The sequence below is a fragment of the Streptomyces ferrugineus genome, from assembly GCF_015160855.1.
In the GTDB taxonomy this organism is placed as follows: Bacteria; Actinomycetota; Actinomycetes; order Streptomycetales; family Streptomycetaceae; genus Streptomyces; species Streptomyces ferrugineus.
The window spans coordinates 2,160,351-2,614,429 of the sequence record NZ_CP063373.1; the positions used below are offsets into that span (position 1 = coordinate 2,160,351).

415 protein-coding genes, 1 other RNA gene, 9 pseudogenes and 2 riboswitches (2 of these 427 cut by a window edge) are annotated in these 454,079 nt (G+C 71.0%); of the genes and pseudogenes, 223 read left to right on the forward strand and 202 right to left on the reverse strand.

The genetic code is table 11. The annotated features are described in order from the left end of the window. The 3 genes from IM697_RS09825 to IM697_RS09835 form a co-directional block, all read right to left on the reverse strand. A protein-coding gene (locus IM697_RS09825) for a hypothetical protein (RefSeq protein ID WP_228044597.1) crosses the window boundary here: on the reverse strand, window positions 1–139 show its start. Its footprint begins 389 nt before the window's first position; 139 of the gene's 528 nt are visible here — the first part of the coding sequence; its start codon is at window positions 137–139; its stop codon lies off the left edge, out of view. A gap of 346 nt (window positions 140–485) precedes the next feature. After that, on the reverse strand, window positions 486–824 hold the full coding sequence (locus IM697_RS09830) for a hypothetical protein (protein ID WP_194046635.1): 339 nt from the start codon (window positions 822–824) through the stop codon (window positions 486–488). A gap of 197 nt (window positions 825–1,021) precedes the next feature. Then, entirely contained in the window at window positions 1,022–2,296 is a 1,275-nt protein-coding gene (locus tag IM697_RS09835; RefSeq protein ID WP_228044599.1) for an ArgE/DapE family deacylase, read from the reverse strand. A 168-nt stretch (window positions 2,297–2,464) separates the two neighbouring features. On the opposite strand from IM697_RS09835, the gene IM697_RS09840 reads away from it, so the two are divergent. Then, window positions 2,465–2,902 carry an Lrp/AsnC family transcriptional regulator gene (locus IM697_RS09840; RefSeq protein ID WP_194046637.1) on the forward strand — a complete coding sequence of 146 codons (438 nt, stop codon included), beginning with the start codon at window positions 2,465–2,467 and terminating at the stop codon, window positions 2,900–2,902. Between the two features lie 188 nt (window positions 2,903–3,090). Here IM697_RS09840 and IM697_RS09845 read toward each other — a convergent pair whose 3' ends face one another. After that, entirely contained in the window at window positions 3,091–3,996 is a 906-nt protein-coding gene (locus tag IM697_RS09845) for a ketopantoate reductase family protein (RefSeq protein WP_194049655.1), read from the reverse strand. Between the two features lie 96 nt (window positions 3,997–4,092). Between IM697_RS09845 and IM697_RS09850 the strand changes: the two genes are divergently transcribed. After that, complete coding sequence (locus tag IM697_RS09850; RefSeq protein ID WP_194046639.1) at window positions 4,093–4,332, forward strand: DUF2277 domain-containing protein; 240 nt, start codon at window positions 4,093–4,095, stop codon at window positions 4,330–4,332. A gap of 14 nt (window positions 4,333–4,346) precedes the next feature. Here the strand turns inward: IM697_RS09850 and IM697_RS09855 are convergent, their stop codons facing one another. From IM697_RS09855 to IM697_RS09875, 5 genes are all read right to left on the reverse strand, one after another. Then, entirely contained in the window at window positions 4,347–4,973 is a 627-nt protein-coding gene (locus tag IM697_RS09855; RefSeq protein WP_228044601.1) for a DedA family protein, read from the reverse strand. 280 nt (window positions 4,974–5,253) lie between these two features. Further along, the gene (locus IM697_RS09860) at window positions 5,254–5,691 is read right to left on the reverse strand and encodes a DoxX family protein (RefSeq protein ID WP_194046643.1); all 438 of its coding nucleotides are present in this window, start codon (window positions 5,689–5,691) and stop codon (window positions 5,254–5,256) included. Window positions 5,692–5,785: 94 nt separating this feature from the next. Continuing rightward, complete coding sequence (locus IM697_RS09865) at window positions 5,786–7,729, reverse strand: FAD/NAD(P)-binding protein (protein WP_194046645.1); 1,944 nt, start codon at window positions 7,727–7,729, stop codon at window positions 5,786–5,788. Window positions 7,730–8,600: 871 nt separating this feature from the next. After that, window positions 8,601–10,241 (reverse strand): alkaline phosphatase D family protein, encoded by a 1,641-nt coding sequence (locus IM697_RS09870; protein ID WP_194046647.1) that lies wholly within the window; start codon window positions 10,239–10,241, stop codon window positions 8,601–8,603. Window positions 10,242–10,340: 99 nt separating this feature from the next. Beyond that, window positions 10,341–10,985 carry an HNH endonuclease family protein gene (locus tag IM697_RS09875; RefSeq protein WP_194046649.1) on the reverse strand — a complete coding sequence of 215 codons (645 nt, stop codon included), beginning with the start codon at window positions 10,983–10,985 and terminating at the stop codon, window positions 10,341–10,343. A gap of 374 nt (window positions 10,986–11,359) precedes the next feature. Here IM697_RS09875 and IM697_RS09880 point away from each other — a divergent pair, with 374 nt between their 5' ends. Together IM697_RS09880 and IM697_RS09885 are read left to right on the forward strand one after the other, a co-directional pair. Continuing rightward, window positions 11,360–11,941, forward strand: coding sequence for a TMEM165/GDT1 family protein (locus IM697_RS09880; protein ID WP_194046651.1), 582 nt, complete (start codon window positions 11,360–11,362; stop codon window positions 11,939–11,941). Between the two features lie 191 nt (window positions 11,942–12,132). Beyond that, window positions 12,133–12,810, forward strand: a complete 678-nt coding sequence (locus IM697_RS09885) for an HAD family hydrolase (protein ID WP_194049656.1) — start codon at window positions 12,133–12,135, stop codon at window positions 12,808–12,810. Window positions 12,811–12,993: 183 nt separating this feature from the next. Here IM697_RS09885 and IM697_RS09890 read toward each other — a convergent pair whose 3' ends face one another. Continuing rightward, window positions 12,994–14,016, reverse strand: a complete 1,023-nt coding sequence (locus IM697_RS09890) for a peptidoglycan-binding domain-containing protein (protein ID WP_228044603.1) — start codon at window positions 14,014–14,016, stop codon at window positions 12,994–12,996. A 172-nt stretch (window positions 14,017–14,188) separates the two neighbouring features. Between IM697_RS09890 and IM697_RS09895 the strand changes: the two genes are divergently transcribed. Then, window positions 14,189–16,246 (forward strand): MDR family MFS transporter, encoded by a 2,058-nt coding sequence (locus IM697_RS09895; protein WP_194046653.1) that lies wholly within the window; start codon window positions 14,189–14,191, stop codon window positions 16,244–16,246. A 312-nt stretch (window positions 16,247–16,558) separates the two neighbouring features. Here the strand turns inward: IM697_RS09895 and IM697_RS09900 are convergent, their stop codons facing one another. Continuing rightward, the gene (locus tag IM697_RS09900; RefSeq protein ID WP_194046655.1) at window positions 16,559–17,050 is read right to left on the reverse strand and encodes a GNAT family N-acetyltransferase; all 492 of its coding nucleotides are present in this window, start codon (window positions 17,048–17,050) and stop codon (window positions 16,559–16,561) included. Continuing rightward, window positions 17,047–17,454, reverse strand: coding sequence for a DnaJ family domain-containing protein (locus tag IM697_RS09905; RefSeq protein ID WP_194046657.1), 408 nt, complete (start codon window positions 17,452–17,454; stop codon window positions 17,047–17,049). Before IM697_RS09905 ends, IM697_RS09900 begins: the two co-directional genes overlap by 4 nt. 99 nt (window positions 17,455–17,553) lie before the next feature. Here IM697_RS09905 and IM697_RS09910 point away from each other — a divergent pair, with 99 nt between their 5' ends. Beyond that, complete coding sequence (locus tag IM697_RS09910) at window positions 17,554–17,946, forward strand: FHA domain-containing protein (RefSeq protein ID WP_194046659.1); 393 nt, start codon at window positions 17,554–17,556, stop codon at window positions 17,944–17,946. A 5-nt stretch (window positions 17,947–17,951) separates the two neighbouring features. Here the strand turns inward: IM697_RS09910 and IM697_RS09915 are convergent, their stop codons facing one another. After that, the gene (locus IM697_RS09915) at window positions 17,952–18,623 is read right to left on the reverse strand and encodes an O-methyltransferase (RefSeq protein ID WP_194046661.1); all 672 of its coding nucleotides are present in this window, start codon (window positions 18,621–18,623) and stop codon (window positions 17,952–17,954) included. A gap of 283 nt (window positions 18,624–18,906) precedes the next feature. Between IM697_RS09915 and IM697_RS09920 the strand changes: the two genes are divergently transcribed. Further along, on the forward strand, window positions 18,907–20,964 hold the full coding sequence (locus IM697_RS09920; protein ID WP_194046663.1) for a bifunctional glycosyltransferase 87/phosphatase PAP2 family protein: 2,058 nt from the start codon (window positions 18,907–18,909) through the stop codon (window positions 20,962–20,964). Window positions 20,965–21,017: 53 nt separating this feature from the next. Here IM697_RS09920 and IM697_RS09925 read toward each other — a convergent pair whose 3' ends face one another. Both IM697_RS09925 and IM697_RS09930 read right to left on the reverse strand, forming a co-directional pair. After that, complete coding sequence (locus IM697_RS09925; RefSeq protein ID WP_407699617.1) at window positions 21,018–22,667, reverse strand: hypothetical protein; 1,650 nt, start codon at window positions 22,665–22,667, stop codon at window positions 21,018–21,020. A gap of 32 nt (window positions 22,668–22,699) precedes the next feature. Continuing rightward, the gene (locus IM697_RS09930; protein WP_194046665.1) at window positions 22,700–23,146 is read right to left on the reverse strand and encodes an ATP-binding protein; all 447 of its coding nucleotides are present in this window, start codon (window positions 23,144–23,146) and stop codon (window positions 22,700–22,702) included. 92 nt (window positions 23,147–23,238) lie between these two features. On the opposite strand from IM697_RS09930, the gene IM697_RS09935 reads away from it, so the two are divergent. The 3 genes from IM697_RS09935 to IM697_RS09945 are packed head-to-tail and all read left to right on the forward strand — an operon-like array spanning window position 23,239 to window position 24,776. Further along, window positions 23,239–24,087: a helix-turn-helix domain-containing protein gene (locus IM697_RS09935; RefSeq protein ID WP_194046667.1), complete on the forward strand. Its 849-nt coding sequence runs from the start codon at window positions 23,239–23,241 to the stop codon at window positions 24,085–24,087. Beyond that, entirely contained in the window at window positions 24,047–24,247 is a 201-nt protein-coding gene (locus tag IM697_RS09940) for a DUF397 domain-containing protein (RefSeq protein ID WP_194046669.1), read from the forward strand. The genes IM697_RS09935 and IM697_RS09940 overlap by 41 nt, the downstream gene beginning before the upstream one ends. A 4-nt stretch (window positions 24,248–24,251) precedes the next feature. Next, a complete protein-coding gene (locus IM697_RS09945; protein WP_228044605.1) occupies window positions 24,252–24,776 on the forward strand; it encodes a hypothetical protein in 525 nt (174 codons plus the stop codon). Here the strand turns inward: IM697_RS09945 and IM697_RS09950 are convergent. Continuing rightward, window positions 24,760–25,929, reverse strand: coding sequence for a steroid 3-ketoacyl-CoA thiolase (locus tag IM697_RS09950; protein WP_194046673.1), 1,170 nt, complete (start codon window positions 25,927–25,929; stop codon window positions 24,760–24,762). The genes IM697_RS09945 and IM697_RS09950 overlap by 17 nt on opposite strands. A gap of 191 nt (window positions 25,930–26,120) precedes the next feature. On the opposite strand from IM697_RS09950, the gene IM697_RS09955 reads away from it, so the two are divergent. After that, complete coding sequence (locus IM697_RS09955; protein WP_194046675.1) at window positions 26,121–27,356, forward strand: cytochrome P450; 1,236 nt, start codon at window positions 26,121–26,123, stop codon at window positions 27,354–27,356. Between the two features lie 72 nt (window positions 27,357–27,428). Here IM697_RS09955 and IM697_RS09960 read toward each other — a convergent pair whose 3' ends face one another. From IM697_RS09960 to IM697_RS10005, 10 genes and pseudogenes are all read right to left on the reverse strand, one after another. After that, window positions 27,429–28,586 (reverse strand): serine hydrolase domain-containing protein, encoded by a 1,158-nt coding sequence (locus IM697_RS09960; protein WP_194046677.1) that lies wholly within the window; start codon window positions 28,584–28,586, stop codon window positions 27,429–27,431. A 142-nt stretch (window positions 28,587–28,728) separates the two neighbouring features. Next, complete coding sequence (locus IM697_RS09965) at window positions 28,729–29,145, reverse strand: aggregation-promoting factor C-terminal-like domain-containing protein (RefSeq protein ID WP_194046679.1); 417 nt, start codon at window positions 29,143–29,145, stop codon at window positions 28,729–28,731. Window positions 29,146–29,403: 258 nt separating this feature from the next. Then, on the reverse strand, window positions 29,404–30,231 hold the full coding sequence (locus IM697_RS09970) for an ECF transporter S component (RefSeq protein ID WP_194046681.1): 828 nt from the start codon (window positions 30,229–30,231) through the stop codon (window positions 29,404–29,406). Continuing rightward, window positions 30,228–31,910 (reverse strand): ABC transporter ATP-binding protein, encoded by a 1,683-nt coding sequence (locus tag IM697_RS09975; RefSeq protein ID WP_194046683.1) that lies wholly within the window; start codon window positions 31,908–31,910, stop codon window positions 30,228–30,230. The genes IM697_RS09970 and IM697_RS09975 overlap by 4 nt, the downstream gene beginning before the upstream one ends. Continuing rightward, entirely contained in the window at window positions 31,907–32,980 is a 1,074-nt protein-coding gene (locus IM697_RS09980; RefSeq protein ID WP_194046685.1) for an energy-coupling factor transporter transmembrane component T, read from the reverse strand. Before IM697_RS09980 ends, IM697_RS09975 begins: the two co-directional genes overlap by 4 nt. Then, window positions 32,980–33,621: an SCO2322 family protein gene (locus tag IM697_RS09985; protein WP_194046687.1), complete on the reverse strand. Its 642-nt coding sequence runs from the start codon at window positions 33,619–33,621 to the stop codon at window positions 32,980–32,982. The genes IM697_RS09980 and IM697_RS09985 overlap by 1 nt, the downstream gene beginning before the upstream one ends. Then, window positions 33,618–34,847, reverse strand: a complete 1,230-nt coding sequence (locus IM697_RS09990; RefSeq protein WP_194046689.1) for a prenyltransferase/squalene oxidase repeat-containing protein — start codon at window positions 34,845–34,847, stop codon at window positions 33,618–33,620. Before IM697_RS09990 ends, IM697_RS09985 begins: the two co-directional genes overlap by 4 nt. A 392-nt stretch (window positions 34,848–35,239) precedes the next feature. Continuing rightward, a complete protein-coding gene (locus IM697_RS09995; RefSeq protein ID WP_194049659.1) occupies window positions 35,240–35,638 on the reverse strand; it encodes a RidA family protein in 399 nt (132 codons plus the stop codon). 15 nt (window positions 35,639–35,653) lie between these two features. Then, window positions 35,654–36,112: pseudogene (locus IM697_RS10000) on the reverse strand (nuclear transport factor 2 family protein); the annotation flags it as partial. A gap of 8 nt (window positions 36,113–36,120) precedes the next feature. After that, the gene (locus tag IM697_RS10005; RefSeq protein WP_194046691.1) at window positions 36,121–37,149 is read right to left on the reverse strand and encodes an MBL fold metallo-hydrolase; all 1,029 of its coding nucleotides are present in this window, start codon (window positions 37,147–37,149) and stop codon (window positions 36,121–36,123) included. 193 nt (window positions 37,150–37,342) lie between these two features. Here IM697_RS10005 and IM697_RS10010 point away from each other — a divergent pair, with 193 nt between their 5' ends. After that, window positions 37,343–38,800 carry an aldehyde dehydrogenase gene (locus tag IM697_RS10010; RefSeq protein WP_194046693.1) on the forward strand — a complete coding sequence of 486 codons (1,458 nt, stop codon included), beginning with the start codon at window positions 37,343–37,345 and terminating at the stop codon, window positions 38,798–38,800. A 6-nt stretch (window positions 38,801–38,806) separates the two neighbouring features. Further along, window positions 38,807–39,040, forward strand: coding sequence for a ferredoxin (locus tag IM697_RS10015; RefSeq protein WP_194046695.1), 234 nt, complete (start codon window positions 38,807–38,809; stop codon window positions 39,038–39,040). Window positions 39,041–39,305: 265 nt separating this feature from the next. Here IM697_RS10015 and IM697_RS10020 read toward each other — a convergent pair whose 3' ends face one another. Further along, window positions 39,306–42,917: an NACHT domain-containing protein gene (locus IM697_RS10020; RefSeq protein WP_194046696.1), complete on the reverse strand. Its 3,612-nt coding sequence runs from the start codon at window positions 42,915–42,917 to the stop codon at window positions 39,306–39,308. Between the two features lie 164 nt (window positions 42,918–43,081). Here IM697_RS10020 and IM697_RS10025 point away from each other — a divergent pair, with 164 nt between their 5' ends. Continuing rightward, window positions 43,082–43,246, forward strand: a complete 165-nt coding sequence (locus IM697_RS10025) for a hypothetical protein (RefSeq protein ID WP_194046698.1) — start codon at window positions 43,082–43,084, stop codon at window positions 43,244–43,246. 13 nt (window positions 43,247–43,259) lie between these two features. Here the strand turns inward: IM697_RS10025 and IM697_RS10030 are convergent, their stop codons facing one another. After that, the gene (locus tag IM697_RS10030) at window positions 43,260–43,880 is read right to left on the reverse strand and encodes a TetR family transcriptional regulator (protein WP_194046700.1); all 621 of its coding nucleotides are present in this window, start codon (window positions 43,878–43,880) and stop codon (window positions 43,260–43,262) included. A gap of 210 nt (window positions 43,881–44,090) precedes the next feature. Here IM697_RS10030 and IM697_RS10035 point away from each other — a divergent pair, with 210 nt between their 5' ends. Genes IM697_RS10035 through IM697_RS10045 form a run of 3 tightly spaced genes read left to right on the forward strand, consistent with a single transcriptional unit; the run spans window position 44,091 to window position 47,286 of the window. Then, the gene (locus IM697_RS10035; RefSeq protein WP_194046702.1) at window positions 44,091–45,491 is read left to right on the forward strand and encodes a glycosyltransferase family 4 protein; all 1,401 of its coding nucleotides are present in this window, start codon (window positions 44,091–44,093) and stop codon (window positions 45,489–45,491) included. Beyond that, entirely contained in the window at window positions 45,485–46,219 is a 735-nt protein-coding gene (locus IM697_RS10040) for a class I SAM-dependent methyltransferase (RefSeq protein ID WP_194046704.1), read from the forward strand. Before IM697_RS10035 ends, IM697_RS10040 begins: the two co-directional genes overlap by 7 nt. Further along, a complete protein-coding gene (locus IM697_RS10045; protein WP_194046706.1) occupies window positions 46,216–47,286 on the forward strand; it encodes a prenyltransferase/squalene oxidase repeat-containing protein in 1,071 nt (356 codons plus the stop codon). The genes IM697_RS10040 and IM697_RS10045 overlap by 4 nt, the downstream gene beginning before the upstream one ends. A gap of 15 nt (window positions 47,287–47,301) precedes the next feature. On the opposite strand, the gene IM697_RS10050 is transcribed toward IM697_RS10045, so the two are convergent. From IM697_RS10050 to IM697_RS10065, 4 genes are all read right to left on the reverse strand, one after another. Beyond that, window positions 47,302–47,604, reverse strand: coding sequence for a hypothetical protein (locus IM697_RS10050; protein ID WP_194046708.1), 303 nt, complete (start codon window positions 47,602–47,604; stop codon window positions 47,302–47,304). A gap of 45 nt (window positions 47,605–47,649) precedes the next feature. Continuing rightward, entirely contained in the window at window positions 47,650–48,660 is a 1,011-nt protein-coding gene (locus tag IM697_RS10055; RefSeq protein ID WP_194046710.1) for an LLM class F420-dependent oxidoreductase, read from the reverse strand. A 102-nt stretch (window positions 48,661–48,762) separates the two neighbouring features. Then, window positions 48,763–49,584, reverse strand: coding sequence for a hypothetical protein (locus IM697_RS10060; protein ID WP_194046712.1), 822 nt, complete (start codon window positions 49,582–49,584; stop codon window positions 48,763–48,765). A 164-nt stretch (window positions 49,585–49,748) separates the two neighbouring features. Further along, entirely contained in the window at window positions 49,749–50,690 is a 942-nt protein-coding gene (locus tag IM697_RS10065; RefSeq protein ID WP_194046714.1) for an N-acetylmuramoyl-L-alanine amidase, read from the reverse strand. 168 nt (window positions 50,691–50,858) lie between these two features. Here IM697_RS10065 and IM697_RS10070 point away from each other — a divergent pair, with 168 nt between their 5' ends. Both IM697_RS10070 and IM697_RS10075 read left to right on the forward strand, forming a co-directional pair. Then, complete coding sequence (locus tag IM697_RS10070) at window positions 50,859–51,134, forward strand: type II toxin-antitoxin system Phd/YefM family antitoxin (RefSeq protein WP_194046716.1); 276 nt, start codon at window positions 50,859–50,861, stop codon at window positions 51,132–51,134. Further along, a complete protein-coding gene (locus tag IM697_RS10075; RefSeq protein ID WP_194046718.1) occupies window positions 51,131–51,391 on the forward strand; it encodes a Txe/YoeB family addiction module toxin in 261 nt (86 codons plus the stop codon). Before IM697_RS10070 ends, IM697_RS10075 begins: the two co-directional genes overlap by 4 nt. A 24-nt stretch (window positions 51,392–51,415) precedes the next feature. Here IM697_RS10075 and IM697_RS44545 read toward each other — a convergent pair. The 3 genes and pseudogenes from IM697_RS44545 to IM697_RS10085 all read right to left on the reverse strand — a co-directional run. Next, window positions 51,416–51,544: pseudogene (locus tag IM697_RS44545) on the reverse strand (class I SAM-dependent methyltransferase); the annotation flags it as partial. A gap of 301 nt (window positions 51,545–51,845) precedes the next feature. Beyond that, window positions 51,846–52,046: a hypothetical protein gene (locus IM697_RS10080; RefSeq protein ID WP_194046720.1), complete on the reverse strand. Its 201-nt coding sequence runs from the start codon at window positions 52,044–52,046 to the stop codon at window positions 51,846–51,848. Beyond that, window positions 52,043–52,291, reverse strand: coding sequence for a hypothetical protein (locus tag IM697_RS10085; protein WP_194046722.1), 249 nt, complete (start codon window positions 52,289–52,291; stop codon window positions 52,043–52,045). Before IM697_RS10085 ends, IM697_RS10080 begins: the two co-directional genes overlap by 4 nt. Before the next feature lie 135 nt (window positions 52,292–52,426). On the opposite strand from IM697_RS10085, the gene IM697_RS10090 reads away from it, so the two are divergent. Then, window positions 52,427–52,867, forward strand: coding sequence for a hypothetical protein (locus tag IM697_RS10090; RefSeq protein ID WP_194049660.1), 441 nt, complete (start codon window positions 52,427–52,429; stop codon window positions 52,865–52,867). Window positions 52,868–53,263: 396 nt separating this feature from the next. Continuing rightward, window positions 53,264–53,671: a hypothetical protein gene (locus IM697_RS44550; protein WP_228044607.1), complete on the forward strand. Its 408-nt coding sequence runs from the start codon at window positions 53,264–53,266 to the stop codon at window positions 53,669–53,671. A 705-nt stretch (window positions 53,672–54,376) separates the two neighbouring features. Here the strand turns inward: IM697_RS44550 and IM697_RS10100 are convergent. The 3 genes from IM697_RS10100 to IM697_RS10110 all read right to left on the reverse strand — a co-directional run bounded on the left by IM697_RS10100 (window position 54,377) and on the right by IM697_RS10110 (window position 58,046). Next, on the reverse strand, window positions 54,377–54,751 hold the full coding sequence (locus IM697_RS10100) for a hypothetical protein (protein ID WP_194046724.1): 375 nt from the start codon (window positions 54,749–54,751) through the stop codon (window positions 54,377–54,379). A 755-nt stretch (window positions 54,752–55,506) separates the two neighbouring features. Continuing rightward, entirely contained in the window at window positions 55,507–56,178 is a 672-nt protein-coding gene (locus tag IM697_RS10105) for a class I SAM-dependent methyltransferase (RefSeq protein ID WP_194046726.1), read from the reverse strand. A gap of 122 nt (window positions 56,179–56,300) precedes the next feature. After that, window positions 56,301–58,046: an MFS transporter gene (locus IM697_RS10110; protein ID WP_194046728.1), complete on the reverse strand. Its 1,746-nt coding sequence runs from the start codon at window positions 58,044–58,046 to the stop codon at window positions 56,301–56,303. Window positions 58,047–58,242: 196 nt separating this feature from the next. On the opposite strand from IM697_RS10110, the gene IM697_RS10115 reads away from it, so the two are divergent. Genes IM697_RS10115 through IM697_RS10125 form a run of 3 tightly spaced genes read left to right on the forward strand, consistent with a single transcriptional unit; the run spans window position 58,243 to window position 61,272 of the window. After that, a complete protein-coding gene (locus IM697_RS10115) occupies window positions 58,243–59,811 on the forward strand; it encodes an MFS transporter (protein ID WP_194046730.1) in 1,569 nt (522 codons plus the stop codon). A gap of 52 nt (window positions 59,812–59,863) precedes the next feature. Further along, the gene (locus IM697_RS10120; RefSeq protein WP_194046732.1) at window positions 59,864–60,406 is read left to right on the forward strand and encodes a SigE family RNA polymerase sigma factor; all 543 of its coding nucleotides are present in this window, start codon (window positions 59,864–59,866) and stop codon (window positions 60,404–60,406) included. Then, window positions 60,403–61,272 (forward strand): hypothetical protein, encoded by an 870-nt coding sequence (locus IM697_RS10125; protein ID WP_194046734.1) that lies wholly within the window; start codon window positions 60,403–60,405, stop codon window positions 61,270–61,272. The genes IM697_RS10120 and IM697_RS10125 overlap by 4 nt, the downstream gene beginning before the upstream one ends. A 27-nt stretch (window positions 61,273–61,299) precedes the next feature. Here the strand turns inward: IM697_RS10125 and IM697_RS10130 are convergent, their stop codons facing one another. The 3 genes and pseudogenes from IM697_RS10130 to IM697_RS10140 all read right to left on the reverse strand — a co-directional run. Beyond that, window positions 61,300–61,932 (reverse strand): response regulator transcription factor, encoded by a 633-nt coding sequence (locus IM697_RS10130; RefSeq protein ID WP_194049661.1) that lies wholly within the window; start codon window positions 61,930–61,932, stop codon window positions 61,300–61,302. Window positions 61,933–62,275: 343 nt separating this feature from the next. Further along, a complete protein-coding gene (locus tag IM697_RS10135) occupies window positions 62,276–63,031 on the reverse strand; it encodes a phosphotransferase family protein (protein WP_194046736.1) in 756 nt (251 codons plus the stop codon). A gap of 77 nt (window positions 63,032–63,108) precedes the next feature. Further along, a pseudogene (locus tag IM697_RS10140) lies at window positions 63,109–63,873 on the reverse strand (sensor histidine kinase); the annotation flags it as partial. A 439-nt stretch (window positions 63,874–64,312) separates the two neighbouring features. Between IM697_RS10140 and IM697_RS10145 the strand changes: the two are divergent. Genes IM697_RS10145 through IM697_RS10155 form a run of 3 tightly spaced genes read left to right on the forward strand, consistent with a single transcriptional unit; the run spans window position 64,313 to window position 67,253 of the window. Beyond that, on the forward strand, window positions 64,313–65,188 hold the full coding sequence (locus IM697_RS10145) for a MaoC/PaaZ C-terminal domain-containing protein (RefSeq protein ID WP_194046738.1): 876 nt from the start codon (window positions 64,313–64,315) through the stop codon (window positions 65,186–65,188). Window positions 65,189–65,217: 29 nt separating this feature from the next. Next, window positions 65,218–66,294 (forward strand): Zn-dependent alcohol dehydrogenase, encoded by a 1,077-nt coding sequence (locus tag IM697_RS10150; protein ID WP_194046740.1) that lies wholly within the window; start codon window positions 65,218–65,220, stop codon window positions 66,292–66,294. A gap of 20 nt (window positions 66,295–66,314) precedes the next feature. Continuing rightward, window positions 66,315–67,253: a 3-oxoacyl-ACP reductase gene (locus IM697_RS10155; protein WP_194046742.1), complete on the forward strand. Its 939-nt coding sequence runs from the start codon at window positions 66,315–66,317 to the stop codon at window positions 67,251–67,253. Window positions 67,254–67,329: 76 nt separating this feature from the next. Here IM697_RS10155 and IM697_RS10160 read toward each other — a convergent pair whose 3' ends face one another. Together IM697_RS10160 and IM697_RS10165 are read right to left on the reverse strand one after the other, a co-directional pair. Continuing rightward, complete coding sequence (locus tag IM697_RS10160; RefSeq protein WP_194046744.1) at window positions 67,330–67,494, reverse strand: hypothetical protein; 165 nt, start codon at window positions 67,492–67,494, stop codon at window positions 67,330–67,332. 96 nt (window positions 67,495–67,590) lie between these two features. Next, window positions 67,591–68,808 carry a hypothetical protein gene (locus IM697_RS10165; RefSeq protein WP_194046746.1) on the reverse strand — a complete coding sequence of 406 codons (1,218 nt, stop codon included), beginning with the start codon at window positions 68,806–68,808 and terminating at the stop codon, window positions 67,591–67,593. A gap of 243 nt (window positions 68,809–69,051) precedes the next feature. On the opposite strand from IM697_RS10165, the gene IM697_RS10170 reads away from it, so the two are divergent. The 3 genes from IM697_RS10170 to IM697_RS10180 are packed head-to-tail and all read left to right on the forward strand — an operon-like array spanning window position 69,052 to window position 71,846. Further along, a complete protein-coding gene (locus IM697_RS10170) occupies window positions 69,052–69,909 on the forward strand; it encodes a Nif3-like dinuclear metal center hexameric protein (RefSeq protein WP_194046748.1) in 858 nt (285 codons plus the stop codon). Then, window positions 69,906–70,649, forward strand: a complete 744-nt coding sequence (locus tag IM697_RS10175; protein WP_194049662.1) for a zinc ribbon domain-containing protein — start codon at window positions 69,906–69,908, stop codon at window positions 70,647–70,649. Before IM697_RS10170 ends, IM697_RS10175 begins: the two co-directional genes overlap by 4 nt. A 12-nt stretch (window positions 70,650–70,661) precedes the next feature. After that, window positions 70,662–71,846 (forward strand): bifunctional RNase H/acid phosphatase, encoded by a 1,185-nt coding sequence (locus IM697_RS10180; RefSeq protein WP_194046750.1) that lies wholly within the window; start codon window positions 70,662–70,664, stop codon window positions 71,844–71,846. Here the strand turns inward: IM697_RS10180 and eda are convergent. Beyond that, window positions 71,821–72,453, reverse strand: coding sequence for a bifunctional 4-hydroxy-2-oxoglutarate aldolase/2-dehydro-3-deoxy-phosphogluconate aldolase (eda, locus tag IM697_RS10185; protein WP_194046752.1), 633 nt, complete (start codon window positions 72,451–72,453; stop codon window positions 71,821–71,823). The two genes, IM697_RS10180 and eda, sit on opposite strands and share 26 nt — an antisense overlap. A 73-nt stretch (window positions 72,454–72,526) precedes the next feature. After that, window positions 72,527–73,336 (reverse strand): peroxide stress protein YaaA, encoded by an 810-nt coding sequence (yaaA, locus tag IM697_RS10190; protein ID WP_194046754.1) that lies wholly within the window; start codon window positions 73,334–73,336, stop codon window positions 72,527–72,529. 82 nt (window positions 73,337–73,418) lie between these two features. Between yaaA and IM697_RS10195 the strand changes: the two genes are divergently transcribed. Beyond that, window positions 73,419–74,846 carry an RNB domain-containing ribonuclease gene (locus IM697_RS10195; protein WP_194046756.1) on the forward strand — a complete coding sequence of 476 codons (1,428 nt, stop codon included), beginning with the start codon at window positions 73,419–73,421 and terminating at the stop codon, window positions 74,844–74,846. Here the strand turns inward: IM697_RS10195 and IM697_RS10200 are convergent. Both IM697_RS10200 and IM697_RS10205 read right to left on the reverse strand, forming a co-directional pair. After that, window positions 74,833–75,456, reverse strand: a complete 624-nt coding sequence (locus tag IM697_RS10200) for a hypothetical protein (RefSeq protein WP_194046758.1) — start codon at window positions 75,454–75,456, stop codon at window positions 74,833–74,835. The genes IM697_RS10195 and IM697_RS10200 overlap by 14 nt on opposite strands. Further along, window positions 75,456–76,226, reverse strand: coding sequence for a MerR family transcriptional regulator (locus tag IM697_RS10205; protein WP_194046760.1), 771 nt, complete (start codon window positions 76,224–76,226; stop codon window positions 75,456–75,458). Before IM697_RS10205 ends, IM697_RS10200 begins: the two co-directional genes overlap by 1 nt. A gap of 163 nt (window positions 76,227–76,389) precedes the next feature. On the opposite strand from IM697_RS10205, the gene IM697_RS10210 reads away from it, so the two are divergent. The 5 genes and pseudogenes from IM697_RS10210 to IM697_RS10230 all read left to right on the forward strand — a co-directional run bounded on the left by IM697_RS10210 (window position 76,390) and on the right by IM697_RS10230 (window position 79,561). Then, window positions 76,390–76,968, forward strand: a complete 579-nt coding sequence (locus IM697_RS10210; protein ID WP_194046762.1) for a Uma2 family endonuclease — start codon at window positions 76,390–76,392, stop codon at window positions 76,966–76,968. A 41-nt stretch (window positions 76,969–77,009) separates the two neighbouring features. Beyond that, entirely contained in the window at window positions 77,010–77,840 is an 831-nt protein-coding gene (locus IM697_RS10215) for an AraC family transcriptional regulator (protein WP_194046764.1), read from the forward strand. An 82-nt stretch (window positions 77,841–77,922) separates the two neighbouring features. After that, window positions 77,923–78,642 (forward strand): annotated as a pseudogene (locus IM697_RS45840) (DMT family transporter); the annotation flags it as partial. Window positions 78,643–78,742: 100 nt separating this feature from the next. Beyond that, an RNA gene (gene rnpB, locus IM697_RS10225) (RNase P RNA component class A) lies at window positions 78,743–79,146 on the forward strand. Window positions 79,147–79,288: 142 nt separating this feature from the next. After that, window positions 79,289–79,561, forward strand: coding sequence for a hypothetical protein (locus tag IM697_RS10230; RefSeq protein ID WP_194046766.1), 273 nt, complete (start codon window positions 79,289–79,291; stop codon window positions 79,559–79,561). Window positions 79,562–79,768: 207 nt separating this feature from the next. On the opposite strand, the gene IM697_RS10235 is transcribed toward IM697_RS10230, so the two are convergent. From IM697_RS10235 to IM697_RS10245, 3 genes are all read right to left on the reverse strand, one after another. Beyond that, the gene (locus IM697_RS10235) at window positions 79,769–82,954 is read right to left on the reverse strand and encodes a DEAD/DEAH box helicase (protein ID WP_194046767.1); all 3,186 of its coding nucleotides are present in this window, start codon (window positions 82,952–82,954) and stop codon (window positions 79,769–79,771) included. Continuing rightward, window positions 82,947–83,765 carry a hypothetical protein gene (locus IM697_RS10240; protein WP_194046768.1) on the reverse strand — a complete coding sequence of 273 codons (819 nt, stop codon included), beginning with the start codon at window positions 83,763–83,765 and terminating at the stop codon, window positions 82,947–82,949. Before IM697_RS10240 ends, IM697_RS10235 begins: the two co-directional genes overlap by 8 nt. 211 nt (window positions 83,766–83,976) lie before the next feature. Further along, complete coding sequence (locus tag IM697_RS10245) at window positions 83,977–84,423, reverse strand: ATP-binding protein (protein WP_194046770.1); 447 nt, start codon at window positions 84,421–84,423, stop codon at window positions 83,977–83,979. A gap of 122 nt (window positions 84,424–84,545) precedes the next feature. Here IM697_RS10245 and IM697_RS10250 point away from each other — a divergent pair, with 122 nt between their 5' ends. The 11 genes from IM697_RS10250 (at window position 84,546) to IM697_RS10300 (ending at window position 109,153) form a co-directional block, all read left to right on the forward strand. Next, window positions 84,546–85,397, forward strand: a complete 852-nt coding sequence (locus tag IM697_RS10250) for a helix-turn-helix domain-containing protein (RefSeq protein ID WP_194046772.1) — start codon at window positions 84,546–84,548, stop codon at window positions 85,395–85,397. Further along, the gene (locus tag IM697_RS10255) at window positions 85,394–85,594 is read left to right on the forward strand and encodes a DUF397 domain-containing protein (RefSeq protein ID WP_194046774.1); all 201 of its coding nucleotides are present in this window, start codon (window positions 85,394–85,396) and stop codon (window positions 85,592–85,594) included. Before IM697_RS10250 ends, IM697_RS10255 begins: the two co-directional genes overlap by 4 nt. 94 nt (window positions 85,595–85,688) lie before the next feature. Beyond that, window positions 85,689–90,395, forward strand: a complete 4,707-nt coding sequence (gene pglW, locus IM697_RS10260; protein WP_194046776.1) for a BREX system serine/threonine kinase PglW — start codon at window positions 85,689–85,691, stop codon at window positions 90,393–90,395. Continuing rightward, complete coding sequence (gene pglX / locus IM697_RS10265) at window positions 90,392–94,087, forward strand: BREX-2 system adenine-specific DNA-methyltransferase PglX (RefSeq protein WP_194046778.1); 3,696 nt, start codon at window positions 90,392–90,394, stop codon at window positions 94,085–94,087. The genes pglW and pglX overlap by 4 nt, the downstream gene beginning before the upstream one ends. A 5-nt stretch (window positions 94,088–94,092) precedes the next feature. Beyond that, on the forward strand, window positions 94,093–97,998 hold the full coding sequence (gene pglY, locus IM697_RS10270; RefSeq protein WP_194046780.1) for a BREX-2 system ATPase PglY: 3,906 nt from the start codon (window positions 94,093–94,095) through the stop codon (window positions 97,996–97,998). Beyond that, complete coding sequence (pglZ, locus tag IM697_RS10275; protein ID WP_194046782.1) at window positions 97,995–100,856, forward strand: BREX-2 system phosphatase PglZ; 2,862 nt, start codon at window positions 97,995–97,997, stop codon at window positions 100,854–100,856. Before pglY ends, pglZ begins: the two co-directional genes overlap by 4 nt. Before the next feature lie 69 nt (window positions 100,857–100,925). Next, window positions 100,926–102,287 carry a BREX system ATP-binding protein BrxD gene (brxD, locus tag IM697_RS10280; protein ID WP_194046784.1) on the forward strand — a complete coding sequence of 454 codons (1,362 nt, stop codon included), beginning with the start codon at window positions 100,926–100,928 and terminating at the stop codon, window positions 102,285–102,287. Then, complete coding sequence (locus tag IM697_RS10285) at window positions 102,284–104,446, forward strand: DEAD/DEAH box helicase (RefSeq protein ID WP_194046786.1); 2,163 nt, start codon at window positions 102,284–102,286, stop codon at window positions 104,444–104,446. The genes brxD and IM697_RS10285 overlap by 4 nt, the downstream gene beginning before the upstream one ends. A 118-nt stretch (window positions 104,447–104,564) precedes the next feature. Then, window positions 104,565–105,614, forward strand: a complete 1,050-nt coding sequence (locus IM697_RS10290) for a beta family protein (RefSeq protein ID WP_194046788.1) — start codon at window positions 104,565–104,567, stop codon at window positions 105,612–105,614. A 644-nt stretch (window positions 105,615–106,258) separates the two neighbouring features. Then, window positions 106,259–107,197: a protein NO VEIN domain-containing protein gene (locus tag IM697_RS10295; RefSeq protein WP_228044914.1), complete on the forward strand. Its 939-nt coding sequence runs from the start codon at window positions 106,259–106,261 to the stop codon at window positions 107,195–107,197. A 96-nt stretch (window positions 107,198–107,293) separates the two neighbouring features. Beyond that, window positions 107,294–109,153 carry a DNA/RNA helicase domain-containing protein gene (locus tag IM697_RS10300; protein WP_407699649.1) on the forward strand — a complete coding sequence of 620 codons (1,860 nt, stop codon included), beginning with the start codon at window positions 107,294–107,296 and terminating at the stop codon, window positions 109,151–109,153. 294 nt (window positions 109,154–109,447) lie between these two features. On the opposite strand, the gene IM697_RS10305 is transcribed toward IM697_RS10300, so the two are convergent. From IM697_RS10305 to IM697_RS10365, 13 genes are all read right to left on the reverse strand, one after another. Further along, window positions 109,448–110,170 carry a hypothetical protein gene (locus tag IM697_RS10305; protein ID WP_194046794.1) on the reverse strand — a complete coding sequence of 241 codons (723 nt, stop codon included), beginning with the start codon at window positions 110,168–110,170 and terminating at the stop codon, window positions 109,448–109,450. Between the two features lie 24 nt (window positions 110,171–110,194). Further along, window positions 110,195–110,671 (reverse strand): hypothetical protein, encoded by a 477-nt coding sequence (locus IM697_RS10310; RefSeq protein ID WP_228044611.1) that lies wholly within the window; start codon window positions 110,669–110,671, stop codon window positions 110,195–110,197. Next, on the reverse strand, window positions 110,668–111,945 hold the full coding sequence (locus IM697_RS10315) for an MCE family protein (RefSeq protein ID WP_194046798.1): 1,278 nt from the start codon (window positions 111,943–111,945) through the stop codon (window positions 110,668–110,670). The genes IM697_RS10310 and IM697_RS10315 overlap by 4 nt, the downstream gene beginning before the upstream one ends. Then, entirely contained in the window at window positions 111,942–113,270 is a 1,329-nt protein-coding gene (locus IM697_RS10320; RefSeq protein WP_194046800.1) for an MCE family protein, read from the reverse strand. Before IM697_RS10320 ends, IM697_RS10315 begins: the two co-directional genes overlap by 4 nt. After that, window positions 113,267–114,397, reverse strand: coding sequence for an MCE family protein (locus IM697_RS10325; protein WP_194046802.1), 1,131 nt, complete (start codon window positions 114,395–114,397; stop codon window positions 113,267–113,269). Before IM697_RS10325 ends, IM697_RS10320 begins: the two co-directional genes overlap by 4 nt. Beyond that, on the reverse strand, window positions 114,394–115,380 hold the full coding sequence (locus IM697_RS10330) for an MCE family protein (protein WP_228044916.1): 987 nt from the start codon (window positions 115,378–115,380) through the stop codon (window positions 114,394–114,396). The genes IM697_RS10325 and IM697_RS10330 overlap by 4 nt, the downstream gene beginning before the upstream one ends. 83 nt (window positions 115,381–115,463) lie before the next feature. Then, window positions 115,464–116,504: an MCE family protein gene (locus tag IM697_RS10335; protein ID WP_194046806.1), complete on the reverse strand. Its 1,041-nt coding sequence runs from the start codon at window positions 116,502–116,504 to the stop codon at window positions 115,464–115,466. Further along, entirely contained in the window at window positions 116,501–117,763 is a 1,263-nt protein-coding gene (locus IM697_RS10340) for an MCE family protein (RefSeq protein ID WP_194046808.1), read from the reverse strand. Before IM697_RS10340 ends, IM697_RS10335 begins: the two co-directional genes overlap by 4 nt. An 8-nt stretch (window positions 117,764–117,771) precedes the next feature. After that, window positions 117,772–118,575: an MlaE family ABC transporter permease gene (locus IM697_RS10345; protein ID WP_194046810.1), complete on the reverse strand. Its 804-nt coding sequence runs from the start codon at window positions 118,573–118,575 to the stop codon at window positions 117,772–117,774. 3 nt (window positions 118,576–118,578) lie between these two features. Then, complete coding sequence (locus IM697_RS10350; RefSeq protein WP_194046812.1) at window positions 118,579–119,349, reverse strand: MlaE family ABC transporter permease; 771 nt, start codon at window positions 119,347–119,349, stop codon at window positions 118,579–118,581. Beyond that, window positions 119,346–120,296: an ABC transporter ATP-binding protein gene (locus IM697_RS10355; RefSeq protein ID WP_194046814.1), complete on the reverse strand. Its 951-nt coding sequence runs from the start codon at window positions 120,294–120,296 to the stop codon at window positions 119,346–119,348. Before IM697_RS10355 ends, IM697_RS10350 begins: the two co-directional genes overlap by 4 nt. Window positions 120,297–120,439: 143 nt before the next feature. Then, window positions 120,440–121,501, reverse strand: a complete 1,062-nt coding sequence (locus IM697_RS10360; RefSeq protein ID WP_322734553.1) for an RNA polymerase sigma factor — start codon at window positions 121,499–121,501, stop codon at window positions 120,440–120,442. Window positions 121,502–121,595: 94 nt separating this feature from the next. Further along, window positions 121,596–122,612 (reverse strand): lytic transglycosylase domain-containing protein, encoded by a 1,017-nt coding sequence (locus IM697_RS10365; RefSeq protein WP_194049663.1) that lies wholly within the window; start codon window positions 122,610–122,612, stop codon window positions 121,596–121,598. Between the two features lie 226 nt (window positions 122,613–122,838). On the opposite strand from IM697_RS10365, the gene IM697_RS10370 reads away from it, so the two are divergent. The 3 genes from IM697_RS10370 to IM697_RS10380 all read left to right on the forward strand — a co-directional run bounded on the left by IM697_RS10370 (window position 122,839) and on the right by IM697_RS10380 (window position 125,797). Then, a complete protein-coding gene (locus IM697_RS10370; RefSeq protein ID WP_194046818.1) occupies window positions 122,839–124,347 on the forward strand; it encodes an esterase/lipase family protein in 1,509 nt (502 codons plus the stop codon). A 75-nt stretch (window positions 124,348–124,422) separates the two neighbouring features. Beyond that, window positions 124,423–125,127 (forward strand): response regulator transcription factor, encoded by a 705-nt coding sequence (locus tag IM697_RS10375; RefSeq protein ID WP_194046820.1) that lies wholly within the window; start codon window positions 124,423–124,425, stop codon window positions 125,125–125,127. Window positions 125,128–125,398: 271 nt separating this feature from the next. Then, complete coding sequence (locus IM697_RS10380; protein ID WP_407699618.1) at window positions 125,399–125,797, forward strand: hypothetical protein; 399 nt, start codon at window positions 125,399–125,401, stop codon at window positions 125,795–125,797. A 116-nt stretch (window positions 125,798–125,913) separates the two neighbouring features. On the opposite strand, the gene IM697_RS10385 is transcribed toward IM697_RS10380, so the two are convergent. Next, the gene (locus tag IM697_RS10385) at window positions 125,914–126,489 is read right to left on the reverse strand and encodes a DoxX family protein (protein ID WP_194046822.1); all 576 of its coding nucleotides are present in this window, start codon (window positions 126,487–126,489) and stop codon (window positions 125,914–125,916) included. Between the two features lie 159 nt (window positions 126,490–126,648). Between IM697_RS10385 and IM697_RS10390 the strand changes: the two genes are divergently transcribed. Both IM697_RS10390 and IM697_RS10395 read left to right on the forward strand, forming a co-directional pair. Further along, a complete protein-coding gene (locus IM697_RS10390) occupies window positions 126,649–126,975 on the forward strand; it encodes a nuclear transport factor 2 family protein (protein ID WP_194046824.1) in 327 nt (108 codons plus the stop codon). 66 nt (window positions 126,976–127,041) lie between these two features. Next, window positions 127,042–128,028 (forward strand): aldo/keto reductase, encoded by a 987-nt coding sequence (locus tag IM697_RS10395; protein ID WP_194046826.1) that lies wholly within the window; start codon window positions 127,042–127,044, stop codon window positions 128,026–128,028. 258 nt (window positions 128,029–128,286) lie between these two features. Here IM697_RS10395 and IM697_RS10400 read toward each other — a convergent pair whose 3' ends face one another. Next, window positions 128,287–129,051 carry an SDR family oxidoreductase gene (locus IM697_RS10400; protein ID WP_194046828.1) on the reverse strand — a complete coding sequence of 255 codons (765 nt, stop codon included), beginning with the start codon at window positions 129,049–129,051 and terminating at the stop codon, window positions 128,287–128,289. A gap of 134 nt (window positions 129,052–129,185) precedes the next feature. Here IM697_RS10400 and IM697_RS10405 point away from each other — a divergent pair, with 134 nt between their 5' ends. Then, window positions 129,186–130,826: an alkaline phosphatase D family protein gene (locus IM697_RS10405; RefSeq protein WP_194046830.1), complete on the forward strand. Its 1,641-nt coding sequence runs from the start codon at window positions 129,186–129,188 to the stop codon at window positions 130,824–130,826. On the opposite strand, the gene IM697_RS10410 is transcribed toward IM697_RS10405, so the two are convergent. Then, window positions 130,813–131,844 carry a Gfo/Idh/MocA family protein gene (locus IM697_RS10410; RefSeq protein ID WP_194046832.1) on the reverse strand — a complete coding sequence of 344 codons (1,032 nt, stop codon included), beginning with the start codon at window positions 131,842–131,844 and terminating at the stop codon, window positions 130,813–130,815. The two genes, IM697_RS10405 and IM697_RS10410, sit on opposite strands and share 14 nt — an antisense overlap. Window positions 131,845–131,932: 88 nt before the next feature. Between IM697_RS10410 and IM697_RS10415 the strand changes: the two genes are divergently transcribed. The 3 genes from IM697_RS10415 to IM697_RS10425 all read left to right on the forward strand — a co-directional run bounded on the left by IM697_RS10415 (window position 131,933) and on the right by IM697_RS10425 (window position 135,625). Continuing rightward, window positions 131,933–133,243 (forward strand): multidrug effflux MFS transporter, encoded by a 1,311-nt coding sequence (locus IM697_RS10415; RefSeq protein WP_194046834.1) that lies wholly within the window; start codon window positions 131,933–131,935, stop codon window positions 133,241–133,243. Beyond that, window positions 133,183–134,364 (forward strand): serine hydrolase domain-containing protein, encoded by a 1,182-nt coding sequence (locus tag IM697_RS10420; protein ID WP_194046836.1) that lies wholly within the window; start codon window positions 133,183–133,185, stop codon window positions 134,362–134,364. Before IM697_RS10415 ends, IM697_RS10420 begins: the two co-directional genes overlap by 61 nt. Window positions 134,365–134,626: 262 nt before the next feature. Beyond that, on the forward strand, window positions 134,627–135,625 hold the full coding sequence (locus IM697_RS10425) for a small ribosomal subunit Rsm22 family protein (RefSeq protein ID WP_194046839.1): 999 nt from the start codon (window positions 134,627–134,629) through the stop codon (window positions 135,623–135,625). 112 nt (window positions 135,626–135,737) lie between these two features. On the opposite strand, the gene IM697_RS10430 is transcribed toward IM697_RS10425, so the two are convergent. After that, complete coding sequence (locus IM697_RS10430) at window positions 135,738–137,102, reverse strand: S28 family serine protease (protein ID WP_228044615.1); 1,365 nt, start codon at window positions 137,100–137,102, stop codon at window positions 135,738–135,740. A 142-nt stretch (window positions 137,103–137,244) separates the two neighbouring features. After that, entirely contained in the window at window positions 137,245–137,388 is a 144-nt protein-coding gene (locus IM697_RS10435) for a DUF6243 family protein (RefSeq protein ID WP_407699650.1), read from the reverse strand. Window positions 137,389–137,529: 141 nt separating this feature from the next. Between IM697_RS10435 and IM697_RS10440 the strand changes: the two genes are divergently transcribed. Both IM697_RS10440 and IM697_RS10445 read left to right on the forward strand, forming a co-directional pair. Beyond that, window positions 137,530–138,183: a TetR/AcrR family transcriptional regulator gene (locus IM697_RS10440; RefSeq protein ID WP_194046845.1), complete on the forward strand. Its 654-nt coding sequence runs from the start codon at window positions 137,530–137,532 to the stop codon at window positions 138,181–138,183. 148 nt (window positions 138,184–138,331) lie between these two features. Next, window positions 138,332–139,069 (forward strand): bifunctional DNA primase/polymerase, encoded by a 738-nt coding sequence (locus tag IM697_RS10445; protein WP_194046847.1) that lies wholly within the window; start codon window positions 138,332–138,334, stop codon window positions 139,067–139,069. Window positions 139,070–139,087: 18 nt separating this feature from the next. Here the strand turns inward: IM697_RS10445 and IM697_RS10450 are convergent, their stop codons facing one another. The 5 genes and pseudogenes from IM697_RS10450 to IM697_RS45400 all read right to left on the reverse strand — a co-directional run bounded on the left by IM697_RS10450 (window position 139,088) and on the right by IM697_RS45400 (window position 142,836). Then, a complete protein-coding gene (locus IM697_RS10450; RefSeq protein WP_194046849.1) occupies window positions 139,088–140,080 on the reverse strand; it encodes an SCO2278 family lipoprotein in 993 nt (330 codons plus the stop codon). Next, window positions 140,040–140,636: pseudogene (locus tag IM697_RS10455) on the reverse strand (FTR1 family iron permease). The gene IM697_RS10450 and the pseudogene IM697_RS10455 overlap by 41 nt, the downstream one beginning before the upstream one ends. 18 nt (window positions 140,637–140,654) lie before the next feature. Then, window positions 140,655–141,473 carry a heme ABC transporter ATP-binding protein gene (locus IM697_RS10460; protein WP_194046851.1) on the reverse strand — a complete coding sequence of 273 codons (819 nt, stop codon included), beginning with the start codon at window positions 141,471–141,473 and terminating at the stop codon, window positions 140,655–140,657. Between the two features lie 146 nt (window positions 141,474–141,619). Beyond that, window positions 141,620–142,708, reverse strand: coding sequence for a FecCD family ABC transporter permease (locus tag IM697_RS10465; protein WP_194046853.1), 1,089 nt, complete (start codon window positions 142,706–142,708; stop codon window positions 141,620–141,622). Further along, on the reverse strand, window positions 142,705–142,836 hold the full coding sequence (locus tag IM697_RS45400) for a hypothetical protein (RefSeq protein ID WP_265582711.1): 132 nt from the start codon (window positions 142,834–142,836) through the stop codon (window positions 142,705–142,707). The genes IM697_RS10465 and IM697_RS45400 overlap by 4 nt, the downstream gene beginning before the upstream one ends. A 137-nt stretch (window positions 142,837–142,973) precedes the next feature. Here IM697_RS45400 and IM697_RS10470 point away from each other — a divergent pair, with 137 nt between their 5' ends. Then, the gene (locus IM697_RS10470; protein ID WP_194046855.1) at window positions 142,974–143,618 is read left to right on the forward strand and encodes a PhzF family phenazine biosynthesis protein; all 645 of its coding nucleotides are present in this window, start codon (window positions 142,974–142,976) and stop codon (window positions 143,616–143,618) included. A 7-nt stretch (window positions 143,619–143,625) separates the two neighbouring features. On the opposite strand, the gene IM697_RS10475 is transcribed toward IM697_RS10470, so the two are convergent. Together IM697_RS10475 and map are read right to left on the reverse strand one after the other, a co-directional pair. Next, entirely contained in the window at window positions 143,626–144,273 is a 648-nt protein-coding gene (locus IM697_RS10475) for a biliverdin-producing heme oxygenase (RefSeq protein ID WP_194046857.1), read from the reverse strand. 118 nt (window positions 144,274–144,391) lie between these two features. Next, window positions 144,392–145,249 carry a type I methionyl aminopeptidase gene (gene map, locus IM697_RS10480; RefSeq protein WP_194046859.1) on the reverse strand — a complete coding sequence of 286 codons (858 nt, stop codon included), beginning with the start codon at window positions 145,247–145,249 and terminating at the stop codon, window positions 144,392–144,394. 80 nt (window positions 145,250–145,329) lie between these two features. Here map and IM697_RS10485 point away from each other — a divergent pair, with 80 nt between their 5' ends. Beyond that, window positions 145,330–145,560, forward strand: a complete 231-nt coding sequence (locus IM697_RS10485) for a hypothetical protein (RefSeq protein ID WP_194046861.1) — start codon at window positions 145,330–145,332, stop codon at window positions 145,558–145,560. Between the two features lie 11 nt (window positions 145,561–145,571). On the opposite strand, the gene IM697_RS10490 is transcribed toward IM697_RS10485, so the two are convergent. Then, complete coding sequence (locus IM697_RS10490; RefSeq protein ID WP_194046863.1) at window positions 145,572–146,894, reverse strand: MFS transporter; 1,323 nt, start codon at window positions 146,892–146,894, stop codon at window positions 145,572–145,574. Between the two features lie 69 nt (window positions 146,895–146,963). Beyond that, window positions 146,964–147,566: a hypothetical protein gene (locus IM697_RS10495; RefSeq protein WP_194046865.1), complete on the reverse strand. Its 603-nt coding sequence runs from the start codon at window positions 147,564–147,566 to the stop codon at window positions 146,964–146,966. Between the two features lie 173 nt (window positions 147,567–147,739). On the opposite strand from IM697_RS10495, the gene IM697_RS10500 reads away from it, so the two are divergent. Genes IM697_RS10500 through IM697_RS10510 form a run of 3 tightly spaced genes read left to right on the forward strand, consistent with a single transcriptional unit; the run spans window position 147,740 to window position 149,815 of the window. Beyond that, on the forward strand, window positions 147,740–148,813 hold the full coding sequence (locus IM697_RS10500) for a sialidase family protein (RefSeq protein ID WP_194046867.1): 1,074 nt from the start codon (window positions 147,740–147,742) through the stop codon (window positions 148,811–148,813). Window positions 148,814–148,850: 37 nt separating this feature from the next. Next, window positions 148,851–149,576, forward strand: coding sequence for an NADPH-dependent F420 reductase (gene npdG / locus IM697_RS10505; protein ID WP_194046869.1), 726 nt, complete (start codon window positions 148,851–148,853; stop codon window positions 149,574–149,576). Between the two features lie 53 nt (window positions 149,577–149,629). Further along, complete coding sequence (locus IM697_RS10510; RefSeq protein WP_194046871.1) at window positions 149,630–149,815, forward strand: hypothetical protein; 186 nt, start codon at window positions 149,630–149,632, stop codon at window positions 149,813–149,815. Here the strand turns inward: IM697_RS10510 and IM697_RS10515 are convergent. Continuing rightward, window positions 149,805–150,605, reverse strand: coding sequence for a site-2 protease family protein (locus tag IM697_RS10515; RefSeq protein WP_194046873.1), 801 nt, complete (start codon window positions 150,603–150,605; stop codon window positions 149,805–149,807). The two genes, IM697_RS10510 and IM697_RS10515, sit on opposite strands and share 11 nt — an antisense overlap. 200 nt (window positions 150,606–150,805) lie before the next feature. Between IM697_RS10515 and IM697_RS10520 the strand changes: the two genes are divergently transcribed. Then, on the forward strand, window positions 150,806–154,120 hold the full coding sequence (locus IM697_RS10520; protein ID WP_194046875.1) for an AfsR/SARP family transcriptional regulator: 3,315 nt from the start codon (window positions 150,806–150,808) through the stop codon (window positions 154,118–154,120). Between the two features lie 38 nt (window positions 154,121–154,158). Here the strand turns inward: IM697_RS10520 and IM697_RS10525 are convergent, their stop codons facing one another. The 6 genes from IM697_RS10525 to IM697_RS10550 form a co-directional block, all read right to left on the reverse strand. After that, window positions 154,159–154,968: an ABC transporter permease gene (locus tag IM697_RS10525; RefSeq protein ID WP_194046877.1), complete on the reverse strand. Its 810-nt coding sequence runs from the start codon at window positions 154,966–154,968 to the stop codon at window positions 154,159–154,161. Further along, window positions 154,965–155,990 carry an ATP-binding cassette domain-containing protein gene (locus tag IM697_RS10530; RefSeq protein WP_194046879.1) on the reverse strand — a complete coding sequence of 342 codons (1,026 nt, stop codon included), beginning with the start codon at window positions 155,988–155,990 and terminating at the stop codon, window positions 154,965–154,967. Before IM697_RS10530 ends, IM697_RS10525 begins: the two co-directional genes overlap by 4 nt. A 132-nt stretch (window positions 155,991–156,122) precedes the next feature. Further along, window positions 156,123–157,346, reverse strand: a complete 1,224-nt coding sequence (locus tag IM697_RS10535) for an MFS transporter (protein WP_194046881.1) — start codon at window positions 157,344–157,346, stop codon at window positions 156,123–156,125. 95 nt (window positions 157,347–157,441) lie between these two features. After that, window positions 157,442–158,491 carry an endonuclease/exonuclease/phosphatase family protein gene (locus tag IM697_RS10540; RefSeq protein WP_194046883.1) on the reverse strand — a complete coding sequence of 350 codons (1,050 nt, stop codon included), beginning with the start codon at window positions 158,489–158,491 and terminating at the stop codon, window positions 157,442–157,444. A gap of 188 nt (window positions 158,492–158,679) precedes the next feature. After that, the gene (locus tag IM697_RS10545; protein ID WP_194046885.1) at window positions 158,680–159,309 is read right to left on the reverse strand and encodes a TetR/AcrR family transcriptional regulator; all 630 of its coding nucleotides are present in this window, start codon (window positions 159,307–159,309) and stop codon (window positions 158,680–158,682) included. Window positions 159,310–159,391: 82 nt separating this feature from the next. Then, on the reverse strand, window positions 159,392–160,978 hold the full coding sequence (locus IM697_RS10550) for an MFS transporter (RefSeq protein WP_194046887.1): 1,587 nt from the start codon (window positions 160,976–160,978) through the stop codon (window positions 159,392–159,394). A gap of 181 nt (window positions 160,979–161,159) precedes the next feature. Between IM697_RS10550 and panB the strand changes: the two genes are divergently transcribed. The 9 genes from panB (at window position 161,160) to IM697_RS10590 (ending at window position 166,238) form a co-directional block, all read left to right on the forward strand. Further along, a complete protein-coding gene (gene panB, locus IM697_RS10555) occupies window positions 161,160–162,035 on the forward strand; it encodes a 3-methyl-2-oxobutanoate hydroxymethyltransferase (protein ID WP_194046889.1) in 876 nt (291 codons plus the stop codon). 95 nt (window positions 162,036–162,130) lie between these two features. Continuing rightward, entirely contained in the window at window positions 162,131–162,280 is a 150-nt protein-coding gene (locus IM697_RS10560) for a hypothetical protein (RefSeq protein WP_194046891.1), read from the forward strand. A 28-nt stretch (window positions 162,281–162,308) separates the two neighbouring features. Continuing rightward, a complete protein-coding gene (locus tag IM697_RS10565) occupies window positions 162,309–162,950 on the forward strand; it encodes an HAD family hydrolase (RefSeq protein ID WP_194046893.1) in 642 nt (213 codons plus the stop codon). Between the two features lie 164 nt (window positions 162,951–163,114). Further along, window positions 163,115–164,242 (forward strand): helix-turn-helix domain-containing protein, encoded by a 1,128-nt coding sequence (locus tag IM697_RS10570; RefSeq protein WP_228044918.1) that lies wholly within the window; start codon window positions 163,115–163,117, stop codon window positions 164,240–164,242. Window positions 164,243–164,339: 97 nt separating this feature from the next. Further along, window positions 164,340–164,522 (forward strand): hypothetical protein, encoded by a 183-nt coding sequence (locus IM697_RS10575; protein ID WP_194046897.1) that lies wholly within the window; start codon window positions 164,340–164,342, stop codon window positions 164,520–164,522. Window positions 164,523–164,665: 143 nt separating this feature from the next. Continuing rightward, a complete protein-coding gene (locus IM697_RS45405) occupies window positions 164,666–164,797 on the forward strand; it encodes a hypothetical protein (RefSeq protein WP_265582712.1) in 132 nt (43 codons plus the stop codon). Beyond that, window positions 164,794–165,285: a DUF6415 family natural product biosynthesis protein gene (locus IM697_RS10580; RefSeq protein WP_194046899.1), complete on the forward strand. Its 492-nt coding sequence runs from the start codon at window positions 164,794–164,796 to the stop codon at window positions 165,283–165,285. Before IM697_RS45405 ends, IM697_RS10580 begins: the two co-directional genes overlap by 4 nt. A gap of 379 nt (window positions 165,286–165,664) precedes the next feature. Continuing rightward, window positions 165,665–165,814 carry a hypothetical protein gene (locus IM697_RS44555; protein ID WP_228044617.1) on the forward strand — a complete coding sequence of 50 codons (150 nt, stop codon included), beginning with the start codon at window positions 165,665–165,667 and terminating at the stop codon, window positions 165,812–165,814. A gap of 7 nt (window positions 165,815–165,821) precedes the next feature. Continuing rightward, entirely contained in the window at window positions 165,822–166,238 is a 417-nt protein-coding gene (locus IM697_RS10590; protein ID WP_194046901.1) for an MvdC/MvdD family ATP grasp protein, read from the forward strand. A gap of 550 nt (window positions 166,239–166,788) precedes the next feature. Here IM697_RS10590 and IM697_RS10595 read toward each other — a convergent pair. Next, window positions 166,789–167,283, reverse strand: coding sequence for a hypothetical protein (locus tag IM697_RS10595; protein WP_194046903.1), 495 nt, complete (start codon window positions 167,281–167,283; stop codon window positions 166,789–166,791). 164 nt (window positions 167,284–167,447) lie between these two features. Next, a pseudogene (locus IM697_RS10600) lies at window positions 167,448–167,534 on the reverse strand (glutamine synthetase); the annotation flags it as partial. Between the two features lie 208 nt (window positions 167,535–167,742). On the opposite strand from IM697_RS10600, the gene IM697_RS10605 reads away from it, so the two are divergent. Together IM697_RS10605 and IM697_RS10610 are read left to right on the forward strand one after the other, a co-directional pair. Next, entirely contained in the window at window positions 167,743–168,444 is a 702-nt protein-coding gene (locus IM697_RS10605) for a hypothetical protein (RefSeq protein WP_194046907.1), read from the forward strand. Next, window positions 168,441–168,926, forward strand: coding sequence for a hypothetical protein (locus IM697_RS10610; RefSeq protein WP_194046909.1), 486 nt, complete (start codon window positions 168,441–168,443; stop codon window positions 168,924–168,926). Before IM697_RS10605 ends, IM697_RS10610 begins: the two co-directional genes overlap by 4 nt. A gap of 127 nt (window positions 168,927–169,053) precedes the next feature. Here IM697_RS10610 and IM697_RS44560 read toward each other — a convergent pair whose 3' ends face one another. The 4 genes and pseudogenes from IM697_RS44560 to glnA (IM697_RS10625) all read right to left on the reverse strand — a co-directional run bounded on the left by IM697_RS44560 (window position 169,054) and on the right by glnA (IM697_RS10625) (window position 172,250). Continuing rightward, window positions 169,054–169,419, reverse strand: coding sequence for a ComEC/Rec2 family competence protein (locus tag IM697_RS44560; RefSeq protein ID WP_228045183.1), 366 nt, complete (start codon window positions 169,417–169,419; stop codon window positions 169,054–169,056). A 212-nt stretch (window positions 169,420–169,631) separates the two neighbouring features. Next, window positions 169,632–169,835, reverse strand: a pseudogene (locus IM697_RS45845) (MBL fold metallo-hydrolase); the annotation flags it as partial. A gap of 3 nt (window positions 169,836–169,838) precedes the next feature. Beyond that, on the reverse strand, window positions 169,839–170,441 hold the full coding sequence (locus IM697_RS10620; protein ID WP_194046911.1) for a hypothetical protein: 603 nt from the start codon (window positions 170,439–170,441) through the stop codon (window positions 169,839–169,841). A gap of 447 nt (window positions 170,442–170,888) precedes the next feature. Further along, window positions 170,889–172,250: a type I glutamate--ammonia ligase gene (glnA, locus tag IM697_RS10625; protein WP_194046913.1), complete on the reverse strand. Its 1,362-nt coding sequence runs from the start codon at window positions 172,248–172,250 to the stop codon at window positions 170,889–170,891. A 310-nt stretch (window positions 172,251–172,560) separates the two neighbouring features. On the opposite strand from glnA (IM697_RS10625), the gene IM697_RS10630 reads away from it, so the two are divergent. Continuing rightward, window positions 172,561–173,760: a globin domain-containing protein gene (locus IM697_RS10630; protein ID WP_194046915.1), complete on the forward strand. Its 1,200-nt coding sequence runs from the start codon at window positions 172,561–172,563 to the stop codon at window positions 173,758–173,760. On the opposite strand, the pseudogene IM697_RS45850 reads toward IM697_RS10630, so the two are convergent. Together IM697_RS45850 and IM697_RS10635 are read right to left on the reverse strand one after the other, a co-directional pair. Beyond that, window positions 173,653–173,916 (reverse strand): annotated as a pseudogene (locus IM697_RS45850) (hypothetical protein); the annotation flags it as partial. The gene IM697_RS10630 and the pseudogene IM697_RS45850 overlap by 108 nt on opposite strands. Continuing rightward, window positions 173,916–174,350, reverse strand: a complete 435-nt coding sequence (locus IM697_RS10635) for an Rrf2 family transcriptional regulator (RefSeq protein ID WP_194046917.1) — start codon at window positions 174,348–174,350, stop codon at window positions 173,916–173,918. The gene IM697_RS10635 and the pseudogene IM697_RS45850, both read right to left, overlap by 1 nt. Window positions 174,351–174,472: 122 nt before the next feature. Here IM697_RS10635 and IM697_RS10640 point away from each other — a divergent pair, with 122 nt between their 5' ends. The 6 genes from IM697_RS10640 to IM697_RS10665 all read left to right on the forward strand — a co-directional run bounded on the left by IM697_RS10640 (window position 174,473) and on the right by IM697_RS10665 (window position 179,973). Then, window positions 174,473–175,135, forward strand: coding sequence for a DUF3105 domain-containing protein (locus IM697_RS10640; protein WP_194046919.1), 663 nt, complete (start codon window positions 174,473–174,475; stop codon window positions 175,133–175,135). After that, a complete protein-coding gene (locus IM697_RS10645) occupies window positions 175,132–175,755 on the forward strand; it encodes a DUF305 domain-containing protein (RefSeq protein ID WP_194046921.1) in 624 nt (207 codons plus the stop codon). The genes IM697_RS10640 and IM697_RS10645 overlap by 4 nt, the downstream gene beginning before the upstream one ends. Window positions 175,756–175,896: 141 nt before the next feature. Next, entirely contained in the window at window positions 175,897–177,840 is a 1,944-nt protein-coding gene (locus IM697_RS10650; protein WP_194046923.1) for a S53 family peptidase, read from the forward strand. A 73-nt stretch (window positions 177,841–177,913) separates the two neighbouring features. Further along, window positions 177,914–178,216 (forward strand): ArsR/SmtB family transcription factor, encoded by a 303-nt coding sequence (locus tag IM697_RS10655; RefSeq protein ID WP_194046925.1) that lies wholly within the window; start codon window positions 177,914–177,916, stop codon window positions 178,214–178,216. Continuing rightward, window positions 178,213–178,605 carry a VOC family protein gene (locus IM697_RS10660; RefSeq protein WP_194046927.1) on the forward strand — a complete coding sequence of 131 codons (393 nt, stop codon included), beginning with the start codon at window positions 178,213–178,215 and terminating at the stop codon, window positions 178,603–178,605. Before IM697_RS10655 ends, IM697_RS10660 begins: the two co-directional genes overlap by 4 nt. Window positions 178,606–178,794: 189 nt before the next feature. Continuing rightward, window positions 178,795–179,973, forward strand: coding sequence for an MFS transporter (locus IM697_RS10665; RefSeq protein WP_265582713.1), 1,179 nt, complete (start codon window positions 178,795–178,797; stop codon window positions 179,971–179,973). 186 nt (window positions 179,974–180,159) lie between these two features. Here IM697_RS10665 and IM697_RS44570 read toward each other — a convergent pair. Then, window positions 180,160–180,336 (reverse strand): annotated as a pseudogene (locus IM697_RS44570) (MFS transporter); the annotation flags it as partial. Window positions 180,337–180,476: 140 nt separating this feature from the next. Here IM697_RS44570 and IM697_RS10670 point away from each other — a divergent pair. Further along, window positions 180,477–180,704, forward strand: a complete 228-nt coding sequence (locus IM697_RS10670; RefSeq protein ID WP_194046932.1) for a hypothetical protein — start codon at window positions 180,477–180,479, stop codon at window positions 180,702–180,704. Window positions 180,705–180,765: 61 nt separating this feature from the next. On the opposite strand, the gene IM697_RS10675 is transcribed toward IM697_RS10670, so the two are convergent. Both IM697_RS10675 and IM697_RS10680 read right to left on the reverse strand, forming a co-directional pair. Continuing rightward, the gene (locus tag IM697_RS10675) at window positions 180,766–181,218 is read right to left on the reverse strand and encodes a VOC family protein (RefSeq protein WP_194046934.1); all 453 of its coding nucleotides are present in this window, start codon (window positions 181,216–181,218) and stop codon (window positions 180,766–180,768) included. Between the two features lie 2 nt (window positions 181,219–181,220). Further along, window positions 181,221–181,748, reverse strand: a complete 528-nt coding sequence (locus IM697_RS10680; RefSeq protein ID WP_194049664.1) for a pyridoxamine 5'-phosphate oxidase family protein — start codon at window positions 181,746–181,748, stop codon at window positions 181,221–181,223. 155 nt (window positions 181,749–181,903) lie between these two features. On the opposite strand from IM697_RS10680, the gene IM697_RS10685 reads away from it, so the two are divergent. After that, complete coding sequence (locus tag IM697_RS10685; RefSeq protein WP_194046940.1) at window positions 181,904–184,903, forward strand: bifunctional [glutamine synthetase] adenylyltransferase/[glutamine synthetase]-adenylyl-L-tyrosine phosphorylase; 3,000 nt, start codon at window positions 181,904–181,906, stop codon at window positions 184,901–184,903. 68 nt (window positions 184,904–184,971) lie between these two features. On the opposite strand, the gene IM697_RS10690 is transcribed toward IM697_RS10685, so the two are convergent. Together IM697_RS10690 and IM697_RS10695 are read right to left on the reverse strand one after the other, a co-directional pair. Next, window positions 184,972–185,937, reverse strand: a complete 966-nt coding sequence (locus IM697_RS10690; protein WP_194046942.1) for a phosphatase PAP2 family protein — start codon at window positions 185,935–185,937, stop codon at window positions 184,972–184,974. 142 nt (window positions 185,938–186,079) lie between these two features. Beyond that, on the reverse strand, window positions 186,080–187,114 hold the full coding sequence (locus IM697_RS10695) for a LacI family DNA-binding transcriptional regulator (RefSeq protein WP_265582714.1): 1,035 nt from the start codon (window positions 187,112–187,114) through the stop codon (window positions 186,080–186,082). A gap of 380 nt (window positions 187,115–187,494) precedes the next feature. Here IM697_RS10695 and IM697_RS10700 point away from each other — a divergent pair, with 380 nt between their 5' ends. The 5 genes from IM697_RS10700 (at window position 187,495) to IM697_RS10720 (ending at window position 193,563) form a co-directional block, all read left to right on the forward strand. Next, window positions 187,495–188,763 (forward strand): extracellular solute-binding protein, encoded by a 1,269-nt coding sequence (locus tag IM697_RS10700; RefSeq protein WP_194046946.1) that lies wholly within the window; start codon window positions 187,495–187,497, stop codon window positions 188,761–188,763. 107 nt (window positions 188,764–188,870) lie between these two features. Further along, window positions 188,871–189,875, forward strand: coding sequence for a carbohydrate ABC transporter permease (locus IM697_RS10705; protein WP_194046948.1), 1,005 nt, complete (start codon window positions 188,871–188,873; stop codon window positions 189,873–189,875). A gap of 13 nt (window positions 189,876–189,888) precedes the next feature. Continuing rightward, window positions 189,889–190,800 (forward strand): sugar ABC transporter permease, encoded by a 912-nt coding sequence (locus tag IM697_RS10710; RefSeq protein WP_194046950.1) that lies wholly within the window; start codon window positions 189,889–189,891, stop codon window positions 190,798–190,800. 129 nt (window positions 190,801–190,929) lie between these two features. After that, the gene (locus IM697_RS10715; protein WP_194046952.1) at window positions 190,930–192,594 is read left to right on the forward strand and encodes a glycoside hydrolase family 13 protein; all 1,665 of its coding nucleotides are present in this window, start codon (window positions 190,930–190,932) and stop codon (window positions 192,592–192,594) included. Between the two features lie 123 nt (window positions 192,595–192,717). Then, window positions 192,718–193,563, forward strand: a complete 846-nt coding sequence (locus tag IM697_RS10720; RefSeq protein WP_228044618.1) for a tetratricopeptide repeat protein — start codon at window positions 192,718–192,720, stop codon at window positions 193,561–193,563. A 48-nt stretch (window positions 193,564–193,611) separates the two neighbouring features. Here IM697_RS10720 and IM697_RS45855 read toward each other — a convergent pair whose 3' ends face one another. From IM697_RS45855 to IM697_RS45865, 3 genes are read right to left on the reverse strand one after another with little or no spacing between them, the layout of a single operon-like run. Beyond that, window positions 193,612–193,830, reverse strand: coding sequence for a carbohydrate-binding module family 20 domain-containing protein (locus IM697_RS45855; RefSeq protein WP_407699619.1), 219 nt, complete (start codon window positions 193,828–193,830; stop codon window positions 193,612–193,614). Continuing rightward, complete coding sequence (locus tag IM697_RS45860) at window positions 193,752–194,102, reverse strand: carbohydrate-binding module family 20 domain-containing protein (protein ID WP_407699620.1); 351 nt, start codon at window positions 194,100–194,102, stop codon at window positions 193,752–193,754. Before IM697_RS45860 ends, IM697_RS45855 begins: the two co-directional genes overlap by 79 nt. Continuing rightward, window positions 194,029–194,745, reverse strand: coding sequence for an alpha-amylase family glycosyl hydrolase (locus IM697_RS45865; RefSeq protein ID WP_407699621.1), 717 nt, complete (start codon window positions 194,743–194,745; stop codon window positions 194,029–194,031). The genes IM697_RS45860 and IM697_RS45865 overlap by 74 nt, the downstream gene beginning before the upstream one ends. A gap of 287 nt (window positions 194,746–195,032) precedes the next feature. Here IM697_RS45865 and IM697_RS10730 point away from each other — a divergent pair, with 287 nt between their 5' ends. The 4 genes from IM697_RS10730 (at window position 195,033) to IM697_RS10745 (ending at window position 204,083) form a co-directional block, all read left to right on the forward strand. Further along, window positions 195,033–196,355, forward strand: a complete 1,323-nt coding sequence (locus IM697_RS10730; RefSeq protein ID WP_194049666.1) for an alpha-amylase — start codon at window positions 195,033–195,035, stop codon at window positions 196,353–196,355. A 162-nt stretch (window positions 196,356–196,517) separates the two neighbouring features. Next, the gene (gene pulA / locus IM697_RS10735) at window positions 196,518–201,920 is read left to right on the forward strand and encodes a pullulanase-type alpha-1,6-glucosidase (RefSeq protein ID WP_194046954.1); all 5,403 of its coding nucleotides are present in this window, start codon (window positions 196,518–196,520) and stop codon (window positions 201,918–201,920) included. A 74-nt stretch (window positions 201,921–201,994) separates the two neighbouring features. Then, a complete protein-coding gene (locus tag IM697_RS10740) occupies window positions 201,995–203,698 on the forward strand; it encodes a fused response regulator/phosphatase (protein ID WP_194046956.1) in 1,704 nt (567 codons plus the stop codon). A gap of 28 nt (window positions 203,699–203,726) precedes the next feature. Continuing rightward, entirely contained in the window at window positions 203,727–204,083 is a 357-nt protein-coding gene (locus IM697_RS10745) for a 5-carboxymethyl-2-hydroxymuconate Delta-isomerase (RefSeq protein WP_194046958.1), read from the forward strand. 10 nt (window positions 204,084–204,093) lie between these two features. On the opposite strand, the gene IM697_RS10750 is transcribed toward IM697_RS10745, so the two are convergent. From IM697_RS10750 to IM697_RS10770, 5 genes are all read right to left on the reverse strand, one after another. Further along, a complete protein-coding gene (locus tag IM697_RS10750; protein WP_194046960.1) occupies window positions 204,094–204,783 on the reverse strand; it encodes a TetR/AcrR family transcriptional regulator in 690 nt (229 codons plus the stop codon). A 56-nt stretch (window positions 204,784–204,839) separates the two neighbouring features. Beyond that, window positions 204,840–205,865: a PDR/VanB family oxidoreductase gene (locus IM697_RS10755; protein WP_194046962.1), complete on the reverse strand. Its 1,026-nt coding sequence runs from the start codon at window positions 205,863–205,865 to the stop codon at window positions 204,840–204,842. Further along, window positions 205,865–206,752 (reverse strand): metal-dependent hydrolase, encoded by an 888-nt coding sequence (locus tag IM697_RS10760; protein ID WP_194046964.1) that lies wholly within the window; start codon window positions 206,750–206,752, stop codon window positions 205,865–205,867. The genes IM697_RS10755 and IM697_RS10760 overlap by 1 nt, the downstream gene beginning before the upstream one ends. Window positions 206,753–206,830: 78 nt before the next feature. Further along, window positions 206,831–208,756, reverse strand: coding sequence for a hypothetical protein (locus IM697_RS10765; RefSeq protein WP_194046965.1), 1,926 nt, complete (start codon window positions 208,754–208,756; stop codon window positions 206,831–206,833). A 215-nt stretch (window positions 208,757–208,971) separates the two neighbouring features. After that, window positions 208,972–209,484 carry a tetratricopeptide repeat protein gene (locus IM697_RS10770; protein ID WP_194046967.1) on the reverse strand — a complete coding sequence of 171 codons (513 nt, stop codon included), beginning with the start codon at window positions 209,482–209,484 and terminating at the stop codon, window positions 208,972–208,974. 104 nt (window positions 209,485–209,588) lie between these two features. Between IM697_RS10770 and IM697_RS10775 the strand changes: the two genes are divergently transcribed. Then, window positions 209,589–209,987, forward strand: coding sequence for a hypothetical protein (locus IM697_RS10775; RefSeq protein WP_194046969.1), 399 nt, complete (start codon window positions 209,589–209,591; stop codon window positions 209,985–209,987). 76 nt (window positions 209,988–210,063) lie between these two features. On the opposite strand, the gene IM697_RS10780 is transcribed toward IM697_RS10775, so the two are convergent. From IM697_RS10780 to IM697_RS10815, 8 genes are all read right to left on the reverse strand, one after another. Further along, window positions 210,064–211,620, reverse strand: a complete 1,557-nt coding sequence (locus tag IM697_RS10780; protein ID WP_194046971.1) for a DUF1996 domain-containing protein — start codon at window positions 211,618–211,620, stop codon at window positions 210,064–210,066. A gap of 204 nt (window positions 211,621–211,824) precedes the next feature. Continuing rightward, window positions 211,825–212,478: a LuxR C-terminal-related transcriptional regulator gene (locus IM697_RS10785; protein ID WP_194046973.1), complete on the reverse strand. Its 654-nt coding sequence runs from the start codon at window positions 212,476–212,478 to the stop codon at window positions 211,825–211,827. Continuing rightward, window positions 212,463–213,737: a sensor histidine kinase gene (locus IM697_RS10790; RefSeq protein ID WP_194046975.1), complete on the reverse strand. Its 1,275-nt coding sequence runs from the start codon at window positions 213,735–213,737 to the stop codon at window positions 212,463–212,465. Before IM697_RS10790 ends, IM697_RS10785 begins: the two co-directional genes overlap by 16 nt. Window positions 213,738–213,789: 52 nt before the next feature. Next, window positions 213,790–214,812: an SDR family oxidoreductase gene (locus tag IM697_RS10795; protein ID WP_194046977.1), complete on the reverse strand. Its 1,023-nt coding sequence runs from the start codon at window positions 214,810–214,812 to the stop codon at window positions 213,790–213,792. Window positions 214,813–214,877: 65 nt separating this feature from the next. After that, window positions 214,878–215,342, reverse strand: coding sequence for a winged helix-turn-helix domain-containing protein (locus tag IM697_RS10800; protein ID WP_194046979.1), 465 nt, complete (start codon window positions 215,340–215,342; stop codon window positions 214,878–214,880). Between the two features lie 290 nt (window positions 215,343–215,632). Next, complete coding sequence (glnII, locus tag IM697_RS10805) at window positions 215,633–216,664, reverse strand: glutamine synthetase (RefSeq protein WP_194046981.1); 1,032 nt, start codon at window positions 216,662–216,664, stop codon at window positions 215,633–215,635. 254 nt (window positions 216,665–216,918) lie between these two features. Further along, window positions 216,919–217,560, reverse strand: a complete 642-nt coding sequence (locus IM697_RS10810; protein WP_194046983.1) for an RlpA-like double-psi beta-barrel domain-containing protein — start codon at window positions 217,558–217,560, stop codon at window positions 216,919–216,921. A gap of 119 nt (window positions 217,561–217,679) precedes the next feature. Beyond that, window positions 217,680–218,045 carry an arsenate reductase family protein gene (locus IM697_RS10815; RefSeq protein ID WP_194046986.1) on the reverse strand — a complete coding sequence of 122 codons (366 nt, stop codon included), beginning with the start codon at window positions 218,043–218,045 and terminating at the stop codon, window positions 217,680–217,682. A 221-nt stretch (window positions 218,046–218,266) separates the two neighbouring features. Between IM697_RS10815 and IM697_RS10820 the strand changes: the two genes are divergently transcribed. Beyond that, window positions 218,267–218,599 carry a hypothetical protein gene (locus tag IM697_RS10820; RefSeq protein WP_194046988.1) on the forward strand — a complete coding sequence of 111 codons (333 nt, stop codon included), beginning with the start codon at window positions 218,267–218,269 and terminating at the stop codon, window positions 218,597–218,599. Window positions 218,600–218,654: 55 nt separating this feature from the next. Here the strand turns inward: IM697_RS10820 and IM697_RS10825 are convergent, their stop codons facing one another. Then, on the reverse strand, window positions 218,655–219,860 hold the full coding sequence (locus IM697_RS10825; RefSeq protein ID WP_194049667.1) for a winged helix DNA-binding domain-containing protein: 1,206 nt from the start codon (window positions 219,858–219,860) through the stop codon (window positions 218,655–218,657). A 274-nt stretch (window positions 219,861–220,134) separates the two neighbouring features. Between IM697_RS10825 and IM697_RS10830 the strand changes: the two genes are divergently transcribed. Continuing rightward, entirely contained in the window at window positions 220,135–220,422 is a 288-nt protein-coding gene (locus tag IM697_RS10830) for a hypothetical protein (protein WP_194046990.1), read from the forward strand. Between the two features lies 1 nt (window position 220,423). Here the strand turns inward: IM697_RS10830 and pspAB are convergent, their stop codons facing one another. The 4 genes from pspAB to glnA (IM697_RS10850) all read right to left on the reverse strand — a co-directional run bounded on the left by pspAB (window position 220,424) and on the right by glnA (IM697_RS10850) (window position 223,828). Beyond that, window positions 220,424–221,008 (reverse strand): PspA-associated protein PspAB, encoded by a 585-nt coding sequence (gene pspAB, locus IM697_RS10835; RefSeq protein ID WP_194046992.1) that lies wholly within the window; start codon window positions 221,006–221,008, stop codon window positions 220,424–220,426. Window position 221,009: 1 nt separating this feature from the next. Then, complete coding sequence (gene htpX / locus IM697_RS10840) at window positions 221,010–221,927, reverse strand: zinc metalloprotease HtpX (RefSeq protein WP_194046994.1); 918 nt, start codon at window positions 221,925–221,927, stop codon at window positions 221,010–221,012. A 105-nt stretch (window positions 221,928–222,032) separates the two neighbouring features. Next, window positions 222,033–222,341, reverse strand: coding sequence for an SCO2583/SCO2584 N-terminal domain-containing protein (locus IM697_RS10845; RefSeq protein ID WP_228044620.1), 309 nt, complete (start codon window positions 222,339–222,341; stop codon window positions 222,033–222,035). Window positions 222,342–222,418: 77 nt separating this feature from the next. Continuing rightward, the gene (gene glnA, locus IM697_RS10850) at window positions 222,419–223,828 is read right to left on the reverse strand and encodes a type I glutamate--ammonia ligase (protein ID WP_194046996.1); all 1,410 of its coding nucleotides are present in this window, start codon (window positions 223,826–223,828) and stop codon (window positions 222,419–222,421) included. Window positions 223,829–224,026: 198 nt separating this feature from the next. Here glnA (IM697_RS10850) and IM697_RS10855 point away from each other — a divergent pair, with 198 nt between their 5' ends. Further along, window positions 224,027–224,494, forward strand: a complete 468-nt coding sequence (locus tag IM697_RS10855) for an RDD family protein (protein ID WP_194046998.1) — start codon at window positions 224,027–224,029, stop codon at window positions 224,492–224,494. Window positions 224,495–224,554: 60 nt separating this feature from the next. Here the strand turns inward: IM697_RS10855 and IM697_RS10860 are convergent, their stop codons facing one another. From IM697_RS10860 to lipB, 4 genes are all read right to left on the reverse strand, one after another. Further along, window positions 224,555–225,256 (reverse strand): DUF4191 domain-containing protein, encoded by a 702-nt coding sequence (locus IM697_RS10860; RefSeq protein ID WP_194047000.1) that lies wholly within the window; start codon window positions 225,254–225,256, stop codon window positions 224,555–224,557. 54 nt (window positions 225,257–225,310) lie between these two features. Beyond that, window positions 225,311–225,511, reverse strand: a complete 201-nt coding sequence (locus IM697_RS10865) for an SCO2195 family GlnR-regulated protein (RefSeq protein ID WP_194047002.1) — start codon at window positions 225,509–225,511, stop codon at window positions 225,311–225,313. A 258-nt stretch (window positions 225,512–225,769) separates the two neighbouring features. After that, window positions 225,770–226,735, reverse strand: a complete 966-nt coding sequence (lipA, locus tag IM697_RS10870; protein WP_194047004.1) for a lipoyl synthase — start codon at window positions 226,733–226,735, stop codon at window positions 225,770–225,772. Between the two features lie 94 nt (window positions 226,736–226,829). Beyond that, window positions 226,830–227,630 (reverse strand): lipoyl(octanoyl) transferase LipB, encoded by an 801-nt coding sequence (gene lipB / locus IM697_RS10875; protein ID WP_194047006.1) that lies wholly within the window; start codon window positions 227,628–227,630, stop codon window positions 226,830–226,832. 280 nt (window positions 227,631–227,910) lie between these two features. On the opposite strand from lipB, the gene IM697_RS10880 reads away from it, so the two are divergent. Continuing rightward, window positions 227,911–229,350 carry an NsdA family TPR-like regulatory protein gene (locus IM697_RS10880; protein ID WP_194047008.1) on the forward strand — a complete coding sequence of 480 codons (1,440 nt, stop codon included), beginning with the start codon at window positions 227,911–227,913 and terminating at the stop codon, window positions 229,348–229,350. A gap of 87 nt (window positions 229,351–229,437) precedes the next feature. On the opposite strand, the gene IM697_RS10885 is transcribed toward IM697_RS10880, so the two are convergent. Next, window positions 229,438–230,820 (reverse strand): NAD(P)/FAD-dependent oxidoreductase, encoded by a 1,383-nt coding sequence (locus tag IM697_RS10885; protein WP_194047010.1) that lies wholly within the window; start codon window positions 230,818–230,820, stop codon window positions 229,438–229,440. 153 nt (window positions 230,821–230,973) lie between these two features. After that, window positions 230,974–231,876: a TIGR01777 family oxidoreductase gene (locus tag IM697_RS10890; protein ID WP_194047012.1), complete on the reverse strand. Its 903-nt coding sequence runs from the start codon at window positions 231,874–231,876 to the stop codon at window positions 230,974–230,976. Between the two features lie 71 nt (window positions 231,877–231,947). On the opposite strand from IM697_RS10890, the gene IM697_RS10895 reads away from it, so the two are divergent. Beyond that, complete coding sequence (locus IM697_RS10895; protein ID WP_194047014.1) at window positions 231,948–232,448, forward strand: GNAT family N-acetyltransferase; 501 nt, start codon at window positions 231,948–231,950, stop codon at window positions 232,446–232,448. A gap of 3 nt (window positions 232,449–232,451) precedes the next feature. Here the strand turns inward: IM697_RS10895 and IM697_RS10900 are convergent, their stop codons facing one another. After that, window positions 232,452–233,636 carry a MarP family serine protease gene (locus tag IM697_RS10900; RefSeq protein ID WP_194047016.1) on the reverse strand — a complete coding sequence of 395 codons (1,185 nt, stop codon included), beginning with the start codon at window positions 233,634–233,636 and terminating at the stop codon, window positions 232,452–232,454. 260 nt (window positions 233,637–233,896) lie between these two features. Between IM697_RS10900 and IM697_RS10905 the strand changes: the two genes are divergently transcribed. Next, window positions 233,897–234,664 (forward strand): peptidoglycan recognition protein family protein, encoded by a 768-nt coding sequence (locus IM697_RS10905; protein ID WP_407699622.1) that lies wholly within the window; start codon window positions 233,897–233,899, stop codon window positions 234,662–234,664. An 11-nt stretch (window positions 234,665–234,675) separates the two neighbouring features. On the opposite strand, the gene IM697_RS10910 is transcribed toward IM697_RS10905, so the two are convergent. Beyond that, window positions 234,676–235,818, reverse strand: a complete 1,143-nt coding sequence (locus IM697_RS10910) for a lipid II:glycine glycyltransferase FemX (protein WP_194047020.1) — start codon at window positions 235,816–235,818, stop codon at window positions 234,676–234,678. 175 nt (window positions 235,819–235,993) lie between these two features. Here IM697_RS10910 and IM697_RS10915 point away from each other — a divergent pair, with 175 nt between their 5' ends. Continuing rightward, window positions 235,994–236,155, forward strand: a complete 162-nt coding sequence (locus IM697_RS10915; protein WP_194047023.1) for a hypothetical protein — start codon at window positions 235,994–235,996, stop codon at window positions 236,153–236,155. Here the strand turns inward: IM697_RS10915 and IM697_RS10920 are convergent. Beyond that, window positions 236,145–236,663: a DUF4240 domain-containing protein gene (locus IM697_RS10920; protein ID WP_194049669.1), complete on the reverse strand. Its 519-nt coding sequence runs from the start codon at window positions 236,661–236,663 to the stop codon at window positions 236,145–236,147. The two genes, IM697_RS10915 and IM697_RS10920, sit on opposite strands and share 11 nt — an antisense overlap. Before the next feature lie 56 nt (window positions 236,664–236,719). Further along, window positions 236,720–237,706 carry a helix-turn-helix transcriptional regulator gene (locus IM697_RS10925; RefSeq protein WP_194047024.1) on the reverse strand — a complete coding sequence of 329 codons (987 nt, stop codon included), beginning with the start codon at window positions 237,704–237,706 and terminating at the stop codon, window positions 236,720–236,722. Between the two features lie 80 nt (window positions 237,707–237,786). Between IM697_RS10925 and IM697_RS10930 the strand changes: the two genes are divergently transcribed. Together IM697_RS10930 and IM697_RS10935 are read left to right on the forward strand one after the other, a co-directional pair. Next, window positions 237,787–239,370: a sodium-dependent transporter gene (locus IM697_RS10930; RefSeq protein ID WP_194047026.1), complete on the forward strand. Its 1,584-nt coding sequence runs from the start codon at window positions 237,787–237,789 to the stop codon at window positions 239,368–239,370. Then, window positions 239,370–239,510: a methionine/alanine import family NSS transporter small subunit gene (locus IM697_RS10935; RefSeq protein WP_194047028.1), complete on the forward strand. Its 141-nt coding sequence runs from the start codon at window positions 239,370–239,372 to the stop codon at window positions 239,508–239,510. The genes IM697_RS10930 and IM697_RS10935 overlap by 1 nt, the downstream gene beginning before the upstream one ends. Window positions 239,511–239,591: 81 nt before the next feature. On the opposite strand, the gene aceE is transcribed toward IM697_RS10935, so the two are convergent. The 5 genes from aceE to IM697_RS10960 form a co-directional block, all read right to left on the reverse strand. Next, window positions 239,592–242,297, reverse strand: coding sequence for a pyruvate dehydrogenase (acetyl-transferring), homodimeric type (gene aceE / locus IM697_RS10940; protein ID WP_194047030.1), 2,706 nt, complete (start codon window positions 242,295–242,297; stop codon window positions 239,592–239,594). A gap of 284 nt (window positions 242,298–242,581) precedes the next feature. Beyond that, window positions 242,582–243,205 (reverse strand): GntR family transcriptional regulator, encoded by a 624-nt coding sequence (locus IM697_RS10945; RefSeq protein ID WP_194047032.1) that lies wholly within the window; start codon window positions 243,203–243,205, stop codon window positions 242,582–242,584. Between the two features lie 309 nt (window positions 243,206–243,514). Further along, complete coding sequence (sucB, locus tag IM697_RS10950; RefSeq protein WP_194047034.1) at window positions 243,515–245,323, reverse strand: 2-oxoglutarate dehydrogenase, E2 component, dihydrolipoamide succinyltransferase; 1,809 nt, start codon at window positions 245,321–245,323, stop codon at window positions 243,515–243,517. A gap of 59 nt (window positions 245,324–245,382) precedes the next feature. Continuing rightward, on the reverse strand, window positions 245,383–246,771 hold the full coding sequence (gene lpdA / locus IM697_RS10955; RefSeq protein ID WP_194047036.1) for a dihydrolipoyl dehydrogenase: 1,389 nt from the start codon (window positions 246,769–246,771) through the stop codon (window positions 245,383–245,385). Window positions 246,772–247,028: 257 nt separating this feature from the next. Next, a complete protein-coding gene (locus tag IM697_RS10960) occupies window positions 247,029–248,570 on the reverse strand; it encodes a leucyl aminopeptidase (protein WP_194047038.1) in 1,542 nt (513 codons plus the stop codon). Window positions 248,571–248,902: 332 nt separating this feature from the next. Here IM697_RS10960 and IM697_RS10965 point away from each other — a divergent pair, with 332 nt between their 5' ends. The 4 genes from IM697_RS10965 to IM697_RS10980 all read left to right on the forward strand — a co-directional run bounded on the left by IM697_RS10965 (window position 248,903) and on the right by IM697_RS10980 (window position 254,645). Further along, the gene (locus IM697_RS10965; protein WP_194047040.1) at window positions 248,903–250,939 is read left to right on the forward strand and encodes a hypothetical protein; all 2,037 of its coding nucleotides are present in this window, start codon (window positions 248,903–248,905) and stop codon (window positions 250,937–250,939) included. Window positions 250,940–251,056: 117 nt separating this feature from the next. Then, window positions 251,057–252,565, forward strand: a complete 1,509-nt coding sequence (gene pelF, locus IM697_RS10970; RefSeq protein WP_228044621.1) for a GT4 family glycosyltransferase PelF — start codon at window positions 251,057–251,059, stop codon at window positions 252,563–252,565. After that, window positions 252,562–253,989 carry a hypothetical protein gene (locus tag IM697_RS10975; protein WP_194047041.1) on the forward strand — a complete coding sequence of 476 codons (1,428 nt, stop codon included), beginning with the start codon at window positions 252,562–252,564 and terminating at the stop codon, window positions 253,987–253,989. The genes pelF and IM697_RS10975 overlap by 4 nt, the downstream gene beginning before the upstream one ends. Further along, window positions 253,986–254,645: a spherulation-specific family 4 protein gene (locus tag IM697_RS10980; protein ID WP_194047043.1), complete on the forward strand. Its 660-nt coding sequence runs from the start codon at window positions 253,986–253,988 to the stop codon at window positions 254,643–254,645. Before IM697_RS10975 ends, IM697_RS10980 begins: the two co-directional genes overlap by 4 nt. Here the strand turns inward: IM697_RS10980 and IM697_RS10985 are convergent. Continuing rightward, window positions 254,634–255,425 (reverse strand): adenosylcobinamide-GDP ribazoletransferase, encoded by a 792-nt coding sequence (locus IM697_RS10985; protein ID WP_194047045.1) that lies wholly within the window; start codon window positions 255,423–255,425, stop codon window positions 254,634–254,636. The genes IM697_RS10980 and IM697_RS10985 overlap by 12 nt on opposite strands. Before the next feature lie 67 nt (window positions 255,426–255,492). Here IM697_RS10985 and IM697_RS10990 point away from each other — a divergent pair, with 67 nt between their 5' ends. Next, a complete protein-coding gene (locus IM697_RS10990; protein WP_194047047.1) occupies window positions 255,493–256,257 on the forward strand; it encodes a hypothetical protein in 765 nt (254 codons plus the stop codon). A 261-nt stretch (window positions 256,258–256,518) separates the two neighbouring features. On the opposite strand, the gene cobT is transcribed toward IM697_RS10990, so the two are convergent. Continuing rightward, complete coding sequence (gene cobT / locus IM697_RS10995) at window positions 256,519–257,646, reverse strand: nicotinate-nucleotide--dimethylbenzimidazole phosphoribosyltransferase (RefSeq protein WP_194047049.1); 1,128 nt, start codon at window positions 257,644–257,646, stop codon at window positions 256,519–256,521. A gap of 215 nt (window positions 257,647–257,861) precedes the next feature. On the opposite strand from cobT, the gene IM697_RS11000 reads away from it, so the two are divergent. Continuing rightward, a complete protein-coding gene (locus IM697_RS11000) occupies window positions 257,862–258,668 on the forward strand; it encodes a class I SAM-dependent methyltransferase (protein WP_194047051.1) in 807 nt (268 codons plus the stop codon). 110 nt (window positions 258,669–258,778) lie between these two features. Here IM697_RS11000 and IM697_RS11005 read toward each other — a convergent pair whose 3' ends face one another. Beyond that, on the reverse strand, window positions 258,779–259,981 hold the full coding sequence (locus tag IM697_RS11005; RefSeq protein WP_194047053.1) for a bifunctional adenosylcobinamide kinase/adenosylcobinamide-phosphate guanylyltransferase: 1,203 nt from the start codon (window positions 259,979–259,981) through the stop codon (window positions 258,779–258,781). Between the two features lie 113 nt (window positions 259,982–260,094). On the opposite strand from IM697_RS11005, the gene IM697_RS11010 reads away from it, so the two are divergent. Continuing rightward, window positions 260,095–260,307 (forward strand): hypothetical protein, encoded by a 213-nt coding sequence (locus tag IM697_RS11010; RefSeq protein ID WP_194047055.1) that lies wholly within the window; start codon window positions 260,095–260,097, stop codon window positions 260,305–260,307. Window positions 260,308–260,347: 40 nt separating this feature from the next. On the opposite strand, the gene IM697_RS11015 is transcribed toward IM697_RS11010, so the two are convergent. The 3 genes from IM697_RS11015 to IM697_RS11025 form a co-directional block, all read right to left on the reverse strand. Then, the gene (locus IM697_RS11015; RefSeq protein ID WP_194047057.1) at window positions 260,348–261,436 is read right to left on the reverse strand and encodes a S1C family serine protease; all 1,089 of its coding nucleotides are present in this window, start codon (window positions 261,434–261,436) and stop codon (window positions 260,348–260,350) included. Window positions 261,437–261,492: 56 nt separating this feature from the next. Next, on the reverse strand, window positions 261,493–262,194 hold the full coding sequence (locus IM697_RS11020) for a class I SAM-dependent methyltransferase (RefSeq protein ID WP_194047060.1): 702 nt from the start codon (window positions 262,192–262,194) through the stop codon (window positions 261,493–261,495). An 83-nt stretch (window positions 262,195–262,277) separates the two neighbouring features. Beyond that, window positions 262,278–262,916 carry a DUF3043 domain-containing protein gene (locus IM697_RS11025; RefSeq protein ID WP_194049671.1) on the reverse strand — a complete coding sequence of 213 codons (639 nt, stop codon included), beginning with the start codon at window positions 262,914–262,916 and terminating at the stop codon, window positions 262,278–262,280. A gap of 252 nt (window positions 262,917–263,168) precedes the next feature. Here IM697_RS11025 and IM697_RS11030 point away from each other — a divergent pair, with 252 nt between their 5' ends. The 5 genes from IM697_RS11030 to IM697_RS11050 all read left to right on the forward strand — a co-directional run bounded on the left by IM697_RS11030 (window position 263,169) and on the right by IM697_RS11050 (window position 269,544). Continuing rightward, window positions 263,169–263,951, forward strand: coding sequence for a PspA/IM30 family protein (locus IM697_RS11030; RefSeq protein WP_265582742.1), 783 nt, complete (start codon window positions 263,169–263,171; stop codon window positions 263,949–263,951). A gap of 42 nt (window positions 263,952–263,993) precedes the next feature. Continuing rightward, the gene (gene pspAA / locus IM697_RS11035) at window positions 263,994–264,272 is read left to right on the forward strand and encodes a PspA-associated protein PspAA (protein WP_194049672.1); all 279 of its coding nucleotides are present in this window, start codon (window positions 263,994–263,996) and stop codon (window positions 264,270–264,272) included. A gap of 74 nt (window positions 264,273–264,346) precedes the next feature. Then, the gene (locus tag IM697_RS11040) at window positions 264,347–265,564 is read left to right on the forward strand and encodes a sensor histidine kinase (RefSeq protein ID WP_194047064.1); all 1,218 of its coding nucleotides are present in this window, start codon (window positions 264,347–264,349) and stop codon (window positions 265,562–265,564) included. A 43-nt stretch (window positions 265,565–265,607) separates the two neighbouring features. Continuing rightward, window positions 265,608–266,291: a response regulator gene (locus IM697_RS11045; protein WP_194047066.1), complete on the forward strand. Its 684-nt coding sequence runs from the start codon at window positions 265,608–265,610 to the stop codon at window positions 266,289–266,291. Between the two features lie 133 nt (window positions 266,292–266,424). Continuing rightward, window positions 266,425–269,544 carry an efflux RND transporter permease subunit gene (locus IM697_RS11050; protein WP_194047068.1) on the forward strand — a complete coding sequence of 1,040 codons (3,120 nt, stop codon included), beginning with the start codon at window positions 266,425–266,427 and terminating at the stop codon, window positions 269,542–269,544. Window positions 269,545–269,607: 63 nt separating this feature from the next. Here the strand turns inward: IM697_RS11050 and nadA are convergent, their stop codons facing one another. Then, window positions 269,608–270,792, reverse strand: coding sequence for a quinolinate synthase NadA (gene nadA, locus IM697_RS11055; RefSeq protein WP_194047070.1), 1,185 nt, complete (start codon window positions 270,790–270,792; stop codon window positions 269,608–269,610). Window positions 270,793–271,119: 327 nt separating this feature from the next. Here nadA and IM697_RS11060 point away from each other — a divergent pair, with 327 nt between their 5' ends. Beyond that, entirely contained in the window at window positions 271,120–271,476 is a 357-nt protein-coding gene (locus tag IM697_RS11060) for an iron-sulfur cluster assembly accessory protein (RefSeq protein WP_030951236.1), read from the forward strand. Window positions 271,477–271,546: 70 nt separating this feature from the next. Here IM697_RS11060 and IM697_RS11065 read toward each other — a convergent pair whose 3' ends face one another. Next, window positions 271,547–273,472 carry a hypothetical protein gene (locus tag IM697_RS11065; RefSeq protein ID WP_194047072.1) on the reverse strand — a complete coding sequence of 642 codons (1,926 nt, stop codon included), beginning with the start codon at window positions 273,470–273,472 and terminating at the stop codon, window positions 271,547–271,549. A 150-nt stretch (window positions 273,473–273,622) separates the two neighbouring features. After that, entirely contained in the window at window positions 273,623–273,832 is a 210-nt protein-coding gene (locus IM697_RS11070) for a hypothetical protein (protein WP_194047074.1), read from the reverse strand. A 131-nt stretch (window positions 273,833–273,963) separates the two neighbouring features. Between IM697_RS11070 and IM697_RS11075 the strand changes: the two genes are divergently transcribed. Then, a complete protein-coding gene (locus IM697_RS11075; RefSeq protein WP_194047076.1) occupies window positions 273,964–274,938 on the forward strand; it encodes a carbohydrate kinase family protein in 975 nt (324 codons plus the stop codon). Window positions 274,939–274,965: 27 nt separating this feature from the next. On the opposite strand, the gene IM697_RS11080 is transcribed toward IM697_RS11075, so the two are convergent. Continuing rightward, a complete protein-coding gene (locus IM697_RS11080) occupies window positions 274,966–276,345 on the reverse strand; it encodes a cysteine desulfurase/sulfurtransferase TusA family protein (protein WP_194047078.1) in 1,380 nt (459 codons plus the stop codon). A 265-nt stretch (window positions 276,346–276,610) separates the two neighbouring features. On the opposite strand from IM697_RS11080, the gene ctaC reads away from it, so the two are divergent. From ctaC to IM697_RS11100, 4 genes are all read left to right on the forward strand, one after another. Further along, the gene (ctaC, locus tag IM697_RS11085; protein WP_194047080.1) at window positions 276,611–277,576 is read left to right on the forward strand and encodes an aa3-type cytochrome oxidase subunit II; all 966 of its coding nucleotides are present in this window, start codon (window positions 276,611–276,613) and stop codon (window positions 277,574–277,576) included. Further along, window positions 277,573–279,309 (forward strand): aa3-type cytochrome oxidase subunit I, encoded by a 1,737-nt coding sequence (gene ctaD, locus IM697_RS11090; protein ID WP_194047082.1) that lies wholly within the window; start codon window positions 277,573–277,575, stop codon window positions 279,307–279,309. Before ctaC ends, ctaD begins: the two co-directional genes overlap by 4 nt. Next, entirely contained in the window at window positions 279,306–279,704 is a 399-nt protein-coding gene (locus tag IM697_RS11095) for a cytochrome c oxidase subunit 4 (protein WP_194047084.1), read from the forward strand. The genes ctaD and IM697_RS11095 overlap by 4 nt, the downstream gene beginning before the upstream one ends. 131 nt (window positions 279,705–279,835) lie before the next feature. After that, window positions 279,836–281,098, forward strand: a complete 1,263-nt coding sequence (locus IM697_RS11100) for a L,D-transpeptidase (RefSeq protein ID WP_194047086.1) — start codon at window positions 279,836–279,838, stop codon at window positions 281,096–281,098. 63 nt (window positions 281,099–281,161) lie between these two features. Here the strand turns inward: IM697_RS11100 and IM697_RS11105 are convergent, their stop codons facing one another. Continuing rightward, the gene (locus IM697_RS11105; protein WP_194047088.1) at window positions 281,162–281,563 is read right to left on the reverse strand and encodes a response regulator transcription factor; all 402 of its coding nucleotides are present in this window, start codon (window positions 281,561–281,563) and stop codon (window positions 281,162–281,164) included. Window positions 281,564–281,708: 145 nt separating this feature from the next. On the opposite strand from IM697_RS11105, the gene ctaE reads away from it, so the two are divergent. From ctaE to IM697_RS11135, 6 genes are all read left to right on the forward strand, one after another. After that, window positions 281,709–282,329 (forward strand): aa3-type cytochrome oxidase subunit III, encoded by a 621-nt coding sequence (ctaE, locus tag IM697_RS11110; RefSeq protein ID WP_190070395.1) that lies wholly within the window; start codon window positions 281,709–281,711, stop codon window positions 282,327–282,329. 80 nt (window positions 282,330–282,409) lie between these two features. Next, window positions 282,410–283,222 (forward strand): cytochrome bc1 complex diheme cytochrome c subunit, encoded by an 813-nt coding sequence (gene qcrC, locus IM697_RS11115; RefSeq protein WP_194047090.1) that lies wholly within the window; start codon window positions 282,410–282,412, stop codon window positions 283,220–283,222. Beyond that, entirely contained in the window at window positions 283,219–284,268 is a 1,050-nt protein-coding gene (qcrA, locus tag IM697_RS11120; protein WP_194047092.1) for a cytochrome bc1 complex Rieske iron-sulfur subunit, read from the forward strand. The genes qcrC and qcrA overlap by 4 nt, the downstream gene beginning before the upstream one ends. Then, complete coding sequence (qcrB, locus tag IM697_RS11125; protein WP_194047094.1) at window positions 284,265–285,902, forward strand: cytochrome bc1 complex cytochrome b subunit; 1,638 nt, start codon at window positions 284,265–284,267, stop codon at window positions 285,900–285,902. The genes qcrA and qcrB (IM697_RS11125) overlap by 4 nt, the downstream gene beginning before the upstream one ends. A 142-nt stretch (window positions 285,903–286,044) precedes the next feature. After that, the gene (gene trpD / locus IM697_RS11130; protein WP_194047096.1) at window positions 286,045–287,109 is read left to right on the forward strand and encodes an anthranilate phosphoribosyltransferase; all 1,065 of its coding nucleotides are present in this window, start codon (window positions 286,045–286,047) and stop codon (window positions 287,107–287,109) included. Window positions 287,110–287,185: 76 nt separating this feature from the next. Further along, window positions 287,186–287,302: riboswitch (SAM riboswitch) on the forward strand. A 101-nt stretch (window positions 287,303–287,403) separates the two neighbouring features. Beyond that, a complete protein-coding gene (locus IM697_RS11135; protein WP_194047097.1) occupies window positions 287,404–288,786 on the forward strand; it encodes an aminotransferase class V-fold PLP-dependent enzyme in 1,383 nt (460 codons plus the stop codon). On the opposite strand, the gene IM697_RS11140 is transcribed toward IM697_RS11135, so the two are convergent. The 7 genes from IM697_RS11140 to IM697_RS11170 form a co-directional block, all read right to left on the reverse strand. After that, window positions 288,741–289,934 carry a glycerate kinase gene (locus tag IM697_RS11140; protein WP_194047099.1) on the reverse strand — a complete coding sequence of 398 codons (1,194 nt, stop codon included), beginning with the start codon at window positions 289,932–289,934 and terminating at the stop codon, window positions 288,741–288,743. The two genes, IM697_RS11135 and IM697_RS11140, sit on opposite strands and share 46 nt — an antisense overlap. Before the next feature lie 8 nt (window positions 289,935–289,942). After that, on the reverse strand, window positions 289,943–291,358 hold the full coding sequence (locus IM697_RS11145; RefSeq protein ID WP_194047101.1) for an SLC13 family permease: 1,416 nt from the start codon (window positions 291,356–291,358) through the stop codon (window positions 289,943–289,945). Between the two features lie 57 nt (window positions 291,359–291,415). Next, on the reverse strand, window positions 291,416–292,078 hold the full coding sequence (locus IM697_RS11150; protein WP_194047103.1) for a response regulator transcription factor: 663 nt from the start codon (window positions 292,076–292,078) through the stop codon (window positions 291,416–291,418). Beyond that, window positions 292,075–293,574 (reverse strand): sensor histidine kinase, encoded by a 1,500-nt coding sequence (locus IM697_RS11155; protein ID WP_194047105.1) that lies wholly within the window; start codon window positions 293,572–293,574, stop codon window positions 292,075–292,077. The genes IM697_RS11150 and IM697_RS11155 overlap by 4 nt, the downstream gene beginning before the upstream one ends. Beyond that, window positions 293,510–293,803, reverse strand: a complete 294-nt coding sequence (locus tag IM697_RS11160) for a small secreted hydrophilic protein (protein ID WP_194047107.1) — start codon at window positions 293,801–293,803, stop codon at window positions 293,510–293,512. Before IM697_RS11160 ends, IM697_RS11155 begins: the two co-directional genes overlap by 65 nt. Before the next feature lie 82 nt (window positions 293,804–293,885). Beyond that, window positions 293,886–294,167: an Lrp/AsnC family transcriptional regulator gene (locus tag IM697_RS11165; RefSeq protein WP_194047109.1), complete on the reverse strand. Its 282-nt coding sequence runs from the start codon at window positions 294,165–294,167 to the stop codon at window positions 293,886–293,888. A 42-nt stretch (window positions 294,168–294,209) separates the two neighbouring features. After that, the gene (locus tag IM697_RS11170) at window positions 294,210–294,986 is read right to left on the reverse strand and encodes a rhomboid family intramembrane serine protease (RefSeq protein ID WP_194047111.1); all 777 of its coding nucleotides are present in this window, start codon (window positions 294,984–294,986) and stop codon (window positions 294,210–294,212) included. Window positions 294,987–295,151: 165 nt separating this feature from the next. On the opposite strand from IM697_RS11170, the gene IM697_RS11175 reads away from it, so the two are divergent. From IM697_RS11175 to IM697_RS11195, 5 genes are all read left to right on the forward strand, one after another. Further along, window positions 295,152–295,391 (forward strand): hypothetical protein, encoded by a 240-nt coding sequence (locus IM697_RS11175; RefSeq protein WP_194047113.1) that lies wholly within the window; start codon window positions 295,152–295,154, stop codon window positions 295,389–295,391. A gap of 37 nt (window positions 295,392–295,428) precedes the next feature. Next, entirely contained in the window at window positions 295,429–296,772 is a 1,344-nt protein-coding gene (locus IM697_RS11180; protein WP_194047115.1) for an NYN domain-containing protein, read from the forward strand. Between the two features lie 211 nt (window positions 296,773–296,983). Next, the gene (locus tag IM697_RS11185) at window positions 296,984–298,018 is read left to right on the forward strand and encodes a C40 family peptidase (protein WP_194049673.1); all 1,035 of its coding nucleotides are present in this window, start codon (window positions 296,984–296,986) and stop codon (window positions 298,016–298,018) included. A 419-nt stretch (window positions 298,019–298,437) separates the two neighbouring features. Further along, window positions 298,438–299,451 (forward strand): C40 family peptidase, encoded by a 1,014-nt coding sequence (locus IM697_RS11190; protein WP_194047117.1) that lies wholly within the window; start codon window positions 298,438–298,440, stop codon window positions 299,449–299,451. A 96-nt stretch (window positions 299,452–299,547) separates the two neighbouring features. Next, on the forward strand, window positions 299,548–300,741 hold the full coding sequence (locus IM697_RS11195) for a hypothetical protein (RefSeq protein ID WP_194047119.1): 1,194 nt from the start codon (window positions 299,548–299,550) through the stop codon (window positions 300,739–300,741). Window positions 300,742–300,888: 147 nt separating this feature from the next. On the opposite strand, the gene IM697_RS11200 is transcribed toward IM697_RS11195, so the two are convergent. Beyond that, a complete protein-coding gene (locus IM697_RS11200) occupies window positions 300,889–302,124 on the reverse strand; it encodes a glycosyltransferase 87 family protein (RefSeq protein ID WP_194047121.1) in 1,236 nt (411 codons plus the stop codon). A 123-nt stretch (window positions 302,125–302,247) separates the two neighbouring features. Between IM697_RS11200 and IM697_RS11205 the strand changes: the two genes are divergently transcribed. Beyond that, window positions 302,248–303,390 (forward strand): glycosyltransferase family 4 protein, encoded by a 1,143-nt coding sequence (locus IM697_RS11205; RefSeq protein ID WP_194047123.1) that lies wholly within the window; start codon window positions 302,248–302,250, stop codon window positions 303,388–303,390. A 52-nt stretch (window positions 303,391–303,442) separates the two neighbouring features. Continuing rightward, complete coding sequence (locus IM697_RS11210) at window positions 303,443–305,080, forward strand: GMC oxidoreductase (protein WP_456114990.1); 1,638 nt, start codon at window positions 303,443–303,445, stop codon at window positions 305,078–305,080. A 13-nt stretch (window positions 305,081–305,093) separates the two neighbouring features. Here the strand turns inward: IM697_RS11210 and IM697_RS11215 are convergent, their stop codons facing one another. Further along, window positions 305,094–306,890 (reverse strand): AMP-dependent synthetase/ligase, encoded by a 1,797-nt coding sequence (locus tag IM697_RS11215; protein ID WP_194047127.1) that lies wholly within the window; start codon window positions 306,888–306,890, stop codon window positions 305,094–305,096. A gap of 296 nt (window positions 306,891–307,186) precedes the next feature. On the opposite strand from IM697_RS11215, the gene IM697_RS11220 reads away from it, so the two are divergent. The 6 genes from IM697_RS11220 to IM697_RS11245 all read left to right on the forward strand — a co-directional run bounded on the left by IM697_RS11220 (window position 307,187) and on the right by IM697_RS11245 (window position 312,319). Further along, complete coding sequence (locus tag IM697_RS11220; RefSeq protein ID WP_194047129.1) at window positions 307,187–307,984, forward strand: metallophosphoesterase family protein; 798 nt, start codon at window positions 307,187–307,189, stop codon at window positions 307,982–307,984. A 94-nt stretch (window positions 307,985–308,078) separates the two neighbouring features. Beyond that, window positions 308,079–308,519 carry an SRPBCC family protein gene (locus tag IM697_RS11225; protein WP_194047131.1) on the forward strand — a complete coding sequence of 147 codons (441 nt, stop codon included), beginning with the start codon at window positions 308,079–308,081 and terminating at the stop codon, window positions 308,517–308,519. Between the two features lie 101 nt (window positions 308,520–308,620). Then, window positions 308,621–309,814: an ArsA family ATPase gene (locus tag IM697_RS11230; protein ID WP_194047133.1), complete on the forward strand. Its 1,194-nt coding sequence runs from the start codon at window positions 308,621–308,623 to the stop codon at window positions 309,812–309,814. A 57-nt stretch (window positions 309,815–309,871) separates the two neighbouring features. After that, window positions 309,872–310,378 carry a DUF5304 domain-containing protein gene (locus IM697_RS11235; RefSeq protein WP_194047135.1) on the forward strand — a complete coding sequence of 169 codons (507 nt, stop codon included), beginning with the start codon at window positions 309,872–309,874 and terminating at the stop codon, window positions 310,376–310,378. Window positions 310,379–310,491: 113 nt separating this feature from the next. Next, window positions 310,492–311,445, forward strand: a complete 954-nt coding sequence (locus IM697_RS11240; protein ID WP_194047137.1) for an ROK family glucokinase — start codon at window positions 310,492–310,494, stop codon at window positions 311,443–311,445. A gap of 127 nt (window positions 311,446–311,572) precedes the next feature. Beyond that, entirely contained in the window at window positions 311,573–312,319 is a 747-nt protein-coding gene (locus IM697_RS11245) for an endonuclease/exonuclease/phosphatase family protein (RefSeq protein WP_194047139.1), read from the forward strand. On the opposite strand, the gene IM697_RS11250 is transcribed toward IM697_RS11245, so the two are convergent. Together IM697_RS11250 and IM697_RS11255 are read right to left on the reverse strand one after the other, a co-directional pair. Continuing rightward, the gene (locus IM697_RS11250; protein WP_194047141.1) at window positions 312,316–312,945 is read right to left on the reverse strand and encodes a hypothetical protein; all 630 of its coding nucleotides are present in this window, start codon (window positions 312,943–312,945) and stop codon (window positions 312,316–312,318) included. The genes IM697_RS11245 and IM697_RS11250 overlap by 4 nt on opposite strands. Beyond that, complete coding sequence (locus tag IM697_RS11255; protein WP_194047143.1) at window positions 312,938–313,717, reverse strand: alpha/beta hydrolase; 780 nt, start codon at window positions 313,715–313,717, stop codon at window positions 312,938–312,940. The genes IM697_RS11250 and IM697_RS11255 overlap by 8 nt, the downstream gene beginning before the upstream one ends. A gap of 148 nt (window positions 313,718–313,865) precedes the next feature. Between IM697_RS11255 and IM697_RS11260 the strand changes: the two genes are divergently transcribed. The 4 genes from IM697_RS11260 (at window position 313,866) to IM697_RS11275 (ending at window position 317,700) form a co-directional block, all read left to right on the forward strand. Further along, a complete protein-coding gene (locus IM697_RS11260) occupies window positions 313,866–314,594 on the forward strand; it encodes a lysophospholipid acyltransferase family protein (RefSeq protein ID WP_228044923.1) in 729 nt (242 codons plus the stop codon). 21 nt (window positions 314,595–314,615) lie between these two features. Continuing rightward, window positions 314,616–315,845 (forward strand): MacS family sensor histidine kinase, encoded by a 1,230-nt coding sequence (gene macS, locus IM697_RS11265; RefSeq protein ID WP_194047145.1) that lies wholly within the window; start codon window positions 314,616–314,618, stop codon window positions 315,843–315,845. Further along, window positions 315,842–316,534, forward strand: coding sequence for a response regulator (locus IM697_RS11270; RefSeq protein ID WP_194047147.1), 693 nt, complete (start codon window positions 315,842–315,844; stop codon window positions 316,532–316,534). The genes macS and IM697_RS11270 overlap by 4 nt, the downstream gene beginning before the upstream one ends. A 137-nt stretch (window positions 316,535–316,671) precedes the next feature. Beyond that, entirely contained in the window at window positions 316,672–317,700 is a 1,029-nt protein-coding gene (locus IM697_RS11275) for a 6-phosphofructokinase (protein WP_194047149.1), read from the forward strand. 44 nt (window positions 317,701–317,744) lie between these two features. Here IM697_RS11275 and IM697_RS11280 read toward each other — a convergent pair whose 3' ends face one another. Both IM697_RS11280 and IM697_RS45870 read right to left on the reverse strand, forming a co-directional pair. After that, window positions 317,745–319,601 (reverse strand): anthranilate synthase family protein, encoded by a 1,857-nt coding sequence (locus tag IM697_RS11280; RefSeq protein ID WP_194047151.1) that lies wholly within the window; start codon window positions 319,599–319,601, stop codon window positions 317,745–317,747. A 104-nt stretch (window positions 319,602–319,705) separates the two neighbouring features. Beyond that, window positions 319,706–319,762 (reverse strand): trp operon leader peptide, encoded by a 57-nt coding sequence (locus IM697_RS45870; RefSeq protein WP_073723848.1) that lies wholly within the window; start codon window positions 319,760–319,762, stop codon window positions 319,706–319,708. A gap of 96 nt (window positions 319,763–319,858) precedes the next feature. Between IM697_RS45870 and IM697_RS11290 the strand changes: the two genes are divergently transcribed. Then, on the forward strand, window positions 319,859–321,211 hold the full coding sequence (locus IM697_RS11290) for a class II 3-deoxy-7-phosphoheptulonate synthase (RefSeq protein WP_194047153.1): 1,353 nt from the start codon (window positions 319,859–319,861) through the stop codon (window positions 321,209–321,211). Window positions 321,212–321,354: 143 nt separating this feature from the next. Next, complete coding sequence (locus IM697_RS11295; RefSeq protein WP_194049675.1) at window positions 321,355–321,588, forward strand: (2Fe-2S)-binding protein; 234 nt, start codon at window positions 321,355–321,357, stop codon at window positions 321,586–321,588. On the opposite strand, the gene bfr is transcribed toward IM697_RS11295, so the two are convergent. Further along, entirely contained in the window at window positions 321,585–322,061 is a 477-nt protein-coding gene (gene bfr / locus IM697_RS11300; protein ID WP_194047155.1) for a bacterioferritin, read from the reverse strand. The two genes, IM697_RS11295 and bfr, sit on opposite strands and share 4 nt — an antisense overlap. 175 nt (window positions 322,062–322,236) lie before the next feature. Between bfr and IM697_RS11305 the strand changes: the two genes are divergently transcribed. Next, entirely contained in the window at window positions 322,237–322,869 is a 633-nt protein-coding gene (locus IM697_RS11305; RefSeq protein WP_194047157.1) for a sulfite oxidase-like oxidoreductase, read from the forward strand. A 52-nt stretch (window positions 322,870–322,921) separates the two neighbouring features. Continuing rightward, on the forward strand, window positions 322,922–323,197 hold the full coding sequence (locus IM697_RS11310) for a hypothetical protein (RefSeq protein ID WP_194047159.1): 276 nt from the start codon (window positions 322,922–322,924) through the stop codon (window positions 323,195–323,197). A gap of 9 nt (window positions 323,198–323,206) precedes the next feature. On the opposite strand, the gene IM697_RS11315 is transcribed toward IM697_RS11310, so the two are convergent. The 5 genes from IM697_RS11315 to thiO all read right to left on the reverse strand — a co-directional run bounded on the left by IM697_RS11315 (window position 323,207) and on the right by thiO (window position 328,375). After that, window positions 323,207–324,100, reverse strand: a complete 894-nt coding sequence (locus IM697_RS11315) for a deoxyribonuclease IV (RefSeq protein WP_194047161.1) — start codon at window positions 324,098–324,100, stop codon at window positions 323,207–323,209. A gap of 57 nt (window positions 324,101–324,157) precedes the next feature. Further along, window positions 324,158–326,095, reverse strand: coding sequence for a Stk1 family PASTA domain-containing Ser/Thr kinase (gene pknB / locus IM697_RS11320; RefSeq protein ID WP_228044623.1), 1,938 nt, complete (start codon window positions 326,093–326,095; stop codon window positions 324,158–324,160). 118 nt (window positions 326,096–326,213) lie between these two features. Beyond that, window positions 326,214–327,008 carry a thiazole synthase gene (locus tag IM697_RS11325; protein ID WP_194047165.1) on the reverse strand — a complete coding sequence of 265 codons (795 nt, stop codon included), beginning with the start codon at window positions 327,006–327,008 and terminating at the stop codon, window positions 326,214–326,216. A 3-nt stretch (window positions 327,009–327,011) separates the two neighbouring features. Further along, the gene (gene thiS / locus IM697_RS11330) at window positions 327,012–327,212 is read right to left on the reverse strand and encodes a sulfur carrier protein ThiS (RefSeq protein ID WP_194047167.1); all 201 of its coding nucleotides are present in this window, start codon (window positions 327,210–327,212) and stop codon (window positions 327,012–327,014) included. Then, entirely contained in the window at window positions 327,209–328,375 is a 1,167-nt protein-coding gene (gene thiO, locus IM697_RS11335) for a glycine oxidase ThiO (protein ID WP_194047169.1), read from the reverse strand. The genes thiS and thiO overlap by 4 nt, the downstream gene beginning before the upstream one ends. Next, a riboswitch (TPP riboswitch) is annotated at window positions 328,373–328,484 on the reverse strand. It overlaps the preceding gene by 3 nt. 52 nt (window positions 328,485–328,536) lie before the next feature. On the opposite strand from thiO, the gene IM697_RS11340 reads away from it, so the two are divergent. The 6 genes from IM697_RS11340 (at window position 328,537) to IM697_RS11365 (ending at window position 333,567) form a co-directional block, all read left to right on the forward strand. Next, complete coding sequence (locus tag IM697_RS11340) at window positions 328,537–328,887, forward strand: avidin-fold protein (RefSeq protein WP_194047171.1); 351 nt, start codon at window positions 328,537–328,539, stop codon at window positions 328,885–328,887. Between the two features lie 32 nt (window positions 328,888–328,919). Then, complete coding sequence (locus IM697_RS11345; protein ID WP_194047173.1) at window positions 328,920–330,149, forward strand: NAD(P)/FAD-dependent oxidoreductase; 1,230 nt, start codon at window positions 328,920–328,922, stop codon at window positions 330,147–330,149. 69 nt (window positions 330,150–330,218) lie between these two features. Beyond that, complete coding sequence (locus IM697_RS11350) at window positions 330,219–330,584, forward strand: Rv2175c family DNA-binding protein (protein ID WP_194047175.1); 366 nt, start codon at window positions 330,219–330,221, stop codon at window positions 330,582–330,584. Window positions 330,585–330,848: 264 nt separating this feature from the next. Further along, entirely contained in the window at window positions 330,849–331,511 is a 663-nt protein-coding gene (thiE, locus tag IM697_RS11355; protein ID WP_194047177.1) for a thiamine phosphate synthase, read from the forward strand. 121 nt (window positions 331,512–331,632) lie between these two features. After that, window positions 331,633–332,556, forward strand: a complete 924-nt coding sequence (gene metF / locus IM697_RS11360; RefSeq protein ID WP_194047179.1) for a methylenetetrahydrofolate reductase [NAD(P)H] — start codon at window positions 331,633–331,635, stop codon at window positions 332,554–332,556. A gap of 57 nt (window positions 332,557–332,613) precedes the next feature. After that, complete coding sequence (locus tag IM697_RS11365) at window positions 332,614–333,567, forward strand: SCO2102 family sporulation regulator (protein ID WP_194047181.1); 954 nt, start codon at window positions 332,614–332,616, stop codon at window positions 333,565–333,567. 20 nt (window positions 333,568–333,587) lie between these two features. On the opposite strand, the gene IM697_RS11370 is transcribed toward IM697_RS11365, so the two are convergent. The 5 genes from IM697_RS11370 to IM697_RS11390 form a co-directional block, all read right to left on the reverse strand. Next, the gene (locus IM697_RS11370; RefSeq protein ID WP_194047182.1) at window positions 333,588–335,099 is read right to left on the reverse strand and encodes a phytoene desaturase family protein; all 1,512 of its coding nucleotides are present in this window, start codon (window positions 335,097–335,099) and stop codon (window positions 333,588–333,590) included. 55 nt (window positions 335,100–335,154) lie between these two features. Continuing rightward, window positions 335,155–335,766, reverse strand: coding sequence for a DUF4126 domain-containing protein (locus tag IM697_RS11375; protein WP_194047183.1), 612 nt, complete (start codon window positions 335,764–335,766; stop codon window positions 335,155–335,157). 399 nt (window positions 335,767–336,165) lie between these two features. After that, window positions 336,166–336,792, reverse strand: a complete 627-nt coding sequence (locus IM697_RS11380) for a TetR/AcrR family transcriptional regulator (RefSeq protein ID WP_194047184.1) — start codon at window positions 336,790–336,792, stop codon at window positions 336,166–336,168. A 23-nt stretch (window positions 336,793–336,815) separates the two neighbouring features. Further along, on the reverse strand, window positions 336,816–338,900 hold the full coding sequence (locus IM697_RS11385; RefSeq protein ID WP_194047185.1) for a YhgE/Pip family protein: 2,085 nt from the start codon (window positions 338,898–338,900) through the stop codon (window positions 336,816–336,818). After that, window positions 338,872–339,642 carry an ATP-binding cassette domain-containing protein gene (locus tag IM697_RS11390; protein WP_194047186.1) on the reverse strand — a complete coding sequence of 257 codons (771 nt, stop codon included), beginning with the start codon at window positions 339,640–339,642 and terminating at the stop codon, window positions 338,872–338,874. The genes IM697_RS11385 and IM697_RS11390 overlap by 29 nt, the downstream gene beginning before the upstream one ends. A gap of 167 nt (window positions 339,643–339,809) precedes the next feature. On the opposite strand from IM697_RS11390, the gene IM697_RS11395 reads away from it, so the two are divergent. The 3 genes from IM697_RS11395 (at window position 339,810) to IM697_RS11405 (ending at window position 342,087) form a co-directional block, all read left to right on the forward strand. Further along, complete coding sequence (locus IM697_RS11395) at window positions 339,810–340,388, forward strand: SAV_6107 family HEPN domain-containing protein (RefSeq protein WP_194047187.1); 579 nt, start codon at window positions 339,810–339,812, stop codon at window positions 340,386–340,388. Window positions 340,389–340,570: 182 nt separating this feature from the next. Beyond that, window positions 340,571–341,398, forward strand: a complete 828-nt coding sequence (locus IM697_RS11400; protein WP_194047188.1) for a class I SAM-dependent methyltransferase — start codon at window positions 340,571–340,573, stop codon at window positions 341,396–341,398. A gap of 290 nt (window positions 341,399–341,688) precedes the next feature. Then, window positions 341,689–342,087, forward strand: coding sequence for a DUF3040 domain-containing protein (locus IM697_RS11405; protein WP_194047189.1), 399 nt, complete (start codon window positions 341,689–341,691; stop codon window positions 342,085–342,087). 107 nt (window positions 342,088–342,194) lie between these two features. Here IM697_RS11405 and IM697_RS11410 read toward each other — a convergent pair whose 3' ends face one another. The 4 genes from IM697_RS11410 to IM697_RS11425 form a co-directional block, all read right to left on the reverse strand. Further along, window positions 342,195–344,579, reverse strand: coding sequence for a transglutaminase TgpA family protein (locus IM697_RS11410; protein WP_194047190.1), 2,385 nt, complete (start codon window positions 344,577–344,579; stop codon window positions 342,195–342,197). Continuing rightward, on the reverse strand, window positions 344,576–345,949 hold the full coding sequence (locus IM697_RS11415; RefSeq protein WP_194047191.1) for a DUF58 domain-containing protein: 1,374 nt from the start codon (window positions 345,947–345,949) through the stop codon (window positions 344,576–344,578). Before IM697_RS11415 ends, IM697_RS11410 begins: the two co-directional genes overlap by 4 nt. Further along, entirely contained in the window at window positions 345,949–346,989 is a 1,041-nt protein-coding gene (locus tag IM697_RS11420; protein WP_194047193.1) for an AAA family ATPase, read from the reverse strand. The genes IM697_RS11415 and IM697_RS11420 overlap by 1 nt, the downstream gene beginning before the upstream one ends. A gap of 234 nt (window positions 346,990–347,223) precedes the next feature. Further along, window positions 347,224–347,769, reverse strand: a complete 546-nt coding sequence (locus tag IM697_RS11425; RefSeq protein ID WP_194047195.1) for a beta-class carbonic anhydrase — start codon at window positions 347,767–347,769, stop codon at window positions 347,224–347,226. Between the two features lie 362 nt (window positions 347,770–348,131). On the opposite strand from IM697_RS11425, the gene rsmH reads away from it, so the two are divergent. From rsmH to IM697_RS11505, 16 genes are all read left to right on the forward strand, one after another. Further along, a complete protein-coding gene (gene rsmH, locus IM697_RS11430) occupies window positions 348,132–349,088 on the forward strand; it encodes a 16S rRNA (cytosine(1402)-N(4))-methyltransferase RsmH (RefSeq protein WP_194047197.1) in 957 nt (318 codons plus the stop codon). Window positions 349,089–349,167: 79 nt separating this feature from the next. Next, window positions 349,168–349,764 carry a cell division protein FtsL gene (ftsL, locus tag IM697_RS11435; protein ID WP_194047199.1) on the forward strand — a complete coding sequence of 199 codons (597 nt, stop codon included), beginning with the start codon at window positions 349,168–349,170 and terminating at the stop codon, window positions 349,762–349,764. A gap of 118 nt (window positions 349,765–349,882) precedes the next feature. Then, window positions 349,883–351,841, forward strand: a complete 1,959-nt coding sequence (locus IM697_RS11440; protein ID WP_194047201.1) for a peptidoglycan D,D-transpeptidase FtsI family protein — start codon at window positions 349,883–349,885, stop codon at window positions 351,839–351,841. A gap of 228 nt (window positions 351,842–352,069) precedes the next feature. Continuing rightward, window positions 352,070–353,599, forward strand: a complete 1,530-nt coding sequence (locus IM697_RS11445) for a UDP-N-acetylmuramoyl-L-alanyl-D-glutamate--2,6-diaminopimelate ligase (protein ID WP_194047203.1) — start codon at window positions 352,070–352,072, stop codon at window positions 353,597–353,599. A 4-nt stretch (window positions 353,600–353,603) separates the two neighbouring features. After that, on the forward strand, window positions 353,604–355,007 hold the full coding sequence (locus IM697_RS11450; protein ID WP_194047205.1) for a UDP-N-acetylmuramoyl-tripeptide--D-alanyl-D-alanine ligase: 1,404 nt from the start codon (window positions 353,604–353,606) through the stop codon (window positions 355,005–355,007). After that, a complete protein-coding gene (gene mraY / locus IM697_RS11455; RefSeq protein ID WP_194047207.1) occupies window positions 355,004–356,074 on the forward strand; it encodes a phospho-N-acetylmuramoyl-pentapeptide-transferase in 1,071 nt (356 codons plus the stop codon). Before IM697_RS11450 ends, mraY begins: the two co-directional genes overlap by 4 nt. Then, complete coding sequence (murD, locus tag IM697_RS11460; RefSeq protein WP_194047209.1) at window positions 356,056–357,480, forward strand: UDP-N-acetylmuramoyl-L-alanine--D-glutamate ligase; 1,425 nt, start codon at window positions 356,056–356,058, stop codon at window positions 357,478–357,480. Before mraY ends, murD begins: the two co-directional genes overlap by 19 nt. Window positions 357,481–357,583: 103 nt before the next feature. Then, window positions 357,584–358,945: a putative lipid II flippase FtsW gene (gene ftsW / locus IM697_RS11465; RefSeq protein ID WP_194047211.1), complete on the forward strand. Its 1,362-nt coding sequence runs from the start codon at window positions 357,584–357,586 to the stop codon at window positions 358,943–358,945. A gap of 6 nt (window positions 358,946–358,951) precedes the next feature. Beyond that, window positions 358,952–360,046, forward strand: a complete 1,095-nt coding sequence (gene murG, locus IM697_RS11470; RefSeq protein ID WP_194047213.1) for an undecaprenyldiphospho-muramoylpentapeptide beta-N-acetylglucosaminyltransferase — start codon at window positions 358,952–358,954, stop codon at window positions 360,044–360,046. Between the two features lie 23 nt (window positions 360,047–360,069). Further along, window positions 360,070–360,867: a cell division protein FtsQ/DivIB gene (locus IM697_RS11475; RefSeq protein WP_194047214.1), complete on the forward strand. Its 798-nt coding sequence runs from the start codon at window positions 360,070–360,072 to the stop codon at window positions 360,865–360,867. Window positions 360,868–361,154: 287 nt separating this feature from the next. Next, window positions 361,155–362,363 carry a cell division protein FtsZ gene (gene ftsZ, locus IM697_RS11480; RefSeq protein WP_194047216.1) on the forward strand — a complete coding sequence of 403 codons (1,209 nt, stop codon included), beginning with the start codon at window positions 361,155–361,157 and terminating at the stop codon, window positions 362,361–362,363. 10 nt (window positions 362,364–362,373) lie between these two features. After that, entirely contained in the window at window positions 362,374–363,102 is a 729-nt protein-coding gene (gene pgeF, locus IM697_RS11485) for a peptidoglycan editing factor PgeF (RefSeq protein WP_194047218.1), read from the forward strand. Between the two features lie 6 nt (window positions 363,103–363,108). Continuing rightward, window positions 363,109–363,828, forward strand: a complete 720-nt coding sequence (locus IM697_RS11490) for a YggS family pyridoxal phosphate-dependent enzyme (protein ID WP_194047220.1) — start codon at window positions 363,109–363,111, stop codon at window positions 363,826–363,828. Between the two features lie 125 nt (window positions 363,829–363,953). Further along, on the forward strand, window positions 363,954–364,595 hold the full coding sequence (locus IM697_RS11495) for a cell division protein SepF (RefSeq protein ID WP_030049252.1): 642 nt from the start codon (window positions 363,954–363,956) through the stop codon (window positions 364,593–364,595). Between the two features lie 59 nt (window positions 364,596–364,654). Further along, window positions 364,655–364,942: a YggT family protein gene (locus tag IM697_RS11500; RefSeq protein WP_004001943.1), complete on the forward strand. Its 288-nt coding sequence runs from the start codon at window positions 364,655–364,657 to the stop codon at window positions 364,940–364,942. A gap of 55 nt (window positions 364,943–364,997) precedes the next feature. Next, window positions 364,998–366,134, forward strand: coding sequence for a DivIVA domain-containing protein (locus IM697_RS11505; RefSeq protein WP_194047222.1), 1,137 nt, complete (start codon window positions 364,998–365,000; stop codon window positions 366,132–366,134). Window positions 366,135–366,334: 200 nt separating this feature from the next. Here IM697_RS11505 and ileS read toward each other — a convergent pair whose 3' ends face one another. Beyond that, complete coding sequence (gene ileS, locus IM697_RS11510; protein ID WP_194047224.1) at window positions 366,335–369,472, reverse strand: isoleucine--tRNA ligase; 3,138 nt, start codon at window positions 369,470–369,472, stop codon at window positions 366,335–366,337. 594 nt (window positions 369,473–370,066) lie between these two features. Between ileS and IM697_RS11515 the strand changes: the two genes are divergently transcribed. The 6 genes from IM697_RS11515 (at window position 370,067) to IM697_RS11540 (ending at window position 375,810) form a co-directional block, all read left to right on the forward strand. Beyond that, a complete protein-coding gene (locus IM697_RS11515; RefSeq protein WP_194047226.1) occupies window positions 370,067–371,248 on the forward strand; it encodes a TraR/DksA family transcriptional regulator in 1,182 nt (393 codons plus the stop codon). 71 nt (window positions 371,249–371,319) lie between these two features. Next, entirely contained in the window at window positions 371,320–371,898 is a 579-nt protein-coding gene (gene lspA, locus IM697_RS11520; protein ID WP_194047228.1) for a signal peptidase II, read from the forward strand. Between the two features lie 51 nt (window positions 371,899–371,949). Next, entirely contained in the window at window positions 371,950–372,894 is a 945-nt protein-coding gene (locus IM697_RS11525) for an RluA family pseudouridine synthase (RefSeq protein WP_194047230.1), read from the forward strand. Next, a complete protein-coding gene (locus tag IM697_RS11530; RefSeq protein WP_194047231.1) occupies window positions 372,891–373,358 on the forward strand; it encodes a GNAT family N-acetyltransferase in 468 nt (155 codons plus the stop codon). The genes IM697_RS11525 and IM697_RS11530 overlap by 4 nt, the downstream gene beginning before the upstream one ends. Before the next feature lie 86 nt (window positions 373,359–373,444). Continuing rightward, entirely contained in the window at window positions 373,445–375,031 is a 1,587-nt protein-coding gene (locus IM697_RS11535; protein WP_194047232.1) for a Na+/H+ antiporter, read from the forward strand. 38 nt (window positions 375,032–375,069) lie between these two features. Beyond that, window positions 375,070–375,810, forward strand: coding sequence for an SDR family NAD(P)-dependent oxidoreductase (locus tag IM697_RS11540; RefSeq protein WP_194047233.1), 741 nt, complete (start codon window positions 375,070–375,072; stop codon window positions 375,808–375,810). A 15-nt stretch (window positions 375,811–375,825) separates the two neighbouring features. On the opposite strand, the gene IM697_RS11545 is transcribed toward IM697_RS11540, so the two are convergent. Then, complete coding sequence (locus tag IM697_RS11545; RefSeq protein ID WP_194047234.1) at window positions 375,826–376,947, reverse strand: mechanosensitive ion channel family protein; 1,122 nt, start codon at window positions 376,945–376,947, stop codon at window positions 375,826–375,828. A 95-nt stretch (window positions 376,948–377,042) separates the two neighbouring features. Here IM697_RS11545 and IM697_RS11550 point away from each other — a divergent pair, with 95 nt between their 5' ends. Then, window positions 377,043–377,612, forward strand: a complete 570-nt coding sequence (locus tag IM697_RS11550) for a dienelactone hydrolase family protein (RefSeq protein WP_194047235.1) — start codon at window positions 377,043–377,045, stop codon at window positions 377,610–377,612. A gap of 19 nt (window positions 377,613–377,631) precedes the next feature. Here the strand turns inward: IM697_RS11550 and IM697_RS11555 are convergent, their stop codons facing one another. The 5 genes from IM697_RS11555 to IM697_RS11575 all read right to left on the reverse strand — a co-directional run bounded on the left by IM697_RS11555 (window position 377,632) and on the right by IM697_RS11575 (window position 383,705). Next, a complete protein-coding gene (locus tag IM697_RS11555) occupies window positions 377,632–378,624 on the reverse strand; it encodes a zinc metalloprotease (RefSeq protein ID WP_194047236.1) in 993 nt (330 codons plus the stop codon). Between the two features lie 319 nt (window positions 378,625–378,943). Further along, window positions 378,944–380,605, reverse strand: a complete 1,662-nt coding sequence (locus IM697_RS11560; RefSeq protein ID WP_194047237.1) for an alkaline phosphatase D family protein — start codon at window positions 380,603–380,605, stop codon at window positions 378,944–378,946. 91 nt (window positions 380,606–380,696) lie between these two features. Beyond that, entirely contained in the window at window positions 380,697–381,536 is an 840-nt protein-coding gene (locus IM697_RS11565) for a thioredoxin domain-containing protein (RefSeq protein ID WP_194047238.1), read from the reverse strand. A 76-nt stretch (window positions 381,537–381,612) separates the two neighbouring features. Continuing rightward, window positions 381,613–382,311, reverse strand: coding sequence for a hypothetical protein (locus tag IM697_RS11570; RefSeq protein WP_194047240.1), 699 nt, complete (start codon window positions 382,309–382,311; stop codon window positions 381,613–381,615). A gap of 68 nt (window positions 382,312–382,379) precedes the next feature. Continuing rightward, the gene (locus tag IM697_RS11575; protein WP_194047242.1) at window positions 382,380–383,705 is read right to left on the reverse strand and encodes a DUF2252 domain-containing protein; all 1,326 of its coding nucleotides are present in this window, start codon (window positions 383,703–383,705) and stop codon (window positions 382,380–382,382) included. 201 nt (window positions 383,706–383,906) lie between these two features. Here IM697_RS11575 and dnaE point away from each other — a divergent pair, with 201 nt between their 5' ends. Continuing rightward, complete coding sequence (dnaE, locus tag IM697_RS11580) at window positions 383,907–387,446, forward strand: DNA polymerase III subunit alpha (RefSeq protein ID WP_194047244.1); 3,540 nt, start codon at window positions 383,907–383,909, stop codon at window positions 387,444–387,446. 103 nt (window positions 387,447–387,549) lie between these two features. Here the strand turns inward: dnaE and IM697_RS11585 are convergent, their stop codons facing one another. After that, entirely contained in the window at window positions 387,550–387,714 is a 165-nt protein-coding gene (locus IM697_RS11585; RefSeq protein ID WP_093907043.1) for a hypothetical protein, read from the reverse strand. 245 nt (window positions 387,715–387,959) lie between these two features. Between IM697_RS11585 and IM697_RS11590 the strand changes: the two genes are divergently transcribed. The 4 genes from IM697_RS11590 to IM697_RS11605 all read left to right on the forward strand — a co-directional run bounded on the left by IM697_RS11590 (window position 387,960) and on the right by IM697_RS11605 (window position 392,045). Then, the gene (locus IM697_RS11590; RefSeq protein WP_194047246.1) at window positions 387,960–389,180 is read left to right on the forward strand and encodes an NYN domain-containing protein; all 1,221 of its coding nucleotides are present in this window, start codon (window positions 387,960–387,962) and stop codon (window positions 389,178–389,180) included. Between the two features lie 211 nt (window positions 389,181–389,391). Next, a complete protein-coding gene (locus IM697_RS11595) occupies window positions 389,392–390,366 on the forward strand; it encodes an ABC transporter ATP-binding protein (RefSeq protein WP_194049676.1) in 975 nt (324 codons plus the stop codon). A gap of 88 nt (window positions 390,367–390,454) precedes the next feature. Further along, complete coding sequence (locus IM697_RS11600) at window positions 390,455–391,279, forward strand: ABC transporter permease (protein WP_194047248.1); 825 nt, start codon at window positions 390,455–390,457, stop codon at window positions 391,277–391,279. A gap of 34 nt (window positions 391,280–391,313) precedes the next feature. Next, the gene (locus IM697_RS11605) at window positions 391,314–392,045 is read left to right on the forward strand and encodes an AAA family ATPase (protein ID WP_194047250.1); all 732 of its coding nucleotides are present in this window, start codon (window positions 391,314–391,316) and stop codon (window positions 392,043–392,045) included. 653 nt (window positions 392,046–392,698) lie between these two features. Here the strand turns inward: IM697_RS11605 and ybaK are convergent. The 4 genes from ybaK to IM697_RS11625 all read right to left on the reverse strand — a co-directional run bounded on the left by ybaK (window position 392,699) and on the right by IM697_RS11625 (window position 396,730). After that, on the reverse strand, window positions 392,699–393,205 hold the full coding sequence (gene ybaK, locus IM697_RS11610; RefSeq protein WP_194047252.1) for a Cys-tRNA(Pro) deacylase: 507 nt from the start codon (window positions 393,203–393,205) through the stop codon (window positions 392,699–392,701). A gap of 14 nt (window positions 393,206–393,219) precedes the next feature. Then, complete coding sequence (locus IM697_RS11615; protein ID WP_194047254.1) at window positions 393,220–393,957, reverse strand: LON peptidase substrate-binding domain-containing protein; 738 nt, start codon at window positions 393,955–393,957, stop codon at window positions 393,220–393,222. 11 nt (window positions 393,958–393,968) lie between these two features. Then, the gene (locus IM697_RS11620) at window positions 393,969–395,006 is read right to left on the reverse strand and encodes a hypothetical protein (protein ID WP_194047256.1); all 1,038 of its coding nucleotides are present in this window, start codon (window positions 395,004–395,006) and stop codon (window positions 393,969–393,971) included. A 134-nt stretch (window positions 395,007–395,140) separates the two neighbouring features. Beyond that, window positions 395,141–396,730 carry an oxidoreductase gene (locus tag IM697_RS11625; protein ID WP_194047258.1) on the reverse strand — a complete coding sequence of 530 codons (1,590 nt, stop codon included), beginning with the start codon at window positions 396,728–396,730 and terminating at the stop codon, window positions 395,141–395,143. A gap of 181 nt (window positions 396,731–396,911) precedes the next feature. Between IM697_RS11625 and hisD the strand changes: the two genes are divergently transcribed. From hisD to IM697_RS11675, 10 genes are all read left to right on the forward strand, one after another. Beyond that, window positions 396,912–398,237 (forward strand): histidinol dehydrogenase, encoded by a 1,326-nt coding sequence (hisD, locus tag IM697_RS11630; protein ID WP_194047260.1) that lies wholly within the window; start codon window positions 396,912–396,914, stop codon window positions 398,235–398,237. After that, window positions 398,234–399,346, forward strand: a complete 1,113-nt coding sequence (locus IM697_RS11635) for a histidinol-phosphate transaminase (RefSeq protein ID WP_194047262.1) — start codon at window positions 398,234–398,236, stop codon at window positions 399,344–399,346. The genes hisD and IM697_RS11635 overlap by 4 nt, the downstream gene beginning before the upstream one ends. Beyond that, window positions 399,343–399,936 carry an imidazoleglycerol-phosphate dehydratase HisB gene (gene hisB, locus IM697_RS11640; RefSeq protein WP_037889654.1) on the forward strand — a complete coding sequence of 198 codons (594 nt, stop codon included), beginning with the start codon at window positions 399,343–399,345 and terminating at the stop codon, window positions 399,934–399,936. Before IM697_RS11635 ends, hisB begins: the two co-directional genes overlap by 4 nt. Window positions 399,937–399,940: 4 nt before the next feature. Beyond that, the gene (locus IM697_RS11645; protein WP_194047265.1) at window positions 399,941–400,105 is read left to right on the forward strand and encodes a hypothetical protein; all 165 of its coding nucleotides are present in this window, start codon (window positions 399,941–399,943) and stop codon (window positions 400,103–400,105) included. Continuing rightward, window positions 400,102–400,743 (forward strand): imidazole glycerol phosphate synthase subunit HisH, encoded by a 642-nt coding sequence (hisH, locus tag IM697_RS11650; protein ID WP_194047267.1) that lies wholly within the window; start codon window positions 400,102–400,104, stop codon window positions 400,741–400,743. Before IM697_RS11645 ends, hisH begins: the two co-directional genes overlap by 4 nt. Window positions 400,744–400,747: 4 nt before the next feature. Continuing rightward, window positions 400,748–401,473 (forward strand): bifunctional 1-(5-phosphoribosyl)-5-((5-phosphoribosylamino)methylideneamino)imidazole-4-carboxamide isomerase/phosphoribosylanthranilate isomerase PriA, encoded by a 726-nt coding sequence (gene priA / locus IM697_RS11655; protein WP_194047269.1) that lies wholly within the window; start codon window positions 400,748–400,750, stop codon window positions 401,471–401,473. Beyond that, the gene (locus tag IM697_RS11660) at window positions 401,470–401,865 is read left to right on the forward strand and encodes a RidA family protein (protein WP_194047271.1); all 396 of its coding nucleotides are present in this window, start codon (window positions 401,470–401,472) and stop codon (window positions 401,863–401,865) included. The genes priA and IM697_RS11660 overlap by 4 nt, the downstream gene beginning before the upstream one ends. A gap of 13 nt (window positions 401,866–401,878) precedes the next feature. Then, the gene (hisF, locus tag IM697_RS11665) at window positions 401,879–402,634 is read left to right on the forward strand and encodes an imidazole glycerol phosphate synthase subunit HisF (RefSeq protein WP_194047273.1); all 756 of its coding nucleotides are present in this window, start codon (window positions 401,879–401,881) and stop codon (window positions 402,632–402,634) included. A 117-nt stretch (window positions 402,635–402,751) separates the two neighbouring features. Beyond that, entirely contained in the window at window positions 402,752–403,342 is a 591-nt protein-coding gene (locus IM697_RS11670) for an ArsR/SmtB family transcription factor (RefSeq protein ID WP_194047276.1), read from the forward strand. 14 nt (window positions 403,343–403,356) lie between these two features. Next, entirely contained in the window at window positions 403,357–404,607 is a 1,251-nt protein-coding gene (locus tag IM697_RS11675; protein ID WP_194047278.1) for an MFS transporter, read from the forward strand. A 4-nt stretch (window positions 404,608–404,611) separates the two neighbouring features. Here IM697_RS11675 and IM697_RS11680 read toward each other — a convergent pair whose 3' ends face one another. Then, a complete protein-coding gene (locus tag IM697_RS11680; RefSeq protein WP_194047280.1) occupies window positions 404,612–405,247 on the reverse strand; it encodes a TIGR03085 family metal-binding protein in 636 nt (211 codons plus the stop codon). 83 nt (window positions 405,248–405,330) lie between these two features. On the opposite strand from IM697_RS11680, the gene hisI reads away from it, so the two are divergent. The 11 genes from hisI to lgt all read left to right on the forward strand — a co-directional run bounded on the left by hisI (window position 405,331) and on the right by lgt (window position 414,074). Next, a complete protein-coding gene (gene hisI, locus IM697_RS11685; protein WP_228044625.1) occupies window positions 405,331–405,732 on the forward strand; it encodes a phosphoribosyl-AMP cyclohydrolase in 402 nt (133 codons plus the stop codon). A gap of 11 nt (window positions 405,733–405,743) precedes the next feature. Further along, window positions 405,744–407,231, forward strand: coding sequence for an anthranilate synthase component I (locus IM697_RS11690; protein ID WP_194047284.1), 1,488 nt, complete (start codon window positions 405,744–405,746; stop codon window positions 407,229–407,231). A gap of 81 nt (window positions 407,232–407,312) precedes the next feature. After that, window positions 407,313–407,954 carry a TIGR02234 family membrane protein gene (locus IM697_RS11695; RefSeq protein ID WP_194047286.1) on the forward strand — a complete coding sequence of 214 codons (642 nt, stop codon included), beginning with the start codon at window positions 407,313–407,315 and terminating at the stop codon, window positions 407,952–407,954. 114 nt (window positions 407,955–408,068) lie between these two features. Continuing rightward, window positions 408,069–408,320, forward strand: a complete 252-nt coding sequence (locus IM697_RS11700) for an HGxxPAAW family protein (RefSeq protein ID WP_194047288.1) — start codon at window positions 408,069–408,071, stop codon at window positions 408,318–408,320. Window positions 408,321–408,399: 79 nt separating this feature from the next. After that, window positions 408,400–408,852, forward strand: coding sequence for a DUF2752 domain-containing protein (locus tag IM697_RS11705; protein WP_194047290.1), 453 nt, complete (start codon window positions 408,400–408,402; stop codon window positions 408,850–408,852). Window positions 408,853–408,985: 133 nt separating this feature from the next. Further along, window positions 408,986–409,795 (forward strand): indole-3-glycerol phosphate synthase TrpC, encoded by an 810-nt coding sequence (gene trpC, locus IM697_RS11710; protein ID WP_194047292.1) that lies wholly within the window; start codon window positions 408,986–408,988, stop codon window positions 409,793–409,795. Between the two features lie 42 nt (window positions 409,796–409,837). Continuing rightward, window positions 409,838–410,014 carry a tryptophan biosynthesis modulator TrpM gene (gene trpM, locus IM697_RS45875; RefSeq protein WP_407699651.1) on the forward strand — a complete coding sequence of 59 codons (177 nt, stop codon included), beginning with the start codon at window positions 409,838–409,840 and terminating at the stop codon, window positions 410,012–410,014. A 77-nt stretch (window positions 410,015–410,091) separates the two neighbouring features. Beyond that, the gene (trpB, locus tag IM697_RS11715) at window positions 410,092–411,378 is read left to right on the forward strand and encodes a tryptophan synthase subunit beta (RefSeq protein ID WP_194047294.1); all 1,287 of its coding nucleotides are present in this window, start codon (window positions 410,092–410,094) and stop codon (window positions 411,376–411,378) included. After that, window positions 411,375–412,193: a tryptophan synthase subunit alpha gene (gene trpA, locus IM697_RS11720; RefSeq protein WP_194047295.1), complete on the forward strand. Its 819-nt coding sequence runs from the start codon at window positions 411,375–411,377 to the stop codon at window positions 412,191–412,193. The genes trpB and trpA overlap by 4 nt, the downstream gene beginning before the upstream one ends. An 86-nt stretch (window positions 412,194–412,279) precedes the next feature. Beyond that, window positions 412,280–413,053 (forward strand): DsbA family protein, encoded by a 774-nt coding sequence (locus IM697_RS11725; RefSeq protein ID WP_194047298.1) that lies wholly within the window; start codon window positions 412,280–412,282, stop codon window positions 413,051–413,053. A gap of 85 nt (window positions 413,054–413,138) precedes the next feature. Further along, window positions 413,139–414,074, forward strand: coding sequence for a prolipoprotein diacylglyceryl transferase (gene lgt / locus IM697_RS11730; RefSeq protein WP_194047300.1), 936 nt, complete (start codon window positions 413,139–413,141; stop codon window positions 414,072–414,074). Between the two features lie 63 nt (window positions 414,075–414,137). Here the strand turns inward: lgt and IM697_RS11735 are convergent, their stop codons facing one another. The 7 genes from IM697_RS11735 to IM697_RS11765 are packed head-to-tail and all read right to left on the reverse strand — an operon-like array spanning window position 414,138 to window position 421,901. Next, on the reverse strand, window positions 414,138–414,971 hold the full coding sequence (locus IM697_RS11735) for an HpcH/HpaI aldolase/citrate lyase family protein (RefSeq protein ID WP_194047302.1): 834 nt from the start codon (window positions 414,969–414,971) through the stop codon (window positions 414,138–414,140). Next, window positions 414,968–416,170: a CaiB/BaiF CoA transferase family protein gene (locus IM697_RS11740; protein WP_194047304.1), complete on the reverse strand. Its 1,203-nt coding sequence runs from the start codon at window positions 416,168–416,170 to the stop codon at window positions 414,968–414,970. Before IM697_RS11740 ends, IM697_RS11735 begins: the two co-directional genes overlap by 4 nt. Next, the gene (gene rbsK / locus IM697_RS11745) at window positions 416,167–417,060 is read right to left on the reverse strand and encodes a ribokinase (protein ID WP_194047306.1); all 894 of its coding nucleotides are present in this window, start codon (window positions 417,058–417,060) and stop codon (window positions 416,167–416,169) included. Before rbsK ends, IM697_RS11740 begins: the two co-directional genes overlap by 4 nt. After that, window positions 417,057–418,439, reverse strand: coding sequence for an ADP-ribosylglycohydrolase family protein (locus IM697_RS11750; protein ID WP_194047308.1), 1,383 nt, complete (start codon window positions 418,437–418,439; stop codon window positions 417,057–417,059). The genes rbsK and IM697_RS11750 overlap by 4 nt, the downstream gene beginning before the upstream one ends. After that, on the reverse strand, window positions 418,427–419,602 hold the full coding sequence (locus IM697_RS11755; protein ID WP_194047310.1) for an ADP-ribosylglycohydrolase family protein: 1,176 nt from the start codon (window positions 419,600–419,602) through the stop codon (window positions 418,427–418,429). Before IM697_RS11755 ends, IM697_RS11750 begins: the two co-directional genes overlap by 13 nt. Before the next feature lie 8 nt (window positions 419,603–419,610). Beyond that, complete coding sequence (locus IM697_RS11760) at window positions 419,611–420,882, reverse strand: ADP-ribosylglycohydrolase family protein (protein WP_194047312.1); 1,272 nt, start codon at window positions 420,880–420,882, stop codon at window positions 419,611–419,613. Next, the gene (locus IM697_RS11765) at window positions 420,879–421,901 is read right to left on the reverse strand and encodes an ADP-ribosylglycohydrolase family protein (protein ID WP_194047314.1); all 1,023 of its coding nucleotides are present in this window, start codon (window positions 421,899–421,901) and stop codon (window positions 420,879–420,881) included. Before IM697_RS11765 ends, IM697_RS11760 begins: the two co-directional genes overlap by 4 nt. Window positions 421,902–422,181: 280 nt before the next feature. Here IM697_RS11765 and IM697_RS11770 point away from each other — a divergent pair, with 280 nt between their 5' ends. The 3 genes from IM697_RS11770 (at window position 422,182) to IM697_RS11780 (ending at window position 429,345) form a co-directional block, all read left to right on the forward strand. Beyond that, the gene (locus tag IM697_RS11770; protein WP_194047316.1) at window positions 422,182–422,913 is read left to right on the forward strand and encodes a VIT1/CCC1 transporter family protein; all 732 of its coding nucleotides are present in this window, start codon (window positions 422,182–422,184) and stop codon (window positions 422,911–422,913) included. A 377-nt stretch (window positions 422,914–423,290) separates the two neighbouring features. Continuing rightward, on the forward strand, window positions 423,291–427,892 hold the full coding sequence (gltB, locus tag IM697_RS11775; RefSeq protein ID WP_194047318.1) for a glutamate synthase large subunit: 4,602 nt from the start codon (window positions 423,291–423,293) through the stop codon (window positions 427,890–427,892). After that, window positions 427,885–429,345 (forward strand): glutamate synthase subunit beta, encoded by a 1,461-nt coding sequence (locus IM697_RS11780; RefSeq protein WP_194047320.1) that lies wholly within the window; start codon window positions 427,885–427,887, stop codon window positions 429,343–429,345. The genes gltB and IM697_RS11780 overlap by 8 nt, the downstream gene beginning before the upstream one ends. A gap of 118 nt (window positions 429,346–429,463) precedes the next feature. On the opposite strand, the gene IM697_RS11785 is transcribed toward IM697_RS11780, so the two are convergent. Continuing rightward, window positions 429,464–430,372 carry a chitosanase gene (locus IM697_RS11785; protein ID WP_194047322.1) on the reverse strand — a complete coding sequence of 303 codons (909 nt, stop codon included), beginning with the start codon at window positions 430,370–430,372 and terminating at the stop codon, window positions 429,464–429,466. Further along, complete coding sequence (locus tag IM697_RS11790; protein WP_194047324.1) at window positions 430,369–431,298, reverse strand: rhomboid family intramembrane serine protease; 930 nt, start codon at window positions 431,296–431,298, stop codon at window positions 430,369–430,371. Before IM697_RS11790 ends, IM697_RS11785 begins: the two co-directional genes overlap by 4 nt. Window positions 431,299–431,444: 146 nt before the next feature. On the opposite strand from IM697_RS11790, the gene IM697_RS11795 reads away from it, so the two are divergent. Both IM697_RS11795 and qcrB (IM697_RS11800) read left to right on the forward strand, forming a co-directional pair. Continuing rightward, the gene (locus IM697_RS11795) at window positions 431,445–432,176 is read left to right on the forward strand and encodes a vWA domain-containing protein (RefSeq protein ID WP_194047326.1); all 732 of its coding nucleotides are present in this window, start codon (window positions 431,445–431,447) and stop codon (window positions 432,174–432,176) included. Window positions 432,177–432,251: 75 nt separating this feature from the next. Beyond that, window positions 432,252–433,901, forward strand: coding sequence for a cytochrome bc1 complex cytochrome b subunit (qcrB, locus tag IM697_RS11800; protein WP_194047328.1), 1,650 nt, complete (start codon window positions 432,252–432,254; stop codon window positions 433,899–433,901). Here the strand turns inward: qcrB (IM697_RS11800) and IM697_RS11805 are convergent. Beyond that, on the reverse strand, window positions 433,876–434,847 hold the full coding sequence (locus tag IM697_RS11805; protein WP_194047330.1) for an acyl-CoA dehydrogenase family protein: 972 nt from the start codon (window positions 434,845–434,847) through the stop codon (window positions 433,876–433,878). The genes qcrB (IM697_RS11800) and IM697_RS11805 overlap by 26 nt on opposite strands. After that, window positions 434,847–435,986: an acyl-CoA dehydrogenase family protein gene (locus IM697_RS11810; RefSeq protein WP_194047332.1), complete on the reverse strand. Its 1,140-nt coding sequence runs from the start codon at window positions 435,984–435,986 to the stop codon at window positions 434,847–434,849. The genes IM697_RS11805 and IM697_RS11810 overlap by 1 nt, the downstream gene beginning before the upstream one ends. 72 nt (window positions 435,987–436,058) lie before the next feature. Between IM697_RS11810 and IM697_RS11815 the strand changes: the two genes are divergently transcribed. From IM697_RS11815 to IM697_RS11825, 3 genes are read left to right on the forward strand one after another with little or no spacing between them, the layout of a single operon-like run. After that, window positions 436,059–436,841 (forward strand): SDR family oxidoreductase, encoded by a 783-nt coding sequence (locus tag IM697_RS11815; RefSeq protein ID WP_194047334.1) that lies wholly within the window; start codon window positions 436,059–436,061, stop codon window positions 436,839–436,841. Between the two features lie 15 nt (window positions 436,842–436,856). Continuing rightward, entirely contained in the window at window positions 436,857–437,474 is a 618-nt protein-coding gene (locus tag IM697_RS11820; protein ID WP_194047336.1) for a TetR/AcrR family transcriptional regulator, read from the forward strand. A gap of 26 nt (window positions 437,475–437,500) precedes the next feature. After that, window positions 437,501–438,658 (forward strand): acetyl-CoA C-acetyltransferase, encoded by a 1,158-nt coding sequence (locus IM697_RS11825; RefSeq protein WP_194047338.1) that lies wholly within the window; start codon window positions 437,501–437,503, stop codon window positions 438,656–438,658. On the opposite strand, the gene IM697_RS11830 is transcribed toward IM697_RS11825, so the two are convergent. Genes IM697_RS11830 through IM697_RS11845 form a run of 4 tightly spaced genes read right to left on the reverse strand, consistent with a single transcriptional unit; the run spans window position 438,642 to window position 442,038 of the window. After that, entirely contained in the window at window positions 438,642–439,691 is a 1,050-nt protein-coding gene (locus tag IM697_RS11830; RefSeq protein WP_194047340.1) for an NAD(P)H-dependent flavin oxidoreductase, read from the reverse strand. The two genes, IM697_RS11825 and IM697_RS11830, sit on opposite strands and share 17 nt — an antisense overlap. Next, on the reverse strand, window positions 439,691–440,437 hold the full coding sequence (locus IM697_RS11835; RefSeq protein WP_194049677.1) for a CoA-transferase subunit beta: 747 nt from the start codon (window positions 440,435–440,437) through the stop codon (window positions 439,691–439,693). Before IM697_RS11835 ends, IM697_RS11830 begins: the two co-directional genes overlap by 1 nt. Then, complete coding sequence (locus IM697_RS11840; protein ID WP_194047342.1) at window positions 440,434–441,279, reverse strand: CoA transferase subunit A; 846 nt, start codon at window positions 441,277–441,279, stop codon at window positions 440,434–440,436. Before IM697_RS11840 ends, IM697_RS11835 begins: the two co-directional genes overlap by 4 nt. Beyond that, window positions 441,280–442,038 carry an enoyl-CoA hydratase family protein gene (locus IM697_RS11845; protein WP_194047344.1) on the reverse strand — a complete coding sequence of 253 codons (759 nt, stop codon included), beginning with the start codon at window positions 442,036–442,038 and terminating at the stop codon, window positions 441,280–441,282. 100 nt (window positions 442,039–442,138) lie between these two features. Here IM697_RS11845 and IM697_RS11850 point away from each other — a divergent pair, with 100 nt between their 5' ends. Then, window positions 442,139–442,897, forward strand: a complete 759-nt coding sequence (locus tag IM697_RS11850; protein WP_194047346.1) for an SDR family oxidoreductase — start codon at window positions 442,139–442,141, stop codon at window positions 442,895–442,897. 1 nt (window position 442,898) lies between these two features. Then, window positions 442,899–443,822: an SDR family oxidoreductase gene (locus IM697_RS11855; protein WP_194047348.1), complete on the forward strand. Its 924-nt coding sequence runs from the start codon at window positions 442,899–442,901 to the stop codon at window positions 443,820–443,822. 320 nt (window positions 443,823–444,142) lie between these two features. Here the strand turns inward: IM697_RS11855 and IM697_RS11860 are convergent, their stop codons facing one another. Further along, the gene (locus tag IM697_RS11860; RefSeq protein WP_194047350.1) at window positions 444,143–445,039 is read right to left on the reverse strand and encodes a hypothetical protein; all 897 of its coding nucleotides are present in this window, start codon (window positions 445,037–445,039) and stop codon (window positions 444,143–444,145) included. 163 nt (window positions 445,040–445,202) lie between these two features. Here IM697_RS11860 and IM697_RS11865 point away from each other — a divergent pair, with 163 nt between their 5' ends. Next, the gene (locus IM697_RS11865) at window positions 445,203–445,997 is read left to right on the forward strand and encodes a S1 family peptidase (protein ID WP_228044627.1); all 795 of its coding nucleotides are present in this window, start codon (window positions 445,203–445,205) and stop codon (window positions 445,995–445,997) included. Between the two features lie 12 nt (window positions 445,998–446,009). On the opposite strand, the gene IM697_RS11870 is transcribed toward IM697_RS11865, so the two are convergent. Next, window positions 446,010–447,785 (reverse strand): glycoside hydrolase family 35 protein, encoded by a 1,776-nt coding sequence (locus IM697_RS11870; protein WP_194047352.1) that lies wholly within the window; start codon window positions 447,783–447,785, stop codon window positions 446,010–446,012. Window positions 447,786–447,868: 83 nt separating this feature from the next. Between IM697_RS11870 and IM697_RS11875 the strand changes: the two genes are divergently transcribed. The 6 genes from IM697_RS11875 to IM697_RS11900 form a co-directional block, all read left to right on the forward strand. Further along, window positions 447,869–448,756 carry a helix-turn-helix domain-containing protein gene (locus IM697_RS11875; RefSeq protein ID WP_194047354.1) on the forward strand — a complete coding sequence of 296 codons (888 nt, stop codon included), beginning with the start codon at window positions 447,869–447,871 and terminating at the stop codon, window positions 448,754–448,756. A gap of 23 nt (window positions 448,757–448,779) precedes the next feature. Further along, window positions 448,780–449,127, forward strand: coding sequence for a chorismate mutase (locus IM697_RS11880; protein ID WP_194047356.1), 348 nt, complete (start codon window positions 448,780–448,782; stop codon window positions 449,125–449,127). Window positions 449,128–449,266: 139 nt separating this feature from the next. After that, the gene (locus IM697_RS11885; RefSeq protein WP_194049679.1) at window positions 449,267–449,812 is read left to right on the forward strand and encodes a response regulator; all 546 of its coding nucleotides are present in this window, start codon (window positions 449,267–449,269) and stop codon (window positions 449,810–449,812) included. Between the two features lie 102 nt (window positions 449,813–449,914). Then, entirely contained in the window at window positions 449,915–452,419 is a 2,505-nt protein-coding gene (pepN, locus tag IM697_RS11890) for an aminopeptidase N (RefSeq protein WP_194047358.1), read from the forward strand. A 190-nt stretch (window positions 452,420–452,609) separates the two neighbouring features. Then, entirely contained in the window at window positions 452,610–454,043 is a 1,434-nt protein-coding gene (locus IM697_RS11895) for a pyridoxal phosphate-dependent decarboxylase family protein (RefSeq protein ID WP_194047360.1), read from the forward strand. Continuing rightward, window positions 454,040–454,079, forward strand: the 5' portion of a protein-coding gene (locus tag IM697_RS11900; protein WP_194047362.1) for a lysine N(6)-hydroxylase/L-ornithine N(5)-oxygenase family protein. Its footprint extends 1,493 nt past the window's final position; 40 of the gene's 1,533 nt are visible here — the first part of the coding sequence; its start codon is at window positions 454,040–454,042; its stop codon lies off the right edge, out of view. Before IM697_RS11895 ends, IM697_RS11900 begins: the two co-directional genes overlap by 4 nt.

Below are 454,079 nucleotides of genomic sequence, written 5' to 3' on the forward strand. Positions count from 1 at the left end.
TCCCGTCCTCATTTCCGGCCTGCACGACCATGATGCCCGTCGCGACGACCGCAGCGATCACTGCCGCGGCCGAGCCGATGATGATCACGTTAGTGCGGGATTTCTTCGGCGCTGGCGAGGGTGGCGGGGTGTCGGGCATGGGTGGTGGTGTGGTGTCACTCATGAGTCCCCCAGGGGTGATGGTGCGTGGCCTGAATCATCCTGCGATGTGTGCCCGGCGTGGAGGAGGTGTGTAGGTGGTGTGTCTGTGTTGTGACATACGAAAGCCCCGCCATCCATGGGGAACGTGGCGGGGCTTCGGTGCTGGGCGCTATCCGGCGCGTAGCTTTCAGTTCGGCACGTGCTTCACTCGTCGTCCTCGTCGAGGGTGGTCTCAACTTCCTTGATCTTCCCGCTTACAAGCAGGATGTAGGCGGTTCGAGACCGTCGTCCGCGCCCACAGTGACAGAGGGCCCCCGCCTTCGCGGCCGGGGTCCTCCGGCGTTTCAGGCCTCCTCGGGCGTCTCGTGGGCGTGCTTCAGCTTGGTGCGGGCGTCCATGCGTTCCGCTGCGGCTATCTCCGACCAGAAGCGGTGGCCGCTGACGAACACCGCGAGTTCGTGTTCGCGGCGCCGGAGCTTCTCCACCTCGGCCTGCTCGTCCTGCGTCCAGCCGGGGGAGGCGGGACGCTCGACCTTGCGCCAGCCGTTGTCGTCGCTGAAGCCGTCCAGGGGTGCGACCGACCAGGGGAGACGCTTCAGCAGGGCCGACAGCTCGGCCCGGACCTGATGCAACTCCTCCTGACCGGCGAGGAGGTCACTCGGAAAGTCATAGGGCGTAGCCACGGCGCAATGCTACGCCTGTTCGATTTTGGGTTGCGAGTGTCTTTGGGAGAGTCGTGCACGCGTGTGACTGAGCGCATGAGTTGGCCATTGAGCACTCCCGTTGGCCACTTCGGTGCTCAGTCTGCTTCCCTGCCGATGAGCCGAGCCACGGTAGAGGCCCCCGCGCCGACCGCCTCCGGCTCGCCGCAACCAGCCACTTACTTGGTGCCGACCGTGCGCAGTGTGGCGAGCACCAGTGCCCGGGTGACGGTGACGACTTCGCTCACGCGGACCTGTTCCTGTGGACCGTGTGCGAGGCGTACGTCGCCGGGGCCGTACTGCAGCGTGGGGATGCCCGCCCCGGAGTACAGTCGCAGGTCACTGCCGTAAGGGGCGCCTCGCTCAGAAGGTCGCGGGCCGCTGGTGACGTCGGCGTGCGCGTCGCCGACCTGGGCCGCAAGCGGATGCCCGGCCGGCAGCCGTCCGCTGGCGAACTGTCCGCCGGGCCACGTCACCGTGGCTGGGTGGGAGCGCAGCCAGGGGTCGGCCGCGCAGGCTTCGGCCACGCACGCCTCCAGTTCGGTGCGTGCCTGGGCCGGATCCTCGCCCAGCCTGACCCCCAGTCTTCCTTCGGCCACCAGCAGGTCGGGCACGCTGCTGGCCCAGTCGCCGGAACGGACGGTGCCGACGGACAGCGGGTAGGGGATGGGGTATTCGGACATGAGCCGGTCGGCGCCGGCGTTGCGGCGGGCTTCCAGATGGGCGAGCGCGCGGTGGATGGGCAGGTATGCGTCGATGGCGCTCACTCCCACGTATCTGGTGCTGCCGTGGGTGGCGCGGCCGGGTACTTGGATGCGAAAGGTCAGGGCGCCGGCGTTCGCGGTCATGAGCGCGCCGCTGGTCGGTTCGGTGATGATGCAGGCGTCACCGGTGTGGCCGCGTTGGAGGGTGCCGAACGCTCCGAGCCCTCCGTCCTCTTCGCTGACTACGAAGTGCGCGGACACTTGGCCGCGCAGCCTTGCGCCCGCCTCCCGTATCGCGGCCAGGGCGGCGAGTATCGCCACCACGCCCGCCTTCATGTCGCACGCTCCTCGAGCGTGCACCACGTCCCCGGTAACCCGGGGGCGGAAGGGGTCACCCTCCCATTGCGCCAGGTCCCCGGGAGGGACGACGTCGATGTGCCCCTGGAGGACCAGGGTCGGCCCGTCGCCCTGGGGCCGCGTGCCGCCCACCAGGCCCCACGCCTCCGTGCGCGGGGCCTCGCTGCCGGGAAAACGGGGATGGGCACGTAGCTCGGGCAGGTTCATGGACCACAGGTCGACATCGAGGTCCATCCGCTCCAGATGCCGGGCCAGGACGTGCTGAACCTCGGACTCCGCGGCGCTCCCCGTCACACTCGGAACAACGAGAAGTTCCAGCAGCAGCCGGGCGATGGCCGCCTCGTCCACCGCGGCCAGTGCCGAGGCTTCCACATTGCTCAGGCTTGCTGTCATCTCAACACTGCTCCCGGCCCGTGACATCAGGACAAGCCGGAGACTATGTTCGGCGTACAACGCAAACAATCACCATTTGCTGCTGCCCACTGTCGCTTTCTTGCAATGTCAGCGGGTTCATGGCTACTTCTTGCGCTGCGCAGCACGCTCGACGTCTGGAGTGAGGTCATGGACGCCATCGATGAAGCGATCATCCGCTACGTGCTGCACAACGCACGTGCCACGTACGCCCAGATCGGCAAGGCGGCCGGGCTGTCCGCGCCCGCCGCCAAGCGGCGTCTCGACCGTCTGGTGGCCACCGGCGCGATCCGCGGTTTCACCGCTCTCGTCGATCCTCAGGCGCTGGCCTGGCATACCGAGGCTTTCGTCGAGGTCTACTGCACCGGCAATCCCACCCCCGCCGAACTGCGCCAGGCCCTGGAGGACATCCCCGAGGTCGTCGAAGCCTGTACCGTCTCCGGCGCCGCCGACGCGGTCGTCCACATGCTCGCCAGAGACATCCCCCACCTGGAACAGGCCATCCAACGCGTGCGCGCCACCGCTCCTGTCGAACGGACCGAGAGCGCCATCGTGCTCTCCCGGCTGTTCAACCGGCCTCGCGTGTGATCGACACCGTGGGATCACCGCGGGTGCCGAGGCTCGCGTCGTCCGCCGGCCAACTGCGAGGCTCAAAAGGGCCAAAAGGGCCAACTCAAACGCTCAGTCACAACGCGTTGAGCCCAGGGCTCAGTCGAGGTCGGACATGACGTCGGCGGTGATGCCGTGTGAGCCGCCGGGCGGCCGCGTCGCTCCGGTCAGTGGCCCGCGGCCCGCAACTCGTCCACCACACGGGTCGTCACCGGCACCGGCACCCCGTGCCGCTCCGCCGCGCGCAGCAACGCGCCGCCGATGGCGTCCAGTTCGAGGGGGCGGCCCGACTCGGCGTCGCGCTGCATGGACGACCTCGTGGTGGGTGGGAAGGCGTCGTAGCGGGCGAGGGCCTGGGCCGGGTCGGCGGGGCCGCCGCAGGAGCGGCTGACGGCTGCTGTCTCCTCGACGAGGGACGTCAACTCCTCGCGGTGGTGGGTGCGTACGTCGCCGAGGGGGAGGGCGTGGCGGGTGGTGAGCAGGGCGAAGGGGGCCAGGAAGGCCATCTTGGCCCAGAGGGTCGCCGTTTCGTCCGCGAGGACGCGAGTCGTGGGGCCGGCCTCGGTGAGGGTGGTCGCGAGGGCGTCCAGGCGGTCGTCGGGGACCGGGTCGCCGGTGAGGTCGATCTCGGCGAAGGGGCTCGGGTGCTCGATCTCGCCCGGGGCGACACGGGTCGACTCGGCGCGGATCGCGGCGGGGGCCACGCGGTCCGGGCGGTACCGGGTGCGGAGGGCGGCGGGGTGTTCCACGCCGTTCAGGAACGGTACGACCAGGGCGTCGCCCAGAGCCGTGGGCGGGACGCGGGTCAGGGCCGCGTCGAGGGTGGTGGCCTTGACCGCGATCAGGCAGGCGTCCACCGGTTCGCGGAGCTCGGTGTCCGCCTCGACGTCGGCCCTGAAGTCGCCGAACATGCCGCTGCGGACGTGGATGCCGGTCGTACGCAGGGTCTTCGCCGTCTCGTCGCCGGCCAGGCAGATGACGCGGTGGTCGGACCGGGACAGGAGTGCGGCGAGCAGGCCGCCTATGCCGCCCGGGCCGAGTACCGCCACGGTGAGTCCGTCGTTCGCCGTCATGCGACTCCTCTCGTCGGTCGGCCCCGCGTGCTGTGCGGTGGCCGCCTCGGACTCGATCATGGCATGTGGGGCCCTCCCCGAGGGAGACTGTCTTGCATGTGCCGCAGCATCAAGACACTCCGCCCGCCCGCGTTGCCCGAGGAGGCCACGCAGGAGGAGATCCGGGCCGCAGCCCTCCAGTACGTGCGCAAGGTCTCGGGCTTCCGGGCCCCGGCCGCACACAACCGAGAGGTCTTCGACCAGGCCGTGGACGCCGTCGCCGAGGCCACGGCCCGGCTACTCGGCGGACTGGAGGTACGAGGGGCGCCGACGCCGGCGCGCAGGGCGGCCGGGTAGCGGAGCCGACACCCCTACGCCCCCGCAGGCCTCCGTCGCACCACATACGAGGCCCCCGCGCCCGCCGCGAACAGCGCCGCCACCGACACCCCGGTCGCCAGCCACGTCGCTCCCAGCCACTGGGCGCCGAAATAGCCGAGGGCCACGCTGTAGACGGCCCAGGCGAGGCCGGCCAGGGCGGACCAGGGGAGGAAGTCGCGGGCGCTGCGGTGGGTGGCGCCGGCGCTCAGGGAGACCACTGAGCGGCCCGCGGGGGCGAAGCGGGCGAGGACGACCAGGGCGCCGCCGCCTCGGGCCAGCGCCGCGCCGAGACGTTCCTGCGCCGAGGTCAGGTGGCGGGAGCGGGCGATCGCGCGGTCCAGTCGGGCGCCGCCGCGCCAGGCGAGGCGGTAGGCCACCAGGTCACCCAGGACGGAGGCGGTCGCGGCGCAGAGCGTCAGGGCCAGCAGGTCGGGGACCTCGCCGGGGACCTGTCCGGTCGCGGCGCCCGAGCCCGCGGCCGCGGCCGTGGCCGCCGTGATCACCAGGACGCCGCTGGGCAGGACCGGTACGAACACATCCAGCAGCACCGACAGTGCGACCACCACATAGATCCATGGGACCGCCGTCAGCGAACCCACGTCCTCGATCCCGTCGAGCACCGTAGAACTCCCCGTTTTCACCCCCGTGGCCAGACCGTGCCGCGACGTCGCGGGGGAGCGGCAGGGGCGGCCTATGACAGCCATACAGCGTACGCCGGTGGTGTGACAGCAGATTCATCGGGGGCTCGTGTGTTCGGCACAGCATGTTCACCCGGCTGCCGCCGGACGACGACAGGACGACGGCAGGACGACGACAAAGCGACGACGAACGGCGCCCGTTCCCGTGCGGGGCTCGCGGGAAGGGGCGCCGTTGCGGGTGCCGTCGTACGGAACCGGAGCGTCAGGCCGCGACCGGCTGCTGCTCGGCCGCCGTCGTGCCCTGCGCGCCGGAGCGCTTGGCGAACAGCCGGTCCACGCCGAACGCGCCGGAGCCGGTGAAGATCAGCAGGAACATGGCCCAGCAGTACATGGCGGCGCCTTCGCCTTTGTTCTCGATGGGGAACAGCGCCTGCGGCTGGTGGACCTTGAAGTACGCGTACGCCATCGCGCCGGAGGCGACGAACGCCGCGACGCGGGTGCCGAGGCCGAGCAGGACAAGGCTGCCGCCGACGAGTTCGATCACGGCGGCGTACCAGCCGGGCCAGGCGCCCGCTTCCGGGGTCTCGCCTCCGAAGGTGCCGAAGAGCGAGTTGGCGCCGTGGCAGGCGAAGAGCAGGCCGACGACGATGCGGAACAGGCCGATGGCATACGGCTGGGCGCTGTTAAGGCGTCCGGTCATGGGGGACTCCCTCGGTCTGAAAGGTTCAACCGGTTCCCTGTGAGGAACGGTGTGGGGACGGATACTGATCGGTAGCCCCACACGTTAGGCAGCCCTAATCGATGCTTGCAAGTTCAACATTTGGCCAGGTTTGAGCCCCGGAAACCTCGTCCGCCCCGGAGACAACCGCACGTAGCGCCGCCCTCGCCACCCCGTCGGCGTCCGAAAGCGTGACCGAATCCACACCAGGGCGCGCCCCCGCCGCCGTCACCCAGTGCACCCCCTCCGTGGGCACCCCGAACGCGAACCGCCGTGGGTGCGCCCGCCCCTGACGGTCGATCAGCCGATACGGCCGTGCTGTCACGTCCAGTCCGCCGGTCTCGTAGCCGTCGACGAGGTGCGGCCGGCACTGTCCCTTCTTCAGCAGCCCGGCCAGCAGCTCGTCCGCCGTGCGGCGCAGGTCGGGTTCGGGCAGCCGCGCCTCGACGAGCGTCGTCGCCCGCACCGCCGAGCCCGGCACCTCGGGGGAGCGCGCCACCCAGGCCCCCGACTCCTCCCGCACCTCCAGCCGGGGCCCGAGCACCTCCACCACACCCGCCTCCATCAGTGCCACCAGCTCCTCCACACGCCGCCGGGGCGGGCCGATGGACAGGAAGGCGTTGAGCGGGGTGTACCAGCGGTCCAGGTGGTCCCGGCGCGAGTCGCCGGTCAGACCGCCGTGGTCGACGATCAGCCGCAGCTCGTTGCGCAGGTCGCGCAGCACGTCGAGGGCCGACTTCAGCGGGCCGTGCACATTGCCCCGGGCGGCCTGCGCGGCGTCCTCGCGCAGATACGCCAGCAGCCAGCCCCGCCACTGCCGGGGATCGCGGAAGTCGTGGTCCGCGTACGGGCGGGAGACCCGGTCCCAGCTCCAGCGCTCGCGCACCGGGATCCCGAACTCGTCGAGCAGACACGCCTCTTGGGGATCCCGGTGCGGGACGGCGAGAAAGCGCTCGGTGAACTCCGGCCGCCGCCGTGCCTCCGGTATGAGCGCCGCGTAGTACACCGTCTCCACCTCCTTCGCCACCAACGGCCATATCTCCGCGAGGAAGTCCGGCGCCTCGCCCGAGTCCGCGCGCTTGCGGAAGCCGGCGATCACCTCCGGGGTCAGCACGAGCGGGAGGTGGCGGCCGTACGGCCCCTTCGCGTTGTCGCCACGCGCCTGGTACGGGATGCCGCGCCGCGAACCGGCGTACAGGCGTGGCTCGTTGCCGGAGGGGAGATAGCGCAGGCCCTCGGCGTCCCGTACGAAGCGGCCGCCGCGGCCGGTCGTCAACAGGGCCATGTGGTCGAAGAAGTTGAGGCCCAGCCCGCGCAACAGCACCGGCTCGCCGGGGGCTACGGCGGACAGGTCGACGTCGGCCGGATTGGCGGGCGGAACGTACCGCAGGCCATGACGCTCGGCGTACGCGGTGTGCCGGCGCTCGGTCATGTCGGCGGACGTCGGCAGATGGCCCTGCGCCAGCACCACGGCCGACAGCCCGGGCAGCACACGGCCGTCGTCGAGGGCGAGGACCTGGCTGCCGTCGGGCGCGTCGTCGAGCCGTACGGCACGGGCCGCGTACGTCTCGACGCGCACGGCGGGCGGCGCCTCGCGCACGGCCCTCGCGAACACCCACTCCAGGTAACGGCCGTAGTGGGCGCGGGTCGGGTACTCGTCCGGGCCCAGCTCGCCCGCCGCCCAGTCGTACAGGCTGGGGCCGGGGCGGATCGGGCCCGAGCAGTCCACGCTGTCGTCGGTGAACAGGGTGACCTGCGAGGACACCGTGTTCATCAGCAGCTCGGACGACTGCGCGGTCCGCCACACGTGCCCGGGCCCGGGCGGCGCCGGGTCGACGACGTGGACCGTGAGGCGTGCCCCGGGCGGGAGGAGTTCGGGGGCGGAGGCGCACAGCCGTTCCAGAACGCTGGTGCCGCGGGGCCCGGCGCCGACCAGGGCGACGGAGACCGTGGGGGAGTCCGGGGTCGGTGCGGAGGTCGGTGCGGTCAAAGGGGTGACTCCCGGGCGTGTGGGGCGCATTGCGGCGAGCGAGCCGTCGGGCGGAAGCGGACGGTCCGGCTCATCATGCCGTCGGGAACGGGGTCGGCCGAGCCCGGGGGTGACCGAGTGTGGGATGCATCACGAGCATCACATGCCACGCCGGTCACAAGCGGTCGGAAGGGGATGGAAGGGGCCGATTACGGGGCGAGCCCGGACCCGCGGCGTGGCGCATGGGATGCGCCGGGGCTTCAACGGCACGGCCTACGGGGCGTGTTGGGCGTCCATGGCTCGGTCTACGGGGTGCGTAGGGGGTCCACGGCTCGGTCCACGGGGTGCGTAGGGCGTCCATGGCCGTCGCTCCCGTGGTTCGGGACTGCGGCTGCCGCTCGCGGTGGGTTCGGACCCCCGTGGCGGGGCGCGTTCATACGCGCCGACGAAGCGCCGGCGAGGCAGGCGGCCGGCCGAGTCGAGGCTGACGCCTGCCGTCCCGCCCTGGTCGGGTAATCCGGAGGGCCCGGAACCACACCGGCGGCGGCGCGCCGGGCGCGTCGTGGCGGTCGCGGGGTGGCGGTCGCGGGGTGACCTGCCCGACGCCGTGTACCCCCGGCCAACGCCTGTCCCGGGCGGCGACCCCGCCCCCGCGGCCCCCTCCACGCAGCGAGTGCGAGCCGGGACCCGGGACCAGGGCCCCGGCCCCTCGCAGCGGGCCCCGCTACCCTGGCCGGCCCCTCGCAGTGGGATCAGGGCCTGGCCGCCCCCTCGCAGCGGGCCCAGCCCCTGGCCGCCCCCTCGCAGCAGGCCCCGCTACCCTGGCCGGCCCCTCGCAGCGGGATCAGGGCCTGGCCGCCCCCTCGCAGCCGGCCCACCCCCAAGCCACCCCTCGCAGCGGGCCCAGCCCCAGGCCGCCCCCTCACCCCGTCAGCTCGCGCTCCGCCACCGTCCGCAGCCGTGCCCCCTCACCCCGCACCGCCCGCGCCTGCTCCAGTCGCAACCGGGCCGAACGTCCCCTCAGGGTCAGTGTCATGAGCTGGTTGCCGAACCAGGGGCCGCCCGTTCTGCGCCAGTCGATCGGTGGGCGTGGGCAGCCTCCGTGGCCCGCGAACCAGCGGCCGAGCAGTCGGGCCGGTGTGCTCCAGCCGAAGCGGAAGCCGAGGCGGATCGCCAGGTGGATGGCGTTGTGGACGGGGGAGCAGGTCAGTTGGAAGACGCGGGCGTCGGGGCCCTCGCCGTGCGGCCAGGTCGGCTCGGCCACGTACGCGTGGTGCACGTCGCCGGACAGCACGCACACCGTCGCCGGCGCCCCGGCCCCCGATCCGGCCTCGGCGATCAGCGCCGCCAGCGCGTCGAAGGACGGCGGGAACGCCGCCCAGTGCTCCAGATCGGCCCGCCGCCGCAGATCCTCCCCGAACCGCGCCCAGCGCTCCCCGCGCCCACCCCGGCACAGGGCCGCGTTCCACGCCTCGGCGTCGTGCACCAGGTGCGGCAGCAGCCAGGGCAGGGACGTACCGATGAGGAGGTGGTCGTAGGAGCCGCGGGCGTCGAGCGCCTGCTCGCGCAGCCATCGCGCCTCGCCCGGGTCGAGCATCGAGCGCCCGTCCTCGTCGAGGACCCGGGCGGCCCGCGTGTCCACCATCAGCAGCCGTACCCGCCCGAAGTCGCGCCGGTAGCTCCAGCGGACCGACTCCGGGTCGGCGTCCGCCCTGCTCGCGAAGGAGCGCAACGCGTCGGTGCCGTCGGGGGTTTCGCGTACGGCGGCGAAGAGCGGGTCGGTGGCCAGCTCGGCCGGGGAGAGGTTGCCGAGGTGCTGGTGCACCCAGTACGACATCAGGCCGCTCAGCAGCCGCTCGCGCCACCACGAGGTGGCCCGCATGTCGGCGAGCCAGGCGGCGGAGGTGTTCCAGTCGTCGATGACGTCGTGGTCGTCGAAGATCATGCAGCTCGGCACGGTGGACAGCAGCCAGCGCACCTCGGGGTCGAGCCAGGACTCGTAGTAGAGCCGGGTGTACTCCTCGTAGTCCGCGACCTCGCTGCCCGGCGGGTCGTTCAGATCGCGGCGGGCGGCGAGCCAGCGCCGGGTCGCCTTGGAGGTCTCGTCGGCGTACACCTGGTCGCCCAGCAGCACCAGCACGTCCGGGCGCTCACCGTCCGGGTCGGCCGCGATCCGGGCGGCCAGCGTGTCCAGGGCGTCCGGGCCGACGGGGTCCTTCTCGCCGGCGGGCGGCGCGGCCCAGCGGCAGGAGCCGAAGGCGAGGCGGACGGGGTCGTCGGCGGACGGGGTGCGGATGAGCGAGGGCGGGAACGGGGAGTCGGCGAGCGGCCACACGCGCGCGCCGTCGAGGAAGACCTCGTACGGCTGGGCCGTGCCCGGGGTGAGACCGGTCACCGGGATCAGGGCGTAGTGGTGGCCCGCGACCTGGAAGGTACGGGACTCGCCGCGGGCGCCCTCGGCGCCGCGCACCTCGGCGGTGCACGGACGGCTCGACTCGACCCAGACGGTCGCGGACGATCCGTCGACGTACCTCAGCAGTGGTCCCAGGCGCAGCTCACCCACGTCATCGCCCTCCTCCGTCGCCCCGTACGGTACGGAACGACGGAGGTCAGCGGCGAGGTTCCGCGGATCGCGTTTTGCCGAACTCCGGCAGTGCCGGGTTCAGCAGTTCGCGAGGTGGTTCGTCAGCGCGGACTTCTCCGCGGAGTCGACCGAGAGGTCGTAGTAGTACTTCACCTGCACCCAGGCGCGGACGTAGGTGCAGCGGTAGGCGGTGCGCGAGGGCATCCACTCGGCCGGGTCCTTGTCGCTCTTGGCCTGGTTCACGTTGTCCGTGACGGCGATGAGCTGCGGGCGGGTGAGGTCGTTGGCGAAGGACTGGCGGCGCGAGGTGGTCCAGCCGTCGGCGCCGGAGTCCCAGGCCTCGGCCAGCGGCACGAGGTGGTCGATGTCGACGTCGGAGGCGGCGGTCCAGGTCGCGCCCTCGTACGGGGAGTACCAGCTGCCGCTGGTGGCGGCGCAGGTGGAGCTGGTGACGACGTTCTCGCCGTCGCGCTTGAGGACGGTCTCACGGGTGTTGCAGCTGCCGGAGATGGTGATCCAGTGCGGGAAGAGGTCGCGGCTGTAGCCGGTGCGGTCCTCGGTGGCCACGGTGAGCTGGGAGAGGTAGCCGCGGGCGGTGGCGGCGCTGACGGGGGTGGGGAGTGCGGCGGAGGCGGTCGGGGCGTTGAAAAGCGCGACGGAGGCTATGAGGCCGCTGAGGGCCGCGAGTATGCTGACCTTTCGACGCGCGTAGAACTTCGACATGCTGACTCCCTTGGGAGGTGGGGGTGTTGGCGTGCGAGCGAGGGAATGCTCGCGACGCCGCGTTGCGGGGAGGTGTGCGTCGGGTAAGAAGCTAATGACGCGTACATGACACGACAAGGTTTACGGCGAAACGATCACGTACGATGGACGGCGCAGAAGGGGAGTAGCTCTTCGCCGGACCGTCGACATACTGCTCAGCTCGTCTGAGCCGGCGCCCGGAGGCGGACCTCGTCCACGAGGTCGGCCAGCGAGACCTTCGGCAAGCAGTGCACGCCTGTGTCGTACGGCACGGGCGCCCAGTGTGCTGCCGTGCCGAGGTGTCGCAGCGCAGTGACCATGCTCTCGGTGGGGCGGCCCCGACCGATTGAGGAACCTTGATCAGCTTTACCGTGACGGCGGTCGTCTTCGGCGTCGTCTTCCTCGCCGAACTGCCCGACAAGACCGCGCTCGCCGGCCTCGTCCTGGGCACCCGCTACCGCGCCTCCTACGTCTTCGCCGGCGTCGCCGCCGCGTTCGCGGTGCATGTCGCGCTGGCCGTCGCGGCCGGCAGCGTGCTGACGCTGTTGCCGCAGCAGATCGTGCAGGCGCTGACCGGTGTGCTCTTCCTGGGCGGCGCGGCCGTACTGCTCATGAAGAGGGACGAGGACGAGGAGGAGATCCGCAAGCCGGAGAACCAGTCCTTCTGGAAGGTGTCCGGGGCCGGGTTCATGCTCATCCTGGTCGCCGAGTTCGGGGATCTGACGCAGATCATGACCGCGAATCTCGCGGCGCGCTACGACGATCCGCTGTCGGTCGGCATCGGCGCGGTGCTGGCGCTGTGGAGCGTGGCGGCGATCGGAATCGTCGGCGGGAAGGCGCTGATGCGGCGGGTGCCGCTGCGGCTGATCACCAAGGTGGCGGCGCTGGTGATGCTGGTGCTGGGCGTGTGGAGCCTGTGGGAGGCGATCGCCGGCTGAGCCGGGGATTTCCCGGTCGAGCTGAACTGTCGGTGAACGGTTCCCGGAGGTGGTGGCGCGATCGGGTCCCGGTTTTGTACCGTGGGGGAACAAAGTGGCTCCCGCCCGTTTTCCCTGACCGGCGGGCGGGACCACCTTGTCCCGTCCGGGGGCCACCTCGTACCCCCGTGTCCCTCGCCTTGGAGCTGCCGATGTCGGCCACCGCCGTGCCCACCGGGACCACCGTCCTCACCGCTCGTGCCCTTCTCCTCGACATGGACGGCACGCTCGTCAACTCCGACGCCGTCGTGGAACGGATCTGGCGCCGCTGGGCCGAGCGGCACGGGCTGGACGCCGACGAGGTGATGAAGGTCGTGCACGGACGGCAGGGGTACGCCTCGATGGCGCTGCTGCTGCCCGAGCGGCCGATGGAGCAGAACCACGCGGACAACGCGCGCATGCTCGCCGAGGAGACGGCGGACGTGGAGGGCGTCGTGCCGATTCCGGGGGCGCCGGAGTTCCTGGCCGCGCTGCGGGGGTCGCCGCATGCGCTGGTGACATCGGCGGACGTCGCTCTCGCCACGGCCCGGATGGGGGCGGCCGGGCTGGGGATGCCCGGGGTGCGGGTGACCGCGGAGTCGGTGGGGGCGAGCAAGCCCGACCCCGAGGGGTTCCTCAAGGGGGCGGCCGAACTGGGGGTCGCGCCGGAGGACTGTGTGGTGTTCGAGGACTCCGGCGCGGGGATCCAGGCGGGGCGCTCCGCGGGGATGCGGGTGGTGGGGGTCGGGCCGCGGGCCCGGGTCCATGAGCCGGATGTGGTGGTGGCTGATTTGCGACGGGTTCGGGTTGAGGCTGCGGCGAGTGGGGAGATTCGGGTGATTGTCGCCTGAGAGCTCGGATCCGCTTGTCGTGTGGCGGCTGCGGGTCGTTCTGGGTTGCTCGCGCAGTTCCCCGCGCCCCTGGAGGTTGGCCTCGCGGCCGCCAACCCAGGGGCGCGGGGAACTGCGCGACCAGCCACACGCGACCTGCAGCCGCGATCGAACCGCAAGTCCCGAGTTCTTGGGCGAACCGGCTCACGGCTCCGTCGTCTCCGACTCCAGCCGCTGTCGGGTCTCCAGGTCGTACACCCCGTACTCGTCCCGCTGAATCCCCCGTGCCCACTGATACCGGCTCACCGCGTCCTCGACGCCCTCGTTGTACGTGCCCCTGGCCTCCCTCGTGTACAGGCCCAGCTGGGTGAGGCGGAGTTCCAGTTCGGTGACCTCGGGGCCCCGGTCGCCCCGTTGGAGGACCGGGGGCCCGGGCTCGCGCGCGGCGGCGGACTCCTGCTGGGAGTCGGACGCCTCGGTCGACGGCGGGGCGCTCGTCGGCTCCGTCGTGGGGGCCGGAGTCGGGGACGCCGTCGAGCGGGACCGGGACGGGGAAGGCGAGGCGGACGGGCTCTCGGTGGGGGACCCGGAGGCCGAGGGCGATGCCGACTCCGTCGCCGTCCCGGTCTCCGTCGCCGCGGAGGACTCCGGCGTCGCACTGGTCGGCAGGGCCGGGACGCTCACCCGCAGGTCGTCCGGCAGGGCCGTGTGCCGCTGCGGCGCCTCGTAGCTGAACATGCCGCTCGCCAGACTCGCCGCCGTGATGACGGCCACCAGTGCGCCGCCCGCGCCGAGCAGGATCGTGCGGCGGTGCCGGGGGGTGCCGGCCGGCTCCTCGGCCCTGGCCGCCCCTGCCTCGTCGTCCGGCGTCGCGTCCGGCTCGAACAGGCTCAGGTCCTGTGTGCTGGGTGAGGGCGCCGTGGCCGCCAGCGGGGTGGGGAGGGCCGGGGCGGAGGGCGGCGACGGCCTCGCGGCGGAGCCGCTTGTCGGCGCAGTCGGCCGCAGCTGCATCGTTTCCGCGGCGTCCTCGCCCTCCAACTCCACATATGGCCGTATCCGCAGCGGATCGAAGTCCTCCGCCGCGGCCGCCTCCGCCGTACGGGCGTCGCGCAGGGCGTCGGACACGCGCTCGCGGCAGCCGCACGACGGGGTGTTGTCGGCCGCTCTCGCCGCGCCGCACTCCGGGCACATGCGGTCGACTCCCTCGGTTCCCCTCGGCTCTGTCACGCGTTCGTCCCTCCCCTCGCGAAATCCCCAGATTATGCAGACGTCCCTCACGTCACCTCCTCAAGCCCCCGGAAGGAGCCGTTCCAAAGGGACTCGACAGGCCATAACGGGACACAGCGATCACGATGGAGGGGGATATGACGGGGGACAACGAGACCCTCGGGAGGTCTTCATGGCCGGGGACGCGCACGGCAGGGCACGGCATGTGCGTGACGCGCAGCCCCCCGAGCGGCGGGGCGAGGCGCCCGAGAACGTGGCCGGCAACGCCCTCGTCTCCATCGGCGCGCTGCTGCTCGGGATGCTGCTCGCCGCGCTCGACCAGACGATCGTGTCCACCGCGCTGCCGACCATCGTCAGCGACCTCGGCGGACTGGAGCATCTCTCCTGGGTCGTGACCGCGTATCTGCTGGCGTCCACGGCCGCTACTCCGCTGTGGGGCAAGCTCGGTGACCAGTACGGGCGCAAGCGGCTCTTCCAGATCGCGATCGTGATCTTCCTCGTCGGCTCCGCGCTGTGCGGCATGGCGCAGGACATGACGCAGCTCATCGCCTTCCGGGCCGTTCAGGGGGTCGGGGGCGGCGGGCTGATGGTGCTGTCCATGGCGATCGTCGGGGACATCGTGCCGCCTCGGGAACGGGGGCGGTACCAGGGGCTGTTCGGTGCCGTGTTCGGGGCGAGCAGTGTGCTGGGGCCGCTGCTCGGCGGGGTGTTCACGGAGCATCTGAGCTGGCGCTGGGTGTTCTACATCAATCTGCCGCTCGGGATCGTCGCGCTCGCCGTCATCGCCGCCGTGCTGCGCATTCCGCACAAGGCGACCCGGCATGTCATCGACTATCTGGGGACGTTTCTGATCGCCTCCGTCGCCACGTGTCTGGTGCTGGTGGCCTCCCTCGGGGGGACGACATGGGAGTGGGGGTCGGTGCAGATCGTCGGGCTGGCCCTGCTCGGGGTCGTGCTCGCCGTCGCGTTCGTGTCCGTGGAGCGGACGGCCGCCGAACCCGTGCTGCCGCTCAAGCTGTTCCGGGTGCGGACGTTCACGCTGTCCGCGGTCATCAGCTTCATCGTCGGGTTCGCCATGTTCGGCGCGATGACCTATCTGCCGACGTTTCTGCAGATCGTGCAGGGGATCAGTCCGACGATGTCCGGTGTGCACATGCTGCCGATGGTCGTCGGCATGCTGCTGTCGTCGACCGGGTCCGGGCAGATCGTCAGCCGCACCGGGCGGTGGAAGGTGTTCCCCATCGCCGGGACCGGGGTCACCGTGCTGGGGCTGCTGTTGCTCCACCAACTCGACGTGGACAGCTCCACCTGGGAGATGAGCCTGTTCTTCTTCGTCTTCGGGGCGGGGCTCGGGCTGGTCATGCAGGTGCTGGTGCTGATCGTGCAGAACGCCGTGTCGTACGAGGATCTCGGCGTCGCCACCTCCGGGGCGACGTTCTTCCGGTCGATCGGGGCGTCGTTCGGGGTCGCGATCTTCGGGACGATCTTCGCGAACCGGCTGGACGACAAGCTGGTGGCCGCGTTCGAGGGGATTCGGCTGCCGGACGGGGTCTCGCTGGCGGGGCTGGAGGGGGATCCGCGGCGGATCGCGGAGTTGCCGGAGGCGTTGCGGCCCGCCGCGTTGCAGGCGTACGCGTCGTCGATCACCGATGTGTTCCTGTACGCCGCGCCCGTCGCCCTCGTCGGATTCGTGCTGGCCTGGTTCCTGCGGGAGGACAAGCTGCGGGGGTCCGTGACCGCGCCCGACGTCACCGAGACGCTGGCGAGCAACCCGGTCGAGCGGTCGTCGTACGACGAGGTGTGCCGGGCCCTGTCGGTGCTCGGTACGCGCGAGGGGCGGCGGGAGATCTATCGGACGATCACCGAGCGGGCGGGGTACGACCTGCTGCCGGCGGCGAGCTGGCTGCTGCTGCGGATCAAGAGGTACGGCTGGGTGGAGCCGGGGGTGCTCGCGGAGCGCAGTTCCGTGCCGTTGCCGGTGATTCTGGATGCCGCGCGGCAGGTGGAGGAGCGGGGGTTGGCCGGCCGGGAGGGGCTGGAGCTGGTGCTGACCGAGAAGGGACGGGGGGTCGCGGAGCGGTTGGCCCGGGTTCGGGAGGAGTCGTTGGCCGAGTTGCTGGGGGACTGGTGGGGGGCGGGGCGGCCTACGGATCTGGTGCAGCTGGTGAAGGAGCTGAACGAGGAGCTGTGCGGGTGCGAGCGAGAGCAACCGGGTGCCTCCGGCGGTTGAGCCGGGGTGCCTGCGGCGGCCTGTGCGGGTGGGTGGGGGATGCCTGCGGCGGCCTGTGCGGGTGGGTGGGGGATGCCTGCGGCGGCCTGTGCGGGTGGGCCGGGGGTGCCTGCGGCGCCTGTGTGGGTGGGGTGGTGGGGGTGTGCGTAGCGCCTGCGGTGCGTTGGAGGGCGGGGACGTGCCGGGGGGTGTTCGTCCTCGGTCGGGTGGTTGCCGTGTCTTGGAAGGGGTGGCCTGTGTTGACGCCCGCTGCTGCGGGCGGACACCGCCCGGCACGTCCCCTTGTCGCCGTGCGCGGTGGGGCGGCCTTCCTCAGTGCAGGGGCTTGCTGAACCAGTGCTCGGCGTACGGGTCGTCGTTGTGGGGCGGGGTCTCCTGGTAGCCGAGGCGGGTGTAGAGGGTGCGGGCCTCCAGCAGGTCGTGGCGGGTGTCCAGGATCATGCGGGTGGCGCCGAATGCGCGGCCCGCGTTCTCGGCGGACTGGACCAGGAGTTGGGCGCCGCCCTTGCCGCGGAGCGGCTCGTGGAGGAACACCCTCGTCAGTTCGGCGGTGTTGGCGTCCAGCATGCGGATGCCGGCCGATCCGGCCGGCTCGTCGGCGTAGCGGGCCACCAGCAAGCTGCCCTTCGGGGGCTGGAGTTCGCCGAAGGTGTGGGCCGCGATCTCCCGTTCCAGTTCGGCCGGGTCGGTGCGCCGGCCCTGGTGGAGGAGGTAGTAGCGGTCGCTGACCTCTGTGTAGTAGGCCCGCCAGAGGGCGGTGGCCACGGGGGAGTCGGGGGGCTCCGGGGCGACGGTCCAGGTCATGCCGGCTGGTGCCGCTCGCGCCACTGGCGTGCGATCTCCTCCACGTCGTACGGCTTGCGGCCCAGGGGAGGGCCGGGAGGTGGCTTGAGGAGCATGTCGCGGATCTTGGCGTTGATGTCCGTGATGATCTTGCGGGCCGCTCGCTCCGACGGTGCGGCGTAGGCCGCCAGCAGGGCGTCCTCCGCTTCCTTGCGCAGGGCCAGGCCGGGGGGCAGGACCGACAGGCCCTCGCGGGTCATCTTGCGTTTGACCCACCACAGTTCGTCGTACGGGGCTTCCAGGTCGTTCGGCAGTGGCTCGCCGGTGCCGGGCAGCCTGTCGAAGTCGCCGCGTGCCTGCGCGTCGTGGATCTGCTTGTCGACCCAGGACTCGAACGGGACGCCGGGGGGCTTTCGCTCGGTCATGAGTTCATTGTGCCGGACGCGGTGGTGCCGGGCGATTTATTATGCGGCGTCGGTGGCCAAGAAGGCTGCTGCACAAGGACGTTTTCGGGAGGGGCGCTCGTGCTCGAACTCACCATGGCCGCCGTGTCCGCGGCGGACGAGGGTGCCACGGCCGGCATGCTCATGGCCGACGCACCCAGCGAGCCGGGCGCTGTGCTGCGGGTCGGCCGGGACAAGTCGGTGTGCCGGCTGTCGACGCCGGACGACTGGCTGTTCATCTCCAGGGTCCACCTGGAGTTCCTGTGCGGCCCGGACGGCGGGTGGCAGGTGAGCTGGTTGCGTGGCTCGCAGGCCGATCCGTCCTCCGAGGTGCGGCTGACCGTGGGGGAGTACGCCCAGCCGATCGCGTACGGCGGGACGGTGCCGCTGCCGAGGGGCGGCAGCGGCGAGATCGTCATCCACGACCGCACCGCCCCTCGCAGCATCAACGTCGGCTTCTACCACGAGGCCTGAGCTCCCTAAGCCAGCACCCGGGCCAGCGCGAAGCCGTCGTAGCCCTTGCCGCCCACCGTCTGGATCGCCGTGCCGCTCAGCCTGGGGTGGCTGCCGATCAGTTCGATCGCGGCGCGGGTGCCCCGGACGTCGGGCGCGTCGGTGTCGGCGTCGACCACCCGGCCGGCGCGCACCACGTTGTCCAGGACGATCAGGCTGCCGGTGCTCGTGAGCCGCAGCGCCCACTCGACGTAGTGCGGGTTGTTGGCCTTGTCGGCGTCGATGAAGACCAGGTCGAAGGGGGGCGGGTTCTCGTCGGCGAGCTTGGGCAGTGACTCCAGGGCCGGGCCCACCCGCACCTCGACGACCTTGTCCAGGCCCGCCCGCGCGATGTTGCGGGTGGCCACCTCGGCGTGCTTGGCGCTGTACTCCAGCGAGATCAGGTGGCCGTCGGCGGGCAGGGCCCGGCCCAGCCAGATGGTGCTGTAGCCGCCGAGCGTGCCGATCTCCAGGATGGTGCGGGCGCCCTGGATCTCGGCGAGGAGCTTCAGGAGCTTGCCCTGGGTCGGTGTGACGTTGATCATCGGCAGGCCCGCGGCCTCGCTGTCGCGCAGAGCCGCCTGCAGGCTGTCGTCCTCGGGGGAGAGGTGGGCGGTGAAGTACGCGTCGACGTCGTCCCAGACCTGCGACTCGCTCATCGGTTTGCCTTCCGTCAGCTTAGTTAGAAGCGCTAAGTACATTTGCCGGTAAATGTAGTCAGGTGTCCCCCTCGCTGCCCGGAATTACAGGATGGTGGATTCGGTCCGGCCTCGTCCTGCGGAGGCGGGCGAACCGGGCGCCGACTATCGTCATGCGGACAAAAGGAGATCGGACGTCAGGTGAATCGGGGGTTGCCTGCGTCTCTCCGGGGGGTGGTGCGGGCCGTACAAGGTTCGTAAGGATTCTCACGCGGGGACGACCGGGGCGGGAGGCCGACGAGGCGTGGCGGATGCGGGACACGGTGGGCGATCGACGCAGGCCCTCGGGGCGACGGCCGTCGGTGCGGCCCGGGCACGGTTGCGGGTGGCACGGCTCGGCCTGTGGCTGATCGCCGCGATCCTCGCCGTCCGGCAGGTGGCCGTCGTCCTCGGTACCCCGCGCGGCGAGCGGCTGACGGACCTGGAGACCTGGGTCGGGCCGAACGGCGTCCTGCATGTGAAGGGTTCGCTGTACGACTCGACGCAGTTCACCGGTACGCCGTTCGGCGGGCTCGTCCTCAAACCGCTGACCCGCGCCGCCGAGCAGGCCCTCGGCTGGGGCTGGACCTTCGGCACCCTCCTGCTCGTCGTCGCGCTCGGCCTGGTCGCCGCCCGCGCCCTGCCGCAGCCGGTGAGCCGGCGGACCTCGCTGCTCGCCGCGCCCGTCGCGATCAGCCTGCTGATGCTGTCGCTGCCGGTGCGCAACGCGCTGTACCTCGGCCAAAGCAGCATCATGCCGGTCCTGCTCGTGCTGCTCGGCTGCTTCGCCGTGCGCGGCGAGCGCGCCAGCGGTGTGCTCATCGGCCTCGCGGCCGCGCTCCAGCCGACCCTGCTGCTGTTCACCCCGCTGCTGTGGTTCACCGGCCGCCGCCGGGCCACGCTGGCCACCGGCGCCGCGTTCGCCGCGTGCACGGTGGCCGCCTGGGTGGCGATGCCGCGTGACTCGTACACCTACTGGGTGCACCACATGGCCGGCGTCGGCCTCGGCGGACGCGCCGACGACCTCGCCAACCAGTCGCTGCACGGCGCCCTGCTGCGGTTCGGGCTGAGCGGCCCGCTGGAGATCGCCCTCTTCCTGCTCCTGGGCGCCGCCGTCGCCGTCCTCGCGCTGCGCCGCGCCGTGCGCTACGCCCACGACGGGCAGCTGCTGCTGGCCGTGGCGATCACCGGCTGTGCCGCCATCGTCATCGCGCCGACCGCCTGGCAGCACCAGCTCCTGTGGGTGCTGCTCGCGGTCGTCGGCCAGGTCGGCAGACGGGCCGCCGACCGGTATGTGTGGCCGGTCGCCGTCGTGCTGATCATGACGCTGCCGGCGCGGACGATGGTGCCGGACAAGCTGCTGCTGCAACCCCTGCGCGCCGATCTCGTGCTGCTGGCCGCGATCGCCACGGCCGCCGTCGTGCCGTTCCTGTCGCGCACCTCGCCCTACTGGCAGACGCCGATCCCGACCCAGTACGCCGACAAGGTCCCCTCCCGCTTCCGGCACATCCCCCTGGTGCCGTTCCTGCGCCGGGTGATCAGCCGCCCCAACCTGCTCTTCGAGCTCCTGCTGATCCGGGTCACCTACTACGCCTACGCCCAGATCCGCCTCGCCGCGGCCGGTGACTCGAGCACGGCCGGCCGGGTCACCGCCGAGGAGCACGGCGCGGAGATCTACTCCATCGAACGCGCCCTGCACATCGACATCGAGTACTGGGCCAACCACGCCGTGGTGAAGGTCGACTGGATCCGGCACTTCTTCGACTTCTACTACGAGTCGTTCCACTTCGGCGTCCCGCTCGCGATACTCGGCGTCCTGTACTGGCGCCGCCCCGTCGACTACCGCTGGGCCCGCACCGCGATCGGCTTCGCGACGGTGTTCGCGCTGGTCGGCTTCTGGCTGTATCCCCTCGCCCCGCCCCGTCTGATGCCGGGCCTCGGCTTCATCGACACGGTCAACGGCCCGCAGGACTTCACCAAGCCCGACTACGGCACCCTCACCGAGCTCACCAACCAGTACGCGGCGATGCCTTCCCTGCACTTCGGCTGGTCCCTGTGGTGCGGCCTCGTCGTCCTCATCCTCGCGCCCAGATGGTGGATGAAGGCCCTCGGCCTGCTGCATCCCCTGTTCACGCTCACCGCGATCGTCGTCACCGCCAACCACTGGATCCTGGACGCGGCCGGCGGCGCGGCCGTCGTCGGCGCCGGCTTCGCGATGACGTACCTGTTCCAGGGCCCGCGCGCCGCCACCCTGCCGACACCCCGGGCGAAACAGCTCAGCAGCGACGCCCCGGCTCCGGAGAGGGACCGTACTCCGAGCTGATCCGGTACGCCCGGGCGGCGGTGACGGTGGGCTGGGTGGGGGTGGGGTGGGGGTCAGCAGCGGCGTTTCGGCTTCGCGGAGGGGCCGTACTCCGAGCTGATCCGGTACTCCCCGGCGGCCGTCGCGGTGAGGCGGGTGAACTCGCCGTCCGGGGTGAGGCAGCCGCCGCCGTCCACGTGGAGCCATGGGGAGTGGGCGACGCGTACGGTGACCGCGCCCGCGCGGGGCATGCGTACGACGACGTCGGCGCTGGACGTCGACACCACGCTCGCGGGCTCGCTCACCAGCGGTCGCGCGTCGCGTACCCGGTACACCCGCCAGTGCGCGTCCTGCCACACCGGCTCCAGCCACTCGGGCCGGTGCTCGCGTATCAGCCGGGCCTCGACCTTGGCGTAGCCGTCGGGCCTGCCGAGCGGGAGGACGACGTATCCGACGGCCCAGCGATCCAGCCACCGCCGGTAGGTCGTCGCGGAGAACGACCCGTCGTAGAACAGCCGAGCCCGCTCCATGTCGAGCTGCCGGTTCCAGCCGCGGGCCATGTTCACATGCGGGGCGAGCCCGCTGGCCTCGCGGTGGTTGCGGGCCGGGACGACCTCGACGCGGGTGCGGTCGGCGCCGAGCCGGTCGAGGGCGCGGACCACTCCGTGGGTCTCGGCGGCCCAGGTGGGCACGATCGTGGAGACGTACAGGTCGTCGGCGGTCTTCTTGCCGACCCAGGCGACCGAGAACACCAGCGCGGCCACCAGCAGGTTGCGGCGCAGCTTGGCCAGGCGGGGCTGGGCGGCCAGGACGGTGAGCAGCGCGGCGGGTGCGAACAGCTCCGCGAAGCGCTCCACGTTGGTGCCTATGGGCGAGGGGATGAGATACGTCAGAACGGTGCCCAGCGCATACACGGCACCGCTCCAGCGGGCGACGCGCCAGCCGCGCGGGGCGAGGAAGGTGACCGCCAGGCCCAGGAAGAACGGCGGCCATATACGGCCCGCGAACATGAGCTGCTCGCCCTTGAAGGGGAAGAGGAGGGTGGTCACGCCGACCGTGATCGCGGGCGGGAGGAGCAGGGCGAGGGCGCGGGGGTAGTCGCGGGTCAGCAGGAACGCGGCGCCCACGACCACCAGGAACAGCCCCGCCACCGGGCTCGCCATCGTCGCGAGGGCGGCATACGCGCCGGCGAGGACGACCCGTCTCTCCCGCGACAGCAGCAGACACGCGGCCAGTCCGAAGGCCACCCCGAGGGCGAAGGTGGTGCGGCCGGAGGCCACGTTGCACCACAGCGCGAACGACGCGAGCAGGGCCGGGCCGACGGGTCTTCGGAGCCCTTCGACACGAGTGATCAGCACGGCCGCGAGCCAGGTCGCCGCGAGCCCGGACAGCACGGTGACCGTGCGCACGCCCAGGGCCGCCATCAGATACGGCGAGATCAGGCTGTAGTTGGCGGTGTGCGTCCCGCCGTACCAGAAGAGGTTGTAGGCCGAGCCGCCGTGCCGCGCCACGAAGTCGGCCCAGGCGTCCTGCGCGGCCAGGTCGCCACCGCCGGTGGCGAGGAACAGGGCCCAGACCGCGTAGAGGGGGACGGTGGGGAGCGTGGCCAGGAGCGGGACGCGGTGGCGGGTCCAGACCGTCTGCAGGAGCCGCCTGTGGGCAGGGGGCGCCGGCTGGGGAGCGCTCGCGTGCGGGCGGGTGCTGGTGAGTTCGGCTGGGGCCACGTGAGCGAAGACGTGGATTCGGGTGGGAACGTTCACTGGTGGATGACGGCGAATGAAGTATTTCCGCAGGAGGACTCGAACCACACCACCTTGCCGCCCCCTGACACCGGATCCACACCCCACTTGTCGGCCACCGCGTCCAGCAGCACGAGCCCTCGCCCGCCCTCTTCGTCCGGCCCCGACTGCGCGGGCAGCGCGGGCAGTTGACCGAACCCGTCCGCCACCTCAACCCGCACCCCGCCCGTCCGCCGCAGGATCAGCACCTCACAACGCCGGTCCGGCACATGCCGTACGACGTTGGCGACCAGTTCGGTCACGCCCAGCTCCACGGCGTCGGCGAGTTCGCGCATGCCCCACTCGGCGAGCAGCGAGCGGGCGATGGCGCGGATGTGCCGGGCCGAGTGCTCGCCGACGGTGAGGCGGAGGCGGTACTGGGAGCGGAAGGGGGCCAGGTAGGTGGGGGGAATGTATCCGTTCACGGTACGAGCCTGACCTCGCGCGACTACTTTGGGCTATGGAACGGATACAACGGGTCCCGAAGTGGGCCTAGTTGCGTGAGAGGGAGCTCTGCGTGACCCACATCAACACCCTCGACCCGGGCGCCTCGCCACTCGACTACTACGGCTTCGAGCTGCGGCGGTATCGGGAGACCGCGGGGCTGACCCAGAAGCAGCTCGGGGGCGTCGTCTACTGCACCGGGTCGCTGGTCGGCCAGATCGAGACGGCACGGAAGCTGCCCACGCTGCAGTTCAGCGAACGGGTGGATGTCGCGCTGGGGACGGGTGGGGCGCTGTCCCGGCTGCATGAGCTGGTGATGCGTAGTCAACTTCCGGCTTGGTTTCAGCAAGTGGCGGAGCTGCAAGCGCGGGCCGTGGAGATCTGCTCGTTCGAGACGCACATCGTGCCTGGCCTCCTTCAGACGCGGGCCTACGCGAGTGCCGTGCTCGGCGTCCTCGACAAGACCGACCTCGACGATCGCACCGCCGTGAGGCTCGCTCGTCAGCGCATCTTCGAGAAGGAGGAGCCCCCGGCTTTCTGGGTGATCCTCAGTGAGGCCGCGCTGTGCCAGGAGATGGGCGGTCGGGAGACCATGTGGGAGCAACTCGCCCACCTGTTGTCCTTCGAGGGCAATCCGCGGATCAACATCCAGGTGCTGCCATTTTCGGCTGGTGCGCATGCGGGGCTGCAAGGCTCGTTCGACGTCTATCGCTTTGCGAGCGATCCGACCATCGTTTACACGGAGGGGTACAGCAGCGGGCATCCGACTGCCAACCCGGACACAGTCAAGGACTGCTCGCTCCGATACGATCATCTCCAGGCCGCCGCCCTCTCCCTCAAGGACTCGGCGGAGTTGATCCGGCGCGTAATGGAGGAGCGTTATGGAGAGCACCGAGATTCTGACGGGGATCCAGTGGCGTAAGTCCAGCTACAGCGGAGATCAGGGCGGTAACTGCATCGAGATCGCCGAAACGACCACCGCTGTCGCCATCCGCGACTCCAAGAACCCGGCGGGACCGATCCTCGCCCTCGGTCCCGCCGCGTTCACCACCTTCGTCTCCTGGGCCGCGGCCGCCAAGTAGCGCCATGGATTGGTTGCCGCTGCTCTCCACCCTGGCCGGGGCCGCGATCGGCATCGTCGCCACTCTCGTCGCCGATCGGAATCGGTGGAAGCGCGAGGACGCCAAAGAAGCCCTTCGGCTGCGGCTCGACCTCTACACGCAGTACACCACCACCGTGAAGGCCCTCGGTGAGACCCTGCGGGCCCTGGCCGAGCGAGAGCACGCTTCCCACGACGAGCGGGCGCTTGCGCTGCGCGAAGCCTTTCGGGAATCAGGCATCGCCATCGCATCCGAACGGATGTGGCTCATCGCGCCCCAACCCGTCGTCAAGGCATCCAACAGCGTGTTCCACTGCCTGCGAAGCATCTGCGACGGCTACGCCGACGGCACCGCTGTCGGCAGTGCAGAGGACCGTGCGCGCTGGGAGGCACGCGGCAAGGCGGCCGCCAGGATGCGCAAGCTCATGCGTGAGGATCTCGGCGTCGGCCCACTCACCGAACGCCACAGCCCCCAGGCGGACCCTGCCGAACCGGCTACAGCCGCTGAATGATCGTGCCGGTGGCGAGTCCGCCGCCCGCGCACATCGTCACCAGCGCGAACTCCTTGTCCGCGCGCTCCAGTTCATGGAGCGCGGTCGTGATCAGCCGGGCCCCGGTGGCCCCCACCGGGTGCCCGAGCGCGATGCCGCCGCCGTTGACGTTCACCTTCTCCAGGTCCTGCTCGAAGACCTGGGCCCAGCTCAACACCACCGACGCGAAGGCCTCGTTGATCTCGACGAGGTCGATGTCCTTCAGCGACATCCCGGCCTTTCCGAGCACCGCGTTCGTCGCGTCGACGGGCCCGTCCAGGTGGAAGTGCGGGTCGGCTCCGACGAGCGCCTGGGCCACGATCCGCGCCCTCGGCCGTAGCTTCAGGGCGCGGGCCATCCGTTTCGACGCCCACATGATCGCCGCCGCGCCGTCGCTGATCTGGGACGAGTTGCCCGCGGTGTGGATGGCCGTCGGCATGACCGGCTTCAGCCCGGCCAGCGCCTCCATGGACGTGTCGCGCAGGCCCTCGTCCTTGTCGACCAGGCGCCACATGCCTTGCCCGGCGCGCTGCTCGTCCTCCGTCGTCGGGACCTGGACGGCGAACGTCTCCCTCTTGAACCGCTCCTCCGCCCACGCGGCCGCGGCCCGCTCCTGGGAGAGCAGCCCGAGTGAGTCGACGTTCTCGCGCGTCAGGCCGCGGTGGCGGGCGATGCGCTCCGCCGCCTCGAACTGGTTGGGCAGGTCGACGTTCCATTCGTCCGGGAACGGCTTCCCCGGCCCGTGCTTGGACCCCGACCCCAGCGGCACCCGGGACATCGCCTCGACGCCGCAGCTGATCCCGACGTCGATGACGCCCGCCGCGATCATGTTGGCGGTCATGTGGGACGCCTGCTGCGAGGAGCCGCACTGGCAGTCGACCGTCGTCGCCGCCGTCTCGTACGGCAGGCCCATGGTCAGCCAGGCGGTGCGCGCGGGGTTCATGGACTGTTCGCCGGCGTGGGTCACCGTGCCGCCGACGATCTGCTCGACACAGTCGGCGGGGATGCCGGTGCGGCCGAGGAGTTCGCGGTAGGTCTCGCCCAGGAGGTAGGCGGGGTGGAGGTTGGCGAGCGCGCCGCCGCGCTTGCCGATGGGGGTGCGTACGGCTTCGACGATCACGGGTTCGGCAGCCATGGGTGCGGATCCTCTCCGAGGCGCTGCGGAACTAGTACGCGTTCTAGTTCTGAGTGCAGTTTGCTGAGGGAGGCTCGCTTACCGCAAGGGTCGTGCGGGCAATTGGGGACTCCATGCCTATTGCCAGTTGTAGAACCCGTTACTACCGTCTCGGCGATCCCTCCTAGCTGATGGACCGTCAGGAGCTGCTCATGCCCTGTCCCGCGCTTCCCGACGGGTTCGACTTCACCGACCCCGACGTGCTGCACCACCGCGTGCCCCTCCCGGAGTTCGCCGAGCTGCGCCGCGCCGAACCGGTCCGCTGGATCCCCCAGTCGGGCAATGTGGCCGGATTCCAGGACGAGGGCTACTGGGCGGTGACCCGGCACGCGGACGTCAAGTACGTGTCGACGCACCCGGAGTTGTTCTCGTCCACCCTCAACACCGCGATCATCCGCTTCAACGAGCACATCGAACGCGACGCCATCGACGCGCAGCGGCTGATCCTGCTGAACATGGACCCGCCCGAGCACACCCGGGTCCGCCAGATCGTCCAGCGCGTCTTCACCCCGCGCGCGATCCGCGCCCTGGAGGAGCGGCTGCGGAATCGGGCGGGGGCCATCGCGGCGAACGCCCGTGACCGCTCCGGCCCCTTCGACTTCGTCACCGAGGTCGCCTGCGAACTGCCCCTGCAGGCCATCGCCGAGCTGATCGGCATCCCGCAGGACGACCGGGCCAAGATCTTCGACTGGTCCAACAAGATGATCGCGTACGACGATCCCGAGTACGCCATCACCGAGGAGGTCGGGCAGGAGTCGGCCACCGAACTCATCGCGTACGCGATGAACATGGCCGCCGACCGCAAGGAGTGCCCGGCGAAGGACATCGTCACCACCCTGGTGGCGGCCGAGGACGAGGGCAGTCTGCGCTCGGACGAGTTCGGCTTCTTCGTGCTGATGCTGGCGGTCGCGGGCAACGAGACCACCCGCAACGCCATCACCCACGGCATGCACGCCTTCCTCACCCACCCCGAGCAGTGGGAGCTGTACAAGCGGGAGCGGCCGGAGACGGCGGCCGAGGAGATCGTCCGCTGGGCGACGCCCGTCGTCTCCTTCCAGCGCACGGCCACTCAGGACACGGAGTTGGGCGGAAAGCGCATAAAGCAGGGAGACCGGGTAGGAATCTTCTATGCCTCGGCGAACCACGACCCCGAGGTCTTCGAGAATCCGGACGCCTTCGACATCACCCGCGACCCCAATCCCCATCTCGGCTTCGGCGGGGGCGGCCCCCACTACTGCCTGGGCAAGTCGCTGGCGGTGCTGGAGATCGACCTGATCTTCAACGCGGTGGCCGACGCGATGCCGGACCTCCGACTCGCCGGCGATCCGCGCCGCCTTCGCTCCGCGTGGATCAACGGTGTGAAGGAACTCCAGGTCAGTACCGGCTGACCCGTCCCGAGGGAGGCAGGAGCACCCCCTATCCCTACGCCCCGTTCCTGCCTCCCCCGAGACGCTCCGGGCTCATCCGGCGAGCACCGCGGCGACCCGCACGGCCATCTCCTCGCTCGTGGTCAGCGGGGTGGGGGTGTAGTGCAGGACGAAGCCGACGCGGCCGTCGCGGGTGGAGAAGACGCGGGTGCGATAGCCGTACATCTCGCCGGTCTTTCCCCAGAAGGTCAGGCCGTTCACCGTGACCTGCTGCAGTCCCATGCTGTAGCGCGCCGGGCTGCCGTCCAGCATGCGCACGCCGTCGGGCGGCAGGGTGAAGAGCATGGCCATGGCGTGGGGCGGCAGCAACGCGCCGGAGAACAGGGCCCGTTGGAAGCAGAAGAGATCGTCGACCGTCGAGACCAGCTCACCCTCGCCCCAGCAGTTGGAGACGTTGAAGACGGTGGCGTCCTGGAGGGTGCCGTCGGTCATGCGCAGATAGCCGTGGATGTGCGGGCCGTGCAGATGGGGGTCGCCGCCCGGCAGCAGGGTGTGCCTCAGGCCGAGAGGCTCGAGGACGCGGGACCTGATCACCTCGCCGTACGGCCGTCCCGTCAGCCTCTCGATGAGCAGGGCGAGGAGGACGTAGGTGATGCCCCGGTACTCCTGCTTGGTGCCGGGCCGGAACTTCAGCGGACGGTCGGCGGGGATCGTGCGGACCCACTGCTCGGGCGTCCACCGGTCGAAGCGGTGGCGCAGGACGGCCTCGGGGGTCGAGTCGTCGGGCAGGCCCTCGTGGTCGGGCAGACCGCTGGTGTGGTCGAGCAGTTGCCCGACGGTGATCCGCCCGAAGTGCGCCGGAAGCAGATCCCCGAGATGACGCCCGACCGGCGCGTCGAGCTCCACCCGACGCTCCGCCCACAACTGCAGCACGACCGTCGCCACGAACACCTTCGTGACACTCCCCGCCCGGAATCCGTCGCCGGGATGCGGCCGCCGCCCGGTGGCGACGTCGGACACACCCGCCGTGCCGTACCAGCGCTCCGCCCCTTTGGCGACGCGCAGTTGGGCGGACACGGACGGCGGATGCGCGAGGTCGGAGATCGCGGCCTGTAACGCCTCGGTGTCCAGCGACGGCCGGGCGGGAACGGCTGCCGCCGCGCGGGACGCCGTACCCGGGGCCGCGAGCAGCGCCGCGCCGGCCACGGAGCCGCGGATCAGGGAACGTCGGGAGATCGTCTGCGGAGTCATGGAGATCATGCTGCCGCCGTGCCGCACGGGCCTCATCCGGGATGTCCCCCAGACGATCCCGGACGCCGCCCCTACGAGTACGGCGAAGGCGACGACCCCGGGGATCGGGGGTCGCCGCCTTCGGTCTGTGGGCGGGGGTGGCTCAGTACCAGCCGTTGGCCTGCCAGAAGCCCCAGGCGCCGCACGGGCTGCCGTAGCGGTCCTTCATGTAGTCCAGGCCCCACTCGATCTGGGTGGCCGGGTTGGTCTTCCAGTCGGAGCCGGCCGAGGCCATCTTGTTGCCCGGCAGGGCCTGGACCAGGCCGTAGGCGCCGGACGAGGCGTTGGTGGCGTTGACGTTCCAGTCGCTCTCGTGGTCGACGATGTTCGAGAAGCACTGGTACTGGGCCGAGTCCGAGATCATCTTCTTCGCGATCGCCTGCGCCGAGGAGGACCCGCCCGTCGCGGCCTGCGAGGGCGCGGCGGCCATCAGCGTGCCGGCGGTGGCGGCGGCCAGGACGGCACCGGCGAGGGCCTTCTTCGGGGCGGAGGCGCGGCGGAAGAGGGAGACAGCGGACACGGGGAACCTTTCGTCGGGGACATGCGTCGGCGCCGCGGCCCGGTAGGGCACGTCGGCGCCGTGCGACGTCGTCAACAGAAGCAGGTCGGGATGGTGTCCGCAATGAGTGCTTTTGCTAGTTGTGGTCGTATGTGGGGGAGTCGTTGGCCGTGTGAGCTGGCTCTCAACGTGCAGGTCAGGTGCTGTTATGGCATGTGCATGGCGTCCGATTTATCCCACTAGGGTGGATCGTAGGTGAAGCGGGTCACGTGGGGTGCTTCACCTCGGGGGCGCGTCGAATGTGACCGGGCTCTCGAACGCCGCCCGGCGCGTGGCCCGCCGCAGCGCCTTGAGGATCGCCGGTCCGAGCGTGAGGGTCAGCACGACGGTGACCAGCGCCCGCCCGAGGTCCCAGCCGAGCGAGGTCGCCAGGCAGTACGCGGCGAAGCGGGCCAGATTTCCCAGCGGCCCGGCCTCGGGGTCCGGCGCGATGTTCGAGCCGTCCCGCAGCAGATACGGCCAGCCCTGCATGTTCATCACCGTGCCGTAGGCGAACGCGGCCAGGAAGCCGTATCCGGCCAGCAGGAACAGCTCCCCCCGGCCACGCAGCCGGTCCGGGCCCGGCAGCAGCCCGGCGCCCATCGTGAACCATCCCATCGACAGCATCTGGAACGGCATCCACGGCCCCACCCCGCCCGTGAGCAGCGCGGACGCGAACATCGTCACCGAGCCCAGAACGAAGCCGAAGCCCGGGCCGAGGACCCTTCCGCTGAGCACCATCAGAAAGAACATCGGCTCGATGCCGGCCGTCCCCGCACCCAGCGGGCGCAGCGCGGCACCGGTCGCCGCGAGCACCCCCAGCATCGCCACCGCCTTCGGACCGAGCCCGGATTCGGAGATCGTCGCCGCGACGACGGCGACGAGCAGGATCAGCAGACCGGTGAACAGCCAGGGCGCGTCCTGGGCGTGGGCGCTCACCTGCGAGGCGGGCAGGGCGAGAAACGGCCAGCCGAGGGCGGCGGCACCGACGGCGCTGACGAGGACGAGGGCGGCGATGGAGCGGGGGCCGAGGCGGATCGGCCGGGCCTGCCCATGGGCACCGGTCATGCCAGCGCCTCGCGGACCTGCGCGACCGTGAGCCACTGCTGCGGGGCCAGGATCTTGGTGACCTGCGGGGCGAAGGACGGGGAGGAGACGACGACGTCCGCGGTCGGCCCGTCGGCGATCACCTCGCCCTCCGCGAGAAGGACCACCCGGTCCGCCAGCTCGGCCGCCAGCTCCACGTCGTGCGTGGCCAGGACGATGGCGTGACCCCGTGCCGCGAGGTCGCGCAGCAGCGTCACCAGGCGGGCCTTCGCCGCGTAGTCCAGACCCCGGGTCGGTTCGTCGAGCAGAAGCAGCGGAGGGCGGGCCGTCAGGACGACGGCCAGCGCGAGCGTCAGGCGCTGGCCCTCGGAGAGGTCGCGGGGATGCGTGTTGTCTGCGACGCCTGGGAGGAGTTCGGAGACCAGGGTGCGGCAGGTTCCGGGCGTTGCGGCTGCGTCGGCGTCGGCGGTCGTGCATTCGGCGGCGACCGTGTCGGCGTAGAGCAGGTCGCGGGGTTCCTGGGGGACGAGACCGACGGTTCCTCCGGTGGTGATTGAGCCGGTGGAGGGTTTTATGAGGCCGACGAGGGTGTTGAGCAGGGTGGACTTTCCGGCGCCGTTGCGGCCCATGAGGGCGACTGTTTCGCCGGGGGTGATGGTGAGGTTGATGTGGTGCAGGGCTCGGATGTTGTCGCGGGTGACGGTGAGTTCGTGTGCTTCGGCTGCGTGGGGGGTTTGGGGGGTGGGGGTGGTGCGTTTGCGTCGGAACCATCGGCGGTGGGTGGGTGCGCCCAATAGCTCGGGGGGTGCTGATTGGTGGCGGGTGCGGGTTTGTTGTGGCTGGTCGCGCAGTTCCCCGCGCCCCTTAGGGGCGCCATCAAGCCGTTCCTTGAGCTGTTGCCGTAGGTCCGATGCCTGTCGTCGGGCGTCTCGGATCGTCAGGGGCAAGGGGGACCAGCCCGCCAGGCGGCCCAGGTCCACCACCGGGGGGTACACCGGGGATATGGCCATCACCTCCGCCGGGGCGCCCAGGACGGGAGGCGCGCCCGGCGAGGACAGGAGGGCGATCTGGTCGGCGTACTGGACCACTCGCTCCAGGCGGTGTTCGGCCAGCAGGACCGTCGTGCCGAGGTCGTGGACCAGGCGTTGCAGGACCGCCAGGACCTCCTCGGCGGCGGGCGGGTCCAGGGCCGAGGTCGGCTCGTCCAGGACCAGGACGGCGGGGTGCGGGGTGAGGACCGAGCCGATCGCCACGCGCTGCTGCTGGCCGCCGGAGAGGGTGGCGATGGGGCGGTCGCGGAGGTCGGCGAGGCCGAGGAGGTCCAGGGTCTCCTCGACTCGGCGGCGCATGACGTCGGGGGCCAGGCCCAGCGACTCCATGCCGTAGGCGAGCTCGTCCTCGACCGTGTCGGTGACGAAGTGGGACAGCGGGTCCTGGCCCACCGTGCCGACCACGTCGGCGAGTTCGCGGGGCTTGTGGGTGCGGGTGTCGCGGCCGGCCACCGTGACGCGGCCGCGCAGGGTGCCGCCGGTGAAGTGCGGGACGAGGCCGCTGACCGCGCCGAGCACGGTGGACTTGCCGACCCCCGACGGGCCGACGAGCAGGACCAGTTCGCCCTCCGGGACCTCGAAGTCCACGCCCTGGACGGCGGGTTCGGCGGCACCGTCGTACGTCACGGAGACGTTCTCGAAGCGGATCACGACGTCTCCTTGACAGGTGCTGGGCTGATGAAGGCCGGGAGCAGGCCGATCAGGACGGCTGCCGCCGGCCACAGCGGCAGGTCGGGCGCCACCAGGGGAACCACTCCGGGGTGCAGGGCCGCCGGATCGCGGCCGGCGGCGAGGGTCAGCAGGGCGGCGACCGCCGCGCCGGAACCGGCGACCAGCCAGGCGCGGGCGTCCCAGCGGTCCGGGCGGTAACGGGTGCGCAGGGTGCGGCGACCGCCGAGGCGGAGCCCGGCCAGGGCGGCGGCGAGTCCGGCGAGGAGGACGGGCAGACCGTAGGCGCCGCCCTCGGCGGTCAGCAGGCCGTACGTCCCGGCGCAGACGCCCAGCAGGCCGCCGAGGGTGAGCGCGGTCGTCGTACGGCGGACTCGGGGCGGGACGTCGGCGGTACGGCCGTAGCCGCGCGCGTCCATCGAGGCGGCGAGGGCGACCGAGCGCTCCAGCGCGCCCTCCAGGACCGGCAGTCCCACGTGCAGCAGGCCCCGGACGCCGGTGTCGGGGCGGCCGCGCAGGCAGCGGGCGGCGCGCAGGCGCTGGACGTCGGCGATCAGGTTCGGGGCGTAGGTGAGGGCGACGACCACCGCCACGCCCAGCTCGTAGAGGGCGCCGGGGAGGGACTTGAGGAGGCGGGTGGGGTTGGCGAGGGAGTTCGCCGCGCCCACGCAGATCAGCAGGGCCGCCAGCCGCAGTCCGTCGTAGAGGGCGAAGACCAGCGTCTCTACGGTGACCCTGCCGCCCAGGCGGATGCCCTGCGCCCAGTCGGGCAGGGGGATTTCGGGCAGGGTGACGATCACATGCGTGCCGGGGATGGGGGAGCCCAGGGCCACGGCGAAGACCAGACGGATGAGCAGGACGGCCAGGGCGAGCTTGACGAAAGCCGTGTAGGAGCGGGCCCACGGGGCGTTGGGGCGGCACGTCGCCACGACGTACGCCGAGGTGACGATGAGCAGGGTCAGGAGGAGGGGGTTGGTGGTGCGGGTGGCCGCGGTGCCCAGGGCCAGGGCCCACAGCCACCAGGCGCCGGGGTGGAGTTGTGCCCCGGCCATTACGGTCGCCGCCGCCTTGCCTGCCAGATCGCCGCCGCCCCCAGAACGGTCACCACGGCGATCCCCGCCACGAGGCCCAGCGAGGTGCCGTCGCCGGAGTCGCCCTCGGCGCTCTTGCCGGTCGGCGCCGGCTCGCGGGCGTCCGACACCTGCTCACCGCAGCCCTTCTGCGGATACCCGGCGATCGCGCACAGCAGGGCGTTGGTGTCGTAGCGCAGCGGCTTGGCGACCGCCGCCAGGGACTCCGCCGTCGTGGCGTCGGGAGCCACCCGGGCGCAGGCCGTGCGGCGGGCCGGGGGCGTCTCGCCCGACGGGGCGTCGGCCGGCGTACCGAAGTCGATGACCAGGGCCACCCGCTTCGTGCCGTCCTGCGCGGGCGTGCGCGCACAGATCACCGCGAACCCGGTCGCGCCCCTGGGCTGTGCCGCGTCGGCGGCATTCGCACTCACCGCGAAGCGGAAGCCCTGCACGTCGCCGTCGGAGGGGCGGGCGGTGGACGGGCCCTGGGTGGCGTAGGTCCAGGTGTCGCCCTCGCGCTCCCAGAAGGACCAGTAGCGGTAGTCGGCCGCCTGGGCGGCCTGGGCCGCGCCGGTCAGCAGGACCAGCGCGGCCAGGAGAAGGGCGCCGAGGCGGCGGATCACTGCCGTCCGCCCTTGTTGCGGCCGCTCAGCAGGAAGCCGATGCCGATGCCGACGACCAGGAAGACGCCGATGTACCACCAGGCGCCGAAGGGATTGTCACCGTCGTCCTTCTTGCCCTTCTCCTCCTGCTCGGCCGCGGCCTTCTGGGGTGCCGGTCCCGTCGCGTTGAGCTGCTCGACCAGGTTCGCGCCGCCGAAGTCGCGGGGGTCGGTGCCGGTGGCGTGGGCGGCGAAGATGAGCTGGGCATAGGCGGCCGGGCCGCTCTGCTCGGCCCACTTGGCGGAGTTCTGCTCCAGCCAGCGCAGCGGCTTTCGGGCGGCGTCGGCACCGGAGCGCGCGGCGAGCGCGACGACCGCGTCGGCCGTGTTGCCGTAGTCGGGCTGGTCCTCGGCGCCGGGGAGGGCGGACTTCAGATAGCCGTCCTTGGCGAGGGCCCGGGTGAGGTAGGCGGCGCCGTTGGCGGCGGTCTGCCGCGGGGTACGGTCGCCGCCGTCGGCGCAGCTCGCGTCGGAGGCCGCCGTGCCGGGGCGCACCACGAGGCCCTTGCCGAGCGCACCGAGTACTCCGGCGGCCGTGGCGTCGGCGTTGGCGACCAGGGTGCCCTTCTTGTCCGGCTGGAAGGCGAAGGCGCCCGCTCCGTCGCCCTTGCACGGCAGGGCGAGCCCGTCGAGGGCGCCGTACGGGGACTGCCCGTCCTTCACGACGCTCGCCGGCTTCTCGCCCACGGCGGCCAGGGCGCCGATCACCACGGACGTCGAGTTGGTGTCGCTGGCGCCGCCCGCCGCGTAGCCCCACCCCCCGTCCTTGTTCTGCACGGACTTCAGCCAGGACACCGCCTTGCCGGTCGCGGCGTCGTGCCCGCCGAGCGCGGCGAGCGCCTGTACGGCGGCGGCGGTGCTGTTGGTGTCGACGGGCGTCTTGGCGTCGCAGTCCTCGCCGGCGTCGGCGCGGTAGGGCGCGAAGGCCCCGCTCGCGCACTGCTGCCCCAGCAGCCAGTCCACCGCCCCCTTCGCCGGCCGCACGCCGACCGTGTCCTGCGCGAGCAGCACGAGGGACTGCCGCCAGACGCCGTCGTACGTCGGGTCGGTTCCGCCGTACAGCTCGGCGGGGTACGCCCGCGAGGGCGACGGCGACGCGGAGGGGGACGAGTCGGCGGCCACGGCCGGCGAGGCCGAGCCGATCACGACGGCGGCGGCCAGGACCGCGGCGCTGCGGCGGACGTACATGATCGGCGGGTGCCCTTCCCTAAGGGGAACCGGGCAGCGCAGGGAGGACCCCCGGCGGCTCGGCTCCGTATACCTCGACGGTGCCGTGCCCCGGCCGGCTGCCGGGCACGTGAGCCGGTCACTGTCCCGTACGCGGAGATCCGGCTCACCGGCCTTCGACGACCGGTTCACGGTTGCGGGTCAGCGCCGGATTTGCACCGGCTTTCCCCCGTACGGGTGTGATGACGACGCCGACACTCTACCCGCCCGTAACCGGGACCCCCGGGTACGGTCCTCCCCGGCCTCGACTGCCGCGCCCCTCAGGGGCGCGGGGAACTGCGCGACCAGCCACGACGAGTCCGCAGCCGACCGACGAGACATCGCGGCACTTCCGTAGTCACGGGGGGCGCCTGTCAGCCGACGACCGCCACCGCGTCCGCCTCCACCAGCACCCCCTCCCGCACCAGCCGTGCCACGACCGTTGTCCGGGCCGGAAGGGTCGGGCAGTCCGCGAAGAACTCCCGGTAGACGTTGTTGAACTCGGCGAAGTGGGAGCGGTCGGACAGATAGCAGATGCAGCGTGTGATCGAACTCCGGTCGCCGCCCGCCGCCGCGACGACGGCCTCGACGTTGGCGAGCACCTGCCGTGCCTGTGCCCCGAAGTCGGCGGGCATGGCGCCGGTCGCCGGATCCAGCGGTCCCTGGCCGGAGGTGAAGAGCAGGGGCCCGTTGCGCACACCCTGGGACAGCGGCGGCTCGCTGCCGTCGGCGAAGCGGACGAAGGGGGCGAGGTCGGTGCGGACGGGTTCCACGGCGCCACGGCCCTGTCGTGGGGTGGGGCCGCCGAAGGGGAGGTGGAGGGTCCGGGAGGCGAGCAGCCACCGGCCGTCCACGCGGCGGAACGTGTCCTCGTAGTGGCCGACCTGGACGGGCGGGGCGGCCGGCACCATGGCGCCGGACCAGCCCTCGACGCGGTACGTCGTGAAGTACGACGTGGCCTCGGCCGTGTCCGCCGACGTCACCGTGACGCGGATGTTGGACATGACCCGCCGCGAGAGCTTGTCCGCAGGCCGCGCGCCGAAGTACGTCCGCAACGCCTCCCGCCCCTCGAAGCGGCGCCCGTCCCCCGGAGGGGGCCACTCCCACGTGCCGTCCTCGGTGAACAGCTCGGCGACCAGGGCCGGTTCGCCGAGGTCGAGGCGGTGGACGAAGTCGAGGATGACGCGCTCACAGGCACGCTCGGCGAGGAGTCGGTCCAAGGGGGCCAAGACGTTCGGCGTGTTCATGGTGACCGTTATACGGCCACGTACGTCACCGGTTCACCCCCCGCCACCGCCTCCGCCCGCCCCAGCTTCACCAGCCGCCGCAGATGGGCCTCGGCCTCCGAGACGGCGATGTTCCGCGATCCGTACGGGATCTGCTCCCAGGGCCGGTTCCACTCCATGCGCTCGGCGAGCTGCCAGGGGGTGAGGGGTTCGGACAGCAGCGCCAGCAGTCCGGTGAGGCGTTCCTCGTGGTGGTCCAGCAACTCCCGTACCCGGGACGGGGCGTCGGTGAAGGCGTGCTGGTGGGCCGGGAGGATCTCGGCGGGGGCGAGACGGCCGACGCGTTCGAGGGAGGCGAGGTAGTCGCCGAGCGGGTCGGTGACCGTCGCGTCGTCGGGGTCCTCGTACAGGCCGATGTGCGGGGTGATCTCGGGGAGCAGGTGGTCGCCGGAGAACAGGCGGCCGTGGCCGGGCAGTAGGGCCGGGTGCTCCTCCTCCAGGTGCAGGCAGACGTGGCCGGGTGTGTGACCCGGGGTCCAGATCGCGCGCAGGCGGCGGCCGGGGAGGTCGAGGAACTCGCCGGGGACGATCTCGCGGTCGGGCGGGGCGGGGGAGAAGCCGGGCAGGGTGCCGGGGCGGCGGGCGGTGCGCAGGGGGGCCACGTGGGCGTCGGGGGCGCCGGCCGCCGTGAGCTTGGCCGCCATGTAGGAGAACCAGCGCTCGGGTCGCGTCGCACGGGTGCGCCGTACGATCGCCGCGTCCGCCGCGTGCATCGCGATCCAGGCGCCGGAGGCCTCGCGCACCTTGCCGGACAGGCCGTGGTGGTCGGGGTGGTGATGGGTGATCACCACGCCGTGGATCTCGCCGGCGGAGGTGCCGCAGGCCGCGAGGCCCTCGGCGAGGGTGTCCCAGGACGTCGGGTCGTCCCAGCCGGTGTCGACGAGCACCGGGCCCCGGTCGGTGTCGACGACGTACACGAGGGTGTGGCCGAGCGGGTTGTCAGGGATGGGGACCTGGAGGGAACGGACGCCGCCGCCGTGGTCGTACACCTGCGCCATGGGCTCCCCAATCGCCGCGACACGTTCCGGCCGACCCGGCCACTATAACTAGAACGCGTTTCGATGGGAGCCCGAGTCATCCAGGCTTGGCGTAGTGGGATCCGTGGACTCCTCGTAGGGGAACTGGTATCAGTTCCTGAAACAGCGTCAGAAACCAAGGAAACCCGCTCCAGCTCCGCAGGAGGCGTCGGCCATGACCGAGCTCGTGGAACACGGACAGCTTTTCATCGGCGGGGAGTTGACCGACCCCCTGGGCAAGGGCGTCATCGAGGTGATCTCGCCGCACACGGAACAGGTCTACGGACGCGTGCCGCACGCCTCGCCGGCCGACGTCGACCGGGCGGTCGCGGTGGCGCGCAGGGCGTTCGACGAGGGGCCCTGGCCGCGGATGAGCCTCGACGAGCGGATCGAGGTCGTCACCCGCATCAAGGACGGCATCGCCGCACGGCACGAGGAGATCGCCCGCGTCATCTCCTGCGAGAACGGCTCCCCGTACTCCTGGAGCGTCCTCGCGCAGGCGCTCGGCGCGATGATGGTGTGGGATGCGGCGATCACGGTCGCGCGGAACTTCACGTACGAGGAGACGCGCGACGGCGTCCTCGGCAAGATCCTCGTCCGGCGCGAGCCCGTCGGGGTCGTGGCGGCCGTCGTCCCCTGGAACGTCCCCCAGTTCGTCGCCGCCGCCAAGCTCGCACCCGCGCTGCTCACCGGCTGCACGGTGGTGCTCAAGCCGTCGCCGGAATCGCCGCTGGACGCCTACCTCCTCGCCGAGATCGCGAAGGACGCCGGGCTGCCGGAGGGGGTGCTGTCCATCCTCCCGGCCGACCGCGAGGTGAGCGAGTACCTCGTCGGGCACCCGGACATCGACAAGGTCTCCTTCACCGGCTCGGTGGCGGCCGGCAAGCGCGTCATGGAGGTCGCGGCCCGCAACCTCACCCGCGTGACGCTGGAACTGGGCGGCAAGTCGGCGGCGGTGGTCCTGCCGGACGCGGACGTCGAGGCGACGGTCGCCGGAGTGGTCCCCGCGGCGTGGATGAACAACGGCCAGGCGTGTGTGGCCCAGACGCGCATCCTGCTGCCCCGCTCGCGCTACGACGAGTTCGCCGAGGCCTTCGCCGCCGCGGCCGGCGCGCTGGTGGTCGGCGACCCGCTGGACCCGGCGACCCAGGTGGGCCCGCTGGTGGCGGAGCGGCAGCAGCGCCGGAACCTCGACTACATCCGGATCGGCCAGGAAGAGGGCGCGAAGATCCTGACGGGCGGCGGGCGTCCGCCGGGGCTGGAGAAGGGCTGGTACGTCGAGCCGACGCTCTTCGGAGACGTCGACAACTCGATGCGGATCGCCCGCGAGGAGATCTTCGGCCCGGTGATCTGCCTCCTGCCCTACGGCGACGAGTCCGAGGCCGTGAAGATCGCCAACGACTCCGACTACGGCCTGAGCGGCAGCGTCTGGACCGCCGACACCGGGCACGGCATCGAGGTCGCGCGCCAGGTCCGTACTGGCACCTACTCGGTGAACACCTTCAGCCTGGACATGCTGGGCCCGTTCGGCGGCTACAAGAACTCGGGCCTGGGACGCGAATTCGGCCCCGAGGGCTACGGCGAATACCTGGAGCACAAGATGATCCACCTCCCGGCCGGCTGGGAGGCGTGAGCGGGCATGGGTGACCGCTGGCACGTCGAGGTCGACCGGTCGGTGTGCATCGGCTCGGCCCAGTGCGTCCACCACGCCCCCGACGCCTTCCGCCTCGACACCGGCCGCCAGTCCCATCCGGCCGACCCGGAGACCGACGCGAACGAGCAGATCCTGGCGGCGGCCGAGAGCTGCCCGGTGGAGGCGATCGTGATCACGCTGCTGGGGAGCGGGGAGCCGGTGTTTCCACCGGAGGAATGAGCGACCGTATGGCCAGAAAAATCCCTTTCCGGGGGGTTCATTTCCGGCTGTATGTTCTATCCTGGAGATAGGCCTACGGGACGAGTGAGGGAGTTCGAACCGGAGTAGCCGACTCTGGCAGGAAACAGACGGTTTCCGCCGGGGCCGACGTCGACGGTCCGGGCTGAGAGGCCGGAAAGTCGGAGGACCGAGAGGTCCGAAGACCGGAAGGCGACCCCTATCACCTGATCCGGGTAATACCGGCGAAGGGAACCCGTCTCGTAGGTCATTCGTGTGCCCGCCATGCCCGCTCCACCTCCTCGAACTGTTCGCTGTACGCGCCCTCGGGGAGCGCGGCACGCAGGCGGGGCAGGTCGGAGGGGCGGAAGAGATCGAAGGCTTCCCTGGGGAGGGCGGCGAGGATCTCCGAGGTGTGCGTGACGAGCCAGTCGTCCAGGCCGAGTTCTGCGGTGAGGCGGAGGAGGTCTATGAGGGCGGTGGGGTGCGTGGTGGCTACCGAGCGGAGATCAAGGTTGTGGAGCAGGTTGTTGTAGTGCCCGGCGTCGAATGACGGCGGTGAGTTCCACCAACGCCAGGTGCGGGTGGAACGGGCCAGCTGGGTCATCATCAGCAGGACCTGCACGAAGTGATCGTTCCGGAGCATGTCCGTCCGGAGGTTTTCCAGTGGTGCGGCCATGTCGGGGCTTCCCCGTTCCAAGGCGTGGTGGACGCAGTCCAGCAGCAGTCGCACCGTCGTCGAGGTGAGCGACGGGTAACGCATCAGTGCCGTGTGCACCTGGGTCAGCAACGAAGCGAAGGTCTTGTCAGGCAGGGCCGGCGCGTCATGGACCAGTTGACGCAGCACGGCTTCCAGATAGGACGCGCGTTCGCCATCGGGCAGCGTACGGACGTGGTCGAAGCACTCCGTATACAGGACGGGCAGCGTCTCGGGGCTGTACACGTCGCGCGTCAGCAAGGCGACGAGCGGTTGCACCGGCGATGTGAGCCGGTCGTCGACGGTGACGACGAATTGGGAGACGGCGCTCGGCCACTGGAGCAGCAGCGGATAGCCGATGTGCAACAGATGCTCGCTGTCGACATCGCCGACGAACAAGATCCGCTCGATCAGCTCTACGGCCCCGTGGTCGGCGAGCCGCTCCTCCAGTCCGTCGGACAGGGACCTGCGGGTCTGGGGAGGTGAGGGGGTGACCGGCCAGTTGACGTCATGGTCAACGAGTGGCGTCCGGCGTGTGGTGATGCGCAGATCCCCGTCCCCCTCGCTCGGGTCCAGCGGATGGGCGCGATAGCGGCGCTCGGGATGGAGGGTCGAGGAGAACGCGCGCCATGAGGTGGGGGACAGCTGCGCCTGCCACCCCAGGGCATGCCGTCGCCAACCCGCCGCCGCGCCCTCGCTGTCGTCGACGAGGTCCGACGCGTACACCTCACCCACCGCCAGCACCGCGACCAGCACCAGGTTCGCCTCGTACACCGCGTCCCGGTACGCCCGGCGCAGCCGTACCGGCGCGTACCCCACGGAACCACGGTGCTCGGGGTCCCACGCGGCCGCGCGGAAGAAGGAGATGAGCGGAGGAAGGAGGCCGGGGCGTGCGCGCCCCCTCGGCCATGTTGCCAGCATGTCCCGCAGGTTCTGCACGAGCTGGGCGCGGTCCGTGAGCGGAGCGAAGGACAGCAGTGCGTACAGCTCGCCGTCGTCCCAGGGGCTCCCGCTGTCGACGAGCCCACGCAGCGCCTTCTCGATCAGCCGGGCCGCCAGATGTTCGCCGAAGGTCGCGTGCATGAACTCGTAACTGCGCAACCGTTCCTCCGTGACGACGGCCTGTGCCTCGTGCACGAAGAAGAAGCGACCGAAGAGCAGCCCCGATCCGTCATTCGACTCTCCGAGCGCCCGCAGGTCCCGGTCGGCCTCCTCGCCGCTGATGGCTTGAGTGCCACGGTGGAACATGGAGATCGCGATCACGGACAGCCGGTGCAACTCCCGGTCGACGGCCATGTCCGCCTCGGCCGGGGGCAGGGGGCCGTCCTTGTCGACCTGGCGACGGACGAACTCCGTCAGCAGCTGGTCGTACAGCTGGGTACGGGTGATGTCCTTGTCCTGCAGGCGATACAGGGCGTTGCCGACAGCGTCGTACAGCGCCAGCATGAGCAGCAGCAGCGGCTGGGCCGCCAGGTCCCGGTGCGGGCGGACGACCTCAGGGGACAGGGGGAGAAGCTCGGTCTGGGCGAAGTAGACCTTGTTCGCGGTGTTCCAGATCCTGATCCAGTGGTCGATCTCCCGTTCGTCGAAGGGCTCGAGGCGTAGGACCTGACTGGCGGCCGGGATGTCCGCGCGGTCGGCGACCACGGTGCGGCTTGTCACGATCACGATCAGCGGGCGGCCCTGCCGTGCCTCACGTTTCTGGAACTCCTCGATCTCCTGCAAATAGCCCCACTGGCGCGCCTGACCAAGCTTGCGCGCTCCTGCCTGCAGCAGTTCGTCGAAGCCGTCGAGCAGGACCACCAGGAGGGGGCCGGACTCCTGCTCCGCCCAGTCCGGCCAGCCGATCTCACGTCCCGTGGCGCGTCTCAGCGCGTGCTCCAGCTGTGCCTGTACGTCCTGCTCGGCGGGCGTGTGCCGCAACTCCACCCGCAGGGTGCGGAACTCACGGGCCGGCAGCCGGGCCGTCAGCAGTTTCGTGAGCAGCGACTTGCCCGCGCCGGGGTGCCCGAGCACGACGAGCGGTGCCAGGAGGGCGGGGAGGCCGAGGAAGTGCGCGGCGAGGAACTGCTCGATGTCGTCGTGCAGCGGCTGCTCGTCCCACCATTTGTCCGAGGCGATCACCGCCCGCGCCTCCCGAGGCGCGGCGGCGAGACGGAAGCGGGGGGTGATGTACCCCTCCGCGAGGCTGGGCAGCCGTGGCCCCGGGGAATCGAGGGCGGCGATCGGGCTGCGGAGGACCGCCGCGGGCGATGTGGGGGGACCGTCTCCCACCGCGAACTCCGACAGCAGGGACCCGAGTCCGGTCAGGCCTGTGGTCGTGGTGGCCCGATTGCCCGGTTCTGCGCCCGACAGACCCGCTCCCAGCGCGAACTCGGGGCAGGACCTGGCCAGCGGGCCGGCCAGCCATGCGTAGCTGACGGCGATCGGCGACAGCACGTCATCCTGGTCGCTGCCGAGGCCCGTCAGCGCGGGCGTGTGCGCCGCGTGGCCGCCCTCTGTCAGGCGGTAGATGTCGTTGTGGACTTGGGCAGGATCCGAGTTCCGCACCACGGCCGCCGCCACCAGCACTACTCGGGCGGCCTGGATCAGGGCGGCGCGTGCCACGCCGTGGGCCGCTCGCACGCGGGCCGGAAAGTCCGCGAGCAGATCGCCCAGGATTCGGGGCCTGTCCTGCCCGCCCTGCCGCGCGGACATCAGCGCGTACACCGCGGGGGTCGCCTCGATACGCCCCCCGGCCAGCAGGCGCACCGCCTCGTCGACGCCCATGCCGGCGCATGCCGTCGCGTCGGGCGCCGAGACCGGTGCGCCGGGCGGGACCGCGACCGGTACCGGTGGCGGAGCGGGGACGACCGGCGAGGGACCCGACGTGGCATGTCCCCGTGCCGTCTCCGCCGTCCGCTCCAGCTCCGCATGCCGGCTCTTCCACCACTTGACCTCAAGGCTCATGCCCTCCGGCGGTGCCCCGCCCCCGTGCCGCTCGGCACACAGGCCGACGATGGTCCGGACGACATCCCACTCCGGGACCTTGCGCCGTCGCCCGGCGAGCAGCTCCGAGACCGAGCTGGTGCTGCTCAGCCCGAGCGCGTCGGCGATCTCCCGCTGCGATACGCGACAGGTGCTCACGAGCCGGCCCAGTGCTGCGCAGAAGTCCGCGACCGGGCCGGTCGTCGGTGCGGCCAACTCCCCAACCCCTTCCGTGTGGTTCGGCGAATGACTCCGAACGATACGGCCTGACCTGCGCGTTCCGCCGGGAGTTCGGGGCAAGTCGGGGTTCGGCCGGGACGGTGTCCTCGGCGGCGATGGTCGTGGCATCAGCCGTTGGCCGTCCGTCCCGGAGGAGCACCATGACCCTTCAAGCGCCCCTGCTTTTCGCCGCTCTCGTCTTCCTTTCCGTGTACGTCGGCGTCGTCCTGCCCGCCGTATGGTCCCGCCGTCCTGCCCGCCGTACCGCTGCCCTCAAGGTCCTCACCCAGTTGCTCAGCGCCCTGCGGCGATGGAGGAGGCGGTGACCCCCGCCGGGGCCTACACGCCCTCGCCCGGCGCCGTCAGGTCGATCAGGCGGCACACCGTCTCGATGTCGATCTTCACCTGGGCGATCGAGGCGCGGCCCGACAGCCAGGTGATCAGGGCCGAGTGCCAGGTGTGCTCGATGACGCGGACGGCGGAGAGCTGCTCGGGTGTCGGGTTCTCCAGCCCCATAGCGTCCAGGATGATCACCGTGGTCTGCCGGGAGACCTGGTCGACCTCGGGGGACACGCTCCGGTCGGCGAACGTCAGCGCCCGGACCATCGCGTCGGCCAGATGCGGCTCGCGCTGCAGGGCGCGGAAGGCGCGCATCAGGGTCTCCGCGACCCGCTCCGCGGCCGTCTCGCCCTGCGGGGGCTTCTTCCGCAGCGTGCCGTGCATGTGCTCGAGCTGGTCCTGCATCGTGGCGACCAGCAGATGCACCTTGGACGGGAAGTAGCGGTACAGCGTGCCGAGCGCCACCTGCGAGGACTCCGCGACCTCCCGCATCTGGACGGCGTCGAAGCCGCCCCTGCTGGCGAGCTGCGCGCTGGCGTGCAGGATGCGCCGGCGGCGGGCCTCCTGCCGCTCGGTGAGGGGCGGTGAGGAGGGGCTCGCGCTACTGACTTCCGCAGGCATGGATCCCGTTCCGTGACAGTCGGTGAGGGTGAGTGACCGGACAGAGCATGCCAGGGCGTCGGCCGTGGCGTGAATCACCCGATCCCTCGCTCACAGCGGCGCTACCTGCCGGTAGATTCAGAGCCTCTTGAACGATCAAGTCTGAAACTTGTTCTAGATTAGCGTCCCGTCGTAATCTCGCGGGACAGAGCAGGGAGAAGGGGGCCTGGAGTGACCGCTGAGGCCAGGGAGGCCGGGCCCTCTGAGGACCCCGCCGCCGACGGCGAGCGACCGCTCGACATCGCGCTCCTCACCTATAAAGGGAACCCGTTCTGCGGCGGCCAGGGCGTCTACGTACGGCACCTCTCCCGCGAGCTGGCCCGCCTCGGCCACCGCGTCGAGGTCATCGGCTCCCAGCCCTACCCCGTCCTCGACGACGGCGCCGACTACGCCGACCGCCTCACCCTCACCAAACTCCCCAGCCTCGACCTCTACCGCCAGCCCGACCCCTTCCGCACCCCCGGCCGCGGCGAGTACCGCGACTGGATCGACGCGCTGGAAGTGGCGACCATGTGGACCGGCGGCTTCCCTGAGCCGCTGACCTTCTCGCTGCGCGCCCGCCGCCATCTGCGCGCCAGACGAGGGGACTTCGACGTCGTCCACGACAACCAGACGCTGGGCTACGGCCTGTTGGGGGACGTGGGGGCGCCTTTGGTGACCACCATCCACCACCCCATCACCGTCGACCGCAAGCTGGAACTGGACGCCGCGGAGGGCCGCCGCCGGCGGATGTCCGTACGCCGCTGGTACGCCTTCACCCGCATGCAGAAGCGGGTCGCGCGCCGCCTGCCGTCCGTGCTGACCGTCTCCGGAACCTCCCGCGAGGAGATCGTCGACCACCTCGGCGTACGGCAGGACCGCATCCACGTCGTGCACATCGGCGCGGACACCGACCTCTTCTCGCCGGATCCCTCGATCCGGCGCGTCCCGGGCCGGATCGTCACCACCTCCAGCGCCGACGTCCCCCTCAAGGGCCTGGTCTTCCTCGTCGAGGCGCTCGCCAAGGTCCGCGCCGAGCACCCCGACGCCCACCTCGTCGTCGTCGGCAAGCGGCCCGAGGAGGGGCCGGTAGCGCAGGCGATGGAACGCTACGGCCTCGAAGGCGCCGTCGACTTCGTCAAGGGCATCTCCGACGCGGAACTCGTCGACCTCGTCCGCTCGGCCCAGGTCGCCTGCGTGCCGTCGCTGTACGAGGGCTTCTCCCTGCCGGCCGCCGAGGCCATGGCCACGGGCACGCCGCTGGTCGCGACGACGGGCGGCGCGATCCCGGAGGTCGCCGGGCGCGACGGCGAGACCTGTCTGGCGGTGCCGCCGGGCGACGCGGGGGCGCTGGCCGCCGGGCTGAACCGGCTGCTGGGCGATCCGGAACTACGGGTACGGCTGGGCACCGCCGGACGGGAGCGGGTGCTCCAGCACTTCACGTGGGCGCGCGCCGCCGAGGGCACGGTGGCCCGGTACCGCGAGGCGATCGCCGGCTCCGCGGGCCCGACACCGAGCCGCCCCGCGGCCCCCCAGACCTTCGCCACCAAGCAACTCGCCGCATCCAACCCCGAAAGCAGGGCCACGTGCTGACCGTCGACTTCTCCCGGTTCCCGCTCGCCCCGGGCGACCGTGTCCTGGACCTCGGCTGCGGTGCCGGCCGGCACGCCTTCGAGTGCTACCGACGCGGTGCCCAGGTCGTGGCGCTGGACCAGAACGGTGAGGAGATCCGCGAGGTCGCGAAGTGGTTCGCGGCGATGAAGGAGGCGGGGGAGGCACCGGAAGGCGCCACCGCGACCGCCATGGAGGGCGACGCCCTGGCCCTCCCCTTCCCGGACGAGTCCTTCGACGTCGTCATCATCTCCGAGGTCATGGAGCACATCCCCGACGACAAGGGCGTACTCGCCGAGATGGTGCGGGTCCTCAGGCCCGGCGGCCGTATCGCCATAACCGTGCCGCGCTACGGCCCCGAGAAGGTGTGCTGGGCGCTGTCCGACGCCTACCACGAGGTCGAGGGCGGCCACATCCGCATCTACAAGGCGGACGAACTGCTGACGAAGATCCGCGAGGCCGGCCTCAAGCCGTACGGCACCCACCACGCGCACGCCCTGCACGCGCCGTACTGGTGGCTCAAGTGCGCGTTCGGCGTCGACAACGACAAGGCGCTGCCGGTGCGGGCGTACCACAAGCTGCTGGTCTGGGACATCATGAAGAAACCCCTGGCGACGAGGGTCGCCGAACAGGCCCTCAACCCCCTGATCGGCAAGAGCTTCGTGGCGTACGCCACCAAGCCGCACCTTCCCCAGGTGGCCACCTCGTGACCACTCCCCGGACAGAACACCTCGTCCTGCCCGGGGTCCTCACCGCCGAGCAGGCCGCCGCGACCGTGGCCGGCATTCTCGCCGTACAGCGGGAGGACGGGGCGATCCCGTGGTTCCGCGGGCACCACCTCGACCCGTGGGACCACGTCGAGGCGGCGATGGCGCTGGACGCGGCCGGTGAACACGCCGCCGCCGAGCGGGCGTACACCTGGCTGGCGACCCACCAGAACGAGGACGGCTCCTGGTACGCCGCCTACCGCGACGGCGCCTTCGACGACGTCACCGACACCGGCCGCGAGACCAACTTCGTCGCCTACATAGCCGTAGGCGTCTGGCACCACTACCTCTCCACCGGCGACGACACGTTCCTCGACCGCATGTGGCCGTCCGTCTACTCCGCGATCGAGTTCGTCCTCCGGCTCCAGCAGCCCGGCGGCCAGATCGGATGGCGGCGGGACGAGGACGGCACGGCGACCGCCGACGCCCTGCTGACGGGCTCGTCGTCCATCCACCACGCCCTGCGGTGCGCCCTCGCCATCGCCGAGCAGCGGGAAGAGGCCCAACCCGACTGGGAGTTGGCGGCGGGCGCCCTGCGGCATGCGATCCGGCGGCATCCGGAGCGGTTCCTGGACAAGGACCGGTACTCCATGGACTGGTACTACCCGGTGCTCGGCGGGGCGTTGACGGGGGCCGAGGCCAAGTCCCGTATGGAGGAGGGCTGGGAGCGCTTCGTGGTGCCCGGTCTGGGCGTGCGGTGCGTGGTCCCCAACCCGTGGGTGACGGGCGGGGAGTCGGCCGAACTCGCGCTGGCCCTCTGGGCGATGGGCGAGTCCGACCGCGCGCTGGAGATCCTCCAGTCGATCCAGCACCTGCGGGATGCGGAGAGCGGGCTGTACTGGACCGGGTACGTCTTCGAGGACGACGCGATCTGGCCGCGCGAACTCACGAGCTGGACGGCCGGGTCGCTGCTGCTGGCCGTCGCCGCGCTCGGCGGGGACGAGGCGACCTGCGCGGTGTTCGGCGGGGACCGGCTGCCGACGGGACTGGACCCGGACTGCTGCGCCTGACGGGTCGGGGCCGCGTCAGTGGCGGTGGATCCGGTGGGCCCGATTGGCTATGGCGTGGCCCACGAACAGGTACACCACCGCCGCCAGACCGTAACCGGCCACGACCCTCGCCCACTCCTCGTCGAACGTGAACAGGTCGTGCGACCAGCCCGCCAGCCAGCGGGCCGCGTCATGGATGAACTGGACGAACTCATTGGCGCGGTTCGCGTCCAGCAGGTACATCAGAATCCACAGGCCCAGGATCAGGGCCATCACATCGGCCACGATCGCAATGACCGTGCCGGCCTGATTGGCACCCTTGCCATATCGAGGGGACATGCCCTCCGGGTAGCCCCGAAAGCATGACCGAAACCTGGCGACGCGCTAGGAATTGAGCTCGGCGAGCACCCGCAGGGTACGGGTGTCGGGCGCGAGGACCAACAGATCGGTGACGGGTCCCTTCCGCCACAACTCCAACCGCTCGGCGATCCGTTCACGCGGCCCGACCAGCGAGATCTCGTCGGCGAAGGCATCCGGAACGGCGAGCACGGCCTCCTGCCGACGGCCACCCAGGAACAGCTCCTGAATCCGCCGCGCCTCCTCCTCGTACCCCATACGAGCCATGAGATCGGCATGGAAGTTGCGGGCCGCGTGCCCCATCCCGCCGATGTAGAACCCGAGCATGGCCTTGACGGGCAGCAGCCCCTCGGACACGTCGTCACAGACCTGGACACGGGCGAGCGGAGCGACGACAAACCCCTCGGGCAGCGCGGCGACCGCCTCCCCGTACGCCTCGGGCCGGGACGGCGCCCAGTACAACGGCAGCCAGCCGTCGGCGATACGAGCGGTCTGGGCGACGTTCTTGGGACCCTCGGCGCCGAGGAGAACGGGAAGGTCCGGGCGAAGCGGATGAGTGATCGGCTTCAGGGCCTTCCCGATGCCGGTCCCGTCCGCCCCGCGATACGGATGGGAGTGAAACCGCCCGTCGAGTTCAACGGGCGCCTCGCGGCGGAGCACTTGCCGTACGACGTCGACGTACTCCCGCGTGGCGGTCAGCGGCGACTTGGGGAACGGCCGCCCGTACCACCCCTCCACCACCTGCGGCCCCGACAGCCCCAGCCCCAGCATCATCCGCCCACCGGAGAGATGATCCAGAGTGAGCGCGTGCATGGCGGTGGTCGTGGGGGAGCGGGCGGCCATCTGGGCAACGGCCGTGCCGAGCCTGATCGTCGAGGTCTGGGCCGCGATCCAGGTCAACGGAGTGAAGACATCGGACCCCCATGACTCGGCGGTCCACACCGAGTGGTACCCGAGCCGCTCGGCCTCCTGGGCGAGCGGTACGTGATCCGGGGACGGGCCACGCCCCCAATAGCCGAGCGCGAGCCCGAGCCGCATGCCTGCCTCCTCCGCCTGACGGTGCGTCAGCTAGGACGGCGACGACTGTACGACAACGGCCCCTCACCGGGAAGGGTGAGGGGCCGTCGCGGGGGCCGGTGCTCAGCCGCGCTGAATACCCGAGGTGTCCTGCAGCACACCACGTCGGCCGTCCTGCGTCTGCGCGACCAGGGCCGCGCCGCGCTGCTCGACGGCCAGGTACCAGGTGCCGGGCGCCAGTTCGGCGATCGGGGTCGGCGAGCCGTCCTCCGCGAACAGCGGGCGGGGGACCGGTACGGCGAACCAGAACGGCGAGAAGTCCGCGGCGGGGGCGGGCGTCGGCGTCGGCGCCTGCGGCTGCCCCCCACCGAACGGCTGCCCCGGCTGCGGCTGCCCACCGTAGGGCTGCTGCGGCTGCTGCGCGCCCGGGTAGCCGTAGCCACCGGGGGGCTGGGCGCCGTAGGGCTGGGGGGCGGCGGGCTTGGGGGCGGGGAGGAGGGCGGCCTGGAGGGCGGGGACGAGGGGGGTGGCGATGGCGGCACCGGCCATGAGCAACGTGGCGACGAGGGCCAGGATCAGACCGACGCCGGCGTCCGGGCCGCCGGAGGAGCGGCCGAAGTTGTCGGCGCCCCCGGCGGGGTCGAGGATGTTGCCCAACGCGCTCCACGCAGCGAAGACCATGAAGGCGGCACCGAATTGGCCGAGGTCGAGCCCCGCGACCTTCGGCACCTGCGGGAGACCTCGGGCGACGATGACGAGCGCGGCGCCGATGATTCCCGCGAGTACGACGCCCATGACGACCGCTCCGCTTCCCCACAGGCTGGGGAGGTCGGCACTGTCGGGGACACCGTCGATCGAGTAGAGGTCGAGGAACGACGCGATGAACAGCAATACCGCTGCTCCGATCACCACGCCGTCGCCTCGAGTGAGGGAGCGGATATTCACTTCAGGTCCTTCGTCAGTCGTCTCATCATCGGCATCGCTGGAGGCGTCGCTGTCACCATGTCGCCGTCAGGCCCCGGTGTGAAGCGCGGGGGTGGCCCCTCATCGTAGGGACGACCTTATCGTCCGACCGACGAGGCTGTCCGCCGGGATCAGCCCGTGGACCACTACCCCCGCAGGAAACTCACGATTCCCTCAGAGATCCCTTGCGCCGCCCTCTGCCGCCACGCGTCGCTGGCGAGCATCGCCGCGTCCTTGCTATCGCGCATGTTGCCGCACTCGATGAACACCTTGGGAACCGTTGACAGATTGAGACCGCCGAGGTCCTTACGCGTGACGAGGCCGGTGCCGTCGCCGACGTAGTTGGAGGGGGTGCTGCTCGTGGCGCGGACGAAGGAGCCGGCGATGCGCTCGCCGAGGTCGCGGGAGGGGGTGACGATGGGGCCGGTGTCGGCGGCGCCCTCGTTCACCTTCGCGGGGAGGATGACGTGGAAGCCGCGTTGGCCGGTGCCCGCGCCGTCGGCGTGGATGGAGACGACGGCGTCGGCCTTCGCCTTGTTGCCGATCTCGGCCCGCTCGTCGATACAGGGGCCCCACGGCCGGTCGCCGTCCTGGGTGAACTCGACCGTGGCGCCCTGCTTCTCCAGCAGTGTGCGCGTGCGGTGGGCGACGTCGAGTGTGAACTGGGCCTCTGTGTAGCCGTCGTTGGTGGAGGTGCCCGTCGTATCGCACTCCTTCCAGTTCGTGCCGATATTCACCTTGCGGTTGATTTCGGCCGTGTGCTGGAAGTTGTTCGGGTTGTGCCCCGGGTCGATGACGACGACCTTGCCCCTGAGGGAGCCGGAGCCGGAGACGGAGGCCGAGGTGGAGTCCGCGGTGGGGGTGGGGCCCGGGGGCTTGTCGTCGTTCGTGGAGGAGGTCGTCGGCGTCGAGCTCGACTCGGCCGCTGACGGCCGTGCGGCCGCGTCGCCGGGGCCGCCCACCGCCTCGTACACCATCCATCCGAGCAGTGCCCCGGGCACGAGCGCGGCGGCGGCCACGGTCAGGGCGCGCGGGCGGCGGCTACGGCGGGGCTGGTGGGGATCGAAGTCCGGACCTACGTACGACACGGCTGCCACCTTACGGGCCGACCGCGGCGGTCGCCGGAAGGCGCGGTCGAGCCACGCGGAGTTCAGGCGGCTGTCCCTGAGGAGCAGCTTCGGGATCGTATCTGGTGCAGGAATGCTGTACCGGTATGGTACGTTGATCCGGTACATTTCGGAAGGAGAGTGTGGGACATGTCGATAAGCGCCACCGAAGCCAGGAAAACCCTGTTTCCCCTCATCGAGCGTGTCAACACCGATCACACCCCTGTCAGGATCAGCTCGAAGAGCGGCGACGCCGTGTTGATGTCCGCCGACGACTACGACGCCTGGCAGGAGACCGTCTACCTGCTGCGCTCCCCCGCCAACGCCCGACGCCTCATGGAGGCGGTCGCCCGCGACAAGGCAGGTGAGGCGGGAGTCACGAAGTCGATGGATGAGCTCCGCGAGCTTGCCGGAGGCGAGGCGTGAGGAGCGTGTCATTCGATCCGGACGGGTGGGAGGACTTCCTGTACTGGCTTGCCTCCGACCGCAAAACGGCACGGAGAGTCACACGGCTGATCGGTGAGATTCAGCGCACGCCGTTCGAAGGCATCGGCAAGCCGGAACCGCTGAAGGGCGAGCTGTCCGGGTACTGGTCCCGCCGGATCGACGACGAACACCGTTTGGTGTACCGGGCAGACGACAAAGAAGTGAAGATTCTCAAAGCCCGCTACCACTACGGCTGAGACATGAGAATGGCGGGGCTGCTGCCCCGCCCCCGTTCGCCACAGCACGCGCAGCGAGTCCGTGACCGAGATCTCGGTGAACGCCCCGGAGGCGAGGGCCCTCAGGTAGATGCGGTACGGGGCCTGCCCGGTGAACTCGTCCTTCGGGATGGGACGTGCGGAGCGGGGGACATCCGGCCCAGCCGCACGGCGTGGGGTACTGGCGACCGGGCCAGGGCGGTTCATACAGGTCCGCGCCGCACCTTCCGGTAATCCTCGTATAGCCGATCGCCTGTCTCACACGGGAGGTTGGTGTTCTCGCCCGCCTCGTTCACGGCCAGGCAGGTCCGGCACGACGCCCCGTGCTCCAGCATGCGCCGGTACGCGGCCTGCTTGGGGCTCTCTTCCAGAGCGGCGATGAGTTGCTGAAGCGCGGAGGCCAGAGCCCGGTCTTGGCATCGTCGCTTAGTAGGGCTCACGGCCGCCTCCGCATTCGCCGGGGCTCGTGATGGTTGCGGATCTCGATGTTGATGTCTGACATGCGCGACAGGTCGCCTCGCCCGGCGGCCTCCGCGCGCTGATGGGCAAGCGCCTGGCACACCCCGCAATCGTCCGGGGGACCGGGATTGCCGAGTGGGAGGCCCAGGGTGACGGGCGGGTCCATGGTCGTCTTCATCCGATGGCCTCCGCTGGCCCCGCTGCCTTGGCCGTCTGGCTGCCGCTGCGGACCGATGGCGGTGTCCGCTTCGCGGCGACGGCAAGGACGTGGGCGATGCGATAGGCGCACGCCGCTTCCCCTCCGGCCTCGCCGATCTCGTAGTCGAATCCGGTGACGTACCGTTCGGTCTTGACGAGAATCTCCTCAGAGAGGTGGCTGTTCAGGGGGTTCGCCACGTCCAGCCGCGTTGCAGTGTCGTCCACGGTGACCCGGAGGCGCGTTTCTCCAGGCTGCCGGCAAGTCGTTGCAGGTCGTTGATGTCCACACTCAGACGATCCCAACGGCAGCCCGTCGGGCGACATATGACAACCTATGACACGGAGTTGATCACGCGGACGATGGCGATCACGGGGACCCGGAACACGGGACACCGGAGCCTCAACGAGTACGCCCGGCTCTTTGCCGGCTACCTCGGACCATTCGCCAACGGCGCGCACTTCTACATCGGTGGGGCGAAGGGCATCGACAGCCTCAGCCTGCTGTGGCTCGCCGGAAGCACGACCGCCGACATCACGATTGTTGTACCGGGCACCGTTGACCAGCAGCCGGCCGTGGCAGAGCAGGCGGTTACTCTTACGCGTGGCCGGATCAAGAAGATCGTCGAACTTCGTGCATCGGAGCTGAAGCCGCCCGCTTACCACGCCCGAAACCGATGGATGGTCGACCACGCGGGCATGACGATTGGCTTCCCGCACGGTGACGAGCCGTCATCGGGGACGTGGCAGACCCTCAACTACACAGCCGGTCAAGGGAAACCGCGGCTGATCGTCCCCGTGTAGCCGCCGATTGCTGCACCATGTGCGGTATGGACGGCAGAGCCGCGGGGGCGGCACGGCTGAAGGCGCTGCGGCATCGGCGCGGCCTGTCGCTTGCCGCGCTCGCTCGCGCGCTCATCGCCCTCGCCGAGAAACTGCACCAGCCTCCATTGCCGTCCATGGTCAGCGTGCAGCGATCCGTCGCCCGATGGGAGTCGCCAAAGCCGACGGCACCCGACGAGCGGCACCAACTGCTCCTCGCTCACCTTTATGCGAGCACGCCCACGGGTGAAGTATCCGTCGGCGCAGGCTCCGACTTCGCCGAGTACCTGCACGCTCTCGGCCTCCTTGGGGAGAGTGAGCGGCGGACCGCGGAGCTCCGCACACTCGTCATGCGTGCCGCCACCGACGGGTGGGGGCATGCTTGCTCTCCTTGCCCCGACCGTCCAGGCCCGGATCAGTGCAGCCCTTGAGAACCCGGAGCAGACGGAGGAGGAGACCATCATGGGATTGGCCTCCGTGGTGTGGGACGTGAACGCGGAGGTCGGCAGTCTGCCCATGGTGCGGCTGCAATTGCTCCTCGCTCCCGCCATCGAGACATGCCGCCGCCTTCTCGACGGCCCGGTCCCCGAGCCCCTCATCCCGCAGGTCCGTGAGGTTGCGGTCGCCGCGGCGACACTGTCCGGTCGTCTGGCCTTCGAGACCCGCGACGACACGGCCTCCCGTGCGCTGTATGCCGAGGCGGCCCGCGAGGCGGGTCGGCTCGCGCAGAGGTGGTGGCAGGCCAGCGTGCACATGAGCCACGCCCTGGTGACTCTCTGGGCATGAGCAGCAGGCGCAGGCCGCGCTCGGGCTTGCCTGGTACGACATCGAGACCGACCACACCGACGACCCAACGCCCACGTCGTTCTCGCCGGGGCATCTGCGCGGCTTCGAGGGCGTATGCGAGCTGTACGTAGGGGACGCGGGAGCCGCGCCCGATCGGTTCGCCCGGTCCGTCGAGGCGCTGTCGGCACCCCGGGAACATGAGCAGCGCGCCATCGTCACCACTGATCAGGCTCTCGCGCGGATTCGGCTCGGTGAACCCCGCGCGGCGGCTGAGCTGCTGCACGAGTGTGTGGGCGCAGCGTCGGCGACAGGTGGCCGGGTGCCAGCACTTCGGCTCCGCCAGGCGCGGCGGGAACTACGCCCGTGGCGGCGGGAGGATTGGGTGGCGGACCTCGACGACCACCTGATAGACGTGCTCGGCGCCTGATCGGAAGAGGCTGACGTACGGCGGCGCCTGGCCCTCGGCGTGGGGGCACGGGTCCTCAACCGTCAGGACTTCGGCCCGCATACGGTGATCTCGATGGGTGCTGATCGCCGGCAAGGAACGGCCACACCCCCGCGACCAGCCCCGCCTCACGGAAACGGCCCGCCGGAAGACCCGACGGACCGTCAAGAAATGCCGAGGCTGAGCGCAGGGCTTACGTCACTGCCGGATCAGTGCACGCGTACCGAGGCTTCTCAAGCCGACCTGTCTCTGGGGAAGGGTTACGCGTGGCCGTAATCGGACCACTTGCAGCGGAGATTTGCTCCATCCTTCCTGATGCAGAGCTTGATCCAAACGACTGTCCCCTCTTTCACGTTCTCGGTATTAGTGCGGCAATTCCCTCTGCCGCCAGCAGAGGTGGACTTGATGAATGTGCCGTGACCGTTGTAGACGTTCTTATAGAGGCCAGCCCACGCTCCGTAACCGTCGGCCAAGTTGTCGCAAACGGTCAACTCATCGCCATAGGCCTTGAAGGCGGCCGTCGCGTTGATGTCAATCTGCGTGTCCCACAGACGTATCCATGCGCTCGTATCCCCGTCAGCGGCGCTTGCCGATGGCGCCGTCAACAGTGAGGCGCCCATAATGAGAGCACTCAACGCTGTGAGCTTAGTGATTCTAGATTTGCGGTTCACCGATCCCCCTATTCGAATTGGGCGAGGCGTACGCCTCTGTGATCACGCACTCTACATGGAGTGTTCGAGTAGGGGACTTCGTCGACCTGCGCTGTGACCAATTCCACTTCTGAGAACAGAGGGGAGAGAATTAAGTGCCGAAACCTTCCTCTGGTACGTTTTTTACCTTCTGCCCGATCTGTTGCATGGGTATTTCAATGAATCTGGAGGCCTCGAATAAAAGGCGCCGTTCTCGCTCAGTATGGTCGCGGATGAGAAAGTATTCACGATCGGAATGCGTGAAATTCCGGCGAGTCACCCCTTTGAAGATCGCGAGTGAGCGGCGTCGAAAGCTGCAATCACGGCCGCAGGATCTTCGTCATATGTGAGGTGTGGTTTGTCCGGCTCGGGGGAGCGAAGCGAGTGCGGTACCGCCGAAGGGTGCTCTCAGGGAAGTGGATCGAGCTGGGATTGCATGCGTGAGACTCGTTGCGCTTTGAATCCTTGGCCAGAGCTCATCATGATCGGGTTCCGAGATATACAAGCACCGGAGTTGCGCTGGCGTCAGTTGCGATGGCCCGCCACCGGCTGGGGTCATCTGGGAGTCAGAAGCCATGGTCAACCACGAGGTTGCGGCCTCCACCCCGTGCAGGCCATGACGCCGCCACATCGAGCGGCGAGAGTCAGGGCACTGTAGCGGCCGGCGACGGAGGGCCATGCGGCGCCGGGGCTTGACTCGCTCACGGTCGCCTGCGGCACCTCAGATCACCGCCCCCCGTCCGCTTCAGCACCCGCAGCGAGTCCGTCGCCGAGACCTCCGTGAACGCCCCGGACTCCAGCGCCCGGAGGTAGACGCGGTACGGGGCCTGGCCGGTGAACTCGTCCTTCGGGTCGGGGAACACGTCGTGGATGACCAGCAGCCCGCCCTTGGCGACATGCGGCGCCCAGCCCTCGTAGTCGGCGTTCGCGTGCTCGTCGGTGTGGCCGCCGTCGATGAAGACCAAGCCGAGGGGGGTGCCCCAGACCTTCGCCACCTGCGGTGAGCGGCCCACCAGGGCCACCACATGCTCCTCCAGGCCCGCCCGGTGCAGGGTGCGGCGGAACGTCGGCAGCGTGTCCATCAGGCCGAGCTCGGGGTCGACCGTCTCCGGGTCGTGGTACTCCCACCCCGGCTGCTGCTCCTCGCTGCCGCGGTGGTGGTCGACCGTGAGGGCGGTCACCCCGGCCTCACGGGCGGCGTCGGCGAGCAGGATGGTGGAGCGGCCGCAGTACGTGCCGACCTCGAGGAGAGGGAGACCGAGGCGCCCCGCCTCCACGGCCGCCGCGTACAGGGCCAGCCCCTCGCCCGTGGGCATGAAGCCCTTCGCCGCCTCGAACGCGGCCAGGATCTCGGGCTTGGGGGCCGGGGCCATGGGGGTCCCTTTCGGTCGTGCGGGTGTGTGGGTGTGTGGGCGTACGGGTGTGTGGGCGCCCATCGTGCACCACGCCCCCGTCGCCGGGGACGACGGGGGCGTGAGGTGCGTCGGTTAGGGGATCAGGCCGTGACCGTCTCGCCCGGCAGCGCCAGGTCCACGTCCACCGCGCTGACGTCGCCCGCGTGCGTCGCGGACGCGGCCAGCGGTGCGTGGCCGTCGGCCCGGGCGGCCAGGACGTAGGCGCCCTGGGCGGGGACGGTGAGGGCGTAGCTGCCGTCGGAGGCGGAGAGGGTGCCGCCGGCCTGGCGGCCCCGGCGGTCGATCAGGGTGACCTTGGCGCGGGCCACCGGGGTCCCCTGGGCGTCCAGGACCCGGCCGCGGAAGCCGCGCAGGGCCTGCTCGGCGTGCTCCAGGTTCGCGTCCTCCTCGCTGCTGGCGCGCAGCTGCGGGCGGGCCGCGGCCGGGCGCTGCTTCGGCAGGAACAGGGCCATCAGCAGGCCGATCGCCACGGCGGCCGTCGCGATCAGGAAGGCGACGCGGAAGCCGTGCATGGTCGGGATCTCGATGCCGCCGACGTTGTTCGCGGTGTTGGCCAGCACCATGCCGATCACGGCGCTCGACACCGACGTACCGATGGAGCGCATCAGCGTGTTGAGGCCGTTCGCCGCGCCCGTCTCGGAGGCGGGGACCGCGCCGACGATCAGGGCGGGGAGGGAGGAGTAGGCCAGGCCGATGCCCGCGCCGAGGACCACCGAGATGACGAGGCTCTGCCAGGGGGCGCTCATCAGGCCGAGGCCGGCGCCGTAGCCGATCGCGATGATCAGCATGCCGAGGATCAGGGTGGTCTTGGGGCCGTACTTCGCCGACAGGCGGGCGTAGACGGGGGCGGTGAACATCATCGTCAGGCCGAGCGGGGCGACCAGCAGGCCGGCTACGACCATCGACTGGCCGAGGCCGTAGCCGGTCTCCTTCGGCAGCTGGAGCAGCTGGGGGAGGACCAGGGAGACGACGTAGAACGAGACCCCGACCATGATCGACGCGAGGTTGGTGAACAGGACGGCCGGGCGGGCCGTGGTGCGCAGGTCGACCAGGGGGGCCTTGGTGCGCAGCTCGTAGACGCCCCAGACGACGAGGACGACGGCCGACGCGGCGAACATGCCGAGCGTGATGCCGGACGTCCAGCCCCAGTCGCTGCCCTTGGTGATCGGCAGCAGGAAGAGGACGAGGCCGGCGGAGAGGCCGAGCGCGCCGGGGAGGTCGAAGGTGCCTTCCGCGCGGACCTTGGACTCCGGTACGACGAGGAGGGTGAGGGCGATGGCGAGGGCGCCGAGGCCGGCGGCGCCGTAGAAGAGGGCGTGCCAGTTCGCGTGCTGGGCGATCAGGGCCGCGGCGGGCAGGGCGAGTCCGCCGCCGACGCCGATCGAGGAGCTCATCAGGGCCATCGCCGAGCCGAGCCGCTCGCGGGGCAGCATGTCGCGCATCAGGCCGATGCCGAGCGGGATCGCGCCCATGGCGAAGCCCTGGAGGGTACGGCCGGCGATCATCGGGATCAGGTCGCTGGTGAGGGCGCTGACCAGCGCGCCGATCACCATCACGGCCAGGCTGGATATCAGCATGCGCCGCTTGCCGTAGAGGTCACCGAGGCGGCCCATGATGGGGGTGGCCACGGCGCCCGAGAGCAGGGTGGAGGTCAGGACCCAGGTGGCGTTGCTGGGCGCGGTGCTCAGCAGTTGCGGGAGGTCCTTGATGACCGGGACGAGCAGGGTCTGCATCACCGCGACGACGATGCCCGCGAAGGCGAGGACCGGGACGACGGCGCCGGAGGTCGCTCTGCCGGTGGGCTGGTCGTTCGTCGTTTGTGTCATGTGTAGCTCGAACTCCGTCTGCCTGGGCAACTATTCCGATGCTTTGAGACACTAACGAATTCTTGACCTTCTCTTGGCCTAACGGGACCCGGGGAGGCGGGAGGACCGAGAGGCCGGGGGTGGGCGGGCCTAGGTCGTTGGTAGAGCCGGGACTAGGCCGAAATCCCGATGCCAGGAGCGTCGGGTCGTTGAGAACATGACGCGCATGCTCGCTGCCGCCGACACCGCCGATGCCGCCCGCGCCCGCCGCCGTACCGCGCCTCCCACCTGGCTGGTGGTGGCGCTCGCGTGCGCGGGGCAGTTCCTGGTCGTGCTCGACGTGTCGGTCGTGAACGTGGCGCTGCCGTCGATGCGGACCGGTCTCGGGCTGGACGCGCAGGGCCAGCAGTGGGTGGTCAACGCGTACGCCATCGCCTTCGCCGGGTTCATGCTGCTGGGCGGGCGGGCCGGGGACCTGTACGGCCGTAAGCGGATGTTCCTCGTCGGGCTCGGCCTGTTCACCCTGGCCTCGCTGGGCGGCGGGCTGGCCCAGCAAGGCTGGCAGCTGCTGGTCGCGCGGGCCGTGCAGGGACTCGGCGCGGCGGTGCTGGCGCCCTCGACGCTGACGATCCTGACGGCGGCGGTGCCGGAGGGGGCCGCCCGGGCGCGGGCGATAGGGACCTGGACCGCCGTCGGGGCCGGGGGCGGTGCCGCGGGCGGGCTGGTCGGCGGGGTGCTGGTGGACGTGCTGTCATGGCGCTGGGTCCTGCTGATCAATGTGCCGGTGGGGGCCGTGGTGCTGGCCGGCGCCGTGCTGTGGCTCGCGGAGAGCCGGGCCGGGGAGCGGCGGCGGCTGGACCTGCCGGGGGCGGTGCTGGTGACGGCCGGGCTGGCGACCCTCGCCTACGGCATCTCGCAGACGGAGGCCGCGGGCTGGACGGCGACCGCCACGGTCGTGCCCCTGCTCGCCGGTCTCGCCCTGCTCGGCGCCTTCCTCGCCGTGGAGGCGCGTACGGCGGCTCCGCTGATGCCGCTCGGGCTGCTCCGGGTGCGGGCGGTGGCGTCGGCGAACGTGGCGATGCTGCTGAGCGGTTCGGCGATGTTCTGCATGTGGTTCTTCATGACGCTGTACACGCAGAACGTGCTCGACTACACCCCGCTGGAGGCCGGGCTGGCGCTGGTGCCGAGCTCACTGGCCGTGATCGTGGGCTCCAAGCTCGCGCCGCGGCTCATGCGGCACATGGGGGTGCGGTACGTGGCGGTCACGGGGTCACTTGTGGCGGCGGTCGGCTTCGGCTGGCAGTCGACGCTGGGCGTGGAGGGCGCGTATCTGACGTCGATCATGGTGCCGGGCATCCTGATGATGCTGGGCGCGGGCCTGGCGGCGACTCCGCTCGCGGCACTGGCCACGTCCGGGGCGCGGCCGGGGGAGGCGGGACTGGTCTCCGGGCTGGTCAACACCTCGCGCACGATGGGCGGTTCCCTGGGGCTGGCGGTCATGGCGACGATCGCGGCGGCGCGTTCGGGCGGCAGCGGGGCGCCGGGGGCGCTGACCGACGGGTACGCGCTGGTGTTCCGTACGTCGACGGGGGTGCTGCTTGCGGGGGCGGTGCTGATGCTGCTGTGGCTGCCGAGAAAGCCTTCCGCGGGCTCCTCCGGGACGGCCCCCGCGAACTCTGCTGAGAAGTCCTCGGCGAACGCTTCCACGAACTCTTCCACGAACTCTTCCGGGAACTCTTCCGGGAACTCTTCCGGGAACGCTTCCGCGAACTCTTCCGGGAGCTGAGGCAACGATCCGGGTGGTCCATGGACTCCTTTGAATATCTAGGGAGGTGCCCATGGGGGATCGCAAGGCGGCTCGGGACACGGAGTTCCAGAGCTTTGTCATCGGCCGCTGGCCGCGGCTGCTGCGGACGGCATTTCTCCTCACGGGGGAACAGCACGCCGCGGAGGACCTGGTCCAGTCGACGCTCGAACAGGTCTATGTGGCCTGGCGCAGGGTCGGCTCGGCCGAGGACCCGGAGGCCTATGTACGGCGCGTGATGATCAACGCGCACGCGCGCAAACACCGCAGAAGGCTCAGGGAGTTCCTGGCGCCCAAGGACGACTCGGGCCTGGCCCGCGAGGTGCCGGACACCGGCGACCGCATCGCCCAGGCCGACGACCGCGACGCCCTGCTGGCGGCGCTCGCCCAACTGCCGCCCCGGCAGCGGGAGGCGGTGGTCCTGCGGTACTGGGAGGACCTGACCGAGACACAGACGGCGGAGGCGATGGGCTGCTCCGTCGGCGCGGTCAAGAGCAACGCGGCCAAGGGGATCGCGAAACTCCGCGCCATACCGGGACTGGCCGAGATGGTGACGCAGGGAGGACGGAGCCGATGAGCGCGGACCGGGAGACGAACCACGGCATGAGCAGCCACGGCATGAGCGGGCACGGCATGAGCGGCCATGACATGACCAATTCGGACATCGCCCTCCTGCTCGCCGACGCGGCGGACGAGGTCGAGATCGGTATAGCCCCCTACGACGCGGTGCTGCGTGGCGGCCGCCGCCGCAAGGCCCGCCGCTGGGCCGTGGCGACTGCGACGGCCCTGGTGCTGGTGGGCTCGGCGGGGACGCTCGCGGTGGCGGGGATGCCGGGCGGGGAGGGTGACCGGGGGGCGGCGGTGGCGACACAGCCGGTGACGACCGTGGCGCCGGAGCTGCTCAGGCCCCGGACGACCGTTCTCGCGAGCGGAATCGACAAGGGCAGGGCGTGGCGCGTCGACGTGGATGTGTGGACGGCACCGCGCGACGAAGCCGAAGCACGCGCCCAGCTGGAGGCGATCGCCTCGTACGAGGGGGCGCCACCCACGGGCATCAGCAAGCCTGCCGAACTGGTCGGCAAGAGTGCCTACTTCGCGCACAGCAGCATCGGGAAGGACGGCTCGGCGTTCATGGAGAACACGGTTCTCACGTCGGAGATCCTTTCGGGCACGGACATCCAGGCCGCCGCTTTCCCCCTGGAGCGGGGCTCCGGCGGCCCTCAGCGCCTGGTGGTCGGCCAGGTCGCCAAGACCGCCCGGGAGGTGACGTGCACTTGGCGGGACGGCACGGCGACCGTCGTCCCGGCCGTGCCGAAGGGCGAGCTCGCCCCTGCTCTCAACGACGACCCGGTCATCCGCCCGGTCCAGGGCTCTCCTGCGAACTGGTTCGTGTGCCTGGCGCCGGACGGGACGTCCTACGAGGCGGTGGAGGTGACGAAGTAGGAAGGGTGTGGGAAGGACGGCCTCGCCTCACAGCCACCCCTGTTGGCGGGCCTCCCGCAGCGCCTCCATCCGGTTGCGGGTGCCTGTCTTGCCGATGGCCGAGGAGAGGTAGTTGCGGACGGTGGACTCGGAGAGGTGGAGCTTGGTGGCGATGTCGGCGACCGTCGCGCCCTCGGTCGACGCGTTGAGGACGTCGCGTTCGCGGGCGGTGAGAGGGTTGGGGCCGGCGCTCAGGGCGGCCGCGGCGAGGGCGGGGTCGATCACCGTCTCACCGGTCAGCACACGGCGGACGGCGACGGCGAGTTCCTCCACCGGACCGTCCTTGACCAGGAAGCCGACGGCGCCCGCCTCCATGGCCCGGCGCAGATAGCCGGGGCGGCCGAAGGTCGTCAGGATCAGCACCCGGCAGTCGGGCACCTGGTCGCGCAGCTCGGCAGCGGCGTCGAGCCCGCTCAGGCCCGGGAGTTCGATGTCGAGGAGGGCGACATCGGGGCGATGGGTGAGAGCGGCGTCGACGATGGCGTCCCCGGCCGACACCTGCGCCACGACCTCGATGTCCGGCTCCATCCCGAGCAGTAAAGCGAGTGCTCCGCGCATCATGCCCTGGTCCTCGGCGAGCAGAACCCGGATGGACTTGGCGGGCCGATGGTCCCGCGGCATCTCGTTCACGGGCCAAGAGTAGGGGGCTCGGGGGCTCGGGGGCTCGGGGGCTCGGGACGGCGGGCGTCCGGTCGGAGGCGGGTGTGGGCTCCTGGGGCGAGGCGAGGCGAGGCGGGGCGGGGCGGGGCCACGGCGGCTGCGGGCTGTGGACGCCCGGTCGGCTGCTGGGCCGATGGGGGCGGTCGGCTGTTGGTGCGGTGGGCCGGTGGGCCGGTGGGCCGGTGGGCCGGTGGGCGGTGCGCCGGTGCGCCGGCCGCGCCCACGCGGTCGCAGCCGCGACGCACATCGAACGCCTCCTCGCGCCCATGGAGCCGGCTCCCGCACCCCGGAGGCCGGCCCGCGCCTAACGGCTCCTGACCTGGGATCGCAGCACATCGACCTCACAGCCCGGCGCGGACGGGTCGAAGCCGTGCTCGATCAGCCAGCGAACCGCCAGCAGGCTGCGCAGCGACCACCACGCGCGGATCACGTCGAGGTCGACGTCGGCGCCGTAGCCGGCGATGACGGCGCCGAGGTGCTCCTCGTGTCCGAGCGTCAGGGTGGCGAGGTCGTACAGGGCGTCACCCCGGCCCGCCTCGGACCAGTCGATGATGCCCGTGATCTCGTCACCATCGACGAACACGTGAGCGATCTGCAGGTCGCCGTGCGTGAACACCGGGGTCCACGGCCGGAGCGCGGCCTCGGCGAGCCGGCGGTTGCGCGTGACCAGGTCGGCGGGCAGGACACCGTTGGACACGAGCAACTCGCACTCGCCGTCGAGATCCGCCGCCAACTCGTCGAGGCCCCGGCCGGCCCGGCCCGGGCGGGGCGGCAACGGCGCGTCGTGCAGCTTCCGGACGGCGGCGCCCGCCGCGGCCCACGCCGCCGGCGACGCGGTCGACGGCTCGCCGAGGCGGCCGAGCGCCGCCCCCGGGACCGCGGCGATCGCGAGCACGGGCGGCTTGTGCCACAGGACCTCCGGGGTCGGGACCGGCGCCAGGGCCATCGCCTCGACCTCGACGTCGATGCGCGCCTGATCGGCGTCCACCTTCAGGAACACGTCGCCGACGCGCAGGGTCGTGCGCTCGGAATGGGCGACGACGACTTCGACCTCATCCATGGGCGACCAGTATCCCGGGGTTGATCGTCGACGTCGCAGGGTTTATCGCGCGCGGTGGCGCCGCCCGACCCGCCGGGCTACCCCACCGCTATCGGGATCGCCTCTGCCGCCAACTCCCTGGAGCCCACCAGCAGTTCCGCGGTCACCACGAAGCCGTTGCGCGGCCCCGGTCCCGCCGTCAGCGTGCCCCCGGCCGCGGTCAGACGCTCCGCCAGCCCCTTCAGTCCCGTCCCCCCGACACCGTCCGACTCGCCGGCCGGCTTGCCCCCGTCGTCCGTCACCGTCAGCCGCACCCGTTCCCCGCTGCCCGACACGACGATCTCGCAGTGCCCGGCGCCGCTGTGCCGTACGACGTTCGTCACCGCTTCCCGCACCACCCAGCCGAGCAACGCCTCGGTCTGCGGGACGAGCGGTGGGCCGGAGCGGCGTACGGCGGGCTCGACGCCGGCCGCCCGCAGTGCCGAGACCGCGCGGTCGAGCTCGGTGCTCAGGCTGCCCTGCCGGTACCCGGTCACGGCCTCGCGGATCTCCGTGAGGGCCTGACGGCCGACCGCCTCGATGTCGTTGAGCTGCGACTGCGCCGCCTCGACGTCCCCGGCGGCCAGCCGTCGCGCCGCCTCCGACTTCACCACGATCACCGAGAGGGTGTGGCCGAGCAGATCGTGCAGATCGCGGGAGAAGCGCAGGCGCTCCTGCTCGACCGCGCGCCGGGCCAGTTCCTCGCGGGCCGCGCGCAGTTCCCGTACCGCCTCCGACAGGGACAGGATCGCCGCCGTCACCATCGTGGAGATCCAGGTGGCGTACGCGATGTCGAGGCCGCCCCAGCCGTCGTGGGCGACGGAGACGCAGGGCAGCAGGCTGTAGCCGTTGGGGCTCCGCTCGTCCCGGAAGGTCTCGCACGAGCGCGTGCGGGTCTTGCGCAACCAGGCCATGCCCCTGCCCCCTGTCAGATGAGAACCCACGAGAACCCACGAGAACCCATGAGAACCGATGCCATGACGGTACGGACCCGCGCCGTCGCGCGGCAGAGGCGGTTGTACGCGGTACGGCGGGACAAATGTCACGGGTGCCCGGGGCCGCGCGCAGCCGACCCCGGTCAGAGCTGACACGGCGTCAGGAGTCTTCACAAGTGCAGTGCGCTCGGCTATACAGAGGGCGCCGGACTGGAACGCGTTCTAGAACGGCCCGTGACGACCTCGGTGCGGCCGACGGTGCGGACGGCCGTACCGGGGTCTTGTACTCGGTCCTGCACTCGGTCCTGTACTCCACCGTAGGAGCCGTATGCCCATCGACGCAGCCAAGGCCCTCGCCGCCGAGCCCCGGACCGGTGAGATCTCCTGGAACTCCAAGGACGTCCAGCTCTACCACCTCGGCATCGGCGCCGGCGCCAACCCCGACAAGGACAGCCCCGCCACCGACCCCGACGAACTGCGCTACACCCTGGAGTCCCGGCTGCACGTCCTGCCCAGCTTCGCCACCGTCGCGGGCTCCGGCTCACCCGGCGTGATCAGCGGACTGTCCATGCCCGGCATCGAGGTGGACCTCGCCCGCGTCCTGCACGGCGGCCAGAGCCTCACCGTCCACCGCCCCATCCCGGCCTCCGGCACGGCCACCGCGACCAACCGGATCGCCGCCCTGTACGACAAGGGCAAGGCGGCCGTCCTCGTGCTGCGCACCGAGGTCGCCGACGCCGAGGGCCCGCTGTGGACCAACGACGCCCAGATCTTCATCCGCGGGGAAGGCGGCTGGGGCGGTGACCGCGGCCCGTCCGCCCGCCTGGAACCCCCGACCGGCGAGCCCACCCGGACCGTCGAGCGGCCCCTGCGCGAGGACCAGGCCCTGCTCTACCGCCTCTCCGGCGACTGGAACCCGCTGCACGCCGACCCCGAGTTCGCCAAGGTCGCCGGCTTCGAACGGCCCATCCTGCACGGGCTGTGCACCTACGGCGTGACCCTGAAGGCGGTCGTGGACACGCTGCTCGGCGGGGACGTGATCCGGGTGCGGTCGTACGTCACCCGGTTCGCCGGGGTCATGTACCCGGGGGAGACCCTGCGCATCCGCATGTGGCGGCAGGAGGGCGCCGTCCGCGTGGCCGTGAGCTCGGTGGAACGGGACGACGCGCCCGTCCTCGCCGACACCGTCGTCGAACACTCCTGACATCCGCATGACCTGAGGGGAGCCGCACCATGCGCGCAGCCGTCCTGCACGAGATCGGCCAGGACAAACTGGAGGTCCTCGAGGACTTCGAGGCGGTGGGCTTCGGCCCCGGCAAGGTGAGGGTCCGGGTGCGGGCCACCGGGCTGTGCCACTCCGACCTGTCCGCGATGAACGGCGTACTGCCCCAGCCCGCGCCCTTCGTACCGGGGCACGAGGGCGCCGGGGAGATCCTGGAGGTCGGGGAGGGCGTACGGAACCTGAAGCCGGGCGACCGGGTCGTGCTGTGCTGGCTGCCCGCCTGCGGTGCCTGCCCCGCGTGCAAGCGCGGCCAGACCGAGCTGTGCCTGGCCGGGTTCATGAATGCCGGCACCCCCAACTTCAAGCGCCCCGGCGGTGACGTCTTCGGCTTCGCCGGCACCGGCACCTTCACCGAGGAGGTCGTGGTCGAGGCGGGCTGTGCGGTGCCCATCCCCGACGACGTGCCCTTCGACATCGCCGCCCTCATCGGCTGCGGGGTGACCACGGGACTCGGCGCGGCGCTCAACACCGCCGATCTGGAGGCCGGTTCGTCCGTCGCCGTCATCGGCTGCGGGGGCGTCGGCATCTCCGCGATCCAGGGTGCCCGGCTCAAGGGCGCCGCCGAGATCGTCGCCGTCGACCCCGTCGCCTCCCGCCGCGAGGCCGCGCTGAAGTTCGGCGCCACCAGGGCCGTCTCACCCGACGAGCTGGCCGACGCCAAGCAGCAGGTCACCGCCGGCGAGGGCTTCGACTACGTCTTCGAGGTCGTCGGCAAGTCCGCCACCGCCCGCACCGCCTACGAGAACACCCGGCGCGGCGGCACCCTCGTCGTGGTCGGCGCGGGCGCCATGGACGACTTCCTCCAGCTCAACATGTTCGAGCTGTTCTTCGACGAGAAGCGCATCCTGCCGTCCATGTACGGCGGCGGTGACGTCCTGCGCTCCTACGAGCGCACGATCACGCTCTGGCGCGCGGGCCGCATCGACCTGGCCGGCCTGATCACCCACCGGGTACCGCTGGCCGAGATCAACGAGGCCCTGGACCAGATGCGTACCGGGACGGCCCTGCGTACGTGCATCGAGATCTGAAGGCGGTGCGGACGGTGCGGATGTCACTGCCACTTGAGGGGCTGTCGGCCGTCGTCACGGGCGCCGGGCGCGGCCTGGGCCGGGCCGAGGCACTGGAGCTGGCCCGGCTCGGCGCCGCGGTCGTCGTCAACGACTTCGGCCAGCCCGGCCGGGACGGCACCGGCGCCGCGTCCGCCGCGCCCGCCGAGGAGGTCGCCGCCGAGATCCGCGCGGCGGGCGGCCGGGCGCTGGCCCACACCGGGGACGTCGCCGACTTCCAGCAGGCCGGTGAGCTGGTCGAGCTGGCGATCGGCGAGTTCGGGAAGCTGGACGTCCTGGTCAACAACGCGGGCATCCTGCGCGACCGCATGGTCTTCTCCATGTCGGAGGCGGAATGGGACTCGGTGATCCGGGTCCACCTCAAAGGCCACTTCAACACCACCCGGTACGCCGCCGCGCACTGGCGCGAGCGCTCGAAGGCGGCGGGGAAACCGGTGTACGGGCGGATCGTGAACACCTCGTCGGAGGCGTTCCTCGCCGGATCCGCCGGGCAGCCCAACTACGCCGCGGCCAAGGGCGGCATCGTCGGCCTCACCACCTCCACCGCCCTCGCGCTCGCCAAGTACGGCGTCACCGCCAACGCCATCTGCCCGCGCGCCCGCACCCGCATGACCGAGGACGTCTTCGCGGGCCTCGAACAGCCCGGCAGCGGCCTCGACCCGCTCGCCCCCGAGCATGTCGCCCCGCTCGTCGGCTACCTGGCCTCCCCGGCCGCCGCCCGGATCAACGGCCAGCTGCTCGTCGTCCACGGCGGCATGGTCGCGGTCGTCGAACGGCCCCGGGTGGCCGCCAAGTTCGACAGCAAGCAGGAGACCTTCACCTACGACGAGCTGGACGCCGTACTCGGACCGCACTACGCGGACCGCCCGGCGGGGGAGACGTTCGCGGCGGCGGAGGTACTGGGCCTGAAGCGGGCGTGAGAACCGCGCCCGGGAAACGGGAACGGCCCCGCTCCCCAAGGGGAACAGGGCCGTACGCCGTTGCTCGCGCGCGGCGTCAGGCTGCCGTCTCGGTCTCCTCGACCGGCTTGCGGTGACGGCCGCGAGGGGCCGACTCGCTGTCGTGGGCCGAGACCGGGCCCCGGTGCCTGCCGTGGCCGCCGGCCTCCTGAACGTCGTGAACGTCGGCCGGCCCCGGCTGGGTCGTGCTGGCGTTGCTCATCGGTAAAGCTCACCCCGTCAACATGATCTTTCTAACAGCCCGGCGAGTTTAACCGGCGGACCACGGGGCGGATCCAGACGGCCACGCCAACCGCCACTACTTCGTTACAAGACCGCCCAACGGGGCTTGCTGCAGCGGCACGGGGCGTGTCCCTGCGGGGGCCAACGGGGGTTCTGTGGGCGCCTCGTCATGTTGTTGGTCCTGTGCGGCTTGTTGGTCCTGTGCGGCGTCGTCGTGGTTGCTCGCGCCCACGCGGCGGTAGCCGCAAGTCGAATCCAGCCCCGCGCCCCTTTGGGGCGCTTCCCAGCGCGCCACTCCACAGGGCTCCGCTCCCGTGGCATACGGCAGTTGCAGCACCCCATCCCGAGTCCACCACCCGGCCCCGGTCAACCACCCCTGAGGCGCCGGCAGTTGACGGACCTGCCGTTCGGCGGGCCGCCACACCCCGACCCAGCTGCCGACCGGCCCGTCGATGCGCAGCGCCACCCCGCAGCTCTCCGGCGTCAGCACCTGCCCCGGCTGGATCGCGAACGGCGTCACGGTGCACCCCGGCATCCGCAGGCACTCCGGGAACCGCACCGGCAGCGTGCTGCCCAGCACGCCCCAGCCCAATCGTTCCTGCCCCGCCGACGGGGCGTCCGAGCCGATCAGCAGCAGCCCGCTGTCCGGGTCGGCGAGCAGCACCCGGTCGTCGCTGCCGTCCGCGATCTGCAACAGCGGCGACACCTCACCGCCCCGCCCCAGATCGACCACGACGGCCTTCGTACGGCCCCCGGACTCCCGGTCCAGGGCCAGCATCCGCCCCTCCCCGTCCAGCCACACCCCGCCCGAGCAGCGCCCCGGGATCTCCGCGAGCCGCTCCGGCCCCAGGGCGCCCCCCGCCACCAGCCACACCGCGCTGGAGCGCCGGCCCACCGCGAGGGCGTACGCCTTGTCGCCGCCCGGTGCCGGCGGCAGCATCCGCAGCCGGGCCCCCTCGCCCGGGCTCGGGACCGCGCCCAGCAGCAGCTCACCCGTGCCGGGCCCGGTCGGATACAGCAGCGAGAAGACGTGCCGTCCGTCGGTGGGGCGGCGGATGAGGACCCGCCCGTCGCCCATCGGCTGCACCTCGGTGCCGGGCTCCTCCGGCTGATGGGCGGGCAGCGGCACGGCGTAGGGCTCGGGGCCGTCCAGGGTCCAGCGCTCCGGGAACCAGCAGTCGCCGTCCAGCGCGAGGCGGGCGGCGTAGGAACCGTCCGCCGTGATGGTGCAGTCCGCCCGGGGCGCGTCGCCGTCCTCGTGCTCGGCGGTGGGCTCGATCGCACAGGCCGTCATGGTCCGGTCACCTCCGGTCACGACGCTAGTTTTCGCACGCACAGGCGTGGGATCGGCGGCATCCGCTTCACACAAAGGGGTGGCCGAGGAACGATTCGCCTGAGGAAACGGAGGCGATTGTGCTGAGCGGGACCGCGCGTGGTCCGGGCCCGAACGGGTGCCGATCCCGCGGCCCCGGCGGCGGCCGATCCCGCCGTCCCGGCGCCGGTACAGCCGTACGGAGCCGCCAGGTAGCCTGTCCTCGTGCCACGTCTGTCAGAAGTCATCGCCGCGCTGGAGAACCTGTGGCCCGCCGAGCGGGCCGAGTCCTGGGACGCGGTCGGCACCGTCGTGGGCGACCCCGACCAGGTGGTCTCCCGGGTCCTGTTCGCCGTCGACCCGGTCCAGGAGATCGTGGACGAGGCGGTGCAGCTGGACGCCGACCTGCTGGTCACCCACCACCCCCTCTATCTGCGCGGGACGACGACGGTCGCGGCCTCCACCTTCAAGGGCCGCGTCGTGCACACCCTGATCAAGAACGACATCGCGCTGCACGTGGCACACACCAACGCGGACACCGCCGACCCCGGAGTCAGCGACGCGCTGGCCGGGGCGCTGGACCTGCGGGTCGTACGCCCCCTGGTGCCGGACCCGGCCGACCCGGACGGCCGGCGGGGCCTGGGCCGTATCTGCGAGCTCGACCATCCTGTGACCGTCCGTGAGCTGGCTCGGAAGGCCGCCGAACGCCTCCCCGCCACCGCGCAGGGCATCCGCGTGGCCGGCGACCCCGAGGCGGTCGTACGGACGATCGCCGTGAGCGGCGGCAGCGGCGACAGCCTCTTCGACCAGGTCCGGGCGGCCGGCGTCGACGCGTTCCTCACGGCCGACCTGCGCCACCACCCGGCGTCGGAGGCCGTGCTGCACAGTCCTCTCGCGCTGCTCGACGCGGCGCACTGGGCCACCGAGTGGCCCTGGTGCGAGCTGGCCGCCGCCCAGCTCGACGAGATCTCCGACCGCAACGGATGGGACCTGCGGGTCCACGTCTCCAAGACGGTCACCGACCCCTGGACCGCCCACGCGGCATCCAACCCGCCCACTAGCACTACGGGAGCCCCCAACTGAACGCCGCGCCGGCCGACCAGATCCGACTCCTCGACGTCCAGGCCCTCGACGTCCGCCTCCAGCAGCTCGCGCACAAGCGGAGGTCGCTGCCCGAGCACGCCGAGATCGAGTCGCTGACCAAGGACCACACCCAGCTGCGCGACCTGCTCGTGGCCGCGCAGACCGAGGAGAGCGACTGCGCCCGCGAGCAGACCAAGGCCGAGCAGGACGTGGACCAGGTGCGCCAGCGCGCCGCCCGCGACCAGCAGCGCCTGGACTCCGGCGCCGTCACCTCCCCCAAGGACCTGGAGAACCTCCAGCACGAGATCGCCTCCCTCGCCAAGCGGCAGGGTGACCTCGAGGACGTCGTCCTGGAAGTCATGGAGCGCCGCGAGTCCGCGCAGGAGCGGGTCGCCGAGCTGACCGAGCGGGTCGGTGCCGTGCAGGGGAAGGTCGACGACGCGACCGCCCGCCGGGACGCCTCCTTCGAGGAGATCGACGGCGAGGTGGCCACCGTCACCAAGGAGCGCGAGGTCATGGCCGGCTCGATCCCGGCGGACCTGCTCAAGCTCTACGACAAGCTGCGCGAGCAGCAGGGCGGGATCGGCGCGGCCAAGCTGTACCAGCGCACCTGCCAGGGCTGCCGCCAGGAGCTGTCGATCACGGACATCAACGAGATCCGCGCGGCCGCGGCGGACGCGGTGGTGCGGTGCGAGAACTGCCGCCGGATCCTGGTGCGCACGGCCGAGTCGGGCCTGTAAGGGGCGTCTGGGGTGCGGGAGTTCATCGTCGAGGCCGACGGCGGGTCACGGGGCAACCCGGGCCCCGCGGGCTACGGTGCGGTCGTCATCGACGCGGCCACGGGGCAGACGCTGGCCGAGGCGGCCGAGTACATCGGCGTCGCCACGAACAACGTCGCCGAGTACCGCGGCCTGCTGGCGGGCCTGCGCGCCGCGCACGAACTCGACCCGTCCGCCACGGTCCACGTCCGCATGGACTCCAAGCTGGTCATCGAGCAGATGACGGGCCGCTGGAGGATCAAGCACCCCGACATGAAGCCACTGGCGGCGCAGGCGGCACGGGTCTTCCCGGCGCTTCAGGTGACGTACGAGTGGATCCCCCGCGAGCAGAACAAGCACGCGGACCGGCTGGCCAACGAGGCGATGGACGCCGGCAAGCGGGGCGAGCAGTGGTCGGCGGCGGCCTCCACGGCGGAGTTGGCGGCGGCCGACGCGAAGGCCGAGTCGGCGGCGGCCGACGCGAAGGCCGAGGCCGATGTCCGAGCCGCGCGCACCGTGGCCACGCCCTCGACCGGCTGGGGCGCCGCCGACATGGGGGCGCCGGCCACCTTCGTCCTGCTGCGGCACGGGGAGACGCCCCTCACCCCCGAGAAGCGCTTCTCCGGCAGCGGCGGTACGGATCCCTCCCTCTCCGACATCGGCCGCGAGCAGGCCGAGCGGGTCGGCGCCGCCCTCGCCCGGCGCGGCACCATCCAGGCCGTCGTGGCCTCGCCGCTCGCCCGTACCCGGGAGACCGCCGGCATCGTCGCCGCCCGCCTCGGCCTGGACGTGGCCATCGACGACGGCCTGCGCGAGACCGACTTCGGCGCCTGGGAGGGCCTCACCTTCGGCGAGGTCCGCGAGCGCTACCCCGACGACCTCGACACCTGGCTCGCCGACCCCGAGGCCCGCCCCACCGGCGACGGCGAGAGCTTCGTCGCCACCGCCACCCGTATCGCGGCCACCCGCGACAAGCTGATCGCGGCGTACGCGGGCCGCACGGTCCTCCTCGTCACCCACGTCACCCCGATCAAGACGTTCGTACGCCTCGCCCTGGGCGCCCCGCCCGAGTCCCTGTTCCGCATGGAACTCTCGGCGGCCTCCCTCTCGGCGGTGGCGTACTACGCCGACGGCAACGCGAGCGTACGGCTCCTCAACGACACGTCACACCTGCGCTGAGCCCGGCCGCCTCGCGGGCCAGCGTCTCGACGCGCGCCCAGTCGCGGGCGGTGATCGCGTCCTGGGGGAGCATCCAACTGCCGCCCACGCAGCCGACGTTGGGCAGGGCGAGGTAGTCCGGTGCGGTGGCCGGACCGATGCCGCCCGTCGGGCAGAACCGGGCCTGCGGCAACGGCCCGTACAGCGACCTGAGATACGCCGTGCCGCCCGCCGCCTCGGCAGGGAAGAACTTCATCTCCCGCACCCCGCGCTCCAGCAGCGCCACCACCTCGGACGTGGTGGACACCCCCGGCAGACACGGCACCCCGGACGCCCGCATGGCATCCAGCAGTACGTCCGTCCAGCCCGGGCTGACGAGAAACCGCGCCCCCGCCGCGACCGCCTCCGTCACCTGCTCCGGCGTGATCACCGTCCCCGCCCCGACCACCGCGTCCGGCACCGCCGTCGCGATCGCCCCGATGGCTTCCAGCGCGGCCGGTGTCCGCAGCGTCACCTCGATGGCGGGCAGGCCGCCGGAGACGAGGGCCCGGGCCAGCGGTACGGCGTCGGAGGGGTCGTCGACCACGACCACGGGGACGACGGGCGCGAGATCCAGGACTGAGGTCATGGCCTCATCCTGCCCAGCGTGAGCACCCTGCGCAAAGAGCGTTGCGCAGGGTGCAATGAGCGACAGAATGCCGCTAGTGGATCTCCGTCACCAGCACATCCAGCATCCACGCCTTCCCGGTCTTCCCGGCCTTCCCGACCGTCCCGGCCCCTCCTGGCGCGTCCACCTCCACCTCGTACCCGAGGTCCCGCAGCGCCTCCACCAGCTCCGCCGGCCCCTTCGGCACGGCCCCCGCCGTCAGCAGGCTCCGCACGATCCGCCCCTTCGTCGCCTTGTTGAAGTGGCTGACGACCTTCCGGGTCGGCGCGTGCAGCACCCGTACCGTCGCCGTCCGCCCGGCCACCTCGCCCTTCGGCTTCCACGCCGCCGCATACGCCGACGACCGCAAGTCCAGCACCAGCCCGTCCCCGGCCACCTCCGGCAACACCTCCGCCATCGGCGCCCGCCAGTGCGCGCCGAGCGCCCCGAGGCCGGGCAGCTTCACACCCATCGAGCAGCGGTAGGAGGGGATGCGGTCGTTGACCCGCACGGCCCCCCACAACCCCGAGAACACCAGCAGCGAACGCGCCGCCCGCCGCTTCGCCGCGGCGTCCAGCGAGGCCAGGTCGAGCGCGTCGTACAGCACCCCGGTGTAGATCTCCCCGGCCGGCCGCGCCCCCGCGGTCCGCAGCCCGGCGTTCTTCGCGACCTCGCCGCGCAGCCCCTCGCTGAGCCCGAGCACGTTACGCGCCTTGTCCTCGTCGGCGGCGCACAGCTCGACGAGTTCGTTCAGCACGGCCTCACGCGCCTCGCTCAGCCCCGGCAGGGACAGCGCGTCCGGCTTCAGCGGCGCACCCCGTCCGGACGAGGCCTTGCCTTCGGACGGCGGCAGCAGGACAAGCACACGTACTCCTCAGCTTCCTTGGATCGCACCCCGCCACAGGGTACGGCGTGCCACCCGGCGCCCCTCGCCCTACGCTCGACTCATGCCCCGCCGCCACATCCGGGTGACCGGCGCCCCCGAGGCCCCCCTCCGGGCCGCCCTCACCGCGCTGCGTACCGAACTCGGCGTCGCCGCGAGCTTCCCGCCCGAGGCGCTGGCGGAGGCCGAGCGGGCCCCACGCTTCCCCTCGCATGACGCCACCGACATCCCTTTCTTCACCCTCGACCCTCCCACCTCCACCGACCTCGACCAGGCGATGCACCTCTCCCGGCAGGGCACCGGATACCGCGTCCGGTACGCCATCGCCGACGTCGCCGCCTTCGTCGTACCGTCGGGCCCGCTCGACCGGGAGGCCCACCGGCGGGTGACCACCCTCTACTTCCCGGACCTGCGGATCCCGCTGCACCCGGCGCTGCTGAGCGAGGGCGCGGCGAGTCTGCTCCCGGACCGGGACCGACCCGCCGTCCTGTGGACGATCGACCTCGACGAGGACGGCCGTACGCTCGCCGTCGACGTCCGCCGGGCCCTGGTCCGCAGCCGGGCCAAGCTGGACTACGCGGGCGTGCAGAGGGAGATCGACGCGGGAACCGCGGAGGAGCCGCTGGCGCTGCTGAAGGAGATCGGGGAGCTGCGGGAACGGCTGGAGGTGGCGCGGGGCGGGATCTCGCTGAGCGTGCCCGAGCAGGAGATCATCGAGCGCGACCACACGTACGAACTCGCCTACCGCGCTCCGCACCCCGCCGACGGCTGGAACGCCCAGATCTCCCTGCTGACCGGAATGGCCGCGGCCGACCTGATGCTGGCCGGCGGCACCGGCATCCTGCGCACCCTCCCCACCGCCCCCGACGGCGCGGTCGGCCGCCTGCGCCGTACCGCACAGGCCCTCCACATCGACTGGCCGCACCACGTCTCGTACGCCGAACTCGTCCGCTCGCTCGACCCGCACCGCCCGCACCACGCGGCGTTCCTGCAGGAGTGCACGACGCTGCTCAGAGGCGCCGGCTACACGGTCTTCCGCGACGGCGCCCTGCCGCCCCTCACCACCCACTCCGCCGTAGCCGCCCCCTACGCCCACTGCACGGCCCCACTGCGCCGCCTCGCCGACCGGTACGCCTCCGAGATCTGCCTCGCGGCCGGCACCGGCCGGCCGGTGCCCGAGTGGGTGACGGCCGCCCTCGACACACTGCCCGCCCGGATGGCCGAGGGCACCCGGCGCGCGGGCACGGTCGAGCGGGAGTGCGTCGACCTCGTGGAGGCGGCGCTGCTGAAGGACCGGGTGGGGGAGGAGTTCGACGGCTGGGTGGTGGACGTGGAGGAGCGTCGACCCGCCGTCGGGACCGTGCAGTTGGAGTCCCCGGCGATCATCGGCCGGATCGAGGGCACGGAGCGCCTTCCACTCGGAGAGCGGCTCAGGGTCCGCCTCACACAGGCAGATCCGGGAGCGGCGAAGGTGCGTTTCATGCCTGCTTGAGTCCCTGGATCCGTTGCTGAATTTGTTGCTGGATCTGTTGCTGGATCTGTTGCTGGATTTCTTGTACGAGGCCGTCGGCGTCGTCGGCGTGAAGGCGGACGAGACGGATGTGGCGTCGACGGCCCAGGATGGTGAAGTGGGCGACGGGCTCGGTGAGTTCGAGCGTGACGGAGGTCTGGGCGCCGACGGCCAGGTTCAGTTCGCCGTCGGCCCGCTCATGGGTGGTGCGCAGCTCGCGCCGCACACGGGCGATCTTCTCCAGCGGTATGCGCAGATCGACCTGCGCGGCCCGCCGCACGCGCAGGGAGTCGCCGTCCAGCACGTGCGGCCGTACGACGGAGGCCGCGTGCATCCCGGCGACGAGCACGAGGGTGTACACGTCCAGCATGAGCACCACGCGGTGCACGGCGGGGTGGTTCCGCAGCAGCACGGCCATCATGACCGCCTCGATCACGCACACGAACCCGAACCCGAACATCATCGCGCCCTGCCCGCGGGCGTACCCGAAGGCGGTGCCGGTGCCGGTCCCGTGCCGTCGCCGGGCGATCCACAGCCCGAGACTGACGAGCAGCCGCAGCTCGTGCCGGGCGAGGACGAGCACGGTGCGCATCACGGCCCGTCCCCATTCGACTCGGTGAGGATGTGCAGGGTGCGACGGATGGCCTCCGCCTGGGCCGGGGCGAAGTCGGCGTAGAAGGCACGCAGAAAGCTGTCGTCGTGGTCGATGTCCCCCCACGCCTCCGGGAGCAGCTCGCGCGGCAGGCAGTCGGCGAGGGCACGGGCGGCCTCGTCGACGCGCGGGTCGTCGGGGGCGGCGTCGACGAGGTCGTCGAGGAGGGCGTAGGCGGCCAGGGCGCGCTCCACACCGCCGGGCGCGGCCAGCGCGCCACCCATGATCCCGATGAGCCGTTCCCGGTCCTCCGGCGAGCCCGTGGTCTCGATCAGGGCGAGCACCTCGCGGTCCTTGGCAGCCATGGGAGAGTCGGAGACGACATGCGCCATGTCCCGGAAGAGCGCGGCCAGCTGAGGCGACACCGGCCCCTCCGCCGGCAGCCCGCCCTCCGTCTCCAGCAACGCCCGCAGCCGCGCCCGCCGCTCCCGGAGCGCGGCCTCCTGCCGGGCGAGATCCTCGTCGAGCTCGCCCAGCACCTCGACGAGATCCTTCCCGGCATCCTCGGCGAGCACGTCCCGCACCTCCGCGAGCCCCAGCCCCAGCTCCGTCAGCCGCCGGATCCGCGCGAGCACGACGGCATGCCGCAAGGTGTAGTCCCGATACCCGTTCGGCCGCCGCTCCGGCTCGGGCAGCAGCCCCTGATGGTGGTAGTGCCGCACGGTCCGTGTGGTGACACCGACGACGGCGGCGAGTTCTCCGATCCGCATGGGACCAGTAGATACGTTGACGTTGCGGCAGGGTCAAGCAAGCGGCTCGCCGCCTGACGGCGGCCATGACCGTGTGCCACGATCGTGGGAACGGATCCCGATCTCATGGACAGGTGATCTTCCGATGTCCCAGTCTGGCGACCGACCGAAGGAGGGGCGTGACATGACTGCTGTGGCGCATGAGCCCACCACGCTGGCTGAGGGACTGCTGGACATCTTCCTGTCCCTCGACACCCCGGAGGGCTTCCGGGCCGAACTGATCGAGGGGGAGATCGTTGTGACGCCGCCGCCGGACGGGGACCACGAGAAGTACATCAGCCGGATCGTGCGGCAAGTGGTCAGGCGCTCCCACACCGACATGGATTTCTCCGGGAACAAGGGGCTGAGGCTGAGGAGCGGCGAGTCCTGCCCGAAGAACCACGTGATCCCGGACGTCACCTTCGCGCCCGTCGAGTTCGACGTTTTCGGGGGCGCGGACTCCTGGATGCCCTGCGACGGCGTCGCCATGGTCCTCGAGGTGACGTCCACCAAGCCCAGGGCCGACCGCGAGGCCAAGCGCCGCTGCTACGCCCGGGGCGGCATCCCCCTCTACCTGCTGATCGACCGCGAGGCCTCCTCGGTCACGCTGTTCAGCGACCCGGAGAAGGACGACTACCGGCAGCTCTGCACCCTCCCCTTCGGCAAACCGATCGCCCTGCCGGAGCCGTTCGCCTTCGACCTGGACACGACGGACTTTCTCTGAGCCACTCGGCGTTGCACCCCCTGAACCACAGGGGGTGTGAGATGAACGCACAGGAGCAGTCCAGCTGGACCAGGGCACGGCTCGGCCGCTGCGGCCCGCCCCTCGACCTGCTCACCGCCCGCTTCGCCCGGCACGTGTACGCCCCGCACGCACACGAGGAACTCACCGTCGGCGTCTGCGTCGCCGGTCTGGAGGTCATCGCCTACCGGGGCGGCCACATCATCGCGGGCCCCGGCTCGATCGTCGTCCTCGAACCCGGCGAGATGCACACGGGCGGCCCGGCGGCCCCCGACGGCTACGCCTACCGAGCCCTGTACGCCGCCCCCGCTCTCCTGACCGACGGCACGACCGGCTCCACCCTCCCCCACTTCCGCGAACCGGTCCTCGACGACCCGGAACTGGCTGCCGCCCTGCGTCGCGCGCACACGGAACTGGCCACCTGCCCGGACCCTCTGGAGGCCGAGTCCCGTATCCCATGGCTGCTCACGGCCCTGGCCCACCGCCACTCCACAGCGCGCGTGGCACACGACCCGGTGCCCGGCGCCCACCGCATCGCCCACGCGGTACGAGACCGCCTGGCGGACGAACTCTCCTCCCCACCCACCCTCGCATCCCTCGCCACTGATCTCGGCCTCTCCCGCTACCAGCTCCTGCGAGCGTTCCGCACGACGATGGGGATACCGCCGTACGCCTGGCTGGCCCAGCACCGGGTGACCCGGGCCCGCAGCCTGCTGGAGACCGGTCTGCGCCCGGCCGAGGTCGCGGGCCTGGTGGGCTTCGCGGACCAGGCGCACCTCACCCGCTGGTTCCGCCGCGTGCTGGGCGTGACGCCGGCGGCGTACCGCAACAGCGTTCAAGACAGCGGAGCGTGACCCGGCCGAAACTGCCCGCATGACTGCACGAGGCTGGTTTCTCTTCGCCCTGATGGGCGTGGTCTGGGGCATCCCGTACCTGATGATCAAGGTGGCGGTGGCGGAGGTCTCCCCGTCCATGGTGGTGTTCACGCGCTGCGCGCTGGGCGCCGTGCTGCTGCTCCCCTTCGCGATACGCCAGGGAGCCCTGCTCCGGACGGCCCGCCGGCACTGGCGCCCGATGCTGGCCTTCGCGTGCATAGAGATCATCGGCCCCTGGTGGACCCTGGCGGACGCCGAACGCCACCTGTCCAGCTCCACGGCGGGCCTGCTGATCGCCGGCGTACCGATCGTCGGCATCGCCCTGTCCCGCTTCTTCGGCGCCACGGAACACCTCGGCATCCGCCGACTGACCGGCCTGGCCCTGGGCCTGGCGGGCGTCGCGACCCTCACCGTCCCGCACCTCACGGGCGGCGACGCCCGCTCCCTGGCCGAGGTGCTGCTGACGGTACTGGGCTACGCCACGGCCCCGCTGATCGCGGCGAGATGGCTCAGGGACGTCCCGTCCCTCCAGCTCACGGCACTGTGCCTGACCCTGGCGGCCCTGGTCTACGCACCCGCCGCGGCACTGACCCGACCGACGTCCCTCCCCTCACCCGAGGCCCTCACGGCCCTGGCCGTCCTGGGCGTGATCTGCACGGCGGTCGCCTTCGTGGCGTTCCTGGAGCTGATCAAGGAGGCGGGCCCGACGCGGGCGACGGTGTTCACGTACGTCAACCCGGCGGTGGCGGTGGCGGCGGGGGCGGTGTTCCTGGACGAGCGCCTCACCGCCGGCGTCGCGGCGGCGTTCGCGTTGATCCTCGCGGGCTCGGTACTGGCGACGACCGCGCCCCGCGGCCCGGTACCATGGTCGACACGGCAGACGAGCCGGGCGGACGGCCGCGTGGAGTCCCCCTAGGGGGCTTCCCGAGGAACGTCCGGGCTCCACAGGGCAGGGTGGTGGCTAACGGCCACCCGGGGTGACCCGCGGGACAGTGCCACAGAAAGCAAACCGCCCGGCGCTCAGGCGCTGGGTAAGGGTGAAACGGTGGTGTAAGAGACCACCAGTGCCCAGGGCGACCTGGGCAGCTAGGTAAACCCCACCCGGAGCAAGGTCAAGAAGGAGACACCCCGGTGTCTCTGCGCGGACGCTCGAGGGCTGCCCGCCCGAGTCCGCGGGTAGACCGCAGGAGGCCGGCGGCAACGCCGGTCGTAGATGGATGGCCGTCGCCTCAGGGGCCGCGAGGACCTTGAGGAACAGAACCCGGCGTACAGCCCGACTCGTCTGCCGACTGGGGCTTCTGATCAGCGAAAGTACTGGTCAGGGGCCCTGATTGGTAGATCGGGGGGCAGAGCCATCCCGTTCCGCACCGGTCCAAACCGGACTGCACGGCTACGAAAGTAGCGACGAAAATCGGAGGGCCGCTGCTGTGGCACGCCCAGGAATTGAGGCGGCGGCCGGAGAGCTCGGCGTCCTGCTGCGCACCCGCGACCATGCGGCCGTGCCGGTGATCCTTGACCGACTCGACGCACTTGCTGCTGGCGTGGTCCGCTCGGAAGCGGACCGGACGGTGGCGCTGGGCATCCTCCACGGCAAGATCGACTCCGCCACCGACAAGGGGGAGAGTCCGCGCCTCACCGAACGCGACCTTCCACGCGTCTCGAGCGTGTCGACGCGGCGGACGGGACACTGGCGCACGTGAGGAAACGCGATGAGGCGCCCGAGAGGAGCAGTTTGCCGTCGCGCGACAGCGGATCTAGATCACGGCCGAGCACCTGCGCACGGTGGTGGGCAGAGCGGTGGACTCGTTGGGGAGCGTCGGCCACGGCAGAGGCTCTTCTTGCCGAGGCAAGGTGCGCCTGTGCCCGGTGGGCGTCGTGCGTGCACTGAGCGCTGCCACGTGTACCGTTTACTGCACGCCGTCAAGGATCCGCCAGACCGTCCGGTAGGCCGTTCCTTTGGCCCCGAGGACCGACTGCCACGCGGCATCTGGAAGCGCGGCCAGCCGGGCACGGGCGTCGACGGGCCGGGTGCGGGCCTGGTCGCCGACGACGGCCAGGGCGAGGCGGCCGGCTGCCGACCGTGGCACTCCCGCTAGCCGCATCGCGATCGCGTCCTCGGAGCGCACGCCGTAGAAGGCGTACGACGGGATGTTCCGCAGCTCGCGCTGGGTCTCGACGGGTAGCGTCGCGAACTCCTGCCCGAGCGTCAGCGACTGCAGCGCCGACAGCCCCCAGGACACCGTCGGTGCCATGTCACCGAAGAGCCGCTGGCAGCACTTGGTGATCGCCTTGAGGCTGTCGGACTCGCCTGGCTTCTTGAAATGGTCGGCGGCCAGCTGCCGTACGGACGCGCCGTTCACCCAGTCCTGGATGACGCGGGCGATGTAGTCGCCACTGCGTCCCTCGTGTTCGTCCGTGATCTCGTAGAGGCTCTCCCTGAGCTCGGGCACCTCGAGCATCACCCCGACCAACTGGGCCAACGGCCTGCGGTCGCCCTCGAACAGAGAGGTGTACCAGACCTCACGGTCGATGCGCGCATCGCTCAGCCGCTTCAGCGTGCCCGCAACGCTCTCCCACGAGAAGCCCGTGCTGTCCACGAGTCCCAGCGCCTTGCCCGAGAGACGTTCCGCGTACTCCCGTACGCTGCGGGTCAGTTCGGCCGCCCAGCCGCTGTTCACCCGGCGAAGGCTCTGGAAGCCGAGGGTGCCGCGCAGGACCTGCTCGATCTCGTCGGCGAATTCCTCGTGGTCCCCGATCTGCCGGTACGTGTGGGCCAGGTACTGCACGAAGGCGGACCACTCGGGAAGGGCCGCCAGCGTGTGCAGATCGAGATGGCCGTACGAGGTCATGGCCCTGTCCACCATGTCGATGAGCGTGGAGTTCAGCTCTGCGACTTGGCGGCCCACGAAGTCCCGGAGTTTCCGGGCCCGTTCCTCGTCGGTCGCGGCCAGCGCGATCAAGCCCACCTCGCCCTGCTCGACGCGGCCCGCCCGCCCCGCCAGGTTCCAGAAGTCCGAGGCTGGGATATCGGTCCCGTACGGGAACTGGTGTGAGGCCAGAACGACGTTCGCCACGGGGAAGTTGACGCCCTGGGCGATGGTCGTCGTGGACACCAGGTGCGCCAGGTCCCCTGTCTCCATCAGGTATTCCGTCAGGACGCGGATGTCATCCGGCAGGCCGCGGTGGTGGATGCCGACACCCTTGGCGAGCAGCCTCCTGAGCGGGAAGTCCGCGCCGAACTCCTCTTCGACCACGTCCTGCACCGCCCGCAGGTCCTCGCCGACCGGGGGCATGTCGGCTCGGTCGCCCGCGATCTGCTGGGCGATCGACCAGGCGAAGTCCGGCCGCTGGGCCAGCGTGATGGTCTGCCCGCGGTCGGCGAGGACCGAGGCCGTCGCCGCGGCCAGTTTGCCGGGACTGCCTGCCTGGGACCATGACAGGCCGAGCGGCCGGTACCTGTCCAGGGGCAGATCGTCGGGCACGCTGAGCGTTCTCCGGCTGGTGACGAGGGTCTCCAGGTTGACTCGGAATCCTCCCTTGCCCGTGGTCCGTTCGCGGTGGGCGAGTGCCACGATGCGGTCGTTCGGTGTCCAGTCCACCGACAGCCCGACCGACTGCCGGCTGCCGCTGTCCAGCCACTCGGCGATGGCGTCGCCGTTGTCAATGAAGGGAGTGAGGAGCAGGAAGCCCGCGTCCTGGGCCTCCCGATTGACCGTGGCCAGCAACAGCTCGAGCTTGATCCCGCGCTTGTCCACGCCGAGGTGGTGTGCCTCGTCGGCCACCACCAGACACAGCGGACGCCCGATCCTCTCCTGCCAGCCGGCCCGGAGCAGCAGGTCGAGCTTCTCCGGTGTGGACACCAGCACCCGGAACTGCCGCTCGCTGCGGTCCGTGAGCATGTCCTCTTCCAACCCGTCGAACTCCAGGGCGGGACTGACCCGTTCCACCCCGATCCCGAGGTCGGCGAAGTCGCGGCGCAGGCGACGCGTCACCTGGTTCACGAGCGCCCGGTTCGGGGCGACGTAGGCCACCCAGCCTTGCTGCTTGTCGTAGGCGTTGAGGGCCTGGATGATCCGGAACTGGGCGATCAGGGTCTTGCCCGCGCTGGTGGGCAGGCTGACCACCACACTGCGGTGCGCCGTGCGGATCAGGCCTTGTTCGGCGAGAGCGACACGCTGTGGCGGCAGCACCTCGAAGATCGGGCGTGGTCGTCCCCGGTTGACCAGGGAGGCGACGAATGCGTTCACCTCCGGGCTGACCGCGCGTGCCACCGTCCACAGGCTGTTGTCGATGATCTGGTCCGCCGTGGCGGTCAACAACCGTACAAGGACTTCCAGATCGGGGTCCGAGGAGGCCATGGCCGCTTCCAGCGCACGATCGCAGTGCGACTGCACGCGCTCGCGCACGCCGAAGTGACGGCTGGGGCGCTTCTCGCGCATGAGATGACCGGTGGATAGGTATTCGGCCAGCAGCTCCGCCGTCTTGAGCAGGTGGTAATGGGCGGCCAGCGACCAGGCGGCCGGCCGGGCATCGTCCCCCGTCGCCGTGAGATACGCCTCCTCCCGTTCGATCTGCTCGCTCCTCAGCCGGGCGATGAGGTGATCCAGGGCGTCCAGGTCGTCCCAGCCTCGCTTGCGCAGCAACAGCAGCCACGCGTCGGCGGTTCCGCGCCGCACCCGGGTCTCCCAGTCCTCCTCGAGGTCCGCGGCGGAGGGCAGTCGGACGTCCGCGAGCAGCCGGGCCGCGAGCGGGGTCTCGTCCGCGATCCAGCCCAGACAGGCCGTGCGCAGCAGTTCGAGACGCGCCTCGGCGGAATCGCCCCGGGGCAGCCGGGCCCGCGCCAGGACGAACATCTGCTCGCACAACCGGCGCGTGGACTCCGCCTTCGGATCCTCCGCGATCGCATCCCAGGCCAGTAGGTCCAGGGCGTCCACCGCGAAGTCGACAGCCTCCCCGCTGTCCGGGGAGCCTTCGGGAACCTCCCCGTCGACCGCCCGCAGGGCGGAACGGATCAGCACACGCTGCGCCCTCTCACCGGCATCCTCCACGAGGTCCGGGTCCAGGGCGCCTTCGAGCCAGCCGAGGTCAGCCAAGGTCGCGCACCCCCACGTGCTGGGGCCACGTGGTCATGGCCACCGGAAGGTACCAGGCCGTCAGCAGGGCGTGCATCGGTTCGACGACCGTCTTCGCCAGATGGGCGGCGCGGTCGCCGAGATCCTTTTCCTGCGGTGTCGTGTCACGCACCAGACAGCCGACGAGCTGGATGTCCTTGCCCTGCGACTTCACCCAGCGGTTCACGGCAGTACGGTAGGCCGCCTTGTGCTCCGGCGTCCGGCAGCGGAAGTTCAGCCACTTCATGAGCGTGAGGTGGTCGTCCTTGCACGACAGCCGCTTCAGCTGCTCGATCATGCCCTTCGAGCCGACCATCACGCTCGGCGGGCAGTCCTCCTGGGAGGACGACTTGACCTCGCCGAACAGCAGCCGTGCCGAACCGTCCGCCACACATAAACCGACCAGATCGGCACCCGGCAGGCTCGCCTTGCGGGTACGCCGGTCCCGGGCGCCGTCCCACACCCACAGCGCACCGTGCCAGTGTTCCAGCAGCACCTCGGCGAGCGCCTCGCCGACCTGCCACGGCAGGGGCTCGGGCTCGGCCTCCAGAAGGGTGCTGATGAACTCGGTCTCCATGTCCGTGGCGGCCAGGGAACGCAGCCCGGTGAGGAACTCCCGGGTGGCCTCCAGATCGCCCACCCGCTCGGCCCACGGCCCGGCCGCCAACTCCCGCATCACATTGGTCGTCAGCTCGACGCCGCTCCATGACACGGCCCCGTCCGAACCGCCGTACACCTCGATCCCGCGCGAGACGCGCGGCACGGCGCCGCCGACGGCGCTGCTTTCCCCCACCACCCGTACATCCTTCCCCCACAAGGCGCCGGTGCGCCGTCCCCGTGCGACCGTCCCGTGACCTGGCCGGCCCGGGTACGGGCGGGAGCCGGGGCGAGTGGTGATCGCGACCACTCCTGGGACCGACGGTGTGATCAGAATTCTCTCCATCTCCCCGCCGACTTGTCCACGCCGTGTGTCCGCCTGTGGACGGACTGTGCCGCATTCGCAGTCAGAGGAGTGGGAGGCATGCCCAGACGGTCTTGCCGGAAGGCGGGTACGGAGCGGTGCCCCAGCGCGTGGCGAGTGCGTCGACGAGCAGCAGGCCGCGGCCGGACTCGGCGGTGGGATCCGCGGGGTCGGTACGGGAGCGTGGCAGGCGGTCGCCTCGTGAATCGGCCACTTCGACACGGAGTGTGTCCGGGGCGTCCAGGGCGAGCGTGACACGGAAGCACCGGCCTCTCACCCGGCCGTGGGTCACCGCGTTCGCGGCCAGCTCTGCGACGACCAGGGCGGCGGACTCGCTGACCGGGCAGGCGGGCGGCCAGCCCCATTCGGTGAGCTGTTGCACCGTGAGAAGCCGGGCGAGGCGGGCGCCGCGAGGGGTGGCGCTGAGGAGTTGGGTGAAGTGCCGGGTGGGGTGGGTGGTGGGTTCAGGGGTGGAGATTTGTGACTTCATGTCACAGAGCGTGGTCGGGTCGCTCTACCCTGACCAGGGAGTTCCTCGGTACGGAGGGTGCGTGTACCGGTACGGACAGTATCCCGTACGAGGTGTCGGCCGTGACCTTATGGGGTGTTGGTGTGTCGGAGACGGCGGAGACGTACGACGAGGGTGACCAGGGCAGCGACCTGAACAGGGCCGTCGGCAAGCAGGTCAAGGTGCTGCGGGAGCGGGCGGGATTCACCCAGCGGGAGTTGGGGGACCGGCTCGGGTACGGCGAGGATCTCATCTCCTCGCTGGAGAGGGGGAGGCGGACGCCGCAGGCGGAGTTTCTGGTGGCGGCCGATGAACTGCTGGATGCGGGGGGCTTGTTGAAGGCCACGATCGAGGATGTGGAGAAGGCCAAGGCGAGGGCTCGGGTGAGGCACCCTGCGTGGTTCAGGGATTATGCGCGGTTGGAGCGGGAGGCTGTTGAGATCAACTTCTTCAGCATGGTTACGGTCCCGGGCCTGTTGCAGACCGAGGACTATGCTCGGGTCACGTTCACTGTGCGGCAACCGTTGTGGGCAGAGGGGACCATTGAGCAACGGGTGGCAGCGAGGATGGCTCGTCAGGAGATCTTGACTCGTTGGCCGCCGCCGATCGTCACTGCGGTGATCGACGAGGCCGTGCTGCGACGTGAAATCGGGGGGAGGAAGATCCAGCAGGAGCAGCTGCGGCACCTGCTGAAGGTTGGCCGACTGCGCAGTACGACGCTGCAAGTCCTGCCTCTAAGGTGTGACGAGAACCCTGGTGTGGATGGACCGTTCGTCCTGTTGACTCCCAGGGGGAAGCGGCAGGTGGCCTACCTGGAGGTGCAGGGCGCCAGCCACTTGATCACGAACCCGGACGAGGTGCGTAACATGGCCGCACGCTATGGAGCTATCCGTGGGCAGGCCCTCACGCCGCGCGAGTCCCTTGCCCTGATCGAGAACTTGCTGGGGGAGCAATGAGTACTGCGGAACCTGCCCGCCTCGTCTGGGTCAAGAGCAGCTACAGCGGAGGCGAAGGCGGTGAGTGCCTGGAGGCTGCAGCCGCACCCGGCGCCATCCACATCCGCGACTCCAAGGCCCCCGCCGAAGCCCACCTCACCTTCCCCGCCCCTCAGTGGTCCGCGTTCGTCCGGTACGCGGTCCGCTACGTCAAGTAATGACATCTCGCCGGTGCGTGCGTGAGGGATACGATGGCCCGCGGTCACCGGCGTGATCGCACCGTTGACGGGGTGGCGAAGTTAGCGAGGAGCGATGGAGAAGGACCGGTGGACGACCGTCACCGAGTCTGAATACGGGCACGAGAAGCGGGGCCTGGAGTCGATCCGCAAGCAGCTCCCCGGCGGCAAGCCGTGGCGAGCCTGGTCGAACTTCACCTTCACTGCCAATTCGGGCCATCCTCGCGAATGCGACCTCCTCATTGTCGCTCCCGGCGGTGTATGGCTGGTCGAGCTTAAGGACTGGGTCGGCCGCCTCTCGGCTCCGTACGGCACCTGGGTGCAGACGAAGGGGAACGACGAAGAGATCGACCACGGCAACCCGCTGCACCTCCTGAACAGGAAGGCCGCGCAGCTGTCAGGCCTGCTGGAACGGGCGGCCGGGCCCAAGGACCCCAAGGTGTGGATCCGGGAAGCCGTCTGCATCACCAATCCCAAGCTGCGCGTGGAGTTGCCGCCGCATGAGCGGCAGAACGTGTTCACCATCGCCGAGCTGGTCAAGGAGCTGGGCCGGCCGCCACGCGACGAACGATCCAAGATCAATGAGGGTCGTTCGGCCAACATCGCCAAGTGGCTCAAGAAGGCCGGCATCCGTCCGAGCGAGGCCGAGAAGTGGGTCGGCGCCTACCGCCTGGACAAGGAGATCGCCTCTGGCCCGACCTGGGTGGACTACGTCGGTCACCATAAGGAGCTGCACGAGACCGTCCGCGTGCGCGTCTACCTGCGCGAGCGGGGCTCGACCGACGAGGCGCGCGAGTCCGTGGAGCGGGCGGCGCGCCGCGAGGCAGCCGTGCTCAGCCGCTTCAAGCACCCGGGGGCCGCGAAGTACAAGACCTTCGAACCGGCGGGCCACCCCGCCGGGCCCGCCCTGCTCTTCGAGCACGACATGCGGGCGATGCGCCTGGACGAGTACATCCGCCGCCATGGGGACGGGCTTACCATCCAGGCCCGCCTGGGACTGCTACGGCAGCTCGCCGAGACGATCCGCTCGGCGCACGCCGGCCTGCTCCACCACCGGGCCCTCGCCGCCCGCTCGATCGACGTGATTCCGGGCCCGCGCAAGCCCGGCGAGGAAGAGGCGTGGCTCCGTCCGCGTCTGGAGATCGCCGACTGGCAGGTGGCCAGCGCCCGCAGCTTCGGTTCGAGCAGCGGGGCGCGCGCCGCCGCTGCCCTCGCCCCGACAGCGCTGTCCGCCACGCACGTGGCCGAGGGAGCCGGGCCGTACCTGGCGCCGGAACTGACCGCCACCCGGCCCGACCCGGTGCTCCTGGACGTGTACGGCCTGGGCACGCTCGCCTATCTGCTGGTCACCGGCCGCCCTCCGGCATCCAGCCAGGCCGAGGTCCTGGCGATGCTGCGCGACGGCGACGGCCTGACGCCGTCGGCCGTCGTCGACGGCCTGACGGACGACGTGGACCTGCTGGTGCACGCTGCCACGGCCTACAACCCCTACCACCGGATGTCCTCCGTCGACGAGTTCCTCGAACTCCTCGCCGACGCCGAGGAGTCGGTGGGCATCCGGCATGCGCAACCCGCCGAGCCCGCGGCTCCCGCCGCCGCAGCCGGACCTGCCGAGGCCCAGGCCGAGCCCGAGCCGCAGGAAGAGCCCGATCCGCTGGAGGCCGAGCCCGGCGACGTACTGGGCGGCGGTCGCTGGCAGGTCCGTCGGCGCCTCGGCACGGGCTCCACCTCGCGAGCCTTCCTCGTCCGGGACCTGCGCGCGGAGGAGTTCCGGACCCGGCCGCTCGCCGTCCTCAAGGTGGCCGTCACGGACCGCAGCGCCTCCATCCTGGACGGCGAGGCGCAGGTGATGCGCCGGATGCGCGCCGACTCCCGGGTGATCAACCTGGTCGTGGACGAGCCGCTGCGGATGGGCGAGAAGACCGTGCTCGCCGTCGAGTACGTCGGCGACGAGAAGGCGGAACTCGCCGACGACGACGGCGCGAGCGGCAAGATCCGCGCCCGCGAGGAGACCCTCGCCCGCTGGCTCCGCGAGCTCGGCGCCATGGGCACGGAGTCTCTGGAGAAGTACGGCGACCAGCTCTTCGGCGCCGTCGACTTCCTCCAGGGCGAGGGTGTGTGGCACCGGGACATCAAGCCCGACAACATCGCCATCCGCAAGCGCCCCAACGGCACCCGCGAACTGGTCCTGATCGACTTCTCCCTCGCCTCCTACCCGGCCAGGGAGACCGCGGTCGGCACTCGGGGGTACATGGACCCCTTCATCGGCGGCCCGGTGAACAGGCGGGCGGTCTACGACGACCAGGCCGAGCGGTACGCCCTCGCGGTCACCCTGCACCAGATGGCCTCCGGCGAGCTGCCCCGCTGGGGAGACGGCTCGGTCACGCCCGAGATGACCGACCCCGAGGAGATGCCGCACCCGGAGATCGCCAAGGACGCGTTCGACGACCCGGTGCGCAAGGGGCTGCGGCGGTTCTTCTGCCAGGCACTGCACAGGGATGCCGGTAAGCGGTACGCCACGCTCAAGGACATGCACGACGCGTGGAAGAAGGTCTTCCTCGACGCGTCCCAGCAGGCCGTGCCCTCGTCGCACGGGAAGGGACACGGCCTCGACGAGGCGGTTGACTCCGAGGCGGTGCGCGACGAGCGGGCCGCCGCCGCCCAGCTCGACACCCACCTGTCCCTGTCGGGCCTGACCGCCGCCGCCGAGTCCTTCCTGTACGGCCTGGGGATCACCGAGGTCGGACAGCTGCTGGACCGCAGCGAGCGCGATCTGATCAACAAGCCGGGCCTGGGCGCCAAGACCCTCGCCGACATCCAGCGCCGTGTCCGGGAATGGCGGCGCCGTCTGCGCGCCGCGGACCTCAACCCGCTCACCGGGGAGGGCCGCAAGGCCGCCAAGGCCGAACTGGACGCGGCCAAGGCCGAGTCGGGCCTGGAGCGCAAGGTCAGCGACCACCTGGGCCTTGCTTCGGGCGACCGTTCCGCCCTGCGGCGGGTCTCCCTCGACGCGCTCGCCACCCGTCTGGTGCCCGAGCTGGTGCCTGGCCAGCGGGGCCCGGTGGGCAGCAACGAGACCCGTGTCGCTGTCGCCCGCGCGCTGCTGCGCCTTCCCCGCGACGACGGGCGGCTGCCGCAACTACCCGGTTGGCCCACGCAGACGGACGTGGCCAAGCTGCTCGACATGACCCAGGGCGGGGTCAACCCGCACATCCTGGGCCTGCGGGAGAAGTGGCGTGAGGAACAGGTCCTCCGGGAGCTGCGCGTCGAGGTCCTGGAGATCCTGGAGCAGTCCGGTCGCCTCGCCTCGGCCAGCGAGATCGCCGACGCGTTGATCCTGCGCCGCGGCACCGACCTGCCCGAGCTGTACCAGCGCCGCGCCCTCGCCCTGGCCGCCGTACGAGCCGTCGTGGAGATGGAGGAACGCGCCGCCACCCCCGCCTTCCTGCACCGCATGAGCCGCCAGGCCACCGACGACGCCCTGCGCCCCGGGCTGCTCGCCCTGCACGCCCGGGAGGGCGTCGACAGCCCTGACACCCCCTCGGCACCCGGACTCCTCGACTACGCGATCAGGCTGGGCCGCCGCGCGGACCGGCTCGTCCAGGCCGAGACCCTGCCGACGGCCGCCGCTGTACTGGCCGACCTGACCCGGGTGGAGCCGCCCGAGGGCACCCTGGACTGGGACGAGCGGCGGACGGTCGACATCGCCGCGGCGGCCTCACAGGACGCGGCGGTCTCCTCCCGTCTGGAGCTGTACCCGCGCGGGCTCGGCCTGGTGCGGGCACTGCGCCTCACGCAGGCCGGCATCGTCAAGATCATCCCCGGCATGCCGGACGACGAGCAGCCGGGCCTGACCGTGGCCGCCGTACACGAGCGGGTCCGCTCCCGCTTCCCCGAGCTGCGGACGGGGGAAGGCGAGGACGGACACGGACTCCCGACGGACGCTCCCCTCACCGATGCCCTGCGCGAGGCCGGCTTCCCGCTGGTCCTGCGCACGCACAAGGACGGGCGGCACCAGCGCTACCTCCCGGAGGGCCTGGAGAACGCCAGCCACTTCCGCTCCGGGCTGGACGGCACGTCCACCGGAACCGTCTCCGCCGCCGCGTGGTCGGAGGACGCCGACCTGGCCGCGAGAGCCCGCGCGGAGGACCGTCTGCTGGCCGCGGGGCGGGGCGACGGCTATCGGGTGCTGACAGTCCGCAGTGGCCTGGCCGAGCGGGCGGTGCGTCACCTGGCGGACGCGCGGTTCGGCGGCGGAGCGGTGGCGGTCTCGGCGACCGCGCTGTTCCTGCGGCACCTTCACGACGAGCAGCAGATCAAGGCGGCCGCGAACCCCAAGGGGCTGCCGCGCTGGGAGACGCTTCTCAAGGCCGATGCGGCGGAGGCCGGATCCACGGCGGCCGTGAACTTCGCCCGTTTCACCCGGAACGCGTGCGACCGCATGCGTGAGGAGATCAGCCTGCTGTTGTGCGAAGGCGAGGATCCGCGCCCGCTGCTGCTGACGGACGCTGCTGTCTTCGCCCGCTACGACTACGCCGGCGGGTTGGACGAACTCGCTCGGCAGGCACGGGAGGGCGAGGCCAAGCGGCCCTTGTGGCTGCTGGTTCCGCAGGCCGATCCTGGCAGGGCGCCGGTCCTGGGCAGGGCTGTGGGGCCCGACGGCGTACGGGACGTGTACGCCGCCTACCAGGAGCCGCTGGGGGAGTGGATCCCGTTGCCCGAGTCGTGGGTCCGGCAACCGCACCGCGCACAGACCGAAAGCATTGAGGAGAACGCCGGATGATCGACCGCAAGGCCCTACTGGACGACCTCAAGCCGCAGGTCGCCGCAGCCAAGAAGGACCTTGAGCGGCAGGTCGACGAGCGTCCCGAGGTGGGTGAACGGTACGCGATCGAGTACCAGCAGGCCCGTGAGCTCGGCCGTACGGCGGCGACGCGGAAGGCCTGGCTCGACGAGCAGCTCACGCAGGTGGCGGTCGCGTGGGTGCTGGCCACTGTCTTCGTGCGGTTCTGTGAGGACAACGAGCTGATTGCCGAGCCGTACCTGACGTCGCCGGACATCGACCGGCGGGAGCTGGCGCAGGCGCGGTACGACGAGTACAAGTCGACGGCGGACGATCCCACTTGGCGTGGCTGGCTCCTCAAGGCGTTCGACGAGATCGGGGCCGGGCAGGCGGGGCACCTCCTCTTCGATGAGCAGCACAATCCGCTGTACCAGGTGCCGCTGTCGCACGAGGGGGCGGGCGCGCTGGTCGCCTTCTGGGGGCGGCGTGGGGAAGACGGCACGCTCGTTCACGACTTCACGGATCCGTTGGAGGAGGACGACGAGGACGGGACTCAGGGGTGGGACACGCGCTTCCTCGGTGACCTGTATCAGGACCTGAGTGAGGACGCCCAGAAGCGGTACGCGCTGCTGCAGACGCCGGAGTTCGTGGAGGAGTTCATCCTTGAGCGGACGATGACGCCCGCGCTGCGCGAATACGGCTTCAAGGGCCTGAAGATGATCGACCCTACGTGCGGGTCGGGGCACTTCGTCCTGGGCGCGTTCAAGCGGCTGGTAATGGAGTGGGCCGACAAAGCCCCGACGGTGGACGTTCACGAGCGGGTGCGGGCGGCGCTCGATTCGGTGCACGGTGTGGACATCAACCCGTTCGCGGTGGCTATCGCACGGTTCCGTCTGCTGGTTGCGGCCATGGCTGCCGCGAATGTGCGAACGATGAGCAAGGCAGCGCGGTACGAGTGGCCGGTCCATCTGGCGGTGGGTGATTCGCTCATCAAGTCCCGTCAGCTGGAGCTCACGCTGGACGGGGAAGCGGCGGAGGATCCGCTGGCCTCGTTCGCGTATCGCACGGAGGACTGGCTGGAACACCCGGACATTCTGAACCCGGGGCGGTATCACGTTGTTGTGGGTAATCCGCCGTACATCACTGTGAAGGACAAGGAGCTCAACCAGCGGTATCGGGAGATGTACAAGAGCTGTGCTGGAAAGTACGCCCTGACCGTCCCGTTCGCGGAGCGCTTCTTCGAGCTCGCGAAGCACGGGGACCCGGATACAGGGCTCGGCTACGGGATGGTTGGCCAGATCACCTCGAACTCCTTTATTAAGCGTGAGTTCGGGGTGAAGCTGATCGAAGAGTACTTCGCCGAGCAGGTTGAGCTCACTGAGGTGATCGATACCTCTGGTGCCTACATCCCAGGCCACGGAACTCCCACCGTGATCCTCGTCGGACGGCGACGCAGCGGTCGGTATCGGACTCAGACAGTGCGTACGGTGCGTTCGGTGCAGGGAGAGCCGGGGGCGCCCGATGATCCGGCCTTGGGGCATGTGTGGTCCGCGATCAATGGCCAAATCGACGACCCGGGCAGCATTAGCAAGTGGGTATCCGTCGATGACCTTGATCGGAAGCAGCACTTCGCGCAACATCCATGGGTGCTGGCGTCGGGTGGCCAAGAAATGTTGGAGCGACTTAACTCCAGAAGCCCGGGTGCCTTGACTAAAAGTGTCGGGCGACTCGGAGTGTTCGGTATGACCAACGCTGACGACGTCATGCTGAGTGACGCTTCCGCGTGGGTTCGCCGCTGTGGCAATGAACAACTCGCGCGCACGCTCGTGCTTGGCGACGAGCTGCGCGATTGGCTCCACTCGGAGCGAACCTACACCTTTTTCCCATACGAAGAGACCGCGGAGAGGTTCAAACTGCTGGCCCTGCCCGAGGACTCCGGCGCGTACAAGTGGATGTGGCCCAGCCGCACGGTGCTGGGCCACCGCGCGACCTTCTCCAAGGGGACATATTTCTCCGATGGGAGGCCGTGGTACGAATGGCATCAGGTGACTCCGCGCCCAGGGTGTCATCCGTGGACTATTGCCTTTTCAGAAGTGGCGACGCATAACCACTTTGTGCTTGATCGGATCGGGAAAGCGTTCAAGCAGACTGCGCCGGTGATCAAGCTGCGGGAGGAAGCTTCGGAGGAAGAGCACCTGCGGCTGCTCGGTGTGCTCAATAGCTCAGCGGCTGGGTTCTGGCTTAGGATGGTGTGCCATAACAAGGGCAGCGGGGCGGATTCCCAACGAGCACGACAGTCGACCATTCCTTTCGAGGACTTCTACCAGTTCAACACCACGAACGTCGCTGACTTCCCCCTGCCTCCTGCCTACCCCACCACTCTTGCCATCGAACTTGACACCCTCGCCCAAAAGATGGCTGCTACTACCCCAACCGCAGTAGCCTCCAAATCTCCCCCAACCGCTCCCGCCCTTCGCGAAGCCCACACCCAGTACGCCCACCTCCGCGCCCGCATGATCGCCCTCCAAGAAGAACTCGACTGGCAGGTCTACGCCCTCTACGGCCTCCTCGACGACGACCTCCGCCCCGCCCCCCGCAACGGCGACGACTTCGCCGACGTCCCCGAACTCGCCCTCGGCCAGCGCGCCTTCGAGATCGTGCTGGCGCGCAAGGTCGAGGCAGGTGAGGCGTCCGACGAGTGGTTCCGGCGTCACGGTTCCATGCCTATCACCGAGATCCCGGCCGAGTGGCCCGCCCCCTACCGGGAGATCGTCCAGAAGCGCATCGACGCGATCGAGTCGAACCGCCAGATCGGCATGGTGGAGCGACCCGAGTACAAGCGGCGCTGGGCCACTGAGGGGTGGGACGCGCTCCAGGAGAAGGCCCTGCGCTCATGGCTGCTCAACCACATGGAGGACCAGGCCCTCTGGTTCGACGCGGAGGGCGGCCCGCTGATCCGCACCCTCAACCAGCTGGTCCACGACCTCGAACAGGACGAGGACTTCGTCGCGGTCGCCGAACTCTTCGCACCGGGACAGGAGTTCCCGAAGACCGTCGCCGCCCTCCTCTCCACCGAGCATGTACCGGCCGTCGCTGCCCTCCGCTACAAGCCCTCCGGTCTGGACAAGCGCACCGACTGGGAGCGGACGTGGGAGGAGCAACGCAAGGAGGACGCCGAGCAGGACTTCCTCGCCAAGAAGAAGATCCGCGACGCGATCCCGGTCCCGCGGCCCTACACCAGCGCCGACTTCCTCCGTAGCTCCTACTGGAGCCTGCGCGGCAAGCTCGACGTACCGAAGGAGCGCTTCATCTCCTACGGCACGGAGAACGTCCAGTCCCCGCCCCTCTACGGCTGGGCCGGCTGGGACCACCTCCAGCAGGCCGAGGCGCTGATCGGCCACCTCCACGCCCATGGACACGAGCTGTCCGACGAGGAGTGGCCGCCACTGCTCGCCGCCCTCCTCGAACTGCAACTGTGGTTGGACCAGTGGCACGGCGAGATCGACCCGACGTACGGCACCTCGCCCGCCGCCGACGCCCTTGCACAGCGCCGCTCCCTCCAGGGTGACCGTCACCTCACCGACGAGGACCTGAAGGCCTGGCGTCCGTCCCCCGCTCGTCGCGGACGTGGGGCGAGCACGATGACAACCAAGAGCACCAAGAGCACGACGAAGACGACGAAGGAGTCCTGACACCGATGGCCGCCCCTGCGCCACAGAGCACGGCACCGCTGCTCAAGGACCTGATGGACCTGCCGGTGTCCGTCTCCACGTCTTCCTACGTGCTCAAGCTGTCGGAGGCGGTCACCGAGGAGGGGGCCCGCAAGGCCCTGGACGATTACGTCGTCACCGGGGAGCTGCTGCGGAACTTCCGCGACGCCCTCAACATGATCTCGACCGCGCTGGAGACGCAGAGCTCCAAGGCGGCGTATCTCCACGGCTCGTTCGGTGCCGGTAAGTCGCACTTCATGGCCGTACTGCATGCGCTGCTGTCCAACAGCCAAGCGGCCCGGGCCCGGCAGGAGTTCGACCCGCTGTACCAGGAGTTCGACTGGCTACTTTCGGGCGGCAGGAACTTCCTGCTTGTCCCGTACCACATGCTGAACGCCGAGAGCCTGGAGCACCGGGTGCTCGGTGGCTACGTCGAGTGGGTGGCCAAGGTCCGGCCCGGATCCTCCACCCCCCGCGTCTACCGCACCGACGCTCTGTTCGACCAACTGCGCGATCTGAAGCGGGACTTTGGGGACGAGCAGTTCCTCGCCCAGCTCAACGCGGGCGCCTCGGAGGAGGTCGACGAGTGGGGCAACCCCGCCGCCTTCTGGACCTCCGAGCGGCTCGAAACCGCGCTGAACGCTGCCGAGATCCACGACAAGAACGTGCGGCTCGACGTGCAGAACCCCACTACCCCGGCGGAGCTACGCGCGCGCCTCACCGAGGACGCGTTGAAGACCGTGGCCCGCGGGTACGCCAGGATCGCGGCGCAGGCGGACGGGTTCATCCCGCTCGACGAGGGCCTGTCCGTGATCGCCGAGCACGCCAAGTCCCTTGGCTATGACGGGCTGGTGCTGTTCCTCGACGAGCTGATGCTGTGGCTCACGATGATGATGCAGGAGGAGAAGCAGGTCCTGCGCGAGTCCGCGAAGTTCACCAACTTCGTGGAGGGCGGCGACAGCCGGCGCGCCATCCCGGTCATCTCCTTCATCGCCCGCCAGCGCGACCTGCGGGAGATCACCGGTGAGGAGATGCACGGCACCGGTGAGGCGGCCATGCAGCAGAACCTCAACTACGCTTCCGGCCGCTTCGACTCCATCAAGCTGGAGGATCGCAACCTGCCGGAGATCGCCCACGAGAGGCTGCTCAGGCCGCGCTCGGACGACGCTCGGCAGGAGATCCAGGCGGGGCTCGACCGGCTGCTGGCCGCCAACCCCGGCGCGGTGCGCGACACCTGGCTCGGAGACGACAAGGCCCTGGTGGGTGCGGGCGAGGAGCCGCTGCGCAAGGCGTACCCGTTCACGCCCGCGTTCATGGACGCGCTGGTCAAGATCTCCTCGGCGCTGCAGCGCAACCGTACCGGTATGAAACTGATGGGCGAGATCCTCGCCGACCAGCGCAACCGGCTGCGCCTGGGCGACCTGGTGTGCCTTGGTGACCTCTACCCCTATCTGGGCAAGGGCGGCAACAAGCCCTTCCAGGACGCGACCCGGGTGGTGTTCGACTCGGCCGAGCGGCTCTACAACACCAAACTTCGGCCGTACCTGATGACCACCCATGACGTCAGCGAGGAGGAGATCGACGCCTACGCGAGCGACCCCGACTCCGTGCCTGTCGAAAGGCGGCCGTCGCTGGAGGTGTTCATCGGTGACGACCGGATCATGCGCACCCTCCTGCTGTCCGCGCTGGCTCCCGGGGCGGTGTCGTTGCAGAACCTCACCGTGGAGCGGCTCCTCGCCCTGAACCACGGCTCGATCAAGAGCCGGTTCAAGGGAGGCGCGGTCCAGGCCCTGGACGGCAAGCTCCAGCAGTGGGCGGGCAAGTTCGCCGAGATCAAGGTCAGCGGTTCCGGAGCCCAGGCCTCCGTACTGCTCGAACTGACCGACATCGACCTCGACTCGATCCTCGCCAACGCCAACACCTACACCCAGACCCGCTTCCAGCGTGACCTCGCCGAAAAGATCCTCCGCCGCCTGCTCGGCACCACGCAGCGCACGGGCTACGACGAGCTCGCCCTCGTATGGAAGGGATCGCCTCGGACGCTCGAAGTGAACTTCGCGAACGTCCGCGACAAGGACCGGGTCGGCGACCAGCAGCTCAAGCCCGCCACCGACGGGCTGTGGCGGATCGTCGTCGACTACCCGTTCGACGACGGCAACTACACGCCGCGCGAGGACGCCATGCGCATCCAGGGCCTGCGGGCGCAAGCCGGCCCCGACGGTCCCGCCCTCACCCTCGCCTGGCTGCCCACCCACCTGTCCCAGCAGGCGCGGGACAGCTTCCGGAGGCTCACCGTCATCGACAGCGTCCTCTCCGACGAGGACCGCTTCCACGGAACCTTCGCCAAGCACCTCAGCCAGGACAAGCGGGTACGCGCCTGGCAGCTGCTCGAAGCCCAGCGCGACACTCTGACGCGGGAGGCGGAGAAGGCGTTCAAGCAGGCGTACGGACTGGCCGACAAGAAGGAGACCGAGGTCCAGCTGGGCTTCGAGGACCACCTCGACCCCGTGCATCCGGTGCCCGGCCTGTCCCTTCCGATCGGCGCCTCCTTCGAGAAGGCCGTCCGGCTCATCGCCGCCCGCCTCCTGGAATGCCAGTTCCCGGCCCACCCGCAGCTCGACCCGGAGAACACCGGCAGGGCGATCACCACGTCCGATGCGAAGAAGGCGTACGAACTGGTGCGCCGGGCCGCGCTCGCCCGCGACCGGCGGGTCGAGGTGCCCTCCGGTGAGCGCAAACTGATGACGCGGCTTGCGCAGCCCCTGCTGCTGGGCACCATGGGTGAGGCGTACTTCGAACTGTCCTCGCACTGGACGGACTTTTTCGACGACCAGGTCCGCGCCGACGGACTGCCCACGGGCGACGACCTGACGTACGTACGCCTGACGGACTGGCTCGACCGGCCCGAGCCGCGCGGTCTGCACGAGACGGCCCGGCAGTTCGTGATCGCCGGGTTCGCCGAGATCGCCGACCGGGTGTGGGTGCGGGGCGGTGCCGTCCAGGACGTGTCGCTCGCCTTCGCCGCCCGTCCCGGCGATGCCCTGCGCACCCAGCCCCGGCCTTCGGAGGCCGACTGGGAGGAGGCACTCGACCGCTACGAGTCCCTCTTTGGGGAGAAGCCCAAGGCCCGGCTCTACCGCGGGCAGATCATCAACCAGTTCGCCACAGCGGTGCGCGACCAGGCCCGCGCGTGCGACGAGGCCGCCGGTGAGCTGGTGCGCCGTCTGGAGGATGCTCAGGGGAAGCTGGGCCTCGACGAGTCGGACCCGGCCGGGCGGCTGGCTGTCGCCCGCCGGTCCCTGGCTCTCGTCAAGCAGCTCATCGACACCGCCGAGGCCGGCTCGGCCGCAGCCCGCCGCACGGTCGAGACCCTCGCCGGCTTCGACCTGCGGGGCGTCTCCCCTCTGCGCTACGGCACCTCGCTCGCGCAGGCCCGCAAGGTCGCCTCCGCGCTCGCCGAGGCCATCGCCGACTGGGACACTCTGGAGCTCGCCGAGGGCCTCGGCCCGGAAGGGCACTCCGTCCTGGAGCGGTTGAAGGCCGCAGCCCGCAGCGACCAGCAGACCGCCGACCTCGCGGGGGCCCTGGAGAGGGCCCGGCGCGACGTGATCGCCCTGCTGAAGGCCCGCCAGACGCCGCCGACCCCGCCTGAGCCGCAGCAGCCCACCGGTCCCTCCGGCCCCGACGACATCTCCCTGAAGGGGGACGACGCCGAGCCGTCCGTGCCGTCCACCCACACGGCCACCCCGGCTTCCGGCGGAGTGCGGCGGGCAGGCGGCGGGCGTACCAAGGCCCGGGCCGCTGCGGCCGAGTTCGCCGCCGAGATCCAGGCGCTCGCCGAGGCACAGCCCGACGCCGAGATCGACATCACCTGGCGGGTGGTGGGCGAGTGACCACCGCGACCACGACTGCCGGCCTGGCCCGGCTCACCCCCTCGTTGCTCGTCCAGTACCTGTCCGCCCGGCCCGGACTGGACGGGCGGACCCGCGCTGTCGTCCTGCTCCGCGCCCAGCCGGAGTGGGACGGACCCGATGCGCTCACCTACGGCGGCGGGCAGCGGGCCGCCGTCGCGGCCGCTCCTTCGCCGCTCGCCGTGCACGAGCAGATCCTCGGCCATCTCCACAGTGCCGGGGACGGGTCCGGCCCGCGTGTCCTGGTCGTGCTCACCGACTGCGAGGAGGCCACGCTCGACCCCGGTCTTCTCGCTCGTGTATGGCACAACGGCGTCCGCAGCGTGGACAATTGGGAAGTCGTACGCACCTCCTTCGGAGCCGGTGCCGTCGACCACCGGCTGCAGGTCTCTGACGGAGGCTGGGCTGCCGAGGCCCTGCTGGAGGCCGCGCCGCTCGACCGCTGGCCGAAGATCGCGGGCGGCACGCTCACCCGGGACCACGCCCTCGCCCAGCTCGTCCAGCGGCGCCTCGGCCTCGGCCGGTACGCGGACCCGGCGGACGAGACACAGGACATCGCCGACGACCGCATCGGCCTCACCGCTCTGCTGCGGTGGGCCGTGCGGCCCGGAGCCGCCGAACGGTTCCTCGCCCTGCGCGACGCCGAGCGCGACGGCCTGGCCGCCTTCCTCTGCGAGAAGGGCCAGGCCGGACCGGCCGCCACGGTCCTCTTCGGCCTCATCGGCGAGGGGCACGGTACCGACGCACTCGCGTACGGCCTGGTCGCCGCCGGGCTGTGGAGCCACACCGCTTCTCCCGGTCCCGAGGTATACCGGGCCCGCGGGCGGGCCGAGTTGTGGGCGGGCGGCCAGGGCGAACTCACGCCCGAGGAGTCCGACGCGCGCTTCGCCCAGTACGGCACGGTGGCCGAAGCGGCTGTGGACACGCTCGTCGCCCGAGACGACAGGCGTGTGCTCACCTCGCTGCTGCAACGCGCCGACGTTCTCGCCTGCCAGTTCGGCGCCGAACAGGCAGCGGCCGTAAGCCTCTTCCTCCCCCTCGGCTTCGAGACTCGCGCGGCCGAGGCCGGCGCCGCCCTGGCCACCGGCGATCCGCACGGCATTGCCCAAGCCGTACGGGCGTGGGGCGAACACCGGCATGCGGTGCGCCCGGAGGGCCGCGCCCGCGTCGAGCGTGCCCGCATGGCACGCCGACTCGCCGCCTGGCTCACCGATGCGACAGAGCAGCCTCAGTCGGTGGAGGACTGGTTGAGGCTGCAGATCACCGACACCGCCTGGGCCGACTTCGCCCTCGACCGCATAGAGGCGGGAGGGGAGGACGCCTCCGCCCTGCGGGACGCCTACGACCGGCTGGGGGAGCAGGTCCGCGAACGCAGGCGCGAGATGGACCGGGCCTTCGCTCAGCGGCTCGCCGTTTGGACGGAGAGCGGTGGCGCACCCGGCTCCCTGCTCACGGTGGAGGACTTCCTCGACCGTGTCGCCGCACCGGCGGCCAGGGGTAAGGACCGGCGGCGCCTGCTGATCGTCGTCGTCGACGGCATGACCTCCGCCATCGCCGCCGAGCTCGGGCAGGAGCTGCGCGAGCGCTTCAGCGAGTACGACCCGTTTCCGGAGGCGGAAGGACGCCCCCGGCGCAGGGCTGTTGCCGCCGCGCTGCCCAGCGTCACCGCCGTCAGCCGCACCAGTCTGTTCGCCGGGCGGCTGCTGCGCGGTGCGCAGGCCGACGAGAAGCGGCTGTTCCCGCAGCACCCGTTCGCCGGTCCCGGGCGCGCGGCTGCCGTCTTCCACAAGGACGACCTGCGTGCCGAGCGCACTGGCAGCCCCTTCAGCGCACCGCTGGAGTCCGCATTGCACGACGGGCGCACCCATGTCGCGGTCGTCCTGAACACCATCGACGACCGGCTCGCAAAGGAACAGCGCCTGGGCGCGACCCGATGGTCCGTCGACGAGATTGGCTTTCTCGGCGAGCTCCTCGACACCGCCGCCGCTGAGGGCATGGCCGTCCTGCTCCTGTCTGACCACGGCCACGTCGTCGACCGGCGTGACCGCCGTGTCTCCGTGCCCGAAGCGGCGGACCGCTACCGCCCGCACGCCGAGGGGGAACTGGACGAGCGGGAGATCCGGCTGCGCGGACCGCGTGTGGTGGCCCCCGAGCCCGGCGGGACCGTCATCGCTCTATGGGACGCCGACTCCCGCTACACCGGGCGCAAAGCCGGTTACCACGGCGGCGCGTCTCTCGCCGAGATCGCCATTCCGCTCCAGGCATACCTGCCGTTCGGCGCCACGCCGCCCGAAGGATGGCGGGAGCTCGGCGATCCCGCTCCCCCGTGGTGGTCGCCCGACCGTGTGGCCGAAGTGCCCGCAACCCCGGCTCCAGCCCCGGCCGTGGCTGCGGCGCCTGCTCCGGCACGTCGCCGCCCCCCGAAGTCGAAGCAGGTCACCCAGGAGGAGAGCCTGTTCGCCGAGCCCGCAGGTCAGGCCGTCCCGGCCCCTGCCGTGCCCGTCCGGCAGACCGAACCCGCTGTGCCGTCCGATCCCCATACCGCGCTCGTGGACGCGCTGATGTCCTCGGAGATTTTCGAGGCGCAGCTGAAGCTCGTGGGCCGCACAGTGGACCTGGGCAAGGTGCGCGCCGCCGTGCAGGAACTGCTCACATCGAGGACGTTGCCGCTCACGGCGCTGGCGCAGCGTGCCGGGGAGCGGCCCGTGCGCGCTGCCGGGTTCGCCGCGGTACTGCGGCAGCTCCTCAACCACGACGGCGAGCAGGTGGTGGAAATCCTGCCGGACAACCGCACACTCCGGCTCAACGAGCCGCTGCTGAAAGCCCAGTTCGGCCTGTGAGAGGGGCGGTCGCATCGTCCCGCCCGGAAGCGGAGCCGAGCGGGACGGTGACCGTGGGAAACTGGCAGGGTGAGTGAACAGCCCTCCTCCGCATCCTCCGCCTCCGGCGTCACCGTGTCGCCCGCGCGGCGGCGGGCCGTCGTCGACGCGCTGCGGCGCGGAGCCGTCCCCGACAGCGGTCTCGATCTCCTCGCCACGGGACTCGACCGGTTCGAGGCGGCCGTGGACGGCGAGCTTGACGCAGTCGCCGCCGGCGGCTCGGCCTTCAAGGCCGTGCGTGGCGAGTACGGCAGCGGCAAGACCTTCTTCGCCCGCTGGCTCGGCGAACGCGCCAAGCGCCGCGGCTTCGCTGTCGCCGAGGTGCAGGTGTCGGAGACCGAGACGCCCCTGCACCGGCTTGAGACCGTCTACCGCCGGGCCACCGAGCGCCTGACCACCGCGAGCTTTCAGCCGTCGGCCCTCCGGCCCGTCGTCGACGCGTGGTTCTACGCCCTCGAAGAGGACGCCCTTGCCGCTGGCGCCGACGACTCCCGTCTGGAGCAGGCCGTCTCGAAGCTCCTCGACGACCGCCTTTCGGAGGTCTCCCGTGGCGCCCCCGGGTTCGCCGCCGCACTGCGCGGCTACCACGCCGCGCTCGGCGCGGAGGACGAGGCCACCGCTGCGGCCGTTCTCGCGTGGCTCGGAGGTGAGCCGCACGTGGCGGCCGCCGCCAAGCGCGCTGCGGGGGTTCGCGGCGACCTCGACCACTTCGGAGCCCTCGGTTTCCTTCAAGGGCTGCTCGCCGTTCTGAGTGACAGCGGACATCCCGGGCTCCTCCTCGTCCTCGACGAGGTGGAAACCCTGCAGCGGGTGCGCTCCGACGCCCGGGACAAGGCGCTCAACGCCCTTCGACAGCTGATCGACGAGGTCCACTCCGGCCGGTTCCCCGGCCTCTACCTGGTGATCACTGGTACCCCTGCGTTCTACGACGGTCCGCAGGGCGTACAGCGTCTCGCGCCGCTCGCCCAGCGCCTGGCCACCGACTTCTCCACGGACCCACGCTTCGACAACCCCAGAGCGGTTCAACTCCGCCTTCCCGGCTTCCAGTTGGAGACGCTGACCGAACTCGGCCGCAAGATCCGCGACCTGTATGCGACAGGCAGCACCAACCCGGAGCGGGTGCGCTCCGTCGCCGACGACGCGTATGTGGCCGACCTGGCACAAGCCGTCGGCGGAGCTCTGGGCGGCAAGGTCGGCGTCGCCCCCCGCCTCTATCTGAAGAAGCTCGTCGGCGACGTCCTCGACCGCATCGACCAGTTCCCCGACTTCGATCCTCGCGTCTACTACCGCCTCACTGTCGACCGCACCGAACTCACCGACGCCGAGCGCCACGCCGCCACGCTTCCGGTTGCTCCCGCTGCCTCGGCCGACGAGGTGGAGCTCGACCTGTGACCACGAGCGCAACAGCGGACGCCGACCCCGTCGACCGGCTCGATCCGGTTCTCCTCCACCACATCGTCAACACCCTCGGCTGGCCCGGCCTCAGGCCCCTGCAATCCTCGGCGATCGGACCGCTCCTCGACGGCGAGGACGCGGTACTGCTGGCGCCGACAGCAGGCGGCAAGACCGAGGCCGCCGCATTCCCCCTCCTCACTGCCATGGCCCGGAACGGCTGGTCCGGCACCTCGGTTCTCTACCTCACTCCTCTGCGCGCCCTGCTCAATAACCTCCAGCCACGCCTGCACGCCTACGCCCAGTGGCTGGGGCGCACGGCGGCGCTCTGGCACGGGGACACGGCCGAGGCTGAACGGCGGCGCCTGCGCTGCGAGCCGCCGGACATCCTCCTCACCACACCGGAATCCCTCGAAGCACAGCTCATCAGCGTCAAGACCGACCACGCCCTGCTGCTCGGCGGGGTGCAGGCGGTCGTCGTGGACGAGGTGCACGCCTTCGCCGGGGACGACCGCGGATGGCACCTACTGGCGGTCCTGGAGCGGCTCCAGCGGCTGACCGGCCGGCGGCTGCAACGCATCGGCCTGTCCGCCACGGTCGGCAACCCGAACGAACTCCTCGCCTGGCTTCAAGGCTCCGCCCGCGGTCGAACGCCCGGTCAGGTCATTGCCCCCGGCGTCGACACCGGCCCCGCGGCCACCACAGCGGAACGCCAGCCGCACACCGCTGAACCCCCGCTCGGGGACATCGAGTTGGACTACGTCGGCTCGCTTCCGAACGCGGCCACCGTCATCTCCGCCCTCCACCGGGGCGAGAAGCGCCTCGTCTTCTGCGAGTCCCGCCGGCAGGTCGAAGAGCTCGGGCAGGCGCTCCGAGCACGCGGCGTGACCGTGTTCCTCTCGCACTCGTCCCTCTCGGCGGCCGAGCGTCTGCGCTCCGAGGAAGCCTTCGGGCAGGCGCGCGACTGCGTGATCGTCGCCACCTCCACGCTCGAACTCGGCATCGACGTCGGTGACCTCGACCGGGTGATCCAGATCGACTCTCCCGCGACCGTCGCTTCCTTCCTGCAACGTCTGGGCCGTACCGGACGTCGGCCCGACAGCACGCGCAACTGTCTCTTCCTCGCCACCTCCCACGAGAGCCTCCTCCAAGCGGCCGGACTGCTGACCCTGTGGGGCAGACACTGGGTGGAGCCTGTCACCGCACCGCCGGGGCCGCAGCACCTCGTCGCCCAGCAGCTGCTGGCCGTCGCCCTCCAGCGCCACAAACTGCCCGCCGCGGACTGGCACGAGGAGTGGAACGGCCTTGCTCCCTTCGACGCGTCCGCCCGACCTGTTCTGGAGCACCTCCTCACCCAAGGATTCCTGGAACAGGACAGCGGCATCTACTTCATCGGCGAACAGGCCGAGAAGCGCTTCGGTAGACGGCACTTCATGGACCTCACCGCGTCGTTCACCGCACCGCCCCAGTTCACAGTCCTGCACGGGCGTGCGGAGATCGGGCACACGGACCCGGCTCTGCTGGTCGAGGAACACGAGGGACCCCTGCGGCTGCTGCTCGCCGGACGCAGCTGGCACGTGACGTATGTGGACTGGCGTCGGCATCGGGTCTTTGCCGAGGCCGCCGAGTCGGGCGGCGTCGCCAAGTGGCAGACCGGCACCGTCCGCGGGCTGTCGTACCGGCTCGCCCAGGCGATGCGGGAGGTGCTGCTCGGTGCCGACCCCGCGGTCGGTTTCACTCGACGCGCACAGGCCGGTCTCGTGGAACTACGGGAAACGGAAGGCCGGTTCGCTCACCCAGAGGCGACTCTGATCACCCGCAGCGGACGCGACGTACGGTGGTGGACCTGGGCCGGCTTCCGCGCCAACGCGACCCTCACGGCGTGGCTGGCCGACGCGGTCGATCCGCTGCAGCGGCCCGCAGACTTTTACGTCCGGCTCCGCCACGACCTGACCCGAGAAGACTGGGACCAGGCACGAAACACGCCACGGAAGGACGAGCTCCCACAGGTCACTGCGGCCGCCGTTCGCGGACTCAAGTTCTCTGCCGCCCTCCCCGATGACCTTGCCACCAGCGTGCTGGCCGCTCGGCTCGCCGACAAGGACGGGGCCGATGCTGTGCTGTCCCGACGTGCGCGCTGGGAGATCGAACCGGTCTGACAACGGCGCCGGACCGGGCTGGCAGGGTACCGCCTGACCGGATTGCGCCCTTTCGGGGCGCATCACACCAGCTCAAGCTGGTTCCACACCGTCGCGGGGCAGTGTGGAGGGGGCCGCCATGTCCGGACCGCTGTACGTTCCTGTCCTACCGATCCGCGCCCACGCGGTGGCCGCGGTCAAGGACCTCGCCCCGTGGGTCCGAGACCGGACGTCCCCTCTCTGGACACTGCCGGTCATGACCGCTGAGGACGCCGATCAACTCAAAGTGGCGGTGGACAAGGAACTCCGACGCGTCGCGGCCGCGCAGAAATACACTGCGGCATGGCTGGACGCCCCGTACGCAGACCTCACCGCCGCCGCCTACGGGGACCTGCTCCACTCGTACTGGTCCCACACGGCGCTCCGCCCCGTCACGGGCCCTGATCTCCCAGCAGCGCACCAGACTGCGGCAGCGGACAGCGCCCTCCAGGGTGGCAGCAGCCTCGGCATACGCGTCCGGCTCCCCGACACCTGGACCGACGAACTCGCCGAACGCACGGCTGCTCTGCTCGCCCAGACGGATCCCGAGGTCCGGGTGGATCTCCTCCTCGACCTCCAGACAGTGTTTCCGGGCCGTCCCGACGCGGGCAAGGAAGCACTCCGCGCACTCGACGCACTGACCCAACTCACCTCGTGGCGCGTGATCGCCATGCTGTCCGGCGGCTTCCCGGACGACGTCGAGGGGCTCCTGGATCGAGACCGGGGCGACGCGGACCGCGCGGACTGGGACACGTGGCACGAGATAGGCGCGAGCGAGCGGTCGTACGCGAAGCTCGTCCGCTACGGCGACTACGGCACACTACCCGCCCGCAACATCGGCAGGGCAGTGGACGACGGCGACCGGTCGCCATACGGACTGCTGCGGTACACGACGGAACGCACCTTCCTGCTCGCAAGGTTCTGGGCCGAGAAACGGGGCGAGACGGGAGCCACCCGCGAGGCGGCTCGTTGGATCACCGGATTCCCCGACTTCCGTGGCTCGGGTGCGAGTACGGGCGACCGCTGGTACGAGCAGTGCGCCCGAACCACGGGCGCCAAGGGCACGGGCAACGCTGGGACGTGGAACACCGTGGGGAACATCCAGCACATGACTTATGTGGTCCGCTGCTTGTCCCGGGTGGCTGACTAACCGCGCCCCGTGGTGGGCGGCGCTCTCTGAGACCGCTCAGCTCCTCCAGGCGACGCCCTTTCTCCTCGCTCGCGGTGGCGATTGCCTGCTTGAGGAGTGCTTGGGGTCTGTCACCGACTTGGCCCTGGCCGGCTTCGGGAGGTTGAGTGCCGCCTCGCCGTTGGGGTTTCCCGCCGCCGGATACGGCAGCGGATCGCGTCACGTCGCGTTCGCGCCGTCCATTGTCTGCTGCCCACGGTCTTGCTGGAGTTGGTCTCGGAGGTTTTGATCTCCTCGTCGATGATCGGCCCGTGTCCACCCCGGCGACCGCGAGTTCGATCGGGGCAGGAAGGGGGTGCGGGCGCTGGTCGTGTGGGCGTGGGGCGCCCACGGAAGCGTCGTTCCCGACCCCACGCCACGTTCGGCTCGGCGGCACGTTCCGTGCTCTCCCGTCCTGTGTCTGATTTGCGTCGCCTCGCCGACCGTTGGCTCTAGTTGTATGAAAATCTGACTGCAATGTGGCATGGTCATGGCCTCAGTCGATCGTCGGGATCGGCGCAGAGGCAGGCGGTCACGGAGGAAGGCACTTGTCGAGGCACGAGGACAGCCGCAAGGACGACGTTCCTACCCCCCTCCACCGTCCGCCGCGGACAGCGTCCTTCGTGATGGTCCACGTCGGTCAATCGCCCGAAACCCAGCGCAATCTGCAGTACGGGATCGAAACCCGGTCGTGGGGGTTCCCTCTGTGGAGGCCCGAGTATCGGTCCGCGCGCCCACGCTTCGCCCTGCTGGCCACGGGAGTGGGTCCGCGCGTACAACTCGACGTATGGAGTACCAAGAAGATCACTCTGTACCTGTTCGAAGTACGTGAGAACTTCTACGAGGCAGAGGCTCCTCACTGGCCGGACGAGGAAGCCGAGAACGCCATCAAGTACCCGGTGCGCTTCGGTATCGAGCCCTTGGCTGTACTCCACGACGCCCGTCTTGATGAGGACGGGCCGCTTGGTATGGCCGCCAGTGACGCCATACGTGTTTCGGGGACTCAGCGAGGCATAGGCATGCTCGTCGACATGGATCCGCAGCCGTTGCTCGATGCGGCAGGGATCCCGGCGAACTGGTCCGAACAGCAGACGGTGCCCCTGAACCACACGCCCGGCTTCACCGCGGAGCAGGTGAAGCCGCCCAAGCCGAGGAAGCGGCCTTCCGGTGGAGCGGGCTTCGTCTCCGACCCCAAGAAGCGCAAGGCCATCGAACTGCACGCGGAGGACACGGCAGTCGCCCACTACGAGGGGGAGGGATGGACAGTCGAACGCCTTGGCAAGCCGTACGACCTCCACTGCACTCGTGGCGGGGAAGAGCGCCGCGTAGAGGTGAAGGGGACAACGGGAGCGGCCACGAGCGTCGATCTGACGATCAACGAGGTCGAGCATGCCCGAGACCCGCAGAACACCGTGGACCTGTTTGTGGTCAGTGACATCAACGTGGACATGCGGACCGACAACTGCAAAGCGACTGGCGGCAGGGTGTTGCACCTTCATGACTGGGCGCCGGCTGATGAGGACCTGAGGCCGCGGAGCTTCGAGTACCGACTGCCACTCGCCTGACTGCCCGGATGCACCTTCAGGGGGTTCCAGGAGCCTCGGGCCCCCTTGCCTTCGAGCCCACCGGCCTTATGGAGATCGTCCGTGCCTCTTCTTCGCATGTCCGCACGTGCGCTGTTCGATCGGTCCAGTGACGGAGCCCTCTTCGAGCGGCTCGCGCAGAAGTACCGTTCCGTGCTCTTCCAGAACCCGTCGCCCAGTGAACGCCGCTCGTGGGAGAACAGCCTTCCGGCCCTGGCAGAGGTTCTGTGCGACGCGGGGCTTGACGACATCGATGTGTTGATCGAGTACCGATTGCCCCTTACCAGCCTGCGCGCAGACGTTGTCCTTGCCGGCTCCCACCCCGCGACGGGCAGACCTTCTTATGTCATCGTCGAGCTCAAGCAGTGGAGTGAAGCGCGCCTCGTTCCTGGCACTGACAACCTCTGCTTGGTAGCGGGCATGGGCAATCGGCCGGCTCTACATCCCGTGGCCCAAGTACGCCGTTACTGCGACTACCTGCAGGATTTCACCAATGTGCTGAGTGATCAGGAGGACGCCGTCGCGGGCGTGGCCTATCTGCACTACGCAGTCGATCGAGATGTCAGTGAACTATTGAGATTGCCTGACGCGAGTGCACAACTTTTCACGGATACATCCCGCGGCGAGCTCATTAAGTACCTGCGGACCCGTCTTTCTGCCTTGGACGGTTCGCCAGAGGGAGATTCTCTCCTGGATAGCCCCCATGCTCCCGGTCGTCAACTAATGCGTGCCGCCGCGGCCGAGCTGATCGACGGCGGCGAGTTCCTCTTGATGGATGAGCAAGAGGTAGCGGCTCGTTTGGTGAAGCGGGCAGCAAACCTGTCGCGTCAGTCGGACCAAAAGGAAGTCATAGTGATATCCGGGGGTCCTGGTTCGGGTAAGAGCATTATTGCGCTGCACCTCATGGGACACCTCGGGAGGAACGGTCGAAGTGTTGTCCACGCCACCGGCTCCAAGTCCTTCACCACCACTCTCCGGCACGTCGTCGGCACTAAGAACGGCCGCATTCCAAAGCTCTTTCGTTATTTCTTCGACTTCACAAGTGCTGAACGAAACGGGCTGGACGTCTTGATCTGTGACGAAGCCCACCGCATTCGCCAGTGGTCGGCGAGGCAGGACACGAATGCCGGACATCGGAGCAGTCGAAGGCAAGTGGAGGAACTTATCGACGCAGCCAGGGTCCCCGTTTTCCTGCTCGACGAGCATCAGGTCGTGAGGCCGGGGGAGATGGGAAGTGTCGAGACCATCGACGAGGCTGCTCACGCGCGCGGGTGCATTGTTCGCCATGTCGATCTCAACAGCCAGTTCCGGTGCGGTGGCAGCCGCGCCTACGAACACTGGGTCCTCCGTCTCCTTGGCCTTGAGCCCGGTGGTCCGATTCAGTGGCAGCCCGAGGAAAATTTCGAGTTGCTCGTCGCCGAATCGCCCCAAAAGATGGAGAGCTACCTCCGCGGCCGGCAAGAATCCGGTTACACGTCTCGCATGACGGCGGGATTCTGCTGGCCGTGGAGTGATCCACGGACCGACGGCAGCCTGGTCGACGACGTGGTAATTGGGGAATGGCGCAGGCCCTGGAACCTCAGAGGTGAACATCCTTCAGGTGGGGCGCCCGTATCCTCCCTGTGGGCCACCGACCCGTCGGGCTTCGGGCAGATCGGGTGCATTTATACGGCCCAAGGATTCGAGTACGCCTGGAATGGAGTGATATTCGGTCCCGACCTGGTGTGGCGCGGAAACGGGTGGCGGGCTGTTCCTGGAGAGAGTAAGGACTACTCCGTGAAAAAGGCGACGCCAGAATCTTTCGGCCGTCTTATATGCAATACATGCAAAGTGCTGCTCACGCGAGGACTGGCCGGTACCGTACTTTACTCAACGGATCCCGAGACTCGGGCCATGCTGGCTGGTCTGGTTCCGACTGGGATAAAGCAGAGTCCGTGAGTGGGTGCCCCTTCGCCAACCACTTGGTTTGCCGGTGCATGGCGATTCCCACGTCGACCTGCAGATCGCCGAACTGCTGATCTCTGCAACGGGCAAGCGGACGGGCGGAGTCGTGGTGCCGGACCGGCGGCGGGGGTTGTCGGCAGCGGAGCTGTTCCAGGTCGCCGAGCCGGTGCCCAAGCCCGGACCGCCGCGTCCGGTGCAGCAGTGGTTCCAGGGTCGTCCCAAGCAGCAGCTGTGCCCGGCGTACAGCCCGACTCGTCTGCCCTTCGGGCTCCCGGGGCGCACCGGACGTCAGAGCGCATCCACCGCACTCACCTTCCACCCGTCATCCGTCCCGGACATCGTCACCCGCACCCGGTTCAGATCCACCCGCTGCCCCGAAACCTGTGTGCTCTCGGTCACCTGATTGACGAAGAGCAGGACCACGACCTCGTCCGGGGAAGCCGAGACCACGGAGGCGGCCGGGGCTCCGCCGGCGGCGGGGGCGGCGATCGTTGCCTTCACCACGCCCCGGTATTTCCGGGCCGTCGGACCCACCACGGTCTTCGTCGTCTTGGCGTACTCGTCGCGGAAGTCGCCGGTCAGGTAGGCGCGGGCCTTCGCGAAGTCCTTGTCCAGGTGGCGGTAGTCGTAGGACAGGACGACCGGTGCCGCCTTCTGGGCTGCCGCGAGGGCCTCGGTGCGGGCCGTCTCCGTTCGGTGGGCATCCCAGGACCGCCACCCCAGTACGGCGGCTGCGGCCAGGGCCGCCACGAGCAGGGTGCCGAGCAGCACCGTGAGCAGCCTTCGGCGGCGGCCGGGGGTGGGCCGCGCCTCTGGTGCCTCGTCCTCCTCGAATGCCTCCGGTGACGGCTCAGGCGGGTCCTGCCAGCCGTTCTTCGGGGCGTCGATGAGTACGGTGCGTCCGGCGACGGTGGGCTCCGGCGTCGTCTCGCGGTGGCCGCGCTCCGCGCGCTTGGCCGCCGCGCGGGCCGCCGCCGTCATCGTGCGCCGAGTGGCGGTCGTCTTCGGCATGGTCGTACTCCTCAATCGTGCTTGTCAGCCGACGAACTCGACGTCCGACGTCAGCCAGCGGCCGCCCTTGTGGACCAGGTCCAGTTGGAGGCGGTACGTGCGCGCCTCGCCCTTGGGCACGGCCGTGTTCGTCACCTTGCTGTCAGCCACCACCAGGACGCGGGCCGAGTTCTCGGAGGAGCGGACGATGCCCGCCTCCAGGACCTGGCCCTCGGAGACCGACTTGTTCTGGGCGACCAGTTCCGTCAACTGCTTCGTCTGCGCCTCGAACTGCTTCTTGAAGTCGCCGGTCGCGCCCGACAGGACGTTCGCGCTGTCGCGGTCGTAGTGGCGGTAGTCGAGGGACGTGAAATTGAGTGCTGACTGGCGGGCCGCGGACAGTATGTCCTGGCGGCGCTGGTCTGCCTCGCGCTGTTCCAGGACGACGACGGCCAGCCAGATCGCCAGCGCGGTGGTGACGACCGTCGCCATCGCCAACCCCACCGACAGAACTCTTCTCATGCCATCGGGCCAACGAGTAGCCATTGCCACGACTCCTTTCCGAATACGGTTCGCTGGCCGCCCGTCGAGCCGATCCGGACGGTCGTTCCCTCCGGGCCGGTGGTGGTGCCGGTCTCCGGGTCGTACGGGGCGACATGGGCCGTACGGTCTGCGCCGCCGTGCGCCGCCGAGGCGCCCGGCGCGTTCTGCGCACCCCGCACCGACGACTCGCTCCCGCGCGGCAGCGTGCAGCGGGCCCGCGTGTTCGCCTCGCGGGTGCTCGTGTCCGACGGGTCGCGGCGGGGCGTGCCGTAGCCCTGTGTGCACGCCGGTGGGTCGTCGGCGTTCACCACCAGGCCGAAGTGGGTCGTGCCGTCGCCGGGGACGACCGTGTAGCTGCCCGCCACCATCACCGGGAAGGTGACCAGCGCCTGTGCCACGCCGGGCAGGCGCGCCAGCGTCACCTGGCCGCCGCTGATCAGGTTCGCCAGCAGGACCGACAGCTCCGGCGACACCGACTTCAGGAGGGAGTTCACCTCCTGCGCCGCCGGCCTGGCATTGCCGATCAGCTTGCGCAGGTCCCCGTCGCTCGCCTTCAACTGGGCGGTGAGGGCCGCCAGATCGTCCGCGAACGACTTGATCGACGAACCCTGGTCCGCCTGTGTCTTCAACACCTTCCTCGAGTCCTCGATCAGCGCGATCGTCTCCGGCAGCGCGTCGGACGCCGACTCGACCAGGTCGTTTCCCGAGTCCACCAGGCGGCTCAGGTTCGGGCCGGTTCCGGCGAAGGCCTCGCCCAGCTCGTCGATCGTCACCTTGAGGTCCTTCTTGCCGACCGAGTTCACCAGGCGGTCCAGGCTGAGGACCATGTCCGTCGTCGGCAGCGGCACGCGGGTGTTCCGGCGCGGGATGCCGCTGCCGTCCAGCAGGTAGGGGCCGTCAGCCGTGCGTGGCTGCAGGTCCACGTACTGCTCGCCCACCGCCGAGCGGTTCGCCACTACGGCGAGGGTGTCCGCGGGGATGCTCGGTGCCCCGTCCTCGATGTCGAGGGCGATCGACACGCCGCCCTGGCCCGTCAGGTGCAGCGCGCCCACCTTTCCCACCGGCACCCCGCGATACGTCACCTCGGCGCCGGGGAAGACGCCTCCGGAGTCGGGGAAGTCCGCGCGGACCGTGTAGCCGCGGTCCAGGACGGTGTCCACCAGCCCCGTGTACTCGGCGCCCACGTACGACACCCCCACCGCCGTGATCGTGGCGAAGGCCAGCAGCTGGAACTTGACCGTACGGGTGATCACGGCTGGACCCCCTTCAGCATCAGCTCGGCGAGTTCGAGGTTGATCCCCTCGGAGTCGATCGCGTCGGAGTCGATCCCCTCGGGCCAGTCGGCCCCAGCCGCGTAGGCGGCCGTGCACACCGGTGGGCACAGCAGGTCATCGCCGCCCCCGGACGGAGGCGAAGGCGACGCCGGCGCGCTCGGGCCGCCCGGCAGCCCCGTCGGCGTCGGCACACCCGGTACCTCGGGCAGGTCGTCCGGGAGGTCCGGTACGTCCGGCAGGCCGGGGGCCGAGGGAAGCTCCGGCCGCCCGTCCGGGTCCCCGTCCTCGCCGCCCGGCTTCTCCGTCAAGTTGCCGTAGATCCCCGCCAGATCCAGGTCCGCGGTGATGTGGAGGTTCACGTAGTCGCCCTTGATCGCGTCCACCGCGTTGCGCGGGAAGGGGTAGGTCGTCAGCAGCTCGAGGGAGTTGGGCAGGTCGTCGCCCGCCTTGTCGAGCTGTCGCAGGATGGGGCGGAGCTGCTTCAGGTTCGCGACCGTGTCGTCGTGCGAGGCGTTGACGACCTTCGTGCCCGTCCTGCCGAGCTTCGACAGGGCGGTGAGCATGCGCGTCAGGTCGCGGCGCTGGTCGGCCAGGACCTTGAGCGCCGGTGGCATCTCCTGCACCGCCTCGGCGATGGTCTTCTTCTCCTTGCCGAGGCGCTTGGCCAGGCGGTCCACGGCCTTCAGCGCCCGGACGATGTCCTGCTTCTGTGCGTCCAGGCCGCCCAGGAAGACATCCAGCTCCTTCAGCAGTGACCTGACCCGGTTCTCCCGGCCCTCCAGCGCCTTGTTCAGCTCCACGGTGATCGTCTTGAGCTGGGCCACCCCGCCGCCGTTGAGCAGGGCCGACAGCGCGGACAGGACTTCCTCGACCTCCGGGTTGCGGCCGCTGCGGGACAGCGGGATCACATCGCCGTCGCCCAGTCGGCCGACCGGCTCCGTGCCCGTCGGCTTCGCCAGCGCCACGTACTTCTCGCCGAGCATGCTGGTCTGCCGCAACTCGGCGATCGCGTTGGCCGGCAGCTTCACCGAGTCGGCGACCCGCAGCCGTACGCGTGCGTGCCAGCCGTCCAGCTCGACCTTCTCGACCGCGCCGACGGTGACGTTGTTGACCTTCACCGACGACTGCGGCACCAGGTCCAGTACGTCCCGGAACTCGACGGTGACGTGGTACGCGTTGCCGTCCGCCGCCGCGCCGCCCGGCAACGGGACGTCGTACCAGCCGTTGAACTCGCAGCCGGACAGCAGCAGCGAACCGACTGCCGCCCATGCGACCGTCCCGCCCTTGCGCAGTACCCCCCTCATGCGCTCGCCCCCAGAATGCCGCCGAGCGTGCGGTCGACCGTGCCCGTGACCGCCGTGCCGCCCTGCGGGACCTCGGGCAGGGAGTCGAAGAGCTCCTTCAGGTCCCGGCAGTCGGTCTTCCCGGTCTCGTCCCCGGTCGTCCGCAGGATCGAGCACAGCAGCGACGCCGGATCCTGCGCCTGATCGGCGTTGTTGCGGGTGTCGAGCGTGCCGGCCGACGGGTTGTAGGCGTTGTTGAGGTTCGACATGCCGGTCGGAGCGACCTCCAACAGCTCCTCCAGCGCCGCGCGTTGGGTGACGAGCACCTTGGTCACCTTGCTGAGGCCCTCCACGTTCGAGGTCAGCGACTTCTTGTTGTTCTTCACGAACGCCGACACATCGCCCAGCGCCGTGCCCAGGTTCTTCAGCGCCGCCGCCAGGTCCTTGCGCTCGGCGGCGAGTTGACCGGCCACCTTCGCCAGGCTGCTGTTGAACGACCGCACGCTCTTGTCGTCCGCCGCCAGCGCCGCCGTGAACACCTGGAGGTTGCGGACCGTGCCGAACAGGTCCGTGCGGCCGTCGGACAGGGTCGTCACCGCCGCCGACAGGTCCTCGATCGTCCGGTGCAGGTTCCCGCCCTGGCCGTCCAGGTTGTCCGCGCTCACTCCGAGCAGCCGGGACAGCGCGCCGTCCTTGTTGGCGCCGTCCGGGCCGAGCGCCTCGGCCGTGGTGTGGAGGCTGTCGAAGACCCGGTCCAGCTCGACGGGTACGGCCGTGCGCGACTCGGGGATCTCGTCGCCGGTCCGCAGCACCGGGCCGCTGCCGCGGTACACCGGCAGCAGCTGCACATAACGGTCGCTGACCACCGAGGAGTTGATGATCGCCGCCTGCGCGTCCGCCGGGATCATGCGGTCCGCGTCGTACTCCAGCTCCACCCGCACCCGGCCGCCCTCGGGCGTGATCTCCTTGACCTCGCCGATCCGGACGCCCAGCACGCGGACGTCCGAGCCGGGATAGATGCCGACCGTGCGCGGGAAGTACGCCGTGACACGGACCGGCTCGGGGCGCGGCCACAGGACGTACGTGAGCGTCGCGACCAGGGTCAGAGCGGTCAGCAGGGCCGCGCGCTTCTTCCAACGGCTGTTCACCGCGCACCTCCCGACTGCGCCCGCGGCACCACCGGAGCCGCGACCAGGTTCTGGACGTAGGAGTCGAACCAGCGGCCGTTGCCAAGGGTGTTGGTGAACAGCCGGACGTAGGGGGCCATGAGCTCGATGCTCCGGTCCAGGCTGGATTGGTTGCGTTCGAGCATCTCCACCACGCGGTCGAGGCCCTTGAGCGCGGGGCCGATCTCCTTTTCGTTGTCCTGGACCAGGCCGGAGAGCTGGATGCCGAGCGCGGCGGAGCTCTTCAGCAGTTTGTGGATCGCCTCGCGCCGCGCGCTGATCTCCCTGAACAGCTTGTCGCCGTCCTTGACCAGGGCCGTGAAGTCCGACGAGCGGTCCGCCAGGACGCCCGTGACGCCGTTCGCGTGGTCGAGCAGCTCGCGCAGCGCCTTGTCGCGGGAGGCCACCGTCCGGGAGATCCGCGACAGGCCCTTGATGGACTCCCGTACCTCCGAGGGGGAGTCCTCGAAGGTGGCGGAGATCGTGTCCAGGGCCTTGGCCACGCGGTCGGTGTCGACCTTCTCCGTCGTGGTGGTCAGGTCGCTGAAGGCCTGGACGACGTCGTACGCCGGGGTGGTGCGCCCAAGAGGGATCTCGCTGCCCGGTGCCAGGTGGCCCCGGCCCTTCGGGTGCAGGGCCATGTACTTCGCCCCCAGGATCGTCTTGACCCGGATCGACGCGCCGGTCTCGGGACCGAAGGCCGGCTCACCCTTGATCTTGAAGGTGACCTTCACATGGTCGCCGTCCAGGTCGACCTCCTCCACCTTGCCGACCTTGACCCCGGCGATCCGCACCTCGTCGCCGGGCCTGAGACCGCCCGCCTCCGCGAAGGCCGCGCTGTACGTCTCGCCGTCGCCGATGACCGGCAGCCGGTCGGCGTTGAAGGCGGCCACCGTCAGCAGCGCGAGGACGGTGAGGCCGACGGCGCCGATGACGACGGCGTTGCGCTCCCGGAAGGGGCTCAGGCGCGGGCGGCGGAGCCGCAGCCTGAAGATCTTCGGCGGCTCCACGCGCACCTTGAACAGCGGCGCCGGGCGCGTCTTACGGCTCATGCCCCGCACCTCGCCCTCGCCACGTGCAGGTCCGGCGTCAGCACCTGCTTCGTCTTCGGCAGCACGATCCGGCCGTCGAAGTCACAGAGGTAGAAGTTGAACCACGAGCCGTAGGACGCCGTTCCCGTCAGCTCGCCCAGCTTGTTCGGCAGCCGCTTCAGCACGCCCTCCACGGTCTTCTCGTTGTCGTTCAGCGTTCCGGTGAGGTCGGTCAGCTCGGCGATGTCGTCCTTGAGCGGTGGGCGCGCGTCCTTCAGCAGACCCGAGGTCGCCTCCGTCAGGTCGCCGATGCTCACCAGCGACCGGCCGATCGGCTTGCGGTCGGCGGCGAGGCCCGAGATGACCCGGCGCAACTGCTTGAGCAGGGCGGAGAAGCGGGCTCCGCGCTCGTCCAGCGTGCCCAGCACGGTGTTGAGGTTGTCGATGACCGAGCCGATCAGCTTGTCGCGGCCGGCCAGCGTCGAGGTGAGCGAGGCCGTGTGCACGAGGAGGCTGTTGACCGTGCCGCCCTCGCCCTGGAGGGTCTTGATGATCTCCGTGGCGAGCTGGTTGACGTCCTTCGGGCTGAGCGCGGCGAACAGCGGCTTGAAGCCGTTCAGCAGGGCGTTGAGGTCCAGCGCCGGTTGCGTGCGCGACAGCGGGATCGTCGCGCCGGGGCGCAGCCGGGTGCCGTCGCCCGCGCCCTCGGTGAGCGCGACGTAGCGCTGGCCGACCAGGTTGCGGTACCGGATGACCGCGCCCGTGCCGGTGAGCAGCGGCCGGTCCCGGATGACCGTGAAGGTGACCTCGGCCAGCGTCCGGTCCTTGATCCGGATGCCCTCGACCTCGCCGACCCGCACCCCGGCGACCCGGATGTCGTCGCCCTCCTCCAGGCCGGTGACGTCGCTGAAGACGGCGCGGTAGGTGTCCTTCGGGGTGAAGGAGATGTTCACGATGGTGGCCGCGAGCAGGGCTGTCGCCAGCACGGTCACCACCGCGAAGAGGCAGAACTTGATGAGCGGTGCGGCGGTCTGCCGGGCTCCTCCCGTCGTCCTCATGCCACACTCACCGCCGTTCCGCGCGCCAGCGGCCCGAACAGCAGGGTCGTGACCGGCGGCACCTCGTCGGCCGGCACCCCGAGGACCGGGGCCACGAGCGAGCCGACCGCCCGCTGCTCGTCCCGGGTCGCGGAGACGCCGAGCGGACCGCCGCCCGAGGACGAAGCCGGCTTCTTGGAACCGTCGTCGAGGTGGGCGCCCGGCGCCGGCACCTGAGGATGCGGCAGGCCGTGGCAGTTCGGCCCGGACCGCTCGCCGTAACGCGGCTCCTCGCCCGGCTCGTACGCCCCCTGCGGCCGTACGACCTCCAGCGTGATGTGCATCTTTCCGCCCCGGAACGCCTCCTCCGAGGCCTTCTCCTGCCGGACCAGACCGGCCAGCAGACAGGGGTACTGGGGGGAGTAGCGGGCGAACAGCTCCAGTGTCGGGCGGGAGACCTGGCCGAGGGTGATGAGCCGGTCGCCGTTGGCGTCGAGGAAGTCCTCGGCCGTGCCGGCCACGGTCGCCGTGGTCGTCAGCGCCGCCGCCAGCCGGTCCTTCTGCTCGACGAGCGTGCGGCTGGTGGTGATCGTGTTGCGCAGGATGTCCATCAGGTCGGGCGCCGCGTCGCCGTAGATCTCGGCGACCTCGGCGAAGCGGGCGATGTCCTCGGTGAGGGACGGCAGGTGGGGGTTGAGGCGGCGCAGGTAGGACTCCAGGCGGGTGAGGTTGTCGCCGATGCGGTCGCCGCGGCCGTCGAGGGCGGTGGCGAACGCCGAGAGGGTGGCGTTGAGCTTGCCGGGCTGGACGGTGCGCAGCAGGGGCATCAGGTCGTTCAGCAGTTGCTGCACCTCGATGCCGACGCGGGTGCGGTCCTGGGTGATGACGTCCCCGGCGCGGATCGGGCGCGCGGACGAGGAGCCGGTGCCGGCGGGCGGCACCAGGTCGACGTACTTCTCGCCGAACAGCGTCTTGGGCAGCAGGCGCGCGTGCACGTCCGACGGGATGTACGCGACGTGCTCCGGCTTGAGCGCGATGTCGAGGCGCGCCTTCGTCCCGTCGGCGTGCACCTCGCGCACCTCGCCGACCAGCAGTCCGCGCAGCTTGACGTCGGCGCGCGGGTCGAGCTGGTTGCCGAGGCTGTCGGCCTCCAGGGTGATCCGCACGACCGGTGTGAACGCCTGCTGGTAGACGGCCACGGACAACGACAGCAGCAGCGCGAGCACCGCCAGGAACACGACGCCGTACAACCGCAGTCTCACTACCCTCGGTGCCCTCATCGGGCGGCTCACCCCGCTATCCGTACGGTCGTGTTGGCGCCCCAGATCGCCAACGACAGGAAGAAGTCCAGGACGTTGATCGCCACGATCGAGGTCCGCACCGCCCGGCCCACCGCCACGCCGACGCCCGCCGGGCCGCCGCTCGCGTAGTAGCCGTAGAAGCAGTGGACCAGGATGATCAGTACGGCGAAGACGAGCACCTTGCCGAAGGACCACAGCACGTCGACCGGGGGCAGGTACTGCTGGAAGTAGTGGTCGTAGGTGCCCGCGGACTGGCCGTAGTAGACGGTGGTGATGGTGCGGGCGGCCAGGTACGAGGACAGCAGGCCGATCACGTACAGCGGGATGACGGCCACGAAGCCGGCGATCATCCGCGTCGTCACCAGGAACGGCAGCGAGGGCACGCCCATGACCTCCAGCGCGTCGGTCTCCTCGCTGATCCGCATCGCGCCGAGCTGGGCCGTGAAACCGGCGCCGACGGTCGCGGAGAGGGCGAGTCCGGCCACCAGCGGGGCGATCTCGCGGGTGTTGAAGTACGCCGAGAGGAAGGCGACGAAGTTGGAGGTGCCGAGCTGGTTGAGGGCCGCGTAGCCCTGGAGGCCGACCTCGGTGCCGGTGAAGAAGGACAGGAAGGCGATCACGCCGACCGTGCCGCCCACCACCGCGAGCGCGCCGCGCCCGAAGCTCACCTCGGCGAGCAGCCGCAGGATCTCCTTCTTGTAGCGCCGCAGGGTGCGGCCCGTCCACGCCAACGAGCGGCCGTAGAAGGAGAGTTGGGCGCCCAGATTTTCCAGGCGATTCAGGAGAGCCATGCCTCAGCCCCTCTGTGGGACGACCTGGAAGTACACCGCGGTCATCACGAAGTTGGTCACGAACAGCAACATGAAGGTGATCACCACCGACTGGTTCACCGCGTCGCCCACACCCTTCGGGCCGCCTTTCGCCGTAAGTCCCTTGTACGAGGCGACGATCCCGGCGATCGCGCCGAACACGAGCGCCTTGACCTCGGCCGCCCACAGGTCGGAGAGCTGGGCGAGGGTGGTGAAGGAGGCGAGGTAGGCGCCCGGGGTGCCGTTCTGCAGGACGACGTTGAAGAAGTAGCCGCCCGCCACGCCGACCACCGACACCAGGCCGTTGAGCAGCACCGCCACCACCATCGACGCCAGCACGCGCGGCACGACCAGCCGGTGGATGGGGTCGATGCCCAGTACCTGCATCGCGTCGATCTCGTCGCGGATCTTCCGCGCCCCGAGATCGGCGCAGATCGCCGTGCCGCCCGCGCCCGCGATCAGCAGCGCGGTGACGATCGGCGAGGCCTCCCGCAGCACGGCCAGCACGGAGGCGGCGCCGGAGAAGGACTGGGCGCCGAGCTGCCGGGTCAGGCTGCCGATCTGCAGCGCGATGACCGCGCCGAAGGGGATGGAGACCAGGGCCGTCGGCAGGATCGTCACGCTCGCGACGAACCACGCCTGCTGGATGAACTCCCTCGCCTGGAAGGGCCGTCGGGGGATGGTCCGGACGACGTCCAGCGCCATCGCGAAGAGGTTCCCCGACTGCCGCAGCGCCCCGATCGGTGACAGGCTCATGCGCCGGCCACCGCCTTCTGGTGCAGCGCGGCCTCGCGCCGGGCGATGGCCTCCCAGCGCGGTGGCCGGGGGATGCCGGGGCCCGGCAGCAGGCGGGGAGTCATGGCCTGGCTGCCGGGAGACCGTGTGCCCTCGCCGTCGCTGTCGCCGAGGGCGGCCAGCTCCTGCTCGACCTGGGCGGCGTCCTTCTCCTCCGCCATGCCGATCGGGCCCTGCATCCGGCCGTTCAGGAACTGCCGTACGACGGGCTCGTCGCTGGTCAGCAGCTTCTCGCGGGGCCCGAACATCACCAGCTCGCGGCGGAACAGCAGCCCGATGTTGTCCGGCACCTGGCGGGCCGAGGCGATGTCGTGGGTGACGATCAGGAAGGTCGCGTCGATCTGGGCGTTGAGGTCGACGATGAGCTGGTTGAGATAGGCGACGCGGACCGGGTCCAGGCCCGAGTCCGGTTCGTCGAACAGGATGATCTCCGGGTCGAGGACGAGCGCCCGGGCCAGCCCGGCCCGCTTGCGCATCCCGCCGGAGATCTCGCCGGGCAGCTTCCCCTCCGCGCCGATCAGCCCGACCATGTCCATCTTCTCCAGCACGATGCGCCGGATCTCGCTCTCGGACTTGCGGGTGTGCTCGCGCAGCGGGAAGGCGATGTTGTCGTACAGGTTCATCGAGCCGAACAGCGCGCCGTCCTGGAACAGCACACCGAAGAGCTTGCGCACCTCGTACAGGTCGTGCTCACGCAGCTTGGTGATGTCCCGGCCCTGGATCGTGATCGACCCGCGCTCCGGCTTCAGCAGTCCGACGAGCGTCTTGAGGAACACCGACTTGCCCGTGCCGGAGGGGCCGAGCATGACCGAGACCTCCCCGGCGGGCAGCGTCAGCGAGACGTCCTGCCAGATGACCTGGTGACCGAAGGACTTGGTCAGCCCTTCCACACAGATCTCGACACCCATCCGGTTCACCCTTCGGCCCGTGGAGCAGCTCTGACATCTGCTCTACGGGGAGGGGCGGGGCGTCCGTCGCCGAGGTGGCGGATTTTTTTCGAGCGGGGTGGCGGGTGGGGGATTCGAGGGGTTTTGCGGCTGCTTGGCCGGGGCTACGGCAGGGTGCTCGCCGTCGGCGCGGGCAGCGAGGGGGACGGTACGGCGGTGGTGGGGTCGTCCGGGACCGTCGCCGTGTCCGTCGGATCGACCGAGGGCTCCACGGGCAGCTCGGGGACCTCGGGCAGTTCCGGCACGGTCGGCACCTCGGGGACCGGCGGGACCTGCGGTGCGGAGAGCACCGGCAGCGGGGTCACCGAGACCGGCGGGACGTCCGGCACCTTCGGCAGTGACGGGACGGACAGCGGGAGGAACGATTCACCCGACGGGGACCCGGTCGCTCGCCGTTCGGCCGTCGTCGCCGTGGGCCGGTTCCCCTGCAGCCCGCGACCCTCACCGTCCTCCGGCCGCAGCGCCTCCGCGCCGCCCGGCGTGGCGACGGCGGGCCGGGGCGTGGTGCCGTCCGCGTCCCCGCCCCCGTCGAGGGCGTGCGGCAGGACGAACCCCGCCACCGCCAGGGTCGCCGCCGTCGAGGCCACCGCCACGGCCTGCACCTTGCCGCCGCCGCGCGGCCGCCCCCACCCGATGAGGAACAGCGCGAACCCGAGCGTCGCGGCCAGCGACTGCCGCAGCGTCCGCCGGGCCCGGGCCAGCAGCGACTCCACGGTCCGGTAACTGAGCCCCATCCGCACGGCGACCTGGCCGACGTCGAGGTCCTCCGACTTCAGCCGCAGCGCCTCGGCCTGCCGCGCGGGCAGTTCACCACTGCGCACCGCCAGCCACTTCGCCTCGGCCCGGTCGCACACCGCCTCCTCGACGGGGACCGGACCGGGGGCGATGAGGGTCGGGCTCGTGCGCACCTGGGCCTCGCGGTTGACCTGCCGGTAGCGGTCGACGCACAGCCGCATCGTGACCGTCGTCAGCCAGGCCGCGAGCCGCTCGTCGTCCAGGTCGGGGCGCTCGGCGGCGCGCAGCATCGCCTCGTGCACCGCGTCCTCGGCGTCCTCCGCGCTCATCGACCTGCGCCGGGCCACCTTGAGCAACTGCTCGCGGTGGTTCCACATGCGTTGCCACCGTTCGTCGGCGGCGTCCATCTCCGCAGGTGTCACTGCGGGCATGTCCGCATGCTTGTCGGCAGGCATGTCCGTCGCCATGAGGGCCCCTTCGCGCTCACCCGCCGGTCTCGTGCTGTCTGTCCGGCGGGGCGCGACATTACCGTCGAGTATCGGCCGTTGTGGAGGGGGCGGCGGGCATCGAGTCCGCGCTGTTACTGGTCAGTGGAGCGCCAGCGGCGGGCAGGTCGTCGCCGGGGAGCCCGATGTCCGGGGTGGGGAGGGGGAGTTGGGGGTTCTCGGACTCCTCGGGGTCGGGGGCCGGACGGGACGGGGCCGGGGCCGGTGAGGCGGGCGCCGGCGGTGTGCGGGACGGGGCCGGGTCCGGACGGGCGGAGGGGCGGGGCGGTGCGGCCTCCCTCGGCTTCGCGGGTGACGGCTCGGGGCGTTTCGTGGAGCCGGCGGAGCTGTCCGGGACCACCCGGTGGCCGTCCAGGAAGTACGCGTACCAGGCTCTGACCGTGCGCAGATACGCCGCCGAGTGGTTGTAGCCGAGGACCGCCCGGTCGAGGTCGGCCGGGTCCGACAGGTCCCGCCCGCCCGCGCAGAGATAGCGCCCGGCGGCGAGGGCCGCGTCGAAGACGTTGTTCGGGTCCGTGCGCCCGTCACCGTTGCCGTCCGCGCCCCAGCGGGCCCAGGTCGACGGGATGAACTGCATCGGCCCGACCGCGCGGTCGTACTCCCCGTCCCCGTCATGGGCGCCGCCGTCGGTGTCCCGGATCAGCGCGAACGCCACGCCGTCCAGCCGTGGGCCGAGGATCGGCGTCACGGTCGTACCGTCCGGCGTCACCCGCCCGCCCCGGGCCTGTCCGGACTCCACCTGCCCGATCGCGGCCAGCAACTGCCACCGCAGCCGGCAGCCGGGCGCCTCGCGCGAGAGCCGCTCCGCCGCTTGCCGGTACGCGGCGAACACGCTCGCGGGCAGTGCGGCGTCCGTCTCCGCCGGGGCCTGGCCGCCGTCGGCTTTCCCGGTCCGCAGCGGCGGCAGCTCGGTGCGGTACGGGGTGTCGCCGGAGACGCTCGGTCCCGGCTCGGCGGGTGGTGTCTGTCTCGGTGCCGGCGTCGCGGTGCGCGCCGGGATCGCCGCCGGCGACTGCGAGGCGGTGAGCGCCACCATCGCCGCCAACGCGGCCGCCGCACCTCTGGCGGCTCTGCCTCCGTGCCCTGCCACGGTCTGTTCCCCTCCCTGCGGACAGCTGTCTGTCGTCTGCTCTACGGGGGAGGGCGGCGGGTCCGTCGCACGGGGCGCATCACCGTTCCGGGCTAGTCCCGGAGGCCGGAGTTCCGGGGTTCCGCTAGTCAGGAGACAGCAGCAGGGACCTCGATGCCGCTGGAGGCAGGGCGTGGACGACAACCGCAGACTTCCCCTCGTCTACGTCCGGGGCTTCGCCGGCGGGACCCGGGGGATCGACAAGGCCGTCGACGACCCCTTCTACGGATTCAACGAGGGCTCCACGCACGTCCGCGTCGGCGCGCACAACCAGCCGCTCTTCCACCAGTTCGAGAGCCCGCTGCTGCGCCTGCTGCGGGAGGAGGGCTACGAACTCCTCGTGCACGGCAACCAGGCCGCCTACCTCGCCGAGCACGACGACATCCCCGCCCACACCGTCTGGATCCACCGCTTCTACGACCGCTCGGCCACCACCTGGGGCGGCAGCCCCCAGGAGTACCGCCTGGAGAACGCCGCCGCCGACCTGCTCGACCTGATCGACCGGATCCGCGACAAGACCGGCGCGCCCGCCGTCTACCTCGTCGCCCACTCCATGGGCGGGCTCATCTGCCGGTGCCTGCTGCAGAAGGTGCTGCCCGACCGGGGGCGCACCGCCGACTGCGTCGCGAAGCTCTTCACCTACGGCACCCCGCACGGCGGCATCACCTTCGAGCTCGGCGGCGGGCTGCTGGAGCGGGTCCGGGACATGACCGGCGTCCAGGGCGCGGACATCTTCGGGCCCCGGCGGATGTACGCGTACCTCACCCCGCAGGCCCGGACCGACCCCGACGGCCCGCCCGAGGGCTGGGACGCCCGCGAGATGCCCCAGGAGCCCGGGGCCCTCCCGGTCGAGCGGGTCTTCTGCCTGGTCGGCACCGACCCGACCGACTACGACGTGGCCCTCGGCCTGTCCGCCGCCGCCGTCGGACCGCACAGCGACGGGCTCGTCCAGATCGAGCGGGCCTACGTGCCCGGCGCCCACCGGGCCTATGTGCACCGCAGCCACAGCGGGCGCTACGGCATCGTCAACTCCGAGGAGGGCTACCAGAACCTGCGGCGGTTCCTGTTCGGGGACACCCGGGTCCAGGCCTCGCTGGTCGACTACCGGCTGTCCGGCGACGACGACGTCGTGTGGCAGGCCGAGGCCAGGCTGTCGGTGCGGGGGCTGCCCGTCGTGCTGCACGAACGGCTCGCCGCCCACTGGTGCCCGTTCCAGCTCGACGCGCGCCGCGCGGGTCAGGACGCGTCGGTGCCGCTGGCCACCACCTTCCTCAACAGCGACCTGCGGACGGAGACGGACGAACCGATGCGGTTCATCCTCCAGCTGCGGCTCATCTCCCTGCGCGAGAAGGACGGCGTCTTCGGGCTCTTCGACCACCTGGAGCAGACCGCCGACTTCGCCGACACCCTCGTCATCGACGTGGGCCCCCGCGATGCCGACCCCGGTGTCCGGGGGATCCGGGCCGCCTGGAACTCGGACATCGTGGGCGCCATCCGCGACCACCGCGTCGTCGGAGCCCCGCGCGCCGACGAGGACCCCACCTCCGACCGCTGGGTCGCCCACATCGAGCTGCCCGCCACCGCCGCCCCGCTCGTCGGCGCCGACGCGAGGATCCGTCTCGTCGCCACGCCCTGGGGGTGAGGCGCGCCGGTGTGACCTCGGCGGGGCCCGAACCGGCGTTGCTTGCCTCAGGCAACCCGCAGGTAGGGTGGCCGCATGCCGAAGCCGCCGTCGACCGACGCGGAACCGGATGTCCTGCTCGTCGTCGGTGAGCCCCGCACGTCCGAGCCGCTCGCCGCGCTGCTGGAACTCGCCGGCTACCGGACCGTCGCGGTGGACCGCGCCACCGAGGCCACCGCCCGGCTCACCGAGCGCCGGTTCGATCTGGTCATCCTCGATGTGACCCTGCCGGACACCGAAGCGCTCCGGCACAGCCGCCGGCTCCTCGCCCCCGACCGCCCGGCCGTGCTGCTGCTCACCGGCACCGGAGAGTTCCTCGGCAGCCTCCCCGGAGGCGCCCCCGGCACGGACGGCCAGGCCGGCGGGGCCCACGGCCGGGTCGCCGAAGTCCTCGCGCGGGCACGCCAGTTGGTGCGCAGCAAGGAGCCCACCGGATGGGACGGTGCGCTGCGCCACGGCGATCTGGTGCTGGACGACGCCACCCGGCGGGCCCGGCGCGGCGAGCGCACCATCGAGCTCACGCCCGCGGAGTACCGGCTGCTGCGCTGCCTCCTGGTGAACGCCGGGCGCGTGCTGTCCAAGGAGCAGATCGGCCGGCACGTCTGGGACGACCCGCCGACCGACGGCGCCGTCGAACGGCTGGTGTCCCGGCTGCGCCGCAAGGTGAACGGCGAGCAGACCGCGCTGATCCACACCCGGCGGGGCTTCGGCTACTGGCTGGGGCGGTCCGGACGGCCCTAGGGGGTGTTGTCCGGGATATGTCCGGGAGCTGTCAGGCCGCCGGGTCGCCACCCCCGAGCCCTCGCCGGAGGGCTCCCTGCTGCACTTCGCGCACGGCATCGCGGCCGACGGCGAACTGCTGTACCTCACCTCGCAGTTCGGGCAGGTCCAGACCTACGACCCCGGGACCGGGGCCACGCGGGAGCGGGCCGGGGGACTGCACCGGCCGCTCGGCATCTCGGTCGCGCCGGACGGCTCGCTGGTGGTCGCCGAGTCGGACGCGGGGCGGGTCGTGGCCGTCGACGAGCACGACACCGTCAGCGACGAGCGGCGGGGTGCGGTGCTGCGGGTCGAGGTGGGCGCGGATGTTCCGCCGGCGGTTGTCCTGGATGGCCTTGATGCGCCGCAGGGGGTTGTGGTTTCGGGGGACGAGTTGTTCACGGTGGAGACCGGGGAGGCGCGTCGGCTGTGGGTCGTTTCGCTGACCACGGGGGAGAGCCGCGTCGACGCGGAGGACCTGCCGGTCGGGGTGCCGCCCGGGGTGGTTCCGCGTGCGGAACCCGCTCTCTTTGCCCACGGGATGCCGGGGATGGCTCGTCGGTTTGCGGGGTTGGCGGTGGGGACGGATGGGGCGTTGTTGTTGTCGGGGAATGGGGAGGGGACGGTGTTGCGGTTGATGCGCCGGGTGTGAGTGCCGCGATGGGGGGTTGGGCGTGTGCGGATCCGTTGTGGCTGGTCGCGCCCACGCGGCGGAGCCGCATATCGATACAGCCCCGCGCCCCTTGGGCGGCACTGCCGAGCCGTCGACTACTCGCCGAACAACGACTCCTGCCCCTCGAACCCCGCCGCGTCCTCCTCCTTCTCCGGCTTGTCCAGCCTGCGGTTTCGCGCGCCCACCACCAGCGCCGTCACCGCGGCGGTCGTCGCCAGGGCCGTCGGCACCATCCAGCCGCGGTCGAAGACATGGCCGAGGGCGTGGTCGAGGGAGAGCCGGCCCGGGCCCGCGACGGCGAGGCCGGTCGCGGCGAGGCCGAGGGTCGCCGCGTACTCGTAGCCGCCGCTCTGGTTGAAGAATCCGTTGGGGGCGTGCACCGTGGCCGCCCCCGCCATGCCGCCGGCCGCCGCCGCACCGGCCGCGGGCGTCGCGAGACCCAGCGCCAGCAGCGTGCCGCCACCGGCCTCCGCGAGGCCCGCCGCGGTGGCGCTCGCCTTGCCGGGCCGGTAGCCGACCGACTCCATGAACTGGCCGGTCCCCGTGAGGCCGTGCCCGCCGAACCAGCCGAACAGCTTCTGCGTGCCGTGCGCGGCCAGCACGCCGCCGGCACCCAGCCGGAGCAGCAGCAGGCCCAGATCACGTCGGTCGAAAGCACTCGCAGCACTCACAGCGACTCCCGGAACAGTCAGCAGGGACAGCCGGCAGGGACCGCCGGCAGGGACAGCTCCCCTCCCGTGTATCCACCGTCGCACCCACGACACCCGCCCGGCCTCCTCTCGCCGCCGTTCGGGTGGCGGACCGCCGGGGCCGGTGTGACGCTGACCGGTATGACGATTCAGACGTCCAAACTGAGCGACCCCGCCGTCCGCGCGTTCGTCACCGCCGTCAACGCCCATGACCGCGAGGGGTTCCTGAACATCCTGGCGCCGGGCGCGACCATGGCCGACGACGGTACCGACCGCGACCTCGCCGAGTGGATCGAGCGGGAGATCTTCGCCTCCCACGGCCACATGGAGGTCGACAACGAGTCCAACCACGGCCGCGACCTCCTCGCCAGCTACCGCAACGACACCTGGGGCGAGATGCGCACCCGGTGGCACTTCGAGGTCGAGGACGACGGCCGGATCTCCCGTTTCGAGACCGGTCAGGCGTAATCGCTTTCAGGGAGTTCGCCCAGGGACTTGCCTTCGCGTGCGCTCCAACTCCTAACTTGCCTCCTCATGGAGACCACGAGGACTTTGGGACGGACCGGCATCCGGGTAAGCGCTCTCGGCTTCGGCTGCTGGGCCATCGGCGGTGAGTGGCAGTCCCCCGACGGGCGGCCGCTCGGCTGGGGCAAGGTCGACGACGAGGAGTCGGTACGGGCGATCCGGCGCGCCCTGGACCTGGGGGTGACCTTCTTCGACACCGCGGACACCTACGGCGCCGGCCACAGTGAGCGGGTCCTCGGCCGCGCCCTCGGCAAGCGCCGCGCCGATGTCGTCGTCGCCACCAAGTGGGGCAACCTCTTCGACGAGGGGAGCCGCACCCTCACCGGCGCGGACGACAGCCCCGAGTACGCCCGCCGCGCGCTCACCGCCTCGCTGCGGCGCCTGGACACCGACCACATCGACCTCTACCAGCTGCACCTGTCCGACGCCGACCCGGAGCGCGCCGCCGAACTGCGCGACACCTGCGAGGAGTTCGTGCGCGAGGGGCTGATCCGCGCCTACGCGTGGAGCACCGACGACCCGGCCCGCGCCGCCGTCTTCGCGCAGGGCGAGCACTGTGCGGCCGTACAGCACATGGCCAATGTGTTCCAGGACGCGCCGCGGATGTTCGAGCTGTGCGCGGAGCTGGGCCTGGCGAGCATCAACCGCAGCCCGCTGGCGATGGGCCTGCTGACCGGCGGGCGCAGGAGCGGGCAGGCGCTGGAGGCCGGGGACATCCGCAGCCGGCCGCCCGAGTGGCTGAAGGGCTTCGAGCAGGGATCCGGCGCCGCCCCGGACTGGGTCGCCCGCGTGGACGCGCTCAAGGAGGTCCTCACCAGCGAGGGCCGCACCCTCGGCCAGGGCGCCCTCGCCTGGCTGTGGGCCCGCAGCCCGCAGGCCGTGCCGATCCCGGGGTTCCGTTCCGTGGCGCAGGCCGAGCAGAACGCCGGGGCGATCGGGAAGGGGCCGCTCACCGCGCGGCAACTGACCGAGGTCGACCGGATCCTCGGTCGCTGAGCACCGCCGTACGCGACTGCCCGGCAGCCGTTCCACGCACCGGTGCGTACCTCGCGGTCCCACGCGAGGTCCACCCCCAACCCGGTGTCGTGGAACGGCTGCCGTTCCCCCCTCGGTTTGGCTTGCGGAATCCTCCTGCTCCATATGTGAAGCTCTGGTGCAGGCGAAGTTGAGCATAAGTCGCCTACCGGCTCTGACGCAGCGGAATGTCATATTCCGGTTGTGCACATTGTGGAGGCCGTGACGGACCGTCGGCTCTCAGCCGCGCCCCACGTACGGCATCGCCGTCGCCAGCACCGTCGCGAACTGCACGTTCGCCTCCAGCGGCAGCTCCGCCATGTGCCGCACCGTCCGCGCCACGTCGGCGACGTCCATCACGGGCTCGGGCACCACCGAACCGTCGGCCTGGAGGGCGCCCGTCCGCATCCGCGCGGTCATGTCGGTCGCCGCGTTGCCGATGTCGATCTGGCCGACGGCGATGTTGTAGGGCCGGCCGTCCAGCGACAGGGCCTTGGTCAGGCCGGTCAGCGCGTGCTTGGTCGCCGTGTAGGCCACCGAGCGCGGACGGGGTGTGTGCGCCGAGATCGAGCCGTTGTTGATGATGCGGCCGCCCTGCGGGTCCTGCTCCTTCATCCGCCGGTACGCCGCCTGCGCGCACAGGAACGCCCCGTTGAGGTTGGTGTCCACCACATGCCGCCAGGCGTCGTACGACAGCTCCTCGACCGGCACCCCGCCAGGGCCGAACGTCCCCGCGTTGTTGAACAGCAGGTCGACCCGCCCGAACCGCTCCACGGTCGCGGCGAACAGGGCGGCCACGTCCTCCTGCCGTGACACGTCGGTCCGTACGGCGAGGGCGGCCGTGTCCGGCACCAGCGCCGCCGTCTCCTCCAGCGTCTCCTCGCGCCGCCCCGCGAGCGCCACCGACCAGCCCGTGCGCAGCAGTTCCACCGCGACCGCCCGCCCGATGCCGGAGCCGGCGCCGGTCACCACAGCGGTCCTCGTGTCCGTTCGCCTGTCGTTCATGGGGCCGCAGGCTACGCGATGGTCCGCCATTCGGAACTCATCTGTCTGCCATCCGAGTGTTGTGTACGCGCCAAGCGAGTGTCGTCACCGGCCAGTCCAATGCCTCATGCATCCATCGGCAAGGGGAGGACCGGATGACCATCACCACAGACCCGCCCCAGCACAGCCCCGAACTGCGCGCGGCCGCCCGCCATATCGGCCGGCGTCGCTTCCTGACCGGCACCGGCGCGGCCGCCGCGCTGGCCTTCGCCGTGAATCTGCCGGCGGCCGGCACCGCGAGCGCCGCCCAGCTCGACCCCCGTGAGATCACCGACGACCCCTTCACCCTCGGCGTCGCCTCCGGTGACCCGCTGCCCGACTCCGTCCTGCTGTGGACCCGCCTCGCTCCGGCCCCGTACCAGCCCGACAGCGGACTGCCCGCCCAGCGGGTCACCGTGCACTGGGAACTGGCGCACGACGAGGCGTTCACCCGGATCGCCAGACGCGGCGCGGCCATCGCCTACCCCGAGTTCCACCACAGCGTCCACGTCGAGGCCGGCGGCCTCGACGCCGACCGCGTGTACCACTACCGCTTCCGCGCGGGCACCTGGATCAGCGACGCGGGCCGCACCCGCACCGCCCCGGCGCCGGGCGCCGCCGCGAGCTCCCTCACCTTCGCCGCCGTGTCCTGCCAGTCCTACACCGACGGCTACTTCACGCCGTACCGCCATCTCGCGCAGGACGACGTGGACGTGGTCTTCCACCTCGGCGACTACCTGTACGAGTACGCCGTCAACTCCGTCGGCGGCTACCGCAACTACACCGACCGCACCCTCCCCGGCCTGTTCAACCGCGAGACGGTGACTCTGGAGGACTACCGGCTGCGCTACGCCCTGTTCAAGTCCGACCCCGACCTCAGGGCCGCGCACGCCGCCCACCCCTTCGTCGTCACCTGGGACGACCACGAGACCGAGAACAACTACGCCGACGACACCCCCGAGAACAGCGTCCCGCCGGAGGAGTTCCTGCTGCGTCGGGCCGCCGCCTACCGCGCCTACTGGGAGAACCAGCCCCTGCGCCGCCCGCAACGCCCCGCAGGACCCGACATGCAGCTCTACCGGCGCCTCAAGTGGGGCAGCCTCGCCCAGTTCGACGTGCTGGACACCCGGCAGTACCGCTCCAACCAGGCCTACGGCGACGGCGCCCAGCTCCCCGGCCCGGAGATCGACGACCCGGCGCGCACGATGACCGGCGCCACGCAGGAGCGGTGGCTGCTGGGCGGCTGGCGCGAGTCGACGGCGCTGTGGAACGTCGTACCGCAGCAGGTCGTCTTCTCCCAGCGCCGGTTCGACCTCACCACGCCCTCACGGGTGTCCATGGACGCCTGGGACGGCTACCGCGCCTCCCGCCGCCGGGTGCTGGACGGCGCCAAGGCCGCCGGCATCGAGAACCTGATGGTGCTCACCGGCGACGTCCACGTCGGCTACGGCTTCGACATCAAGGACGACTTCGACGCCCCCGACTCCGCCACCCTCGGCACCGAGATCGTGGCCACCTCGATCGCCAGCGGCCGCGACGGCGCCGACCGGCCCGCCAACTGGGACACGTACCTGAAGGCCAACCCGCACCTGCGCTTCTACAACGGACGGCGCGGCTACGTGACCGTCGCGCTGGGACAGGAGCTGGCGCGGGCCGACTTCAAGACGGTCCCGTACGTGACCACACCCGGGGCGCCGGTCTCCACGGCCGCGTCCTTCGTGACACAGGTGGGGGAGCAGGGGCTCAAGCCGGCGTGAGTTCCGGCGCCTCGCCGACGGTGTCCTCGCCCGGGTAGCGCACGCCGACGCGGTCCCGGATCGCGTCCAGCGTCCGCATCACGGCCAGCGTGCCCGCCAGCGGGACCAGCGGGGACTCGGTCTCACCGGCCCGCAGGGCCCGCATCACCTCGGCGGCCTCGTGCCGCAGGCTGTTACGGGGCCCGTCCGCCGGGTCGGCCGTGAACTCCTCGGGGTCACGGCCGTCCCGGTGCAGCACGAACCGGTCCGGGAAGAAGAACCCGGACGGCACGTCGATCCGGCCGCCCGAACCGGTGACCGACGCGGAGGTCGCCGTACCGCCGACGATGGAGCAGTGCAGCGAGGCGAGCGCGCCGCCGTCCCACGAGAGCAACGCCCCCGTCTGCAGATCGACGCCCTCCGCCGACAGCGCCGCGCGCGCCGTCACGTCCGACGGCTCCCCGAGCAGGAGATGGGCGAAGGAGACCGGGTACACGCCGAGGTCCAGCAGCGCGCCGCCGCCCTGTGCCGGATCGCGCAGCCGGTGCGCGGGCGGGAAGGGACCGGCCAGCCCGAAGTCGGCCTGGACATGGCGCACCTCGCCGATCGCGCCGTCGTCGACCAGGGCCTTCAGACGCCGGACCAGCGGGTTGCAGTACATCCACATGGCCTCCATCAGGAAGCTGCCGCGCGCCCGGGCCAGCGTGACGAGTTCCTCGGCCTCGCGCGCGTTGATCGTGAACGCCTTCTCGCACAGCACGTTGCGCCCGGCCTCCAGGCACAGCCCGGCGGCCTCGCGATGCGCCGAGTGCGGGGTGGCGACGTACACGACATCGATGTCGCCGTCCTCGGCGAGCGCGCGCCAGTCGCCGTACGCGCGGGAGATCCCGAACCGTTCGGCGAACGCGTCGGCGGACTCCTGCTTGCGCGAGGCGACGGCCACCACCTCGGCGTCGGGCAGGTCGACCAGATCCGCGGTGAACGCGGCGGCGATCCCGCCGGTAGCCAGAATCCCCCACCGCACGCGCTGCTCGCCCATCGCGGTCCCACCCCTCGTTCATGTGACCCTCGGCACTCTGTACGAGCTGAGAGCATAGGGGGCGGATCACTCGGAGAGGGAGGGGCACATGAGCGACCGCGGGGGGCCGATACAGGACGTGTCGCAGTCGGCGGCACCGACGGCGAATCAACCACCCACCCGCTCCCTCCGTACCACCGGCCTCCTGGTCACCTTCATCCTCGGCGGACTGACGGCCACGCCCCCGCTGGCGATGGACATGTACCTCCCGGCGCTCCCCGAGGTCACCGGCTCCCTGCACGCGCCCGCCGCGACCGTCCAGCTCACCCTCACCGCCTGCCTGGCCGGCATGGCGCTGGGGCAGTTGGTGGTCGGCCCGATGAGCGACCGCTGGGGCCGCAGGCGACCACTCCTGGCGGGCCTCGCGGTGTACGTCGTGGCCACCGCGCTCTGCGCGCTGGCCCCCACGGTCCAGCTCCTGGTCGCCTTCCGGCTGGCGCAGGGGCTCGCGGGCGCGGCGGCGATCGTGATCGCGCGGGCGGTCGTACGCGATCTCCACGACGGCCTGGCGATGGCCCGCTTCTTCTCCACCCTGATGCTGATCTCCGGGGTCGCCCCGGTCGTGGCGCCGCTCATCGGCGGGCAGATCCTGCGGGTGACGGACTGGCGGGGCGTGTTCGTCGTGCTCACCGTGCTCGGGGTGCTGCTGGCGGGCCTCGTCTGGCGCAGGCTCCCGGAGACCCTGCCGCCCCAGGACCGGCACGCCGGCGGTGTCGGCGAGGCCCTGCGCGCCATGCGCGGCCTGCTCGCCGACGGCGCCTTCGCCGGGTACACCCTGGCCGGCGGGTTCGCGTTCGCCGCGCTCTTCGCGTACATCTCGGCGTCCCCCTTCGTGATCCAGGAGATCTACGGCGCCTCGCCGCAGACCTTCAGCCTGCTGTTCGGTCTCAACTCGGTCGGCCTGGTGGCGGTCGGCCAGATCAACGGCAAGGTGCTGGTGGGACGGGTGAGCCTGGACCGCGTCCTGGGCGCCGGCCTGGCCGTCGTCATCCTGTCCGCGACGGCACTGCTGCTGATGTCCGTCGGCGTCTTCGGCGAGGTGGGCCTGGCACCGGTGGCCGCGGCTCTCTTCGTCCTGATGTCCGCGATGGGCATCACTCTCCCCAACACCCAGGCCCTCGCCCTCCAGCGCACCAAGCACGCCGCCGGGTCCGCCTCCGCGCTGCTCGGCACGTCCTCCTTCCTCATCGGCGCCGTCGCCTCGCCCCTCGTGGGCGTCGCCGGAGAGGACACGGCCGTCCCGATGGCCGTCGTCCAACTGGCCGCAGCACTGGTGGCGCTGGCCTGCTTCATGGGAATGTGCCGTCCTTGGAACAGACGTGCGGACAGACGTGCGGGTGCGGAGGGAGCGGACAGCTGAGCGCGCCGAGACTGCGCGGGGACACACCGGAGAAGGCCGGGCTCGACCCCGAGGAGATCCGACAACTCGTCCGCGAGGTCCACGACCTCACCACCGGCCCACGCCCCTGGGCGGCCGGAGCGGTGCTGATCGTGGGGCGGGGGCCGTACGTCGCCGTCGAGGAGGCGATGGGCTGGGCGGTGCGGTACGCCGCCTACGACGAGGAGAAGGACGAGGGCGTGGAACTCCCGCCGGACTCCCGCATCCCGATGACCACGTCGACCCCCTTCGACCTGGCCTCCCTCACCAAGCTGTTCACCTCCGTCGCCGCGGTGCAGCAGATCGAGCGCGGCACGCTGGGCATCGACGCGCGGGTCGGGGCGTATCTGCCGGACTTCCGGGCGGCGGCCCGGCACGGCGTCACCGTGCGCCAGCTGCTCACGCACACCTCCGGGCTGCGGCCGGAACTTCCCCTGTACGACTGCGCGGACGACGCGGAGCGCCTGGAGATGCTGCGCGCCGAACCCCCGATCGGCGTCCCCGGCACCTACTGCTACTCCGACCTCAACCTGCTCCTGCTCCAGCACGTCCTGGAACGCATCACGAGCCGCACCCTCGACGTCCTGATCCACGACGGCATCACGCGTCCGCTGGGCATGACGGCGACCCACTTCGGCCCCTGCGCCGGCGCGGCGGCGACGGAGGACCAGCGCCGGCCCTGGGCCAAGGCGGACCGGGGGATGCTGCGCGGCACGGTCCACGACGAGAACGCCTGGGCGCTGGGCGGGGTGGCGGGCCACGCGGGCCTGTTCGCCACCGGCCACGACCTCGCGGTCTTCTGCCGCGCCCTGCTCTCCGGGGGCGCGTACGGCCCCGCCCGCATCCTGGGCCCCGACTTCGTGGAACTCCTGCTGACCCCGCCCGGTCTGGGCTTCGCGGTCGACCAGCCGTGGTTCATGGGAGAGCTGGCGGGCCGGGGGGCGGCCGGGCACACGGGCTTCACCGGGACGTCACTGGTACTGGATCCGGCCACGGACTCGTTCCTGGTACTGCTGGCGAACACGGTGCATCCGCGGAGGCGGGGGGCGGACAGCGGGCCGCGGGCGCGGGCGGGGTCGAGGGTGGCGCGGGCGATGCGGTAGCGGCGGGGAGAGTTTCTCCGCCCCCGCCGCCCCTACCCATTCCCGTCCCCCAGGGGCTCCGCCCCTTCGACCCCGCCAGGGGGCTCCGCCCCCTGGACCCCCGCTCCTCAAACGCCGGAGGGGCTGGATTTTCAGCCCGTCCGGCGTTTGAGGACGAGGCCCGTTCAGGGCCGAAGCGGGGGTCTGGGGGCGGCAGCCCCCAGGGGACGGGAATGGGTAGGGGCGGTCGGCTCCGCGCCGGTCGCGCTCGTAGAATCGCCGGGTGAACGCCCCCGTCCCCCCGCCCGCCGAAACCCTGCGCAGCGCCCTCGCCGCCCTCCTCGACGGCCTCCCGCCCCACCGGGCCACCCAGGCGGTCGACCGGCTGATCGCCGCCTACCGCGGAGCGACCCCCACCCACACCCCCATCCTCCGCGACCACGCAGACGTGGCCGCCTACGCCGCCTACCGCATGCCCGCCACCTTCGAGGCCGTCCACGCGGCGCTGGAGGCGTTCGCACGGGCCGTACCGGACTGGACCCCCACCGGCCACATCGACGTCGGCGGCGGAACCGGCGCCGCCACCTGGGCCGTCACCGCCACCTGGCCCGGCGAGCGCAGCGTCACCGTGCTGGACTGGGCCGAGCCCGCCCTGGAGACCGGCCGGGAGATCGCCGCCGTCAACCCGGCGCTGAGGCAGGCCCGCTGGCAGCGCGCCCGCATCGGCCCGGAGCTCACCCTCGACCCCACCGACCTCGTCACCGTCTCCTACGTCCTCAACGAACTCACCGCCCCCGACCGCACCACCCTCCTCGACACCGTCGCCTCCGCCGCGCAGGCGGTCGTGATCGTCGAACCCGGCACCCCCGACGGCTACACCCGCGTCATCGAGGCCCGCGACCGCCTCATCGCCGCCGGCTTCCACGTCGCCGCCCCCTGCCCGCACAGCGCCGCCTGCCCCATCACGCCCGGCACGGACTGGTGCCACTTCGCGGCCCGCGTCAGCCGCTCCTCGCTGCACCGCCGGATCAAGGGCGGCTCCCTCGCCTACGAGGACGAGAAGTTCAGCTACGTCGCCGCCACCCGCCGCCCACCCACCCCGGCCCCCGCCCGGGTCGTACGCAAACCCCAGATCCGCAAGGGCCAGGTACTCCTCGACCTCTGCGAAACCGAACCGTCCCTACGCCGCACCACGATCACCAAACGCCACGGCGACCTCTACAAGTCGGCCCGAGACGCCGACTGGGGCGACGCCTGGACCCCGGAGGGCGACACCCCCTAGGGGAGTGTTTTGAAAGTCCCGCACGGCACTTGCGGCGCCCGGCACGCACCCTCGCCGCACCGGCTGTGACAACAGCCGCTGCCGCGGCGGGCGCGGGCACCGCACCGGACCTTCAAAACACCCCTTGGCACCGAGCCCATCGCGCCAGCGTCGCCCGTGCCTGCGCCCGGTCGGCGGGCGGCAGGTTCTCGATCTTGGCGCTGTGGTTCCCGCCCGGTACGTGCAGGACCCTGGAATCGGGGCCACCGGGGCGGAAGGGCTCGGCGACGGAGGGGTCCATCGTGCCGTTGACGAACAGCAGGCGGCTGCCTCGGCGGCGCACCCAGCGGTCGATGTCCGGCATGGCCGTGGAGTCGAACCGCATCGGGATGTCGCGCGGCACGAAGGTGCGGGGCCGGGTGTGGTCCCGGTACCGCAGCAGGCCGGTCAGATGCGGCGCCGGCACCTCGGGGTAGCCGAGCTGGGTGCCGCACTGGTACCAGTACGGGATGTAGTTGCGCGCCGTCGAGTCGGCGTACAGGGACAGCCCGGTCGTACGGTCCAGCCAGTCGTACAGCTCGTCCGACGTGGCGTCCGGACCGGGAAGCGCGGCGAGGTCCGCCGCCTGCGCGCGCTGCCAGAACATGAACTGCGCGCGCACCACCGCGATCTCCAGCGCCTTGTCGGCACTTCCGACGAGGCGGAAGGTGTCCCCGGCGCCGGCCGCCCAGCCCTCGTAACGGGCGACCATCTCGTCGCGGCGCAGCAGGATGCGCCGCTGGGCCCCCTGCACCGCCTCGCGGTGTTCAGCGCTGCCCACGCTGTCCAGGAAGCGCACGTAGGCGGAGTCGTCCCGGTCGTCGACGTTGTTCGGGGCGCCGTACGCCACGGTGCCGTCCACGTCGTGGGGATGGAAGCGGCGGTGGTAGACCGCGGCCATGCCGCCCTTGCTGCCGCCCGCCGAGATCCAGGAACCGGGGTACAGATCGCGGAAGAGGCGGACGACGCGGTGATGGTCGTCCGCGGCCTGGCGGATCGTCAGATGGGTGTGGTCGAGGGTCGCCGGGCGGGACGTGCCGAAGTAGCGGTGCTCGATCTGGAGCTGGTTGGCGCCCAGCAGCACGGTCGGTTCGGCCCGCCAGGGCGTGAGTACGGCGTGGTATCCCGTCGTGGCGAGGACCATGGGGCGGTCCACCGCGGTGTGCAGCAGCGTGAGGCGCTGCTCGAAGGTGCCGGCCGCCGGGTCGGTGTGGTCCACCCGCTGACGCAGCCCGAGCACGAAGAACCGGTCACCCGACTCGGCCCCCGGCCGCTCCTCGACCACCCTCAGCCCCGGCAGCGCCCGTAACACACTGGCGACGTCGCCCCTCCCCGCACGCTCCCCCGGACTCCGTCCGGGGGGACCCCCGTCTCGCTTCGGTCGGCCCGCGGCCGACGCCGTCGAGGCCGTCGGCACCGTCGAGATCAGCGGCGCCGCCGACGCCGTGGTGATGAGCATGCGACGTCTCGTCCACCCGCGCATCGCGATTCCTCCGTCACTGTCCTGAGCTGCTGACCGCTTCAGTACAGCCGCCGTGCGCCGGGCGGGGATCCCGCACGAGAGGGGCCCGTCTCCCTCGGGCGGGGGAGACGGGCCCCCGCTATTTCTGCTTCTGCTGGAGCCTGCGCAGCAGTTCCCGCTTCTGCGCCGCGGGGTCCGTACCGCCGCCGATCCGGCTGCCCCGGCCCCCGCCGCGCAGCGCCTTGCGGCCGAGGTTCCGTCGGGTGCCGCCGACTCCGAGCATGTTTCCGCCGCCTCGGGTCATGGTGAGGCTCCTTTCGTTCATCCATCACTCACATCACTTGACGATACGTATCGTCTCGTTTCCGTCGCTCGATCAGGATCCGGCGAGACGCTCCGTCTTGTCAACTGATAAATTCGAGCCATGGCAGCCCAGAAGTCCGCCCAGAAGTCCCCCCGGACCGTCCCCAACTCCACCCGCCGCAGCGAGAAGTCCCGCCGCGCCATCTACGACGCCGCACTCGCTCTCGTCGGGGAGGTCGGCTACCCCAGGACCACCATCGAGGGCATCGCCGCCCGCGCCGGCGTCGGCAAGCAGACGATCTACCGGTGGTGGTCGTCGAAGGCCGACGTGCTGCTGGAGGCCTTCCTCGACCTGAGCGAGCAGGCCTCCCGGGACGCGGGAGCGGAGTACGAGTTCGCCATCCCGGACACCGGCGACCTCGCCGCCGACCTCAAGGCCGTACTGCGCCTCACCGTCGACCAGCTCAAGGACCCCCGCTTCGAGGCACCCTCCCGCGCCCTGGCCGCCGAGGGCGTGGTCGACGAGCAGCTCGGCCGGGTCTTCGTGGCCAAGCTCCTCGAACCCTCGCTCCAGCTGTACGTCGACCGGGTGCGCGCCGCCCAGGAGGCCGGCCAGGTCCGCCGCGAGGTCGACCCGCGCATCGCCCTCGAACTGTGGGTCTCGCCCCTCGCCCAGCGTTGGCTGCAGCACACGGGGCCGATCTCGTACGAGTACACCGACACCCTCGTCGACTACGCCCTGCACGGCATCGCATCGCGCACGGTTGGGGCGTAAATCCCGCCAAAACAGCTCATTACCGCTGATCCAGGGGGTGTGTACGCCTCGCCCCACCTACCCCGGTTGTCCGCTACGGCCCCCCGGAGCGCACGATAGTGGGACCATAGGGCATGCTGTTCCGCACGACAGCGAGGCGAGGGGATAGATGAGCGCGGAGTTGGGCGGCCGCACCGGCCTGCAGGGCAAACTCTCCCAGTGGCTGCGCGGACGCCGCCCCAAGGACACCACCGCGGACGACGGTGGTCGTGAGGCCCTGCTGCTGGCCGCCGCCGGAACGGGCCTGCCGCTCGCGCCCGCCGCGTACCCCGCCCCCGGCTACCGCTGCTCCTGCGACCGCGTCGGCTGTCCCACGCCCGCCCGGCACCCGGTGTCCTTCGCCTGGCAGACGCAGTCCACCACCGACCGCGCCCAGATCGAGCGCTGGGCCCGCCACCAGCCGCAGGCCAACTTCATCACCGCCACCGGCATGGTCCACGACGTGCTCGACGTGCCGCTGGAGGCCGGGCTCGACGCGCTGGAGCGGCTGCTCGGCGCGGGTGTCGAGGTCGGGCCGGTCGCCGAGAGCGACGACGGACGCCTGCTGTTCTTCACCCTCACCCGCGGCACCCCCGAGGACGAGGACGAGTGGTGGCCCTGCGAGCTGGACTGCCACCCCGAGACGATGGACGAGCACCCCGGACTGCGCTGGCACTGCCGGGGCTCGTACGTCCTCGTACCGCCCGCCCGGCTGCCCGGCGACGGTCAGACCGTGCACTGGGTACGCGGCCTCGAACACCCCTTGCCCGACCCGCTCAGCCTGCTGGAAGTCCTCACCGACGCCTGCGCCCGCCACGCCGACGAGGAGCCCGGCCACGTCCCCGCGGCCTGGCCCCTGCGCCACTGAGCCACCACGACGGCGGCGCTACTCGCCCTTCGCCGACGTCAGCCCCTGGGTCCGGCCGATGATCTCCACCTTCCCCGAGCCCTTCGGGTCCAGGGCCACCTCGTTCGAGATGATCTCCAGCGTCAGCGACTGCTTTATCTCGCCCGTCGTCAGGGCCTCCACCGCCTTGCCCGGCGAGGGGACGTCGGTGCCCGCGTAGGCCGTCCGCTTCTCGTAGTAGCGCGTGGTGAAGAACACCATCGCGCCACCGTCCGCGGTGCGCAGCGCCAGCGGGGCGTAGTCGCCGTCGGTCAGCGGCTCGTCGATGAACTGGCTGACCAGGCCGGGGCGCTTGGCGTCCTTCTCCCGGTCGGCACGCCAGGCGCTGGTGTGGCGACCGGGCGCGAAGGTGTCCCCGCCGTCCTTGAGGTAGCCGGCGTACTCCTTGCTCAAGTCCCGCGGCGGCACGGCCAGTTCGGTCGAGTTCGCGGGAACGGCCTCGGCCCAGCCGTCCTTGTCGGTCTTGAACTCCGGTACGTCGTCGGGGGCCGTCAGCGTCAGATACGCGGCCTCCCACGGCTCGTCCAGACCGTCCCGGGTGAACACGAAGAGCCAGCGCGCGCTGCCGAACTTGTTGCCCGCCGCGTCGGCCAGGAACCAGCGCGGCCAGCCCGCCTTCTTCGGAATCGTGTACTTGACGTCCGACAGCTTCAGCGGGGTGTGCTTCGCGTTGCCGCCGGGGCTGACCGCCTTGCTCGCCTTCAGCCGGGCGGCGTCGATGTCGCCCAGGGCGCCGGTGACGTAGTCGGCGTCGAGGGAGCTGTCGTACTCCTTGTCCGCCTCGTTGTACGCGACAGTGAACTGCTGGAGCGCCTTGGCGGCCTCCGCCTTGGTGGCCGAGGGGAGGATCTCCCGCTCCCCGTGGACCACCACGCACCCGCTCGCCGTCAACGACAAAGCGGTCACGGACGCCGCTATCAGTGCGCTCCGGTCAAGCCTGCGGAGCCTTCGAGGGCCGCGATCCCTGCTCATCAGGTCCCTTCACCTTCCCCTTCCCGGAGGCGAACCCTACCGGGGCCAGGAACAGCGCGAGCGTCGGGATCAGGTACAGCAGCCACACCGTGACCTGAAGGACGGTCGGATCCGCCTGGAAGTTGAACACGCCCTTCAGCAAGGTGCCGTACCAACTCGACGGGTCGATGGTGTCGGCAGATCGTGGAAGCCGTACGCCAGCACGCCCGCCGCCACGACGACCAGCATGCCGCCGGTCCAGGTGAAGAACCTGGAGAGGTTGATGCGCAGCGCGCCCCGGTAGAACAGTCGGCCGCGCGCACCGGCGCCCACACGAACAGGGCCGTCTCGATGCCCTCCTGGCGCACCGCCAGGGCGGTGCGCCGCATCCAGAGCGCCATCCACGTCACCAGGCCGACCGCGAGGAGCGACAGCGACCCGCCGAGCGCCTCCTGCGCCTCGAACGTCAGCTCCTGCGAGCCGAATTCGCGTCCCTACGGTCCGTCCTCACCAGATAGGCGATGAGTATGCAGACGACGAGGGACGCCTCCAGGCCCTCGCGCAGCTTCGCCCCCATGGAGAGGTCAAAGGACGGTCAAAGGTTGCGTTTCGGGGTCACCAGGACCGCACCCGTCCGAGGATGCGAGAGCACTTCGACCGGCTGGTCGTAGACCTCCGACAGCAGCCGCTCGGAGAACACCTCGGCGGGTGGCCCGTCGGCGGCGATCCGCCCGGCGCGCAGAATCGCGACCCGATGCGCGTACGCCGCCGCGAGACCCAGATCGTGGAGTACGACCACCACCGCGTCCCCGGCCCGCGCCCGCTCCCGGCACAACCGCAGCACCAGCTCCTGATGCCTGAGGTCGAGCGCCGCCGTCGGCTCGTCCAGCAACAGCAGCGGCGCGCGCTGCGCGAGCACCCGGGCGAGCGCGACCCGGGCCCGCTCGCCACCGCTGAGCGCGGAGAACGGCCGTACCGCGAAGCCGGTCACCTCGGCGGCGGCCATCGCCTCGGCGACGGCCAGATCGTCCTCGGCGGGGGAGACGGCATGGGGTGCGCGCCCCATCCGCACGACCTCCTCCACCGTGAAGGGGAAGGCCAGCGCCGCCGACTGCGGCAGAACGGCACGACGCAGGGCCAGTTCGGGGGCGGACCACTCGGCGGCCGGCCGGCCGTGAATCCGTACGGTGCCTCCGGCGACCGGCAGATCGGCGGCCAGCGCGCTCAACAGGGTGGACTTACCGGCCCCGTTGGGCCCGACGAGGGCGAGCACTTCGCCGGCGCGGACGGTCACGGAGACGCCGTGGAGCACGGGACGGGAGCCGAGACGAACGTGGACCGCCTCGGCGCGGGCGAGGACGTCGCCGGGTGAGGCGGGAGCGGGAGGGGCGGGACGGTGGCGGAGGAGTCTCATGAGGAGGGTGCTCCTTCAACGGAGGGTCACGTGCTGTCGCGGGCAGGGGCAACGCCCGTTGTTCAGGGGCGCGGGGCTGTATCAATTTGCGGCTCCGCCGCGCGGGCGCGACCAGCCCCCACACACCCGCAGCCGCCATACAACCTTCAGGCCCATCCCCCTTGCCGCCGCCGAGTCCGACGCAGCAGCCAGAAGAAGAACGGACTGCCGAGCAGCGCGGTCAACACCCCCAGCGGCAACTCCGCGGGCGCGGCCACCGTCCGCGCCACAAGATCCGCCGCGAGCAGAACCACCGCCCCCAGCAACGCGCTGCCCGGCACCAGAAACCGATGCCCCGGCCCCGCCGCCATCCGCAGCAGATGCGGCACGACCAGGCCGACGAAGCCGATGATCCCGGAGACGCTCACCGCCGCGGCCGTCAGCAGCGCGATGACCAGGACGAGAACGATCCGCAGCCGCTCCACGTCCACGCCCAGATGCCGCGCGGGTCCCTCGCCGAGGGCCAGCAGGTCCAGCCGGCGGGCGTACAGCGGCGCGACGGCCAGCCCGAGCGCGGCGCACGGCAGTACGGCCAGCGCCTTCGGCCAGGTCGCCTGGGAGAGCGAGCCGAGCTGCCAGAAGGTGATCTGCTGGATGGCCGCGGCGTCCGCGAAGAACAGGAACAGCCCGATCACCGCCCCGCCGAAGGCGTTCACGGCGATACCGGTGAGGATCAGCGTCACCACTTCCGTACGGCCGCCCGAGCGCGCCATGACGTATACGAGCAGCACGGTGGCGAGCCCGGAGACGAAGGCGAAGGCCGACACCGTCCAGGTGCCGAGGAAGCCGGCGTTGAGCGCGATCGCGCCGACCGCGCCGACCGCCGCGCCGGAGGAGACGCCGATGACGCCGGGCTCGGCGAGCGGGTTGCCGAACACCCCCTGCATCAGCGCCCCGGCACACCCCAGCGACGCCCCGATGAGCAGCGCGAGCACGATCCGCGGGAAGCGCACGTTCCACAGCACCGACTCGGCGACGCGGTCCGACTCGCCGCCGCCGAGCCCGACTTTGTGCTGGATGGAGGCGAGGACGTCCCCGACGGGGATCGGGTAGGCGCCGATCCCGGCGGCGACCGGCACGAGGACGACCAGGGCCACGCTCAGGCCGGCGGTCAGCAGCCACGCGGTGGTGTGCCGTCCGCGCGGCGGCGTCTCGGCCACCGCCCCGGACGGGGTGGCCTTCTCCAGTACGGTCATGCCGCATCCCGCCCGACCGAGACGATCCGGCGGATCCGGCGGTCCGCGCCGGCCCGAGGGACGTCCTCCCGCGGAACGTCCTCGCGCACGGCGGCGGTCCGCGGCGCGCCCGTCAGTCGTGTGCGCAAGCGTCGCACGGTCCCGTCCGTTCCTCTCGGTCCACTGCCGTTCCGGCCAGGGCAAAGCTTAGGTTAGCCTTACCTTTATTCGCTAGATCGCGAAGGGGAGTTGCCTGGCGCGGGACGGCTGATGCTTCAATCGTCCCGTGACTGACTACGACGTCCTCCGCGTCTTCTGCGGGCCGACCGGTGGATACGGCAACGAACTCGGCGTCGTCCGCGAGGGGTCCGTGCTGCCGGACCCCGCGGAGCGGCAGGCGTTCGCGGCGAAGCTCGGCTTCAGCGAGACCGTGTTCGTGGACGACCCCGAGCGCGGGATCATCGACATCTACACGCCCTCCGTACGGCTGCCCTTCGCCGGGTATCCCTGCGTCGGTACGGCCTGGCTGCTCGACGTCCCCGAACTGGTCACGCCCGCCGGGGTGGTGGGGGCCAGGGTCGACGGCGAGTTCTGCTGGATCGAGGCCCGCCCGGACTGGCCGCTGCCGCGCACCCTGCGGCAGTACGGCAGCGCGGGGGAGGTCGACGCTCTCGCCGTACCGCCGCCCGGGGAGTGGATCTATGCCTGGGCCTGGGAGGACGAGGCCGCCGGACGGGTCCGCGCGCGAGGGTTTCCCGGCCGTGGCGACGGCGTGGCGGAGGACGAGGCGACGGGCGCGGCGGCCATCCAGCTCACCCACCGGCTGGGCCGGGCGCTCAACATCACGCAGGGCGCGGGCTCACAGCTGCTGACGGCGCCCCAGCCCGGCGACTGGGTCGAGCTGGGCGGCCGGGTGGTCCTGGAGCGCTGACACCGCCTCACGCCGACAGCGGGAACTCCTCGCCCAGTGCCCGGAACACCGCCGTGTTCAGCGCGAACGCCCGCTTGCACTCCGCGACGACGCGCTGCTTCTCCAGGTCGTCCGCGCGCACCGCGTCCAGCAGTTCGCGGTAACCCCGCTTGAACGCCGCCGGGTTGGGGATGTCCTCGAAGACGTAGAACCGGACCCCGTCGCCCTTGCGGGCGAAGCCCCACGTCTTCTCCGCCTTGGCGCGGATGATCTGCCCGCCGGAGAGATCGCCGAGGTAGCGGGTGTAGTGGTGGGCGACATAACCGGCCGGCCAGTCGGCGGCGCACTCCCGCACCCGGTCCGCGTATGCCCGGGTGGCCGGGAGCGCCGACAGTCCCGCGCGCCACCGAGGACCCCGCAGATGCGCCAGGTCCCGCTCCAGGGCCGCCAGCCGGAACAGCTCCGGCCGGATGAACGGGCCGGCCACCGGGTCCGACGCCAGCCGCTCGGCGCCGGCCTCCAGGGCCTCGTACACGAACCACAACTGCTCGGTGTACCGCGCGTAGGCGTCCACGCCCAGCCTGCCGCCGAGCATGTCGCTCATGAACGTCGAGGTCTCCGCCTCGGTGTGCTCTTCGTGGGAGGCGGTGCGGATGACTGTCGAGAAGGAGTCCATGGCCGTATTTTCTGAGGTTAGGCTAACCTAAGTCAATAGGTTTGCCGACGCCGTGTCGGTAAAAGCGTACCGAGAAAACCCGCCCTCCGCAGAGGACGGGTTCTGCTGCCCGCTTCGGCTACGGCAGCGTCAGGATCTCCGCGCCCGTCTCCGTCACCACCAAGGTGTGCTCGAACTGAGCCGTCCGCTTGCGGTCCTTCGTGACGACCGTCCAGCCGTCGTCCCACATGTCGTACTCGTGGGTGCCCAGCGTCAGCATCGGCTCGATCGTGAAGGTCATCCCCGGCTGGATCACCGTCGTCGCGTGCGGGCTGTCGTAGTGCGGGATGATCAGGCCCGAGTGGAAGGACGAGTTGATGCCGTGCCCGGTGAAGTCCCGCACCACCCCGTAGCCGAAGCGCTTGGCGTACGACTCGATCACCCGGCCGATGACATTGATCTGGCGGCCCGGCTTGACCGCCTTGATCGCGCGGTTGAGGGACTCGCGGGTGCGCTCCACCAGCAGACGGCTCTCCTCGTCCACGTCGCCCACCAGGTACGTGGCGTTGTTGTCGCCGTGCACCCCGCCGATGTACGCCGTCACGTCGAGGTTGATGATGTCGCCGTCGCGCAGCACCGTGGAGTCCGGGATGCCGTGGCAGATGACCTCGTTGACGCTGGTGCACAGCGACTTGGGGAAGTTGCGGTAGCCGAGCGTCGAGGGGTAGGCGCCGTGGTCGCACATGTACTCGTGCGCCACCCTGTCCAGCTCGTCGGTCGTCACGCCGGGCGCGATCAGCTTCGCCGCCTCGGCCATCGCCCGCGCGGCGATCCGCCCGGCGACCCGCATCGCCTCGACGGTCTCGGGGGTCTGCACCTCCGGACCCGAGTACGGGGTCGGCGCGGGCTTGCCGACGTACTCGGGACGGCGGATGTTTCCGGGTACGGAACGGGTGGGAGACAGCTCCCCTGGTACGAGCAGCGACTGGCCAGACATGCAGCGAGTCTAAGACAGCGGCCATGGGGGACCATGACCGTGGCGATCTCAGTGGCGATCCCATGTGAAAGGAGCCGGTCATGGCCCTGTTCAAGAAGCGCACGGTCGGCAAACCGGGCGAGTGGTACTACTGCCTCGTCCACAAGAAGGTCGAGGAGGGCCCGGAGTGCCCGGCCAAGGACCGCTTCGGGCCGTACGCCAGCCGCGAGGAGGCCCAGCACGCGATGGACCTGGCACGCGAACGCAACCTGGAGTGGGAAACCGACCCGAGGTGGCACGACGCCCCGACCGGACCGGCGGACGAGGACTAGGGCCCGGCGGGTCAGCCCTCCGCCGGGGCCGGAGCCGGTGTGGTTGCCGATGTCGCGCGCTGCTCGCGCAGTCGTACCGCGTGCTCGTTGGTGCGGGCGTCGTACGTCATCAGCTTCGGCAGGCACAGCGCCAGCAGCCCCACCGCGCCCACGCACAGCAGCCCGCCCGACCAGACGGCGGTGCGCACCCCGCGCCAGGCCGCGATGCCGCCCATGTAGGTCTGGCCGAGCTGTGGGCCCACCGAGTACGACAGCAGCTCGATCCCGGCGAGCCGGCCGCGCAGCTCGTCCGGGATCGTCTGGTTCCACATCACGCCGCGGAAGATGCCGCTGACCATGTCGGCGGCGCCGCCCAGGGTCAGGAACAGCAGCACCAGCCAGACGTTCCCGGAGACACCGGCGGCCGCGACCGCCACGCCCCACAGCGCGGCCGCCAGCACGACGACCCGCCCGTGCCGGTACACCCGTGAGGTCCAGCCGCTGGTCAGGCTCACCAGCATCGCCCCGGCCGGGACGGACGCGTACATCAGACCGAGCGACCAGGGGGCGTTCAACTCGTCCGCGAGGAAGGGCAGTACGGCCAGCGGCAGCGCGAAGAGCATCGCCGCGATGTCGATGACGTACGTGCCGAGGAGCTCCTTGCGGCTCCAGGCGTAGCGCGCGCCCTCGGCGATGGCCTTCAACGACGGCTTCGCGGCCTCGTGCGAGGCGGGGGAGGGGGCGAGCCCGATCACGAACAGGACGGAGACGACGAAGGTCACGAGATCCGCGCCGTACGCCCAGCCGAGCCCCGCGTACGCCACCACCACACCGGCCAGGGCGGGGCCCGCGACCCCGCCGACCTGCCAGCGCAGGGCGTTGAGGGCGGCGGCCGCCGGGAGGTGGTCGTGGGCGACGATCCGGGGCAACAGGGCGTCCAGGGCGGGACGCTGGACCGAGACCAGCGCGGAGGACAGGGCGGCGACGACGTACAGCGGCCAGATCGCCGGAACCGGAAGCAGGGCGTTGAGCAGCAGGACGGCGCTCAGCAGGCCCTGCCCGGCCTCCGTCCACACGATCAGCTTCCGCTTGTCGAGCGCGTCGGCGAGCGCGCCCCCGTACAGCCCGAACACCACCAGCGGCACCAGCTCCACGGCCCCGATCGCCCCGACCGCCGCGGCGGACCCGGTCAGCTCCTTGATCTGCACGGGCAGCGCGACGAACGTCAGAAAACTCCCGAAGGACGAGACCAGCCCCGCCAGCCACAACTTCCGGAAGTCGGCGGAGGCCCGCCAGGGGGTGAGGTCGGGCAGTACGGCCCGGAGCCGGGAGGGGGTGGGGGAGTCGTCGGTCACGAAGGGCCATGCTCGAAGGGCGCGGTACCGGAGGCAACCGGTTTTGCGGCCCGGTGGCCGGTGGGCGCCCTACCAGCGCGGCGGTGGCGGTGCCGTCAGCGACTCCGCCAGGCGCGACAGACGGTCCCGCAGGCGGCTGCGTCCCCGCGCGGAGGGCACCGCGTTCTCGCCGGCCGCCGCGCTCACCAGGTGCTGCACCGTGTCCAGGTCCAGCTCCGCGCCCTCCGGCACGACCAGCCGCTCGTGGGCCATCGCCGTCAGCTCGCCCTCGCCGCTGCCGAGCGCCAGCACCGTCGCCCCGGCCCGCCGCACGTCGTGCACCCGTTCCAGCAGCGGCGCCCCCGGCCGGTCCGGCGACACCACCAGCAGCGTCTCCCCGCGCCGCGCCGCCGCCAGCCGCCCCAGGCCCACCGCCAGATGCGCCGGATCCGAGGCGCGCGCGTCATGCCGGACGAGGGTCGGGGCCAGCTCCGGCGTCCCCGACCACGCGGCCTCGTCCACCAGGTGCGCCGCCAGATGCCACGGCTCGTACTCCCGCGTCCCGACCAGCAGCAACCCGCCCCCGTGCGCCACCGCCGACGCCCGCAGCGCCCCCGCGAACCGCCGGGTCGCCCCCAGCCACTCGGTTCCGGCGAGCACTTCGCGCAGCAACGCGACACGTACGGCATCCATGCGGCCGCATCCTGCCGCAACCGACCACTCGTGACCCGGAGTTCACCACGAATTCGCCCAACCTGGGCAGAGGCCTTCGTTATCCCGCGCAACCACCCGCCATGTGCTACCCGCCATGTGCTACCCGCTGAGTGATATCCGCTGCGTGATACCGGCCATCCGAGGAGCCCCTCATGACAGAGACCAGCGTCCCGTTCCGCGCCGGCCGCGAGGGCTACGCGAGCTTCCGCATCCCGGCCGTCGTCGCCACCGCCGCCGGCACCCTCCTCGCCTTCTGCGAGGGCCGGGTCGACTCCGCCGCCGACCACGGGCACATCGACATCGTGCTGAAGCGCTCGACGGACGGCGGCCGCACCTGGGGACCCCTCGAGGTGGCCGCCGACAACAACTGGCACCTCGCCGGCAACCCCGCCCCCGTCGTCCTCGACACCGGCCGCATCCTGCTCGTCTACCTCCGCAACCACGCCGACGCCACCGAGGACGGCATCCTGCGCGGCGAGGTCTCCGACGCCGACGGCCGCCGGATCTGGGTGCGGTACAGCGACGACGACGGTGTCACCTGGTCCACCTCGAAGGAGATCACCGCGCAGGTGAAGCGGCCGGGATGGCGGTGGTACGCCACCACCCCCGGCCACGCCATCCAGCTCGGCACCGGCCGGGTCGTCGTCCCCGCCAACCACACCATCCCGCCCACCGGCGCCGACATCGGCACCGAGGCCCGGTACAACAGCGGCCACTGCCTGCTCAGCGACGACCGGGGCGAGACCTGGCGCATCGGCTACGTCGACGAGAACACCGACGGCTACATCAACGTCAACGAGACCACCGCCGCCGAACTCCCCGACGGCCGCGTCTACTTCAACACCCGCAACGACTCCATGTCCCCCGGCAACCGCGCCGACGCGTACTCCGAGGACGGCGGCGAGACCCTGGTGAAGCCCTTCCGCCCGCAGGCGGGCCTCATCGCCCCCGTCTGCGAGGCCAGTGTCCTGCACCTCCGTGACCCCGACGTCCTGCTCTACTCCGGCCCCGCCGACCCCGCCGCCCGCGCCCTGATGGCCATCCGCGCCTCCACCGACGGCGGCGTCACCTGGCGCTCGGCGCACACGGCGGACGGGCTGCCCGCCGCGTACTCGGACCTCGTACGGATCGACGCCGACACGGTCGGACTCCTGTACGAGACCGGCGACTTCGGCCCGTACGAGACCCTCACCTTCCGGCGGGTGCCCGTGACGGAGCTCACCTGACCCGTCGGGGTGCGTGGGGCGGACGTAAAGTCGGCCCATGACCTCTACCGACAGTGCACAGCAGCCCACCGACGCCCCCGCGAAGGCCCCGGCCAAGGACCCCTGGGATCTCCCGGACGTCTCGGGGCTCGTCGTCGGCGTGCTCGGCGGGACCGGACCGCAGGGCAAAGGCCTCGCCTACCGGCTCGCCCGGGCCGGCCAGAAGGTGATCATCGGCTCGCGGGCCGCCGAGCGCGCGCAGGCCGCCGCCGACGAGCTCGGGCACGGTATCGAGGGCCACGACAACGCCGAGACCGCCCGCCGCAGCGACCTCGTGATCGTCGCCGTGCCGTGGGAGGGCCACGGCAAGACCCTCGAATCCCTGCGCGAGGAGCTGGCCGGCAAGCTGGTCGTCGACTGCGTCAACCCGCTCGGCTTCGACAAGAAGGGCGCCTACGCGCTCAAGCCGCAGGAGGGCAGCGCCGCCGAGCAGGCCGCCGCCCTGCTGCCGGACTCCCGGGTGACGGCGGCCTTCCACCATCTGTCGGCGGTGCTGCTGCAGGACCCGGAGATCGCGGAGATCGACACCGATGTGATGGTGCTCGGCGAGGTGCGGGCGGACGTGGAGATCGTCCAGGCGCTGGCCGGCCGTATCCCCGGCATGCGCGGCGTCTTCGCGGGGCGGCTGCGCAACGCCCACCAGGTGGAGTCGCTGGTCGCGAACCTGATCTCGGTGAACCGCCGCTACAAGGCACACGCGGGGCTCCGCGTCACGGACGTATGAGGCGATGGGGGACACTGGTCGCGTAGCAGTGTCCCCCGAAGGAGCCGAGTGAAATGCCCCGCCTTGGTGTCTATGCCCTGATCGTCTGTGTGCTCGCCGTGGCCGCGGCCGTGGTCTCCTTCGCGCGGGGCAGCTGGCTCGGGATCGTGTGGGTGCTGCTGGCGGGGCTGTCGTCGAACATGACGTGGTACTACGTCAAGCGGGCCAGGGACGCCCGGCGGGACTCGGTCACGGGCTGATCGAGCAGACCTCGTTGGCGTCCCGCCAGAAGCGGAACATGTCGTAGCCGCAGTACGTGTCCAAGTCGCTGATGCCCAGCCCCCGCAGCACGGCGTCGATCATGTCGAAGAACACACCGTTGACCTCCGGCACCCACAGCAGCGCGAACACGAACAGCAGGCCGAACGGGGCGAACGGCTCCACCTGGCGCCTGATGCCGTGCGACAGCCAGGGCTCGACCACGCCGTAGCCGTCCAGGCCCGGGACCGGCAGGAAGTTCAGGATCGCGGCCGTGACCTGGAGCAGCGCGAGGAAGGCGAGCGCGAACCGGAAGTCCCGGGGGACACCGTCCAGCGCGTCCAGCCAGAACGGCGCGGTGCACACGACGGCGAAGAGGACGTTCGTCAGCGGGCCCGCCGCCGAGATCAGACTGTGCCGCCAGCGCCCCCGGATCCGCCCGCGCTCGATGAAGACGGCACCGCCGGGAAGACCGATGCCGCCCATGATCACGAAGATCACCGGGAGCACGATGCTGAGCAGCGCGTGCGTGTACTTCAGCGGATTGAGGGTGAGATAGCCCTTCGCGCCGATCGAGATGTCACCGCTGTGCAGGGCGGTACGCGCGTGTGCGTACTCGTGCAGACACAGCGACACGATCCACGCGGCCGTCACGAACAGGAACACCGCCAGCCCGGGCTGCTCGGCGAACCCGCTCCAGGTGGCCCAGCCCGTCACCGCCATGACGGCCAGAATCCCGAGGAAGACGGGGCTGATCCGCCGCTCGCTGCGGCGGCTGAGGGCGGTCGTCATGAGGACGGGCTCCTGTGGGGACGGGACGGGAAGGACCTGCCCGACCGTACCGGGCGTACGGGGAAAACGTCTCGCGGTGGGGTGGTGGTTCCGGGGAGGGTGGGGTCATGGGCCCCGGCAGGGGCGCTCGGCCGCCTCGGCGCGGCCCGCGCCCCGCCGAGCCCCCCAACCCTGTGACCGCCCCGACTCCACCAGAGACAATGGATCCCGTGCGCTATCGCATCCTCGGCACCACCCAGGTACTACGCCCCGACGGCCGCCCCGTTCCGGTCGGCGGGGCGCGGCTTCGCGCACTGCTGACCGTGTTGGCGCTGCGGGGTGGGCGGACCGTCACCGTGGGGCTGCTGGTCGACGAGGTGTGGGGCGCGCAGCCGCCCACCGACGCCACGGGCGCGCTGCAGGCGCTCGTCGGACGGCTGCGGCGGGTCCTCGGGGCGGACGCGATCCTCTCGACGGAGGGCGGCTACCGGCTCGCCGCCGCGCCCGACGAGATCGACCTGCACCGGTTCGAGCGGCTCGTCGGCGAGGGCACACGCGCGCTGGCCGACGGCGACCCCGCCAAGGCGGCCGGCATCCTCGACGACGCCCTCGCCCTGTGGCGCGGCCCCGCCCTCGTCGACCTCCCCGACCGCACCGCCGAGGCGGCCCGCCAGGAGACCCGCCGCCTCGACGCCCTGCGCGCCCGGCACGCCGCCGCCCTCGCCCTCGGCCACGCCGAGCAGTCCCTGCCCGAGCTGACCGCCCTGTGCGACACCCACCCGCTCGACGAACCCCTCCAGGCCCTGCGCCTGCGCGCCCTGCGCGACGCGGGCCGTACCGCGGAGGCACTGGCCGCCTACGAGGACGTACGCCACCTCCTGGCGGACCGGCTCGGCTCGGACCCGGGTCCGGAACTGCGGGCCCTGCACGGGGAGTTGCTCCGGCCGACGCAGGAGGCGTACCGCGCCGGCCACGACACCGCGACCGAGGCGGAGGCCCGCCGTCCGAGGCCCGCGCCCACGTCACCCCCGCCCACCGGCAACCTCCGCGCCCGCCTCACCTCCTTCGTCGGCCGGGAGAGCGACATCGATGCCATTCGCGGTGACCTCGCCACCGCCCGGCTCGTCACCCTGCTGGGCCCCGGCGGCGCCGGGAAGACGCGGCTGTCGCAGGAGGCCGCCGAGACCGCGCGGGACGTGGCGCCGGACGGGGTGTGGCTGGCCGAGCTCGCGCCGGTCGACGACCCGGAGGCGGTACCGGAGGCCGTGCTCACCGCCGTCGGCGCCCGCGAGACCGTGCTGTACGGCGCCGGCGCCGAGGCCATGCGGGCGGCGAACGAGCGGCACGACGACCCCGTGGAGCGGCTCGCCGAGCACTGCGGCAAGCGCCGGATGCTGCTGATCCTCGACAACTGCGAGCATGTCGTGGCGGCCGCCGCCCGCCTGGTGGAGGAGGTGCTGGAGCGCTGCCCGGAGCTGACGGTGCTGGCCACCAGCCGCGAACCCCTCGGCGTACCGGGGGAGTTGCTGCGCCCCGTGGACCCGCTGCCGCAGCCCGTCGCGCTGCGGCTGCTCGCCGACCGCGGGGCAGCCGCCCGGCCCGGGTTCCGCACTCAGGACGACCCCGAGGCCTGCGCCGAGATCTGCCGGCGGCTCGACGGACTCCCGCTCGCCATCGAGCTCGCCGCCGCCCGCCTGCGCATGCTGACCCCGCGCCAGATCGCCGACCGGCTCGACGACCGCTTTCTGCTGCTCACCTCCGGCAGCCGCACCGTCCTGCCCCGCCAGCAGACCCTGCGGGCCGTCGTCGACTGGTCCTGGGAGCTGCTGGACGAGGACGAACGGGAGGTGCTGCGCCGGCTGTCCGTCTTCGCCGGCGGCTGTGACCTCGCCGCCGCCGAGGCCGTGTGCGGACCCGCCGCGCTGGTGGCGCTCGGCTCGCTCGTCGACAAGTCCCTGGTGGTGGCCGCGCCTTCGGGCGACGGCGAGATGCGCTACCGGCTGCTGGAGACCGTCGCCGAGTACGCGGGCGAACGGCTCGACGAGACCGGGCGGCGGGCCGAGGCCGAGCGCGCGCATCTGACGTACTACCGCGAACTCGCCCGCGCCTGCGACCCGCTGCTGCGCGGCCCCGGTCAGTTCGCCACCATCGAGCGGCTGGAACGCGAGTACGAGAACCTGCGCACCGCCCTGCGGCACGCCGTCGCCGACCGCGACGAGCAGGAGGGGCTGTGCCTGATCCTGTCGCTGGCCTGGTACTGGCAGATGCGTGACCTGCGCGTCGAGGCCCGCAACTGGTGCCGGGAGGTCATGGCCCTGGGCCCCGACCCGTTCACCGATCCCGTCCGCCCCGCCGCCCCCGTCTGGGAGCGCTGCACCGACACCCCGCCCCCATGGACCGGAGAGACCCTCGAAGAGGCCCGGCGCGGTGTCCATCTCGCCCATCTGGCCTGCATGGACACCGAGCTGGACGCCTGGGAGAACCCCGCCGCGCAGGCGAAGCTGCGGGCCATCTCCGCCACCTACGAGCCGGGCCTGCCGCAGACCTGCCGCATCCCCGGCTCCCTGTGGGTCTTCGCCGTCATGCTCACCGGGGACATCGAGCGGATGCGGACGGTCGTCGACGCCACCGTCCGTACCTCGCGCGAGACGCCCGGATACGAGTGGGAGCTCGCCGCGAGCCTGCACTGGCGCGCCAATCTGCTCGCCAACCGCAGCGACTGGGCGGGCGACGCCACCCGTGACGCCGACGAGGCGCTGGAGATCTACCGCCGCCTCGGCGACCTGTGGGGCACCGCCGAGGCGCTCTCCTCGCGGGCCGAGTGCCATGAGCGCAGGGGGCGCCACGACCTGGCGGGAGCCGACTACGAGGCGGCGATCGAGATCGCCGAACGGCTCGGCGCCCGGGCCCAGCGGGCGGTGCTCCAGGCCAGGCTCGGCAGCGCGCTGCTGGAGACCGGGGAGGCCGAGCGCGGTGAACGGATGCTGCGCGAGGTGATCGCCGTGCGGGACGGCCTGAGCAACGAGGGGATGCCCGCCGCCCGGCTCTTCCTCGCCGGCCGGCTCGGCATGACCGGCCGGATCCCCGAGGCGCGCGAGCAGCTCCGGTTGCTGCGCGAGGAGTTCCGTATCGCCCACTTCATCCTCTTCGACGCCTTCATCCTCGGCTCGGAGGCCTGGGTGGAGGCGGCCGACGGCCGGTACGAGGACTGCCTGGCCAAGGCCCGCCAGGCGCTGGAGCGCGCCCGGGACCCCTTGTCCGAGGCCATCGCCCCGCACATGCGGGCCGTGTTCCTGCACATCGCCGCGGTCGCCCTCGCCCATGTCGCCGACGGGAGCCGCGCGTCCGACGGCGCCCGCGCTCTCGCCGCCGGCGACGCGCTGCTGCCGGCCGGACATGTCCCGACGGCCATCGAGCGCGAGACGTACGCCTGGGCCGAGCGGGCCCTGCGCGCCGTACTCGACGACGAGGCCTTCGAGGCGGCGTACGCGCAGGGCGGCGGCCTGTCCCCCGAGGAGGCCGCCGCCCTCGTCTGACGCGCGCACAGGGCTCTGACGCGCGCACGGGGCCCGCGTCAGCTCTTGGTGCGGAACTTGTGGATCGCGACCGGCGCCATCACCGCGGTGATCGCCGCCGACCAGCCCAGCGTCATCCACAGGTCGTGCGCGACCGGGCCGCCCACCATCATTCCGCGCGCCGCGTCCGCGAGCGTGGACAGCGGGTTGTAGTCGGTGAAGGCCTGCAGCCAGCCCGGCATCGAGTTCGTCGGCGCGAAGATCGACGAGCCGAACTGCAGCGGGAACAGCACCATGAAGCCCATCGCCTGCACGGACTGGGCGTTCTTCAGGACCACGCCGAGGGTGAGGAACACCCACATGATGGACGAGGCGAACACCGCGGACAGCCCCACGGCCCCGAACAGGCCGGGCCAGCTGTTGATGTCGAAGCCGACCAGGACGGCGACGACCAGCAGCACGGCCGTCGCGAACAGCATCCGCAGCAGCTCCACGGAGATCTTCGCGAACAGCACCGAGCCGCGCCCGATCGGCAGCGACCGGAAGCGGTCCATGACACCGGAGTTGAAGTCCTGGCTGAAGCCGGTGCCGACGCCCTGGGACAGCGTCATGCTCATCATCGCGATCATGCCGGGGATCACGTACTGCACGTACCCGTCCTGACCGCCGCCGAGGGCCTGTCCGATCGAGCCGCCGAAGACGTACACGAACAGCAGGGTGAAGACGACCGGCATCAGCAGCGCGTCGAACATCGACTCGGGATCCTGCCGGATCCACAGGAGGTTGCGGCGGACGAGCGCGCCGGTGTGGCGCAGATGCCCGCGCAGCGGGATGCGGGCGTCATGGGTGGAGAGGGTGGCGGCGCTCATACGGCGACCTCCTCGCGGTCGTCGGTGGGCACGGTGTCCTGGGGCGCACTGGCGCGGTGGCCGGTGAGGGAGAGGAACACCTCGTCCAGGCTGGGCAGTTCGGTGGTGACGGAGGCGAGCGTGACCCCGCGCGCGGTGATGGCACCGACGACGGCCGTGAGCTGCTCGTCGCTGAGGATCGGCACGAGGAGGGCGCCGGTGCCGGTGTCCACGGTGGTGGCGGCGAGCCCGGTGATGCCGAGCTCGTCGAGGTACCCGGCGAGCGGGCGCAGTTGCAGGGCGTCGACCGGCCGGACCCTGAGCGTCCGCCCGCCGACCTTGGCCTTGAGCTGCTCGATGCCGCCGTCCGCGACGACCTTGCCCCGGTCCACGACCGTCAGCTCGGAGGCCAGCTGCTCGGCCTCCTCCATGTACTGCGTGGTCAGCAGCACGGTCACCCCGTCCCCGACCATGGCCTTGACCTCGTCCCACACCTCGTTGCGGGTCCGCGGGTCGAGCCCGGTGGTCGGCTCGTCGAGGAAGAGGACGGAAGGCCGCCCGATCATGGAGGCGGCGAGGTCCAGCCGCCGCCGCATACCGCCGGAGTAGGTGGAGACGGGCCGCCTGGCCGCCTCGGTCAGCGAGAACCGCTCCAGCAGCGCGTCGGCACGCGCGCGTGCCTCCTTGCGGGGCAGATCGAGCAGCCGCCCGATCATGTACAGGTTCTCCCATCCCGGGAGCTTCTCGTCCACGGACGCGTACTGCCCGGTCAGCCCGATCACCCGGCGCAGCTGCCGAGGCTGCCGTACGACGTCGTATCCGGCGACGGTCGCCTGCCCGGCGTCCGGCGCCAGCAGCGTCGACAGGATCCGCACCAGGGTGGTCTTGCCCGCCCCGTTCGGTCCCAGCACCCCCATGACGGTGCCCTCACGCACATCCAGGTCCACACCGTCCAGGGCCTTGGTCTCGCCGTAGTGCTTGACCAACCCCCGCACGCGGACGGCGCTGCCCGCGCCGCCCGGCTTGTCGTCGATTCGCATCATGGGCACGACGGTGCCAGGGCGCACCGACAAAACACCGACAGGCCGCCGACACGCGGCCTACGTCCCGGCCGACATACGGCAAGGGGTGCCCGGTACGCACCGGGCGCCCCTGTGTCGCAGGACGGGCGAGAGTCAGTACTGGACGGTCTCGGTCTGCTGCGGAACGTGCGAGGCGACCACGCGCTCGCGTCCGGCCGGCCGTGCCACCCGACGCCTGTCCACCGCGTACGCGGCCCCGGCCACGCCCAGGCCCAGCACGGCCAGCGCCGCCCCGGCCAGCGCCGGAGAGGTCACGCCGAACCCCGCCGCAAGAGCCAGCCCTCCGATCCAGGCGCCGCCGGCGTTCGCGAGGTTGAAGGCGGCCTGGTTGGCCGAGGAGGCCAGGGACGGGGCGGCCGACGCCTTCTCCATGACCATCAGCTGGAGCGGGGAGCCGGTCACGAAGGCCGCCATGCCGAGCAGGGCCACCGCCAGGGCCGCGCTCCACGCCGCCGCCATCATCAGCGGGAACAGCGCCAGCACCGCGGCCAGGGAGAGCAGGCCGCCGAACAGCGTCCCGCGCAGCGCGTGGTCCGCCAGCCGGCCGCCCAGCAGGTTGCCCGCCGTCGCGCCCACGCCGAACAGCGCCAGCAGCAGCGTCACGCTGGTCCCGGCGTATCCGGCGGCGTCGGTCAGCATCGGCGTGACGTAGCTGTACGCGGCGAACAGCGCCCCGAAGCCCGCGACCGTCGTGCCGAGCGCCAGCCACACCGGCAGCGACCGCAGGGCGGCCAGCTCGCCGCGCAGGCCGGCCGCGGGAGCGGCGTGCGCCTCGGCGCGCGGGATCAGCAGCGCCAGCGACGCCATCGCCGCCAGGCCGATCGTGCTCACGCCGAGGAACGTCGCCCGCCAGCCCAGGTGCTGCCCCATCAGGGTGGCCACCGGCACGCCCGCGACGTTGGCCATCGTCAGGCCCAGGAACATCAGCGACACGGAGCGGGCCTTGCGCTCCGGCGCCACCATGTTCGTCGCCACGACCGCGCCGACGCCGAAGAAGGCGCCGTGCGGCAGGCCGCTGAGGAACCGGGCGGCCATCAGCCAGTGGTAGTCGGGGGCGAAGGCGGACAGGGCGTTGCCCGCCACGAACAGGGCCATGAGGCCGATCAGGACGCTACGGCGGGACATGCGGGCCGTGACCGCCGCGAGCAGCGGGGCGCCGATGACGACGCCCAGCGCGTACGCCGAGACCAGATGCCCGGCGGTGGGGATCGAGATGTGCAGGTCGTTCGCGACTTCGGGCAGCAGTCCCATCATCACGAACTCGGTCGTACCGATGCCGAAGGCGCCGACGGCGAGGGCGAGCAGTGCCAGTGGCATGAAAAGAGCCGTGCCTTTCGAGGGAGGTGCGGAGTTCCGGATCAAGCATATGTTCAGCTTCGGAACAAACCCTCGAAGGGCCGGTATTCCTCCGGTCAAGAGGACGTGTCGACCCTCACACGCGCCGCCACCGGCAGATGGTCGCTCCCGGTCTGCGGCAGCGTCCACGAGGTCACCGGCTCGATGCCCTTCACCATGATCTGGTCGATCCGCGCCATCGGGAACGACGCCGGCCAGCTGAAGCCCATCCCGTTGCCCGAAGCGCCCTGAGTGGAGCGCATCTGGGCGGTGACGGCGCGCAGCGCGCGGTCGTTCATCGTGCCGTTCAGGTCCCCGAGCAGGACGACCTTCCCCTGCGGCTCGTCGGCGATGGCCTCGCCCAGCGCGTCGGCGCTCTTGTCGCGCTGCCGGGCGGTGAACCCGGCCTCCACCTTCACCCGCACCGACGGCAGATGGGCGACGTACACCGCGACCTGCCCCGACGGCGCGTTCACCACGGCCCGCATGGCACGGGTCCAGCCCAGCTCGATGTCGACGGGGTTGACGCCGCTCAGCGGGTACTTGCTCCACAGCCCCACCGTGCCCTGCACCGAGTGGTACTTGTACGTCGCCGCCAGCGCCTTCTCGTACGTCGGCACCGCGGCCGCCGTCAGCTCCTCCAGGGCCACCACGTCCGCGCCGGACGCGGCCACGTCCCGGGCGGTGCCGGACGGATCGGCGTTGTCGGCGTTGACGTTGTGCGTGGCCACCGTCAGATCGCCGCCGGCGCCGGTCTTGTCGGTGAGCTGGCCGCCGAAGAGGTTCAGCCACACGATCGCCGGGATGAGCACGGCGATCAGCGCGGTCGCGGACCTGCGCACCAGGGCCAGCACCAGCAGTACCGGGACGAACAGGCCCAGCCAGGGCAGAAACGTCTCGGTCAGACTGCCGAGGTTGCCGATGGCGTTCGGGATCTGCGCGTGCAGCAGCATCACCAGGGCGAGGATCACCGCGAGGGCCGCCAGCACGATGCCCCGCCGCCAGACGCGCACATCGCCGCGCCATCCCGCGAGCAGCCGATCGAGCAGGCGCCGGACCCCGGATTCCCGGGGCTCGGGTCCCGAGCCTCCGCTGTCCGTCTCCGTCACGTACGCCTGCTGCGCCATACCGTCGCCTCACTACCTGCCGTGCACACCGTCGTCCCCCCGCGCCCAAGGAAACCCTAGGGGATGATCGGCTCCGTCCCTGCCGTACTCATGACGGCCGTACGGGGGCGAGGACGTACAAGTCGGTTGCGCGAGTTCCGGTTGCGGCGCGGGAAAGCGCGCTCTGTGACGAAACGCGCACATGCGTGCTACGGGGTCGGTGAACTGACGGGCCGTAGACCTTCCAGCACCGCGTCGACCATGCGCTCCGCCAGCCCTTCCGGAAGGTCGGCGTCCGGGCGCATGACGGCACGTACCAGCATCGGGCCGAAGACGATGTCGTTCATCACGTCGACGTCGATGTCCGTGCGCAGTTCGCCGTTCTCCTGCCCGCGGCGCAGGATCTCGTGCTGCTTCCGGCGCCGCGGCTCCACGACGATGGCGTGATACGCCTCCCAGATCTTCGGGCTGTGCTTCATCTGGGCGATGACGTTGTGCAGCAGCACCGATGAACGGCTCATCAGGCCGCGCCGGCGCAACTGCTCGACCAGCGTCACGAGATCGTCGCGCACCGAGGTGCCCGGCAGTTCGGGGTCCGGGGGCTCGGCGGCGCGTACGACGTCGACGAACAGCTCCTCCTTGCCGTTCCAGCGGCGGTAGATGGTGGCCTTGCCGACGCCCGCGGTACGGGCGATGCGCTCGATGGACAGCTCCGAGAGCGGCACGCCGTCCTCCAGCAGCCCGATGACGCCCTCGATGATGGACCGCTCCACGGCCTCGCTGCGGGGGCGGCCCCTGACGGGCCCGTCCTGCCGGGAATGGCTGTCGGCGAGGCTCACTGGGTCGGTCCTTTCCGTGGGGTGTGCTGATTGTCCCCCGGGCGCGTCCCCGTCGGGTACGACGGCGACGTGGGCGCGTCCGCTACTCCGAGGCCACCAACTCCGGCTTCTCCTCGCCCTCCTGGGGCGCCGTGGACCGCCCCGGCAGGCACAGCGCCACGACCACCGCGCCGAGCACCGCGATGCCCGCTCCCCACAGCGCCGTGATGTGCATGGCGTGCAGGAACGCGTCGTGGGCCGGGCCGACCAGGGACTCGCCCCGTGGGCCGAGCCGGGCGGCGGCGCCGAGGGTGGCCTCGATGGACTCGCCCGCCGTGTGCCGTACGCCCTCCGGCAGCACCGTCAGCCGGTCGTCGATGCCGCCCCGATACGCCGTCGACAGGACCGAGCCCAGGACGGCGATGCCGAGGGCGCCGCCGACCTGCCGGAAGGTGTTGCTGAGCGCGGAGGCGGAACCGGCCTTCTCGCGGGGCAGTGCCTGCATGATGACGACGCTGATCGGGGTCATGATGTGCGCCATCGCGGCGCCCATGAGGAAGAAGACGACCTCGAGCAGCCAGATCGGCGTGTCCGCCTCGAAGGTGGCGAACGCGGCCAGCGTGAGCGCGATCAGCAGCATGGCGCCGGTGGTCGTGGCCCGGTTGCCGAACCGGTCGACCAGGAGCCGGGCGCGCGGCGCGAAGATCATCTGGGCGGCGGCGAGCGGCAGCATCAACAGGCCGGTCTGCAACGGCGTGTAGCCGCGCACGCTCTGGGTGTAGAACACCGAGAAGAAGGTCACGCCCATCAGGGCGAAGAAGACCAGCGCGATGACGCCGATCGCGGCGGAGAACACCTTGTCGCGGAAGTAGCCGATGTCGATGGACGGATGGTCGCTGCGCTTCTCGAACACCACGAAGGCGGCGAGGACGGCGAGACCGGCGGCGATGGTGGCGAGGACCGCCGGGTCCGTGAAGTCGGCGAGCTGGCCGCCCTTGATGATGCCGTAGACGAGCAGGACGAGCCCGACGACGGAGAGCACGACGCCGATGGGATCGATCCGCCCCGGCTTCGGATCACGCGAGTCGGGAACCAGCCACAGCATCAGCCCGAGCGCGATGATCACGATCGGCACGTTGATGAGGAAGACGGACCCCCACCAGAAGTGGTCGAGGAGGACACCGCCGGTGATCGGCCCGATGGCGATGGCGAGCCCGACGCCGCCCGCCCAGATCCCGATGGCCTTCGGCTGTTCCTCCCGCTCGAAGACGTTCATCAGGACGGCGAGCGTGGCCGGCATGACGAAGGCGGCACCGAGGCCCATGACCGCGCGGAACGCGATGAGCTCGCCCGGCGAGCCGGAGAACGCGGCGAGCGCGGAGCCGACGCCGAACACGGCGAGCCCGCCGAGCAGCACCTTCTTCCGGCCGAGCCGGTCGCCGAGGATGCCCGCGCTGAACAGCAGGCCCGCGAAGACGAGCGTGTAGGCGTTGATCGCCCACTCCAGCTCGCTCTGGGTGGCCCCGAGGCCGGTCGGGGCCGGCGTCGAGATGGTCTTGATGGCGACGTTCAGGATCGAGTTGTCCAGCACGACGATCAGCAGGCTGAGCATCAGCACGCCGAGGATCGCCCAGCGGCGCCGGTGCACCGCTTCCGGTATGCGGGTGGCTGGGGCGGCGGGAGAAGTCATGTCGTCGACCGTACCTGCTTTACGATACGGAACCGTCTCGTATCGTATTCTCTTACCGAGAATTTACGCGGGGCGGAACTCACATGAGGGGGCCTGGCAGCCCTCGGCACGAAGTGCCACCATGGAGGGGATCCGGGGACGCCGTCAGGGCGCCTCGAGATGACATGAAGGAGCCGTTGCCATGACGCAGCTTTCGGCTGCCCAGACGCCTCAGGCGAAGCCCTCCGACGGCAGCAAGGCGCTGTACGGGGGTAAGAGCACCCGCCGCATCACCGTGCGCGACATCGCCGCCGCCAAGGAGCGCGGCGAGAAGTGGCCCATGCTCACCGCGTACGACGCGATGACCGCGTCCGTCTTCGACGAGGCCGGCATCCCGGTCATGCTCGTCGGCGACTCCGCGGGCAACTGCCACCTGGGCTACGACACCACGGTCCCGGTGACCCTCGACGAGATGACCATGCTCTCGGCGGCCGTCGTGCGCGGCACGTCCCGCGCCCTGATCGTCGGCGACCTCCCCTTCGGCTCGTACCAGGAGGGCCCGGTGCAGGCGCTGCGCTCGGCGACCCGGCTGGTGAAGGAGGCCGGCGTGGGGGCGGTCAAGCTGGAGGGCGGCGAGCGCTCGCACCGCCAGATCGAGCTGCTGGTCGAGTCCGGCATCCCGGTCATGGCCCACATCGGCCTGACCCCGCAGTCCGTCAACGCCATGGGCTATCGCGTCCAGGGCCGCGGCGAGGAGGCGGCCGCGCAGCTCATGCGGGACGCGAAGGCGGTCCAGGACGCGGGCGCGTTCGCGGTCGTCCTGGAGCTGGTGCCGGCCGAACTGGCGGCCGAGGTCACGCGCATGCTCCACATCCCGACGGTCGGCATCGGCGCCGGCGCGCAGACCGACGCGCAGGTCCTGGTCTGGACGGACATGCTGGGCCTGACCGCCGGCCGGGTCCCGAAGTTCGTCAAGCAGTACGCCGACCTCCGCGCGGTCATGGGCGACGCGGCCAAGGCGTTCGCGGAGGACGTGGTCGGTGGAACGTTCCCGCGGGAGGAGCACTCCGTCCACTGAGCCGGGTTGGGGCTGCGGCCCGTTGAACCACTGCGGCACCACCACGACAGCCCGCCGATCTTCCCCCGTCGGCGGGCTGTCCCTGTGGTTCCGACATGGTGGGTACATGGCAAAAGGGCAGCTGCGCACCGGTGGACACCGGGTTCGTCTCCTGGGGAACGCCGTGCTGGGGCCTGCCCGACGTCCGCAACATCCTCGTCGACGAGGCGGGAGGTACCGTGTTGACGACCTGGCCGGACCTCTAGTGCCTGTCGTGGGCCGTAGGCTCCCAGGGTGATTGAGACCATCGTGTTGGACATCGGCGAGACGATCACCCGGGACGACCGCTACTGGGCACTGTGGGCCGACTGGCTGGACATTCCCCGCCACACCCTCTCTGCCCTCGTGGGAGCGGTCGTTGCCCGCGGGCAGGACAACGCCGAAGCCCTCCGCCTTGCGCTCCCCGGCATCGATGTCGCGGCTGAGTACGACGCACGCGAAGCCGCCGGCCGTGGCGAGGACCTTGACGAGAGCGACCTGTATGACGACGTCCGCCCAGCCCTGTCCATGTTCCAGCAGGCTGGTGTGCGGGTCGTCATCGCGGGCAACCAGACTCCCCGCGCCGCTGAGCTGTTGCGCGACCTGGATCTACCGGCGGATCTCATCGTCACCTCGGGGGAGTGGGGTGTAGCGAAGCCGCAGCCGGAGTTCTTCCGGCGGGTGCTCGACGTGGCGCAGGCTGCTCCGAGGGCAAGCCTGTATGTCGGCGACCATCCGGCCAACGACGTCTTCCCGGCGAAGGCGGCCGGGCTGCGTGTGGCGCACCTGCGCCGCGGACCGTGGGGGCACCTGTGGGCAGAAGACCCGGAGGTAGTGGCAGTGGCGGACTGGCGGATCGACAGCCTCACCCAGCTCACTGAGATCGTGAAGGGCTGACCGAACGATGCGGCTCCACCAGCCTGAGCTGGCGGCGGCCGTTCGTGTGCAACGCGGCGTTTCGACGCGGGTACGGTTCGGAGTGGACGCACCGAACTGGAGCCGGTATGCACGCACTTGGGAGAGGCGGTGTGGGCGGGCGGATCGCCTACTATCGCGGCGTCATGCGCCCGAAGCTGACGCAGGAACGGCTTGCCGCAGCTGCCAACGTGTCTCTTGGAACCATCCGCAAGATCGAGCGGGGCGAGCGGGGTGTGAGCGAATCTACGCTCGAAGCCATCGCCGAGGCCCTCGGGATCGACCCCACGCGCCTATGCGCCGATCGTGAACCGGCTCAGACCCGTGTCCATGAAGCGCTCCCCGCACTGTCCGCAGTGATCGCTTCGTACGACCTTCCCGAAGACGGGCCTGTCCGGCCCGCCCATGAACTGCGCGCAGCGGTCAGCGAGGCCGCCCGCTGGCGACTGGGAGCGCAATACACGTTGATTGCCCGGCGGCTGCCCGACCTGCTCGCCGAGCTCGCCCGCGCCTACCGCGTGGCCCCCGCCGAGCAGCGAGCCGAGCTGGCCGGGCTCCTTGTGCGGGCGTACCGGTCCGCGGACGCCGTCGCCTACAAGTTCGGCGCCCACGACCTGTCAGCTCGTCTGATCGAACTCATGCGCTGGGCAGTTCCAGAGGCTGACGATCCACTGTTGTCAGCCGCCGTCGCCTACGTGCGGACGGAGACCTTCTTCGCTGCCCGTGCTCACGCCGTGGGTCAGCGCGCGCTGGAACTCGCTCTGGACGCCACCCCCGCCACCACCGTGGCGGAGATCGCGAGTCGGGGTGCCCTCCACATGCGGGCCGCCGTCGTCGCAGGCCGGGCACGTGATGCCTCGGCGGCAGCCACGCACCTCGATGAGGCCCGCACGCTGGCCGATCGGGTGCTCGAAGACATCTATTGCGGAACGGCGTTCGGCCCGGAATCCGTGCGCATCCACGAAGTGTCGGTCGCCGTGAGCCTTGGCGGCGATCATGTCGGCCGCGCCCTTGACGCAGCCAGCGAATGGAAGCCGCCTCACGACCTTCCGGCGGAGCGGCGTTCCGGGTTCTACATCGAACTCGGGCGTGCACAGTTGTGGTCCGGACTCGCGGACGATGCCTTCGAGTCACTCAAGGTCGCCCGCCGTATCACCCCCCAGCACACCCGCGAGCACCCGTGGGTGCGTGAGGACGCTGCCACCCTGCGCCGCTTGAAGCGTGCCGACTCGGAGAGCCTCAGCAACTTCGCTGAGTGGTGCGCCGCCACCTGACCGAGCTACCCCAACTACCCCTCGCCGGGGTACTTGTTGCCCTTTGCTGTCCCCACCATCTGTTGCACGCGTAGGAACCAGCAGATGGGAACCGGGGATGCCCGACGCACTCCCGCCCGCGCCGACGGTCATCGACGGGCGCGTGAGCATCGTCCGACTGCACGGTGAGGCCTGCTTCGACTGCGGGGCCGTGCACGAACCCCTGCGCGCGGCTGGGCATGTCGTGGTCCGAGGCAGCACGCAGGTGTGGCAGATCGTCACGTGCGGGTGCCGGAGCTAGGCCGCTGCGTGAACACCGGAAGGACCAAGGTCCACGGACCCCGGCAGCCGCGCGCACGGCGCCGGGGGCATGGCCAACGCTCGAACCAGCGAGGGAGCGTCGACATGAGGAACGCTACAGCCCCGAGAAAGCCCGGAGTCAAGATGACGCTGCGCGTGTACACCGTGACACGCGAAGGCATCATCAAGGAGGACAGCGGCACCCGGGAGGTCAAGCCCGTCGAGGAGTTGCCGGATGGGCAGCATCAGGCCGGACAGTCGGCGGTGACCCGGTGAACACCACCCAGGACGAGACCGACGCGATGCCCGGCATCGTGTCGATGCGCGCCGCAGCGACCTGGTTCCTGGATCAGCGCACGCTGCCGCGCCACGAGAGCGCGAAGAAATACCACCGGGACCTCGCCGCTTTCGTGGAACACCTGATCCCTGCGGTCGAGCAACTCGCCGCAGCCCTGCCCAAGGACGACGTGCCCGCGCAGGTGGCCATGGCCGGAGTCGGCGAGGCCCGCCGGCGACTGCACGAGCCGGAGGCCGCAGGCCTGCTCGGCGAAGTGGAGCGCGTGAAGCGCCTCGCGCGCTCCGTCGTGGCCCTGTGCGACCACCACGATGCCCTCAAGGGCTCAACCATGTGCTTGGCGTGCGACAAGCCGATCGAGGACGGTCAGGGGTCGCTGGAGTACGAGCACGTCAGCCCGTCCGGGGGTGCGAAGCTGCCCGGCCGTATCCACGCCGCGTGTGCGAGCACGGGCCGCCCCCGCCGCTGACACCCCAGCCCTGCCCCGGCGATGAGGGGCCCACGGCGAACGAAGGGGCAGGGTCGCGCCCAGGACACCCCTCCCGTCGCAGGACCGCAAGCCTGCGGCGGGAGGGGTTCCACAAGGAGAACCGACGACCACCGACGACATGACAACGGACGCCGACAACTGGGAACTGCGGCGCTTCGAGGTGCCCCCAGCCAGCCGGCTCACCGCCGAGCAGCGAGCATCGACCAAAGGACAGACATCTCATGACAGTTGCAGACATGCGGGAAGCGTTCCCGCTCGCGCCCGAGGGCGGACGCATCCCCTACAGCACGGAGCCTCCGACCGGTGCGGACAGTGGATCCTTCGCTTCGCGCGCGTCCCCGACGCCACGCAGGCCATCGTGAAGCCGCCGGCGGTCTACGACGAGGCGTTGCAGATGTCAGTCGGCTTGTTCGACGGCCCGTTGCCCTACATGGGCACGCACAACCCGACCATCCCCGACGGCGACCCGAACAACCCCCCGCCTCTCGACGAGGGCCCGAAGGACTGATGCCGTGATGCCGCCCGTTCTCGTGATCGCGGCGCGTGATGACTGGTCGACCGACCGCGTCGTCAAGGCTCTCACGGACGGTGGAGCGGAGGTGTTCCGCATGGACACCGCCGAGTTCCCTCAGGAACTCACCCTCGCCGGGCGCGTCGACGCCCGGCGAGGGTGGTCCGGCGGACTCGCCACCCCGCTCCGCACCGTCGACCTCGCCGACGTCTCCGCGGTCTACTACCGCACGCCGACCCCGTTTGACCTGCCCGCAACCATGTCTGGGCCCGAACGCAGGTTCGCCGCCGCCCAGGCCCGCGCCGGGCTCGGCGGCATCATCTCGGCCCTCGACTGCCGCTGGGTCAACCACCCCGCCGCCATGTCCCGCGCCGAGTACAAGCCGTCTGGCATCTCCCCGACGCGACCCGGTGGAACCTGACCGCCTGAGCCCCTGGCCGGCCCCGCTCGTCTGCTTCCCCGTGGCGGATGGGCGGAGTCTTCTCACACCCCGTGTGACTGCCGTGTACGCGCATATGCCGTGTGCACGGTTCTGAAGCGCGGACTCCGCCGCGATGGTGGATTCCGAACGACACGGCCCCGGCCGCGTGGAAGAACCGGAAGCCTCTTGCGGCGGGGCCCTTGTCGTGCCATTCCGGGCAGCGATCCGGGGACGTCGCCATCTCACAGATTTCTCACACACGTGCTGTGAGACAGGGCCCATGCTGCCTCTGACCTGCAACGCAGCGCACACGCGGGCATCTCACGCGCACGGTGCACTCGGCATAAGCCAGGCGCCGCCCTACGCGGCGACGCCCGTGCCCGGTCGGCAATCAGCCATCGGCCGTCAGCCGACGCGGCCCGCCCCGGCCCGTTACCGCGGCTGTGTCGCGATCTGGATCAGATTGCCGCAGGTGTCGTCGAAGACGAAATGTAGCCAGACCGCGCCTCCGTGGACATGAGAGCGCCGCGACGCCTCGGAACCACGGCACTCACTGCGTCGAGTTCATTGCGCCCGCCGCTCGCCCCTCCCCGGAGTCCGGGTATGCCTCCCAATGTTCTGCGAGCGCCGGCCACCACTCCGGGTGTTCATTCACGACTTCGACCAGCGAGGGGCACGTGCCACGCATCACCAGCGCGAAGTTCTTCCAGCCCCCGTAACCCCGCATCTCGGGGTTGAGTATGGAGATCATGAGGCCATACGTCAGCACGTCAGCGAGCATGCGAGAGAGAGCGAGAACACGGACACGCTGATTCTCGTCCGACGGGAGATCGGCATTCTCGTAGAAGTGGGCATGCAGCCAGGGTTCTGCGGCGATGTAGCTCTCGAAGTGCTGGATCCGCTCAATTCCGTTGTAGATGGCAGCCGCACCCGCGATGCCGTTGTTGATGGCGGTTTGGCGAGTAAGTTCCCGTGTCTGCCAGGCCGCGACGAGCAGTGACACCACCACACCGGCGGATGCGATCAGTCCGAATAAGCTGGCCACTCAAGCCCTCCCAGGCGCAAAGTACCGGTGCCCTACCCCTGGCTGGTGATCCATTAACGGTCGGCTCAGCGGCCAGCCCAAGGGCGCGAGACGCGGAGAGGCCGACGGTCCGCGACCGTCGGCCTCTTTCGTCGAATGAGCGGGAGGTCCGCTCCTGGCTACGCCTACAGCACCGGCAGATTCTTCCGCAGCTCGAACGCCGTCACCTCGGAGCGGTACTCCTCCCACTCCTGCTTCTTGTTGCGCAGGAAGTGACGTTGGCCCGGCGCCACCTCACGTGCTCGACGTCGACGCAGCGCTGACCTGCGGTCGGACGGTCGTCATTGGTGGTTGTTGGTCGCTGTGGGCCACTCTTCGACGGCCCACAGACGGCCCGAATGAACCGATCTTGCAGAATCACTCCCCTGCACGCCTTGACCTCGCTACCTTGAATCAAGGCAGACGCCTCCTGGGGGTGGCATGAACTTTCTCAGCAAGTTTGCGAAAATCTTACGCAAGGACACAGCAGAACGGGTTGATCACGAGGCCTCAGCGATCGCAGCAATGCTAGAGAAGATGGCCGCACTAAATGCGTCCGCGGAGGGGCGTCTCGGCTACGGCGCTCTCACATCGACCGAAAGACGGCCGGAAGTCTCGGCAGCTTCGAATCTCGCCGATTACATCTTCAGTTCCCGTTCAATACCCGACCATCGTGACCTGCTGATCTACCTCATTGATCATGATGTCATCCAGAGATACTTGCCGAATGCATCACTCGTGGATCCTGATCCAGCAAAGATCGCGATGACTGTCTTAAACGAAATCGCCGTGATCGTCGCAGACGACCTTCCCTCCTATGAAGCGGTGGACAAAGCCCGCGCAAGGGCGCGCGCATCCCTCGCGGATTATCCACCCCGTGAGCCGGGAAGTCTCAGCCACGATCCGCTCGTGATTGCTGCACTGAGGGATTCAGTCATTCGAAATCAGCGCCGGTCGCAGGCGGATCCTGATTTCGATGTGCGACATCTGGACGCCGAAGAGATTCGGACTGCCGCAGCAAAAGCGGAAGAGACCATCGAGCATACTCTGGCCAGGCTCTTCCTCCGCCTTGGGCCACCACCAGAATCCACGGGACTCAATTTCAGCCCAGTAGAAAGCGGCGGCGGAGGCGCAAGGCAGTGACCATCGAGAACAGCAGCGCGGTCCCTGCACCGCGCGACAATGACCCCTTAGTCTCGGCTGGCCTTGAGATCGCTATGAAGTGGGGACAGGCTCTAGGGAGCCCGGAACAGCTCAAGATTGCCCTAGAGGCGTTGGAGCCCCAGTTGCAGCGTGAGCACCAGATACGCATGAAACAGCTCGATATGCAGGCGGTGAAGGCAGAACACGAGGCCCGCGACAAACGCGATAAGCGCCAACATCGGTTCAAAACAGTAAGCCTCATCGTTGGCGCAGTCCTCAGCGTGGCGATGCTCGGCGCAGGCGTCTATGTCGCCAAGGATGCCTGGTGGCTGGCCACACTTCTGTGCGGTCCCAGCCTGATCGGCATGGCGCTGGTCATTATTCTTCGTCGCCACGACTCGGCCGCCATTAAGGCGGTTGCGGACGCAGCACGAAGGTCTACAAGCGCCGCTGGACAGACCCTGACACCACCCCTGTCCTAAGTCGCCCTAATTCGCCACAAGACAGAGAAGAGCAGAAGGTGCCAGAGCTCCAGGATGTCCGAACAAGAGATATCGGCAATCCTGGAGCTACTCTGCTGTTCGCCTTGCGAGTCAAGAGTTTCCAACTCTAGCTCTCATGGCATCCGAGAGTACCGATGTAGTAAAGACCATCCTCGTGATCACGACCTTCGTCATCAAGGAAATTGACACTGTAGGCGTTATCAGCGACATAGATGTGGACCTTCTTGTCGTCCGTCACAAACAAGATGTCGCCACAAGAATTCTGGGTGATGGTGTTATAGCCAGCATAGTAGTGGAGGTACTCCGAGGGTGCTTCACCTATCACCACCAGCCCTGGATCCATAAGTTCCAGCCACGCCCGCGGCACCTTGCCCGACGTGCGACCGTGATGCGGCGCGAACAGGACATCCACTTTCGGAATGTCCACCTTGTTTTCAATCTTCTCCATGAAGTCCGTTTCGAGATCACCCATCCACAGCACAGCACGCTCAGCCCGGCCGATCCTCGCTCTTCGCTGCTCTCATTCATCCAGCGGCGCGTGCAGCCTTTGTAAAGATAGAAGGCCTTCTTGGTGTCGTCGCGCAAAGAGCAGTAGTGCTTGAAGTCCACAGTCGGGGCCGTCTTGGTCGCAGCGTTTTTCACGCAGTAGAAATTATGGATACCGACATGTTCATCCAATTCAACCAGGCCACCGATGTGATCCTGGTCAGGATGTGTGGAAATAAAGCGTGTAATACCCTTGTCTTGCGATTGCGTGGAGATCTCTGCCAGGATGCTGCCGATCCGGTCCGGCGGGAGCGAGCAATCAATAATGGTGAAATTGTCGCTGCCGTGGCAGATATAATACATATCGCCGTTGCCGATAGCGAAAGATTTTACGTGGGGCATCTTCTAGGAACCCTCCTGCGTTGCATCTGTGGCACTTGACGATTCGATCCGACTGACCTGAATGACCGCATGCAACAGCTGGCGGGCATAGCGGAACCCTGCGTCCTTCGCTCGTTCCTCGGACGGCACGAGGCACCAGCCGATCAAAAATGCGACATTGATCAGGGCGCCGCTAATTGCAGCCCCTGTTGATACAAGAAAAGAGGTGTACCTCGCCAAGAGACAGGCCAACCCGATGGCTACTAAGCAAGCTAGGGCCACAAAGCGACCGATCCAGCGGAATCCCCACATGTTGCGCTCAAAGCCATATGCCGCGTTCTCAGCAGCTACCATCGGAAAGCGAGGGTCTTGGCCGAGGTGACGCACCTGATCGGTGGCAGCTTCGATGACTTGATCAGCGGCCACTGGATTTGCCGCTTCCCGCCGCTTACTCAGCAACTGGACGTCCGTAACCCCTTCGACCGCCTGTCGCCAGATGTCTCGCTGCCCTGGGTTACTACTCTCATCGCGGGTGCGCAGCAGTTGCGTCGTAGGCCGGCCGCCCCACCGCTCGTACATCCGGTCCTGGGCTCGCCGCCCTGAGTTACCTACCAGGACCGACAGCACATACCCACCGACCGTAGCCGAGAGCACCCCAAGCGCTACGGGGATAGCTGGGTAAGTCTTCAGTCCCAGCGCGACGACAGTGATGGTAACAGGCGCAATCCCCAACAGGCCTGGGGTAAGGCGGGCCTTCCGTTCATATGCACTCAAAGCCACAGTGGACTTGATACCAGTAAAAAGTCATAGCTGTCAGCGAGATTGCAAATCTCGGAGTACTTCGCAGAATCATCTGCCGCCCTCGATGAGACGTGCCTCCGGTGTCCGCCCAACCGCATGCGCCAGCCAAAGCCACGCCCAAGCCGCTGCCGCTCCCCACGCGAGGCCAGCGGTCGAGGTTGGCGCTGCGACGGCCCAGAGACGGCCCAGGGTCCATAAAACGAGAAAGGGTCGACGGTGCATGACCGTCGACCCCATGCGCCGGATCTACGGGAGACCCGCCCTGACCTGCGCTTACAGCACCGGCAGATTCTTCCGCAGCTCGAACGCCGTCACCTCGGAGCGGTACTCCTCCCACTCCTGCTTCTTGTTGCGCAGGAAGAAGTCGAAGACATGCTCCCCCAGCGTCTCGGCGACGAGGTCGCTGCGCTGCATCAGGGCCAGTCCCTCGCCGAGGTTCTGCGGGAGGGGCTCGATGCCCATCGCGCGGCGTTCGGCGTCGGAGAGGGCCCAGACGTCGTCCTCGGCGCCGGGGGGCAGTTCGTAGCCCTCCTCGATGCCCTTGAGGCCGGCGGCCAGGAGGACGGCGTAGGCGAGGTACGGGTTCGCGCCCGAGTCCAGTGACCGGACCTCCACCCGTGCCGAGCCCGTCTTGCCGGGCTTGTACATCGGCACCCGGACCAGGGCCGAGCGGTTGTTGTGGCCCCAGCAGATGTACGACGGGGCCTCGCCGCCGGCGCCGGCGGTGCGCTCGGCGCCGCCCCAGATGCGCTTGTAGGAGTTCACCCACTGGTTGGTGACCGCGGAGATCTCCGCCGCGTGCCGCAGCAGGCCGGCGATGAAGGAGCGGCCGACCTTGGAGAGCTGGTACTCGGAGCCGGACTCGTAGAACGCGTTGCGGTCGCCCTCGAAGAGGGACAGGTGGGTGTGCATGCCGGAACCCGGGTGCTCGGAGAACGGCTTCGGCATGAACGTCGCGTGGACGCCCTGCTCCAGCGCCACCTGCTTCATGACCAGGCGGAACGTCATGATGTTGTCCGCCGTGGACAGCGCGTCGGCGTAGCGGAGGTCGATCTCCTGCTGGCCGGGCGCGCCCTCGTGGTGGGAGAACTCCACCGAGATGCCCATCGACTCCAGCATGGTGATCGCCTGGCGGCGGAAGTCCATGCCGACGTTGGTCGGGGTGTGGTCGAAGTAGCCCGAGTTGTCCGCGGGCATCGGCCGTGAGCCGTCCAGCGGCCGGTCCTTCAGCAGGAAGAACTCGATCTCGGGGTGGGTGTAGAAGGTGAAGCCGAGGTCGGAGGCGCGGGCCAGGGCGCGCTTGAGGACGTAGCGCGGGTCGGCGAAGGACGGGGAGCCGTCCGGCATGAGGATGTCGCAGAACATCCGGGCCGTGCCGGGCGCCTCGGCGCGCCAGGGCAGGATCTGGAAGGTCGACGGGTCCGGCTTGGCGATCATGTCGGACTCGTAGACCCGGGCGAAGCCCTCGATGGCCGAGCCGTCGAAGCCGATGCCCTCGTCGAAGGCCTGCTCCAGCTCGGCGGGGGCCACGGCCACGGACTTGAGGAAGCCCAGCACGTCCGTGAACCACAGGCGTACGAACCGGATGTCGCGCTCCTCCAACGTCCGGAGCACGAACTCCTGCTGCTTGTCCATCTTGCGCTTCCCCATCCTTGCTGGTCAGGCCGCCTGTCTCCGGTACCGCGGAAGGCGGTCGGGCACACCTGAGCATCACACAGCCGCGTTTCGCGCGCGTTGCCGACCTTGATCGCCCGGGCGACCCGGCCCTGAACGCCGCACCCGCGGCGAGCATGCTGCTCCTGAGCCCATCTTGCCTGCTCGGATCGACATCCGTAATGCCCGGCCCCTCGGGACCCACCCCGCATTAATTGGAATCTCAGATGCAAGTTTTAATGGGGTGGCAGGCGGCCGCTGACACGCCGCCGATCGAGCCTGAGGAGACCCGATGCTGTCCGAGCAGTCCGCCGCCACCGTGCGCGCCACCCTCCCCGTCGTCGGCGGGGCCATCGGCGAGATCACCGAGCGCTTCTACGCCGGGATGTTCGCCGCCCGCCCCGAGCTGCTGCGCGACCTGTTCAACCGCGGCAACCAGGCGGCCGGCACCCAGCGGCAGGCCCTGGCGGGATCGATCGCGGCGTTCGCGACGCACCTGGTGGACCACCCCGACGAGCGGCCCGACGCGATGCTCGGCCGCATCGCCCACAAGCACGCCTCCCTGGCCATCGCGCCGGAGCAGTACGGGATCGTCCACGAGCACCTGTTCGCCGCCATCGTCGAGGTGCTCGGCGAGGCCGTCACCCCCGAGGTCGCGGCCGCCTGGGACGAGGTCTACTGGCTGATGGCGAACGCCCTGATCGCCATCGAGAAGCGGCTGTACGAGGAGCGCGGCGGGGGCGGATGGCGGGAGTGGGAGGTCGTCGGGCGCGTCGAGGAGACCGCCGACGTCGCCACGTTCCGGCTGCGCCCGGCCGACGGCCGCCCGGCGCCGGACTTCCGGGCCGGGCAGTACGTCTCGGTGCAGGTCGAGCTGGCGGACGGGGCCCGGCAGATACGCCAGTACAGCCTCTCCGCCGCGCCCGGCTCACCCCTGCGCCAGTTCAGCGTGAAGCGGGTGCACGGCGGGGCCACGCCCGACGGCGAGGTCTCCCAGCACCTGCACACGCGCGTGCGGGTCGGCGACCGGCTGCGCCTGTCCGCGCCGTACGGCGATCTCGTGCTCGGCGACACGGACGCCGCCGCACCGCTGCTCCTCGCCTCCGCCGGCATCGGCGTGACCCCGATGATCGCCATGCTGGGTCAGCTCGCGGACCTCGGACACGAGGGCCCGGTGCGCGTCGTGCACGGCGACCGCTCGCCCGCCGGGCACGCCCTGCGCGCCGACCACGAGGCGTACGCGGAGAAGCTGGCGGACGCGTCGGTCCACTTCTTCTACGAGACGGACGCCGACCCCGCCCAGCGGTCCCACCGCACCGGCCTGGTCGACCTCGCCGACATCGACGTACCGCAGGGCACGCGCGCGTACCTGTGCGGTCCGCTGCCGTTCATGCGGGCGGTGCGGACCCAGCTGATCGGCAAGGGCGTGGCACCGGCCGACATCCACTACGAGGTGTTCGGGCCGGACCTGTGGCTGGCGCAGGAGGGCTGAGGCCGGGCACAGCACCGGCGTCGGCCCGAGCTGGGCGAGCGCGCCGCCGATCACCTCGGCGAACGCCGGGAAGAGGGGGTTCTGCGGCTCGGGGAGCACGAGGCCGACGAGCCGGGCGCGTTCGCCGTGCGGGCAACGTCGTACCGGCGCTGGTCTCAGGGGGCGCGGCCGATCTCCAGCAGCAGTGGCCCGGTCGGGTCGGCGGTCACGTCGGCCACCGTCAGGGGGTCCAGCGAGGCGTAGAAGGCCTCCTGGGCCCGCCGCAGGGCGCCGCGCAGCCGGCATGCGGAGTTGAGCGGGCAGGGGTTGTCGCCCTCGCACTCGACGACGTCGCCGTCCCCCTCGAAGGCCCGCACGATCGCACCGACCGAGGCGGTGCGCCCCTTGCCGCTGAGCGAGAGCCCGCCGCCGCGGCCCCGGCGGGCGTCGACCAGCCCCATGTGCTGGAGCTCGGCGACCACCTTGGCGGCGTGCGTGTACGGCACCTCCATGTCCGCGGCGACCTCGCGGGTCGTCGGTGTGGCGTCCTCCAGGACGGCGAGCCGCATGAGGAGGCGCAGTGCCAGGTCGGTGGAGCGCAACAGCCGCATGCCGGGTAGCGTAGATAATGCGCATTCGCGGTTCAAAATATCGGCCGCCCTACTGAAGGTCACACCTTCCCCATTACGATCAGCGGACCCGACCGTCCCTTTCCCCAGAAGGACAACGCCTCATGGGCTCCGCCAAGAACAAGAGCAACGCTTCACGCAAAGCGCGAATAGCAGAGATGCGGCGTGCCGAGCAAGCTCGTGAGCGCCGCAACCGCATCCTCACGATCGTGACCAGCGCGGTGGTCGTCACCGGTCTCGTCGTCGGCGGTGTCGTGCTCATCCGGTCGCAGTCCGACGACAGCGACCCGGCGGCCGACACGAAGACCAGCGGCAAGCTCGTGGCCGGCAAGGACGGCGTGCGGACCTGGCAGGGGGAGCTCGGGCGCACCCACGTCGCCAAGAGCGTGAAGTACCCCACGGAGCCCCCGGTCGGCGGCGACCACAACCAGGTGTGGATGAACTGCAACGGCGACGTCTACACCAAGGAGCTCAAGAACGAGCACGCCGTGCACTCGCTGGAGCACGGTGCGGTCTGGGTGACGTACACCTCCAAGGCGCCCAAGGCCGATGTCGAGGCGCTGGCGGCGAAGGTGAAGCAGACGCCGTACACGCTGATGAGCCCGGACGAGAAGCAGAAGGACCCGATCATGCTGACCGCGTGGGGGCACCAGCGCAGTGTGACGAGCGCGGACGACCCGAACGTCGCCAAGTTCCTCGAGACGTACGTCCAGGGTGAGCAGACACCCGAGCCGGGCGCGGCGTGCACGGGTGGTCTGTCGGAGTGAAGAAGCACGTCGGCTGGATAGCGGGGACCGCGGCGGCCGTGCTGGTCGCGGTCGGAGCACTCACCTACGCCGTCGCCGAGGACGGCGGTTCGAGCGATACGCCGAGCGGCGACTCGGCGGACGCCGGGTTCGCCCGGGACATGGCGGTGCACCATCAGCAGGCCGTGGAGATGTCGTACATCGTGCGCGACCGCACGGACGACAAGGAGGTGCGGCTGCTGGCGTACGACATCGCGCAGACGCAGGCCAACCAGCGCGGCATGATGCTGGGCTGGCTGGATCTGTGGGGGCTGCCGAAGGTGTCGTCGCAGGCGCCGATGGCCTGGATGGGCATGGGCGACATGCCCTCCGCCGGGGAGGGTTCGCTGATGCCGGGCATGGCGACCAACGCGGAGATGAAGAAGCTTCAGGGCCTCAGCGGCAAGCAGGCGGAGGTCCTCTTCCTCCAGTTGATGACGGCCCATCACAAGGGCGGCATCCACATGGCCGAGGGCTGTGTCGACAAGTGCTCGGTCGATGTGGAGAAGCGGCTCGCCCAGGGCATGGTCGACGCGCAGCAGTCGGAGATCGACCTGATGGCGGACCTGCTGGAGAAGCGGGGCGCGAAGCCGCGGTCGTAGTGCGTGCGGCCTGCGAAATGGCGTTGTCATTAGGTTAGTTGGGACCTTCTTGGCCCGGGCATTCCCCTGGCGTGAACGGTTCGTCGCTTAAGTGGCCACCGTCGGGTGATCCACTCGCACACGAATCGCACAGGGGGTTCCATGAGATCTCGACGTGCCGCGCTGCGCACCTCCGTGAGTCTGGCGGCGACGCTGCCCCTCCTCACCGGCGCGCTGGCGCTCGGCATACCCGCGGCGCACGCCGCGGACAACCCGGGGCGTGACCGGCTCGCCGGGACCAAGCCCGCGTGGGCCACGGCCAGGACGGACGAGGGCGCCACCTCCGACGGCGCCCGGGTGTCCGCACGCGTCTACCTCCGGGGCCGGGACCCGGCCGGGCTCGCCGCGTACGCGAAGGCCGTGTCCGACCCGGCGTCGGCGTCGTACGGCAGGTACCTGAGCGCGAGCCGGGCGCAGGCCCGCTTCGGGGCGACGAAGGACCAAGTCGTCGCGGTCAAGGGGTGGTTGACCTCCGCCGGTCTGAAGGTCACGGGTGTCACCCAGCACTATGTCGCCGTGACCGGCGATGTGGCCGCCGCGGAGAAGGCGTTCGGCACCGAACTGCACAACTACACCAAGGGCGCGAGGACTTACCGCGCGCCCGTGACCACCGCCTCGGTGCCGAAGGCGCTGAAGGACGCCGTCCTGACCGTCACCGGCCTCGACAGCGCCCCGCACCTGGCGCGCCACCAGGACCGGCTGCCGCCGCCGGAGACGGTGTTCCGCAACTCGGGGCCCTTCTCGACGTATCACGGCTCGAACGTGGCGAAGGCGCTGCCGGACGCGTACGGCACGAAGATCCCGTACGCCGTGAAGGGCTACACCGGCAAGCAGCTGCGCGCCGCGTACGGCGCCGGCAACCGCACCGGCAAGGGGGTGCGCATCGCCATCACCGACGCGTACGCCTCCCCGACCATCGCCTACGACGCGGCGACCTACGCCGGACGCAACGGCGACGCGGCCTGGCGCGCGGGTCAGCTGCACCAGGTCCTGCCCGCCGAGTACACGCACACCAAGGAGTGTTCGGCGGCGGGCTGGTACGGCGAGCAGACCCTGGACGTCGAGGCCGCGCACGCGGTGGCGCCCGGCGCGCAGATCACGTACGTGGGCGCCGCCTCCTGCGCCGACGAGGACCTCCTGGACTCGCTCAGCAAGATCGTCGACCGCCATCTGGCCGACATCGTCTCCAACTCCTGGGGCGAGACCGAGGCCGCCCAGACGCCCGACCTCGCGGCCGCCTACGACCAGGTCTTCCAGTTCGGCGCGGTGGAGGGGATCGGCTTCTACTACTCCTCCGGCGACGACGGGGACGAGGTCGCGAGCTCCGGCACCAAGCAGGTCGACATCCCGGCGAGCTCGGCGTGGGTGACGGCGGTCGGCGGCACCTCGCTGGCGGTCGGCAAGGGCGACACGTACCTCTGGGAGACCGGCTGGGGCACCGAGAAGGCGGACCTGTCGGCCGACGGCGGGAGCTGGACCGGCTTCCCCGGCGCGTTCACCTCGGGCGCGGGCGGCGGCACCAGCAGGACCGTCGCCGAGCCGTCCTACCAGCAGGGCGTGGTCCCGGACGCGCTGGCCAAGGCGTACGACTCCGCCGGCAACCGCGTCGTCCCGGACATCGCGGCCATCGCCGACCCGAACACCGGGTTCCTGGTGGGCCAGACCCAGACCATGCCGGACGGCAGGACGCGGGCGTACGACGAGTACCGCCTCGGCGGCACCTCGCTGGCGGCGCCGGTCGTCGCAGGTGTCCAGGCGCTGGCCCAGGAGGCCCACGGCGGCAGGCCGCTCGGCTTCGCCAACCCGGCGATCTACGCCAGGTACGGCTCGACGGCGTACCACGACGTCACGGACGACCCGACGGCGTCCGGGCTCGCGGTGGCGCGCGTCGACTTCGTCAACGGGTACGACGCGACGGGCGGCCTGGAGACGTCCGTACGCAGCCTCGGCAGGGACAGCTCGCTGAGCGCCGTGCGGGGGTACGACGACGTGACCGGGGTCGGGACGCCCGCGGGCGGTTACGTGGAGTCGTATCGACGCCGCTGATCGCGCGGGCTCGTGGCATGCGGCACCGCACCCCGACTTGGTAGGCAAGTGGCCACTTGCCTATGCTGTCCGTGTGGCCGAAGACCTCTTCAAAGCCTTGGCCGACCCCACCCGCCGTACGATCCTCGACGAGCTCACCGAGCAGTCCGGACAGACACTGTTCGAGATCTGCTCGCGACTGAGCATGAAACATCAGCTCGCGATCTCCCGTCAGGGAGTCTCCCAGCACCTCGCCGTGCTGGAGGCCGCCGGGCTCGTCGAGACCAGGCGGGAGGGCCGCTACAAGTTCCACGACCTCAACACGGCCCCGCTCCGGCAGATCACCGAGCGCTGGCCCCTGCGCGACCTGACCGGGCCGAAGGAGAGCACCCCATGAAAATCCGTCTGACCAGCGTCTTCGTCGACGACCAGAGCAAGGCCCTGCGCTTCTACACCGAGATCCTCGGCTTCGTGACGAAGCACGACGTCCCGGTGGGGGAGAAGGACCGGTGGCTGACCGTCGTCTCGCCCGACGAGCCCGAGGGCACCGAGCTGCTGCTGGAGCCCGCGGGCCACCCGGCGGTCAAGACCTACCGCGACGCCCTCGTCATGGACGGCGTCCCACTCGCCCAGTTCGCCGTCGCCGACGTACGGGCGGAGTACGACCGTCTGCGCGGCCTCGGCGTCCACTTCACCCAGGAGCCCCTGGAGATGGGCCCTGTCACCACCGCCGTCTTCGACGACACCTGCGGCAATCTGATCCAGATCGCGACACAGCCGGAGTAACGGGCCGGGGCGGGCCGCGTCGGCTGGCGGCCGATGGCTGATGGCTGATTGCCGACCGGGCACGGTCGTCGCCGCGTAGGGTGCGGCGCCATGCCTACCTCCCCCGACCGGTCTCTCTGGGCTGACCGGCAGTTCCTTCTTCTCGCTTCGGCTCGGACCATCTCGGTGCTGGGTAATGGCTTCGCCCGCGTGGCACTGGGGTTCGCCGTCCTCGCCCTGCCCGGGGCGACTCCGGGGCGGCTGTCGCTGGTCCTGGCCTGCCAGGCCCTGCCCCAGCTGGTGTTCGTGCTGGCCGGCGGGGTGATCGCGGACCGGATGTCGCGCGCACGGCTGATGGTGGCCGCCGACGTCGTGGGCGCCGCCGCGTACGCGGGTCTGGCGGCCGTCGTGCTCAGCGGTCACGCGCCGTTGCTCCTCATGTGCGTGCTGGCCGTCGTCGCCGGTACCGCGACCGCGCTGTTCGCTCCCGCGATGGACGGTCTGGTGCCGCTGATCGTGCCGGCCGGGAGGCTTCAGCAGGCCAACGGCATGCTGCGGGTGGGCACGAACAGCAGCCTGCTGCTGGGGCTGGCGCTGTCGGGCGTCGCCGTCGCCTGGATCGGGGCCGGCTGGGCACTGGCCCTCAACGCCGCGTCGTTCGTCGTCAGCGCGGTCCTCATCGCCCGTCTGCGCGTTCCCGGACGTGCGGCCAAGGCGTCCTCGGGCTGGGACGACCTCAGAGAGGGGTGGCGGGAGTTCAGCTCCCGGCAGTGGCTGTGGGTGGTCGTCGCCCAGTACGCGATTGTCGTCGCGGCGCTCAACGCCAACGTCGGCGTCCTGGGTCCGCTGGTCGCCGAGGCGGAGCTGGGCGGCGCCCGGGCGTGGTCGGTCATCGTCGCCGCCCAGGCGCTGGGCACCATCGCCGGCGCGGGCCTGGCGGCTCGTGTGCGGGTGAACAGGCCGATCCTGGTAGGGGTTCTGGCCACTTTCCCGGCCGCGCTGCCGATCGCGCTGCTCGCCGTCTCCGCCCCGGTCTGGCTGGTCGCGGTGGCCATGTTCTGCTGGGGCATCGCCGCGGACGTCTTCGCCGTGCTCTGGTCCACGACCATCCAGCGCGAGGTTCCCGAAGCAGCCCTGTCCCGCGTCAGCTCCTACGACCTGTTCGGCTCCCTGGCCTTCGCCCCGCTCGGGCTGCTGGCGGCGGGCCCCGTCGCCGGCCTCGTCGGCACCCGGCAGGCGCTGGCGGGGTGCGCCGTCATGATCGTCGTGGCCACCTGTGCGGCGCTGTTGTCGCCGCAGGTCCGCCGACTCGGCCCGGCGGCGCTCGCGTCCCGCTCTGAGCGGCGTGGGGTTGCCGCTTCGGGTACGGCCGACGAGGGGCCGGCGTAGGGTCGGCCTCCTCGGCCCGCTCGGGCTGCTGGTGGCGGGCCCTGTCGCCGGCCTTGTCGGTGGTCGGCGGGCGTTGGCGGGGTGCGTCGTCATGATCGTCGTGGTCATCTGTGCGGCGCTGTTGTCGCCGCAGGTCCGCCGACTCGGCCCGGCGGCGCCCGCGCCCCGCTCTGAGCCGCGCGCGGCTGCCGCTTCGGCGACGGTCACGCCGTAACCGGTGACCAGGAGACCGACCGCCGGCACGGGCACCCTCAGGCCCTCGGAGATGAGCTCCAGGAGTCCGATCGGCAGGTTCTCCGCGGTGTTGAAGGTGAAGGCGGCCGGCATCAGGGCGCAGGGCACCGCCGCCCGGCGGGGGCTCATGAGTGCGCCTCGCTCGTTTTGTTTTCAACTGACCGATTTATATTGACTTGTAGGCATTCTGCGAGAAGCGTGGAGGACAAGACGCGACAGTCCCACCACGCTCTGCCGCATAGTTGAAGCAGGACCGGAGGCTGAGCGGAATGACAGCCAGGACCACCACGAAGCGGCTGGCAGCGGCCGTCGGAGCCGGTGCGGCCGTGGTCGCGCTGAGCCTCGGCAGTGCAGGCGTCGCCGATGCCAAGATCACCCCGCAGTGTTCCAACAGCGGTGGGCAGCAGCCCGCCGGTCAGCAGGACAAGTGCAACGGCAACGGGCTGCAGACCGAGAACGTGAACCCGCAGGGCAAGCTCCCGCCGGGACACAACTGACCAGCCAAGGAAGACGGAGCCACCAGCAGGGGCGGCCGGCACAGCCGCCCCTTTTCGGGTGCTACGACTCGCGGCCCTTCGCCAGCTCCGCCAGCAGATGGTGCAGCGGCTCCGTCGCCCGGCGCCGGTACTCCTGGATCGACCAGCCGTTGCCGTCCGGGTCCGTGAAGTACATGAACGTGGCGCCGTCGTCGGGGGCGTACTGGACCGGCTCCGAGATCTCCAGGCCGCGTTCGAGCAGTTCCGCCCGGGCCGCCTTGATGTCCGCCACGCACAGCTGGAGGCCCTGGTAGGAGCCGGGCTCCGGCCTGGTCTCGCCCTTGGTCATGTCCCAGATGCTGTCGCCCAGGGCGATCGAGCAGCCCGAGCCCGGAGGCGTGAGCTGGACGATGCGCATGCCCGGCATGACCTCCTGGTCGATGTCGACGTGGAAGCCGACCTTGTCCCGGTAGAAGTCGCGGGCCCGGTCGATGTCGCTCACGGGCAGCGGGATCACTTCGAGGGTGAAGTCCATCGCTAGTCCTCCATGGTGAATCGCCAGCGGGTCTGGCTGAACGGCTCACCCTTACCGAAGCCGAAAACCGTCCGTGGCGCCACCGAAAACACGTAGGCGTGCCCCGCCCCGTGGTGGAAACGGCCGTTCGTCACCTCGAAGTGCCAGAAGGCGCCGTACTTCTCCTCCCACCCGGCGGCCAGCTCACGCAGCCGCGCATCGTCGGTGATCCGCACCGCCTCGCCCTCGACCACCAGGTCGTAGCCCTTGTCCCAGGTGTTCGTGCCGGTCGTCAGGACGACGTCCGGGTTCAGGGCGAGGTTCCTCGCCTTGCGTTCCTCCGGGCCCGTGCAGAAGTGCAGCGCGCCCCGTGACCACACCGCCGGCAGCGGGGTCACATGCGGCCGTCCGTCCGGCCGTACCGTCGAGATCCAGAACAGCTCGGCCTCGGCCAGCAGCCTCTCCGCCTCGGCCCAGGGCGTCGCGGTGGCCCTCTCGTCGCTGTAGCGGGTGTCCAGCCGGGTCTGTGGTTGCGGGTGCTTCTCGGTCATCGGGTGCTTCTCGGTCATCGGACGGCCCTCCAGAGGTGTCGGACGTAGCCCTCCAAGGGACAGACCGGCCGGGTCGCCGGAACTCATCGGCGCCACTCGCAGGTACTGCGGCTAGGCTCGATCGCGTACGACCTTGATCGGACGGGAGGGCGAGCATGACGGCGCCGGGTCGCAGGAGCAGTACCTTCACACGGCTGCTGCGGCACGGATTCACCGACCCGTCCGCCGCCGAGCGACTCCTGGACAGCGTCGAGGTCGCTCCGATCAGGAACGACCCGGTGCTCCTCGAGGCCCTCGGCGCCACCGCCGACCCGGACCTCGCCCTGCACGGCCTCGTCCGGCTCATCGAGGCGCAGCCCGCCCCCGCCGCCCGGCGTGAGCTGCTGGACACGGTGATAGCGGCCAAGCCCCTGCGGGACCGGCTGCTCGGTGTGCTCGGTGCCTCCGCCGCGCTCGCCGACCACCTCGCCCGGCACCCCGGCGACTGGCAGGCGCTGGTGATGTACGAGCCGCGGGACCTGCACCCGGAGGTGGAGGAGTTCGAGCAGGGCCTCGCCGAGGCCACCGACCCGGTGTCGCTGCGCGTCGCCTACCGGCGCTGTCTGCTGTCCATCGCCGCGCGCGACGTGTGCGGCACCACCGACGTGGCCCAGACCGCCGCCGAACTCGCCGACCTCGCCACCGCGACCCTGCGCGCCGCCCTCGCCATCGCCCGCGCCGCCGCGCCGGAGGACGCCGCGCAGTGCCGGCTCGCGGTGATCGCGATGGGCAAGTGCGGGGGCCACGAGCTCAATTACGTCTCCGACGTCGACGTCATCTTCGTCGGCGAGACCGCCGACGGCGCCGACGAGGGCAAGGCGCTGCGGGCGGCCACCAGGCTCGCCTCGCACATGATGCGGATCTGCTCCGAGACGACCGTCGAGGGGTCCATCTGGCCCGTGGACGCCAATCTGCGGCCGGAGGGCAGGAACGGTCCGCTGGTGCGTACGCTCAGCAGCCACCTCGCCTACTACCGGCGCTGGGCCAAGACCTGGGAGTTCCAGGCGCTGCTCAAGGCCCGCCCGGTGGCGGGGGACATCGAGCTGGGCGAGGAGTACGTCGCCGCGCTGGAGCCGCTGGTGTGGAAGGCCGCCGAGCGGGAGAACTTCGTCGCCGACGTGCAGAAGATGCGGCGGCGGGTCGTCGAGAACATCCCGGTGGCCGAGCTGGACCGGCAGTTGAAGCTGGGTCCTGGCGGGCTGCGGGACGTCGAATTCGCCGTACAGCTACTGCAGTTGGTGCACGGCCGGGACGATGCCTCGCTGCGCAGCGGTACGACCCTGGATGCCTTGCAGGCGCTCGCGGCGGGCGGGTACGTCGGGCGGGCCGACGCCGCCCAGCTCGACACCGCCTATCGCTTCCTGCGCTCCATGGAACACCGCATCCAGCTCTACCGGCTGCGGCGCACCCACCTGGTGCCCGAGGACGAGGCCGACCTGCGGCGCATCGGGCGCTCGCTCGGGCTGCGGGTGGACGCGGTCGCCGAGCTGACCCGCGAGTGGAAGCGGCACGCGAGCGTCGTACGGCGGCTGCACGAGAAGCTCTTCTACCGGCCGCTGCTCGACGCCGTGGCCCAACTCGCCCCCGGCGAGGCCAGATTGAGCGCGGGGGCGGCGCGGGAGCGGCTGATCGCGCTCGGATACGCCGATCCCGCCGCGGCGCTCCGGCATCTGGAGGCGCTGGCCTCCGGGGTGACACGCAAGGCGGCCATCCAACGCACGCTGTTGCCGGTGCTGTTGGGCTGGTTCGCGGACTCCGCCAATCCGGACGCGGGGCTGCTGAACTTCCGCAAGGTGTCGGACGCGCTCGGCAAGACCCCTTGGTATCTGCGGTTGTTGCGGGACGAGGGTGCCGCCGCCGAGAACCTCGCACGGGTGCTGTCGGCGGGACGGCTCGCTCCCGATCTGCTGATGCGGGCGCCGGAGGCGGTGGCGCTGCTCGGGGACGGGGACGGCGGCAGCGGCCTCGAGCCCCGCTCGCGGGCGCATCTGGAGCAGGAGATCCTCGCCGCGGTACGGCGTGCGGACGGTGCCCTCCAGGCGGTCACGGCCGCGCGTGGGGTGCGGCGCCGGGAGCTGTTCCGTACGGCCGCCGCGGACATCGTCGACTCCTACGGTACCGAGACGAAGCCGGCCGAGGCCGATCAGGGCGCGTTGGTGGACCGGGTCGGGGGCGCGGTCTCCGATCTGACCGCGGCGACGCTGGCGGGGACCTTGCGGGCGGTGGTCCGGCAAGGGTGGGGCGACACCCTGCCCACCCGGTTCGCGATCATCGGCATGGGGCGGTTCGGGGGACATGAGCTGGGATACGGCAGTGACGCCGACGTCCTGTTCGTGCACGAGCCGCGCGAGGGGGTCGACGAGCACGAGGCCGGTGTCGCCGCCAACCGGGTCGTCGAGGAGATGCGCCGGCTGCTGCAGATTCCGAGTGCCGATCCGCCGCTGCTGATCGACGCCGATCTGCGGCCGGAGGGCAAGTCGGGGCCGCTGGTCCGTACGCTGAATTCGTACGGGGCCTACTACCGGCGGTGGTCGCTGGTGTGGGAGTCGCAGGCGCTGCTGCGGGCCGAGCCGGTCGCGGGGGACGAGGATCTGGCCCGGCGGTTCGTCGACCTGATCGATCCGCTGCGCTATCCCGCCGAGGGGCTCGGTGACGACGCCGTGCGGGAGATCCGGCGGCTGAAGGCCCGGATGGAGACCGAGCGGCTGCCGCGGGGCGCCGATCCCAAGCTGCACACCAAGCTCGGGCCGGGCGGGCTGTCCGACATCGAGTGGACCGTGCAGCTGCTGCAGCTCCAGCACGGGTGGGCCGAGCCGGGGCTGCGGACGACCCGGACGCGTGAGGCCCTCGCCGCGGCCTGTGCGGCCGGGCTCATTCCGGGCGAGGAGGCGGCGATCCTGGACGAGGCGTGGGTGCTGGCCACCCGGGTGCGCAACGCCGTGATGCTGGTGCGGGGGCGGGCCGGGGACACGTTCCCGTCGGACGGGCGCGAGTTGGCGGCCGTGGGGCGCTACCTGGGGTACGAGCCCGGTCACGTGGGGGACATGCTCGACGCGTACCGGCGTACCGCGCGGCGGGCCCGGGGGGTTGTGGAGGAGTTGTTCTACGGGGGGTAAGGCGTGCCGGCTTGCGTGTGGGGGTGCCTGCGGCGGCCTGTGTCGCCTTGTGGGGATGCGCGTAGCGCCTACGGTTCCGTGGGGGTGCGGGGCCGCGCCGGGGGGTGTCCGTCCTCGGTCGGGCGGCTCGATGGCTCAAAGGGGCGCCCTGCGTTGACGCCCGCCGCTGCGGGCGGACACCCCGCGGCACGGCCCCTTCCCGCCGTGGGCGGCCTGGGCACCATCCGTGGCAGTGAGTACGGCAGCGCTCCGTACCATACGCGCGCCACCGTGTAGCCGAACGCCAGGCAGATCAGTCCGCCCACCGCGTCCAGCCAGAAGTGGTTGGCCGTTGCCACGATCACCAGGAGCGTGGCCGTCGGGTAGAGCAGGCCCAGGACGCGGACCCAGGGGATCCTCGCCAGGGCGAAGATCGTCAGGCCGGACCAGACCGACCAGCCGATGTGCATCGACGGCATCGCGGCGTACTGGTTCGACATGTTCTTCAGATCGCCGGACGCCATCGAACCCCAGGTGTCGTGGGCCAGGACCGTGTCGATGAAACCGGTCCTGGTCATCAACCGTGGGGGAGCGAGCGGGTACAGGTAGTAGCCGACCAGGGCCACACCCGTGGTCGCGAAGAGGACCAGGCGGGTCGCCGCGTAGCGGCCGGGGTGACTGCGGTAGAGCCAGACCAGGACACCCAGCGTGACGATGAAGTGCAGGGTCGCGTAGTAGTAGTTCATGCCGACGATGAGCCAAGTCACGCCGTTCACGGCGTGGTTGATCGACTCCTCGACGGCGATGCCGAGGTCGTGCTCCAGCTTCCAGAGCCAGTCGGCGTTGCGCAGGGCCTCCGCCCGCTGCTCCGGTACCGCGTTGCGGATGAGTGAGTACGTCCAGTAACTCACCGCGATCAGCAGGATCTCGAACCAGAGCCGGGGGTGGCGTGGGGCGCGCAGACGGCGCAGGTGTCCCCGCCCCGTCTCGTCCGCGACGGGTTGCGGAACGGCCGCTTCCCGGCCTTCCAGTGTCGTCACGGTCGCTTCACCCATAGGCACAGAGTCTGCCAGAAAAGCCTTCCCCCACCGATCATCCTCCGGTCGGGTTCCGGACGCACGTTCTACGGCGGTCGTACGCCTCCCACTCGTTCCAACGCAGGGGCGCGGTGTGCTTATTCTCCGCCTTGGGGACGAGTCAGGGACGAATCCTGTCACCGGGGGCCGAAGCCGTCGAACCGCGCACCACCAGCTCCGGCATGAACACGAACTCACTGTGCGGAGCGGGAGTCCCGCCGATCTCCTCGAGGAGCGTGCGTACCGCGGCCTGGCCCATCGCCGGGACCGGCTTGCGGACGGTGGTGAGGGGCGGGTCGGTGAAGGCGATCAGGGGGGAGTCGTCGAAGCCCACGACCGAGATGTCGCGGGGGACCCGCAGGTCGTGCTGGCGGGCCGCTCGTATCGCGCCCAGCGCCATCATGTCGCTGGCGCAGACCACCGCGGTGCAGTCGCGGTCGATCAGGGCCGTCGCGGCCGCCTGGCCGCCCTCCAGGGTGTAGAGGGAGTGCTGGATCAGCTCGGTCTCGACGGTCTGCGCCGGCAGGTCGAGCTGGTCCTGCATCGCGCGGACGAAGCCCTCGATCTTGCGCTGGACCGGGACGAAGCGCTTGGGGCCCAGGGCGAGGCCGATGCGGGTGTGGCCCAGGGAGGCGAGGTGGGTGACCGCCAGGGTCATCGCCGCGCGGTCGTCGGGGGAGATGAAGGGCGCCTGGACCTTGGGGGAGAAGCCGTCCACCAGGACGAAGGGGACGCCCTGGGCGCGCAGTCGCTCGTAGCGCTGCATGTCGGCGGTGGTGTCGGCGTGCAGGCCGGAGACGTAGATGATGCCGGCCACTCCGCGGTCGACGAGCATCTCGGTGAGCTCGTCCTCGGTGGAGCCGCCGGGGGTCTGGGTGGCCAGCACGGGGGTGTAGCCCTGCCTGGTCAGCGCCTGTCCGATGACCTGGGCCAGGGCCGGGAATATCGGGTTCTCCAGCTCCGGGGTGATCAGGCCCACCAGGCCCTCGCTCCGTTGGCGCAGCCTCACCGGGCGCTCATAGCCGAGCACGTCGAGTGCGGCCAGCACGGACTGGCGAGTGGTGGCGGCGACGCCCGGCTTCCCGTTGAGGACGCGGCTGACGGTCGCTTCGCTCACCCCCGCCTGAGCAGCGATGTCGGCAAGCCGTGTGGTCACGGCACTGGACTGTACCGGCCGTATGTCGCCTTGCACACCAATCGGACGCCGTGGGCGACCTGTTGACCGGCCCGGGCCGGGCTGCTGCCTCATCGCGCTCCCTCGTGAAAGTGATGGCAAGAGCTTGCAGAGTCTTGCACAGACCGCTCGTGTGCCGCTCCACCGCCGAAAAGAAGCGTCTCACGGCGGTCGCCGAGAGGTCACGCCCGGATAACTTCGGAGACTTCTTGCACTTTTTTTCTGCAAGACCTTTCGTAAGGATTGCATCGCTGTTACGTTCACGTCGCCCGGCCGCCGCAACGGCGCAGTCGGCAAGACAGCAGGGGCAGGCAGACGGGGCCGCCCTCGCACACTCGGGCTTTCACCCTCAAGGAGATCTCATGCGGCGTGGCATAGCGGCCACCGCGCTGGTGGCGTCCCTCGCTCTCGCGGCGACGGCCTGCGGCGGGGACGACAGCGGCAGCGAATCGAGCGGGCCGGTCACCATCACCTGGTGGGACACCTCCAACGCCACCAACGAGGCGCCGACCTACCAGGCCCTGGTCAAGGAGTTCGAGGCCGCCAACAAGGACATCAAGGTCAAGTACGTCAACGTCCCCTTCGACCAGGCGCAGAACAAGTTCGACACCGCCGCCGGCTCCAAGGGCGCCCCGGACGTCCTGCGCTCCGAGGTCGGCTGGACCCCCGCCTTCGCCAAGAAGGGCTTCTTCCTGCCGCTGGACGGCACCGAGGCCCTCGCCGAGCAGGACAAGTTCAAGTCCAACCTGATCGAGCAGGCCAAGTACGAGGACAAGGTCTACGGCGTTCCGTTCACCACGGACACCCTCGCGCTGGTCTACAACAAGGACCTGTTCGAGAAGGCCGGCGTCGAGGCCCCCAAGACCTGGGACGACCTGAAGAAGGCCGCCGCCACGATCAAGGACAAGACCGGCGTCGACGGCTACTGGGGCTCCGCCCAGGGCTACTACGCCCAGACGTTCCTCTACGGCGAGGGCACCGACACCGTCGACGCCGACGCCAAGAAGATCACCGTCAACTCGGCCGCGGCCAAGAAGGGCTACGAGACCTGGCTGGGCCTCTTCGACGGCAAGGGCCTGCACAAGGCCGACACCACCGCCGACGCCTACGCCCACATCCAGGAGGCGTTCGTCAACGGCAAGGTCGCCGCGATCATCCAGGGCCCCTGGGAGATCACCAACTTCTACAAGGGCTCCGCGTTCAAGGACAAGAACAACCTCGGCATCGCCACCGTCCCGGCCGGCTCCGCCGGCAAGGCGGGCGCCCCGACCGGCGGCCACAACCTCTCCGTGTACGCCGGCTCGGACAAGGCGCACCAGGAGGCCTCGCTGAAGTTCGTGAAGTTCATGACCTCGGCGAAGGCCCAGGAGACCATCGCCCTGAAGAACTCCACGCTCCCGACGCGCGACGACGCCTACACCGCCGAAGTGAAGGCCGACCCGGGCATCGCCGGCTACCAGACGGTGCTCTCCGCCGCCCAGCCGCGCCCGGCCCTGCCCGAGTACAGCTCGTTCTTCCCCGTGCTGGACACCGAGCTGAACGGCATCGCCGGCGGCAAGGAGTCCCTGGACAAGGGCCTGGGCGACGCCGAGACCGCCATCGCCAAGCTGGTTCCGGACTTCACCAAGTGACCCCGACTGGCCGCCGGATCCTCCTGCACAAGGGGGGAAGGATCCGGCGGCCATCGGCCTGTGTGCCGTACCCCTGATCTGCAGAGCCTGAAGAAGGTTGTCGAACCATGACAGTCGCCATCGACCGCGCGACCGGCAAGGTGCGCGGTGAGCGCGGGCCGCGGCGCGGGCCGCTGAAGCGCCTCAAGAGCAGCTACCGGAAGTACTGGTACGCCTACGCGATGATCACGCCCGTGGTCATCGTGCTCGGTGTCCTCGTGCTGTACCCGCTGGCGTACGGCTTCTATCTGACCCTCACCGACGCCAACAGCCTCAACACGGCCCGCACCATCGGCGTCAACGAGATCGAGGCCACCTACAAGTTCATCGGCTTCGACAACTACGCCGACATCCTGTGGGGCCCGACCTCCTACGACCGGTTCTGGTCCCACTTCATCTGGACGATCGTCTGGACGGCCGCCTGTGTCACCCTGCACTACACGATCGGCCTGGGCCTGGCTCTGCTGCTCAACCAGAAGCTGCGCGGACGCACCTTCTACCGGATGATGATGGTCCTGCCGTGGGCCGTGCCCACCTTCGTCACCGTCTTCGGCTGGCGCTTCATGCTCGCCGACGGCGGCATCATCAACGCCGGCCTCGAATGGCTCCACCTGCCGACACCGCTGTGGCTGGAGGACGCCTTCTGGCAGCGGTTCGCCGCGATCATGGTCAACACCTGGGCCGGTGTGCCGTTCATGATGCTCTCCCTGCTCGGCGGACTGCAGTCCATCGACGCCAGCCTCTACGAGGCCGCCGAAATGGACGGCGCGAGTGCCTGGCAGCGCTTCCGGTACGTCACCCTGCCGGGCCTGCGGTCCGTCAGCTCCACCGTCGTACTCCTCGGCATCATCTGGACCTTCAACCAGTTCGCGATCATCTTCCTGCTGTTCGGCAACACCGCGCCGGACGCCCAGATCCTCGTCACCTGGGCCTACCGCCTCGGCTTCGGACAGCAACCGCGCGACTTCGCGCAGTCGGCGGCGTTCGGCATGCTGCTGCTGGCCATCCTCGTCGTCTTCACCTCCTTCTACCGCCGCTGGCTGAACCGCAATGACCAGCAGCTCGCGATCTGAGGCGGGAGTCCCCATGAGCACCACGACCGTTTCGACACCCGCCTCCGCGGACCGGCCCGCCGCGGACACCGCACCGCCGCGCAAGGCACGCCGCCGGGGCGAGAGCGGCCCCCTCGCCTCGCTCGCCTCCCACGGCATCCTGATCGCGGCGAGCCTGATCGCGCTCTTCCCGGTCGCCTGGCTGGTCTTCCTGTCCCTCGGCCCCGACAAGGACGACTATCTGCACCCCGGCGGCATCTGGAGCAAGATGACGCTGGACAACTACTCGTTCGTCCTGCAGCACACGAACTTCTTCCACTGGGCGGCCAGTTCGCTGATCGTCTCGCTCGGCACCACCGTCGTCGGCGTGATGGTGGCCGCCACCACCGGCTACGCGGTCTCACGCATGCGGTTCCCCGGCTACAAGAAGTTCATGTGGCTGCTGCTGCTCACACAGATGTTCCCGATCGCCGTGCTCATCGTGCCGATGTACCAGATCCTGTCGGAGCTGCAGCTCATCGACAGCTACCTCGGCCTCGTCCTCGTCTACTGCGCGACCGCCGTGCCCTACAGCGCCTGGCTGCTCAAGGGCTACTTCGACACCATCCCGTTCGAGATCGACGAGGCCGGACGCGTCGACGGACTGACCCCCTTCGGCACGTTCGTACGGCTGATCCTGCCGCTCGCCAAGCCCGGTCTCGCGGTCGCCGCCTTCTACAACTTCATCACGGCCTTCGGCGAGGTCGCGTTCGCCTCGACGTTCATGCTGTCCGACACGAAGTACACCTTCGCCGTCGGCCTGCAGAGTTTCATCAGCGAGCACGACGCCCAGCGCAACCTCATGGCCGCCACGGCCGTGCTGGTCGCCATACCCGCCTCCGCGTTCTTCTACTTCGTGCAGAAGAACCTGGTGACCGGCCTGACCGCGGGCGGCACGAAGGGCTGACCCCCCGCAGACCCGAGGCGGTCGCGGTGGCCATCCGACCCCGCTGCCACCGCGACCGCCTCGTCACCTCCGTCTGCCGTACCCACACCCCACCCCATGACCTCGACACCCTTACGTACCAAGGACGCCATGAGCCAGCACTCCGCCGACCCGGCCCCGAACTCCGCCGTCGCCACCGTCGCCAAGCGCCGTGACTGGTGGCGGGACGCGGTGATCTACCAGGTCTATCCGCGCAGCTTCGCCGACAGCAACGGCGACGGCATGGGCGATCTGGAAGGCATCCGCTCCCGCCTGCCCTACCTGCGCGACCTCGGTGTGGACGCCGTGTGGCTCAGCCCCTTCTACGCCTCCCCGCAGGCCGACGCCGGCTACGACGTCGCCGACTACCGGGCCGTCGACCCGATGTTCGGCAACCTGCTCGACGCGGACGCGCTGATCCGCGACGCCCGGGAGCTGGGGCTGCGGACCATCGTCGACCTGGTCCCCAACCACTCCTCCGACCAGCACGAGTGGTTCAAGCGAGCGGTCGCGGAAGGGCCGGGATCCCCGCTGCGCGACCGCTACCACTTCCGCCCCGGCAAGGGTGAGAACGGCGAACTCCCGCCCAACGACTGGGAGTCGATCTTCGGTGGCCCCGCGTGGACGCGGGTGCCGGACGGTGAGTGGTACCTCCACCTCTTCGCCCCCGAGCAGCCCGACTTCAACTGGGAGCACCCGGCGGTCGGGGACGAGTTCCGCTCGATCCTGCGCTTCTGGCTGGACATGGGCGTCGACGGCTTCCGCATCGACGTCGCCCACGGCCTGGTGAAGGCGGAGGGCCTGCCGGACCTCGGATCCCACGACCAGCTCAAGCTGCTGGGCAACGATGTCATGCCGTTCTTCGACCAGGACGGCGTGCACGACATCTACCGCCAGTGGCGGTTCGTCCTCGACGAGTACGCCGGCGAGCGCATCTTCGTCGCCGAGGCGTGGACCCCGACCGTCGAGCGCACGGCGAACTACGTCCGCCCGGACGAGCTGCACCAGGCCTTCAACTTCCAGTACCTGTCGACCGACTGGGACGCGGCCGAGCTGCGCAAGGTCGTCGACCGCACCCTGGAGGCGATGCGCCCGGTCGGCGCCCCCGCCACCTGGGTCCTGTCCAACCACGACGTCACCCGGCACGCCACCCGCTTCGCCAACCCGCCCGGCCTCGGCACCCAGATCCGCACCGCCGGGGACCGCGAACTCGGCCTGCGGCGGGCGAGGGCGGCGACCCTGCTCATGCTCGCGCTGCCCGGCTCCGCGTACGTCTACCAGGGCGAGGAGCTCGGCCTGCCGGACGTCGTCGACCTCCCCGACGAGGTGCGCCAGGACCCGGCGTACTTCCGCGGCGCCGGCCAGGACGGCTTCCGTGACGGCTGCCGGGTGCCGATCCCGTGGACGCGCACGGGATCGTCGTACGGCTTCGGCGCGGGCGGCAGCTGGCTGCCGCAGCCGCAGGGCTGGGGCGAGCTGAGCGTCGAGGCCCAGACCGGCGACCCCGACTCCACCCTGGAGCTCTACCGCTCCGCCCTCGCCGTCCGCCGCGCACAGCCCGACCTGGGCGCCGGCGACTCGGTGGAGTGGCTCAAGGCGCCGGAAGGCGTCCTCGCCTTCCGGCGCGGGGAGTTCGTGTGCGTCGCGAACACCACGGGCGAGTCGGTGACGACCCCCTCGTACGGCCGTGTCCTGCTCAGCAGCGGCGAGGTGGCCGAGGTCGACGGCGAGGCGAAGGTGCCCGCGGACACGACGGTGTGGTGGGCCACGGCGTAGCCCGACGCTCACCCAGGTCTTCCTGCGGGGCCCGTCGTCCGATTCCGGGCGGCGGGCCGCGCCTTTGCCCGGGATGCGGCCGAATCTGTTCTTGACAGGCAACTTCACGTAATCTCGCGGCCCGTGAAGATCGCACGGACGATACGGGGCCGCTCGCGGGCAGTGGCCACCCTGCACCGACTCGGCCACCAGCTGCGAGAGGGCAGGTACGAGGAGGTCGAGGCCGGGGCCAGGGCGCTGGAGGCCGAAGCGGCACGGCTGCGCCGGCGAGGGCTGCGGCTGTCGGTGGGCTGGCACGCCAAGGCGCTGGCCACGGCGGTGGCCTGTGCCCACGGGCGCGGGGCGCAGGTGCTGGCCGAACTGGAGTCCCTCGCGGCGGACCTGGGCGGGATGACCGGGTCCGGGCGGACGCTGCTGCTGATGGTCCGCAACAACCGCGCGATGGCCCTCGGCCTTCTGGGGCGGTGCGCCGAGGCCGAGGCGGAGACGCTGGACCTGCTGCGCGAACTGGCCCGCATCAAGCATCTGGCGCCGGTGTGGGAGATCGAGCTGTGCGCGTTGGCCAACCTGGCGGACGCGCTGTACTACCAGGACCGCCACGAGGAGGCCGAGGCCATCGCCCGGGGGAACCTGCCCCGCGCCGAAGGGGCCGCGCTCGCCTCCCTGCACTGCACCCTGGTGCGCGGCCTGAGCGGACAGGGACGGCACGACGAGGCGCTGACCGAGGCGCGCCGATTCGCCCCACGGTGGGACCGAGGGCAGAGCGGCGGCCTGGACCTGGCCACCGCCGGCGCCCTGCACGGTCTGGGGCGGCTCGACGAGGCGGAGGCTGCGGCGCGTCGGGCGCTCACCGACTGCGAGCGCTTCCTGCACCCGGACCACCCCCGCATCCAGGACGTCCACGCCCTGCTGGCCCGCATCACCGCCGACGAGCCACCGACGCCGGCAGCCGAAGAGGCTGCTCGCTGACCGCGCGGCCTCTCCGGATCGGGCCTCTCCGGGGCGGGTCGGGGTCGGTCACCGCCACGTGCCGCCGGCGGTGTATCCCGACGAACTGCCGGTCGTGTACGAGCGGTTGGTGCCGGACTCCCAGGTCACGTTGCCCGAGCCGTCCTTCTTGAGGAACTTGTACTCGAAGGTCGTGCTCTTCGGGACGATCACCGACCTGCTCCACGTCGGGTACGACGCCGACGACAGCGGGATCGCGTCGGCCCCCGGTTGGCGTTGGACTCCCACGTGACGTTCCCGGAGCCGTCCTTCCCGGACGACGACAGCTTCACCGCCTTCGACGTGTCCCAGCCGCCCAGCGCCGCGATCGAACCGACCACGTACACGTCCTGCCCGGCCGAGGTGGGCGCGTACCCGGAGAAGGTCGCGGTCACCGTCGAGGTGCCGTCGTCCGGTTCCTCGCACGCGGTGTCGCAGGGCGTGAACTCACCGTCGTAGAAGGCGATCGCGCTCTTCGCGGGGATCGTGAGGGTCGCGTTGCCACCGGACAAGCCGATCACGCTCGACGACTTCGTCGACGGCGGTGTCGCGGTGCAGGCAGTACCAGCCGCCGGAGCAGTCCGTGTCCGTCACGAAGCCGTTGGAGTTCGGCGGCGCCTGGTCGGAGGACGAGAACTCGAAGCCCGAGTAGACCGTCGGCGTCGACCACTTGTAGGCGAGCTGGAAGACATTGGCGAGCCGGTAGGCGTCACCGTCCTTGTAGCTCATGTGCAGTCCGTTGCGCTCGGTGTCGTGGTTGGTCACGAAGGACACCGAGTCGTCGGGGGTCAGGACCCCCGACGAGGGAAGCGACTCCAGGTCGCTCCAGGACGTCACCGGAGGAGTAGTAGTCGGACGCTGCCGGGGTCGAGCCCGGATACACCTCCTGGATCTGCTTGTCTGGGCGGCGGTGTGGTTGATCACCGCGTCCGTATACACCTTCACACCCGCGTCATGGCAGGCGTTGACCATCGACGCGAACTCGGCCGCCGTACCGAAGCGGCCGCTGAGCTCGTACGAGTACGGCTGGTAGACGTCCCACCAGTAGTAGTCGGCCTGCTTCAGCGACTCGGCCGGCGGCGCCACCCGGACCGCGCCGTAGCCGTTCGGGCCGAGCATGTCCGTGCACTCCGAGGCGACGGAGTCCCAGGTGCGGCGGAGCAACGGTCAGGCATTCAACAACTCGTGAGCGTGAGGGAGTTGAGAAGGGCACGTCAAGGTTGCGGGTGAAAGAACTTGCTATGACTTTCAACTCTCTTGCTGTAAACCTTTCGTGGCGGTACGGTCACGCCGGCGCCCGGCAACGAAGCCGCGCCGCGGCGCAGGGGGGATCCGACTGAGCCGCATTCGCAAGGAGTTCGCCCGTGATACCCAGATGGCAGGCGCCCGCACGGCGCCGTACCACGACCGCCGCCGTCACCGCCCTCGCGGCAGCCGCAGCGACCGTCGTCATGACTCCCGGCGGCACGGCGTCCGCCGCCCCGCCCGGCACCAAGGACGTCACCGCGGTGATGTTCGAGTGGAACTTCGCCTCGGTCGCCAAGGAGTGCACCAACACCCTCGGCCCCGCCGGCTACGGCTACGTCCAGGTCTCTCCGCCCGCCGAGCACATACAGGGCGCTCAGTGGTGGACGTCGTACCAGCCGGTGAGCTACAAGATCGCCGGACGCCTCGGAGACCGTGCGGCCTTCCAGAACATGGTCAACACCTGCCACGCGGCCGGGGTGAAGGTCGTCGCCGACGCCGTGGTCAACCACATGTCGGCGGGCAGCGGCACCGGGACCGGCGGCTCGTCGTACACGAAGTACAACTACCCGGGCCTGTACTCGGCGCCCGACTTCGACGACTGCACGAGCCAGATCAACAACTACCAGGACCGCTGGAACGTCCAGCGCTGCGAACTGGTGGGCCTCGCCGACCTGGACACGGGGGAGTCCTACGTCCGCGGCGCCATCGCCGGGTACCTGAACGACCTTCTTTCCCTCGGCGTCGACGGCTTCCGCATCGACGCGGCCAAGCACATGGACGCCGCCGACCTGGCCGACATCAAGTCGCGGCTGAGCAACCCGTCGGTGTACTGGAAGCAGGAGGTCATCCACGGCAGCGGGGAGGCCGTCCAGCCGACCGAGTACACCGGCAACGGGGACGTGCAGGAGTTCCGGTACGCGTACGACCTCAAGCGCGTCTTCAACAGCGAGAACCTCGCCTACCTGAAGAACTACGGCGAGGGCTGGGGCTACCTGAGCAGCTCCGTCGCCGGCGTCTTCGTCGACAACCACGACACCGAGCGCAACGGCTCGACGCTCAGCTACAAGGACAACGCCAACTACACCCTCGCGAACGTCTTCATGCTCGCCTGGCCCTACGGCGCCCCGGACGTCAACTCCGGCTACGAGTGGTCCGACTCGGACGCCGGGCCGCCCAACGGTGGCACGGTCAACGCCTGCTGGCAGGACGGCTGGAAATGCCAGCACAACTGGCCGGAGATCAAGTCCATGGTCGCCTTCCGCAACGCCACCCGCGGTGAGGCGGTCACCAACTGGTGGGACAACGGGGCCGACGCCATCGCGTTCGGGCGGGGCGGCAAGGGATTCGTGGCCATCAACCACGAGTCGGGCTCGCTGAGCCGGACGTACCAGACGTCGCTGCCCGCGGGGACGTACTGCGACGTGCAGAGCAACACGACCGTGACGGTGAACTCCAGCGGCCAGTTCACGGCCACCCTGGGCTCGAACACCGCCCTGGCGATCTATGCCGGGAAGTCAGGCTGCTGAGCTTCCTGATGGGGTGAGAGGTGGGCTGGTCGCGCCAGCTGGAAGATCGCGCCCCGAAAGCTCTTACCGATCGTTTCAAGACTCTTGCTGAAAACCTTTCGGCGGCGATACGGTCGCGCGGGGTCGGACCCACGAGAGCCGTATCGCAAGGAGTCCACGTCAGTGATACCCAGTTGGCCGGCGCCGCCGAGGCGCCGAACCGCGCATGCCGGACGGGTCGCCGCGGTCACCGTGACCGCGCTGGCCGCAGCGCTCGTCCAGCCGCTCGCGGCGCGGGCGGACACCCCGCCGCCGCCCCCGTCCGACGCCAGGCTCGCCGCCGAGCCCGCCCGGCACGACGCCACCCGTGAGCAGTTCTACTTCGTCCTGCCGGACCGTTTCGCCAACGGCGACCGCGGCAATGACAGGGGCGGACTGACCGGCTCCCGCCTCACCACCGGCTACGACCCCGCCGACAAGGGCTTCTACCAGGGCGGCGACCTCAAGGGCCTGACCAAGCGCCTCGACTACATCAAGGGGCTCGGCACCACCGCCATCTGGATGGCGCCCATCTTCAAGAACCAGCCCGTTCAGGGGACGGGGAGCAACGCCTCCGCCGGCTACCACGGTTACTGGATCACCGACTTCACCCAGGTCGACCCCCACTTCGGCACCAACAAGGACCTACAGACCCTCATCTCCAAGGCGCACGCCAAGGGCATGAAGGTCTTCTTCGACGTCATCACCAACCACACGGCCGACGTCGTCGACTACGAGGAGAAGTCCTACGACTACCTCTCCAAGGGCGCCTTCCCGTACCTGACCAAGGACGGCAAGCCGTTCGACGACGCCGACTACGCGGACGGCACCAAGCGCTTCCCGGCCGTCGACACCGACTCCTTCCCGCGCACGCCGACGGTCGGTGAGAACACCAAGGTTCCGTCGTGGCTCAACGACCCGACGATGTACCACAACCGCGGCGACTCCACCTTCGCCGGTGAGAGCTCCACCCACGGCGACTTCTCCGGCCTCGACGACCTGTGGACCGAGCGTCCCGAGGTCGTCAGCGGCATGGAGAAGATCTACCAGCGCTGGGTGCGGGACTTCGACATCGACGGCTTCCGCGTCGACACCGTGAAGCACGTCAACACGGAGTTCTGGACCCAGTGGGCCACGGCCCTCGACTCCTACGCGGCCAAGCGGGGCCGCGACGACTTCTTCATGTTCGGCGAGGTGTACTCCGCCGACACGAACATCACCTCCCCGTACGTCACCCAGGGCCGCCTCGACGCCACGCTCGACTTCCCCTTCCAGGAGGCCGCTCGCCAGTACGCCTCCCAGGGCGGCAGCGCGAAGAAGCTCGCGGGAGTCTTCGGCGACGACTACAAGTACACGACCGACAAGGCCAACGCCTACGAGCAGGTCACCTTCCTCGGCAACCACGACATGGGCCGCATCGGGTACTTCCTGAAGCAGGACAACCCCGAGGCCACGGACGCGGAGATCCTCGCCAAGGACAGGCTCGCCAACGAGCTGATGTTCCTCAGCCGCGGCAACCCCGTCGTCTACTACGGCGACGAACAGGGCTTCACCGGCTCCGGCGGCGACAAGGACGCCCGCCAGACCCTGTTCGCCTCGAAGACCGCCGACTACCTCGACGACGACCAACTCGGCACGGACCGCACCCACGCGAGCGCCGCCTACGACACCAAGGCCCCGCTCTACCGGCAGATCAGCGCCCTGTCCAAGCTCCGCAAGGCCAACCCGGCCCTCGCCGACGGAGTCCAGACCGAGCGGTACGCGGCCGACGGCGCCGGCGTCTACGCCTTCTCCCGCACCGACGCCAGGACGGGCACGGAGTACGTCGTCGCCTTCAACAACGCCGACGACGCGAAGACGGCGACCTTCGCGACCGGTTCCGCCGACATGGCGTTCAAGGGCGTCTACGGCACCCACGACTCCCTCAGCAGCGACGGCGACAAGAAGCTCACGGTCACCGTCCCGGCCGGCTCGGCGATCGTCCTCAAGGCGGCCGGCAAGCTCGCCGAGCCGGCCACCGAGCCGACGATCACCCTGAAGGCACCGGCCGCCGGGGCCACGGGCACGGTCGAGATCGGCGCCGACGTCGACGGCGGACAGCTCAACCGGGTCGTCTTCGCGGCGCAGGTCGGCAACGGCAAGTGGCGGACCCTGGGCTCGGCCGACCACGCCCCGTACAAGGTCACGCAGGTCATCGACAAGGACGTACCGGCCGGGACGGCCCTGCGCTACAAGGCCGTCGTGATCGACTCGGCGGGCCGCAAGGCGAGCGCCACGGCCCAGAGCACCACCGGCACGCCGCCCGCCCCCGAGACCCCGTCCGCCTCCTCCCGCGACTACGCGATCGTCCACTACAAGCGCGCCGACGGCGACTACGCGAACTGGGGCCTGTACGCCTGGGGCGACCTCGCCGACGGCGAGTCCACCGACTGGCCGGAGAGCCATCCGTTCATCGGCCGGGACTCCTACGGCGCCTTCGCCTACGTCAAGCTCAAGCCCGGCGCCTCGTCGGTCGGCTTCCTCGTCATCGACAAGGACGGGAACAAGGACGTCTCCGCCGACCGCACGATCGATGTCACCAAGACCGGTGAGGTCTGGGTCGAGCAGGGCAAGGAGGCCGTTCGCACGGAGAAGCCGGCGGCCGACTACCCGGCTCCGGACAAGTCCAAGGCCGTCCTGCACTACCACCGCGCCGACGGGAGCTACGACGGCTGGGGCCTGCACACCTGGACGGGTGCCGCGAACCCCACCGAGTGGTCGAACCCGCTCAAGCCGGTCAAGACTGATTCCTATGGCGCAGTCTTCGAGGTACCGCTCACCGACGGTGCGACCAGCCTCAGCTACATCCTCCACAAGGGCGACGAGAAGGACCTGCCCGCCGACCAGTCCCTCGACCTCACGGCGAACGGCCATGAGGTGTGGCTGGTGAGCGGCCAGGAGAAGTACCTGCTCCCGCAGCCCGCGGGGTCCGCGGCCGCGCTCGACCTGACCACCTCCAAGGCGGTCTGGATCGACCGGAACACGCTCGCCTGGAACGGCTCCGAGGCCGCCGCCTCCACCCAGCTGCTGTACAGCCGGGACGGCGCGATCGCAGTCGAGGACGGCGCGCTGACCGGTGACGCCAAGTGGCTGCGGCTGTCCAGGACCTCCCTCACCGACGCCCAGAAGGCGAAGTTCCCGCATCTGAAGGACTACGCCGCCTGGTCCGTCGACCCACGTGACCGCGACCGGATCCGCGAGGCCCTGCGCGGCCAGGTCGTCGCCTCGCAGCGCGCCGCCAACGGTGCCGTCCTGGCCGCGACCGGCGTTCAGCTCGGCGGTGTGCTGGACGACCTGTACGACGCGACGCGGGCGAAGCTCGGGCCGACGTTCCCCAAGGGCCGCCCGACGCTGGCCGTCTGGGCGCCCACGGCGCAGTCGGTGAAGCTCGAGATCGGCGACTCCACCGTCGCCATGAAGCGGAACGACGCCACCGGCGTCTGGTCGGTCACCGGGCCGAGGTCCTGGAAGAACAAGCCGTACCGGTACGTCGTGAAGGTCTGGGCGCCCAGCGTCCGCGAGGTCGTCACCAACAAGGTCACCGACCCCTATTCGGTCGCCCTCACCGCCGACTCCGAGCGCAGCCTCGTCGTCGACCTGCGCGACCGGTCCCTGGCGCCGGCCGGCTGGTCGACGTACACCAAGCCCAGGGCCGTGCCGCTGAACGACGCCCAGATCCAGGAGCTGCACATCCGGGACTTCTCGGTGGCGGACAAGACGGTGCCCGCGAAGGACAAGGGCACCTACCTCGCCTTCACCGACAAGCTCAGCGACGGCTCCAGGCATCTGAAGAAGCTGGCCGAGGCGGGCACGTCGTACGTCCATCTGCTGCCGGCGTTCGACATCGCCACCATCCCCGAGAAGAGGTCCGACCAGGCGAGCACCGACTGCGATCTGGCCTCCTTCCCGGCCGACTCCGAGCGGCAGCAGGAGTGCGTGGCGAAGATCGCCGCGAAGGACGCCTACAACTGGGGCTACGACCCGTACCACTACACGGTCCCCGAGGGCTCCTACGCGACCGACCCCGACGGCACCGCGCGCACCGTCCAGTTCCGCGAGATGGTCAAGGCCCTCAACGAGGACGGTCTGCGGGTCGTCATGGACGTCGTCTACAACCACACGGCGGCGAGCGGGCAGGCGGACACCTCCGTCCTCGACCGGATCGTCCCCGGCTACTACCAGCGCCTCCTCGCCGACGGTTCGGTGGCGAACAGCACCTGCTGCGCCAACACCGCCACCGAGAACGCCATGATGGGCAAGCTGGTCGTCGACTCGATCGTCACCTGGGCCCGGGAGTACAAGGTCGACGGCTTCCGCTTCGACCTCATGGGCCACCACCCGAAGGCCAACATCCTGGCCGTCCGCGAGGCCCTCGACGAGCTGACCCTCGCCAAGGACGGCGTCGACGGCAAGAAGATCATCCTGTACGGCGAGGGCTGGAACTTCGGCGAGGTCGCCGACGACGCCCGCTTCGTGCAGGCCACGCAGAAGAACATGGCGGGGACCGGGATCGCGACCTTCTCCGACCGGGCGCGGGACGCGGTGCGCGGCGGCGGCCCCTTCGACGAGGACCCGGGCGTCCAGGGGTTCGCCTCCGGCCTGTTCACCGAACCCAACTCCTCCGAGAACAACGGCGGTTCGGCGGAGCAGAAGGCCCGTCTGCTGCACTACCAGGACCTGATCAAGGTCGGCCTGTCCGGCAACCTCGCCGACTACCGCTTCACCGACACCGCGGGCAAGGAGGTCAAGGGCTCCGAGGTCGACTACAACGGCGCCCCCGCCGGCTACGCGGCCGCCCCCGGCGACGCCCTCGCCTACGCCGACGCACACGACAACGAGTCGCTGTTCGACGCGCTGGCGTACAAGCTGCCGGCCGCGACCGGGGCCGCCGACCGCGCCCGGATGCAGGTCCTCGCCATGGCCACGGCGACCCTGTCGCAGGGACCGGCGCTCTCCCAGGCCGGCACCGACCTGCTGCGCTCCAAGTCCCTGGACCGCAACTCCTACGACAGCGGCGACTGGTTCAACGCCATCCACTGGAACTGCGCCGACGGCAACGGCTTCGGGCGGGGGCTGCCGATGGCGGCCGACAACGCCTCCAAGTGGCCGTACGCCAAGCCGCTGCTCGGCACCGTGAAGGTCGGCTGCGAGCAGATCGACGGCACCTCGGCGGCGTACCGGGACCTGCTCAGGATCCGTACGACGGAGAGCGCCTTCTCCCTCGACACGGCCGAGCAGGTGCAGTCGAAGCTGTCCTTCCCGCTGTCCGGCAGCGACGAGACCCCCGGTGTGATCACCATGCGCCTCGGTGACCTGGTCGTCGTCTTCAACGCGACGCCCGAGCGGCAGGAACAGCGGATCGCCTCGGCCGCCGGGGACGGCTACCGGCTGCATCCGGTGCAGGCCTCGGGTGCGGACCCTATCGTCAAGTCCGCGTCCTACGACGGGGAATCGGGCACGTTCGCCGTTCCGGGGCGTACTGTCGCCGTCTTCGCCCGGGCTCTCTGATACGGCACTAACTTGAGTGGGGCGGACCCGGTCACCGGGCCGCCCCATTCACGCGTATCCAAGGGCTGCCGACGATGAACCCTTACGTCAAGCAGCCGGGCGCGACCGTGATGGTCGTCGATGACGTCCCGGCCAGCCGCTACGCCATGGGCGCCGTGCTGCGCCGGGCGGGCCACGACGTCGTCCCGGTCGCCAGCGCCGGCGAGGCGCTGATCGAACTCGACGTGCGGCTGCGCGCGGGCGCCCTGCCCGACGTGGCCCTCGTCGATGTCGGGCTGCCGGACATGAGCGGCTTCGAACTGTGCCGCCGGGTCAAGGCCCGGCCGTCCACGGCCGCGCTGCCCGTCGTCCACTTCTCGGCCACGGCCATCGAGGCGGGGGACCGGTGCCGGGGGCTGGACGCGGGCGCCGACGCCTATCTGACCGTGCCGGCCGAGCCGAAGGAGATCCAGGCCGTCGTCCAGGCGGCGGTCCGCAGGGCGCGCCGGCGCACCGCGACCGAGGCGCTCGCCCACTGGCTGACGCTGCTGTCCGAGGCCATCGTCACCGTGCAGACCGCGCGCTGCCTGGGGGAGCTGGCCGACGCGGCGGCCGCCGGCGCGTCGCGCCTCATGGGCATGCCCGCGGTGGTCTTCGTCATCGGCCCGGACGGCGAGGCCCACCATGGCACGTCCCGCAACAGGCTCGCCCTGTCCGACGCGGACGCATACCAGGAAGCGGCCCGGCTGATCACACGGATCGCGGGCGGGCGGGGCGGCGTGCACAGCACCGTGGTCCCGGCGGCCCTGTGGCCGACGGGTCTCTTCCGCCCCGGCGCCCAGGACGACGCCCACCTGGTGCTGGCGTCGGCCCAGGAGGGCCGGGCCCGGGTATGCATAGCGACACCGGCACGTGCGGCGCCGCCCCGGAGCGGCGCGGGGCCGTGTCGGCACGCGGCCGCGCCGCGGGGCGCGAGCGGCCACGACGAACCCGCGGACGCCCGACGGCACGACGTGGCACTTCCTGTCGCGGCCCTCCCGGCGGAGCGCCTCGCGCAGGCCACCGCACTCGCCGCCGAGCCGCTGCTGATGTACCAGGAGGAGCGGAACGTCGCCCTCACCCTCCAGCACAGCTTCCTGCCCCTGCCGCACCGGCTGCCCGACGTGCCGGGCGTCGACCTCGTCGTGCGGTACGTGCCCGCGTCCCGGCAGGCCGAGATCGGCGGGGACTTCTACGCCGCCCTGCGCACCCGGGGCGGGGTGCTCACGGCGGTCGGGGACGTCGTCGGGCACTCGCTGGACGCGGCGACCGTCATGGTGGAGATCCGGCACGCGCTGCGCGCCTACTGCGTCGAGGAGAGCGGACCGGGCGCGCTGGCGGAGCGGCTGGACCGGATGCTGCTGCACTACCACCCCGAGGTCACCGCCACGGTCTGCCTGGCCCTGGTCGACCCCGGTTCGGGGCGGGTCCGGATCGCCAACGCGGGGCACATCCCGCCGGTGATCGTGCGGGACGGGGGCGGGGCCGAGTACGTCCCGGTGGACGGGCCGCTGCTCGGGCTCGGTCTGGACCGGCCCGGGCCGAGCGAGCTGGTCCTGGGGCCCGGGGACCGCCTCCTCATGGTCACCGACGGCCTCATCGAGACCCGCGGAGTCGACCTCGGCACCTCCATGGAGCAGCTGCGCACGGCCGCCGCCGACGCCCCGGCCGGCCTCGACGCGCTGTGCGACACCCTGCTGGGCCGCTTCGGGTGCGACCAAGAGGACGACATCGCGATGCTGGCCCTGAGGTTAGGGTGAGCGCTGCTGACCGAGAACAGGAGTGCTCATGCCGCAGATCACCGTCGACCACTCGAAGACGCTCTCCTTCGACCGGGAGGGTTTCGCCCGGGACCTGCACACCGCGACCGTCGAGATCGCGGCGGCCAGGCCGGAGGCGTGCAAGACCCAGTTCCGGCCCAGTGAGTACACGGCGTTCGGCTACGAGGACCCCGCGGAGCAGGGCCACGCGGTCGTCCATGTCACGCTCGGCCTGCTCGCCGGCCGCACCGACGAGGTCAAGGCACAGCTGACCGAGGCGGTACTGGAGCTGCTGCGCAAGCACATCGAGGACGACGGCGTCGTGCTGCACGCCTCCGCCGAGGTACGCGATCTCGACCCGTCGTACCGCAAGTTCGAACGCTAGGCCCTGTCGGCTAGGACGCCAGCGAGATCAGCCGGGCGACCAGGTCGCTGAACGGGCCGTCGGTCGGCTCGTCCTTGAGCATGCGGCGCAGCAGTGCGCCCATCTCCTCGTCGGAGGCGGCGCTGACGGCGGCCAGTGCGGCGAAGTCGTGCACGAGCTGGACCTCCAGCTCGGCGCGCGGGATGCGCCGGCCGTCCAGCCAGATCAGCGCCGTCGACTCGGCGAGCGAAATCCACGTGCGGACGACCAGCTCCAGTCGCGCGGGCGGATCCGTCACGTCCAGATGCGAAAGGATCTGGACATACGCGGCCTGCCGCACGGAGTCGATCAGCGCGTTCGTCGCGGTGGAGCCGACGGCCGGACCGCCGCGCATCAGCGCCGAGAAACCGGGGCCGTGCTCGTCGACGAAGTCGAAGAACCGCCGCATCACCCGCAGCAGCCGCGCCCCCAGCGGGCCTTCGTGCGGCTCCACGAAGCGGTCCGCCAGGTCCTCCGAGGCACGCTTCAACGCGGCCTCGTACAAGCTGAGTTTGCCGGGGAAGTAGTGATAGACCAGCGGACGTGAGATGCCCGCGGTGGACGCTATCTCGTCGATGGAGACATCGTCGGGCGAGCGCTGGCTGAACAGTTCGAGGGCGACGCCGATCAACTGCTGCCGCCGCTCCTCGACTCCCATTCTTCGCCGTACCCCGGTAGTCATGCGAACACCTTACCGATCGATTCCGGCCCCGAACGGTCCGGACCGACCATGGTCGTTCACATGTCCAGTACGAGTCGATCACCTCGCGCCCGTGACACACAGATCAGCATCGAGTCGCCCCGCTCCGCCTCGGTCAGCAACTCGTCCCGGTGATCCACCTCGCCCTCCAGCACCCGCTGTTGGCAGGTCCCGCAGAAACCCTGCTCGCAGGAGTACGCGGTGTCCGGCAGCTCGGCGCGTACGGCGGCCAGCACCGACGAGCCCTCCGGCACGGTCAACGTCCGCCCGCTGCGCCGCAGTTCGACCTCGAACGCACCGCCGCCCGCCGAGGCGCGCGGCGCGAAGCGCTCCAGACGAACCCGGGGGAACCGCTCCTCCACCGCGGCCATCAACCCCTCCGGCCCACAGCAGTAGACGGCAGCGCCCTCGGGCACCTCCGCGAGGAGACCGTCGAGATCCGGCACCCCCTCCACGACGCTCACCCGGTCCCCGCCCAGCTTCTCGACGTCCTCCAGGAACGGCATCGAGGCCCGGTCCCGCCCGCAGTACAGCAACCGCCACCGCACGCCCTCGCCCAGCGCCCGCAGCATCGGCAGCACGGGCGTGATCCCGATGCCGCCCGCGACGAAGACGTACGACTCGGCCCCGACGAGCGGGAATCGGTTCCGCGGCCCCCGCACCTGAAGCTCCATGCCCTCCCGCACCTGCTCGTGCACCTCGCGCGAGCCGCCTCGCCCGTCCGGGACCAGCCGGGTCGCCACGGTGTACGACGAGGTGTCCTCCGGGTCCCCGCACAGCGAGTACTGCCGCACCAGACCCGACGGCAGCACCAGGTCGAGATGCGCGCCGGGCTCCCAGCGCGGCAGGTCGCGCCCCTCGAGGCGCAGTTGTACGACGCCCTCGGCGACCTCCTCGCGCGAGGCCACCAGCACACGCAGCGCCCGCGACCGGGGCCGCCCGGAGACCGGCTCGTCCAGGGCGGGCATCGGCCACAGCGGCGAGACCCGGATACGGCGCCGCATCGCCCGCCGGGCGAGCAGGGCGGCACCGGCGACGGCCGCGACGGTCCTCAGCTTCGGCATCAGGCGGCACCCTTCTCCGCGGCCAGCGCGGCGAGCGCGGCGGGGGACGTGGCGAGATAGGCGACGGCCTGTTCCGTGGAGCCCTCCCGCGAGGGGTGATACGACCGGCTCAGATACCGGGGTATGGACCTGAGCATCTCCCCGGTCGCCGGCAGCGTCCCGCGCCTGCCCCGGACGTGGAAGTCCCTGAAGGTCGCCTTGCCGTCGACGAGCGTCGGGTCGTTCTGCATGAAGAACCGCGCCCCGCGCTGCCAGAGGAAGACAAGCGCCGTGAACGCGGTCGCCCACGTCCGCACCCGCCGCCCGTAGTCCCCGTCGACGTGCATGAACAGATCGAAGGCGACCGACCGGTGCTCGACCTCCTCGGCGCCGTGCCAGCGCAGCAGGTCCAGCATGGTCGGGTCGGCGCCCCGGCGGTCCAGCTCCTCGGCGTTGAGCACCCAGTCGCCGAGGAAGGCGGTGTAGTGCTCGATGGCCGCGATCAGCGCCACCCGCTCCATCAGCCACCAGCGGCGCGCCCGGCCCGGCGGCAGCGTGCGGTCGCCGAGCAGCTTCTCGAAGAGCCAGTCGACCTGCGCGGTGTACGGCGTCGGATCAAGACCCTGCTCCCGCAGATGCGGCAGCACCTCGTCATGGGCCTGTGAGTGCATCGCCTCCTGCCCGATGAACCCGAGCACGTCCTCGCGCAGCCGCTCGTCCCGTATGTACGGCAGCACCTGCTTGTAGACGTGCACGAACCACCGCTCACCGGCCGGCAGGAGCAGATGCAGCACGTTGATGGTGTGCGTGGTGAACGGATCCCCCGGCACCCAGTGCAACGGGGTGTCGTCCCAGGAGAAGGACACCTTGCGGGCCTTGAGGGGCACCCGGTCCTGCGTATTAGACATGGCGTCAATGTACTGACGGGTAAGTCCCGGGTGAAGCCCCCTGTGCCACCTTGTTCACACGACCGTCAGCAAGGTGGCTCACTGGAGCCCGTTGATCGTCCGACCGCTCTCCAGCGTGCCCTTCAGCTCGGCCTGCGCCCCCTGTTTCGCCTTCGCCGCCAGCAGGTTGTCCCGGGAGGTGCCGTGCACACCACCCGTGGCGGTGATCGAGTCGGTGTCCCGGGTGCCGGCCGCGAGCAGGTACCAGTCGCCCGCCTTCGCCTTCCACAGCACCCCGGCCAGCACATGGGGATCGCGGGCACCGCACGCCGGCACGTTCTGCGCCTTCGCCGCCAGCGCCGCGCGCGTCGCGCCCGGCGTGCGGAACTGGGCCAGCACCCGCTCGCCACCGCCCCGCCAGGTCTCGGCACGGGTGCACACCCAGTCCGCGGAACCGGTGCCGTCGGGCAGCGGCTGTGCGGCGAACGACCAGGCGTTGACCGTGCGCACACCCGCGGAGCGCATCGCGCCCAGCCAGCAGGAGTACGGCGCCCAGGTGTGCAGAGCCCGTTCGCCGGTCACCTCCGCGGTCCTTCCGGGGTGGCCCGTGGTGAGGCGGGCCGGGACCAGTTCGGCGAGGTCGCTCAGCAGCCGGGTGCCGGTGCTGTCGGTCGTCTGGAGGACGTTCCAGGACGAACACGCCCCGGTCCGCTGGGACAGCGGGCTCGCCAGCGGCGAGGTGACCCCGTCCGTCACGGTGAGCTCCATCGCCCCGCCGTCCGGCTTCAGCAGATCCCGCTCGGCCGCCTCCTTCACCCAGGGCGCCAGCAGATAGCGGACATTGCCGTCGGCCCGGCTCAGCACCACCGCGCCCGCATCCGCCCTGGTCGCGCCGTCGACCCGGGAGAAGTCCAGGGCGGCACCGGCCGTGCCGTCGACCGGCTCGGCGTAGCGGGCGATGCGCAGACCGTCGTAGAGCAGGACCACGCGTGCGGTGTCGACGGTCCCCGCGTACAGCAACTGCGGTGCGCCGGGCGGGCCGCCCGCCGGGGTGCCGGGCGTCGCCGAGACCGCGACCGTCTCGCCGGGGCGGGCCCACACGGCGAGGGCGCGGCGCAGCAGGGCCGTGTCGCCGGTGCGGTCGCCGCGCGCGGGCCACACCGAGAAGTCGGAGCGGGCGGCGGACTGCCAGGCCAGCGCGGGCACCTTCGTCAACTGGGCCGGGTCGAGGGCGGCCTCGGCCGCCGGGTTCTGCGCGTACGGGGGCGCGGCGGGGCCGTCGGGGGCCCAGCCCTCGCCGGGCAGGCCGAGCAGCGCCCCGCACACCAGGAGCGCGGCCCCGGCGGCGAGCGCGGCCCGCAGATGCTGTCTGCGCCGCATCAGATCGGTGGGCCGGGCCTGGAGCGAACAGGGGTCGAACTCGGGGGAGTCGAGCAGCGCGTACTGCGCCGGTACGGCGTCGGCCTCCTCCAGCGCGTCGTCCACGTCCGCGACGCCGGCCGCCGCCAGGATCTCGCGCACGTCACCGTCCGGGAGCTGCTCCAGGCCGCGCAGGACGTAGGCCGCCCGCGCCGGGCCGGACAGCGCCGACAACCGCTGGTCCAGGGCGAGTTCGTCGGCGCCGCCCGACCTGGGGAAGAGGCGCAGGCCCCAGACCTGGGGCAGCAGGGGCGGCAGTTGGGAGCGCCTGGGCCAGGCCGGGCGCTTGAGCGTCAGGCCCGCCTCCAGTGCCGTACGCAGCACCCGGAGCCGGAGATAGGCGTACCCCGGGTCGCCGTCGCGGCCGGTCGACTGGGCCGGGATCACGGGCGTCGCGGCCGCCCGGCCACGGGGCAGCGCGCGCTGTGTGAGGGAGTGCGCGGTCACCACGCGCCGGTTGCGGCCGAGGCTCGGCGGCAGCACCAGGTAGGCGAGCCGGACGAGCCGCGGATAGTGCTCGACGAGCGCGGCCTCGGCCCGCTCGACATCGACGACCGGACCGGCCGGGGCGGGCCCTGGGCGCGAGGCGACATCCTGTGACTGCACGTTCAGCAGAACGAGCGAATCGTCGGTTGGTCACAGCCCGCACGGGTTGCCCGACCGCGTCGCGGACCGGCTCGCTCCAGGCACCTGTCGTCAAACTCCCGCCTGCCGCGCGTCGCCGTGCACGCACTCCGGCCGCACGGCACGAAAGCCCACGTAGCTTCTCCCTCCCGGCGCGGCACGCCCTCCGGGCGGAGGGCGGGAATTGACGACAGGGCCTAGGGCTCCAGCAGCGCTCGGGCGTAATTCGCCATCGACCGCTGATACCGGGGCAGATGACCCGCGAGCGCCCCCAGGGCAAGGGCCAGCCCCTCCCGGTCACGCCCCAGACTCGACAGGCACAGCGCCAGCGTCGCCCGTACCGCGTCATCCAGTTCGTCGGACGGCGCGTCCAGCTCGGGGGTCAGCAGCTTGACGCCGTCCTCCGCCCGCCCGATGTTCCTCAGCGAGCTGGACAGCTGGATCTTGGCCCGCCGCCCCTTGTAGCCGCTCAGCCCACCCTCCAGCGCCTCCCGGTACAGCGGCACCGCCTTGTCCGAGTGCCCGGTCGAGTCCCAGGCACAGGCCCGCTCGAAGAGGCCGAGGGGGCTGTCGGCGGGCAGTTCGGCGACGAGCGCGTCGATGACGGCGCGGAAGTCGGCCGCCTCCTCTTCGGTATAGCTGTCGAACGTCGCCCATGCGGCGGTCACGCGGTCTTCCCAGTCCTGGTTCACCGGCCCACACTCGCACATCCGTACCCGTGAGAGCCTCCCGTTTTTGAGCGCATCGCCCGCCGCAGCCGTATGGGAGGCGAGGGCCCCCGCCGGGGCTCACTGCGGCATGACCGGAGGAACCGATGACATTGACCCGACCGATGCTCGCGCTGACCGGCGCGGTGGCGGTGCTCGCGCTGGCGGGCTGTGGCGCCGGCGGGGACAGCGAGGCTGCCGTTCCCAGGACGGCGACCGGCAGCCTGGAGAAGCTGGCCGCCGAAGCGAAGTGCGAGCCGGACATGCAGACCGACGCCGACGAGATCCGCCAGGCCATCTGCAAGACCGGCAAGGAGAAGTACATCCTCGCCACCTTCGCCACCGACCGCGGCCAGCGTGAGTGGATCAACACGGCCAAGGACTACGGCGGCTACTACCTCGTCGGCCGCAAGTGGGTCGCCGTCGGCCACGAGGACGTCGTGACGGGGCTGCGCGACACGCTCGGCGGAACCCTGGAGATCGGGACCGACCACTCCGCTCACTAGAACCCCGGGCAAGCGAAAGCCGGCGGTGGGATCTCCCACCGCCGGCTTTCTGCGCTACGGCCTACCGCCTAGTGCGTCACTGGCATTCCTGACCGCTGTTGATGCACTGGACCACCTGGTTCATCAGGTCTTCGGACATGAAGTTGATGAAGTCGTTGTGGTCGGTGATCGGCTTGTGCAACTGCTCGGGGAAGCCGTCCACCGCGAACGGGTTCACCACCTGCCCGTTCTCGATCTGCGGGGCGGGAACGTCGTACACCAGCTTGGCCTGCAGCTGGGGGATCGCCTGGAAACCGTTCGGGCAGCTGCCGTCCGCCTGGACGAAGGCAACGTGGTCACGGTGGTTGGCGCTGTCGGTGTTCTGGCCGTCCCAGCAGCTCTGGAAGTTGGACGTCCGCACCACCGAGCTGCCCTCGGGGCAGATCGGGTACTGCTCCGTCAACTGCCGGTCCTCGAAGCCGGTGCAGCTCCAGGAGGTGTTGGCGTTCGCGAGACCGTTGGTGAACGCCTTGGCGTCACCGGTGATGATGCGCAGGCCCGTCGGCATCGCAACGACATCGCTCGCCTTGTTGCCGACGAACCGCAGCTCCGCCTGGGAGGCTTGCAGGACCTTGCCCACGTTGCCTTCCAGACCGCCTCCGGCCTCGTTCGCGTCCGCCTCCTGCGTACCGTCCTGCAGACGCAGCACCGGCCAGTAGTACGTGGACTTGTCGGCCTGGTTCTGGCAGCTCGTATCGGCCTGCAGGAACTCCTCGTCGCTGGTGAAGGCGTCGTTGTCCTGGTTGCCGACGTAGTCGTGGCGGTGGTGGGCGCCGTTGTCGACACCGGGAGCGACGATGATGTTGTCCGTGTTGGCGTTGCCGTTCTCGTTGGTACCGCACTCGGTGGTGAAGGTACCCGTCGAGCCGGAGTCGCCGTTCGCGGCCAGACCGTTCTGCAGGTTGCGGGAGTTGGGCTGGACGTCCTGGATGTTGACGAAGTCCTGCGCCACCGGGCCGTTGCCGGCTTGACCGCCGTTGCCCTCGGGCACCGGGTCGAGGCCGTTGTCCTGGCCCTGGTCCTGGCCGCCGTCCTGTCCCTGGTCCTGACCGTCGTTGTTCTGGTCCTGACCGTCGTTGTTCTGGCCGTCGTCGCCGTTGCCGTCGTTGACCTCCGGCTGCTCGGCCGCGACGCCCTCGCACTGGGCGAGCTGGTCCAGTCCCTGCGGTCGCTGTCCACCGGCCCGGTTGATGTTGATACCGATCCGGTCGATCGTGGCCACTCGCTTGGACTTCAGCGGGCCGAGGATGGCGTTGTTGACGAAGTTGGGGTCCCCGGCCTGGGCCTGCCGCGTGTCGGCGAGACGCGCGTAGGCATCCGTGATCTGTTTGTCGAGCAGCGCCAACTCCTTGGCCACGCCCTGGCGCGCACCTTCCGGCACGTCCTTCAGTTGCTGGCCGACGTCCGGGCAGTTGATCGTCGCCATCTGGGCGCCCGTGGCCTTCGTCTGGTTCCACCCAGACGACTGGTCCTCATGTGCCGAGGCATAGAAGTTGGCCCATACAAGCCCGCCCCCACCGAGCGCTAGGGCCGCCGTCCCGGCAATGGCCTTGGTGGCCAGCGGCATCCGGCGTTTTCTTGTATTGCGTCCCATGGAACTCCTCTGACTTCCTTTTTCGGGGGCATCGAGGCGCCCGACAGGAGTGAAGCGGCTCCCTTTCATACGGAGGGCGTCCCAGGGGTGTTCAGCCGTCTCGGAAATTGTTGAGAGATTCGTGAGTGCGCTGTGTGCTCAACGTCCCCTGAAACACCAGGAGTTGTTGATCCCATACACCGGGTGAAATGGGCAGGTCCGGTTTTACCGGCCGTGGTTGAGATACGCGAGAACCGCCAGCACGCGACGGTTGTCGTCGTCCGACACCTCCAGGCCCAGTTTGGCGAAGATATTGGCGGTGTGCTTGGCGATGGCCCGTTCCGTGACGACCAGACGCTCGGCGATCGCCGCGTTGGACCGGCCCTGCGCCATCAGCTCCAGCACCTCCGTCTCCCGGGGCGTGAGCCGGGCCAGCGGCTGGTCGTCGGCCGCGCGCCGGGAGAGCAACTGCTGGATCACCTGCGGGTCCATCGCCGTGCCGCCCGCCGCGACCCGCCGTACCGCGTCCACGAACTGCTCCGCGTCGAACACCCGGTCCTTCAGCAGATACCCCACCCCGCCGCTGCCGTCCGCGAGCAGCTCCCGCGCGTACAGCTGCTCCACGTGCTGCGAGAGCACCAGCACCGGCAGCCCGGGCCGCTTCCGGCGGGCCTCGAGCGCGCACTGCAACCCCTCGTCGGTGTTGGTCGGCGGCAGCCGTACGTCGACCACGGCCACGTCCGGCTCCAGCTCGGCCAGCGCACGGGACAGCTCGGGGCCGGTCTCGACGGCCGCCGCGATCTCGAAGTCGTAGGCCTGAAGGAGCCGGACGAGCCCGTCCCGCAGCAGGAACAGGTCTTCGGCTAGGACAACGCGCAAGGGATCTCCATGGTGACCATGGTGGGGCCGCCCGCGGGAGAGCTGACGGCCAGGACGCCGTCGAATGTACCCAGTCGCCGCTCGATCCCGGCCAGGCCCGAGCCGGCCCCGACCACCGCGCCGCCCTTGCCGTTGTCGGTGACGCTGACGCGCAGCATGTCGCCGGTGTGGTGCAGGTCGAGCCAGATCCGGTCGGCGCCCGAGTGCTTGACGGCGTTGGTGAGCACCTCGCTGACCGCGAAGTACGCCGCCGACTCCACGGGCGCCTCTGCCCGCCCGGTCAGCTCCACGTTCACCTCGGTCGCCACCGGCAGCCGCAGCGCCAACGCCCGTACCGCGTCGCCCAGTCCGCGCTCGGCGAGGACCGGCGGATGGATGCCGCGCACCAGGTCGCGCAGTTCGGCGAGGGCGTCGGCGGAGGACCGGCGGGCCTGCGCGACGAGCTGCTTGGCCTTCGCCGGGTCCTTCTCCAGCAGCATCTCGATCGTCCCCAGATCCATGCCCATCGCCACCAGCCGGGCCTGCGCCCCGTCGTGCAGATCCCGCTCGATGCGGCGCAGTTCGGCGGCCGAGGTGTCCACGGCGTCCCTGCGCGTCTCGGTCAGCACCCGCACCCGCTCGGCGAGTTCACCCTGGTTGGAGCCGAGGACGGCCCGGGTCAGCCGGAAGTGGACCTGGAGCAGGCGCGCGGTGAAGAAGTGCGCGCAGAACAGCAGGCCGAGCCCGAGGGCCGCCGCGCCGAACGCGGACGTCTGATCGGTGACCGGCACGAAGCCGTACCAGTACGTGCCGCCGGTGGAGTCCACGAACACCCGCCACAGCCCGGCGGCGATGGCGAACCCCTCCAGCGGATAGAGGAGCAGCACGGCCGGCAGCAGCGCGGTGACGAACCCCGCCGTCATGTCGACCGGCAGCCACCGCAGGTCCCGCCAGGTCGCCGGGTCGCGCAGCATCCCGAAGGTGCGCGACCACGGGTTGGCGTCCGGCGGCAGCGGCCGGTACGCGGGCGGGATCCGCACCCCGCCCCACTCGGCCGCGAGCACCCGCCGCCAGTCGGCGAAGGCCCGTACCCCCGTCAGCACCCACGGCGTCGTCACGATGCCGACGCCGATCGGTATGAGCGCGATGGACACGAGGGACAGGACGAAGCAGAGGACGGCCCCCGGCAGGGACACCAGCGCCAGTGCCAGCCCTCGCAGGGCGGCGCGCCCCATGCCCCGCGCACTCGAGCCGCGGCCGCTCTTCTTGTCGTTGGTCATGCCGTCAGTCTCGCGAAGGCCGCGGCGGTGGTCACGGGGCCGGGGCCCCGGATCAGGGGGTGGTGCCAGGTACACCCCGCCCGGTCGCCGCGAGCACCTTCGCCTCCGCCTCGGGAGCGAGGCCCACCGCCGGCCGGTCCGGCCGCCGGGGTGCGGTTCCGCCCATGTCGCGCAGCCATTGCCAGGTGTCGGCCACGGTCTCGGCGACGGGACGGCAGCGCAGCCCCGCCGCGACGGCCCGGGAGACGTCCGCACCGTGCAGCGCCGCGTGCCCCTCGCTGCCCGGCGGCACCCACACCGGAAGCTGGGTCCACGGCTCGATGCCCGCGTCCAGGATCACCTCGGGTCCGGTCCAGCACAGCTCGGCGCCCGAGCCGGTCACGGCCACGCACGCGTCGAGCAGCTCACCCATCGTGGTGTGCCCCCGCGGGCTGATGAGGTTGTACGGCCCGCTCAACTCCCGTTCCACGGCGCCCAGCGCCCACTCCGCGAGATCGCGGACATCGACGTACTGCAAGGGGAGGTCTCGCGGCCCGGGCGCGAGGACGGGCCCGCCGCGCGCGATCCGGCCGAGCCACCACGGCAGCCGTCCGACGTTCTCGTACGGCCCGAGGATCAGCCCGGCCCGCACGAGCACGGAACGGTCGGCCCCGAAGCCCTCGACGGCGCCCAGCTCCCCGCCCAGCTTGTCCCGCGCGTACTCGCTCTCCTCGGCACCGGCCTCGGCGCCCTCGACCAGCGGCGCGTCCTCGGCGTACCCGGCGGGCGGCGCCCACGCGTACACCGAGCAGCTCGACACGTACACATACCGCCCGGCGCGGCCCCGCAGCAGCCGCGCCGAGTCCCGTACGGCACGGGGCGCCGCCGACCAGGTGTCGACGACGGCGTCCCACTCACCGTCCGCGAGGGCGGCGAGCCCGTCGGGCGCGGTGCGGTCACCGTGCAGCGACCGCACCCCCGCCGGGGGCTCGTGCCGCCCCCGGTGGAAGACGGTCACCTCCCAGCCCCGCCCGAGCGCCGCCTCCACGACGGCCCGCCCCGCGAACTCCGTACCACCCAGCATCAACAGCCTCATGCCGTCGACTCTGCCCGGTGCGGACGGCGAACGGAACGGGACTCTGCCGTCAGCAGAGGGCGGGCTCAGCGCCCGGCCGGCGGAGCGTACTTGTACCCCACCCTGCGCACGGTCCGGATGGCGTCCCGGTGCTCGGCGCCCAGCTTGCGGCGCAGCCGGGCGACATGGACGTCGACGGTACGGCCGTCGCCCACATGCCCGTAGCCCCACACGGTGGTGACCAGCTGATCGCGCGTGTGCACCCGGTGCGGGTTGGCCACCAGATGGGCGAGCAGCTCGAACTCCAGGTAGGTCAGGTCGAGTTCACGCCCGTCGACCGAGGCGGTACGCCGCACGGTGTCGACGGCGACGAGAGGGTCGCCGCCGGCCTGCGGGACCGGCGGCTGCCGGTCGGCCGGGACGAGCACCAGGTAGCCGACCATCGGCGGCTGTCCCGGCAGGGTGGGCAGGGAGTGCTGGGGAGCGGGCAGCCAGGTGGCGCCCGGCGGCATGAGGTCCGCGACGTCGATCACAGGGGGAGTGGTCGCCATGAGAGGTCAGCTCTTTCGCGCGAGAAGTCGTGGGGAGACGTACGTCGATTCGCGCTGGCCGAAGGCCGGGAAGGTACGGCTTTACAGGGCCCGCGCGTTCATCGCGCGGCAACACACCCGGTCGAAGTCGTGGTGCTGACGGGAAGGCCAGAAGGGCTCGAGGTCATGGTGACCTGTCGCGGGATGCTCCTGGAAGCCGACCATGCCCCCATTGAAGCAGACCGCGGGACGACAGAGCGAGGGGCGCCCACCGTTCCCGGTGGACGCCCCTCGGAGCCGAGCGGTGCGGATCAGACCTGGCCGGCCTTCTCCAGCGCGGAGCAGCAGGTGTCGACGAGCAGACGCGTCACGACGTACGGGTCGACGTTGGCGTTGGGACGGCGGTCCTCGATGTAGCCCTTGCCGTCCTTCTCGACCTGCCACGGGATACGGACCGAGGCGCCGCGGTTGGAGACGCCGTAGGAGTACTCGTTCCACGGGGCGGTCTCGTGCAGACCGGTCAGGCGGTCGTCGATGCCGGCGCCGTAGTTCTTGACGTGGTCCAGCGGCTTGGAACCCTCGCCCAGCGACTCGCAGGCGGTGATGATCGCGTCGTAGCCCTCGCGCATCGCCTTGGTGGAGAAGTTGGTGTGCGCGCCGGCGCCGTTCCAGTCGCCCTTCACCGGCTTCGGGTCCAGCGTCGCGGCGACGCCGAAGTCCTCGGCGGTGCGATAGAGCAGCCAGCGGGCCACCCAGAGCTGGTCCGAGACCTCGAGCGGGGACAGCGGGCCGACCTGGAACTCCCACTGGCCGGGCATGACCTCGGCGTTGATGCCGGACAGGCCCAGGCCCGCCTTCAGGCAGTTGTCCAGGTGCGCCTCGACGACGTCACGGCCGAAGATCTCGTCGGCGCCGACACCGCAGTAGTAGCCGCCCTGGGGGGCCGGGAAGCCGCCCTTGGGGAAGCCGAGCGGATAGCCGTCCTGGAAGAACGTGTACTCCTGCTCGATACCGAAGATCGGCTCCTGCGCGGCGAACTTCTCCGCCACCTCGACGAGCGCGGCACGCGTGTTGGACGGGTGCGGGGTGAGGTCGATGTTCAGGACCTCGCACAGCACCAGTACGTCGTCGCCGCCGCGGATCGGGTCCGGGCAGGTGAAGACCGGCTTGAGCACGCAGTCCGAGGCGTGGCCCTCGGCCTGGTTGGTGGAGGACCCGTCGAAGCCCCAGATCGGCAGCGCGTCCAGACCGGCGGGCTCACCCGCGATGATCTTCGTCTTGGAACGCAGCTTGGCCGTCGGCTCGGTGCCGTCGATCCAGATGTACTCAGCCTTGAAGGTCACGGGCCACATCCTTCGGGGGTGGGTCTAGGCGCACTTGCGGGTGCTGCGGCGCTGCGGCACTGAGGCGCCGCTCTTGATGCCCGCGAGCCTGTCAACAGGCGATTTCCCGGCCGTTGCCCGTATGTGAACCCCGTGTTACCGGGTGATGGTGTGGCGCGATTCACGTGGTGAGCGGCTGTATACGTACGCGGGTCCCGCCACCCGTGGCCGCGAGTGGCAGGACCCATGACACGTACGGTGTGGTGACCCGGGCCTCACCCCACCTTCTCGATCAGCGCCCGGCGGATCAGGAACTTGCCGGGCTCACGGACCTGCTCGAACGCGGCGTTGTTCAGCAGCGCACAGCTACCGGAGGCCGAGGTGACCTCCACCGTCGTGGACTTGTCGTTGTCCAGGTTGGTGACCTTCAGCTTCGTGCCCACCGGGAACTGGTTGCTGGACGCGGCCGGAGCCCCGCCCTCGCCGGAGAGCGTGACCGTGGACCCGTTGCAGACCTGCTGCCCCGAGGCCGCGGCATCGCCACCGGCGTTCCCCGTGTCCCCGGCACCCTCCGCGGGCGCGCTCGGCTGTGCGGTCTGGGAGCCCTGAGCCGACTCCCCGACGACACACCCGGACGCCTCCTGCTGGACCTTGATCTGCTGGACCACGGCCTCACGGTTGGCGATCCTCGCCTCGGACTGGGCGTCGGGGTTCGCCCGTTGCCCCTCGATGAACCGCTCGTTGTTGCCGAGCGCGGTGGCGAGCCCCTGGCAGACACTCGACTCCGCGGCCGATTTCGGCGTCTGCGCGGCGTTCGAGGTGGTCGCCATGACGAAGGCGCCGCCGCCCGCCACCGTCGCCGCACTCACCAACAGGGCGAGCTTCTTCTTCGTGCTGAGAGTTCTCCTGCGCGACATGCGCGCCTCCTGAAGAGGTAGGGGAGCGTACGTCGCTATGTACGAGATACCGAACGAGGTTACTCAGCGGTTACAGGAGTCACTGAAGTAACGTGCGTCACAGTCCAGTTGGGAGATTCTCAGCCCTCACGGGACAGCGCGTCCCGTACCGCCTCCTCTGTACGCCCGACCACGGCCGTACCGTCCTCCGCGGTGATGATCGGCCGCTGGATCAGCTTCGGATGCTCGGCCAGCGCCTTCACCCACCGATCCCGCGCACCCGCGTCCCGCGCCCACTCCTTGACCCCGAGCTCCTTGGCGGCCGCCTCCTGGGTCCGGGTGATGTCCCACGGCTCCAGCCCCAGCCGCTCCAGCACCTCCCGGATCTCGTCCTCGCTCGGCACGTCCTGCAGGTAGCGGCGGACGGTGTACTCGGCGCCCTCGGCGTCGAGCAGTGTGATGGCGCTGCGGCACTTGGAACAGGCCGGATTGATCCAGATCTCCATGCGGCCCACGGTATCCCGAGGCGCCGTGTTCGATTTTCTCGCCGCCTCACAGGCATCTTGCGGACCGGGTGTGACACGGTGACAACTTCGTTGCTGACCAGGGCATTTCATGGACGTTCGGAGCCCCCCGGATGTCAGTGCCGGGCACTAGAATACAAGTAGTGTTCGAGAGCGTCACCGGAGAACCCGGCCGGCGCTCTGACCGCGACAGGAGGATGCCTGTGCCCGCTGCCGCACTGAAGCCGAAGACGAAGCCGACCCACAAGCCGCTGCCCACCCAGTCCACCGCGAAGCACCCGGTGCTGCTCGACCTGCCGTACGCACCGCTGGAGAAGCGACCGCTGCCGCCGGGCCGCCCGCGCGAGTGGTACATCACCCACAACCGCCGCCTGAAGGCGATGCGCCTCGCCATAGCGCTCCTCGACTCGGGCGTCTACATGCCGAACCAGGCGCGCAACGAGACGATCCGGGACACCGCGGAGACGATCGGCGTCCACCCGCCGTCGGACACGACGTGCCACATGGTCAGGGCGCTGATGCGGTACTCGCGGTAGCCGTGGCGCCGGGTGCCGCCTCCGCGCGGTGGCACCCGGCGTCGAACGGCGTCCGTCAGCCCGACAACTCCCGCTCCAGCGGCGTCCGGAACCGGGGCGTCACCCGAGCCGCCCCCACCCACCCCCGCACCCGCTCCGCCTCCACCGCGACCGCCGCCTCGACCGCGCGCCGCCGCGCGCCCCCGAGATCCTCCAGCAGCCGCCAGACGATCTCCCCGTCCCCGCGCTGGGCCCACCCGCCCACGACCCGCCCGTTCCACCACACCGTCGGCCCCACGTTGCCGCTCCCGTCGAACAGCGCGGGCCGCAACTCAGGTGCCAGATACCAGTCCCGCTGCCGCCACCCCATCGCCGTGGGGTCGAGCCCCGGCAACAGCGCCGCCCATGGCTCCGCGGGCCCGGCCACCGGCTCGACGTCGCCGGCGACGACATACCCCGTACCCTCGCCCCCCGTCCCCTCGTCCAGGGACACGGCCTGCGCCCCGATCGCCGCCAGCGCCCGGCGCACCTCCGTCACCCGCCACCCGGTCCACCACTTCAGGTCGGCCTCGGTCGCGGGACCGCACGCCGTGAGCCAGCGCCGCAGCAGCTCCGCCTGCGCCCCGGCCACGTCCAGCTCGGGATGCTCGGGCGCCACCGCCCACCGGAACTGCGAGGACGTCCAGGAGCCCAGCGGCCGCCCCCGTACGACCCTCCCCTCGACGCCCAGCACTCTCAGCAGCCGCGTCGAAACGGTGTGCGTCCCCTCGTAGCTCTTGCCGGCCGCGTACACGAACCGCACGCGCAACCGCGGTTCGTCCGCGGCGAGTTCGGCCGCCGTGGCCTGCCCCCGCCGGGCCAGCGCGGCCAGCGTCGACTCCTCGACGTCCGCGAGCCATGCCGCGTCCGGCGCTCCCGCCGTCGCCATCTGCTTGATCAGCGAGGCCCGCTCCCGGGCGGCGACCGCGAGGCCGGTGGAGGCGTGCACGACGGCGGTCAGCTCGGCGGGGAACACGAACACGGTGTGCCGCATGCCGTGCATCCGCACCAGCGCACGGTCCTCGTACAGCGCCCGCTCGGTCTCCACGACGGTCTTCGCGGCCTCCGCCAGCCGCGCGCCCACGGCCAGGTACACGGTCGCCGGATCGGTGCCGTGCAGCGCGACCAGCGACTCGGCGACGTCGACCGGCCCCTGCGCCCGCGCCTCCTGGGCCAGCCGGTGCCGCACCGCCAGCCGGGCCCGCCGCTCGGCCACCCCGATGTACCGCACCCCGTCACCCATCCCGGCCTCCACCCGCGACGACACCATCGCCCCCATCTTCCCCGCACCCACTGACACCGCCGTCCCGAAAAACGAGATGCACGCCGAGTGACCGTCTCCCTACCCTGGACACGCGTAACGGAGCAGTTCACGCCGCTTTCCGCAGGGCGGGGGTCACCCTGCGGACTCGGGGCTACTCTCTACGCACCGACGGGCGGCCGCCCTTCCCCCAGCGCCCCGTCGGGACAGATCACCGCTCAGATCCAGAGTCAACCCACGCACACGGAGGCCCGTGATGGGCACCATCGTCTTGTCCGGGACCGTCGTCCTGGTGATCTTGGGATTCGGAAACCACCTCTACTGGCTCGCCGCCGTCGCCGTGCTGTTCCTGTACCTGCAGTACGGCCGGGACTCCTCCGCGTCGGGCGGCGGGGCCGGGGGAGGGTCCTCGTCGGGAGGATCCATGCCCTCGGACTACCGCGCCTACCGCGACCGCCGTGATATGCAGGCCAAGTGGGAGCGCCGCTACCGCCGCGAGCGTCCCCTGGAGTCCCGTCGTCAGCAGCGCGAGAAGAGCAGCTGAATCACAGGCCGGGGGCGCCCCAGACCGGGAACCAGCGGGTCAGGTCCTGCTCGATCCGCAGGTCGTCGGCGAGGACGGCCTTCATCCGCAGTTCCAGCGAGTTGTCCCGGCGCTCCGCCGCGCCGGGCAGCGGCGCGAAGGGATAGAAGGTGCCGCGCTTGTAGAGGTAGACGAGGGTGAGCCGTCTGCCCTCGTCGTCCTCGAACCCGGCCAGTGAGCACAGCAGCTGCGGTCCGAAGCCGTTGACCTCCATCGCGCTGTTCACCGCGTGCAGATCGTTGACCAGCTCCGGCAGCTGGTTCGGGGTGCGCTCGGAGACCAGCCACGAGTAGCCGTAGCCGTCCCGGGTCAGCCGCACCGGCCGGCCCTCGCGCCCGGCGTCCGCGTCCAGCAGCGCCTGGACCTCGCGGTGCGTCTGCTCGAAGGCCGCGCCCTCGACCGTGGCGAAGCACACCGCGCCGCTGCCGGTCGGCCGGAACCCGGCCGCCGCCTCCAGCGTCACCGCCGCCGACGGCAGCCCGAAGAGCTGGTCGAGATCGGGTACGACCGGCTTGGTACGGCCGAGCAGAATGTCCAGCAGCCCCATCTCACGCCCCTCCGGGAGCCGCCGCCTCGCCCAGCTCGGTGGAGATCCGCCCGAGCTGTTCGAGCCGCTGCTCCAGGCTCGGGTGGGTGGAGAAGAGCGCCGCGACGCTCGGCTCCCGGCCCAGGGCCGGCGTGAAGTAGAAGGCGTTGAAGGCCTGTGCCGTGCGCAGGTCCTTGGTCGGGATCCGGGCGATGTCGCCGGAGACCTTGGTGAGGGCGGAGGCCAGCGCCGAGGGACGCCCGGTGAGCAGCGCCGCGGCCCGGTCGGCGGCCAGCTCCCGGTACCGGGACAGGGCCCGGATCAGCAGGAAGCTGATCGCGTACACGGCCGCCGACACCCCGAGCACCGCGGCGAAGATCACGGCGGTGTTCTGGTCCCGGCGTCCACCGCCGAAGAGCTGCGAGTAGAAGGCGAACCGCACGATCAGCCCCGCGATCACACCGAGGAACGAGGCGACGGTGATCACCGCGACGTCCTTGTGCGCCACGTGCGACAGCTCGTGGGCGAGCACACCCTCCAGCTCGTTCGGCTCCAGCCGCCGCAGCAGCCCCGTGGTCACACACACCACGGCATGCTCGGGATTGCGCCCGGTGGCGAACGCGTTCGGCATGTCCATCTCCGACACGGCGACCACGGGCTTCGGCATGTCGGCGATGGCACACAGCCGGTCGACGACCCCGTGCAGCTCGGGATACTCCTCCCGCTCCACGACCCGCCCGCGCATCGCGAACAGCGCGACCCGGTCGGAGAACCAGTACTGCGCTCCCAGCAGCCCCGCCGCGACGACCACCACGAGCACCCAGGACTTCAGCAGCACGATCAGCGCGGCGACGAACCCCACATACAACAACCCGAGCAGAAACAGCGTGACCCCCATACGCGCGGTCAGCTGCCGATCACTCCGGAAGCGGCTCTGCATTTTGCACCACCCCGCACTCAGGCACTCGTCCCACTGCCCAGTGTGCACCCGACCACGCCCATGAACGGGTCGCGATGGGCCCTGGGAGCAGCAAAAGGTCCCGGGTCAGTAGGTGCGGAAGTTGATGTACCCCAGTAGCACGATCACCCCGGCGACACAGCCCAGCACGATGGCCGTGGACACCCAGCCCGACCGGCGCTGCCGCCGTGCCACGTGATCGGGCTCGGCCCGGAACGGCACCGGACCGGGAGGGTTCTCCTTCCAGCGCGCGGCGAGCATGCGGGCCCGCGCCGAGGGCTCCTTGTGCTCGGCGTCGTCCGCCCACCTCAGGTCGAACTCGCGCTCCTGGTCGTCGTGTTCGTGCCGCTCCTGCATCCCGTCCACCCCCGTCGTCTCCTCGACAGAATAGAACATACGCCCGCGCCCCCGCTGTCGTCACAACAGCGGGGGCGCGGGCGCTTGTGCCGGGTCGGCCTCGGGCCAGGCGTCGATCACACGTCGAAGTACAGCTCGAACTCGTGCGGGTGCGGACGCAGCTGCAGCGGCGCGATCTCGTTCGTGCGCTTGTAGTCGATCCAGGTCTCGATCAGGTCCGGCGTGAAGACGTCGCCCTGGAGGAGGAACTCGTGGTCGGCCTCGAGGGAGTCGAGGACGGCCGGGAGGGAGGTCGGGACCTGCGCGACGTTCGCGTGCTCCTCGGGAGCCAGCTCGTACAGGTCCTTGTCGATCGGCTCGGCCGGCTCGATCTTGTTCTTGATGCCGTCCAGGCCCGCCAGCAGAAGGGCGGAGAACGCCAGGTACGGGTTGCCGGAGGAGTCGGGCGCGCGGAACTCGACGCGCTTGGCCTTCGGGTTGGAGCCCGTGATCGGGATACGCATCGCGGCCGAGCGGTTGCGCTGCGAGTACACCAGGTTGATCGGTGCCTCGAAGCCCGGCACCAGACGGTGGTACGAGTTCACCGTCGGGTTGGTGAAGGCCAGCAGGGACGGGGCGTGCCGCAGGATGCCGCCGATGTAGTAGCGGGCGGTGTCCGACAGGCCCGCGTAACCGGCCTCGTCGTAGAAGAGTGGGGAGCCGGACTGCCACAGCGACTGGTGCACGTGCATGCCCGAGCCGTTGTCACCGAAGATCGGCTTCGGCATGAAGGTCGCGGTCTTACCGTTGCGCCAGGCGACGTTCTTCACGATGTACTTGAAGAGCTGGAGGTCGTCGGCGGCGGCGAGCAGCGTGTTGAACTTGTAGTTGATCTCGGCTTGGCCGGCGGTGCCCACCTCGTGGTGCTGGCGCTCGACCTGCAGGCCGGCGTTGTTCAGCTCCAGGGAGATCTCGGCACGCAGGTCGGCGAAGTGGTCGACCGGCGGGACCGGGAAGTAGCCGCCCTTGTAGCGGACCTTGTAACCACGGTTGTCCTCGAGGGCACCGGTGTTCCAGGCGCCCGCCTCGGAGTCGATGTGGTAGAAGGACTCGTTCGACGACGTGGCGAAACGCACGCTGTCGAAGACGTAGAACTCGGCCTCCGGACCGAAGTACGCGGTGTCCGCGATACCGGTGGAGGCGAGGTAGGCCTCGGCCTTCTTGGCCACGTTGCGCGGGTCACGGGAGTACTGCTCGCCCGTGATCGGGTCGTGGATGAAGAAGTTGATGTTGAGCGTCTTGTCGCGGCGGAACGGGTCGACCCGGGCCGTCGACAGGTCGGCACGCAGCGCCATGTCGGACTCGTGGATCGCCTGGAAACCGCGGATCGACGATCCGTCGAAGGCGAGCTCGTCGTCCGGGTCGAACGCCTCGACGGGCACCGTGAAGTGCTGCATGACGCCCGGCAGGTCGCAGAACCGGACGTCGACGAACTTGACGTCCTCGTCCGCGATGAACTTCTTGGCCTCGTCGGCGTTCTGGAACATCCAGCTCCTCCTACTCCCGACCGTCCGCGCCGGGGTGGTAGTTCGTTCGTGCGGCCAGTGCGGTGGCACACGCTGACCTCGACCCTAGGGACGGGTGATGTCGCGGGCGTGACCCATTTGTTTCACACACGTTAACCGGACATCCCACACCTCACCCCACCTGTCCACATCGCAAAACGGGCACAGTACCGTGGGCACGTGGACAAGAGGCAAGCAATCGGATCCTGGCTCTCCGGCCCCCGCGCGGCCGCCGAGGACGCCGGTGTCGACTTCGGATACCGGGGCCAACAGCTCGGCCTGCCGCAGGACGGGCCGGGCTCCATCGCCGGTCCGGGCCGCCGGCTCGCGGCACTCGCCCTGGACTGGGGCATCTGCGTCTTGATCGCATACGGTCTCATCACCGACGGCTACGGCCAGGCGACCAGCAACTGGGCCCTGCTCCTCTTCTTCGTCATGAGCGCCCTGACCGTCGGCTCGGTCGGCTTCACCCCGGGCAAGCGCCTCCTGGGCCTGCGTGTGGTCGCCCTGGAGACCGGCACGGTCAACCCGCTGCGCGCCCTGCTGCGCACGGCCCTGCTCTGCGTCGCCATCCCGGCCCTGATCTGGGACCGCGACGGCCGCGGCCTGCACGACCGGCTGGCGCGCACCGTGGAAGTGCGCGTCTGAGCCGTACGACGAAGGGGGCGCCCGGAAAGACCGGGCGCCCCCTTTCTCGTCAGAGGGGATTCAGCGAGCCTTCGGCCCGCCCTTCGGCAGCTTCATGCCCTTCGGCATGGGCCCCTTCGGCATCGGCATGTTGCTCATCAGGTCGCCCATGGCCCGCAGCCGGTCGTTGGTGGCGGTCACCTGGGGGCCGGTGAGCACGCGCGGCAGCTTCACCATGGTGGTCCGCAGCTTCTTCAGCGGGACCTGGCCCTCGCCGACGCCGACGATGAGGTCGTGCACCGGCACGTCCGCGACGACGCGGTTCATCTTCTTCTTCTCGGCGGCCAGCAGGCCCTTCACCCGGTTCGGGTTGCCCTCGGCGACCAGCACGATGCCGGCCTTGCCGACGGCCCGGTGGACCACGTCCTGGCTGCGGTTCATCGCCACCGCGGGTGTCGTCGTCCAGCCCCGTCCGATGTTGTCCAGCACGGCCGCGGCGGCGCCCGGCTGGCCCTCCATCTGCCCGAAGGCCGCCCGCTCGGCTCGGCGCCCGAAGACGATCGCCGACGCGAGGAAGGCGAGCAGCAGGCCCAGGATGCCGAGATAGATGGGGTGACCGATCAAGAAACCGATCGCGAGGAAGACACCGAAGGTGACGATTCCGACTGCCGCGAGTACAAGACCGATCTTCCTGTCGGCCCTGCGGGTCATCTTGTAGGTCAGGGCGATCTGCTTCAGTCGCCCGGGGTTCGCAGCGTCCGCTGCAGGTTCCTTCCTCGCCATGCCACGAAGTCTACGTGGCTCCACAAGCGCCGACGACGGCAGTGCCGTGCGGGCTCAGGGACGGACGGTGGTGACCTGGTCCAGGACGCGCTGGGCCTCGACCCGGTCCTTGGCGCGACGGCGGTCCTCCAGCACGGAGGTCCAGGCGTTGCGGCGGGCGGTGCGCTGACCGCTGCTCATGAGCAGGTACTCGACGGCACGGAGTGCATCGGTGAAGGACGGGATGGCGGTGGCGCGAACCGGCGCGGCCTGCATGGTGGAGGTCCCCCCTCGGGAATGGCGGCTTCGGTGGATGGTGCACGGGGCGTACAACCAGGGTCACTGATTGGTGTTACCAGGGCGTGACCGACCGGTCAAACACCAATGAAGCCTTAATGCGCACCCGAAAAAGCTTGACGCGGCCCTGATGACGCCCCTATCTGCGGGGACGTCCCAGAACCGCGTCAACAGCTCGCTACCCGGGAGTAGTTTCTTGTGCGCAGATTCACACGGGTGCGGTGGCACTCCGTGCCATCAGACCGCCTGGGAGGCGATGTACGAGCCACGCTTCTCGATGGCCATCTGGTACAGGCGCCCGGCCCGGTAGGAGGAGCGGACCAGCGGGCCGGACATCACGCCGGAGAAGCCGATCTGCTCGGCCTCCTCCTTCAGCTCCACGAACTCCTGCGGCTTGACCCAGCGCTCCACGGGGTGGTGGCGGACGCTCGGACGCAGGTACTGCGTGATGGTGACCAGCTCGCAGCCCGCGTCGTGCAGCTGCCGGAGCGCCTCGCTGATCTCCTCGCGGGTCTCGCCCATGCCGAGGATCAGGTTGGACTTGGTGACCAGGCCGTAGTCGCGGGCCTCGGTGATGACCTTCAGGGAGCGCTCGTAGCGGAAGCCGGGGCGGATGCGCTTGAAGATCCGCGGAACCGTCTCGACGTTGTGCGCGAAGACCTCGGGGCGGGAGGCGAAGACCTCTTCGAGCAGCTCCGGTACGGCGTTGAAGTCCGGGGCGAGCAGCTCGACCTTGGTGCGGCCGGCCTCGCGCTGCGCCGTCTGCTGGTGGATCTGGCGGACCGTCTCGGCGTACAGCCAGGCGCCGCCGTCCGGGAGGTCGTCGCGGGCGACGCCGGTGATGGTGGCGTAGTTCAGGTCCATGGTGACCACGGACTCGCCGACCCGGCGCGGCTCGTCGCGGTCGAGCGCCTCGGGCTTGCCGGTGTCGATCTGGCAGAAGTCGCAGCGCCGGGTGCACTGGTCGCCGCCGATGAGGAAGGTCGCCTCGCGGTCCTCCCAGCACTCGTAGATGTTCGGGCAGCCGGCTTCCTGGCAGACCGTGTGCAGGCCCTCGCTCTTCACGAGGTTCTGCATCTTCGTGTACTCGGGGCCCATTTTCGCCCGGGTCTTGATCCACTCGGGCTTGCGCTCGATGGGGGTCTGGCTGTTGCGGACCTCCAGGCGCAGCATCTTGCGTCCGTCCGGTGAGACTGCGGACACGACTGGCTCCCTAGCGATTGATTCTTCGGCGCCCTCAAGGGTACGCCCGTGGATTTGAATGCCTGCGTGGGTGTCAGCCCCTCCACGGGCCTGTTTATGCCGCCGGCGTCTTCTCGATCTCCCGCGGCTTCAGCTCCGCGTTCTCCAGTACGTCCCGCAGGTGCCGCTCGACCACCGGCAGCACCTCGTCGATGGTGACGTCCCGGCCCAACTCGGCCGCCAGCGAGGCGACGCCCGCGTCCCGGATGCCGCACGGGATGATCCGGTCGAACCACTTGTTGTCCGGGTTCACGTTCAGCGCGAAGCCATGCATCGTCACGCCCTTGGCCACCCGGATCCCGATCGCCGCGATCTTGCGGTCCTCGCGCCGCTGGCCGGCGTTGGAGGGGGCGTACTCGGGGCCGTTCAGGCGCGGGTCGAACTCCTCGTCGGTGAGCCGGGGGTCGAAGTCCAGGGCCAGTCCGCCGAGAGCGGGACGCTGTTCGACGGGGTCGCCCAGCACCCACACCCCGCTGCGGCCCTCCACGCGCGTGGTCTCCAGGCCGAACTCCGCGCAGGTGCGGATCAGGGCCTCCTCCAGCCGCCGTACGTGCGCCACGACGTCCACCGGGCGCGGCAGTTTCTGGATCGGGTAGCCGACCAGCTGACCGGGGCCGTGCCAGGTGATCTTGCCGCCGCGGTCCACGTCGACGACCGGTGTGCCGTCCAGGGGCCGCTCGTTGTCCGCCGTGCGCCGGCCGGCCGTGTAGACCGGGGGGTGTTCGAGCAGCAGGACGGTGTCGGGGATCTCGTCCTCGAACCGCGCCGCGTGCACCCGGCGCTGCTCGTCCCACGCCTCCTGGTATTCGACGGCCTCCGCGCCGAATCCCATGCGGACGAACCGCAACTCACTCACGGCAAGCGCCTCCCTGGAAGACCTGGCAAGTCGTAAGGCACGAAGCGTGCCTACGCCACTGTACGACCGGCCCGTTCGAGTGGGCTCCCGCGGTCCGCGTCAGCCCCGTAGGGCAATCCTCACACGATCGGATGAATGGGCGCCGTAATGTGCGATCGACTGCTTACTCTCCGCTACATTCGCGCCGTTCGAGAGGCCAAAAGGGCTGCTCACCGGCAATCCGGGCACTCGATGGCCGTATGGCCTTGCGAGGCCCGAAAGGCAGGAGACCGCACCGCAGATGACGGAACGACCCGCGCAGCGCACTCCCAACCGCCAGCTCGCCGCGCTCATCGCAGAAGCGGGATTCTCCAACGCGGGTCTCGCCCGCCGAGTGGACCAGCTCGGTCTCGAACATGGGCTTGATCTCAGATACGACAAGACCTCCGTGACCCGGTGGCTGCGCGGGCAGCAGCCGCGCGGCACGACGCCCGCCCTCATCGCCGAGGTCTTCACCCGTCGCCTCGGCCGCCGGCTCACCGCCCAGGACCTCGGCCTCGACGCCTGTGCGCCCGTGTACGCCGGGCTGGAGTTCGCCGCGACCCCCGAGGAGGCCGTCGACATCGTCAGCGGCCTGTGGCGCAAGGACTCCGGCAGCCACGCCGAACTGCGCAAGATCGCCTTCACCCCGGCCGGGCTCGTCGTGCCCAGCCGGGACTGGCTGATCGGCCGCGCCGACGAGAAGGTCGCCCGCGGCGAGCCGCTCACCCGCATCCCGGTCCAGGGCCGTCCGGCCGCCGTACCCCGCCAGCGCAACCAGGCCGAGCGAGGCCCCGGTCAGAAGGTCACCGGCGGCGACATCGCCGCGCTGCGCTCCGTCGGCGAACTGTTCCGCTCCCTCGACGACATGTACGGCGGCGGCCACGCCCGGCAGGCCCTCGTGCGCTATCTGGAGCACGAGTGCGAGCCGCTGCTGCGCGGCACCTACGGCGAGCAGACCGGCCGCCGCCTGTTCGCCGCCGCCGCGGACCTCACCAGGCTCGCGGGCTGGACCTCGTACGACATCGCGGCGCACGGGCTCGCGCAGCGCTACTTCGTGCAGTCGCTGCGGCTCGCCCAGGCCGCGGGGGACCGGCCCTACGGCTCCTACGTCCTCGTCACGATGAGCCGCCAGGCCGTCTACCTCGGGCACGGCCGCGAGGCCGTCCAGCTCGCGCGGGTGGCCCAGCAGGGGGTGGGCACCGGCGCACCGCCGGTCGTGCAGGCGCTGTTGCACGCGTGCGAGGCGCGCGGGCACGGCGTACTGGGCGAGGTGCGCGCCTGTACGGCCTCCCTGGTGCGGGCCGAGCGCGCCCTGGAGGCCGCCCGGCCCGGCGACGACGTTCCGCACTGGGCGCGGTTCTTCGACGAGGCGCAGCTCGCCGACGAGTTCGGGCACTGCCACCGGGACCTGCAGCAGTTCCGGGCGGCGGCGCAGCACGCGGAGCGGTCGTTGCAGCTGCGCGCGCCCGCGTATGCCCGCAGCCGGCTGTTCAGCCGCGTGGTCCTCGCCTCCGCGCGGCTGGGCCTGGGCGAGCTGGACCAGGCCTGTGCGCTGGGGGCGGAGGCCGCGGGCGCCGCCGCGGAGATGCGGTCCGTGCGGGCGATCGAGTACGTCAGGGACTTCGAGCGGAGGTTGGAGCCTTATCGGGACGCGGCGCCGGTGAGGGGGTATCGGGACAAGGTGGCGGCGTTGTTGTAGGGATCTCGCCGTAACTCCGGCTGGTTGTATGCCGTCTTGCGGGTTCGTTGTGGCTGGTCGCGCAGTTCCCCGCGCCCCTTGGGGAGTTCAGGCCACCGCCCTTAACGGCTCAGCCTTGTGCAGCGACCCCGCCGCCCCCAGGTCCGTCAGGATCGCCGCCGCGGCCCGGTGGGCCGAGTGGAGGGCGCCCTGGACGGTGCTGGTGTCCCGGTGGTCGCCGCAGACGTACAGGCCCGCCAGGAGGCGTACCGGGCGGCGCAGGTCGTGGGGTGGGCGCATGGCGGGGACGGCCTCGGGGGTGTGGTGCACGGCGAGGGTCTCCCAGCGGGCCGTGGAGGTGCCGTAGAGCCGGGACAGGTGCATGCGTACCGCCGTGTCGATGTCGGGCGGCGGGGTGCCCAGGACCGTCGAGGAGACCAGGGCCCGGCCCGCCGGTGCGCGGGTCGGGTCGACCTGGCTGATCAGCGCCGTGTGCGCGACCGGGCCGCCCCGGTCGGCGTCGAGCAGCAGCGACGCGCCGGTCGTGGGCGGCTCGTCCGTCGTGTGGTGGACGACCGTCACCGGGTGGAAGTCGGGCACGCGCAGGCCCGGCAGCAGTTCGGCGGCGGTCCGCGCGTCCGTCGCCAGCAGCACGGCCCGGCAGCGTATCTCGCCGTGCTCCGCGGCGGTCACGGACGTCGTGGCCACCGACGTCACCCGCACCCCGGTGTGCACGGTGCCCGGCGGCAGCGCCGCCGCGAGCAGCTCCGGCAGGGCCTCGGCGCCGCCCTCGGGCACGCACAGCCGCCCGCTCGCGAAGGCGCGCAGGGCGAGGTCCGCGCACCGGCTGGACGTCGTCAGCCCGGGGTCGCACAGCAGCGCGGCCAGCAGCGGCCGCAGGAAGCCGTCGACCGTCCGCGCGGGAACCCCCCGCTCGGCGAGGGCCTGCGCGGCCGGCAACTCGGGGCGGGCCAGCAGCCGTTCGACGGGGGAGGAGGCGAGGCGGGCGAGCGCGGCGCCGAGCCGTGCCTGGTCGACGGCGCTGCCCAGCGGGGCGCCCGCGCGCACCCGCGGTATCGCCGCCGGTCCCGGAACGCCCCGCGCGGCCCCCGTCCGAGGGGCGCTCGCCAGGGCGCGTACCGCGTGCAGTGCGCCCCTTGCGCGCCTCGCGCCCAGTGCGCTCGGCACCGCGCCCGCGCGCTGTCGGCGTCCGTCGCTGTGCAGCAGTACCCCCGGTGCGAAGGGGCGCAGCGCCAGTGCGTCGAGGCCTGGGGTGAGGCGCAGTTCGGGATACGAGGTCGACAGGAGTTGGCCGATCCGGTCGAGCCGGAACCCGTCGATCTTCTCGGTCGACATGCGGCCGCCCGGACACGGGGCGGCCTCCAGGACCGCGGTCGTCACTCCTGCGCTGGTCAGCCGATGCGCCGCGGAGAGTCCGGCGACCCCGGCTCCCACGATCACGACGTCCGCCTGGTACGCGGGCTCAAGCACGTGCCCCTCCTCGAGGTTGCGCGGCCGGTGGAGACGTGATGCCCCCAACCGGCTCCGGGGATACCCGAGTTCGGCACGAGGTTAGGGCCGTGATCGGTCGGGAACAGTCGCGCATCGACAGGGCACGGTCGCACGGTGGTCGCATACGGGCACTTACCGTGCCGCCCGGATCGCCCCCTCGATCTCCGGGAAGGCGAACGTGAACCCGGACTCCAGCAGTCGCGCGGGCAGCACCCGTTGGCTGCCGAGCACGTCCCCGGCCATCTCCCCGAGCACCGTGCGCAGCACCGGAGCGGGGACCGTGAACAGCGTCGGCCGGTGCAGCACCCGGCCCATCGCCTCGGTGATCTCACGGTTCGTCAGCGGCTGCGGCGCGGTCACGTTGAACGGGCCCGACAGATTGTCGCGGTCGATCAGATGCCGGATCGCGGCCACCTCGTCGTGCAGCGACACGAACGACCAGTACTGCCGCCCGTTCCCCATCCGCCCGCCGAGCCCGGCCTGGAACAGCGGGAACAGCCGTCCCCAGGCCCCGCCGTGGCGGGCCACGACCAGCCCCGTGCGCGGGAACACCGTCCGTACGCCCGCCTCCTGGGCCGGGGCCGCGGCGCCCTCCCAGTCCACCACCAGCGACGGCAGGAAGCCCTCCCCGGCCGGCGCGCTCTCGTCGACGGCCCGCCCGCCGGTCTCGCCGTAGTAGCCGATCGCACTGCCGTTGACGAAGACCCGCGGCCGCTCTTCGGGACTCAGCGACGCCAGGGCCTTCGCCAGCGCCGCCGTGCCCTGCACCCGGCCGCGCCGGAGCTTGGCCTTGTACGCCTCCGTCCAGCGCCGCGAGCCCACGTTCGCGCCGGCCAGATTGACCACGGCGTCGCACCCGGCGAGCCCCGCCGCGTCCACGGAGCCGCCCTCCGGGTCCCAGCGCACCTCGTCCTCGGACCGGGGCGCCCGGCGCACCAGCCGCACCACCTCGTGCCCGTCGGCGGCCAGTGACCGCACGAGGGCGCCGCCGATCAGACCGGAGGAGCCGGCCACGGCGATCCTTGAAAGTTCCATAACTCCCATCCTGCCTCTGACCATGTAAAACCCCGGTCGGGTTCCCGCACCCGGGTCATAGGGTGGCGCTCATGCCCGAGCTCTACCAGTCGCCGTACATACGCACAGCCCTGCCGGACGACGAGGAGGAGCTGTCCCTCCTCGACCGTCGCACGTGGTCACCGCTGCACGCGGTAGCGCCGCAGCCGAAGCCGCCCTACGCCCCGTTCTTCGACGAGCGGCACGCCCCCGGCGACCATCTCGTCGCCGAACTCGACCGCCGCATCGTCGGCTATGTCCGCCTGGGTTTCCCCACGCCGCTCGCGTCCAACGCGCATGTGCGGCAGATCCAGGGCCTCGCCGTCGCCGACGAGGCCCGGGGCCGGGGCGTGGGCCGGGCGCTGATCCGCGCGGCCGTCGAGGAGGCCCGCCGCCGGGGAGCACGCCGCCTCACGCTGCGCGTCCTCGGCCACAACACGCCCGCCCGCAAGCTGTACGAGTCCGAGGGGTTCGTGGTGGAGGGGGTGCTGCCCGAGGAGTTCTACCTGGGCGGCCGGTACGTGGACGACGTGATCATGGGGCAGGGGCTGTGACCCTCACGAGCTGACGAGCTCCCCCGTGTCCACCGGCGCCGTCGCGTTCGCCGCGCGCTCGGCGTCGGAGGCGACCTCGGCCGCCGTCAGCACGTAGCCGGTCTCGGCGTCGGAGGTGGAGCGGGCGAAGACCACGCCGAACACCTTGCCGTCCGTGGTCAGCAGCGGTCCGCCGGAGTTGCCGGGACGGACCGTGGAGCGGATCGAGTAGATCTCGCGGGTGACGGTGTCGTCGCTGTAGATGTTCTGGCCCGTCGCCCGCACCCGGTTCGCGACCGTCGCCGCCTGAAGGTTCAGGTCGCCGTCCTCCGGGTAGCCCGCCACGACCGCCGAGTCGCCGCGGGTGGCGGCGTCGTCGAACCGCAGGACGGGGGCGTCCAGTTCGGGAACGTACAGCACGGCGACGTCCCGCTCCGGGTCGAAGAGCACCACCCGTGACTCGTACGACCGCCCGACGCCGCCTATCCGGACGCTCGGCTCGTCGATGCCGGCCACCACATGGGCGTTGGTCATCACATGCCGCGGGGCGTAGACGAAGCCGCTGCCCTCGCGGCCCTGGGTGCCCGAGACGCCCTCGATCTTGACGGTGCTGCGCTGGGCGGCGTTCGTCGCGGCCGCCGTGACGCTGTCGCCGGAGGGCTTGGCGACCTCGGCGGTCGACTCGTTCTCGAACGGGTTGAAGACCTGCGGGAAGCCCGCCTCGGTGAGTGCGGAGGTGGCCCGGGAGAACCAGGCCGGCGTCGTGTCCGGCATGGCGTCCTGCACCGTGCCCAGCAGCCGGGAGTCCCGGATCGCCGACGTCAGCAGCGGGGAGGAGGTGGCGGCGAGGACGCTGGCCGCCACCCAGGCCACGAGCAGCACGGCCACCGAGTTGGCCACCGCCCCGCCGACGCCGTCGGCCACCCTGAGCGGCCCGCGGTCCAGCTCCCTGCGCAGCCGCAGCGCCAGCCGCCCCGCCAGCTCGTGCACCACCGCGGCCGGGACCAGCACCGTGAGCACCGCGGTCACCGTCGCCTGCGTCGTCCCCGGTGTGACCAGGTCCATCATCCACGGCAGGAGCCATACGCCGATCACCGCGCCGCCCACGAAACCGGCCAGTGAGACACAGCCGGCGACCAGTCCCCGGCGGTAGCCGGACGCCGCGTAGGCCAGGATCACCAGCAACAGCAGGATGTCGAGCAGGTCCACTCCAGCCGCCTTTCTCTCGGACCCCTTAGTACGCGCGGAAGGCGCCCGTTGATCAGCACACACGCCCGTGCCGCCCGGAACCGGCCACGCTGCGTGCACCTGGAGAAACGCCCCGGACCCGGACGATGGTTCCACTGCGTGTCACACCACACATCGCGGGCGGACCGGATCCGTCGGACAGTAGGACCATGCGTGTCTTCCGACGGGCAACCCGAAGGGTCTTCAGGCGAACGCGGGGGAGACGAAGACCCCGTCGCGCCGTGCGCATACCGTGGGAGCGGGTCCCGCCCGTGCTGCTCGCCGGTGCCCCCGGGCTCGCCGCGGTGCTCGCGCTGGTGCTCTGCGCCAGCGGCGTCGAGTACACCGTCGCGTCGGGGCGACGGCCGGCCCCGGCCAAGCCCGCCGCCCCGCACGAGGCGGCCAGGCCGCACATCGTGTCGCGGGCGGCCTGGCTGGACGACGAGGTGCGGCACGATCAGCCGCCGCCGCGCTACGACGACCGGGTCGTCGCCGTGTTCGTGCACCACACCGACTCACCGAACGCGTACGACTGCGCCGACGTGCCCCGCATCATCCGCTATCTGTACGCCGGCCAGACCGGCTCCCGGGACTGGGACGACATCGGCTACAACTTCCTCGTCGACCGGTGCGGGACCATCTACGAGGGGCGCGCGGGCGGCGCCGACCGGCCCGTCACCGGCGCCCACACCCAGGGCTTCAACCACCGCACCACCGGCATCGCCGCCATCGGCACCTTCACCGCCGGCGTGCCCGTGCCGAAGGCCATGACCGACGCGATCGCGGCGCTCGCCGCGTGGAAGCTGGGGCCCTCCGACACCGACCCCCGCGCGAGCGTCCGCCTGACGTCCAGCAACAGCCACAGCCGCTACGCCGCCGGCAGCACCGCCACCCTCCCGGCCGTCGCCGGCCACAACGAGGGCTACATGACCAGCTGCCCCGGCGCGGCCCTCACCGCCCGCCTCCCGGAGATCAGGGAGACCGCGGCCCGGCTGCAGGGCAGACACTGACCGGCCCACCGTCATCTGCGGCCGAGATACACCCCCACCGCCCGCTGCAGCGCCCTGCCCTGGCTGCCCACCGGACGCTCCCACTCCCCGAGGTACTCCACGGCCCGGCCGCCCGCCCCCGTCTTGAACAGCAGCCGGCCGAGCAGCCGGTCGCCCTCGGCGAGACCGGGCGTGATGGAGCGCAGGTCGTACGTCCGCGCCCCCGACTGCCGGGCGTCCCCCAGCATCCGCCACAGCAGCGCGCTGCTCGGCCGCAGCTCCCGCCCCCGGCGGCCGGACGCGGCGTACGAGTGCCAGACCCGGGAGCCGACGCTGATCATCAGCGCCGCGGAGAGCACCTCGCCGTCGTACTCGGCGAGATAGACCCGGACCCGGTCGCCGTCCACGGCGTTCAGGGCCGCCCACAGGCGCTGGAAGTAGACCAGCGGCCGGGCCCGGAACCCGTCGCGGTCGGCGGTCGCGGTGTACAGGCGGTGGAACTCGGGCAGATCGGCCGCCGTGCCCCAGGAGACGACGACACCCGACCGCTCGGCCGTGCGCAGGGCCTGCTCCCAGTGCGGCGCCAGTGCGGCGCGCAGCTCGTCCATCGAGCGCCCCGCCAGCGGCACCTGGCAGCCGTAGCGCGGCTGACCGAGCCCGAACCCGTTCCCGCTGCCCTCCGCGCACCGCCGCCACCCGAGCCGGCCCAGCCGCTCGGCCACGTCCAGCGCGTGCCCGTCGAGGCCGTCCGCGGGCAGATCGTGCAGATCGCGTACGTCGGGGTCGGCGACGCCCGCCGCGACGGTGTCCGCCTCCCAGTGCCGTACGACGAGCGGCGGCCCGATCCGCACCGAGAACGCCCCGCGCCGCTCCACGTGGGCGACGAGGGCGTCCAGCCATCGGTCCACGCGCGGGGCACGCCAGTCGATCCCCGGCCCGTCGGGGACGTAGGCGAGGCAGCGCCGGGTGCCGGGCAGCGGGCGGTACAGGACCAGCGCGGACGCGACCATGACCTCCCCGGCCGGGCCGTCCTCGAACCAGCCGACGCTCTCCGCCCGCCAGTCGGGCTTCACATCGCCCCACTCGGGGATCTGGAGATGGCTCGCGTCGGGGTACAGCCGCAGATGGGCCAGATGGTCCTCGCGCGTGATCTCCCGCACGTACGGGCTGGTCATGGGCTGGTACTCCTGTTCGGGGCGGCCACGGTAAGCCGGAGATCACGCCACGGGTCAAGAGACGGGGAGTGAACCTTCGCGGAAGCCCCTCACAGGCTTCTCGCAGGCGGCTCAAGGATCTCCCCGAGGCAGCGTGCCTATCGTCATGGACACGCACTGACCGGAGGTGGGGATCATGAGCGGCAACAGCAGCGGCCGCGGCAGGAAGCGGATCTGGACCGTCGTCCGCGCGGTCGCGAGCGTCGTCCTCGGACCGGCCGCCGTCACGGCGTCCGCGCTGGACCAGGCCAACAAGGCGCCGACGTACCACGCGGCGGACCGCGGACTCAGTCCTTGAACCGCTCCCACAGCCTGGGGAACCGCTCCGCCAGCACCCGTTCGTTCTCGAGGTCGATCGCGGTGCCCGCCGGTTCCGGGGGCGCGGGCGGGATGCCGAGGTCGGGGGCCACGGTGCCGGTGAGCTGTTCGTAGGCCTCGTCCGCGGCGTAGCCGAGCTCCTCGCCGTCGCCGTCGAACTCCTCGTCGAAGTCGTCCAGCAGGTCGGCCAGCGAGTCGGGGTCGTGCACCCCGCCCTCGTACACCTCGCGGCCCTGGCCGATCAGCCAGCACCGGAAGAAGTCGAAGGCGTCGTCGCTGGCCCCGTCCAGCAGGACCCACGCGGCGCCCCACAGGTCCCAGGTGTACGCGCGGTTGTAGCGGGCCTCGAAGTGACGGGCGAAGTCGAGCACCGCGTCGGGGTCCAGTTGGGCAAGCCGGTCCACGAGCAGGTCGGCCTGCTCCTCGGGGTCCCCCTCGGCCGCCTCACGGGCGCCGTCCACCAGCTCCCAGAACTCCGTCTCGTCCATCACGGGTCAAGCATCGTGCCTGGGGGAGTGGGGCGCACGCGGAGTGCGACGGATTGTTATGTCCCGTACAGCGCGGCCAGCCGCCGCGCGTCCTGGGCGAACCTCTCCCGTAGGGCCCGCGGCGCCAGCACCTCGACCTCCGGCCCGAGCGAGGCGAGCTGGCTGTGGGCGACCTCCTCGGACTCCACCGGGAGCGTCAGCGTCACCCAGCCCTCCGCGTCCGGGGCACCCGCCGCCTCCAGCGCCTCCCGCGCGGACTGCGGATCGACGGTGTACGGCAGTCTGCGCACCCCGCCCGGGGACAGCCGCACCACGACCTCGGCCCGCAGAATCGACCGCGCGAACTGCTCGGCCCGCTCCTCCCAGAAGCCCGGCAGATCGAACTCCTCGTCCCGCTCGAACCGCTCCCCGGCTGTGTCCACGGCGGTGAACCTGTCGATCCGGTACACCCGGTACGACCCGTGCCCCACGACTCGGGCCGCCACGTACCAGACCCCTGCCTTCAGCACGAGCCCGTAGGGCTCCAGCTCCCGCACCACGTCCCGCTGACGCTCCCGCTCGCCGCGCCGGTAGCGCGCCACGATCCGCCGGTCGTCCCACACCGCGTCCGCGACGGCCGGCAGCAGCTCGGGGGTCTTCGGTTCCCTGAACCAGTTCGGCGCGTCCAGGTGGAACCGCTGGGCCGCGGTGCGGGAGGCGTCGCGCAGGGAGGGGAGCAGGGCGGCGGACACCTTCAGCCGGGCGGCGGAGGCGGCGTCCTCCAGCCCCATCTCGCGCAGCGCTCCCGGCACGCCGCTGAGGAACAACGCCTCGGCTTCACTCCGTGCCAGCCCCGTCAGCCGCGTCCGGTACCCGCCGATCAGCCGGTACCCGCCGACCCGACCCCGGTCCGCGTACACCGGAACCCCCGCCTCCGACAGCGCCTGCGCGTCCCGGGTGACGGTCCGCTCGGACACCTCCAGCTCCCGCGCGAGCTCGGCGGCGGTCATGGCGGGCCGGGACTGCAGGAGCAGCACCATCTTGATGAGCCGGGCAGCACGCATGACCTCATTCTGCCGGGTCCGTCACCTGCCTGGACGCACACACCCTGTGGTCGGCCCGGAACCGTTGGTAGCGTCGACACATGGCGAACAAGCCCCAACAGCCCCGCGAACAATGGGCCACGCGCACGGGATTCCTGCTGGCGGCGATCGGCTCCGCCATCGGGCTCGGCAACATCTGGCGCTTTCCGGCCGTCGCCTATGAGAACGGTGGCGGCGCCTTCCTCTTCCCCTATCTCATCGCCCTGCTCACGGCCGGTATCCCGCTGCTCATCATGGAGTACGCGATCGGGCGCAGATACCGGACCTCGCCCCCCGCCGCGCTGCGGCAGATGGCCCGCCCGGCCGAAGTGATCGGCTGGTGGCAGGTGGCGATCTCCTTCGTGATCGCCACCTACTACGCCGTCATCATCGCCTGGGCGGTCCGCTACGTCGGATTCGCCGCCGACGAGGCCTGGGGCGACGACCCCGAGGGCTTCCTCTTCGGCAGCTTCCTCAAGGCCTCCGAAGCGCCCGGCTTCGTCTCCGGGTACGTCTCCGGAGTGCTGTGGCCGCTCATCGCGGTCTGGGTGGTGGTGCTGGTCATCCTGGCGTTCGGCATCCGGCGCGGCATCGAGCAGGCCAACAAGGTCTTCATTCCACTGCTGGTGATCTTCTTCGTCGCCCTGGTGATCCGGTCCCTCACCCTGGACGGGGCGGTGGAGGGCCTGGACGCCTTCTTCCGGCCCGACTGGTCCGAACTCGGCAACGGCAGCGTCTGGGTGGCCGCCTACGGCCAGATCTTCTTCTCGCTGTCGATCGGCTTCGGCATCATGGTCACGTACGCGTCCTATCTGCGGCGCCGCTCCGACCTCACCGGGTCCGCCATGGTCGCGGGCTTCGCCAACAGCTCCTTCGAGATCCTCGCCGGTATCGGCGTGTTCGCCGCGCTGGGCTTCATGGCGCAGAGCGCGGGCGTGCCGGTCGACGAGGTGGCGACCGCGGGACTCGGACTGGCCTTCGTGGCCTTCCCGACGATCATCTCCGAGATGTGGCTGGGCGGAGTGTTCGGCGTGATCTTCTTCGTCTCGCTGGTGATCGCCGGACTGTCCTCGCTGATCTCCATCGTGCAGGTGGTCGTCTCGGCCGTGCAGGACCGTACCGGCATGCACCGCATTCCCGCGGTCTTCATCTTCGGCGGTGCCGTGGCCCTGGCGTCCATCCTGCTGTTCCCGACCAACGAGGGCGTCTATCTCCTCGACGCCTCCGACCACTTCATCAACCAGTACGGCATCGCGCTGGCCGCGCTGGTGGGTGTGGTCGCGGTGGCCTGGTTCATGCGGAAGCTGCCCGAGCTCCAGCGGGACGCCGACGCGACGTCCGCCGTGCAGCTGCGCCTGTGGTGGCGGATCTGCCTCGGCCTCATCACACCGGTCGTGCTGGGCTGGATGATGGTCGACAGCCTGCGCGACGAGTTCGACGAGAACTACGAGGGCTACTCCACCGAGTTCCTGCTGGGAGCGGGCTGGAGCGTGGCGATCGGCGCGCTGGTGGTCGGTGTGCTGCTCTCCCTGATCCCCTGGAAGGCTGCCCGGGGCGGGCTGATCGACCTGGACATGGAGACCTCCGAGGAGCAGGAGGCCCATCGCAGGCGAAGGCAGGGCGAGCACGGAGAGGAGGACCGCTGATGTCCGGTGGCGCCATCATCATGATGATCATCGCGATGCTCATCGTGTGGGGCGGCCTGGTGCTGGCCATCATCCAGCTCCGCCGCCACCCCGACCCGGGGCCGGAGCCCGACGAGATGGGCATCCCCACCGCGGAGTAGCGTCGCGAGGACGGGAAGGGGCCGGCAGCGTCGCGCGCTGCCGGCCCCTTCCGGTTGCCGTTCCGGTCGGCGTCCGCGGCCTTACAGGCCGTACTTCTCCCGGGCCTCCTTGACCGCCGTCGCCTTGACCTCGCCCCGCTTCGCGAGCTGGGCCAGGGCCGCGACGACGATCGACTGGGCGTCGACGCCGAAGTGGCGGCGGGCCGCCTCGCGGGTGTCGGAGAGGCCGAAGCCGTCGGCGCCGAGGGAGGAGTAGTCCTGCTCGACCCACTGGGCGATCTGGTCGGGCACCTGGCGCATGTAGTCGGAGACCGCCAGCACCGGGCCCTCCGCGCCCTGCAGCGCCCGACGGACGTACGGGACCCGCTCTTCGCCGCGCAGCAGCGCAGCGTCCGCCTCCAGGGCGTCCCGGCGCAGCTCCGTCCAGGACGTCGCGGACCAGACGTCGGCCGCCACGCCCCACTCCTCGGCGAGCAGCTTCTGCGCCTGAAGCGCCCAGTGGATCGCGGTGCCGGAGCCGAGCAGCTGGATGCGCGGGGCGTTCGCCGCCGCCACGGTCACGCCCGCCGACTCCGCGGTGTTGAAGCGGTACAGGCCCTTGACGATGCCCTCTTCGATGCCGTCCACGGCCGGCTTGGCGGGCTGCGGCAGCGGCTCGTTGTAGACGGTGAGGTAGTAGAAGACGTTCGGGTCCTCACCCGGCGCCGCCTCGCCGTACATGCGGCGCAGACCGTCCTTGACGATCGCCGCGACCTCGTAGGCGAACGCCGGGTCGTACGTCAGCGCCGCCGGGTTCGTCGCCGCGATCACCGGCGAGTGACCGTCCGCGTGCTGCAGGCCCTCGCCCGTCAGCGTCGTACGGCCCGCCGTCGCGCCGACGAGGAAGCCGCGGCCGAGCTGGTCGCCGAGCTGCCACATCTGGTCGGCGGTGCGCTGCCAGCCGAACATCGAGTAGAAGATGTAGAACGGGATCATCGCCTCGCCGTGCGTCGCGTACGCGGTGGACGCGGCGATGAAGTCGGCCATCGAACCGGCCTCCGTGATCCCCTCGTTGAGGATCTGGCCGTTCTTGGCCTCCTTGTAGTACATCAGCTGGTCGCGGTCGACCGGCTCGTACGTCTGGCCCTTGGGGGAGTAGATCCCGAGCGACGGGAAGAGCGACTCCATGCCGAAGGTGCGCGCCTCGTCCGGCACGATCGGCACCCACCGCCTGCCCGTCTCCTTGTCGCGGACCAGGTCCTTGATCAGACGGACGAAGGCCATGGTGGTGGCCACGTTCTGGGAGCCCGAGCCCTTGTCGAAGGAGGCGAACGCCTTCTCGGCCGGGGCGGGCAGCGGCGCCAGGGCGTGCGTACGGCGGGCCGGGGCGGGACCGCCCAGCGCGGCCCGGCGCTCCTGGAGGTAGCGGACCTCGGCGGAGTCGGCGCCGGGGTGGCCGTAGGGGACCACGCCGTCGACGAAGGCGCTGTCCGCGATCGGCAGCTCCAGCAGGTCCCGCATCTTCTTGAACTCGTCCACCGTCAGCTTCTTCATCTGGTGGTTGGCGTTCTTCGACGCGAAGCCCTCGCCGAGCGTGAAGCCCTTGACCGTCTGGGCCAGGATGACCGTCGGCGCGCCCTTGTGGTCGAGCGCCGCCTTGTAGGCCGCGTACACCTTGCGGGCCTCGTGGCCACCGCGGGAGAGGTGGAAGCACTCCAGGATCTTGTCGTCGGACAGCAGCCTGGCCATCTCGACGAGCGCGGGGTCGGCGCCGAAGAAGTCCTGGCGGATGTAGGCGGCGTCGCGGGTCTGATACGTCTGCACCTGCGCGTCCGGTACCTCGCGCAGCCGGCGTACGAGCGCGCCCGTGGTGTCGAGCTGGAACAGCTCGTCCCAGGCCGTGCCCCACAGCGTCTTGACGACGTTCCAGCCGGCGCCGCGGAACTGGGCCTCCAGCTCCTGCACGATCTTGAAGTTGGCGCGAACCGGGCCGTCGAGGCGCTGCAGGTTGCAGTTGATGACGAAGGTCAGGTTGTCCAGGCCCTCGCGGGAGGCCAGGGCGAGGGCCGCCGTGGACTCCGGCTCGTCCATCTCGCCGTCGCCGAGGAACGCCCAGACGTGGGAGTTCGAGACGTCCTTGATGCCGCGCGCCGTCAGATAGCGGTTGAAGCGCGCCTGGTAGATCGCCGACAGCGGGCCGAGGCCCATGGAGACGGTGGGGAACTCCCACAGCCAGGGCAGCCGGCGCGGGTGCGGGTACGACGGCAGGCCGTTGCCGCCCGCCTCCTGGCGGAAGTTGTCGAGGTGCTGCTCGGTGAGGCGGCCGTCGAGGAAGGCGCGGGCGTAGATGCCGGGGGAGGCGTGGCCCTGGATGTAGAGCTGGTCGCCGGAGCCGTCGGCCTCCTTGCCACGGAAGAAGTGGTTGAAGCCGGTCTCGTACAGCCAGGCCGCGGAGGCGAAGGTGGCGATGTGGCCGCCGACGCCGTGTTTCGAGCCGCGGGTCACCATCGCGGCCGCGTTCCAGCGGTTCCACGCGGTGATACGGGACTCCATCGCCTCGTCACCGGGCACGGACGGCTCGGCGGCGGTCGGGATGGTGTTGACGTAGTCGGTCTCGAGAAGCTTGGGCAGCGCGACACCGGTGCCCTCCGCGCGCTCCAGCGTCCGGCGCATCAGGAACGCCGCACGGTGCGGGCCGGCAGCCTTGGCGACCGCGTCCAGCGAGGCCTGCCATTCGGCGGTCTCCTCGGGGTCGCGGTCCGGGAGCTGGTCGAGCTCGCTCGGCTGGATGGCGTTGGGGTCGGTCATGTCGCCGCCTTCCTCAGTCGAAGGGGGTTCCCTCATCGGTAAGGGTTCGGGGGTGCCCTTTGTCTTTGGCAGGACAGGGCGCAGACCTCGGTGCTGTGACACCTTGCGGCTACCGCCGCGTGGTCCGTCGGCGACAATAACTCCCTGATCGATGATCGATCAAAGGGTCCCAGGGCAAAACTTCTCGATTACGGGAAAGTCGGCATGCGGTGCCTTTGGAGATGGCACCGGGTGCCGCGTTTTCGAACGGTTTCCGCAGGTGAGCGCGTGGATGCTCGGCTGTGTCACGCCCGCGGCGCGCAGCCGAGGACGTGTGCCTTCACCAGTTCCGCGATCCTCGGGTCCCGCCTGCGGAACGCCTGGACCAGCTCCTCGTGCTCCTCCGCGTACGACTGCTGAACGGTCCCGAGCCAGCGGATGGACAGGGCCGTGAAGACCTCGATGCCCAGGCCCTCCCAGGTGTGCAGCAGCACGGAGTTGCCGGCGGCCCGCACCAGTTCGCGGTGGAAGGCGACCGTGTGCCGCACCTGGCCCGTGCCGTCGGCGTTGCGGTCGGCCTCGTAGAGGGCGCTGACGTGGGGTTCCAGGGCCGAGCAGTCCTCGGCGAGACGGTCGGCCGCGAGCTCGGCGGCGATGGCCTCCAGGCCGGCCCGGACCGGGTAGCTCTCCTCCAGGTCGGCGGCGGTCAGATTCCGCACCCGCACGCCCTTGTTGGGCGCGGACTCGATCAGGCGCAGCGACTCCAGCTCGCGCAGCGCCTCACGTACGGGTGTCTGGCTGACCTCCAGCTCCGTGGCGATCCGCCGCTCCACGATCCGCTCGCCCGGCTGCCAGCGACCGCTGATGATCCCCTCCAGGATGTGCTCGCGGATCTGTTCGCGCAGCGAGTGGATGACGGGGGCGGTCATGAGGGCTCCTTAGGGCGCGGCTGACGTTTAGACAATAAGGCCGGTGCGCTCCGTGGGGAGGGCGCGTGGGGGCGCTGTCGTGCAGGTGAGACGAGACTTACACGGGGTTTGGGTAGGGGCGGGCGCCTAATGCGGTGGGGTGATCTGTCGTTTGGCGAGTGCGGGCGGTGTGTGGCTGGTCGCGCCCACGCGGCGGAGCCGCATATCGATACAGCCCCGCGCCCCTGGGGGGTTGCCGGTGCCCCCGACCAAGAGCGACGCCCCGTCCGGAGAGGCTCCGGACGGGGCGTCGTACTGCTTGATCGGCGACTACAGGCCGAGCTCGACCTCGAACTCGCCCGCCTCCAGGATCGCCTTGACCGCCGTCAGGTAACGGGCCGCGTCGGCGCCGTCCACCAGGCGGTGGTCGTAGGAGAGGGTCAGGTACGTCATGTCGCGGACGCCGATGACCGTGCCCTCCGCCGTCTCGATCACGGCGGGACGCTTGACCGTCGCGCCGATGCCGAGGATGGCCACCTGGCCCGGCGGCACGATGATCGTGTCGAACAGCGCGCCGCGCGAACCGGTGTTGGAGATGGTGAAGGTCGCGCCGGACAGCTCGTCGGGCGTGATCTTGTTGGCGCGGACCTTGCCGGCCAGGTCGGCGGTGGCCTTGGCGATGCCGGCGATGTTCAGGCCGCCGGCACCCTTGATGACCGGGGTCATCAGGCCCTTCTCCGAGTCCACCGCGATACCGATGTTCTCGGTGTCGAAGTAGGTGATCGTGCCCTCGGCCTCGTTGATCTTGGCGTTGATGACCGGGTGGGCCTTCAGCGCCTGGGCCGCCGCCTTCACGAAGAACGGCATCGGGGAGAGCTTGACGCCCTCGCGCGCGGCGAAGGAGTCCTTGGCCTGGCCGCGGAGCTTCATCAGCCGGGTGACGTCGACCTCGACGACCGACGACAGCTGCGCCTGCTCGTGCAGCGCCTTGACCATGTTGTCGCCGATGACCTTGCGGATGCGCGGCATCTTGACGGTCTGGCCGCGGAGGGGGGAGACCTCCAGGGCCGGCGCCTTCTTCGCGGCGGCCGGAGCCGCGGCCGCGGCGGGAGCCGGAGCAGCGGCGGCGGCCTTCGCGGCCTCGGCGGCGGCGATGACGTCCTGCTTGCGGATCCGGCCGCCGACGCCGGTGCCCTTGACGGTGGCCAGGTCGACGCCGTTCTCGGCGGCGAGCTTGCGCACCAGCGGGGTGACGTAGGCACCCTCGTCGGTCGCCTGGGCGGCGGCCGGAGCGGCCGGAGCCGGGGTGACCGGGGCCGGGGCCGCGGGCGCGGGAGCCGGAGCGGCCGGAGCGGGAGCCGGGGTGGCGGGAGCGGCCGGAGCCGGAGCGGCAGCGGCGGGCGCGGCCGGGGCGGCGGGGGCCGGAGCCGGAGCGGCGGGCGCGGCCGGAGCCGGGGCAGCAGCGGCGGGAGCCGGAGCCGCCGGGGCCGGAGCGGCCGCCGGAGCGGCACCCGCGGCGCCGATGACGGCCAGCTTGGCGCCGACCTCGGCCGTCTCGTCCTCGCCGACCACGATCTCCAGCAGCGTGCCGGAGGTCGGGGCGGGGATCTCGGTGTCGACCTTGTCCGTCGACACCTCCAGCAGCGGCTCGTCGGCCTCGACACTGTCGCCGACCGACTTCAGCCAGCGGGTGACGGTGCCCTCGGTGACGGACTCGCCGAGCGCGGGCAGGACCACGTCCGTGCCCTCGGCGGCGCCACCGGCCGGAGCGGCGGGGGCGGCGGCCGGGGCGGGGGCGGCCGGAGCCTCGGCGGCCGGAGCCTCGGCGGCCGGAGCCGGGGTGGGCTCGGCAGCGGGGGCCGGGACCTCCTCGACGGCCGGCGCGGCGGCGGGCGCGCCCGTGCCGTCGTCGATGACGGCCAGCTCGGCACCGACCTCGACCGTCTCGTCCTCGGCGACCTTGATGGAGGCCAGGACGCCGGCGGCGGGGGAGGGGATCTCGGTGTCGACCTTGTCGGTGGAGACCTCGAGCAGCGGCTCGTCGGCCTCGACGCGCTCGCCCTCGGCCTTCAGCCAGCGGGTGACAGTGCCCTCGGTGACGCTCTCGCCGAGCGCCGGAAGGGTTACGGAAACCGCCATGGTTTCGGTTGCTCCTTACGAATTGCGGAAGTCTGAGTCGTCGCTTCTTCGACCGAGGGTCAGTCGTGCGAGTGGAGCGGCTTGCCCGCAAGGGCCAGGTGGGCCTCGCCGAGCGCCTCGTTCTGCGTCGGGTGGGCGTGGACGAGCTGGGCGACCTCGGCCGGCAGGGCCTCCCAGTTGTAGATCAGCTGGGCCTCTCCGACCTGCTCGCCCATGCGGTCGCCGACCATGTGGACGCCGACCACCGCGCCGTCCTTGACCTGGACGAGCTTGATCTCGCCCGCGGTGTTCAGGATCTTGCTCTTGCCGTTGCCCGCCAGGTTGTACTTCAGAGCGACGACCTTGTCCGCGCCGTAGATCTCCTTGGCCTTGGCCTCGGTGATGCCGACGGAGGCGACCTCCGGGTGGCAGTAGGTCACGCGGGGGACACCGTCGTAGTCGATCGGAACGGTCTTCAGACCGGCCAGACGCTCCGCCACCAGGATGCCCTCGGCGAAGCCGACGTGCGCGAGCTGGAGGGTCGGGACGAGGTCACCGACGGCGGAGATGGTCGGGACGTTGGTCCGCATGTACTCGTCGACGAGGACGTAGCCGCGGTCCATGGCGACGCCCTGCTCCTCGTAGCCGAGACCGGCGGAGACCGGGCCCCGGCCGACGGCGACCAGCAGGACCTCGGCCTCGAACTCCTTGCCGTCGGCGAGGGTGACCTTGACGCCGTCGGCGGTGTACTCGGCCTTCTGGAAGAAGGTGCCGAGGCTGAACTTGATGCCGCGCTTGCGGAAGGCGCGCTCGAGAAGCTTCGAGGAGTTCTCGTCCTCGACCGGGACGAGGTGCTTCAGGCCCTCGATGACGGTGACCTCGGAGCCGAAGGACTTCCAGGCGGAGGCGAACTCGACGCCGATGACGCCGCCGCCCAGGATGATCGCGGACTTCGGCACGCGGTCCAGGACGAGGGCGTGGTCCGAGGAGATGATGCGGTTGCCGTCGATCTCCAGGCCGGGCAGCGACTTCGGCACGGAGCCGGTCGCCAGCAGGACGTGGCGGCCCTGGACGCGCCGGCCGTTGACGTCGACGGAGGTCGGGGAGGACAGCCGGCCCTCGCCCTCGATGTACGTCACCTTGCGGGAGGCCACGAGGCCCTGGAGGCCCTTGTACAGGCCGGCGATCACGCCGTCCTTGTACTTGTGGACCCCGGCGATGTCGATGCCCTCGAAAGAGGCCTTCACACCGAACTGCTCGCTCTCGCGGGCCTGGTCGGCGATCTCGCCCGCGTGCAGCAGGGCCTTGGTGGGGATGCAGCCCCGGTGCAGGCAGGTGCCGCCGACCTTGTCCTTCTCGATCAGGGCGACGTCCAGGCCCAGCTGCGCCCCGCGCAGGGCCGCGGCGTAACCGCCACTACCACCGCCGAGGATCACTAGGTCGAAAACGGTGCTGGCGTCGTTCGCCACGTCACGTCCTCCATGCATGTGCGCCGTACGCCGGTCAGCGTTGACCGGTCGGCGGCTGGTGTCCGGCCGCTCTTTCTTCGGCCCTGTGGTGGGGGCCCTGTCCTGCCGAGCCCCATCTTCGCACTTGTCCACACCGAACGAGACGCCGGGCCGGTGTGTGAGACGCCCCACGTTCGGTTGAGCGCGCGTACAAGACGCGCATACAAGAGGGGGCTCCGCCCTACCCGCGCGCGGAGCCCCCTCGGTCGTCGACGACGTCAGCCCAGGTCGCCCGAAGCCGTCAGCTCGGCCAGCCGGACCAGCGTCCGCACGGCGGACCCCGTACCACCCTTCGGCGTGTACCCGAAGGGACCGCCCTCGTTGAACGCCGGCCCCGCGATGTCCAGGTGCGCCCAGGTGACCCCCTCGCCCACGAACTCCCGCAGGAAGAGACCGGCGACCAGCCCGCCGCCCATCCGCTCACCCATGTTGGCGATGTCGGCGGTCGGCGAGTCCATCCCCTTGCGCAGGTGCTCCGGCAGCGGCATCGGCCAGGACGGCTCCCCGACCTCCTCGGCCGCCTCCACGATCGCGGAGCGGAACGCGTCGTCGTTGGCCATCACGCCGAACGTGCGGTTGCCGAGCGCCAGCACCATCGCGCCGGTGAGCGTGGCCACGTCCACGATCGCGTCCGGCTTCTCCTGCGACGCCGCCCACAGCGCGTCGGCGAGCACCAGCCGGCCCTCGGCGTCCGTGTTGAGTACCTCCACGGTCTTGCCGCTGTACATGCGCAGCACGTCACCCGGGCGCACCGCGGACCCCGACGGCATGTTCTCGGCGAGCGCCAGCCAGCCGGTGACGTTCACCCGGAGCCCGAGGCGCGCGGCGGCGACGACGGCGGCGAACACGGCGGCCGCGCCGCTCATGTCGCACTTCATCGTCTCGTTGTGCCCGGCCGGCTTCAGCGAGATGCCGCCCGAGTCGTAGGTGATGCCCTTGCCGACCAGGGCGAGGTGCTTGTCCGCCTTGGAGTGGGTGTACGACAGCTTCACCAGCCGCGGGCCCGCCGCCGACCCGGAGCCGACGCCGAGGATGCCGCCGTAGCCGCCCTTGGTCAGCGCCTTCTCGTCGAGCACCTGCACCTTGATGCCGTGCTCCTTGGCGGCCGCCGCGGCGACCGCGGCGAACGACTCGGGGTTGAGGTCGTTGGGCGGGGTGTTGATCAGGTCGCGGGCGCGGTTGAGCTCCTCGGAGACGGCGGTGGCGCGCTCGATGGCGGCCTTGTGCTCCTTGTCGCGGGGCTTGGCGCCGAGCAGCGCGGCCTCGGCGAGGGGCGCCTTGCCGTTCTTCTTGCCCTGGGCGCCCTTGCCGGCGTCCTTGGCGTTCTCCTTGTAGGCGTCGAAGGCGTACGCCCCGAGCAGCACGCCCTCGGCGACGGCGCCGACGTCACCGGAGTCGCCCAGCGGCAGCGCGAACGCGGCCTTCTTGGAACCGGCGAGGGCGCGGGCGGCGACACCGGCGGCCTTGCGCAGGGCCTCGCCGTCGTACGCGGCGTCCTTCTCGGGCGCGGCACCCAGCCCCACCGCCACCACGAGCGGGGCCTTGAAGCCGGCTGGTGCGGGGAGCTTCGTCACCTCGCCCTCGGCACCCGAGGCACCGAGGGTCTCCAGGACGCCGGCGAGCCTGCCGTCGTACGCCTTGTCCACGGGCTCGGCGCCCGGTGCGACGACGGGGCCGTCGGCGCCCTTGGCGACACCGATCACGATCGCGTCGGCCCGCAGGCCGGGCGCCGCGGCGGTGCTGAGAGTGAGAGCAGTCACGGTGGTGAAATCTCGCTTCCGATGTGAAGTTGCGATGGCCGATTGGTGTGGGTCGACCGGGCCCGACGGCCGACCCTAGTTCCGTCCTGCGGGTGCGGTATCGGCGGGTGCGGTATCAGCGGGGCCTTCCCCGGTACGGCGAACACTCGGGATGAGCCTACGCTCGTGTGAGCGTTCGCTCATTCCTGCGGGCGTTCACCTGTCGGTGGCGTCGCGGCCATTTCTTGATCCCCGCGCCCGGTGAGCTGAGTCACACTCGTCTGGATCCGGTGAGCCGCCGGCTTGCCGCTTTGCATGATTTCCACGGGGATCTTCTGGGGGGAAGGCAATCAATGGCGCACACCGCGCACAGATGGAGAAATGCTGCCGCCGTGCTCACGGCCGCCGGCCTGCTGGCCCTGGGGCCGGCAGCACCCGGCGCCGCGGCCGCCGGGGAACCGCGCATCGATCTCAGGGTGCTGGTCGTGGACAACGGCGACAGCCCCGTGCGGGCCATCGCCGCCCAGCTCGAGAGCACCGGCATCCCGTACACCACCGTCGACCTGAACGACGCCGACCGCCCGACCATCACCGACACGTTCCTCAGCGACACGGTGAACGGCGTACCGCGCGCCAGGTTCCAGGGCGTCGTCCTGCCCAACGAGACCCCGTTCGGCGCGGGATCCGCCGAACAGACCGCGTTGGAGAGCTACGAACGGACCTACGGCATCCCGCAGGTCGACGCCTACACCTGGGCCCACCCCGGAGTCGGCCTCGACCACACCGGTGACGGCGGCTGGGCCGGCACCCTCGACGGGCGCGAGGCGTCCGTCACGACCGAGGGAAGGACGGGGTACTTCGGCTATCTCGACGGCGCCTTCACGTTCGAGGACAACGACCCGGCCGTACCGGAGAGTTACGGCTTCGTCGCCCGGCCCCGCACCGGCTTCACCAGCTATGTCGACATTCCCGTGCCCAGCGGCTCCGGGCGCGGCAGCCTGATCGGCGAGTACCGCCACGACGGCCGCCGCGAACTCGTGGTGACCTTCGCCTACAACGAACACCAGCAGCAGTTCCGGGTGCTGGCCCGCGGCATCGTCGAATGGCTCACCCAGGGCGTGCACCTGGGGCGGGCGCGCAACTACTTCGCCGTGCACGTCGACGACGTCTTCGCGCCCGACAGCCGCTGGGACACCGAACGCAACTGCACGCCCGGTGACTTCGACTGCGCGGGCGGCGACGGCGAGGGGACCACGCCGATCCGGATGACCGCGGCCGACGCGCAGTACGCGGCCCAGTGGCAGCGCGAGCGCGGGTTCACGCTGGACATGGTCTACAACGCCGGCTCCGGAGAGGAGTGGAAGGCCCAGCACGGCGGCACCGACGCCCTCACCGACCGGCTGCTCGCCGACAGGGCGCGGTACCGCTGGATCAACCACACCTACACGCACCCGTTCCTCGGCTGCGTCCAGGACACCTCCACCGTCCCCTGGAGCTGTGCCGAGAACGCCGACGGCTCGACGCGGTACATGAGCCGCGCGGACATCTCGGCAGAGATCAGGAACAACTACAACTGGGGCGTCGCCAAGGGCCTCCCGCTCGACCGCGCGGAACTCGTGACCGGCGAGCACTCCGGCCTGCGGACCCTGCCGCAGCAGCCCGACGACAACCCCCACCTCGCCGGCGCCCTCGCCGACAACGGCATCCGCTGGCTCGCCTCCGACAACTCCCGGGAACCCGAGCAGCGTTCGCTCGGCACCGGCACCCGCACCGTGCCCCGCCACCCGATGAACGTCTACTACAACGCGGGCACCGACGAGGAGATGGCCGACGAGTACAACTGGATCTACACCTCGGCAGCCGACGGCGGCAGCGGCGTCTGCACGACGAACCCCGCCGCGACCTGCCTGGACGAGCCGCTGGACACCGCCACCGGCTACCGCGAGCACATCGTCCCGCAGGAGGCCCGCACCGCCCTCGGGCATGTGATCGGCAACGACCCGCGCCCGCACTACGCCCACCAGTCCAACCTGGCCGAGGACCGCACGCTGTACCCGGTCCTGGACCGGGTGCTCGCCGACTACCAGGCGCTCTTCGCCGACAACACCCCGGTGCAGAACCTCGCGCAGAGCGCCATCGGCACCGAGCTCCAGCGCCGCGCCGCCTGGCGGACCGCGCTCGCGAACGGCTCCGTCACGGCGTACCGCATCGGCGACACCGTCACCGTCACCGCCCCGTCCGGGACACAGATCCCGGTGACGGCACCGGAGGGCACCACCAAGCAACGCCTCATCGGCACCACCGCGTTCGGTACGCCGTACGCGGGCAGGCGCTCGGCCTGGACCACGCCGGAGCCACTGCAGTCGGCAGTAACGCTGAAGCTGCCTTAGCCGGAGCGCCCCGTCAGGGGCGCGGGGAACTGCGCGACAAGCCACGACGAACCCGCCGTCGGGCACGATCGCGCGGTTCCCCCCACAGATTCCGCAAACAGGGGGAGCCGCGCAGCGATGCACGTCACCATGCTCACCGAAGGCACCTATCCGCACGTCCACGGCGGGGTCAGCACCTGGTGCGACCAGCTCGTCAAGGGCATGCCGGAGGTCGACTTCCACATCGTCTCGCTCACCGGGACCGGCCGCGAACCCGTCGCCTGGGAGCTGCCGCCGAACGTCTGCCGGCACACCTCCGTGCCGACCTGGGGCCCGCGTCCGGGGCGCAGGAGAGCGCCGTACGGCCGGGCCCGTCGCCGTTTCACCGACGCCTACGAGCGCTTCCTGCTCTCCTTCCTCGACCCCGCCGCCCGCCGCGACTTCGGCGACGCCCTGGACGAACTGGCCCGACTCGCCCGCGACGGACGCCTGTCGGCGGCCCTGCGCACGGAATCAGCGCTGCGGTCGCTGATGTGGATCTGGACGATGCCGCATCTGCCGACCGCGGCCGCCCGCCCCACCGTCCACGACGCCCTGACCGCCACCGACCTGCTGGAACACGCCCTGCGCCCGCTCGGTACCCGCGTCCCGGAGGACTCCGTCGCCCACGCCGTCAGCAGCGGCCTCGCCACCCTCCCGGCCCTCGCCGCCCGCCGGCTGGACGGCGTCCCCTTCCTCCTCACCGAGCACGGCATCTATCTCCGCGAGCGCTACCTCGGCTACCGCAGCGCCGCCCAGCGCTGGCCCGTGAAGGCGTTCATGCTCGGCTTCTACCGCGAGCTGAACTCCCACGGATACCGCACGGCCGACCTGATCACCCCGTGCAACCAGTACAACCGCCGCTGGGAGGAGCGCGGCGGCGCCGACCCCGACAAGATCCGTACCGTCTACAACGGCGTCGACCCGCACGCCTTCCCGCACGCCGGCCCCGAGCCCGACGTCCCCACCCTCACCTGGTGCGGCCGCGTCGACCCCATCAAGGACCTGGAGACCCTGCTGCGGGCCTACGCCATGGTCCGCGCCGAGCTCCCGGAGACCCGTCTGCGCCTGTTCGGCCCCGTCCCGCCCGGCGGCGAGGCCTACCGCACCAAGCTGGAGAAGCTCGCCGCGGAGCTGGGCGTGCGGGACGGCCTGACGTTCGAGGGCCGCGTCAGCGAGGTCTGGCGAGCTTACGCGGCCGGCCACATCGTCATGCTGTCCTCCATCTCCGAAGGCTTCCCGTTCTCCATCATCGAGGCCATGTCCTGCGGCCGTACGACCGTCTCGACGGACGTCGGGGGAGTGCGCGAGGCCGTCGGGGACACCGGCCTCGTCGTCCCGCCGCGCGAGCCGGAGAAGATGGCGGCCGCCGCGCTCACCCTCCTCCACGACGACGAACGGCGCCTGACACTGGGCGAGTCGGCCCGCCGGCGCGTGATCGACCGCTTCACCCTGCGCCGCTCCGTGGACCACTTCCGGACGATCTACCAGGAGCTCGCGGGCAGCTGCGAGGTCTACGAGCCCACCCTCGAAACGGTCGCCGACTGGACCCTCGAGCTGCGCGACCCCTGGTACGAGAAGGTCGCGACGGACGGAACCGGCTGGTGAGCGGAAGCATCTGGATGCCGCCCGGCGCCCGCCCCGACACCCTGCCCGTCATCCCACACCAGCGCACCCGGCCCAGCTGGGCGCGGCCCGACCCGGTCGACGAACTCGCCGCCCGCCTCGACGACTTCATAGCCGCCGCCGTCCACCCCGACGAGATCGCCGCGCTGCTGGAGTCCGACGGCCTGTCCGACGACCAGATACGCGAGCGCTACGGCGTCAGGAACTCCTTCGCCCTCGCCGAGGAGTTGTACGAGCGGGGCGAGCGCCGCTATCCCGAGCCGGACGGCCCGGTTCCCGACCCCTGGCAGGTCGGACTGCTGGGCTGCCTCCTGCGCGGCCTGGTCTTCGCGCTCCCGGGCCTCGGCTACGTCCTCGGCGCCCCCCTCCTCGCCGGCCCGAGAGACGACTTCGGCCTCCCGGCGGGCACGGTCCCGCTACTGGCCGGCGCCCTGTGCGGCTGGACCTGGAACCAGGGGCTCGCTCATCGGGCGTACTCCTGGCTGGGCCTGGGCGACCGCGCCGCCGCCCGCCGCTCGCTGCTGGCCGGCGCACCGGCGGGTGCACTGCTGGGCGCCCTGGTCGCGTTCGCCGTCACCGGCACGGCCGCCCCGACGGCACTCGCCTTCGCCGTCGGCCAGTCCTGCTACCTGGGCGCGGCGACGGTACTGCTGGTCATGGGCCGCGAGAGAGCTCTGCTGGCGGCCCTGCTGCCGATGGCGGCGGGCGCGGTGCTGGCGCTGGTCCATCCGGTGCCGGACGCGGCACGGCTCGTCCTCTTGCTGGTCTCGCTTGCCGCGGTCGCCTTTCTAGGCCTACGCGAGGTCGCGCCCCTCAAGGGGCGCGGGGAACTGCGCGACCAGCCCCCACGCACCCGCAGACAACCGACAACAACGGCCCCCCACCTCACCGCATCCCTCCCATACGCCCTGTTCGGCCTGGCCACCGGCACCCTCGTGCTCTACGCGGCCGTCGGAGACACCTCCGCCGCCGTCGCCCTGACCCTCAGCATGGGCCCCGCCGAATGGCTCCTGTACCGCTTCCGCAGCGGCAGCCTCGCGGGCCTGCGCTCCAGCAGCACACCGAGGGCGTTCCGGCGGGCGACGGCGTTCACGGTCGTCGAATGCCTCGCCGTCTACCTGGCGGCCCTCCTGGCCCTCACCCTCGCCACCGGCGTCACCGATGTACGCCTCGCCGATCTGCTCCTGCTCGGCGTCGTCCTGTGGACGGGCCTGCTGCTGCAGTCCTTCGGCGCGGTGCTCGGCGCGGCCGCGGTCTGCTCCGCCGCCGCCCTCGCCCAGACGATCGCCCTGGCCGCGCACCCGGGCAGCCCGCACTGGATCGGCCCGATCGTCCACGGCACCGCGGCGATCACCCAGGCCGCCCTGGTCTGCGCGCTGTTGGGGAGAGCGACGGCCCACCGATGAACGACCTGCTGATCCCCTACTACGAGCACCCGTCCGTCCGCCCCGCCGAATGGGAGGCGATCATCGCGGCGGCGCCCCGCCTCTACGGGGTCGTGCTGAACCCGGCCAGCGGCCCCGGTGACGCGCCCGACCCGGCGTTCGCCGAGGTCGCGGCCCGGCTGCGGGCGGCGGGCGTGCGGGTGCTCGGCTACGCCGACACCGACTACGGCCGCCGCCCGCACACCGCCGTCGTCCAGGACATCGCGCGGCACCGCGACTGGTACGGCGCGGACGGCGTCTTCCTCGACCAAGTCGCCGCGGGCCGTGCGGAGTTCCCGTACTACCGAGGGCTCGTGACGGCTGCCTGGGGCGCCGGCCGCGGCACGCTCGCCCTGAACCACGGCACCGCACCGCACCCGTCGTACGCCAGGATCGCCGACCTCCTGGTCACCTTCGAGGGCACCTGGGCCTCGTACACCCGGCTCGGCCCGCAGCCGTGGCGGGGCGGCGGCGGAGTACGGCTGTGCCACCTGGTGTACGGCGTCCCGGCCGGCGTCGACCCGGCGCGGGCGGCCCGCTCGCGGGGCGCCTCGGTGCACTGCGCGGTGCCGGGTGCGGGCGATCATCCGTGGGGCACGTTGCCGCACGCTCTGGCGTGCCGAGGGTCAGCCCAGTGACAGCACCACGAGCGCGGTCGTCGCCGCCGTCTCCGCGAGGCCGCCGAAGACATCGCCGGTGACACCGCCGAAGCGGCGTACGCAGTGCCGCAGGAGGAGTTCGGCGGCGCCGAGCGCGGCCAGGACCGCGAGGGCGGTGCGGGCGAGGTCGTCCGTCCCCAGCAGCGCGCCCGCCGCGGCGGCGACGCCGGTCACCGCCAGGGCGACGGCCACCGCGCCCGGTACCGGAACCACCCCGGCCACCGCGGCCCCCAGCCCCTCCGGGCGGGCCGCGGGCACGCCGGTGCGGGCGGCGAGGGTGAGCGCGAGGCGGGCGGCGGCGGCCGAGACGACGGTGGCGAGGGCACCCCGGGCCCATGAGCCGTCGTAGAGCTGTGCCAGCGCCGCGATCTGCGCGAGCAGCACGAGGACGAGCGCGATGACGCCGAACGGCCCGATGTCCGACTGCTTCATGATGCGCAGTGCGTCCTCGGCCGGCTTGCCGCTGCCGAGCCCGTCGGCGGTGTCGGCGAGCCCGTCGAGATGCAGCCCCCGGGTGAGCGCGGCGGGGACGGCGGCGGCCGCGACGGCGGCGAGGAGGGGGCCGGCGCCGAGGAGGAGCAGGACGAGGGCCACGGCGGCGGCCGCGCAGCCCAGCACCACCCCGACCAGCGGGGCGCACAGCATTCCGCCGCGCGCCGTCTCACGGTCCCAGCGGCTCACCTCGACGGGGAGCACGCTCAGGGTGCCGAAGGCGAAGCGGAGACCGGGCAGGCGCGGCGGGGGCGGGGGCGTGGTCACCCGCGCAGACTAGCCCGCAGGCCGTACCCGCCAGGCAGCCCACCCCTGCCACGGACACACTGGGAACATGGGTGACTGGTGGCAGCAGAACATCGTCGAACCGGGGAAGCTCCCCCTTCTCCTGGCCCTGACCGCCTTCGTGGTGACCTTCGTGGTCACCCGCCTCATCACCCGTCTGATCCGGGCCGGCAAAGGGCCCTTCCGCAACATCGAGACCGGCTCCGTGCACATCCACCACGTCGTCCCCGGAGTCGTCCTCACGATCATCGGAGGCTTCGGCGCGGTCGCCGGCGGCCAGCGTGGCTTCCCCGCGTCCGTGGCCGCTGTGATCTTCGGGATCGGCGCGGGCCTCGTCATGGACGAGTTCGCGCTGATCCTGCACCTCCACGACGTCTACTGGACCGAGGCCGGCCGCAAGAGCGTCGAGGTGGTGGTGCTCACCGCCGCCTTGGTCGGCCTGGTCCTCCTCGGCTTCGCGCCCTTCGGCGTCAACGACCTCAGCGACGACGAGCTGCAGGACCGCGGGTCGGTGATCACCACGGTCATCGGGAACTTCCTCCTCGCCCTGATCGCCCTGGCCAAGGGCAAGGCCCGGATCGCGATCTTCGGGGTCATCGTCCCCTTCATCGCCCTGTTCGGCGCCGTCCGCCTGGCCCGTCCGGACTCCCCGTGGGCGAAACGGCTCTACCGCCGCCGCCCGCGCGCCCGCGCCAAGGCCCAGTTGCGCGCCTACCACCACGACCGGCGCTGGGCGGGCCCCAGCCGCAGGTTTCAGGACTGGATCGGCGGCGCGCCCGACGCGGACCCGGCCCGGGCCCTGGAACGCCGCTGACGCACCGCCGCCACCGCGCACAGCACCAGCACCGCGGCGATCGCCGACGACGTGCGCGTCCGAGGCGGGCAGCCCGATCGGGGGGCGGGCCGAGCGTGACGCCCACGCGCGCGTACCTCGGCGATTCCGAACACGATCAGGATCTGCGCCGGCGCACAGGGGGTCCTCGGCGCGTACGGCCCCGACCGGCACGGGCCCAGCGGCCGAGGGTGTCAGCGATCACGAATGGTGATCATATGGGCCCATGCCCCGCTTCGCCCTCTAGTCGACCTCGGACGCCTCCGGCACCTCGGCCGCGCCCAGGACCTCCCCGTCCGCTGCCGCCTCCGCCGTCTCCGACTCCTTCGGCCTCTCCGGCAGCTCCGCCGCCAGCGCCGCCGCGGCCTGCACCGTCGGCAGGGCCAGCAGCCCACCGGCGCCCTCGCCGACCTTCACACCCTGGGCGAGCACCGGCTCCAGGGCCATCCGGTCCAGCGCCTTCGCCTGCCCCGGCTCCCCGCTGTCGTGCGCGGCCAGCCACCAGTCCGGCGCCCGGAACGCGATCCGCTGCCCCACCAGCGCACAGGCGGCCACCACGACGCCGTCCAGCACCACCGGCAGTTTGCGCACCGCGCACTGGAGCAGGAACCCGGTGATCGCCGCGAGATCGGCACCGCCCACCGTCGCGAGCAGCTGAAGCTGATCGCCGAGCACGGGCCGGGCCCGCCGCAGCGCGTCCCGGATCGCCGCGCACTTGCGCATCCACGCGAGGTCGTCGATGGCCAGGCCGCCGCGCCCGGTGACCACGGACGCGTCCGTCCCGCACAGCGCGGCGACCAGCACGCCCGCCGCCGTGGTCCCGCCGACGCTCACATCGCCGAGCACCACCAGATCCGTACCGGAGTCGGCCTCCTCGTCGGCCACCGCCACCCCGGCCCGGAACGCGGCCTCGGCCTCCGCCGGCGTCACCGCGTCCTCGATGTCGATACGGCCGCTGCCGCGCCGCACCCGATGCCGTACGACCGCCTCCGGCAGCGACTCCGGGTCGCAGTCCAGCGCCATGTCGACGACCCGCACCGCAACCCCGAGCCGCCGCGCCAGCACCGACACGGGCCGGCCGCCCTCGAGGATCTCCCGCACCAACTCCCCGGCGCTGCCCGCGGGCCGCGCCGACACCTCCAGCTCGGCGATGCCATGGTCACCGGCGAACAACACGACCCGCGGCTGCTCGATCGGCCGCACCGGCACGGCCGACTGCGCCGCCGCCAGCCACTCACCCAGTTCGTCGAGGCGGCCCAGCGCCCCGGGCGGCACGACCTGACGCTCACGGCGCGCCTCGGCGTCACGGCGCACCCCACCGTCGGGGCGCTCGATCAGGTCGGAGAAGTCGTCGAGATTAAGCGAGCTCATTCGCCGAACAGTACCGGCACCGGTCGAACAGAGCAGCGCCACATGGCCACCACGGGCTCCGCCACGTCAGCCCCCTCTCCGCGCGACGTCGTTGCACCCAAGATCGTCATCCCATATGTTCCGTTTCGCAATGGATTGTCGGGGCATGCTCGCACGGTCTCGCACCGCCCTTGCCGTACGCCCTGTCGTACTCCCCCCACGCCCGGGAGCCGCCCATGACCGCGACCGCACCCCCCGAACGCCCCCACACCGACTGCGCGTTCACCCCCGCCGGGTGCCGGGAGCACACCTACGTCCCCCGCCATCTGGGGCTCACCCGGCGCGGCCCACGCCGGCTGAGAGCCGCCGCCCGTATGGCGCTCGCCTTCCCCGAGCCGGAGAGCTGGCTGGACGTGGGCACGGGATACGCCCGCTTCCCGGAGTCGGCGAAGGAGGTCTTCCCGTACACGTCGTTCGACGGCGTGGACCCGACCTACCGCGTCCTGCACGCGCGCGTGGCCGAGCGGGTGGAGGAGGCCCACGTCGGCCGCCTCACCGACGCCCGCATCACGGCCCGTCTGCGCGCCCGCTACGACGTCGTCAGCATGTTCCGCCACCTGGAACACGCCCGCGACCCCCGAGAGGAACTCCGCGCCGCCCTCACGGCCCTGCGCCCCGGCGGCCACCTCGTCCTCGAACTCCCCAACCCGCAGTGCCTGTTCGCCGCCCTGCTGGGCAGACTCTGGGTCCCGCACAGCCCTCCGGGCCACCTCCACCTGCTGCCCATGGACACCCTGTGCGAGGAACTCCGCTCCCAGGGCTGCACGATCGTCGCGACGGGTTACCGCACCGCGCACATCCCCTACGACCTCGCGGCCGCGACGTCATTGGTCCTGTCACACGTGCTGCCGTCGCTGCTGTCGAGCCTGGGCGCGCCCTTGGTGGCGATCGCCTGGACCATCGACCACCTGTTGGCCCCGTTCCTACGCCACACGCGCTTCTCGAACGCGTACCGAATCATCGCCCGCAAGGACCCAACCTGAGCTGAAGCGCCCCTCAAGGGGCGCGGGGCTGCATCGATTTGCGGCTCCGCCGCGTGGGCGCGACAAGCCACGACGAACCCGCGGACGCATACCAACAAGCCGTGGCACCCTCATCCGCGAAGCACCACCGCCTGCCCCGCAACCACCAGAACCACCTGCTCGCACTCACCCGCAAACGCAGCATTGAGCCGCCCGAGCTCATCCCGATACCGCCGCCCGGACGCCGTGGCCGGCACAATCCCCGACCCCACCTCATTCGACACGGCGACGACAGTCCGCCGTGTCGCCCGCACCGCCGACGTCAACTCCCGCACCCGCTCCCGAAGCGCCCGCTCCCCACCATCCGCCCACACCGCGTCGTCCCAGGCCCCGACGGAGTCCATCGCGTCCGTCAGCCACAGGGACAGACAGTCGATCAGCACCGGCGCCCCACCCTCGGAGAGCACCGGCACCAGGTCGCAGGTCTCGGCCGTACGCCACGACCCCGGCCGCCGCTCCCGGTGCGCGGCCACCCGCGTCGCCCACTCGGTGTCCCCGCCGCGCGTGCCCCCGGTCGCCACGTACAGCACGTCCGGGAACGCCTCCAGCCGCCGCTCCGCCTCCACCGACTTCCCCGACCGGGCACCGCCCAGCACCAGGGTCCGCCGCGGCACGTCCGGCACGTCCTCGTACGCCCCCACCACCAGCGTCGTCCCGTCCGGCACCGCCCGCGCCCCGGCCGCGGCCAGCCGCCGCCGCAACTCGGCGCCCGGCGGAGCGTCATGGTCCAGATGTACGGCGACGACATCCGTCGTCGGCCCGACGGCCCCCACCGCCCGCAGCTTGGCCAGCGCGTCCGGCCGCGCCACGACGTCGGCGACCACCATGTCGTACATCCCGACGGCGCTCTCCTCCAGCCCGGCCGGCGCACCGCCCGGCGGCAGATACAGCAGCCGCTGCCCGTCCGGCCCGGTCACCGCGTACCCCGTGCCCGGCGCGTCCATCGCCACCGCCCGCACCCGATGCCCGGTCAGCAGCGCCAACTCCCGCCCGTCCGGCACCCGCCCGGGCTGCGGCACCCCCGCCGGCACCTCGACGGCGGGCCCGCCCTGCGGATGCGACAGCAGCACCTGCCGTACGTTCCCCAGCGAACGCCCCGCCCTGGCCGCCGCGAACGCCGCCCCCGGTGTCAGATCGAGCAGCAGCGCCCCGTCGACGAGCAGCGCGGTGGCGGTCCGCGCGTCGTCGCCGAGCGCGCTCGCACACGCGGCGCAGGGACAGTCGGGGCGGGGGAGTCCCGCGGGGGCACCGGTGCCGAGGAGAGTGAGTTCCACGGGACCGATTTTCGCGCCCCGGCGCAGGTCTCGCGCATCCGACTAGGCTCAGAAGCGGAGCCGGACCATGATCCGGCTCTCACTGTGCAGGTGCTGAGACCTTGGAGGCGTACATGGCGGCATGGACGTGGCGGTTCGAGAAGGCCGACGGGGCGGAGGTCCAGCCCGCGGTGCAGCCCGAGGAGTTCACCACCCAGGGGGACGCCGAGTCCTGGATCGGGGAGCACTGGAAGGCGCTGCTCGAGGGTGGTGTGGAGCAGGTGCGGCTGTTCGAGGACGCCACCGAGATCTACGGGCCGATGAGCCTGAGCGCCGCGGACGCGTGAGCACCCGGGGCGAGGGTCCCACGGCCCTCGCCCGCTCCCGTCACTGCTCACCCAGCGTCACATCGACCGTCTTCTCACTGCCGTTGCGCGTGTAGGTCACCGTCGTCTCGTCACCCGGCTTGTCCCCGGCCAGCGCCTCGGACAGCGAGGTGATGGTGGTGATGTCGGTGTCCCCCAGCCGGGTGATGATGTCCCCGCGTTCCAGACCGGCCTTGTCGGCCGCGCCGCCCTCCTGCACGGAGACGACGGCCACCCCCGCGGCCCGGTACTCGTCGTTCACGACGGTACGGCCGGTGATGCCGAGGGCCGCCCGCCCCGAGTCGACGACCCTGCCGTTCTCGATGATCTGGTCGGCGATCGTCTTCACCGTCGACGCCGGGATCGCGAACCCGATGCCGGGCGCCGCGCTGCCCCCGAGGTCGGGGTCGGTGGCGGCGAGGGTCGGCACGCCGATGACCTCGCTGTCGAGGTTGACCAGGGCGCCACCGCTGTTGCCGGGGTTGATGGCCGCCGACGTCTGCACCATGTTGGCGATCGTCGCGCCCGTACCGCCGCCGTCGTCCTCACCGCCCTCGGTGACGGTCCGCCCGGTCGCCGAGACGATGCCCTGCGTCACGCTGGACGACAGCCCCAGCGGCGAGCCCATGGCCAGCACGATCTGACCGACCTGGACCTTCGACGCGTCCCCGAACTTCGCCGCCTTCAGCCCGCTCGGCGGTCTGTCCAGCTTGATCACGGCGAGGTCCTGCTGCGGATACGAGGACACGAGGTCGGCGGTGAGTTCGTCCTCGCTGTTGGCGGTCGTCACACGGAAGGTCTTCTCGTCGCCCACGACATGCGCGTTGGTGACGACGTGCCCCTGGTCGTCGTAGACCACGCCCGACCCCAGATCGCGCCGGCCCTGGATCTGCACGACCGACGGCAGCACGTCCTTGATCACCTCCAGATAGCCGTCCTGGAGGTCGTCGACCGCCCGGACCGCCTTCGGCACGGCCGCCTGTGTCGTCGAGTCCTCCTTCTCACGCGTGGCCGGCGAGGACGAACACGCGGAGAGCGGGAGACCGAGGCAGCAGACGAGGGCGGCGATCGCGGCGGCCGAACGCCGGGCACGGAAACGGCGAGCATCCATGCCCCGAGTCTCACCGCGGGACGAGGGCCCGGCGCGTGCTGCTCACCCGAACGGGATCAGCCGCGCACTCCGCACAGATGCAGCAGCGCCGCCACGCTGCGGTACGGGTCCGTCTTCCCGGCCCGCTCCTCGACCGCCAGCAGCGCCTCGACGTCCGCCGGGATCTCGGCGTCGTCGGCCGCCGTGTCGCTGAACACCCGCACCCCGTACCAGGCGTGCAGCGGCGCCCCGATCCCCGCGAGGGTCGAGGTCAGATCGGACAGCCGGTCGGCCCGTACGTCCAGCCCCAGCCGGTTCCGGTAAGCGGTGGTGTCGAAGGCGGACAGCGCCCCGGCCCAGTCCCCGCCCAGTCCCGGCCGCATGGCCAGCGCGTCGCCGTTGCGCACGAGCAGCGACAGCAGCCCGCCCGGGGCGAGCATCCGGGCCAGCCCGGCCAGCAGCGGATCGGGCTCCTCGATGTACATCAGCACGCCGTGGCACAGCACGACGTCGAAGCTGCCCGGCAGAAAGTGCACACCGGTGTCGCGCCCGTCGCTCTGGACGAGCCGCACCCGCTCACGGATCCCCTCCGGCTCGTCGGCCAGCTCCGCACGGGCGGCCGCGATCATCTTCGGGTCCTGCTCGACACCGGTCACCTGATGACCGGCCCGGGCCAGCCGCAGCGCCTGGGTGCCCTGGCCCATGCCCACGTCGAGCACCCGCAGCCGCTGTCCCACCGGGAACCGCCCGGCTATCTGCTCGTCGAGCTGCCGGGCCACCAGCTCCTGTCGTACGACATCGCGCAGCCCGCCAAGACCGCTCAGCCAGGCATCGGCCGCACCCCCGGAGAAAGCCGCAGCGCTCAGGGCCGCTCTCCACGCTTGACCTGCGGCTTCGGCAGCCGGAGCCGACGCATCTGGAGCGAGCGCATCAGCGCGTAGGCCACGGCGCCGCGCCGGTTGTCGTCGGGGAAGCGCTCGGCGAGCCGCTTCTTGATCCGGAAGCCGGTGAGGACCGAGTCCAGCACGATCATCACGATCACGACCAGCCACAGCAGCAGCGCGATGTTCTGCAGCGCCGCCACCCGCACCATGCTCAGCACGAGAATGATCACGGCCATCGGCAGGAAGAACTCGGCGATGTTGAAGCGCGAGTCGATGAAGTCACGCGCGAACTTGCGGACCGGACCCTTGTCACGGGCCGGCAGATACCGCTCGTCGCCCCCGGCCAGCGCCTGGCGCTGCTTCTCCAGGGCGGCCCGGCGGTCCGCGCGCTGGCGCTTGGCGGCGTCCTTGCGCGTCATCGACGTGTTGGCCACGCTGCGACGCTGCGACTGGGCCGCACTGCGCTTGGGCGTGGGGCGGCCCTTCGGGGCCTCGGGGTGACGGGTCTCGTTGGAGTCGGTCACCGGCGCCTTGTCGGCGGCCTGGGCCTTCTCATCCTTCGCACGGCTACGGAACACAAAACCCAAGGGTACGGGGTGCCCGGGGTTGGACCCCAGCCCCGTGGGGAACGATCCGGCAACACCAGTCGTCGTAGGGGGACAGAGGGGACGTTGCGGACCGACCCGGGGGTCACCTACTCCTTACGCCGGAGCGGGATCGTACGCAGTCGTCCTTGGGGATGAGCGCATCCGTCCCCGAACAGTGCGTCAATGGATGCAGGGCCCGTACTGTGGGTTCTGTCGCAGGAGCTGGAGCTGGAGTCCGTCAGAAGGGGGCGCGCGAAGCCCATGAGCGGTGTCATGAAGCGTATGGGGATGATCTTCCGCGCGAAGGCGAACAAGGCCCTTGACCGGGCCGAGGACCCGCGCGAAACCCTCGATTACTCGTACCAGAAACAGCTGGAGCTGCTCCAGAAGGTTCGCCGCGGCGTGGCCGACGTGGCCACGTCCCGCAAGCGCCTGGAGCTCCAGCTCAACCAGCTGCAGCAGCAGTCGGGCAAGCTGGAGGACCAGGGCCGCAAGGCGCTCGCGCTGGGCCGTGAGGACCTGGCCCGCGAGGCGCTGTCGCGTCGCGCCGCCCTCCAGCAGCAGGTGACCGACCTGGAGACCCAGCACGCCACGCTGCAGGGTGAGGAGGAGAAGCTCACCCTCGCGGCCCAGCGCCTCCAGGCCAAGGTCGACGCCTTCCGCACCAAGAAGGAGACGATCAAGGCCACGTACACCGCGGCCCAGGCGCAGACCCGGATCGGCGAGGCCTTCTCCGGTATCTCGGAGGAGATGGGCGACGTCGGCCTGGCGATCCAGCGTGCCGAGGACAAGACGGCCCAGCTCCAGGCGAGGGCCGGAGCCATCGACGAACTGCTCGCCTCGGGTGCCCTGGACGACCAGTCCGGCATGCACAAGGACGACATCCAGGCCGAGCTGGACCGGCTCTCCGGTGGTACGGATGTAGAGCTGGAGCTGCAGCGCATGAAGGCGGAGCTGGCGGGCGGCCCGTCGGCCGGCCAGCAGGCCATCGAGGGCGGCACGGATCAGTCGTCGCAGCAGGACCGGCAGCAGCCGCAGGACACCCCGCGCTTCGACAAGCAGTAGCCGACGGCCGGGGCCCACGCCGAGGAGGGCGAGATGGGCGACATGATCGTCCGGGTCATGGGCGAGGGGCAGGTGAAGCTGTCCGACAGCCACCTGCCCGAGCTGAACAAGCTCGACGACGAGCTCCTGATGGAGATGGAGAACGGCGACGGCCCCGGCTTCCGTCGCACCCTCACCGCGCTCCTCTCCAAGGTCCACGAACTGGGCGAGCGTCTGCCCGACGACTCCCTCGAACCGTCCGAGCTGATCCTGCCGTCGCCGGACGCGACGCTGGAGGAGGTCCGGGAGCTGCTGAGCGACGACGGATTGATCCCGGGGTGAGACGGGCTCCGCGCGAGGAACCTCCGGGCAGCCCCCCTGCCGCGCCCCGCGGGCACGCCGTACCGTAATCAGACGTGAACACCCTCGAACGGGCCCGGCGTCATCTCAAGGCGCACCCCATGGCGCTGGACGCCGCCCTGGCAGTGGGCGTACTGGCCTGCATGGTGGCCGGCTCGTTCGTGGACCCGCACGGCAAGAACGGCGTCACCTGGGCCCTGCGCACCCCGGACGCCCTCAGCCTTGTCCTGATCACCCTCGGCTCCGCGGCCCTGGTCTTCCGCCGCCGCGCCCCCATGACGGTCCTCGCCCTCACCGGCACCGCCTCCGTCGTGGAGTCCGTCACCGGCGACCCCCGCGCGCCCGTCGCCATGTCCGCGGTCATCGCCCTCTACACCGTCGCCTCCACCACCGACCGCCCCACCACCTGGCGCGTCGGCCTGCTCACCATCACCGTCCTGACCGGCTCGGCGATGCTCGTGGGCCCGCTGCCCTGGTACGCCCAGGAGAACCTCGCCATCTTCGCCTGGACCGGTATCGGCGCCACCGCCGGCGACGCCGTCCGCAGCCGCCGCGCCGTCGTCGCCACCATCCGCGAGCGCGCCGAACGGGCCGAGCGCACCCGCGAGGAGGAGGCCCGCCGCCGCGTCGCCGAGGAGCGCCTCCGCATCGCCCGCGACCTGCATGACGTCGTCGCCCACCACATCGCCCTGGTCAATGTGCAGGCCGGCGTCGCCGCCCATGTCATGGACAAGCGGCCCGACCAGGCCAAGGAGGCCCTCGCCCACGTACGCGAGGCCAGTCGCTCCGCGCTCAACGAGCTCCGCGCCACCGTCGGCCTGCTCCGCCAGTCCGGCGACCCCGAGGCCCCCACCGAACCCGCCCCCGGCCTCGACCGCCTCGACGAACTCGCCGGCACCTTCCGCAGCGCCGGCCTCCAGGTCGAGGTCGCCCGCGCCGACCAGGGCACCACCTTGCCCGCCGCCGTCGACCTGGCCGCCTACCGGGTGATCCAGGAAGCCCTCACGAATGTGCAGAAGCACGCCGGCCAGGACGCCAAGGCCGAGGTCAGCGTCGTCCGCGTGGGCCCCAACATCGAGATCACGGTCCTCGACGACGGCGCCGGCGACGACGAACTGCCCGAGGGCGGCGGCCACGGCCTGCTCGGCATGCGCGAGCGCGTGACCGCCCTGCGCGGCACCCTCACCACCGGCCCCCGCTACGGAGGCGGCTTCCGCGTCCATGCGATCCTGCCGGTCAAGAGCCGTACCCGCGCCGCGGAGGACGCCGGATGACAGCCGACGACGCGTTACGCCCCGTGACAGACGAGGACCCCGTATGACCATCCGCGTCCTGCTCGCCGACGATCAGGCCCTCCTGCGCAGCGCCTTCCGGGTGCTGGTCGACTCCGAGCCCGACATGGAGGTCGTCGGCGAGGCCTCCGACGGCGCGGAGGCGGTGCGGCTGACCAGGGAGCAGGGCGCGGACGTCGTGCTCATGGACATCCGGATGCCCGGCACCGACGGCCTCGCCGCCACCCGCATGATCAGCGCCGATCCGGGGCTCGCCCATGTCCGCGTCGTCATCCTCACCACCTTCGAGGTCGACGACTACGTCGTGCAGTCGCTGCGCGCCGGCGCCTCCGGCTTCCTCGGCAAGGGCTCCGAACCCGACGAGCTGCTCAGCGCCATCCGTGTCGCGGCCGGCGGCGAGGCCCTGCTCTCGCCGGCCGCCACCAAGGGGCTGATCGCCCGGTTCCTCGCCCAGGGCGACGGTGCGGGCGACGACAGCGACCCGGCCCGCGCCGAGCGGCTCGACGCCCTCACCGGCCGCGAGCGCGAGGTCCTGGTGCAGGTGGCCGGCGGGCACTCCAACGACGAGATCGCCGAGCGCCTGGAGGTCAGCCCGCTGACCGTGAAGACGCACGTGAACCGGGCCATGTCCAAGCTCGGCGCCCGCGACCGGGCCCAGCTCGTGGTGATCGCGTACGAATCGGGGCTGGTACGTCCAAGGGTGGAGTGACCGCGACGGCGCGTACTGCGCCCGGAGTATGCGCCGTATAAGGAAATGGACCTGGGGCCTACGAAACGGCACTCATGGATGACAGAGGGTTTAGAAGCCACTTCTGCCGCTCACAGAAGAGAGATCCTCACCCATGTCCTGGCTGTCCAGATTCAGCCTCGCCCAGCGCGCCCTGATCGGCCTGATGTCGATCATCGCGATCGCCTTCGGGGCGATCGCGATACCCCAGCTCAAGCAGCAGCTGCTGCCCTCCATCGAACTGCCCGTGGTGTCCGTGCTCGCCCCTTACCAGGGCGCGTCGCCGGACGTGGTGGAGAAGCAGGTCGTCGAGCCGATCGAGGACAGCCTGGAAGCCGTCGACGGCATCACCGGCGTCACCTCCACGGCCAGCGAGGGCAACGCCGTGATCATGGCGTCCTTCGACTACGGCCCCGACAACAAGCAGCTCGTCGCCGATGTCCAGCAGGCCGTCAACCGGGCCCGCGTCCAGCTCCCGGACGACGTCGACCCGCAGGTCATCGCCGGCTCCACCGACGACATCCCGACCGTCGTCCTCGCCGTCACCTCCACCAAGGACCAGCAGGCCCTGGCCGACCAGCTCGACCGCACCCTGGTGCCGGACCTGAAGGAGATCGACGGCGTCGGCCAGGTCACCGTCGACGGCGTACGCGACCTCCAGGTCACCGTGACCCCGGACGACGCGAAGCTGGCGAAGGCCGGCCTGACCTCGGCGGCCCTCTCCCAGGCGCTGCAGGCGGGCGGTGCCACCGTCCCGGCCGGCTCCTTCGACGAGGACGGCGACAACCGCACGGTCCAGGTCGGCGGCGGCTTCACCTCACTGCGCCAGATCGAGGACCTGATGGTCACCGGCGACGGCACGTCCGGCGGCAAGCCGGTCCGCCTCGGCGACGTCGCCTCCGTGCAGCAGGAGCAGGCCCCGGCCGACTCCATCACCCGCACCGACGGCAAGCCGTCCCTCGCGGTCGCCGTCACCATGGACCGCGACGGCAGCGCGGTCGCCATCTCGCACGCCGTCGAGGACAAGCTCCCCGAGATCCGCGAGGACCTCGGCTCGAACGCCACCGTCACCGTGGTCAGCGACCAGGGCCCGGCCGTGGAGAAGTCCATCGACGGCCTGACCACGGAGGGCGCGCTGGGCCTGCTCTTCGCGGTCCTGGTCATCCTGGTCTTCCTGGCGTCGGTCCGCTCGACGCTGGTGACGGCGGTGAGCATCCCGCTCTCCGTCGTCCTGGCCCTGATCGTCCTGTGGACCAGGGACCTCTCCCTCAACATGCTGACGCTCGGCGCGCTGACCATCGCCGTCGGCCGGGTCGTCGACGACTCGATCGTGGTCCTGGAGAACATCAAGCGGCACCTCGGCTACGGCGAGGAGCGCCAGTCGGCGATCCTGACCGCCGTCCGCGAGGTGGCGGGCGCGGTGACCTCCTCGACGCTCACCACGGTGGCCGTCTTCCTGCCGATCGGCCTGACCGGCGGCATGGTGGGCGAGCTGTTCGGCTCGTTCAGCCTGACGGTGACCGCGGCCCTGCTGGCGTCGCTGCTGGTGTCCCTGACGGTCGTACCGGTCCTGTCGTACTGGTTCCTGCGCGCCCCGAAGGGCACGCCGGAGGACGCCGAGGAGGCGCGCCGGCTGGCGGAGGAGAAGGAGGCGAAGAGCAGGCTCCAGCGCCTCTACGTCCCCGTCCTGCGCTTCGCGACGCGCCGCCGGCTGACCAGCGTCCTGCTCGCGATCGTCGTCCTCATCGGCACGTTCGGCATGGCGCCGCTGCTGAAGACGAACTTCTTCGACCAGGGCGAGCAGGAAGTCCTCACCGTCAAGCAGGAGTTGAAGCCGGGCACCAGCCTGGCGGCGACGGACGAGCAGGCCCGGCGGGTCGAGAAGCTGCTCGCCGGCACCAAGGGCGTCAAGGACTACCAGGTCACGGTCGGCTCGTCCGGCTTCATGGCGGCCTTCGGCGGCGGCACCGACACCAACCAGGCGTCGTACCAGGTGATGCTGGAGGACTCGGCGTCGTACGACGACGTCCAGGACCGTATCGAGGCGGGCCTGAAGAAGCTGGACGGCATCGGTACGACCACCATCGCCGCGGGTGACGGCTTCGGCGCCCAGGACCTGAGCGTGGTCGTGAAGGCGGCCGACGCGGAGGTCCTGCGCAAGGCGGCGGAGCAGGTCCGGCAAGCCGTGGCGGGCCTGGACGACGTCACCGACGTCACCAGCGACCTGGCGCAGAGCGTGCCGCGCATCTCGGTCAAGGCCAACGACAAGGCGGCCGCGGCGGGCTTCAACGACCAGAGCCTCGGCATGGCGGTGGCCCAGGCGGTCCGCGGCAACACGGCGGCCCAGGCGACCCTCGACGACAGCGAGCGGGACGTCGTCATCAGGTCGGCGAAGCCGGCCACGACCCTGAAGCAGCTTCAGGACCTGCGCCTCGGCCCGGTGAGGCTGGGCGACATCGCGGACGTGCGGCTGGTGGACGGCCCGGTGTCGATGACCCGTATCGACGGCCAGCGCGCCGCCACGATCACCGCGAAGCCGACCGGTGACAACACCGGCGCGGTCAGCGCGGACCTCCAGTCCAAGGTCGACGGCCTGACGCTGCCGGCGGGTGCGACGGCGTCGATCGGCGGCGTCTCCCAGGACCAGGACGAGGCGTTCGCCAACCTGGGCCTGGCGATGCTGGCGGCGATCGCGATCGTCTTCATGCTGCTGGTGGCGACCTTCCGCTCCCTCGCCCAGCCCCTGATCCTGCTGGTGTCCATCCCGTTCGCGGCGACGGGCGCGATCGGACTCCTGGTGGCGACCGGCACCCCGATGGGCGTCCCCGCGATGATCGGCATGCTGATGCTGATCGGCATCGTGGTGACGAACGCGATCGTGCTGATCGACCTGATCAACCAGTACCGCGGCCAGGGCTACGGCGTCGTGGAGGCCGTGATCGAGGGCGGCCGCCACCGCCTGCGCCCGATCCTCATGACGGCCCTGGCGACGATCTTCGCCCTGCTGCCGATGGCCCTGGGCGTCACCGGCGAGGGCGGCTTCATCGCCCAGCCGCTGGCGGTGGTCGTGATCGGCGGCCTGATCACCTCGACCCTGCTCACCCTGCTCCTCGTCCCGACGCTGTACGCGATGCTGGAACTCCGCAAGGAGCGCCGGGCGAAGAAGCGCGCGGCGAAGCGGGCGGCGAAGACGGAGACTCCGGTGCACCCGGAGCCCGAGCCGGCGCAGGTCTAGCGACAGGACCAAAGGGGCCGCACCCTCGGGTGCGGCCCCTTTCGCGCGTGGTGGCGCCGGAGGTTACGGCAGCGCCAGCATCCGCTCCAGCGCCAGCTTCGCGAACGCCTCGGTCTCCTTGTCGACCTCGATGCGGTTGACCAGGTTGCCCTCGGCCAGGGACTCCAGGGCCCAGACCAGGTGGGGCAGGTCGATGCGGTTCATGGTCGAGCAGAAGCAGACCGTCTTGTCGAGGAAGACGATCTCCTTGCCCTCGGGCGCGAAACGGTTCGCCAGGCGCCGTACCAGGTTCAGCTCGGTCCCGATCGCCCACTTGGAGCCGGCCGGGGCGGCCTCCAGGGCCTTGATGATGTACTCCGTCGAGCCGACGTAGTCCGCCGCCGCCACGACCTCGTGCTTGCACTCGGGGTGGACCAGGACGTTCACGCCCGGGATCCGCTCGCGCACGTCGTTCACCGAGTCCAGGCTGAAGCGGCCGTGCACCGAGCAGTGGCCGCGCCACAGGATCATCTTCGCGGCGCGCAGCTCGTCGGCGGTCAGCCCGCCGTTCGGCTTGTGCGGGTTGTAGACGACGCAGTCCTCCAGGGACATGCCCATGTCGCGGACGGCGGTGTTGCGCCCGAGGTGCTGGTCGGGCAGGAACAGCACCTTCTCGCCCTGCTCGAAGGCCCAGTCCAGGGCCCGCTTGGCGTTGGACGAGGTGCAGATCGTGCCGCCGTGCTTGCCCGTGAACGCCTTGATGTCCGCGGACGAGTTCATGTACGAGACGGGCACGACCTGCCCGGCTATGCCGGCCTCGGTCAGCACGTCCCAGCACTCCGCGACCTGCTCGGCCGTCGCCATGTCGGCCATCGAGCAGCCGGCGGCGAGGTCGGGCAGGACCACCTTCTGGTCGTCGGAGGTCAGGATGTCCGCGGACTCGGCCATGAAGTGCACACCGCAGAACACGATGTACTCGGCCTCCGGGCGCGCGGCCGCGTCCCGGGCCAGCTTGAAGGAGTCGCCGGTCACGTCCGCGAACTGGATGACCTCGTCGCGCTGGTAGTGGTGGCCGAGCACGAAGACCTTGCTGCCGAGCTTCTCCTTGGCCGCGCGGGCGCGCTCGACCAGGTCCGGGTCGGACGGCGAGGGCAGATCGCCGGGACACTCGACGCCGCGCTCGCTCCTCGGGTCGGCCTCACGGCCGAGGAGCAGCAGGGCGAGGGGCGTCGGCTGTACGTCGAGCTCCTGGGTCTGGGCGGTGGTCACGACACGCACCCTTTCTGTTCTGCGGCTCGCCGGGACCGGAGGATCCGGACCCGGCGGGTCAAGCGGGACACCTTCAACGACTTCTCGTCGATTTGACGCTATCTATCATAACCGGTTCACGTCAGTTTGACGATGGCCATCATGTCGATGTGACGTGAATCCCGGTGAGGGGCTCCGGTATTCCCGAATGAGGCGTTTTCCGCTCCGCGCGCCGTGTGCGAGCATGAAGAAGGACCGAAAGACAAGCGCCCGGCCCGGAATGAATCCGCGGCCCCGCCGGTTGCAACCGTCGGCAAGCAGTCTCCGTACAACCCGGGAGAGATGTAGATGTCCGTATCGGACGAGACCAGCACCGCCACCGACGGCATCATTCTGAGTGACGCCGCCGCGGCCAAGGTCAAGGCCCTGCTCGACCAGGAAGGCCGCGACGACCTCGCGCTGCGTGTCGCCGTTCAGCCCGGTGGCTGCTCCGGCCTGCGCTACCAGCTCTTCTTCGACGAGCGCTCGCTCGACGGCGACGTCGTCAAGGACTTCGGCGGGGTCAAGGTCGTCACCGACCGCATGAGCGCTCCGTACCTGGGCGGCGCGTCCATCGACTTCGTGGACACGATCGAGAAGCAGGGCTTCACGATCGACAACCCGAACGCGACGGGCTCCTGCGCCTGCGGCGACTCCTTCAGCTGAGCCCCGCGCACACACGAAAAGGCGGCGGCCCCCTCCGACGGGGCCGCCGCTTTCCGTGTCCGTGGACCCGCTACCGGGCCCCGGACGTCTCCGGAAGCCGGGCACCCGGCTTCTCCAGCGGGATCGCCTGGCCGTCCGTGCCCACGACCTTCCGGTCCCCGAGCGGCTGGTCCAGCTGCACGGTCCTGTGGAACACCTTGGCGATCAGGATGCAGACCTTGTCCGGCTGCGAGGTCTCGGTCACCCGGACGGTCACCTCGTCACCGCTCTCGCTCGCCGTCACGTCGTACTTGGCGCACACACCGCCGGTGAAGGCCACGGTCAGCTCCCTGCCCTCGGCCGTGTAGCCGTCCACCGTCACATTCCGTGTCACCGGCGCCGAGGTCGGCTCGTCCTTCGGCCCGGTCGGCCGCGGGCTCGGCTGCCCGGACGGCGCCTGGGACGGCGTGGCCGAGGCCAGGTACTTCGGGTCGATCGCCGGATACGTCACCGTGAAGCTGTCCCGCGCCCCCTGCGCCCGCACCTCGAACAGCCAGGACGGCACCAGCGCCTGCCGCGCGTCCACATAGTGCGAGGCCAGCCCGAACACCGCCTTCTCGACCGTGAGGGTGTCCCTGTCCTCGGCCGGCGCACCCGTCGAGCCCTCCGAACCGCACGGCGCCTCGTGCCGGTCCTTCAGCGGTACGGGGCTGGCGCAGCCGCCGATGCCCATACGGCCGCCGGCCGCAGGCGCCGCGTTCATCAGCCCGAGCGTCTTCTCGGCGTCCAGTACGGGGTACGTGTCACCCTTCACCGGCGCCTTCAACTGGCCGCTTCCGCCGATCACCTCGCCCTGGGCGCTCACCGTCACCCCGGTCGTCCAGCCGTACGTGGGCAGTCCGCCGACCTCGGGTTCCGCGTTCACCACCCGCTGGGCGCCCATGACCTGGCTCGCGTCGAGCTTCGCGTCGTCCTGACCCACCGCCTTGAGCACCGGCGCGGCGGCCTTCTCGGCCACGGCCTCGCTCACCGGGTCGTCGCCCGGGTCCGCGGGGGTCTTCGCGCAGACGGTGGTGGACTGGCAGTTGTCCGTGCCGGGGGCGTACCGGTAGAAGGTCCAGGTCCCCGGCGCCTGCTTGTTCACCTGAAGACTGGGCCCCGCCCCGTCCGTCGCCCCGACCCGCCAGGTCTGCCCCTGCGCCACCGGCTTCCCGTCCACACCGAGTGCCTCGGCCAGCCGGGCCACCTCGGCCGCGCCGACCTCGCCCCCGGCCCGGTACACCGGCGCCGATCCGGGGCCGTCGGGCAGCTCGCCGCCGGCCTTGTAGGTGGCGCCGTAGGGGTTGGGCTCCCCGGGCGCGATGCCGCCCGTACCGCTCGTACCGCTCTCGCTGTAGCCGTCGAGCCGGAGCGGCGGGGGAGTGTCACCGCCGGACGCCCCGGACGTCGTACCGCCGTCCGACCCACCGGACGCGGTCGCGGCGAGGTAGGCCCCGCCGCCCCCGACGAGCAGTACGGCCGCGGCGACGGAGGCGATGATCGCGGGGGAGCGGCGCCGGGCGCCGTCGTGGGCGCCGGGGCCGTCGGACACCGACGGGGCAGAGACCTCGCCCTCGGCGACGCCCTCCGGGGCCCCACCGCCTCGCTCCGATCCACGCGAACTCTCAGCCGCGCGCGAGCTCTCAGCCCCACCCGAGCTCTCGGCGCCCTGCGCGCCCTCGGCGCTCTCCGGGCCCTCGATGTTCTCCGGGCCCTCCGCGCTCGCTACGGCCTCGTTGGCCTCCCGGGCCTCCCCGGCCTCCTGAGCGTCAGCGGCACCGCCGCTCTCCACGGCCTCCTCAGCGGCACCGTCCTCGCCGGCCCCGCCGTCAGAAGCTCCGCCTGCAGCCCCACCCTCGGCGGCAAGCCCATCCGCGGCGAGCTCCTCCGCACCGACGGCACCCTGCTCCGCCCGTGCCTCCTCCGCGTCCCTGCCGGAGGCGCCCGCGTCGTCGTTGTCGGGTCGCTCGGTGTTCACCGCATCGCTCCTTCGGCTGCGCACATGTCCCATGACCCTGACCCGGCCCTGTCAAAGGCCGGCCTTTCGGGTCGTATCCCGCATCCCCTTTACGGGGGACAGCGATGGGACGCAGCGGGGGAGCGCACGGTTCCCTGTTGTCCGCCCCGGTCAGTCGCCGTAGTCGGACATCGCCTCCAGCAGCCGCGCCGACTTCGGCGGCACCGTCACCCCGTGGATGCGTGAGGGGGAGACCGGACGGGAAAGGACACGGTCGGGAACGGCCCAGTGCGGAGCCATCCGCGCACAGTCACCCAGCAGTGCCGCCAGGCCGACCTCCGGGTCGGCCGGAGCGGAGGCGCGGACCTCGATTTTCGTCATGGCCGCACCGTATGCACGCTCGACCCCGCGAAGAAAGATCTACTATCGGGTAGTTTTGGCTGCTTCTGCGTCCCCGTCACGAACGGTAGCGTGGACTGTCAACTCAACCTCGCCGCAGGAGACTCCTCGCCGTGCGCATCGCAGTCACCGGCTCCATCGCCACCGACCACCTCATGACCTTCCCCGGTCGCTTCGCCGACCAGTTCGTCGCGGACCAGCTGCACACGGTCTCGCTCTCCTTCCTGGTCGACAACCTGGACGTACGCCGGGGCGGCGTCGGCGCGAACATCGCCTTCGGTATGGGCCAGCTGGGCACGAAGCCGATCCTGGTCGGCGCCGCGGGCTCCGACTTCGACGAGTACCGGGCCTGGCTGGACCGGCACGGCGTCGACACCGGCTCGGTCCGCATCTCCGAGACGCTGCACACCGCCCGCTTCGTCTGCACCACCGACGCCGACCACAACCAGATCGGCTCCTTCTACACGGGCGCCATGAGCGAGGCCCGCCTGATCGAGCTGAAGACCGTCGCGGACCGGGTGGGCGGCCTCCACCTGGTCCTCATCGGCGCCGACGACCCCGAGGCGATGCTGCGCCACACCGAGGAGTGCCGCGCCCGCACGATCCCCTTCGCCGCCGACTTCTCGCAGCAGATCGCCCGGATGGGCGGCGACGAGATCCGGATACTGCTGGACGGGGCGACCTACCTCTTCTCCAACGAGTACGAGAAGGGGCTCATCGAGTCCAAGACCGGCTGGACGGACGAGGAGATCCTGTCCAGGGTCGGCCACCGCGTCACGACCCTCGGCTCGCGGGGCGTACGCATCGAGCGGCAGGGCGAGGACCCGATCGAGGTCGGCTGCCCCGAGGAGGAGCGCAAGGCCGACCCCACGGGCGTCGGCGACGCCTTCCGCGCCGGGTTCCTGTCGGGGCTGGCCTGGGGCGTGTCCCTGGAGCGGGCGGCGCAGGTCGGCTGCATGCTGGCGACGCTCGTCATCGAGACCGTCGGCACCCAGGAGTACCAGCTGCGGCGGGCGCACTTCATGGACCGGTTCACCAAGGCGTACGGGCATGACGCGGGCGAGGAGGTCCGGGCGCACCTGGGCTGAGGCCCAGGGCCCTGGGCGACGGGGCGTTCAGCCGATCCGGCGGACCAGGTACGCCGTTCCCTGTTCCGCCGGCTCCTCGCCCACGTACTCCTGGCCCCGCATCTCGCACCACGCCGGGATGTCCAGGCGAGCCGCCTCGTCATCGGAGAGGACCCGCACCAGCCCGCCCACCGGCACCTCGCCGATGACCTTGGCGAGCTCGATGACCGGGATCGGGCACCGCTTGCCGAGGGAGTCCACGACCAGGACGTCCTCCTCCCGTACGACCGCCTCGCCGACCGGCGCCCCCAGCTTCTCCCGCACCCCCGCGACCGCCTCCGGCAGCACTTCCAGGAACCGCTCGACATCCTCCGCCGCCGTCCCGAACGGCAACGACACGCGCACGTTCCCCTCGCTCAGCACTCCCATCGCCTTGAGCACATGGCTGGGCGTCAGTGTGCTGCTCGTACAGGATGAACCGGACGAAACCGAGAACCCGGCGCGATCCAGCTCATGCAGCAGTGTCTCCCCGTCGACATAGAGACACGAGAAGGTGACGACACCGGGCAGCCGCCGCACCGGATCGCCGACCACCTCCACATCCGGCACCAGCCCCGGCACCCGCGCCCGGATCCGCTCCGTCAGCTCCCGCAGCCGTACCGCCTCTTGGGCCGCCTCCGCCCGCACCGCCCGCAGCGAGGCGGCCGCCGCGACGATCGCCGGGATGTTCTCGAACCCGGCCGCCCGCCCCGACTCCCGCTCGTCGGCGGGCCCTTGCGCGGCGAACCGCACGCCCTTCCGCACGACCAGCAGCCCCACCCCCGAGGGCCCGCCCCACTTGTGGGCACTGGCCGTCAGCAGCGACCAGTCGCCCGCCACCCGGCCCCACCCGAGCGACTGCGCCGCGTCCACCAGCAGCGGCACCCCGGCCTCCCGGCACACCCCGGCCACCTCCGCCACCGGCTGCTCGGTCCCCACCTCGTGGTTGGCCGACTGCAGACACGCCAGCGCGGTGTCGTCCCGAAGGGCCCGCCCGTACGCCTCCACGGTCACGGCCCCTGCCCGGTCCACCGCCACCTGGGTGACCGTCCCGCCGTCGGCCTCGTGCGTGTCAGCCGCATGGAGCACGCAGGAGTGTTCGACGGCAGACACGATCAGGTGGCGCCCGACCCGGCGACGCCCGGCCAACGCGCCTGCGATGCCCGTGTGGACGGCCTTCGTCCCCGACGAGGTGAACACCAGCTCGTCGGTACGGCACCCCACGGCTTCGGCAGCGGCCTCCCGGGCCGCGTCCAGCAGCATCCGAGCCCGCCGCCCTTCCCGATAGAGACGGGCAGGATCAGCCCACCCTTCATCAAGGGAGGCCTGTAGCGCCTGCCGGGCGACAGGATGAAGAGGAGCACTGGAAGCAGCGTCGAAGTAGCCCACACAGCAACGCTAATCGCCCGGTCACTGCAACGTCCTTTCAGGGGCGCGGGGAACTGCGCGACAAGCCACAAAGAACCCGCAGCCGCCAATCAAGCGAACCCCCCACCCCAGTAGGCCCCCCTCCCCGCGAACCCCAAGAACGCGTCGGCTAGGGTTTGGTCCGCATAAACATCCAAACCCCTGCCCGACGCAGGGCGGCGACCGACCAGCGAGAAGGCCAGGCCGCAGCCGAACCGCGCGGGCGAGACTCTCGGGAAGGCGCTACGTGAGTCCCAACGGCTCCGACCGCTCGCCGCGGCGCCCGATGCGGCGGAAGCTGCTGCAGGCAATGACCGCGGGCCTGGTCCTGGCGACAGCCACCGGTTGCTCGTACAACTGGGAAGACTTCCCCCGCCTTGGTATGCCCACCCCGACCACGGAAGAGGCTCCGCGGATCCTCTCCCTGTGGCAGGGTTCCTGGGCGGCTGCGCTCGCCGTTGGCGTGCTGGTGTGGGGCCTGATCCTGTGGAGCGCCGTGTTCCACCGGCGCAGCCGCACCAAGGTCGAGGTTCCCCCGCAGACCCGGTACAACATGCCGATCGAGGCGCTGTACACCGTGGTCCCGCTGATCATCGTCTCGGTCCTGTTCTACTTCACGGCCCGCGACGAGTCGAAGCTCCTCGAACTCAAGGACAAGCCCGACGTCACGGTGAACGTCGTCGGCTTCCAGTGGTCCTGGTGCTTCAACATGATCGAGAACGTCGAAGGCTCCACCGGCGACGCCAAGACCGCCAAGGAACTGGACGCGATCCCGGACCGGTTCAAGGAGGACTTCCCGGCGAACGCCGGCGGTGTGTACGACTGCGGCACCCCCGGCAGCCGGAACCCGCAGACGAACAACCCGGGCCCGACCCTGTGGCTGCCCAAGGGCAAGACGGTCCGCTTCGTCCTCACTTCGCGTGACGTCATCCACTCCTTCTGGGTGGTGCCGTTCCTGATGAAGCAGGACGTCATCCCGGGCCACACCAACGCCTTCGAGGTGACCCCCAACCGTGAGGGCACCTTCCTGGGCAAGTGCGCCGAGCTGTGCGGCGTCGACCACTCCCGGATGCTGTTCAACGTGAAGGTCGTCTCCCCCGAGCGCTACGAGCAGCACCTCAAGGACCTCGCCAAGAAGGGGCAGACCGGTTACGTTCCCGCCGGCATCGCGCAGACGAGCCACGAGAAGAACCGGGAGACGAACAACCTGTGAGCATCCTCAACGAACCCCAGGGTGCCGCGGCAGCTGAGGACTCGTACGAGAACGAGCTGCCGGTCCGGCGCAGGCAACCCGGCAACGTCGTGGTCAAGTGGCTCACCACCACCGACCACAAGACGATCGGAACGCTGTACCTCGTCACGTCGTTCGCGTTCTTCGTGATCGGTGGCGTGATGGCGCTGCTGATGCGCGCCGAGCTGGCTCGACCCGGTCTGCAGATCATGTCGAACGAGCAGTTCAACCAGGCGTTCACGATGCACGGCACGATCATGCTGCTGATGTTCGCGACGCCGCTGTTCGCCGGCTTCGCCAACTGGATCATGCCGCTGCAGATCGGCGCGCCGGACGTGGCCTTCCCCCGGCTGAACATGTTCGCCTACTGGCTGTACCTGTTCGGCTCGCTCATCGCGGTCGGCGGCTTCCTCACCCCCGACGGCGCGGCCGACTTCGGCTGGTTCGCCTACAGCCCGCTGTCGGACGCGGTCCGCTCCCCGGGCATCGGCGCCGACATGTGGATCATGGGCCTGGCCTTCTCCGGCTTCGGCACCATCCTCGGCTCGGTCAACTTCATCACCACCATCATCTGCATGCGCGCCCCCGGCATGACCATGTTCCGCATGCCGATCTTCGTGTGGAACGTGCTGCTGACCGCGGTGCTGGTCCTGCTCGCCTTCCCGGTCCTGGCGGCCGCCCTGTTCGCCCTGGAGGCGGACCGCAAGTTCGGCGCCCACATCTTCGACCCCGCCAACGGCGGAGCCCTGCTGTGGCAACACCTCTTCTGGTTCTTCGGCCATCCCGAGGTGTACATCATCGCGCTGCCGTTCTTCGGCATCATCAGCGAGGTCATCCCGGTCTTCTCCCGCAAGCCGATGTTCGGCTACATGGGTCTGATCGCGGCCACCATCGCCATCGCGGGCCTGTCCGTGACCGTGTGGGCCCACCACATGTACGTCACCGGCGGCGTCCTGCTGCCGTTCTTCTCCTTCATGACGTTCCTCATCGCCGTACCCACGGGCGTGAAGTTCTTCAACTGGATCGGCACGATGTGGAAGGGCTCGCTGTCCTTCGAGACACCGATGCTCTGGGCGACCGGCTTCCTGATCACCTTCACCTTCGGTGGTCTGACCGGTGTCATCCTGGCCTCGCCGCCGATGGACTTCCACGTGTCCGACTCGTACTTCGTGGTGGCGCACTTCCACTACGTCGTCTTCGGCACCGTCGTCTTCGCGATGTTCTCCGGCTTCCACTTCTGGTGGCCGAAGATGACCGGCAAGATGCTCGACGAGCGGCTCGGCAAGATGACGTTCTGGACGCTGTTCATCGGCTTCCACGGCACCTTCCTGGTCCAGCACTGGCTGGGCGCCGAGGGCATGCCGCGTCGTTACGCCGACTACCTCGCGGCCGACGGCTTCACCGCCCTGAACACCATCTCGACGATCAGCTCGTTCGTGCTCGGCGCGTCGCTCCTGCCGTTCTTCTACAACGTGTGGAAGACCGCCAAGTACGGCAAGCCGGTCGGCGTGGACGACCCGTGGGGCTACGGCCGCTCCCTGGAGTGGGCCACGTCCTGCCCGCCGCCGCGCCACAACTTCCTCACTCTGCCGCGGATCCGTTCCGAATCCCCGGCGTTCGACCTGCACCACCCTGAGATCGCCGCGCTCGACCAGCTCGAGAACGCCCCTCACGGTGAGAAGGCTCTGGCTGGTGGCAAGGAGGCCGGCAAGTGAAGACTCAGGGCACGATGTTCGCTTGGCTGAGCGTCTTCATCCTCGCCATGGCGATTGTCTACGGCGTCTGGTCGAAGGAGCCGGCCGGTACCACGGCCCTCTTCCTGGCCTTCGCGCTGTGCATCATGATCGGCTTCTACCTGGGCTTCACCGCCCGGCGGGTCGACGCGGGCGCGCAGGACAACAAGGAAGCGGACGTCGCCGACGACGCCGGTGAGGTCGGGTTCTTCAGCCCGCACAGCTGGCAGCCGCTCTCCCTCGCGATCGGAGGCGCCCTCGCCTTCCTGTCGATCGCGATCGGCTGGTGGCTGATGTACTTCTCGGCGCCGCTGATCCTGGTCGGCGTCTGGGGCTGGGTCTTCGAGTACTACCGCGGCGAGAACCGCACCCAGTAACACGAGCTCGGCTCAACGGGAGCCCGGACACTCCGTCAGGAGGGTCCGGGCTCCCTCGTTTGCCGCAGTCGCCGTCACCCGTACGCATTACTGGGCGCGCCGCCGCTGACGCCGCTTCCTAGCGTGAAGCCATGAGCGAAACACCGCGCACGAGCGCCGTCATAGGCTGCACGCTCCTGCTGGTCGCACTCGGCGCGAGCACCGCCGGCTGCGGCAGCGACGGCAACCCGCTGTCCGCCGAGCCCTACGACGCGGCCGACCAGATCGCCTTCAACGGCCCCACGGGCGACGGCCAGAAGGCCGACCCCGACAAGCCCCTGGAGATCACCGCGGAGGACTCCGACGGCCGTATCACGGACGTCACCGCCAGGGACGCCACAGGACGCCATGTCGCGGGCGAACTCTCCGCCGACGGCACCCGGTGGCACAGCACCTCCCCGCTGGCCGCAAACGCTCGCTACACGGTGCGCGTGAGCACCGAGGACGAGGACGGCGCCCCCGGCCGCAAGGTCCTCACCTTCGACACGAGCAGGCCGACGAGCAAGAAGCACCTGACGGTGAAGTTCGGCCCCAAGGCGGGCAAGTACGGCGTCGGCCAGCCCATCACGGCCGAACTGAACCGGCCCGTGAAGGACAAGAACCAGCGGGCCATCGTCGAGCGGGCCCTCAAGGTCGACTCCGTGCCCGCCGTGGACGGCGCCTGGCACTGGGTGGACGACAAGGAACTCCACTACCGGCCCAAGGAGTACTGGCCCGCCGGCGCCACCGTGCGGGCCCGCAGCAACCTCCACGGCATCAAGATCAGCGACCGCCTCTGGGGCGGCAGGGTCAAGCCCCTGAAGGTCACCATCGGCGACCAGGTCATCGCCGTCACGGACGCCGCCTCCCACCAGCTGACGCTCTACCGCAACGGCGAGGAGGTCAGGTCGATACCGGTCACCACCGGCAAGCCCGGCTTCGAGACCCGCAACGGCGTCAAGGTCGTCCTGGCCAAGGAGTACTTCGTACGCATGCGCGGCACGAGCATCGGCATAGCGGAGGGCTCGGCGGACTCGTACGACCTGCCCGTCTACTACGCCACCCGCGTGACCTGGAGCGGCGAGTACGTCCACGCCGCCCCCTGGTCGGTCGGCTCCCAGGGCTACGCCAACGTCAGCCACGGCTGCACCGGCATGAGCACCGCCAACGCCGAGTGGTTCTTCGACAACGTCCGCGAGGGCGACATCGTCAAGGTCATCAACTCGTACGGCAACACGATGGAGCCGTTCGGCAACGGCTTCGGCGACTGGAACCTGGACTGGAAGAAGTGGCGGGGCGGCAGCGCCCTGGTGGCCGGCACCCCGGACGGACCGGGGCCGGAGGAGGCGGCACGTCTCAGGCCGAGAGCTGTATGAACGCGGACCCGCAGTCGCCCACGAACCCGTGCCCCCGAGCTCCTGGGCGCCCGGCGGCATCCGTTACGCGCTCTGCAGCCTCTCCGTACGCAGCAAAGAAGCCAGCGCCTCCGCGAACTCCACCGGCTCCACAGGCAACGTCACCGCCGCCTCGGCCCGGCTCCACGTCGCCAGCCACGCGTCCTGCGGCCGTGCGATCAGCACCAGCACCGGCGGGCAGTTGAACACCTCGTCCTTGATCTGCCGGCAGACCCCCATGCCCCCCATGGGCACGGCCTCACCGTCCAGCACACAGACGTCGATGCCCCCCTTGTCCAGCTCCTTGATGACGGCGGCAGGCGTCGCGCACTCCACGAACTGCACCACGGGCACATCCGGAGCGGGCCGGCGCCCGGTGGCCAACCTCACCTGCTCGCGGGTGTTGGAGTCGTCGCTGTAGACCAGCACCGTGGCGGTCGGCTGCATTGTTCCTCCGTGACGTCAGCGTCGTAAGGACAGGCCTGTCGGTCCGGATGCTACTCCCTTGAACACCACGTCAACACCGGTACGAACGGGCAAGACACTCCGAACGGCACCCCCCGGAGTGAGGGCGGGATAAGCGACCGACATAATGTCGGTCGTGGCGACAGCAACGACAGTAGACAAGGGTCACGCGCACCCGTCGGTCAACCGACCGAACCTCACCAGCGTCGGAACCATCATCTGGTTGAGTTCCGAGCTGATGTTCTTCGCGGCCCTCTTCGCGATGTACTTCACCCTGCGATCCGTGACGGGGCCCGAGTTCTGGAGTGAGAAGGCCGAGGCCTTGAACTTCCCGTTCTCGGCGACGAACACCACGATCCTGGTGCTCTCCTCCCTCACCTGCCAGCTCGGCGTCTTCGCCGCCGAGCGCGGTGACGTCAAGAAGCTCCGGGGCTGGTTCATCGTCACCTTCATCATGGGTGCGATCTTCATCGGCGGTCAGGTGTACGAGTACACCGAGCTGGTCCGGCACGAGGGCATCTCGCTCTCGTCCGACCCCTACGGCTCGGTCTTCTACCTGACCACCGGCTTCCACGGACTGCATGTGACGGGCGGTCTCATCGCCTTCCTGCTGGTCCTCGGCCGCACCTACGCGGCCCGGAGGTTCACGCACGAGCAGGCGACCGCGGCGATCGTGGTGTCCTACTACTGGCACTTCGTCGATGTCGTCTGGATCGGCCTCTTCGCCACGATCTACATGATCAAGTAGCCGGGTCCGATCCCGCGCGCGTTCCACCAACGCACCTAACAGAAGCATCGACGCAGAAGATCCTGACACCGGGGTAATCCGTGAAAAAGCTCTCCGCACGACGACGCCATCCGCTGGCGGCAGTCGTCGTCCTACTCCTCGCGCTGGCGTGCACGGGGGGGCTGTACGCCGTGTTCGCGCCCGCGGACAAGGCGCAGGCCGAGGAAACCGCCCAGTCCCTCACCATCGAGGAGGGCAAGAAGCTCTACACCGTCGGCTGCGCCAGCTGCCACGGAACCGGCGGTCAGGGCACCTCCGACGGTCCTAGCCTGGTGGGTGTCGGCGCCGCCGCCGTCGACTTCCAGGTCTCGACGGGCCGTATGCCGGCCGCCACCTCCCAGGGCGCCCAGGTCCCGAAGAAGAAGAACATCTACTCGCAGGCCCAGATCGACCAGCTCGCGGCGTACATCGCCTCGCTGGGCGCCGGTCCGGCCGTCCCGACCGAGGAGCAGTACGGCCCCGAGGGCGCGGACATCGCCAAGGGCGGCGAGCTCTTCCGCAACAACTGCGCCCAGTGCCACAACTTCACCGGCAAGGGCGGCGCGCTGACGAAGGGCAAGTACGCCCCGAACCTCGAGGGTGTCGACCCCAAGCACATCTACGAGGCCATGCTGACCGGCCCGCAGAACATGCCGTCGTTCCCCGACACCACGCTGTCGGAGCAGAACAAGAAGGACATCATCGCGTACCTGCACGCGGTCAACAGCGACGAGACGGTCAACCCGGGTGGTCTGGAGCTGGGCGGCCTCGGCCCGGTCAGTGAGGGCCTCTTCGCCTGGATCTTCGGGCTCGGTGCACTGATCGCGGTCGCCGTCTGGGTCGCCGCTCGGACCGCAAAGGCCAAGAAGTCATGAGTAGCCAAGACATTCCAGAAGAGAACCTGCCCGCTGAGCAGGACGTCACCGTCGCGGTAGCGGACGAGAAGCACCCCTTCGCCGATCCCGGTCTGCCGCCCCACGAGCACCGGATCCAGGACGTCGACGAGCGGGCCGCCAAGCGGTCCGAGCGCACGGTCGCCCTGCTGTTCACGGTGTCGATGCTGGCCACCGTCGGCTTCATCGCCTCGTACGTCGCGATCCCGCACGACAAGTCGATCTTCGTCTTCCCGATCGGTCACCTCAACGCGCTGAACTTCGCGCTGGGCCTGACCCTCGGTGCGGCCCTGTTCTGCATCGGCGCGGGCGCGGTCCACTGGGCCCGCACCCTGATGTCCGACGTGGAGATCGCCGACGAGCGGCACCCGATCGAGGCGGAGCCCGAGGTCAAGGCCAAGGTCATGGCCGACTTCAAGCAGGGCGCCAAGGAGTCCGCGCTGGGCCGCCGCAAGCTGATCCGCAACACGATGTTCGGCGCGCTGGCCCTGTTCCCGCTCTCCGGTGTCGTCCTGCTGCGCGACCTCGGCCCGCTGCCCGGCACCAAGCTGCGCCACACCCTGTGGTCCAAGGGCAAGCTGCTCGTCAACATGAACACCAACGAGCCGCTGCGTCCCGCGGACGTCGCGGTCGGCTCCCTCACCTTCGCCAAGCCGGAGGGCCTGGAGGAGCACGACCACGACTTCCAGACCGAGATCGCCAAGGCCGCCCTGATGATCGTCCGGCTCCAGCCCGACGACATCAAGGACCCGCGCGAGCTCGAGTGGTCGCACGAGGGCATCGTCGCGTACTCGAAGATCTGCACCCACGTCGGTTGCCCGATCTCCCTGTACGAGCAGCAGACGCACCACGTGCTCTGCCCCTGCCACCAGTCCACCTTCGACCTCTCCGACGGTGCCCGAGTGATCTTCGGCCCGGCCGGCCACGCCCTGCCGCAGCTGCGCATCGGTGTGAACGACGAGGGCTACCTCGAGGCGCTCGGCGACTTCGAAGAGCCCGTCGGTCCTGCATTCTGGGAGCGCGGATGAGCACTACAGAGACCACCGAGTCCCGCTCGCGCGGGAAGGCACCGGCCGGCGAGCGCGTCGCCGACTGGGCGGACGGCCGGCTGGGGATCTACTCCCTGGCCAAGGCCAACATGCGCAAGATCTTCCCCGACCACTGGTCGTTCATGCTGGGTGAGGTCGCGCTCTACAGCTTCCTCATCATCATCCTCACGGGTGTGTGGCTGACGCTGTTCTTCCACCCGTCGATGAACGAGGTGGAGTACCACGGCAGTTACGTGCCGATGCAGGGCCAGCTGATGAGCGAGGCCTTCAAGTCGACGCTGGACATCAGCTTCGACGTGCGCGGCGGTCTGCTGATCCGGCAGATCCACCACTGGGCGGCGCTGATCTTCCTCGCGGCCATGTTCGTGCACATGATGCGCGTCTTCTTCACCGGCGCCTTCCGCAAGCCGCGCGAGATCAACTGGCTGTTCGGCTTCCTGCTGTTCGTCCTGGGCATGTTCACCGGTTTCACCGGCTACTCGCTCCCGGACGACCTGCTCTCCGGCACCGGTGTCCGCTTCACGCAGGGCGCGATCCTGTCCATGCCGATCGTCGGCACGTACATCTCGATGTTCCTGTTCGGCGGCGAGTTCCCCGGCGACGACTTCGTGGCCCGGTTCTACTCGATCCACATCCTGCTGCTGCCGGGCATCATGCTCGGCCTCGTGGTGGCGCACCTGATCCTGGTCTTCTACCACAAGCACACGCAGTTCGCGGGCCCCGGAAAGACCAACAAGAACGTCGTCGGCATGCCGCTGCTGCCGGTGTACATGGCCAAGGCCGGAGGCTTCTTCTTCCTGGTCTTCGGTGTCATCGCGGCCATCGCGGCGCTCGCGCAGATCAACCCGGTCTGGGCCATCGGGCCCTACCGCCCGGACATGGTGTCCACCGGCGCCCAGCCCGACTGGTACATGGGCTTCGCCGAGGGTCTGGTCCGCTACATGCCGGGCTGGGAGGTCAACCTCTGGGGTCACACGCTGGTCCTCGGCGTGTTCATCCCGCTGGTGCTCTTCGGTGTGGTCCTGGCGGCGATCGCGGTCTACCCGTTCATCGAGTCCTGGGTCACCGGCGACAAGCGCGAGCACCACATCCTGGACCGCCCGCGCAACGCCCCGACGCGCACCGCGTTCGGCGTCGCCTGGATCACGGTGTACATGATCGGTCTGGTCGGCGGTGGCAACGACCTGTGGGCCACCCACTTCCACCTGTCGATCAACGCGGTCACCTGGTTCGTCCGGATCGGCTTCTTCGTCGGACCGGTCCTCGCGTTCATCGTCACCAAGCGGATCTGCCTCGGCCTGCAGCGCCGGGACAAGGACAAGGTGCTGCACGGCCGTGAGTCGGGCATCATCAAGCGCCTGCCGCACGGTGAGTTCATCGAGGTCCACGAGCCGCTCAGCCAGGACTCGCTGTACACGCTCACCGCGCACGAGCAGTACCAGCCGGCCGAGATCGGCCCGACGGTCGACGAGAACGGCGTCGAGCGCAAGGTGAAGGGCTCCGAGAAGCTGCGCGCCAAGCTCAGCAAGTCCTACTTCGGCGAGGACGGCCAGATCGCCAAGCCGACGGTCGACGAGTACAAGGAGATCACGAGCGGCCACGGCCACCACTGATCGCTGCGCATCGCCACGCCACGGCAGCAGGGCCCCGTCCGGTCTTCGGACGGGGCCCTGCTCCGTGCCCCGGGGCTGGATAGGGTGGACCTCGTTGAGACTCACGTCCCGTAGTGCGGGACGACTGACCCTGGAGCGGCTTATGAGCGCTGTGACCCCCGCTGGAGGCGACACCGCGGCGGGCCGTTCCTGGCCCCTGCTGCTGAACGGTCTGCTGGACGGCCGGGACCTGTCCGCCGACGACACCGCCTGGGCGATGGACCTGATCATGCGCGGTGAGGCGACGGACGCGCAGATCGCCGGGTTCGTGGTGGCGCTGCGGGCCAAGGGCGAGACGGTGCAGGAGATCACCGGGCTCGTGCGGACGATGTACGAGCACGCGAACGTGATCGAGGTGCCGGGGCCGACCGTCGACATCGTCGGCACGGGCGGCGACGGTGCGAAGACCGTCAACATCTCCACCATGTCGGCCATCGTCATCGCCGGCACCGGCGCGAAGGTCGTCAAGCACGGCAACCGGGCGGCGTCCTCGGCGTCGGGCGCCTCCGACGTGCTGGAGAAGCTCGGCGTCAATCTGGAACTGCCGGTCGGGCGGGTGGCCGAGGTCGCCGAGCAGGCCGGCATCACCTTCTGCTTCGCGGTGAAGTTCCATCCGGCGCTGCGGCATGTGGCGGCGGCGCGCGGCCAGCTGGGGATCCGGACCACCTTCAACGTGCTCGGTCCGCTGACCAACCCGGCCAAGGTCAGGGCGCAGGCGGTCGGTGTGGCGGACCCGCGCATGGCGCCGATCGTCGCGGGCGTCTTCGCCGAGCGCGGCAACTCCTCGCTGGTGTTCCGCGGCGACGACGGCCTCGACGAGCTCACCACGACGGCCACCTCCCGGGTGTGGGTCGTGCGCGACGGCAAGGTGACCGAGGAGACCTTCGACCCGTGTGACGTCGGCATCGAGCTGGTGCCCGTGGAGGCGCTGCGCGGTGCCGACGCGTCCTACAACGCCGAGGTCGCCCGGCGCCTGCTGGACGGCGAGACGGGCCCGGTGCGGGACGCCGTACTGCTGAACTCGGCGGCGGCGCTGGTGGCGCTGGAGCCGACGGACGCCGCGCTGACCGAGCAGATCCGCGTCGGCATGGCGAAGGCGGCGGAGTCGATCGACTCGGGGGCGGCGAAGCGCACGCTGGACCGGTGGGTGGCCGCGAGCAACGCGTAGCGGGCACCGGAGCGTCGTCCCGCGATCCGGACACGGGTTGCGGGGCGACGATCATTTAACGTACGTTTCTGTACCAGGTCATGAGTGACAGTCATGAGGCCCCGGCCGACTGTCCGGCAACCCTCCGTCCGTGGCGGGGTGCCCCGGGTGAGGACCAGGCCGTAGGCAGCGAGGTCTACGGCAAGCGCGTGACCGAGGAGTTCCCCCGTGAGCAAGCGAATGCGCTAGGGCCGCCGAGCCCCGCCTCCGCACACCCACTCTCACTTTCTTCCTTCCTCTCACGGGAGTTCCCCCATGTCTGTCTCCACCGCTGCCTCCGTCCAGGGCATTTGTGCCCCGTTGCCCGTTCTGGGCAGTGACGTCACCGTCCCGCTCGTCACCGGCGGCGAGGTCACCTACGCCGCGCTCGACTACGCCGCCAGCGCCCCCGCCCTCCAGCGCGTCTGGGACGACGTAGCCGCCTACGCGCCGTACTACGGCAGCGTCCACCGCGGCGCCGGCTACCTGTCCCAGCTCTCCACCGACCTGTTCGAGAACGCCCGCGGAACCGTCGCCGAGTTCCTGGACTGCCGGGACGGCGACCAGCTCGTCTTCACCCGGTCCACCACCGACTCGCTCAACCTGCTCGCCGCCGCCCTCCCGGCCGACTGCCAGGTCTTCGTCTTCGAGACCGAGCACCACGCCTCCCTGCTGCCGTGGCGGAACGCGCGGGTCACCTACCTCAACGCGCCCCGCACCCCCCGCCAGGCCGTGCGGACCCTGGAGCGCGCCCTCGCCGACCGCACTGCATCCATTCAGGAGGGCCACGGCCCGGCCCTGGTCTGCGTCACCGGCGCCTCCAACGTCACCGGCGAGCTGTGGCCCGTACGGGAACTCGCGGCCGCCGCCCACGCCCACGGCGCCCGCATCGTGCTCGACGCCGCCCAGCTGGCCCCGCACCATCCGGTGAGCGTCCGTGACCTCGACGTCGACTGGGTCGCCTTCTCCGGCCACAAGCTGTACGCCCCGTTCGGCTCCGGCGTCCTCGCCGGCCGCGCCGACTGGCTGCGCGCGGCCGAGCCGTATCTCGCGGGCGGCGGGGCCAGCCGCAAGGTCTCGCGGCGCGAGGACGGGGGAGTGGACGTCGAGTGGCACGACAGCGCCGCCCGGCACGAGGCGGGCTCGCCGAACGTCATCGGCGCCTACTCCATCGCCTCCGCCTGCAAGGCCCTGACGGAAGCGGGCTTCGACGCCCTGGTCGCCCGTGAGGAGCACCTGATCCGGAAGGTGCGCGCAGGGCTCGCCGACGTCCCCGAGGTCCGCGTCCTCTCCCTCTTCGGCGACGAAGCCCCCCGCGTGGGCGTCATCTCCTTCGTCGTCGACGGCTGGAACAGCTCCCACTTCGCCGCCGCGCTCTCCGCCGAGTACGGCATCGGGGTGCGCGACGGGCTGTTCTGCGCCCATCCGCTGGTCCGCACGCTGCTGGGCAGCGACCCGCAGTCCCAGGGCGAGTGCGGTGCCCCGGAGGCGGCGCCCGGCGAGAAGTCCCTCAACGCGATCCGGGTGAGCTTCGGGGCCGGTACACCGGACGAGCACGTCGAGCGGTTCGTGCACGCCGTGCGGGAGCTGGTGGCGGACGGCGCCCGCTGGAGCTACCGCACCGAGGACGGCCGGTGCGTCCCGGACACCTCCGCGTGAGCCGGTAGCCGGGCGCCCAGCAGAATCATCCGCAGGGCCCGCTCGGTCGCGTCCGTGAGGAGTTCGGAGGCCCGCACCAGGGCCTCCGCCAGGGCCATCGGCGCCGGCAGGATGCCGCTGTACGCGTCCACGCCCGGCACGCCGTCCGCGCCCTCGCCGAGGGTGCCCGCCAGCGCGAGCACCGGGCGGCCGTACACCTTGGCCCGGCGGGCCACCTCGGCCGGGACCTTGCCGCGGGGCGTCTGGTGGTCCAGGGCGCCCTCGGCGGTGACGACCAGGTCGGCGCGGGCGAGGCGGGCGTCCAGGTCGAGGTGGTCCAGGAGCACCTCGAAGCGGGGGAGGAGGCGGGCGCCCAGCGCGGCGAGGCCGGCGCCCAGGCCGCCGGAGGCTCCGGTGCCGGAGCCGCGGCGCAGGTCGGTGCCCACGGGCCCCAGATCGCGGGTGAGGACGTCCGCCCAGTTCTCCAGCCCCGCCGACAGCTGCTCGACCTGCGCGGGCGTCGCCCCTTTCTGCGGGCCGAAGACCCGGGCCACGCCGCGCTCGCCGCACAGCACGTTGTACGGGTTGCAGGCGATCAGCAGCTCGACGTCCCGCAGACGCGGGTCCAGGCCGGCCGGGTCGATCCGGGCGAGCCGCGTCAACTCACGGCCCCCATGGGGGAGTTCGAAGCCGTCGGCGTCCAGCAGCCGGGCGCCGAGGGCCTGGAGCGCGCCGGCGCCCCCGTCCGACGTCCCCGAATCGCCGCAGCCGATCAGGACGCGCCGTACGCCCGTGTCGAGCGCGGCGCGGATCAGCTCGCCGACCCCGTACGTCGTCGTGGCGCCCGGGTCGCGCAGGGCGCGGGGCACCAGGGACAGCCCGGCCACCGCGGCCATCTCCACCACCGCCGTGTCCCGGGAGCCGAGCAGCGCGAAGTGCGTGCCGACCCGGTCGCCGACCGGGCCCGTGGCGGGCAGCGCGACGAGCCGGCCACCGGTCGCGGCGGCCAGCGCGGTGGCCGTGCCCTCACCGCCGTCGACCAGCGGGATCAGATCCAGCACGGCATCCGGCAGCACCCTGCGCACCCCGTCCGCGATGGCGTCGGCGGCGGCCTGGGCGGACAGGGACTCCTTGAAGCCGCTGGGGGCTACGACGACTCGGGTCAGCATCAGATCTCCTAGCGGGTCATGGGCACGCCGAGCAGTGGCCACACCGCCACGGCGAACAGCAGGACGAGGGCCGCCGTCAGCGGGGCCAGGACGGCGGACAGGCGCAGCAGGTCGCGCGGGGTGTAGGTGGGCGTCCCGGGGAGGTCGGAGAAGAGCGTGACCGGTTTGGCGGAGGCCGGGAGGGTGTGGCAGAAGCCGGCCGCCGCGGTGGACGCGAGCGCGGCGGCGACCGGGTTGACCCCGGCGCCCACCGCCGCCGCGACCACCAGCGGGACCAGCACGGAGGAGCGGGCCGAGCGGGACTGGAGGACCAGATGGGCGGCCGTGCTGATCGCGATCACGACGGCCAGGAACAGCAGCGGGCTGATGGCCGACGGCAGCCCGTCGACCAGCCACTTCGCCGCCCCGGAGTCGGCGAGCGCGACGCCCATGGCCATCGTCGCGGCCATGAACAGCAGCAGTGACCAGGGCACCGTCTTCAGCGCGTCCTTCAGATGCACGGTGCCGAGCGCCGGCGAGGCCGCCACCACCGCACCGATCAGCGCCACGACCGCGGGCGGCACCCGGTGCAGCGGCTCGCCGCACCACAGCACGACGACCGTGCCCAGCAGCAGCGCGCACCGCTTCTCGGCCAGTGACCAGGGGCCGGTGACCGGGCGGTCGCTGTGCTCCTGGATCTGCTCGGGGGTGATGCGCACGGGGCCCTCGCGGTCCGCGCGCCGGGTGGTGGTCAGCAGTACGGCCTCGGCGGCCAGGTGGGAGGAGGCCACCGCGAGCGGCAGGCCGAGCAGCAGCCACTCGGTGAAGCCGATCCGGTCACCGGTCGCCTGCCACAGCACCGACACGGTGATCAGATGGGCGCCCGCCCCGATCAGGGTCGCCACCGCCGACAGCAGGATCACGGTCGGGAACAGCAGCGCCAGCATCACCACCAGTCGCTTCCGGTCGGCCAGCGCCTTGGCCAGCGCGAGGAACACCGGCAGCGCGAGCGCGGCCCGCCCCGAGGTGGCGGGCACCGCGAACGCCGTGACGACCAGGGCGGCCGTGGTCAGGTGCACCAGCTGCCGTACCGTGCGCGCCCCGCCGACCAGGAACGCCGCCGCGCGACCCGCGAGCCCCGTCCGGGTCACCGCGGCGGCCAGCACGAAGGCGCAGATCAGCAGCCACACCGTCGAGTCGCCGAGGGTGCCGAAGAGGGTGTCGCTGCTGATCACCCCGGTCACCGTGAGTGCGAGCCCGGCGCCCAGCGCGATGTACGTGTCGTCGACCGGCGTGGCGATCCAGGCGCAGGTCGCCAGCGCGAACACGGCGAGGGTCAGACGGGCGTCGGCGCCGAGGCCGGGGAAGTTGTCGGGCACCGCGAGCAGCGCGCACAGGGAGAGCGCCACGCACAGGGCCGCGAGCGGACGGAGGTTCAGGGTCACGTCATCGAGGGTTCACCTGAGCCGTGAGCCCTCGATGAGCCGCACATGAAAGGGACTTCACGCGGGGAGCCGGTACCCCACGCCGCGCACCGTCTCGACCCGTTCGGCGCCCAGCTTCCTGCGCAACGCCCGGACGTACACGTCCACGATGTTGGAGCCCGGGTCGAAGTCGTAGCCCCACACGTGCGACAGGATCTGCTCGCGGGACAGTACCTGGCCGGGGTGCCTCAGGAACAGTTCCAGGAGCACGAATTCACGGGCCGTCAGATCGACCGTCCGCTCCCCGGCCCGCGCCCGCCGGGTGCGCAGGTCCAGGGTGAGCGAGCCGGAGCGCAGCACCGTCACCTCGGGCGCCCGGGCCGCCGTACGCAGGCGCAGGCGCACCCGGGCGAGCAGTTCCTCGAAGCGGAACGGCTTGGTCATCCAGTCGTCGGCGCCGCCCTCCAGACCGGCCACCGTGTCCCGTACGGAGTCCCGCGCGGTCAGCACCAGCACCGGGACCGTCACCCGGGCCTCGCGCAGTTCGCGCAGCACCGTGAAGCCGTCCCGGCCGGGCAGCCCGATGTCCAGTACCACCAGATCGAAACCGCCGGTCAGGGCGTACTCGTAAGCCGCGTCGCCGTCGCCGACGACGGTCGTGGTGAAGCCGTTGGCGCGCAGGCCCTTCTCGACGAAGGAGGCGATCCTGTCCTCGTCCTCGACGATGAGAATCCGGTTCACGTCGGTCCCTCTCCCAGTGCCAGTACGAAGGTGGCGCCGCCGCCCGCCGTGCCGCTCAGCCGTACCCGGCCGCCGTGCGCCTCGGCGATGGCCCGCACGATCGACAGGCCGAGCCCGGCGCCGGAGCCGCGGGCGCCGCGCCGGGAGGTGCCGCGCCGGAACCGTTCGAAGATCACCTCGGCGTCCTGCGGCTGGACACCGCACCCGGAGTCGGCGACGTACAGCTCGACGCCCTGGCCGTCGGCGCGGGAGCCGATCCGGACCGTCTGCCCGGGCGTGGTGTGCTGCACGGCGTTCTGGGCGAGCTGGACCATGGCCTGGGTGATCCGCTGCGGGTCCAGCTCGGCCTCGACGTCGGCCACCTCGGCGAGCTGCCAGTCGCGTTCGCCGAGGGTGCGGGCCTTGACGTAGACGTCGGCGGTGAGCTCTGCGAGCTGGACCGGCTCCGGGGTGACGAAGTCGGGGCGCTCGGCCTTGGCGAGCAGCAGCAGGTCCTCGACGATGCGGCTCATCCGGTCCAGCTCGTCGGTGACCAGCCGTATCGTCTCCTCGCGCTCGGCTGCGCTCTCGGTGGCACCGCCCATCAGCTCCAGATGGCCGCGCACGATGGTGATCGGGGTGCGCAGCTCGTGGCCGGCGTCGTCGACGAACTCGCGCTGGGCGGCGAAGGCGCGCTCCAGCCGGTCGAGCATGTCGTTGAAGGTCTCCGCGAGTGCGGCGATGTCGTCCCGGCCGTGCACCGGGATACGGCGGGTGAGGTCCTGCTCGGTGAGTTGCGCGGCGGCGGTGCGCACCAGCCGTACGGGTTTGAGGATCCGCCCGGCGACCGCCCAGCCGATGCCGGTCGTCAGCAGCAGGGCGACCCCGGAGATGGCGAGCAGGATGCGGAACTCCTCGTTCACCGCGGCCTGTTCACGCCCGGGGTGGAAGGCGACGACGAACGCGGCCTCCGCCTCGCCGCCCGCCCGCGCGATGACGACCTTGGCCCAGCGGATCTCACCGGAGGGGCGGTCCACCGTGCCCGTGGAGTCGGGCGAGTCGTAGATGCGGCGGACGGCGTCGTCGTCCTGGTGCAGGGGGACGGCGACGGGGATGTCGCGCTGCTGGATGAACTGGGCCGGGGCGCGGCCCGCTCCCCGGCCCACCAGCCCGATCAGCTCCTCGTCCGGGTCGGCGTACTGCCGCACCAGGAACTCGCGCAGCAGCCGGGAGGGGTCGGTGAACGGTCGGCCGGTGCGGGGGTCGACGCCCTGCTGCTGGAAGTTGGCGAACTCGCCGGCCTCCTGGGCGAGCAGTCCGTTCACCCGGTGGTCGACGTCCCGCAGCAGGATCGAGCGCGTGGTCGTCGCCACGGACACCAGTCCCACGGCCATCACCAGCAGCAGCCAGAGCAGGATGCGGACCCGCGCGGAGATCCGCCGGCTCACGGGATCAGCCGTCGTCCCCGGGTTCGCCGCGGTCGTCGTCCGGGGTCTCGCGGTCGGGGGTGTCGTCATCGTCGTCACTCGGGGAGCCGTCGGTCACCGGGGGCCTGGACACCACCTCGTCGCTCGGTGTCGGGGTAGGTGTGGGCCGGGCGGGGGTGGGGGAGCCGCTGTCCAGCTCCACCCTGGGCGGGACCTTCGGCGACTCCGGCTGGTCGGTGAGGGCGAAGCTGGTCGCGGCGATGCCCAGCGGAATCGCCACTACGGCGGCCAGGGCCGCGATCCGGTGCGAGAAGACCATGCGGCCGATCCTGCCCCCGGCACCCGGCGGCGCGGATGAGCCCAGGATGAAGAACTCTTCATCCCGAGCGTCGCCACAGCTGTCAGCTGTCCAGGCCGATCGCGAACGCGGCCTCGATGTCGTGCTGGGAGTAGGTACGGAACGCCACGTGCGTGTCCGTCCCCTCGACGCCGGGGATCTTGCTGATCCGGCCGGGGATGACCTCGGCGAGGTCCTCGTGCTCCTTCACCCGCACCATGGCGATCAGGTCGTAGGTGCCGGTGACGGAGAAGACCTCGGTCACGTTCTCCAGCGAAGCGATCCGCTCCGCGATCTCGGGGATCCGGTCCACGCTGGTCTTGATCAGGACGATCGCGGTGATCACGGCTGGTTCTCTCCCTCGGGGGCCGCTGCTGGGGCTCTCACCCTACTCGCGGTCCAGATGGCTCGGTTGCTGTGCCTTCCCGGGGGTCGTCCCCCGGGAAGGCACAGCAGTCGGCCGCCCGAACCGGGCCCACGCGTAGCCGAAGCCCAGCCCGAACCCCACCAGGTGCGCCAGATACGCCACCCCCGGCCCCTGGCCCGCCCGCTCCGCCGCCACCCACTGGAGCGCCACCCAGAAGGGCAGCACCACCCACGCCGGGAAGCGCAGCGGCAGGAAGAGCAGGAACGGCAGCAGGCTTGTCACCCGCGCTCCGGGGAAGAGGAACAGGAACGCGCCGAGGACCGCCGAGATCGCCCCCGACGCGCCGACCAGGGACTGGGTGGAGTCGTCGTTCGCGGCGGCGTAGCCCAGCAGGGCCAGATAGCCGCAGCCGAGAGAGAAGAGCGTGAACTGGACGCGGCCCATCCGCTCCTCGGTCATCGCGCCGAAGACGTAGAGGAAGAGCATGTTGCCGAGCAGGTGCACCCAGCTGCCGTGCACGAACAGGGCCGTCGCGGGAGTGAGGGCGGCCCGGGGCGCGCCCTCGAACAGTTCCGCGGGCACCACACCCCAGCGGTGGAAGTAGGCCCGCTGCGCGGCGATCAGCCCCTCGCCGGAGCCGTACGCCGGATTGAGCCCCGCCGCCGGGCCGAGCAGGAAGAGCAGACAGCACAGGGCGATCAGCCCGTGCGTCACCGGCGCCGACGACCGCGGGACCGACCGGCTCGCCGCCCTGGCGAACCGGGCCCGAAAACGCGCCACGCTCCAGTTGCCGATCATGGCTACAGAGCATGACGTAACAGGACGCAGTGGCACAGACCGCCTCGCCGCCCCGGACGGACGGGCGACGAGTACCCGCCAGGCCGTAGGGTTACGAGCCACACGCACCGGGGTGCCGGAGCGTCGCGGACAATAGAAGACCTAGAAGGAAAGAGCACAGTCACGATGACGGTTCCTCTGCCCACCGAGACGACGCGGTGGCGCTGCACCCTCTGCGGCAACCTCACGCGTTTCGACGTGACGCGCTCGTCCAGGGTCGTGGAGTACGTGCACCTCGATCTGGCCGGTGAGCCCAAGGTCGAGGAGCGCGAGGTGCTCAGTGAGACGATCGAGTCGGTGCGCTGCCGCTGGTGCAATGCCGTGGACAAAGTGGAACTCGTGGACAGGCCGGGCGCCGGCTCCTGACAGGAGAGGTCCCCGTACAGACATTGGGGTGTGACGGATGGTGGAGACACAAGGCGGGGGGCCGGGCGACGGCGCCGCCGAGGTGCTCGACCGTCCGCTGCCCGACGGCGTACGGCGCAGGGTCGTGCAGATCGTGTCCGACGGCTTCGGCAGTCTGACCGTCGGCGAACTGCCCGCGCAGCTTCGGCAGTACGCCAGATTCGCGCCGAACCGCCGCGCCAAGTTCGCCGGCAACGCGATGGCCGCCGCGCTGGAGACCGATCCGCTGTTCCGCCAGCGCATCGGTGAGAAGCTCAGAGAGGCCCAGCCGGAACTCGCCGGTGCCCTCGACTCCGGCTCGGCGCCCCCGGCCGCGGACCCGCTCGACGTGGCGGCCGCGGCCTATGTTCTGCGGCCCACCGGCTGGGTCAAGCTGGTCACCGCGGCCGGCGAGGAGGCCCAGCGGGCCGACGCCGAGCGTGCCGACGAGGAGACCCGCGCCGAACTGGAGCGGCTGCGCGACGAGCTCGACCACGCCCGGGAACACACCCGGCACGAGACCGAACGGCTGCGCGCCGACCTGGACGCGGCCAAGAAGGAAGCGGAATCGCTTCACCGGAAACTGCGCTCCGCCCTCAGCGACGTCAAGCGCGGCGAGGCCGCCCTGCGCAAGGTCCAGAGCGAGATCGAGACCGTGCGCGCCGAGGGACACGCCCAGGTCTCCGCGGCCGAGAGCGAGACCCGGCGGCTCAAGGCGCGGCTCGGGGAGGCCGAGGCCGCCCTGGAGGCCACGCGCAGAGCGGCACGCGAGGGGCGCAGCGTCGAGGACATGCGCGTACGGCTGCTCCTGGACACCCTCCTGGACGCCACCCAAGGGCTGCGCAGGGAGCTGGCGTTGCCGCCGGTCTCCGTACGGCCCGCCGAGACCGTGGACGCGGTCGAACCGGGACGTATGACCCCGAAGGACATCGCCGCCCGGGCGCTGTCCGAGAACGACCCCGCGATCCTCGACCAGCTTCTCGCCCTGCCCCAGGCCCACTTGGTGGTCGACGGCTACAACGTCACCAAGACCGGCTATCCCCAGATGCCCCTGGAGAAGCAGCGGCTGAGGCTCCTCGGCCAGCTCTCCCAGCTCGCCGCGCAGACCGGCGCCGAGGTGACCTGTGTCTTCGACGGGGCCGAGCTGGCCGCGCCGGTGCTGCTCGCGCCGCCGCGCGGGGTGCGGGTGCTGTTCTCCAAGCCGGGCGTGACCGCCGACGAGCTGATCCGCCAGCTCGTGCGCGCCGAGCCGCCCGGCCGTCCGGTCATCGTGGCCTCGACCGACCGCGAGGTCGCCGACGGGGTGGCCCGGGCCGGGGCCCGCCCGGTGGCTTCTGCGGTGCTTCTGAAGCGACTGTCCTGAATCAGTCAACGTACAGGCGCAATGCCCGAATTGACCCGACCGGTGCGCAACGTAGCGTCAAGCCAGGGTCACGGCTTGTGAGTTGTGTGTAAAGAATGCAGGGTGTGACGAGAATTTTCTTCTGAGGATTTGATCTGATCACACGAGGCTCACTAGGGTCTGGCGTCGAACCTCCGAGCGGGTGATCACTCAGAAGAAGGAGTTCACCTCCGTGGCGTCCCACCGTCGACCCAAGCAGCCGAGCCGAGCGCGCGTGACCGTGCTCACCACTGCGGCTGCTGCAGCCGTGGCCATCAGTTCGCAGGCGGCCAACGCGGCCCCGAGCGAGAAGCCGAGCAAGGACGAGGTCAAGGCCAAGGTCGACAAGCTCTACGAGGAGGCGGAGCACGCCACCGAGGAGTACAACGGGGCCAAGGAGAAGCAGGGGAAGCTCCAGAAGGAGATCTCCACCATCCAGGACAACGTCGCGCGCGGTCAGGAGGACCTGAACGAGCTGCGCGACTCCATGGGCCTGGCGGCCGCCGCCCAGTACCGCACGGGCAGCATCGACTCCTCCGTCCAGCTCTTCCTGTCCTCCGACCCGGACGACTACCTGGACAAGGCGTCCACGCTGGACCAGCTCAGCGCTCAGCAGGTCGAGTCGCTGAAGAAGGTCCAGGAGAAGCAGCGCGAACTCGCCCAGCAGCGCGCCGAGGCCGCCGAGAAGCTGAAGGACCTCTCCTCCACCCGCGCCGAACTGGGCAAGAAGAAGCAGCAGGTCCAGGCCAAGCTCGCCGAGGCGCAGAAGCTGCTCAACACCCTCACGGCCGCGGAGAAGGCCGCCCTCGCCGCCGCGGAGGAGCGCGCCAGCCGTTCCTCGGCCGAGCGCGTGGACCTCGGCAACACCGCCCCCGCCTCGGGCCGCGCCATGGCCGCCTTCCAGGCCGCCCAGAGCAAGATCGGCTCGCCCTACGTCTACGGCGCCTCCGGCCCGTCCTCCTTCGACTGCTCGGGCCTGACCTCCTGGGCCTTCGCCCAGGCCGGCGTCTCCATCCCGCGCACCTCGCAGGCCCAGGCCAGTGCCGGTACGCGCATCTACAGCCAGTCCCAGCTCAAGGTCGGAGACCTGGTCCTCTTCTACGGCGACCTGCACCACATCGGCTTCTACGCGGGCAACGGCCAGATCCTGCACGCCCCGCGCACCGGCACGGTCGTCCGCTACGAGTCGATCAACAACATGCCGTTCCAGTTCGGCGTCCGCATCTGACCCCGGCCGCACGCCTGCAAGATCAACACAGGGTGCCGCCCGAACGAGCGAATTACGGCACCACCGCCTGACCCCACGCCCCGCCCATGACCTGCGTCAGAGGCGGGGCGTCACTTTGTGTGCCCGCCAAGGCCGTTGGTCGTCGTCCGCCCGTATGGCTAGCATCGCCGCGTCCGTCGGCGGAAGCCGTCGGGCCTACCGCCGGACGGGCGGAAAGTCACGCCTGCGGAGGCCGCGTGGGACCAGCCCTGATGGGTCGGCGACGGCCTGTGAAACAGGAACCCGCGGTGGCATCGCGAGTCGGTGCGGACCAGAATCTCCCGCCCCCGGGCCGGAGAGGACGTCAGTGTCCGCCGCGTTTCCCCCGGCACCCGGGGGAGACCGGTGGCGTCCGGCACGTGAAAGGAGAGCGGCTTCCCGTGGGGACCCATCGTCGCCTTGCAACGCCCGGTTTCGACCGGGGCGCCAACGCAGCGCTCTGCGTCATGTCGGCCGCCGCCGCGGCCCTCGGAGTCACGCCGGCCACGGCCGCGCCACAGGACGACACCCGGGCCAAGGTGGACCGCCTCTACACGGAGGCCGAGAAGGCCACCGAGGCCTACAACCGGGCCGACGAGCGCGCCGACCGGCTCCGTGAGCAGGTGGGCAGGGCCCAGGACCGGATCGCCCGGCAGCAGGAGGACATCAACTCCATGCGGGACGTGCTCGGTTCGCTGGCCGGCGCCCAGTACCGCTCCGGCGGCCTCGACCCCTCCCTCGCCCTGCTGCTCTCCGACGACCCGGAGGACTACCTCGACAAGGCCGCCGCGCTCGCCCGGATCACCGCCCACCAGGCCGGCGAGCTCAAGAAGCTCCAGGACGCCATGCGCCTGCTCGCCCAGGAGCGCTCCGAGGCGACCGAGAAGCTCGTCGAGCTGGAGAAGAGCCGCCAGGCCGTCGCCGCACACAAGCGGACCGTGGAGCGCAAGCTCGCCGAGGCCCGCAGGCTGCTGAACTCCCTGACGGCGAGCGACCGCGCCGCCTACGACCGCGCCTCCCGCTCCGGCCGTACGGACCTGCCCGACTTCGGCAGCGTCGTCGCGCCCTCGGGCCGGGCCGCGGCCGCCGTCGCCGCCGCCCGGTCCGCGGTCGGCCGGCCGTACGTCTGGGGCGCCAACGGGCCCTCCGGCTTCGACTGTTCGGGCCTGATCCAGTGGTCGTACAGCCAGGCCGGCGTCTCCCTGCCGCGCACCTCGCAGGGCCAGCGGTACGCCGGCCGGCAGGTCCCGCTGTCCGAGGCCCAGCCCGGCGACGTCGTCACCTACCGCTCCGACGCCAGCCATGTCGGGATGTACATGGGCAACGGCCAGGTGATCCACGCGCCCTACCCCGGCGCGCCGGTGCGCTACGACCCGGTGGGCATGCTGCCGGGGGCGACGGTCACGAGGGTCTGACGGGGTGCGCCTGCCTCGTTCGAACGCGGGTGCCATCCCGGCGTCGATCCGAACGCGGGTCTGACCAGCGCGCCCTCTCCGCCGTACGATCGGGAAGTGGCTGGTCGTGGGCGGGCGTCGGGAGCGCGAGTCGTCGTGGCGCTCTGCCTGCTGCTCGTCTCCCTGGTGGGCTGCGGCGGACGGACCGCCACCGACAGCGCCAAGGCCGAGGTGCAGCGCCTCCTGGACCGGCGGGCCGCCGCGATCGTCGACCACGACGAGGCCGCGTATCTGCGCACGGGCGCGCGGGGCTGGTTCGACAACCTGCGCGCGGTTCCCCTCGCCGACTGGTCCTACCGGCTGACCGGCCTGCGCCGCACCGGCGACACGGCCCGCGCCGACGCCGAGCTGCGCTACCGCGTCCAGGGCTACGACCGGGCGCCCGTCCGGGTCGGCCGTGCCCTGAGCCTGGCGCAGGACGCGCAGGGCGACTGGTACGTCGAGTCCGAGCGCCCCGCCAAGGGCTCCGCCCAGCAGCTCTGGGACCAGGGCGCGGTGCGCGTCGTACGCGGCGAGGACAGCCTCGTCCTGGGCGTCGGACAGTCCCGGGACCGGCTGCGGGCGTACGCGGAGCTGGCCGACCGCGCGGTGCCGGCCGTGTCCCAGGCGTGGGGCACCGACTGGGCCCGGCATGTCGTCGTCCTGGTGCCGAAGTCGCTGGCCGGCATGGCGGGGCTGCTCGGCGCGCCCGAGTCGTCCTACCGCGGGATCGCCGCGGTCACCACCGGCGAGACCGGCGCCCCGGCCGGTGCCCCCGCGGACCGGATCATCCTCAATCCCGACGCGTACGGCGTCCTCGGCGGCACCGGCCAGCAGGTCGTCCTCACCCACGAGACCACGCACGTCGCCACCCGCGCCCACACCACCCCGGCGACCCCGCTGTGGCTCTCCGAGGGCTACGCCGACTGGGTCGGCTACCTCGGCGCCGGCCGCTCCCCGTCCCAGGCGGCCCCCGAACTGCGCGACACGGTGGCCGAGGACCGCATCCCCCGGAGCCTGCCCGCCGACGCGGACTTCGGCTTCGGCGGCGACGCGACCAGGCTGGCCCGGGCCTACGAGGGCGGCTGGATGGCCTGCCGGCTGATCGCCGACCGCTGGGGCGAGGTCAGACTCGCCGACTTCTACCGCGCGGTCGGCGCCCACAAGGAGCGCGCGGGAGCGGTCGAGGGCGCCCTGAAGGACGTCCTCGGCATCTCGCTGGAGGAGTTCACGACGCGGTGGCGGGAGTATCTGCGGGCCCAGCTCGGCTGATCGGGCGCGGTGCCGGGGCTCGGCCGACGGATGGGCGCCCCGCCGTCGGCCGCCGAGGTCGGGCGGCCTCACCGGGCTCAGAGCCGGTGTCACCTCCCCGGACGGGCGCGCGACGCCTGGCACGCACTCCCCCAGAGGGGGCACCTCTCAGGAAGGCAGGGACGTTTCCTTGGTGCGGGTGGTCTGGGCCGGTACGGGGGCGGGGGCGGGTCGTGGGATCGTCGAGCTCCACAGGGCGCGGGCCGCCAGGACTGTGGCCAGGACCAGCAGGCCGTTGCGCAGGAACAGGAGGGTGACGCCCAGGGCGTCGCTGGCGACGACGTGGGAGAACCAGAGCGGGAACTCCAGGACCGTGACGAAGGACGCCGCCAGGACCAGGGCGACGGGCAGCTTCATGCGGCTGTCGCGGAAGCACAGGCACACCGCCGCGAGGCCCACCAGCCACACCAGGTACTGAGGGCTGATCACCCGGCTCGTCGTCGTGAACATCAGCGCCGCCACGAAGGCCGCGTCCGCGAGCGTGTGGGGGTGCAAGCGCCTCGCCCGCAGCCGCCACAGCAGCAGCCAGCCGAAGGACAGCCCGGTCAGGACGAGGGCGGCCGTGCTGACGACGTCGACATACGGGCCGAGGAACTCCACCGAGCCGTAGTTCAGCAGCACCTCGCCGTCCCAGCCGTACTGCCGGGCCACGTGGAAGACCAGCGCGCCCAGCGACTCCACCTCGGTGCCGCGCTCGCGCTGGAAGGTCAGGAAGGCGAAGGCGCCGGGCATGGCGAGGGCGAACACCGCCGACAGCACACCGGCGGTCAGCGCGGCCCAGCCCCAGGCGGCGCGTCCGCGGGCGGCGAGCAGCAGCAGGGCCGGCCACACCTTGAGCATCGCGCCGAAGGCCGCCAGCGCCCCCAGCACCCGGGGATGCCGGGTCCCCGCGAGCAGCGCGGCCACGGCGACGGCGGTGACCATCACGTCGTAGCGCGCGTACACGGTCGGCCCGAGCAGCGGTACGCCCGCCACCCACACCCACACTCCGCGCAGGGTGCGGCCCGGGCGCAGACCGGCGTACAGCAGGAGCAGCAGGACCGCCAGGTCGGCGGTGAAGGCCAGGACGAAGAAGGCGGACGGGTAGTCCAGCCAGAACACGAGGGCGGGGGAGAGGACGGCGAGCGCCGCGGCGGGCGGGTACTGCCAGGTGACGTCGTCCAGCGGGAAGGTGCCGGTGCGCAGCACCTCGTACCAGCCCTGGTAGATCACCGACACGTCGCTGGTGACGTCCGGGCCGGGGAAGACGTACACCTTGAACACGAAGAGCAGCAGGATCACCCTGGTCAGGGCCCAGATCCCGAGAAGCCACGCCAGGGACCGCCGCGTGCCCGTCGTCTCCACCGGTTCCGTTCCCCTGCCGTTCGCCGCCCGCCTGAGTGACCATGATGTCGCGTCCGGCTGTGTGCGGGCCATAAACGTGGCCGGGCCAAGCTGTGAACGGCGGCTTCGATAAGGTCGGCGGCGATGCACAAGACGCTGATCGTGACCAACGACTTCCCGCCCCGCCCCGGCGGCATCCAGGCGTTCCTGCACAACATGGCGCTGCGCCTGGACCCGGAGCGGCTGGTGGTCTACGCCTCCACCTGGAAGCGCGGCCGCGAGGGAGTCGAGGCCACCGCCGCGTTCGACGCCGAGCAGCCCTTCACGGTCGTACGGGACCGTACGACGATGCTGCTGCCGACACCCGGGGCGACCCGGCGGGCGGTCGGGCTGCTGCGCGAGCACGGCTGTACGTCGGTGTGGTTCGGGGCGGCGGCCCCGCTCGGCCTGATGGCGTCGGCCCTGCGCAAGGCGGGCGCCGAGCGGCTGGTGGCCACGACCCACGGTCACGAGGCGGGCTGGGCCCAGCTGCCCGCGGCCCGGCAGCTGCTGCGCCGGATCGGGGAGTCGACGGACACGATCACCTATCTCGGCGAGTACACGCGCTCGCGGATCGCGACCGCCCTGACGCCGGACGCGGCCTCGCGGATGGCGCAGTTGCCGCCCGGGGTCGACGAGAAGACCTTCCATCCCGCCTCGGGCGGGGAGGAGGTGCGGGCGCGGCTCGGGCTGAGTGAGCGGCCGGTGATCGTGTGCGTGTCCCGGCTGGTGCCGCGCAAGGGGCAGGACACCCTGATCCTGGCCATGCCCCGGATCCTGGCGAAGGAGCCGGATGCCGTGCTGCTGATCGTCGGCGGCGGGCCGTACGAGAGGGAGCTGCGCAAACTCGCGGCCGAGACCCGGGTGGGCGACTCCGTCCGCTTCACGGGCGCCGTGCCCTGGTCCCAGCTGCCCGCCCACTACGGCGCCGGCGACGTCTTCGCGATGCCGTGCCGGACCAGGAGGGGCGGCCTCGACGTCGAGGGCCTCGGCATCGTGTACCTGGAGGCGTCGGCGACCGGGCTGCCCGTCGTCGCCGGCGACTCCGGCGGGGCGCCGGACGCGGTGCTCGACGGGGAGACCGGCTGGGTCGTGCGCGGCGGCTCCGCCGAGGACACCGCCGAGCGCGTCCTCACCCTCCTCGGCGACCCCGAACTGCGCCGCAGGATGGGGGAGCGGGGCCGACAGTGGGTCGAGGAGAGGTGGCGCTGGGACCTGCTGGCGGAGAAGCTCAAAGCTTTGCTCTGAGCGGGGGCCGCGCACTCTAGGCGGAACGTGAAAATCCGCACATGCTGCGCGCATGGCAGCAAAACTGATACAGCGTCAGCTGACTAGACGTCAAATCCTTGGTATGGCGGCCCTCCAGACCGCCGCCGCCCTCGGCTTCACCCGTGTCTCCCTCGCATCGGCCCACGCCGCCGAGCCCGACGCCGTCGAGTCCGTCCCCGCCCTCGTCGTCGGCTCCGGCTACGGCGGTGCCGTGGCCGCCCTGCGCCTCGGCGAGGCCGGCATCCGCACGGTCGTCCTCGAGATGGGCCGACTGTGGAACACCGCCGGCCCCGACGGCAAGGTCTTCTGCTCCACCAGCGCCCCCGACCGCCGCTCCATGTGGTTCCGCACCCGCACCGAGGCCCCGCTCGCCACGTTCCTGTGGCTGGACGTGGTCAACAAGGACATCAGCCCGTACCCGGGGGTCCTGGACCGTGTGCGCTACGACCACATGTCCGTGTACGTCGGCCGGGGCGTCGGCGGCGGTTCCCTGGTCAACGGCGGCATGGCCGTCACCCCGCTCCAGTCCTACTTCGCCGAGCAGTTCCCCACCGTGGACACCGCCGAGATGTACCGCACGTACTTCCCGCGCGCCCGCTCCATGCTCGGCGTCAACACCGTCGACCCCGCGTGGTTCGAGTCGACCGAGTGGTACCGCTTCACCCGGATCTCCCGCAAGCACGCCACCAACACCGGCCTGAAGACCACCTTCGTGCCCAGCGTCTACGACTTCGCCCACATGCAGCGCGAGGCGGCCGGCACGGCGACCAGGTCGGCGCTCGCGCAGGAGGTCATCTACGGCAACAACCACGGCAAGCGCACCCTCGACAAGACCTACCTCGCCGCCGCGCTCGGCACCGGGAACGTCACCATCCACACGCTGGAGAAGGTGAGGTCGATCAGCAGGGCGCCCGATGGGACGTACGTCCTGACCGCCGACCGGATCGACGACACCGGCACCGTCGTCGGGACCAAGGAGTACGGCTGCAGATACCTCTTCCTCGGCGGCGGCAGCATCGGCACCACCGAACTCCTCGTCCGCGCCCGGGAGTCGGGCACCTTGCCCGCGCTGGACCCGAGCGTCGGCACGGGGTGGGGGGCCAACGGCAACGTGATGCTCGGGCGGGCCAACCACCTGTGGGACACGGTCGGGGAGAACCAGTCGACCATGCCGGTCATGGGCATCGACGACTGGGCCAACGCCGCCAACCCCGTCTTCGCCGAGATCGCGCCCCTGCCGACGGGCCTTGAGCACTGGGTCAGCCTCTATCTGGCGATCACCAAGAACCCCGAGCGGGCGTCGTTCACGTACGACTCGGGCAGCGGCGCGGTGCGGCTCGGGTGGAGTGCGGCGCAGAGTGCCGTGTCGGTGGGCATGGCGAAGAAGCTGTTCGACCGGATCAACCGGGCGAACGCCACGATCTACCGGTACGACCTGTTCGGCTCGGGCAACAAGGTCTTCGCCGACGACTTCACCTACCACCCGCTGGGCGGCTGCGTGCTGGGCAGGGCCACCGACGACTACGGCCGGGTGAAGGGGTATCCGCGGCTGTACGTCACCGACGGCTCGCTGGTGCCCGGGTCGATCGGGGTGAACCCGTTCGTGACGATCACCGCGCTCGCCGAACGCACGATGGCGCGGGTCCTCGTGGAGGACACCGCGCCATGAGCCGACCGGTCGGCTATTTGGCGTAGATCGCCTCGATCTCGTCCGAGAAGTCCTTCGCCACGACGTTGCGCTTGAGCTTCAGCGACGGCGTCAGATGGCCCGAATCCTCCGTGAACTGGGAGGGCAGAATGCGGAACTTCCGCACCGATTCCGCCTTCGACACCGCGGCGTTGCCGTCGTCGACCGCCGACTGGATCGCGGCCAGCAGGTCGGGGTCCTCGCGCAGCGACGCCGCGGTGGAGCCCGCCGACTTGCCGTGCTCGGCGCACCAGCGCTCCAGGAACTCCTCGTCGATGGTGACCAGCGCGCCCACGAACGGCCGCCCGTCGCCGACCACCATGCACTCCGCGACCAGCGCATGCGCCCGGATCCGGTCCTCGATCACGGCCGGGGCGACGTTCTTGCCGCCCGCGGTGACGATGATCTCCTTCTTGCGGCCGGTGATCCTGAGGTAGCCGTCCTCGTCGAGGGTGCCGATGTCCCCGGTGTGGAACCAGCCGTCGGCCAGCGCCTCCTCGGTCGCGCCCGGGTTGTTCCAGTACTCCTTGAACAGGTGCTCGCCGTGCAGCAGCACCTCACCGTCGTCGGCGATACGGACCACCGAACCCGGCAGGGGCTGGCCGACCGTGCCGATCTTCTGGCGGTCCCAGGGGTTGAACGCGGTCGCGGCACAGGACTCGGTCAGGCCGTAGCCCTCCAGGACCGTGAAGCCGATGCCCCGGAAGAAGTGCCCGAGCCGCTCGCCCAGCGGGGCGCCGCCGGAGATGGCGTACTCGCCGCGGCCGCCGAGCACCGCGCGCAGCTTGCTGTAGACCAGCTTGTCGAAGACCTTGTGCTTGATCTTCAGGCCGACCGGCGGTCCGGACGGGGTGTCCAGCGCCTTGCTGTAGGCGATGGCCGTGTCCGCCGCCTTGTCGAAGATCTTGCCCTTGCCGTCGGCCTGCGCCTTGGCGCGCGCCGAGTTGTAGACCTTCTCGAAGACGCGCGGCACGCCCAGGATCAGCGTCGGGCGGAACGAGGCCAGCTCGTCGGTGAGGTTCTTGATGTCCGGGACGGTGCCCAGCTTGATCGGCGCCATCATCGGCGCGACCTGCACCAGCCGGCCGAAGACGTGCGCCAGCGGCAGGAAGAGCAGGACCGAGCACTCGCCGGTGCGGAACAGCGGCCGCAGGCGCTCGACGATGTTGCCGCACTCGGCGAAGAAGCTGCGGTGGGTGAGCACACAGCCCTTGGGGCGGCCGGTGGTGCCGGAGGTGTACACGATGGTCGCCGGGTCGTCGGCCTTCGCCAGCGAGCTGCGCTCCTCGACCGCCGCGTCGCTGATGTCCTGCCCGAGCCGGCCCAGCTCCTCGACGCCGCCGGCCTCGATCTGCCACACGTGCTTGAGCGCGGGCAGCCGGTCGCGCACCGACTCCACGGCGGCGGTGTGGCCGTCCAGCTCCGTGATCATGGCGGTCGCGCCCGAGTCACCGAGGATCCACTGCACCTGCTCCGGCGAGCTGGTCTCGTACACCGGCACCGTGACCGCGCCGGCCGACCAGATCGCGAAGTCGAGCAGGGTCCACTCGTAGCGGGTGCGGGACATCAGGCCGACCCGGTCGCCGGGCTGGACGCCGGCGGCGATGAGCCCCTTCGCGGCCGCGCGCACCTCGGCGAGGAACGTGGTGGCCGAGACGTCCTGCCAGGCACCGCCCACCTTGCGGGCGATGACGGCCACGTCCGGGTGCTGCGCGGCGTTTCTGCGGACGATGTCGGTCAGGTTCCCGTCCGCAGGGACCTCGTACAAAGCCGGAAGGCTGAACTCGCGCAAGACTGCTGCTCCTCATAGGGCGCCGGCGCCACGACGTTGTGCGATGCGACGGTGCGGTCCAAGGCTCGGGCAAGTGCTCGTGCGGTCGCTCGTTGAACGCTTGAGCACGACTGGACCGACCGGACGTTACCCGCCGGTATGGCTTCTTCGACAGGGGGTCCCGGCGAGATGTTCGCTGCGTCACACGGTTTGGTGCTTCTGCGCGCACAGTAGTCGAGCGGTCTGACGACTGGCCAGTAACCATCGGTTCGGCCGCCACTGTTCACGTTTGCCGCACACGCCTACCCTTGATCGCCATGTCACCGACACCGACGGGAAACCGCAGGACGCGCGTCCATGTGGTCAGCGATGTGCACGGCAACGCCCGCGACCTGGCCCGGGCCGGCGCGGGCGCGGACGCCCTGATCTGCCTGGGTGACCTGGTGCTGTTCCTGGACTACGCCGACCACTCGCGCGGCATCTTCCCCGACCTGTTCGGCGTGGAGAACGCCGACCGCATCGTGGAACTGCGCACCGCCCGGCGCTTCGAGGAGGCACGGGAGTTCGGGGCGCGGCTGTGGGCCGGGATCGGCTCGGACCGGCGGCCGGTCATCGAGAAGGCGGTGCGCAAGCAGTACGCCGAGATGTTCGCGGCGTTCCCGACACCGACGTACGCCACCTACGGCAATGTCGACATGCCGCCCTTGTGGCCGGAGTACGCCGGACCGGGCACGACGGTGCTGGACGGGGAGCGGGTGGAGATCGGGGGACGGGTCTTCGGCTTCGTCGGCGGCGGTCTGCGCACCCCGATGAGGACCCCCTACGAGATCAGCGACGAGGAGTACGCGGCGAAGATCGAGGCCGTGGGCGAGGTCGACGTGCTGTGCACGCACATCCCGCCGGAGGTCCCGGAGCTCGTCTACGACACGGTGGCGCGGCGCTTCGAGCGCGGGAGCAAGGCGCTGCTGGCGGCGATCCGCCGCACCCGCCCCCGCTACTCCCTTTTCGGACATGTCCATCAGCCGCTGGTCCGGCGGATGCGGATCGGGCCGACGGAGTGCGTGAACGTGGGGCACTTCGCGGCGTCCGGGAAGCCGTGGGCGCTGGAATGGTGAGCGTGGGCGCGCGGTAGCCTTCACGCTGCACACGCGAACGCACCATGACTGCACCACGACGTCCTACCGGCCCGCATCTGGAGGAGCCACGGCGATGGCGGAACACACCAGCTCGAGCATCACGATCGAGGCGGCACCGGCCGACGTGATGGGGGTGATCGCCGACTTCGCCCGCTACCCGGACTGGACCGGCGAGGTGAAGGAGGCGGAGGTCCTCAAGACCGACGACCAGGGCCGTGCCGAGCAGGTACGTCTCGTCATGGACGCCGGCGCGATCAAGGACGACCAGGTGCTGGGGTACACCTGGACCGGCGAGCACGAGGTCTCCTGGACCCTGGTGAAGTCCCAGATGCTGCGCTCGCTCGACGGCTCGTACATCCTCAAGCCGGCCGGGGCGGGCTCGACCGAGGTCACATACCAGCTCACGGTCGACGTCAAGATCCCGATGCTGGGGATGATCAAGCGCAAGGCCGAGAAGGTCATCATCGACCGTGCGCTGGCGGGGCTGAAGAAGCGGGTGGAGTCGGGCAAGTAGGCGGGTCGGCTCAGCCTGCGGGCAGTCGTGCCGCTGGGGCGGCCACACACCGGGCACCGCGCAACGGGCCTGAACCGCAACGTCCGTTACCGTTCACCCCCATGCGCACCATCCTGATCACCGGCCCCGGCGGCAGCGGCCGTACCACCGTCGCCGCCGCCACCGCGCTCGCCGCCGCCCGCGAGGGCACCCGCACCCTCGTCCTCAGCGCCGACCGCACCGACACCCTGGGCGCGGCGCTCGGCGTGCGCACCGGACCGGCCCCCACCCGGGCCGCCCCGAACCTCACCGCCTGGCGCCCCGACGCCGCCACCGGCTTCCGGGACGACCTCGCCGCCTTCCAGGAGCGTGCCACCGCCGCCCTCGACCTCCTCGGCGCCTCCCGGCTCGACCCGGAGGAGGTCACCCCTCTCCCCGGCGCCGAGGAACTCGCGCTGCTGCGGGCGCTGAGGGACGCCTCGCTCGCCGAGGGCGGTGATCTCCACGAACTCCTCGTCGTCGATCTCCCGGCCACCCCGCACGCCCTCGCACTGCTCTCCCTGCCCGAGGAGCTGCGCCGCTATCTGCGCCGGCTGCTCCCGCCCGAGCGGCAGGCGGCCCGTGCGCTGCGGCCGGTCCTGGGGCGGCTGGCCGGGGTGCCGATGCCCGCGGAGTGGCTGTACGAGACCACCGCCCGCTGGGACCTCGAGCTCGCCGCCGTCGAGGCCGTCCTCGCCGACCGCGCCACCGTCGTACGGCTGGTCGCCGAACCCGGCCCGGGCGGCGCCGACGCCGTACGCGCCGCCGGCCTCGCCCTCGCCCTGCGCGGACTGCGCCCCGACCTGCTGATCGCCAACCGCGTCCTGCCGGAGACGGAGGCGGCGGCCGGAAGCTGGCTCGCCGGCCCCGTCGCCCAGCAGCGCAAGGTCCTGGAGGAGTGGCAGGAGACGTACGACGTCCGCGGCGTAGCACACCTCGGCCACGACCCCCGCGGCGCCGACGACCTCGCCGCGCTCCACGTCCCCGCCGTCAACGCCACGTCGTCCACGGTCGAGTGGCCCGTCACCGACCGGCCCGCCGACGACGGCGCCGGCCGGGTCCTCGTATGGCACATCCCGCTGCCCGGCGCCGTACGCGACGACCTCGACCTCATCCGGCGCGCCGACGAGATCGTGGTCACCGCCGGGCAGTTCCGGCGTATCGTGCCGCTGCCGTCCGCCCTGCGCCGGTGCGCCGTGGACGGGGCCGCGCTGCGCGACGGCGAGCTGCGGATCCGGTTCGCGCCGGATCCGGACCTCTGGCCGCGGACCCGGTGAAGCAGGTACGCCCGTTCGGGTAACGTCGTAGAGACGAACCGTAGTCAGGAGTCCGTCATGAGCGAAGAGCTCCCCCCGTCCGAGGCCACCGAGCACGAGGCCGTCGACGAGGTACGGGCGAGCGACGCCGACGCCTGGGCGACGGCGTGCGCCGAGGATCTCGCGGAGGAGAAGGCCCGCCGCCGCGCCCAGTACGGCCCGCCGCCGGGGTCGGCCGCCGAGGAGCTGCGCAAGCTCGTCGACGCCGTCGCGGACAAGCTGTCGACCATCCAGTCCCCACTGCTCGGCGCGGTCGCCGGACCCGCCGCCGAGCAGGTGGTCAAGCAGGTCGTGCAGCAGGCCAAGGCCGCGGTCGAGCCGGTCATCGACCGCAACCCGGACGTCTTCGACCACCTCGCCGCGGCCGGCGGCGAACTCCTCGCCGCCTACCGCTCCGCGGTCCAGAAGCAGGAGCAGCGCTGGACCAGCGGTACGAACGACGCCCAGGAGCTGGACGAGCTCGACGACGACAAACGCGACCCGGGCGAGGGCACCGGCCCCGGCCAGCGGATCGATCTGGACTGACCGAGTACGACTCCCTCCCCGGGCCCCCGTCCGCCGGGTGGACGACGCAAACCCGGCGCGAGGGCCTCGGGTACGGTTGGCCATAGCGGGGCTCGACCGAAACTGAGGGATTCATGGGACTCACCATCGGCGTCGACATCGGCGGTACCAAGATCGCGGCCGGTGTGGTCGACGAGGAAGGCAACATCCTCTCGACCCACAAGGTGCCGACCCCGGGCACGCCCGACGGGATCGTGGACGCCATCGCCTCCGCCGTGGAGGGAGCACGGGCCGGGCACGAGATCGTCGGCGTGGGCATCGGAGCGGCCGGCTATGTGAACCGGCAGCGCTCGGAGGTCTACTTCGCGCCCAACATCGACTGGCGCAACGAGCCGCTCAAGGAGAAGGTCGAGGCCCGCGTCGGCCTCCCGGTCGTCGTGGAGAACGACGCCAACGCGGCCGCGTGGGGCGAGTACAAGTTCGGCGCCGGCAAGGGCCACCGCAACGTCATCTGCATCACGCTCGGCACCGGCCTCGGCGGCGGCATCATCATCGGCAACAAGCTGCGCCGCGGGCACTACGGCGTCGCCGCGGAGTTCGGCCACATCCGGATGGTCCCGGACGGCCTGCTGTGCGGCTGCGGCTCGCAGGGCTGCTGGGAGCAGTACGCCTCCGGGCGGGCCCTCGTCAGATACGCCAAGCAGCGCGCCAACGCCACCCCCGAGAACGCCGAGATCCTGCTGGGCCTGGGCGACGGCAGCCCCGAGGGCATCGAGGGCAAGCACATCTCCATGGCCGCCCGCCAGGGCGACCCGGTCGCCGTCGACTCCTACCGCGAGCTCGCCCGCTGGGCCGGCGCCGGCCTCGCCGACCTGGCCTCCCTGTTCGACCCCTCCGCCTTCATCGTCGGCGGCGGCCTCTCGGACGAGGGCGAACTGGTCCTCGACCCGATCCGCAAGTCCTACAAGCGCTGGCTGGTGGGCGGCAACTGGCGCCCGGTGGCGGACGTGATCGCCGCCCAGCTGGGCAACAAGGCGGGCCTGGTGGGCGCGGCCGACCTGGCCCGAGAGCCCGACCCGATCATGTGACGCCCACTTTTCGGGGTACGGCGACCGTGCCTACTCAGGGGCGCGGGGAACTGCGCGACCAGCCACCACGAACCGGCAGTCGCACACGATCCTCGCGCCCCGAGCTATTGGGCGTAAATTGATCCACATGGAGTCGCTCCCCAATTCCCGCACGGAGCCCGACGGTTCCCCGGTCATCAGGGTCCTGAGCTACAACATCCGCTCGATGCGCGACGACACAAACGCCCTCGCCCGCGTCATCAGCGCCTGCACCCCAGACCTGGTCCTCCTGCAGGAGGCACCTCGTTTCTTCCGCTGGCGCAAGAAACTCGCCCGCCTGGCCCGCGCCGCGAACCTCGTCATCCTCACCGGCGGCGCCACCGCGGCCGGCCCCGCGATCCTGTGCAACCTCCGCGCCACCGTCGAGCGCACGCAGGACGTCCTCCTGCCGCTGACCCCGGGTCTGCACCGCCGCGGCTTCGCCACCGCGGTGGTCCGCTTCGGCGGCGCCCGCCTCGGCGTCCTGAGCTGCCACCTCTCCCTGCAGAAGGACGAGCGCCACGAGCAGGGCGGCATGCTGCTGGACCGGCTCGCCGCCCTGGGCGTGGAACACGCCGTCGCGGGCGGGGACCTGAACGAGCGTCCCGGCGGCCGCACCTTCCGCCGGATGGCCGACGACCTCCAGGACTGCTGGGCCACCGCCCCCTGGGGCAGCGAGTACACCTCGACGCCGACCGACCCGCACCAGCGCATCGACGCGATCTTCGCCACCAAGGGTGTCGAGGTGCTCGGCTGCGGAGTGCCCGTCGGCCACCCCGGCATCACGCGGGCAGACCTGAGGGCGGCCACGGACCACCTTCCGGTGCTGGCCGCCCTCAGAATCCCGGTGTCCTAGACGACGGCACCCCGCCCGGGATCGTCGTCGCCCTCGTCATCCGTCTTCATCCGCATCACCAGCGTGGCGAACCCGCCCAGGAACCCGCCGATGCCGAGCGTGGCCAGCCACCACGTCATCTCCCAGCTCAACAGGACCGCGAGCAGCAGCAGGAGCGGCCCGCCGACCACTGCCAGCCAGGCGAACTTCGTGGTCACGTCGGCTTCGGGCAGCGGCGGCGGCTCCGGCGGTACGAAGTGGCCCTCGTCGTCGGCGTCGGAGTCGTCCTCGGCCGGCTCGGACACGCTGTAGTCGCGCGGGCCGACGCCGGGCGCGAAGGAGACGGAGCTGCCCAGCGGCTTCACGGGCTTCTCCTCGTCCTTGGGCGCCTCCGTCTGCTGGCCCCCGGTGCCCCCGGTGCCCTCGGCGCCGTCGGTGTCCGCGGGCTCCTCGTCGTCGTTCGTGGAGGACTCCAGCAGCGCCAGGTCCTCCACCGACTTGAACGGCTTGGCGCCCGGCGGGTCCTTCGGCTCCTCGCCGTACCCGGCGACGATCGCGGCCCAGGCGGCGTCCTCGTCGAACGGGACGTGCTGCTCCTCGGGCTCGCGGTCCTCGCGCCTCTCGCGGTCGGAGTCGTGCTCAGCCACGTGTGGTCGTCCCTTCCTTGCCGGCGCCGGTCGCGACCCGGTCGATGAATCCGAGGCTCTCCTCGAGGATCCGGTCCGCGTCATGGTCCAACGTCGCCACGTGATAGCTCTGTTCCAGCACGATCTCCGTTACGTCCGTGGACGACACCCGGCTCAGGATCCGGGCCGAATCCACCGCCGGAACGGTGTGGTCCCGCCTGCTGCGCATCAGCAGCAGCGGCTGGGTGACCTGTGGCAGCTCGCCGTCGACCAGCCGGAAGAAGGTCCGCAGGGAGTGGGCGGCGTGCAGCGGCACCCGGGCGTATCCGAGCTCGACGGCGCCCTCCTTGGCGATGTCGCTGACGATCCCCGGCGCCGTACGGACGAAGTGGCGCGACACGGGAAGGGTGTACGCGAACAGGCCGTGCACCTTGTTCGCCGGGTTGACGACCAGTACGCCGGCCACGTCCTCGCCGTGCTTCGCGGCCAGCCGCAGGGCCAGGGCGCCGCCCATGGACAGGCCCGCCACGAAGACGTGCTCGCAGCGGTCGCGCAGGTTGCGCAGCTCGCGGTCCACCTCGGCGTACCAGTCCTGCCAGCCGGTGAGCGCCATGTCCTCCCAGCGGGTGCCGTGCCCCGGCAGCAGGGGCAGCGAGACGGTGAGCCCCTGCCCGGCGAGGTGCTCCGCCCAGGGGCGCAGCGACTGGGGGGAACCGGTGAAGCCGTGGCAGAAGAGGACCCCCACCTCTCCGCCCTCGCGGCGGTACGGCTCGGCTCCAGGAAGGACCGGCACCTTACGGTCTCCTGTTCGTGAGAGGAACGGTGTGCTTCACCGTACGCGACCGCACTGACACCGACCAGGGCCGTCGGTCTCTTTGACAGTGCCCCGGGTTAAGGTCTGATCGACAGACACAGGAGGCACTCGGTTGTTGTACGGCGCGATGAAGGTGACCATCGGGGGACCGTTGAAGGTCGCCTTCCGGCCCTGGGTGGAGGGCCTGGAGAACATTCCCGCCGAGGGCCCCGCCATCCTGGCGAGCAACCACCTGTCCTTCTCCGACTCGTTCTTCCTGCCGGCGGTCCTCGACCGCAAGGTCACCTTCATCGCGAAGGCCGAGTACTTCACCACCCCCGGCGTCAAGGGCAGGTTGACGGCCGCCTTCTTCAAGGGCGTCGGCCAGCTGCCTGTGGACCGCTCCGGGGCGCGCGGCGCGGGTGAGGCCGCCGTCAAGAGCGGCATCGAGGTCCTGGAGCGCGGCGAGCTGTTCGGCATCTACCCCGAGGGCACGCGCTCGCCCGACGGCCGGCTCTACCGAGGCAAGCCCGGCGGCCTCGCGCGCGTGGCGCTCGCCACCGGCGCCCCGGTCATCCCGGTCGCCATGATCGACACGGAGAAGATCCAGCCGCCGGGGAAGGTCATGCCCAAGCTGATGCGGCCGGGCATCCGGATCGGCGAGCCCTTGGACTTCAGCCGGTACCAGGGCATGGAGCACGACCGTTTCGTGCTCCGCGCGGTGACCGACGAGGTCATGTACGAAATCATGAAGCTCTCCGGCCAGGAGTACGTCGACATGTACGCGACCGCCGCCAAGCGGCAGATCGCGGAGGCGGCGAAGGCGGAGAAGGAGCAGGCGAAGAACGAGAAGGAACAGGCGAAGAAGACCCAGTAGGGCGAAGAGGGGGGTGGGGGCATGGCCAGGCGCGAGCGGGTCATGAGGATGTCCGTCGAGCAGCCGCTGTGGCGGGCGCTCGCCGGCTACCGGGTGCTGACCATGGTGTACGCCATCGGGCTCTTCGTCAGCGCCCACGACGAGGTCGCCCGCCCCTGGGTGGCCGTCGCCTACTTCTGCGTCCTGGCGGTGTGGACGCTGGCCACGCTGCCCCGGGTCGCGAACGCCGCGAGCTGCACCAAGCGCTTCCTCACCGCGGACCTCACCATCGCCCTGGCCGGCATCCTGCTCACCCGGCTCGCCGAGACCCCCGCCCGGATCGACTCCGGCGCCCCGACCCTGCCGTCGATATGGACGGCGGGCGCCGTGCTGGCGTTCGCCATCAAGGGCGGCTGGCGCTGGGCCGCCTTCGCCTCCACGCTGGTCGCCGCCGCCAACCTGGTCCACCGCTCGGGCGTGCCGACCCGCGACACCGTCCACATGGTGCTGCTGGTCTGGATCGCCTCCATCGCCATCGGCTACGTCGTCGAGGTCGCCCGCGCCTCCGAGCGCACCCTCGCCCGGGCCCTGGAGATCGAGGCGGCGACCCGGGAGCGGGAGCGGCTCGCCCGGGACATCCACGACGGCGTGCTCCAGGTGCTGGCGATGGTGCAGCGGCGCGGCGCCGTCATCGGCGGCGAGGCGGCCGAGCTGGGCCGGATGGCCGGTGAGCAGGAGGTGGCGCTGCGCACGCTGGTCTCGGGCGGTCTCGTGCCCGTGTCGCGGGTGTCGGAGGACGCCGCCGAAGGGGCCGTCGTACGGGCCGTGGAGGAGCCGGACGAGGCCGCCGGCCCCGTCGATCTGCGGGCGCTGCTCGCCCCGTACGCCGGTGCGCGGGTCAGCCTCGCCGAGCCGGGTGCGCCCGTGTCGCTGGCGCCCCTGGCCGCGCGGGAGCTGTCGGCGGCCGTCGGGGCCGCCCTGGACAACGTCCGCGAGCACGCCGGCGAGCACGCGCGCGCGTGGATCCTCGTCGAGGACGAGCCCGACGAGGTGATCGTCACCGTGCGGGACGACGGACCCGGCATCCCCGAGGGCCGGCTCGCCCAGGCCGAGGGCGAGGGCCGGCTCGGCGTCGCCCTGTCGATCCGGGGGCGGCTGCGCGACCTGGGCGGCACCGCCGAGCTGATCTCGGTGCCGGGGCAGGGCACCGAAGTGGAACTGAAGGTACCGAAGGACAGCAGCGCTTCACGGGGGAAGGCGGAGCAGCGATGACGGACACCACGAGCGGACAGCAGGACCCGATCAAGGTCATGGTGGTCGACGACCACCCCATGTGGCGCGACGCGGTCGCCCGCGACCTGGCCGAGTCCGGCTTCGACGTGGTCGCCACCGCGGGCGACGGCGACCAGGCCGTACGCCGCGCCAAGGCCGCCACCCCCGACGTGCTCGTCCTCGACCTCAACCTGCCCGCCAAGCCCGGCGTCCAGGTCTGCAAGGAACTGGTGGCCCACAACCCCGCCCTGCGCGTCCTCGTCCTGTCCGCGAGCGGTGAGCACGCCGACGTCCTGGAGGCCGTGAAGTCCGGTGCCACCGGCTATCTGCTGAAGTCGGCGTCCACGGAGGAGCTGCTGGACGCGGTGCGCCGTACCGCCGTTGGCGACCCGGTGTTCACGCCGGGCCTGGCCGGCCTGGTCCTGGGCGAGTACCGGCGCCTCGCCTCCGAACCGGCGCCCGCCGCCCAGGACGCCGACCAGCCCGGCGCCCCGCAGCTCACCGAGCGCGAGACCGAGGTACTGCGCCTCGTCGCCAAGGGCCTGAGCTACAAGCAGATCGCCGAACGTCTGGTCATCTCCCACCGCACGGTCCAGAACCACGTCCAGAACACCCTCGGCAAGCTTCAGCTGCACAACCGGGTGGAGTTGGTGCGGTACGCGATCGAGCGCGGCCTCGACGACGAGTGATCCGGCCGTCGCCCGCTTGACGGCACGTAAACCGAACACCCGGTGGTTCACCGGAATTGCCCGTCCGACCCATCCCGCTGTGACCTGGATCACCATTAGCGTGGCCTCACCAGGCAACCGCGGCGAAGGGACATTTCATGCGGGTCGGAGTACTGACCGGAGGCGGCGACTGCCCCGGTCTCAACGCCGTCATCCGGGCCATCGTCCGCAAGGGCGTGCAGGAGTACGGCTACGACTTCGTCGGCTTCCGGGACGGCTGGCGAGGTCCGCTCGAGAACGACACCGTCCGTCTCGACATCCCCGCCGTGCGCGGCATCCTGCCCCGCGGCGGCACCATCCTCGGCTCCTCGCGCACCAACCCCCTCAAACAGGAGGACGGCATCCGGCGCATCAAGGAGAACCTCGCCAAGCAGGACGTCGAGGCGCTCGTCACCATCGGCGGCGAGGACACCCTCGGCGTCGCCGCCCGGCTGTCCGACGAGTACGGCGTGCCGTGCGTGGGCGTGCCCAAGACCATCGACAACGACCTGTCCGCCACCGACTACACCTTCGGCTTCGACACCGCCGTGGGCATCGCGACCGACGCCATCGACCGGCTGCACACCACCGCCGAGTCCCATATGCGGGTCCTGGTCTGCGAGGTGATGGGCCGTCACGCCGGCTGGATCGCCATCCACTCCGGGCTGGCCGGCGGCGCCAACGTCATCCTCATTCCCGAGCAGCGCTTCGACGTCGACCAGGTCTGCGCCTGGATCACCTCCCGCTTCAAGGCGTCGTACGCCCCGATCGTGGTCGTCGCCGAGGGCGCCATGCCCAAGGACGGCGACATGGTGCTCAAGGACGAGTCGCTGGACTCCTTCGGGCACGTCCGGCTGTCCGGGGTCGGCGAATGGCTGGCCAAGGAGATCGAGAAGCGCACCGGCAAGGAGGCCCGCACGACGGTCCTCGGGCACATCCAGCGCGGCGGCACCCCCAGCGCCTTCGACCGCTGGCTGGCCACCCGCTTCGGACTGCACGCCATCGAGGCGGTCCGCGACCGCGACTTCGGCAAGATGGTCGCGCTGCGCGGCACGGACATCGTCCGCGTCCCGATCGCGGACGCGACGGCCAAGCTGAAGACGGTCGACCCGAAGCTGTACGAGGAGGTCGGGGTCTTCTTCGGCTGACGGCAGGTGGCAGCGGAGGTCCGGGGGCGGCTGCCCCCGGATTGTCACACGGTCGTACGTCGGAGCTGAGCGATCAGTTCCCGTACGACGGCAGCCCCGTTCAGCGTCAGGACCGACTCCGGGTGGAACTGCACCCCGGCGAACCCGGGCCCCCGTACGGCGTGTACCTCCCCGTTGTCGGCCCGGCTGATCCCGATGCCGTGCGCACCCAGCTCCTCGGCCACCTCGTCGTCGCAGCGCGCCACGAAGCTGTTGTAGAAGCCGACGGTCTCGTCCCGCCCGAACAGGTCGATCGTCGTCTGGGCGCCCTGGTACGGCACTTGCTTCCGTACGATCTCCAGTCCCAGCTCGGCCGCGATCAGCTCGTGCCCGAGGCAGACGCCGAGCACGCCGTGCCGGTGGTTCCGGATGACCTCGGCGGTGAGGTCGCGGAGGAAGCGCATCTTGGGGTCGGTGAGGTCGGAGGGATCACCGGGCCCGGGGCCCAGCACCATGGGCCCCTCGTGCGCGATCACCACCTCCCGCAGCCCGGGTTCGTCGTACCGCCGGACGGTCACCTCCAGGCCGCTCGACCGCAGCACGTGCGCCAGCATCGCCGTGAAGGTGTCCTCGCCGTCGACGACCAGGGCGTGTCCGGTCAGCTCCGCGGACCGCTCCTGCATCCGCAGCCAGAAGGGCGCGAGCGACGTCCGGCGTCCGTCGAGCGCGGCACGCACGCGTGGGTCGTCGGCGAGACGCACGCGCGCGTGCTCGGCGCGGGGCCGGGACGGCCGTACGCCCAGGGCGGCCAGCACTCCCGCCGCCTTCGCGTGCGTCTCCGCGACCTCGCTCGCCGGGTCCGACCCACGCACCAGCGTGGCGCCGACCGGCACCCGCAGCCCGCCGTCCGCGTCGATGTCGGCGGTCCGGATGAGGATGGGGGAGTCGAGGGTCTGGGCGCCGCCGGAGTCCCTGCCGATCAGGGCCAGCGCCCCCGCGTAGTAGCCGCGCCCGCCGGCCTCGTGCCGCTCGATCACCCGGCAGGCGTTCTGCACCGGCGAGCCGGTGACCGTGGCCGCGAACATCGTCTCCTTCAGGACCTCCCGCACATCCAGCGAGGACTTCCCGCGCAGCTCGTACTCGGTGTGCGCGAGATGCGCCATCTCCTTCAGCCGGGGCCCGACGACGACCCCGCCCATGTCGCCGACGGTGCACATCATCTTGAGCTCCTCGTCGACGACCATCGACAGCTCCTCGATCTCCTTGCCGTCGGCGAGGAAGTCGAGAAGGTGCTCGGGTGTGGGCCCCTCGGCGGGATAGCGGTACGTCCCGCTGATCGGGTTCATGACGACGGTCCCGCCGGACATCCGCACATGCACCTCGGGGCTCGCCCCGACCAGCGTCCGCTCCCCGGTGTGCACGACGAACGTCCAGTACGCGCCCCGCTCGCCCTCCAGCAGCCGTCGGAACAGCGCGAGCGCGTCGGCGCGGGAGAACCCGGGGATCGAGCCCTGGTACGTCCGCCGGATCACGAAGTTCGCGCCCTCGCCCCGCCCGATCTCCTCCCGCAGCACCCGCCCGACGATCCGCGCGTACTCCTCGTCACCGACGTCGAAGCCACCGCCCTCGACGCGCACGTCATGGGACGGGAGCTGCGCCAGGGCGTCGGCGAGCGGGATCTCGTACGTCTCCTCGGGGCTCAGCACCGCCAGCGGCGTGCCGTCGTCACGGACGTCGAAGCCGCGCTCGCGGATCTGCCGGAAGGGGACGAGGACCAGGCCCTCGTCGGGGAGGTCGGCGAGGCGGTCGTAGGCGGCGACCGGGCCGAGGAACACCTCCACGGTGCTCTCGTCGTGGCCCGGTGTGCGACGGCGCAGCAGGGCGAACGGGCGGGGATCGTCGAGCAGGTCGAGCAGCTGCATGGGTCCGTTTCCTTCTCGCTGAGAGTTCACTGGGAGGAACGGACCCCGACAAACGCCGAAGGCCGCCCCTCGGGCGGCCTTCGCGAAGTCTGTCGTACGCGCAGTCAGTGGGCCGCCGGATGAGCGGTCCACCACCAGGTCTGGGTCGAATGCGCGAACATGCGAGGCACCCTACCCCATGTCCGAGGCGTGTACCCCGTGTCTCAATTGCTGGGCATGGGGTAGGACGCCCGACACGACCCCGTAATGTTGAGGTCGTGACCGTGAACGCTAAGACCAGCGCAAGCGCTGGCAACACCTGGCGAGACCTGCCCGCGGCGCAGCAGCCCGAGTACCCCGACCTTGAGGCTCTGCGCGCAGTCGTTGCGGACCTCGAGTCGTATCCGCCGCTCGTCTTCGCGGGCGAGTGCGATCAGCTGCGCGCCCGGATGGCGGCCGTCGCCAAGGGAGAGGCGTTCCTTCTCCAGGGCGGCGACTGTGCCGAGGCCTTCGACGCGGTCTCGGCCGACCAGATCCGCAACAAGCTGAAGACCCTGCTCCAGATGGGCGCCGTGCTGACGTACGCCGCCTCGGTGCCGGTCGTGAAGGTCGGCCGCATCGCCGGCCAGTACTCCAAGCCGCGCTCCAAGCCGACCGAGACCCGCGACGGCGTGACCCTGCCGACCTACCGCGGCGACTCCGTCAACGGCTTCGACTTCACCGAGGCCGCCCGCGTCCCGGACCCCGAGCGCCTGAAGCGGATGTACAACGCCTCCGCCTCCACGCTCAACCTGGTGCGCGCCTTCACCACCGGCGGCTACGCCGACCTGCGCCAGGTGCACGCCTGGAACCAGGACTTCGTGAAGTCCTCCCCGTCCGGTCAGCGCTACGAGCAGCTCGCGCGCGAGATCGACAACGCGCTGAACTTCATGCACGCCTGCGGGGCCGACCCGGAGGAGTTCAAGACGGTCGAGTTCTACTCCTCGCACGAGGCGCTGCTGCTCGACTACGAGTCGGCGCTGACCAGGGTCGACTCCCGCACCGGGCAGCTGTACGACGTCTCGGCGCACATGGTGTGGGTCGGTGAGCGCACCCGGCAGCTGGACCACGCGCACATCGAGTTCGCCTCGCAGATCCGCAACCCGATCGGCATCAAGCTCGGCCCGACGACGACGGCCGAGGAGGCGCTGCAGTACATCGACCGCCTGGACCCGGAGCGCGAGCCGGGCCGGCTGACGTTCATCGTCCGCATGGGCGCGGACAAGATCCGCGACCGGCTTCCCGAGCTGGTCGAGAAGGTCACGGCGTCCGGCGCCACGGTGGCCTGGGTGACCGACCCGATGCACGGCAACACCTTCGAGGCGGCCTCCGGCCACAAGACCCGCCGCTTCGACGACGTGCTCGACGAGGTCAAGGGCTTCTTCGAGGTCCACAAGGGCCTCGGCACCCACCCGGGCGGCATCCATGTCGAGCTCACCGGTGACGACGTCACCGAGTGCGTGGGCGGCGGCGACGAGATCTTCGTCGACGATCTGCACCAGCGCTACGAGACGGCCTGCGACCCGCGTCTGAACCGCAGCCAGTCGCTCGACCTGGCGTTCCTCGTCGCGGAGATGTACAGGGACCAGTGACAGGATCGCCTGTTACCGGGACATGAGTGGGGCGCGGATCACATACGATCCGCGCCCCGCGGCACTTTTACGGTTCCTATGAGCCGGGTAAGGTTAGGTTAGCCTCACCGATCAAGGGGATGGCACATCGATCCCGCCGGGAGGTGAACCGCGTGTACGTCTGCAGTTGCTTCGGCATCACCGAGCAGCAGGTCAAGAAGCACGCGGAGGACGGCGCCTGCACCCCCCGCCAGATAGCGTCCGCCTGCAAGGCGGGCACGGACTGCGGATCGTGCGTGCGCCGTATTCAGGCGCTCCTGGGCAGGGGCGCGTGCCCCCGCCGTGAGCTGGCCGACCAGGGCAAGCCGATGCTCACCGACCTGGCGGACGCGGCCTAGCTCGGCTGCTCGATCTGCTGCGCGATGTACAGCGCCTCACCGAGCTTGTCGATCAGCTCCAGCTGTGTGTCCAGGTAGTCGATGTGGTGCTCCTCGTCCTCGAGGATCGATTCGAAGATGTTCGCCGACGTGACGTCGCCCTTGGCGCGCATCACCTCGATGCCGCGCTTGAGGCGGTCGATCGCCTCCACCTCGATCTGCCGGTCGGCCTGGAACATCTCGGTGACCGTCTGGCCGACCCGCACATGGAACAGCCGCTGGTAGTTGGGCAAGCCGTCGAGCATGAGGATGCGCTCGGTGAGCTTGTCCGCGTGCTTCATCTCATCGATGGATTCCTCACGCGTGTACTTGGCGAGCTTCGTCCAGCCTTTGTTGTCCTGGATCCGGTAGTGCAGCCAGTACTGGTTGATCGCGGTGAGCTCACCGGTGAGCTGCTCGTTGAGGAATTCGAGGACCTCGGGGTCGCCCTGCATCGCTTCGGGCTCCTTCCAAGCGGGGAACTGGCAGGTTGCGCCGCATGATTGCACCGGCGATAAAGATCGTCCAGTAAGTCTTCACTTAGTAAGTAAGTGCATGCTTAGTCCGTTTTGAGATGAATTGCTGAGGGTGGGGTCAAGCGCACTGCTTCGGGTCTGTCAGGATGGAGTCATGGGTCAGCCGGTGGAGCGCGAAACTGGAGAAGCGGCACACTCCGAGCTTCCGCCGGGACAGCGGCTGCAGCGCGGCTGGCCGGTCACGCACTACGGCCCCGTCCCGAAGTTCCGTCCCGAACGCTGGGAGTTCAGGGTGTTCGGGGCCACCGCCGACGGCGAGAAGCACTGCTGGACCCACGAGGAGTTCACGGCCCTGCCGTACACCACCGTCGTCGCCGATCTGCACTGCGTCACGAAGTTCAGCATGCTCGGCGCGGAGTGGGGCGGCATCCCGGCCCGTACGATCCTGGAGATCGCCCCGCCCGCGCCGGCTGTCACCCATGTGATGGTCTGGGCCGAATACGGCTTCAGCTCCAACCTGCGCCTGGACGACTTCGCCTCCGAGCGCACCATCTTCGCCACCCACAAGGACGGCGAACTGCTCACCGCGGAGCACGGTTTCCCCCTCCGTCTGGTCGTCCCCCATCTGTACGCCTGGAAGGGGCCCAAGTGGGTCCGCGGCGTGGAGTACATGACCGCCGACCGCCGCGGCTTCTGGGAGGAGCGCGGGTATCACAACATCGGCGATCCGTGGAAGGAACAGCGGTACTCGTACCAGGAGGAGCCCGGGGACGGGCCCGAGCTCTGACACTGCCGGTAAGCTCGTTGTTCGTTACTACGACCACGTGCAGGGGGCCCCGATGGCAGTGTTCAGCGTGATCTTCTCGGAGGCCGCGGCGCGTGTGCGCGACAGTCTCCCGGACGACCGCCGTGAGCTGCTCCAGCGTGGCCTCGCCATACTGACCACCGACCCCCGCACCAAGGTCTCGTCGCCGATCTCCGGTGACGAGAACACGCGCTCCCTCGCACTGACCCACACCATGGCCATCGAGTACGTCGTCAGCGACGGGCTGCTGATCGTGCTCGTGGTGCACCTCGTCGACACGGCCCACGTTCTGTTCGAAAACGAGGACTGACCCGGAGTCTCAGCCGTCCCGGAGCTTCTTCAGCCGCTCCACGTCCGCCGCGTGCCCTTCCTTCCCGCCGGGCGTCTCGATGACCAGCGGTACGCCCTCGGTGGCGGGGTGCGTCATCAGCGCCCGGAACGGGTCCTCGCCGATGTGGCCCGCGCCGATGTTCTCGTGCCGGTCCTTGTGGGCGCCCACGACGTCCTTGGAGTCGTTGGCGTGGATCAGCTTCAGCCGGCCCTCGCCGACGGTGTCCACCAGCAGGTCGAGTGTCCGGTGCATGCCGGACGGGCCCGTCAGGTCGTGACCGGCGGCGAAGACATGGCAGGTGTCCAGGCACACGCCCAGCTTCGGATGGGCGTCCAGCGCCTCGAAGTACGGCTCGAAGTCCCAGGTGCGGGAGCAGAGCGAGGAGCCCTGGCCGGCCGTCGACTCCAGCAGCAGAAACGGGTCGTCGTCGTGGGTCAGCTCCTCCAGCAGCGGCAGCATGTGCTCGCGCACCTGGCGCAGGGCCACCGACCGCTCCCGGCCGCCGGTCGCGCTGCCCGTGTGCACGACCACGCCCAGCGCCCCGATCTCCCGCCCGCGGCGCAGCGAGTGCCGCAGCGACTGCACCGACTTCTCGACGGTGGCCTCGGTGTGCGAGCCGAAGTTGATCAGATACGGCGCGTGCACATACGCCGGGATCGACTCGGCCTCGCACACCGCGCGGAACTCCTCGTCCTGCCGCGGATTCCCGGCGGGCGTGGCCCAGCCGCGCGGGTTGGCGACGAAGACCTGGACGGTCTCCGCCTTCAGGTCGTGGGCGTAGGTGAGCCCGACGGAGCTGAGGCCGCCGGCCACGGGGACGTGGCTGCCGACGGGGTTGCGGGAGGGGCCCGCGAGGGCGGTGCCGGACTGCTGCTTTCTCACCCGTTCAGGGTGCCATGCGGTCCGGCCTGCCTGTTCACCGGCCGATGAGGGGCTTCCTCACCGGATGGTGATCGTGATCGTCGACCCCTTCGGTGCCGTCTTGCCGCCCTTCACGGACTGCTTCTTGACCGTGTCGCCGAACAGCCCGAGCAGGCCGCGGTCCTCGTCGACCGCGAAGCCGGCGGCCTCCAGCTCGGCCTTGGCGTCGTCGACGTTGTCGCCCACCACGTCCGGCACCTCGATCATCTCGGGTCCCTTGGACAGCGTCAGCGTCACGGTGTCGCCCTCGGCGGCCTGCCCGCCCTCGGCCGGCGACTGCCGGGCGACCTGGCCGGCGTCGAACTCGGAGTTGACCCGCTCGGAGGCGACCTTCACCTTCAGGCCGGCCTCCTCCAGGTCCGCCTTCGCGTCGGCCAGGCTCTCGCCGGTGACGCCCGGGACGTCCACCGGGCGGCCCTTGCTGACGACCAGCGCGACCGCGGAGCCGGAGCGGACCTTGGTGCCGGTCCCGGGGTCCGAGGAGAGGACGGAACCCCTGGTGACGTCGTCGTTGAACTCCCGGGTCACCATGCCCGGCTGGAGTCCGGCCTCCTTCAGCTCGGCCTTCGCCTTGGCCAGCGGGTAGCCCTCCAGATCGGGCACCTTCACCGTCTCCGGGCCCGCCGAGATGACCAGCGACACGGAGTCGTTGTGCCGTATGCGGGCGCCCGTCTTCGGGTCCGTGCTGATGACGGCGCCGCGCTTGACGGTGTCGCTGTAGGACCGCTCCACCTTGCCGACCTCGAGCCCGGCCTCCGCCAGCCGGTCCCGGGCCTGCGCCTCGGTCTTGGACAACAGCGGCGGGACCTGGGTGAACTGGCCGGAGTTGATGTACCAGATGCCGACGCCCAGGCCGAGGGCCAGCAGCACGGCGGTGACGACGACCAGCGGGCCGCGCGGCCGGCGCGGAGTGCGCGACCGGCGCCCGGGCGGCGGAGGCGGCGGGGCCTCCAGCCGGCTGGTGCGGTGGAAGACGGCCTCGGGCTCGTCCCCGTTCACCGGCAGCGGGCGTTGGATGTTCAGCGCGCGCGGGATCACGCTCGTACGGTCGTCGGCGTTGCTGTGCTCCGCCGTGAGCGCCTGCGGCGGCACCGCGTCGAGCTGCTCCGCGCTCAGCCCGGCCCGTGCCTCCCGGGCCAGGGCCAGCAGCGCCACGGCGTCGTACGGGCGGAGCTGCGGGGAGCGCGCGGTGGCCGACGCGACCAGCTCGTCCAGCTCGTACGCCATCCCCGGCACGATCGCCGAGGGCGGCGGGACGTCCTCGTGCAGATGCTTGTAGAGCACCACCGCGGGGGAGTCCCCGTCGTGCGGCTTCTCGCCGGTGAGCATCTCGTAGAAGACGACACCGCACGCGTACACGTCGACCCGGGCGTCCGCGGCGCCGGGCTGCTCGATCTGCTCGGGCGCGAGATAGGAGACGGTGCCGAGGACGGCGCCGGTGGTGCTGGTCACGGTGTCCACGGACCGCACGAGTCCGAAGTCGGCGACCTTGACCCGTCCGTCGTCCCCTATCAGGACGTTCTCCGGCTTCATGTCCCGGTGCACGAACCCGGCCCGGTGCGCGGCGCCGAGCGCGGCGAGCACCGGCTCCAGGATGTCCAGGGCGGCCCGGGGCTGCAGCGCCCCGCGCTCGCGCAGCACGTCACGCAGGGTGCAGCCCGCGACGTACTCCATGGCGAGATAGACGTACGACCCGTCGGTGCCCTGGTCGAAGACCTGCACCACGTTCGGATGCGCCAGCCGGGCGACGGACTTCGCCTCCCGGATGAACCGCTCGACGAACGCCCCGTCCACTGCCAGCGCGGGGTGCATCACCTTGAGCGCGAGCACGCGGTCCAGGCGGGTGTCCAGGGCCCGGTAGACCGTGGCCATCCCGCCGACCGCGATCCGCGCGTCCACGCGATACCGGCCGTCGAGCACCTGCCCGACCAGAGGGTCCTGAAGGGTCGTATCCACGCAGGTGAGTGTAGGGGCCGACACCGACACGCCAGCCGGTTCGGCCGGGATCGGGGCGGTACTGCAGCCGACCTGTGACGGATGCCTCATTGATCGAAGGGCTTCGTCGAACGTGCGTTCAGAACGCGGGTCGTTCCGGGTCCAGCCGTGCCATGCCGTCCACGGGCGACGACGCCTCCGCGAAGTGCCGCCGCGGAATCCGGCCCGCCCGGTACGCCAGCCGCCCCGCCTCCGCCGCGTGCCGCATCGCGTCGGCCATCAGCACCGGTTCCTGAGCGCGCGTCACCGCCGAGGCGAGCATCACGCCCGCGCACCCCAGCTCCATCGCGAGCGCCACGTCCGACGCCGTACCGGCGCCCGCGTCCAGGATCACCGGCACGCGCGCGTGCTCCACGATCAGCTGGAAGTTGTGCGGATTGCGGATGCCGAGCCCCGACCCGATGGGCGAGCCGAGCGGCATGATCGCGGCGCAGCCGGCGTCCTCGAGCTTTCGCGCCAGCACCGGGTCGTCGTTGGTGTACGGCAGCACCGTGAAGCCGTCGTCGACCAGCGTCTCCGCCGCGTCCAGCAGCTCGATCGGATCCGGCAGCAGGGTCCGCTCGTCGGCGATGACCTCCAGCTTGATCAGATCCGTGCCGAGCGCCTCGCGCGCGAGACGGGCCGTCAGCACGGCCTCTCCCGCGGTGAAGCACCCCGCGGTGTTCGGCAGCACCCGGATCCCGAGCCTGTCCAGCACGGACAGCACCGAGCCGTGCACCGACGGGTCCACCCGCCGCATCGCGACCGTGGTCAGCTCCGTCCCGGACGCCACCAGCGCCCGCTCCAGCACCTCCAGGCTGGGCGCTCCGCCCGTGCCCATGATCAGGCGGGACGTGAAGGACGTACCGCCGATGACAAAGGGATCGTCGGCCATGGTTCAGCCTCCTTGGACGGCGGTGAGGACCTCGACGCGATCTCCCTCGGAGAGGGGCGTCGACGGCCACTGCGCGCGCGGGACGACGGTTTCGTTGAGAGCGGCGGCCACTCCGGAGGGCGCCGCGGTGAGCATGCGTACGGCGACGTCGAGCGCCGTACCGGGAGCGACCTCCCGCCGCTCACCGTTGAGGGAGATGTTCATGCCGGCTGCTCCGTGAGGGCGGCGCCGGCGAACCGCCGGGACGTGAACGCGCGGGCCTCCTCGGGGAGTTCACCGGTGGCCAGGACCTGCGCCATGACGTCCCCGGTGACCGGCGTCAGCAGCACGCCGTTGCGGTAGTGCCCGGTGGCCAGCGACAGCCCGTCCAGCTCGGTCGGCCCGAGCAGCGGCGCGTTGTCGGGGGAGCCGGGGCGCAGACCGGCCCGGGCCTCGGTGAGCGGCAGCTCGGTGATGCCCGGCACCAGCTCATGGGCGTCGCGCAGCAGCTCGTACACCCCGCCCGCGGTCACCGTCGTGTCCCAGCCCAGCTCCTCGCTCGTCGCCCCGACGACCAGCTCCCCGCTCTGGCGCGGCACCAGATACACCTGGCTGCCGCGCACCACGGCCCGCACGGTACGGCTCAGGAACGGCGCGTACCGCTGCGGCACGGTCAGCCGCAGCACCTGTCCCTTCACGGGGCGCACGGGCGGCAGTACGTCGTCCGGGACGCCCGCGAGGCGCCCGCTGAGGCTGCCCGCCGCCAGGACCACCTGGCCGGCGCCCAGCCCGGTGCCGTCCGTCGTGGTGACTCCGGCGGCCCGGTCCCGTACGACGTCGAGGCGCTCGGCCCAGGTGCGGTGGAAGACGACCCCCGCCCGCTCGCACGCGGCCACCAGCGCCCCGGCCAGCCGCCGCGGGTCGATCTGGTGGTCGCCGTCCACCCGCAGCCCCCCGCGCACCCCGGGCGCGAGCATCGGCTCCAGGCGCCGGCACTCGCGGCCCGACAGCCACTCGGAGTCCAGCCCCGACCGGCGTTGCAGGGCGTGCAGGTCGCGCAGATGGGCGCGGTCGTCGGCGTCCAGCGCGACGGCGAGCGTGCCGCACCGGCGGTAGCCGAGGTCATGGCCGGTGAACTCGGTCAGCTCGGCCGCGAAGTCCGGGTAACGGCGGGCCGACTCCAGGTTCAGGCCCAGCAGGGTCTGCTCGCCGTAGTGCAGTTCCGTGACGGCGGCCAGCATCCCGGCGGCCACCTGGGCGGCCCCGCCGCCCGGCTCGGGGTCCACGACGGCCGTGGTGAACCCGCGTCCCGCGGCCCGCCACGCCGTGACCAGACCGATGATTCCGCCCCCGATGACGAGGACGTCTGACGTTCGCGTACGCGACATGGGCGTCCAGCCCCTCCCTTCGCCGGCATGACCCGGATCAGGTTCGTACGGTCGGAGGCCGCCAGCCTCCCTCTCAGCCCGGTCCGTCCGGGCTCCCGCGAGTGCTCTACGGTGGCCACCCTAGCCCGCCCCCGTATGTCTCAGTAAGGGAGCCGCAGCCCGTGGCACGCTCGCTCGACGGACTCGTCCTCGCCCCCGTTGTGGACCAAGCCCCAGGTCAGGTGGGTACCCGCACCCGGTTCACGTACCACGAGAAGGACGGCGAGATCTGGGCCGAGTACGCGGGCGGCGACGTCGTGCGCGGCCATCTCGTGGGCACCCGGGAAGGCGACCGGCTGGACTTCCGGTATGTGCAGCTCAAGCGGGACGGGACGACGTCCTCGGGCCACTGCGTCTCGACGGTGGCCGAGCTTCCCGACGGGCGGGTGCGGCTGGCGGAGACCTGGGAGTGGGAGTCCCAGGACGGCGCGGGAACGAGTGTTGTGGAGCAGGTCACTGAGCACGCCCCCTGACTGACGAATAGTCAGTTGTCTATGGTGATCAGGTGAGCGAGCAGACGCAGCAACCGGGCACGTCAGCGGCGCGCCGCGTGGTCGTCGCCGGCGCGGGCATGGCCGGGGTCCAGACGGCGGTCGCCCTGCGCGAACGGGGCTTCACCGGCCCCGTCACCCTCATCGGCGCCGAACCCCATCAGCCGTACGACCGGCCACCCCTGTCCAAGGCCGTGCTGCTCGGCAAGGCCGAGGGCTCCGCCTTCGACGTCGACTTCGAGGCGCTCGGCATCGAGCTGTGGCTGGGGCGCGAGGTGCTCGGCGTGCGCACCGCCGACCGCGAGCTGGACACCGAGGCCGGGCCGTTTCCGTACGACGTCCTCGTGCTCGCCACCGGCGCCGAGCCGATCCGGCTGCCGGGTACGGAGGGCGTCCCCGGTGTGCATCTGCTGCGCACCCTGGACGACGCCGAGCGGCTGCGGCCGGTGCTGGCCCGGCAGCACGACATCGTGGTCGTCGGCGCGGGCTGGATCGGCGCGGAGTTCGCCACCGCCGCGCGCGAGGCGGGCTGTGCGGTGACCGTCGTGGAGGCCGCCGACCGGCCGCTCGCGGGGGCGCTGCCCGCGCAGGTGGCCGCGCCGATGACCGCCTGGTACGAGGACAGCGGCGCGGTGCTGCGCACGCACACGCGCGTGGAGCGCGTCGAGCCCGGCGCGGTGCTCCTCGACGACGGCTCGCGGATTCCCGCGGACGCGGTCGTGGTCGGCATCGGGGCCCGGCCCGCCACGGCCTGGCTGGTCGGCTCGGACATCGAGCTCGGCGCGTACGGCGAGGTCGTGGCCGACGAGCGGCTGCGCACCTCCGTGCTCGACGTCTACGCGGTCGGCGACTGCGCGTCCTTCCCCTCGGGGCGCTACGGCGAGCGCCTGCTGGTCCACCACTGGGACAACGCCCTCCAGGGCCCGCGCACGGTCGCCGCGAACATCCTCGGCGAGACCACCGCCGTCTACGACCCCGTGCCGTACTTCTGGTCCGAGCAGTTCGGCCGCTTCGTCCAGTACGCCGGCCACCACGCCGCCGCCGACACGACCGTGTGGCGCGGCGACCCGTCGGGCCCGGCGTGGACGGTCTGCTGGCTCAGGGACGACCGCCTCGTCGCCCTCCTGGCGGTGGGCCGGCCGAGGGATCTGGCGCAGGGGCGGCGGCTGATCGAGTCGGGCACGCCGATGGACGCGGAGCTGCTGGTGGACCCCGCGCGGCCGCTGAAGGCGGCGACGGCGTAGTGCGCCGGCCCCGCCCGGCCGGACCGGCCTGGCTTCCGACTGTCAGTGGCAGATGGCAGGCTTGTCTCCGTGACCGAGATTGACGCAAAGATCGATGCTCTCGTCCCCGCCTGGCTCACCCTGCCCGACATCGCCGAACAACTCGGCGTCGAGGTGACCCGCGTCCGGCAGCTGGTCAAGGAGGGCCAGCTCATCGCCGTGCGCCGTGGTGAGAACCGCGCGCTGCACGTCCCCGCCGCCTTCATCGACGGGGACAAGGTCGTCAAGGGCCTGTCCGGGACCCTGACGCTGCTGCGGGACGACGGCTTCACGGACGAAGAGATGCTGGAGTGGCTCTTCACCCCCGACGAAAGCCTGCCCGGCACCCCCGCGCAGGCCCTCGGCGAGAACCGCGGCACGGAGGTGAAGCGCCGCGCCCAGGCGCTCGCCGTCTGAGCCGACCACCGGGATCCCCACACCGTCCGGTGTACGGGCCGGGGCCTTCGGGCCACGGCCGCGGTCGACTGCGGCCGCATGGCCGTGGCCCGGCATGGTCGCCGGCGCCTTCGAGCGTCGACCCGGCCCGTACGCCCTCGACCGACGGCACGGCCACAGGCCGCCGGCGGGTGCCGTCCGCGCACCGCGCTCCGGCTACCGTGCCTGGGGTCCGGCACCCGCCCGACCTCACCCGCCCGGCAACCCGACCCCAGGGGGCACCGCATGTCCGACACCGTCACCGCGGGCACCGCCCGCGCGCAGCTCGCCGACGCCCGGCTCTACCTGTGCACCGACGCCCGCAAGCGGCAGGGCGACCTGGCGGAGTTCCTGGACGCCGCGCTGGCCGGTGGTGTCGACATCGTGCAGTTGCGGGACAAGGGCATGGAGGCGGCCGAGGAACTGGAGCACCTGAAGGTCCTCGCCGACGCCTGCGCCCGGCACGGCAGGCTCCTCGCGGTCAACGACCGCGCCGACGTGGCCCACGCCGCCGGCGCCGACGTCCTGCACCTGGGGCAGGGCGACCTCCCGGTGCCGGCCGCCCGCGCGATCCTCGGGGACGACGTCCTGATCGGCCGCTCCACCCACGCCGACCCGGAGGCCGAGGCGGCCGCCGCCCAGGAGGGCGTGGACTACTTCTGCACCGGCCCCTGCTGGCCGACCCCCACCAAGCCCGGCCGTCACGCCCCCGGCCTCGACCTGGTCCGCCACACCGCGTCCCTCGGCACCGACCGCCCCTGGTTCGCCATCGGCGGCATCGACCTCGGCAACCTCGACCAGGTGCTGGAGGCCGGCGCCCGCCGTGTCGTCGTCGTACGGGCGATCACGGAGGCCACCGACCCGGGCGCCGCGGCGGCGGAGTTCGCCAAGCGGCTGCGGCAGGTGTAGGGCGACCAGGGGCACCCCGGATATTCGCCCGTTTGTCCAAGGACTGGACAACAATCCGACAAATCGGGCAAATTTCCAGCGTCTGGTTGGGGGACCGGAGCCCCCTGGCTAACCTGCGAGTATGGCCCTCGGCACCGCATCCATCAGGTCGGACCACGCGCGTACCGTGCGCGAGATGCTCGCGACCGGCAAGACGACGTATTCCTTCGAGTTCTACGCCCCCAAGACCCCGAAGGGCGAGCGGAACCTGTGGAACGCGCTGCGCCGGGTCGAGGCCGTCGGGCCCGACTTCGTCTCCGTGACCTACGGCGCGGGCGGCTCCACCCGCGCGGGCACGGTCAAGGCGACCGAGGCGATCGCCTCCGACACCACGCTCACGCCGATCGCCCACCTCACCGCCGTCGACCACTCGGTGGCCGACCTGCGCAACATCATCGGCCAGTACGCCGACGCCGGGATCCGCAACATGCTGGCGCTGCGCGGCGACCCGCCCGGCGACCCGCTGGGCGACTGGGTGCGCCACCCCCGCGGCCTGACCTACGCCGCCGAGCTCGTCGAGCTGATCAAAGCGTCCGGCGACTTCTGCGTGGGCGTCGCGGCCTTCCCGGCGATGCACCCGCGCTCCGCCGACTGGGAGACCGACGTCCGTCACTTCGTCGACAAGTGCCGGGCCGGCGCGGACTACGCGATCACGCAGATGTTCTTCGAACCGGAGGACTACCTGCGGCTGCGCGACCGCGTGTCGGCCGCCGGCTGCGACACCCCGATCATCCCGGAGATCATGCCGATCGCCAGCGTACGGAGCCTGGAGCGGATCCCGTCCCTCACCAACGCCGCCTTCCCGGCCGCCCTGAAAGAGCGGATCCTCACAGCCAAGGACGATCCGGCGGCTGTACGCTCGATCGGGATCGAGTTCGCCACGGAGTTCTGTGCGCGGCTGCTGGCCGAGGGAGTGCCCGGATTGCACTTCATTACGCTCAACAACTCCACGGCAACCCTGGAAATCTACGAGAACCTGGGCCTGCACCACCCACCGCAGGCCTAGACCGGCCGTCCTGATATACGTCACACTGCGTAGGCGGCCACTGGGAGAGGGGCGTACATGGGCTGGACGGTCCTCTACATCGCGTTCGGCGTCGTCGCGCTGTGGCTGCTGGGCGAGGTACTGCTGCAGTACAAGGCGCGTCTGCGCTGGCGGCTGCTCGCCTTCGCCGGCTTCCTCGGCGTCGTGAGCGGCGTGCTGATCGGACAGGTGATCGTCATCGGGCTGGGCGCGGCGGCGTTCGCCGTCGGCCAGACCTACGTCACGCTGTCGTTCCGCCGCGGCTTCTCGGCCGGCTGGGCGGTCCCCGCACCGGCCCTCGGCCCGCTGGGCGCCAAGCGCCGCCGTGAAGAGGCGGAGCACCGGGAGCCGACCCTGGAGGTCTCCGGCCTGGAGGCGAGCGCGGACGGCTTCCCCGGCGACGCCCCCGAGTACGGCCGTGAGAGCGTCGGCTACGGCGACGAGTACGACCGCGACGACGTCTTCACGCCCGCGCGCACGCCGCAGCCCACGGCCGCCGAGACGACCTCCGTCTACGAGCCGCAGCCCATGCCGGACGACACCGGCTCCTACGGCATATACGGCGACTCCGGCTACGCCGCCGCCGACCAGAACTACGCGGCCACCGGCCAGCCCCAGGACCAGTACGCGACGGCCGACCAGGGCTATGCGTACGACGGCTACTCCGGTTACGACCAGCAGCAGTACGGCTACGACCCCAACGGCCAGCAGCAGTACGCCGCTTACTCCGACCCGTACATCGGCACCCAGACCTACGGCGGCGCCGGGTACGACGCCTACGGCCAGCAGCAGTACGGCCAGCAGGGCTACACCCAGGACCAGTACGCCACCGGCACCTACGGCGAGACCCCGCCCGGCGGCGTCTGGGTCCCGCAGCAGCGCACCGACGAGACGTACGGCGGCGAACTCCCGCCGGAGCAGCAGTACCCGTACCAGGGCAACGGCCAGCAGCAGGGGCAGGAGCAGGGGTACGACGAGCAGTACCGTTTCTGACGGATCCCCCTACCCGCGGATCACTGCGAGCCCCGGAACTCCGGGCCCTCCACGATCAGCCCCGCCACCAGCGCACCCGACATGCCCGCGTGTGAGAGGCCGCCGCCCGGGTGGGACCAGCCGCCGACCGTGAACAGGCCCGGTATGCGCGTGCTGTTGGACGGGCGCAGCAAGGCACCCTGCGCCGCGGCGAGCGCGGGTGCGGGCACACCGCCGCCCTCGGCCCCCGTCTCCTGCCGGGTGTGCACCGGCGTACGGACCTCCCGCCACAGGATGCGCTCGCCCAGGCCGGGCAGGGCACGCTCGGCGGCGGCGACCATCCGGTCCGCGAACGCGTCGGCGGCACCCGCGGCGCTCCAGTCGTACCGCGTCTGCGACGGCACGGTGGCGGTGAGCACCGCGGACTCGTGGGCGTCGTCGGGGCGCAGGGCCGCGTCGTCCGGGCGATCGATCCGGACCGTCGGGTGCGCGGGCGGCTCGCCGAGCCCGAACGCGTCCAACTCGGCCCGCCGGTCCGGGGTGTGCGCCACCGTGCGGTGAGCGGCGCCCGCCTCCCGCGCCCCGCGCAGCGCCAGGCAGACCACGGCCCGGCCCGAGGACAGGCCCTCGGGGCTCGGCTCGACCGCCTCCGCCGCGTACAGCTCACGGTCGCCCACCAGGTCGCGCAGGCGCCACGGCCCGGTGCCGACGACCATGTCGGCCTCCGCCACGGCCGCGTCGGCCAGCTCCAGCCCCGCCGCCCGGCCGTCCTTCTCCACGATCCCGGTGACCTCCGCACCGAAGTGGAACTCGACCCTTCGGGCCAGGCACCGCTCGTACACCGCCCGGGCCAACTCCCGTATGCCGCCGCGCACATACCAGGTCCCGAAGGCGTGCTCCAGGTACGGCAGCACCGCCGCGCTCGCCGGGGCCGCGCCGGGGTCCAGGCCGTACGCGAGCGCGTGGCTCTCCAGCAGGGCGACGAGCCGGGGGTCGCGCAGCTCCCAGGCGCCGACCTCGGCGAGCGTGCCGGCCCGGCGGGTGCGCAGGAGCCGCTTGTGGGGCACCGACGGGTAGGGCTCACGCTCGGCCAGCACCCGCCAGTTCGGCCACAGGGGCTCCTCCAGCAGCGGCCTGCGCGTGCGGTCCCAGGCCTCGCGGGCGCGGACCAGGAAGTCGCCCCAGCGGGCGCCCGTGCCGGCGCCCAGCGCCTCGTCCAGGGCCGCCACCACGCCCGCGCGCGAGGCGTTCGGCAGCGAGACCGCGGTGCCGTCCGCGAAGACATGACGCGCGGACGGGTCGACCTGGACCAGCTCGACGCACTCCTCCAGCGGCTCCTTGCCGGTCTTGATGAACAGGTCGCGGTAGACGGCCGGCAGGGGGAGCAGCCCGGGGCCCGTGTCGAAGCCGAAGCCGTCGCGCTCGAAGCGGCGCACCGCTCCGCCGTACGTCTGCGTACGCTCGTACACCGCCACTCGGTGGCCCGCGACGGCCAGCCGGGCAGCGGCCGCCATCGCGCCCATCCCGGCGCCGATCACCGCAATCCGTGCCATGCGTGGGACTTTATCGGCCGGCACTGACAAGGGCGCACTGACCTCGGAAGAAGGCTCAGCCGGGCCCCGCCGTCGACTGCGCGAGCCGCTTCTCCGCCCGCCGCTCGGCCCTGCGCCGCAGGAAGCCACGGATCCGCGCGATCAGGAAGTACAGCAGGAGCAGGCCGGCGAGCAGCAGAGCGCCCGCGATGACGGCCGCCGCCACGGGGTGGAAGATCGCGAAGGTGATGATCGCGGCGACTCCCAGGTCCTCGGCGAGGCTCACCACGACATTGCTGAACGGCTCGGGCGAGGTGTTGACCGCCATCCGCGTCCCGGCCTTGACCAGATGGCTCACCAGCGCCGTGGAACCCCCGACCGCGCCCGCCGCCAGCTCCGGCACCGACCCGCTCTGCCCGGCGAGCAGCGCCGCGACGACCGCGCCCGACACCGGCCGGATCACCGTGTGCACCGCGTCCCACGCCGAGTCGACGTACGGGATCTTGTCGGCGACGGCCTCGCAGAGGAACAGCACCCCGGCCGCTATGAGGACGTCCGGACGCTGCAGTGCCTCGGGCACCTCGTCGCTCAGTCCCGTCGCGCCGAATATGCCGAGCAGCAGTATCACGGCGTAGGCGTTGATGCCGCTGGCCCAGCCACTTGTGAACACCAAAGGGAGTACAGACACGGGGGTGATCGTAACCAGTGGGCAACACCGGGTCTTGGGGATGAGTGCGCAGCTCTGAGTACGCGTACCTAGCCGAGGAGATGAGTACGCGCGCGGATGGGGCGCGACCTGCGGGAACGAGAGAGTGGAGACACGGAGAAGGGGATCGGCTCCGGCACCGGCGACACGGGGCGCCGGAACGGAGCGGCCCCGGATCCGCTCCTTCCGCCGGCCTGGCGTCGGCGGGAGCGAGACCGGGGGACCCGGGGGAACGACCGAACGGGGGTCCACACGGGGGAAGAACGGGGGAACGGGGAAAACGGGGGAGCACAAGAAGGCGCCGGTTCGACAGTGGCCCGCGGGGGACGCGGCCACATCGGACCGGCGCTTTCGTGTGCCGACCGCCTCAGCGGCGTCCGCTCACCGGCCGCTCACCCGGCCCTGCAACAGCCGCGACAGCGCCGCGTGCACGTCGTCCAAGGAGCGCTCCGGCTGGAAGGACTTCCAGTCCAGGGCGGCCACCAGGACCATGCCGACCAGTGCGGCCGCGGTCAGCGGAATGTCGATCTCCTCGCTGAACTCGCCGCTCTCCACCCCTTCGCGCAGCACGCCCTCGACGACCGCCACGGCCTGCTGACGGACCACCATGAGCGTGGACTGCCAGGCCCGGTTCGTCCGCCACAGCTCGGCGACGTAGAGCTGGGTGAAGGACGGGTAGCGGTCGATGAAGACCAGGCCCGCGCGGATCATCGCGTCCAGGGCGTCCACCTTGCCGCCGCCGTCCCGCGCGGTCCGCTCGGCGGCCTCCCGGAGCGAGGCGGTGAGCAGGCCCACTCCGTGCCGCAGCAGCTCCTCGAAGAGGACCGACTTGCTCGCGAAGTTGTAGTAGACCGTGCCCTTCGCCACCCCGGCCCGCTCGGCGATCTCGTCGACCGTGGTGGCGGAGAAGCCCTGCTCGGCGATGAGTGTGACGGCCGCCTCGTAGAGCTTCTGCCGGGTGGCCTCACGGCGCGTGCTGCCGCCCGACGCGGCGCTGCTGCTTTCCATGCGCCTGATTGTGCCGCGCCCGCTCACAGGGTCAGCTCCGGGTGCAGCCGGTCGAGGGTCCACACCTGGCGGCGACGGGCCGACAGGGCGGTCAGCGCGAGCGCGCCCGCGGTGAACGCGACGAGCACCGCGCACGCCTGCCAGACCGGCGTCAGGCCGCCGCCGGTGATGAGCCTCCTGAGGGCCTCCACGACGTAGCTCATCGGCAGGAAGGGGTGGAGCGCGTTGAAGAAGCCCGGGCTGGTCTGCACGGGGTACGTACCGCCCGCGGACGTCAACTGGAGCATCAGCAGGGCCAGGACCAGGATCCGCCCGGCCGCCCCGAAGCGCGCGTTCAGCCACTGCACGATCGCCGCGAAGCACGCCGTCACCAGGAACAGGAAGCCCACCGTCCCGGCCGCCCGCGCCATCTGCAGCCCGACCGCCCAGTGCAGCACCGACATCAGGGCCACCGTCTGCAGCACCCCGATCGCCACCACGGGCAGCCAGCCGGCCAGCGCGATCCGCCACGCCGGGGCGCCCGCGGCGAGCGCGCGCCGATTCATCGGCGCGATCAGCATGTACGCCACCATCGCGCCCACCCACAGGGACAGCGGGATGAAGTACGGGGCGAACCCGGTGCCGTAGTTGGGCGCCTTGTGCAGATCCCTGGACAGGAGCTGGACCGGGTCGGCCATGACCTCGGTGCGGGCGTCGCGGTCCTTCTTGTCGTAGTCGGGGATGCGCCCCGCACCGTCGTGCAGCCCGTCCGAGAGCTTCCCGGAGCCGTCGACCAGCTTGTAGATGCCGCCGTTGAGGTCGTACGCGCCGGTCTTGAGCCGACCCACGCCGCTGTCCAGGTCCACCGCACCGCTCCGGGCGCCACCGAGCCCCGAGTGCAGCTTCTTGGCACCCGCGGCGACCTTCGCGGCCCCCTGGTTCAGCTTGTTGATGCGGGCGACGGCGTCGTCGAGGTCCTCGGAGAGGTGCGGCGCGCGGTCGGCGAGCGCCTGGGACTGCTGCTGGAGGGTGCCGAGCTGTTTGTCGAGCTTCTTCAGATCGCCGTCCTGGTCGGCGATCAGCGTGTTGAGGCCGTCGCCGATCGTCGCCACGTCCGCGGCCGACTGCTTCGCCTTCTTCAGGTCGGAGCAGACCGGGTCGGACAGCACCGCGTCCTCGCAGCGCGCCTTGTGGACGACGTTCAGCACGTCGGCGGCGGCGTGGGCGTCCCTGGCGGCGTCCGGAGCGCGCTTCACCAGGTCGTCGAGGTTGTTGCGCATCGCTTTCGAGGTGTCGGTGACCAGCCGCGCGGTGTCCCCGATGGTCTTCTCGTCGTCCCTCAGGAACGGGCCGACCTTCGCGTCGATGCCGTTGACCTTGTCGGCCAGCTTCTGTGTGCCCTGGGCGACCCGCCTGGAGCCGTCCTCCAGATCGCCCGCGCCCTTGTCGAGCTTCTTCAGGCCCGTGGACAGCTTGCCGCTGCCCTCCTTGGCGTCCTTCAGCCCGTCGGCGAGGTCCTTGGAACCCTTCTCCGCCTTCCCGATGCCGCCCTCCAGCTTGTCGGCGCCGTTGGCGGCCTTGACCGTCGCGCCGTGGATGTCGGAGAACGACACGAAGATCCGGTCCAGGAACGACCGCGACGCCTTCGTGGACGCGGCCTCGCGCACCTCGCTGAAGACGGTCCGCGAGATCTGCCCGACGATGTAGTTGTTCGCGTCGTTCGTACGCACCTGAAGGGCGCCCGTCTCCGGCGAGTCGCCCGCGCTGGAGGCGATCCGCTCGCTGAAGTCGGCCGGCATGGTCAGCGACAGGTAGTACGTGCCGTCCTCGACGCCGCTCTCGGCCTCGGCGGCGCTGACCTCGCGCCAGTCGAAGACGTCGCTCTCATGCAGCCCCTTGGTGATGTCGTCGCCCGCCGTGAGCTTCTTCCCCCCGACGGACGCACCCTTGTCGTCGTTCACGAGCGCCACGGGGATCTTGTCGAGACGGCCGTACGGGTCCCAGAACGACCACAGGTACAGGGCGCCGTACAGCAGGGGCAGCACCAGCAGCGCCACCAGGGCGGCGCGCGGCAGCTTCCCGCGGCCGAAGCGCCTCAGCTCAAGCGCGGCCAGCCTGGGCGTGCGCATCGGCGGCCTCCTCTCCCTCGGATTCCTGGGGTTCCTGGTTCTTCGGGGCGGCCGTGGACACCTTGACGGTGCCGTCCGGGGCCTCGCTGCACACCGCCACGACCGTGGTCCCGGACGCGGCGAGGGACTTCAACAGCTCCCAGATCTCCGCCCGTTCGGAGTCCGAGAGCTTGAAGTCGGTGTCGTCGACACCGAGCAGCCGCGGGCGTCCGATCAGGGCCAGCGCGATGGACAGCCGCAGCGCCTCCGCCCGCTCCAGATCCCGTACGGCCGTACGGGAGCCCTTGGGCAGGGACTCGCGGTCGAGGCCGGCCGCCGTCAGCGCGGCGTCGATCCGCAGCCGCTCCTCGGCCCGCCGCTCGGCCCCCGGGCGCAGCAGCCCGCGCAGCGCGTCGCCGAACCGCCGCTGGAGCAGCGCCCGTTCATGGAGGTGCTCGGCGACGGTCAGGGCCGGGTCCAGGTCGGTCACACCCGGGACATGGGCCACGGCGCTGTCGCGCCGCACCGCCGCCATGCGCTTGGGCAGTGGCGCCCCGCCCACCGTCGCGGTTCCCTCGGTGGACTTCATGCGCCCGGTGAGCGCCAGCAGCAGACACGTACGTCCGGTGCCGGACGGCCCTTCGACCGCGATCAGCGAGCCGGGCTCCGCCTCGAACGAGACCCCGCGGAACGCCCATCCGCGGGGCCCCTTCAGCCCGAGCCCCAGGGCCGTGACACCGGCCCCGGCCACGGCTTCCCCCATCCCTGCCCCCTCCATTTTGAACTGACTGGTCAGTGCAAAAGTTAGCCCGAACTCTCGATCGAAGCAAAATCGCAGGTCAGAACGGATTGTCAGTGCCATACCTCACGATGGGCACATACGGCATCCCGTATCGGGCATGCCGTCACACAGACGACAGGAGGTTCGTCATGGCCAGCTACCACGCAGCCGCCGCGCGTCGGCGCCGCGCCACCGGCCCTGCCCCCTCACTGACCGGCCCGGCGAGCGACGTGCACCCCGTGCTCCGCCGGACCACGGCCCCGCCCGCCGCCCTCGACCTGCTCGCCCAGGCCCGTGCCGGACTCGACGAGGCCACCGTTCTGGAAACGCCGAACGAGCGCTATGCCACCGCCCACCTCGCCGCCCTGCGCACCGCCGCCGCCGTGCTCGCGGCGCGAGGGCGTCCGGAGCCGACGTCCAGGCGCCGGGCACGCATCAGGAGCGCTTGGGAAGTGCTCCCCGAGATAGCGCCCGAACTCACCGAGTGGAGCGCCCTGTTCGCCTCGGGCGCCCGGCGCCGCGCCCGGGCCGAGGCGGGCATCCAGGGCGCGGCCAGCCGCCGGGACGCCGACGACCTGATACGGGACGTGGCGATGTTCCTGCGCCTCGTCGAGCGGATGCTGGTGCTCCAGCCGGTCCTGCCGCAGCCGCGCCAGGACGTGGACGCGTCCGCGGAGGAGACGGGCGACAGACAGCAGGCGCGCGACGACATGCCGGACGCCGGCTGACGGTGGGCCGTCCGACGCGCGAGACGTACGGCGTCGCGCTCCACCGCGATGGTCGGGAGGGTGGTCGCAGGCAATAGGGTGGAAGGCGCCTGAAGCCTTTCCGCTCCCGTGACCCGGGCCCGGGGAGGCAGCCCGTTCGCTCCGCCGTGCAGACGGCGGCGCCGCGCCGAGGAGTCAACCCCGTGTCGGACCCGATGCGCCCACCCGTCGCCCACCACCACCCTCAAACGGCGTCGCTGCGCTCCGACCCCTCCCGACCCCGCGCAGCCCTCCGTACCGCCGTGGTCTGGGAGGTGCTCCAGGACGCCCTGGACCGCCGGGCCAAGGCCACGGGTCGTCAGGCGCTGGACGTCCTCGACACGGGGGGCGGCAGCGGCAACTTCGCCGTGCCCCTGGCCCGCCTCGGCCACCGCGTCACCGTCGTCGACCCCAGCCCGAACGCGCTCTTCGCCCTGGAGCGGCGCGCCGCCGAGGCCGAGGTCGCCGACCGGGTGACGGGCGTGCAGGGAGACGTCCACGGCCTGTTCGACGTGGTCGAGCGCGGCGGGTACGACGTCGTGCTGTGCCACGGCGTCCTGGAGTACGTCGACGACCCCGCCGAGGGCGTGCGCAACGCGGTGGCCGCCCTGCGCTCCGAGGGCGTCCTCAGCCTGCTCGCCGCCGGTCTCGGCGGTGCCGTGCTGGCGCGGGCCCTCGCCGGTCACTTCAAGGAGGCCAAGCAGGCCCTGGAGGACCCCGACGGCCGCTGGGGCCACGGCGACCCCATGCCGCGCCGGTTCACCGCCGACCAGCTCACCGGGCTCGTCGAGCGGGCCGGGCTCAGGGTCGGCGCCGTGCACGGGGTGCGGGTCTTCGCCGACCTGGTCCCCGGGGTGCTGGTGGACACCGAGCCGGGGGCGCTGGAGGCGCTGCTGAAGCTGGAGGAGGCGGCGGCCGAGCTGTCCGCCTTCCACGCCGTGGCCACCCAGCTGCATGTGCTCGGCGAGACGGGGGAGACCGCGGAGGCCTGAGCCGCCCTCTGCGAGCGGACCGTGAGGGTACGCCTTGATCAGGGACTTGGCTGCACATGGAGTACGCCACAGGCCCCCCGATCGAGCGCTCAGCGCCGTATGATCGAGGGAGACCGTTCCGGCATGACGGGTCGGCCGCTGGGGAATGAAGATCTCAGCGAGCCGGGGCGCCCATGCCGGGGCCCGGTTGGCCAATTGGCGTAGAGGGGCGGGTTTCACGGGGGCGATTCCCTGCCTATCCTGAAGGGACCCCCGGGTCGCCCCGGCGACTGCACGATGAGGAGGACTCCGTGCCGCTCTCGGAGCACGAGCAGCGAATGCTCGAGCAGATGGAGCGAGCGCTGTACGCCGAAGATCCCAAGTTCGCGACAGCGCTTGAGGGAAGCGGGCTGCGTACGTACACCCGGCGACGGGTCTACCAGGCGGTCGCGGGCTTCCTCGTAGGTATCGCGCTCCTCATGGCTGGAATGGTCGCCAAGCAGGTGTGGCTCAGCGTGGTGGGCTTCCTCGTCATGCTGGGCTGTGCGGTACTCGCCGTGACCGGTTGGCGCAAGGCCCCCAAGCCGGGCGAACAGCCCGCCGCGGGGGCAGGGCCGCAGGCTCGCCGCCAGCCACGTCAGAAGCGCGGCCTGATGGACCGCATCGAACAGCGCTGGCAGCGTCGCCGTGACGAACAGGGCGGCCACTAGCTCGACGAGCAGCTCCTGAACAGACGCAGGGGGTGACCACCGGCCGGTGGTCACCCCCTGATGTATGCCCTGGTGCGTGTGGCCGGGGACTCAGCCCCGGCGCACCGTCACCCCTGCTGCCCCGGAGTCGAAGGCCGGCGCAGCGTCGGTCGGGCCGCGATCGCGCGGCGCTTGACGTCGGTCCACCACTCCGACAGCGCCCAGACCACCCGCACGCTGGACCGTGGCGCCAGCAGGGCGCGCACCTTCGTCGTCCATGTGGCCTTGGACCGCAGGTCGGACCGCACACGGCGGACGTCCTCCGCGAGGCCGGCCGTCGGACGGGGACTCGGGGCGTAGAGGACCTGTTCGACCGCGTCGGCGACTCGATGGACCGAGGCCGCCGCCGGGGGGTCGAGGTGGCCCAGCCGGACGATGCGGGCGGCGGTCTTGCGGGGCGTCTGGGAGTCGTCCGGCGGGATGCCGAAGTCCCAGGCGGTGTCGGTCAGTTCCTGCCAGACCGCCAGGGCGTGCAGCGGTATGTCCGCCTCCGTACGCCCATGTGCCCCCAGCCTCACCGCTCTCGTCCGTAGCCGCCACAGCATCGGCGCCGAGGGGATCAGCAGCGCCGCCGCGCCACCGAGCACCCACGCCAGCAGGACGTACCACTTCGGGCCGTCACCGCCGGACGGCAGCGCGGCCTGAGGCGACTCGCTCGCGCACAGCTGCGGGTTCTGCCCGGCGCAGCTCTCGCTGGTCGAGGGGGTGGCGGAGGGCCCGGTGCTCGTCGACTGCGAGGGCCGCGCCACGTCCGGGACCGTCGAGCCCGGCGTGTCCGACAGGGTGTACGACGGCGCCGAGCCACGGGTCGGCGTCGGCTCGAAGCGGGTCCAGCCCACGCCCTCGAAGTACAGCTCGGGCCAGGCGTGCGCGTCCCTCAGCCCCACCGAGACGGAGTTGTCGCCCTGCGGGGTACCGGGCGCGAAGCCCACCGCGACCCGCGCCGGTATGTCCAGCGAGCGGGCCATCGCCGCCATCGCGAACGAGAAGTGGACGCAGAAGCCCTGCTTGTCCCGCAGGAACCGGGCGATCGCCGTGCGGCCGCTGCCGACCTTGACGTTGGTGTCGTACTGGAAGCCGCCCGTGATGGCGAAGTAGTCCTGGAGCTTGACCGCCTGCTGGTAGTGGCTGGTCGCGCCCTTGGTGACCTCGCGCGCGGTCTCGGCGACCACCGCGGGCAGCGAGCCGGGCAGCTCGGTGAACTCGCGCTTCAGCGCGGCCGGCGGCTCCGGCGCGTCGGCGAGCTGCTCCGCCGTCGGCTGCACATCGAGGCTGCGCACGGTGTACGTCGCCCCGCGCGTGGTCTGGCGGCGATCGCCGACCACCGTCATGCCCAGCGGTTCGTACCGCCACCTGCCGTCGATGTCCACACCGCTCGGCGGGTATGGCATCGGCAGCCAGTTCTGGGCGTACCAGTCCGCCGCCGAGATGGTCGTCTCGACCTCCGCGCGCCGGACGTCCGGGCCCAGGCCGATGGGCGTGGGGAACTTGTCGGGGACGGCCTCGATGTTGCGCTTGGCCGGCTCCCAGGTGGTGCCGTCGAAGTCGTCCAGGGACACGATCCGCAGGTACAGGTTCGACAGGTCCGCCGTGTTGGTCTTCAGGGACATGACCTCGCGGTCCTCGTCCACGTTCAGACTGTCGCGCAGTGACACCAGCGGGTTCACCGCGGAGACCGTGCCGCCCCTGCCGCTGCCCGGGCCCACACCCGCGCCGGCGGCGTCCAGCAGCCCGCCGTTCATGGCGGGCAGGGCGAGCGGCACCACCAGGGCGATGCCCAGCGCGACCACGCCGATACGGCGCCCGGTGCGGACCGGTGCCACCGCGCCGGTGGGTTCCCCGCCCGGCGTCCGGGGCGCCCCGCCGAAGACCCGGCCCCACTGCGAGAGCCGGTCGCGGCCCTCGGCCAGGAGCAGCATCAGATAGCCCATGGCGGCGACCAGGAACCACAGCCAGTCCGCACCGCCGTCGGACAGTCCCGCCGCCACGGAGTACAGCGCCAGCAGGGGCAGCCCGGCCGGCGCGGCGCTGCGGAACGTCACCGCGAGGGTGTCCACCGCCAGGCCGATGACGAGGACCCCGCCGATCAGCATCAGCCGGATGCCGTCGGACAGCGGCGCCGGGATCGAGTACCGGCTGACGTCGTCCCCGCCGGTCTGCAGCAGGTCGGCGAAGTGCCGGAAGGCCTCCGGCCCGGGGATCACCCCGATGATCGCCTGCTGGTTGGCGAAGGTCAGGGTCAGCAGCATCAGCGCGACCAGCGCCTGCGCGGCCACCGTCAGGGGACGGGCCAGCGGCACCCGTCGGGCCGCCATGCCCACGCTCGTCTGGATCGCCAGCAGGAAGACCGCCTGCATCAGCCAGGTGACCGGGGAGACCAGCGGCAGCAGGGCGCACGAGGCCATCAGCGTGGCCGCCGCGGCGCACAGCGCCATCCGTGTCCGCCCGCTCATGCCGCTCCCCCCTCGCCCCGCACGCCACCGGCCGCCGCGGCGTCCGTACGCGCTCGGTCCGCCTGGCGCCACAGGTCGTTCAGCGAAGCGCCCCGCGGCACGCTCAGGGCCGTCCAGCCCGCCTCCCGCAGCATCCGCAGCCGCTCCTCGCTCCTGTCCAACGCGCCGGGCACATCCGTCGGTTCCCGCACCCAGGCCCCGCTGTCCAACACGAACGCCACCGCGCCCCCGCTGCGCTGCCGCATCTTGGCGGCCACCGCCGCCTGCTCCTCGTCGAGGTCGCCGAAGAAGCCGACCAGCAGCCCCTCGTTGCCGCCGCGCAGCACGTCGTACGCCCGCGACAGACCCGTGCCGTCGGAGTGGTCGATCACCGCGAGGGTGTCCATCATCAGCCCGGCCGCGTCCGCCGACTCCTGGTTGGCGCCCGCGAACCCGTCGGCGCCCTCGCCGGGCACCGAGCTGCCGGTGTCGGTCAGCAGCCGGACGGAGAAGCCCCGCTCCAGCATGTGCACCAGTACGGACGCCGTGCCCGACACCGCCCACTCGAAGGCCGAGTCCGGGCCCGCGCCCTGGAAGGCCAGGCCCCGGGTGTCAAGGAGCACCGTGCACCGGGAGCGCTGCGGCTGCTCCTCGCGGCGCACCATCAGCTCGCCGTAGCGCGCGGTGGAGCGCCAGTGGACGCGGCGCAGGTCGTCGCCGTAGCGGTAGCCGCGCGGGATCACGTCGTCCTCGCCGGCCAGCGCGAGCGAGCGCTGCCGGCCGTCGCCGTACCCCTTCGCCTCCCCGCTGAAGCGCACCGGCGGCAGCGGCTCCACCCGCGGGATGACCGTGAGGGTGTCGTACGTGGAGAAGGAGCGGGTCAGCTCGCACATGCCGAACGGGTCGCTCAGGCGCAGTTGCAGCGGGCCCAGCGGATAGCGGCCGCGCAGGTCGGAGCGGACCCGGTAGGACACCTCGCGGCGGCCGCCCGGCTCGACCCGGTCGAGCACGAAGCGGGGACGCGGGCCGAGGACGTAGGGCACCCGGTCCTGGAGCATCAGCAGGCCGGTGGGCAGCCGGGAGACGTTGTCCATCCGCAGATGCACCCGGGCCTCGCTGCTCGCGGGCACGCGCGCGGGGGAGAGCCGGCGGCTGCCCGCGACCCGGTAGCGGGTGCGGTACAGCACCGCCGCGCAGACCAGTGGCAGCACCGCGAGCAGCAGTCCGACGCGCAGCAGGTCGCTCTGGCCCAGGACGTAGGCGCAGACGGCGGCCGCGACCCCGGCGGCGAGGAAGGAGCGGCCGCGCGTGGTCAGACCGGCCAGGGCGGTGCGGATGCCGCTCTGGTCGCCGCGGTCCGCCTCGGTCTGGCCCGTACTGCCGGAGGTCATCACAGCCTCCGCGGCGGCTGCTGGCCGTACGACGCGGTGCCGCGGCTCAGGCCGCCCAAGCCGCTCTGCTGCTGCGGCGCGGCGGGCACCGGGGTGCGCTGGAGGATCTCCTGGACGACCTGCTCGGAGGTGCGCCGGTTGAGCTGGGCCTGCGCGGTGGGCAGCAGACGGTGCGCCAGGACGGCCACAGCGAGGGCCTGCACGTCGTCCGGGAGCGCGTACTCCCGGCCGCTCAGGGCCGCCGACGCCTTCGCTGCGCGCAGCAGATGCAGCGTCGCGCGCGGGGAGGCGCCGAGTCTGAGATCGGGGTGGGTGCGGGTGGCCGCGACCAGGTCCACCGCGTACCGGCGGACCGGCTCGGCGACATGCACGCCGCGCACCGCGTCGATCAGCTTCACGATGTCGTGCGCGTGCGCCACCGGCTGCAGGTCCTCCAGCGGGGAGACACCTCCGTGCACGTCCAGCATCTGCAGCTCGGCCTCCACGCTGGGGTAGCCGACGGAGACACGGGCCATGAAGCGGTCGCGCTGGGCCTCGGGCAGCGGGTAGGTGCCCTCCATCTCGACCGGGTTCTGCGTGGCGACCACCATGAAGGGGCTCGGCAGCTCGTAGGTCTGCCCGTCGATCGTGACCTGGCGCTCCTCCATGGACTCCAGGAGCGCGGACTGCGTCTTCGGCGAGGCGCGGTTGATCTCGTCGCCGATCACGATCTGCGCGAAGATCGCGCCGGGCTTGAACTCGAAGTCCTTGCGCTGCTGGTCCCAGATGGACACACCCGTGATGTCCGAGGGCAGCAGGTCCGGTGTGAACTGGATACGCCTTACCGAACAGTCGATGGACCGCGCCAGCGCCTTCGCCAGCATCGTCTTGCCCACACCGGGAACATCCTCGATCAGAAGATGTCCCTCGGCGAGCAGTACGGTCAGCGAAAGCCGTACGACCTCGGGCTTGCCCTCGATCACACCCTCCACCGAACTGCGGACCCGCTCCACAGTGGCAGTCAGATCAGTGAGGCTCGCTCGATCGTCATAGGTCGTCACCCGGCCCTCCTCGGCCCGTTCTTTCCGGGCCGACGCGATGCGCGGACCGGCCCACCCCTGGAACTCGGACACCACGCGTGAAGAGTTCTGCGTGTTGTCACACCCGCATTCTTGCTGCCGTTACCGATTCGTGTCACTCGACTGTGGACAACTGCCTGCGATATGTCGGGTCTTACGGCCTTTTGGGCGCGCCCGGGCGCAGATTGACAGCGAAACGACAGGTGCGGCGGATGGTTACGTGGGGTCGATCTCGCGCAGCAGGCCCGTCCGCACGTCGAAGACGAAGCCGCGCACATCGTCGGTGTGCAGCAGGAACGGCGAGGTGCGCACCCGCTGCATCGACTGCCGAACGTCCTGGTCGACGTCCCGGAAGGACTCCACCGCCCAGGCGGGCCGCTGGCCGACCTCCATCTCCAGGTCGTGCCGGAAGTCCTCGGTGAGGGTCTCCAGGCCGCAGCCGGTGTGGTGGATGAGGACCACACTGCGGGTGCCCAGCGCCCGCTGGCTGATGGTCAGGGAGCGGATCACGTCGTCGGTGACGACGCCGCCCGCGTTGCGGATGGTGTGGCAGTCGCCGAGCTCCAGGCCCAGCGCGGCGTGCAGGTCGAGACGGGCGTCCATGCAGGCCACGACGGCGACGTGCAGGACGGGACGGGCGTCCATCCCGGGGTCGGTGAAGGCGGAGGCGTACCGCTCGTTCGCGTCGACGAGGCGGTCGGTCACCGTACCGCCGCGTATGGCGCCTTCGGGCTCGGTGGGAACAGATGCGGAAGTCGTCATATTCATGACGGTACTGGTCACGGCTCTCGCGGTCCTGTCGTGAGAAGGGAAAAAGAGCGTCATCACGTGCGGCGTGTGAGGTAACGCACAGGGGGTTCGCGACGCGCAGGTCGGTTGATTGACCGGAAGACAGGGTGGACTAAAGTGACGCGAAGCGGGAGGCGAGACTCCCTGCTGGACTGTTTTTCCAAGGAGACCCCGGCGATTTCTCCGAAGGTCTCCCCGCGTGCGCGGCGCGTACGTACGGCTCGGCCTCCTCCCGCTCCCGGCCGGCTGACGCTTCCGGCGCCGGCAGGCCTCCCCTTCACGAGCGGGCGGGGACCCGGCGGTGCGTACGGCCCCGCCGGATCTGAGAGGGCCCCTTGAGTCAGCGTCGACATGTCCCGGTGATGCTCCAGCGGTGCCTGGACCTGTTGGCCCCCGCCCTGCAGCGGCCGGGAGCGGTGGTCGTCGACTGCACGCTCGGGCTCGGCGGCCACAGCGAGGCCCTTCTGACGCGGTTCCCCGAGGCCCGGCTCGTCGCCCTGGACCGCGACAAGGAGGCCCTGCGCCTGTCCGCCGAGCGGCTCGGCCCGTACGGCGAGCGCGCGACCCTCGTGCACGCCGTCTACGACGAGCTCCCGGAGGTCCTGGCCAGGCTCGGCATCCCGCGCGTACAGGGCGTCCTGTTCGACCTCGGCGTCTCCTCCATGCAGCTCGACGAGGCCGACCGCGGCTTCGCCTACGCCCAGGACGCCCCCCTCGACATGCGCATGGACCAGACGGCCGGCATCAGCGCCGCCGAGGTCCTCAACACCTACCCGGCCGGTGAGCTGGTGCGGATCCTGCGCGCGTACGGCGAGGAGAAGCAGGCCAAGCGGATCGTGGCCGCCATCGTGCGCGAGCGGGAGAAGGAGCCGTTCAGCAACAGCGCCCGGCTCGTGGAGCTGATCCGCGACGCGCTGCCGCAGGCCGCCAAGCGCACCGGCGGCAACCCGGCCAAGCGCACCTTCCAGGCGCTGCGCATCGAGGTGAACGGCGAGCTGTCCGTCCTGGAGCGGGCGATCCCGGCCGCCGTGGCCGCTCTCGCCGTCGGCGGGCGGATCGCGGTGCTGTCGTACCACTCGCTGGAGGACCGGCTGGTCAAGCAGGTGTTCGCGGCCGGCGCCGCCACCACCGCGCCGCCGGGGCTGCCCGTCGTCCCCGAGCAGTACCAGCCGCGGCTCAAGCTGCTGACGCGCGGTGCCGAACTTCCCACCGAGGAAGAGGTCGCCGAGAACCGGCGCGCGGCACCCGCGCGTCTGCGCGGTGCCGAGCGCATCAGGGAGTCCATCGAATGAGCGGCGTGGGGCAGGGGCGGGCCTGGCGGGTCCAGGACTCGAACCCATGGGCGGGAAAACCGGACCCGGGGGAGGGGCAGTGAGCAGGAAACCCGAACTGAGAGGGCGGGCCGCCCGGCTCGCGCGGCTCTTCCCCCCGGGCGCCGGGCAGGCCGCCCGCGCCCCCTTCGTCCTCCTCGTCGTCGTCCTCCTCGGCGGCGGCCTCATCGGGCTCCTCATGCTGAACTCCGCCCTGAGCGAGGGCGCCTTCAAGCTCGACGACATCCAGAAGGAGACGAAGGCCCTCACCGACGAGGAGCAGTCCCTCCAGCGGGACATCGACGCCTACTCCGCCCCCGACGCCCTCCAGCGCCGCGCCCGGGAACTCGGCATGGTCCCCGGCGGCGACCCCGCCTTCCTCAACCCGGACGGCACGGTCAAGGGCGTCCCCAGCACCGCCCCCGCCGGGCAGCTCGCCGGCCGCAGCCCCGTCGTCCTCGCCCCCGAGGCCCTCCCCGACGCGCCCGTGCCGCTCCCGGCGCCCAGCCCGACCCCCACCACCGCCCCGCCCGACGCGTCCCAGACCCCGGCCGGACCGCCCGCGGCGCCCCAAGCCGTCCCGCAGGGCGCACCCGGCGGTCCCGCCCCATCCGCCCCATCCGCCCCGTCCTCCGCGTACCCGACCCCCGGCAGGTGACGGAAGTGGTCGAAAACTCCCCAAGGCAACCACCGCGCCGCCGCGTGCGCTTGGTGGGGCCGTGTTCTGGGGTTTGTGCTGTGTCTTGCATGTATCCGACCTCCGGCAGGTGAGGGAAGTGGCCGAGAATTCCTCCAGGCAACCGCCGCGCCGCCGCGTGCCCGGACCCGCCCGCTCCGGCGGCGGCCAGCGGCGACCGGGCCCCGGCTCCCGCCCGGCCCGCCGCCCGGCCCGGCCGCGCCCCGGGGCCGCCGGCACGATCCGGCTCGGCAGCCCCCGCCCCCGGCTGCGCATGGTCGGCCTCGCCCTGGCCCTCGTACTGATCGCGTTCGTGCTGCGGCTGCTCCAGGTGCAGGGCGTCGACGCGAGCACCTACGCCGCCAAGGCCGAGAAGAACCGCTACGTCGGCTACACCCTGGCCGCCGAGCGCGGCGGCATCACCGACCGCAACGGCGTGGCGCTCGCGACCAGCGTGGACGCGTACGACATCACGGCCGACCCCACGCTGTTCTCCCGCGAGCAGCTCAAGATCGACGACGGCCCCGAGCAGGCGGCCGCCCTGCTCGCGCCGATCCTCGGCCAGGAGCCGGAGAAGATCGTCAGGAAGCTGCGGCCCGCGAACAAGAACCTGCGCTACACCCTGCTGGCCAGCCGCCAGACCCCGCAGGTCTGGAAGCAGATCAAGGACCTGAAGAACGCGCTGGCCACCAAGGCCGAGACCGACAAGAGCACGGTGAACGTCCTCGCCGGGGTGCTGTCGGTCGCCAGCAGCAAGCGCGTGTACCCCAACGGGGATCTCGCCGCCGGGATACTGGGCTGGGTCAACGCCGCAGGCAAGGGCGGCGGCGGCATCGAGCAGCAGCTGAACACGGAGCTGGCCGGCAAGGACGGCGAGATCCGCTACGCCCAGTCCGGCGGCCGCCAGGTCCCCACGGTGAACTCCACCGAGACGCCCGCCGTGCCCGGCAGCGACGTCGAGCTCACCATCGACCGCGACATCCAGTGGGCCGCGCAGAACGCGATCTCCAAGCAGGTCGCCGAGTCCCGGGCGGACCGCGGCTATGTGATCGTCCAGGACACCCGCACCGGCGAGATCCTCGCCATGGCCAACTCACCCGGCTTCGACCCGAACGACCTCTCCGAGGCCAGCAGCGCCAACATGGGCAACGCGGCCCTCCAGGACGCCTACGAGCCCGGCTCCACCGCGAAGGTCATGTCCATGGCCGCCGTACTGGAGGAGGGCGTGGCCACGCCCGGCACCCATGTCATCGTGCCCAACCGGCTGCACCGCGGCGACCGGCTGTTCAAGGACGACATCGACCACGAGACCTGGTACCTCACGCTCAACGGCGTGCTCGCCAAGTCCAGCAACATCGGCACCATCCTCGCCACCGGCCAGCTCGGCAAGACCCAGGCGCAGGCCAACAAGGTCCTCTACGACTACCTGCGCAAGTTCGGCCTCGGCAGCCACACCGGCCTCGACTTCCCCGGCGAGACCCCGGGCATCCTCGCCGCCCCCGACAAGTGGTCGACTTCGCAGCAGTACACGATTCCTTTCGGCCAGGGTGTGTCCATCAACGCGATGCAGGCGGCCTCCGTCTACTCGACGATCGCCAACGGCGGCGTTCGCATCGAACCCACGCTCGTACGCGGCACCGAGGGACCCGACGGGAAGTTCACCGAGGCCCCGAAGCCCAAGAAGACCCGCGTCATCAGCGCCAAGACGGCGAAGACCCTCGCCCAGATGCTGGAGTCGGTCGTGGACGACGAGGAGGGCACCGGCAACAAGGCGCGCATCCCCGGCTACCGGGTCGCGGGCAAGACGGGTACGGCGAACCGAGTGGATCCGGCCACCGGAAAGTACCGCGGCTACACCTCGTCGTTCGCCGGCTTCGCACCCGCCGACAAGCCCCGGATCACGGTCTACTGCGCCATCCAGAACGCCACCCAGGGCAACTACTTCGGCGGCCAGATCTGCGGCCCCATCTACAAGCAGGTGATGGAGTTCGCGCTGAAGACCCTGCAGGTCCCGCCGACCGGCGCCAAGCCCGCGAAGCTCCCGGTCGCCTTCAATTGACCACCCTGATCAGCACCGAGCAGCCACAGGAACCACCCCGTGACCACGATCACCCCCGACCCTGGGAACCAGGGCAGCCCCCGCCCCTCGCCCGCCCGTCTCCCACCACCGCCCTTGCCGGACCGCACTGCGCGCGGGCCCCTCTTTAGCTCGCAAGGGGGTGCGCCCGGTACGCTCACCGCCGTGCCACACGCTGATCAGTCCCAAACCACCCAGAAGGGGCATCCCGTGACATACCCCGGGCTGCCCAGGCCGGCGCGGGTCACCGCCGCACCCCTCGCGGAACTCGCCGACCAGCTGGGTGTCCCCGCGCCGGAACCCGCGGACACCCCCGCCGAGGTCACGGGCATCACCCATGACTCGCGCGCCGTCCGGCCCGGCGACCTGTACGCCGCCCTCCCGGGCGCCCGCCTGCACGGCGCCGACTTCGTCACGCAGGCCGCGGGCCTCGGCGCGGCCGCCGTGCTGACCGACCCGACCGGCGCCGAGCGCGCCGCCGCGACCGGGCTGCCGGTCCTGGTCGTCGAGGACCCACGGGGCCGGATGGGCGAACTGGCGGCCACGATCTACGGCCACCCCGGCCGCGACCTGCTGCAGATCGGCATGACCGGCACCTCCGGCAAGACCACCACCGCCTACCTCATCGAGGGCGGGCTCCGGACGAGCAAGGCCACCGGTCTCATCGGCACGGTCGAGATGCGCATCGGCGACGAGCGCATCAAGTCCGAGCGCACCACCCCGGAGGCCACCGACCTCCAGGCCCTGTTCGCCGTCATGCGCGAGCGCGGCGTCGAGGCGGTCGCCATGGAGGTCTCCAGCCACGCCCTGGTCCTCGGCCGGGTCGACGGCTGCGTCTTCGACATCGCGGTCTTCACCAACCTCAGCCCGGAGCACATGGAGTTCCACTCCGACATGGAGGACTACTTCCGGGCCAAGGCGCAGCTGTTCACCCCCAGGCGCAGCAGGTTCGGCGTCGTCAACCTCGACGACGAGTACGGCCGCAGGCTCGCCAAGGAAGCCACCGTCCCGGTCGTCACCTACTCCGCCGAGGGCCACCCCGACGCCGACTGGCGCGCCGAGGACGTGGAAATCGGCCCCCTGGACTCGACGTTCACCGTGATCGGGCCCAAGGACGAGCGGATCGCCGCCACTTCGCCGCTGCCGGGCCCCTTCAACGTGGCCAACACCCTCGCCGCGATCGTCGCCCTCGCCGCCGCCGGCCTCGACGCGCAGACCGCCGCCGACGGCGTCGCCGCCGTGCCGGGCGTGCCGGGCCGTCTGGAGCGGGTGGACGCCGGGCAGCCGTATCTCGCGGTCGTCGACTACGCCCACAAGACCGACGCCGTCGAGTCGGTGCTCAAGGCGCTGCGCAAGGTCACCGAGGGCAGCCTGCACGTGGTGCTCGGCTGCGGCGGCGACCGGGACCAGACCAAGCGCGCCCCGATGGGCGCCGCCGCGGCCCGGCTCGCCGACACCGCCGTACTGACCTCCGACAACCCCCGCTCCGAGGACCCCCTCGCGATCCTCGCAACCATGCTCCAGGGCGCGGCGTCCGTACCAGCACACGAGCGCGGCGAGGTCCAGGTCTTCGAGGACCGGGCCGCCGCGATCGCCGCGGCCGTCGCCCGCGCACAGCCCGGAGACACCGTGCTGGTCGCCGGCAAGGGGCATGAGCAGGGCCAGGACATCGCCGGAGTGGTCCGTCCCTTCGACGACCGCCAGGTGCTTCGCGCAGCTATCCAGAAGACCCAGGGATGAACTTGTGATCGCCCTCTCTCTCGCCGAGATCGCAGAAGTCGTCGGCGGGCAGACACACGACATACCGGATCCGTCCGTCCAGATCACCGGATCCGTCGTCCGGGACTCCCGAGAAGTGGAGCCCGGCAGCCTCTTCGTAGCCTTCGTCGGCGAGCGCGTGGACGGCCACGACTTCGCTCAGGCCGTCGTCGCGGCCGGCGCGGCCGCCGTACTGGGCTCGCGCCCCGTCGGCGTGCCCGCGATCGTCGTGCCGGACGTCCAGAAGGCCCTCGGCGCCCTCGCCCGTCATGTCGTACGCCGGCTCGGCGCGACCCTCGTCGCCCTGACCGGCTCGGTGGGCAAGACCAGCACCAAGGACCTGATCGCCCAGGTGCTCCAGCACAGGGCGCCGACCGTGTGGACGCCGGGCTCCTTCAACAACGAGATCGGGCTGCCGCTCACCGCCCTCAGCGCCACCGAGGACACCAGGTTCCTGGTCCTGGAGATGGGCGCCCGCGGCGTCGGCCACATCCGCTATCTCACCGATCTGACGCCCCCGAGGATCGGCGTCGTGCTCAACGTCGGCACCGCGCACATCGGCGAGTTCGGCGGCCGCGAGCAGATCGCGCAGGCCAAGGGAGAGCTCGTCGAGGGCCTGCCTCCGTCGGAAGACGGCGGCGCCGCGATTCTCAACGCCGACGATCCCCTCGTACGGGCCATGGCGTCCCGTACGAAGGCGAAAGTGCTCCTATTCGGAGAGTCCGGCGAAGCGGACGTTCGCGCCGAGAACGTGCGACTCACGGACAGCGGACAGCCCTCCTTCGTGCTTCACACACCCTCCGGGTGCAGTGATGTGACCATGCGCCTGTACGGTGAGCACCACGTGTCGAACGCGCTCGCCGCGGCCGCCGTCGCCCATGAGCTGGGCATGTCCGCGGAAGAGATCGCCACCGCGCTCTCCGAAGCGGGCTCCCTCTCACGCTGGCGGATGGAGGTCACCGAGCGCCCGGACGGCGTGACCATCGTCAACGACGCCTACAACGCGAACCCAGAATCCATGCGGGCCGCGCTGCGTGCCCTGGCCGCCATGGCCAAGGGCCGCCGGACGTGGGCGGTGCTCGGCAAGATGGCCGAGCTCGGTGACGAGGCGCTGACCGAACACGACGCTGTCGGACGGCTCGCCGTCCGTCTCAACGTGAGCAAGCTCGTCGCGGTCGGGGACAGGGAAGCGTCCTGGCTGCAACTGGGCGCATACAACGAGGGTTCGTGGGGTGAGGAGTCGGTGCACGTGTCCGACGCACAGGCGGCTGTCGACCTGCTGCGCAGCGAGCTGCGCACGGGAGACGTCGTGCTCGTGAAGGCTTCCAGGTCGGTGGGCCTGGAGCAGGTCGTGCTCGCACTGCTCGAGGGTGAGGTCTCCGGCCGATGAGGCAGATCCTGTTCTCCGGTGCCATCGGGCTCTTCCTGACCCTGATCGGCACCCCGCTGCTCATCAAGCTGCTCGCCAAGAAGGGCTACGGGCAGTACATCCGCGACGACGGCCCGCGTGGGCATGCCAGCAAGCGCGGAACGCCGACGATGGGCGGAATCGCCTTCATCCTGGCGACGGTCATCGCGTACTTCGCGACGAAGCTGATCACGGGAGCGCCTACCACGTTCTCGGGTCTCCTGGTGCTCTTCATGATGGCGGGCATGGGCCTCGTCGGCTTCATCGACGACTACATCAAGATCATCAAGCGGCGTTCGCTCGGTCTGCGGGCCAAGGCGAAGATGGCCGGCCAGCTGATCGTCGGCATCACCTTCGCGGTGCTCGCCCTGCAGTTCGCGGACACCCGCGGCAACACTCCTGCCTCCACGAAGATTTCGTTCGTGCAGGACTTCGGCTGGTCGATCGGCCCGGTCCTGTTCGTGGTCTGGGCGCTGTTCATGATCCTGGCCATGTCGAACGGCGTGAACCTCACCGACGGCCTCGACGGTCTGGCGACCGGCGCCTCGGTGATGGTGTTCGGCGCGTACACCTTCATCGGTGTCTGGCAGTTCCAGGAGTCCTGCGCCAACGCGACGACGCTGACGAACCCCTCGGCCTGTTTCGAGGTGCGTGACCCGCTCGACCTCGCGATCGTGGCCTCCGCGCTGATGGGCGCCTGCTTCGGCTTCCTGTGGTGGAACACCTCGCCCGCCAAGATCTTCATGGGCGACACCGGTTCGCTCGCGCTCGGCGGCGCCCTCGCCGGCCTCGCGATCTGCTCGCGCACCGAGCTGCTCCTCGCCCTGCTCGGCGGCCTCTTCGTCCTGATCACCATGTCGGTGGTCATCCAGGTCGGCTCGTTCCGCCTCACCGGCAAGCGCGTCTTCCGCATCGCCCCGCTGCAGCACCACTTTGAACACAAGGGGTGGTCCGAAGTCCTTGTGGTGGTCCGCTTCTGGATCATCCAGGGCATGTGTGTGATCGTCGGACTGGGCCTCTTCTACGCGGGATGGGCAGCGGACAAGTGACCGACTGGCAGGGGAAGAACGTCACCGTCGCCGGACTCGGCGTCTCCGGGATCCCGGCGGCCAAGGTGCTGCACGCGCGCGGGGCGAACGTCACGGTCGTCAACGACGGCGACGACGCACGCGCGCGTGAGCAGGCCGCCGAGTTGGAGGCGCTCGGTATCGCCGTCCGACTCGGTGACGGGGCGACCCTGCCCGAAGGCACCGACCTCGTCGTCACCGCGCCCGGCTGGAAGCCGGACAAGCCGCTGTTCGCCGCGGCCCGTGCCGCGGGCCTCGAGATCTGGGGCGACGTCGAGCTCGCCTGGCGGCTGCGCGGCCCGGACGCCGCCCCCTGGCTCGCCGTCACCGGTACCAACGGCAAGACCACGACCGTCCAGATGCTCGCCTCGATCCTCAAGGCGGCCGGTCTGCGCACCGCCGCCGTGGGCAACATCGGCGTCTCACTGCTCGACGCGGTGCTCGGCGACGAGCGGTACGACGTCCTCGCCGTGGAGCTGTCCAGCTACCAGCTGCACTGGGCGCCCTCCCTCCGGGCGCACTCGGCGGCCGTGCTGAACATCGCGCCCGACCACCTCGACTGGCACGGCTCGATGGAGGCGTACACCGCCGACAAGGGCCGTATCTACGAGGGCAATCGCGTCGCCTGTGTCTACAACGTCGCCGACAAGGCCACCGAGGACCTGGTGCGCGAGGCGGACGTCGAGGAGGGCTGCCGGGCCATCGGCTTCACCCTCGGCAGCCCGGCCCCCTCCCAACTCGGCGTCGTCGACGGCATCCTCGTCGACCGCGCCTTCGTGGAGAACCGCCAGAAGAACGCCCAGGAGCTCGCCGAGGTCTCCGACGTCAACCCGCCGGCCCCGCACAACATCGCCAACGCCCTTGCGGCGGCGGCCCTCGCCCGGGCCTACGGGGTGCCCGCCAAGGCCGTACGGGACGGCCTGCGGGCCTTCACTCCGGACGCCCACCGCATCGCGCATGTGGCGGACGTGGACGGGGTCGCCTACGTCGACGACTCCAAGGCCACCAACACGCACGCGGCGGAAGCGTCGTTGGCGGCGTACGGGTCCATCGTCTGGATCGCGGGCGGGCTCGCCAAGGGCGCCGTCTTCGAGGAACTGGTCGCCAAGTCCGCGGGGCGGCTGCGCGCGGCCGTGCTCATCGGCGCCGATCGTGGCCTGATCCGTGAAGCCCTGGCGCGACACGCGCCGGAAGTACCCGTCGTCGACGTCGACCGGACCGACACTGGGGCGATGCTCGCGGCAGTCCAGGAGGCCCGGCGACTCGCCGTCGCCGGGGACACGGTGCTCCTGGCACCTGCCTGTGCCTCGATGGACATGTTCGCCAATTACAACCAGCGCGGTGACGCGTTCGCGGAGGCGGTTCGCGAACTCGGCGCGGGCGCCTGACGGCGGGTCTCGGCCACAGCGGGTGCTTCGGGACCCTTGGAGGGACGCGTGACTCGGATGTGGCCGGACGGTACGCACGCCCACGACGGGGCGGTGAGCGCCGATGCCCGGTAGCCGTACGGGACGACCGCCCGTACAGCGGGCGGTTCGGCGCCCCGTCGCCTCGCGGCCGGCGGGCGACAACGGCGTACGGCGGCTCTACACCCGTCTGCAGCGGGCGTGGGACCGGCCGCTGACCGCGTACTACCTCATCCTCGGCGGCAGCCTGCTGATCACGGTGCTCGGTCTGGTGATGGTCTACTCGGCCTCCCAGATCACCGCGCTGCAGATGTCGCTGCCCGGGTCGTACTTCTTCCGCAAGCAGCTGCTCGCCGCGGCGATCGGCGCCGGGCTGCTGTTCGCCGCCTCCCGGATGCCCGTGAAGCTGCACCGGGCGCTGGCCTACCCGATCCTCGCGGCCGCCGTCTTCCTGATGGCGCTGGTGCAGGTGCCCGGGATAGGAGTCGCGGTCAACGGCAACCAGAACTGGATCGCCCTCGGCGGCTCCTTCCAGATCCAGCCCAGCGAGTTCGGCAAGCTCGCGCTGGTGCTGTGGGGCGCCGACCTGATCGCCCGCAAGCAGGACAAGAAGCTGCTGAGCCAGTGGAAGCACATGCTGGTGCCGCTGGTGCCGGTCGCCTTCATGCTGCTCGGGCTGATCATGCTCGGCGGAGACATGGGTACGGCGATCATCCTGTCGGCGATCCTGTTCGGCCTGCTGTGGCTGGCGGGGGCGCCGACCAGGCTGTTCGTGGGCGTGCTGTCGGTCGCCGGGCTGATCGGGCTGGTGCTGATCAAGACCAGCCAGAACCGCATGGCCCGGCTCCAGTGCCTGGGCGCCACCGAACCGCGCGACGGCGCCGTCGACTGCTGGCAGGCCGTGCACGGCATCTACGCGCTCGCGTCCGGCGGAATCTTCGGCTCCGGGCTGGGTGCGAGTGTGGAGAAATGGGGTCAACTCCCCGAAGCCCACACCGACTTCATCTTCGCCGTCACCGGTGAGGAACTGGGCCTGGCGGGGACGCTGTCGGTGCTCGGTCTCTTCGCGGCTCTAGGCTATGCGGGTATCCGCGTGGCCGGACGCACGGAGGACCCCTTCGTGAGGTATGCCGCGGGAGGCGTGACCACCTGGATCACCGCGCAAGCCGTGATCAACATCGGTGCGGTGCTCGGCCTGCTGCCGATCGCCGGCGTGCCCCTGCCGCTGTTCTCGTACGGGGGATCCGCCCTGCTGCCGACCATGTTCGCCATCGGGCTGCTGATCGCCTTCGCACGCGACGAGCCCGCTGCGCGGGCAGCGCTTTCCGTGCGGCAACCCCGCTTTGGTAGAAAGCGTGCGGGAGGCGCCGCGCGTGATCGGGGGCCTCGGAGATGGAACACGATGCGACGGCGTGCCTCGGCGGCGCGTTCGTCCGGAGAGCGGTGAATTTCGGTGCATGTCGTACTCGCCGGTGGGGGGACCGCCGGCCACATCGAGCCCGCGCTCGCCCTCGCGGACGCCCTGCGCAGGCAGGACCCGACCGTGGGGATCACGGCCCTGGGCACGGAGCGCGGCCTGGAGACCAAGCTCGTTCCGCAGCGGGGCTATGAGCTCGCGCTGATCCCGGCCGTACCGCTGCCGCGCAAGCCCACGCCCGAGCTGATCACCGTCCCGGGCCGGCTGCGCGGCACGATCAAGGCGACCGAGCAGATCCTGGAGCGCACCAAGGCGGACGCCGTCGTCGGCTTCGGCGGCTATGTCGCGCTGCCCGGCTACCTCGCCGCCAAGCGCCTCGGTGTGCCGATCATCATCCACGAGGCCAACGCCCGCCCGGGCCTGGCCAACAAGATCGGTTCCCGGTACGCCGCCCAGGTCGCCGTCTCCACCCCGGACAGCAAGCTCCGCAACTCGCGCTACATCGGCATCCCGCTGCGCCGCACCATCGCCACCCTCGACCGGGCCGCCGTCCGCCCCGAGGCCCGCGCGATGTTCGGGCTCGACCCGAACCTGCCCACGCTGCTGGTCTCCGGCGGCTCCCAGGGCGCGCGCCGCCTGAACGAGGTCGTCCAGCAGGTCGCCCCCTGGCTCCAGCAGGCCGGAATCCAGATCCTGCACGCGGTCGGCCCGAAGAACGAACTGCCGCAGGTCCATCAGATGCCGGGGATGCCCCCCTATATCCCGGTAAGTTACTTGGACCGGATGGACCTCGCGTACGCCGCGGCCGACATGATGCTCTGCCGCGCGGGTGCGATGACCGTCGCCGAACTCTCCGCCGTCGGACTCCCGGCCGCCTATGTCCCGCTGCCCATCGGCAACGGCGAACAGCGGCTGAACGCCCAGCCGGTGGTCAAGGCCGGCGGCGGGCTGCTGGTCGACGACGCGGAACTCACCCCCGAGTGGGTGCAGCAGAACGTCCTGCCCGTGCTCGCCGACCCGCACCGGCTGTACGAGATGTCCCGCGCCGCAAGCGAGTTCGGCCGCCGGGACGCCGACGACCTGCTCGTCGGCATGGTGTACGAGGCGATCGCCTCGCACCGCCGCCAGTGACCGTATGACGGAGGGCAGGGAGCGTGGCCGGACCGACGACCGCCGAGCGCGGGGAACGCCAGCAGGAGTCGTCCGACCCGCCCCTCACCCGGCGGCGGTTGAGGCTGCCGAGACTTCGTACGATGATCATTCTTGTTGTCCTCCTCGTGCTCCTCGGGGCGGGCTCCGGCTGGCTGCTGTACGGCTCCAAGTGGCTGCGCGTCGAGCGCGTATCGGTCGCCGGGACCCGGGTTCTGACGCCCGACCAGGTTCTCGAGGCGGCCGACGTCCCCGTCGGGGCACCGTTGATTTCCGTCGACACCGAGGCGATTGAGGCACGGCTGCGCCGGAAATTGCCCCGAATTGACGAGGTTGACGTGGTCCGCTCCTGGCCCCGTGGAATCGGCCTGAAAGTGGCCGAGCGCACTCCGGTTCTGGTTGTCCAAAAGGGCGGAAAGTTCATCGAAGTGGACGATGAAGGTGTCCGTTTCGCCACGGTTTCTGAGGCCCCGAAAGGCGTTCCGGCACTGGAATTGACGGTGTCCCGGTCGAGCTCCGCCGCCGCGAGTCTGCGCCGCTTCGACGACGCCCGTCTGGTGCGGGAGGCCGTGCGTGTCGCGGATGCCCTTCCGGACGGCGTCGCGCGTGGCACCCAGGTCGTCAAGGTCCGTTCCTACGACGACATCTCGCTGGTGTTGACCGGCGGCACGACGGTCGCCTGGGGGAGTGGCGAGAAGGGTGCGGCGAAGGCTCGCACACTCACCGCTCTCATGAAAGCCTCGCCGGATGCGCGGCACTTCGATGTCAGCGTTCCCACCGCCCCCGCGTCATCGGGGAGTTGACGCACATCCGCGCAGGCCAGCACCCTGGTTGGGCAGCGACATGGCTGATCACATAGGGTGAAAAGAAAAACGGGAGGTTCGGCGTGTTCGTTGAACGTGCGCCACTTGTCGACTTAGTGTCCTGTTCAGAAGACTTCAAGGAACAGACACACTGGTAACCCTAAACTTCAGGGTTAGGGTTCGGGTCGGCGCTACGGACCGTCCCATTCGGCATCAGTCGCCGGTTCACGAAGCACACCGCTTCCCGTGATCCGACGACCCGTAACTCGAGGCGAGAGGCCTTCGACGTGGCAGCACCGCAGAACTACCTCGCAGTCATCAAAGTCATCGGTGTCGGCGGCGGTGGTGTCAATGCCATCAACCGGATGATCGAGGTCGGTCTCAAGGGCGTCGAGTTCATCGCCATCAACACCGACGCGCAAGCTCTGTTGATGAGCGACGCCGACGTCAAGCTCGACGTCGGCCGTGAACTCACCCGCGGACTCGGCGCCGGAGCCAACCCGGCCGTGGGCCGCAAGGCCGCCGAGGACCACCGCGAGGAGATCGAGGAGGTCCTCAAGGGGGCCGACATGGTCTTCGTGACGGCCGGTGAAGGCGGCGGCACCGGCACCGGCGGCGCGCCCGTCGTGGCCAACATCGCCCGCTCGCTCGGTGCCCTGACCATCGGTGTGGTCACGCGCCCGTTCACCTTCGAGGGACGGCGCCGCGCCAACCAGGCCGAGGACGGCATCGCCGAGCTCCGCGAAGAGGTCGACACCCTCATCGTCATCCCGAACGACCGGCTGCTGTCCATCTCGGACCGCCAGGTCTCGGTGCTCGACGCCTTCAAGTCGGCCGACCAGGTCCTGCTCTCCGGTGTCCAGGGCATCACCGACCTCATCACCACGCCGGGTCTGATCAACCTCGACTTCGCCGACGTGAAGTCGGTCATGTCCGAGGCCGGTTCGGCCCTCATGGGCATCGGCTCGGCCCGCGGCGACGACCGCGCGGTGGCCGCGGCCGAGATGGCGATCTCCTCGCCGCTCCTGGAGGCGTCCATCGACGGCGCCCGGGGCGTACTGCTCTCCATCTCCGGCGGCTCCGACCTCGGCCTGTTCGAGATCAACGAGGCCGCCCAGCTGGTCAGCGAGGCCGCCCACCCCGAGGCCAACATCATCTTCGGCGCGGTCATCGACGACGCCCTCGGCGACGAGGTCCGGGTCACCGTGATCGCGGCCGGCTTCGACGGGGGCCAGCCCCCGGCCCGCCGGGACAACGTCCTCGGCTCGACCTCGTCCTCGGCGCCCCGCCGCGAGGAGCCCACTCCGGTACGGCAGCAGCCCGAGAGCCGCCCGTCCTTCGGCTCGCTCGGCAGCGTCACGCCGAAGGAGGAGCCGGAGCCCACCGCCGCACCGGAGCCGGTGGCCGACATCCCGGTCGCCCCGCCGGTCCCGCCGTCGCGGACCTACGCCGACAGCGCGGCGGAGGAACTGGACGTACCGGACTTCCTTAAGTGATCCTTCTGACGTGATAGGACAGCGCGACACCGTGAGCGGCGCGCACTTCGCCTTCACCGACCGGTGGGGCGGGGTGAGCGCCGCTCCGTATGAGGAGCTCAATCTCGGCGGGGCGGTCGGCGACGACATCGACGCCGTCCTGACCAACCGCGAGCTCGCCGCCAAGTCGCTCGGCCTCGATCCGGGTGACGTCGTCTGGATGAACCAGGTGCACGGTACGGATGTCGCCGTGGTCGACGGATCGTGGCGTGACCGTCCGGTGCCCGACGTCGACGCGATCGTCACCGCACGGCGCGGTCTCGCCCTCGCCGTCCTCACCGCCGACTGTGTGCCGGTCCTGCTGGCCGACCCGGTCGCCGGGATCGCGGCGGCGGCCCACGCGGGGCGGCCCGGCATGGTCGCCGGAGTCGTCCCGGCGACGCTACGCGCGATGACGGAACTGGGCGCCGACCCCGCCCGAATCGTCTCCCGCACCGGCCCGGCCGTCTGCGGCCGGTGCTACGAGGTGCCGGATGCGATGCGCGCCGAGGTGGCGGCCGAGGAGCCGACGGCGCACACCGAGACGAGCTGGGGCACACCGGCGGTGGACGTGGCCGCCGGAGTGCACGCCCAGCTCGCGCGCCTCGGGGTGCGCGACCGGGTGCAGTCCCCGGTGTGCACACTGGAGTCGGGCGATCACTTCTCGTACCGCCGCGACCGCACCACGGGTCGGCTCGCGGGCTATGTCTGGCTGGACTGAATGGACATGACGGACCGTAAGGACGAACTCGCCGCGAACCTGGCGAAGGTGGAGAACCGTATCGCCGCCGCCTGCGCGGCCGCCGGGCGTGCCCGCGAGGAGGTGACCCTGATCGTGGTCACCAAGACCTACCCCGCCGGCGATGTGCGGATCCTGTCGGAACTCGGTGTGCGCCACGTCGCCGAGAACCGCGATCAGGATGCGGCCCCCAAGGCCGCCGCATGCTCGGATCTGCCCCTTGCGTGGCATTTTGTCGGCCAGTTGCAGACCAACAAAGTGCGATCCGTGGTCGGTTACGCGGATCTCGTGCAGTCCGTCGACCGTTCCAAGCTGGTGACGGCGCTCTCGAAGGAGGCCGTACGGCAGGAGCGCGAGGTCGGCTGTCTCATCCAGGTGGCCCTGGACGCGGGGGAGAACGGCCGGGGTGAGAGAGGTGGTGTGGCGCCGGGCGGAATCGAGGAGTTGGCCGATCTGGTCGCGAAGGCTCCGGGGCTGCGGCTCGACGGGCTGATGACCGTCGCCCCGCTCACCGGGGAGTACGCGGGGCGCCAACGGGCGGCGTTCGAGCGGTTGATGGATTTGTCGACCGACCTGCGCCGAGCCCATCCGGCTGCGAACATGGTGTCGGCAGGAATGAGTGCGGATCTCGAAGAGGCGGTGGCGGCGGGTGCGACACATGTGCGCGTCGGCACTGCGGTACTCGGAGTCCGCCCCAGGCTCGGGTAACGTCGCCAAGAAGTCGGACCACAGCAGAAAATATGGTCAATGTCGCCGAAAGGCGGGCGTAACGACCGCGTGGATCGCGGGCACTTGGCAGTCGCCGATCCACCACAGAGCGGAGGACTCAGAGCATGGCCGGCGCGATGCGCAAGATGGCGGTCTACCTCGGCCTCGTGGAGGACGATGGGTACGACGGCCGGGGGTTCGACCCCGACGATGACTTCGAGCCCGAACTGGACCCGGAGCCCGAGCGGGACCATCGACGGCACGAGCCGTCGCATCAGTCCCACAGTGCACATCAGTCCCAAAGGGACGAAGAGGTGCGAATCGTTCAGCCGCCCGCGCCTCGTGAACCGGTGGCCCGCTCGACTTCGCTACCCGCGGAATCCGGCCGTCCGGCGCGCATCGCGCCCGTGGCGTCCATCACACAAGAACGCGCCAGCCTGGAGAAGAACGCACCGGTGATCATGCCCAAGGTCGTGTCGGAACGAGAGCCGTACCGGATCACCACACTTCACCCCCGGACCTACAACGAGGCCCGTACCATCGGGGAACACTTCCGTGAGGGCACCCCGGTGATCATGAATCTGACTGAGATGGACGACACAGATGCCAAGCGACTTGTCGACTTTGCGGCAGGTTTGGTGTTTGGTCTTCACGGCAGCATCGAGCGGGTGACCCAGAAGGTGTTCCTGTTGTCTCCTGCTAACGTCGATGTCACGGCGGAGGACAAGGCCCGCATCGCAGAGGGCGGGTTCTTCAACCAGAGCTGAGACGCACCACCGGAAGAAACGCACGGAACAGGGAAACAGGGGAGAGGGAAACACCAGTCATGAGCGTGGTCCTGCAGGTTCTCTACATCGCGCTGATGGTGTTCCTCATCGTGCTCATCTTCCGGTTGGTCATGGACTACGTCTTCCAGTTCGCCCGCTCATGGCAACCCGGCAAGGCGATGGTGGTCGTTCTTGAGGCCACCTACACTGTCACTGATCCACCGCTGAAGCTTCTGCGGCGGGTGATCCCGCCGCTGCGTCTCGGGGGCGTGGCGCTCGACCTGTCCTTCTTCGTACTGATGATCATCGTCTACATCTTGATCACGCTTGTACGGAGCGCGATGTGAACGATGTGACAGATACGGTCTTGCCGACTGCCGACGACTACGTTGAGGTGAAGAGATGCCGTTGACCCCCGAGGACGTGCGGAACAAGCAGTTCACGACCGTCCGCCTCCGAGAAGGCTATGACGAGGACGAGGTCGATGCCTTCCTCGATGAGGTCGAAGCCGAACTGACCCGCCTGCTCCGCGAGAACGAGGACCTGCGCGCCAAGCTGGCCGCTGCCACGCGCGCTGCTGCGCAGAACCAGCAGAACATGCGCAAGCCGCCGGAGGGTCCCGGCGGCGGCCCGCAGGACCAGCAGCAGGGCGGCATGCCGCAGCAGGGCATGCGCGGTCCCGGGGCTCCCGTCCCCGCCGGGATATCGGGCCCGCCGCAGCAGCAGATGGGTGGCCCCATGGGTGGTCCGCCCCAGCTGCCGAGCGGTGCCCCGCAGCTGCCCGCCGGTCCCGGCGGTCAGGGTGGCCCGCAGGGTCCCGGTCCGATGGGCCAGGGTCCGGGGCCGATGGGCCAGCCCCCCATGCAGCAGATGGGCGGCCCCATGGGCGGTCCGATGGGTGGCCCGATGGGCGGTCCCGGTCAGGGCGGCCCCGGTGGCGACAGCGCCGCGCGCGTTCTGTCGCTCGCCCAGCAGACCGCCGACCAGGCGATCGCCGAGGCCCGTTCCGAGGCCAACAAGATCGTCGGCGAGGCGCGTTCGCGCGCCGAGGGTCTCGAGCGTGACGCCCGTGCCAAGGCTGACGCCCTGGAGCGGGACGCGCAGGAGAAGCACCGCGTCGCGATGGGCTCCCTGGAGTCCGCCCGCGCCACGCTGGAGCGCAAGGTCGAGGACCTGCGCGGCTTCGAGCGCGAGTACCGCACGCGGTTGAAGTCCTACCTCGAGTCCCAGCTGCGCCAGCTGGAGACCCAGGCGGACGACTCGCTCGCCCCGCCGCGCACCCCTGCCACGGCGTCCCTCCCGCCGTCCCCGGCGCCCTCCATGGCACCGGCCGGCGCGAGCGCCCCGTCGTACGGGGGCGGCAACCAGACGATGGGTGGCGCCCCGTCCCCGGCTGCGCCGTCCTACGGCGGTCAGCAGCAGATGTCCCCGGCGATGACCCAGCCGATGGCGCCGGTGCGTCCGCAGGGCGGCCCGTCCCCGATGGGTCAGGCTCCCTCGCCGATGCGCGGGTTCCTCATCGACGAGGACGACAACTGACGGTTGGTAGTACGCCGTAGGCGTCGGCAGCGTTCAGGGCGGGGCCCCGGATTTCGATCCGGGGCCCCGCCCTTTTGCTACGCGTGTTCATGTCTTATGCCGACTGTGTTCGGTTGTGGGGGCAGTTGTGCGTGGGTACACAACGCCGAAGGCCCGGGACCACCAAGATTTTTTGGCGGGCCCGGGCCTTCGGTCCTCGGTTACGCCTTGCGCAGGCGGAACGTCAGGGTCAGACCCTCGTCCGTGAACGCGGAGCCGTAGGTGTCGTCCGCCTCGCCCTGGGCGAAGTCCGTCGCCAGGACCTCGTCGGAGACCAGACCGGCGTGCTCGGACAGGGCCGCGATCACCGCCGGGTCCGTCGCCGTCCACCGCAGGGCGATCCGGTCGGCCACGTCCAGGCCGCTGTTCTTGCGGGCCTCCTGGATCAGGCGGATCGCGTCCCGGGCCAGGCCAGCACGGCGCAGCTCCTCCGTGATCTCCAGGTCCAGGGCGACCGTGGCACCCGAGTCGGACGCCACCGACCAGCCCTCGCGCGGGGTCTCCGTGATGATCACCTCGTCCGGCGCGAGCGTGATCGTCTCACCGTCGACCTCCACCGACGCCGTGCCCTCGCGCAGGGCCAGGGACAGCGCCGCCGCGTCCGCGCCCGCGACGGCCTTCGCCACGTCCTGGACGCGCTTGCCGAAGCGCTTGCCCAGGGCGCGGAAGTTGGCCTTGGCGGTGGTGTCCACCAGGCTGCCGCCCACCTCGGACAGGGACGCCAGCGACGAGACGTTCAGCTCCTCGGTGATCTGCGTGTGCAGCTCGGGGTCGAGGGTGGCGAAGCCCGCGGCGGCCACCAGGGCACGGGACAGCGGCTGACGGGTCTTGACGCCCGACTCCGCGCGCGTGGCGCGGCCCAGCTCGACCAGCCGGCGGACCAGGACCATCTGCGTGGACAGCTCCGGGTTGATCGCCGACAGGTCCGCCTCCGGCCAGGAGGCCAGGTGCACCGACTCCGGGGCGCCGGGGGTCACCGGCACGATCAGGTCCTGCCAGACCCGCTCGGTGATGAACGGGGTCAGCGGGGCCATCAGCTTGGTGACCGTCTCGACGACCTCGTGCAGGGTGCGCAGCGCCGCCTTGTCGCCCTGCCAGAAGCGGCGGCGCGAGCGGCGGACGTACCAGTTCGACAGGTCGTCGACGAACGCCGAGAGCAGCTTGCCGGCGCGCTGGGTGTCGTACGCGTCCAGCGCCTGTGTGACCTGGTCGGTGAGCGCGTGCAGTTCGGACAGCAGCCAGCGGTCCAGGACCGGGCGGTCGGCCGGGGCCGGGTCCGCCTCGGACGGCGCCCAGTTCGACGTACGGGCGTACAGGGCCTGGAAGGCGACCGTGTTCCAGTAGGTGAGCAGGGTCTTGCGCACGACCTCCTGGATCGTGCCGTGCCCCACGCGGCGTGCCGCCCATGGGGAGCCGCCGGCCGCCATGAACCAGCGCACCGCGTCCGCGCCGTGCTGATCCATCAGCGGGATCGGCTGCAGGATGTTGCCCAGGTGCTTGGACATCTTGCGGCCGTCCTCGGCGAGGATGTGGCCGAGGCAGACGACGTTCTCGTACGACGACTTGTCGAAGACCAGGGTCCCGACCGCCATCAGGGTGTAGAACCAGCCGCGGGTCTGGTCGATGGCCTCGCTGATGAACTGCGCGGGGTAGCGGCTCTCGAACAGCTCCTTGTTCTTGTACGGGTAGCCCCACTGCGCGAACGGCATCGAGCCCGAGTCGTACCAGGCGTCGATGACCTCCGGCACGCGTGTGGCCGTCTTGGCGCACTGCGGGCAGTCGAAGGTGACGTCGTCGATGTACGGGCGGTGCGGGTCCAGGCCGGACTGGTCGGTGCCGGTCAGCTCGGTGAGCTCCGCGCGGGAGCCGACGCAGGTGAGGTGGTCGTCCTCGCAGCGCCAGATCGGCAGCGGGCTGCCCCAGTAGCGGTTGCGGGACAGCGCCCAGTCGATGTTGTTGTTCAGCCAGTCGCCGTACCGGCCGTGCTTGACCGTCTCCGGGAACCAGTTGGTGTCCTCGTTCTCCTGGAGGAGGCGGTCCTTGATGGCGGTGGTGCGGATGTACCAGGACGGCTGCGCGTAGTAGAGGAGCGCGGTGTGGCAGCGCCAGCAGTGCGGGTAGCTGTGCTCGTACGGCGTGTGCCGGAAGAGCAGACCGCGCTGCTGGAGGTCCTCGGTGAGCTTTTCGTCCGCCTTCTTGAAGAAGACGCCGCCGACCAGGGGGACGTCCTCCTCGAAGGTGCCGTCCGGGCGGACCGGGTTCACCACGGGCAGGCCGTACGCGCGGCAGACCTTGAGGTCGTCCTCACCGAACGCGGGGGACTGGTGGACCAGACCCGTGCCGTCCTCGGTGGTGACGTACTCGGCGTTGACCACGTAGTGGGCTTCCGCCGGGAACTCGACCAGCTCGAAGGGACGTTGGTACGTCCAGCGCTCCATCTCGGTGCCCGTGAAGGTCTGGCCGGTGGTCTCCCAGCCTTCGCCGAGGGCCTTGGCCACGAGCGGCTCGGCGACGACGAGCTTCTCCTCGCCGTTCGTCGCGACGACATAGGTGACCTCGGGGTGCGCGGCCACCGCCGTGTTGGAGACGAGGGTCCAGGGCGTGGTCGTCCACACCAGCAGCGCGGCCTCGCCGGCCAGCGGACCGGAGGTGAGCGGGAAACGGACGTACACCGAGGGATCGACGACCGTCTCGTAGCCCTGCGCCAGCTCGTGGTCGGACAGGCCGGTGCCGCAGCGCGGACACCAGGGGGCGACGCGGTGGTCCTGGACCAGCAGGCCCTTGTTGAAGATCTCCTTCAGCGACCACCAGACGGACTCGATGTACTCGGGCTCCATCGTGACGTAGGCGTCGTCGAGGTCGACCCAGTAGCCCATGCGGGTCGTCAGGTCCGAGAAGGCGTCGGTGTGGCGCAGCACGGACTCGCGGCACTTGGCGTTGAACTCGGCGATGCCGTACGCCTCGATGTCCTTCTTGCCGCTGAAGCCGAGCTCCTTCTCGACCGCCAGCTCCACCGGCAGCCCGTGGCAGTCCCAGCCGGCCTTGCGGGCCACGTGGTAGCCGCGCATGGTGCGGAAGCGGGGGAACACGTCCTTGAAGACGCGGGCCTCGATGTGGTGGGCGCCGGGCATGCCGTTGGCGGTGGGCGGGCCCTCGTAGAACACCCACTCGGGGCGGCCCTCGGACTGCTCCAGGCTCTTGGCGAAGATCTTCTGCTCGCGCCAGAAGTCGAGCACGGCGTGCTCGAGGGCGGACAGGTCGACCTGGGCGGGCACCTGGCGGTACGTCGGCGTTGTCATCAGCGAGCTTCCTCCGGCGGACTTGCTGCCTTCCGTCCGGAGGGACGAGAGCCGATCTTGCCTTGCGCCGGTTTCGACGCGCTCCCGCGGTACCACCCTCCTTGGCCCTCCGACGCGGGGTGTGCGTCGGCGAGCCCCCTCATTGGGGTCGCGATACCGGTTCTACTGGCCTTGCGAAGGCTTTCTTCCGGCGGCTCCGGGGTGATCTTCACGTCGCGCTCGCCCCCGGGCTCCCACCGTCCCCGGGTCGCTCTGGGCTGCGTACGCCGCTACTCGTCCCCATCCACGCTTTTCGCTGCGCCCAGTGTACGGCGCCCCGCGGACAGCGGCCGACCGGTTTTTTCTGGGCGCGGGGGCGGGGATCGGGTTCGGACCGCGGTGACCCGAATGGTGCGGTGCCGGTGTTCGGAATCTGGGACGTCCGGCTCGGCGGCATACCCGGCGGGGAGCTGGGCACAACGGATGCAGGTCTGCCGCGCGGCATGCGCGAGGCGGGCGAATCGGGCGGTGTGCCCCGTTGCCGCGGGACTCAAGTCGATTTATCGTCCCAGCACGATTCGCGAGCAAGATCACAATATGTGAAGGGGCCGCGGCATGGTGGCGAAGAAGACCGCCGTACGGCAGTCGGCGTCGAGCAGATCCACACATGCGGATGCCTCCGGCGGTGCGGCCAAGGATGTGAGCGGGAAGAAGAGTGCGCAGGGGGGTTCTGCGGGGGCGCGGGGAAAGAAGCCGGTGAAGACGGTGCGGGGGGCCGCCGATCCGTCGGAGAAGAGGACCGGGAAGAAGGCGGCGGCGAAGAAGGCGGGAGCGAGGAAGGCGACGGAATCGGCCACCGGGACGGCCGGGAAAGCGGCGGGCGCTGTCGGGACCTCGGCTCCCAGGCCGGCCGGCGGGAAGGCGGCCGTATCGAAGACCGCGGCCAAGAAGGGCGCCACCGAAAAGGCCGGGTCCAAGAAGGCGACGGCGGCCAAGAAGGCTCCTTCGAAGAAGGCGGCCGAGGGGACGGCGGCGAAGAAGGCGCCCGCCAAGAAGGCGGTGGCGAAGAAGACGGCGTCCAAGAAGGCGGTGGCGAAGAAGACGGCAGCCAAGAAGACAGCGGCCGAGAAGCCCGCCAAGGCAGCGGCCAAGGGCAGCGCGACCAAGAAGGCCGTGGCGAAGGAAAGTGCCGCCAAGAAGAGCGCGGCCAAGCGGAGCGTGGGCGCGCAGGGTGCGGCCGGGAAAGGCGCGGTCGCGCGGAGCAGGGTCAAGAAGGTGGGCGCGGCGCAGGCCGCGGAGCAGACAGGAGCCACGACGGTGGTTGCGAAGAAGACCCCTGGCACGGCCACGGCGGCGAAGACCGCCGTTCCCAAGGCACGACTCGCCGCGGCGGTGGAGCCCGGCGAGCTCGCGGTGCGCCCCGGTGAGGACCCCTGGACCCCTGAGGAGGCCGAGGAGGCACGGGCCGAGCTGATGGCCGAGATGACGCGGCTGCGCGACGAGATCACGTCCTCCGAGCAGTCCCTCGCCGGTCTGATGCGGGACTCCGGGGACGGCGCGGGCGACGACCAGGCCGACACCGGCGCCAAGAACATCACGCGCGAGCACGAGCTGGCGCTCGCCGCCAACGCGCGCGAGATGCTCACCCAGACCGAGCGCGCCCTGGAGCGGCTCGACGCCGGCACCTACGGCCTGTGCGAGAACTGCGGCAATCCGATCGGCAAGGCCCGTATGCAGGCCTTCCCGCGCGCGACCCTGTGCGTGGAGTGCAAGCAGAAGCAGGAAAGGCGGTACTGACCGGTGGCCCCGGCGCCGGGGCTGGTGTCGTACTCTCGTCCTCAGTCAGGTACCTAGGTCGAGGGACTCACGTGGCAGAGGCGGAGCGCATCATCGGTACGCCGGATACCCCAGAGCCGGCGGGAGCCGAGCCGGAGCAGTCCGACGCGCAGGCGAAGGGCGCCCGCAAGCGGCGGATCGCCGTGCTGTTCGGGGTCGCCGCGTTCGCGTACGCCCTCGACCTGGTCAGCAAGATGATCGTGGTCGCCAAGCTGGAGCACCACCCGCCCATCGAGATCATCGGGGACTGGCTGAGGTTCGAGGCGATCCGCAATGCGGGCGCGGCCTTCGGCTTCGGCGAGGCATTCACGATCATCTTCACGGTGATCGCGGCCGTCGTGATCGTGGTGATCGCCCGGCTCGCCCGCAAGCTGTACAGCCTGCCCTGGGCGATCGCGCTCGGCCTGCTGCTCGGCGGTGCCCTCGGCAATCTCACCGACCGGATCTTCCGCTCGCCGGGCGTCTTCGAGGGCGCGGTGGTGGACTTCATCGCGCCCAAGCACTTCGCCGTGTTCAACCTCGCCGACTCGGCGATCGTGTGCGGCGGCATCCTGATCGTGCTGCTGTCGTTCAAGGGACTGGACCCCGACGGCACCGTGCACAAGGACTGAGGGACCGGGCTGGCGTACGGCGTTGTCGGACCCGTCCGGCATACTCGTCGGGTGAGCACGATTCCCGAGATCCGTACCCTGCCCGTGCCCGACGGCCTGGAGGGCGAGCGCGTCGACGCCGCCATCTCCCGCATGTTCGGCTTCTCCCGGACCAAGGCGGCGGAGCTCGCCGCGGCGGGCAAGGTGCTGGTCGACGGCACGGTGGTCGGCAAGTCCGAGCGGGTGCGCGGCGGGGCCTGGCTGGAGGTCGAGATGCCGGGCGCGCCCGCGCCGGTGCAGATCGTCGCCGAGCCCGTCGAGGGCATGGAGATCGTGCACGACGACGATGACGTGGTCGTGATCGTCAAGCCGGTCGGCGTCGCCGCGCATCCGAGCCCCGGCTGGTCCGGGCCGACGGTCATCGGCGGGCTGGCCGCCGCCGGGTACCGGATCTCGACGTCCGGGGCCGCCGAGCGCCAGGGCATCGTGCACCGGCTCGACGTGGGCACCTCCGGACTGATGGTCGTCGCCAAGTCCGAGTACGCGTACACGTCGCTCAAGCGCCAGTTCAAGGAGCGCACGGTCGACAAGCGGTACCACACGCTCGTCCAGGGGCACCCCGACCCGACCAGCGGCACCATCGACGCGCCCATCGGCCGCCACCCCAACCACGACTACAAGTGGGCGGTCACGGCCGACGGCAAGCCGTCGATCACGCACTACGACCTCATCGAGGCGTTCCGCGCGGCCTCGCTGCTCGATGTGAAGCTGGAGACCGGCCGCACCCACCAGATCCGCGTCCACATGGCCGCCCACCGGCACCCCTGCGTCGGCGACCTCACCTACGGCGCCGACCCGACGCTCGCCAAGCGGCTCCGTCTGACCCGCCAGTGGCTGCACGCGGTGCGGCTCGGCTTCGAGCACCCGGGGGACGGGCAGTGGGCCGAGTTCGAGAGCGACTACCCCGCCGACCTGCAGAAGGCCCTCGACCAGGTCCGTGCGGAGACATGGGCATGACCTCGCCGTACGTCGTGCGTGTCGCCGAGGACCCTGCCGACCGCGAGGCGTGCCTCGCGGTGCGCAAGGAGGTCTTCGTCGTCGAGCAGGGCGTCCCGCAGGAGATCGAGTACGACGCCCACGACACCGATGCCGTGCATGTGCTGGCGATCCGTGAGGACGGGGTGCCGCTGGGCACCGGGCGGCTGCTGTACGGCGAGGCGGCCGCGGCGAAGGCCGGCGGCGATCCCTCGGTGGGCTCGCTGGGACGGCTCGCCGTGCTCCGGACGGCCCGCGGCCTCGGCGTCGGGGTCGCCCTGGTGCGCGCCATCGAGGAGGCGGCACGCGCGCGTGGCCTCACCGCGGTGGACCTGCATGCGCAGACGCATGCGCTGGGGTTCTACGAGCGGCTGGGGTATGTGGCGTACGGCCCGGAGTTCCCCGACGCGGGGATGCCGCACCGGGCGATGCGGCGCGCTCTGTAGCGGGGACCCGTAAGCCCTGGTGAGAGGGCCGGCGTGGCAGGCTTGAAGCCTGCCCTGTGGATGCCGATGTCACCGGAGCGCTGACCGTGGATCAGTTGGCCCTGCTGTTCGCGCTGTTGCTCGGGGCCGTGGTCAGTGTCCCGGTGGGGGACCGGCTGGGATTGCCGGCGCCGGTGCTGATGACCCTGCTCGGGATCGCGCTCGCGCTGCTCGACTTCGTGCCGAACGTCGACGTTCCGCCGGATCTGATCCTTCCGCTGCTGTTGCCGCCACTGCTGTACGCGGCCGTACGGCGGACCTCCTGGCGCCAGTTCGCGGCGAATGTGCGGCCCATCCTGCTGCTGGCCGTGGCGCTGGTGTTCGTCACGACGATCTGCGTGGCCGCCGTCGCCCACGCCATCGTGCCGGGGCTGCCGCTCGCCGCCGCCGTGGCCCTGGGCGCGCTGGTGGCGCCGCCCGACCCGGTCGCCGCCACCGCCGTCGCCGGGCGACTCGGGCTGCCGAGGCGCCTGGTGTCCATCCTGGAGGGCGAGGGCCTCTTCAACGACGTGACGGCCATCGTGCTGTACCACGTCGCGATCGCCGCCGCCGTGAGCGGCAGCTTCACCGCGTGGGAGGCGGGACTCGATCTCGTACTCTCCGCCGTCGTCGCGCTGGTGGTCGGGCTCGCCCTCGGATGGGGCGCCGACAAGCTGATGGACCTGCTGGGCGACCCCACCCTCCAGATCGGGCTCTCGCTGCTCGTGCCGTACGCCTCCTACGTGCTGGCCGAGGAGTTCCACGGCTCCGGTGTGCTCGCCGTGCTCGTCACCGCCCTGTTCCTCGCCGAGTACGCCACCGATGCCGACGACGTGCTGACGAGGCTCGCCGGGCACACCTTCTGGGACATCGTCGACACCCTCGTCACCGGCGTCGCATTCGGGCTGATCGGGCTCGAACTGCACAACGCGGTGCGCACGGCGTCCGGGCGCTGGGCCGAGATGCTCGGCTGGGCGGCCGCGGTGGTCGGTGTCGTCGTACTGGTGCGGCTGCTGTACCTGCTGCCGGCCACCTGGCTCACCAAGCGGATGCACGCCAGGCGGGACTACGACGAGGAGGTCCCGATGAGCTGGCGGGAGACCGTCGTGATGTGGTGGTCGGGGATGCGGGGCGTGGCGTCCGTGGCCCTGGCGCTGGCCATCCCGCTGGAGACCGACTCGGGCGCGCCCTTCCCCGACCGCAACGAGATCGTGTTCATCGCGTTCGGGGTGATCATGGCGACGCTGGTGCTCCAGGGGCTGACCCTGCCGTGGCTGGTGAAGCGGCTCGGGGTGCGCACCGACAGCGCGCGCGAGAAGGAGTTCGAGAACCAGCTCGCGGTGCGCGCGGCGAAGGCGGCGAAGCGGCGGCTGAAGGAGATCGAGGCCGTCGAGGACCTGCCGGAGGAGCTGTCCGAGCAGATGCTGCGGCGGGCGTTCGAGATCGGGGTGCGGATCAGCCCGGACATGGGGGAGGAGGGGCGCAAGGAGGCCCAGCAGCAGCGGGTGCGGCGGCTCAGGCGGGTGCGGCGGATCCAGGGCGAGCTGCTCAGCGCGGCGCGCCACGAGGTGCTGGCGGCCCGCAGCGAGCCCGGGGCCGACCCGGAGGTGGTGGACCGGGTGCTGCGGCATTTGGACGTGCGCAGCCTGAAATGATCTCGCCCTCGGTGGCCGTCTCTTCGTACGATCTGATCATGGCTCGCAACGTGGTGATCAGTGGAGGCGGTACGGGGATCGGGCTCGCGGCGGCACGGCTGTTCGCGGCGGACGGGGACCGGGTGCTGCTGCTCGGCAGACGCGCCGAGGTGCTGGAGCGGGCCGATGTGCCCGGGGCCCTCACCTACGCGGCGGATCTGAGCAGGCCGCGCGGCGTGCGGGGCGTGGAGCGGTTCGTGGCGTCCGAGCTCGGCACCGTGGACGTGCTGATCCACAGCGCCGGTGGCTCCGGGTATCTGGAGCCCCAGGTGGACAGCGACGAGCCCCTGGACGTCGTCCTGCACAACTGGACCCTCAACTTCGGCCTCAACACCCTCACCGCGGCCCTGCTCACCGAGGCCCTGAAGGACCGGCTCGCCGACCCCGGTGGGCGGGTGCTGTTCCTCAGCTCCATCGCCGCCTTCCGGGGCTCCGGCAGCGGGGCGTACGCGGCGTCCAAGGCCGCGCTGCATCCGTACGCCCACGATCTGGCCCGGCAGCTCGGGCCGCGCGGGATCACCGTGAACGTGGTCGCGCCCGGGTACATCGAGGACACCGAGTTCTTCGGCGACGGGATGGACGAGGAACGGCGCGCCCGGCTGATCGCGGAGACGTCGAACGGGCGGGCCGGCACGCCGGGCGACGTCGCCGCGACCCTGCACTGGCTGGCGTCCCACGGCGCCGGGCACATCACCTCGCAGATCATCCAGGTGAACGGCGGGGCCGAGCGCGGGCACTGAGCCGGCCGGGAGCGCTCAGGGCCGCTCCGGCCGTGCCGTCGGATGATGGTCCGGCTGGTGGGTGCGGCGGGCGCCCGGGAGGCGGTCGGTGACCGGGAAGCCGGGCGGCAGGGCCGCGTCCGCCGCGTTCACGCGCGGCAGCGCGTACGGGTGCCGCTCGGCCAGCCAGCGGATCAGCTGCTCGCGCACCGTGACCCGGACCGTCCACAGATCGTCCGCGTCCTTGGCCGTGACCAGGGCCCGCACCTCCATGGTGCTCGGCGTGGAGTCGGTGACGACCAGGCCGTAGTCGCGGCCGTCCCACGCCGGGCACTCGCGCAGGACGTCGCGCAGCCGCTCGCGCATCGCCTCCAGCGGCGCCGAGTGGTCGAGGTGCAGGAAGACGGTGCCGGTCATCTGGGCGCCGCCGCGCGACCAGTTCTCGAAGGCCTTCGAGGTGAAGTACGACACCGGCATCGTGATCCGCCGCTCGTCCCACGTCCGCACGGTCAGGAACGTCAGGGTGATCTCCTCGACGGTGCCCCACTCGCCGTCCACCACGACCGTGTCCCCGATGCGCACCATGTCGCCGAAGGCGATCTGCAGCCCGGCGAACATGTTGCTCAGCGTGGACTGGGCCGCGACACCGGCGACGATGCCGAGGATGCCGGCCGAGGCCAGCAGCGAGGCACCGGCCGCGCGCATCGCGGGGAACGTCAGCAGCATCGCCGCCACGGCCACGACGCCGACGACCGCCGAGACCACGCGCATGATCAACGTCACCTGGGTGCGCACCCGCCGCACCCGGGCCGGATCGCGGTGGGCGCGGGCATAGCGGGTGTACGTGGTCTCCACGACCGCCGCCGCGATGGCGATCGTCAGCCAGGCCGCCGCCCCGATCAGCACCAGCGTGAGCACCCTGCCGACGCCGTCCTCGTGCTCCTCCAGCACTTTCGCCTGGTCGTACGACCCTCTGAGCAGGGCCGCGCACAGGACGAGCTGGTAGGGGACGCGGGCGCGGCGCAGCAGACCCCACAGCGGCGTCTCGGTGTGCCGTTGGTCGGCCTTGTGCATCAGGCGGTCGGTGGCCCATCCGATGACCAGGGTGAGCAGGACCGAGCCGCCGATCACGATCAGCGGGCGGAGTATGTTCTCCATGCCCCCGAACGTAACCAGCCGAGGGGGGTCGTGAACATGTGTGCCGATGAGGCGGTGGTCACGGCACTGTCGTACCCGGCTGGCACCATGGCCTCATGAACATCATGCTCTTTCACTCGACCCATGGCCTCAGGCCCGCGGTGCGCCAGGCCGCGGACCGGCTGCGCGCAGCCGGACACGAGGTGTGGACTCCGGACCTCTTCGAGGGACGTACGTTCGAGACGGTCGAGGAAGGCATGGAGTTCAACGAGCGGATCGGCAAGGACGAGCTGCTGAAGCGGGCCGTGCTCGCCGCCGCGCCCTACTCGGAGCGGGGGCTGGTCTACGCCGGGTTCTCGCTCGGCGCCTCCATCGCCCAGACCCTCGCGCTCGGCGACGAGAAGGCGCGCGGGCTGCTGCTTCTGCACGGCACGTCGGACATCGCGGCGGGCGCCTCGGTGGACGAGCTGCCGGTGCAGCTGCATGTCGCCGAGCCCGACCCGTTCGAGACGGACGACTGGCTGAGCGCCTGGTATCTCCAGATGGGCAGGGCGGGCGCCGACGTCGAGGTGTACCGATACGCCGGGGCGGGCCACCTCTACACCGACCCCGATCTGCCGGACTACGACGAGGAGGCCGCCGAGGCCACCTGGCGGGTGGCGCTCGGCTTCCTCGACTCGCTGTAGGGGCTCAGCGGACGGCTGCTCAGCCGGCCGCTCGGTACGCCGCCCAGTTCTGCTGCATGCGTGTCACCTGGCCCGCGGTGAACTGGTACATGCAGGCGTCGTACGTGTAGTCCATGAAGTTGTGGATCGGGTCCACGCCCTCCTTGCGGGTGCAGGTGTCGCGGCCCTCGGGACACTGGTAGGCGGCGCTCTTCTCGGCCGGGGTGTCCTCGACGTAGTCGCCCTTGCCGTTACAGCCGCCCTGGAAGGTGTGGTACAGGCCCATCCAGTGGCCGACCTCGTGCGTCGCGGTGTCGCCCTCGTCGTAGTTGGTCGCCGAGCCGCCCGGCAGTGAGGCGTCGAGGAGCATCACACCGTCCATGGACGGGCTGGACTTGTAGGAGCTGGGGAAGGTGGCCCAGCCGAGGAGGTCGTCGCCGAGGTTGGCGGTGTAGATGTTGAGCGCGTTCGCGCCGCCCTTGCGCAGGGCGGACTTCATCGCCTTCTCCTCCGCGGAGCCGTAACCGACGTTGTACCAGGCGGCGTTGTCGGTGTAGTCCGTGCCGGCCAGGGTGAACTGGTAGCCGGAGTCGGCGTTGCCGGTGCCCTGGCCGCCGAAGGCGGAGTTCAGCACGTTCAGCTGGGCGCCTATGTCGGCGGAGCTGAGCTGTCCGGTCGCGCCGTCGTGGATGACGTGGAAGTACACCGGGATGGTGGTCGAGGCGGCCGCGGCGAGACTGCGGCTGCCCGCGGCGGGCAGCTTGTCGAGTTTGGCGCGCAGTTCGGCGTCCATGGCCTGGGCCTTGGCGGCGCTGATCTCGTTCGGTTCGGCGACGGTCTCGCCGCTGTGTCCGGGGTGGGCCTCGCGGGCCGCGGAGTGGCCGGTCTCCTCGGCGCAGTCGGCGGCCGGAGCCGGGGCCGCCGCGACGGTGGTGGGTGCCGAGAGGGGAGCGAACATCAGGGTTCCGGCCACGGCTGTCGTGGCGAGAACGCGTCTGCGCGTAAAGGGGGATATCCGGGCAAGCGCACGCATGCTGACTCCTAGCTGATGCGTTGGGGAGAGGGGCACAGGGGTCTTCCTGGCCGCCGCCCGGAGATTACGTGGACATGTTCATGTCCGAAGAGAAACGATCAGGCCCAATCGATTACCCGGCAAACAGGGAGGATTGGAGTAAGTGAATGATCAACTGTCCGGAGCGCGAGATCGCGGCGTAACGGGTTCCGCCGCCCGGGCGGGTGGTGTGTCCGGATTCGGACCGCGACTCGCACCACCCGCCGTAGCGATGTGATCTCCGGTTAACGGCCCTCAAACGGGCCAGGGTTGGCCGAAAATCGACCCTCGGGCACCGTGCCTACACGGGCCTGTACGTCCGCTCGACCTTCTGGGTCCCGCTGCGCGTGCGGTAGGAACGGGCCCAGGACGCGGTCGCGTTCTGCTTCGTCTTGTCGGACAGGACGTAGTAGTCCATCTGCGCGCGATCGGCCGTGATGTCCAGGACGCCGTAGCCGTGGCGGTCGGTGTCGACCCAGTGGACGTGCCGGTTGGCGGCCCGGATGATCGGTGAGGCGAGGGCGGAGACCGTGCCCTCGGGGACCTTGACGATGTCGTCGAGGTTGTCGGAGGTGACCGAGGTGACGACGAACTCCGTGGCGGCGGAGGCGGACAGCGGGTAGGTGCCGGCGTTCACCGGCACGTCGTTGGCCCACGCCATGTGGATGTCGCCGGTCAGGAAGACGGTGTTGCGGATCGCGTTCGAACGCAGGTGGGCGAGCAACTCCCGGCGGTCGTCGGTGTAACCGTCCCACTGGTCGGGGTTGAGGGCGAGGCCCTCCTGCGGCAGGCCCAGCAGCTTCGCCAGTGGCTTGAGCAGGTCCGCGGTGAGGGAGCCGACGGCGAACGGCGAGATCATCACCGAGTTGCCGACCAGCCGCCAGGTGGTGTCGGAGGACTTCAGGCCCGCCTTCAGCCAGTCCAGTTGGGCACGGCCGGTGAGGGTGCGGTCCGGGTCGTCGACCTCGCCGTCGCCGACGGACACCTGCTGCGAGCGGAACGAGCGCAGGTCGAGCAGGGAGAGGTCGGCGAGCTTGCCGAAGCGCAGTCTGCGGTAGGTGGTGCCGGCGACGGCCGGGCGCACCGGCATCCACTCGAAGTAGGCCTGCTTGGCGGCGGCCTGGCGCGCGGCCCAGCCGCCCTCGGCACCCTCGGTGTGGTTCTCGGCGCCGCCCGACCAGGCGTCGTTGGCCATCTCGTGGTCGTCCCAGATGGCGATGACGGGCGCGGCCGCGTGCAGGGCCTGAAGGTCCGCGTCCGTCTTGTACTTGCCGTGCCGGACGCGGTAGTCGGCGAGCGTGAGGATCTCGTGGGCGGGCGCCGTCTGCCGTACGACGGTGCCGCGCGTGCCGTACTCACCGGTGCCGTACTCGTAGATGTAGTCACCGAGGTGCAGCCAGGCGTCCAGGTCCCCGCGGGCCGCGAGATGGCGGTACGACGCGAAGTAGCCGGCCTCCCAGTTGGCGCAGGAGACCACGCCGAAACGGAGGTGGGGGACGGACGCGTTCGCCGCCGGCGCCGTGCGGGTGCGCGCCACCGGGGAGTCCGTGCCGCCGGCCGAGAAGCGGAACCAGTACTCGGTGGCCGGCTCCAGGCCCCGTATGTCGGCCTTGACGGTGTGGTCGGAGGCGGCGGACGCGGTGGTCGAGCCTTTGGCGACGATGTTCGTCAGCGCCTTGTCCCGGGCGACGACCCAGCTCACCTCGGTGTCCGGACCGAGCCCGGAGCCGGGCGTGGCCTCGGCGGTCGGCGTCACCCGGGTCCACAGCAGAACGCCGTCGGGCAGCGGGTCACCGGAGGCGACGCCGTGCAGAAAGGCGGGACCCGCGTCGGCGGCCCGAGCGGGCAGCGCGGCGGCGAGCGGCCCGGCCAGCACAGCCGTCGCCGCCGCGGCCTTGACGACCGTACGGCGGCGAGGGGTAAGGGAGTTGAACTGCTCGGATGATCTGTATCGACTGGTCACAGCCGATCAGGTTACTGATCGGTATGAACAAAGGCGGGCGAACCTGTGAAAGTTCGCCCGCCTTTCATGCGAAGGTCGGCTCCGGTCGGCGTCAGCCCTTGAGGGCCGCGTCCACTGCCTTGGTGAACTCCTGCGCCGTCCACGGCTGGTTGGGCCCGGAGGTCTCCAGCTTCTTTCCGTCGATGACGAAGCTGGGCGTGCCCGTCACGCCGTCCTTGTTGGTGTCGAAGGCCTTGGACATGGCCAGCGCCCAGGCGTCGTAGGTGCCCTTCTCCACGGCGTTCTGGAACTTGGCGTTGTCCTTCAGGGCGGGGACGGTGTTCGCGACCTCGATCAGATAGTCGTCGTCCTTGAACTTGTCGTCCGTCTCCTGCGGGTGGTACTTCGCCGAGTAGAGCGCGTTCTTGTACTTGAGGAACGCCTCCGGGCTCACGTTCAGCGCGGCGCCCATGGCGCTCATCGCGTTCTTGGACCCCTCGCCGTTGGCACCGATCTTGCCGTCCTCGAGTGAATCGCCGTCGAGGAACGTGCCGCCGATGAACTGGAGCTTGTACTTGCCCTCTTCGATGTCCTTGTCGACGACCGAGCCGGCGGCCTGCTCGAAGGAGGCGCAGACGGGGCAGCGCGGGTCCTCGTACATCTTGAGGGTCTTCTTGGCGCTGTCCTTGCCGATGACGACGGTCGTGCCGTTCGTACCGGTGGTGTTGGCCGGCGCGACGACCTTGTCGTCCTTCACCGCCTCCCAGTGGCTGGGCTTGTTGGCCTGGACGACGGCGTAGCCTATGCCGCCGGCCGCCGCCAGGACGCCGACGACCGAGGCGGCGACGATGAGCTGCCGCCTGACCTTCGCCCGCTTCGCCGCCCGCTCGCGCTCCGCGCGCAGGCGCTCTCGGGCCGCCGTCTTCGCCGCCTGGCTGTTCCGCTTGCTCATGTTGGTGATCTCCGTGGGGACGCGCACACGTGGTGTGCGGAATACGTATGGGTGGGCTGTGGTGCTCAGGTGCTGTTCACACGCAGGTGAAGGCGGGCGAGCACGGCGGTCCACGCCGTCCCAGGGAATGCACGAGGAGGAGGCTGCGGGCGGCGGCCGTACGGCCGGTGGGGCGCGGCAGGCGGCGGGCCGGCGCGGTCACGGGGGCCGCCACCGCGGCGACCGCCAGCAGCAGCGGACGGAACGTGGTCGCCGCGACCGCGCGCAGCAGCTGGGCCAGGGCCCGCTCGCCGCGGCGCAGCCAGGCCGCGGCGATGAGGCCCACGCCCACGTGGGCGCCGAGCAGCAGCCAGGCGGTGACCGGGTCGACATGGGTCAGCAGGCCGCCGAGCCGGTCGGGATCGGTGCCGGTGACCTGGGCCAGCGGGGCGCCGACCTGGGTGCCCTGGCCGCACAGCACGTCCCAGCCGACCGAGGCCAGCGGGCCGGCGACCGGGCCGCCCGCCCTGCCGTAGCAGACGTGCTGACCGGTGGTGAGGATCGTGTCGGCGGCCAGCTCCAGCGGGACCAGCAGGGCGGCGATCCGCCCGAAGGTCCGCTCCCGGCCGGCCATGGCGTACGCGAGGGTGAACACGACGGCCGTCAGCAGGGCCACCGTGTTCAGCGGCAGGGGTGCCCGGGACAGCAGCACGTGCGACGCGGTGCTGAGGGTCACGACGAGTGCCGTGAACAGCGCCGCGCGTACGGCTCGTAGCTGGGTCCCGGAAATGTCCATAGCGCAGAAGAGTGTGTCACGTGGTCCCGTAAGGGACCCTTAAAGGGTGGCTGTGTGCGGCCTTTTCGTCACAGACCCGGGATCCGGCCGTTGCGGAACAGGTCCACGAAGATCTGGTGGTCGGCACGCGCGCGTGCGCCGTACTCGTGGGCGAAGTCGACCAGGAGGTCCCCGAAGCCGGACTCGTCGGACGCGATCGCCGCGTCGATGGCCCGCTCGGTGGAGAACGGCACCAGGGACTCGCCGGAGGTGTCGTCCGCCGCCGCGTGCATGGTGGCCGTGGCCCGGCCGAGGTCGGCGACGACCGACGCGATCTCCTCCGGCTCGTCGATGTCGCTCCAGTCCAGGTCCACGGCGTACGGCGAGACCTCGGCGACCAGCTGGCCCGCGCCGTCCAGCTCGGTCCAGCCCAGCCACGGGTCGGCGTGCGCCTGCAGGGCGCGCTGCGAGATCACCGTGCGGTGGCCCTCGTGCTGGAAGTAGTCGCGCAGCGCCTGGTCCGTGATGTGCCGGGAGACCGCCGGGGTCTGGGCCTGCTTGATGTAGATCACGACATCGTTCTCGAGGGCGTCGGTATGGCCCTCCAGCAGGATGTTGTACGACGGCAGCCCGGCCGACCCTATGCCGATGCCGCGGCGGCCGACCACGTCCTTCACCCGGTACGAGTCCGGTCGGGCCAGCGAGGCGTCCGGCAGCGTCTCCAGGTAGCCGTCGAAGGCCGCGAGCACCTTGTAGCGCGTGGCCGCGTCCAGCTCGATGGAGCCGCCGCCCGGGGCGAAGCGGCGCTCGAAGTCACGGATCTCCGTCATGGAGTCCAGCAGCCCGAAGCGGGTCAGCGCGCGGGCGTCGCGCAGCGCGTCCAGCAGCGGGCCCTGGGCGGTGTCCAGCGTGAACGGCGGCACCTCGTCGCTCTTGGCGCCGGTCGCCAGCGCGTGCACACGCTCGCGGTACGCGCCCGCGTAGATCCGCACCAGCTCGGTGATCTGGTCGTCGCCGAGCGCCTTCGCGTACCCGATGAGGGCGCTCGAGGCGGCGAAGCGCTTGAGGTCCCAGGTGAAGGGGCCGACGTACGCCTCGTCGAAGTCGTTGACATTGAAGGTCAGCCGCCCGTTGGCGTCCATATAGGTGCCGAAGTTCTCCGCGTGCAGGTCGCCGTGGATCCACACGCGCGAGGTGCGCTCGTCCAGGTACGGCCCGCCGCGCCTCTCCGCGTCCAGGTCGTGGTAGAAGAGGCATGCCGTGCCGCGGTAGAACGCGAAGGCCGAGGCCGCCATCTTCCGGAACTTCACCCGGAACGCGGTCGGATCGGCGGCCAGGAGCTCGCCGAAGGCGGTGTCGAAGACGGCGAGGATCTCGTCGCCGCGCTGCTCGCCGTTGAGCTGGGGGACCGACATCGCTGGGTGCCTCCTGGTGCATGTGTACGACAGCGTTTCTGTCGTCTTCAACGGGCGGGCCCGCGCGAAAGTGCCCGCGGCCCTCGCTGTGAAGGTACGCGGGGGAGCCCCGCGAGTGTCAGTGGCGAGGCATAGACTTCGACGCTGTCCCCAGAAGTGTCCGTCCGCCTGTCACCCAGCGTTTTCCATGGAGGCCAAGCCGTGTCAAAGCCGCCGTTCACGCACCTGCACGTCCACACCCAGTACTCGCTGCTGGACGGTGCCGCGCGGCTGAAGGACATGTTCAACGCGTGCAACGAGATGGGCATGACGCACATCGCCATGTCCGACCACGGCAACCTCCACGGGGCGTACGACTTCTTCCACTCCGCGAAGAAGGCCGGAGTCACCCCGATCATCGGGATCGAGGCATATGTCGCCCCCGAGTCCCGGCGCAACAAGCGAAAGATCCAGTGGGGCCAGCCGCACCAGAAGCGGGACGACGTCTCCGGCTCCGGTGGTTACACCCACAAGACGATGTGGGCCGTGAACAAGACGGGCCTGCACAACATCTTCCGGCTCTCCTCCGACGCCTACGCCGAGGGCTGGCTGCAGAAGTGGCCCCGGATGGACAAGGAGACCATCTCGCAGTGGTCCGAGGGGATCGTCGCCTCCACCGGCTGCCCGTCGGGTGAGGTGCAGACCCGGTTGCGGCTCGGTCAGTTCGACGAGGCGCTCAAAGCGGCCGCCGACTATCAGGACATCTTCGGCAAGGACCGCTACTTCCTGGAGCTGATGGACCACGGCATCGACATCGAGCACCGGGTCCGCGACGGCCTGCTGGAGGTCGGCAAGAAGCTCGGCATCCCCCCGCTGGTCACCAACGACTCGCACTACACGTACGCGCACGAGGCGACCGCCCACGACGCCCTGCTGTGCATCCAGACCGGCAAGAACCTCTCCGACCCCGACCGCTTCAAGTTCGACGGCACCGGCTACTACCTGAAGTCCACCGACGAGATGTACGCCATCGACTCCTCGGACGCCTGGCAGGAGGGCTGCGCCAACACGCTCCTCGTCGCCGAGATGGTCGACACCACCGGCATGTTCGAGAAGCGCGACCTGATGCCCAAGTTCGACATCCCCGAGGGCTACACCGAGGTCACCTGGTTCAAGGAGGAAGTCCGCCGCGGCATGGAGCGCCGCTTCCCCGGCGGCGTCCCCGAGGACCGCCAGCGGCAGGCCGAGTACGAGATGGACGTCATCATCTCGATGGGCTTCCCCGGCTACTTCCTCGTGGTCGCCGACTTCATCATGTGGGCCAAGAACAACGGCATCGCGGTCGGCCCCGGACGAGGCTCCGCGGCCGGCTCGATCGTCGCCTACGCCATGGGCATCACCGACCTCGACCCCATCCCGCACGGCCTGATCTTCGAGCGGTTCCTCAACCCCGAGCGCATCTCGATGCCCGATGTCGACATCGACTTCGACGAGCGCCGGCGCGTCGAGGTGATCCGGTACGTGACGGAGAAGTACGGCGCCGACAAGGTCGCCATGATCGGCACCTACGGCACCATCAAGGCCAAGAACGCGATCAAGGACTCCGCGCGCGTGCTGGGCTACCCGTACGCCATGGGCGACCGCATCACCAAGGCCATGCCCGCCGACGTCCTCGGCAAGGGCATCCCGCTCTCCGGCATCACCGACCCGCAGCACCCGCGCTACAGCGAGGCCGGCGAGGTCCGCGGGATGTACGAGAACGAGCCGGACGTGAAGAAGGTCATCGACACCGCACGCGGCGTGGAGGGCCTGGTCCGGCAGATGGGCGTGCACGCCGCCGGCGTGATCATGTCCAGCGAGACCATCACCGAGCACGTACCGGTCTGGGTCCGGCACACCGACGGCGTGACCATCACACAGTGGGACTACCCGAGCTGTGAGTCGCTCGGCCTGCTGAAGATGGACTTCCTCGGCCTGCGCAACCTGACGATCATGGACGACGCCGTCAAGATGGTGAAGTCCAACAAGGGCATCGACATCGACCTGCTGTCGCTGCCGCTGGACGACCCCACGACCTTCGAACTGCTCCAGCGCGGCGACACCCTCGGCGTCTTCCAGTTCGACGGCGGCCCCATGCGCTCCCTGCTGCGCCTGATGAAGCCGGACAACTTCGAAGACATCTCCGCCGTCTCGGCCCTGTACCGCCCGGGCCCGATGGGCATGAACTCGCACACCAACTACGCCCTGCGCAAGAACGGCCAGCAGGAGATCACGCCGATCCACAAGGAGCTCGAAGAGCCCCTCAAGGAGGTCCTGGACGTCACCTACGGCCTGATCGTCTACCAGGAGCAGGTGCAGAAGGCCGCCCAGATCATCGCGGGCTACTCGCTCGGCGAGGCCGACATCCTCCGGCGCGTCATGGGCAAGAAGAAGCCCGAGGAACTGGAGAAGAACTTCGTCATCTTCCAGGGCGGCGCCCGCAAGAACGGCTACAGCGACGAGGCCATCCAGGCCCTGTGGGACGTGCTGGTCCCGTTCGCCGGCTACGCGTTCAACAAGGCGCACTCGGCCGCGTACGGCCTGGTGTCGTACTGGACCGCCTTCCTCAAGGCCAACCACCCCGCCGAGTACATGGCCGCCCTGCTGACGTCCGTCAAGGACGACAAGGACAAGTCGGCGATCTACCTCAACGAGTGCCGCCGCATGGGCATCCGGGTACTCCCGCCGAACGTCAACGAGTCGGTGCACAACTTCGCCGCCCAGGGCGACGACGTGATCCTCTTCGGCCTCGAGGCCGTACGCAACGTCGGCACCAACGTGGTGGAGTCGATCATCAAGAGCCGCAAGGCCAAGGGCAAGTACGCCTCCTTCCCCGACTACCTCGACAAGGTCGACGCGACCGCGTGCAACAAGCGCACCACGGAGTCGCTGATCAAGGCGGGCGCCTTCGACAGCCTGGGCCACACCCGCAAGGGCCTCACCGCGCACTTCGAGCCGATGATCGACAACGTGGTCGCGGTCAAGCGCAAGGAGGCCGAGGGCCAGTTCGACCTCTTCGGCGGGATGGGCGAGGAGGAGAGCGACGAGCCCGGCTTCGGACTGGACGTGCAGTTCACCGACGAGGAGTGGGAGAAGACCTATCTGCTCGCCCAGGAGCGGGAGATGCTCGGTCTGTACGTCTCCGACCACCCGCTCTTCGGCCTGGAGCACGTGCTGTCCGACAAGGCCGACGCGGGCATCGCCCAGCTCACCGGAGGCGAGCACGCGGACGGTGCGGTCGTCACCATCGGCGGCATCATCTCGGGCCTGCAGCGCAAGATGACCAAGCAGGGCAACGCCTGGGCCATCGCCACCGTGGAGGACCTCGCCGGTTCCATCGAGTGCATGTTCTTCCCGGCGACCTACCAGCTCGTGTCGACCCAACTCGTCGAGGACGCCGTCGTGTTCGTCAAGGGCCGCCTCGACAAGCGCGAGGACGTGCCCCGGCTGGTCGCGATGGAGCTCCAGGTCCCCGACCTGTCGAACGCCGGCACCAACGCGCCCGTGATCCTCACCATCCCGGCCACCAGGGTCACCCCGCCGATGGTCAGCCGCCTCGGTGAGATCCTCAGCCACCACCGGGGCGAGAGCGAGGTCCGCATCAAGCTCCAGGGCCCGACCAAGACGACGGTGCTACGGCTGGACCGGCACCGTGTGAAGCCCGACCCGGCGCTGTTCGGCGACCTGAAGGTGCTGCTCGGTCCGTCCTGCCTGGCCGGCTGAACCGGGCGCGGCATCCGCCGACGCAACGCGCGAGAGGGGCGCGTCCCGTGTGGGACGCGCCCCTGTCCTGTGCCTGGGTCTCAAACAACCCGTTATGCAGATGTCAGTTGTGACCGAAGCGCTTCTGCCGGCCCTTGCGGGCCATGTCGCCCGGGGTCACCTGCGTGGCGCGCTGCTCGGCCTGCGTCTCCATCGAGGACTGCTGGGCCTGCTGCTGACCACGCTCGGACTGCGGCTGCTTTCGGTCCTGTTTCTTGTTCTTGGCCATGGTGGTGCCTCCTGTGGGGGATCTAGGGGCCAGGGCCGGGACCAGATTCACATAGGCTTATAAAGAACGCATTTCGGATAATTACCGTGTGTAACAGCGGTTGTCGGGGCGTGAGGCATGGCGCGCCGCGGACCTGATGCCCCGAAACGCCACGCCGAAGATCGAGTTCGGCCCGTTAACACCAGCGTGGTCGGGCAGACTCGAAGGAAGCCCGAAGCAAACCTCCCGGGAAGAGGGTGAGTCGCGTGGACCGCTGCATCGTCCTGGTGGACGCCGGGTATCTGCTGGGGGCCGCCGCCAGCCTGCTCGCCGGGGAACCCTCCCGGTCCCGGATCACCGTCGACCATGCCGCCCTCATCCAGGGGCTGCGCGAACGCGCCGAGTCCGACACCCAGCAGCCCCTGCTGCGTATCTACTGGTTCGACGGCGCCCCCGACCGCGTCCCCCAGCCCGAGCACCGCAGGCTGCGCGTGATGCCCCGGGTCACCGTCCGGCTCGGCGCCCTGACCCGCAGCGACGGCCGCTGGGCGCAGAAGGGCGTGGACGCCGCGATGCACGCCGAGCTGACCGAACTGGCCCGCAACCGCGCCTGCTCCGACGTGGTGCTGGTGACCGGGGACGGCGATCTGCTGCCGGGCATGATGGCCGCCAAGGAGCACGGCGTCGCCGTACACCTGTGGGCCGTGCAGGCCGCCGACGGTGACTACAACCAGTCCGAGGACCTGGTCGCCGAGGCCGACGAACGGCGCGTGCTGGACCGTACCTGGATCACCAAGGCCGTACGCGCCAAGGAGCTCACCGGGGTGTGCGCGCCGCCGCCCGCGCCCCGGCCCGAGATCGCCGCGATCCTGTCCGCGCCGCTGCCCGACTCCGCGCTCGGCGCGGCGGCCGAGCGGCCGACCGAGGAGGGCGAGCGCGCACCGGCGGCCGCCGCCTCGGAGAACGGCACGCAGGAGCGGATCCCGGCACCCAAGGGCGTGCCCACGCCGAAGGACCTCGCCGCCCTGCGCCCGCCCGGCGTCCAGCCGGCCCAGCATCCGACGAGCGCCACGCTGCGCTGGTCCTCCGACAAGGGATGGGTCGACCGGCCCGGCGTCGCGGCCGAGCCGCCCGAGGCCTCCTCCATGCCGACGCTCGCCCAGCTCACCACCGCCGAGCAGCGGTGGGCCGACCGGGAGGAGGACATCACCACGGTCGGCGGCGATCCCTACGAGGTGGGACAGGTCTTCGCCCGACGGTGGATGGGGCGGCTGGGCGACCAGGGACATCTGCAGCGGCTGTCCGGGATGTACCCGCGGATTCCGCATCGGATCGACGGGGAGCTGCTCCGGTACGCGGCGCGGTTCGGGCTGCTCGCGCACAAGGACGATCAGATCGACGAGCACGACCGGTACGCGATCCGGGCCGGGTTCTGGCGGGAGATCGATGTGCGGACCGCGGCCGAACACGCTCCGGCGAGTGAGTGACCCGGGCCGCGACGACCTCGGTGGCGCCGGGCCGCACGGTTGCGGTTGAGCGCCGTTGCGGCCGATTTGTGGGGACCGGCGGATGTACGTCGGCGAACCGGCGGTTTGTGGCGAGTGGCCGACCCGAGGGCGGATCGGGCGTGCGGACCCCGTAGTCTCGTCCCTTGTGAGTACGCGCGTGGGACAGGCACTTCGGCACAGTGGTGATGTCGTGTGCGCCGTGCGCGGGCTGACCAAGACCTATCCGGCCGTACGAGGGCGGCGCGGGGCGCCCGGCACCCCCGAGGTGCGGGCCACCGACGACGTACGGCTGGACATCCGGCGCGGCGAGATCTTCGGGCTGCTCGGCCCGAACGGCGCCGGCAAGACCACCCTGGTACGACAGCTCACCGGACTGATGCGGCCCGACACGGGGAGCGTCGAGATCCTCGGCCACGACATCGTGCGCCACCCCGAGCGGGCCGCCCGCATCCTCGCCTACCTGGGGCAGGAGTCGACCGCCCTCGACGAGCTGACCGTGTCGCTGGCCGCCGAGACGACCGGGCGGCTGCGCGGCCTCGACGTGCGCCGGGCGCGGGACGAGCGGGACGCCGTACTCGACGAGCTGGGGCTCGCACCGCTCGCCGCGCGGCCGCTGCGGAAGCTGTCCGGCGGGCAGCGCCGGCTGGCCTGCTTCGCCGCCGCGCTGGTGGGGGAGCGGCCCCTGCTGGTGCTGGACGAGCCGACCACCGGGATGGACCCCGTGGCGCGGCGGGCCGTGTGGTCGGCCGTGGACCGGCGGCGGGCCGAGCACGGGACGACCGTGCTGCTCGTCACCCACAACGTCATCGAGGCCGAGACCGTGCTCGACCGGGTCGCGGTGCTCGACCGGGGCCGTGTGATCGCCTGCGACACGCCGTCCGGGCTCAAGGAACGGGTCGCCGGCGAGGTACGGGTCGAACTGCTGTGGCGGGACCGGGCGCCCCTGGAGGTTCCCGAGGTCGCCGCGCTGCAGGACCGGGTCGTGGAGTCCGGGCGCCGCTGGACGCTGCGGCTCGCCCCCGAGGAGGCCCGCGCGGTCGTCGCCACCGTCACCGGCGGGGCCGCCTTCGCCGCGCTGGACGACTTCACGCTCGCCACGCCGAGCCTGGAGGACGTGTATCTGGCGCTGGGCGGGGCCGCACAGCAAGGGCTGGTGAAAGCGTGAGCACACGGACCGTCGCAGCCGTATCCGTAGGCGTACGGAGCAGGGCCACCTCCCCAGTGATCCCCAGTGTGAAAGGGAGCAGCGCCACGTGAGTGTCGTACCCGCCGAGGTTCTGCCGGGCAGCGCCCTGGCCGTGGACGAGACGGCCTCCCCGGCCACGGCCGAGCTCGGGCCGCGTGCGCGGCTGTGGCCGTCGCTGTGCGCCGTGTACCGGGCGCAGCTGTCCCGGGCGCGGGTCGCACGCATTCCGCTGCTGTTCGTGGCGACCTTCCAGTCGATCGGGATCATGATCCTGATGCGCGGGGTCGTGGACGGCGGGGCCGAGGCGCAGGCCGTGGTGGCCGGGTCGGCGGTACTCGTGGTCGCCTTCGTCGCGCTGAACCTGCTCGCCCAGTACTTCGGGCAGCTGCGGGCCAGCGGCGGGCTCGACCACTACGCCACGCTGCCGGTGCCGCCGGCCGCCGTGGTGCTGGGGGCGGCGGGGGCGTACGCCTCCTTCACCGTGCCGGGGACCGTGGTGACGGCCGTGTTCGGGTGCGTGCTGTTCGGGCTGCCGATGGCGCATCTGTGGGTGCTCGTCGCGGTGATCCCGCTGGCCGGGGCCGCGCTCGCCGGGCTCGGGGCGGCGCTGGGGCTGCTCGCGCCGCGGCCGGAACTGGCCACGCTGCTCGGGCAGCTCGGCATGTCGGCGGCGCTGCTGCTGGGGGTGCTGCCCGCCGAACGGATGCCGGAGGCGGTGCGCCTTGCGCGGGATCTGCTGCCCTCGACGTACGGCGTGGAGGCCTTCGCGCGGACCTTCGGGGAGCGGCCGGACTGGGCGTTCGTGCTCGGTGACCTGGCCGTGTGCGGGGTGGTCGGCGTGGTCTCGCTGGCCGTCGCCACCTGGGCGTACCGCCGGGCGGCCGTCCGGTGACGCGCCGCACAGGTCGGTTTGGCACGATGGCAGGGTGACCGCTCCGCTGACTCCTCCACCGCCGCCGCGTGAACCGTCCCCCAACGGGGGGTGGCAGCCGCCTGCTGCCGGTCCTGCGGCTGCCGTGCCGCATGACGCGATATCCGACGCCCCGCCCGGGGCACAGGGCCCGCATGGCTCTCCCGGCCCGTACGGCATATATGGCTCGTACGAACAGGACGGTCCTGGCATGAAGACCGAAGTGCGAGAGGCCGCCGTGGTCGCGGTGGTGGTGGCGCTCTTCGGGGCGCTGCTCGGGGTGTTGTGGTGGCGGCTGGCGCCGAGTGTGCCGCTGGTCGGGGACGTCGTGGACGGCCAGTGGGTCGTCTACTTCAAGGACTCCGAAGGGGAGCAGGCCGTCGGGGTGGACGGAACGTTCACTCTGCTTGCGCTGGGGTTCGGGCTGGTCAGCGCGGTTGCCGTGTTTCTCTGGCGGCGGCGTGGGGGTGTGCCGTTGGTGGTGGCGCTGGCCGTCGGGGGGCTTCTCGGGGCGCTGCTCGCGTGGCGGGTCGGGGTGTGGCTCGGGCCCTCGGGTGATGTGATCGCCCAGGCGAAGGAAGCGGGTGAGGGGGTTGCGTTCTCGGCGCCGTTGAAGCTGGGGGCGAAGGGGGCGTTGCTGGCGTGGCCGTTGGGTGCGTTGGTGGTCCATCTCGGGCTGATGGCGTTGTTCGGGCCTCGGGATGCGGAGCCGGAGCAGCTGGGGGTGCATGGGGTGCCGCCGGCGTAGGGCTTCGGTGGGTTCGCGCCCACGCCGGGCTGTTTCTCGCCCCCGCCGCCCCTACCCGTCCCATCCCCAGGGGCGCCGCCCCTTCGACCCCGGTGCTCGCTGGGGGCTGCCGCCCCCAGACCCCCGCGTCGGCCCTTAAGGGGCCTTGTCCTCAAACGCCGGACGGGCTGACTGATGCGGGCCGGCGCCGGAAGGTGGCGTCCCCTGCCGGGTGGGTGGGGGTTCGGGATGGTGTGGTCTTGTGCTCGCACGCGGGACTGGTTGAGGGGTGTGGGCTGGCCGGTGTTGGGTGGGGTGCCCTGTTGGGTGGGTGGGGGTTCGGGGTGGTGGGGCCCCGTGCTCGCACGCCGGGCTGGGTCTTGGGCGCCGGGTGGGGTGGAGGGCGGGCGGCGGTGTGGGGAGGGGGCGTTGGTTGCTGGGTGGGCTGCTTGGCGCTGGTCGGGGGAATGAGCGCTTGGTGCGTCGGAGGGGGTGGGAGCGGTGCCGGGTCGGTCGGTGATGTCGGCCGGCCCGGCGGTGCACTGGGCTGTGGTGGTTCTACGCCGGTCGGTGGCCGTGGTTCGAGCGGCCCTTCTTGGTGCGCCACTTGCGTTTGCGGGTTTTCTTCGACATGTCCCTCGTACTTAACCGAGGGCACCGCTCCCGTCGAGGGGTCACGCGCGCCCGATGGGGGCGAGTACCGCGTCGGTGAGCTTGGTGAGGTCCTCGGGGGAGAGTTCGACCTCCAGGCCGCGGCGGCCCGCCGAGACGCAGATCGTGGGGTGGGCGCAGGCCGAGGCGTCCAGGACCGTGCGGAGCTTCTTGCGCTGGCCCAGGGGGGAGATACCGCCCCGGACGTAGCCCGTCGTGCGTTCCGCCAGGGCCGGGTCGGCCATCGCCGCGCGCTTGCCGCCGACCGCCGACGCCAGGGCCTTGAGGTCGAGCTGGCCCGCCACCGGGACCACGGCCACCGTGAGGCTGCCGTCCACATCCGCCACCAGCGTCTTGAAGACCCGCTCGGGTGACACGCCCATCGCCTCCGCGGCCTCCTCGCCGTAGGAGGGGTGGGAGGGGTCGTGGTCGTAGGCGTGGACCGTGTAGGTGATGCCCGCGGAGGTGAGGGCCACCGTCGCGGGGGTGCCGCCCGGTTGGGGGTGGTTCTTCTTCGACTTCTTCGCCATGTCGGCCGGTCCCGTCAGTTCAGGCTCGTCGGGCCGCGCGTCAGGTCCGACGCCGGCAGCGACGGCAGCGTACGGATGATCGAGGTCTCGGCGCGAAGGAGTTTCAGCTCGTCGCGCAGCCGGGACGCGGTGTCCGGGGCCTGGAGCAGACGCTGCTTGGTCGGCGTGTCCAGCATCATCGCGGCCGCGACCAGGTAGGACACGACCGAGGGCTGGTCGGGGAGGTCGGCCGTGGTGGACAGGGACCGTTCCCGCGCGCCCGCCAGGCGCTTCTGGTACTGGCGGAACGACCGCAGCACCCCCTCCGCCAGCGCCCCCGCCTCGTCGCCCGGTTCCTCCGGGAGCTCTTCCAGTTCCGCGGTCAGGAACGGCCCCGACGCGTCCACCGACACCAGCCGCACCCGCGTCGTCCCCGTCGCCAGCACCTCGAACGTGCCGTCGGCCCGCTCCCGGATCGTCGCCGCGTCCGCCACACAGCCCACACCGTGGAAGGACTTCACCGGGTCCTGGCCGAAGCCCGCGGTCGGCCCGCGGTCGGGCTGGGCGGTCGGGTCCGGCATACCGGGGGCGCTCGGGGCCACCTCGTGGCCGTCGCGGATCGCCACGACGGCGAAACGGCGCGATTCCTCCTCGGGGGTCTTCAGCAGCTCGCGCATCATGGCGCGGTAGCGCTCCTCGAAGACGTTCAGCGGAAGGACCAGGCCTGGGAACAGCACCGAGTTCAGGGGGAAGAGCGGAAGGTGGACGGTCACGGCGCCAAAGCCTAGTGGTCGTCGCAGTGAACGCGTCTCGCCCGCCCACCTGGTGGATGCCCGCGGCCCGCACCCTGCGCCGCCCGCACCCTCACCTCGTCGCGCATCTCCAGGAACCGGCCCAGCGGATCGTCCGAGAGCCGGCTCCACGGGAAGGAGGTGGCGTACGGCCCGATCAGGCGGAGCTGCTCCAGGGCGTCCTCCCAGCGGCCCAGCCGTACCAGGACGTACGTCAGCTTGTTGCGGACGGCGGCGGGCCACACGTCGGTCGCCGGGAACCGGGCGGAGAGCGCGATGGCCCGGTCGGCCGCCGCGTCCAGCCGCTCGCGCGGCACGCCCGGCCCGCAGCCGTCGTTCAGGTAGGCGAGGACGGCCCGGGTCGGCAGCGCCTGGACGAGGGAGTCGGCCGGGGTGTCCTGAGCGGCCCGGTCGGCGAAGTCCAGGCACTCCCGGTGCGAGCCGTGCCAGGAGGAGGCCAGGTAGTGCAGGGCGGCCACATGGCAGCCGTAGTGGCGCGGGGCGCGGCGCAGCGCCGCCTCCCACAGCTCCCCGAAGTAGGTGTGCCCGGCGCGTGAGCCGCGCGCGTGGTCCAGGGCGATCCGCCACGGCACCGGGTCGCGGTCGTCGGCGCGGGCGGCGGCGGTGATCATCGGGCTCACCCCGCGCAGCGTCTCGGCCCGGGCCGGCGACCGCCAGGCGTGGTCCACCGCGAGCTGGGCCCTGATCAGCAGCGCGTCCGGGTCCTGCGGGGCGGTCGCGTACCAGGACTGAAGCCACTCGGGGCGCGAGCGGGCGAAGGCAGCCAGGTGCAGCGTGTATGTGTCGCGGTGCTCCCACTGGGCGTGCCGCCGGGTGGCGGCGAGTAGTTCGGCGGCGGGTTCGTACGCACCCTGCCCGGCCGCTACCAGCGCGGGGCCGAGGCGGTCGTCGGGCGCGTCGAGGAGCACGTCGTCGTCGGCGGGGAGCCCGGTGACGTCGGCGGGGAGCCCGGTGACGGGGCGCTCGGCGGTCGTCCGGGACGCCCGGCCGAACGGGAGCATCGAAGCCATGCCACCCCCTTGCGCCCGCACCGGCGCCGCTCTCGCGGACCGGGTCGCTCGCCGTCGTGGTCGCTCAATCAATGGTTGCGGTAGAGGTGACCACTCAAAACCGGCGATGGTTGTACGCGCGTCCGGGTGACGGGTCAGCCGCGTCGCAGCAGACGTGTCGCCCCGGCCGCGACCGTCGTCGCCAGGACCCAGCCCAGCAGGATCATCGCCGCGGCCAGCCACTGCCAGGCGCCGCTGAGCTGCCAGAACCCGACCTGGCCGAGATCGATGACCGGCAGCAGCAGGTCGAGGGCGAACAGCGGCGGGTTCCAGGTCGGATGCTCGCCGCCCTTGAGCGGAGGGGGGTCGGCGTGCGCGAAGGCCACCGAACTCGCCGCCCACAGCACCGCCATCCACACCGCCGCCCGGCCGGGCCGATAGCCGTAGGCGACCATCCAGTCCTGGGCGTACCCCCAGAACTTGGCCGCCGGCGGCAGCGTCTCGCGGCGTCGGCGCTGCTTGGCGAGCAGCACCTCGCGCGCGTCCTCGTCCTCACCGCCGTTGCGCAGGACGGCGGCCAGCCGCTCGTACGGCTCCGGGTTGTACTCGGCGGTCGCCGCGGCCACCCACTCCAGCCGCCGCTCCAGCGGGAACGGGCCGCGCGGCACGAGGTTCTCGTAGGTGAAGCCGCTCATGTGCAGCAGCCCCGGGTCCGGCCAGGCGTCCGCCCGGTCCATCAGGTTGACGATCCGCGCCCCCGACAGCACCACCCCGCCGCGCTCCGGCCGCTCCCCGAGGAAGCGCAGCTCGGGTGTCTGGATGCGGCGCAGCGACAGCTCCTGCTCGTCGGTGAAGGTGAACCGGGCCCGCTCCAGGTCGACCGCGTCCCCGAACCGCCCGTCGTCGAGGCGCACCCCGCCCTGGCACTCGAACCGCTGGATGCGCGTCCCGCGCGCGGGCGTACGGCCGCTCAGCAGCGGACTGCCGATGCCGGCCGGGGTCAGGTACAGGGTGCGCCCGACGGTCAGCTGGGGCGCGTTCAGCGCGAGCCGGGTGTACGGGTTGACCAGCCGAGCGCCCCGCAGGCTCAGCGACACGCCGATGCTGGCGCCGCGCAGGCTCAGCTCGCCGTGCGACTCCAGCATCTCGGCCTGGAGGTCCTGCCCGACGCTCATGCCGTCCGCGGCCAGCGAGCGGCCGCTGCGGTCCCGGTAGACGATCGCCTGGTTGAGCAGCAGATCGGTGCCTATGTGGGCGTCGGTGAGCCGTACGCCGTTGTGGAACCGGCAGCGCGGCAGATGCAGATCGCCCTCGGTCTGCACCCGGGCCGCCTCCAGCCGCGGTACCGCGCAGTCCACCAGGCGCACGGTCGTGAAGTGGGCCTCCGGCAGCAGGATCTCCCGGTCGAAGCGGCAGCCGCGCATCTCGACGTACGGCACCACGGTGCCACCCGCGAGGTCCATCGTGCCGCTGATCCGCACGCCGACCAGCTTCAGCGAGGACACCCGGCCCGCGAGGGCGGGCGGCCCGTCCAGCAGCAGCCAGCAGATGATCCGCGCGCGTACGGTGCGCTCGTCTCCCCAGGGATGCCCGCCGTGCGGATCGTCGACGATCGTGTCGCCGCTGCTCAGGTCGTACACGCTGCCGTTGCGGAAGGCCTGCCACATGCCGAGTTCGGCGGCGGTCAGGTCGTTCGGCAGGTCGTCCGGCAGGTCTCCGTCGCGGAGGCCGGCACCTTCGGTCACGTTTCGCCCATCCCCCTCATCTACTCATGGGTTCGTACAACTGTTCATGCCCGCTGGGTGACGCTCCGAACGCAAGACGTGAAGGTGATCTTCCGGGTTCCCGTGAGATCTTGGGAGGGATCTGTATCAGCCATTGATACGCGCGAACGGCGCCGGACCCGGGTCTGAGAGAATTGAGCCCGTGATCTCCCGAATCGATCTGCGCGGCGACGCCCTTCCTGAGGGTCCCGCCCTGCGCGACCTGCTGCCCCGAGCCGAGTTCGACGTTCAGGCCGCCCTGGAGAAGGTGCGCCCGATCTGCGAGGCCGTGCATCATCGGGGCGACGCGGCGCTGATCGACTTCGCCGAGAAGTTCGACGGTGTCAGGCTCGACCAGGTGCGCGTGCCGGTCGCGGCGCTCACGCGCGCGTTGGAGGAGCTCGACCCGGCCGTGCGCGCGGCCCTGGAGGAGTCCATCCGCCGCGCCCGTCTCGTCCACCGCGAGCAGCGCCGTACGACGCACACCACCCAGGTCGTGCCCGGCGGCTCGGTCACCGAGAAGTGGGTGCCGGTCGAGCGGGTCGGGCTGTACGCGCCCGGCGGTCGGGCCGTCTACCCGTCCTCCGTGATCATGAACGTCGTCCCGGCCCAGGAGGCCGGCGTCGAGTCCCTCGCCCTCGCCTCCCCGGCGCAGGCCGAGTTCGGCGGCCTTCCGCACCCGACGATCCTCGCCGCGTGCGCGCTGCTCGGCGTCGACGAGGTGTACGCCGCCGGCGGCGCCACGGCCGTCGCGATGTTCGCGTACGGCACCGAGTCCTGCGCGCCCACCAACCTGGTCACCGGCCCCGGCAACATCTGGGTCGCCGCCGCCAAGCGCTACTTCACCGGCAAGATCGGCATCGACGCCGAGGCGGGCCCGACCGAGATCGCGATCCTGGCCGACGCCACCGCCGACCCGGTGCACGTCGCCTCCGACCTGATCAGCCAGGCCGAGCACGACCCGCTGGCCGCCGCCGTCCTCGTCACCGACTCCGTGGAGCTCGCGGACGCGGTGGAGAAGGAGCTGGAGCCGCAGGTCGCGGCCACCAAGCACATCGACGACCGGATCGTCCCGGCCCTCAAGGGCAAGCAGTCCGCGATCGTCCTCGTGGACGGCGTCGACGAGGGCCTGCGGGTGGTGGACGCATACGGCGCCGAGCACCTGGAGATCCAGACCGCCGACGCGGCCGCCGTGGCCGACCGGGTGCGCAACGCCGGCGCGATCTTCATCGGCCCCTGGGCGCCGGTGTCGCTCGGCGACTACGCCGCCGGCTCCAACCACGTGCTCCCGACGGGCGGCTGCGCCTGCCACTCCTCCGGGCTGTCCGTGCAGTCCTTCCTGCGCGGCATCCACATCGTCGACTACACCAAGGACGCGCTGGCCGAGGTCGCGCATCACGTGGTCACGCTGGCGGAGGCGGAGGACCTGCCGGCACACGGCGCGGCGATCAAGGCGAGGTTCGGCTGGAAGGTGCCCGAGAGCAAGTGAGCGACGTACGTATCGACGATCTCCCCGTACGGGACGAGCTGCGCGGCAAGTCCCCCTATGGCGCGCCCCAACTCGACGTCCCCGTACGGCTGAACACCAACGAGAACCCCTACCCGCTGCCCGAGCCCCTGGTCGAGCGGATCGCCGAGCGCGTCCGTGAGGCGGCCCGCAACCTCAACCGCTACCCGGACCGGGACGCGGTCGAGCTGCGCACCCGGCTCGCCGAGTACCTGACGGACACGTCCGGCTACGAGGTGGGCCTGGCGAACGTCTGGGCGGCCAACGGCTCCAACGAGGTCATCCAGCAGCTGCTGCAGACCTTCGGCGGGCCCGGCCGCACGGCCATCGGCTTCGAGCCGTCGTACTCGATGCACGGGCTCATCTCACGCGGCACCGGCACCGGATGGATCTCCGGCCCCCGCAACGACGACTTCACGATCGACCTCGCCGCCGCCGAGAAGGCGATCGCCGAGCACCGGCCGGACGTCGTCTTCATCACCACGCCCAACAACCCCACCGGCAACGCGGTCCCGCCCGAGACGGTCCTCGCGCTGTACGAGGCCGCGCAGGCGGCGAAGCCGTCGATGGTGGTGGTCGACGAGGCGTACATCGAGTTCAGCCACGGCGACTCGCTGCTGCCGCTGCTCGAAGGCCGGCCGAATCTCGTCGTCTCCCGGACGATGTCGAAGGCCTTCGGCGCGGCCGGCCTGCGCCTCGGCTATCTCGCCGCGCACCCGGCGGTGGTGGACGCCGTCCAGCTCGTACGGCTGCCGTACCACCTCTCGGCCGTCACCCAGGCGACCGCCCTGGCCGCCCTGGAACACACCGACACGCTGCTCAAGTACGTCGAGCAGCTCAAGGCGGAGCGGGACCGGCTGGTCACCGAGCTGCTGGCGATCGGCTACGAGGTCACCGCGTCGGACGCCAACTTCGTGCAGTTCGGCCGGTTCGCCGACGCGCACGCCTTCTGGCAGAAGATCCTCGACCGGGGCGTCCTGGTCCGGGACAACGGCGTGCCGGGCTGGCTGCGGGTCACCGCCGGAACCCCCGAAGAGAACGACGCGTTCCTCGACGCGGTACGTGAACTGAAGAAGGAGCAGAGCGCATGAACCGCGTAGGACGTGTGGAGCGGGTGACCAAGGAGACCTCGGTCCTCGTCGAGATAAACCTGGACGGCACGGGCCAGGTCGATGTGTCGACCGGCGTCGGCTTCTACGACCACATGCTCGACCAGCTCGGCCGGCACGGTCTGTTCGACCTGACCGTGAAGACCGAGGGCGACCTGCACATCGACTCGCACCACACCATCGAGGACACCGCCCTCGCGCTGGGCGCCGCCTTCAAGCAGGCGCTCGGCGACAAGGTGGGGATCTACCGGTTCGGCAACTGCACGGTCCCGCTGGACGAGTCCCTCGCCCAGGTCACCGTCGACCTGTCGGGCCGCCCGTACCTCGTGCACACCGAGCCCGAGAACATGGCGCCGATGATCGGCGAGTACGACACCACGATGACCCGGCACATCCTGGAGTCCTTCGTCGCCCAGGCCCAGATCGCACTGCACGTGCACGTGCCGTACGGCCGCAACGCGCACCACATCGTGGAGTGCCAGTTCAAGGCGCTGGCCCGGGCCCTGCGGTACGCGTCCGAGCGCGACCCGCGCGCGGCCGGCATCCTGCCCTCCACGAAGGGTGCGCTGTAAAGCCATGAACGGTCTGTCGACCCTGCTGATCGTCGTCGGCCTCTTCCTGGTCGGCGGCATCTACTCCTTCGTCAAGCAGCAGATGCCGAAGAGCCTCATCGTGCTGCTCTCGATAGGCGCCGCGATGTGTCTCACCGCGGGCGTCCTGAGGCTGGAGGTGTGGAATTGACCAACCCCAAGAAGGTCGTGGTCTTCGACTACGGCTTCGGCAACGTCCGCTCCGCCGAGCGCGCCCTCGCGCGCGCGGGTGCCGACGTCGAGATCACCCGTGACTTCGACAAGGCCATGAACGCCGACGGACTGCTGGTGCCGGGCGTCGGCGCCTTCGCCGCCTGTATGCGGGGGCTGAAGGAAGCGCGCGGCGACTGGATCGTCGAGCGCCGGCTGTCCGGCGGGCGCCCGGTGATGGGCATCTGCGTCGGCATGCAGATCCTGTTCGCGCGCGGCATCGAGCACGGCGTGGAGGCCGAGGGCCTCGGCGAGTGGCCGGGCTCGGTCGAGCCGTTGCAGGCCGACGTCGTGCCCCACATGGGCTGGAACACCGTGGAGGCGCCGCCCGCCTCCGAGCTGTTCGCCGGTCTGGACGCGGACGCGCGCTTCTACTTCGTGCACTCCTACGCCGTCCACGACTGGACCCTTCAGACCGAGAACCCGGTGATGACCGCACCGCTGGTCACCTGGTCGACGCACGGCAAGCCCTTCGTGGCCGCCGTGGAGAACGGCGCCCTGTGGGCCACGCAGTTCCACCCCGAGAAGTCCGGCGACGCCGGAGCGCAGCTGCTCACCAACTGGATCGGAACCCTGTAGAGACATGGCCAAGCTCGAACTCCTCCCCGCCGTCGACGTCCGCGACGGACAGGCCGTCCGCCTCGTGCACGGCGAGTCCGGCACCGAGACCTCCTACGGCTCCCCGCTGGAGGCCGCCCTCGCCTGGCAGCGTTCGGGCGCCGAGTGGCTGCACCTGGTCGACCTGGACGCCGCCTTCGGCACCGGCGACAACCGGGAGCTGATCGCCGAGGTCGCGAAGGCGATGGACATCAAGGTCGAGCTGTCCGGCGGTATCCGTGACGACGCGTCGTTGGCCGCCGCTCTCGCGACGGGCTGCACCCGCGTGAACCTCGGCACGGCCGCCCTGGAGACCCCCGAGTGGGTCGCCAAGGTCATCGCCGAGCACGGCGACAAGATCGCGGTGGGTCTGGACGTACGGGGCACGACGCTCCGCGGCCGTGGCTGGACCCGCGACGGCGGCGACCTCTACGAGACGCTGGAGCGCCTCAACAGCGAGGGCTGCGCGCGGTACGTCGTCACGGACATCGCCAAGGACGGCACCCTCCAGGGCCCGAACCTGGAGCTGCTGAGGAACGTCTGCGCGGCGACGGACCGCCCCGTGGTCGCCTCCGGCGGCGTCTCGTCCCTGGACGACCTGCGGGCCATCGCCGAGCTGGTGCCGCTCGGTGTCGAGGGCTCCATCGTCGGGAAGGCCCTGTACGCGAAGGCGTTCACCCTGGAAGAGGCCTTGGAGGCTGTGTCGCGATGACATCGGATGCCGTACGGCGTGTGCAGAGCGGAAGTCCCTGGGAAGAGTCCTTCGGTTTCGCACGTGCCGTCGCGGCGGGCGATCGTGTGCTGGTGGCGGGCACGACCTCCTTCAAGGGCCATGTCCTGTACGGGGAGGGCGACCCGTACGAGCAGGCGAAGGTGGCGTTCACCGGCGCGCTGGAGGCGATCGCCGAGTTCGGGCTCGGCGTCGAGTCGGTGGTCCGGACCCGGATGTACCTGAGCCATCAGCGGGACGTCGACGAGGTGGCCCGGGCGCACAAGGACCTCTTCGACTCCGTGCGCCCGGTCTCGACCCTGGTGGTCGTGGAGGGCTTCGTCGACCCGCGCATCCTGGTCGAAGTAGAGATAGAAGCATTCAGAGGACGTTAGAGGAGCCGGTTTCATGACCCTGGCGGTCCGAGTCATCCCCTGCCTGGACGTGGACAACGGCCGGGTCGTCAAGGGTGTCAACTTCCAGAACCTGCGCGACGCGGGCGACCCCGTCGAGATGGCCAAGGTGTACGACACCGAGGGCGCCGACGAGCTGACGTTCCTGGACATCACCGCCTCGTCGGGCAACCGCGAGACGACGTACGACGTGGTGCGCCGCACCGCCGAGCAGGTGTTCATCCCGCTGACGGTCGGCGGCGGCGTCCGTACGGCCGAGGACGTGGACAAGCTGCTGCGCGCGGGCGCGGACAAGGTGGGCGTGAACACGGCCGCCATCGCCCGGCCCGACCTGATCCGCGAGATCGCCGAGCGGTTCGGACGGCAGGTGCTGGTGCTGTCGGTGGACGCGCGGCGCACGCCTGAGGGCACCTTCGAGGTCACGACCCACGGCGGCCGCAAGGGCACCGGCATCGACGCCGTCGAGTGGGCGCACCGGGCCGCCGAGCTGGGTGCGGGCGAGATCCTGCTCAACTCGATGGACGCGGACGGCACGAAGGACGGCTACGACCTGGAGATGATCCGGGCCGTGCGCAAGCACGTCACGGTCCCGGTGATCGCCTCCGGCGGCGCCGGCAAGCTCGCGGACTTCGCGCCGGCCGTCGAGGCGGGGGCGGACGCGGTGCTGGCGGCGTCGGTGTTCCACTTCGGGGATCTGCGGATCGGCGAGGTGAAGGACGCGTTGCGGGGGGCGGGGCACCCCGTGCGCTGACGGTGGGCTGAGCCCCGGTCGCCCTTGGGATGGCCGGGGCTTTCTCGTGGGCAGATGCGAAAGAGAAGTTGCGCAAAATATATTGTGCAATTTTTCTTTCGCATCTACGGTGGGGGCATGACGGACAAGGAACGAGGCCGCCGCATCACGGACGTGGGCACGATGAAGGCCCTCGCGCACCCGCTGCGCATGCGGCTGTACCGGAACCTGATGCTGGCGCGCGTCGCCACCGCCTCACAGCTGGCCGAGCTGGTCGACGAGGCCGTCTCACTGGTCAGCTACCACCTGCGCAAGCTCGCCGAGCACGGATTGATCGAGGAGGCCGAGCCGCAGCGCGCGGACGGCCGGGAGCGCTGGTGGCGGCCCGCCTCCGACGGCGTGAGCATCCACGACGAGGACTTCCGGGAGGCCCCCGAGGCGGCGGCCGCTCACACGGCGGCGAGCCGGCTCTTCGCCGAGCAGCGCACGGACATGTACCGCCGCTGGCTCGACGAGCGGACCCACTGGGGCCCCGAGTGGAACCAGGCGGCCCAGTCCTCCGAGTCCGCGCTGCGCCTCACCGCGGACGAACTGGACGAGCTGAACAGGGAGATGCTCGCGCTGGTCCACAGGTACGACGAGCACGGCCGGGCCGCCGAAGCCGCCGGCGACTTGGAGGGCCGCGAGAACGTCGCGGTGCACACGTACACCTTCCCGTTCCGCGCCTGAGAGGACCCCCTCCCGTGACCGCCACGCTCCTGGCCCCGTCCGACGGCATCGAACGACCCGCCCACCGCGACGGCAACGTCCTGCGCTGGCTCACCGCCTACACCGCCTCGATGACGGGCGACAGCGTCTACTACATCGCCCTGTCCTGGGCAGCCGTACAGGCCGGTTCGCCCTCGCAGGCCGGAGTGGTCATGGCGGTGAGCGCCCTGCCCCGGGCCCTGCTGATGCTGGGCGGGGGAGTGATCGCCGACCGGCTGGGGCCACGCAGGGTCGTCATAGGCAGCGACGCGATGCGCTGCGCGGCCGTGCTCGCGGTCGCGGCACTCCTGTTCCTCACCACGCCCGGACTGTGGCCGCTGGCCCTGCTGGCCCTCGTCTTCGGCACCGTCGACGCCGTGTTCATGCCGGCCGTGGGGGCCCTCCCCGCGCGCGTGACGAGCCGCGGGCAGCTCGCGCGCGTGCAGGGCATGCGCGGGCTCGCCATCCGCTTCGCGAGCGTCGTCGGCGCCCCGCTCGGCGGGCTGGCCGTGGCGGTCGGGGGCGCGGCCGCCGCGTTCGCCCTCGCGGGGCTGCTGATCGCCGTGTCGGTGCCACTGCTGGTCTTCGTACGGGTGCGGGAGTTGCCCTCCGACGACAGGGCCGCCTCTCAGCGCGACACCGCCTGGCGCGATCTGACGGCCGGTCTCGGCCACATCCGCCGACACCGCGTGCTCGCCCCGCTGATGGTGGCCATCGCCCTCGGAGACCTCGGCTTCGTCGGTCCGCTCAACGTCGGGCTGACCCTGCTCGCCGACGAGCGCGGCTGGGGCGCTTCCGGGATGGGCTGGGTGCTCGGCGGGTTCGGCGTCGGCGCGGGCGCCGCGTCCCTGCTGCTGACCGTGCGCGGGCACCTGCCGCACGCCGGGCGGGTGGCGGCGTACAGCATTCTCGGCGGGTCGGTCGCGATCGGCGCCCTGGCTTTCGCCCCGAACGTCGTCACGGCCATCGGCGTCGCCCTGCTCATCGGACTGCTCGCCGGACTCAGCGGGGCCATGTGCGGGGCCCTGCTCCAGACCCAGGCCGACCCCGCCTACCTGGGCCGCGTCACCGCCGTCTCCTCACTGGTCAGCCTCGGCTTCGCACCGCTGAGCATGCCGCTGTGCGCCGCCGCCATCGGGGCCTGGGGCACCGGACCGGTCTTCGTGGTCAGCGCGGCGGTGTGCGGGCTCGGCGGGGTCGTCGTCCTGGGCGTGCGCGACCTGCGGTGCGCGGAGCTGCCGAAGTGACCCCTCAGATCCCCAACTGCTTCGTCTCGTGCAGCTTGGCGATCGCGTCCTCGTCGCCGTCCAGCTCCACCTTGGCGGCGCTCTGCCGGCCGTAGGAGAACAGCAGCAGCTCCGACGGCTCGCCCGTCACCGTGACCACCGGCGTGCCCTTGTGGGCGACCGCCGTCTGGCCGTCGGGGCGGCGCAGCACCAGGCCGGTGGGGGCGCCGCGGCCCATCAGGCGGGCGGAGCGCTCCAGGCGGGACCACAGGGCGTCCTGGAACACCGGGTCGAGCTCGCGCGGAGTCCAGTCCGGCTGGGCGCGGCGGACGTCCTCGGTGTGGACGTAGAACTCGATCGTGTTCGACGCCTCGTCGATCTGCTTGAGCTGGAAGGGCGAGAAGCGTGGCGGGCCGGTGCGGATGAGCTGGATCAGCTCCTCGTACGGCTTCGCCGCGAACTCCTCCATCGCCTTGTCCAGGCGCGGCGCGAGCTGCTTGATCAGAATTCCGGCGGCAGCGTCGGGGCGGCGCTCGCGCACCACCACGTGCGCGGCGAGATCACGGGTCGTCCAGCCCTCGCAGAGGGTGGGGGCCTCGGGGCCCTCGGCCTCCAAGAGGTCGGCCAGGAGAAGTCGTTCACGCTTGGCGAAGGTCGACATGCAGTCAGCCTACGACCACCTATCAGGTCCGCCCAGTGGACGGCTGCCCAGGGTTGTCAGTGGCACGCGGCACAATGGCTTCCATGACCACCGGCACGCCCCGTCAGCCCAGCCCGCTGGACCCCGACATCACCGCGCGCCTCAAGCGCAGCGCGGACGGGCTCCTGCCCGCCATCGCCCAGCAGTACGACACCGGAGAGGTGCTGATGCTCGGCTGGATGGACGACGAGGCGCTGCATCGCACACTCACCACCGGCCGCTGCACCTACTGGTCGCGCAGCCGCCAGGAGTACTGGGTCAAGGGCGACACCTCCGGCCACTTCCAGTGGGTGAAGTCCGTGGCCCTCGACTGCGACGCCGACACCGTGCTGGTCAAGGTCGACCAGGTCGGCGCCGCCTGCCACACCGGGGCGCGCACCTGCTTCGACGCCGATGTGCTGCTCAAGGACGGCGCCGGTTCCGGCACACCGGCCCGGGATCAGTAAGGTCGGCCGCCATGGACCTCGAGACGTTCCGCAAGCTGGCCACCGACCGCCGTGTCATCCCGGTCACCCGCAAGCTCCTCGCCGACGGCGACACCCCGGTCGCCCTCTACCGCAAGCTCGCCGCCGAGCGCCCCGGCACGTTCCTGCTGGAGTCCGCGGAGAACGGCCGTTCCTGGTCCCGCTACTCGTTCGTGGGCGTCCGGTCCACCGGGACGCTCACCGAGCGCGACGGACAGGCCCACTGGCTCGGCGTCCCGCCCGTCGGCGTCCCCGCCGAGGGCGACCCGCTCGCCGCCCTGCGCGCCACCATCGAGACCCTGCACACCCCGCGCGACCTCGCCCACGACCTGGGCCTGCCGCCCTTCACCGGCGGCATGGTCGGCTACCTCGGCTACGACATCGTGCGCCGCCTGGAGAAGATCGGCCCCGGCGAGCGAGACGATCTGAAGCTGCCCGAGCTGACCATGCTGCTCACCAGCGACCTCGCCGTCATGGACCACTGGGAGGGCTCCGTCCTGCTGATCGCCAACGCGATCAACCACAACGACCTCGACACGGGCGTCGACGAGGCCTACGCGGACGCGGTCGCCCGCCTGGACGCCATGGAGGCCGACCTCTCCCGCCCGGTCGCCCAGCCACCCGCCGTCCTGCCGCCCTCCGAGCTTCCCCAGTACACCGCCCGGTGGGGCGGCGAGGACTTCCAGGAGGCCGTCGAGGACATCAAGGAGCGCATCCGGGCCGGGGAGGCCTTCCAGGTGGTCCCCTCCCAGCGCTTCGAAACGCCGTGCACGGCGAGCGCGCTGGACGTCTACCGGGTCCTCAGGGCGACCAACCCCTCGCCGTACATGTACCTGTTCCGCTTCGACGGCTTCGACGTCGTCGGCTCCTCGCCGGAAGCGCTGGTGAAGGTCGAGGACGGGAGGGCCATGGTCCATCCCATCGCCGGCACCCGGTGGCGCGGGGCCACCCCGCAGGAGGACCAGGCCCTCGCCGACGAACTGCTCGCCGACCCCAAGGAGCGCGCCGAGCACCTGATGCTGGTCGACCTGGGGCGCAACGACCTGGGGCGGGTCTGTGAGCCGGGCTCCGTCGAGGTCGTCGACTTCATGTCCATCGAGCGGTATTCGCACGTGATGCACATCGTCTCGACGGTGACGGGACGGGTCGCGCCGGGCCGCACCGCCTTCGACGTGCTGACGGCCTGCTTCCCGGCCGGCACCCTCTCCGGCGCCCCCAAGCCCCGCGCGATGCAGATCATCGACGAACTCGAACCGTCCCGGCGCGGTCTGTACGGCGGCTGCGTGGGCTACCTCGACTTCGCGGGCGACTCCGACACCGCCATCGCCATCCGCACGGCCCTGCTGCGGGACGGCACGGCCTACGTCCAGGCCGGCGCGGGCATCGTCGCCGACTCGGACCCGGTCGCCGAGGACACCGAGTGCCGCAACAAGGCGGCGGCGGTACTGCGAGCGGTACACACGGCGAACCGCCTCAAGTGAGCCGAGCGGGCGGCCGTTCGGACCCCGGGTGGCCGCTTCATCCGAACCCCGGGTGACTGATCGTCCGGGGTTCGGGTGATAGTGGAGTACGTGACTGCTGTACCTCACCCCCGTTCCGAAGCCCCCGGTTCCGCCCGGGCCGGCCGTATGAGTCTCGCCCTCGCCCTGCTGTGCGGGGCGCTCGGCGCGGCCGTGGCGCTGCTCGCCACCCGGCAGCGCTGGTCGGAGGGCACCGTGACGGTGGCGGGCGGCCCGTTCCCCCTGACCGCCAACGGCAGTGACGTCACCGGCGTCCCCGCGGCCCTGGCGATAGTGGGGCTGGCCGCGCTCGTCGCCGTCTTCGCCGTCCGCCGGGCCGGCCGCCTCATGGTCGCCGGCCTGCTCGCGCTCTCCGGCGCCGGCACCGTCGCCGCCGCCCTGCTCGGCGCCTCCGACAGCACCGCGCTCGACGAGAAGGCCGCCAAGGCCTCCGGCGACACCGCGGCCACCGTCGACGCCCTCACCCACACCGCCTGGCCGTACGTCGCGGCCGTCGGCGGCGTCCTGATCCTGCTCGCCGGACTGCTGGCCCTGCGCTACGGCCGCCTGTGGCCCGGCATGTCCGGCCGCTACGAGCGCGGCGGCGCCCCCCGGCCGCGCCGCCGGGCCCAGCCCACCGACCCCGACCGGCCCGAGGAACTCTGGAAGGCCCTCGACCGGGGCGAGGACCCCACCGGAGCCTGAGCCGGGGGGGCACGCCGTGACCCCCCATCACCGCACGCCTGCGCGTGCGGGACAATGACAGCGAGCGACCGGCTCACCCACGTACGACACGTACACAGCAACGAGGAGCAAGCAATGGCGGGCAGCAGCCACGGTCACACCCCGGCCGCCTGGACCGGTGTCACGATCGCCTTCATCGGTTTCTGCGTGGCGGGCGCCTTCATGGTGCTGGACCAGCCCGCGGGCTTCTGGGCCGGCCTGGGCCTCACGGTCCTCGGTGGCGTCATCGGCTGGATCATGAGCGCGATGGGCATGGGCCAGCCCAAGGACGCCCACAAGGCGCTGCTCACCACGCAGCAGCGCGAGGCCGCGAGCGTCGAGAGCTGATCCACGTACGACTTCGCTGAGGGGCGACCCGGCACCGATGGAGTGCCAGGGGGCGCCCCTCACGCGTGTGCGGGGCACAATGCATGACGTGAACGCCGACACCCAGAGGGTGACCGAGCCCCGTGCGGGCGCCGCCATGCCGGCGCGACTGGCCGCTCCGGCGGGCGTGCTCGCGGCCGTCGTCGGCGCCTTCGCCTACGTGGGCGCCGTCGACCCCAACGAACCCGGCCACTACCCCGCCTGCCCGCTCCTGCAGTACACCGGCATCTACTGCCCCGGCTGCGGCGGACTGCGCAGCGCGCACGCCGTCGTCCACGGGGACTTCCCGGCCGCGCTCCAGGGCAACGCGCTCGCCGTCGCCGGCTATGCGCTCTTCGCCGTGGTGTGGACCGTCTGGGTGGTCCGCGCGGTGCGCGGGCGCCGCCCGCCGAGGATCGACCTCGGGCCGGTGCACCTGTGGACCGCCGGTACGTTGCTGCTGGTCTTCACCGTTGTCCGGAACCTGCCGTTCGGTGGCTGGCTCCACCCTTGATCAACTCATGAACGTCCAGGTAGTGGGACCGGCGTCAACCGGATGCGAGGCCGACGCCCACCTACGGATACCATCGCAGTGACCACCGGTTTCGTACCGTTCACCGCCCACCGTCTGGAAGGGGGCCGCTCGCGTGAGTGTGCTCGACGAGATCATCGACGGAGTCCGTGCCGACCTCGCGGAGCGGCAGGCGCGCGTCAGCCTCGACGAGCTCAAGGAACGCGCGGCCAAGGCACCCGCGGCCAAGGACGGGGTCGCCGCGCTCAAGGGCGACGGCGTCAAGGTCATCTGCGAGGTCAAGCGCTCCAGCCCCTCCAAGGGCGCGCTGGCCGCGATCGCCGACCCGGCCGGGCTCGCCGCCGACTACGAGGCGGGCGGCGCGGCCGTCATCTCCGTCCTCACCGAACAGCGCCGCTTCGGCGGCTCGCTGGCCGACCTGGAGGCGGTCCGGGCCCGCGTGGACATCCCGGTCCTGCGCAAGGACTTCATCGTCACGTCGTACCAGCTCTGGGAGGCCCGAGCGTACGGCGCCGACCTGGCCCTGCTGATCGTGGCCGCGCTGGAGCAGCCGGCCCTGGAGTCCCTCATCGAGCGCGCCGTGTCCATCGGCCTCACGCCCCTGGTCGAGGTGCACGACGAGGACGAGGTCGAGCGCGCGGTCGACGCCGGCGCCAAGGTGATCGGCGTCAACGCCCGCAACCTCAAGACCCTCGAGGTCGACCGCGGCACCTTCGAGCGTGTCGCGCCCGAGATCCCGGACGCCCTGGTCAAGGTCGCCGAGTCCGGCGTCCGCGGTCCCCACGACCTCATCGCCTACGCCAACGCGGGCGCCGACGCGGTGCTGGTCGGCGAGTCCCTCGTCACCGGCAAGGACCCCAAGTCCGCGGTCTCCGACCTGGTGGCGGCGGGCGAGCACCCCGCATTGCGGCACGGTAGAGGCTGATCACCCGCTAGGCTGACCCCGATGACTCTCACCGTGACCACCATGGACCGGCACGCCCGCCTCGCGCGCGGCTGCCGCCCCCGTGGCTGCCGCGCGCCGGCACGCCGCGTGCACGGCCGCAGGGTCAGGTACGTCATCGGTGACGAACCCGGGCAGGTAAACGGCCGTCGATGGCAGCGCCCCTTCAGGGGCGCGGGGAACTGCGCGACCAGCCACTGACGGCCTACAGCCAACAGACAAACCCCGCCCCCACGGCGATTAGTGTCATTTCCACGCACTCACCGTGAGGTACAGGCATGCCCAGCGACTTCTTCATCCCCGACCCGCAGGGTCAACTCCCCAGCCCCGAAGGCTACTTCGGGGCGTTCGGCGGCAAGTTCATCCCGGAGGCCCTGGTCGCCGCCGTGGACGAGGTGGCCGTCGAGTACGACAAGGCCAAGCACGACCCCGAGTTCGCCCGCGAGCTCGACGACCTGCTGGTCAACTACACCGGTCGGCCGTCGGCGCTCACCGAGGTCCCCCGTTTCGCCGCGGAAGCGGGTGGCGCCCGGGTCTTCCTCAAGCGCGAGGACCTCAACCACACCGGCTCCCACAAGATCAACAACGTGCTCGGCCAGGCCCTGCTCACCAAGCGCATGGGCAAGACCCGAGTGATCGCCGAGACCGGCGCCGGCCAGCACGGCGTCGCCACGGCGACGGCCTGCGCCCTGTTCGGCCTCGAGTGCACCATCTACATGGGCGAGATCGACACCAAGCGCCAGGCCCTCAACGTGGCCCGCATGCGCATGCTCGGCGCCGAGGTCATCGCCGTGAAGTCGGGCAGCCGCACCCTCAAGGACGCCATCAACGAGGCGTTCCGCGACTGGGTGGCGAACGTCGACCACACCCACTACCTCTTCGGTACGGTCGCCGGCCCGCACCCCTTCCCCGCCATGGTCCGCGACTTCCACCGCGTGATCGGCGTCGAGGCCCGCCGCCAGCTCCTGGAGCGGGCCGGCCGCCTCCCCGACGCGGCCGTCGCCTGCGTCGGCGGCGGCTCCAACGCCATCGGCCTCTTCCACGCCTTCATCCCCGACACGGACGTACGCCTCATCGGCTGCGAGCCCGCCGGGCACGGCGTCGAGACCGGTGAGCACGCGGCCACGCTGACCGCCGGCGAGCCCGGCATCCTGCACGGCTCCCGGTCCTACGTCCTCCAGGACGACGAGGGCCAGATCACCGAGCCGTACTCGATCTCGGCGGGTCTGGACTACCCCGGCATCGGCCCCGAGCACTCCTACCTCAAGGACTCCGGCCGCGGCGAGTACCGCGCGGTCACCGACGACGCGGCCATGCAGGCGCTGCGCCTGCTGTCGCGCACCGAGGGCATCATCCCGGCGATCGAGAGCGCCCACGCGCTCGCCGGCGCGCTGGAGGTCGGCCGGGAGCTGGGCAGGGACGGGCTGATCGTCGTCAACCTGTCCGGCCGCGGTGACAAGGACATGGACACGGCCGCCCGGTACTTCGGCCTGTACGACACCGACGCCGAGGTCGCCGCCGACGCAAACGGCGGTGCCGCCGAGATCCAGGGGGACGCCAAGTGAGCGGGAACATTCAGCTGCTGTCCGACGCCCTCGCCGCCGCCAGGGCCGAGGACCGCTCCGCCCTCATCGCCTACCTCCCGGCCGGGTTCCCGACCGTGGACGGCGGTATCGAGGCGATCAAGGCCGCGCTCGACGGCGGCGCGGACGTCGTGGAGGTCGGTCTGCCGCACAGCGACCCCGTCCTCGACGGCCCCGTCATCCAGACCGCCGACGACATCGCCCTGCGCGGCGGGGTCAGGATCGCGGACGTCATGCGCACGGTCCGGGAGGCCCACGCGGCCACCGGGAAGCCGATCCTCGTCATGACGTACTGGAACCCCATCGACCGCTACGGCGTCGAGCGCTTCACCGCCGAGCTGGCCGAAGCGGGCGGCGCGGGCTGCATCCTGCCCGACCTGCCCGTCCAGGAGGCGGCGCTGTGGAGGGAGCACGCCGAGAAGCACGGGCTCGCCACGGTCTTCGTGGTCGCGCCCAGCAGCAAGGACGAGCGGCTCGCGCAGATCACCGCGGCGGGCAGCGGCTTCGTCTACGCCGCCTCGCTGATGGGCGTCACCGGCACCCGCGAGTCCGTGGGCGCACAGGCCCAGGACCTGGTGGAGCGCACCCGGGCCACCGGCACCGAACTGCCCGTCTGCGTCGGGCTCGGCGTCTCCAACGCCGAGCAGGCCGCCGAGGTCGCCGGCTTCGCCGACGGGGTGATCGTCGGCTCGGCCTTCGTCAAGCGGATGCTGGACGCGCCGGACGACGCGGCCGGCGTCGAGGCCGTCCGGGCACTCGCCGGTGAGCTGGCGAAGGGTGTGCGCGGACAGGCGTAACCAGGCGGGATTTCATACGGATCCCTCGTAAGGGTGGACCTGAGGCCGGGGAGGCGCGCTGCGCCTCCCCGGTTCGTTCTGCGGGTGTGAGCGAAAAGAATCGTGAGGGAAAGCGGACCGCCCGGGAGCGGCTGGCGGTCGAGCGGGAGAAGCAGAAGGCCGCCGACAAGCGGCGCCGCGCGCTGATCGTGGGCGCGAGCGTCGTCTGCGTCCTCGGACTCGCGGCGGTGGTCGGAGTCGTCGCGGCGAACGCCGGCAAGGACGACAGCAGTGACGCGGGGCCGGTCGTCGGGCCCTCGGGAGCGCAGGGCAAGGACGGTCTCGCGATCCCGGTGGGCGAGCAGGGCGCCAAGTCGACGCTCACGGTCTGGGAGGACTTCCGCTGCCCGGCCTGCAAGTCCTTCGAGGACGCCTACCGCTCGACGATCCATGAGCTGACCGACACCGGCAAGCTCAAGGTCGAGTACCACCTGGCGACGATCATCGACGGCAACATGGGCGGCACCGGCTCCCGCAACGCCGCCAACGCCGCGGCCTGCGCCCAGGACGCCGGGAAGTTCACGCAGTACCACGACGTGCTGTACGAGAACCAGCCGCAGGAGATCGACGACGCCTTCGCCAAGAACAGCAGGCTGTTCGAGCTCGCGAACAAGGTCAAGGGCCTGGACACGCCCGCCTTCCGCAAGTGCGTCGAGGACGGCACGCACAACAGCTGGGTCAACAAGTCCAACGAGGCGTTCCAGAAGGGCGGCTTCAGCGGCACGCCCACGGTGCTGCTGAACGGCAAGAACATCTACCAGGACCAGACGATGACCCCGGCCAAGCTGAAGCAGATGGTGGAGGAGGCCGCCAAGGGGTGAGCCCCGTCGGGCGGCTGCCTGTTATGGACCCGTAGCCGGGCCGCCCGACATCGGCGCCGCCCGGCAAGGTAGCGTCGACCTTGCCATGGAACTTGCCTACATTCCCAGCCCGTCGCGCGGAGTGATCAACCTCGGTCCCATTCCGCTGCGCGGCTACGCATTCTGCATCATCATCGGTGTCTTCGTAGCCGTCTGGCTCGGCAACAAACGCTGGGTCGCCCGGGGCGGGCGGTCCGGCACGGTCGCCGACATCGCGGTCTGGGCCGTGCCGTTCGGACTGGTCGGCGGACGCCTCTACCACGTGATCACGGACTACCAGCTGTACTTCAGCGAGGGCCGTGACTGGGTGGACGCCCTCAAGATCTGGGAGGGCGGCCTCGGCATCTGGGGCGCGATCGCCTTCGGCGCGCTGGGCGCGTGGATCGGCTGCCGCCGCCGCGGCATCCCGCTGCCCGCGTACGCCGACGCCGTCGCCCCCGGAATCGCCCTCGCGCAGGCCATCGGCCGCTGGGGCAACTGGTTCAATCAGGAGCTGTACGGGCGGGCGACCGATCTCCCGTGGGCCCTGAAGATCACGTCCTCGGCGGACGGGCGGGTGCCGGGCACGTACCACCCGACGTTCCTCTACGAGTCGCTGTGGTGCATCGGCGTCGCCGTGCTGGTGATCTGGGCCGACCGCCGCTTCAAGATGGGGCACGGGCGGGCGTTCGCGCTGTACGTCGCCGCGTACTGCGCGGGCCGGTTCTGGGTCGAGTACATGCGGGTCGACGACGCCCACCACATCCTGGGGCTGCGGCTGAACAACTGGACCGCGCTGATCGTGTTCCTGCTCGCGGTGGTCTACATCGTGGTGTCGGCGAAGAAGCGGCCCGGCCGGGAAGACGTGGTCGAGCCCGGCGCGGATGCCTCCGGCGGTGAAGCCGAGGGAGAGGCCGAGGCGGACGCCGATGCCGATGCCGATGCCGATGTCAAGGACGACGACGTCAAAGACGAGGCCGGGTCGGCGACCAAGAAGACGTGAGGTTCGGTCTTACGACCATGAGGGCGCCCGGAGTGTTCCGGGCGCCCTCGTCGCGTGTGGGGATCAGGCGCGGTGGGCCAGGGACAAGGTGCGGTGTGCCGCCGCGACCACCGCCGCGTCGATGAAGGTTCCGTCCCGCAAGGCCTGGGCCCCCTGTTCCGTGGCGGCCGCTTTGATGATCGTCTCGGCCTGTTCCAGTTCCTCCTCCGTGGGGAGGTAGGCCCGTTCGATCACCGGGAGCTGACGGGGGTGGATGGCCGCTCGGCCCAGGAAGCCCAGGGTGCGGCCGTGGGCGCAGGACTCCGCCAGGCCCTCCAGGTCGCGGATGTCCGGATGGACCGACTGGGCCGGCGGAGGCAGGCCCGCCGCCCGCGCGGCCACGACGACGCGGGAGCGGCACCAGTCGAGGCCCGCGTCGTCCCGTACGCCCAGGTCGGCCCGGAGGTCCGCGGTGCCCAGGGAGATGCCGTGGAGGGCGGGGTGGGCGGAGGCGATCGCGTGGGCGCGTTCGATGCCGAGGGCCGATTCCAGCAGGGCGTGCAGCGGGATGGTGCCCGGGGCGGAGGGCGGGGTCGTCTGGGCGAGGTGGATGATCTGCTCGGCCGAGGTCACCTTCGGCAGACGCAGGCCGGACAGGCCGGGGAGGTCGGCCAGGGCCGCGAGGTCCTTCGCCGCCGCCGGGGTGGCCAGGGCGTTCACCCGCACGTGGACGGGGACGGGGTGCTCCGGTTCGCGGAGCAGGTCGGCCGTGGCCGCCCGGGCGTAGTCCTTGCGGTCCGGGGCCACGGCGTCCTCCAGGTCGACGACGACGATGTCGGCGCCGGACGCCAGGGCCTTGGCCACCACATGCGGGCGGTCGCCGGGAGCGTACAGCCAGGTCAGGGGGAAGCGCGTCACAGGCTTCCCTCCTCGCGCAGGGCCGCCAGTTCGGCGGGGGTCAGGCCCAGACCGGTGAGGATGTCGTGGGTGTCCGCGCCGTGCGGGCGGCCTGTCCAGCGGATCGTGCCGGGGGTGGCGGAGAGACGGAACAGGACGTTCTGCATGCGCAGCGGGCCGAGTTCGGGGTCGTCGACCGTGGTGATCGTGTCCAGGGCCGCGTACTGCGGGTCGGTCATCACATCCCGTACGTCTTGGATCGGGGCGACCGCAGCCTCCGCCTTCTCGAAGGCCGCCATGACGTCGGCGCGGGTGTGGCGGGCGATCCAGTCGCCGACCGCCCGGTCGAGGACGTCGGCGTGGCGGGCCCGGTCGGCGCCCGTCGCGAACCAGGGCTCGTCGATCAGGTCGGGGCGTCCCACCAGGCGCATCACACGCTCGGCGATGGACTGGGCGGAGGTGGAGACGGCGACCCAGGTGCCGTCGGCGGTGCGGTAGGTGTTGCGCGGGGCGTTGTTCGCGGAGCGGTTGCCGGTGCGCCGCTGGACGTGGCCGAGCTGGTCGTACCAGGTGGGCTGGGGGCCGAGGGCCATCAGCATCGGTTCGATCAGGGCCATGTCGACGACCTGGCCCTCGCCGGTGCGGTCGCGGGCGGACAGGGCGGTCATCACCGCGTACGCGGTCGCCAGGCCCGCGATGGAGTCGGCCAGGCCGAACGGAGGGAGAGTCGGGGGCGCGTCCGGTTCGCCGGTGATGGCCGCGAAGCCGCTCATCGCCTCGGCGAGGGTGCCGAAGCCGGGGCGATGGGCGTAGGGGCCGAACTGGCCGAAGCCGGTGACGCGGGTGAGGACCAGACCGGGGTTGGCGGCGGAGAGTTCCTCCCAGCCGAGGTCCCATTTCTCCAGGGTGCCGGGGCGGAAGTTCTCGATGACGACGTCCGCGGTCGCGGCCAGGCGCAGCAGGGCGGCGCGGCCGCCGGGCTTGGAGAGGTTCAGGGCGATCGTGCGCTTGTTGCGGCCGAGGACCTTCCACCACAGGCCGACCCCGTCCTTCGACGGGCCGTGGCCGCGGGAGGGGTCCGGCTTCTCGGGGTGCTCGACCTTGATGACCTCCGCGCCGAAGTCACCGAGCATCGTGGCGGCGAGGGGGCCGGCGAAGAGGGTGGCCAGGTCCAGGACACGCAGGCCGGTCAGGGGGGTCGTCCGGGGGGTCTCGGTCATGACGCGTGCCGTTCGTCGATCTCGGGGCGGTACGGCATCGCCGCCGTGGCGCCCTCCCGCTGGACGGACAGCGCGGCCGCCGCGGACGCCCAGGCCAGCGCGTCCGGCATCGGGCGTCCCTCGCCGAGGGCCACCGCGAGGGCGCCGACGAAGGTGTCTCCGGCGCCGGTGGAGTCGACGGCGGTGACCTTCGGGGCGGGCACGGTCAGCGGGTCGGCGCCGCGGGTGGCGTACAGGCAGCCCGCCGCGCCCAGGGTGACGACGACCTCGGGCACCCGGTCGAGCAGCGCGGTGGCCGCCTCGCGGGGGTCGGTGCGACCGGTGAGGGTGGTGGCCTCGTGCTCGTTGGGGACCAACAGGTCGATGGTGGCGAGGAGTTCGTCCGGGAGCGGCTGCGCGGGGGACGGGGTGAGGATCGTGCGGACGCCGTGGCGGTGGGCGGCCTGGGCGCCGGCGAGGACCGCGGCCAGGGGGATCTCCAACTGGAGCAGCAGGGTGCCGGCGGAGGCGATGACGCCCTCGTCGCCGGGGCTGAGGTGGTCGACGGTGCCGTTCGCGCCGGGGATCACGACGATCGCGTTGCCGCCCTCGTCGTCCACGACGATGTGCGCGGTGCCGGAGGGGCCCTCGACCGTGCGGAGGTCGTCGGTGTCCACTCCGGAGTGTTCGAGGGTGGAGCGCAGGTGGATGCCGAAGGCGTCGTTGCCGACGGCGCCGATCATCAGCACGTCGCCGCCCGCGCGGGCCGCCGCGATGGCCTGGTTGGCGCCCTTGCCGCCGGGGATCGTACGGAACTCGCGGCCCGTCACGGTCTCGCCGCGCTGCGGCGCCTTCTCGACGTAGGTGACGAGGTCCATGTTCGTGCTGCCGAGCACGACGATGTCGGTCATGGGCGGGAGGCCTCCAAGGGGGTGAGTTCATGGGTGAGTCGGGCCAGCGCGTCGAAGCCGGTGCCGTTGAAGTCGGCGACGGAGGTGGCGAGGCGGTTCTTGAGGGGGGTGGTCCAGCGGTCCGGGAGGGCGGCGGGGTCGCCGGCGAGGAGGGCGGCGATGCCGCCCGCCGTCGCGCCGTTCGAGTCGGTGTCCCAGCCTCCCGATACGGCACCGCGGATGGCGCCGGTGAAGTCGCCGTTCGCGTGGGCGAGGGCGGCGGCGATCAGGGCGGTGTTGGGGATGGCGTGGACCCAGTGGTGGGTGTCGGCGTAGGTGGCGTGGAGTTCGTCGACGAGCGCGTCGAAGTCCTCGTGGGCGTCGGCCAGTTGGAGGGCGTGGTCGATGGCCCGGGCCAGGCGGGACCTCGGCGGGATCACCGTGAGGCCGGTGCGCAGGCAGGTGTGGATGTCGTGCGGGCCGGTCGCCGTCGCGGCCCGTGCGATGACCGCCGCCGTGAACATCGCCGCGTAGACGCCGTTGGCGGTGTGGGTGAGGGTGGCGTCGCGGTGGGCCTGTTCGGCCGCGGTGGCCGGGTCGCCGGGGTTGGTCCAGCCGTGGACGTCGGCGCGGATGAGGGCGCCGATCCATTCGCGGAAGGGGTTGCGGTGGCGGGCCGTGTGCGGGGGTTCGATGCCCAGGAGGAGGTTGCGGTGGGCGATGCGCTCGGCGGTGAAGGTGCGGCCGGGCGGGAGTTCGTCGAGCCAGAGGCGGGCCACGTCCGCGGTGGTGAAGGCGCTGCCGTGGCGCTGGAGCAGGAGGAGGTTGAGGAGGGGGTAGTTGAGGTCGTCGTCCTCGGGCATGCCGTCGATGTTCTCGGCGAGGGAGGTGGTGGCCGAGCGGCGGTTCCAGGGGTGGGCGGCGAGCAGGTCCGGGGGGACTCCCTTGGCCGTGAAGTAGGTGTTCAGGGGCCAGTTGCCGGTCGATCCGGCCAGTTGGCGGATGGCGTCGAAGGGGAGCTTCTCCACCGGTTTGCCGAGGAGGCAGCCGACCGCTCGGCCCAGCCAGGCGGCTTCGTAGCGGGCAGGCCGCGCGGCCGCACTGCTCGCGGATCGTGACGGCCAGTCCGGGCACCGGGACCTGATCTTCTCCAGGTCCGTCGGCTCGTCGTCCTGCAAGCCGCTGGGCAGGTCCGCCAGTTCGTCCAGCAGGTCCTCCGCCAGTTGCCGCAGATAGCGCGACGCCGGTTCCGGTGACGCCCCCGCCCGCAGCGGGGCCTCCGGGCCGCCCGCCGCCCGCCACCTCTCCGCGATCCTCGACGGCTCGCGGCCGTCCAGGGCCGCCTGCCGGAGTTCATGGCCCAGGAGGTCCTCCGGCTGGACCCAGGTCAGTCGGAGCACGGTCGGCCCTCCAGTGCGGTGAACGCCGCTTCGTGCGCCCGGCGCCGGTCCACGTCCCGTGCGTGGATCTCCCTCGTCACCTCGGTGAGGGCGCGGGGCGGTTCCCACAGGTCCAGGCGGCTGGCCTCCGCCACCGTCTTCGACCAGTCCTCGGGGGCCGGTGAGCCCAGGGCCCCGGCCAGGGCGCCGGCCATCGTCGCGATGGAGTCGCAGTCGCGGCCGTAGTTCACCGCGCCCAGGACCGCCCGGCGGTAGTCGCCGTGCGCGATCAGCAGCATGGCGAGGGCGACGGGGAGTTCCTCGATGGCGTGCAGGCGGGAGGGGCGACGGGCACCGAGGGACGGGCGGCGGTAGTCGGGGCCGACCGTGTCGTACGGGGCGACCGCCTCCCGGAGCGGGACGAGCGCCGACTCGAAGTCGGTGTGGGCGCCGGCCACTTCGCAGGTCTGCTCGATCGCCGCCCGCGTGCCGTCCTTCGCCAGGGACAGACAGGTCGAGACGACCGACTCCGGGGTGGCTCCCGGTGCGCACGCCGCTGCCACCGCCGCCGCGAAGACGCCCGCCGCCTCCCGGCCGTACGACGACTGGTGCGCGCCCGCGATGTCCAGCGCCTCGGCGTACGCCGCCCTCGGGTCGGCCGCGTTGACCAGGCCGACCGGGGCCATGTACATCGCCGCACCGCAGTTGACGATGTTGCCGACACCGGCCTCCCGTGGGTCGACATGGCCGTAGTGGAGGCGGGCCACCAGCCACTTCTCCGCCAGGAAGAGGCGGTGCAGGGGGAGTGCCTCGGACTCCAGTTCCGGGATCCAGCGCGGGTTGGTCATCAGGTCCGGGACCAGGTGGTCGGCGATCGCGTGGGCGTCGAGGTGGTCGCGGACCCGCGCGTAGACGCGGACCAGCGCGTGCGTCATCAACGTGTCGTCGGTGACGTGCCCGTCGCCCTTGTGGTACGGCGCGATGGGGCGGGCCGTGCGCCAGGCGTCGCCGTTCCAGGGGCCGACGACACCGTGGACCCGGCCGCCGTGGCGCTGAAGGATCTGGTCGGGGGAGTAGCCCTCCACCGGGCCGCCGAGGGCGTCGCCGACCGCCGCGCCGACCAGGGCGCCGGTGATCCGCTCGTCGAGACGCGGGCCACTGCTTTCTTCTGCTTTGGGCGTCATGCCCCGAATCATCCTCCTGCTCGCGCCGGTTGTGAGGCTTCCAGGAGTTCGGCGAGTTCCACCAGGTCCGTGCCGGTGAGCCGAGGGAGTACGCAGCCGGAGAGGGTGCGGCAGGTCTCCCGCCAGGTCACCGGGATCGACGTACCGCCGCCGAGTGCGCCCGTCAGCGCGCCCGCCAGGGCCGGTGCCGAGTCCGCCACCCGGGACAGGCACGCGGCCGCGGGGACCGCCTCGGCGATACGGCCGTTCGCGGCGACCGTGAGGGCGAGGGCGACCGGGACCGTCTCGGCGGCGGCGATGCCGTAGCTGTAGACGTGGTCGACGATCTGGTGCTCGAGGAGGGGGATCAGGGCGAAGGCGCTGTCGGCGGACCGCGCGAGGTGCAGTGCGTGGCGGGCGTTGCGGCCGATCTCCGTCTCCTCGGGGAGTTCGGAGAGCGCCGCGGTCACACATGCGCCGGTCTCCGCGCCGGTCAGGGCCAGTGCCACGGCCGCCGCCATCGCCCTCGCGCCGTGCACGCCGTCGCCGTCCTGGGTGTAGCGGGCGTCGAACTCGGCGAGGTCGGCGGCGCGGTGGGGGTCGCCGGGGTGGGCCACGGCCAGGACACAGGCGCGTACGCAGGCCGCGTCGTCGAAGTAGTGCGGGTTGTCATGGCCGGTGGCGGGTGGACGCAGGCCGGTGGCGAGGTTGCCGAGGCCGGCTCGGACGGAGATGCGGGCGCGCAGGGGGAGGACGGCCGACTCGATCTCGGGGGCGCGGTCCGCCGCCGCGGCGATCTCGTCTGCCAGGGCGCTCCAGGTGAGGTCGATCGCGGCTCGGGTGCGGCGTTCCCGGCTCAGGTCGCCGAGGGCTGTGTCGTCGCCGGCTCGGAGGAGGGCCTCTGCGGTGAAGGCCGCCCATTCCGCGTCGTCGGAGGGGCCCAGGCGGAGGGGCTCCGGGGGCTGGTTCAGGGCGATGGGGACGGGGAGGGTGGTGGTGGCGTTGTGCTCGGCGAAGGTGTCGAGTTCGCGGGTGAGGCGGCGGGTCCATTCGGGCATACGGGCGGCTCGGTGGCGGGCGGCGGGCCAGCCGGCCGCGTCGCCTGCGGCTAGGCCTAGGAGGAGGCCGAGGGTGTGTTGAGCGGCCTCGGCTTCGCCTTCGGCCTGTTTGTTCCCACCCGCACCGCCCGTGCGACTTTCGTCGTCGAGTGCGGGTGGCCCTTGTGGGGGTTCCTCGCCGTCGACGACTGCGGGAGGTGCCTCTGCTGGGATTCCCTCGTCCCAAGGCGTCGGCGGCGTCATCGTCGGCCCCTCCACTTTCCGTTCTCGCCCGGTGTCAGCAGCTCCGCCACGTCCAGGACGTGGTGGCCCGCCATCGACGGCAGGCAGCTTCCCCGCGCCGGGCCGATCGCCGACGCCCAGTCGGCCGGGATCGCCGGCTCGCCCTGGGTCGCGCCCGCCAGTGCCCCGGCCACCGCTGCCGTCGTGTCGGCGTCGCGGCCCATGTTCACGGCCGTCAGGACCGCCTGGACGAAGTCGCCGTCCGCCGCCGCGTACGCGCCGAAGGCCAGTGCGACCGCCTCGGGGGCCAGGTCGGTCCACGGGTAGCCGCCGATCACGACCGCGGAGCGGACCGCGCGTTCGCCGCGGTGGGCCACCGCCACCGCCCGCCGCAGTGATCTGGCCGTCCAGGAGTCGTCCGGGATCACCGCCAGGGCGGAGGCGACCACGGCGATGGTCGGTGCGCCCGCCATCGCCGCCGCCACGCCCGCGGCCACCGCCTGCCCGCCGTAGATGCCCTCGCCGTCGTGGCTCACCGAGCCGTCGATCGCCACCAGGCGGGCCGCCTCGGACGGGCGGCCCGCCGCGAAGACGCCGAAGGGGGCCGCCCGCATGGCGAGGCCGTCGCTCCAGGCGTGGCGGTGCTGGGCGGAGATGGGGGCGGCCAGGCCCCGGCGGAGGTTCTCCAGCGTGCCGCGTTCGCTGAAGCCCGCGCCTCGGAAGGGGCCCTCCGCGCGGTCGGCGATCCACTCGTGCCAGGCCGCCTCCACATGCGCCGGGGTGAGCGCCGAGCCATGGCGGGCGAGGAGGAGGCCCGAGAAGATCGCGTACTCGGTGTCGTCGGTGCCGGAGGGGCTGTCGGTGACGAAGCCCGTGACGCGGCCCCAGCGGGCGCGGATCTCGGAGGGCTTCATGTTCTCCGCGGGGGCGCCCAGCGCGTCGCCGACCGCCAGGCCCAGCAGCGCGCCGCGGGCCCGTTCGCGCAGGTCGGCGACGTACCCGGGCGCCGGGACCGAGGGGATGCAGGCGATGGATGGCATGCGAGGCCTCTCCTCCGGGGGCTCCGCCCAGGGCGCGGAGCCCTTTGCGGATGTGTCCCACCGTCGGCGGTTGACCTGAGCCTCGGGGGCGTCATGTCACCCGGTCGACATCTGTGCAGGCTCTTACACGAATGAGCGTTCTAAGGGAAAAGCGCAGGTTAGCGGAGCCTTTCCTTGCTGGCGGGGTGGAATTTCGGGGCGTAGATTTGGTGTTGTCCAAGAGTAGAACTTGTCTAAAGGCAGCCTTTCCTAAGCTTCCGAACCTCCTGGGGGACCTCTCATGGCGATCATCGACACCGAGGCCGCGCTGCACGAGGCGCACCGTGACAACCACACCCACCGCGATGTGAACGGCGGCTGGCTGCGCCCCGCGGTCTTCGGTGCGATGGACGGGCTGGTCTCCAACCTCGCCCTGATGACCGGCGTCGCGGGTGGCGCCGTCAGCCATCAGGCCATCGTGCTCAGCGGGCTGGCGGGGCTCGCCGCCGGTGCCTTCTCCATGGCCGCCGGCGAGTACACCTCCGTCGCCTCGCAGCGCGAGCTCGTCGAGGCCGAGCTGGCCGTCGAACGGCGGGAGCTGCGAAAGCACCCGGAGGACGAGGAGGCCGAGCTCGCGGCGCTGTACGAGGCGCGGGGCGTCGAGCCGAAGCTGGCGCGGGCCGTCGCCGGGCAGCTCTCCCGCGACCCCGAGCTGGCCCTGGAGATACACGCCCGGGAAGAGCTGGGCATCGATCCCGGGGATCTGCCGTCGCCGCTCGTCGCGGCCGTCTCGTCGTTCGGGTCGTTCGCGCTGGGTGCGCTGCTGCCCGTACTGCCCTATCTGCTCGGGGCGACCGCGCTGTGGCCGGCCGTGCTGCTCGCGCTGCTCGGGCTGTTCCTGTGCGGTGCCGTCGTGGCCAAGGTGACCGCGCGGACCTGGTGGTACAGCGGGCTGCGGCAGCTCGCGCTCGGTGGTGCGGCGGCTGGTGTGACGTACGCCCTGGGCACGCTGTTCGGAACGGCCGTAGGATAGCTCCTCGGCCGGAACTTATGCGTGGGGCCGCATAAGTAGCCGTTACTCGCTGGTTTCGGATGCGTGACCACGGGGCATGAGCCGTAAGCGCTGTGGGCAATGACGCCTGCGGCGCACTCGCGGGGTCGGCGACGACGCCTTCCCCGCCCCCTCGGATCGGCGGACATGGACCTGTCCTGTTTCGGTCCCCACATACTTCAAGCCATGTGCGCGGAACCCCCGCCGCACGCACATGGCGTCCGCATGTTGGAACGGAGTATCCCGGTTCCCGAGAACCGTTCCATCATGTAACCTGCACGAAATTTTGCGATCACGCAGAGGGCCAACGTCGTCCCTCGGCACCTTGCATATGCCAATTGACGACGACGGGAGAGCCGATGCGTACGCCGCGCCAGCCGTCCCAGCACTCCGCGAATGGCCAGAACTGGTCGTTCATGGATGCTCGCCCTGCTGCGCAGGGTATGTACGACCCCCGCAACGAGCGCGACGCCTGTGGCGTCGGCTTCGTGGCCACCCTCACCGGTGAGGCGAGCCACACGCTGGTCGAGCAGGCGCTGACCGTTCTGCGCAACCTCGAACACCGCGGCGCCACCGGCTCCGAGCCCGACTCGGGTGACGGCGCGGGCATCCTCTCCCAGGTGCCGGACACCTTCTTCCGTGAGGTGGCCGGATTCGAGCTGCCCGCGGCCGGTGCGTACGCCGTCGGTATCGCCTTCCTGCCGGAGGAGGGGACGGCCGAGGTCGTCGCTCAGATCGAGACGATCGCCGGTGAGGAGGGCCTGACGGTCCTCGGCTGGCGCGAGGTCCCGGTCGCCCCCGAACTGCTCGGTGCCACCGCCCGGTCGACGATGCCCGCCTTCCGGCAGATCTTCGTCGCCGACGGCTCTGCAGTGCCTTCTACGGGTATCGCGCTCGACCGCAAGGCCTTCGCGCTGCGCAAGCGCGCCGAACGCGAGGCCGGCGTCTACTTCCCGTCGCTGTCGGCCCGCACCATCGTCTACAAGGGCATGCTGACCACCGGCCAGCTCGAGCCCTTCTTCCCGGACCTGTCCGACCGCCGCTTCGCCTCCGCGATCGCGCTCGTGCACTCCCGGTTCTCCACGAACACCTTCCCGTCGTGGCCGCTCGCCCACCCGTACCGCTTCGTCGCGCACAACGGCGAGATCAACACGGTCATGGGCAACCGCAACTGGATGCGCGCCCGTGAGTCGCAGCTCGTCTCCGACCTCTTCGGTGCGGACAGGCTGGAGCGGATCTTCCCGATCTGCACCCCGGACGCCTCCGACTCCGCGTCCTTCGACGAGGTGCTCGAACTCCTGCACCTGGGCGGCCGTACGCTGCCCCACTCCGTGCTGATGATGATCCCGGAGGCGTGGGAGAACCACGACTCCATGGACCCGGCCCGGCGCGCCTTCTACCAGTACCACTCCACGATGATGGAGCCCTGGGACGGCCCGGCCTGTGTCACCTTCACCGACGGCACCCAGGTCGGCGCCGTCCTCGACCGCAACGGCCTGCGCCCCGGCCGCTACTGGGTCACCGACGACGGCCTCGTCGTCCTCGGCTCCGAGGTCGGCGTCCTCGACATCGACCCCGCCAAGGTCGTCCGCAAGGGCCGCCTGCAGCCCGGCCGGATGTTCCTCGTGGACACCGCCGAGCACCGCATCATCGAGGACGACGAGATCAAGGCGACCCTCGCCGCCGAGCACCCGTACGCGGAGTGGCTGGAGGCCGGCGAGATCGAGCTGTCCGACCTGCCCGAGCGCGAGCACATCGTGCACACCCACGCCTCGGTCACCCGCCGCCAGCAGACCTTCGGCTACACCGAGGAGGAGCTGCGCGTCATCCTCGCGCCGATGGCCAAGGCCGGTGCCGAGCCGATCGGTTCGATGGGCACCGACTCGCCGATCGCCGCGCTGAGCGACCGCCCGCGGCTGCTCTTCGACTACTTCACCCAGCTGTTCGCGCAGGTCACCAACCCGCCGCTGGACGCCATCCGCGAGGAGCTGGTCACCTCGCTGCACAGCTCCCTCGGCCCGCAGGGCAACCTGCTGGAGCCGACGGCCGCCTCCTGCCGCTCGGTCACCCTGCCCTTCCCGGTGATCGACAACGACGAGCTGGCCAAGCTCATCCACATCAACGCCGACGGCGACATGCCCGGCTTCAAGGCCGCGACCCTGTCCGGTCTGTACCGGGTGCACGGCGGCGGGGACGCGCTGGCCGCGCGCATCGAGGAGATCTGCGCCGAGGCCGACGCCGCCATCGACAACGGCGCCCGCCTGATCGTGCTGTCGGACCGCCACTCCGACGCCGAGCACGCGCCGATCCCGTCGCTGCTGCTCACCGCGGCCGTCCACCACCACCTCATCCGCACCAAGCAGCGCACCCACGTGGGCCTGCTGGTCGAGGCCGGCGACGTCCGCGAGGTCCACCACGTCGCCCTGCTCATCGGCTACGGCGCCGCCGCCGTCAACCCGTACCTGGCGATGGAGTCCGTCGAGGACCTGGTCCGCGCGGGCACCTTCCTGTCGGACATCGAGGCCGAGAAGGCCATCCGCAACCTGATCTACGCCCTCGGCAAGGGCGTCCTGAAGGTCATGTCCAAGATGGGCATCTCCACCGTCGCCTCCTACCGCGGCGCCCAGGTCTTCGAGGCCGTCGGTCTCGACGACGCCTTCGTCGAGAAGTACTTCAACGGCACCGCCACCAAGATCGGCGGCGTCGGCATCGACGTCATCGCCAAGGAGGTCGCCGCCCGCCACGCCAAGGCGTACCCGGCGTCGGGCATCGCGCCGGCGCACCGCGCCCTCGACATAGGCGGCGAGTACCAGTGGCGTCGCGAGGGCGAGCCGCACCTGTTCGACCCGGAGACGGTCTTCCGCCTCCAGCACTCCACGCGCACCGGTCGCTACGACATCTTCAAGAAGTACACCGAGCGTGTGAACGAGCAGTCCGAGCGCCTGATGACGCTCCGCGGGCTCTTCGGCTTCAGGTCGGACCGGCAGCCGATCTCCATCGACGAGGTCGAGCCGGTCTCCGAGATCGTCAAGCGCTTCTCCACCGGCGCCATGTCGTACGGCTCCATCTCGCGCGAGGCGCACGAGACGCTCGCCATCGCCATGAACCAGCTGGGCGGCAAGTCCAACACCGGTGAGGGCGGCGAGGACCCGGAGCGCCTGTACGACCCGGCGCGCCGGTCGTCGATCAAGCAGGTCGCCTCCGGCCGCTTCGGTGTGACCTCCGAGTACCTGGTCAACGCCGACGACATCCAGATCAAGATGGCCCAGGGCGCCAAGCCCGGCGAGGGCGGCCAGCTGCCCGGCCACAAGGTCTACCCGTGGGTGGCCAAGACCCGTCACTCGACGCCGGGTGTCGGCCTGATCTCCCCGCCGCCGCACCACGACATCTACTCCATCGAGGACCTGGCCCAGCTGATCCACGACCTGAAGAACGCGAACCCGCAGGCGCGGATTCACGTGAAGCTGGTGTCGGAGGTCGGCGTCGGCACGGTCGCGGCGGGCGTCTCCAAGGCGCACGCCGACGTCGTGCTGATCTCCGGTCACGACGGTGGTACGGGTGCTTCGCCCCTTACCTCCTTGAAGCACGCCGGCGGCCCCTGGGAGCTCGGCCTCGCCGAGACCCAGCAGACCCTGCTGCTCAACGGCCTGCGCGACCGCATCGTCGTGCAGACCGACGGCCAGCTCAAGACCGGCCGTGACGTGGTCATCGCCGCGCTGCTCGGCGCCGAGGAGTTCGGTTTCGCGACCGCGCCGCTCGTGGTCTCCGGCTGCGTCATGATGCGCGTCTGCCACCTGGACACCTGCCCGGTCGGCATCGCCACCCAGAACCCGACCCTGCGCGAGCGCTTCTCCGGCAAGGCCGAGTACGTCGTCAACTTCTTCCAGTACATCGCCGAAGAGGTCCGCGAGCTCCTCGCCGAGCTGGGCTTCCGCTCCATCGAGGAGGCCGTCGGCCACGCCGAGGCCCTCGACGTGACCCGCGCGGTCGACCACTGGAAGGCGCAGGGCCTGGACCTGGAGCCGCTGTTCCACGTGCCCGAGCTGCCCGCCGGCGCGGTCCGGCACCAGCTCGTCGAGCAGGACCACGGCCTGGAGAAGGCGCTCGACAACGAGCTGATCAAGCTCGCCGCCGACGCGCTCGCCGCGGACTCCGCGACCGACGCCCAGCCGGTGCGCGCCCAGGTCAAGGTCCGCAACATCAACCGCACGGTCGGCACCATGCTCGGCCACGAGGTGACGAAGAAGTTCGGTGGCGCGGGCCTGCCCGACGACACCATCGACATCACCTTCACCGGCTCCGCCGGCCAGTCCTTCGGCGCCTTCCTGCCGCGCGGTGTCACGCTCCGCCTGGAGGGCGACGCCAACGACTACGTCGGCAAGGGTCTGTCGGGTGGCCGTGTGGTCGTCCGTCCCGACCGGGGCGCCGACCACCTCGCCGAGTACTCGACCATCGCGGGCAACACCATCGCCTACGGCGCGACCGGCGGCGAGCTGTTCCTGCGAGGTCGTACGGGTGAGCGGTTCTGTGTCCGCAACTCCGGTGCCACGGTCGTCTCCGAGGGCGTGGGCGACCACGGCTGCGAGTACATGACCGGTGGTCACGCGGTGGTCCTGGGCGAGACGGGCCGTAACTTCGCGGCCGGTATGTCCGGTGGCGTCGCGTACGTCATCGACCTCGACCGCGACAACGTCAACGTCGGCAACGTCAGTGCCGTCGAGGCCCTCGACGACACCGACAAGCAGTGGCTGCACGACGTGGTCCGCCGCCACCAGGAGGAGACCGGGTCCACGGTCGCCGAGAAGCTCCTGGCCGAGTGGGACACCGCGGTCGACCGCTTCAGCAAGATCATCCCCAGCACGTACAAGGCAGTGCTCGCCGCCAAGGACGCCGCCGAGCGAGCCGGTCTGTCCGAGACCGAGGTCACCGAGAAGATGATGGAGGCGGCGATCAATGGCTGACCCGAAGGGCTTTCTGAACCACGGCCGCGAGGTCGCCAAGTCCCGCCCGGTCGAGGAGCGCCTCAAGGACTGGAACGAGGTCTACGTCCCCGGCTCCCTGCTGCCGATCATCAGCAAGCAGGCCAGCCGCTGCATGGACTGCGGCATCCCGTTCTGCCACAACGGCTGCCCGCTGGGGAACCTGATCCCCGAGTGGAACGACTACGCCTACCGCGAGGACTGGACGGCCGCGTCGGAGCGCCTGCACGCGACGAACAACTTCCCGGAGTTCACGGGCCGGCTGTGCCCGGCCCCGTGCGAGGCGGCGTGTGTGCTCGGCATCAACCAGCCGGCCGTCACCATCAAGAACGTCGAGGTCTCGATCATCGACAAGGCGTGGGACGCGGGCACCGTCGCCCCGCAGGCCCCCGAGCGCCTGTCCGGCAAGACCGTCGCCGTCATCGGCTCGGGCCCGGCGGGACTGGCCGCCGCCCAGCAGCTCACCCGGGCCGGCCACACCGTCGCCGTCTACGAGCGCGCGGACCGCATCGGCGGCCTTCTCCGCTACGGCATCCCCGAGTTCAAGATGGAGAAGCGGCACATCAACCGCCGTATCGAGCAGATGCGCGCGGAGGGCACCCGCTTCCGTACCGGCATCGAGATCGGCCGCGACCTCAAGGCGACCGACCTGAAGAAGCGGTACGACGCGGTCGTCATCGCCGCCGGCGCCACGACCGCCCGTGACCTCCCGGTCCCCGGCCGCGAGCTCAAGGGCGTCCACCAGGCGATGGAGTACCTGCCGCTGGCGAACAAGGTCCAGGAGGGCGACTACGTCACCTCCCCGATCTCGGCCGAGGGCAAGCACGTCGTCGTCATCGGCGGTGGCGACACCGGCGCCGACTGCGTGGGCACCGCCCACCGCCAGGGCGCGGCCTCGGTGACCCAGCTGGAGATCATGCCGAGGCCGGGCGAGGAGCGTGCCGCGCACCAGCCGTGGCCGACCTTCCCGATGCTGTACAAGGTCACCTCCGCGCACGAGGAGGGCGGCGAGCGCGTCTACTCGGTGTCGACGACGCACTTCGAGGGCGACGAGGACGGCAACGTCCAGTGGCTGCACATGACCGAGGTCGAGTTCGTCGACGGCAAGCTCACGTCCAAGCCGGGCACCGAGCGCAAGATCCCGGCCCAGCTGGTGACGCTGGCCATGGGCTTCACCGGCACCGACCGGGACAACGGCCTGGTCGAGCAGTTCGGCCTGGAGCTCGACGAGCGCGGCAACGTCGCCCGCGACGCCGACTTCCAGACCAATGTGCCGGGCGTCTTCGTCGCCGGTGACGCGGGCCGCGGCCAGTCGCTCATCGTGTGGGCGATCGCGGAGGGCCGCTCGGCCGCCCGCGGCTGCGACCGCTTCCTGACCGGCGCGAGCGACCTGCCGGCCCCGATCCGCCCGACGGACCGCGCCCTGATGGCCTGACACCTCAACAGACGTCCCGTACAACGGCGTACGGAACACTGACGGCGCCTGCCCACAGTCCCCGACCGGACGACTGGGCGGGCGCCGTCGCCTTGCGCTCAGGACTTTCGAAACACCCCTAGGGCACCCGGTACGTCTCCCCGTACACCTGCCACCGCAGAGGCGTCCGCAACTGCAGATTCCCGTCGGAAAGGAACCGTCGCTGGGCCGTGTCGATGCGGGTGGTGTCGGTGTTCGGCCGCTTCTCCCGCATGGCCGTGCGGCGGACGTCGAGGAAGGCGTCCAGGTAGGCCTTCTCGGAGCCGCCCTGGGAGGGGGACTCCGCCTTGCGCAGGGCGCGTTCGCGCAGGACGTAGAAGCCGTCCTCGTCGATGCCCGGGCCGTGGAAGACCATCGCGTCGTAGTAGACGAACTGGCCCAGCGTGCCCAGGCCGTCGAGCTTGGCGAGGCGGACGGCCGGGTCGAAGTAGGCGCGGTCGCGCTCGGCGAGCTGGGCCTCGCGGAAGGCGGTCACCTCGGACTCCGCCTTCCAGGCGGCCGTGAAGCCGGGGTCGAGTCCCTCGTGGGAGTCGGTGCCGTCGACCGCGCGCAGGGCGGGCAGGTACTCGGCGAGTCCGTTGTCCGGGTGGTCGGCGGTGTAGCGCTCGACCAGGGCGAGCAGGTCGTGGGTGCCGGTGCAGAAGCCGATGACGCCGGCGGTGTAGCCCTGGCCGTCGTCGAGGTCCTCGATGTAGCCGTAGGTGTCGCGCCAGTTCAGGGTCGAGTTCTCGGCCGTGGACACGAGCTGCTGGGCCAGTTCCTTCTTCGCCGGGTCGGCCAGACCCGGTGGCAGGCTCGCGATCAGCTTGTCGTCCGCCGACCGCTCCTGCTCGGCGCGGTTCTTGGCCTCCTGGCGGGTCGACTGCTGCGCGGTGGCGGCGGGGGGCTCGGCCGGGCCCTCGGCGGAGTCGGTGGGGACGAGGAAGTAGGCGGCCGCGGCGATGACCACGGGGGCGGCCGCGAACAGCAGGATTCCGGTGCGTCTCACAGTGTCAGTCCTCCGCCCGTCAGATCCGAGACCCTGGCGGTGGCGACCACGGCCAGCAGCACCAGCACACCCACGCACGCGGCCACCTGGATCACGGCCCGGCGCGGTCCGCGTGGGGCGTAGGCGTAGGCGAGCGTCACCACGGCACCGGTCAGCAGCCCGCCGAGGTGGCCCTGCCAGGAGGTCAGGCCGGCGGACAGCAGCAACCACAGCAGCAGGAACACCATGAACCGGTTGACCGGCCGCATGTCCGCACCGACCCGGCGGGCCAGCACGTAGTACGCGGCGCCGAGACCGAAGATCGCCCCCGAGGCGCCGACCGACTCCCGGGCAGGGTGGGTGAGGAGCAGTTCCATGACGGAGCCGCCGAGCGCCGACAGGAGATAGAGAGCGAGGTAGCGGACCCGGCCGAGCTGGATCTCCAGGAGGTGTCCGAGGTGCCACAGCGCGGCCATGTTCATCACGATGTGCAGAATCCCGAACGTGCCCTCCGTGGGCGGCAGATGCAGGAACGCGCTGGTGATCAGCCGCTCCCACTCACCTGCGGCGACACCCTCGGTGTGGAAGTTCCCCAGAACGCCGCCGACGTCGGGGTAGTAGCCGGCGTCAAGCCCGGCCAGCCGGAACCCGACCATCGACAACCGCCCGATGATCTCCGGAAACGCCAGCTCGGCCAGGTAGACCAGGATGTTGAGGGCGATCAGGAGGTACGTCACGACGGCTGTCTCGGCGATCCGCCCGCCGACGACCGTCCGGGCCTGCCGCACCGACCGGGCGCCCTCCTTCACACACTCCACGCACTGGTGGCCGACGGACGCCTCCCGCATGCAGTCCGGGCAGATGTAGCGGTCGCAGCGGGTACAGCGGACGTAGGACGCCACCTTGGGGTGGCGATAACAGGTGGTGACGGTGGACTCGGGCTCCACGCCGGCTCCTCCAGGGACGGAACGATCAGTGAGCCGGTGGGGACGGCGCCGAACAAAATAACCAATGCCCGTGGACGGTGGGAGAGGTGGGGCCGAGGTGCCGTAGCCTCGGCAGCCGGACCGGTGCGTCAAGGGGGAGACAAGACATGGCCGCGATCAGTCTCAGCAAGGTGGAGGAGACCGCGCCCGCGCTGGTCAGCCTGTACAAGAGCGCCGGGGTGTCGCTGCGCAAGCACGGACTGGACGGGGTGCGGGCCGCGGTCTACCTGGTCGTCGACTACTCCGGGTCGATGCGGCCGTACTACAAGGACGGCAGCGTGCAGGCCCTGGCCGACCGGGTGCTCGGGCTGTCGGCCCACCTCGACGACGACGGGATCGTGCCGGTCGTCTTCTTCTCCACCGACGTCGACGCCGTCACCGACATCGCGCTGGCCGATCACCGGGGGCGGATCGAGCGGATCGCGGCCGGGCTCGGGCACATGGGCAAGACCAGCTACCACCTGGCCATGGACGCCGTCATCGACCACTACCTGGACAGCGGCTCGACGGACCCCGCCCTGGTCGTGTTCCAGACCGACGGCGGCCCCATCAACAAGCTCGCCGCGGAACGGTATCTGTGCAAGGCGGCCCGGCTTCCGCTGTTCTGGCAGTTCATCGGCTTCGGGGACCCGAACAGCAAGCAGTTCGACTATCTGCGCAAGCTCGACGAGCTGGCGGTGCCGGACAGGCGGGTCGTCGACAACGCCGGGTTCTTCCACGCCGGTTCGGACCCGCGCAGGATGTCCGACGCCGAGCTGTACGACCGTCTGCTCGGGGAGTTCCCGAAGTGGCTGGTGGCGGCGCGGGCGCAGGGGATCGTACGGCCGCACCGACCGTGAGCCGGGGCGTTCGCCCCGTTGGCGAGGCCTGTGGGGCCGTGTCACCCTGTGGTTGATCCGACGGGGAGGCGACGTATGGACGGCGCGCGATCGGAGAACGACGGGACGACTGCACGGAGAGCGGCTCCGCCCGGGAAGGGCGAGAAGGTCGCCGACTGGGCCGACGGGCGGCTCGGCCTCTACGCGCTGGCCAAAGCCAATATGCGCAAGGTCTTCCCGGACCACTGGTCCTTCATGCTGGGCGAGGTCTGCCTCTACAGCTTCCTGATCCTGATCCTCACCGGCGTCTACCTCACCCTGTTCTTCGACCCGAGCACCAACGAGGTCGTCTACAACGGCACCTACGAGCCGCTCAACGGCGTCCTGATGACCAGGGCCTACGAGTCCACGCTCGACATCAGCTTCGACGTCCGCGGCGGGCTGCTCATGCGGCAGATCCACCACTGGGCGGCGCTGGTCTTCGTCACCGGCATGCTCGTGCACATGATGCGGGTGTTCTTCACCGGCGCCTTCCGCAAGCCGCGCGAGCTGAACTGGGTGTTCGGCTGGACCCTGCTGATGCTCGGCATCATCACCGGCCTGACCGGCTACTCCCTCCCCGACGACCTGCTGTCCGGCACCGGCCTCAGGTTCGCGCACGGCGCGATCCTGTCCGTCCCGATCGTGGGCACCTACCTGGCGTTCTTCCTCTTCGGCGGGGAGTTCCCCGGCGAGGACTTCATCGCCCGGCTGTACCCGGTCCACATCCTGCTGCTGCCCGGGATCATGCTCGGCCTGGTGGTCGCCCATCTGATCCTGGTCTTCTACCACAAGCACACCCAGTACCCCGGCCCCGGCCGCGACCAGAAGTCGGTCGTCGGCATGCCCTTCCTGCCGGTGTACATCGCCAAGGCGGGCGGCTTCTTCTTCCTGGTCTTCGGCGTGCTGACGATCATGGGCGGCATCGCCGGCATCAACCCGGTGTGGGCGTTCGGCCCCTACCGCCCCGACCTGGTGACCACCGGGGCCCAGCCCGACTGGTATCTGGGCTTCTCCGAGGGACTGATCCGGGTGATGCCGGGATGGGAGCTCAACGCCTGGGGCCACACCCTGGAACTGGGCGTCTTCATCCCCTTCTCGCTGTTCCCGCTGATCCTGCTCGCGCTCGGCCTGTACCCCTTCCTGGAGGCGTGGATCACCGGCGACAAGCGTGAGCACCACATCCTCGACCGGCCCCGCAACATGCCCGTGCGCACCGGGCTCGGCGCGGCCTGGCTGAGCCTGTACGCGGTGCTGCTGATCGGCGGCGGCAACGACATCGTGGCCACGCATCTGCATCTGTCCATCAACTCGATCACCTGGTTCGTACGGATCTCGGTCTTCGTCGTGCCGGTCCTCACCTACTACGTGACCAAGCGGATCTGTCTCGGACTGCAGCGCCGGGACCGGGACAAGGTGCTGCACGGCAGGGAGACCGGCATCATCAAGCGGCTGCCGCACGGCGAGTACATCGAGGTGCACGAGCCGGTCACCCAGGGCCAGCTGTTCACCCTCACCCAGCACGAGCAGCATCCGCCGTACGAGATCGGCGAGCGCGTCGACGCGAACGGCGTCCGGCGCCGGGTCACCGTCTCCCAGCGGGTGCGGGCCCGGCTGGCGCTGGCGATGTTCGGGCCCCGGTCGCGGATCACCAAGCCGACGGTGGCGGAGTACCGCGAGGTCACCAGCGGCGATCACCACCACTGAGCAGGACCTCCGCCCGGCACACGTCCGGGCCGCCCCAGGCGGAGCGCAGCGCGCGGGCCTTGGTCAGCCACAGCGACAGGTCGAGCTCCGCCGTGTAACCGATCGCGCCGTGCAACTGCAGCGCGGTGCGGGCGGTGGCGTACGCGGCCTCACCGGCGGCCACCTTGGCGGCGGCAATGTCCGCGGGCGCCATGGTGAGCGCGGCGCCGAGGACCAGGGGCCGGGCGAACTCCAGGGCGATCTTCGCATCGGCCAGGCGATGCTTGACGGCCTGGAAGGAGCCTATGGGGACGCCGAACTGGCTGCGCCCCTTGACGTGGCCGACCGTCTTGTCGAGCAGGGCGAGCCCGACGCCGAGGGCTTGGGCTGCGGTGGTGAGACGGGCGAGGGCTAGGGCGTGGGCGGTGGGCGGGTCGGGACTGAGGAGTTCACCGCCGGGTTCGAGAGGAGTCAGGCGGCGGGCCGGATCCAGGGAGGGGCGCACGGGGCCGTGGCCGGGGGAGAGGCGCAGACCGTCGGGGGTGAGCGCGAGGCGGGTGGTGGCCGCGTCGCCGTCCAGGGCGTACGGCGCCGTCCACGCCAGCGTCGCCACGGCCTCGCCCGCCGCCAGCGCCGGCAGCAGCCGCTTGGCCGGGCCGGGGTCCGCCAGCCCGCCGAGCAGGGCGGCCGCCGTGACGGTCTCCACGACGGGCCCCGGCACCGCATGGCGGCCCAACTCCACAAAGGCGACGGCGAGTTCGACGGGCCGCGGGCCCAGCCCCTCGTAGGCCTCGGGGACCGCCAGCGCGAACACGCCCGCCTCGGCGATACGGGACCACAGCGCCCGGCCGCTCGCATGCTCGCCCCGGCTCCACTCCCGTACGACCGACGGTGTGTCCGCCGCCGTCAGCATCGCGTCCAGGGAGTCGGCGAAGGCCCGCTGCTCGGCGTCGAGGAGGAACCTCATCAGCGTCGCCCCTTCGGCAGGCCGAGCAGCCGCTCGGCGATGATGTCGCGCTGGATCTCGTTCGTCCCCGCGTAGATGGGGCCGGCCAGGGCGAAGACGTACCGCTCGGACCAGTCGGTGTCGGCCCGCTCGCCGTCGGCGTCCAGGAGATCGAGGGCCGTCTCGTGCAGCGCGATGTCGAACTCCGACCAGAACACCTTGTTCAGGCTGGACTCCGGGCCGATCGACTCGCCGTCGAGGAAGCGGGAGGCGGCGGCGAAGGTGAAGAGCTGGTAGGCGCGGGCGCCGATCAGGGCGTCGGCCACGCGGCTCTCGGTGCTCTGCGGGCTGCCCCGGTCCTGCCAGAGGCGGTGGAGGCGGTCGGCGCTCGCCAGGAAACGGCCGGGGGAGCGCAGCATCAGACCGCGTTCGTTGCCCGCCGTCGACATCGCGATCCGCCACCCGCGGCCCGGCTCGCCGATCACGTCCTCGTCCGGCACGAACACCTCGTCCAGGAACAGCTCGGCGAAGGCGGGCTTGCCGTCCAGGCGGGCGATGGGACGGACCGTGACGCCGGGGGCGCGCAGGTCGAACATCAGGTAGGTCAGCCCCTGGTGGGGCTTGGGGGCGTCCGGGTCGCTGCGGAACAGGCCGAACGCGCGGTCGGCGAAGGCGGCGCGCGAGGACCAGGTCTTCTGGCCCGACAGCAGCCAGCCCCCGTCCGCGCGCACGGCCCTCGACCGGAGCGAGGCCAGGTCCGAGCCCGCCTCCGGCTCCGACCACGCCTGCGCCCAGATCACCTCGCCGGTCGCCATGGACGGAAGCACACGCGCGCGCTGCTCGGCCGTGCCGTGGTCGAAGAGGGTCGGGGCCAGGAGACTGACGCCGTTCTGACCGACGCGGCCCGGTGCGCCCGCCGCGTAGTACTCCTCCTCGAACAGCAGCCACCGTACGAGTGAGGCGTCCCGACCGCCGTACACCGCCGGCCAGTTCACCACCGACCAGCGGTCCGCGGCCAGCTCGGCCTCCCACGCCCGGTGCGCCGCGAAGCCCTCCTCGGTCTCCAGGGAGGGGAGCGGATCGGGCGGCACATGCGCATGGAGCCAGGCGCGGGCCTCGGCGCGGAACGCCTCGTCGGCGGCGCAGTGGGTGAGATCCACGGTCGCCCTCCCTTCCTGCGAGCCCTACAGATTCTCTTCCCTAACAAGTGTTTGGTAGGTTAGCGTGCTGCTATGACAAACGTCGAGGCGCCGGCGTACGTTCCCGGGCACGGGCTGCTCCGCGGCCGCACCGCCGTCATCACCGCGGCGGCCGGTGCCGGCATCGGCGGGGCGACCGCGCGCCGCTTCCTGGAGGAGGGCGCGCGGGTGCTGATCAGCGACGCGCACGCGCGCCGGCTGAAGGAGCACGAGGGCGAGCTGGCCCGTCGGTTCGAGGGCGCGGTGACGTCCGCGGTGTGCGACGTCACCGACGAGGCGCAGGTGCGGGCCCTGTTCGACACCGCCGTGCGGGAACACGGCCGGCTCGACGTCGTCGTCAACAACGCGGGCCTCGGCGGGACTTCGCCGCTCGTCGACATGACCGACGAGCAGTGGTCGAAGGTCCTCGACGTGACCTTGAACGGCACCTTCCGATGTACCCGGGCCGCCCTGCGCCACCTGCGTGACACCGGCGGCGTGATCGTCAACAACGCCTCCGTCGTCGGCTGGCGCGCCCAGGCCGGCCAGGCGCACTACGCGGCCGCCAAGGCGGGTGTGATGGCGCTGACCCGGTGCGCGGCGATCGAGGCGGCCGAGTACGGGGTGCGGGTGAACGCCGTGGCACCGAGCCTCGCCATGCACCCCCATCTGGCCAAGGTGACCACCCCGGAACTGCTGGAGGAGCTCACCGCCCGCGAGGCCTTCGGGCGGTACGCCGAGCCATGGGAGGTGGCCAACGTGATCGTCTTCCTCGCGTCGGGCTACTCGTCGTACCTGACCGGAGAGATCGTCTCCGTCAGCAGCCAGCATCCCTAGGACCACAATGGACCCGTGCCGACCAAGAAGAAGCCCCAGGTGACCGCCGCCGCCCAGGCCGCCCGGCGGCGCGAACTCCTCGACACCGCCGCCGAGGTCTTCGCCGAGCAGGGCTACAACGCCACGACCGTACGCAAGATCGCGGACCACGCGGGCATGCTCGCGGGCAGCCTCTACTACCACTTCGACTCCAAGGAGTCGATGCTGGAGGAGATCCTGCGGACCTTCCTCGACGAGCTCTGGGGCGGCTACGACACCGTCCTGGGCGCCGAGCTCGGACCCCGCGAAACCCTCGAAGCCCTGGTCACCGAGTCGTTCCGGGAGATCGACCGGCACCGCGCCGCCGTCGCGATCTACCAGAAGGAGAACAAGCAACTGGTGGCGCAGGAACGGTTCGCGTTCCTCGCCGATTCCCAGCGCAGATTCGAGAAGGCGTGGCTGTCCACGCTGGAGCGCGGCGTCGCGGCCGGTGTGTTCCGGTCCGACCTCGACGTCCGGCTCACCTACCGGTTCGTCCGCGACACGGTGTGGGTCGCCGCGTCCTGGTACCGGCCCGGCGGACAGCACAGCCCGGAGGAGATCGCCCGGCAGTACCTGTCGATGGTGCTGGACGGGATCGCTGTACGCACATAACCCACTGGTCCCATTGGGGAGTTGCCATGGCCGAGGCCTACATCGTCGAAGCGGTCCGTACGCCCGTCGGGCGGCGCGGAGGAGGGCTCAGCGGGGTCCATCCGGCCGACCTGGGCGCGCATGTCCTCAAGGAACTCGTCTCGCGCGCGGGCATGGACCCGGCCGCCGTCGAGGACGTCGTCTTCGGCTGTCTGGACGCGGTCGGGCCACAGGCCGGCGACATCGCGCGGACCTGCTGGCTGGCGGCCGGGCTGCCCGAGGAGGTGCCGGGTGTGACCGTGGACCGGCAGTGCGGGTCCTCGCAGCAGGCCGTGCACTTCGCCGCGCAGGGCGTGCTGTCCGGCACCCAGGACCTGGTGGTCGCGGGCGGCGTGCAGAACATGTCGATGATCCCCATCGCCTTCGCCACCCGGCAGGCCGCCGAGCCGCTCGGGCTGACCGCCGGTCCCTTCGCCGGCAGCGAGGGCTGGCGGGCGCGGTACGGGGAGAAGCCCGTCAACCAGTTCGTCGGCGCCGAGATGATCGCCGCCAAGTGGGGGATCACCCGGCAGGACCAGGAGGAGTTCGCGCTGCGCTCGCACCGGCGGGCGCTGCGGGCGATCGACGAGGGGCGCTTCGAGCGGGAGACCGTGGCGTACGGCCAGGTCGGCTTCGACGAAGGGCCGCGCCGGGACACCTCGCTGGAGAAGATGGCCGGGCTGAAGCCGGTCATCGACGGCGGCACGATCACCGCGGCCTGTTCCTCACAGGTCTCCGACGGCGCGGCGGCGATGCTGCTGGCCTCGGAGCGGGCGGTGCGCGAGCATGGGCTCACGCCCCGGGCCCGGGTGCACCACCTCTCGGTGCGCGGTGAGGATCCCATCCGCATGCTCACCGCCCCGATACCCGCCACCGCCCACGCCCTGAAGAAGACCGGCCTGTCCATCGACGACATCGACCTCGTCGAGATCAACGAGGCCTTCGCGCCCGTCGTCCTGGCCTGGCTGAAGGAGACCGGCGCGGATCCCGACAGGGTCAATGTCAACGGCGGTGCGATCGCCCTGGGGCACCCTCTGGGCGCCACCGGAGCCAAGCTGATGACGACCCTGCTGCACGAACTGGAGCGCACCGGAGGCCGGTTCGGACTCCAGACCATGTGCGAGGGCGGGGGACAGGCCAACGTGACGATCATCGAGAGGCTGTGAGACGCCGGCACGTCTCCTCCGCCTCCTTCATGATCCGCTCCACCAGTTCCGCGCACGACGGCAGGTCGTCGATCACCCCGGCGACCTGCCCGGACGCCATCACCCCCAGATCCGTACGGCCGTCCACCATGGACGCCTTCAGCAGCATCGGCGTGTTCGCGGCGAGCAGGACCTGGCTGAAGGTCAGGTCCTTGCCGTGCCGGAGCGCGCGACCGTCCTGGAGCATCCGGCGCCAGCTGGTGCCGGACAGCTTCCGGTAGCCGGCCGCCCTGCGGACCGCCCGGAGAAGAGCCCGCACACGTCCGGAGTGCTCGAGCGCGTCGACCAGTTCGGTGCGCAGCATGCGATGGGGCAGGCCGTCCACGGCCGTCGTGACCGTGACGTCCCGTACCGTCGCCGCCAGATACCGCGCCTTGACCGCCTGCGGCACCGTCGAGTCCGAGGTGAGCAGGAACCGCGTGCCCATGGCGATGCCCGCCGCCCCGTAGGCCAGCGCCGCGGCCAGTCCCCGCCCGTCGAAGAAGCCGCCCGCCGCCACGACCGGTATCTCCACGGCGTCCACGACCTGCGGCAGCAGCACCGTCGTCGCCACCTCACCGGTGTGCCCGCCGCCCTCCCCACCCTGCACGATCACGGCGTCCGCACCCCAGGCGGCGACCTTCTCGGCATGCCGCCGGGCGCCGATCGAGGGAATGACGACCACGTCGGCCTCCTTGAGCCCGGCCATCAGCTCACGGGAAGGCGCGAGGGCGAAGGAGGCCACCCGCACCCCCTCGTCGATCATCACGCTCACCCGGTCGCCCGCGTCCGAGGCGTCCGCCCGCAGGTTCACCCCGAACGGCGCGTCCGTACGGGACTTGACCTCCCGTATCGCCGCGCGCAGCCGGTCCACCGTCATCGTCGCCGAGGCCAGGATGCCCAGCGCCCCCGCGTTCGCCGTCGCCGAGACCAGCCGCGGCCCCGCCACCCAGCCCATCCCCGTCTGCACGATCGGGTGGCGGACCCCGACCAGCCGGGTCAGCGGCGTCTCCATCACACACCGACCTCCCTGGCCCGGGTGTTCTCCGGGTCGAGCACCTCGCGGATGAGCCGCAGTTCCTCGGCGGTGGGTGCGCGGGTGTGCGGGACGTCGTCCGGGACGGTCAGCTCGAACGCGGTCGCCTCCCGCACCTGCTCCGGTGTGACCCCCGGATGGAGCGAGACCGGCCGCATCGAGTGGTCCGGGGTGTCGAAATCGAAGACGCCCAGGTCGGAGACGACACGGGGGATGCGGTGATAGCGGGCGGCGTCGCCCACGCGGTCGTAGCCGACCCCGCACACCATGTCGACCTTCTCCACGAAGACGCGCCTGGAGTGCCGGGGGACCCAGTAACTGGTCGGGTTGTTGAGCGTGTTGACCGGTGCCCCGCGCACCCCCAGCAACTGCCGCTTCGGCCGCTCCCAGTCGCCGATGCAGGAGATGTTCTGGTTGCCGTACCGGTCGATCTGGCTCGCGCCCATCATCACGTGCCGCCGGCCGCCGGTGACCAGGGCGAGGTGCTGCCGATAGGGCAGCCAGCCCTCGACGGTGCCGTCCGGCGCGACGAGCAGCGCCTCCCCGTCGGTCAGCAGCAGATCCGGCGCGAAGGCGCGGCGCGCGAGGCGGGCACCGATGGCCGGGATCAGGCCCATCGGACTGGCCAGCACCTCCCCGTCGTCCCGCCAGGCCTCGGCGCAGGCGATCACGCAGTACTCGGCACGGGTGACGTCCGCGGACCCGGTGCCGGTGCCCTCCGTCATGACCTCCATGACCCCTCCCCGACCGCCGACTGGTACGCCTGCTCGTCCCCGCCCAGGAACCGTGCCGCGAACTCGGGCCAGGGTGTGGTCGCATACGTCTTCTGGAAGGCCTCGTCCCGGCCGTAGTCGGGTGCGCAGGACGTGAAGTGCGCGCCGTTCGGAGCCTCGACGACCCCCGTCACCGTGTGCCGCTTGATCAGCAGGGACTGCGGGGGTGCCTCCTTCGTCAGCTCGGCCGTGTCGACGATCCGTTCGCACGAGACGTAAGCTGTCTCCGCCGCCTCGCAGAACAGGTCGTCGAAATACGGGTCGGGCCCCAGATACCGGCCGTTGCCCCGCCGGTCGGCGCGGCCGACGTGGACCAGGGCCGCGTCCAGCCGCAGGGCCGGCATGGCCACGAAGGTCTCCCCGTCGTCGTACGGCGAAGTCACCGTCCGCAGGCCCGGATTGACGCGCATGACGTCCGAACCGATCCCGGCCCGCACCGGCAGGAACGGCAGCCGGTTCGCGGCGGCGTGCAGTCCCCACATGAACATCGCCTCGTCGATCTCCATCAGTTCGAAGGCACCGCGCTCACGGGCCGCTCGATAGTGCGGCTCCAGCGGGATCGAGTCGAGGGTGACGAAGGGGGTGACCAGTTTGCGGATGCGTCCGGCGGCCGCCAGCATGCCGACGTCGGGGCCGCCGTACGAGACGATCGTGAGGTCGGTGACCTCGGAGCGCAGCAGGGCGCGCACCAGGGCCATCGGTTTGCGGCGCGAGCCCCAGCCGCCGATGCCCAGGGTCATGCCGTCGCGCAGCCGGGACACCACCTCGTCCGCGGTCGTCGTCTTGTCGCTCACTCAGCCACCGTCCTTTCCGAAACCGTCCCGGACCCGGTCGGCCACCCCGCTGAGATTCGCCTCGAACGTGAAGCCCTGCTCGAAGCGGTAGCTGCGGCGGACGTCGACCGGATCGATGCCGTTGATCGCGGCCTTGGCCAGCCGCAGCAGCTGCCCGTCCTTCGCGGCGATCTCGCGTGCCAGCTCCAGCGCGGCGGCGCGCAGTTCCTCGCGCGGCACCAGGCGCCACACCGAGCCGTGCGCATGCAGCTCGGCCGCCGTCGCCGTGCGCGAGGTGTAGTACAGGGCGCGCATCAGGTGCTGGGGGACCAGCCGGGCCAGATGCGTGGCCGCGCCCAGCGCGCCCCGGTCCAGCTCGGGCAGCCCGAAGGTGGCGTCCTCGCTCGCCACGATCGCGTCCGCGTTGCCCACCAGGCCGATACCGCCGCCCAGGCAGAAGCCGTGCACCGCCGCGACGACCGGGACCTCGCAGTCGTAGACCGCGGCGAAGGCGTCCGCGCAGGCGTGGTTGACGCCGATCAGCGCGCTGTGCCCGTCCCGCTGTATCTCCTTGATGTCCACGCCCGCGTTGAACCCGCGCCCCTCCGCCGCGAGGACGACACACCGGATCCGCGGATCGCGGCCCGCCGCCCGCACCGCGTCGGCCAGGGCGGACCAGCCGTCCACCGGCAGGGCGTTCACCGGCGGGAAGTCGACCGTGACGACGGCGATTCCCTCTTTCCCGGACCCCTTTTCCGGGGACGAGGTGGAGACACCCATGGACGCATCAGCTACCTTCGCACTCAGCCGCTTTCCACCAAACATTTGTTAGGTGTGTGGCTTCGAAGCTAGCAGTCGACACAGACGAGCGGGAGAGCCTGTGGATAACTCTCACGAGCCGCGACCGACCGGCCGGACCGTCGTCGTCACCGGCGGTACGCGAGGCGTCGGTGCCGGGATCGCGCGGGCTTTCGCCGAGGCCGGCGCCGACGTCGTGACCTGTGCGCGCAGACCGCCCGAAGTCCCGGTCAAGGGCGTCGAGTTCAGGCCCGTCGACCTGCGCGACCCGCGAGCCGTACGGGCCTTCTTCGCCGCCCTGCCCCGCGTCGACGTCCTCGTCAACAACGCGGGCGGCACACCGTACCGACGGCTGACGGACGCGGATGCCGAGCGGCATGCCCGCGTCATCGAGCTGAACCTCGTCGCCCCGCTGACGGCGTCCCTGGCCGCGTACGAGCAGCTGAAGCGGTCGAGGGGCTCGGTCGTGATGGTCGGCAGCGTCAGCGGCGGTCGCCCCTCGCCCGGCTCGGCGGCCTACGGGGCGGCCAAGGCCGGGCTGGACAGCCTGGCGCGCTCGATGGCGGTCGAGTGGGCGCCGGAGGTGCGCGTCAACACGCTCGTCGTCGGCATGGTCCGCACCGAGCTGGCCCACCTGCACTACGGAGGCGACGACGGCATCGCCGAGGTCTCCCGCACGGTGCCGCTCGGCCGTCTCGCCGAACCCGCCGACGTCGGCACGGCGGCCGTCTTCCTCGCCTCCGACGCCGCCGCCTACATCAGCGGGGCGAGCCTGCTCGTGCACGGCGGGGGCGAACGGCCCGCGTTCCTGGACGCCGCAACGGTCAACAAGGAGGCATGACATGAGCCGGATGTGTGAGGGACGGGTTGTCGTGGTCACCGGCGCGGGGCGGGGGCTCGGGCGCGCGCACGCGCTCGCGTTCGCCGCCGCGGGGGCGAGGGTCGTCGTCAACGACCTCGACGTCGGCCTCGACGGCACCCGCGGCGCCGGGGCACAGGCCCCCGCCGGCAGCCCCGCCCGACAGGTCGTCGCCGAGATCCGCGCGGCGGGCGGTGAGGCCGTCGCGCACGGCGGTGACATCGCGACCGGCGCCGGGGCGGCCTCGCTGGTGGCGGCCGCGCTGGAGACGTACGGCCGCCTCGACACCCTCGTCAACAACGCCGGGTTCCTGCGCGACCGGATGCTGGTCAACCTCGACGACGACGACTGGGACGCCGTCGTACGCGTCCACCTCAAGGGTCACTTCCTCCCCCTGAAGCACGCGGCCGCGCACTGGCGGGCCGAGGCCAAGGCGGGGCGCAGGCCGGTCGCGCGGATCGTCAACACCAGCAGCGGGGCGGGGCTGCTGGGCTCGCTCGGGCAGTGCGGCTACAGCGCCGCGAAGGCCGGAATCGTCGGCCTCACCCTGGTCGCGGCGGCCGAACTGGCCCGCTACGGCATCCAGGTCAACGCGATCGCCCCGGCGGCCCGCACACGCATGACGGAACACACCTTCGCGGAGTCGATGGCGGCCCCCGACACCGGCTTCGACGCCATGGCCCCGGAGAACGTCTCACCCCTGGTCGTCTGGCTGGGCTCGGCCGCGAGCGAGGGCGTCACCGGCCGGGTCTTCGAGGCGGAGGGCGGCCGGATCACCGTCATGGAGGGCTGGCGCGCGGGACCGACGGCCGACAAGGGCGCCCGGTGGACGCCGGAGGAGGCGGGGGAGACGGCACTCAAGCTGCTGGGAGAGGCGGAGGTGCCGGGGGCGGTGTACGGGGCATAGGGCGATGCTTCAGCGCCGGTCGACACCATCCGGCCCGTCCGGAGTTCGAGGACAAGGCGCTCGCTTCGGCCTGCTGTGCGCCATCTCTCCCGCGCCGGTTGGCACCATCAGGCCTGTCCGGAGTTCGAGGACAAGGCGCTCACTTCGGCCCGCTGTGCGCCACCTCTCCCGCGCCGGTCGGCACCATCCAGCCCGTCCGGCGTTTGAGGACGAGGCCCCTTAAGGGCCGAAGCGGGGGTCTGGGGGCGGCAGCCCCCAGCGGGGTCGAAGGGGCAGCGCCCCTGGGGATGGGACGGGTAGGGGCGGCGGGGGCGAGAACCCTACGTGTCGCACTCCAGCACCGTCCGGCACAACCCGCACCGCGCCCGAACCCGTCCCCGCACCGGCACCCGAATCCGCTGCCGGCACGTCGGACACGGGAACGACACCCGCAGCGGCCCCCGCCCGTCCGGCGTGAACGCGTACGGCACCCCCGGTCGCGGCCCGGCCCCGTGATGGTCCTGGGCGTGCCGCCGATCGCGGGCGTAGCGGCGGCGGCCCGCCCAGCCGGCCGACGTCAGCGGCGGCTGCTGCTCGTCGCGGCGGGCCTCGGCCATGCCCTTCCCGTACGCCGTGTAGGCCTGCGGGCTGGTGAACCACACCGACGGGTCCTCGGCGAACACCAGCGCCCGCTTGGCCAGGACGTAGCCGAACTCCTCCGGCGTCAGATACCCCAGCTTCTGCGACGACGCCGCGTCCTCCCGGTAGGCGTCGAGGAGCAGCCAGCCCGCGCCCAGATACGTCGTCGCCGTGTCCGTGAGGATCTCGTTGTCGCGCGTGCCCGGGAAGGACAGGCCCAGGCGGTGCAGATACACATGCATCACCTCGTGGGCGAGGGCCGCGCCGATGTCCCGGCGATGGGTGCGGAAGCGGTCGTTCAGCTCGATGAAGTACTCGGGCCCGGCGGCGAGTTCGACGTTCGCCGCGTGGTTCATCTCCCGGAAGCCGACGATCATCCGGGCGTCCGGCAGGTGGTAGTGCCGCACCAGTTCGTGGGCCACCCGCTGCGCGCCCAGATACAGATCGTCGGTGTCGCAGAACGCCACGTCGGCCGGCGCCACGCTCGTCGCGAACGTCTGGATCGTGTCGTACGACAGCCGCTTGTAGAGCGCGTTGATGGCGGCCCGCACCGTCTCCAGGTGCGGGAAGCCGTGCTGGACCGGTCCGCCGTTCGCCACGCCCTTACCCCCACGACGCCTTGAACCCGATTCCACTCTACGGGGATGTGAGGGGATTTTCCCTGGTGAGGTTCCATGCCCGGGACGTGAGATCCGTCCTTGTCATGCACGCCGCTCGATCTTCATACTCCGGGTCGCTCAACCCCCCACGAAAGGACCCACGTTGAGCCATCACATATCCAGGAGAAGCGGCCTTTCCCTGGCGAAGAGAGCGGCGGCGGCCGGTGCGGTCGCACTCGCGGTCGCCTCCCTTCAGCCGGTCAGCGCGCAGGCCGCGTCCACCCGTGTCGTCGGGGGAACGGCTGCCGCGCAGAACGAGTTCCCGTTCATGGTCCATCTGTCCATGGGCTGCGGCGGGGCGCTCTACAAGAAGGACGTCGTACTCACCGCGGCCCACTGCCTGCCGGGCTCCGGCAACAACACCAGCATCACCGTCACCGCGGGTGTCAACGACCTCAACTCGTCCGCCGCGATCAAGGTCAAGTCGACCAAGGTCAAGGTGGCCCCGGGCTACGACGGCACCGGCAAGGACTGGGCGCTGATCAAGCTCGCCCGGCCCGTCGACAAGCCCACGCTGAAGATCGCCACCACGGGCCAGTACAACCGCGGCATGTTCACGATCGCCGGATGGGGAGACACCCGGGAGGGAGCCGGCACGGGCACGACCAAGCTCCGCAAGGCCACCGTTCCCTTCGTCGCCGACCGCGTGTGCAAGCGCCACTACGGCAGCCAACTGGTGTCGAAGGAGGAACTGTGCGCCGGCTGGCAGAGCGGCGGCATCGACACCTGCCAGGGCGACTCCGGCGGCCCCATGTTCCGCAAGGACGACGCGGGCAAGTGGATCCAGGTCGGCATCGTCAGCTGGGGCGACGGCTGCGCCCGCACCGGTGTGCCCGGCGTCTACACCGAGGTCAGCCACTTCGCGCGGGACATCGCCCGGGCGGCGTCCGCGCTGTAGGCGACCGGCATATCAGACGGCCCGGAGCACCGGGGCACCCGCCTCGCCGGACCCCCACCGGGCCGTCCCCTCCAGCTCCAGCACCCACACCTCGTTGCCGCCCTCCCGCAGCACCGGCCCCGGGACGTACAGCGAGCGCTGCGGGCCGGCCGACCAGTACCGGCCGAGAGCGAAGCCGTTGACCCACACGAACCCACGGGTCCAGCCCGGCAGCTCCAGCCGGGCGTCACCGGCACCCCGCACCGTGACGCCGCCCCGGTACAGCCCCGGTGCGCCCTCCTCCGGCAGCTCCCGCGACGGCACCGCCCGGACCACCCCGGCGTCGTCCAGCGCCTCCAGCCGCAGCCCACGCGCGCGTACGTCGTGCAGATACTGCCGTTCGTGCAGGAGGCCCCCGGTGATCCCCTTGGGCTCGCCCAGGCGCGGCCCGTAGTTGACCCTCCCCAGCGACTCCACCCACAGCTCCACGCGCGCGTACCCGGCGACGGGCTCCTTGAGGCAGGCGTCGTCCTCGGTGAGCACCCCGGCCCGCTCCCCGTCGACGTACACCACGGCGAGGTCCCGCAGCCCGCGCACCGTCAGCGGATACGGCTGCCGCGGCCCCGGCACGGTCACCTCGTACCGCACCAGTCCCCGCTCGACGCCCAGTTCCTCGAAGGTGGGCGGGACGGCGCCGGACGTCTCCGGCCCGCCCAGCGCCTCCAGTACCGCGTCCAGGGGCGCCCAGTCGGTCAGGGCCACCTCGGCCGGCGCGCTCAACGCGGCGGGCGCGGGCGGAACTTCGGGCAGGGGGCCGTCGGCGTACTCGGCGAGGACCTCGCGCAAGGCCCGGAACTTCTCGGTGGGGCGGCCGTACTCGTCGACCGGGGCGTCGTAGTCGTACGACGTCACATCGGGCTCCAGCGGGCCGTCGTGCAGAGCGCCGCCGCCCCGGTTGGCGCCCGCCCAGCCCGCGAAGCTCGTGCCGCCGTGCGCCATGTACAGGTTGACCGAGGCCCCGCACTCCAGGATCTCCCGCAGGGCCGCCGCCGCGTCGCCGGGATCCCGTACGGCATGCTCGCCGCCCCAGTGGTCGAACCAGCCGCACCAGAACTCCATGCACATCAGCGGGCCTGCGGGGCGGTGCCGGCGCAGTGTCTCGAACGCCGCGCGCGCGTGCGAGCCGAAGTTCACCGTCGCCAGGACGCCCGGGAGCGAGCCGCCGGAGAGCATGTGGTCCTCGGGGCCGTCCGAGGTGAACAGCGGCACGCTGACGCCGAGTTCGCGCAGCAACTCGGCCAGGCGGCGCAGATACTCCGCGTCCGAGCCGTAGCTGCCGTACTCGTTCTCGACCTGCACCATGATCACCGGTCCGCCGCGGTCGATCTGCCGGGGCACGATCTCGGGCAGCAGCCGTGCGAACCAGTCCGCCACGCGCCCCATATAGCGCTCGTCACGTGTACGCGCGCGTGCCCCCACCTCGGCCGTCACCCAGTGCGGCAGCCCGCCGTTCTCCCACTCGGCGCAGATGTACGGACCCGGCCGCACGATCGCCCACAGCCCCGCCTCCCGGACGGCGTCCAGGAAACGCCCGAGCGCGGCCACGTCCCGGACCTGCCCCGGCCGCGGCTCGTGGAGGTTCCACGGCACATACGTCTCCACGCAGTTGAGGCCCATCGCCCGCAGCATCGCCAGCCGGTGCCCCCACCGCGCCTCGTGCACCCGGAAGTAGTGCAGCGCGCCGGACAGCAGCCGCACCGGCCGGCCGTCCAGCAGGAAGTCTTCGTCCCCCACCGTGAACTCGCTCATGCGCCCCACCCTCGCCCCTGGCGCAGGTCAGGGTCCATGGACAAAGATCGGCGCTGCTTGGACCGAACAGAGGGGGTGCGCGGATGTACCACACCTGGATGCGCTTCTTCACGCCCGGCCCCGCCCACCACCGCCTCGGCCTCGTCTGCCTCGGCGTCGGCCTCCAGTACGGCGCGCTGCCCACCGTCGGACCCCGGGCCCTGGACCACCACGTCGCCGTCGTGATCAGCACCGGCGGCGGCTGGTACGCCGACCCCGACGGACGCCGCAGGACCGTCACCGCACCCGCCCTGCTGTGGCTCACCCCCGGCGTCCCGCACCACTACGCGCCCGACCCGGGCACCGGCTGGGACGAGGGCTTCGTCGACTTCGCCGGGCCCGCCACCGCCTCGTACACCGAACTCGGCTACATCGAGCCGGACCGCCCCGTCGTGCCCCTCTCCGACGCCTCAGGGCCGCGTGCCGTCATCGGCCGCATGGCCCGCGCCGCCCGCCGCGACAACCCCCTCCTGGAGGTCGAGACCGGCGCCGCCGTCCACGAACTCCTCGTCGCCCTGCGCCGCGCGCGTGCCGACCTCGCCCCGGACGGCGACCTCGTCCTCAAGGCCCTCGCCCGCGACGCCTGCCTCCCGCTGACCGTCGCCGACCACGCCGCCCGGCACGGCATGACCCCCGCCGAACTGCGCACGGCCGTCCGCAGGGGCGCCGGATGCAGCCCCAAGGACTATCTGCTCGGCATCCGCCTGGGCCGCGCCAAGGAACTCCTCGCCGCCACCGAACTCCCCGTGGCGGCCGTCGCCCGCCGCGTCGGCTACGACGACCCCGCCTACTTCTCCCGCCTGTTCACCCGCCGCGTCGGCATGGCCCCGGTCCGCTTCCGCGCCCAGCAGGGCCGCACCGTGCCCGGCGGCTGGAGCCACCAGGTCCCCGACCCCGACGACCCGCCCGTGATCGAACGGACGACCACCTGAGGCGCCCCGTAGGCTGAGCCCCCATGACCAGCAACACGTTCCCAGGCGAAGTCGACCCCGCCGTCCGTGAGGAGCTCGCCCGGCTGCGCGACAGCATCGACAACATCGACGCGGCCGTCGTCCACATGCTCGCCGAACGCTTCAAGTGCACCCAGCAGGTCGGCCACCTCAAGGCCCGGCACCAGCTCCCGCCCGCCGACCCCGCGCGCGAGGGCCGCCAGATCGCCCGGCTGCGCACCCTCGCCGAGAACGCCAAGCTCGACCCCGCCTTCGCCGAGAAGTTCCTCAACTTCATCATCGCCGAGGTGATCCGGCACCACGAGAGCATCGCCGAGGACACGGTCAACGGCGCTGCGCCCACGGCGAACTGACGCCCGTCGGCCCTCCCGGGGGAGTGACACGGCGGCCCGCGCGGGGCATGCTGCGCTGTGCACTCCATGTCAACTGACACGCACTCCCCGTCAGCGCCCGTACACACCCTGAATGTCCATGCGGGAGGGACGTCGGGCCATGCCGTCGGATGCCAAGATCCTCATCGTGGACGACCACGAGGAAACGCTGTACGCCCTGGAGAGCGCCCTGGCTCCGCTGGGCTACCGGCTCGCCCGTGCCACCAGCGGTGACGAGGCGCTCAAGCAGGTGCTGCGCGGCCAGGTCGGCCTGCTCCTCCTGGACGTCCGCATGCCCGGCGTCAGCGGACTGGACGTGGTCCGTTACCTGCGGCGCCTGGAACAGACCCAGAACATACCGGTCATCCTGCTCACCGGCTTCGACGCCGACCACGAACTGACCGCCACCGCCTTCGGACTCGGCGTCGCCGACCTGGTCATGAAGCCCACCGACCCCTGGGTGCTGCGTACCAAGGTCCGCTACCTGTACGACGCCTACCAGCGCCACCGCGCGCTGGAGGAGGAGGTCCGGGAACTGCGCGCCCTGGTCAAGGGCCCGGCCGGGACCGAGGAACCCCACCCGGGCCCGGCCCTGCCCCACCCGGACGCCCGCGTTCCGCCCCAGCGCGACAGCCCCGCCGCGACATCGCCCATCGACCGGACATGACGCCCATCGCGAACCGGACATGACGCCGGCTGAGAACCGGACATAGCTCGCGTAGTGATCCGGCTCTGTGCCTTGTCAGTGCCATCAGGCAGCATGTCCTGCATGTCCGTACTCACGCGCGACGAAGCGCAGACCCGTGCCCGGCTCCTCGACGTCCATCGCTACGCGATCGAACTCGATCTGACGACCGGGGACGAGACCTTCGACTCCCGTACCGTCATCGAGTTCACCGCGCGCGCCGACGCGGACACGTTCGTCGAGATCAAGCCCGCCGAGCTGCGCTCCGTCACGCTGGACGGACAACCCCTGGACCCGCAGACCCTGGACGGCGAGCGGCTGCCCCTGAAGAACCTCACCGCCGGTGAGCACGAACTGCGCGTCGACGCGGCCATGCGCTACTCCCGCACCGGCGAGGGCATGCACCGCTTCACCGACCCCACCGACGGCGAGACCTATCTCTACACCCAGCTCGGGATGGACCACTGCAAGCTGGTCTTCCCGGCTTTCGACCAGCCCGACCTCAAGGCCGTCTTCGACCTGTCCGTCACCGCCCCCGAGGGCTGGACCGTCCTCGCCAACGGCGTCACCGAGCACCTCGGCGACGGCCGCTGGCAGGCCGCGCCCACCCCGCTGATCTCCACCTACCTGGTCGCCCTCGCCGCCGGCCCCTGGCACTCGGTGCGCACCGAGCACCGCGGACTGCCCTTCGGCATCCACTGCCGCCGCTCCCTGGCCCCCTACCTGGACGCGGACGCCGACGAACTGCTCCAGGTCACCCGGCAGTGCTTCGACCGCTTCCACGAGAAGTTCGACGAGCCCTACCCCTTCGACTCCTACGACCAGGCGTTCGTCCCCGAGTTCAACGCCGGCGCCATGGAGAACCCCGGACTGGTCACCTTCCGCGACGAGTTCGTCTTCCGATCCGCCGTCACCGTCACCGAGCGGCAGACCCGTGCGATGGTCATCGCCCACGAGATGGCCCACATGTGGTTCGGCGACCTCGTCACCCTGCGCTGGTGGGACGACATCTGGCTGAACGAGTCCTTCGCCGAGTACATGGGCTACCAGATCTGCGCCGAGGCCACCCGCTTCGGCGACACCTGGGTCGACTTCGGCGTCGCCCGCAAGGCCTGGGGCTACGACGCCGACCAGCGCCCCTCCACCCACCCGGTGGCCCCCGAGAGCGTCGAGGACACCGCCTCCGCCATGCTCAACTTCGACGGCATCTCCTACGCCAAGGGCGCCTCCGCGCTGCGCCAGCTGGTGGCCTGGCTCGGCGAGAAGGACTTCCTCGCCGGCATCAACACCCACTTCGCCCGCCACCGGTTCGCCAACGCCACCCTGGCCGACTTCATCGACTCCCTCGCCACCGCCACCGAACGCGACGTCCACGCCTGGGCCGACACCTGGCTGCGCACCACCGGCGTCGACACCCTCACCGCGGCCGTCACGCCCGGCGACAACGGCACGTACACGCTCACCGTCGACCACTCGGGCAGCCGCCCGCACCGCATCGCCGTCGGCCTGTACGACCAGGACCTGGGCGACGACGAGGGCCATCTCACCCTGCGCGAACGCCTCGACCTCGACGTCCCGCAGAGCGCCCCGCAGCCCATCGGCAAGCGCCCGGCCCTGCTGCTGCTCAACGACGGCGACCTGACCTACGCCAAGGTCCGCTTCGACACCGGATCCTTCGCCACGGTCCAGGAGCGCCTGGCCGGACTGCCCGACCCGCTCACCCGCGCGGTCGTCTGGAACGCGCTGCGCGACGCCGTCCGCGACGGCGAACTGCCCGCCATCGCCTATCTGGAGACCGCCCGCACCCACCTTCCGCACGAGACCGACCTCGCCATCGTGCAGGGCGTCCTCGCCTTCGCCTCCGCCCAGGTCGCCGACCAGTACCTCCCCGCCGAGCAGCGGCCCGCCGCGCTGAGCACGCTCTCCGCCCTGTGCCGCGACCTGATCCGCCGCACCGAGGACGGCGACAACCCCGGCCTGCGCCTGATCGCGGTACGCCACTTCATCGGCGTCGCAGCCCACCCCGACACGATCGCCGCCTGGCTCGCCGACGGCACCGTGCCCGGCGGACCCGAGCTCGACCCCGAGCTGCGCTGGCGCGTCCTGGTCCGGCTCGCCGCGCTCGGCGCCGTCGACGAGGCCGCCATCGCCGCCGAGCTGGACCGCGACCCGAGCGCCTCCGGCCAGGAGGGCGCCGCCCGCTGCCGGGCCGCCCTGCCCGACGAGGACGCCAAGGCGAGGGCCTGGGAGGCCATGTTCGCCACCGACGAGGGCACCGACCTGTCCAACCACATGCTCACCGCGACCGCCCAGGGCTTCTGGCAGCCCGAACAGGCCGATCTCGTACGGCAGTACGTGCCGCGCTTCTACAAGGACGCGGTCGCCCTGGCCGCCCGCCGCGGCCCCGCCATCGCCGCCGCCGTCGGCCGCTTCGCCTTCCCGGTGTACGCCGTCGACCCCGACTCCCTGCGCCTGGGCGAGGAATGCCTGCGCGACGACGAGCCGATCCCGGCGCTGCGACGCAGGCTCGCCGACCAACTCGACGACCTGGCACGGGCGTTGAAGGTGCGAGAGGGTCAGCGGGTCTAGTACTTCCGAGGTAGGGGGCGCCGGTTCGTCCGGCCGCCCCTACTCCGCCGAACGCGGCACACGGCATCCGACACGCTTTCCCCGCACGAAAGTACCCCCTTTCGGGTTCCGCTCATTGGGCTTTTCGGGCGCCACCGTGCATCCGGGTACAAGCTGGAAGTCCCTCTTGCCCAGCGCCCGGGAGGACACGATGAGCACGCCGTCGCTCGCGTCAGGCCCTGAAGGTCCCCACGCCCTACGGCCGTTGCTCGACACCGTCCTGGACGCGCTCGACGAGGGCGCGCGGGCACGCGGGGGCCCGCTGCCCTCGGGCGGCCCGGCCGCGGTGGCCGCGCGCGTGCGGGCCGCGGTCGGGGACGTACTGCCGGACCAGGGCGATCCGAACGCCCTCCACACCGTCGTCCGGGCCCTGGCCGAGGCCGCCGCCGACCCCGCGGACCCCTTCTGCACCGCCCATCTCCACTGCCCGCCCCTCGCCCTCGCGACCGCCGCCGACCTGGCCGTCTCGGCCCTCAACCCGTCGCTGGACTCCTGGGACCAGGCGCCGGGCGCCTCGGAGCTGGAGGCGCTGGTGACGGGGGCGCTCGCGCGGGAGGTGTTCGGCGACACGGGGGCGCTCGTGCGGGAGGTCTTCGGTGGCGGGGGAGGGGCGCACCGGGGCAGCGCACTGCGGCGATCCCCCGCCGCCCTGATCACCACCGGCGGCACCGAATCCAACCAACTCGCCCTTCTCCTCGCCCGGGAGGCGCACGGCGCCGGCGTCCGCCTCGTCCTCGGGGCCAACGCGCACCACTCGCTGCCCCGCGCCGCCTGGCTGCTGGGACTGGCCGAGCCCGTCGTCGTGCCCGCCCCGGCCGGTGCCCTCGACCCCGCCGCACTGGACGAGGCCCTCACCGAGCTGGCCGGACCGCACCTCGTCGTCGCCACCGCCGGTACCACCGACGCCGGGATCGTCGACCCGCTCCCCGAGATCGCGGCCCTGTGCTCGGCCCACGGCGCCCGGCTCCACGTGGACGCCGCCTACGGCGCGGGCCTGCTCTTCAGCGGCCGGTACCGCGACCGGCTGACCGGCCTCGACGCCGCCGACACCGTCACCCTCGACCTGCACAAACTGGGCTGGCAGCCCGTCGCCGCCGGCCTCCTCGCCGTCCGCGACCCGGGCGACCTGGCCGTGCTGCACCACCGCGCCGACTACCTCAACGCCGACGACGACACCGAGGCGGGCCTGCCCGACCTGCTCGGCCGCTCCCTGCGCACCAGCCGCAGACCCGATGTCCTCAAGATCGCCGTCACCCTCAAGACCCTCGGCCGCAGCGGCCTCGGCCGACTGGTCGAGCAAGTCTGCGACGGGGCCTGCGAGTTCGCCGCCCTCGTCCAAGACCACCCCGGCTTCGAGCTCTACGACCGGCCCACCCTCAGCACGGTCCTGTTCCGGCCCGCACACGCCGCCGACGACACCGTCGCCGCCGTACGCCGAAGGCTCCTCACCGACGGCCGCGCCGTACTCGGCCGGGCCCGGATAGACGGGCGCCTGTGGCTGAAGGCCACCCTCCTCAACCCCCGCACGCGCCCGGACGACCTGGCCGCCCTCCTGAAACTGGTGGAAGGAAACACCCCCGGATGAGCCCCAAGACGACCCCCCACCCAGGCCCCGACGCGA

Excerpts from the sequence above, each read along its gene's own strand:
- IM697_RS09840 (WP_194046637.1), top strand. The coding sequence starts at position 2,465 with ATGGACGCCATCGATGAAGCGATCATCCGCTACGTGCTGCACAACGCA.
- IM697_RS10445 (WP_194046847.1), top strand. The coding sequence starts at position 138,332 with ATGAGCGCGGAGTTGGGCGGCCGCACCGGCCTGCAGGGCAAACTCTCC.
- IM697_RS11245 (WP_194047139.1), top strand. The coding sequence starts at position 311,573 with ATGGAGTCGCTCCCCAATTCCCGCACGGAGCCCGACGGTTCCCCGGTC.
- IM697_RS10880 (WP_194047008.1), top strand. The coding sequence starts at position 227,911 with ATGACGGAACGACCCGCGCAGCGCACTCCCAACCGCCAGCTCGCCGCG.
- IM697_RS10640 (WP_194046919.1), top strand. The coding sequence starts at position 174,473 with ATGGGCTCCGCCAAGAACAAGAGCAACGCTTCACGCAAAGCGCGAATA.
- IM697_RS10435 (WP_407699650.1), bottom strand. The coding sequence starts at position 137,388 with ATGCTCGGAGTCGGCGGCACCCGACGGAACCTCGGCCGCAAGGCGCTG.
- IM697_RS11570 (WP_194047240.1), bottom strand. The coding sequence starts at position 382,311 with ATGGACATTTCCGGGACCCAGCTACGAGCCGTACGCGCGGCGCTGTTC.
- IM697_RS11100 (WP_194047086.1), top strand. The coding sequence starts at position 279,836 with ATGAGCGAAACACCGCGCACGAGCGCCGTCATAGGCTGCACGCTCCTG.
- IM697_RS10790 (WP_194046975.1), bottom strand. The coding sequence starts at position 213,737 with ATGACCAACGACAAGAAGAGCGGCCGCGGCTCGAGTGCGCGGGGCATG.
- IM697_RS10560 (WP_194046891.1), top strand. The coding sequence starts at position 162,131 with ATGGTGGGTACATGGCAAAAGGGCAGCTGCGCACCGGTGGACACCGGG.
- IM697_RS10355 (WP_194046814.1), bottom strand. The coding sequence starts at position 120,296 with ATGGGTGTCGAGATCTGTGTGGAAGGGCTGACCAAGTCCTTCGGTCAC.
- IM697_RS10635 (WP_194046917.1), bottom strand. The coding sequence starts at position 174,350 with ATGCGGCTGTTGCGCTCCACCGACCTGGCACTGCGCCTCCTCATGCGG.
- IM697_RS10800 (WP_194046979.1), bottom strand. The coding sequence starts at position 215,342 with ATGGCGACCACTCCCCCTGTGATCGACGTCGCGGACCTCATGCCGCCG.
- IM697_RS10525 (WP_194046877.1), bottom strand. The coding sequence starts at position 154,968 with ATGAGCGCCGCCACCCTCTCCACCCATGACGCCCGCATCCCGCTGCGC.
- IM697_RS11225 (WP_194047131.1), top strand. The coding sequence starts at position 308,079 with ATGGCGGAACACACCAGCTCGAGCATCACGATCGAGGCGGCACCGGCC.
- IM697_RS11515 (WP_194047226.1), top strand. The coding sequence starts at position 370,067 with ATGGTGGCGAAGAAGACCGCCGTACGGCAGTCGGCGTCGAGCAGATCC.
- IM697_RS10005 (WP_194046691.1), bottom strand. The coding sequence starts at position 37,149 with ATGGCGCAGGTGTACGACCACGGCGGCGGCGTCCGTTCCCTCCAGGTC.
- aceE (WP_194047030.1), bottom strand. The coding sequence starts at position 242,297 with ATGACCGACCCCAACGCCATCCAGCCGAGCGAGCTCGACCAGCTCCCG.
- IM697_RS10475 (WP_194046857.1), bottom strand. The coding sequence starts at position 144,273 with ATGGACTCCTTCTCGACAGTCATCCGCACCGCCTCCCACGAAGAGCAC.
- IM697_RS11070 (WP_194047074.1), bottom strand. The coding sequence starts at position 273,832 with ATGACGAAAATCGAGGTCCGCGCCTCCGCTCCGGCCGACCCGGAGGTC.
- IM697_RS10965 (WP_194047040.1), top strand. The coding sequence starts at position 248,903 with ATGGCGCACACCGCGCACAGATGGAGAAATGCTGCCGCCGTGCTCACG.
- IM697_RS10400 (WP_194046828.1), bottom strand. The coding sequence starts at position 129,051 with ATGAACGACAGGCGAACGGACACGAGGACCGCTGTGGTGACCGGCGCC.
- IM697_RS09835 (WP_228044599.1), bottom strand. The coding sequence starts at position 2,296 with ATGACAGCAAGCCTGAGCAATGTGGAAGCCTCGGCACTGGCCGCGGTG.
- IM697_RS11855 (WP_194047348.1), top strand. The coding sequence starts at position 442,899 with ATGAGCCGGATGTGTGAGGGACGGGTTGTCGTGGTCACCGGCGCGGGG.
- IM697_RS11210 (WP_456114990.1), top strand. The coding sequence starts at position 303,443 with ATGGCAGCAAAACTGATACAGCGTCAGCTGACTAGACGTCAAATCCTT.
- IM697_RS10030 (WP_194046700.1), bottom strand. The coding sequence starts at position 43,880 with ATGCCTGCGGAAGTCAGTAGCGCGAGCCCCTCCTCACCGCCCCTCACC.
- IM697_RS10510 (WP_194046871.1), top strand. The coding sequence starts at position 149,630 with ATGCCCCGCCTTGGTGTCTATGCCCTGATCGTCTGTGTGCTCGCCGTG.
- IM697_RS09960 (WP_194046677.1), bottom strand. The coding sequence starts at position 28,586 with ATGACTCCGCAGACGATCTCCCGACGTTCCCTGATCCGCGGCTCCGTG.
- IM697_RS10245 (WP_194046770.1), bottom strand. The coding sequence starts at position 84,423 with ATGAAGTCACAAATCTCCACCCCTGAACCCACCACCCACCCCACCCGG.
- IM697_RS11780 (WP_194047320.1), top strand. The coding sequence starts at position 427,885 with ATGGCTGACCCGAAGGGCTTTCTGAACCACGGCCGCGAGGTCGCCAAG.
- IM697_RS11050 (WP_194047068.1), top strand. The coding sequence starts at position 266,425 with ATGTCCTGGCTGTCCAGATTCAGCCTCGCCCAGCGCGCCCTGATCGGC.
- IM697_RS10740 (WP_194046956.1), top strand. The coding sequence starts at position 201,995 with ATGAACCCTTACGTCAAGCAGCCGGGCGCGACCGTGATGGTCGTCGAT.
- IM697_RS11705 (WP_194047290.1), top strand. The coding sequence starts at position 408,400 with ATGCATGACGTGAACGCCGACACCCAGAGGGTGACCGAGCCCCGTGCG.
- IM697_RS09885 (WP_194049656.1), top strand. The coding sequence starts at position 12,133 with ATGTCGGCCACCGCCGTGCCCACCGGGACCACCGTCCTCACCGCTCGT.
- IM697_RS11105 (WP_194047088.1), bottom strand. The coding sequence starts at position 281,563 with ATGCAGCCGACCGCCACGGTGCTGGTCTACAGCGACGACTCCAACACC.
- IM697_RS10980 (WP_194047043.1), top strand. The coding sequence starts at position 253,986 with ATGAACGACCTGCTGATCCCCTACTACGAGCACCCGTCCGTCCGCCCC.
- glnA (WP_194046996.1), bottom strand. The coding sequence starts at position 223,828 with ATGTTCCAGAACGCCGACGAGGCCAAGAAGTTCATCGCGGACGAGGAC.
- IM697_RS10590 (WP_194046901.1), top strand. The coding sequence starts at position 165,822 with ATGCCGCCCGTTCTCGTGATCGCGGCGCGTGATGACTGGTCGACCGAC.
- IM697_RS10750 (WP_194046960.1), bottom strand. The coding sequence starts at position 204,783 with ATGACTACCGGGGTACGGCGAAGAATGGGAGTCGAGGAGCGGCGGCAG.
- IM697_RS10550 (WP_194046887.1), bottom strand. The coding sequence starts at position 160,978 with ATGACTTCTCCCGCCGCCCCAGCCACCCGCATACCGGAAGCGGTGCAC.
- IM697_RS09950 (WP_194046673.1), bottom strand. The coding sequence starts at position 25,929 with ATGGCTGCCGAACCCGTGATCGTCGAAGCCGTACGCACCCCCATCGGC.
- IM697_RS10540 (WP_194046883.1), bottom strand. The coding sequence starts at position 158,491 with ATGGCGCAGCAGGCGTACGTGACGGAGACGGACAGCGGAGGCTCGGGA.
- IM697_RS10405 (WP_194046830.1), top strand. The coding sequence starts at position 129,186 with ATGACCATCACCACAGACCCGCCCCAGCACAGCCCCGAACTGCGCGCG.
- IM697_RS10915 (WP_194047023.1), top strand. The coding sequence starts at position 235,994 with ATGAGCGGCAACAGCAGCGGCCGCGGCAGGAAGCGGATCTGGACCGTC.
- pglY (WP_194046780.1), top strand. The coding sequence starts at position 94,093 with ATGGCCGCCCCTGCGCCACAGAGCACGGCACCGCTGCTCAAGGACCTG.
- IM697_RS09940 (WP_194046669.1), top strand. The coding sequence starts at position 24,047 with ATGGAGAGCACCGAGATTCTGACGGGGATCCAGTGGCGTAAGTCCAGC.
- trpD (WP_194047096.1), top strand. The coding sequence starts at position 286,045 with ATGAGCGCTGTGACCCCCGCTGGAGGCGACACCGCGGCGGGCCGTTCC.
- IM697_RS11410 (WP_194047190.1), bottom strand. The coding sequence starts at position 344,579 with ATGAGCGGGCGGACACGGATGGCGCTGTGCGCCGCGGCGGCCACGCTG.
- IM697_RS10010 (WP_194046693.1), top strand. The coding sequence starts at position 37,343 with ATGACCGAGCTCGTGGAACACGGACAGCTTTTCATCGGCGGGGAGTTG.
- IM697_RS10215 (WP_194046764.1), top strand. The coding sequence starts at position 77,010 with ATGAACGCACAGGAGCAGTCCAGCTGGACCAGGGCACGGCTCGGCCGC.
- IM697_RS11760 (WP_194047312.1), bottom strand. The coding sequence starts at position 420,882 with ATGACGCCGCCGACGCCTTGGGACGAGGGAATCCCAGCAGAGGCACCT.
- glnA (WP_194046913.1), bottom strand. The coding sequence starts at position 172,250 with ATGGACAAGCAGCAGGAGTTCGTGCTCCGGACGTTGGAGGAGCGCGAC.
- IM697_RS11155 (WP_194047105.1), bottom strand. The coding sequence starts at position 293,574 with ATGACGACACCCCCGACCGCGAGACCCCGGACGACGACCGCGGCGAAC.
- IM697_RS11690 (WP_194047284.1), top strand. The coding sequence starts at position 405,744 with ATGGACCTCGAGACGTTCCGCAAGCTGGCCACCGACCGCCGTGTCATC.
- IM697_RS10815 (WP_194046986.1), bottom strand. The coding sequence starts at position 218,045 with ATGGAGATCTGGATCAATCCGGCCTGTTCCAAGTGCCGCAGCGCCATC.
- IM697_RS10155 (WP_194046742.1), top strand. The coding sequence starts at position 66,315 with ATGTCACTGCCACTTGAGGGGCTGTCGGCCGTCGTCACGGGCGCCGGG.
- IM697_RS10205 (WP_194046760.1), bottom strand. The coding sequence starts at position 76,226 with ATGCGGATCGGAGAACTCGCCGCCGTCGTCGGTGTCACCACACGGACC.
- gltB (WP_194047318.1), top strand. The coding sequence starts at position 423,291 with ATGCGTACGCCGCGCCAGCCGTCCCAGCACTCCGCGAATGGCCAGAAC.
- eda (WP_194046752.1), bottom strand. The coding sequence starts at position 72,453 with ATGACCTCAGTCCTGGATCTCGCGCCCGTCGTCCCCGTGGTCGTGGTC.
- macS (WP_194047145.1), top strand. The coding sequence starts at position 314,616 with ATGGCCAGGCGCGAGCGGGTCATGAGGATGTCCGTCGAGCAGCCGCTG.
- IM697_RS10145 (WP_194046738.1), top strand. The coding sequence starts at position 64,313 with ATGCCCATCGACGCAGCCAAGGCCCTCGCCGCCGAGCCCCGGACCGGT.
- IM697_RS11540 (WP_194047233.1), top strand. The coding sequence starts at position 375,070 with ATGGCTCGCAACGTGGTGATCAGTGGAGGCGGTACGGGGATCGGGCTC.
- ctaE (WP_190070395.1), top strand. The coding sequence starts at position 281,709 with ATGTCGGTCGTGGCGACAGCAACGACAGTAGACAAGGGTCACGCGCAC.
- metF (WP_194047179.1), top strand. The coding sequence starts at position 331,633 with ATGGCCCTCGGCACCGCATCCATCAGGTCGGACCACGCGCGTACCGTG.
- IM697_RS10920 (WP_194049669.1), bottom strand. The coding sequence starts at position 236,663 with ATGGACGAGACGGAGTTCTGGGAGCTGGTGGACGGCGCCCGTGAGGCG.
- IM697_RS10570 (WP_228044918.1), top strand. The coding sequence starts at position 163,115 with ATGCGCCCGAAGCTGACGCAGGAACGGCTTGCCGCAGCTGCCAACGTG.
- rbsK (WP_194047306.1), bottom strand. The coding sequence starts at position 417,060 with ATGACCGACATCGTCGTGCTCGGCAGCACGAACATGGACCTCGTCACC.
- IM697_RS10715 (WP_194046952.1), top strand. The coding sequence starts at position 190,930 with ATGAGCCAGCACTCCGCCGACCCGGCCCCGAACTCCGCCGTCGCCACC.
- IM697_RS10945 (WP_194047032.1), bottom strand. The coding sequence starts at position 243,205 with ATGACCGCCCCCGTCATCCACTCGCTGCGCGAACAGATCCGCGAGCAC.
- IM697_RS11240 (WP_194047137.1), top strand. The coding sequence starts at position 310,492 with ATGGGACTCACCATCGGCGTCGACATCGGCGGTACCAAGATCGCGGCC.
- IM697_RS10825 (WP_194049667.1), bottom strand. The coding sequence starts at position 219,860 with ATGGGTGACGGGGTGCGGTACATCGGGGTGGCCGAGCGGCGGGCCCGG.
- pglW (WP_194046776.1), top strand. The coding sequence starts at position 85,689 with ATGGAGAAGGACCGGTGGACGACCGTCACCGAGTCTGAATACGGGCAC.
- IM697_RS10650 (WP_194046923.1), top strand. The coding sequence starts at position 175,897 with ATGAGATCTCGACGTGCCGCGCTGCGCACCTCCGTGAGTCTGGCGGCG.
- IM697_RS10130 (WP_194049661.1), bottom strand. The coding sequence starts at position 61,932 with ATGCCGCGGGACCATCGGCCCGCCAAGTCCATCCGGGTTCTGCTCGCC.
- IM697_RS11235 (WP_194047135.1), top strand. The coding sequence starts at position 309,872 with ATGAGCGAAGAGCTCCCCCCGTCCGAGGCCACCGAGCACGAGGCCGTC.
- IM697_RS11585 (WP_093907043.1), bottom strand. The coding sequence starts at position 387,714 with ATGGCCAAGAACAAGAAACAGGACCGAAAGCAGCCGCAGTCCGAGCGT.
- IM697_RS10160 (WP_194046744.1), bottom strand. The coding sequence starts at position 67,494 with ATGAGCAACGCCAGCACGACCCAGCCGGGGCCGGCCGACGTTCACGAC.
- IM697_RS10415 (WP_194046834.1), top strand. The coding sequence starts at position 131,933 with ATGAGCGACCGCGGGGGGCCGATACAGGACGTGTCGCAGTCGGCGGCA.
- IM697_RS10070 (WP_194046716.1), top strand. The coding sequence starts at position 50,859 with ATGTCGATAAGCGCCACCGAAGCCAGGAAAACCCTGTTTCCCCTCATC.
- IM697_RS10775 (WP_194046969.1), top strand. The coding sequence starts at position 209,589 with ATGACATTGACCCGACCGATGCTCGCGCTGACCGGCGCGGTGGCGGTG.
- IM697_RS11415 (WP_194047191.1), bottom strand. The coding sequence starts at position 345,949 with ATGACCTCCGGCAGTACGGGCCAGACCGAGGCGGACCGCGGCGACCAG.
- IM697_RS09895 (WP_194046653.1), top strand. The coding sequence starts at position 14,189 with ATGGCCGGGGACGCGCACGGCAGGGCACGGCATGTGCGTGACGCGCAG.
- IM697_RS10935 (WP_194047028.1), top strand. The coding sequence starts at position 239,370 with ATGTCCGGTGGCGCCATCATCATGATGATCATCGCGATGCTCATCGTG.
- IM697_RS11170 (WP_194047111.1), bottom strand. The coding sequence starts at position 294,986 with ATGATCGGCAACTGGAGCGTGGCGCGTTTTCGGGCCCGGTTCGCCAGG.
- IM697_RS10660 (WP_194046927.1), top strand. The coding sequence starts at position 178,213 with ATGAAAATCCGTCTGACCAGCGTCTTCGTCGACGACCAGAGCAAGGCC.
- ftsW (WP_194047211.1), top strand. The coding sequence starts at position 357,584 with ATGCCCGGTAGCCGTACGGGACGACCGCCCGTACAGCGGGCGGTTCGG.
- IM697_RS10730 (WP_194049666.1), top strand. The coding sequence starts at position 195,033 with ATGACTCCCGGCGGCACGGCGTCCGCCGCCCCGCCCGGCACCAAGGAC.
- IM697_RS11700 (WP_194047288.1), top strand. The coding sequence starts at position 408,069 with ATGGCGGGCAGCAGCCACGGTCACACCCCGGCCGCCTGGACCGGTGTC.
- IM697_RS10090 (WP_194049660.1), top strand. The coding sequence starts at position 52,427 with ATGGCGATCACGGGGACCCGGAACACGGGACACCGGAGCCTCAACGAG.
- IM697_RS11140 (WP_194047099.1), bottom strand. The coding sequence starts at position 289,934 with ATGCTGACCCGAGTCGTCGTAGCCCCCAGCGGCTTCAAGGAGTCCCTG.
- IM697_RS11325 (WP_194047165.1), bottom strand. The coding sequence starts at position 327,008 with ATGGCCGACGATCCCTTTGTCATCGGCGGTACGTCCTTCACGTCCCGC.
- IM697_RS11135 (WP_194047097.1), top strand. The coding sequence starts at position 287,404 with ATGTCTGTCTCCACCGCTGCCTCCGTCCAGGGCATTTGTGCCCCGTTG.
- IM697_RS10135 (WP_194046736.1), bottom strand. The coding sequence starts at position 63,031 with ATGGATGAGGTCGAAGTCGTCGTCGCCCATTCCGAGCGCACGACCCTG.
- IM697_RS10605 (WP_194046907.1), top strand. The coding sequence starts at position 167,743 with ATGAACTTTCTCAGCAAGTTTGCGAAAATCTTACGCAAGGACACAGCA.
- IM697_RS10990 (WP_194047047.1), top strand. The coding sequence starts at position 255,493 with ATGGGTGACTGGTGGCAGCAGAACATCGTCGAACCGGGGAAGCTCCCC.
- IM697_RS44550 (WP_228044607.1), top strand. The coding sequence starts at position 53,264 with ATGCTTGCTCTCCTTGCCCCGACCGTCCAGGCCCGGATCAGTGCAGCC.
- IM697_RS10015 (WP_194046695.1), top strand. The coding sequence starts at position 38,807 with ATGGGTGACCGCTGGCACGTCGAGGTCGACCGGTCGGTGTGCATCGGC.
- IM697_RS11230 (WP_194047133.1), top strand. The coding sequence starts at position 308,621 with ATGCGCACCATCCTGATCACCGGCCCCGGCGGCAGCGGCCGTACCACC.
- IM697_RS11380 (WP_194047184.1), bottom strand. The coding sequence starts at position 336,792 with ATGGAAAGCAGCAGCGCCGCGTCGGGCGGCAGCACGCGCCGTGAGGCC.
- IM697_RS10925 (WP_194047024.1), bottom strand. The coding sequence starts at position 237,706 with ATGCGTGCTGCCCGGCTCATCAAGATGGTGCTGCTCCTGCAGTCCCGG.
- IM697_RS11160 (WP_194047107.1), bottom strand. The coding sequence starts at position 293,803 with ATGGTCTTCTCGCACCGGATCGCGGCCCTGGCCGCCGTAGTGGCGATT.
- IM697_RS09915 (WP_194046661.1), bottom strand. The coding sequence starts at position 18,623 with ATGAGCGAGTCGCAGGTCTGGGACGACGTCGACGCGTACTTCACCGCC.
- IM697_RS11805 (WP_194047330.1), bottom strand. The coding sequence starts at position 434,847 with ATGAGGTTCCTCCTCGACGCCGAGCAGCGGGCCTTCGCCGACTCCCTG.
- IM697_RS10910 (WP_194047020.1), bottom strand. The coding sequence starts at position 235,818 with ATGACCAGCCCGTACGTGCGGGAGATCACGCGCGAGGACCATCTGGCC.
- thiS (WP_194047167.1), bottom strand. The coding sequence starts at position 327,212 with ATGAACATCTCCCTCAACGGTGAGCGGCGGGAGGTCGCTCCCGGTACG.
- IM697_RS11830 (WP_194047340.1), bottom strand. The coding sequence starts at position 439,691 with ATGGAGACGCCGCTGACCCGGCTGGTCGGGGTCCGCCACCCGATCGTG.
- IM697_RS11495 (WP_030049252.1), top strand. The coding sequence starts at position 363,954 with ATGGCCGGCGCGATGCGCAAGATGGCGGTCTACCTCGGCCTCGTGGAG.
- IM697_RS09900 (WP_194046655.1), bottom strand. The coding sequence starts at position 17,050 with ATGACCTGGACCGTCGCCCCGGAGCCCCCCGACTCCCCCGTGGCCACC.
- qcrB (WP_194047328.1), top strand. The coding sequence starts at position 432,252 with ATGGACGGCGCGCGATCGGAGAACGACGGGACGACTGCACGGAGAGCG.
- IM697_RS11835 (WP_194049677.1), bottom strand. The coding sequence starts at position 440,437 with ATGACGGAGGGCACCGGCACCGGGTCCGCGGACGTCACCCGTGCCGAG.
- IM697_RS10055 (WP_194046710.1), bottom strand. The coding sequence starts at position 48,660 with ATGCGGCTCGGGCTCGCGCTCGGCTATTGGGGGCGTGGCCCGTCCCCG.
- IM697_RS11385 (WP_194047185.1), bottom strand. The coding sequence starts at position 338,900 with ATGCGCACGCCCAGGCTGGCCGCGCTTGAGCTGAGGCGCTTCGGCCGC.
- IM697_RS11530 (WP_194047231.1), top strand. The coding sequence starts at position 372,891 with ATGACCTCGCCGTACGTCGTGCGTGTCGCCGAGGACCCTGCCGACCGC.
- cobT (WP_194047049.1), bottom strand. The coding sequence starts at position 257,646 with ATGAGCTCGCTTAATCTCGACGACTTCTCCGACCTGATCGAGCGCCCC.
- IM697_RS10115 (WP_194046730.1), top strand. The coding sequence starts at position 58,243 with ATGACGCGCATGCTCGCTGCCGCCGACACCGCCGATGCCGCCCGCGCC.
- IM697_RS10520 (WP_194046875.1), top strand. The coding sequence starts at position 150,806 with ATGGATCCCGTGCGCTATCGCATCCTCGGCACCACCCAGGTACTACGC.
- thiO (WP_194047169.1), bottom strand. The coding sequence starts at position 328,375 with ATGTCGCGTACGCGAACGTCAGACGTCCTCGTCATCGGGGGCGGAATC.
- IM697_RS10530 (WP_194046879.1), bottom strand. The coding sequence starts at position 155,990 with ATGATGCGAATCGACGACAAGCCGGGCGGCGCGGGCAGCGCCGTCCGC.
- IM697_RS10125 (WP_194046734.1), top strand. The coding sequence starts at position 60,403 with ATGAGCGCGGACCGGGAGACGAACCACGGCATGAGCAGCCACGGCATG.
- ileS (WP_194047224.1), bottom strand. The coding sequence starts at position 369,472 with ATGACAACGCCGACGTACCGCCAGGTGCCCGCCCAGGTCGACCTGTCC.
- htpX (WP_194046994.1), bottom strand. The coding sequence starts at position 221,927 with ATGCAGAGCCGCTTCCGGAGTGATCGGCAGCTGACCGCGCGTATGGGG.
- IM697_RS10210 (WP_194046762.1), top strand. The coding sequence starts at position 76,390 with ATGACTGCTGTGGCGCATGAGCCCACCACGCTGGCTGAGGGACTGCTG.
- IM697_RS11030 (WP_265582742.1), top strand. The coding sequence starts at position 263,169 with ATGGGGATGATCTTCCGCGCGAAGGCGAACAAGGCCCTTGACCGGGCC.
- IM697_RS10670 (WP_194046932.1), top strand. The coding sequence starts at position 180,477 with ATGACAGCCAGGACCACCACGAAGCGGCTGGCAGCGGCCGTCGGAGCC.
- IM697_RS11365 (WP_194047181.1), top strand. The coding sequence starts at position 332,614 with ATGGGCTGGACGGTCCTCTACATCGCGTTCGGCGTCGTCGCGCTGTGG.
- IM697_RS11795 (WP_194047326.1), top strand. The coding sequence starts at position 431,445 with ATGGCCGCGATCAGTCTCAGCAAGGTGGAGGAGACCGCGCCCGCGCTG.
- IM697_RS10845 (WP_228044620.1), bottom strand. The coding sequence starts at position 222,341 with ATGTTCTATTCTGTCGAGGAGACGACGGGGGTGGACGGGATGCAGGAG.
- IM697_RS11575 (WP_194047242.1), bottom strand. The coding sequence starts at position 383,705 with ATGTCGGTCCCCCAGCTCAACGGCGAGCAGCGCGGCGACGAGATCCTC.
- IM697_RS11000 (WP_194047051.1), top strand. The coding sequence starts at position 257,862 with ATGACCGCGACCGCACCCCCCGAACGCCCCCACACCGACTGCGCGTTC.
- IM697_RS11390 (WP_194047186.1), bottom strand. The coding sequence starts at position 339,642 with ATGGGGGAAGCCGTGGCCGGGGCCGGTGTCACGGCCCTGGGGCTCGGG.
- IM697_RS10700 (WP_194046946.1), top strand. The coding sequence starts at position 187,495 with ATGCGGCGTGGCATAGCGGCCACCGCGCTGGTGGCGTCCCTCGCTCTC.
- IM697_RS11370 (WP_194047182.1), bottom strand. The coding sequence starts at position 335,099 with ATGGCACGGATTGCGGTGATCGGCGCCGGGATGGGCGCGATGGCGGCC.
- sucB (WP_194047034.1), bottom strand. The coding sequence starts at position 245,323 with ATGGCGGTTTCCGTAACCCTTCCGGCGCTCGGCGAGAGCGTCACCGAG.
- IM697_RS09905 (WP_194046657.1), bottom strand. The coding sequence starts at position 17,454 with ATGACCGAGCGAAAGCCCCCCGGCGTCCCGTTCGAGTCCTGGGTCGAC.
- IM697_RS10575 (WP_194046897.1), top strand. The coding sequence starts at position 164,340 with ATGCCCGACGCACTCCCGCCCGCGCCGACGGTCATCGACGGGCGCGTG.
- IM697_RS10865 (WP_194047002.1), bottom strand. The coding sequence starts at position 225,511 with ATGCAGGCCGCGCCGGTTCGCGCCACCGCCATCCCGTCCTTCACCGAT.
- IM697_RS10860 (WP_194047000.1), bottom strand. The coding sequence starts at position 225,256 with ATGGCGAGGAAGGAACCTGCAGCGGACGCTGCGAACCCCGGGCGACTG.
- IM697_RS09860 (WP_194046643.1), bottom strand. The coding sequence starts at position 5,691 with ATGACCGGACGCCTTAACAGCGCCCAGCCGTATGCCATCGGCCTGTTC.
- IM697_RS10335 (WP_194046806.1), bottom strand. The coding sequence starts at position 116,504 with ATGAGGACGACGGGAGGAGCCCGGCAGACCGCCGCACCGCTCATCAAG.
- IM697_RS11260 (WP_228044923.1), top strand. The coding sequence starts at position 313,866 with ATGAAGGTGACCATCGGGGGACCGTTGAAGGTCGCCTTCCGGCCCTGG.
- IM697_RS10120 (WP_194046732.1), top strand. The coding sequence starts at position 59,864 with ATGGGGGATCGCAAGGCGGCTCGGGACACGGAGTTCCAGAGCTTTGTC.
- IM697_RS10780 (WP_194046971.1), bottom strand. The coding sequence starts at position 211,620 with ATGGGACGCAATACAAGAAAACGCCGGATGCCGCTGGCCACCAAGGCC.
- IM697_RS10690 (WP_194046942.1), bottom strand. The coding sequence starts at position 185,937 with ATGGGTGAAGCGACCGTGACGACACTGGAAGGCCGGGAAGCGGCCGTT.
- IM697_RS10255 (WP_194046774.1), top strand. The coding sequence starts at position 85,394 with ATGAGTACTGCGGAACCTGCCCGCCTCGTCTGGGTCAAGAGCAGCTAC.
- panB (WP_194046889.1), top strand. The coding sequence starts at position 161,160 with ATGACGCAGCTTTCGGCTGCCCAGACGCCTCAGGCGAAGCCCTCCGAC.
- IM697_RS10495 (WP_194046865.1), bottom strand. The coding sequence starts at position 147,566 with ATGGATGCCGTACGTGTCGCGTTGCTGCGCGAAGTGCTCGCCGGAACC.
- IM697_RS11755 (WP_194047310.1), bottom strand. The coding sequence starts at position 419,602 with ATGACGCCCAAAGCAGAAGAAAGCAGTGGCCCGCGTCTCGACGAGCGG.
- IM697_RS10300 (WP_407699649.1), top strand. The coding sequence starts at position 107,294 with ATGTCCGCACGTGCGCTGTTCGATCGGTCCAGTGACGGAGCCCTCTTC.
- priA (WP_194047269.1), top strand. The coding sequence starts at position 400,748 with ATGGCCAAGCTCGAACTCCTCCCCGCCGTCGACGTCCGCGACGGACAG.
- IM697_RS11555 (WP_194047236.1), bottom strand. The coding sequence starts at position 378,624 with ATGCGTGCGCTTGCCCGGATATCCCCCTTTACGCGCAGACGCGTTCTC.
- IM697_RS10080 (WP_194046720.1), bottom strand. The coding sequence starts at position 52,046 with ATGAAGACGACCATGGACCCGCCCGTCACCCTGGGCCTCCCACTCGGC.
- IM697_RS10450 (WP_194046849.1), bottom strand. The coding sequence starts at position 140,080 with ATGAGCAGGGATCGCGGCCCTCGAAGGCTCCGCAGGCTTGACCGGAGC.
- IM697_RS10630 (WP_194046915.1), top strand. The coding sequence starts at position 172,561 with ATGCTGTCCGAGCAGTCCGCCGCCACCGTGCGCGCCACCCTCCCCGTC.
- IM697_RS11305 (WP_194047157.1), top strand. The coding sequence starts at position 322,237 with ATGGGTCAGCCGGTGGAGCGCGAAACTGGAGAAGCGGCACACTCCGAG.
- pspAB (WP_194046992.1), bottom strand. The coding sequence starts at position 221,008 with ATGGGGCTGCTGGACATTCTGCTCGGCCGTACCAAGCCGGTCGTACCC.
- IM697_RS10025 (WP_194046698.1), top strand. The coding sequence starts at position 43,082 with ATGACCCTTCAAGCGCCCCTGCTTTTCGCCGCTCTCGTCTTCCTTTCC.
- mraY (WP_194047207.1), top strand. The coding sequence starts at position 355,004 with ATGAGGCAGATCCTGTTCTCCGGTGCCATCGGGCTCTTCCTGACCCTG.
- IM697_RS10295 (WP_228044914.1), top strand. The coding sequence starts at position 106,259 with ATGGTCCACGTCGGTCAATCGCCCGAAACCCAGCGCAATCTGCAGTAC.
- IM697_RS10890 (WP_194047012.1), bottom strand. The coding sequence starts at position 231,876 with ATGGAACTTTCAAGGATCGCCGTGGCCGGCTCCTCCGGTCTGATCGGC.
- IM697_RS11825 (WP_194047338.1), top strand. The coding sequence starts at position 437,501 with ATGGCCGAGGCCTACATCGTCGAAGCGGTCCGTACGCCCGTCGGGCGG.
- IM697_RS09875 (WP_194046649.1), bottom strand. The coding sequence starts at position 10,985 with ATGTCGAAGTTCTACGCGCGTCGAAAGGTCAGCATACTCGCGGCCCTC.
- qcrA (WP_194047092.1), top strand. The coding sequence starts at position 283,219 with ATGAGTAGCCAAGACATTCCAGAAGAGAACCTGCCCGCTGAGCAGGAC.
- IM697_RS10390 (WP_194046824.1), top strand. The coding sequence starts at position 126,649 with ATGACGATTCAGACGTCCAAACTGAGCGACCCCGCCGTCCGCGCGTTC.
- IM697_RS11275 (WP_194047149.1), top strand. The coding sequence starts at position 316,672 with ATGCGGGTCGGAGTACTGACCGGAGGCGGCGACTGCCCCGGTCTCAAC.
- IM697_RS11505 (WP_194047222.1), top strand. The coding sequence starts at position 364,998 with ATGCCGTTGACCCCCGAGGACGTGCGGAACAAGCAGTTCACGACCGTC.
- IM697_RS10375 (WP_194046820.1), top strand. The coding sequence starts at position 124,423 with ATGCCGAAGCCGCCGTCGACCGACGCGGAACCGGATGTCCTGCTCGTC.
- IM697_RS11395 (WP_194047187.1), top strand. The coding sequence starts at position 339,810 with ATGGCCAGCTACCACGCAGCCGCCGCGCGTCGGCGCCGCGCCACCGGC.
- qcrB (WP_194047094.1), top strand. The coding sequence starts at position 284,265 with ATGAGCACTACAGAGACCACCGAGTCCCGCTCGCGCGGGAAGGCACCG.
- IM697_RS11660 (WP_194047271.1), top strand. The coding sequence starts at position 401,470 with ATGACATCGGATGCCGTACGGCGTGTGCAGAGCGGAAGTCCCTGGGAA.
- IM697_RS10320 (WP_194046800.1), bottom strand. The coding sequence starts at position 113,270 with ATGAGGGGGGTACTGCGCAAGGGCGGGACGGTCGCATGGGCGGCAGTC.
- IM697_RS09945 (WP_228044605.1), top strand. The coding sequence starts at position 24,252 with ATGGATTGGTTGCCGCTGCTCTCCACCCTGGCCGGGGCCGCGATCGGC.
- IM697_RS10760 (WP_194046964.1), bottom strand. The coding sequence starts at position 206,752 with ATGTCTAATACGCAGGACCGGGTGCCCCTCAAGGCCCGCAAGGTGTCC.
- IM697_RS11180 (WP_194047115.1), top strand. The coding sequence starts at position 295,429 with ATGGTGGAGACACAAGGCGGGGGGCCGGGCGACGGCGCCGCCGAGGTG.
- IM697_RS10345 (WP_194046810.1), bottom strand. The coding sequence starts at position 118,575 with ATGGCTCTCCTGAATCGCCTGGAAAATCTGGGCGCCCAACTCTCCTTC.
- IM697_RS10105 (WP_194046726.1), bottom strand. The coding sequence starts at position 56,178 with ATGGCCCCGGCCCCCAAGCCCGAGATCCTGGCCGCGTTCGAGGCGGCG.
- IM697_RS10430 (WP_228044615.1), bottom strand. The coding sequence starts at position 137,102 with ATGCTCATCACCACGGCGTCGGCGGCGCCGCTGATCTCGACGGTGCCG.
- IM697_RS11680 (WP_194047280.1), bottom strand. The coding sequence starts at position 405,247 with ATGTCGACCTTCGCCAAGCGTGAACGACTTCTCCTGGCCGACCTCTTG.
- IM697_RS09955 (WP_194046675.1), top strand. The coding sequence starts at position 26,121 with ATGCCCTGTCCCGCGCTTCCCGACGGGTTCGACTTCACCGACCCCGAC.
- IM697_RS10810 (WP_194046983.1), bottom strand. The coding sequence starts at position 217,560 with ATGTCGCGCAGGAGAACTCTCAGCACGAAGAAGAAGCTCGCCCTGTTG.
- thiE (WP_194047177.1), top strand. The coding sequence starts at position 330,849 with ATGTCCGACACCGTCACCGCGGGCACCGCCCGCGCGCAGCTCGCCGAC.
- IM697_RS10460 (WP_194046851.1), bottom strand. The coding sequence starts at position 141,473 with ATGAGACTCCTCCGCCACCGTCCCGCCCCTCCCGCTCCCGCCTCACCC.
- IM697_RS11500 (WP_004001943.1), top strand. The coding sequence starts at position 364,655 with ATGAGCGTGGTCCTGCAGGTTCTCTACATCGCGCTGATGGTGTTCCTC.
- IM697_RS09990 (WP_194046689.1), bottom strand. The coding sequence starts at position 34,847 with ATGTACGTCCGCCGCAGCGCCGCGGTCCTGGCCGCCGCCGTCGTGATC.
- IM697_RS11045 (WP_194047066.1), top strand. The coding sequence starts at position 265,608 with ATGACCATCCGCGTCCTGCTCGCCGACGATCAGGCCCTCCTGCGCAGC.
- IM697_RS11545 (WP_194047234.1), bottom strand. The coding sequence starts at position 376,947 with ATGGAGAACATACTCCGCCCGCTGATCGTGATCGGCGGCTCGGTCCTG.
- IM697_RS10410 (WP_194046832.1), bottom strand. The coding sequence starts at position 131,844 with ATGGGCGAGCAGCGCGTGCGGTGGGGGATTCTGGCTACCGGCGGGATC.
- IM697_RS11885 (WP_194049679.1), top strand. The coding sequence starts at position 449,267 with ATGCCGTCGGATGCCAAGATCCTCATCGTGGACGACCACGAGGAAACG.
- IM697_RS11765 (WP_194047314.1), bottom strand. The coding sequence starts at position 421,901 with ATGCCATCCATCGCCTGCATCCCCTCGGTCCCGGCGCCCGGGTACGTC.
- IM697_RS10310 (WP_228044611.1), bottom strand. The coding sequence starts at position 110,671 with ATGAGAAGAGTTCTGTCGGTGGGGTTGGCGATGGCGACGGTCGTCACC.
- IM697_RS10365 (WP_194049663.1), bottom strand. The coding sequence starts at position 122,612 with ATGGTGGCGCTCACCGCCTCGCAGTCGCCGGCGGCGATCCCGGCGCGC.
- IM697_RS10680 (WP_194049664.1), bottom strand. The coding sequence starts at position 181,748 with ATGACCGAGAAGCACCCGCAACCACAGACCCGGCTGGACACCCGCTAC.
- IM697_RS10440 (WP_194046845.1), top strand. The coding sequence starts at position 137,530 with ATGGCAGCCCAGAAGTCCGCCCAGAAGTCCCCCCGGACCGTCCCCAAC.
- IM697_RS10675 (WP_194046934.1), bottom strand. The coding sequence starts at position 181,218 with ATGGACTTCACCCTCGAAGTGATCCCGCTGCCCGTGAGCGACATCGAC.
- IM697_RS10150 (WP_194046740.1), top strand. The coding sequence starts at position 65,218 with ATGCGCGCAGCCGTCCTGCACGAGATCGGCCAGGACAAACTGGAGGTC.
- IM697_RS10770 (WP_194046967.1), bottom strand. The coding sequence starts at position 209,484 with ATGTGCGAGTGTGGGCCGGTGAACCAGGACTGGGAAGACCGCGTGACC.
- pepN (WP_194047358.1), top strand. The coding sequence starts at position 449,915 with ATGTCCGTACTCACGCGCGACGAAGCGCAGACCCGTGCCCGGCTCCTC.
- IM697_RS09980 (WP_194046685.1), bottom strand. The coding sequence starts at position 32,980 with ATGGCCGGGGCACAACTCCACCCCGGCGCCTGGTGGCTGTGGGCCCTG.
- IM697_RS10535 (WP_194046881.1), bottom strand. The coding sequence starts at position 157,346 with ATGCCACTGGCACTGCTCGCCCTCGCCGTCGGCGCCTTCGGCATCGGT.
- IM697_RS10515 (WP_194046873.1), bottom strand. The coding sequence starts at position 150,605 with ATGACGACCGCCCTCAGCCGCCGCAGCGAGCGGCGGATCAGCCCCGTC.
- IM697_RS10830 (WP_194046990.1), top strand. The coding sequence starts at position 220,135 with ATGGGCACCATCGTCTTGTCCGGGACCGTCGTCCTGGTGATCTTGGGA.
- IM697_RS09845 (WP_194049655.1), bottom strand. The coding sequence starts at position 3,996 with ATGACGGCGAACGACGGACTCACCGTGGCGGTACTCGGCCCGGGCGGC.
- hisI (WP_228044625.1), top strand. The coding sequence starts at position 405,331 with ATGACCACCGGCACGCCCCGTCAGCCCAGCCCGCTGGACCCCGACATC.
- IM697_RS10500 (WP_194046867.1), top strand. The coding sequence starts at position 147,740 with ATGACAGAGACCAGCGTCCCGTTCCGCGCCGGCCGCGAGGGCTACGCG.
- IM697_RS10755 (WP_194046962.1), bottom strand. The coding sequence starts at position 205,865 with ATGCCGAAGCTGAGGACCGTCGCGGCCGTCGCCGGTGCCGCCCTGCTC.
- IM697_RS11880 (WP_194047356.1), top strand. The coding sequence starts at position 448,780 with ATGACCAGCAACACGTTCCCAGGCGAAGTCGACCCCGCCGTCCGTGAG.
- IM697_RS10930 (WP_194047026.1), top strand. The coding sequence starts at position 237,787 with ATGGCGAACAAGCCCCAACAGCCCCGCGAACAATGGGCCACGCGCACG.
- IM697_RS10290 (WP_194046788.1), top strand. The coding sequence starts at position 104,565 with ATGTCCGGACCGCTGTACGTTCCTGTCCTACCGATCCGCGCCCACGCG.
- IM697_RS10195 (WP_194046756.1), top strand. The coding sequence starts at position 73,419 with ATGCCCCGCCGCCACATCCGGGTGACCGGCGCCCCCGAGGCCCCCCTC.
- IM697_RS10050 (WP_194046708.1), bottom strand. The coding sequence starts at position 47,604 with ATGTCCCCTCGATATGGCAAGGGTGCCAATCAGGCCGGCACGGTCATT.
- IM697_RS11815 (WP_194047334.1), top strand. The coding sequence starts at position 436,059 with ATGACAAACGTCGAGGCGCCGGCGTACGTTCCCGGGCACGGGCTGCTC.
- IM697_RS11770 (WP_194047316.1), top strand. The coding sequence starts at position 422,182 with ATGGCGATCATCGACACCGAGGCCGCGCTGCACGAGGCGCACCGTGAC.
- IM697_RS10745 (WP_194046958.1), top strand. The coding sequence starts at position 203,727 with ATGCCGCAGATCACCGTCGACCACTCGAAGACGCTCTCCTTCGACCGG.
- IM697_RS11670 (WP_194047276.1), top strand. The coding sequence starts at position 402,752 with ATGACGGACAAGGAACGAGGCCGCCGCATCACGGACGTGGGCACGATG.
- murD (WP_194047209.1), top strand. The coding sequence starts at position 356,056 with ATGGGCAGCGGACAAGTGACCGACTGGCAGGGGAAGAACGTCACCGTC.
- IM697_RS11270 (WP_194047147.1), top strand. The coding sequence starts at position 315,842 with ATGACGGACACCACGAGCGGACAGCAGGACCCGATCAAGGTCATGGTG.
- IM697_RS11870 (WP_194047352.1), bottom strand. The coding sequence starts at position 447,785 with ATGAGCGAGTTCACGGTGGGGGACGAAGACTTCCTGCTGGACGGCCGG.
- IM697_RS11740 (WP_194047304.1), bottom strand. The coding sequence starts at position 416,170 with ATGACCGAGACCCCCCGGACGACCCCCCTGACCGGCCTGCGTGTCCTG.
- IM697_RS45405 (WP_265582712.1), top strand. The coding sequence starts at position 164,666 with ATGACGCTGCGCGTGTACACCGTGACACGCGAAGGCATCATCAAGGAG.
- hisF (WP_194047273.1), top strand. The coding sequence starts at position 401,879 with ATGACCCTGGCGGTCCGAGTCATCCCCTGCCTGGACGTGGACAACGGC.
- IM697_RS44560 (WP_228045183.1), bottom strand. The coding sequence starts at position 169,419 with ATGGGTGATCTCGAAACGGACTTCATGGAGAAGATTGAAAACAAGGTG.
- IM697_RS10465 (WP_194046853.1), bottom strand. The coding sequence starts at position 142,708 with ATGACCGTACTGGAGAAGGCCACCCCGTCCGGGGCGGTGGCCGAGACG.
- IM697_RS10110 (WP_194046728.1), bottom strand. The coding sequence starts at position 58,046 with ATGACACAAACGACGAACGACCAGCCCACCGGCAGAGCGACCTCCGGC.
- IM697_RS10165 (WP_194046746.1), bottom strand. The coding sequence starts at position 68,808 with ATGACGGCCTGTGCGATCGAGCCCACCGCCGAGCACGAGGACGGCGAC.
- IM697_RS11620 (WP_194047256.1), bottom strand. The coding sequence starts at position 395,006 with ATGGCTTCGATGCTCCCGTTCGGCCGGGCGTCCCGGACGACCGCCGAG.
- IM697_RS09970 (WP_194046681.1), bottom strand. The coding sequence starts at position 30,231 with ATGACCGGTGCCCATGGGCAGGCCCGGCCGATCCGCCTCGGCCCCCGC.
- IM697_RS10795 (WP_194046977.1), bottom strand. The coding sequence starts at position 214,812 with ATGAGGCTGTTGATGCTGGGTGGTACGGAGTTCGCGGGGCGGGCCGTC.
- IM697_RS10350 (WP_194046812.1), bottom strand. The coding sequence starts at position 119,349 with ATGAGCCTGTCACCGATCGGGGCGCTGCGGCAGTCGGGGAACCTCTTC.
- IM697_RS10895 (WP_194047014.1), top strand. The coding sequence starts at position 231,948 with ATGCCCGAGCTCTACCAGTCGCCGTACATACGCACAGCCCTGCCGGAC.
- IM697_RS10360 (WP_322734553.1), bottom strand. The coding sequence starts at position 121,501 with ATGCCCGCAGTGACACCTGCGGAGATGGACGCCGCCGACGAACGGTGG.
- IM697_RS09850 (WP_194046639.1), top strand. The coding sequence starts at position 4,093 with ATGTGCCGCAGCATCAAGACACTCCGCCCGCCCGCGTTGCCCGAGGAG.
- IM697_RS11060 (WP_030951236.1), top strand. The coding sequence starts at position 271,120 with ATGTCCGTATCGGACGAGACCAGCACCGCCACCGACGGCATCATTCTG.
- lgt (WP_194047300.1), top strand. The coding sequence starts at position 413,139 with ATGGAACTTGCCTACATTCCCAGCCCGTCGCGCGGAGTGATCAACCTC.
- IM697_RS11645 (WP_194047265.1), top strand. The coding sequence starts at position 399,941 with ATGAACGGTCTGTCGACCCTGCTGATCGTCGTCGGCCTCTTCCTGGTC.
- IM697_RS11175 (WP_194047113.1), top strand. The coding sequence starts at position 295,152 with ATGACGGTTCCTCTGCCCACCGAGACGACGCGGTGGCGCTGCACCCTC.
- IM697_RS10685 (WP_194046940.1), top strand. The coding sequence starts at position 181,904 with ATGACGGCGCCGGGTCGCAGGAGCAGTACCTTCACACGGCTGCTGCGG.
- trpB (WP_194047294.1), top strand. The coding sequence starts at position 410,092 with ATGCCCAGCGACTTCTTCATCCCCGACCCGCAGGGTCAACTCCCCAGC.
- IM697_RS11875 (WP_194047354.1), top strand. The coding sequence starts at position 447,869 with ATGTACCACACCTGGATGCGCTTCTTCACGCCCGGCCCCGCCCACCAC.
- IM697_RS11015 (WP_194047057.1), bottom strand. The coding sequence starts at position 261,436 with ATGGATGCTCGCCGTTTCCGTGCCCGGCGTTCGGCCGCCGCGATCGCC.
- IM697_RS11220 (WP_194047129.1), top strand. The coding sequence starts at position 307,187 with ATGTCACCGACACCGACGGGAAACCGCAGGACGCGCGTCCATGTGGTC.
- IM697_RS11565 (WP_194047238.1), bottom strand. The coding sequence starts at position 381,536 with ATGAGCAAGCGGAACAGCCAGGCGGCGAAGACGGCGGCCCGAGAGCGC.
- IM697_RS11010 (WP_194047055.1), top strand. The coding sequence starts at position 260,095 with ATGGCGGCATGGACGTGGCGGTTCGAGAAGGCCGACGGGGCGGAGGTC.
- map (WP_194046859.1), bottom strand. The coding sequence starts at position 145,249 with ATGTCTGGCCAGTCGCTGCTCGTACCAGGGGAGCTGTCTCCCACCCGT.
- IM697_RS10705 (WP_194046948.1), top strand. The coding sequence starts at position 188,871 with ATGACAGTCGCCATCGACCGCGCGACCGGCAAGGTGCGCGGTGAGCGC.
- IM697_RS09865 (WP_194046645.1), bottom strand. The coding sequence starts at position 7,729 with ATGCGCCCCACACGCCCGGGAGTCACCCCTTTGACCGCACCGACCTCC.
- pspAA (WP_194049672.1), top strand. The coding sequence starts at position 263,994 with ATGATCGTCCGGGTCATGGGCGAGGGGCAGGTGAAGCTGTCCGACAGC.
- npdG (WP_194046869.1), top strand. The coding sequence starts at position 148,851 with ATGACCTCTACCGACAGTGCACAGCAGCCCACCGACGCCCCCGCGAAG.
- IM697_RS11845 (WP_194047344.1), bottom strand. The coding sequence starts at position 442,038 with ATGGGTGTCTCCACCTCGTCCCCGGAAAAGGGGTCCGGGAAAGAGGGA.
- IM697_RS10395 (WP_194046826.1), top strand. The coding sequence starts at position 127,042 with ATGGAGACCACGAGGACTTTGGGACGGACCGGCATCCGGGTAAGCGCT.
- pglX (WP_194046778.1), top strand. The coding sequence starts at position 90,392 with ATGATCGACCGCAAGGCCCTACTGGACGACCTCAAGCCGCAGGTCGCC.
- trpM (WP_407699651.1), top strand. The coding sequence starts at position 409,838 with ATGGACCGGCACGCCCGCCTCGCGCGCGGCTGCCGCCCCCGTGGCTGC.
- IM697_RS10485 (WP_194046861.1), top strand. The coding sequence starts at position 145,330 with ATGGCCCTGTTCAAGAAGCGCACGGTCGGCAAACCGGGCGAGTGGTAC.
- IM697_RS11425 (WP_194047195.1), bottom strand. The coding sequence starts at position 347,769 with ATGACGACTTCCGCATCTGTTCCCACCGAGCCCGAAGGCGCCATACGC.
- IM697_RS10710 (WP_194046950.1), top strand. The coding sequence starts at position 189,889 with ATGAGCACCACGACCGTTTCGACACCCGCCTCCGCGGACCGGCCCGCC.
- ybaK (WP_194047252.1), bottom strand. The coding sequence starts at position 393,205 with ATGGCGAAGAAGTCGAAGAAGAACCACCCCCAACCGGGCGGCACCCCC.
- pelF (WP_228044621.1), top strand. The coding sequence starts at position 251,057 with ATGCACGTCACCATGCTCACCGAAGGCACCTATCCGCACGTCCACGGC.
- hisB (WP_037889654.1), top strand. The coding sequence starts at position 399,343 with ATGAACCGCGTAGGACGTGTGGAGCGGGTGACCAAGGAGACCTCGGTC.
- IM697_RS11490 (WP_194047220.1), top strand. The coding sequence starts at position 363,109 with ATGACGGACCGTAAGGACGAACTCGCCGCGAACCTGGCGAAGGTGGAG.
- bfr (WP_194047155.1), bottom strand. The coding sequence starts at position 322,061 with ATGCAGGGCGACCCCGAGGTCCTCGAATTCCTCAACGAGCAGCTCACC.
- IM697_RS10340 (WP_194046808.1), bottom strand. The coding sequence starts at position 117,763 with ATGAGGGCACCGAGGGTAGTGAGACTGCGGTTGTACGGCGTCGTGTTC.
- IM697_RS11205 (WP_194047123.1), top strand. The coding sequence starts at position 302,248 with ATGCACAAGACGCTGATCGTGACCAACGACTTCCCGCCCCGCCCCGGC.
- IM697_RS11895 (WP_194047360.1), top strand. The coding sequence starts at position 452,610 with ATGAGCACGCCGTCGCTCGCGTCAGGCCCTGAAGGTCCCCACGCCCTA.
- IM697_RS11310 (WP_194047159.1), top strand. The coding sequence starts at position 322,922 with ATGGCAGTGTTCAGCGTGATCTTCTCGGAGGCCGCGGCGCGTGTGCGC.
- IM697_RS10305 (WP_194046794.1), bottom strand. The coding sequence starts at position 110,170 with ATGCCGAAGACGACCGCCACTCGGCGCACGATGACGGCGGCGGCCCGC.
- IM697_RS11550 (WP_194047235.1), top strand. The coding sequence starts at position 377,043 with ATGAACATCATGCTCTTTCACTCGACCCATGGCCTCAGGCCCGCGGTG.
- IM697_RS11280 (WP_194047151.1), bottom strand. The coding sequence starts at position 319,601 with ATGCAGCTGCTCGACCTGCTCGACGATCCCCGCCCGTTCGCCCTGCTG.
- IM697_RS10200 (WP_194046758.1), bottom strand. The coding sequence starts at position 75,456 with ATGCGCACCGTGCTCGTCCTCGCCCGGCACGAGCTGCGGCTGCTCGTC.